The sequence below is a fragment of the Rhodovulum sulfidophilum DSM 1374 genome (genome assembly GCF_001633165.1).
In the GTDB taxonomy this organism is placed as follows: Bacteria; Pseudomonadota; Alphaproteobacteria; order Rhodobacterales; family Rhodobacteraceae; genus Rhodovulum; species Rhodovulum sulfidophilum.
The window spans coordinates 972,501-1,426,022 of record NZ_CP015418.1 but is presented as its reverse complement, the minus strand read 5'-3'; the positions used below and the strand labels follow the sequence as shown (position 1 = coordinate 1,426,022).

At 67.1% G+C, this 453,522-nt stretch carries 402 protein-coding genes, 4 tRNA genes, 2 rRNA genes, 1 other RNA gene, 12 pseudogenes and 1 riboswitch (2 of these 422 running past the window's edge); of the genes and pseudogenes, 182 read left to right on the top strand and 239 right to left on the bottom strand.

The genetic code is table 11. The annotated features are described in order from the left end of the window. The 3 genes in view from metK to A6W98_RS06780 are tightly spaced (at most 12 nt apart) and all read left to right on the top strand, a layout consistent with a single transcriptional unit that may run on beyond the window. Positions 1–602, top strand: the 3' portion of a protein-coding gene (gene metK, locus A6W98_RS06790) for a methionine adenosyltransferase (protein ID WP_042459510.1). 544 nt of this gene lie to the left of the window's left edge; only the last 602 of its 1,146 coding nucleotides appear in the window; its start codon lies beyond the left edge, outside the window; it ends in the stop codon at positions 600–602. After that, positions 554–1,954, top strand: a complete 1,401-nt coding sequence (locus A6W98_RS06785) for a sensor histidine kinase (RefSeq protein WP_247904419.1) — start codon at positions 554–556, stop codon at positions 1,952–1,954. The genes metK and A6W98_RS06785 overlap by 49 nt, the downstream gene beginning before the upstream one ends. Before the next feature lie 12 nt (positions 1,955–1,966). Further along, positions 1,967–3,052 (top strand): response regulator, encoded by a 1,086-nt coding sequence (locus tag A6W98_RS06780; protein ID WP_042459507.1) that lies wholly within the window; start codon positions 1,967–1,969, stop codon positions 3,050–3,052. Positions 3,053–3,710: 658 nt separating this feature from the next. Here A6W98_RS06780 and A6W98_RS06775 read toward each other — a convergent pair. After that, positions 3,711–5,030, bottom strand: coding sequence for an acetamidase/formamidase family protein (locus A6W98_RS06775; protein ID WP_042459504.1), 1,320 nt, complete (start codon positions 5,028–5,030; stop codon positions 3,711–3,713). 202 nt (positions 5,031–5,232) lie between these two features. Beyond that, positions 5,233–6,096, bottom strand: a complete 864-nt coding sequence (locus A6W98_RS06770; protein WP_042459501.1) for a formate/nitrite transporter family protein — start codon at positions 6,094–6,096, stop codon at positions 5,233–5,235. A 187-nt stretch (positions 6,097–6,283) separates the two neighbouring features. Here A6W98_RS06770 and A6W98_RS06765 point away from each other — a divergent pair, with 187 nt between their 5' ends. Continuing rightward, a complete protein-coding gene (locus A6W98_RS06765) occupies positions 6,284–7,777 on the top strand; it encodes a bifunctional aminoglycoside phosphotransferase/ATP-binding protein (protein ID WP_042459498.1) in 1,494 nt (497 codons plus the stop codon). Between the two features lie 45 nt (positions 7,778–7,822). On the opposite strand, the gene A6W98_RS06760 is transcribed toward A6W98_RS06765, so the two are convergent. After that, entirely contained in the window at positions 7,823–8,623 is an 801-nt protein-coding gene (locus A6W98_RS06760) for a pyridoxal kinase (protein WP_052677953.1), read from the bottom strand. 1,021 nt (positions 8,624–9,644) lie between these two features. Here A6W98_RS06760 and A6W98_RS06755 point away from each other — a divergent pair. From A6W98_RS06755 to A6W98_RS06720, 7 genes are all read left to right on the top strand, one after another. Next, on the top strand, positions 9,645–9,890 hold the full coding sequence (locus A6W98_RS06755) for a hypothetical protein (protein WP_042459495.1): 246 nt from the start codon (positions 9,645–9,647) through the stop codon (positions 9,888–9,890). A gap of 42 nt (positions 9,891–9,932) precedes the next feature. Continuing rightward, positions 9,933–11,180 (top strand): hypothetical protein, encoded by a 1,248-nt coding sequence (locus A6W98_RS06750; RefSeq protein ID WP_155734739.1) that lies wholly within the window; start codon positions 9,933–9,935, stop codon positions 11,178–11,180. Between the two features lie 33 nt (positions 11,181–11,213). Next, positions 11,214–11,732 (top strand): hypothetical protein, encoded by a 519-nt coding sequence (locus tag A6W98_RS06745; protein WP_042459492.1) that lies wholly within the window; start codon positions 11,214–11,216, stop codon positions 11,730–11,732. Positions 11,733–12,217: 485 nt separating this feature from the next. Then, positions 12,218–12,472 carry a hypothetical protein gene (locus A6W98_RS06735; RefSeq protein ID WP_042459486.1) on the top strand — a complete coding sequence of 85 codons (255 nt, stop codon included), beginning with the start codon at positions 12,218–12,220 and terminating at the stop codon, positions 12,470–12,472. After that, positions 12,469–12,671, top strand: a riboswitch (cobalamin riboswitch). It overlaps the preceding gene by 4 nt. Before the next feature lie 131 nt (positions 12,672–12,802). Beyond that, positions 12,803–14,665, top strand: coding sequence for a TonB-dependent receptor plug domain-containing protein (locus tag A6W98_RS06730; protein WP_042459483.1), 1,863 nt, complete (start codon positions 12,803–12,805; stop codon positions 14,663–14,665). Further along, complete coding sequence (locus A6W98_RS06725; RefSeq protein ID WP_042459480.1) at positions 14,640–15,503, top strand: ABC transporter substrate-binding protein; 864 nt, start codon at positions 14,640–14,642, stop codon at positions 15,501–15,503. The genes A6W98_RS06730 and A6W98_RS06725 overlap by 26 nt, the downstream gene beginning before the upstream one ends. Positions 15,504–15,592: 89 nt before the next feature. Beyond that, complete coding sequence (locus A6W98_RS06720) at positions 15,593–17,053, top strand: cobyric acid synthase (protein ID WP_042459478.1); 1,461 nt, start codon at positions 15,593–15,595, stop codon at positions 17,051–17,053. Positions 17,054–17,683: 630 nt separating this feature from the next. Here the strand turns inward: A6W98_RS06720 and A6W98_RS06715 are convergent. Then, entirely contained in the window at positions 17,684–18,457 is a 774-nt protein-coding gene (locus tag A6W98_RS06715) for a phosphoadenylyl-sulfate reductase (protein ID WP_168161818.1), read from the bottom strand. A gap of 217 nt (positions 18,458–18,674) precedes the next feature. Here A6W98_RS06715 and A6W98_RS06710 point away from each other — a divergent pair, with 217 nt between their 5' ends. Both A6W98_RS06710 and A6W98_RS06705 read left to right on the top strand, forming a co-directional pair. Continuing rightward, complete coding sequence (locus tag A6W98_RS06710; protein WP_042459476.1) at positions 18,675–19,454, top strand: HAD-IIB family hydrolase; 780 nt, start codon at positions 18,675–18,677, stop codon at positions 19,452–19,454. Between the two features lie 84 nt (positions 19,455–19,538). Next, the gene (locus A6W98_RS06705; RefSeq protein ID WP_042459473.1) at positions 19,539–20,771 is read left to right on the top strand and encodes a glycosyltransferase family protein; all 1,233 of its coding nucleotides are present in this window, start codon (positions 19,539–19,541) and stop codon (positions 20,769–20,771) included. Between the two features lie 59 nt (positions 20,772–20,830). On the opposite strand, the gene A6W98_RS06700 is transcribed toward A6W98_RS06705, so the two are convergent. The 3 genes from A6W98_RS06700 to A6W98_RS06690 form a co-directional block, all read right to left on the bottom strand. Continuing rightward, positions 20,831–22,597 (bottom strand): sugar phosphorylase, encoded by a 1,767-nt coding sequence (locus A6W98_RS06700; protein WP_042459470.1) that lies wholly within the window; start codon positions 22,595–22,597, stop codon positions 20,831–20,833. 123 nt (positions 22,598–22,720) lie between these two features. Continuing rightward, positions 22,721–24,031, bottom strand: coding sequence for a glycerate kinase type-2 family protein (locus A6W98_RS06695; protein WP_042459467.1), 1,311 nt, complete (start codon positions 24,029–24,031; stop codon positions 22,721–22,723). 76 nt (positions 24,032–24,107) lie between these two features. Next, on the bottom strand, positions 24,108–24,545 hold the full coding sequence (locus A6W98_RS06690; protein ID WP_042459463.1) for an RrF2 family transcriptional regulator: 438 nt from the start codon (positions 24,543–24,545) through the stop codon (positions 24,108–24,110). 143 nt (positions 24,546–24,688) lie between these two features. On the opposite strand from A6W98_RS06690, the gene cydD reads away from it, so the two are divergent. The 6 genes from cydD to A6W98_RS06660 all read left to right on the top strand — a co-directional run bounded on the left by cydD (position 24,689) and on the right by A6W98_RS06660 (position 32,417). Further along, on the top strand, positions 24,689–26,392 hold the full coding sequence (gene cydD / locus A6W98_RS06685) for a thiol reductant ABC exporter subunit CydD (protein ID WP_231098379.1): 1,704 nt from the start codon (positions 24,689–24,691) through the stop codon (positions 26,390–26,392). After that, on the top strand, positions 26,389–28,056 hold the full coding sequence (locus A6W98_RS06680) for an amino acid ABC transporter ATP-binding/permease protein (protein ID WP_042459460.1): 1,668 nt from the start codon (positions 26,389–26,391) through the stop codon (positions 28,054–28,056). The genes cydD and A6W98_RS06680 overlap by 4 nt, the downstream gene beginning before the upstream one ends. A gap of 240 nt (positions 28,057–28,296) precedes the next feature. Beyond that, a complete protein-coding gene (locus A6W98_RS06675) occupies positions 28,297–29,895 on the top strand; it encodes a cytochrome ubiquinol oxidase subunit I (protein WP_042459456.1) in 1,599 nt (532 codons plus the stop codon). 6 nt (positions 29,896–29,901) lie between these two features. Beyond that, positions 29,902–31,053 carry a cytochrome d ubiquinol oxidase subunit II gene (cydB, locus tag A6W98_RS06670; protein WP_042459452.1) on the top strand — a complete coding sequence of 384 codons (1,152 nt, stop codon included), beginning with the start codon at positions 29,902–29,904 and terminating at the stop codon, positions 31,051–31,053. A 15-nt stretch (positions 31,054–31,068) separates the two neighbouring features. Then, positions 31,069–31,194 (top strand): cytochrome bd-I oxidase subunit CydX, encoded by a 126-nt coding sequence (gene cydX, locus A6W98_RS06665; protein WP_060833721.1) that lies wholly within the window; start codon positions 31,069–31,071, stop codon positions 31,192–31,194. Between the two features lie 227 nt (positions 31,195–31,421). Beyond that, the gene (locus A6W98_RS06660; protein WP_042459448.1) at positions 31,422–32,417 is read left to right on the top strand and encodes an SLAC1 anion channel family protein; all 996 of its coding nucleotides are present in this window, start codon (positions 31,422–31,424) and stop codon (positions 32,415–32,417) included. A 28-nt stretch (positions 32,418–32,445) separates the two neighbouring features. Here the strand turns inward: A6W98_RS06660 and A6W98_RS06655 are convergent, their stop codons facing one another. The 3 genes from A6W98_RS06655 to A6W98_RS06645 are packed head-to-tail and all read right to left on the bottom strand — an operon-like array spanning position 32,446 to position 34,506. Continuing rightward, entirely contained in the window at positions 32,446–33,231 is a 786-nt protein-coding gene (locus A6W98_RS06655) for a metal ABC transporter permease (protein ID WP_042459445.1), read from the bottom strand. After that, positions 33,224–34,021, bottom strand: coding sequence for an ATP-binding cassette domain-containing protein (locus tag A6W98_RS06650; protein WP_042459443.1), 798 nt, complete (start codon positions 34,019–34,021; stop codon positions 33,224–33,226). Before A6W98_RS06650 ends, A6W98_RS06655 begins: the two co-directional genes overlap by 8 nt. Further along, complete coding sequence (locus tag A6W98_RS06645; protein WP_042459440.1) at positions 34,018–34,506, bottom strand: Fur family transcriptional regulator; 489 nt, start codon at positions 34,504–34,506, stop codon at positions 34,018–34,020. The genes A6W98_RS06650 and A6W98_RS06645 overlap by 4 nt, the downstream gene beginning before the upstream one ends. An 81-nt stretch (positions 34,507–34,587) precedes the next feature. Here A6W98_RS06645 and A6W98_RS06640 point away from each other — a divergent pair, with 81 nt between their 5' ends. Further along, positions 34,588–35,604, top strand: coding sequence for a zinc ABC transporter substrate-binding protein (locus tag A6W98_RS06640; RefSeq protein WP_042459437.1), 1,017 nt, complete (start codon positions 34,588–34,590; stop codon positions 35,602–35,604). Positions 35,605–35,641: 37 nt separating this feature from the next. Here A6W98_RS06640 and bhcD read toward each other — a convergent pair whose 3' ends face one another. The 4 genes from bhcD to bhcA form a co-directional block, all read right to left on the bottom strand. Next, the gene (bhcD, locus tag A6W98_RS06635; RefSeq protein WP_042459434.1) at positions 35,642–36,607 is read right to left on the bottom strand and encodes an iminosuccinate reductase BhcD; all 966 of its coding nucleotides are present in this window, start codon (positions 36,605–36,607) and stop codon (positions 35,642–35,644) included. 58 nt (positions 36,608–36,665) lie between these two features. Further along, on the bottom strand, positions 36,666–37,829 hold the full coding sequence (bhcC, locus tag A6W98_RS06630; RefSeq protein WP_042459431.1) for a 3-hydroxy-D-aspartate aldolase BhcC: 1,164 nt from the start codon (positions 37,827–37,829) through the stop codon (positions 36,666–36,668). A gap of 142 nt (positions 37,830–37,971) precedes the next feature. After that, entirely contained in the window at positions 37,972–38,943 is a 972-nt protein-coding gene (gene bhcB / locus A6W98_RS06625) for a beta-hydroxyaspartate dehydratase BhcB (protein WP_042459428.1), read from the bottom strand. 7 nt (positions 38,944–38,950) lie between these two features. Further along, positions 38,951–40,129, bottom strand: a complete 1,179-nt coding sequence (gene bhcA, locus A6W98_RS06620) for an L-aspartate--glyoxylate aminotransferase BhcA (protein ID WP_042459424.1) — start codon at positions 40,127–40,129, stop codon at positions 38,951–38,953. 178 nt (positions 40,130–40,307) lie between these two features. On the opposite strand from bhcA, the gene bhcR reads away from it, so the two are divergent. Beyond that, a complete protein-coding gene (bhcR, locus tag A6W98_RS06615) occupies positions 40,308–41,135 on the top strand; it encodes an HTH-type transcriptional regulator BhcR (protein ID WP_042459421.1) in 828 nt (275 codons plus the stop codon). 56 nt (positions 41,136–41,191) lie between these two features. Here bhcR and A6W98_RS06610 read toward each other — a convergent pair whose 3' ends face one another. Continuing rightward, on the bottom strand, positions 41,192–44,788 hold the full coding sequence (locus A6W98_RS06610; protein ID WP_042459419.1) for a hydantoinase B/oxoprolinase family protein: 3,597 nt from the start codon (positions 44,786–44,788) through the stop codon (positions 41,192–41,194). Between the two features lie 160 nt (positions 44,789–44,948). Here A6W98_RS06610 and A6W98_RS06605 point away from each other — a divergent pair, with 160 nt between their 5' ends. Continuing rightward, positions 44,949–45,425: an Lrp/AsnC family transcriptional regulator gene (locus tag A6W98_RS06605; RefSeq protein WP_042459416.1), complete on the top strand. Its 477-nt coding sequence runs from the start codon at positions 44,949–44,951 to the stop codon at positions 45,423–45,425. A gap of 32 nt (positions 45,426–45,457) precedes the next feature. On the opposite strand, the gene A6W98_RS06600 is transcribed toward A6W98_RS06605, so the two are convergent. After that, entirely contained in the window at positions 45,458–46,351 is an 894-nt protein-coding gene (locus tag A6W98_RS06600) for an AraC family transcriptional regulator (RefSeq protein ID WP_042459413.1), read from the bottom strand. A 182-nt stretch (positions 46,352–46,533) separates the two neighbouring features. Between A6W98_RS06600 and A6W98_RS06595 the strand changes: the two genes are divergently transcribed. Next, positions 46,534–47,556, top strand: coding sequence for an aldo/keto reductase (locus A6W98_RS06595; protein WP_042459410.1), 1,023 nt, complete (start codon positions 46,534–46,536; stop codon positions 47,554–47,556). A 108-nt stretch (positions 47,557–47,664) separates the two neighbouring features. Here A6W98_RS06595 and thiC read toward each other — a convergent pair whose 3' ends face one another. Both thiC and A6W98_RS06585 read right to left on the bottom strand, forming a co-directional pair. After that, on the bottom strand, positions 47,665–49,416 hold the full coding sequence (gene thiC / locus A6W98_RS06590) for a phosphomethylpyrimidine synthase ThiC (protein WP_042459406.1): 1,752 nt from the start codon (positions 49,414–49,416) through the stop codon (positions 47,665–47,667). Positions 49,417–49,706: 290 nt separating this feature from the next. Further along, entirely contained in the window at positions 49,707–50,393 is a 687-nt protein-coding gene (locus A6W98_RS06585) for a GntR family transcriptional regulator (protein WP_052677952.1), read from the bottom strand. 133 nt (positions 50,394–50,526) lie between these two features. On the opposite strand from A6W98_RS06585, the gene A6W98_RS06580 reads away from it, so the two are divergent. Further along, on the top strand, positions 50,527–51,225 hold the full coding sequence (locus A6W98_RS06580; RefSeq protein WP_042459402.1) for an aspartate/glutamate racemase family protein: 699 nt from the start codon (positions 50,527–50,529) through the stop codon (positions 51,223–51,225). 29 nt (positions 51,226–51,254) lie between these two features. Further along, positions 51,255–52,634, top strand: a complete 1,380-nt coding sequence (locus tag A6W98_RS06575) for an NCS1 family transporter (protein ID WP_081251818.1) — start codon at positions 51,255–51,257, stop codon at positions 52,632–52,634. Positions 52,635–53,085: 451 nt separating this feature from the next. Here A6W98_RS06575 and A6W98_RS20245 read toward each other — a convergent pair whose 3' ends face one another. The 10 genes and pseudogenes from A6W98_RS20245 to A6W98_RS06535 form a co-directional block, all read right to left on the bottom strand. Then, the gene (locus tag A6W98_RS20245; protein ID WP_155734738.1) at positions 53,086–53,721 is read right to left on the bottom strand and encodes a VPLPA-CTERM sorting domain-containing protein; all 636 of its coding nucleotides are present in this window, start codon (positions 53,719–53,721) and stop codon (positions 53,086–53,088) included. Positions 53,722–53,949: 228 nt separating this feature from the next. Next, positions 53,950–54,108, bottom strand: a pseudogene (locus A6W98_RS20940) (IS5/IS1182 family transposase); the annotation flags it as partial. A 133-nt stretch (positions 54,109–54,241) separates the two neighbouring features. Continuing rightward, entirely contained in the window at positions 54,242–55,420 is a 1,179-nt protein-coding gene (locus A6W98_RS06570; protein ID WP_042459398.1) for a class II aldolase/adducin family protein, read from the bottom strand. Continuing rightward, positions 55,417–56,304, bottom strand: a complete 888-nt coding sequence (gene lsrF / locus A6W98_RS06565) for a 3-hydroxy-5-phosphonooxypentane-2,4-dione thiolase (RefSeq protein ID WP_042459396.1) — start codon at positions 56,302–56,304, stop codon at positions 55,417–55,419. The genes A6W98_RS06570 and lsrF overlap by 4 nt, the downstream gene beginning before the upstream one ends. Continuing rightward, a complete protein-coding gene (locus A6W98_RS06560) occupies positions 56,297–57,835 on the bottom strand; it encodes an FGGY-family carbohydrate kinase (protein ID WP_042459392.1) in 1,539 nt (512 codons plus the stop codon). The genes lsrF and A6W98_RS06560 overlap by 8 nt, the downstream gene beginning before the upstream one ends. Beyond that, a complete protein-coding gene (locus A6W98_RS06555; RefSeq protein WP_231098378.1) occupies positions 57,832–59,550 on the bottom strand; it encodes a glycerol-3-phosphate dehydrogenase/oxidase in 1,719 nt (572 codons plus the stop codon). Before A6W98_RS06555 ends, A6W98_RS06560 begins: the two co-directional genes overlap by 4 nt. Continuing rightward, positions 59,547–60,521, bottom strand: a complete 975-nt coding sequence (locus tag A6W98_RS06550; protein WP_042459389.1) for a sugar-binding transcriptional regulator — start codon at positions 60,519–60,521, stop codon at positions 59,547–59,549. Before A6W98_RS06550 ends, A6W98_RS06555 begins: the two co-directional genes overlap by 4 nt. Next, positions 60,521–61,525 (bottom strand): ABC transporter permease, encoded by a 1,005-nt coding sequence (locus A6W98_RS06545; protein ID WP_042459386.1) that lies wholly within the window; start codon positions 61,523–61,525, stop codon positions 60,521–60,523. Before A6W98_RS06545 ends, A6W98_RS06550 begins: the two co-directional genes overlap by 1 nt. Beyond that, on the bottom strand, positions 61,522–63,018 hold the full coding sequence (locus A6W98_RS06540; RefSeq protein WP_042459383.1) for a sugar ABC transporter ATP-binding protein: 1,497 nt from the start codon (positions 63,016–63,018) through the stop codon (positions 61,522–61,524). Before A6W98_RS06540 ends, A6W98_RS06545 begins: the two co-directional genes overlap by 4 nt. A 123-nt stretch (positions 63,019–63,141) precedes the next feature. Further along, positions 63,142–64,185, bottom strand: a complete 1,044-nt coding sequence (locus A6W98_RS06535) for a substrate-binding domain-containing protein (protein WP_042459379.1) — start codon at positions 64,183–64,185, stop codon at positions 63,142–63,144. Positions 64,186–64,481: 296 nt separating this feature from the next. Here A6W98_RS06535 and A6W98_RS06530 point away from each other — a divergent pair. Further along, positions 64,482–65,130: pseudogene (locus tag A6W98_RS06530) on the top strand (IS5 family transposase); the annotation flags it as partial. After that, positions 65,124–65,860: pseudogene (locus tag A6W98_RS21865) on the top strand (transposase); the annotation flags it as partial. The pseudogenes A6W98_RS06530 and A6W98_RS21865, both read left to right, overlap by 7 nt. On the opposite strand, the pseudogene A6W98_RS20235 reads toward A6W98_RS21865, so the two are convergent. Both A6W98_RS20235 and A6W98_RS06520 read right to left on the bottom strand, forming a co-directional pair. Next, positions 65,748–66,110, bottom strand: a pseudogene (locus A6W98_RS20235) (IS110 family transposase); the annotation flags it as partial. The pseudogenes A6W98_RS21865 and A6W98_RS20235 overlap by 113 nt on opposite strands. 136 nt (positions 66,111–66,246) lie before the next feature. Then, complete coding sequence (locus A6W98_RS06520) at positions 66,247–67,716, bottom strand: amidase family protein (protein ID WP_196760251.1); 1,470 nt, start codon at positions 67,714–67,716, stop codon at positions 66,247–66,249. Positions 67,717–67,855: 139 nt separating this feature from the next. On the opposite strand from A6W98_RS06520, the gene A6W98_RS21860 reads away from it, so the two are divergent. Next, positions 67,856–68,176 carry a tyrosine-type recombinase/integrase gene (locus A6W98_RS21860; RefSeq protein WP_072071656.1) on the top strand — a complete coding sequence of 107 codons (321 nt, stop codon included), beginning with the start codon at positions 67,856–67,858 and terminating at the stop codon, positions 68,174–68,176. Here the strand turns inward: A6W98_RS21860 and A6W98_RS06515 are convergent. The 3 genes from A6W98_RS06515 to tgt all read right to left on the bottom strand — a co-directional run bounded on the left by A6W98_RS06515 (position 68,167) and on the right by tgt (position 72,186). Next, positions 68,167–68,241 (bottom strand) — tRNA-Val (locus A6W98_RS06515). The two genes, A6W98_RS21860 and A6W98_RS06515, sit on opposite strands and share 10 nt — an antisense overlap. 170 nt (positions 68,242–68,411) lie before the next feature. Next, the gene (lon, locus tag A6W98_RS06510; RefSeq protein ID WP_042459364.1) at positions 68,412–70,823 is read right to left on the bottom strand and encodes an endopeptidase La; all 2,412 of its coding nucleotides are present in this window, start codon (positions 70,821–70,823) and stop codon (positions 68,412–68,414) included. Positions 70,824–71,058: 235 nt separating this feature from the next. Further along, positions 71,059–72,186 carry a tRNA guanosine(34) transglycosylase Tgt gene (gene tgt, locus A6W98_RS06505; protein ID WP_042464656.1) on the bottom strand — a complete coding sequence of 376 codons (1,128 nt, stop codon included), beginning with the start codon at positions 72,184–72,186 and terminating at the stop codon, positions 71,059–71,061. A 198-nt stretch (positions 72,187–72,384) separates the two neighbouring features. Here tgt and rimK point away from each other — a divergent pair, with 198 nt between their 5' ends. Next, positions 72,385–73,797 carry a 30S ribosomal protein S6--L-glutamate ligase gene (gene rimK / locus A6W98_RS06500; RefSeq protein WP_042464654.1) on the top strand — a complete coding sequence of 471 codons (1,413 nt, stop codon included), beginning with the start codon at positions 72,385–72,387 and terminating at the stop codon, positions 73,795–73,797. Positions 73,798–73,814: 17 nt separating this feature from the next. Here the strand turns inward: rimK and A6W98_RS06495 are convergent, their stop codons facing one another. The 3 genes from A6W98_RS06495 to A6W98_RS06485 all read right to left on the bottom strand — a co-directional run bounded on the left by A6W98_RS06495 (position 73,815) and on the right by A6W98_RS06485 (position 77,293). After that, positions 73,815–75,479, bottom strand: a complete 1,665-nt coding sequence (locus A6W98_RS06495; protein ID WP_042459363.1) for a peptidoglycan -binding protein — start codon at positions 75,477–75,479, stop codon at positions 73,815–73,817. Between the two features lies 1 nt (position 75,480). Further along, positions 75,481–76,686: a biopolymer transporter ExbB gene (locus tag A6W98_RS06490; protein WP_042459362.1), complete on the bottom strand. Its 1,206-nt coding sequence runs from the start codon at positions 76,684–76,686 to the stop codon at positions 75,481–75,483. A gap of 67 nt (positions 76,687–76,753) precedes the next feature. Continuing rightward, entirely contained in the window at positions 76,754–77,293 is a 540-nt protein-coding gene (locus A6W98_RS06485; RefSeq protein ID WP_042464651.1) for a gamma-glutamylcyclotransferase, read from the bottom strand. A gap of 65 nt (positions 77,294–77,358) precedes the next feature. Here A6W98_RS06485 and A6W98_RS06480 point away from each other — a divergent pair, with 65 nt between their 5' ends. Continuing rightward, on the top strand, positions 77,359–78,360 hold the full coding sequence (locus A6W98_RS06480) for a DUF2125 domain-containing protein (RefSeq protein WP_042459360.1): 1,002 nt from the start codon (positions 77,359–77,361) through the stop codon (positions 78,358–78,360). A gap of 28 nt (positions 78,361–78,388) precedes the next feature. On the opposite strand, the gene A6W98_RS06475 is transcribed toward A6W98_RS06480, so the two are convergent. The 6 genes from A6W98_RS06475 to A6W98_RS06450 form a co-directional block, all read right to left on the bottom strand. Beyond that, complete coding sequence (locus A6W98_RS06475; protein ID WP_042459355.1) at positions 78,389–79,240, bottom strand: extensin-like domain-containing protein; 852 nt, start codon at positions 79,238–79,240, stop codon at positions 78,389–78,391. After that, a complete protein-coding gene (locus A6W98_RS06470; protein ID WP_072071655.1) occupies positions 79,240–80,166 on the bottom strand; it encodes a prephenate/arogenate dehydrogenase family protein in 927 nt (308 codons plus the stop codon). Before A6W98_RS06470 ends, A6W98_RS06475 begins: the two co-directional genes overlap by 1 nt. Next, positions 80,163–81,248: a histidinol-phosphate transaminase gene (gene hisC, locus A6W98_RS06465; protein ID WP_042459352.1), complete on the bottom strand. Its 1,086-nt coding sequence runs from the start codon at positions 81,246–81,248 to the stop codon at positions 80,163–80,165. The genes A6W98_RS06470 and hisC overlap by 4 nt, the downstream gene beginning before the upstream one ends. Before the next feature lie 103 nt (positions 81,249–81,351). After that, positions 81,352–81,888: a TIGR00645 family protein gene (locus tag A6W98_RS06460; protein ID WP_042459350.1), complete on the bottom strand. Its 537-nt coding sequence runs from the start codon at positions 81,886–81,888 to the stop codon at positions 81,352–81,354. A gap of 183 nt (positions 81,889–82,071) precedes the next feature. Next, positions 82,072–82,692, bottom strand: a complete 621-nt coding sequence (gene rpsD / locus A6W98_RS06455; protein ID WP_042459348.1) for a 30S ribosomal protein S4 — start codon at positions 82,690–82,692, stop codon at positions 82,072–82,074. Positions 82,693–82,871: 179 nt separating this feature from the next. Then, positions 82,872–83,768, bottom strand: coding sequence for an NAD(P)-dependent oxidoreductase (locus tag A6W98_RS06450; protein WP_042459346.1), 897 nt, complete (start codon positions 83,766–83,768; stop codon positions 82,872–82,874). 69 nt (positions 83,769–83,837) lie between these two features. Between A6W98_RS06450 and A6W98_RS06445 the strand changes: the two genes are divergently transcribed. From A6W98_RS06445 to A6W98_RS06435, 3 genes are read left to right on the top strand one after another with little or no spacing between them, the layout of a single operon-like run. Next, entirely contained in the window at positions 83,838–84,851 is a 1,014-nt protein-coding gene (locus A6W98_RS06445; RefSeq protein ID WP_042464648.1) for a ligase-associated DNA damage response exonuclease, read from the top strand. After that, complete coding sequence (locus A6W98_RS06440; RefSeq protein WP_042459344.1) at positions 84,848–86,461, top strand: ATP-dependent DNA ligase; 1,614 nt, start codon at positions 84,848–84,850, stop codon at positions 86,459–86,461. The genes A6W98_RS06445 and A6W98_RS06440 overlap by 4 nt, the downstream gene beginning before the upstream one ends. Before the next feature lie 55 nt (positions 86,462–86,516). Next, on the top strand, positions 86,517–88,346 hold the full coding sequence (locus A6W98_RS06435; RefSeq protein ID WP_042459341.1) for a M3 family oligoendopeptidase: 1,830 nt from the start codon (positions 86,517–86,519) through the stop codon (positions 88,344–88,346). A 58-nt stretch (positions 88,347–88,404) separates the two neighbouring features. Here A6W98_RS06435 and A6W98_RS06430 read toward each other — a convergent pair whose 3' ends face one another. The 8 genes and pseudogenes from A6W98_RS06430 to A6W98_RS06395 all read right to left on the bottom strand — a co-directional run bounded on the left by A6W98_RS06430 (position 88,405) and on the right by A6W98_RS06395 (position 96,132). Then, positions 88,405–88,707: a DUF4389 domain-containing protein gene (locus tag A6W98_RS06430; protein ID WP_052677950.1), complete on the bottom strand. Its 303-nt coding sequence runs from the start codon at positions 88,705–88,707 to the stop codon at positions 88,405–88,407. A 52-nt stretch (positions 88,708–88,759) separates the two neighbouring features. Continuing rightward, positions 88,760–89,194: a baeRF12 domain-containing protein gene (locus A6W98_RS06425; protein WP_042459338.1), complete on the bottom strand. Its 435-nt coding sequence runs from the start codon at positions 89,192–89,194 to the stop codon at positions 88,760–88,762. Between the two features lie 85 nt (positions 89,195–89,279). Further along, positions 89,280–90,131: pseudogene (locus tag A6W98_RS06420) on the bottom strand (ABC transporter permease); the annotation flags it as partial. A 14-nt stretch (positions 90,132–90,145) separates the two neighbouring features. After that, positions 90,146–91,828 (bottom strand): ABC transporter permease, encoded by a 1,683-nt coding sequence (locus A6W98_RS06415; protein WP_042459334.1) that lies wholly within the window; start codon positions 91,826–91,828, stop codon positions 90,146–90,148. Further along, positions 91,825–92,115 (bottom strand): DUF1330 domain-containing protein, encoded by a 291-nt coding sequence (locus A6W98_RS06410; protein ID WP_042459331.1) that lies wholly within the window; start codon positions 92,113–92,115, stop codon positions 91,825–91,827. The genes A6W98_RS06415 and A6W98_RS06410 overlap by 4 nt, the downstream gene beginning before the upstream one ends. Positions 92,116–92,245: 130 nt before the next feature. Further along, positions 92,246–93,373, bottom strand: a complete 1,128-nt coding sequence (locus tag A6W98_RS06405) for an extracellular solute-binding protein (protein ID WP_042459329.1) — start codon at positions 93,371–93,373, stop codon at positions 92,246–92,248. 77 nt (positions 93,374–93,450) lie between these two features. Continuing rightward, the gene (locus A6W98_RS06400; RefSeq protein WP_042459326.1) at positions 93,451–94,545 is read right to left on the bottom strand and encodes an ABC transporter ATP-binding protein; all 1,095 of its coding nucleotides are present in this window, start codon (positions 94,543–94,545) and stop codon (positions 93,451–93,453) included. Positions 94,546–94,944: 399 nt separating this feature from the next. Then, positions 94,945–96,132, bottom strand: coding sequence for a benzoate/H(+) symporter BenE family transporter (locus tag A6W98_RS06395; RefSeq protein ID WP_042459322.1), 1,188 nt, complete (start codon positions 96,130–96,132; stop codon positions 94,945–94,947). Between the two features lie 107 nt (positions 96,133–96,239). On the opposite strand from A6W98_RS06395, the gene A6W98_RS06390 reads away from it, so the two are divergent. Both A6W98_RS06390 and A6W98_RS06385 read left to right on the top strand, forming a co-directional pair. After that, a complete protein-coding gene (locus A6W98_RS06390) occupies positions 96,240–96,818 on the top strand; it encodes a helix-turn-helix domain-containing protein (protein ID WP_042464642.1) in 579 nt (192 codons plus the stop codon). A 569-nt stretch (positions 96,819–97,387) separates the two neighbouring features. Then, entirely contained in the window at positions 97,388–98,161 is a 774-nt protein-coding gene (locus A6W98_RS06385; protein ID WP_168161817.1) for a FadR/GntR family transcriptional regulator, read from the top strand. Positions 98,162–98,254: 93 nt separating this feature from the next. On the opposite strand, the gene A6W98_RS06380 is transcribed toward A6W98_RS06385, so the two are convergent. Next, on the bottom strand, positions 98,255–101,008 hold the full coding sequence (locus A6W98_RS06380) for a DUF2339 domain-containing protein (protein ID WP_231098434.1): 2,754 nt from the start codon (positions 101,006–101,008) through the stop codon (positions 98,255–98,257). Positions 101,009–101,161: 153 nt separating this feature from the next. On the opposite strand from A6W98_RS06380, the gene A6W98_RS06375 reads away from it, so the two are divergent. Beyond that, the gene (locus tag A6W98_RS06375; protein WP_042459317.1) at positions 101,162–103,588 is read left to right on the top strand and encodes a Tex family protein; all 2,427 of its coding nucleotides are present in this window, start codon (positions 101,162–101,164) and stop codon (positions 103,586–103,588) included. Between the two features lie 113 nt (positions 103,589–103,701). Then, the gene (locus A6W98_RS06370; RefSeq protein WP_042459314.1) at positions 103,702–104,838 is read left to right on the top strand and encodes a hypothetical protein; all 1,137 of its coding nucleotides are present in this window, start codon (positions 103,702–103,704) and stop codon (positions 104,836–104,838) included. A gap of 95 nt (positions 104,839–104,933) precedes the next feature. On the opposite strand, the gene A6W98_RS06365 is transcribed toward A6W98_RS06370, so the two are convergent. Together A6W98_RS06365 and A6W98_RS06360 are read right to left on the bottom strand one after the other, a co-directional pair. Beyond that, a complete protein-coding gene (locus tag A6W98_RS06365) occupies positions 104,934–105,311 on the bottom strand; it encodes a hypothetical protein (RefSeq protein ID WP_143540240.1) in 378 nt (125 codons plus the stop codon). Between the two features lie 260 nt (positions 105,312–105,571). Beyond that, complete coding sequence (locus tag A6W98_RS06360) at positions 105,572–105,772, bottom strand: CsbD family protein (protein ID WP_042459309.1); 201 nt, start codon at positions 105,770–105,772, stop codon at positions 105,572–105,574. Positions 105,773–105,911: 139 nt separating this feature from the next. Here A6W98_RS06360 and A6W98_RS06355 point away from each other — a divergent pair, with 139 nt between their 5' ends. Next, positions 105,912–107,000, top strand: coding sequence for an AI-2E family transporter (locus tag A6W98_RS06355; protein WP_042459306.1), 1,089 nt, complete (start codon positions 105,912–105,914; stop codon positions 106,998–107,000). A gap of 60 nt (positions 107,001–107,060) precedes the next feature. On the opposite strand, the gene A6W98_RS06350 is transcribed toward A6W98_RS06355, so the two are convergent. Next, complete coding sequence (locus A6W98_RS06350) at positions 107,061–108,653, bottom strand: phospholipase D-like domain-containing protein (protein WP_042459303.1); 1,593 nt, start codon at positions 108,651–108,653, stop codon at positions 107,061–107,063. A gap of 31 nt (positions 108,654–108,684) precedes the next feature. After that, a complete protein-coding gene (locus A6W98_RS06345; RefSeq protein ID WP_042459300.1) occupies positions 108,685–108,870 on the bottom strand; it encodes a PLDc N-terminal domain-containing protein in 186 nt (61 codons plus the stop codon). Between the two features lie 404 nt (positions 108,871–109,274). On the opposite strand from A6W98_RS06345, the gene A6W98_RS06340 reads away from it, so the two are divergent. The 3 genes from A6W98_RS06340 (at position 109,275) to A6W98_RS06330 (ending at position 111,359) form a co-directional block, all read left to right on the top strand. Continuing rightward, positions 109,275–110,132: a PRC-barrel domain-containing protein gene (locus A6W98_RS06340; RefSeq protein WP_052677947.1), complete on the top strand. Its 858-nt coding sequence runs from the start codon at positions 109,275–109,277 to the stop codon at positions 110,130–110,132. A gap of 156 nt (positions 110,133–110,288) precedes the next feature. After that, positions 110,289–110,822 (top strand): hypothetical protein, encoded by a 534-nt coding sequence (locus A6W98_RS06335; RefSeq protein WP_042459291.1) that lies wholly within the window; start codon positions 110,289–110,291, stop codon positions 110,820–110,822. Between the two features lie 93 nt (positions 110,823–110,915). After that, on the top strand, positions 110,916–111,359 hold the full coding sequence (locus A6W98_RS06330) for an EamA family transporter (RefSeq protein WP_462362566.1): 444 nt from the start codon (positions 110,916–110,918) through the stop codon (positions 111,357–111,359). A gap of 178 nt (positions 111,360–111,537) precedes the next feature. Here the strand turns inward: A6W98_RS06330 and A6W98_RS06325 are convergent, their stop codons facing one another. Beyond that, a complete protein-coding gene (locus tag A6W98_RS06325; RefSeq protein ID WP_042459288.1) occupies positions 111,538–112,221 on the bottom strand; it encodes a thiamine diphosphokinase in 684 nt (227 codons plus the stop codon). A gap of 140 nt (positions 112,222–112,361) precedes the next feature. Here A6W98_RS06325 and A6W98_RS06320 point away from each other — a divergent pair, with 140 nt between their 5' ends. Continuing rightward, positions 112,362–113,879: a hypothetical protein gene (locus A6W98_RS06320; RefSeq protein ID WP_063491313.1), complete on the top strand. Its 1,518-nt coding sequence runs from the start codon at positions 112,362–112,364 to the stop codon at positions 113,877–113,879. 19 nt (positions 113,880–113,898) lie between these two features. Here A6W98_RS06320 and A6W98_RS06315 read toward each other — a convergent pair whose 3' ends face one another. Together A6W98_RS06315 and A6W98_RS06310 are read right to left on the bottom strand one after the other, a co-directional pair. Continuing rightward, complete coding sequence (locus A6W98_RS06315; protein WP_042459279.1) at positions 113,899–114,141, bottom strand: DUF2842 domain-containing protein; 243 nt, start codon at positions 114,139–114,141, stop codon at positions 113,899–113,901. Further along, a complete protein-coding gene (locus tag A6W98_RS06310) occupies positions 114,141–115,433 on the bottom strand; it encodes an adenylosuccinate synthase (protein WP_042459276.1) in 1,293 nt (430 codons plus the stop codon). Before A6W98_RS06310 ends, A6W98_RS06315 begins: the two co-directional genes overlap by 1 nt. 161 nt (positions 115,434–115,594) lie before the next feature. Between A6W98_RS06310 and A6W98_RS06305 the strand changes: the two genes are divergently transcribed. The 15 genes from A6W98_RS06305 to A6W98_RS06235 all read left to right on the top strand — a co-directional run bounded on the left by A6W98_RS06305 (position 115,595) and on the right by A6W98_RS06235 (position 129,861). Beyond that, the gene (locus tag A6W98_RS06305) at positions 115,595–115,993 is read left to right on the top strand and encodes a DUF6524 family protein (protein ID WP_042459273.1); all 399 of its coding nucleotides are present in this window, start codon (positions 115,595–115,597) and stop codon (positions 115,991–115,993) included. Positions 115,994–116,145: 152 nt separating this feature from the next. After that, complete coding sequence (locus tag A6W98_RS06300; RefSeq protein ID WP_042459269.1) at positions 116,146–116,565, top strand: DUF6524 family protein; 420 nt, start codon at positions 116,146–116,148, stop codon at positions 116,563–116,565. Between the two features lie 63 nt (positions 116,566–116,628). Further along, positions 116,629–117,003 (top strand): preprotein translocase subunit SecG, encoded by a 375-nt coding sequence (gene secG / locus A6W98_RS06295; RefSeq protein ID WP_042459266.1) that lies wholly within the window; start codon positions 116,629–116,631, stop codon positions 117,001–117,003. 222 nt (positions 117,004–117,225) lie between these two features. Then, the gene (gene pyrG / locus A6W98_RS06290; protein WP_042459263.1) at positions 117,226–118,869 is read left to right on the top strand and encodes a CTP synthase; all 1,644 of its coding nucleotides are present in this window, start codon (positions 117,226–117,228) and stop codon (positions 118,867–118,869) included. Between the two features lie 25 nt (positions 118,870–118,894). Then, the gene (locus A6W98_RS06285) at positions 118,895–119,686 is read left to right on the top strand and encodes a 23S rRNA (adenine(2030)-N(6))-methyltransferase RlmJ (RefSeq protein ID WP_042459260.1); all 792 of its coding nucleotides are present in this window, start codon (positions 118,895–118,897) and stop codon (positions 119,684–119,686) included. 55 nt (positions 119,687–119,741) lie between these two features. After that, complete coding sequence (locus tag A6W98_RS06280; protein WP_042459257.1) at positions 119,742–120,188, top strand: tellurite resistance TerB family protein; 447 nt, start codon at positions 119,742–119,744, stop codon at positions 120,186–120,188. A gap of 262 nt (positions 120,189–120,450) precedes the next feature. Continuing rightward, a complete protein-coding gene (locus A6W98_RS06275; protein ID WP_042459252.1) occupies positions 120,451–121,227 on the top strand; it encodes an ABC transporter ATP-binding protein in 777 nt (258 codons plus the stop codon). Positions 121,228–121,259: 32 nt separating this feature from the next. After that, the gene (locus A6W98_RS06270; RefSeq protein ID WP_042459249.1) at positions 121,260–121,979 is read left to right on the top strand and encodes a transporter substrate-binding domain-containing protein; all 720 of its coding nucleotides are present in this window, start codon (positions 121,260–121,262) and stop codon (positions 121,977–121,979) included. A 71-nt stretch (positions 121,980–122,050) separates the two neighbouring features. Then, positions 122,051–122,932, top strand: coding sequence for an ABC transporter permease (locus tag A6W98_RS06265; protein ID WP_042459245.1), 882 nt, complete (start codon positions 122,051–122,053; stop codon positions 122,930–122,932). Further along, complete coding sequence (locus A6W98_RS06260) at positions 122,929–123,768, top strand: ABC transporter permease (RefSeq protein ID WP_042459242.1); 840 nt, start codon at positions 122,929–122,931, stop codon at positions 123,766–123,768. Before A6W98_RS06265 ends, A6W98_RS06260 begins: the two co-directional genes overlap by 4 nt. Beyond that, positions 123,765–125,096: a glutamine synthetase family protein gene (locus A6W98_RS06255; RefSeq protein WP_042459240.1), complete on the top strand. Its 1,332-nt coding sequence runs from the start codon at positions 123,765–123,767 to the stop codon at positions 125,094–125,096. The genes A6W98_RS06260 and A6W98_RS06255 overlap by 4 nt, the downstream gene beginning before the upstream one ends. 131 nt (positions 125,097–125,227) lie before the next feature. Then, positions 125,228–125,905 carry a type 1 glutamine amidotransferase gene (locus tag A6W98_RS06250; protein WP_042459238.1) on the top strand — a complete coding sequence of 226 codons (678 nt, stop codon included), beginning with the start codon at positions 125,228–125,230 and terminating at the stop codon, positions 125,903–125,905. Between the two features lie 3 nt (positions 125,906–125,908). Then, a complete protein-coding gene (locus A6W98_RS06245; RefSeq protein ID WP_042459236.1) occupies positions 125,909–127,264 on the top strand; it encodes a glutamine synthetase family protein in 1,356 nt (451 codons plus the stop codon). Further along, positions 127,261–128,559 (top strand): NAD(P)/FAD-dependent oxidoreductase, encoded by a 1,299-nt coding sequence (locus A6W98_RS06240; protein ID WP_042459233.1) that lies wholly within the window; start codon positions 127,261–127,263, stop codon positions 128,557–128,559. The genes A6W98_RS06245 and A6W98_RS06240 overlap by 4 nt, the downstream gene beginning before the upstream one ends. An 87-nt stretch (positions 128,560–128,646) precedes the next feature. After that, positions 128,647–129,861 (top strand): DegT/DnrJ/EryC1/StrS family aminotransferase, encoded by a 1,215-nt coding sequence (locus A6W98_RS06235; RefSeq protein WP_042459230.1) that lies wholly within the window; start codon positions 128,647–128,649, stop codon positions 129,859–129,861. Positions 129,862–130,096: 235 nt separating this feature from the next. Here the strand turns inward: A6W98_RS06235 and rlmB are convergent, their stop codons facing one another. Beyond that, complete coding sequence (rlmB, locus tag A6W98_RS06230; protein ID WP_042459227.1) at positions 130,097–130,891, bottom strand: 23S rRNA (guanosine(2251)-2'-O)-methyltransferase RlmB; 795 nt, start codon at positions 130,889–130,891, stop codon at positions 130,097–130,099. 109 nt (positions 130,892–131,000) lie between these two features. Here rlmB and A6W98_RS20930 point away from each other — a divergent pair. Beyond that, a tRNA-Tyr gene (locus A6W98_RS20930) sits at positions 131,001–131,084 on the top strand. A 120-nt stretch (positions 131,085–131,204) separates the two neighbouring features. Here A6W98_RS20930 and A6W98_RS22125 read toward each other — a convergent pair. Beyond that, positions 131,205–131,330 carry a hypothetical protein gene (locus A6W98_RS22125; RefSeq protein ID WP_264580083.1) on the bottom strand — a complete coding sequence of 42 codons (126 nt, stop codon included), beginning with the start codon at positions 131,328–131,330 and terminating at the stop codon, positions 131,205–131,207. A 154-nt stretch (positions 131,331–131,484) separates the two neighbouring features. Here A6W98_RS22125 and A6W98_RS06225 point away from each other — a divergent pair. Then, positions 131,485–131,706: pseudogene (locus tag A6W98_RS06225) on the top strand (transposase); the annotation flags it as partial. Positions 131,707–131,736: 30 nt separating this feature from the next. Here A6W98_RS06225 and A6W98_RS22305 read toward each other — a convergent pair. The 12 genes from A6W98_RS22305 to A6W98_RS06165 form a co-directional block, all read right to left on the bottom strand. After that, a complete protein-coding gene (locus A6W98_RS22305) occupies positions 131,737–132,105 on the bottom strand; it encodes a hypothetical protein (protein WP_196760249.1) in 369 nt (122 codons plus the stop codon). A 686-nt stretch (positions 132,106–132,791) separates the two neighbouring features. Then, entirely contained in the window at positions 132,792–134,120 is a 1,329-nt protein-coding gene (locus A6W98_RS06215) for a TRAP transporter large permease (RefSeq protein WP_042459221.1), read from the bottom strand. Then, complete coding sequence (locus A6W98_RS06210) at positions 134,113–134,607, bottom strand: TRAP transporter small permease (RefSeq protein WP_042459219.1); 495 nt, start codon at positions 134,605–134,607, stop codon at positions 134,113–134,115. The genes A6W98_RS06215 and A6W98_RS06210 overlap by 8 nt, the downstream gene beginning before the upstream one ends. An 84-nt stretch (positions 134,608–134,691) precedes the next feature. Then, on the bottom strand, positions 134,692–135,696 hold the full coding sequence (locus A6W98_RS06205) for a DctP family TRAP transporter solute-binding subunit (RefSeq protein WP_042459217.1): 1,005 nt from the start codon (positions 135,694–135,696) through the stop codon (positions 134,692–134,694). Positions 135,697–136,094: 398 nt separating this feature from the next. Further along, positions 136,095–136,985, bottom strand: coding sequence for a ribokinase (locus A6W98_RS06200; RefSeq protein ID WP_042459215.1), 891 nt, complete (start codon positions 136,983–136,985; stop codon positions 136,095–136,097). Further along, complete coding sequence (locus A6W98_RS06195) at positions 136,982–138,805, bottom strand: ABC transporter ATP-binding protein (RefSeq protein WP_042459213.1); 1,824 nt, start codon at positions 138,803–138,805, stop codon at positions 136,982–136,984. The genes A6W98_RS06200 and A6W98_RS06195 overlap by 4 nt, the downstream gene beginning before the upstream one ends. Positions 138,806–138,808: 3 nt before the next feature. Further along, on the bottom strand, positions 138,809–139,756 hold the full coding sequence (locus A6W98_RS06190; RefSeq protein ID WP_042459210.1) for an ABC transporter permease: 948 nt from the start codon (positions 139,754–139,756) through the stop codon (positions 138,809–138,811). A 1-nt stretch (position 139,757) separates the two neighbouring features. Next, positions 139,758–140,729, bottom strand: coding sequence for an ABC transporter permease (locus A6W98_RS06185; RefSeq protein ID WP_042459207.1), 972 nt, complete (start codon positions 140,727–140,729; stop codon positions 139,758–139,760). Continuing rightward, positions 140,726–141,697, bottom strand: coding sequence for a nucleoside hydrolase (locus A6W98_RS06180; RefSeq protein ID WP_042459204.1), 972 nt, complete (start codon positions 141,695–141,697; stop codon positions 140,726–140,728). The genes A6W98_RS06185 and A6W98_RS06180 overlap by 4 nt, the downstream gene beginning before the upstream one ends. After that, positions 141,694–142,659 (bottom strand): nucleoside hydrolase, encoded by a 966-nt coding sequence (locus tag A6W98_RS06175; RefSeq protein WP_042459201.1) that lies wholly within the window; start codon positions 142,657–142,659, stop codon positions 141,694–141,696. Before A6W98_RS06175 ends, A6W98_RS06180 begins: the two co-directional genes overlap by 4 nt. Positions 142,660–142,693: 34 nt before the next feature. Then, on the bottom strand, positions 142,694–143,593 hold the full coding sequence (locus A6W98_RS06170) for a dihydrodipicolinate synthase family protein (protein WP_042459198.1): 900 nt from the start codon (positions 143,591–143,593) through the stop codon (positions 142,694–142,696). Further along, positions 143,590–145,140 carry an ABC transporter substrate-binding protein gene (locus A6W98_RS06165; RefSeq protein ID WP_042459195.1) on the bottom strand — a complete coding sequence of 517 codons (1,551 nt, stop codon included), beginning with the start codon at positions 145,138–145,140 and terminating at the stop codon, positions 143,590–143,592. The genes A6W98_RS06170 and A6W98_RS06165 overlap by 4 nt, the downstream gene beginning before the upstream one ends. A 141-nt stretch (positions 145,141–145,281) precedes the next feature. Here A6W98_RS06165 and A6W98_RS06160 point away from each other — a divergent pair, with 141 nt between their 5' ends. The 3 genes from A6W98_RS06160 to A6W98_RS06150 all read left to right on the top strand — a co-directional run bounded on the left by A6W98_RS06160 (position 145,282) and on the right by A6W98_RS06150 (position 147,084). After that, positions 145,282–146,178 (top strand): LysR family transcriptional regulator, encoded by an 897-nt coding sequence (locus A6W98_RS06160; RefSeq protein WP_247904418.1) that lies wholly within the window; start codon positions 145,282–145,284, stop codon positions 146,176–146,178. 144 nt (positions 146,179–146,322) lie between these two features. Beyond that, the gene (locus tag A6W98_RS06155) at positions 146,323–146,730 is read left to right on the top strand and encodes a universal stress protein (RefSeq protein ID WP_042459189.1); all 408 of its coding nucleotides are present in this window, start codon (positions 146,323–146,325) and stop codon (positions 146,728–146,730) included. A 33-nt stretch (positions 146,731–146,763) separates the two neighbouring features. Beyond that, the gene (locus A6W98_RS06150) at positions 146,764–147,084 is read left to right on the top strand and encodes an antibiotic biosynthesis monooxygenase family protein (protein ID WP_042459186.1); all 321 of its coding nucleotides are present in this window, start codon (positions 146,764–146,766) and stop codon (positions 147,082–147,084) included. 221 nt (positions 147,085–147,305) lie between these two features. On the opposite strand, the gene A6W98_RS06145 is transcribed toward A6W98_RS06150, so the two are convergent. Next, positions 147,306–147,635 carry a DnaJ family domain-containing protein gene (locus A6W98_RS06145; RefSeq protein ID WP_234153909.1) on the bottom strand — a complete coding sequence of 110 codons (330 nt, stop codon included), beginning with the start codon at positions 147,633–147,635 and terminating at the stop codon, positions 147,306–147,308. A gap of 151 nt (positions 147,636–147,786) precedes the next feature. Here A6W98_RS06145 and A6W98_RS06140 point away from each other — a divergent pair, with 151 nt between their 5' ends. Beyond that, positions 147,787–148,188: a MarR family winged helix-turn-helix transcriptional regulator gene (locus A6W98_RS06140; RefSeq protein WP_168161816.1), complete on the top strand. Its 402-nt coding sequence runs from the start codon at positions 147,787–147,789 to the stop codon at positions 148,186–148,188. Positions 148,189–148,588: 400 nt separating this feature from the next. On the opposite strand, the gene A6W98_RS06135 is transcribed toward A6W98_RS06140, so the two are convergent. Beyond that, positions 148,589–149,059, bottom strand: coding sequence for a YdcF family protein (locus A6W98_RS06135; RefSeq protein WP_052677944.1), 471 nt, complete (start codon positions 149,057–149,059; stop codon positions 148,589–148,591). A gap of 251 nt (positions 149,060–149,310) precedes the next feature. Between A6W98_RS06135 and A6W98_RS22300 the strand changes: the two are divergent. After that, positions 149,311–149,433: pseudogene (locus A6W98_RS22300) on the top strand (DUF427 domain-containing protein); the annotation flags it as partial. A gap of 28 nt (positions 149,434–149,461) precedes the next feature. Then, positions 149,462–149,635: a hypothetical protein gene (locus A6W98_RS21855; protein WP_231098376.1), complete on the top strand. Its 174-nt coding sequence runs from the start codon at positions 149,462–149,464 to the stop codon at positions 149,633–149,635. 3 nt (positions 149,636–149,638) lie between these two features. Here A6W98_RS21855 and parA read toward each other — a convergent pair whose 3' ends face one another. Further along, entirely contained in the window at positions 149,639–150,274 is a 636-nt protein-coding gene (parA, locus tag A6W98_RS06130; protein ID WP_042459177.1) for a ParA family partition ATPase, read from the bottom strand. Between the two features lie 185 nt (positions 150,275–150,459). Between parA and A6W98_RS06125 the strand changes: the two genes are divergently transcribed. Then, positions 150,460–151,242: a hypothetical protein gene (locus A6W98_RS06125; RefSeq protein WP_155734734.1), complete on the top strand. Its 783-nt coding sequence runs from the start codon at positions 150,460–150,462 to the stop codon at positions 151,240–151,242. Between the two features lie 175 nt (positions 151,243–151,417). Next, complete coding sequence (locus tag A6W98_RS06120; RefSeq protein ID WP_052677942.1) at positions 151,418–152,182, top strand: Hint domain-containing protein; 765 nt, start codon at positions 151,418–151,420, stop codon at positions 152,180–152,182. 19 nt (positions 152,183–152,201) lie between these two features. Here the strand turns inward: A6W98_RS06120 and A6W98_RS06115 are convergent, their stop codons facing one another. Further along, positions 152,202–152,702, bottom strand: a complete 501-nt coding sequence (locus tag A6W98_RS06115) for an Lrp/AsnC family transcriptional regulator (RefSeq protein WP_042459175.1) — start codon at positions 152,700–152,702, stop codon at positions 152,202–152,204. Positions 152,703–153,036: 334 nt separating this feature from the next. Between A6W98_RS06115 and A6W98_RS06110 the strand changes: the two genes are divergently transcribed. Next, positions 153,037–153,843 (top strand): VWA domain-containing protein, encoded by an 807-nt coding sequence (locus A6W98_RS06110; RefSeq protein ID WP_042459172.1) that lies wholly within the window; start codon positions 153,037–153,039, stop codon positions 153,841–153,843. A gap of 244 nt (positions 153,844–154,087) precedes the next feature. On the opposite strand, the gene A6W98_RS06105 is transcribed toward A6W98_RS06110, so the two are convergent. Next, positions 154,088–154,315 carry a hypothetical protein gene (locus A6W98_RS06105; RefSeq protein WP_042459169.1) on the bottom strand — a complete coding sequence of 76 codons (228 nt, stop codon included), beginning with the start codon at positions 154,313–154,315 and terminating at the stop codon, positions 154,088–154,090. Between the two features lie 59 nt (positions 154,316–154,374). Between A6W98_RS06105 and trxB the strand changes: the two genes are divergently transcribed. The 4 genes from trxB (at position 154,375) to A6W98_RS06085 (ending at position 159,539) form a co-directional block, all read left to right on the top strand. After that, a complete protein-coding gene (gene trxB, locus A6W98_RS06100) occupies positions 154,375–155,424 on the top strand; it encodes a thioredoxin-disulfide reductase (RefSeq protein ID WP_155734733.1) in 1,050 nt (349 codons plus the stop codon). Positions 155,425–155,443: 19 nt separating this feature from the next. Further along, a complete protein-coding gene (locus tag A6W98_RS06095) occupies positions 155,444–155,878 on the top strand; it encodes an RES family NAD+ phosphorylase (protein WP_042464630.1) in 435 nt (144 codons plus the stop codon). 221 nt (positions 155,879–156,099) lie between these two features. Further along, complete coding sequence (locus A6W98_RS06090; RefSeq protein ID WP_042459163.1) at positions 156,100–157,809, top strand: bifunctional sulfate adenylyltransferase/adenylylsulfate kinase; 1,710 nt, start codon at positions 156,100–156,102, stop codon at positions 157,807–157,809. Between the two features lie 443 nt (positions 157,810–158,252). Beyond that, on the top strand, positions 158,253–159,539 hold the full coding sequence (locus A6W98_RS06085; protein WP_042459160.1) for an O-acetylhomoserine aminocarboxypropyltransferase/cysteine synthase family protein: 1,287 nt from the start codon (positions 158,253–158,255) through the stop codon (positions 159,537–159,539). 49 nt (positions 159,540–159,588) lie between these two features. Here A6W98_RS06085 and A6W98_RS06080 read toward each other — a convergent pair whose 3' ends face one another. Further along, positions 159,589–160,296 carry an SIMPL domain-containing protein gene (locus tag A6W98_RS06080; RefSeq protein WP_042464627.1) on the bottom strand — a complete coding sequence of 236 codons (708 nt, stop codon included), beginning with the start codon at positions 160,294–160,296 and terminating at the stop codon, positions 159,589–159,591. A 169-nt stretch (positions 160,297–160,465) separates the two neighbouring features. On the opposite strand from A6W98_RS06080, the gene A6W98_RS06075 reads away from it, so the two are divergent. Both A6W98_RS06075 and A6W98_RS06070 read left to right on the top strand, forming a co-directional pair. Next, positions 160,466–162,976 carry a hypothetical protein gene (locus A6W98_RS06075; RefSeq protein WP_042459157.1) on the top strand — a complete coding sequence of 837 codons (2,511 nt, stop codon included), beginning with the start codon at positions 160,466–160,468 and terminating at the stop codon, positions 162,974–162,976. 94 nt (positions 162,977–163,070) lie between these two features. Beyond that, positions 163,071–165,017, top strand: coding sequence for a cation:proton antiporter domain-containing protein (locus A6W98_RS06070; protein WP_042459153.1), 1,947 nt, complete (start codon positions 163,071–163,073; stop codon positions 165,015–165,017). Between the two features lie 54 nt (positions 165,018–165,071). Here A6W98_RS06070 and A6W98_RS06065 read toward each other — a convergent pair whose 3' ends face one another. Further along, the gene (locus A6W98_RS06065; protein ID WP_042459150.1) at positions 165,072–165,278 is read right to left on the bottom strand and encodes a hypothetical protein; all 207 of its coding nucleotides are present in this window, start codon (positions 165,276–165,278) and stop codon (positions 165,072–165,074) included. Positions 165,279–165,499: 221 nt separating this feature from the next. Then, on the bottom strand, positions 165,500–166,525 hold the full coding sequence (locus A6W98_RS06060; protein WP_042459148.1) for a ribose-phosphate pyrophosphokinase: 1,026 nt from the start codon (positions 166,523–166,525) through the stop codon (positions 165,500–165,502). A gap of 105 nt (positions 166,526–166,630) precedes the next feature. Here A6W98_RS06060 and A6W98_RS06055 point away from each other — a divergent pair, with 105 nt between their 5' ends. Beyond that, on the top strand, positions 166,631–167,230 hold the full coding sequence (locus A6W98_RS06055; RefSeq protein WP_042459145.1) for a 2-hydroxychromene-2-carboxylate isomerase: 600 nt from the start codon (positions 166,631–166,633) through the stop codon (positions 167,228–167,230). Between the two features lie 64 nt (positions 167,231–167,294). Here the strand turns inward: A6W98_RS06055 and A6W98_RS06050 are convergent, their stop codons facing one another. From A6W98_RS06050 to A6W98_RS06025, 6 genes are all read right to left on the bottom strand, one after another. Then, positions 167,295–168,350: a threonine aldolase family protein gene (locus A6W98_RS06050; protein ID WP_042459143.1), complete on the bottom strand. Its 1,056-nt coding sequence runs from the start codon at positions 168,348–168,350 to the stop codon at positions 167,295–167,297. A gap of 5 nt (positions 168,351–168,355) precedes the next feature. Then, positions 168,356–168,835 carry a YcgN family cysteine cluster protein gene (locus A6W98_RS06045; RefSeq protein WP_264580084.1) on the bottom strand — a complete coding sequence of 160 codons (480 nt, stop codon included), beginning with the start codon at positions 168,833–168,835 and terminating at the stop codon, positions 168,356–168,358. A 4-nt stretch (positions 168,836–168,839) separates the two neighbouring features. Beyond that, positions 168,840–169,802 carry a bifunctional riboflavin kinase/FAD synthetase gene (locus A6W98_RS06040; RefSeq protein ID WP_042464624.1) on the bottom strand — a complete coding sequence of 321 codons (963 nt, stop codon included), beginning with the start codon at positions 169,800–169,802 and terminating at the stop codon, positions 168,840–168,842. 31 nt (positions 169,803–169,833) lie between these two features. Beyond that, the gene (locus A6W98_RS06035) at positions 169,834–170,277 is read right to left on the bottom strand and encodes a MaoC family dehydratase (protein ID WP_042459140.1); all 444 of its coding nucleotides are present in this window, start codon (positions 170,275–170,277) and stop codon (positions 169,834–169,836) included. Between the two features lie 281 nt (positions 170,278–170,558). Beyond that, positions 170,559–171,428, bottom strand: coding sequence for a TIGR01459 family HAD-type hydrolase (locus tag A6W98_RS06030; protein ID WP_042459137.1), 870 nt, complete (start codon positions 171,426–171,428; stop codon positions 170,559–170,561). A 64-nt stretch (positions 171,429–171,492) separates the two neighbouring features. Beyond that, the gene (locus A6W98_RS06025) at positions 171,493–172,413 is read right to left on the bottom strand and encodes a manganese-dependent inorganic pyrophosphatase (RefSeq protein ID WP_042459134.1); all 921 of its coding nucleotides are present in this window, start codon (positions 172,411–172,413) and stop codon (positions 171,493–171,495) included. Between the two features lie 361 nt (positions 172,414–172,774). Here A6W98_RS06025 and groES point away from each other — a divergent pair, with 361 nt between their 5' ends. The 4 genes from groES to A6W98_RS22120 all read left to right on the top strand — a co-directional run bounded on the left by groES (position 172,775) and on the right by A6W98_RS22120 (position 178,091). After that, complete coding sequence (gene groES / locus A6W98_RS06020) at positions 172,775–173,062, top strand: co-chaperone GroES (protein ID WP_042459131.1); 288 nt, start codon at positions 172,775–172,777, stop codon at positions 173,060–173,062. A 44-nt stretch (positions 173,063–173,106) separates the two neighbouring features. After that, the gene (gene groL / locus A6W98_RS06015; RefSeq protein WP_042459128.1) at positions 173,107–174,753 is read left to right on the top strand and encodes a chaperonin GroEL; all 1,647 of its coding nucleotides are present in this window, start codon (positions 173,107–173,109) and stop codon (positions 174,751–174,753) included. A gap of 141 nt (positions 174,754–174,894) precedes the next feature. After that, positions 174,895–175,365 carry a GNAT family N-acetyltransferase gene (locus A6W98_RS06010; RefSeq protein WP_042459125.1) on the top strand — a complete coding sequence of 157 codons (471 nt, stop codon included), beginning with the start codon at positions 174,895–174,897 and terminating at the stop codon, positions 175,363–175,365. Positions 175,366–175,739: 374 nt separating this feature from the next. Further along, positions 175,740–178,091 (top strand): calcium-binding protein, encoded by a 2,352-nt coding sequence (locus A6W98_RS22120; protein ID WP_042459122.1) that lies wholly within the window; start codon positions 175,740–175,742, stop codon positions 178,089–178,091. A 190-nt stretch (positions 178,092–178,281) separates the two neighbouring features. On the opposite strand, the gene A6W98_RS20915 is transcribed toward A6W98_RS22120, so the two are convergent. Continuing rightward, positions 178,282–178,635, bottom strand: a complete 354-nt coding sequence (locus tag A6W98_RS20915) for a hypothetical protein (RefSeq protein WP_052677941.1) — start codon at positions 178,633–178,635, stop codon at positions 178,282–178,284. A 1,097-nt stretch (positions 178,636–179,732) separates the two neighbouring features. Between A6W98_RS20915 and A6W98_RS05995 the strand changes: the two genes are divergently transcribed. Further along, a complete protein-coding gene (locus tag A6W98_RS05995; protein ID WP_042459119.1) occupies positions 179,733–180,638 on the top strand; it encodes a UTP--glucose-1-phosphate uridylyltransferase in 906 nt (301 codons plus the stop codon). A 253-nt stretch (positions 180,639–180,891) separates the two neighbouring features. Here A6W98_RS05995 and A6W98_RS05990 read toward each other — a convergent pair whose 3' ends face one another. Next, positions 180,892–181,359: an RrF2 family transcriptional regulator gene (locus A6W98_RS05990; RefSeq protein WP_042459116.1), complete on the bottom strand. Its 468-nt coding sequence runs from the start codon at positions 181,357–181,359 to the stop codon at positions 180,892–180,894. 320 nt (positions 181,360–181,679) lie between these two features. On the opposite strand from A6W98_RS05990, the gene A6W98_RS20910 reads away from it, so the two are divergent. After that, entirely contained in the window at positions 181,680–181,817 is a 138-nt protein-coding gene (locus tag A6W98_RS20910) for a hypothetical protein (protein WP_155734732.1), read from the top strand. A 550-nt stretch (positions 181,818–182,367) separates the two neighbouring features. Then, positions 182,368–184,143, top strand: coding sequence for an SLC13 family permease (locus tag A6W98_RS05985; RefSeq protein ID WP_042459113.1), 1,776 nt, complete (start codon positions 182,368–182,370; stop codon positions 184,141–184,143). Positions 184,144–184,179: 36 nt separating this feature from the next. Here A6W98_RS05985 and dmeF read toward each other — a convergent pair whose 3' ends face one another. Then, a complete protein-coding gene (gene dmeF / locus A6W98_RS05980) occupies positions 184,180–185,223 on the bottom strand; it encodes a CDF family Co(II)/Ni(II) efflux transporter DmeF (RefSeq protein ID WP_081251803.1) in 1,044 nt (347 codons plus the stop codon). An 8-nt stretch (positions 185,224–185,231) separates the two neighbouring features. After that, positions 185,232–185,504 carry a metal/formaldehyde-sensitive transcriptional repressor gene (locus A6W98_RS05975; protein WP_042459110.1) on the bottom strand — a complete coding sequence of 91 codons (273 nt, stop codon included), beginning with the start codon at positions 185,502–185,504 and terminating at the stop codon, positions 185,232–185,234. Between the two features lie 167 nt (positions 185,505–185,671). Here A6W98_RS05975 and A6W98_RS05970 point away from each other — a divergent pair, with 167 nt between their 5' ends. From A6W98_RS05970 to A6W98_RS05950, 5 genes are all read left to right on the top strand, one after another. Continuing rightward, positions 185,672–185,875: a YgaP family membrane protein gene (locus tag A6W98_RS05970; protein ID WP_042459107.1), complete on the top strand. Its 204-nt coding sequence runs from the start codon at positions 185,672–185,674 to the stop codon at positions 185,873–185,875. 114 nt (positions 185,876–185,989) lie between these two features. Further along, entirely contained in the window at positions 185,990–186,649 is a 660-nt protein-coding gene (locus A6W98_RS05965; RefSeq protein WP_042459104.1) for an ABC transporter ATP-binding protein, read from the top strand. Continuing rightward, a complete protein-coding gene (locus A6W98_RS05960) occupies positions 186,646–189,063 on the top strand; it encodes an FtsX-like permease family protein (RefSeq protein WP_155734731.1) in 2,418 nt (805 codons plus the stop codon). The genes A6W98_RS05965 and A6W98_RS05960 overlap by 4 nt, the downstream gene beginning before the upstream one ends. Further along, positions 189,053–190,108 carry a lipocalin-like domain-containing protein gene (locus A6W98_RS05955; RefSeq protein WP_042459101.1) on the top strand — a complete coding sequence of 352 codons (1,056 nt, stop codon included), beginning with the start codon at positions 189,053–189,055 and terminating at the stop codon, positions 190,106–190,108. Before A6W98_RS05960 ends, A6W98_RS05955 begins: the two co-directional genes overlap by 11 nt. A gap of 4 nt (positions 190,109–190,112) precedes the next feature. After that, on the top strand, positions 190,113–191,243 hold the full coding sequence (locus A6W98_RS05950; protein ID WP_042459098.1) for an FAD-dependent oxidoreductase: 1,131 nt from the start codon (positions 190,113–190,115) through the stop codon (positions 191,241–191,243). A gap of 88 nt (positions 191,244–191,331) precedes the next feature. Here the strand turns inward: A6W98_RS05950 and A6W98_RS05945 are convergent, their stop codons facing one another. Beyond that, the gene (locus A6W98_RS05945; protein WP_231098374.1) at positions 191,332–192,141 is read right to left on the bottom strand and encodes a YdcF family protein; all 810 of its coding nucleotides are present in this window, start codon (positions 192,139–192,141) and stop codon (positions 191,332–191,334) included. Positions 192,142–192,145: 4 nt separating this feature from the next. Next, on the bottom strand, positions 192,146–193,471 hold the full coding sequence (locus tag A6W98_RS05940) for a UDP-glucose dehydrogenase family protein (protein WP_042459092.1): 1,326 nt from the start codon (positions 193,469–193,471) through the stop codon (positions 192,146–192,148). Between the two features lie 184 nt (positions 193,472–193,655). Here A6W98_RS05940 and A6W98_RS05935 point away from each other — a divergent pair, with 184 nt between their 5' ends. Then, on the top strand, positions 193,656–194,735 hold the full coding sequence (locus tag A6W98_RS05935; protein ID WP_042459089.1) for an AbrB family transcriptional regulator: 1,080 nt from the start codon (positions 193,656–193,658) through the stop codon (positions 194,733–194,735). A 36-nt stretch (positions 194,736–194,771) separates the two neighbouring features. On the opposite strand, the gene A6W98_RS05930 is transcribed toward A6W98_RS05935, so the two are convergent. Next, positions 194,772–197,294: an ABC transporter permease gene (locus A6W98_RS05930; protein WP_042459086.1), complete on the bottom strand. Its 2,523-nt coding sequence runs from the start codon at positions 197,292–197,294 to the stop codon at positions 194,772–194,774. Beyond that, on the bottom strand, positions 197,291–197,986 hold the full coding sequence (locus A6W98_RS05925; protein ID WP_042459083.1) for an ABC transporter ATP-binding protein: 696 nt from the start codon (positions 197,984–197,986) through the stop codon (positions 197,291–197,293). Before A6W98_RS05925 ends, A6W98_RS05930 begins: the two co-directional genes overlap by 4 nt. Before the next feature lie 79 nt (positions 197,987–198,065). Between A6W98_RS05925 and A6W98_RS05920 the strand changes: the two genes are divergently transcribed. Then, positions 198,066–198,695 (top strand): arylesterase, encoded by a 630-nt coding sequence (locus A6W98_RS05920; protein WP_425600704.1) that lies wholly within the window; start codon positions 198,066–198,068, stop codon positions 198,693–198,695. A 127-nt stretch (positions 198,696–198,822) separates the two neighbouring features. Beyond that, a complete protein-coding gene (locus tag A6W98_RS05915) occupies positions 198,823–200,238 on the top strand; it encodes an FAD-binding oxidoreductase (protein ID WP_042459080.1) in 1,416 nt (471 codons plus the stop codon). Positions 200,239–200,389: 151 nt separating this feature from the next. Here A6W98_RS05915 and hemC read toward each other — a convergent pair whose 3' ends face one another. After that, on the bottom strand, positions 200,390–201,334 hold the full coding sequence (hemC, locus tag A6W98_RS05910; RefSeq protein WP_042459077.1) for a hydroxymethylbilane synthase: 945 nt from the start codon (positions 201,332–201,334) through the stop codon (positions 200,390–200,392). Positions 201,335–201,438: 104 nt separating this feature from the next. Here hemC and hemE point away from each other — a divergent pair, with 104 nt between their 5' ends. Both hemE and A6W98_RS05900 read left to right on the top strand, forming a co-directional pair. Beyond that, on the top strand, positions 201,439–202,470 hold the full coding sequence (hemE, locus tag A6W98_RS05905) for a uroporphyrinogen decarboxylase (RefSeq protein WP_042459075.1): 1,032 nt from the start codon (positions 201,439–201,441) through the stop codon (positions 202,468–202,470). A 185-nt stretch (positions 202,471–202,655) separates the two neighbouring features. Beyond that, complete coding sequence (locus A6W98_RS05900) at positions 202,656–203,273, top strand: TetR-like C-terminal domain-containing protein (protein ID WP_042459073.1); 618 nt, start codon at positions 202,656–202,658, stop codon at positions 203,271–203,273. A 38-nt stretch (positions 203,274–203,311) separates the two neighbouring features. On the opposite strand, the gene hemF is transcribed toward A6W98_RS05900, so the two are convergent. Continuing rightward, positions 203,312–204,205, bottom strand: coding sequence for an oxygen-dependent coproporphyrinogen oxidase (gene hemF, locus A6W98_RS05895; RefSeq protein WP_042459071.1), 894 nt, complete (start codon positions 204,203–204,205; stop codon positions 203,312–203,314). A 122-nt stretch (positions 204,206–204,327) separates the two neighbouring features. Between hemF and A6W98_RS05890 the strand changes: the two genes are divergently transcribed. Beyond that, entirely contained in the window at positions 204,328–204,747 is a 420-nt protein-coding gene (locus A6W98_RS05890; protein ID WP_042459069.1) for a hypothetical protein, read from the top strand. A 30-nt stretch (positions 204,748–204,777) separates the two neighbouring features. Here A6W98_RS05890 and A6W98_RS05885 read toward each other — a convergent pair whose 3' ends face one another. Genes A6W98_RS05885 through clpS form a run of 3 tightly spaced genes read right to left on the bottom strand, consistent with a single transcriptional unit; the run spans position 204,778 to position 206,965 of the window. Next, entirely contained in the window at positions 204,778–205,587 is an 810-nt protein-coding gene (locus tag A6W98_RS05885) for an SDR family NAD(P)-dependent oxidoreductase (RefSeq protein ID WP_042459067.1), read from the bottom strand. Between the two features lie 40 nt (positions 205,588–205,627). Further along, entirely contained in the window at positions 205,628–206,629 is a 1,002-nt protein-coding gene (locus A6W98_RS05880) for a class I SAM-dependent methyltransferase (protein ID WP_042459065.1), read from the bottom strand. Positions 206,630–206,644: 15 nt separating this feature from the next. Beyond that, the gene (clpS, locus tag A6W98_RS05875) at positions 206,645–206,965 is read right to left on the bottom strand and encodes an ATP-dependent Clp protease adapter ClpS (protein WP_042464612.1); all 321 of its coding nucleotides are present in this window, start codon (positions 206,963–206,965) and stop codon (positions 206,645–206,647) included. 125 nt (positions 206,966–207,090) lie between these two features. Here clpS and A6W98_RS05870 point away from each other — a divergent pair, with 125 nt between their 5' ends. The 3 genes from A6W98_RS05870 to A6W98_RS05860 all read left to right on the top strand — a co-directional run bounded on the left by A6W98_RS05870 (position 207,091) and on the right by A6W98_RS05860 (position 210,151). Continuing rightward, positions 207,091–207,792, top strand: a complete 702-nt coding sequence (locus A6W98_RS05870; RefSeq protein ID WP_042459062.1) for an HAD family hydrolase — start codon at positions 207,091–207,093, stop codon at positions 207,790–207,792. Positions 207,793–208,028: 236 nt separating this feature from the next. After that, positions 208,029–209,456: a D-alanyl-D-alanine carboxypeptidase family protein gene (locus A6W98_RS05865; RefSeq protein WP_081251800.1), complete on the top strand. Its 1,428-nt coding sequence runs from the start codon at positions 208,029–208,031 to the stop codon at positions 209,454–209,456. Between the two features lie 8 nt (positions 209,457–209,464). Then, positions 209,465–210,151, top strand: coding sequence for a fumarylacetoacetate hydrolase family protein (locus A6W98_RS05860; RefSeq protein ID WP_042459055.1), 687 nt, complete (start codon positions 209,465–209,467; stop codon positions 210,149–210,151). Positions 210,152–210,228: 77 nt separating this feature from the next. Here A6W98_RS05860 and ccoS read toward each other — a convergent pair whose 3' ends face one another. From ccoS to ccoN, 8 genes are all read right to left on the bottom strand, one after another. Next, positions 210,229–210,387, bottom strand: coding sequence for a cbb3-type cytochrome oxidase assembly protein CcoS (gene ccoS / locus A6W98_RS05855; RefSeq protein ID WP_042459053.1), 159 nt, complete (start codon positions 210,385–210,387; stop codon positions 210,229–210,231). Between the two features lie 6 nt (positions 210,388–210,393). After that, on the bottom strand, positions 210,394–212,595 hold the full coding sequence (locus A6W98_RS05850; protein WP_042459050.1) for a heavy metal translocating P-type ATPase: 2,202 nt from the start codon (positions 212,593–212,595) through the stop codon (positions 210,394–210,396). Positions 212,596–212,598: 3 nt separating this feature from the next. Next, on the bottom strand, positions 212,599–213,063 hold the full coding sequence (locus A6W98_RS05845; protein ID WP_370501665.1) for a FixH family protein: 465 nt from the start codon (positions 213,061–213,063) through the stop codon (positions 212,599–212,601). Then, a complete protein-coding gene (ccoG, locus tag A6W98_RS05840; RefSeq protein WP_042459044.1) occupies positions 213,060–214,493 on the bottom strand; it encodes a cytochrome c oxidase accessory protein CcoG in 1,434 nt (477 codons plus the stop codon). Before ccoG ends, A6W98_RS05845 begins: the two co-directional genes overlap by 4 nt. A gap of 358 nt (positions 214,494–214,851) precedes the next feature. Then, complete coding sequence (gene ccoP, locus A6W98_RS05835; protein ID WP_042459041.1) at positions 214,852–215,739, bottom strand: cytochrome-c oxidase, cbb3-type subunit III; 888 nt, start codon at positions 215,737–215,739, stop codon at positions 214,852–214,854. Then, positions 215,736–215,942, bottom strand: coding sequence for a CcoQ/FixQ family Cbb3-type cytochrome c oxidase assembly chaperone (locus A6W98_RS05830; RefSeq protein WP_042459038.1), 207 nt, complete (start codon positions 215,940–215,942; stop codon positions 215,736–215,738). Before A6W98_RS05830 ends, ccoP begins: the two co-directional genes overlap by 4 nt. Positions 215,943–215,953: 11 nt before the next feature. Beyond that, on the bottom strand, positions 215,954–216,682 hold the full coding sequence (ccoO, locus tag A6W98_RS05825; RefSeq protein WP_042459035.1) for a cytochrome-c oxidase, cbb3-type subunit II: 729 nt from the start codon (positions 216,680–216,682) through the stop codon (positions 215,954–215,956). A 10-nt stretch (positions 216,683–216,692) separates the two neighbouring features. After that, on the bottom strand, positions 216,693–218,294 hold the full coding sequence (gene ccoN, locus A6W98_RS05820) for a cytochrome-c oxidase, cbb3-type subunit I (protein WP_042459032.1): 1,602 nt from the start codon (positions 218,292–218,294) through the stop codon (positions 216,693–216,695). A gap of 212 nt (positions 218,295–218,506) precedes the next feature. Between ccoN and A6W98_RS05815 the strand changes: the two genes are divergently transcribed. After that, entirely contained in the window at positions 218,507–219,346 is an 840-nt protein-coding gene (locus tag A6W98_RS05815; protein WP_042459029.1) for a universal stress protein, read from the top strand. A gap of 32 nt (positions 219,347–219,378) precedes the next feature. Here the strand turns inward: A6W98_RS05815 and fnrL are convergent, their stop codons facing one another. Further along, positions 219,379–220,125, bottom strand: a complete 747-nt coding sequence (gene fnrL / locus A6W98_RS05810; protein WP_042459026.1) for a transcriptional regulator FnrL — start codon at positions 220,123–220,125, stop codon at positions 219,379–219,381. A gap of 62 nt (positions 220,126–220,187) precedes the next feature. On the opposite strand from fnrL, the gene hemN reads away from it, so the two are divergent. Next, positions 220,188–221,543 carry an oxygen-independent coproporphyrinogen III oxidase gene (gene hemN, locus A6W98_RS05805; protein ID WP_042459023.1) on the top strand — a complete coding sequence of 452 codons (1,356 nt, stop codon included), beginning with the start codon at positions 220,188–220,190 and terminating at the stop codon, positions 221,541–221,543. Positions 221,544–221,548: 5 nt separating this feature from the next. Here hemN and A6W98_RS05800 read toward each other — a convergent pair whose 3' ends face one another. From A6W98_RS05800 to A6W98_RS05760, 9 genes are all read right to left on the bottom strand, one after another. Next, the gene (locus A6W98_RS05800) at positions 221,549–223,159 is read right to left on the bottom strand and encodes an ABC transporter ATP-binding protein (protein WP_042459020.1); all 1,611 of its coding nucleotides are present in this window, start codon (positions 223,157–223,159) and stop codon (positions 221,549–221,551) included. Continuing rightward, positions 223,156–224,265 carry an ABC transporter permease gene (locus A6W98_RS05795; RefSeq protein ID WP_042459018.1) on the bottom strand — a complete coding sequence of 370 codons (1,110 nt, stop codon included), beginning with the start codon at positions 224,263–224,265 and terminating at the stop codon, positions 223,156–223,158. The genes A6W98_RS05800 and A6W98_RS05795 overlap by 4 nt, the downstream gene beginning before the upstream one ends. Before the next feature lies 1 nt (position 224,266). Beyond that, positions 224,267–225,370 carry a microcin C ABC transporter permease YejB gene (locus A6W98_RS05790; RefSeq protein WP_042459015.1) on the bottom strand — a complete coding sequence of 368 codons (1,104 nt, stop codon included), beginning with the start codon at positions 225,368–225,370 and terminating at the stop codon, positions 224,267–224,269. Between the two features lie 6 nt (positions 225,371–225,376). After that, a complete protein-coding gene (locus A6W98_RS05785; RefSeq protein WP_231098372.1) occupies positions 225,377–227,320 on the bottom strand; it encodes an extracellular solute-binding protein in 1,944 nt (647 codons plus the stop codon). Positions 227,321–227,445: 125 nt separating this feature from the next. Further along, positions 227,446–228,045: a recombination mediator RecR gene (gene recR, locus A6W98_RS05780; RefSeq protein WP_042459009.1), complete on the bottom strand. Its 600-nt coding sequence runs from the start codon at positions 228,043–228,045 to the stop codon at positions 227,446–227,448. A gap of 16 nt (positions 228,046–228,061) precedes the next feature. Next, positions 228,062–228,406, bottom strand: a complete 345-nt coding sequence (locus A6W98_RS05775) for a YbaB/EbfC family nucleoid-associated protein (protein ID WP_042459006.1) — start codon at positions 228,404–228,406, stop codon at positions 228,062–228,064. Positions 228,407–228,432: 26 nt separating this feature from the next. After that, positions 228,433–230,205: a DNA polymerase III subunit gamma/tau gene (locus A6W98_RS05770; RefSeq protein ID WP_042459002.1), complete on the bottom strand. Its 1,773-nt coding sequence runs from the start codon at positions 230,203–230,205 to the stop codon at positions 228,433–228,435. 373 nt (positions 230,206–230,578) lie between these two features. Beyond that, positions 230,579–230,675, bottom strand: an RNA gene (gene ffs, locus A6W98_RS05765) — signal recognition particle sRNA small type. Positions 230,676–230,749: 74 nt separating this feature from the next. Continuing rightward, on the bottom strand, positions 230,750–231,583 hold the full coding sequence (locus A6W98_RS05760; protein ID WP_042458999.1) for a prephenate dehydratase: 834 nt from the start codon (positions 231,581–231,583) through the stop codon (positions 230,750–230,752). 122 nt (positions 231,584–231,705) lie between these two features. On the opposite strand from A6W98_RS05760, the gene A6W98_RS22115 reads away from it, so the two are divergent. Next, complete coding sequence (locus A6W98_RS22115; RefSeq protein ID WP_042458995.1) at positions 231,706–232,212, top strand: c-type cytochrome; 507 nt, start codon at positions 231,706–231,708, stop codon at positions 232,210–232,212. 81 nt (positions 232,213–232,293) lie between these two features. Here the strand turns inward: A6W98_RS22115 and A6W98_RS05750 are convergent, their stop codons facing one another. Beyond that, entirely contained in the window at positions 232,294–233,055 is a 762-nt protein-coding gene (locus A6W98_RS05750) for a DUF1013 domain-containing protein (RefSeq protein WP_042458992.1), read from the bottom strand. A gap of 130 nt (positions 233,056–233,185) precedes the next feature. Here A6W98_RS05750 and A6W98_RS05745 point away from each other — a divergent pair, with 130 nt between their 5' ends. Then, a complete protein-coding gene (locus A6W98_RS05745) occupies positions 233,186–233,827 on the top strand; it encodes a ribonuclease T2 family protein (RefSeq protein WP_042458989.1) in 642 nt (213 codons plus the stop codon). A 141-nt stretch (positions 233,828–233,968) separates the two neighbouring features. On the opposite strand, the gene A6W98_RS05740 is transcribed toward A6W98_RS05745, so the two are convergent. Further along, positions 233,969–234,958 carry an NAD(P)H-quinone oxidoreductase gene (locus tag A6W98_RS05740; protein WP_406678831.1) on the bottom strand — a complete coding sequence of 330 codons (990 nt, stop codon included), beginning with the start codon at positions 234,956–234,958 and terminating at the stop codon, positions 233,969–233,971. After that, positions 234,955–235,674: a COQ9 family protein gene (locus tag A6W98_RS05735; RefSeq protein WP_042458986.1), complete on the bottom strand. Its 720-nt coding sequence runs from the start codon at positions 235,672–235,674 to the stop codon at positions 234,955–234,957. Before A6W98_RS05735 ends, A6W98_RS05740 begins: the two co-directional genes overlap by 4 nt. Positions 235,675–235,784: 110 nt before the next feature. Here A6W98_RS05735 and rpsU point away from each other — a divergent pair, with 110 nt between their 5' ends. Beyond that, positions 235,785–235,991 (top strand): 30S ribosomal protein S21, encoded by a 207-nt coding sequence (gene rpsU / locus A6W98_RS05730; RefSeq protein WP_042458983.1) that lies wholly within the window; start codon positions 235,785–235,787, stop codon positions 235,989–235,991. Positions 235,992–236,080: 89 nt separating this feature from the next. Here rpsU and A6W98_RS05725 read toward each other — a convergent pair whose 3' ends face one another. After that, positions 236,081–236,545, bottom strand: coding sequence for an SRPBCC family protein (locus A6W98_RS05725; protein WP_042458980.1), 465 nt, complete (start codon positions 236,543–236,545; stop codon positions 236,081–236,083). Between the two features lie 31 nt (positions 236,546–236,576). Further along, complete coding sequence (nudC, locus tag A6W98_RS05720; protein WP_042458978.1) at positions 236,577–237,527, bottom strand: NAD(+) diphosphatase; 951 nt, start codon at positions 237,525–237,527, stop codon at positions 236,577–236,579. A gap of 251 nt (positions 237,528–237,778) precedes the next feature. Between nudC and A6W98_RS05715 the strand changes: the two genes are divergently transcribed. Further along, the gene (locus A6W98_RS05715) at positions 237,779–239,683 is read left to right on the top strand and encodes a bifunctional 2',3'-cyclic-nucleotide 2'-phosphodiesterase/3'-nucleotidase (RefSeq protein ID WP_042458975.1); all 1,905 of its coding nucleotides are present in this window, start codon (positions 237,779–237,781) and stop codon (positions 239,681–239,683) included. Between the two features lie 250 nt (positions 239,684–239,933). Here A6W98_RS05715 and A6W98_RS05710 read toward each other — a convergent pair whose 3' ends face one another. Beyond that, a complete protein-coding gene (locus A6W98_RS05710) occupies positions 239,934–240,590 on the bottom strand; it encodes a class II aldolase/adducin family protein (protein WP_042458972.1) in 657 nt (218 codons plus the stop codon). 27 nt (positions 240,591–240,617) lie between these two features. After that, a complete protein-coding gene (locus A6W98_RS05705) occupies positions 240,618–241,076 on the bottom strand; it encodes an Lrp/AsnC family transcriptional regulator (protein WP_042458969.1) in 459 nt (152 codons plus the stop codon). 131 nt (positions 241,077–241,207) lie between these two features. Between A6W98_RS05705 and ald the strand changes: the two genes are divergently transcribed. Together ald and A6W98_RS05695 are read left to right on the top strand one after the other, a co-directional pair. Continuing rightward, a complete protein-coding gene (gene ald, locus A6W98_RS05700) occupies positions 241,208–242,326 on the top strand; it encodes an alanine dehydrogenase (RefSeq protein WP_042458966.1) in 1,119 nt (372 codons plus the stop codon). Positions 242,327–243,098: 772 nt separating this feature from the next. Beyond that, positions 243,099–244,679: a gamma-glutamyltransferase family protein gene (locus tag A6W98_RS05695; RefSeq protein WP_042458962.1), complete on the top strand. Its 1,581-nt coding sequence runs from the start codon at positions 243,099–243,101 to the stop codon at positions 244,677–244,679. 31 nt (positions 244,680–244,710) lie between these two features. Here A6W98_RS05695 and hspQ read toward each other — a convergent pair whose 3' ends face one another. Beyond that, a complete protein-coding gene (gene hspQ, locus A6W98_RS05690; RefSeq protein WP_042458960.1) occupies positions 244,711–245,037 on the bottom strand; it encodes a heat shock protein HspQ in 327 nt (108 codons plus the stop codon). 84 nt (positions 245,038–245,121) lie between these two features. On the opposite strand from hspQ, the gene A6W98_RS05685 reads away from it, so the two are divergent. Both A6W98_RS05685 and A6W98_RS05680 read left to right on the top strand, forming a co-directional pair. Next, entirely contained in the window at positions 245,122–246,003 is an 882-nt protein-coding gene (locus A6W98_RS05685) for an AEC family transporter (RefSeq protein WP_042458957.1), read from the top strand. A gap of 104 nt (positions 246,004–246,107) precedes the next feature. Beyond that, on the top strand, positions 246,108–246,680 hold the full coding sequence (locus A6W98_RS05680; RefSeq protein ID WP_042458954.1) for a transglycosylase SLT domain-containing protein: 573 nt from the start codon (positions 246,108–246,110) through the stop codon (positions 246,678–246,680). 42 nt (positions 246,681–246,722) lie between these two features. Here A6W98_RS05680 and A6W98_RS05675 read toward each other — a convergent pair whose 3' ends face one another. The 4 genes from A6W98_RS05675 to A6W98_RS05660 form a co-directional block, all read right to left on the bottom strand. Beyond that, positions 246,723–247,328, bottom strand: a complete 606-nt coding sequence (locus A6W98_RS05675; RefSeq protein WP_042458951.1) for a LolA family protein — start codon at positions 247,326–247,328, stop codon at positions 246,723–246,725. Between the two features lie 69 nt (positions 247,329–247,397). After that, positions 247,398–250,196 (bottom strand): DNA translocase FtsK, encoded by a 2,799-nt coding sequence (locus A6W98_RS05670; RefSeq protein WP_042458948.1) that lies wholly within the window; start codon positions 250,194–250,196, stop codon positions 247,398–247,400. A gap of 13 nt (positions 250,197–250,209) precedes the next feature. After that, positions 250,210–251,406, bottom strand: coding sequence for an aminotransferase class I/II-fold pyridoxal phosphate-dependent enzyme (locus A6W98_RS05665; protein WP_042458945.1), 1,197 nt, complete (start codon positions 251,404–251,406; stop codon positions 250,210–250,212). 138 nt (positions 251,407–251,544) lie between these two features. Beyond that, the gene (locus tag A6W98_RS05660; protein WP_042458942.1) at positions 251,545–252,876 is read right to left on the bottom strand and encodes an amidase; all 1,332 of its coding nucleotides are present in this window, start codon (positions 252,874–252,876) and stop codon (positions 251,545–251,547) included. A gap of 88 nt (positions 252,877–252,964) precedes the next feature. On the opposite strand from A6W98_RS05660, the gene A6W98_RS05655 reads away from it, so the two are divergent. After that, positions 252,965–254,191: an FAD-dependent monooxygenase gene (locus tag A6W98_RS05655; protein WP_042458938.1), complete on the top strand. Its 1,227-nt coding sequence runs from the start codon at positions 252,965–252,967 to the stop codon at positions 254,189–254,191. 101 nt (positions 254,192–254,292) lie between these two features. On the opposite strand, the gene tspO is transcribed toward A6W98_RS05655, so the two are convergent. Genes tspO through A6W98_RS05640 form a run of 3 tightly spaced genes read right to left on the bottom strand, consistent with a single transcriptional unit; the run spans position 254,293 to position 257,397 of the window. Further along, positions 254,293–254,775 (bottom strand): tryptophan-rich sensory protein TspO, encoded by a 483-nt coding sequence (gene tspO, locus A6W98_RS05650; protein WP_305954933.1) that lies wholly within the window; start codon positions 254,773–254,775, stop codon positions 254,293–254,295. 8 nt (positions 254,776–254,783) lie between these two features. After that, a complete protein-coding gene (crtB, locus tag A6W98_RS05645; protein ID WP_042458935.1) occupies positions 254,784–255,839 on the bottom strand; it encodes a 15-cis-phytoene synthase in 1,056 nt (351 codons plus the stop codon). 1 nt (position 255,840) lies between these two features. Next, positions 255,841–257,397 (bottom strand): phytoene desaturase, encoded by a 1,557-nt coding sequence (locus A6W98_RS05640; RefSeq protein ID WP_042458932.1) that lies wholly within the window; start codon positions 257,395–257,397, stop codon positions 255,841–255,843. A 132-nt stretch (positions 257,398–257,529) separates the two neighbouring features. On the opposite strand from A6W98_RS05640, the gene A6W98_RS05635 reads away from it, so the two are divergent. The 4 genes from A6W98_RS05635 to bchO are packed head-to-tail and all read left to right on the top strand — an operon-like array spanning position 257,530 to position 261,938. After that, positions 257,530–258,360, top strand: a complete 831-nt coding sequence (locus A6W98_RS05635; protein ID WP_052677940.1) for a hypothetical protein — start codon at positions 257,530–257,532, stop codon at positions 258,358–258,360. Beyond that, a complete protein-coding gene (gene bchI / locus A6W98_RS05630) occupies positions 258,357–259,370 on the top strand; it encodes a magnesium chelatase ATPase subunit I (RefSeq protein ID WP_042458929.1) in 1,014 nt (337 codons plus the stop codon). Before A6W98_RS05635 ends, bchI begins: the two co-directional genes overlap by 4 nt. Beyond that, positions 259,363–261,066: a magnesium chelatase subunit D gene (locus A6W98_RS05625; RefSeq protein WP_042464606.1), complete on the top strand. Its 1,704-nt coding sequence runs from the start codon at positions 259,363–259,365 to the stop codon at positions 261,064–261,066. The genes bchI and A6W98_RS05625 overlap by 8 nt, the downstream gene beginning before the upstream one ends. 8 nt (positions 261,067–261,074) lie before the next feature. Continuing rightward, complete coding sequence (bchO, locus tag A6W98_RS05620) at positions 261,075–261,938, top strand: alpha/beta fold hydrolase BchO (protein WP_042458926.1); 864 nt, start codon at positions 261,075–261,077, stop codon at positions 261,936–261,938. A gap of 80 nt (positions 261,939–262,018) precedes the next feature. Here bchO and A6W98_RS05615 read toward each other — a convergent pair whose 3' ends face one another. The 14 genes from A6W98_RS05615 to bchF all read right to left on the bottom strand — a co-directional run bounded on the left by A6W98_RS05615 (position 262,019) and on the right by bchF (position 276,802). After that, complete coding sequence (locus A6W98_RS05615) at positions 262,019–262,462, bottom strand: c-type cytochrome (RefSeq protein ID WP_042458924.1); 444 nt, start codon at positions 262,460–262,462, stop codon at positions 262,019–262,021. A 216-nt stretch (positions 262,463–262,678) separates the two neighbouring features. Then, positions 262,679–263,500 (bottom strand): putative photosynthetic complex assembly protein PuhE, encoded by an 822-nt coding sequence (gene puhE / locus A6W98_RS05610; RefSeq protein ID WP_042458920.1) that lies wholly within the window; start codon positions 263,498–263,500, stop codon positions 262,679–262,681. Then, the gene (gene acsF, locus A6W98_RS05605) at positions 263,497–264,612 is read right to left on the bottom strand and encodes a magnesium-protoporphyrin IX monomethyl ester (oxidative) cyclase (protein WP_042458917.1); all 1,116 of its coding nucleotides are present in this window, start codon (positions 264,610–264,612) and stop codon (positions 263,497–263,499) included. The genes puhE and acsF overlap by 4 nt, the downstream gene beginning before the upstream one ends. After that, complete coding sequence (locus A6W98_RS05600) at positions 264,609–264,905, bottom strand: hypothetical protein (RefSeq protein WP_042458914.1); 297 nt, start codon at positions 264,903–264,905, stop codon at positions 264,609–264,611. Before A6W98_RS05600 ends, acsF begins: the two co-directional genes overlap by 4 nt. A gap of 51 nt (positions 264,906–264,956) precedes the next feature. Further along, a complete protein-coding gene (gene puhC, locus A6W98_RS05595) occupies positions 264,957–265,421 on the bottom strand; it encodes a photosynthetic complex assembly protein PuhC (RefSeq protein ID WP_042458912.1) in 465 nt (154 codons plus the stop codon). Positions 265,422–265,427: 6 nt separating this feature from the next. After that, a complete protein-coding gene (gene puhB / locus A6W98_RS05590) occupies positions 265,428–266,060 on the bottom strand; it encodes a photosynthetic complex putative assembly protein PuhB (RefSeq protein ID WP_042458909.1) in 633 nt (210 codons plus the stop codon). A 12-nt stretch (positions 266,061–266,072) separates the two neighbouring features. Continuing rightward, positions 266,073–266,855 (bottom strand): photosynthetic reaction center subunit H, encoded by a 783-nt coding sequence (puhA, locus tag A6W98_RS05585; protein WP_042458906.1) that lies wholly within the window; start codon positions 266,853–266,855, stop codon positions 266,073–266,075. 18 nt (positions 266,856–266,873) lie between these two features. Then, complete coding sequence (locus A6W98_RS05580; protein ID WP_042458904.1) at positions 266,874–268,313, bottom strand: PucC family protein; 1,440 nt, start codon at positions 268,311–268,313, stop codon at positions 266,874–266,876. Then, positions 268,310–268,993: a magnesium protoporphyrin IX methyltransferase gene (gene bchM / locus A6W98_RS05575; protein WP_042458900.1), complete on the bottom strand. Its 684-nt coding sequence runs from the start codon at positions 268,991–268,993 to the stop codon at positions 268,310–268,312. Before bchM ends, A6W98_RS05580 begins: the two co-directional genes overlap by 4 nt. After that, entirely contained in the window at positions 268,993–269,889 is an 897-nt protein-coding gene (bchL, locus tag A6W98_RS05570; RefSeq protein ID WP_042458897.1) for a ferredoxin:protochlorophyllide reductase (ATP-dependent) iron-sulfur ATP-binding protein, read from the bottom strand. Before bchL ends, bchM begins: the two co-directional genes overlap by 1 nt. Positions 269,890–269,909: 20 nt before the next feature. Further along, positions 269,910–273,488 carry a magnesium chelatase subunit H gene (locus A6W98_RS05565; protein WP_042458895.1) on the bottom strand — a complete coding sequence of 1,193 codons (3,579 nt, stop codon included), beginning with the start codon at positions 273,486–273,488 and terminating at the stop codon, positions 269,910–269,912. Continuing rightward, positions 273,478–275,022 carry a ferredoxin:protochlorophyllide reductase (ATP-dependent) subunit B gene (gene bchB, locus A6W98_RS05560; protein ID WP_042458892.1) on the bottom strand — a complete coding sequence of 515 codons (1,545 nt, stop codon included), beginning with the start codon at positions 275,020–275,022 and terminating at the stop codon, positions 273,478–273,480. Before bchB ends, A6W98_RS05565 begins: the two co-directional genes overlap by 11 nt. After that, positions 275,019–276,308 (bottom strand): ferredoxin:protochlorophyllide reductase (ATP-dependent) subunit N, encoded by a 1,290-nt coding sequence (locus tag A6W98_RS05555; RefSeq protein ID WP_042458889.1) that lies wholly within the window; start codon positions 276,306–276,308, stop codon positions 275,019–275,021. The genes bchB and A6W98_RS05555 overlap by 4 nt, the downstream gene beginning before the upstream one ends. Then, positions 276,305–276,802, bottom strand: coding sequence for a 2-vinyl bacteriochlorophyllide hydratase (bchF, locus tag A6W98_RS05550; protein WP_042458886.1), 498 nt, complete (start codon positions 276,800–276,802; stop codon positions 276,305–276,307). Before bchF ends, A6W98_RS05555 begins: the two co-directional genes overlap by 4 nt. Positions 276,803–277,101: 299 nt before the next feature. Here bchF and A6W98_RS05545 point away from each other — a divergent pair, with 299 nt between their 5' ends. The 6 genes from A6W98_RS05545 (at position 277,102) to idi (ending at position 283,349) form a co-directional block, all read left to right on the top strand. After that, on the top strand, positions 277,102–277,917 hold the full coding sequence (locus A6W98_RS05545) for a cobalamin B12-binding domain-containing protein (protein ID WP_052677939.1): 816 nt from the start codon (positions 277,102–277,104) through the stop codon (positions 277,915–277,917). A 34-nt stretch (positions 277,918–277,951) separates the two neighbouring features. After that, on the top strand, positions 277,952–279,376 hold the full coding sequence (gene ppsR / locus A6W98_RS05540) for a transcriptional regulator PpsR (RefSeq protein ID WP_042458883.1): 1,425 nt from the start codon (positions 277,952–277,954) through the stop codon (positions 279,374–279,376). 63 nt (positions 279,377–279,439) lie between these two features. After that, a complete protein-coding gene (gene chlG / locus A6W98_RS05535) occupies positions 279,440–280,345 on the top strand; it encodes a chlorophyll synthase ChlG (RefSeq protein ID WP_042458879.1) in 906 nt (301 codons plus the stop codon). Continuing rightward, positions 280,345–281,634 carry a BCD family MFS transporter gene (locus tag A6W98_RS05530; RefSeq protein ID WP_042458876.1) on the top strand — a complete coding sequence of 430 codons (1,290 nt, stop codon included), beginning with the start codon at positions 280,345–280,347 and terminating at the stop codon, positions 281,632–281,634. The genes chlG and A6W98_RS05530 overlap by 1 nt, the downstream gene beginning before the upstream one ends. Before the next feature lie 6 nt (positions 281,635–281,640). Then, positions 281,641–282,822 carry a geranylgeranyl diphosphate reductase gene (locus A6W98_RS05525; protein ID WP_042458873.1) on the top strand — a complete coding sequence of 394 codons (1,182 nt, stop codon included), beginning with the start codon at positions 281,641–281,643 and terminating at the stop codon, positions 282,820–282,822. Further along, the gene (gene idi, locus A6W98_RS05520) at positions 282,819–283,349 is read left to right on the top strand and encodes an isopentenyl-diphosphate Delta-isomerase (RefSeq protein ID WP_042458870.1); all 531 of its coding nucleotides are present in this window, start codon (positions 282,819–282,821) and stop codon (positions 283,347–283,349) included. The genes A6W98_RS05525 and idi overlap by 4 nt, the downstream gene beginning before the upstream one ends. Positions 283,350–283,397: 48 nt before the next feature. Here idi and A6W98_RS05515 read toward each other — a convergent pair whose 3' ends face one another. Then, positions 283,398–284,354, bottom strand: coding sequence for a DUF808 domain-containing protein (locus A6W98_RS05515; protein ID WP_042458867.1), 957 nt, complete (start codon positions 284,352–284,354; stop codon positions 283,398–283,400). A 263-nt stretch (positions 284,355–284,617) separates the two neighbouring features. On the opposite strand from A6W98_RS05515, the gene A6W98_RS05510 reads away from it, so the two are divergent. The 4 genes from A6W98_RS05510 (at position 284,618) to A6W98_RS05495 (ending at position 288,079) form a co-directional block, all read left to right on the top strand. Further along, a complete protein-coding gene (locus tag A6W98_RS05510) occupies positions 284,618–285,424 on the top strand; it encodes a cobalamin B12-binding domain-containing protein (protein WP_042458864.1) in 807 nt (268 codons plus the stop codon). A 440-nt stretch (positions 285,425–285,864) separates the two neighbouring features. After that, on the top strand, positions 285,865–286,299 hold the full coding sequence (locus tag A6W98_RS21455; protein ID WP_042458861.1) for a MarR family winged helix-turn-helix transcriptional regulator: 435 nt from the start codon (positions 285,865–285,867) through the stop codon (positions 286,297–286,299). Positions 286,300–286,483: 184 nt separating this feature from the next. Continuing rightward, on the top strand, positions 286,484–286,819 hold the full coding sequence (locus A6W98_RS05500) for a hypothetical protein (protein WP_042458857.1): 336 nt from the start codon (positions 286,484–286,486) through the stop codon (positions 286,817–286,819). Between the two features lie 15 nt (positions 286,820–286,834). Then, complete coding sequence (locus A6W98_RS05495) at positions 286,835–288,079, top strand: glycosyltransferase (RefSeq protein WP_042458855.1); 1,245 nt, start codon at positions 286,835–286,837, stop codon at positions 288,077–288,079. On the opposite strand, the gene A6W98_RS05490 is transcribed toward A6W98_RS05495, so the two are convergent. From A6W98_RS05490 to acs, 7 genes are all read right to left on the bottom strand, one after another. Next, entirely contained in the window at positions 288,073–290,130 is a 2,058-nt protein-coding gene (locus A6W98_RS05490; protein ID WP_042458852.1) for an exonuclease domain-containing protein, read from the bottom strand. The two genes, A6W98_RS05495 and A6W98_RS05490, sit on opposite strands and share 7 nt — an antisense overlap. Then, on the bottom strand, positions 290,123–290,506 hold the full coding sequence (locus tag A6W98_RS05485; RefSeq protein WP_042458849.1) for a response regulator transcription factor: 384 nt from the start codon (positions 290,504–290,506) through the stop codon (positions 290,123–290,125). The genes A6W98_RS05490 and A6W98_RS05485 overlap by 8 nt, the downstream gene beginning before the upstream one ends. Before the next feature lie 11 nt (positions 290,507–290,517). Continuing rightward, positions 290,518–291,030 carry a hypothetical protein gene (locus A6W98_RS05480; RefSeq protein ID WP_042458846.1) on the bottom strand — a complete coding sequence of 171 codons (513 nt, stop codon included), beginning with the start codon at positions 291,028–291,030 and terminating at the stop codon, positions 290,518–290,520. A gap of 3 nt (positions 291,031–291,033) precedes the next feature. After that, complete coding sequence (locus A6W98_RS05475) at positions 291,034–292,872, bottom strand: DUF294 nucleotidyltransferase-like domain-containing protein (protein WP_042458843.1); 1,839 nt, start codon at positions 292,870–292,872, stop codon at positions 291,034–291,036. A 121-nt stretch (positions 292,873–292,993) separates the two neighbouring features. Next, positions 292,994–294,811, bottom strand: coding sequence for a sodium:solute symporter family protein (locus A6W98_RS05470; protein WP_042458840.1), 1,818 nt, complete (start codon positions 294,809–294,811; stop codon positions 292,994–292,996). A gap of 15 nt (positions 294,812–294,826) precedes the next feature. Further along, positions 294,827–295,078, bottom strand: coding sequence for a DUF4212 domain-containing protein (locus A6W98_RS05465; protein WP_042458837.1), 252 nt, complete (start codon positions 295,076–295,078; stop codon positions 294,827–294,829). Positions 295,079–295,174: 96 nt separating this feature from the next. Next, entirely contained in the window at positions 295,175–297,112 is a 1,938-nt protein-coding gene (gene acs / locus A6W98_RS05460; RefSeq protein ID WP_231098431.1) for an acetate--CoA ligase, read from the bottom strand. Between the two features lie 300 nt (positions 297,113–297,412). Here acs and htpX point away from each other — a divergent pair, with 300 nt between their 5' ends. Then, positions 297,413–298,318 carry a zinc metalloprotease HtpX gene (htpX, locus tag A6W98_RS05455; RefSeq protein WP_042464602.1) on the top strand — a complete coding sequence of 302 codons (906 nt, stop codon included), beginning with the start codon at positions 297,413–297,415 and terminating at the stop codon, positions 298,316–298,318. A gap of 13 nt (positions 298,319–298,331) precedes the next feature. Here htpX and A6W98_RS05450 read toward each other — a convergent pair whose 3' ends face one another. The 8 genes from A6W98_RS05450 to A6W98_RS05415 are packed head-to-tail and all read right to left on the bottom strand — an operon-like array spanning position 298,332 to position 304,445. Further along, the gene (locus A6W98_RS05450; RefSeq protein WP_042458834.1) at positions 298,332–299,201 is read right to left on the bottom strand and encodes an energy transducer TonB; all 870 of its coding nucleotides are present in this window, start codon (positions 299,199–299,201) and stop codon (positions 298,332–298,334) included. A 1-nt stretch (position 299,202) separates the two neighbouring features. Further along, positions 299,203–299,583 (bottom strand): ExbD/TolR family protein, encoded by a 381-nt coding sequence (locus A6W98_RS05445; protein WP_042458831.1) that lies wholly within the window; start codon positions 299,581–299,583, stop codon positions 299,203–299,205. 4 nt (positions 299,584–299,587) lie between these two features. Then, positions 299,588–299,971: an ExbD/TolR family protein gene (locus tag A6W98_RS05440; RefSeq protein WP_042458829.1), complete on the bottom strand. Its 384-nt coding sequence runs from the start codon at positions 299,969–299,971 to the stop codon at positions 299,588–299,590. Continuing rightward, positions 299,968–300,636: a MotA/TolQ/ExbB proton channel family protein gene (locus A6W98_RS05435; protein ID WP_045291839.1), complete on the bottom strand. Its 669-nt coding sequence runs from the start codon at positions 300,634–300,636 to the stop codon at positions 299,968–299,970. The genes A6W98_RS05440 and A6W98_RS05435 overlap by 4 nt, the downstream gene beginning before the upstream one ends. A gap of 35 nt (positions 300,637–300,671) precedes the next feature. Beyond that, positions 300,672–301,460, bottom strand: coding sequence for a heme ABC transporter ATP-binding protein (locus A6W98_RS05430; protein WP_042458826.1), 789 nt, complete (start codon positions 301,458–301,460; stop codon positions 300,672–300,674). 3 nt (positions 301,461–301,463) lie between these two features. Further along, on the bottom strand, positions 301,464–302,558 hold the full coding sequence (locus A6W98_RS05425; protein ID WP_042458823.1) for a FecCD family ABC transporter permease: 1,095 nt from the start codon (positions 302,556–302,558) through the stop codon (positions 301,464–301,466). A 4-nt stretch (positions 302,559–302,562) separates the two neighbouring features. After that, positions 302,563–303,399 (bottom strand): heme/hemin ABC transporter substrate-binding protein, encoded by an 837-nt coding sequence (locus A6W98_RS05420; RefSeq protein WP_042458821.1) that lies wholly within the window; start codon positions 303,397–303,399, stop codon positions 302,563–302,565. Continuing rightward, positions 303,396–304,445, bottom strand: a complete 1,050-nt coding sequence (locus A6W98_RS05415; RefSeq protein ID WP_042458819.1) for a hemin-degrading factor — start codon at positions 304,443–304,445, stop codon at positions 303,396–303,398. The genes A6W98_RS05420 and A6W98_RS05415 overlap by 4 nt, the downstream gene beginning before the upstream one ends. 257 nt (positions 304,446–304,702) lie before the next feature. Here A6W98_RS05415 and A6W98_RS05410 point away from each other — a divergent pair, with 257 nt between their 5' ends. Continuing rightward, positions 304,703–306,691: a TonB-dependent receptor plug domain-containing protein gene (locus A6W98_RS05410; RefSeq protein WP_042458817.1), complete on the top strand. Its 1,989-nt coding sequence runs from the start codon at positions 304,703–304,705 to the stop codon at positions 306,689–306,691. A gap of 132 nt (positions 306,692–306,823) precedes the next feature. On the opposite strand, the gene A6W98_RS05405 is transcribed toward A6W98_RS05410, so the two are convergent. Genes A6W98_RS05405 through A6W98_RS05395 form a run of 3 tightly spaced genes read right to left on the bottom strand, consistent with a single transcriptional unit; the run spans position 306,824 to position 309,685 of the window. Next, positions 306,824–307,384 carry a TadE/TadG family type IV pilus assembly protein gene (locus A6W98_RS05405; RefSeq protein WP_042458816.1) on the bottom strand — a complete coding sequence of 187 codons (561 nt, stop codon included), beginning with the start codon at positions 307,382–307,384 and terminating at the stop codon, positions 306,824–306,826. Continuing rightward, positions 307,381–307,908, bottom strand: coding sequence for a TadE/TadG family type IV pilus assembly protein (locus tag A6W98_RS05400; RefSeq protein WP_042458814.1), 528 nt, complete (start codon positions 307,906–307,908; stop codon positions 307,381–307,383). The genes A6W98_RS05405 and A6W98_RS05400 overlap by 4 nt, the downstream gene beginning before the upstream one ends. Positions 307,909–307,918: 10 nt before the next feature. After that, positions 307,919–309,685: a TadE/TadG family type IV pilus assembly protein gene (locus A6W98_RS05395; RefSeq protein WP_052677937.1), complete on the bottom strand. Its 1,767-nt coding sequence runs from the start codon at positions 309,683–309,685 to the stop codon at positions 307,919–307,921. A 452-nt stretch (positions 309,686–310,137) separates the two neighbouring features. On the opposite strand from A6W98_RS05395, the gene A6W98_RS05390 reads away from it, so the two are divergent. Next, on the top strand, positions 310,138–310,629 hold the full coding sequence (locus tag A6W98_RS05390; RefSeq protein WP_042458812.1) for a hypothetical protein: 492 nt from the start codon (positions 310,138–310,140) through the stop codon (positions 310,627–310,629). A 120-nt stretch (positions 310,630–310,749) separates the two neighbouring features. Here A6W98_RS05390 and A6W98_RS05385 read toward each other — a convergent pair whose 3' ends face one another. Beyond that, entirely contained in the window at positions 310,750–312,498 is a 1,749-nt protein-coding gene (locus A6W98_RS05385) for a hypothetical protein (protein ID WP_155734730.1), read from the bottom strand. Then, complete coding sequence (locus A6W98_RS05380; RefSeq protein ID WP_231098371.1) at positions 312,470–312,946, bottom strand: response regulator; 477 nt, start codon at positions 312,944–312,946, stop codon at positions 312,470–312,472. The genes A6W98_RS05385 and A6W98_RS05380 overlap by 29 nt, the downstream gene beginning before the upstream one ends. A gap of 51 nt (positions 312,947–312,997) precedes the next feature. Between A6W98_RS05380 and A6W98_RS21830 the strand changes: the two are divergent. From A6W98_RS21830 to A6W98_RS05360, 4 genes and pseudogenes are all read left to right on the top strand, one after another. Then, a pseudogene (locus A6W98_RS21830) lies at positions 312,998–313,839 on the top strand (transposase). Between the two features lie 705 nt (positions 313,840–314,544). Continuing rightward, complete coding sequence (locus A6W98_RS05370) at positions 314,545–315,537, top strand: TRAP transporter substrate-binding protein (protein ID WP_042458806.1); 993 nt, start codon at positions 314,545–314,547, stop codon at positions 315,535–315,537. Between the two features lies 1 nt (position 315,538). Continuing rightward, complete coding sequence (locus A6W98_RS05365; protein WP_042458803.1) at positions 315,539–316,042, top strand: TRAP transporter small permease; 504 nt, start codon at positions 315,539–315,541, stop codon at positions 316,040–316,042. Beyond that, on the top strand, positions 316,039–317,289 hold the full coding sequence (locus A6W98_RS05360) for a TRAP transporter large permease (protein ID WP_042458800.1): 1,251 nt from the start codon (positions 316,039–316,041) through the stop codon (positions 317,287–317,289). Before A6W98_RS05365 ends, A6W98_RS05360 begins: the two co-directional genes overlap by 4 nt. Before the next feature lie 406 nt (positions 317,290–317,695). Here the strand turns inward: A6W98_RS05360 and A6W98_RS05355 are convergent. Beyond that, positions 317,696–319,119 (bottom strand): annotated as a pseudogene (locus A6W98_RS05355) (IS1182 family transposase). Positions 319,120–319,681: 562 nt separating this feature from the next. On the opposite strand from A6W98_RS05355, the gene A6W98_RS05350 reads away from it, so the two are divergent. From A6W98_RS05350 to A6W98_RS05340, 3 genes are all read left to right on the top strand, one after another. Then, complete coding sequence (locus tag A6W98_RS05350) at positions 319,682–320,653, top strand: ABC transporter substrate-binding protein (RefSeq protein ID WP_042458798.1); 972 nt, start codon at positions 319,682–319,684, stop codon at positions 320,651–320,653. 99 nt (positions 320,654–320,752) lie between these two features. After that, the gene (locus tag A6W98_RS05345) at positions 320,753–321,787 is read left to right on the top strand and encodes an ABC transporter permease (RefSeq protein ID WP_042458795.1); all 1,035 of its coding nucleotides are present in this window, start codon (positions 320,753–320,755) and stop codon (positions 321,785–321,787) included. Positions 321,788–321,797: 10 nt separating this feature from the next. Continuing rightward, on the top strand, positions 321,798–322,859 hold the full coding sequence (locus A6W98_RS05340; protein ID WP_042458792.1) for a quaternary amine ABC transporter ATP-binding protein: 1,062 nt from the start codon (positions 321,798–321,800) through the stop codon (positions 322,857–322,859). Between the two features lie 45 nt (positions 322,860–322,904). Here the strand turns inward: A6W98_RS05340 and A6W98_RS05335 are convergent, their stop codons facing one another. From A6W98_RS05335 to A6W98_RS05310, 6 genes are all read right to left on the bottom strand, one after another. Next, on the bottom strand, positions 322,905–324,014 hold the full coding sequence (locus tag A6W98_RS05335) for a cytochrome-c peroxidase (RefSeq protein WP_052677935.1): 1,110 nt from the start codon (positions 324,012–324,014) through the stop codon (positions 322,905–322,907). Then, entirely contained in the window at positions 323,989–326,601 is a 2,613-nt protein-coding gene (locus tag A6W98_RS05330; protein WP_042458789.1) for a TonB-dependent receptor, read from the bottom strand. Before A6W98_RS05330 ends, A6W98_RS05335 begins: the two co-directional genes overlap by 26 nt. A 211-nt stretch (positions 326,602–326,812) precedes the next feature. Further along, positions 326,813–327,082 (bottom strand): FeoC-like transcriptional regulator, encoded by a 270-nt coding sequence (locus A6W98_RS05325; protein ID WP_042458786.1) that lies wholly within the window; start codon positions 327,080–327,082, stop codon positions 326,813–326,815. Between the two features lie 11 nt (positions 327,083–327,093). Further along, positions 327,094–329,409: a Fe(2+) transporter permease subunit FeoB gene (gene feoB, locus A6W98_RS05320; protein WP_042458783.1), complete on the bottom strand. Its 2,316-nt coding sequence runs from the start codon at positions 329,407–329,409 to the stop codon at positions 327,094–327,096. Beyond that, entirely contained in the window at positions 329,406–329,639 is a 234-nt protein-coding gene (locus A6W98_RS05315; RefSeq protein ID WP_042458780.1) for a FeoA family protein, read from the bottom strand. The genes feoB and A6W98_RS05315 overlap by 4 nt, the downstream gene beginning before the upstream one ends. Position 329,640: 1 nt before the next feature. Then, positions 329,641–330,156 (bottom strand): FeoA family protein, encoded by a 516-nt coding sequence (locus tag A6W98_RS05310; protein WP_196760247.1) that lies wholly within the window; start codon positions 330,154–330,156, stop codon positions 329,641–329,643. Between the two features lie 428 nt (positions 330,157–330,584). On the opposite strand from A6W98_RS05310, the gene A6W98_RS05300 reads away from it, so the two are divergent. Genes A6W98_RS05300 through A6W98_RS05280 form a run of 5 tightly spaced genes read left to right on the top strand, consistent with a single transcriptional unit; the run spans position 330,585 to position 337,864 of the window. Next, complete coding sequence (locus tag A6W98_RS05300) at positions 330,585–332,096, top strand: B12-binding domain-containing radical SAM protein (protein ID WP_052677934.1); 1,512 nt, start codon at positions 330,585–330,587, stop codon at positions 332,094–332,096. After that, positions 332,093–333,745: an AMP-binding protein gene (locus A6W98_RS05295; protein WP_052677933.1), complete on the top strand. Its 1,653-nt coding sequence runs from the start codon at positions 332,093–332,095 to the stop codon at positions 333,743–333,745. Before A6W98_RS05300 ends, A6W98_RS05295 begins: the two co-directional genes overlap by 4 nt. After that, the gene (locus A6W98_RS21450) at positions 333,733–335,922 is read left to right on the top strand and encodes a cytochrome P450 family protein (RefSeq protein ID WP_042458772.1); all 2,190 of its coding nucleotides are present in this window, start codon (positions 333,733–333,735) and stop codon (positions 335,920–335,922) included. Before A6W98_RS05295 ends, A6W98_RS21450 begins: the two co-directional genes overlap by 13 nt. After that, positions 335,919–336,182, top strand: coding sequence for an acyl carrier protein (locus A6W98_RS21445; protein ID WP_042458769.1), 264 nt, complete (start codon positions 335,919–335,921; stop codon positions 336,180–336,182). Before A6W98_RS21450 ends, A6W98_RS21445 begins: the two co-directional genes overlap by 4 nt. After that, a complete protein-coding gene (locus tag A6W98_RS05280; protein WP_042458766.1) occupies positions 336,179–337,864 on the top strand; it encodes a carbamoyltransferase family protein in 1,686 nt (561 codons plus the stop codon). Before A6W98_RS21445 ends, A6W98_RS05280 begins: the two co-directional genes overlap by 4 nt. A gap of 15 nt (positions 337,865–337,879) precedes the next feature. Here A6W98_RS05280 and A6W98_RS05275 read toward each other — a convergent pair whose 3' ends face one another. The 14 genes from A6W98_RS05275 to A6W98_RS05210 form a co-directional block, all read right to left on the bottom strand. After that, positions 337,880–338,572, bottom strand: a complete 693-nt coding sequence (locus tag A6W98_RS05275) for an FkbM family methyltransferase (protein WP_042458763.1) — start codon at positions 338,570–338,572, stop codon at positions 337,880–337,882. Positions 338,573–338,607: 35 nt separating this feature from the next. Next, positions 338,608–339,237: a class I SAM-dependent methyltransferase gene (locus A6W98_RS05270; protein ID WP_042458759.1), complete on the bottom strand. Its 630-nt coding sequence runs from the start codon at positions 339,235–339,237 to the stop codon at positions 338,608–338,610. A gap of 78 nt (positions 339,238–339,315) precedes the next feature. Further along, a complete protein-coding gene (locus tag A6W98_RS05265) occupies positions 339,316–340,563 on the bottom strand; it encodes an AGE family epimerase/isomerase (RefSeq protein ID WP_052677932.1) in 1,248 nt (415 codons plus the stop codon). Further along, positions 340,560–341,813 (bottom strand): HAD-IIIA family hydrolase, encoded by a 1,254-nt coding sequence (locus A6W98_RS05260; RefSeq protein ID WP_042458756.1) that lies wholly within the window; start codon positions 341,811–341,813, stop codon positions 340,560–340,562. The genes A6W98_RS05265 and A6W98_RS05260 overlap by 4 nt, the downstream gene beginning before the upstream one ends. Continuing rightward, positions 341,801–342,850: a GHMP family kinase ATP-binding protein gene (locus A6W98_RS05255; RefSeq protein ID WP_042458753.1), complete on the bottom strand. Its 1,050-nt coding sequence runs from the start codon at positions 342,848–342,850 to the stop codon at positions 341,801–341,803. Before A6W98_RS05255 ends, A6W98_RS05260 begins: the two co-directional genes overlap by 13 nt. Beyond that, positions 342,832–343,836, bottom strand: a complete 1,005-nt coding sequence (locus A6W98_RS05250) for a hypothetical protein (protein ID WP_042458750.1) — start codon at positions 343,834–343,836, stop codon at positions 342,832–342,834. The genes A6W98_RS05255 and A6W98_RS05250 overlap by 19 nt, the downstream gene beginning before the upstream one ends. Then, positions 343,833–344,609 (bottom strand): class I SAM-dependent methyltransferase, encoded by a 777-nt coding sequence (locus A6W98_RS05245; protein ID WP_042458747.1) that lies wholly within the window; start codon positions 344,607–344,609, stop codon positions 343,833–343,835. The genes A6W98_RS05250 and A6W98_RS05245 overlap by 4 nt, the downstream gene beginning before the upstream one ends. Before the next feature lie 45 nt (positions 344,610–344,654). Then, on the bottom strand, positions 344,655–345,476 hold the full coding sequence (locus A6W98_RS05240; protein ID WP_042458745.1) for a sulfotransferase family 2 domain-containing protein: 822 nt from the start codon (positions 345,474–345,476) through the stop codon (positions 344,655–344,657). Further along, entirely contained in the window at positions 345,473–346,264 is a 792-nt protein-coding gene (locus A6W98_RS05235) for a hypothetical protein (RefSeq protein ID WP_155734727.1), read from the bottom strand. Before A6W98_RS05235 ends, A6W98_RS05240 begins: the two co-directional genes overlap by 4 nt. 214 nt (positions 346,265–346,478) lie before the next feature. Then, complete coding sequence (locus A6W98_RS05230) at positions 346,479–347,522, bottom strand: hypothetical protein (protein ID WP_155734726.1); 1,044 nt, start codon at positions 347,520–347,522, stop codon at positions 346,479–346,481. Between the two features lie 22 nt (positions 347,523–347,544). Continuing rightward, a complete protein-coding gene (locus A6W98_RS05225) occupies positions 347,545–348,558 on the bottom strand; it encodes a GDP-mannose 4,6-dehydratase (protein WP_042458735.1) in 1,014 nt (337 codons plus the stop codon). After that, on the bottom strand, positions 348,559–349,470 hold the full coding sequence (locus A6W98_RS05220) for an NAD-dependent epimerase/dehydratase family protein (RefSeq protein ID WP_042458732.1): 912 nt from the start codon (positions 349,468–349,470) through the stop codon (positions 348,559–348,561). It lies immediately after the preceding gene. Continuing rightward, positions 349,467–351,389 (bottom strand): class I SAM-dependent methyltransferase, encoded by a 1,923-nt coding sequence (locus A6W98_RS05215; protein ID WP_052677931.1) that lies wholly within the window; start codon positions 351,387–351,389, stop codon positions 349,467–349,469. The genes A6W98_RS05220 and A6W98_RS05215 overlap by 4 nt, the downstream gene beginning before the upstream one ends. Continuing rightward, the gene (locus A6W98_RS05210) at positions 351,386–353,665 is read right to left on the bottom strand and encodes a glycosyltransferase (RefSeq protein ID WP_081251785.1); all 2,280 of its coding nucleotides are present in this window, start codon (positions 353,663–353,665) and stop codon (positions 351,386–351,388) included. The genes A6W98_RS05215 and A6W98_RS05210 overlap by 4 nt, the downstream gene beginning before the upstream one ends. Positions 353,666–354,052: 387 nt before the next feature. Here A6W98_RS05210 and A6W98_RS05205 point away from each other — a divergent pair, with 387 nt between their 5' ends. The 4 genes from A6W98_RS05205 to A6W98_RS05190 all read left to right on the top strand — a co-directional run bounded on the left by A6W98_RS05205 (position 354,053) and on the right by A6W98_RS05190 (position 360,446). After that, a complete protein-coding gene (locus A6W98_RS05205) occupies positions 354,053–356,416 on the top strand; it encodes a glycosyltransferase (protein ID WP_168161815.1) in 2,364 nt (787 codons plus the stop codon). 136 nt (positions 356,417–356,552) lie between these two features. After that, positions 356,553–357,200: a CatB-related O-acetyltransferase gene (locus tag A6W98_RS22110; protein WP_269202143.1), complete on the top strand. Its 648-nt coding sequence runs from the start codon at positions 356,553–356,555 to the stop codon at positions 357,198–357,200. Further along, a complete protein-coding gene (locus A6W98_RS05195) occupies positions 357,197–357,958 on the top strand; it encodes a sulfotransferase family 2 domain-containing protein (RefSeq protein WP_042458725.1) in 762 nt (253 codons plus the stop codon). Before A6W98_RS22110 ends, A6W98_RS05195 begins: the two co-directional genes overlap by 4 nt. An 85-nt stretch (positions 357,959–358,043) precedes the next feature. Beyond that, the gene (locus tag A6W98_RS05190) at positions 358,044–360,446 is read left to right on the top strand and encodes a hypothetical protein (protein WP_042458724.1); all 2,403 of its coding nucleotides are present in this window, start codon (positions 358,044–358,046) and stop codon (positions 360,444–360,446) included. A gap of 830 nt (positions 360,447–361,276) precedes the next feature. On the opposite strand, the gene A6W98_RS05185 is transcribed toward A6W98_RS05190, so the two are convergent. Genes A6W98_RS05185 through A6W98_RS05175 form a run of 3 tightly spaced genes read right to left on the bottom strand, consistent with a single transcriptional unit; the run spans position 361,277 to position 364,032 of the window. Then, entirely contained in the window at positions 361,277–362,299 is a 1,023-nt protein-coding gene (locus A6W98_RS05185; protein ID WP_042458721.1) for a glycosyltransferase family protein, read from the bottom strand. After that, complete coding sequence (locus A6W98_RS05180; RefSeq protein ID WP_042458718.1) at positions 362,296–362,955, bottom strand: ABC transporter ATP-binding protein; 660 nt, start codon at positions 362,953–362,955, stop codon at positions 362,296–362,298. Before A6W98_RS05180 ends, A6W98_RS05185 begins: the two co-directional genes overlap by 4 nt. 3 nt (positions 362,956–362,958) lie before the next feature. Next, positions 362,959–364,032, bottom strand: coding sequence for a KpsE/RkpR family capsule polysaccharide export protein (locus A6W98_RS05175; RefSeq protein ID WP_042458716.1), 1,074 nt, complete (start codon positions 364,030–364,032; stop codon positions 362,959–362,961). Between the two features lie 185 nt (positions 364,033–364,217). Here A6W98_RS05175 and A6W98_RS05170 point away from each other — a divergent pair, with 185 nt between their 5' ends. Then, on the top strand, positions 364,218–365,015 hold the full coding sequence (locus A6W98_RS05170; protein WP_042458713.1) for an ABC transporter permease: 798 nt from the start codon (positions 364,218–364,220) through the stop codon (positions 365,013–365,015). Between the two features lie 72 nt (positions 365,016–365,087). Here A6W98_RS05170 and A6W98_RS05165 read toward each other — a convergent pair whose 3' ends face one another. From A6W98_RS05165 to A6W98_RS05130, 8 genes are all read right to left on the bottom strand, one after another. Next, complete coding sequence (locus A6W98_RS05165) at positions 365,088–366,254, bottom strand: M20 aminoacylase family protein (protein ID WP_042458711.1); 1,167 nt, start codon at positions 366,252–366,254, stop codon at positions 365,088–365,090. Between the two features lie 3 nt (positions 366,255–366,257). Then, entirely contained in the window at positions 366,258–366,725 is a 468-nt protein-coding gene (locus tag A6W98_RS05160; protein ID WP_042458708.1) for an L-2-amino-thiazoline-4-carboxylic acid hydrolase, read from the bottom strand. A gap of 16 nt (positions 366,726–366,741) precedes the next feature. Beyond that, complete coding sequence (locus A6W98_RS05155) at positions 366,742–368,046, bottom strand: NAD(P)/FAD-dependent oxidoreductase (protein ID WP_042458706.1); 1,305 nt, start codon at positions 368,044–368,046, stop codon at positions 366,742–366,744. Beyond that, the gene (locus tag A6W98_RS05150) at positions 368,043–369,689 is read right to left on the bottom strand and encodes an aminotransferase class V-fold PLP-dependent enzyme (RefSeq protein WP_042458703.1); all 1,647 of its coding nucleotides are present in this window, start codon (positions 369,687–369,689) and stop codon (positions 368,043–368,045) included. Before A6W98_RS05150 ends, A6W98_RS05155 begins: the two co-directional genes overlap by 4 nt. An 11-nt stretch (positions 369,690–369,700) precedes the next feature. Next, positions 369,701–371,338, bottom strand: coding sequence for an ABC transporter ATP-binding protein (locus A6W98_RS05145; RefSeq protein WP_042458700.1), 1,638 nt, complete (start codon positions 371,336–371,338; stop codon positions 369,701–369,703). Then, entirely contained in the window at positions 371,335–372,213 is an 879-nt protein-coding gene (locus tag A6W98_RS05140) for an ABC transporter permease (protein ID WP_042458697.1), read from the bottom strand. Before A6W98_RS05140 ends, A6W98_RS05145 begins: the two co-directional genes overlap by 4 nt. Beyond that, the gene (locus tag A6W98_RS05135) at positions 372,210–373,193 is read right to left on the bottom strand and encodes an ABC transporter permease (protein WP_042458694.1); all 984 of its coding nucleotides are present in this window, start codon (positions 373,191–373,193) and stop codon (positions 372,210–372,212) included. Before A6W98_RS05135 ends, A6W98_RS05140 begins: the two co-directional genes overlap by 4 nt. Before the next feature lie 96 nt (positions 373,194–373,289). Next, positions 373,290–374,897, bottom strand: a complete 1,608-nt coding sequence (locus tag A6W98_RS05130) for an ABC transporter substrate-binding protein (protein ID WP_042464582.1) — start codon at positions 374,895–374,897, stop codon at positions 373,290–373,292. A gap of 196 nt (positions 374,898–375,093) precedes the next feature. Here A6W98_RS05130 and A6W98_RS05125 point away from each other — a divergent pair, with 196 nt between their 5' ends. The 4 genes from A6W98_RS05125 to amaB all read left to right on the top strand — a co-directional run bounded on the left by A6W98_RS05125 (position 375,094) and on the right by amaB (position 378,984). Beyond that, positions 375,094–375,807, top strand: a complete 714-nt coding sequence (locus A6W98_RS05125; RefSeq protein WP_042458692.1) for an SDR family oxidoreductase — start codon at positions 375,094–375,096, stop codon at positions 375,805–375,807. A gap of 27 nt (positions 375,808–375,834) precedes the next feature. After that, positions 375,835–376,695: a VOC family protein gene (locus A6W98_RS05120; RefSeq protein ID WP_042458688.1), complete on the top strand. Its 861-nt coding sequence runs from the start codon at positions 375,835–375,837 to the stop codon at positions 376,693–376,695. Continuing rightward, positions 376,692–377,207: an Lrp/AsnC family transcriptional regulator gene (locus A6W98_RS05115; RefSeq protein ID WP_231098369.1), complete on the top strand. Its 516-nt coding sequence runs from the start codon at positions 376,692–376,694 to the stop codon at positions 377,205–377,207. The genes A6W98_RS05120 and A6W98_RS05115 overlap by 4 nt, the downstream gene beginning before the upstream one ends. 268 nt (positions 377,208–377,475) lie before the next feature. Then, positions 377,476–378,984 (top strand): L-piperidine-6-carboxylate dehydrogenase, encoded by a 1,509-nt coding sequence (gene amaB / locus A6W98_RS05110; protein WP_042458685.1) that lies wholly within the window; start codon positions 377,476–377,478, stop codon positions 378,982–378,984. Positions 378,985–379,007: 23 nt separating this feature from the next. Here amaB and A6W98_RS05105 read toward each other — a convergent pair whose 3' ends face one another. From A6W98_RS05105 to A6W98_RS05070, 8 genes are all read right to left on the bottom strand, one after another. Next, positions 379,008–380,048: an HlyD family secretion protein gene (locus tag A6W98_RS05105; RefSeq protein ID WP_042458682.1), complete on the bottom strand. Its 1,041-nt coding sequence runs from the start codon at positions 380,046–380,048 to the stop codon at positions 379,008–379,010. A gap of 10 nt (positions 380,049–380,058) precedes the next feature. Next, complete coding sequence (locus A6W98_RS05100) at positions 380,059–381,690, bottom strand: MFS transporter (RefSeq protein WP_042458679.1); 1,632 nt, start codon at positions 381,688–381,690, stop codon at positions 380,059–380,061. Beyond that, positions 381,690–382,115, bottom strand: a complete 426-nt coding sequence (locus A6W98_RS05095; protein ID WP_168161814.1) for a MarR family winged helix-turn-helix transcriptional regulator — start codon at positions 382,113–382,115, stop codon at positions 381,690–381,692. The genes A6W98_RS05100 and A6W98_RS05095 overlap by 1 nt, the downstream gene beginning before the upstream one ends. Before the next feature lie 112 nt (positions 382,116–382,227). Further along, positions 382,228–382,503 carry a DUF6525 family protein gene (locus A6W98_RS05090; protein ID WP_072071653.1) on the bottom strand — a complete coding sequence of 92 codons (276 nt, stop codon included), beginning with the start codon at positions 382,501–382,503 and terminating at the stop codon, positions 382,228–382,230. Beyond that, a complete protein-coding gene (locus A6W98_RS05085; RefSeq protein ID WP_042458669.1) occupies positions 382,485–383,681 on the bottom strand; it encodes a GTP-binding protein in 1,197 nt (398 codons plus the stop codon). The genes A6W98_RS05090 and A6W98_RS05085 overlap by 19 nt, the downstream gene beginning before the upstream one ends. 131 nt (positions 383,682–383,812) lie before the next feature. Next, a complete protein-coding gene (locus tag A6W98_RS05080; protein WP_042458665.1) occupies positions 383,813–384,466 on the bottom strand; it encodes a YggS family pyridoxal phosphate-dependent enzyme in 654 nt (217 codons plus the stop codon). Beyond that, on the bottom strand, positions 384,456–386,648 hold the full coding sequence (locus tag A6W98_RS05075; protein ID WP_042458662.1) for a tetratricopeptide repeat-containing sulfotransferase family protein: 2,193 nt from the start codon (positions 386,646–386,648) through the stop codon (positions 384,456–384,458). Before A6W98_RS05075 ends, A6W98_RS05080 begins: the two co-directional genes overlap by 11 nt. A 170-nt stretch (positions 386,649–386,818) precedes the next feature. After that, entirely contained in the window at positions 386,819–387,904 is a 1,086-nt protein-coding gene (locus A6W98_RS05070; protein ID WP_042458660.1) for a porin, read from the bottom strand. Positions 387,905–388,174: 270 nt separating this feature from the next. Between A6W98_RS05070 and A6W98_RS05065 the strand changes: the two genes are divergently transcribed. From A6W98_RS05065 to A6W98_RS05045, 5 genes are all read left to right on the top strand, one after another. Further along, positions 388,175–388,690 (top strand): DUF3576 domain-containing protein, encoded by a 516-nt coding sequence (locus A6W98_RS05065; protein WP_042464578.1) that lies wholly within the window; start codon positions 388,175–388,177, stop codon positions 388,688–388,690. 116 nt (positions 388,691–388,806) lie between these two features. Further along, positions 388,807–391,428, top strand: a complete 2,622-nt coding sequence (leuS, locus tag A6W98_RS05060) for a leucine--tRNA ligase (protein WP_042458658.1) — start codon at positions 388,807–388,809, stop codon at positions 391,426–391,428. After that, positions 391,415–391,918 (top strand): LPS assembly lipoprotein LptE, encoded by a 504-nt coding sequence (lptE, locus tag A6W98_RS05055; RefSeq protein ID WP_042458656.1) that lies wholly within the window; start codon positions 391,415–391,417, stop codon positions 391,916–391,918. Before leuS ends, lptE begins: the two co-directional genes overlap by 14 nt. Then, on the top strand, positions 391,915–392,943 hold the full coding sequence (gene holA / locus A6W98_RS05050) for a DNA polymerase III subunit delta (protein ID WP_042458653.1): 1,029 nt from the start codon (positions 391,915–391,917) through the stop codon (positions 392,941–392,943). Before lptE ends, holA begins: the two co-directional genes overlap by 4 nt. 66 nt (positions 392,944–393,009) lie before the next feature. Continuing rightward, positions 393,010–393,597 (top strand): glutathione S-transferase family protein, encoded by a 588-nt coding sequence (locus A6W98_RS05045; RefSeq protein ID WP_042458650.1) that lies wholly within the window; start codon positions 393,010–393,012, stop codon positions 393,595–393,597. Positions 393,598–393,605: 8 nt separating this feature from the next. Here the strand turns inward: A6W98_RS05045 and A6W98_RS05040 are convergent, their stop codons facing one another. After that, positions 393,606–394,838 carry a TIGR03862 family flavoprotein gene (locus A6W98_RS05040; RefSeq protein WP_042458646.1) on the bottom strand — a complete coding sequence of 411 codons (1,233 nt, stop codon included), beginning with the start codon at positions 394,836–394,838 and terminating at the stop codon, positions 393,606–393,608. Here A6W98_RS05040 and A6W98_RS05035 point away from each other — a divergent pair. Beyond that, positions 394,837–395,133: an HNH endonuclease family protein gene (locus tag A6W98_RS05035; protein WP_042458643.1), complete on the top strand. Its 297-nt coding sequence runs from the start codon at positions 394,837–394,839 to the stop codon at positions 395,131–395,133. The two genes, A6W98_RS05040 and A6W98_RS05035, sit on opposite strands and share 2 nt — an antisense overlap. Here the strand turns inward: A6W98_RS05035 and A6W98_RS05030 are convergent. Continuing rightward, positions 395,130–395,762 carry an enoyl-CoA hydratase/isomerase family protein gene (locus A6W98_RS05030; RefSeq protein WP_042458641.1) on the bottom strand — a complete coding sequence of 211 codons (633 nt, stop codon included), beginning with the start codon at positions 395,760–395,762 and terminating at the stop codon, positions 395,130–395,132. The two genes, A6W98_RS05035 and A6W98_RS05030, sit on opposite strands and share 4 nt — an antisense overlap. Next, positions 395,759–396,523 (bottom strand): SDR family oxidoreductase, encoded by a 765-nt coding sequence (locus A6W98_RS05025; protein ID WP_042464575.1) that lies wholly within the window; start codon positions 396,521–396,523, stop codon positions 395,759–395,761. Before A6W98_RS05025 ends, A6W98_RS05030 begins: the two co-directional genes overlap by 4 nt. Positions 396,524–396,657: 134 nt before the next feature. On the opposite strand from A6W98_RS05025, the gene A6W98_RS05020 reads away from it, so the two are divergent. The 6 genes from A6W98_RS05020 (at position 396,658) to lpxK (ending at position 402,994) form a co-directional block, all read left to right on the top strand. After that, entirely contained in the window at positions 396,658–398,160 is a 1,503-nt protein-coding gene (locus A6W98_RS05020) for a DUF2125 domain-containing protein (protein WP_042458638.1), read from the top strand. Positions 398,161–398,296: 136 nt separating this feature from the next. After that, on the top strand, positions 398,297–399,646 hold the full coding sequence (locus tag A6W98_RS05015) for a TldD/PmbA family protein (RefSeq protein WP_042458636.1): 1,350 nt from the start codon (positions 398,297–398,299) through the stop codon (positions 399,644–399,646). Beyond that, the gene (locus A6W98_RS05010; RefSeq protein ID WP_042458634.1) at positions 399,633–400,406 is read left to right on the top strand and encodes a 3'(2'),5'-bisphosphate nucleotidase CysQ; all 774 of its coding nucleotides are present in this window, start codon (positions 399,633–399,635) and stop codon (positions 400,404–400,406) included. The genes A6W98_RS05015 and A6W98_RS05010 overlap by 14 nt, the downstream gene beginning before the upstream one ends. 93 nt (positions 400,407–400,499) lie before the next feature. Continuing rightward, entirely contained in the window at positions 400,500–400,745 is a 246-nt protein-coding gene (locus A6W98_RS05005; RefSeq protein WP_042458631.1) for a DUF4170 domain-containing protein, read from the top strand. Between the two features lie 57 nt (positions 400,746–400,802). Further along, entirely contained in the window at positions 400,803–401,990 is a 1,188-nt protein-coding gene (locus A6W98_RS05000) for a 3-deoxy-D-manno-octulosonic acid transferase (protein WP_042458629.1), read from the top strand. Next, positions 401,990–402,994 carry a tetraacyldisaccharide 4'-kinase gene (lpxK, locus tag A6W98_RS04995; RefSeq protein WP_042458626.1) on the top strand — a complete coding sequence of 335 codons (1,005 nt, stop codon included), beginning with the start codon at positions 401,990–401,992 and terminating at the stop codon, positions 402,992–402,994. Before A6W98_RS05000 ends, lpxK begins: the two co-directional genes overlap by 1 nt. Here lpxK and A6W98_RS04990 read toward each other — a convergent pair. The 3 genes from A6W98_RS04990 to A6W98_RS04980 are packed head-to-tail and all read right to left on the bottom strand — an operon-like array spanning position 402,948 to position 405,268. Then, positions 402,948–404,126, bottom strand: coding sequence for a CaiB/BaiF CoA transferase family protein (locus A6W98_RS04990; RefSeq protein ID WP_042458623.1), 1,179 nt, complete (start codon positions 404,124–404,126; stop codon positions 402,948–402,950). The genes lpxK and A6W98_RS04990 overlap by 47 nt on opposite strands. A 4-nt stretch (positions 404,127–404,130) precedes the next feature. Then, the gene (locus A6W98_RS04985; RefSeq protein ID WP_042458620.1) at positions 404,131–404,766 is read right to left on the bottom strand and encodes a DsbA family protein; all 636 of its coding nucleotides are present in this window, start codon (positions 404,764–404,766) and stop codon (positions 404,131–404,133) included. Between the two features lie 13 nt (positions 404,767–404,779). Beyond that, positions 404,780–405,268, bottom strand: a complete 489-nt coding sequence (locus A6W98_RS04980; RefSeq protein ID WP_081252027.1) for a DUF721 domain-containing protein — start codon at positions 405,266–405,268, stop codon at positions 404,780–404,782. A 117-nt stretch (positions 405,269–405,385) separates the two neighbouring features. Between A6W98_RS04980 and mutY the strand changes: the two genes are divergently transcribed. Next, complete coding sequence (mutY, locus tag A6W98_RS04975; RefSeq protein ID WP_042458614.1) at positions 405,386–406,447, top strand: A/G-specific adenine glycosylase; 1,062 nt, start codon at positions 405,386–405,388, stop codon at positions 406,445–406,447. Positions 406,448–406,484: 37 nt separating this feature from the next. On the opposite strand, the gene A6W98_RS04970 is transcribed toward mutY, so the two are convergent. The 4 genes from A6W98_RS04970 to A6W98_RS04955 form a co-directional block, all read right to left on the bottom strand. Continuing rightward, a complete protein-coding gene (locus A6W98_RS04970) occupies positions 406,485–407,123 on the bottom strand; it encodes an NAD(P)-dependent oxidoreductase (RefSeq protein WP_042458611.1) in 639 nt (212 codons plus the stop codon). A gap of 168 nt (positions 407,124–407,291) precedes the next feature. Next, a complete protein-coding gene (locus tag A6W98_RS04965) occupies positions 407,292–408,386 on the bottom strand; it encodes a site-specific DNA-methyltransferase (protein ID WP_042458608.1) in 1,095 nt (364 codons plus the stop codon). A 96-nt stretch (positions 408,387–408,482) separates the two neighbouring features. Beyond that, positions 408,483–409,121: a ribonuclease HII gene (locus tag A6W98_RS04960; protein WP_042458605.1), complete on the bottom strand. Its 639-nt coding sequence runs from the start codon at positions 409,119–409,121 to the stop codon at positions 408,483–408,485. Between the two features lie 7 nt (positions 409,122–409,128). After that, positions 409,129–409,704 (bottom strand): hypothetical protein, encoded by a 576-nt coding sequence (locus A6W98_RS04955; RefSeq protein ID WP_042458602.1) that lies wholly within the window; start codon positions 409,702–409,704, stop codon positions 409,129–409,131. Positions 409,705–409,822: 118 nt separating this feature from the next. Here A6W98_RS04955 and A6W98_RS04950 point away from each other — a divergent pair, with 118 nt between their 5' ends. Together A6W98_RS04950 and A6W98_RS04945 are read left to right on the top strand one after the other, a co-directional pair. Next, positions 409,823–410,113: a hypothetical protein gene (locus A6W98_RS04950; RefSeq protein ID WP_081252026.1), complete on the top strand. Its 291-nt coding sequence runs from the start codon at positions 409,823–409,825 to the stop codon at positions 410,111–410,113. Between the two features lie 81 nt (positions 410,114–410,194). Next, positions 410,195–411,787, top strand: coding sequence for a hypothetical protein (locus tag A6W98_RS04945; RefSeq protein WP_052677929.1), 1,593 nt, complete (start codon positions 410,195–410,197; stop codon positions 411,785–411,787). Between the two features lie 10 nt (positions 411,788–411,797). Here A6W98_RS04945 and A6W98_RS04940 read toward each other — a convergent pair whose 3' ends face one another. From A6W98_RS04940 to A6W98_RS04925, 4 genes are read right to left on the bottom strand one after another with little or no spacing between them, the layout of a single operon-like run. Further along, entirely contained in the window at positions 411,798–413,255 is a 1,458-nt protein-coding gene (locus tag A6W98_RS04940) for an ArnT family glycosyltransferase (protein ID WP_052677928.1), read from the bottom strand. Beyond that, complete coding sequence (locus tag A6W98_RS04935) at positions 413,230–413,541, bottom strand: lipid-A-disaccharide synthase N-terminal domain-containing protein (RefSeq protein WP_042458596.1); 312 nt, start codon at positions 413,539–413,541, stop codon at positions 413,230–413,232. Before A6W98_RS04935 ends, A6W98_RS04940 begins: the two co-directional genes overlap by 26 nt. Next, positions 413,531–414,265 carry a glycosyltransferase family 2 protein gene (locus A6W98_RS04930; RefSeq protein WP_081251781.1) on the bottom strand — a complete coding sequence of 245 codons (735 nt, stop codon included), beginning with the start codon at positions 414,263–414,265 and terminating at the stop codon, positions 413,531–413,533. The genes A6W98_RS04935 and A6W98_RS04930 overlap by 11 nt, the downstream gene beginning before the upstream one ends. 37 nt (positions 414,266–414,302) lie before the next feature. Next, a complete protein-coding gene (locus A6W98_RS04925) occupies positions 414,303–415,376 on the bottom strand; it encodes a LacI family DNA-binding transcriptional regulator (RefSeq protein ID WP_042458590.1) in 1,074 nt (357 codons plus the stop codon). 247 nt (positions 415,377–415,623) lie between these two features. On the opposite strand from A6W98_RS04925, the gene A6W98_RS04920 reads away from it, so the two are divergent. Beyond that, positions 415,624–415,700: transfer RNA gene (locus A6W98_RS04920), tRNA-Arg, on the top strand. Between the two features lie 27 nt (positions 415,701–415,727). Here A6W98_RS04920 and A6W98_RS20200 read toward each other — a convergent pair. Together A6W98_RS20200 and A6W98_RS20195 are read right to left on the bottom strand one after the other, a co-directional pair. After that, positions 415,728–416,543, bottom strand: coding sequence for a tyrosine-type recombinase/integrase (locus A6W98_RS20200; RefSeq protein WP_168161813.1), 816 nt, complete (start codon positions 416,541–416,543; stop codon positions 415,728–415,730). 260 nt (positions 416,544–416,803) lie between these two features. Beyond that, positions 416,804–417,037, bottom strand: a complete 234-nt coding sequence (locus A6W98_RS20195; RefSeq protein ID WP_060833355.1) for a hypothetical protein — start codon at positions 417,035–417,037, stop codon at positions 416,804–416,806. Positions 417,038–417,148: 111 nt separating this feature from the next. On the opposite strand from A6W98_RS20195, the gene A6W98_RS04915 reads away from it, so the two are divergent. The 9 genes from A6W98_RS04915 to A6W98_RS20895 all read left to right on the top strand — a co-directional run bounded on the left by A6W98_RS04915 (position 417,149) and on the right by A6W98_RS20895 (position 425,497). Further along, positions 417,149–417,673 carry a hypothetical protein gene (locus A6W98_RS04915; protein WP_052677927.1) on the top strand — a complete coding sequence of 175 codons (525 nt, stop codon included), beginning with the start codon at positions 417,149–417,151 and terminating at the stop codon, positions 417,671–417,673. Then, positions 417,670–418,329 (top strand): hypothetical protein, encoded by a 660-nt coding sequence (locus A6W98_RS04910; protein ID WP_042458587.1) that lies wholly within the window; start codon positions 417,670–417,672, stop codon positions 418,327–418,329. The genes A6W98_RS04915 and A6W98_RS04910 overlap by 4 nt, the downstream gene beginning before the upstream one ends. A 187-nt stretch (positions 418,330–418,516) precedes the next feature. Next, entirely contained in the window at positions 418,517–419,104 is a 588-nt protein-coding gene (locus A6W98_RS04905; protein ID WP_042458584.1) for a Panacea domain-containing protein, read from the top strand. A gap of 538 nt (positions 419,105–419,642) precedes the next feature. After that, positions 419,643–420,026, top strand: a complete 384-nt coding sequence (locus A6W98_RS04900; protein WP_042458581.1) for an HNH endonuclease — start codon at positions 419,643–419,645, stop codon at positions 420,024–420,026. 119 nt (positions 420,027–420,145) lie between these two features. Further along, complete coding sequence (locus A6W98_RS20190; RefSeq protein ID WP_045291834.1) at positions 420,146–420,658, top strand: glycoside hydrolase family protein; 513 nt, start codon at positions 420,146–420,148, stop codon at positions 420,656–420,658. Then, positions 420,655–420,996 carry a bacteriophage spanin2 family protein gene (locus A6W98_RS04890; RefSeq protein ID WP_042456270.1) on the top strand — a complete coding sequence of 114 codons (342 nt, stop codon included), beginning with the start codon at positions 420,655–420,657 and terminating at the stop codon, positions 420,994–420,996. The genes A6W98_RS20190 and A6W98_RS04890 overlap by 4 nt, the downstream gene beginning before the upstream one ends. A gap of 159 nt (positions 420,997–421,155) precedes the next feature. Next, positions 421,156–421,962 carry a DNA adenine methylase gene (locus A6W98_RS04885; protein WP_042464563.1) on the top strand — a complete coding sequence of 269 codons (807 nt, stop codon included), beginning with the start codon at positions 421,156–421,158 and terminating at the stop codon, positions 421,960–421,962. A gap of 349 nt (positions 421,963–422,311) precedes the next feature. Beyond that, positions 422,312–423,331, top strand: coding sequence for an IS110 family RNA-guided transposase (locus tag A6W98_RS04880; protein ID WP_042456306.1), 1,020 nt, complete (start codon positions 422,312–422,314; stop codon positions 423,329–423,331). A 534-nt stretch (positions 423,332–423,865) separates the two neighbouring features. After that, a complete protein-coding gene (locus A6W98_RS20895) occupies positions 423,866–425,497 on the top strand; it encodes a hypothetical protein (protein WP_155734725.1) in 1,632 nt (543 codons plus the stop codon). Between the two features lie 501 nt (positions 425,498–425,998). On the opposite strand, the gene A6W98_RS20890 is transcribed toward A6W98_RS20895, so the two are convergent. After that, a complete protein-coding gene (locus A6W98_RS20890; protein WP_155734724.1) occupies positions 425,999–426,343 on the bottom strand; it encodes a hypothetical protein in 345 nt (114 codons plus the stop codon). Positions 426,344–426,968: 625 nt separating this feature from the next. On the opposite strand from A6W98_RS20890, the gene A6W98_RS20885 reads away from it, so the two are divergent. After that, entirely contained in the window at positions 426,969–427,448 is a 480-nt protein-coding gene (locus A6W98_RS20885; RefSeq protein WP_155734723.1) for a hypothetical protein, read from the top strand. A 1,090-nt stretch (positions 427,449–428,538) separates the two neighbouring features. Here A6W98_RS20885 and A6W98_RS04870 read toward each other — a convergent pair. The 8 genes from A6W98_RS04870 to A6W98_RS04855 form a co-directional block, all read right to left on the bottom strand. Beyond that, positions 428,539–429,330, bottom strand: a complete 792-nt coding sequence (locus A6W98_RS04870) for a site-specific integrase (RefSeq protein ID WP_406679226.1) — start codon at positions 429,328–429,330, stop codon at positions 428,539–428,541. Then, positions 429,237–429,503: an excisionase family DNA-binding protein gene (locus A6W98_RS22295; protein WP_406679224.1), complete on the bottom strand. Its 267-nt coding sequence runs from the start codon at positions 429,501–429,503 to the stop codon at positions 429,237–429,239. The genes A6W98_RS04870 and A6W98_RS22295 overlap by 94 nt, the downstream gene beginning before the upstream one ends. A gap of 25 nt (positions 429,504–429,528) precedes the next feature. After that, positions 429,529–429,807, bottom strand: a complete 279-nt coding sequence (locus tag A6W98_RS20875; protein WP_042458574.1) for a hypothetical protein — start codon at positions 429,805–429,807, stop codon at positions 429,529–429,531. Further along, the gene (locus tag A6W98_RS04860) at positions 429,807–429,995 is read right to left on the bottom strand and encodes a hypothetical protein (RefSeq protein ID WP_063490880.1); all 189 of its coding nucleotides are present in this window, start codon (positions 429,993–429,995) and stop codon (positions 429,807–429,809) included. The genes A6W98_RS20875 and A6W98_RS04860 overlap by 1 nt, the downstream gene beginning before the upstream one ends. A 200-nt stretch (positions 429,996–430,195) precedes the next feature. Continuing rightward, positions 430,196–431,122 carry a hypothetical protein gene (locus tag A6W98_RS20870; RefSeq protein ID WP_155734722.1) on the bottom strand — a complete coding sequence of 309 codons (927 nt, stop codon included), beginning with the start codon at positions 431,120–431,122 and terminating at the stop codon, positions 430,196–430,198. Next, positions 431,106–432,758: a hypothetical protein gene (locus A6W98_RS20865; RefSeq protein WP_155734721.1), complete on the bottom strand. Its 1,653-nt coding sequence runs from the start codon at positions 432,756–432,758 to the stop codon at positions 431,106–431,108. The genes A6W98_RS20870 and A6W98_RS20865 overlap by 17 nt, the downstream gene beginning before the upstream one ends. Before the next feature lie 14 nt (positions 432,759–432,772). Then, a complete protein-coding gene (locus A6W98_RS20180) occupies positions 432,773–433,705 on the bottom strand; it encodes a DUF4123 domain-containing protein (protein WP_072071649.1) in 933 nt (310 codons plus the stop codon). A gap of 2 nt (positions 433,706–433,707) precedes the next feature. Continuing rightward, positions 433,708–434,271, bottom strand: a complete 564-nt coding sequence (locus A6W98_RS04855) for a contractile injection system protein, VgrG/Pvc8 family (protein WP_081251773.1) — start codon at positions 434,269–434,271, stop codon at positions 433,708–433,710. A gap of 912 nt (positions 434,272–435,183) precedes the next feature. Here A6W98_RS04855 and A6W98_RS04845 point away from each other — a divergent pair. The 5 genes and pseudogenes from A6W98_RS04845 to A6W98_RS04825 all read left to right on the top strand — a co-directional run. Further along, positions 435,184–435,693 carry a MarR family winged helix-turn-helix transcriptional regulator gene (locus A6W98_RS04845; protein WP_168161812.1) on the top strand — a complete coding sequence of 170 codons (510 nt, stop codon included), beginning with the start codon at positions 435,184–435,186 and terminating at the stop codon, positions 435,691–435,693. Continuing rightward, positions 435,690–437,750 (top strand): FUSC family protein, encoded by a 2,061-nt coding sequence (locus tag A6W98_RS04840; RefSeq protein WP_042458565.1) that lies wholly within the window; start codon positions 435,690–435,692, stop codon positions 437,748–437,750. The genes A6W98_RS04845 and A6W98_RS04840 overlap by 4 nt, the downstream gene beginning before the upstream one ends. Next, complete coding sequence (locus A6W98_RS04835; protein WP_042458562.1) at positions 437,747–437,956, top strand: DUF1656 domain-containing protein; 210 nt, start codon at positions 437,747–437,749, stop codon at positions 437,954–437,956. The genes A6W98_RS04840 and A6W98_RS04835 overlap by 4 nt, the downstream gene beginning before the upstream one ends. Further along, the gene (locus A6W98_RS04830; protein ID WP_196760244.1) at positions 437,953–438,828 is read left to right on the top strand and encodes an efflux RND transporter periplasmic adaptor subunit; all 876 of its coding nucleotides are present in this window, start codon (positions 437,953–437,955) and stop codon (positions 438,826–438,828) included. The genes A6W98_RS04835 and A6W98_RS04830 overlap by 4 nt, the downstream gene beginning before the upstream one ends. Positions 438,829–439,226: 398 nt before the next feature. Beyond that, positions 439,227–439,702 (top strand): annotated as a pseudogene (locus tag A6W98_RS04825) (IS5 family transposase); the annotation flags it as partial. Positions 439,703–439,913: 211 nt separating this feature from the next. Here A6W98_RS04825 and A6W98_RS04820 read toward each other — a convergent pair. Beyond that, complete coding sequence (locus A6W98_RS04820) at positions 439,914–440,819, bottom strand: helix-turn-helix domain-containing protein (RefSeq protein ID WP_042458556.1); 906 nt, start codon at positions 440,817–440,819, stop codon at positions 439,914–439,916. A 306-nt stretch (positions 440,820–441,125) separates the two neighbouring features. Between A6W98_RS04820 and A6W98_RS22290 the strand changes: the two are divergent. The 4 genes and pseudogenes from A6W98_RS22290 to A6W98_RS04805 all read left to right on the top strand — a co-directional run. Continuing rightward, positions 441,126–441,551, top strand: a pseudogene (locus A6W98_RS22290) (M23 family metallopeptidase); the annotation flags it as partial. An 84-nt stretch (positions 441,552–441,635) separates the two neighbouring features. After that, positions 441,636–443,744 carry a nidogen-like domain-containing protein gene (locus tag A6W98_RS04815; protein WP_052677925.1) on the top strand — a complete coding sequence of 703 codons (2,109 nt, stop codon included), beginning with the start codon at positions 441,636–441,638 and terminating at the stop codon, positions 443,742–443,744. 61 nt (positions 443,745–443,805) lie between these two features. Next, positions 443,806–444,369, top strand: a complete 564-nt coding sequence (locus A6W98_RS04810) for a VPLPA-CTERM sorting domain-containing protein (protein ID WP_042458553.1) — start codon at positions 443,806–443,808, stop codon at positions 444,367–444,369. Between the two features lie 81 nt (positions 444,370–444,450). Beyond that, positions 444,451–444,645: pseudogene (locus A6W98_RS04805) on the top strand (transposase); the annotation flags it as partial. A gap of 550 nt (positions 444,646–445,195) precedes the next feature. On the opposite strand, the gene A6W98_RS04800 reads toward A6W98_RS04805, so the two are convergent. Both A6W98_RS04800 and A6W98_RS22285 read right to left on the bottom strand, forming a co-directional pair. Beyond that, the gene (locus A6W98_RS04800; protein ID WP_042458547.1) at positions 445,196–445,819 is read right to left on the bottom strand and encodes a DUF6441 family protein; all 624 of its coding nucleotides are present in this window, start codon (positions 445,817–445,819) and stop codon (positions 445,196–445,198) included. Continuing rightward, on the bottom strand, positions 445,816–445,935 hold the full coding sequence (locus tag A6W98_RS22285; protein WP_425600703.1) for a head-tail joining protein: 120 nt from the start codon (positions 445,933–445,935) through the stop codon (positions 445,816–445,818). Before A6W98_RS22285 ends, A6W98_RS04800 begins: the two co-directional genes overlap by 4 nt. Positions 445,936–446,177: 242 nt before the next feature. On the opposite strand from A6W98_RS22285, the gene A6W98_RS04790 reads away from it, so the two are divergent. Then, positions 446,178–447,197, top strand: coding sequence for an IS110 family RNA-guided transposase (locus tag A6W98_RS04790; RefSeq protein WP_042456325.1), 1,020 nt, complete (start codon positions 446,178–446,180; stop codon positions 447,195–447,197). Between the two features lie 82 nt (positions 447,198–447,279). Then, entirely contained in the window at positions 447,280–448,536 is a 1,257-nt protein-coding gene (locus tag A6W98_RS22190) for a contractile injection system protein, VgrG/Pvc8 family (protein ID WP_081251767.1), read from the top strand. A gap of 187 nt (positions 448,537–448,723) precedes the next feature. Here A6W98_RS22190 and A6W98_RS04780 read toward each other — a convergent pair whose 3' ends face one another. The 4 genes from A6W98_RS04780 to A6W98_RS04765 all read right to left on the bottom strand — a co-directional run. Continuing rightward, complete coding sequence (locus tag A6W98_RS04780) at positions 448,724–449,929, bottom strand: coiled-coil domain-containing protein (RefSeq protein ID WP_063490878.1); 1,206 nt, start codon at positions 449,927–449,929, stop codon at positions 448,724–448,726. Positions 449,930–450,537: 608 nt separating this feature from the next. Next, positions 450,538–450,614: transfer RNA gene (locus A6W98_RS04775), tRNA-Met, on the bottom strand. 96 nt (positions 450,615–450,710) lie between these two features. Continuing rightward, positions 450,711–450,825: ribosomal RNA gene (gene rrf, locus A6W98_RS04770) — 5S ribosomal RNA — on the bottom strand. Positions 450,826–450,904: 79 nt separating this feature from the next. Beyond that, positions 450,905–453,522, bottom strand: a 23S ribosomal RNA gene (locus tag A6W98_RS04765); it runs 208 nt beyond the window's last position.

The window sequence follows — 453,522 nt, the reverse complement described above, 5'->3', positions numbered from 1 at the left end:
TGGTGCTTTCGGCCCAGCACGACCCCGAGATCGACCGCGAGGACATGCTGCGCGGCCTGATCGGAGAGGTGATCGCGCCGGTGATGGGCCATTGGCTGCGCGCCGAGACCCGGGTGCTGATCAACCCGACCGGGCGCTTCGTGCTGGGCGGCCCCGCCGCCGATACCGGGCTTACCGGGCGCAAGCTGATGGTCGATACCTATGGCGGCATCGGCCGTCATGGCGGCGGCGCCTTCTCGGGCAAGGATTCGACCAAGGTCGACCGCACGGCGGCCTATATGTGCCGCTATATCGCGAAAAATATCGTTGCGGCACGGATCGCACAAAGTTGTGAAGTGTCGCTCGCATTTGCGATAGGTCAGTTACTTCCCGAGATGGTAGGGATTACCTTACCTTCTGGCTGCGAGGCAGATCCGGACAAGCTTGAAAAAGCGGTCCGGTCGGTCTTCCCGCTTTCGGTAGCGGGAATGATCGAAACCTTGGAGCTTCGTCGGCCGGTCTTTGAAAGAACGGCGGCCTACGGGCATTTTGGGCGGGACACAGAGGGGTTCCCATGGGAGCGGACGGATCGGGCGGTCGCCTTGCAGAAGGCTTTCAACTGAACCCCGAAGCCCACCCGAATTCATACATCAAGAATACACCTTCTCCGCGTGGCGGCGGCGGCGAGACCCTCGAGGCCAAAACCGCCCGCCGCCAGCGCCTTGCCGACCTGATGAGCATCGACATGCTGCAGAAGGTCCAGGACAATTTCAGCGCGGCGGTGGGCGTCGCCATGGTGATCGTCGACCCCGAGGGCGAGCCGGTCACCCGGCCAAGCGGCTTCAGCTCGTTCTGCGACACCATCCGGCACCATCCGAAATGGCGCGAGCGCTGCTATCACTGCGACGCGGTGGGCGGTCGCACGGCGCTTTCGACCGGCGATCCCTCGATCTACAAATGCCATGCGGGCCTCGTCGACTTCGCCGCGCCGATCATCATGCGGGGCGAATATCTGGGGGCGGTGATCTGCGGCCAGGTCAAGATGCGGCCCGGCGAGATGGCCCCCGATCTCATCGATTTCTCGGGGCTCTTCCCGGTCGAGGCGTCCTGGCGCGAAGATCCGCGCCTGATGGCGCTGTACCATGACATCGGCGAGATTTCCTACGGGCGGCTGCGCTCGGCCGCCTATTCGCTGTTCTACATCGCCTCGCATATCGTCGAGGAGAGCTATTCCAGCAGCGTCACCCAGGAGCTTTACGCCAAGAACCTGCGGCTGATGGAGGAATCCAAGCACCGCGCCGAGCTGGAACGCTCGCTCCGCGAGGCCGAATTGCAGGCCCTGTCCTATCAGGTGAACCCGCATTTCCTGTTCAACGTGCTGAACACCATCGGCCGGCTCGCGCTGATCGAGGATGCCGAACAGACCGAAAGCACGGTGCATGCCTTCGCCGACATGATGCGCTACATTCTCAAGAAAAGCGGCACCCAGTTCGTGCCGCTCGCCACCGAGGTCGAGCATGTCCGGAACTACCTGTTCCTGCTGCAGCTGCGGCTGGGCGACCGCTTCAGCTTCTCGATCGACCTGCCCGAGCAGCTGAGCGAGGTGTCCTGCCCGTTCATGGTGCTGCAACCCATCGTCGAGAACTGCATCAACTATGCCGTCGAGCCGCGCGAAAGAGACGGTCTGGTCGAGATCCGCGCCTATCGCGACGGTCAGGACGTGATCGTCGACATCACCGACAATGGCGACGGCATCTCGACCGAACGCCGGATCGAAGTGCTGGCCGGAACCGCCGACCGGCGCGGCCGCAAAAGCATCGGCATTCATAATGTTGACAGCCGCCTCCGGCACTATTTCGGCGACGGCCACGGTCTAGAAATCGTCAGCCCGTTTCGCGACGGACGCGGCACCCTGGTGCGGCTGCGGCTGCCGACCGGCTTCGACGAAGCCACGGCCCAGGCGCGACAGGACTAAGGAACGGACCCCATGTTCGATATCGCTATCATCGAAGACGAGGAGCTGGAGCGCCGCGCCCTGCGCAGCATCCTGGAGAAGAACCTCGACGGCTGCCGGATCGTGGGCGAGGCCCGCAACGGCACCGAGGCAATGGCCCTGATCGACAGCCAGCATATCGACCTGATGCTGGTCGACATCAAGATCCCGCGCCCGACCGGGCTCGAGGTCATCCAGTCGGTGCGCGATCGCGGCCTCGCAACCAAGGTCATGATCCTGACGGCCTATGACTATTTCGAACTCATGCAGAGCGCGATCCACCTCAAGGCCGACAATTTCCTGCTCAAGCCGATCCGCACCGCCGATCTTCTGAAGGCGGTGCGCGAGTGTCTGCCGGAGCATGAGCCGGTGGCGGCGCGCGCCGCCGATGCCTGGACCGTGACCGCCCCCGCGCCCGCGCCGGACTCGATCCGCGCGCCGGAGCCGCCGGTCGCCGACCGTATCGCCGAGCTGGTCGACCAAAGCGCCTATCGCGAATGCCTGGCGCTGGTGCGCCGTCATCTCGAAACGATATACGCCCAGCGCGAGGCCGCGCCCCGCCGCGCCGTGATGGAATTCATGCGCATCATGCTGCAGATGGTCGAACGGCGCGGCTTGGCGCTGCCCGCCACCCTCGCCCGTCATGTCGAAGCGCTCGAAACGCAGCGGCTGGACCTGCACAGCCATTTCCAGGTGCAGGAGATCCTCTGTCAGATCACCGACGTGCTGTTCGAGGCCAACGAATCCGGCGGCGCCCATGCCTCGGACCGGATCCAGGATGTGCTGAACTATATCGAACGCAACCTGCACAAGGGCGTGACGCTGGAGGATGCGGCCGATTTCGCGCAGATCAGCCCCTGCTATCTCAGCCGCCTGTTCCGCAAGGAGATGGACGTGACCTTCATCTCCTACCTCAAGGCCCAGCGCATCGAGCGTGCCAAGCAGCTGTTGCAGGACAGCGACCTGCCCATCACGAACGTCTCTCTCGACCTGTCCTTCCAGGATGCCAACTATTTCGGCAAGGCGTTCAAGAAAGAGGTCGGCCTGTCGCCGTCCGAATATCGCCGCCGTTTCCGCTAGGCCCCGAACTCCGGCCGGCCGAAGCCCCATATGCAGGCGGCGCCCGGCCACAAGCCAGTGCACCGGCCACAGCTCTGATCCACGCCAGTCAGCCGGCACCCTGCAGGCGCAGCTGTATCCCAGTCGAAACGGATATCCACCTAGGCGCTGACCGCCGCGTTTCACCCAAGGCAACCCACGCTCGCCAAAGCCGCCACGCTTGACGCGCAGCTTCCTTCAGCTCAGTCCCCGAGGCTGACCGGCTCTCGCGATGCGCCCGGAGATCTGCCCGGGACCGGCCGGATAAAGTGCTGGCAATCAGGACCTTTGCCGGAAAGGCCATGGACATGCCCAGGCCGGGACAGCAATCGCGGCCTCCCACCGTCATGGCCGCACCCACGGGCGAGCCTTTGTGTCAGACCGCACCCTTCCATCGGAAACCGGGCGCCGGGACGAGGCAACCGCCGGTCCAAGCTTCGGGCGGAGAGCCCCCGATCCGCCGGGGGCCACCAGACATGACACGATCCCGGCAATGCCCGGGCCATCAGCACCGCCTTGATGCCGCTTCCGGGCCCGGCACTGCTGCCGGATGCGGCCCGAACACGGCCTGGACGGGACCGGAACGATCCCGGACCCCGGAGCGCGCGAGGAAAGACCGCGCGCTCCGGGAAACTACGGTTCAAAGGCCGTATTGTTCGCGCGCATAGCCACCGAGCCCGACCGCATCGAGCCTGTCGAGCGGGGCGAGGAAGGTGACCTGGATCACCCCCGGCGCCCGTCCGATCTCGATGGCGCCGTTGATCGTGGCACGGTTGCGGATCTCGGCCACGGAGAGGTCGAGAAGCTTCGCCGCGCGCTCCAGCCCGTTCTCGATGGCGATGTTCAGGTTGGCACCGGTGCCGATCACCGAAACCGGCGCGACCTCTTCAAGCGCATTGACATGCCAGCGCCGCGCCAGCCGCTCGCCCCGCGCCCTCTCGACATCGCTGAAGGGCCGCGCCATCGGCGGCAGGTCCTCGGCCAGCGGGAACAGGACCGGGCCATCGATGGGATAGTCCTTGACCACCTCGACCTGCAGCGTGACGCTGCCCGCCACATCCATGGTGTGGCCCGCGATCTCGCCATCGCCCTGACCGGCATGCATGTCGCCCATGTAAAGCCCGCCGCCCTGGACCTTGACCGGACAGACCAGGATCGCGCCGGGACGAACCGCGTCGATATCCATATGGCCGTCTGTCTTGTGCTCTGCGAGCTCCTCGGGGGTCAGCGCATAGGGATGCGGCGCACCGACCAGGAAGGCGCCGAAATCGCCGGCATTGTGGCTGTCGGGCATCGCCTTCGAGGGGCAGGTGCCGAGCTGGCCGAGGAAGGGCCGCATCCGGACCAGCGCGCCCGGCATGTCCGAGGGCGCATAGACCAGAATCGAATGCTGGTGGCTGGCATCGGGCAGGGCCGCGTAATGGGGCGCGTCACGGGCAATGGCCTCGGCCGCATCGCTCGGCAGGGTGACGCCGACGCTGCGGGTATCGTCGAAGGTAACGGTATAGCCATGCACGATCGAGAAGGGGGTCACCGGATTGCCGCAGACATTGCAGCGCACGGCCTCCTGGCCGATGCCCTCGAGATGGGTCTCGGGCCAGAGCGCATCGCAGGTCGGGCAGCGCGCGGCGACATAGGGATCGCCGAGGCAGAACCCTTCGGGCGAGCTGTCATGGCCCGAGGCAGTCGCCAGCGAGGTCACGGTGACGTCGCGGATGCGGATCGCGATGCCATCGCCGGGCTCTGCGCCCTCGACCGCGACCGGGCGGGTAACCTCATGGCCGCCGCGCAGGCTGGGCGTGATCATCGGTCCCCAGCACCCGGGCGCGGTGTTGGCGATGACCGTCCCGCCATTCTCGACCGGTCCCAGCATCGGCGCATCGGGGTCGAGAACGCTGTTCGTGAACCCGTTGATGATGACACTGCGGCACGCGCCGCCGGTTCTGCTTCCATCGGCCATTTCGGCGTCTCCTTGTTGTTCGCCCGCCGATAGCTAGCAGCCGGAACGAGGCAGTTCCAGCCCTCGCGGGCGCGTCGCGCGCGAGGGCCGGGGTCCTGACCGGCCCCGGCCATCCGGGATCCTCCCCGCCAGACCATCCACCGAGCGGATCCGCCCGGAGACAAGGGCCGGTGCAGAGAACGGGCCGCTGCAGGCAAGGCGGTCAGTATCGCGTCCGGCCGGATTCCGGGTCGCCCACCAATTCGCTGCGGATCTGGGCATAGGTCAGCAGCGTGAAGAACACCGTCCCGCCCAGAATATTCCCCACAAGCGCGGGCAGTACGAAGCCGCCCAGGGCCTCGAACACGCTCATCCCGCCGGAATAGACCATCACCGCCGCCTCGGTCGTCCCCGCGATCACATGCGAGAAATCGGCCAGCGCAATCAGGTAGGTCACCACCACGATCAGGAGCAGTTCGGAATTGCGCGCATTCGGCTTGACCCAGACCAGCGCCGCGATCAGCCAGCCCGCGCCGATGCCCCGGACCGCGGTCTCCCACCAGCCATAGCCCGTGGCGTGATCGGACAGCGCAACCACCGCGGCCCGCAATTCGGGCTCGTAGACCGTCCCGGCATGCAGCACCCAGCCGAAGGCCGCGGCCCCGATCAGGTTGGTGGCCAGCACCAGCGACCAGAGCCGGGCGAGACTGGCGAAAACCCGGGGCCGCGGATCGTCCAGAACCGGGCAGACCGCGGTGATGGTATTCTCGGTGAACAGCTGAAGCTGACCGAGGATGACCAGCACGAAACCCACCGAATACCCGATATTCTCGATCAGCGGCCGCCAGGGCGCGTCGGGCAGATGGGTCCGCAGCAGCGCCTCGGACAAGACCGAGAACCCGATCGCAAGCCCCGCCGTCAGCCCCGACAGCGCCAGGGCCGAGGCCGGGCGGTTGAGCTCATGCGCGCCCTCCCGGCGGATCGACTCGAACAGCGCCAGCGCCCGGATCGGCGCCTTGGCATCGATCGCCTCGAGCTCGTGCTCGGCGATGCGGTCCTCGTATTTCTTCTGCGTGCTGGCGGCCATCGGCCCTCCCCTCGCGGTCCACGGCGCCCGAAGCGGCCCCCTGCCGTCAGCAATTAGCAGGAAGCGCGCTCCGGCCAAGGGGCCGCGTGACCCCGAGCAGAACAACCGCAGCTGCCGGGCCGGGCGGATCTGTCCCCTGTTCGCCGCCCGGGGCCGGGTCTAGGCTCGGCGCCGAGGAGACTGCCCCATGATCCTGGACGACCAGACCGAGGTCACGGCCTTCCTGCGCGCGCAGAAACGCGGGCCGGACCCGCTGCGCGAGATCGAAACCCATATCTCGCGCATCTTCCTGACCGGGGACCGCGCCTGGAAGCTGAAGCGCGCGGTGCGCCTCCCCTATGCCGATTTCTCGACGCCCGAAATCCGGCTCCGGACCTGCGAGAAGGAATTCGCGCTGAACCGGCCGACCGCGCCCGGCATCTATCTGGGCGTGCGGCGGATCACCCGGCAGGCGGACGGGCTTGGCTTCGACGGCGACGGGCCGCTGGTCGATGCCGTGGTCGAGATGGTGCGCTTTTCGCAGGACGACATTCTCGACCGGGTGGCCGAGGCCGGAGACCTGACAGAGGCCGATGCCGAATGCCTGGCCCGGACGGTGGCCGCGATGCATGCCCGGGCCCCGATCCGCCGCCATCCCGGCGGCGCCGCGCGGATGGACGCCGTCCTCGACATCAACCGGGCGGGCTTTGCCACAAGCCGGGTCTTCGCCCCCGCCGAGGTCGCGGCGCTCGACGAGAGCTTTCGCCGTACCTTCCGCCGCGATCGCGGGCAGCTTGACCGGCGCGGCGCGCGCGGGCTGGTCCGGCTGTGCCACGGCGATCTGCATCTGGCCAATATCGTCCGCCATGACGGTCGCCCCGAGCTGTTCGACGCGATCGATTTCAACGACGCGCTGGCCACCGTCGATGTCGCCTATGACCTCGCCTTCCTGCTGATGGATCTGTGGCATCGCGGCCTGCCCGAGATCGCCAACCGCGTGGCCAACCGCTATTTCGACGCCGCGGGGGCCGAGGATGCCCATGGTCTGCTGCCCTTCCTGATGGCGGTCCGGGCCGAGGTCCGGGCCCATGTCACCGCCACCGCCGCCAGCGACGATCCGGCCCGGGCGACACAGGCGCGGGTCTATTTCGATCTCGCCCGAGATTTCCTGACGCCCGCGCCGGGCCGGGTGGTGGTGCTGGGCGGGCTGTCGGGCAGCGGCAAGACAACGCTCGCCGAACGGCTCGCCCCGCATCTGGGCCGCGCCCCGGGCGCGCGCATCGTGGAAAGCGACCGCGCCCGCAAGGCGCTGTTCGGCGTCGAGGCGACCGAGCATCTGCCGCGGGAGGCCTATGCCCCGGGCGTCTCGGACGAGGTCTATGCCCGGATCGCGGCACGAAGCCGGGCGCTGGCAGAGGGCGGCGCCACGGTCATCCTCGGCGCTGTCTTCGACACCGCCGCGCACCGGGCCCAGATCGAAGGCAGGCTTGCCGGGCTTCGGGTCGACACGATCTGGCTCGAGGCCGCGCCCGAGCGGTTGCGCGAGCGGATCGCGACCCGTGGCGAAAGCGCCTCGGATGCCACGCTGGACGTGCTTGAAACACAGCTTGTCCATGGCACCGAAGGGATTTCCTGGCCGCGGATCGATACCAATGGCGGGCTCGAAACGACGCTGGTCCGGCTTCGTGCAGCGCTGAGCTGACACAAGGCAGGCCTGCCCCCCGGTATTCGAGAGCGCCCCGCCCGGTCAGGGATGTGGCTCGGGTCCGATCGCGGGGGCAGAGATCCAGCGCGGCGCGGCGCTTGCGATCGCCAGGCAAGGCGCGCCGATGCTGCACAGGACCAGGGCGTCCAGCCGACCCAGCGCCTCGCCCGGCGCGAGCCCGGCGGCGATCATCGCCGCGAAGGCGTCGCCCACCCCATGCGGCACAGAGCCCCGCCGAAGGGTTCGGAACAGCTCCCGCCGCCCGCCCCGCACCGCCAGAACGCCGGTGGTCTCGGGACCGAGCGGCGGCGAGGTGACCAGCACCTCCGGCGCCAGCGCCGCCGCCGCCCCGGCCGTGGCCTCGAGGTCGGACAATGCGCGCCCGGCAAGCCAGCTCAGTTCGAAATGGTTGGGCGTCATCGTGTCGGCCAGCGGCACCAGCCGCGCGCGGACCGCCTCGGCCACCGCCACAGGCACGTAAAGCCCGCCCGGCGCGTCACCGAGGATCGGGTCGATGACGATCCGGGGCGCAGGCCCGGCCGCACGCAGTTCGGCCACCAGATCGGCAGCGAAAGCGACATGCTCGGGGCTGGGCAGATAGCCGATCAGCACCGCGTCATGACCCGCCAGCAACCCGTTCTCCCGCAGCGCCGCCGTCATCTCGCAGAGTTCACCCGCGGGCAGCGGTCCGCCCGCCGCATGCGGCCAGCCGAGATGGTTCGAGAGCACCACGCTGGGCAGAGCGGTCACCTCATGGCCAAGCGCCTGCAGCACCGCGGTCGCGGCCGAAAGCCCGACATGGCCCGAGGCCACATAGCTGGAAACGATCAGAACCCGCGCCATCGCCAACCTTTCACCTTGCCCGCCGCCCCTGGCGGGTGCCCCTCTATAGACCGGCGGGCGGAGCATGTCGAAACCCCTGTCGTCCGGCGCCAAAGGGCTCCGCAACCGTCAAAACAGTCCCTTACCCCGGCCCGCATTGCCGACAAGGCAGCTTTCATCCCGCAGCTGCGCCCGGACCGCCGAAAGGTTTGGAAAAACTGGCCCATTGCCGCGGAAACGCCGATCGGTCCGGGGGACAGTCATGTTCCGGCTCAGGTTTTACGCAACAGCCCGGCGAGTTCCGTTCCACCGGCCCCTGCCCGACACCGAACGCCGTTCCCCAAAACGGGCAGCCCCTCCGCCAGCATGACCGCCACAGGCGGGATCGGCATCCCGTGCTTCGCCCGAGGAACCGACGAATGGCCTTCGCCCGGACACCAGGCGCCCACCGGGCATGGACCGGATCGACAGGACCCTCGGTCCAGAGCCGCATCCGCGCCGATGCCACGACGGGACCAGTGCCGTGGCGGCACGGCTTCGAGCCTCGGCACGCCGCCTGAGGTACTCCTCACCTGCGCCTCGCAAGGGCCGTCATCTTCGACCCAAATGTCGTCATATGTCACATCAAAACACCTGCTTTCGCCCAGCTGGCCTCTGCGCGGCCGGACGGCACCGCCGCCAAAAGGGGTAACGAACAGGTCATGCAGGACGCCGCCGCCACCACGCGGATCGAGGCAGTCCGGCCCGCCACCCCGAGGCTCTGGCCGAGCATCTGGCCACACTTCTGCACCCGGTTCTGGGCGACGGGCTAGACGGGGCCGCGGCGATGATCGAAGGGCGAAGCCTGCCGCTGGGCGATCCCGGCCGGATCGGTTGTGCCAGCGCGGCGCGGCATTCCCGATTATGCAACCGGGCCACGTATCCCCCATCTCGGCCGCAAAGACGAGGACAGCATCCGGACCGACGAACGGACCAACTCGCGGATGCTGCCGTGCCCGGGCTGCAAGGCCTTTACCCTCCGCCTGCGGGCCCGGTCGGCCGCATGCCGGACGAGACCGGCTCCATCCGCGAGGCGCTGCGTCACGACCCTGCCAAGCGGAATCGCGTCGATCCGATGCCGATGCTTGCCGTAGGCACTGGGGACAGACGCAAGACTGTCGGGGCGCTGTCGCGCAAGGCCGGGGTCACGCCGGGCGATCTCGATAGCGCCCCGGGGCTTCGGACGGGGCAGGAACGCATGCAGGCCGGCGAAAACGCCATGCCGATAATGTTGCACGAGCCCGCCTGAGAGGATGCGCAAGGGGAAAGACAGAAAGAGAAAGGCAGTCAGATGAAGGCCCCCTACGATCTCGATATCCGCGCGATGCCGAAACGCGTCCGGAGGCAGGATAGGGCTCCCGCAGAACGGCCCGCCCCCGACACAACCTCCGGCACAGCCCATGACACGCCCCCCGAGGCGCCGTCGCCCGAAGAGGCGGTGCGCGCCCGGTTCGGCCGCCCCGTACCAGCTCCGGCTCCTGACATCGTCGACGGCACCGCGACCGAGATCCTGCCACAGCCCTCTGAAGACCCGGCGACCATCTCCGCAGCCGCTCGGCCGGGCGGCTCTGCACAGGACGGGCCGCCCGCAGCCATAGCCCCGGCCGATCAGACCCGGCCTGTCGCCGCGTTCCCTCGCAGCAACGCCAGAGGGGCCCCGAACCCGGCCTCCGGTGTTCCGCCCTGCATCGCCCTGATGGGCGAAATCGGTGCGGGCAAGACCACGCTCGCCCATCTGCTGGTCGGCCGACCGCTCATGCCAAGGACGAGCACCGCGACCCGCTTGCCCCCGGGCAGGATCACACACGGCACCGCGCCGCCCTGTCGCGAGGACGATCGCGGCCGAACCGCCCCGGTCGATCTGGCCGATCTGGCCCGCCTCTCGCCCGCCGATACCCGGCTGATCCGGCTCCAGGCCGAGGCCGAAATCCTCCGGCATTGCGATCTCATCGACACCCCCGGCATTTCGGACCCGGAGATAGGTCCGGACGTCTGGGAATACGCGACCGGCCTCGCGGACGGCGTGCTCTGGTGCAGCCATGCACCCGAGGCCTGGCGCCCGTCCGAAGCCGCGATCTGGGACATGTTCGGCCCACGTTTGGGCGGATCGAGCCTGTTGCTGCTGACCCGGTTCGACAGGCTCGCATCCGAACGCGACCGCGAGCGGGTGCTGCGCCGGGTCCGTCGTGAAACCGCCGGGCTGTTCGCGGGCGTCCTGCCGATCGCGCTGACCGAGGCGCTGGAGGCGCCGTCGGGCCGGACCGCTAACGGCGCAGAGGCGCTCGGCCATGCCCTGATGCGGATCCTGCGCGGGCTGGGCGGCAGAACGGGTCAGGACGCGGGGCCGATGCGGCTCGATCCGGCCTGGCGTATCGCCGATCCACCCGATTGCGGCCCACCCGATTGCGGCACTCACGGCACGGTGCGCCCGCGCCGGGTGCGGGTCGATGCAAGCCGCAGCCGCAGCCCGCGTCCGACCGGCACCGAGCCCCCGGTCACGAGCCACACCCGTTCTGAGCGGTCCGGCCCATTGCCGTAGCAGACAGCACGATTTCGGACACACTCCGCGCAGATGCCGTTTACCTTCACCATTCAGGCCCTGCTGCGGGCAATTCCCGGTTGCCGCGCCATCGCATTCGTCGACCTCTCGGCGCGGCTGGTGCTGAAAAGCGAGGCCCAAGAGCCCCTGCCGCAGGACTATTACGATGCGCTCTGTCTCTGCGGCGCCCGGCTTCTGGGCGGCCAGGCCGCGGCCGCCTTGACCGAGGTGTTCGGCATCGACCAGCCGCCCCGTGAGGCCGTGCTCATGCGCAATGGCGGAATCGAGCTTTTCCTGCGGGCGCCCCGCGATCCCTACGAGGCGCTTTGCGCCCTGGTCGGACCGGATACCGGTGTCGAAGCCGCGCTGTCGCAGATGCGCCGGGCCATCGCCGAAATCGTCGAGATCGCGGCGGGCACCGCCCGACACGACACGACACGCGGCGCGGCAGAGGCGGTTGACATGACCGAAATCGCCCCCCTGGCGACCATGCGCGCAAAGCTGAAGCCCCGGCAAGAGGCCCGCGACAGACCCGGGACCGGCGACATCTAAGACCAGCTCGATGCCCTGATGGCCGAAATCTCCGAGACGATCCCGCCGCGCGATATGGCCCTCGGCGACGGCAAGGGGCAGGAGGAGACCCGGCTGCTGGTCGCGCGCCGTCATCTGCTGCGGGTCGGACGGCCACGCCCTGCCGCCCATGCCACGGTGCCGCTGCCGCCCGACATGCAAGGCGACAGGGCCGCGCCGCTCATCGCCGCCTTTCAGGACCGGGTCCGCCGCTTTGTCTCCGCCGCCGCCGATCTGTCGATCACCGCGGCGCGACCGGCCTGCCGGGTCGAGCCGACCGAGCCTGGCTGCCCATCGATGCGCTGCGCGCGATCGCCTGCCATGAAAAGGCCACTTCTGAAAGCCCCGCCCTGTCCGACGCCGACAGGACGGCCGGGGCAGCCCCCGAGGGCGACGACCCGGTCGGCGCCTGCCCGGCCCGGGCCGCCGCCGGGCTCCGGCTTTGCGACGGACGCATCGTCCAGGCGGTGGGCGATCCGGACCTCACCCACAGGCTGACCGGCTGCACCACGCTGGGGCTCGATGCCCAAGCCAGCACCGCCGCCAGACCCAAGACCGCCTGCGCGATCCTACGCGCGCCTCCGCCCGTCGATCTGCTGCTGGTCCGGGTCACCCGCGGCACCGAGACCGCGCTGCTGCTGGCGCCCGGCACCGAGCTGGCCGCAATCGTCGCAGCCTGCCGCCCCGGCGTCCCGCTTGACAGGTCCGGGGCCCCGGATTAACCCCGAATCGTCTTGGTTCGCCCGGCGACGGGCGATGAAAAGGGAACGCGGTGCCGCCTCGGATGGGGCTCATGCCGCGGCTGCCCCCGCAACTGTAAGCGGCGAGCGCGGCTGATCGTGCCACTGGGGATGTTCCCCGGGAAGGCCAGCCAAGCGACGACCCGCAAGCCAGGAGACCTGCCAGGACGATCACCCAGCCGGTCCGCGGGGCGCGCGACGGGCGGCGGCAAATCCGCAGTGGTGACGCTTTCACCGTCTGCGGAAAGCGTTTCTTTCCAAGGGCTTCTCTACAATACGGGCCGCATCGCGGTTCGACAGACCGGAACGGACATGACCAGATCCAGCTTCTGCCTCGGGCTCGGCCTTGCCACCCTCGCGCCCCTCCATGCCCTCGCCGAGGATCTCGACGACAGCCTCCTTCTCGACGAGATCACCGCCAGCGCCAGCCTCACCCCCGTCGCCACCAACCGAACCGGCGCGACGGTCGAGACCCTCGACCGGGACCAGATCGCGGCGGGCGGGCAGAATCTGGGCGAGACCCTCGCCACCCTGCCGGGCGTGTCGTTCTCTCAGAATGGCGGGCTCGGGCAGACCGGCACATTGCGCATCCGAGGGCTCGACAGCGGCTATATCGCGACCCGTATAAACGGCATGGATTTCACCGACCCGACCAACCTTCCGCCCTCGCTGAATTTCGGCACGCTCTCTTCCGGCCTTGCGGACCGCATCGAGGTGCTGAAGGGCGCGCAATCGGCGCTTTACGGTTCGAACGCCATTGCGGGCGTCGTCGACATCACGACATGGCGACCGACGACCCTCGGCACCTCGGGTCAGGCTTCGGTCGAAGCCGGCACCTATGGCACCTATTCGGGCAAGCTCAGCTTCGGTCATATGAGCGAACACGGCGAAATCTCGGCCACCCTCTCCCGCGTGCAGACGGACGGCTTCTCGACCTTGTCGGGCAATGACGAACCCGACGGCTATGACGAGGACGTCATCACGCTGAACGCGGCCTATGACCTGACCGACAGCCTGCGCCTGGGCATCTCGGGGCTTTATTCCGACGGGACGGCCGATTACGACCCGACCCCGACCGGGACCGACCCTGCGATCAGGAGCGACACTACGCGCAGGGGCCTGCGGGCCTATGCCCATTTCGTCCTCGGCTCGGTCGAGAACGAGCTGTCTCTGGCCAGGACCCAGACCGAACGCACCGATCATGGATCGTTCGGGACGAGTCATTGGGACGGCAGCAGCAGGACAATCGGCTATCTCGGATCGACCACTCTGGGCGACCGGACCGACCTGTCCTTCGGCGCCGACTGGAAGCAGGACAAGGCCATTCAGAGCGGAAGCACCGATACCGAGATATCCCGCGCCGCCTTTGCCGAACTCCGACAGGCGGCAACCGACGCGATCGACCTATCGCTGTCGCTGCGCTACGATGATTTTTCCAGCTTCGACGAACAGATGACCGGCCGCGCCGCGCTGGCCTGGCGGATCGGGCCCGACCTGATCTTCCGTACCTCGCTTGGCACCGGCTACCGTGTTCCTTCGCTTTACGAGCTTTACGGCACTTCCGAGGGCGACACGGTCGGGAACCGGGGCCTGAGCCCCGAAACCGGCACGAGCTTCGATATCGGGCTTGAAAAAAGGCTCTCGGGCGAAGGTTTCCTGAAGGCCACCGCCTTCTTCACCGAGATCGAGGACAAGATCGACTGGAACCCCACCCCCCCCACGGGGATCTGCACCTCGGCCTACGGCTGTTACGACAATCTCGACGGCACCACGCGCAGCCAAGGGTTCGAACTGTCAGGCCGCTTCGAGCTGACACCTGCCACCGCGATCTATGGCGCATACACCTATACAGACGCGCGCTGGAAGGGCGACCGCCTCCTGCGCGTGCCGCGTCACGACCTGGGTCTCGGGCTCAGTTCCGAGCTGTCGCCGCGGATCACGACCGATCTTTCCTATCAATACCTCGCCGACCGCCTCGACCCAGGTGGCGCCCTGCCCGACGCAGGCCTGGGCACCGCCCGGATCTCCTACACCCTCGACAGCGGCGCCGAGCTCTATGCCCGGATCGAGAACCTCTTCAACGAAGATTTCTACACCGCGCTCGATTACACCGGCGCCTATCACTACAACACCTCCGGCCGCGCGCTTTATGTGGGCCTGCGTGCCTCCTTCTAGCGCGATCCGCCTCGCCGCGGCCCTGGCCCTTGCCGGGACCGCGGCGCTGGCCGACCCGCCCGGGCGGGTGGTGTCGATGAATCTCTGCACCGACCAGCTTGCCATGCTGGTCGCGCGCCCGGGCCAGCTGGTCTCGGTCAGCGACCTGGCCGCCAACCCGATGAACTCTGCCATGGCCGAGGCCGCCCGCGCCTATCCCGCCAATACCGGCGGCGCCGAGGAAATCTTCCTGATGCGCCCCGATCTGGTGCTGGCCGGCACCTATTCGAACCCGGCAACCCTCGCCATGCTCGAGCGCCTCGGCATCCGGGTGGCGCGGATCGGCCTGACGACACGGCTCGACGAGGTGACCGACCGGCTGCGCCAGACCGGCAGGCTTTTGGGCCGCGAGGCCCGGGCCGAAGCCCTGGCCCGCGCCTTCGAACAGGACCTCGCCCGGCTGTCGCAGAGCGGCCCGCCCCGGCCGCTGGCCGCCTTCTTCTATGCCAACGGCTACACCCAGGGCGAGGGCACGCTTGCGGACGACATCCTCACCCGTGCGGGCTTTGCCAATCTCGCCCGCACCGACCAGGCCGCCCAAGGGCGCCATGGCGGCTTCGATCTCGCGCTCGAGGAACTGGTGATGGCCGATCCCGAGCTGCTGATCCTCTCCCGCCCCTATCCGAAAACCTCGCGCGCCGAGGAGATCCTGGCCCATCCCGCGCTCCGCGCCCTGCCCGCGGCGGCGGCCCCCGCCTTTTCCGGCCCCGACTGGGTCTGCGGCACCCCCTATGCGCTCCGGGCCCTGGCCGAGATGACCCGCCGCCGGGACGCGGGCGCCGCCACCGCGCCCGACTGAGCCCCGATACGCTTGCAGCTTCTTCTTGGGCCAAATACCCATGACGCGACGCCTGCAACCGGCGTCCGGTCGCGACAGGAGCCCCACCGATGACACGCGCACTCATGCTGCAGGGCACAGGCTCGAATGTCGGCAAGTCGCTTCTGGTAGCCGGGCTCTGCCGCGCGGCGCTTCGGCGCGGGCTGTCGGTCGCGCCCTTCAAGCCGCAAAACATGTCGAACAATGCCGCAGTCACCGCCGATGGCGGTGAGATCGGCCGGGCCCAGGCGCTGCAGGCAAGGGCCGCGGGGCTCGAGCCGCTGACCGACATGAACCCGATCCTCCTGAAACCCGAAACCGATACCGGCGCGCAGGTGGTGGTGCAGGGCCGCGCCCGGGGCGCGCTCCGCGCCCGCGCCTTCGCCGCCGAAAAGCCGAAGCTGATGGCCCCGGTACTGGAAAGCTTCCACCGGCTGGCCACCGGACGCGATCTGATCATCGTCGAGGGCGCGGGCAGCCCGGCCGAGGTCAACCTGCGTGCGGGCGACATCGCCAATATGGGCTTTGCCCGCGCGGCAGAGGTGCCGGTGGTGCTGATCGGCGATATCGACCGGGGCGGCGTGATCGCCCAGATCGTCGGCACGCAGGCAGTGCTCGATCCCGGCGATCTGGCCATGGTCCGGGGCTTTGCCATCAACAAGTTCCGCGGCGATCCCCGGCTTTTCGACGACGGCTACCGGCTGATCGAGGCCCGCACCGGCTGGCCCGGCTTCGGCGTCATCCCGTGGTTTCCCGAGGCCTGCCGCCTGCCGGCCGAGGATGCGGTCGATCTGGGCGGCACCGGCCGGGGCAGCTATCACGTCGTCTGCCCGATGCTCTCGCGGATCGCCAATTTCGACGATCTCGACCCGCTCAAGCTGGAACCCGGCATCCGGCTGACCATGGTGCCGCCGGGCCGCGCACTGCCCGGCGATGCCGATCTGGTGATCCTGCCCGGCACCAAGTCGACCCGGGGCGATCTGGCCTTCCTGCGCGATCAGGGCTGGGACATCGACCTTGCCGCGCATCTGCGCCGCGGCGGGCGGGTGCTGGGGCTCTGCGGCGGCTACCAGATGCTCGGCCGCCGCATCGCCGATCCGGAGGGGCTCGAAGGCCCGCCGGGCGTGACCGAGGGTCTTGGCCTGCTCGATGTCGAGACGGTGATGCATGCCGACAAGACCCTGACCCGGATCGAGGCCAGCCATGCCGCGACCGGCGCCGCGTTTTCGGGCTACGAGATCCATATCGGCGCGACCGACGGGCCCGACCGCGCGCGGCCCTTCGCCCATATCGGCGACCGCCCCGAGGGCGCGATCTCGGCCGACGGGCGGGTCGCGGGCAGCTATCTGCACGGGCTGTTTTCCGAGGATGGCTTCCGCCGCGCCTGGCTCGGGCGGCTGGGCGCCGAGACCGGCCCCGAGGGCTATGACGCCAAGGTCGAGGCCACGCTCGACGCGCTGGCCCTCCATCTTGAAACCCATCTCGATATCGACGCGCTTTTCGCCCTCGCCGGAGAGCTCCCCGCATCCTGATCCCAAGGGCAACCGCGCCAGCCCGCGCCCCACTTTCAGTGTCAAGGCGGAGATCCCGGCTTGTCGCGGCACGACCGCCGGCAATAAAGCGCCCCCCCGGCTCTGGTCCCGTGGGAGACTAATCACCTGTGCCGGGCTTGACGGGCGATGCCGGCTGTCCACCGGCGATCTGGCGCAGGCCGCGCAGCCGCTCGATCTGGCACCAACTCAATCGCACTGCGCCTTCGTGCTGGACGCGCCGGTGGTCGCGATGGGACCGGAGGACGCCCGAGAGATGACCCCACGCCTCGGGCATCCGAAGCACGCGGCGTGCGAGCCTTATGGTCAAGCATGACATGGAGGCCATCTACCGGATTGCCGACCGGATCAGCGTGCAGGCTTAGGGAGGGCTTATAGCCAGCGGTCAGGTCAGAGCTATGCGCACCGATCCGGCGGTTCAGCATATCCATCCGGATACCTCGCCGCAGGCGTGCTACCGGCGCCAATGCAAGCGACGACAGCCGCCCCGGCCATTTGGCGGCCATGTCGGGGCACGTCTGGACCACGATCCGGCCGCTGAATCGCTCAGGCCTCCGACTGGCCGACAGATCGCGCGGCGCACCGGGCAGCGCAGCCGCACGCGCCCGTGCCTCAGCCCGAACGGCGCCGCACGAACCGCCCGTCCGGGCCGAGATGGATGCCGCATTCGGTCTTGTCGGGATTGTCGGCCCAGCGCCCGGCCCGCGCATCCTCGCCCGGCCGGACCGGACGGGTGCAGGGCGCGCAGCCGACCGACCGGAACCCCCGGCCCTCCAGCGGATGGCGCGGCAGATCATGGGCGGCGAAATAGGCCTCGAGATCGGCGCGGCTCCAGAAAGCCAGCGGATTGACCTTGAGATGCGTCCCGTCGCGCTCGATCGCGGGCAGGGCCGCGCGGGTCGCGCCCTGGTAGCGCTTGCGCCCCGAGATCCAGGTGTCGACCCCCGCCAGCGCATCCGCCAGCGGAAAGGTCTTGCGCAGCAGGCAGCACATGTTCGGATCGCGCTCCGCCAGCCGGTGATCGGGATCCTCGGCCGCGATGGCGGCAGGATCGGGCCGGACCTCGACCAGATTGAGGTCGAGCAGACGGACCAGCCGGTCGCGATAGGCCAGCGTCTCGTCGAAATGCCGTCCGGTATCGATGAAGAGCACCTCGATCCGCGGCAGGATCCGGGTGACATGATGCAGCAAGACCGCGCTTTCGGTGCCGAAGGACGAGACCAGCGCGCGCGTTCCGAGCCGCGGATCGTGCAGGAGCCCCACCATGTCGACATGGCCGAGATCGGGCATGTGATCGGCCTGCAGCGCCTCGAGGACGCGGTCCGTGCCGCCCGGCGGCCATGAGCTGCCGGGGTCGGAAGACGCGTCAGAAACGGGATCGGACATCGGAACATTCCCTCCTGCGGCGATCTTTCCGCCCTAGCATTCGCGTTCGGCCGGGAAAACCCGGACCGGGGCGACCGGCGATCCGTTGCCGCCACGGCGGGACTTTCCGCAACGCCCTGACATGCGCCTGTCACATTTGCGGGCAGAAGATCGCCGCACTGGCCAAGCGCCGCCGGGCGGCGTATCCCGAGCCCGACCCGCCGACCAGAGGATGCCGATGCCCCGCCCAGCCCTGCTGATCTTCACCGACCTCGACGGCACGCTTCTGGACCACGAGACCTATTCCCATGCAGAGGCCGCCCCGGCCCTGACGGCGCTGCGCGCAGCCGGGGTGCCAGTGATCCTCGCCTCATCGAAGACCGCCGCCGAAATCGCGCCGCTCCGGGCCGAGCTGGGGCTTTCGGCGCATCCGGCGATTGTCGAGAACGGCGCGGGCCGTCTCGAACCGGGCGCCGAAGCGCCCCGGACCGGCGGTCGCTACCGCGCGCTTCGCACCGCGCTCAGCCAGGTGCCCGCCCCGCTCCGAAGCCGCTTCAGGGGCTTCGGCGATGGCGGCGCGGACTGGATCGCCGAAGTCACCGGGCTTGCCCCCGAGGCCGCCGCGCTGGCCGCGCAGAGGCTCTATTCCGAACCCGGCATCTGGTCGGGCAGCGAGGCCGAAAAGGCCGGGTTCCTGGCCGCGTTGCAGGCGCAGGGGATCAGCGGCCGCGAGGGCGGACGGTTTCTGACGCTGTCCTTCGGGGCCAGCAAGGCCGGGCAGATGGCCGAGATCGCGGCGCGCTACAGCACGCCTTTCGTCGTGGCGCTGGGCGATGCGCCGAATGACCGCGAGATGCTGGAACAGGCCGATCAGGGCTTCATCATCGCCAATCCGCACCGCAGGCCGATGCCGCCGCTGGACGGCGAAGAGACGGGACGGATCCAGCGGATCGCCGCAGCCGGTCCGAAAGGTTGGAACCTTGCTCTGAGGCAGGTTATCTCTGATTTCGGGATCTGAGCGTCCCGCATTTTTTCCCGGCCCGGGCCTCCCGGGCCTACTGTCCGTTTTCAGGGCAAGATGCCCCGGCAAGGAGCCGCGCAAATGGCCGATTTTCACCAGAACGGCAATGTCGCCACCCTGCACAATCTGCGCTCTGCCCCGGCCGAGCTTCTGGTGCGTGAACTCGCCACCTTCGCCCAGACCCGCAAGATCAGCCTGATCCTGCCCTCGCTGTTTTCCGAACTGGAAGGCGACGCGCTGCCAAGGATCCTCGACGAGCTGGCCGAGGTGCCGTTCCTGCACCGGATCGTGATCGGGCTCGACCAGGCCGACGAGGCGCAATTCGCCCATGCGCTGCAATTCTTCGACCGGCTGCCGCAGAACCATGTGGTGATCTGGCAGGACAGCCCGCGGATGCAGGCGATCCATGCCCGTCTGGAGACGCATAACCTGCAGCCGGGCGACCCCGGCAAGGGCCGCAATGTCTGGTTCTGCATGGGCTATCTCATGGCCTGCAAGGACAGCTCGGTGATGGCGCTGCACGATTGCGACATCGTCACCTATTCGCGCGAGATGCTGGCGCGGCTGGTCTATCCGGTGGCGAACCCCAATTTCCCCTATCAGCTGGCCAAGGGCTTTTATCCGCGGATCGGCGCGAACAAGCTGAACGGCCGGGTCAGCCGCCTGCTGGTCAGCCCGATCCTGCTGGCCCTGAAGAAGACCATCGGCGACCGCGATTATCTCGACTATCTCAGGTCCTTCCGCTACCCGCTGTCGGGCGAATTCGCGCTCAGGACCGCGACCCTGCCCGACCTGCGCATTCCCTCGGACTGGGGGCTGGAAATCGGCGTGCTGTCCGAGGCCTGGCGCAACCTCGCGCCGCGCTCGGTCTGTCAGGTCGAGATCTCGGACGCCTATGACCACAAGCACCAGCCGGTGTCGCAGGAAGATGCCAGCAAGGGCCTGTCGCGGATGTCGGTCGATATCTGCAAGTCGATCTTCCGCAAGCTGGCGGCCGACGGCACGGTGTTTTCCGAAGAGATCTTCCGCACGCTGAAGGCCACCTATTACCGCGAGGCGCTGGACCTTCTGGACTGCTATTACAACGACGCGCGGATGAACGGGCTGAGCCTCGACCGGCATGCCGAGGAAAACATCATCGAGCTTTTCGCCCAGAACATCACCGAGGCCGGGCAGGTCTTCCTGGACAACCCGGCCGAGACCCCCTTCATCCCCACCTGGAACCGCGTGAATTCGGCCGACCCGACGCTGATGGACGACATGAGGGCGGCAGTGGCGGCGGATGGCACCGATTACCGGTCTGCGACGAAGTAAGCTGCCCGCGCCCGGGGCGATCGCCACGGGCAGTGACCCGCCAAAGGCAATCGGTCGGCCTAGCCCGGTTCCCGACCGGCGCCATCGCGGTTCGAGATCCAGCGGCACTGATAAGGCGCGAAGGGAATGTCGGTGCCCTGGGGCGAGATCCGCTCGCCCGAGAGCAGGTCGACCCAGTCCTCGCCGCCGATCAGGTTGATCGACAGCGGCGAGACCGACAGCTCCTCGGCGCTGACATTGTGCAGCGCGAAGATCGACTGGTCGCGGTCGAGGCTCTGGCGCCAGAGCCCGAACAGGCGGCGCTCGAGATGCAGGGTGAACTGGGTCGCGTTCGGGTGGAAGGCGGGCTGGCGACGGCGGATGCCGATCCGGCGCTTCATCTGGCGCAGAACCAGCGCCTGCATGCTTTCGGGGTTTTCCAGAAGCGCCAGCAGCGCCGGATAGTCCCAGCGGTGGCGGTTGATCGCCCGCTTGATGCCGGTCTTCTCGACCCCGGCATGATCGTTGGGCGTCGCCAGCAGCGAATGCACGTAGAAGGCCGGGAAGCCCTCCAGCGCCATGACGATGCTCTGCGAGCAGAGGAACCGCTCGACCTGCCAGCCATCCTCGCCCGCCAAGGTGCCCTTCATCGCGTCGAACCAGGTGATGTTCAGCTCATAGGCCGTTTCGCCGCCGCCGACGGTCGAGCGCATCGAGACCTCGCCTCCGAAGGACCGGACCGCGCCGATGATGTCGCCGATCTGTTCTTCGGGCAGCAGCCCCTCGACCGGGCGCATGCCGATCCCGTCATGGGAGGCGGTGAAGTTCAGATAGGCACAGCCCAGCTGCGCGGGCGGCATCGTCGCCTGCCAGCGATGCAGGTATTCGGCCGTGCCCGACAGCAGCGCATGCAGAACCAGCGGCGGCAGCGAGAAGTTGTAGACCGCATGTGCCTCGTTCCGGTTGCCGAAATAGCTGAGATTCTCGTGGTTCGGCACGTTGGTCTCGGTCAGCAGCACGATCGGCTCGACCGCGAAATCGCACAGGACCCGCATCAGCTGGACGATGGCATGAGTCTCGGGCATGTGGATCGAGGGCGTGCCGGGCTCTTTCCACAGGAAAGCGACGGCGTCGAGCCGGACGATCCGCACCCCGTTCTCGACATGCAGCCGCATGATCCGCAGGAATTCCAGCAGCACCTCGGGATTGCGGAAATCGAGATCGACCTGATCGTGACTGAAGGTGCACCAGACATGGCGCGGCCCGTTCGCGGTCTCGACCTCGCGCAAAAGCGGACTGGTCCGCGGACGGACCACCGGGGCCAGATCGTCCTCGGGCGAGGCCTCGAAGAAGAAGCGGTCATAGGGCGGATGGCCCTGCCGGTATTCGCTGAACCAGTGCGACTGGCTGGACACATGGTTCAGCACGAGGTCCGACATCACCCGGAAGCTGCCCGCGATGCGCCGGATATCCTCCCAATCGCCGAGATTGGAATTGACCATGCGGTAATCGGTGACCGCGAAGCCGTCATCCGAGGTGAAGGGAAAGAAGGGCAGGATATGCACGCCCCCGACCGTGCCCGCGAGATGGCGGTGCAGGAAGTCGTTCAGCAGGTCGAGCGGCTTGTGCTGGCCATCGGTGAAGCTGTTGCCATAGGTGATGACCATCGAGTCCTCGCAGGACCACAGCCGGTTCGACGGCATCCGGGCGCGACGGCGGGGCCGCGTTCCGTCGGGCCAGAATGCCTCGACGATCCGGTCGATCAGAAGCTCGCGGTCCTGATCCGGGTAGATCTGGCCGACCAGTCCGGCCAGCTTGATGCGCAGGGTCTGCGTCGTGTCTGTCATTGTGCCCAAGCGTTTTCCGACCTCATTTCTTGCCCGCCGGGGCCGGGCTGGCAAGGCGCCGCGCCCGAAATCCGGGGGCACGCCGCCCGGGCGCCCGGCCGATGCCCGGAATTTGGGCGCGGCTCATGGCTGCGGCCGGATCAGGATGGCGCGGAAGTCGTTCACATTGGTCAGGGTCGGGCCGGGCACCACCTGCGCGCCCAGCGCCGCGAAGAAACCGTGGCTGTCATTGGTGGAAAGCGCCCGGGCCGGGTCGCTGCCCAACCGTCCGGCCTCGGCCAGCGTGGCCGGCCCGATCACCGCGCCCGCGACCTCGGCCGCGCCATCGACCCCGTCGGTGTCGCAGGCGATGGCGTCGATCCCCTCCGCGCCGTCAAGCGCGACCGCCAGGGCCAGCGCATATTCGGCATTGGGCCCGCCGACCCCGTCGCCCCGTCGCGTCACCGTGCATTCGCCGCCCGACAGCAGAAGCAGCGGCGGATCGCCCGGTGCCATCGCCGCCTGCCGCGCGCGCGCCAGATCGGCATGGGAGGCGGCCAGATCGCGCGCCTCGCCCTCCAGCGCATCGCCCAGGATCTCGACCGCGCAGCCCGCGCCGCGCGCGGCCTCGGCCGCTGCCTCGAGCGAGCGGGCGGGCGCCGCGATCACCACATTCTCGACCCGGGCAAGGCGCGGATCGTCGGGGCGGACCGGATCGCCGCCGGCCTCGAGAAAGCTCTGCACCGAAGGCGGCGGCACCACGCCCCAGCGCGCCAGCGCCGCCAGCGCCCGGGCCGCATCGCCGCGATGGCCGACGGTCGGGCCGCTGGCGATATCGGAAGGCGCGTCGCCCGGCACGTCCGAGATCAGCAGCGCCAGCACCCGCGCCGGAAAGGCCGCGGCGGCCAGCCGTCCACCCTTGACCGCCGACAGCTCCTTGCGAATGCCGTTCATCTCGCCGATGGGCGCGCCCGACGCCAAGAGACCCGAGGTCACCAGCCGCTTTTCCTCCAGCGTGATCTGCCCGGCGGGCTGCACCAGCAGGGAGGACCCGCCGCCCGAGATCAGCGCCAGCACCAGATCCTCGGCACTCAGCCCCTCGAGCAGGCGCATCACGCGGCGCGTGGCGACCTCGCCCGCGGCATCGGGCACCGGATGCGCGGCCTCGACGATCTCGACGCCGGCGCAGGGCCGGGCATGGCCGTACCGGGTGATCACCAGCCCCTCGCAGGGGCCCCAGGCCGCCTCGACCGCCTCGGCCATCCGCGCCGAAGCCTTGCCGGCGCCGATCACGACCACGCGACCGGCGGGCCGTGGCGGCAATGCGGGTGCGACCGTCCGCATCGGGTCGGCGGCCGCGACCGCGGTCTCGAAAAGAGCGCGGAGGAAAGCCGGGGGGTCAGCCGGAGAGGCGGCAAGGGGGGCGGAAGGCGGGGCAGGTGCTTGCAGGGTCATGCCGGAAATGATGGGGCAAGCACCGCCCTTGGCAAGAGCAGGCTGGCGGCGGCGCCCAACGGCATGCGGCACCCGCTCAGGAGGCGAGCGCCAGCGCCTCTTCGAGATCGCGGTTGCCAACGACCAGGTCGGCCAGGGTGATGCCGTCGAGCGTGGCGTAGAATTCGGCCAGCGCCCGCTGCAACGCACCCTTCAGCAGGCAACAGCACGAGATCGGGCAGGTATTGGTCGCCGGATCGAAACATTCTGCGAAGGGCACACCTGATTCGAGATGCCGGAAAACCTCGCCCACGGTGATGTCCTCGGGCGTGCGCTTGAGGGTCAGGCCGCCGTTCCGGCCCCGTGTCGTCTTCACCAGACCGTGATGCGCCAATGTGTTGATGACCTGGGCCATGTGGTTTTCCGAGGTATTGCAGGCGCCCGCGATATCCGACTTGCGGACCGTCCGGCCCCCATTGACAGCGCAATACATGAGCGCCCGCATCGCGATGTTCGTCCGGGTGGTCAGCCGCATCGGGGTTCTCTTTTCCAGTTGTGACGGATAATGATCTATCTCACATACGGGTTCTAACAAAAATAGAGCCTGTTAAAGATCACGCAAGCCCTTCGCCGATCCCGGACGCGGGGCGGGTTCAGAAACGGGTGACGGGGCAGGACTTGAGCCGTAAACGCGCGAAGAAGGACGATCCGGCCGCGAAGCGGCTTTCCCAGATGACGGCGCCAGTCATGAGCCTGCTGGAGCGGGCCGGTGCGATGGCGACGGCCGCCTCTCTGCTGTGGCTGATCCAGGCGGCGGCGGTGGCGCTGGCACTTGGCCAGATGCTTCAGCCCGACACCGCCTGGGGACCGACCTGGGCCTTTGCCCTGGTCTTCGTGGCGGTGGGCCTGGGCCGCGCGCTGCTCGACCACCGCGCGGGCGCGCTGTCGTTCCGGGCCGCCGATATCGTCCTGGCGCTGGAACGCGCCCGGCTGGTCACCCGGGAATCGCGGCGTGCGACCGACGACCCGGCCCGCCCGCCGGCGGCGGTGACCGCGACGCTGGCGGCCGAGAAGCTGGCCGCGCTCAGCCCCTTCCTCACCCGCTATGCCCCGGCCAAGCGCCGCTCGACCTTCGTGCCCCTGGTGATCCTCGGCGTCGCCTTCTACTTCTCCTGGGCGATCGGGCTTGTGCTTCTGTTCGCGGGCCCGCTGATCCCGATCTTCATGGCGCTGGTCGGCATCGCCGCCAAGAAGGCCAGCGAGCGGCAGATGGAAGAGCTGTCGAACATGAACGTGCTGCTGCTCGAACGGCTGACGGCGCTGGTCGACATCCGCCTGCTCGATGCGACCGAGCGCACGGTCGAGAGCTTCCGCTCGGCCGCGGACCGGCTGCGCGGGCGCACCATGGAGGTGCTGCGGGTGGCCTTCCTGTCCTCGACGGTACTTGAGCTGTTCTCGGCCATCGGCATCGCCATGGTCGCGGTCTATGTCGGCTTCTCGCTGCTGGGCGAGCTGAACTTCGGAACCTGGGGCACGCCCCTGACCGCCACCGAGGGGATCTTCCTGCTGCTGCTCGCGCCCGACTATTTCCAGCCGCTCCGCGACCTCGCGGCCGCCTGGCACGACAAGGCGGACGCCAATGCCGTGGCGCGCGAGCTGGCCGAACTCGAGGCCCGGGACGAGACCACCTTCCTCGGGCTCGGCGCGGCGGCCGCACCGCTCGAGACCACCGAGGCGCTGTCGGTACGGGGGCTTGCCTACCGCCCGCCGGGCGGACGGCTGATCCGGTTCCCCGATTTCGACCTTCACCCCGGCGAGACGCTGGCGATCACCGGCCCGTCGGGCATCGGCAAGTCCTCGCTGCTGCGGCTGCTTGCAGGCATGGCGGTTCCGGCCGAGGGCGAGATCCGGATCGGCGGGACCGTGCTGTCGCCCGAGACCGCCGATGCCTGGCGCGCCCGGCTGGGCTGGCTGCCGCAGCAGCCGCGCTTCGTTTCGGGCTCGCTGAGGAAGAACCTGACGCTGGCATTGCGGCCCGGGCGCGAGCTGCCGCTCGACCGGGCATTGAAGCTTGCCGCCGCCGATGGCGTGGTGGCGCAGCTGCCGCGCGGACTGAACACCCGGCTCGGCGAGACCGGGGTCGGCGTCTCGGGCGGCGAGGCGCGGCGGCTGATCGTGGCCCGCGCGGCGCATGCCCATCCCGACCTGCTGCTGGCCGACGAGCCGACCGCCGATCTTGACGAGGAAACCGCGACGCTGGTCACCGAGGGGCTGCTAGGGCTGGCGCAAGGCGGCGTCGCGCTGATCGTGGCGACCCATGACCCGGCGCTCGCGGCCCGGATGGACCGCCAGATCGCCATCAAACCGGAGCATGCGGCATGAAGGACATCCTGCAGATCCTGCGCCTGACCTGGCAGGCCCAGCGCGGCCCGCTGATCCGGGGCACCGCGCTGGCAGTGATCGTGGTGGCGATGGGGGTGGCGCTTCTGGGGCTGGCGGGCTGGTTCATCACCGCCGCCGCCGCGGCCGGCCTTGCAGGCATCGGCATCGCCTTCAACGTGTTCCAGCCTTCGGCTGCCGTGCGCTTTCTGGCGCTTGGCCGGACCGCCGCGCGCTATGGCGAGCGGCTGCTGACCCATGACGCGACCCTGAAGGCCCTGACCGACATCCGCGTGGCGCTGCTGCGGGGCGTTCTGGCGCTGCCGTTCCAGACCCTGTCGCGGCTGAGGGGCGCCGAGACCATGAACCGGCTGGTGGCCGATGTCGACGCGCTTGACGGGGTGGTGCTGCGGCTGTTCATTCCGGCGGTAACCGGGGTCATCCTCTATGTCGCCGTCTTCCCGCTGCTGTGGTGGATGACCGATTTTACGCTGGCGATCTGGATCTTCGCGAGCTTCACGCTGGGCTGCGGGCTGGTGCTGATCGGGGCGGGGCGCCATGCGCTTGCGCCCTCGCGCCGGGCCGAGAAGGCGCTGCAGGCCTTCCGCATCCGGCTGATCGACCTGTTGCGCGCCCGCGACGATCTGGTGGTCTATGGCCGCCTGCCCGAACAGACCGAGGCGGTGCAGCTGGCCGAGGCCCGGATGCGCGACAATCTGGGCGCCATCGACCGGCTGGAACGGCGCGCGGGCCTTGCGCTGTCGCTGACCACGACCCTGGCCACGGGCACCGCGCTGGCGCTGGGCGGGGTGCTGGTGGCGCGGGGCGCAATCACGCCCGCGCAGGCGGCGCTGGGCTTCTTCGTGGCGCTGGCGCTGTCGGAGACGGTGCAGCCGCTGCGCCGCGCGCTGGCCGAGCTTGGCCGCATGCTCGACGCCGCCCGGCGCGTGACCCGGCTTCTGCCCGAGGAGGACGGCACGCCCGCGCAGGCCGCCGAACATGCCTCCCCGGCCGTCGCCGCAGAGGGCGCCCCGGCTCTCGAGATGACCGGCATCGCCTATCGCCATCCCGGCGCCGAGGCTCCGGTTCTGAAAGACTTCTCGCTCCGGCTCGATCCCGGGGCCTGCATTGCGCTGACCGGCGCCTCGGGCAGCGGCAAGAGCACCGTTCTGGCGCTGGCCGCCGGCCTCATTCAGCCCGAGGCAGGCAGCATCCGGCTGGCGGGCTGCCCTATCGAGACGCTGTCCGAAACCCGGCTGCGGGCCGGCATGGCCTATCTGCCTCAGCGCAGCATGCTTCTGGGCCAGAGCTTCTTCGACATGCTGGCGCTGGCCGATCCCGGTCTCACCGAACGCGAGGCGCTCGAGCTGATCGAGGCGGTGGCGCTGTCTTCGACGGTCGCGGCGCGCGGCGGGCTTCATGCCTCCCTCAAGGAGAACGGGGCCGGGCTTTCGGGCGGCGAGCAGCGCCGACTGGCGCTGGCCCGGGCGCTGCTGCGGCGTCCGCGCCTGCTGTTGCTCGATGAGCCGACCGAGGGGCTCGACCGGCCGACCGCGACCCGGGTGCTGGGCGCGATCCGCGAGATCCTGCCCGAGGCCGCGATCCTGACCGCCTCGCACAGGAAGGCCGAACGCGACTGGGCCGACCGGCTGATCGCCATGACCTGACCCCGGTGCGGCGCGCGCAGGCGCGTCGCGGCGACTCAGGTCCCGTTAGGGTCAAGCTCGGGCCCGCCATCCAAGCCCTTTCGATGCGCATTGCCGATATGCCGCATTGGCATGCCACACGATTGCATACAAAGGTATATCTGGAACACGTCTAATACTACGGACTCGCGTTTTGGCCACAATGCCATGGAATCCGGATATATTGCGTAATTGAGAGTGAAGGGCCAAAGGAGGCCAGTAATGGAACTCGACATCGTCGAGCTGTCTAGGCTGCAGTTTGCCATGACAGCCATGTATCACTTCCTCTTCGTACCGCTCACGCTTGGCCTGTCGGTCATCGTGGCGATCATGGAGACGGTCTATGTGATGACCAACCGCCCCGTCTGGCGCCAGATGACCAAATTCTGGGCCACGCTGTTCGGCATCAACTTCGTGCTGGGCGTCGCGACGGGCATCACCATGGAGTTCCAGTTCGGGATGAACTGGAGCTATTACAGCCATTATGTCGGCGATATCTTCGGCGCTCCGCTGGCAATCGAAGGGCTGATGGCCTTCTTCCTCGAGGCGACCTTCGTCGGGCTCATGTTCTTCGGCTGGGGCAAGCTGTCCAAGGTGGGCCATTGCGTGGTGACCTGGCTGGTGGCGATCGGGTCCAACTTCTCGGCGCTCTGGATCCTGATCGCCAATGGCTGGATGCAGAACCCCGTCGGGGCCGAGTTCAACCCGATGACCATGCGCATGGAGATGACCTCGTTCTTCGATGTGATGTTCAACGAGGTGGCCCAAGCCAAGTTCGTGCATACCGTCTCGGCGGGCTATGTCACGGCGGCGATCTTCGTTCTGGGCGTGTCGGCCTGGTACCTGCTGAAGGGCCGCCATATCGAGCTGGCACGCCGCTCGATCGCGGTCGCGGCCAGTTTCGGGCTTGCGGGCGCGCTCTCGGCGGTCGTGCTGGGCGACGAGTCGGGCTATAACGCCACCCATACCCAGAAGATGAAACTCGCCGCCATCGAAGGCATGTGGGAGACCCATGCGGCCCCTGCCCCCTTCAACCTCTTCGGCATTCCCGACCAGGCCGACCGCGATACCCAATTCGCGCTTAAGGTGCCGGTGGTGATGGGCCTGATCGGCTCGCGCTCCCTGACCGAGGAACTGCCCGGCATCAACCAGCTGGTGGACGAAGCCGACGCGCGTATCCGCAACGGTCTGATCGCCTATGACGCGCTGATGCAGATCCGGGCCGAGCGGGGCACCGCCACGCCCGAGCTGGCCGCGCAGTTCGAAGAGCATAGCGGCGATCTGGGCTTTGCCTTCCTGCTCAAGCGCTATCTGGAAGATCCGCGCCAGGCGACCGACGCGCAGATCGCGCAGGCCGCGCAGGACACGGTGCCCGAGGTGCTGCCGCTGTTCTGGGCATTCCGGGTGATGGTCATCCTCGGCTTCGGCTTCATCGCGATGATGCTCTACTTCTTCATCCGCGCCAATTTCTACGGCATGCGCTTCCCGCGCTGGGCGCTGCGCGCCGCCGTGGTGGCGATTCCGACGCCCTGGATCGCGGCCGAGATGGGCTGGTTCGTGGCCGAGTTCGGTCGCCAGCCCTGGACGGTGGACGGGGTGCTGCCGACCGCGCTGTCGGTCAGCCATCTGAGCGTGACCCAGGTCGCGCTGACGCTGGCGGGCTTTGTCACCTTCTATTCGGTCCTGTTCGTGATCGAGATCGGGCTGATGCGGAAATACATCCTCAAGGGTCCCTATATGGACGTCGCCGAAACCGACGACTGGACCCGGCGCCATACCGACCGCCTGACCGGCGGCCGTGGCTACGAACCGGCGGAGTAAAGACCGATGATCCTGCATGAATTCGTGGATTTCGACATCCTTCGCGTGATCTGGTGGGGGCTTCTGGGCGTCCTTCTGATCGGCTTCGCCCTGACCGACGGCTTCGATCTGGGCGTCGGCACGCTGCTGCCCTTCGTCGCCAGAACCGATATCGAACGCCGGGTGGCGATCAACACCGTCGGCCCGGTCTGGGAAGGCAACCAGGTCTGGTTCATCTTGGGCGGCGGCGCCATCTTCGCCGCCTGGCCTCCGCTTTACGCGGTCAGCTTCTCGGGCTTCTACCTGGCGATGTTCCTGATCCTCGCGGCGCTGATCCTGCGCCCCGTGGGCTTCAAGTACCGCTCGAAGCGCGAGGACGAACGCTGGCGCTCGGCCTGGGACTGGGCGCTGTTCGTCGGCGGCTTCGTACCCGCGCTGGTCTTCGGCGTCGCCGTGGGCAACGTCCTGCAAGGGGTGCCGTTCCGGCTGACCGACGATCTGCTGTCGATCTATGAGGGCTCGTTCTTCGGGCTGCTGAACCCCTATGCGCTGCTGGCGGGGCTGGTATCGTTGTCGATGCTGGTGATGCATGGCGCGGCCTGGCTGCAGCTCAAGACCGAGGGCATGGTCGCCGACCGCGCGCGCAGCTACGGCGCCTGGGCGGCCCTTGCCACCATCGTCACCTATGCGCTGGCGGGCCTCTGGCTGGCCGGCGGCATCGAGGCCTACAGCTTCGTGGGAACGGTCGCGCCCGACGGGCCGTCGAACCCGCTGATGAACGAGGTCGCCCGTGGCGGATCGTGGATGGCGGCCTATGAGGCGCGGCCCTGGATCGCCATCGCCCCGGCGCTGGGCTTCCTTGGCGCGGCGCTGGCCTTCCTCGGCTTCAAGACCGACAAGGAGGGCTGGACCATGCTGGCCTCGAAACTCTCGATCCTGGGCATCATCGCCTCGGTCGGGCTGACCATGTTCCCGTTCATCCTGCCCTCGAGCCTCGATCCCAGCTCGTCGCTGACGGTCTGGGACAGCTCGTCCTCGCATCTGACGCTGTTCGTGATGCTGGTCTCGGCGGTGATCTTCGTGCCGCTGATCCTGGCCTACACCGCCTGGGTCTACAAGGTGCTCTGGGGCAAGGTCACGGCCTCGGACGTGGTCGATAACAGCGACTCGGTCTACTGAGAAAGGAGCCCGAAGATGTGGTATTTCGCCTGGATCCTCGGCCTGCCGCTGGCCGCGCTTTTCGCGGTCGTCAATGCGATGTGGCTGGAACTGCATGCCGACCGAACCATGATGGACGGCAAGCCGCGCGACGACCGCTGAGCCGGTCGCCGTCGTAAAACGGGGCCGCCATAAGGCCCCCCCTAAGGCCCGTGCCTCCGGCGCGGGCCTTTTCACTGTCGCAGGTCGCCGCGCCCCGGGGCGACGGGTGCTCTCGCGTCAAAAAGATGACTCTTTGACATCTGTTTGGAATCTGCCCTATACGGCGCGGAAACACATGCACGTTCCCGCATGTTTTCAGCCCGAGCCGCACAGGAGCAGCGACCGACATGAGCACGACCGCAGAGACGGACCCCGGCCCCCGAGACAGCCGGCTTGCGCATTTTCCCGTCACCTTCTTCGCCACGGTCATGGGGATGATGGGGCTGACACTGGCCTGGCATGCCGGCGAACAGGTGCTGGGAACCAGGCTGGGGCTGAGCCTCGCCGTTTCGCCTGTCCTGCTCTATGCCTCCTGCGCGCTGCTGGTCGCGGTCGCGGCGCTCTATGCGCTGAAACTGGCGACGCATTTCCCGATGGCCGCGGCCGAGTGGCAGCATCCGGTGCGGCTGGCCTTCTTTCCCACCGCCTCGATCTCGCTGATCCTGTTGTCGGTCGCGCTTATGGGCGACTATCCGGGGCTCGCCCGGCCGGTGTGGATCGCCGGGACCGCCTTGCAGGGGCTGCTGTCGCTGATGGTGATCTCCGACTGGATCGGACAGCGGCATTTCCAGCCGATCCACCTGAACGCGGCCTGGTTCATTCCGCCGGTCGGCAACATCCTGGTGCCGGTGGCGGGCGTGCCGCTGGGACATCCCGAGATTTCCTGGCTGTTCTTCTCGGGCGGCGCGCTGTTCTGGGTGGTGCTGCTGACGCTGGTGATGAACCGGCTGACCTTCCACGACCCGCTGCCGGGGCGGTTGCAGCCGACGCTGGTGATCCTGATCGCGCCGCCCGCGGTCGGCTTCATCTCGTGGATGCGGCTTCACGGCGGGTTCGACCCGCTGGCGATGTTCTTTCTCAATGCCGCCTATGTCTTCGCGCTGATCGTGGCGACGCAACTCCCGCGGATCCTGCGCCTGCCCTTCGCGCTGTCCTTCTGGGCGCTTTCCTTCCCGCTGGCCGCGCTGACCATCGCGACCTTCCTTTACGCCGACGCCAGTGGTTCGGTCTTCCATCTCTGGCTGGGCGGCGCCTTGCTGGCCTTTCTGAGCGCGGTGATCGCGGGGCTGGTCGGGCGCACGCTGCTGGCCATCGCCAGAAACGAGATCTGCCACCCCGAATGACCGGCGGACCGGACCGCGCGACGGGCCGTCAGGCCCGCCGCGGCACCGCGAGGCTCAGCGCAAAGGCGCAGCTGGCCGCGACCACGATGCTGGGTCCGGCGGGCGTGTCGAAATGGTACGACCCCCAAAGCCCGGCCAGCGCCGAGAGCGCGCCGATCCCCGAAGCGATCAGCGCCATCGCCTCGGGCGTGCGCGACCAGGGCCGGGCAGCGGCGGCCGGAACGATCAGCATCGCCACGATCAGAAGCGCCCCCACCACCTGGATCGCCACCGCGACGACCAGCGCCAGCGCCACCGTCAGGACCAGCCGCTCGCGCCCCGGATCGAGCCCCGAGGCCGTCGCCAGTTCCTCGCTGACCGTCACCGTCAAAAGCGCCGTCCAGCGCCAGACGATCAGCGCCAGCACCGCCAGCGCTCCGGCCCAGATCACCGCCAGATCGCTGCGGCCGACCGCGAGGATGTCGCCGAAAAGATAGGCCGACAGATCGACCCGGACCCCGCTGAGAAACGAGACCGAGACCAGGCCGACCGCCAGCGCCGCATGGGCCGCGACGCCCAGCGCGGTATCCATCGCCAGCCCGCGGCCCGACAGCGAGGTGACTGCCAGCGCCATGGCAAGCGCGGCCCCCAGCGTGCCCGCGAAGATCGAGATCGAGAACCCCAGCGCGATGGCGACGCCCAGGATCGCCGCATGGGCCGTGGCCTCGCCGAAATAGGCCATCCGCCGCCAGACCACGAAGGCGCCGAGCGGCCCGGCCGCCAGCGCCACCGCGACGCCCGCCAATGCCGCCCGCACCAGAAAATCGTCAAGCATCGGCCGCCTCCGGTTCGGTCCTGTGTCCCGCCCCGCCCCGGCCCGGCTCCGGCCCGTGCGCGTGGCCTTGCCCGTGACAACCGTCATGGGCATGGTCATGCTGGTGCTGATAGAGCGCCATCGTGCCCTGGGTGCCATGGCCGAACAGCGCCCGGTATTCGGGCGCTGCGGTCACGACATGGGGCTGGCCCTGACAGCAGACATGGCCGTTGAGGCAAAGCACCCGGTCGGTCGCGCTCATCACCACATGCAGATCGTGGCTGACCATCAGCACCGCCGTGCCGGTCTCGCGCCTAAGATCGGCGATCAGCTGGTAGAAGGCCGCGGTGCCGGGCTGATCGAGCCCCTGCGTCGCCTCGTCGAGGATCAGAAGCTCGGGCCCGCCCAGAAGCGCGCGGGCCAGCAGCACGCGCTGGAACTGCCCGCCCGACAGCGCGGTCATCTGCCGGGTCTCGAGCCCGGCCGCACCGACCCTTTCAAGCATCGCCGCGATCTCGGCCGCGCCGCGCCTCTCGGGCAAGGACAGGAAGCGGCGCACCGTCAGCGGCATCCGGTCGTCGACGGCGAGTTTCTGCGGCACATAGCCGATCCGGAGCCCCGGGCGTCTTGTGACAGTGCCCGCGCTCGGCCGGACCGCGCCCAGCACCGCCCGCACCAGTGTCGACTTGCCCGACCCGTTCGGTCCGACCAGGGTGACGATCTCGCCGCCATCGATCGCGAAATCGACCCCGGTCAGAGCGGCGACCCCGCCATAGCGCACCGTCAGCCCGCGCGCGGCAACCAGCGTCATGCCCGCGACTCGCGGCAGGCGGGACAGCGGCCGACCGCCTCGAGGCTCATCCGCTCGATCTCGAACCCCACCGTCCCGGCCGCGGCCAGCATCGCGTCGGCAACGGCCGTACCAGGGGCCTCGGCCACCGCATGGCAGGTGTCGCAGATCAGGAAGGCCGGGCGGTGCGGCTCGCCGGGCCGCATGCAGGCGGCAAAGGCGTTGAGCCGCCGGATCCGGTGCGCGAGTCCGTGATCGACAAGGAAATCCAGCGCCCGGTAGGCAACCGGCGGCTGGCGGGCAAAGCCCGACGCGACCAGCCGGTCGAGCACCTCATAAGCCCCCAGCGCCTGATGCGATTCAAGCAGGATCTCGAGCGTGCGGCGCCGCACCGGCGTCAGCCGCAGCCCCTCGGCCGCGACGATTTCCTCGGCCCGCTCCAGCGTCGCCCGGCGGCAGGCAGCATGGTCATGGGCTGAAAACACCCGCTCGGCATCGATTCTCATCCGGACCCTCTTGACTTGTTATTTTATAACATATTCATTCCACCATACCTTCCGCAAGCGCCATTTCCAAGGAGCCGGTCCATGCGCCCCCTGTTTTTCCCTGTTCTTCTTGCCCTCGCCGCCCCCGCGGCCGCCCAGCCGCCGCGCGTTGTGACCGACATCCCGCCGGTGCAGTCGCTGGTGGCCGAGGTGATGGGCGATCTGGGCAGCCCCGAGATCCTGCTGGATCAGGGCGGCGACCCGCATCACTTCCAGCTGAAGCCCTCGCAGGCCCGCGCGATCAGCGAGGCCGGGCTGGTGTTCTGGGTCGGTCCCGAGCTGACGCCCTGGCTCGACCGGGCGCTGAACGGGCTCGGTCCCGACGCCCAGGCCGTCGCATTGATCGAGGCGCCGGGCACCTATCGACGCAGCTACGACGACGAGGCCCACGATCACGACCATGACCATGACCATGACCATGACCATGACCATGATGGTGAGCCCGAGGATCACCACCACGAGGCCGCCATGCCGGACGAGGATCATGACCATGACGACCACGCGGGCGAGGAGGGGCATCACCATCACGACGGCATCGATCCCCATGCCTGGCTCGATCCCGAGAATGCCCGGGTCTGGGTTCTGCGGATCAGCGGCGCCCTGGCCGAGGCCGATCCGGACAACACCGCCGCCTACGAGGCCAATGCCCATGCGGCACTCGACCGGATCGCGGCGGCCGAGACCGAAGCCAGGCAGCTGCTGGCGCCCGTGGGCGACCGGCCGATCATGGTCTTTCACGATGCCTATGGCTATTTCGCCGAGCATTTCGACCTGACCGTGGCCGGATCCATCGCCATGGGCGATGCCGCCGAACCCGGCGCGGCACGGCTGGCCGGGCTGCGGGACGAGTTGCGGCATGAAGGCGTCGCCTGCCTCTTCCCCGAGGCCCAGCATGACCCGGCCTATGCCGAAGCGATCGCCGAGGGCACCGATGTGCGGGTCGGCGCGCCGCTCGATCCGTCGGGCAGCACGCTCGCCTACGGCCCCGATCTCTACCCGGCGCTGCTGACCGGGCTTGCCCGGACCATCGCCGCCTGTGTCACCGGCACGGAAGGCTGACAGAGGGGCTGAGCCGCGGCCGGACGGGGGGCGCGGCTCAGAGGTCCACCTCGACAGCCACACCCCTGGCCCGGGCCGCCGCGACCGCCCGGGCCGCCACCGCCAGATCCTGCAATCCGACGCCTGTGCCGTCGAAGACCGTGATCTCGTCATCGGACTGACGCCCCGGCGCGGTGCCATTGATGACAGCGCCGATCTCGACGATGTCTTCGGCCGCGATGAGCCCCGCAGCAACGGCATGCTGGGCCTCGCCGATCTCGACCGATTGCGCGATCTCGTCGGCGAAGACCCTGGCGCGGACAAAGATCGCCGGGTCGATCTCCTGCTTGCCCGTCGTGTCGGTGCCCATGCAGGCCAGATGCGTGCCGGGCCGGACATGGGCATCCATGAGCTGGGCCGAGAAGGAGGACGAGATCGTGACGATGACATCGGCCTGCGCGCCGAAATCTTCCAGCGAGACCGCCTCGAAAGGCAGGCCGAGCTCGGCTGCGGTCTCGGCCAGACGGGGCAGCATCTCGGGATGGTAGTTCCAGCCCACGATCTTCTCGAAGCGGCGCTGGGCGACGGCGGCACGGAGCTGGAAGGCCGACTGATGGCCCGCCCCAAGCACGCCCAGCACGCGCGCGTCGCTGCGCGCCAGATAGCGGATCGAGACCGCCGAGGCCGCCGCGGTGCGGAGCGCCGTCAGCAGGTTGCCCCCGACCAGAGCCGCGGGCCGTCCGCTGTCGGGATCGAACAGCACCACGGTCGACTGGTGATTGGTCAGCCCCTTGGCGGCATTGCCCGGCCAGTACCCGCCCGACTTGAGCCCGAGCACGGCCCCCGCCCGGTCGAAGCCCGACTTGAAGCCGTAAAGCGCCTCGGCATGGCCGATCGCCTCGCGGATGACCGGGAAATTATACGCATCGCCGCGTGCCATCGCGGCAAAGACGGCCTCGACCGCCTCGAAACACTGATCGGCCGAGACCAGCCCGGCGATTTCCTTTTCCGGAACGATGAACATCCGCCCCCCATACGATTTTTCGTCGAAAAATCGGGGCCCGAAGGCCCCGACCGCTGGATCAGTAGGCCTTGCCGCGCGCCGAGACCGGCCAGAGGCATTCCACCTTGCCGTTGCGCACGCCCACATACCAGTCATGGACATTGCAGGTCGGGTCGCAATGGCCCGGCACGAGTTTCAGCTTCTCGCCCACCTTCAGCACGCCCTCGGGATCGGCGATCACCCCATGCTCGTCCGAGCATTTCGCATAGGTGACGTCCTCACGCCCGAAGACGACCGGCAAGCCGCTGTCGACCGATTGCGCCTTGAGCCCGGCATCGCAGATCGCCTTATCGGCCTTGGCATGGCTCATCACCGAGGTCAGCAGGAACAGCGCATTCTCCCATTCGCCCCGGTCGATCCGCTTGCCGTCGGCATCGAGGATGCGGCCGTAATCGGCATCCATGAAGGCATAGGAGCCGCATTGCAGCTCGTTATAGACGCCCGAGCTGCCCTCGAAATAATAGGATCCGGTGCCGCCGCCGCCGACGATGTCGCAGGCCAGCCCCTCGGCCTTCAGCGCCTCGACCGCCTCGCGCACCATGGCCACGGCAATCTCGATCTTGGCCTTCCGGTCTTCATAGGAATCAAGATGCTGCATCGCGCCCTGATAGGCCTGCAGCCCGGCAAAGCGCAGCCCCGGCGCCGCATCGATGGCCCTGGCGATGGCGACCACCTCGGGCGTCGTCGTCACGCCGCAGCGCCCGGCGCCGCAATCGATCTCGACCAGGCATTCGATCTCGGTGCCGTGCCGCACAGCCGCCTCCGACAGCTCGGCCACGTTCTCCGGATCGTCGACGCAGACCAGCGTCCGAGCGCCCAGTTTCGGCAGCCGCGCCAGCCGGTCGATCTTGGCCGGATCGCGCACCTGGTTCGAGACCAGAACGTCCTTGATCCCGCCCCGCGCGAAGACCTCAGCCTCCGACACCTTCTGGCAACAGACCCCGCAGGCCCCGCCCAGCCGCTCCTGCAGCCTGGCCACATCGACCGACTTGTGCATCTTGCCATGCACCCGGTGGCGCATCCCATGGGCCCTGGCCCAGTCGCCCATCTTCTTGATGTTGCGCTCGAGCGCGTCGAGATCCAGCACCAGACAGGGGGTCTGGATCTCGCTTTCAGCCATCCCCGGCAGGGCCGGGATGTCATAGCCCACCTCGAGCCCGTCGAAATCGGTCACGTCCTTCATCGTCTCTCTCCCAGCGTCCCGGGCGCCTCAAGGGCGCGCAAAATTCCCATCCGTCGCCTGCGGTCCTGCGCGCAAGGGCGGCAGAGCCCTCGCATGCCGCCGGAGGCGTGCCTCACCCGTTGCCGCAGCTGCGCGGCGGGTTTCATGCCGTCATCCAGGGCAGGCGGTCGAGATCGACATTGCCGCCGGTCACGATCACGCCCACGCGCTTGCCTGCAAAAAGCTCGCGGTTCTTCAGCACCGCCGCCAGCGGCACCGCCGAGCTCGGCTCCATCACGATCTTCATCCGCTTCCAGATCAGCTTCATCGCCTCGACGATCTCGGCCTCCGACACGGTCAGGATGTCGGTCACGTTCGACGAAACGAAATGCCAGGTCAGATCCTTCAGCGGCACCTTGAGCCCGTCGGCCACCGTCTCGGGCGCATCGTCGGCGATGATATGCCCGGCCTTGAAGCTGCGATACGCATCGTCGGCCTGTTCGGGTTCGGCGGCGTAGATCTCGATATGCGGCGCGAGGCTCGACAGGGTCAGGCAGGTGCCCGACACCATTCCGCCGCCGCCGATGGGCGCGATCACCGCATCGAGGTCGCGGATCTGGTCGTTCAGCTCGCGCGCACAGGTGCCCTGCCCGGCGATCACCCGCCAGTCATTGTAGGGATGGACGAATTCGGCCCCGGTCCGGGCCTCGACCTCGGCAAAGACCGCCTCGCGCGAACTGGTCGAGGGGTCGCATTCGGTGATCTCGCCGCCATAGCCGCGGACGGCATCCTTCTTGGCCTGCGGCGCCGTGCGCGGCATCACCACATGGCAGGGAATGCCCCGGCGACCCGCCGCATAGGACAGCGACAGCGCATGGTTGCCCGAGGAATGGGTGGCCACGCCGGCCGCGGCCCTTTCCTCGTCGAGCCCGAAGACCGCGTTGCAGGCGCCGCGCACCTTGAAGGCGCCGGCCTTCTGGAAATTCTCGCATTTGAAGAAGAGCGAGGCGCCCGCCATGCCGTCGATGCAGGACGAGGTCAGAACCGGCGTGCGGTGGATATGGGGGGCGATCCGCTCATGGGCGCGGATCACGTCGTCATAGGTCGGAATGTAGAGGGGTCCGTGGTCCTTCATGGCTTCCTCACGCCGCCGCCTGCACGGGCGCGGTCCTGCTGTTGCGATAATGCTCCTGCGCGGCGGCAACGCCGCTGCCAAGCCGGACGGGCAGGCCCAGATCGACCATCGCCATCTCGGCGGTGGCGATCCCCGACAGCGCCATCACGTCGCTCATCAGCCCCAGATGGCCGATCCGGAACACCTTGCCCGCGACCTCGCCCAGGCCCCCGCCGAAGGCCACGCCATAGGCCTCGGCCGCATGGCGCACGATCCGGCCCGCATCGAACCCTTCGGGCGTGACGATGGCCGTCACCGTGTCCGAACAAAGCTCGGGCGCCGCCGCGCAGGTCGTCATGTCCCAGGCGGCGACGGCGCGCCGTACGCCCTCGGCGATGCGGTGATGGCGCGCGCGCACATTCTCCATGCCTTCCTCGAGCAGCAGGCCGGTCGAGACCGCCAGCCCGTTGATGAGCCCGACCGGCGGCGTATAGGGATAGTTCCCGTCCGCCATGTCGCGGATATCGAAGAAACAGCGCGGCAGCCCGGCCGTCTCCATCGCCTGCCGCGCCTTCGCGCTGATGCCGATGATGGCCAGGCCCGCGGGCAGCATGAAACCCTTCTGCGAACCGGCAACCGCCAGATCGACGCCCCAGTCATCCATCCGGAACTCGATGGAGCCGATCGAACTGACCCCGTCGACCATCAGAAGCGCCGGATGCCCGGTCGCATCCATCGCCGCGCGCACCGCGGCGACATCCGAGGTCACACCGGTCGCGGTCTCGTTATGGGTGACCAGCACGGCCCGGATCTGGTGACCGCCATCGGCGGCCAGCGCAGCGGCGAACTCCTCGACCGGAACGCCCTCGCCCCAGGGGCGCTCGACGATCTCGACCTCGAGCCCGTGGCGCTGGCAGAGATCGATCCACTTGCGCGAGAACATGCCGTGGCGGGCGGCCAGAACCTTGTCGCCGGGCCGAAGCGCATTGGTCACCGCCGCCTCCCAGCCGCCGGTTCCGGTCGCCGGGAAAAGGGCCACCTCGCCCCCGGACAGGCCGAGAATGCGCGCGACGCCGTCCTTGGCGGCGGCGAGGATCGGGCCGAAAGCGGCCGAGCGGTGATCCATGGTGGGAATGTCGCAGGCGCGGCGCAAGGGCTCGGGCAGGTTGGTCGGGCCGGGCAGGAAGATCGGGTTCGAGGCGTGCATCGGGCGGTCCTTCATCTGGCTTGCCCATGGATACCGCCCGGTGGCGCTGCGGCGCAATTTTTTCTGAAAGCCTTTTCCGTCAAACGAAAAAAGTGGTAAAGTCATTTATTATCAGTGGCCTCCGGCATCGTGAAATTATGAAAAAACATTTCACTTCAGGCATGAAGGACCGACTCGGATGACACAACCCCGCCCGCGCGGCCGCCCGCGCGCCTTTCACGACAAGACCGACCAGAACACGGTGCGTGCCCTCGACCGGGCGATGGGGCTCTTGACGGCACTGAGCGAGACCAAGGGGCTGACGCTCTCGGAACTGGCGGCCCTGAGCAATCAGAGCCCGGCCACCGTCTACCGGGTCCTGATCACGCTGCAGGGTCACGACATCGTTGAACTGGAGGAGGAGGCGCAGCGCTGGCATGTGGGGCCGGGCGCGTTCCGGATCGGATCGGGTTTTCTGCGGCGCACCAATGTCGCCGAGCGGTCGCGGGGCGCGATGCAGGCGCTGATGCGGGCCACCGGCGAGACCGCCAATCTGGGGGTCGAGGATCGCGACGAGGTGCTGTTCCTGACCCAGGTCGAAACCCATGAGACGATCCGGGCCTTCTTTTCGCCGGGCACCCGGGGGCCGATGCACTGCTCGGGGATCGGCAAGGCGCTGCTGGCCTTTCTTCCCGCAGCACGGGTCGCGGCTATCTTGAAAACGCAAGGCCTGCCGGGCTTCACGCCGCGCTCGATCACCTCCGAAACGGGCCTGCATGCCGATCTCGACCGGACCCGCGCCCGCGGTTACGCGATCGACGATCAGGAACGGGCCGAAGGCATGCGCTGCATCGCGGCGCCGATCTTCAACGCCCATGGCGAGCCGATCGCAGGCCTGTCGGTCTCGGGCCCCGCGTTCCGGATTCCGCTGGACGCAGCCGACGGGATCGGCGCCGAGGTCCGGGCTGCGGCCGATCGGGTCACCGCCGCCACCGGTGGCATTTCGCCGACCGAAAAATCGGCGTAGCGGATTTTTCCGGGGCGGAGGCTTTGATTTTTAGTCGAAAAATCAAAGCCCCGCACTCACGGCCTGCCCCAGCCACCGCCGCCGGGGGTGCGGATCTCGAAAAGCACTCCGGCCTCCAGCGCGATCTCGTCATTGCCGCGCCGACGTTCGCGCCGGCCGTCCGCCTGTTCCACCCAGTTCTCGCCCACCAAACCCGGCGCCCCGCCCGATGCCCCGAAGGGCGGGATCTCGCGATGCGCACAGAGCGTCGTCACCGTCACCGGCTCGAGGAAGCGCAGTCGCCGGATCGCCCCATCGCCACCGCGCCAGCGCCCGGCACCGCCCGAGCCCTTGCGGATCGCGAAGGCTTCGAGCCGGACCGGGAACCGCCGCTCCAGCACCTCCGGATCGGTCATCCGGGTATTCGTCATATGGCTCTGTACCGCGTCGCAACCGGCAAAGCCCGGCCCCGCCCCGGTGCCCCCCGCGATGGTTTCGTAATTCTGGAAACAATCATTGCCCCAGACGAAGTTGTTCATCGTCGCCTGGCTGCCCGCGACGACGCCCAGCGCGCCGTAAAGCGCGTTGCAGGCGGCCTGGCTGACCTCGGTATTGCCCGCGATCACCGCCGCCGGATAGGTCGGGTTCAGCAGGCAGCCTTCGGGCGCGACGATGCGCAGCGGCTTGAGGCAGCCCTCGTTCAGCGGGATGTCGGCCCCCACCATCGTCCGGAAGACGTAAAGCACCACCGCGCGGCAGACCGCGAAGGGGGCGTTGTAATTGCCCTCGTGCTGCGGGCTCGTGCCGGTGAAGTCGATCACCGCCTCGCGCGCCGCGCGGTCGACCCGCAGCGCCACCTCGATCACGGCGCCATGATCCATCGGATAGCGGAACCGCCCGTCCTTCAGCGTGCCGATCACCCGGCGCACGCTTTCCTCGGCATTGTCCTGGACATGGCCCATATAGGCCGCCACCACGTCCCGGCCGTAGCGCTCGACCACCTCCAGAAGCGCCCGCCGCCCGGTTTCGTTGGCGGCGATCTGGGCCTTCAGATCGGCCATGTTCTGCGAGACATTGCGGCAGGGCCAGGGCCCCGAGCGCAGCACCGCCTCGGCCTCGGCCTCCAGCAGCCGCCCGCGATCGACAAGGCGCAGGTTGTCGATCAGCACGCCTTCCTCTTCGATCCGCCGCGAGTCGGGCGGCGAAGACCCCGGCGTGCGCCCGCCGATATCGGCATGATGCCCGCGCGAACCCAGCCAGAACAGGATCTCGTCCCCCAGGAAGACCGGCGTCACCACGGTCACGTCGGGCAGGTGGGTGCCACCGTTATAGGGCGAGTTCAGCATGAAGGCGTCGCCCGGCCGGATCGCACCCGCATGGCCGCGCATCACCGTGCGGATCGACTCGGACATCGAGCCCAGATGCACCGGCACATGCGGCGCATTGGCGACCAGATCGCCCTGCGCATCGAAGATCGCGCAGGAAAAATCCAGCCTTTCCTTGATGTTGACCGACCATGAGGTATTGGCGAGCGTCGCCCCCATCTGATCGGCCACCGACATGAAGAGGTTCGACATCACCTCCAGCAGCACCGGATCGGCCTCGGTCCCCATGGCGGGGGCATGCCGGGCGGCGGCATTGCGGGTCAGGATCAGGTTGCCCATCGCGTCGGCCTCGGCGACCCAGCCCGGCTCGACCATGTCGGTGCCGGTGGGTTCCGAGATGATCGCGGGGCCCTTGATCCGGGTGCCCGGCCCCAGCGTGGCGCGGGCATAAAGCGGCACCTCGACGGTTTCGCCGCCCAGATGCACCGCCACCCGGTCATTGATTTCAGCGCGGGCTTCGGGGGCCATGGCGGCGGGCGCGGTCCCGGTCTCGGCAATGGCCTCGACATCCAGCATGTCGACGATCAGCGCACGGTCGGGCGAGGCAAAGCCGAAGCGCGCCCGGTGCAGCTCTTCGAAACCGGCCTGCATCGCGGCGGCGGGGCCGAAGGGCACCTCCAGCGTCTGGTGCGAGCCCTCGTAGCGCAGATGGGCGCGGGCAAGCGTGCGGATCGCAGTCGGCTCCACGCCCTGACGCCGGAGCGCCGCCTCGGCCCGCGCGGTCAGATCGGCCAGCGCCGCCTCGGCCCCGGCCTCGTCGGCAAGCGGCAGGTCAAGCTGGCCCTCCTCCATCGCCCGGATCTCGGCCAGCCCCATGCCATAGGCCGACAGGACCCCGGCGAAGGGATGCAGGAAGACCCGGCGCATGCCCAGCGCATCGGCCACCAGACAGGCATGCTGGCCGCCCGCCCCGCCGAAGCATTGCAGCGTGTAGCCGGTCACGTCATGGCCGCGCTGGACGCTGATCTTGCGGATCGCATTGGCCATGTTGTCGACGGCGATGCGCAGGAAGCCCTCGGCCATGTCCTCGGGGCTGCGCTCGGGCGTGCCGGTCTCGGCGGCGACCTCGCGGGCAAGCACCGCGAATTTCGTTCGTACCGCCTCGACATCCAGCGGCTGATCGCCCCCGGGGCCGAAGACGGCCGGAAAATGCGCGGGCGTCAGCTTGCCCAGCATGACGTTGCAGTCGGTCACGGTCAGCGGCCCGCCGCGACGGTAGCAGGCCGGGCCCGGATCGGCGCCCGCGCTTTCGGGGCCGACCTGAAACCGGCCGTCCTCGAACTTGCAGATCGACCCGCCCCCCGCCGCGACGGTGTGGATATCCATCATCGGCGCCCGCATCCGGACGCCCGCGACCTCGGTCTCGAAGCTGCGCTCATAGCTGCCGGCATAATGGCTGACATCGGTCGAGGTGCCGCCCATGTCGAAGCCGATCAGCCGGTCGAACCCCGCGGCCTCGGCGGTCCTGACCATGCCGACGATCCCGCCCGCGGGCCCCGACAGGATCGCATCCTTGCCCTGGAACAGCGCGGCATCGGTCAGCCCGCCATTCGACTGCATGAAAAGAAGCCGCTCGCAGCCCCCCTGCCCCAGATCGAGCGCCTCCGCCACCCGGTCGACATAGCGGCGCAGGATCGGCGAGAGATAGGCATCGACCACGGTCGTGTCGCCGCGTCCGACCAGCTTGATCAGCCGCGAGGCGCGGTGGCTGACCGAGACCTGGGTAAAGCCCGTCTCGCGGGCAAGCTCGGCCAGCCGGTCCTCGTGAACCGGGTTCAGATAGCCATGCATCAGCGCGATGGCGACGGCGTGGATGCCCCTGGCATGGGCAGCCGTCAACGCCGCCCGGGCGGCATCCTCGTCAAGCGGGACAAGAACCCCGCCCTCGGCATCGAGCCGCTCGCGGATCTCGGCCACCTCCTCGTAAAGCAGCTCGGGACGGCGGATCTCGAGATCGAAAAGCCGCGGCCGCGCCTGATAGCCGATCCGCAGGAGATCGCCGAAGCCTTCGGTGATCAGCAACAGCACCCGTTCGCCCTTGCGTTCCAGAAGCGCGTTGGTGGCGACCGTGGTGCCCATCCGGACCGATCCGATGGCCCCCCGCGGCAGCGGCTCGTCCGGGCCGAGGCCCAGCAGCTCGCGGATCCCCTGCACCGCCGCGTCGTCATAGCGTTCGGGGTTCTCCGACAGGAGCTTGTGGGTCAGAAGCCGCCCGTCGGGCCTGCGCGCCACCAGATCGGTGAAGGTGCCGCCCCGGTCGATCCAGAAATCCCACCTGTCCGCCGCCATGCCATCCCCCGTCCTGTCGATCGCGGCACCTTGTCCGCGCGCCCTGCCAGAGGTCAAGCCCGCCGCGCAAGCGAAACATATTTCCTCGAAAAGGGCGTTTCCACCTTGTGCCTCCGGAACATTATTCCGATCCTTGACCTCTGAAATCCCGGAGGCCCCGATGGCACATGACGACCCCCAGCCCAAGCTCGACGCGCTCGACCGTCGCATCCTGGGCGAACTCCAGACCGATTCCGGCCAGTCGCTCGACGAGATCGCCCGCAAGGTCGGCTCGTCGAAGACACCGGTCTGGAACCGCATCCGCAAGATGCGCGAGGCGGGGGTGATCCGCCAGCAGACGGTGATCGTCGACCCGAAGGCGCTTGACCGGGGCACCTGCTTCTTCGTGCTGATCCGCACCTCGGAACATGAGGCCGACTGGCAGCGACGGTTTCTAAATGCGCTGATGAAGCGCCCCGAAGTGCTGGAAGCGCACCGGCTGGCCGGCGAGATCGACTATATCCTCAAGGTCAGGGTGGCCGATGCGGCGGCCTATGACGTCTTCTATCAGGCGCTGATCTCGGATGTGCGGATCTTCAATGTCACGGCCCTGCTGTCGATGGAGGAAATCAAGGCGACGACGGTGCTGCCGGTCTGAGCCCCCGGTCCGGACGACGATCCGGGCGGCGGTCAGGGACCGGCTTCGGCCAGGCCCCGGCGCAGCTCGGCCCCGTCGCGCCCCGGCGGCGCGCCGAACAGGCGGCGATATTCGCGGCTGAACTGGGACGGGCTGTCATAGCCGATCCGGAAGCCGATGCCCGCCACATCCCCGGGCCGGGTCAGCAACAGCCGCCGCGCCTCCTGAAGCCGCAGGCTCTTCTGGAACTGAACCGGCGTCATCGCCGTCGCCGCCTTGAAATGACGGTGAAAGGTGGCCGGGCTCATCCCGGCCAGGGCCGCCAGATGCGCCACCCGCAACGGCTCGGCATAATGGGTGCGGATCCAGCCGATGGCGCGACCGATCCGCGCCAGCCGGCTGTCGGCCAGCCCGATCTGCCGCAGCCGCCCGCCCTGCGGACCTGTCAGCAGATGCCAGACGATCTCGCGCCGGATCATCGGCGCGAGCACCGGAATGTCCTGCGGCCGTTCGGCCAGCGCCAGCAACCGCTCGAGCGGGTCGATCAGCGCCTCGCCCAGATCGTGCACCTCGATCGCCGCTCCGGGCGGCGGGTCGGCGACGTTCCCCTGCCCCAGCATCAGCTCGGCCACGACCGCGGTGTCGATTTCCAGCGCCAGGGCAAGATAGGGCGCATCGGGCCTGGCCTCGACGATCTCGGCCCGGATCGGCACGTCCAGCGAGGCGATCAGGCATTTCCCGGCATCGTAGCGGAAGGCCTGCCCGCCCAGCCGGCTGACCTTGGCCCCCTGCAGGACCGCACAGAGCGACGGCCGGTAGACGCCATGAAACGGACCGGTCGGCACCTCGGCAGAGGCCAGCACAAGCCCGGCAATCGGGGTCTGGCGCCCATGCGCCCGCCATAATGAAAGCACGCTGGCCCGCAGGCCCGTCAGTCTGTCATCCATGGCCCCGAGCTAGCACAGCTTCCGCGCCTTTCCAGCATGCCGCCCGCCCCGATGAGAGGATCGTGCAAGAAGTCGAGAGGATCGGCGTCGCGTCCCCGCCCTTGCGAGCCCAGATCTGCCACAGGCCGGAAGGCGGCCGCCGCCGCCCGCACCCCCGGCCGGTTCAGGAAAGGAATTGGATCATGCGTTATCGTCGTCTCGGCCCGAGCGGGCTTTTCGTATCGGAGCTTTGCCTCGGCACCATGACGTTCGGCGGCTCCGAGGGCATGTGGGGGCAGATCGGCCAGCTGGGCCAGGCCGAGGTCGACGGCCTTGTCGGCACCGCGCTCGAGGCCGGGATCAATTTCATCGACACCGCCAATGTCTATGCCGGCGGCGAAAGCGAACGGCTGCTGGGCCGCGCGCTGAAGAACCTCGCCGTGCCGCGCGAGGAGGTGATCGTCGCGACCAAGGTCATGGGGCCGATGGGCGAGGGCGTGAATGCGCGCGGCGCCTCGCGTCACCATATCATGGACCAGTGCAAGGCCAGCCTCACCCGGCTCGGGCTCGATCATATCGACCTCTACCAGATCCACGGTTTCGACCCGGCAACGCCCATCGTCGAGACGCTCGAGGCGCTTGATGCGCTCGTGCGGCAGGGCCATGTCCGCTATCTGGGCCTGTCGAACTGGGCCGCCTGGCAGATCGTCCGGGCGGTCGGCATCGCCGAGGCGCGGCGGCTGGCCCCGATCCTGTCGCTGCAGGCCTATTACACGCTGGCCGGGCGCGATCTGGAACGCGAGATCGTGCCGATGCTGAAGGAAACCGGCATCGGGCTGATGGTCTGGAGCCCGCTGGCGGGCGGGCTGCTGTCGGGCAAGTACGACCGCGAGGGCAAGGCGGCGGACGGGCGGCGGGCCAGTTTCGACTTCCCGCCCGTCGACAGGGACCGCGCCCATGACGCCATCGAGGCGATGCGCGGCATGGCCGAGGCGCGGGGCGCCAGCGTCGCGCAGATCGCGCTGGCCTGGCTGTTGCATCAGGAGGTGGTGACCTCGGTCATCATCGGCGCCAAACGCGCGGACCAGCTGACCGACAATATCGGCGCCACGCAGGTCGAACTGAGCGAGGACGAGCTGGCCCGGCTCGATGCGGTGACCCGCCTGCCCGCCGAATATCCGGGCTGGATGCTGGAACGGCAGGGCGAATACCGCAGCCAGAGCTGAGCCCCGGCAGGGCGGAACGCGGGGGCCGGTGCTGCCCGGCCCCCATCCCGGATCCTCTGCTCCCGATCCTCTGGCCCCGCTTCTCCGGCAGGGATCGGCCGTCGGGTATCAGTCCTCGGGGCTCAACCCGTTCGGACAGGTTCCGGCTTCGGCCGCGGCCGCGTCACGGATATCCTGACTGATCTTCATCGAGCAGAATTTCGGCCCGCACATCGAGCAGAACTGCGCCTCCTTGTGCGCGGCCTTGGGCATGGTCTCGTCATGGAAGGCCCGTGCCGTATCCGGGTCGAGCCCCAGATTGAACTGATCCTCCCAGCGGAAGCCGAACCGCGCCCGGCTGAGCGCATCGTCGCGGGCCTGCGCGCCCGGATGCCCCTTGGCCAGATCGGCGGCATGGGCTGCGAGCTTGTAGGTCACGACCCCGGTCTTGACGTCGTCGCGGTCGGGCAGGCCCAGATGCTCCTTGGGCGTGACGTAGCACAGCATCGCGGTGCCGAACCAACCGATCATCGCGGCGCCGATGGCCGAGGTGATGTGGTCGTAGCCCGGCGCGATGTCGGTCGTCAGCGGCCCGAGCGTGTAGAACGGCGCCTCGTGGCAATGCTTCAGCTGCTCGTCCATGTTGGCCTTGATCTTGTGCATCGGCACATGGCCCGGCCCCTCGATCATCACCTGGCAATCCTTGGCCCAGGCCACCTGCGCCAGCTCGCCCAGCGTGCGCAGCTCGGCGAATTGCGCCTCGTCATTGGCATCGGCGATGGACCCGGGCCGGAGCCCGTCGCCCAGGCTGAACGAGACGTCATAGGCACGGCAGATGTCGCAGATTTCCTCGAACCGCTCGTAAAGGAAGGACTCGCGGCCGTGATGCAGGCACCACTTGGCCATGATCGAGCCGCCCCGGCTGACGATGCCGGTCACCCGCCGGGCCGTGAGCCCGATCATCCCGCGCCTCAGCCCGGCATGGATGGTGAAATAATCCACCCCCTGCTCGGCCTGCTCGATCAGCGTGTCGCGATAGACCTCCCAGCTGAGATCCTCGGCCACGCCACCGACCTTCTCCAGCGCCTGATACAGCGGCACGGTGCCGATGGGCACCGGTGCGTTGCGCAGGATCCAGTCGCGGATGTTGTGGATGTTGCGCCCCGTCGACAGGTCCATCACCGTATCGGCGCCCCAGCGGATCGCCCAGACCATCTTCTCGACCTCCTCCTCCATCGAGGAGGTGATGGCCGAATTGCCGATATTGGCATTGACCTTCACCTTGAAGGCGCGGCCGATCACCATGGGTTCAAGCTCGGGATGGTTGATATTGGCCGGGATGATCGCCCGGCCCGCCGCGATCTCGTCGCGGACGAATTCGGGCGTCACCAGATCGGGGATCTCGGCGCCGAAGGGCTCGCCGTCGCGGCTATGGGCGGCGGTGCGGCCCTCGTTCTCGCGGATCGCGGCGAATTCCATCTCGGGGGTGACGATCCCGGCCCGGGCATAGGCCAGCTGGGTGACGGCCCGCCCGGCCGTCGCCCGCAGCGGCTCGGGCCTCAGCGGGAAGGCCGGAACGAGGCGCGCGCCCTCGGCGAAACCGTTATCGGCGGCGGTGACGGCGCGGGCCGGATAGGTCTCGGCCTCGCCCCGGTCGCGCGCGAAGGGCAGCCGCACCGGCGCGAGCCCCGCGGCGATATCGATCCGCGCGTCGGGCTCGGTATAGGGGCCCGAGCTGTCATAGACCGTCACCGCCCCCTCGCCGGTGGCGATCCGGCGCAGCGGCACCCGGATCGGGTGCAGCCGCCCCGGCATGTAGGTCTTTTCCGAGGCGGGCAGCGGCCCCAGCGTGATCTGCGGAACGGTGTCGGGTCTGTTCATCTTCGTCTCCTCAGTTGACCTGACGAGACCCAGACGGATGATGAGGCAGAAAGCGGGACCGCGGAACCGGACGACCCTGGCGGTCGGGGGCCCTTGCGGCCCGGGGGGCGGTCGATCGCGGCATGCCCCTCGGTCTTCCTACGCCAGTCTCAACTGGGTCAGGTTCGAAGGGTCGCGTCACCGGGGTTTCCCCCTGTCAGCCTCTCAGTCCCCTCGGCGGGACTCCCCTGACGTGCGACGAGGTATCGCAAAGCCGGCGCGGGCTGTCAAACCCGCCGCGGCGCCCGGCCTCAGGGGCGCGGGGACCCGCCGCCCAGCATCGAGGACAGCGTGCCCGCGGGCGCCCGGCTTTCGCTGAAGGAAATGCCCGCCTCGATATGGCGCAGATGCGCATCCATCAGGCCCAGCGCCCCGGCCTCGTCGCGCGCGGCGATGGCCTCGACCAGGCTCAGATGTTCGTCCTTGGCACAGAGCGTCCGCGCCTGGGTACCGTAAAGCCCGATGATGAGCGACGACCGCATGGTCAGTTCCTGCACATAGCGCGCGAGCACGGCATTGCCTGCGATCCGCGCCAGCAGATTGTGAAAGCCCCGCGACAGGCGAATCGCCTCGGACCGGTCGCCGTCATCCTTGGCGCGGTCCTCCTCGGCCAGATGGGCGCGCAGGGCGGCCAGATCCTCCGCCGTCGCCCGGCGCAGGGCGTTGCGGCAGATCGCGGTCTCGACCGCGCGCCGGGCCTGGAACACGTCGCGGGCATCCTCGGCCGTCGGCGTCGCGACCGAGGCCCCGCGATGGGGCAGATGCTCGACCACCTGATAGGCGGTCAGTGCCGCCAGGGCCCGGCGTACCTGTGTGCGATTGCAGGAAAAATGGTCGCTCAGCGCCTGTTCGCCCAGGCGCGTGCCGGCCGGCAGCCGCTGATCGGCAATGGCGTCGAGGATCTGCTCGACGATCCGGGTTTCCTTCGGGGTCTCCATCGGGTCCTCTCTAAGCTGCGGCACCATGCCCCGGCAACAAAATTTCGCTACAGGGCTTGTTGCGCAATATTGATACTATGGATTGTGAACAATTTTTGATAGCATCATGCCGAACAGCCAGGGGATTGCCATCATGAAACTCGTCGTCATCAACCCCAACTCCACCGTCTCGATGACGGAAAAGATCGTTGCCGCCGCGCGTGCCGTCGCCGCCCCCGGCGTCGAGATCGAGGGGCGGACGGCCACCGGCGCCCCGGCCAGCATCCAGGGCCATCATGACGAGGTGATGTGCGCGCCGCATCTGCTGCGCGAGGTGCGCGAGGCCGAAGAGGCCGGGGCCGATGCCATCGTTCTGGCCTGTTTCGACGACCCCGCGCTGGGGGCCTGCCGCGAGGTCGCGACCGGGCCGGTGATCGGGATCTGCGAGGCCGGGGTCAAGGCCGCCAGCATGATCGCCACCTCCTTCTCGGTGGTCACGACCCTGCCGCGCTCGGTGCCGGTGATCGAGGATCTGGTCCGGGGCTACGGGCTGGCGCATCGCTGCCGCCGGGTGCGCTCGGCCGCGATCCCGGTTCTGGCGCTGGAAGAGCCGGGTTCGGACGCCCGGGCCCGGGTGCGCGACGAGATCCTCCGCGCCATCGAGGAAGACGGCTGCGAGGCGGTCGTTCTGGGATGTGCCGGGATGGCGGATCTGGTGGCCTGGCTGAGCGAGGAAACCGGCATTCCGGTCATCGACGGGGTTGCCGTCGCCACGAAATTCGCCGAGGCGCTCGTCGGGGCCGGATTGAGGACCAGCAAATCCGGCGCCTATGCGCAGCCGGAAACCCATTAGAAACGAAAAACACACGGGGAGAGACACCGATGACGATGCCCGAGACCGCGGCCGCGGCGCCTGGACAGATACCAGGCCAGGTACCGCATGTGATCGAGGAAAAGGGGCTGGGCGAGGAATCCCTCGCGCCCCAGGAGACGCGGATCATGGACCCCTGGTCCTATCTCTTCGCCTGGCTGGGCGGCTGCGTCTCGATCGGCACCTTCACCATCGGTTCGGGGCTGGTGGGCACGCTCAACCTGCTCCAGACCTTCCTGGCCATTGCCATCGGCTGCACGGTGATCGGCGTCGCCCTGATGATCAACGGCCGCGCCGGCCACAAATACGGCATCCCCTTCATGGTGCAGGCGCGGTCGGCCTTCGGCTTTTCCGGCACGCGCCTGCCCGCGCTGGTGCGCTCGGTGCCCGCGATCGTCTGGTTCGGCTTCCAGAGCTGGATCGGGGCGGGCGCGCTCAACCTCGTCTCGGAGACCCTGTTCGACTATTCCAATCTCTGGGCCTTCTTCATCGGCTTCCAGTTTTTGCAGATCCTGTTGTCGGTGCTGGGCTTCCACGGCATCAAATGGCTCGAGAATATCGGCTCGGTCTTCATCATCGGCTCGCTGATCTACATGTTCTTCAGCGTGATCGGAAAATACGGCGATGCGATCATGACCAATCTGGTCAATGTCGAGGGCACCTGGGGCGCACCGTTCTGGGGCGCGACGATGCTGTTTCTCGGGATCTACTCGACGATGATGCTGAACGTCTCGGACTATTCGCGCGAGCTGCGCCATGGGGTCGGACCGATGCGCCAGGTCACGATCTATGCCAATTCGATCCTGCCCGCGACGCTTTTCATGGGGATGATCGGGCTGATGGTGTCGGGGGCGACCGGACAGGTCGATCCGATCAAGGTGTTCTCGAGCGCGGTCGACAACAAGCTGCTGCTGGTCACCACCCTGCTTTTCATCGCCTTCGCCCAGGTCACCACCAACATTCTCAACAACGTGGTTCCGCCCGCCTATGCGCTGATGGATGTCTTCAAGCTGAAGTTCAAGACATCGGCGGTGCTGGTCGGGCTGCTTGCCTTCGCGACCTTCCCCTGGAAGCTGGTGCAGGACGAGTCGGCCGCCGGGCTCAATATCTTCATCCAGACCTACAGCGCCTTCCTCGGCCCGATCTTCGCGATCCTGGTCGTCGATTACTACATCCTGCGTCGTCAGCAGCTGGATCTCGGCAAGCTCTATGACGCGGCAGGCCCCTATCGCGGCATCAATCCGGCGGCGCTGATCGCCACGGCCATCGGCGTGGTCGCCGCCTTCGCATTCTCGAATGTGTCCTGGTATGCGAGCCTCATTCCGGCGGGCCTGTCCTACTATCTGCTGATGCTCTGGCTGCCCTCTGCCCGCCGCTTCCGCGACGACTGATCGCCACCGGCCATTTCCGTAACGGGCCCCTTTCGGGGGCCCGTTCATCCATCCCGGCCATGCCCCCTCCCGGCCGTTCGTTTTGCAAGGCACCGGTCATGTGAAACATGGAAACCGGATGCCGCCAGCAAGGCGGATCAGCAGCGCTTGGCCGGTCGCTATATTCAGCAAACGCAACCTGCAACCGTCAGGCAAGCAATGGATCTCGAGCCACTCGCACGAGCCATCTATGCCGGTGATCGGCGGATGCGGTCATCTGCCCATGCTCTCTTCCCTCTGATCCGCGGTCCCGATCGGGCGCATTCACTGTTCAAGACGATGAAGAGAGACGCCGCCAGCTTGCGAACAAACGTGGTCATGCCACAAGGCTCAGACGCCATACACCACCCCGTCACCCCGTCACCGGCCGGGCAGAGCACGGGGCCAGATTGGCAAAGCTGAGATACAGAGGTCAGGCAGCTTTCTTGCGCCTCGCCTGGAGGCCGATTCCGAGCAAACCCGACAGTAGGAGCGGCAGACCTGCTGGGAGCGGCACGGCGGCAACTGCTTCTTCGGAGGTTAAATTGATGCGGACAAACGTTGATGTATCGAACGGAAGCGATTGAACGTTGACGAAAAGCTCATTACCGGAAAATGTCACACGGCCATCCGTGAGGCCGAGCGTGGTGACGTTTGTGTCGATAATTGCGTCGGTGATATTAAGCGCGACAGACGACGCGAAAGTGAACACATAAGTATTCTTGAACCCAGTAGCGAACAGCGAGAACGGCGCGCTGTTCGTGAAATCAATCGTTAGAAAATCTGCTCCGACATCGATGGCCACATCGACCAGAGACGACGCGAACCCCGGAGGCACACCGACTGTCGGATCAAAGAGACTGGCAACATCGGGGAACTCAACAGAGGTTTCCGATACCGTTACAGAAGCAGGAAATGAAGTTACAAACAACTGACTGGTGGGCGTCGCTTGAGCCTCGGTCTTAAGACTGAGTTCCGTACCGACTAGCGATAGAGTTGCGGCAAGAACGGATGAGGGTGCGAGTAAAATTCCTGCAAATGCCATTCCGCTCAAGAATTCATTTCTCACAATTAATTCCTCCGAAGATTGGTATGATGGTTCCGAACCCGAACCCAAGAACTCAGACCAAAATCCGCAATGAACTCACAATCCACCATATCTTACGTTGGATCAATATTAACTGTTTTTACTTCGGGTGGAGCCCAACGAGGGCTACCTGGGCGAAAGTCTGTTCAGTAGACATCACAGGTCTCGAGAGAAGGCACTCATCGACGTCTGTCCGGCCAGGTTCTGGGCTCACAACCAGCAGATAAATTGTGCGGCGAGAGCGATGACCGAGAGGAAGACCTTGGGGCAGCGGTCGCACCGGGTCGCTGCGCGGCGCCAATCCTTAAGTCTGCCGCGCATGAGCTCGAGCCGGTTTCGCCGCTTGTAGCTTCGCTTGTCGTACTTGACGGATGCCCGGCACTCCCCGCCGCTCGGGCGCCTTGTCATGGCCCGAGCAGGTCTTCTTGCGATGGCCAAGGAGAGCGGGCCTCGGGTTTTCCGAAGTGCCCCCGCTCTCCCCTTTGGGCAACGAGGCCCCCCGCTACTTGCGCAGCTTGGCCTGCTCCAGTTCCCAGTATTCGATCAGGAACTGTTCGGGACGCGGCAGCGGCTGGTAGCCGCCCAGCGCCTCGGCGGACGCCGCGACGCGGAGGTTCTGCTCGGCCAGATCGGCGTTGATGCTGGCCTCGGAGGCAGAGCGTCCCAGACCGATCAAGCCTGCGCCCGGCACGAAGGCCACCCGTGGCAATGTGTCGAGCATGATCTGCGTACCGTCCGAATGGTCCTGGAAATACCGCTCGTAGGCCGCGCCGAAACCGGCGAGCGCCGCGCGGATACCGGCGGCATCCGTCCCGGGCGCAAGGATCAGCGGCCAGGGCTTGATGCGGATCACGTGATCCGGCGTCACCGTTCCCCGGCTGACGGCCTCGGCCATGCCCGCCTGCCCCGACAGCGCGGCCAGCGGGTCGGCGCCGCGTGCGTCGGTGAAGGCAAGCCCGGGCAGCGCGGCGTGCAGATGCGGGACAAGCGCCTCCAGCGCCTCGTTGCCCTGGCGCGGGCTCGGCGGCATCAGGGCTGCGCCGCGCGCGGCAAGATGGGCCTCGCAGGCGGCCACCGCGTCGCGGAAGCGGGTGAGGCTTTCGTCGGCCGTTTCGCCCCAGGTGAAGAGCCCGTGTTGCGCCAGCCACATCCCCCAGGCCTGCGGCTCTGCCTCGGCGGCCCTGGCGCCCTCGATGGACAGATCGAACCCGGGGAAGACGTAAGGCAGGAAGACCAGCCCGTCCCCGAAGAGCACGCGCAGCGTCTCTCGCTGCTCGGCCTCGGGGCGGCTGGCCAGCGCCAGCACCGCCGAGGCATGGCCGTGATCGACGAAACGCGCCGGCAGGTAGGCATGCAGCAATGTCTCGACCGAGGGATTGGGCGCCGACGCATCCAGCAGGTGCGCGCGCAGGAAGCGCACCATCTCGCTGTCGCTCAGCCGCGCCCCGTCCTTCACCTCGAACAGCGGATCGAGCCAGAGCCCCGGCATCCCCTGCGGCTCCATCACCGCCAGATCCCAGCCCGAGCCCTTGACATGCAGCACCCGCCTGCCCTCGCGCATCACCTTGACCGAGGTGTTGCCGCCGCCATGCATCGCCAGCTCGGGGTTTCCCCCGAGCTGCCTGGAGCTTTCGACCCGCTGCGCCAGCAGCGTATCGGCCTCGTCAGTCATCGACGTCATGCCGCCTTGCGGGCAGCGAGATCGTTGTACATCTCGAAGGCCTGCGCCGCGGGAAGCAGGTCATGCACCACCGCGCTCACCGCCTGGATCATCGCCACCGGGTCCCCGGCGCGGAAGATGTTGCGACCCATGTCGACGCCCGCCGCACCCTGGTCGATGGCCTTGTAGGCCACCTCGAGCGCCTCGGCCTCGGGGATCTTCTTGCCGCCGGCGATGACGATCGGCACCGGGCAGCCGGCGCAGACCTTCTCGAAGCCCTCGTCGACATAGTAGCTTTTGACGTATTGCGCGCCGATCTCGGCGGCGATGCGGGTGGCAAGGCCGAAATAGCGCGCGTCGCGGGCCATATCCTTGCCGACGCCGGTCACGGCGAGGGTCGGCATGCCGACGCGGTTGCCCCGGTCGATCAGGTTGATGATGTTGGTGATCGATTTATGCTCGAATTCCGAGCCGATATAGACCTGCGCCGCCATCGCCGCGACGTTCATCCGCAGCGCGTCCTCCATGTCGACGGCGATGGTCTCGTTCGACAGCTCGGACATGATCGAATTGCCGCCCGAGGCGCGCATCACGATGGGCTTGCGGGTCGAGGCGGGCACCGTGGTGCGCAGCATCCCCCGCGTGCACATAAGCACATCGGCATGGTCGAACAGCGGCGCGATGTTCAGATCGACCCGTTCCAGCCCGGTGGTCGGCCCCTGGAAATAGCCGTGATCGAAGGCCAGCATGACCGTGCGCCCGGTATCGGGACGGAAGATCCGCGCCAGCCGGTTCTGCATGCCCCAGTCATAGGCGCCCGCGCCCTTGAGGAAGAACGGCTCGTTCCTCGGGGGCGTGGTCAGCCCGAAATCCTTGCCGTCGATGATGTCGTCGAGATCAGCCATGTGATGTCCTTTCCTGTGTCTCTCTGGAATCGAAGCCGGGCAGCTTGGGCGGCGCCCAGGCCGCCCCGAGCGCATCCCGGTAGGCGCACCAGCGCCGGTATCTTGCATCCAGCAGCGCCTGCGCCGCCGGACAGGGGGTGATTTCCTCGACATGCCGGGCCATGGCCTGCGTGGCGTCATCGAAATCGGCAAACAGCCCGGCGCCGATGGCGGCGGCGATGGCAGCCCCCCGGGCGCCGGTCTCGGCGCAGTCGGACAGGCGAAGCGTCATCCCCAGCGCATCGGCGAAGATCTGCGCCCAGAGCTCGGATTTCGCCGCGCCGCCGGACAGGGTGGCAAAGCGGAAGCGGCGATCGGGGTCGAGGATCTCGAAATGCGCGCGGTGGCCGAAGGCGACCCCTTCATAAAGCGCGCGCACCATGTCGCCGCGGCTGTGCCAGGCGCCCATGGCGCTGAAGCCGCCGCGCGCACCGGGCACCGGCCCGGCGTAAAGGAACGGGTGAAAAACCGGCAGGTCCTTTTCGGGATCGGCCCCGACCGCAAGCCGGTTGCAAAGCGCGAACGGATCCTCTCCGGTGGCCCTGGCCTCATCCGCGAGGAAGGTCTGCACGAACCATTCGAGGTTCGCCGCCGAGGTCGGCGAGCATTCGCAGCTGACCCAGGTGTCGCGCCCCAGCACGCTGGCAAGCAGCGCCCGCGGCTCTGCCGGCAGATGCTCGGCAAAAACCTGGTTGATCGACCAGCTGCCCGCGACGATCGAGGCCTCGCCGGCATGCGATGTGCCCGCCCCCAGCGTCGAGGCCAGCACGTCGAAAAGCCCGCCCACCACCGGGGTGCCTTCGGCAAGGCCGGTTACCGCGGCGGCGGCGGCGGTGACATGACCGACCACCGCATCGCTTTGTGCGGGCTCGGGCAGGACGTGTTTCAGCCCCTCGATGCCGTAAAGCCGCAGCAACGCGTCGTCATAATCCAGCGCGGGCAGCGCCAGCAGCCCGGCGCCGGCAAGATCCGACACCTCCGAGCCCATGCGCCCGGTCAGCCCGTGCACGATCACGTCCTTGCACAGCAGCGCCTTGTGGGCGCGGGCCATGATCTCGGGGCGGTTCTCGGCGATCCAGCGCAAGAGCACCGGGGTCATCGCAGGCCAGGGCCGCGACTGGGCGCGCGACAGGATCTCGTCGCCATGTTCGGCCGCGATCTGCGAAGCCAGCGTCTCGGCGCGGTTGTCCATCGACTGGATGCCGATCAGCCCGCGGCCTTCGGCATCGAGCAGATAGAGCCCGTTGCCATGCCCCGCGGCGCCCACCGCCAGCACCTCGGCGCCGTCGATCCCGGCCTTGGCGAGGCAGTCGCGGATCGCGCCGCTGGCGGCCTGCCAGAGCCCGTCGGGGTCGCGCTCCACGAAGCCCGGCGCCGGTTGCAGCGTCTCGGACCCGCGCGAGGCGACGGCAAGCGTGGTGCCCTCGGCATCGAACAGCGCCGCCTTCACCATCGTGTTCCCGGCATCCACGCCGATGAGATATCCCGTCATTGCGCCGCAACCTCCCCTTTGCGATGCAGGCCGATCCGCTCCGGGTCGGCCCCGTGATCCGTTGCCAGCTTGACCCGGAAGCGGTGCAACTCCTCCGCGCGGCGGGCCGCGCTCCAGCCCCGGGCCGCTCCCAGCCGCTCCGCCAGCGCCTCGAGCGCCGCCGCATCCAGCCCGCCCGCCAGCGCCACCACCGTGCGGCGCAGCGCGAGATCGGCAAGCGTCTCGACCTGCTCATGGGCGATCAGGTAATCGATCTCGGCATCCGAATAGCCCGGCAGCCCGGGCAGCATCCGTTCCCCGGCGAAGCTCGGCGCCAGCGCGCCCGCCAGCGTGCCGTAGCGCGCCAGCAGCGTCGCGACCCGCGCCTGCGACAGCCCCGAGGCCGCCGCCTGTTCGGCGCACCAGGCATCCGGATCGGACGGATAACCCGCGCCGCCGCCGATCGGCAGGTCCCCCGTGCCGGTGCGGCGCGTCAGCCCCAGACGGGCCATCACGTCATCCGCGGCCAGCTCGCCGAAGGCGCGGAAGGTGGTCCATTTGCCGCCGATCATGCTGAGCATCGGGATCCCGCCCTCGGTCCAGCGGTTGAAATGGCCGCGCGGGATCTGCCCGGTGGTGCCCGCACCGCTGACCGGCAGCGGCCGTACCCCGGCGAAGACATGCCGCACCTGGTCGGGCCGCACCGTGATGCCCGGAAAGACCCAGGACAGACCTTCGAGGATATAGGCCTGCTCATCCGCCTCGCAGCGGACCTTGTCGGGATCGGGCACCTTGATATCGGTCGAACCGATCAGCACCATCCCGTGCAGGCAGAACATGATGCAGATGCGCCCGTCGACATTCTCGTAATAGACCATGTCATCGCCGAGCATGTCGCGGAGCTCGGGATGGTCGAGCACGAGATGCGCGCCCTTGGTGCCCTGAACCATGTCCTCCGTCGCCCCGGCGCGGGCATTGGTGCGGTCGATCCAGGCACCGGTGGCGTTGACCACGATCTCGGGGCGCAGGGTGATCTCGCGCCCGCCGATACGGTCGGTCAGCGCGACCTCGGGCCCGATCTTCGTCACCTCGAGATGGTTCAGCGCGACCGCGTCGCAACCGGCGCGCGCCACATCCTCGAAGATCTCGGTGACCACGCGCTCGGGATGGCTGACCTGCCCGTCGTAATAGGTGGCGGCGCAGCGCAGCCCGGGGCGGAAGGGAAAGCGCGCCTGCGCCGTCTTGGCGGACCAGAAGGCATGCGGCGGCAGCCCACCCTTGCCGCGGGTATAGATGTCGTAGAAGGACAGCCCCAGCTTGACCGGCAGCGCGCCGCGCCGCGATGGCGCCTTGCTGAGGCCGAGGAACCTGAGCGGTGCGTTCAGCGCGCCCGAGACCCAGCTGTCGATCGGAACGATGGTGCGCAGCGGACCGACCAGATGCGGCGCGTTCCGGAGCAGGCGGTTGCGCTCGTCGAGCGCCTCGCGCACCAGATCGAACTCGCCATTCTCGAGATAGCGCAGCCCGCCATGCACCATGCGGCTCAGCGCCGAGGAGGCCCCCGCGCAGAAATCCGATTTCTCGGCCAGCATCACCGGCACCCCGTTCAGGGCCAGTTCGCGAAAGACCGACGCGCCGTTGATGCCGCCGCCGATCACCAGCACCTTCGGTGCGGCGCCGTCCATGGCATCGAGCCGCGCGGCCCGCGACATGGGGGGAACGATGGAAAGGGTCATGCGGCCTCCTTCAGGCGCGCCAGCACGCAGCGGGCGGTGGCGTCGTCGGTGACAAGCGTGTTGATGTAGCCGCCGCGCACCACGGCGCAGATGGCCTCGGCCTTCTCCTGCCCCGCCGCGACGCCGATGCTGAGCGGCACCCTGGCCAGATCCGAGGGCGAGATCGCCACGACCAGCCGGTTGCGCACGTAATCGGTGACGGCGCCGCGCGCATCGAGCACATGCGCCAGCAGCTCGGCCACCGCGCCCGAGGCATAAAGCGCCTCTTCCTCGGCGGGCACGTCGCGGTGCAGATCGAAATAGGAGGTCGCCTTCTCGCGCAGACCGCCGATGCCGACCACGGCCACGTCGGCGGCCCGGGCGGCCTCCATGACGCGCGAAACCGTCTTCATCTCGCAGATCATCGCGTGCTGCTCTTCGGTCTCGGCAAACATCGGCGAGAGCATCTGCACCGCCTCGCCGCCGAAGGCGCGGGCCAGCGTGGCGGCGGCGTGGTTCACGTCGGTATAGTGCTTGCCCTGCACGAGGCCGGTCGCGGGCACCGCCCTCATGCCGCGCAGCGGCACCACCTGGCGCAGCCCGGCGACGCAGGCGCTGACGCCCTTGCCGCCCGTCAGGCAGACGGTCATCCCCGGCTTCAGCTTCGAGACCAGCAGTTCGGCGGCGGTGATGCCGACCCGGGCCAGAACCGCCTCGGGATTGCCCGCGGCGGTGGTCTCGATCACCACCTCGCGCAGGCCCGAGACCTCGGCCAGCTCGCGTTCCAGCGCGAGATGGTCCTGGAAAGGCGAGCGGATCGAGATTTCCACCATACCCATGTCATGCCCCGCCTTGATCATCCGGTTGACGGTGGAATGGCTCTGCCCCATCCGCTCGGCCACCTGGGCCTGGGTCAGCCCGTCGACGTAATGCAGCGTCAGCGCGGTATAGATCCGGCGTATCTGCGCGATGTCCTGAAGCTGATCCATCATCAGCCCCGCTTGCCGCGCTTGTTCATCAGATGGTCGAAGCTGACCGCCGCCAGCAGGATGCAGCCCTTGATCATGTCCTGCATGTAGACGCTGACATCGAGCAGGATCAGCGACGAGGTCACCAGCGACAACAGCGCCACCCCCAGCACCGCACCGAAGATCGAGCCCTGCCCGCCCTTCAGCGAAGCGCCCCCGATCACCGCGGCCGCGATGACGTTCAGCTCCATGCCGACGCCGAATTGCGGCGTGGCCGAGCCGAAGCGCGCCATGAAGATCACGCCCGCGAGGCCGGTTAGGGTCGAGCACAGCACCGTCACCCAGAAGATCACGCGCTTGGTGCGGATGCCGGAATATTCGGCGGCCTGTTCGTTGGAGCCGGTGTAGATGATGGTCCGGAACCGTGCCGAGCGCCGCAGCAGGAAGTCGAAGACGACCGCCAGCACCACGAAGATCACCACTACGACCGGCAGCCCGCCAAGGCTGCCCTGCCCGACGAACTTGAATTCGGGCGGCAGCGAGAACAGCGACATCGGCGTGCCCTTGGTGATCAGCAGGCACAGGCCGCGCACGATCACCATGGCCGCCAGCGACGCGATGAAATGCGACAACCCAACGCGCACCACGAACAGCCCCATCGCCGCGCCGACAGCCGCCGCCGCCGCGACCCCCGCGGCCGAGGCGAGCCAGGGGTCGAGCCCCATCAGGAACAGCTTGCCCGCGACGACCATCGCCAGGCAGACCACCGAGCCGACCGACAGGTCGAGCCCGCCGACGATCAGCAGCAGGGTCATGCCGATGACCACGATCCCCTCGATCGAGAAGCTCAGGAAGATGGTCCGGAAATTCGACCAGGTCAGGAAATACGGGCTGGCAAAGCTCATCACCACGCAGAGCGCGAGGATGATGCACAAGAGCCCCATCTCGCGCATCCCCGCCAGCCTGCGCAGGGGGCCCGGGTCGCGGCGGGTCTGGGTCATGCCGCCGGAAAGGCTGGTCTCGCTCATGCTGCGTCTCCTTGAATATGCAGGCCCGAGGCAAGATGGATGATCGCCTCTTCGGTCATCTCGTCAGAGCCCAGCTCTCCGGTCATCTCGCCCTCATGCAGGACGACGATGCGGTCGCTGAGCCCGATCAGCTCGGGCAGTTCGGACGAGATCACCACGATGCCGACCCCCTGGTCGCACAGCTCGCGCAGGATGGCATGGATCTCGGATTTGGCGCCGACATCGACGCCGCGCGTCGGCTCGTCGAGGAAGACCACCTTCGGGTTCACCGACAGCATCCGCGCCAGCGCCACCTTCTGCTGGTTGCCGCCCGACAGCGTGCTCGGCGGGTCCTCGGGCCGGCCGGCCTTGAGCCGGAGCCTCCGGCCCAGCGTCTCGGCCTGAGCCAGTTCCGCCGCGCGGTCGACAAGGCCCGCCTTGGTCACCTGCGAGAGGCGCAGCGACGACACGTTCTGCGAGATCGGCAGGTCGAGGAACAGCCCCTCGCCCTTGCGGTCCTCGGAAACATAGACCATGCCCCGCTCCAGCGCGGCGGAAAAATCGGGGATCTCGACCGGCTCGCCATTCAGGCGCACGGTCTTGGCGCTGCGGCGCAACCCGCAGATCGCCTTGGCCAGCTCGGACCGGCCCGAACCGATCAGCCCGCCGATGCCGAGGATCTCGCCCTCGCGCAGGGTCAGCGACACATCGCGAAGCACGTCGCAGGTAACGCCCTCGACCTCGAGCAGCGGGCGGCCCGGCGGCGTGGTGGCCTTGTCGGGATAAAGATGGGAAATCTCGCGCCCGACCATGTTGTTGACCACCTCCTGGGGCGTGGTCTGCGGAATATCGAGGCAGGTGACATAGGCGCCGTCCCGGAACACCGTGACGCGGTCGCAATGCTCGAATATCTCGGCCATGCGGTGCGAGATGTGGATGATGCCGAGCCCCCGCTCGCGCAGCCGGTGGACGATGCGGAACAGCTTTTCCGTCTCGGTCTCGGTCAGCGCCGAGGTCGGCTCGTCGAGAATGAGGATGCGCGCGTCCAGCGTCAGCGCCTTGGCGATCTCGACCAGCTGCTGGTCCGAGATGCTCAGATCGCCCACCTTGGCGGCCGGGTCGACATCGCAAAGCTCTGCCAGCACCGTCCTTGCCTTGCGCTCCAGTGCGGCGAAATCCATCAGGCCCCGCCGCGTCGCCGTGGCGCTCATGAAGATGTTCTCGGCTACGCTCACGTCGGGGCAGAGCGCGATCTCCTGATGGACGAAGCCGATACCGAGCGCCTGCGCCTCCAGCGGCGAGCGGATGCGGCGCGGCTCGCCGTCGATGCGGATCTCGCCGGCGTCGGGTTGCAGGATGCCATCGACGATCTTCATCGTGGTGGACTTGCCGGCGCCGTTCTCGCCGGCCAGCGCGTGGATCTCGCCGGCGCGCAATTCGAAGAAGACGTTGCGCAGCGCCCTTACCGGGCCGAAGCTTTTCGCGATGTTGGACAGGTGCAGAAGGGGCGGCATGGCGACCTCCGGATCATGCGGGGGAGGTGCGGCGGATCGGGAAAAACCGATCCGCCGACGAGGAACCGCGCCGCCAAAGGGGGGAGGTGCGGGCGCGGCCTTGGCGCGGTCCTGGCGCGGGCGTCAGCCCTCGATGCCGCGGGTACCGCGCTTCTTGAGGTACTTGTCCCAGTAGAAGCTGTCGGCATTCTCCTGCGTCACGACCGAATAGCCGTTGTCGAGCATCGGGATCCCCATCGGGTTGAACCCGGCCTCGGCATGGTCGTTCATCGGGTCGATCAGCTCGGGATGCTTGGCCAGCCACAGCAGCAGGAAGCCGTAATAGCCCTGGGCGCCCTGATTGGGGTTGATCGCGCCGAACATGTCGCCCGCCTTGATCATGTCGAGCACGCTTGCATTCACGTCCACCGACATGACGCGGATGGTGCCGCCCGCCTCCTTGGCCGCCTGCGCCGCCCCCATGGCCGAGGACGCCTCGGGCATGAACACCGCGCCCAGATCCGGATGGGCCTGCGCCAGGCTCAGCACCGCCTGATAGGCCTTGTTCGGGTCCTGCCCGGTCGAGGCACGGCCGACCAGTTCCATGTCGGGATAGTTGGTTTCCATCTCTTCGACGAAGGCGGCGACGCGGCGGTCGTGGTTGTCCTGCCCGGGATTTTCCAGCACGGCGTACTGGCCCTTGCCGCCCATGGCCTCGGCGATCTGCTGCGCGGCAACGCGGCCCTCGCGGAAATTGTCCGAGGTCACATAGGAGACGCGCTTGGAATTGGGGCTGTCGGCGGCAAAGGTCACGATGGCGGTGCCCTGCTCGATGGCGCGGTTGATCGGCTCGACGAAGGGGTCGGGGCTCATCGGATGCAGCAGGATGCCCGCGGGCTGCCTGGCCAGCGCCTGCTCGAAGGTGGCGATCTGCTTGTTGACGTCATATTCCGGCGTGCCGGTGTAATCCGTCTCGCAGCCGAACTGGTGCGCCGCCTGCTTGAACATCTCGTAGACCGGGAACCAGTATTCCACGCCCGAGACCATCACGTTCATCACATAGGTCTCGCCCGGCTCGCAGTGGAACGGGCTCTGCTCCCACGGTGCATCGGCGTCCTGGGCCAGGGCCCCGGCTGCGCTGGCCACGACAAAAGAGGCGGCTGCCGCCGCAAGATAACGGGTCTTCATCGGATGTCCTCCCTGAACCGGACCCGCTTTCTCCTCAGGCGGGGCCGACATTTCACAGTGTCAGGATGCGGGGCAGCTCACTGGCTGTCAATAAATCCTAAGGTCTGAAATATATTGCATGTCGCTGCTACGCGGCACCCGGGAACATGATGCAACCTGCATGTGAGCCGTGGACTCGGCTTACTTGTCTGAGGGTTAAGTTCCCGTATCCGACGGGTCAACGAGCAGCTGTTCGGGCGTTGTTGCAGATCTCGGTATGGATTCCCTTAGCGAATCCATCAATGCAGGTGAGGCACATGCCGAAGCCCACCTTTCCCCGCTATCGCACGCCGAACTGGTCAGCCTGCAAAGCCTCGCTGCGTAAGCGAGGCTCGCTGTCGGTGTGGTTTGATCCCGACATGGTCTGGCACGCGGAGAAGTCCGGGACGACCCGAGACCTTCTCGGATGCCGCGATCCAGACCTTCTTGACGCTGAAAGTTCTCTTCGGTCTTCCGCTTCGCCAGACGGCCGGGCTGGTCGAAAGCCTGATCCGGATGGCCGGGCTCGATTGGTCGGTGCCGGATTGTTCGACGCTCTGCCGACGCCAGGCGCGGATCGCGGTTCAGATCCCTTATCGTGCATCCGGGCAGCCGCTGAACCTCCTGATCGATAGCACCGGCATCAAATTCCGAGGCGACGGCGAGTGGCAGGTTCGCCAGCATGGTGCGTCGCGCCGCAGGCAATGGCGCAAGGTCCATATCGCCGGGGACGCGGGCACGGGCGATGTCCGCGCGCTCGAGTTCACTTCGAGCCGCCAGGGAGACAACCCCTTGCTGCCGGAACTGCTGAAGCAGATCCCGCCAGACGAACCGAGTGATACCGTCACCGCGGATGGTGCCTATGACACGCGCCGGTGCCATAGCGCGATTATCGACCGAGGCGCCAACGGGATCATACCCAGACGTGCCTTTCGATGAAGGTGCTATTCGGCATGGCGCTCAGGCAGACGACCGGCTTCGTCGAGAGCCTGCTGCAGCTGGTTGGCCTCGACTGGACGGCGCCTGACTTCAGCACCCTGTCCCGCCGCCAGAAGACCCTGACTGTGAACATACCGTATCGCGGGTTCAATTCGGGCCGTGGAGATCACAGGGAGCCACATCGTTACCCGACCTGCTCAAACAGATCCCGGCGCACGAGCAGATCGGCAGCGTCACCGCCGACGGTGCCTGCGACACCCGCAAATGCCACGATGCCATTACTGACCGCGGCGCCCACGCTGTCATTCCGCCCAGCAAGAACGCCAAACCGTGGAAGACAGTCACCGCCGGCGCGGTCGCACGAAACGAAGCACTGCGGGCATCGAAATACCTCGGTCGTGCCCTCTGGCGACGATGGAGCGGATACCACCGCCGAAGCCGTGTCGAGACGAAGATGCACTGTGTGAAACTGCTGGGACAGCGCCTCATGGCACGGGACTTCGACCGACAGGTCGCCGAGCTTCAGGTCCGTATCGCCGACCACCCCAACCGTAGCTCAAAGACCCGTCATGCACTAACACTGAAATCGGCCCACCCGATGGGGGCAGGCCAACCCCCTGCGTTTCCTCGCTCTTCACGGGCACGAAACGCAGGTTCGGTCTATGAACTGCCTCGCAGATCGCCTCCGCGTCAGCCGCATCATTTTTCTGGCGCTTGATGAAGGGCTTCACATGGGCGGGCGGGATGAGGCAGATGTCGTGACCCAGCGTTGCCAGCTTCCGCCACCGGAAATGCACACCACACCAGGCCTCCATCGCCACCAGACAAGGCGACAAACTGGCGAAGAACTCGAGCACCTGAGCCCTCCCGAGCTTCTTGCGCAAGACAGCATTGCCTTCGCCGTCAGCACCATGGACCTGGAACAGGTCTTGCGAGAGGTCCAGCCCGACCGTGACAATCTCCGACATGACCGCCTCACAAATCGGATTGTTGCGACCCCACCTCGGATCGCGGTGTTTTGACAGAGCAGACCAACCAGCGCCGCCATCCACGTCTCGCGGCGCGGGCTCTCCGGTCGGTGTAATGATCTATTCCAGTCGGCTTTCAACTGCCTTGCGGGCCGAGAAGCTCCGACAGAGTCACCAAAAGAGATTCGTCCTGGTAATGCCCGGCGGCGAAGGACATGCCGACCGGGCAACCTTCGACCGTCAGCAGCGGTGCCGAGATCTCGGGAAGACGGGCAACTCCGGAGAACGCCGTGAGGGTCATCGTCGGATCGTAGAACGCCGTCACCGCCTCGAGCGTGTCAAGCGACCCTTTCAGTGGCGCCGCGGTCGGCGTGGTCGGGAAGCAGATGATCGTGCCAGGGGGAAGCGCTGCGTTGATCTGCTGGAAGAGCCGCTCGCTTCGCGTCAGGCTTTCCAGCGCGGCGATCCGGTCGAAGTGCTGCACATTGCCATAGGCCAGGGTGAAGGTCGCGCCCAGCTCGGGCCGGGTCGCCTCGATCCAGTTGCCGACCGTGCTCTGGAATTCCGCCGTCTGCAGATCGCGCAGCGCCTTCAGATTGCAATCGCTCAGGGCCACGTCTTCGCCGACGAGCTCGGCAAAGCGGATCGGCTCCGCGACAAGGCCGGTGCGCCGGGCGATCTCGTCCAGGGCGGCGCGCAGCTGTTGCTGCACGGGCGGCAGGGCAAGCTCGACCGCGTCGCTCAGCACCAACAGACGGCGCGGCGCAGTCACCGGCGTTGTCTGGCTGTGCAGCAGGACACGCGCCACGGCTTCGAGACGCGGAAGGCTCTCGGCAAGGATGCCCACGGTGCTGACGCTCGGCATGAAGGGCAGCACCCCGGCCTCGGAGATGCGATGCAGCGAGGGGCGCATTCCCCAGATCCCGCAGAGGCTCGCCGGAACGCGCACAGACCCGCCCGAATCGGTGCCGATCGAGAAGTCGGCCAGCCCGTTGGCAACGGAGGCGGCCGAACCGCTCGACGATCCACCGGGAACCCGCCCGGGCGCCTTGGCATTCTGCGGCGTGCCGAAGAACTGGCTTTCTCCATCCAGGCTATAGGTGAGTTCATCCGCGACGGCCTTGCCCACGCAGTGCGCCCCGGCGGCAAGAAGCTGATCGACGCAGAGGGCGTTGTGGACCGGCGCGGGATGGGTGTCCCGCCAGGCGGGGCTGCCGAACGAGGTGCGATGCCCGGCGATGTCGATATTGTCCTTCACCGTGAAGCGCGCGCCGCTCAGGGGCCCGTCCTTCACCGGAGGCAGATCGAGCGCTTCGACGAGCGCGTTGAATGGATCGGGGGAAGAGGTTGTAGACATGCTCGGGGGTAACGCGGCACGCCCGGAGGGGCAAGCGGCTGTGTTCCATTCGATCTTTAGGCGCCGAGAGGCGACGGCGCGTCCTGGACCCAGCTGGGCCACCTGCGCACAGCCCTCAATTGGACCGTGAAAATGCGCATGATCGAGTACGCTCCGCATATCGAGAAACCGCCGAAACCTGCCCCGCGAGATCGCCACCTCACCCAGGCGGAAATCGACAAGCTTCTGGCGGCGGAATGCGACCCGCATATCAGGCTCGTGGTCAGACTGATCTGTGCAGAGAAGCCACGGGCCCGAGAAAGGGGCGCGCCGTGGTCCCGATGAATTTCGGGGCGCGCGCGGCGCTGATGCCTGCGAAAGAGGCCGCGCTGAGCGACCATGTGATCGAATGAGCCGGAGCACCGGTAACGTGGATCCGAAAGGGGGGCAGCGCGCCGTTAATTCGGCCTGCCTCAAGGACGTATCACCCCATTTTCTCCGGCAGACTTCCGCCGTCCACATGGCCGAGGCGGGCGTGCCGATAAGCGAGATCAGCCAGTATCTGGAACATTCAAAACGTCTTGGTGACAGCGCGCGTTCATGCTTGGGACTCGCCAAGCCAGTTGCGCCGCGCAGCGGATGTTCCGGACTTCACGACGCTCCGCAAGGTTCATGGGACCTGGGCGCGCTTTGCAAAATCAACACAAACCATTGGAAAGATGGTGGGTGATAAGAGATTCGAACTCCTGACATCTTCGATGTGAACGAAGCGCTCTACCACTGAGCTAATCACCCGTGGCGCGCTTGTTATCCGCACCCGCCGAGCTTTGCAAGAGGGTCGAGGAGAATTGCCCGCAGCTTTTTCAGGCATGTTCCGGGGCGCCGCCCCCATCGCCCGGAACGAAAAAGACGCGCCCGCGGGGGGCGCGTCCTTGGTCATCTGGCCGTGCCCCGGCGCGGCCGCGTCAATGCGCGACCTGCCCCGCCGTTTCGCCCCCCGAGGCCTTGGCGGCGGCGGCGGCAGCAGCCTCCTCGGCAGCCTCGTCCCATTCGATGGGCTCGGGCGCGCGCACCAGCGCCTGTTTCAGAACCTCGCGGACATGAGAAACCGGAATGATCGTCAGCCCCTCCTTCACGTTGTCGGGGATCTCGCGCAGGTCCTTCTCGTTCTCTTCCGGGATCAGCACCGTCTTGATCCCGCCGCGGAGCGCTGCCAGCAGCTTCTCCTTGAGCCCGCCGATGGCCAGCACATTGCCGCGCAAGGTCACCTCGCCGGTCATGGCGATATCCTTGCGGACCGGGATCTGGGTCAGCACCGAGACGATCGAGGTCACCATCGCCACACCGGCCGACGGCCCGTCCTTGGGCGTCGCGCCTTCGGGGACGTGAACGTGGATGTCGATCTTGTCGAAACGCGGCGGCTTGAAGCCGATCTCGGGCGCGATCGAGCGGACATAGCTCGACGCGGCGTCGATCGATTCCTTCATCACGTCGCCAAGCTTGCCGGTGGTCTTCATCCGACCCTTGCCGGGCAGCTTGAGCGCCTCGATGGACAGCAGATCGCCCCCGACCGAGGTCCAGGCAAGCCCCGTCACCACGCCGATCTGGTCTTCCTTCTCGGCCAGCCCGTAGCGGAACTTCTTGACGCCCAGATAATCCTCCAGCGCGTCCGGCGTGATGGTGACCTTGTCGGTCTCCTTCTTGATCAGCTTGGTCACCGCCTTCCGGCCCAGCTTGGCGATCTCGCGTTCGAGGTTCCGCACCCCCGCCTCGCGGGTATAGCGGCGGACGATCTCGGTCAGCGCCTCGGGCGTCAGCTCGAATTCCTTCGACTTCAGGCCGTGGTTCTTCACCTGCTTGGGCACGAGGTGACGCATCGCGATCTCGTGCTTCTCGTCCTCGGTGTAGCCCGCGAGGCTGATGATCTCCATCCGATCCAGCAGCGGGCCCGGCATGTTGTAGCTGTTGGCGGTGGTCAGGAACATCACGTTCGAGAGGTCGTATTCAACCTCAAGATAGTGATCGACGAAGCTGGCATTCTGTTCCGGATCCAGCACCTCGAGCATGGCCGAGGCCGGATCGCCGCGGAAATCCTGTCCCATCTTGTCGATCTCGTCGAGCAGGATCAGCGGGTTGGTGGTCTTGGCCTTCTTCATCGCCTGGATGATCTTGCCGGGCATCGAGCCGATATAGGTCCGCCGGTGACCGCGGATCTCGGATTCGTCGCGCACGCCGCCAAGGCTGATGCGGATGAATTCGCGCCCCGTGGCCCGCGCCACCGATTTGCCCAGCGAGGTCTTGCCGACGCCGGGCGGGCCGACGAGGCAGAGGATCGGCCCCTTGAGCTTCTGGCTGCGCTGCTGCACCGCCAGATATTCGACGATCCGTTCCTTCACCTTCTCGAGGCCGTAATGGTCGTTGTCGAGCACCTTCTCGGCCGCGCCCAGGTTCTTCTTGACCCGCGATTTCACGCCCCACGGGATCGAGAGCATCCAGTCGAGATAGTTGCGCACCACCGTCGCCTCGGCCGACATCGGCGACATCGACTTCAGCTTCTTGACCTCGGCGGCGACCTTCTCGGAGGCCTCCTTCGACAGCTTGGTGCCGGCGATCCGCTCTTCGAGCTCGGCAATCTCGTTCTGGCCCTCGTCGCCATCGCCGAGTTCCCGCTGGATCGCCTTCATCTGCTCGTTGAGGTAATATTCGCGCTGCGTCCGCTCCATCTGCGACTTGACGCGGGTCTTGATCTTCTTCTCGACCTGCAGGACCGACATCTCGCCCTGCATCAGGCCATAGACCTTCTCCAGCCGCTGGGCCACGACCAGCGTTTCCAGAAGATCCTGCTTCTGTTCGACCTCGACGCCCAGATGGCCCGCGACCAGATCGGCAAGCTTGGCCGGTTCGCGGGTATCGGCAACCGCCGAGAGCGCCTCTTCGGGGATGTTCTTCTTGACCTTGGCGTAGCGCTCGAACTCGGTGCCGACAGAGCGCAGCAGGGCCTCGACCACCTCCTCGTCGCCGATCTCCTCGTCGAGCGGCTCGCAGCTGGCCTCGAAGAAGGACGGGTTGTCGATATAGCCGGTGATCCGGACCCGGGTCCGCCCCTCGACCAGCACCTTGACGGTCCCGTCGGGCAGTTTCAGCAATTGCAGCACATTGGCCAGCACACCGGTCCGGTAGATACCCTCGGCCGAGGGCTCGTCCATCGCGGGGTCGACCTGCGCCGAAAGCAGGATCTGCTTGTCGTCCTGCATCACCTCCTCGAGGGCGCGGACGGATTTCTCGCGGCCGACGAAAAGCGGCACGATCATGTGCGGGAAGACCACGATGTCGCGCAGCGGCAGGACTGGATAGGATGGGCTCAGATGCTCGGGCATGGGGTATCCTTGTTTCGCTGGACGGCTACCGGCCCCGATCATCGGCAGCGCTCGGCCGTCCCCGGTCTGGTCACTTTATCTGGGGCAATTCTTGACCGATTCAACCTGCCCGCCTTCAACCGGCGCCCAGAATGCCTGCACGGCGCGCTGCGCGCAAGCGCACAGCCGGGCAGCGGCAACGCAAAACCGGGGCAAGGTAAACACCGCGCCCGCCCGTGCCCGGCGGCATCCCCGGTCAGAGCGGCTCGATATCGCCCTCGGCGCGTGCCGCATGGAAACCGGCCTGCCAGTCCGTGAACCGGCCTCCGGCGATGGCCGCGCGCATCTCTGCCATCAGTTCCTGAAAATAATGCAGGTTATGCCAGGTCAAGAGCATCGACGAGATGATCTCCTGCGCCCGGAACACATGATGCAGATAGGCGCGCGAATAATTGCGGCAGGCCGGGCACTGGCAGGCCTCGTCCAGCGGGCGCGGATCGTCGGCATGGCGGGCGTTCTTGATGTTGACCACGCCGCGCCGGGTGAAGACCTGCCCGGTCCGCCCCGAGCGCGACGGCAGCACGCAATCCATCATGTCGACGCCGCGCGCGACCGCACCGACGATGTCGTCGGGCTTGCCCACGCCCATCAGATAGCGCGGCCGGTCCTCGGGCAGGAAGCCGGTGGCATAATCGAGCACGCCGAACATCGCCTCCTGCCCCTCGCCCACCGCAAGCCCGCCAAGCGCATAGCCGTCGAAGCCGATATCCGTCAGCGCAAGGGCCGATTCCTCGCGCAGCTCGCGGGTGACGCCGCCCTGCATGATCCCGAACAGCGCATGGCCGGGGCGATCTCCGAAGGCCTGTTTCGAGCGTTCCGCCCAGCGCATCGACAGCCGCATGGCGCGCGCGACCTCGGCCTCCGAGGCGGGCAGCGCCGGGCATTCGTCGAAGCACATCACGATGTCGGACCCCAGCAGGCGCTGGATCTCCATGCTGCGCTCTGGGCTCAGGACATGGGTCGAGCCGTCGATATGCGACTTGAAGCGGACCCCCTCCTCCGACATCTTCCTAAGCCCGGCAAGGCTCATCACCTGGAAGCCGCCGGAATCGGTGAGGATGGGCTTGTCCCAATGCATGAAGCCGTGCAACCCTCCGAGACGGGCCACCCGCTCGGCCCCGGGCCGCAGCATCAGGTGATAGGTATTGCCCAGCAGGATGTCGGCGCCGGTCGCGGCAACGCTTTCGGGCAGCATGGCCTTGACCGTGCCGGCGGTGCCCACCGGCATGAAGGCGGGGGTGCGGATCTGCCCGCGCGGGGTCGAGATGGCGCCGCTGCGCGCCTCCCCGTCCGAGGCATGAAGAGTGAAACCGAATGTCGTCATGGGCGTTGCCATATCAGCCCGGCGCGACCAAGGACAGAGGCTCCGGCGCGCCGCCGGCGATGGAAATCACGACGGAAATCACCGGCCCCGGGGTTCGGCCGCTTGCAACCCGGGGCGGGCCTTGACAACAGGGCGCGAGGCATCCGCCCCCCGCGAACGGGTTGGCCGACCGCCCCGCCACCGCACAGGACGATCTGCATGACCGAGCACACAGACCCCGCGCCGACGGGCTTTCGCCTTGGCTGGGAGGAATGGGTTTCGCTGCCCGATCTCGGGCTGCCCGCGATGAAGGCCAAGGTCGATACCGGCGCCAAGACCTCGGCGCTGCATGCCTTCGACATCGAGCCCTTCGGCCCCGCCTCGCGGCCCAAGGTCCGCTTTGCCGTGCATCCGATCCCCGGACGCGAGGACCTGTCGATCCCCTGCTCGGCCGCCATCGTCGACCGCCGCGAGGTGACCTCGTCGAACGGCGATTCCGAATGGCGCTATGTCATCGCCGCCGAGATCGTGGTGGGCGGGCGGCGCTGGCCGATCGATCTGACCCTGACCCATCGCGGCGGCATGGCCTACCGCATGCTGCTGGGCCGGCAGGCGCTGGGCGAGGACGTGATCGTCAGCCCGGGCGACAGCTGCTGCCAGCCGATCCTGTCCTATGACGTCTATCACAGCCAGCGGGTGCGCGAGGTGGCGCCCGCGCGGGTGCTCCGGATCGCCGTGCTCAGCCGCGAGCCGCACAACTACTCGACCGCGCGGCTGGTGGCCGAGGGCGAGGCGCGTGGCCATGTGGTCGAGGTGATCGACACCGCGCGCTGCTACATGTTGCTCGACGCGCTGGCGCCCGATGTGCATTACGACGGCGCCCGCCTGCCCCGTTTCGATGCCGTGATCCCCCGGATCGGCGCCTCGGTCACCGCCTATGGCACCGCCGTGATCCGCCAGTTCGAGACCATCGGCACCTATTGCGTCAACGGCTCGGAAGGCATCACGGCAAGCCGCGACAAGCTGCATGCGCATCAGATCCTCGCCCGCCACCGGATCGGCATGCCGACCACGGCCTTCGCCGCCTCGCCCAAGGATACCGGCAACCTGATCTCGCTGGTGGGCGGCGCGCCGCTGATCGTCAAGCTGCTGGAATCGACGCAAGGCAAGGGCGTGGTGCTGGCCGAGACCACCAATGCCGCCTCATCGGTGATCTCGGCCTTTCGCGGGCTCAAGGCCTCGTTCCTGGTGCAGCGCTTCATCAAGGAGGCGGCGGGCGAGGATATCCGCTGCCTCGTCGTCGGATCGAAGGTCGTGGCGGCGATGAAGCGGACCGGGGCCGAGGGCGATTTCCGTTCGAACCTGCATCAGGGCGGCCATGCGATCACGGTAAAAATCACCCCGCAGGAACGCGAGATCGCGGTGCGCGCGGCCCGCGCCTTCAAGCTCAACCTCGCCGGGGTCGACCTGTTGCGCGCCCATGACGGGCCCAGGGTGCTCGAGGTCAATTCCTCGCCCGGCCTCGAGGGCATCGAGAAATCCTCGGGCAAGAACATCGTCGGGCTGCTTTACGACGAGATCGAGAAGCGGGTGCGCCCGCTGCCGGTACCGAAGGGCCGCCGCCGGCGCTAGGCCCGATCCGGGCCCCGTCAGCGTTCGGTCAGTTTCAGCTCGATCCGGCGGTTCTGGGCCCGGGCCTCGGGGCTCTTGCCCGCCGCCACCGGCTGGTACTGCCCGAAGCCCGCCGCCGCCAGCCGGTCGGGCGGAAAGCCCAGATCGTCGATCATGTAGCGCACCACCGACAGCGCGCGGGCCTGGCTCAGCTCCCAGTTATCGGCAAAATCGGCGCCCCGGGCCAGTGGCACGTCGTCGGTATGGCCGTCGATACGCAGGATCCAGTCGATATCGGGCGGGATCTCGTCCGCGACCCCGCGCAGGATCGCCACCACATTGGCGATCTGCGCCTCGCCATCGCCCGACAGATCGGCCTTGCCGGTCTCGAACAGAACCTCGGAGGAAAAGACGAAGCGGTCGCCGACGATCCGGACGCCCTCGCGCCCGGCCAGCAAGGCCCGCATCCGTCCGAAGAATTCGGAACGGTAGCCTTCCAGCGTCTTCTTCTCGGCCTCGAGCCTTGCGGCCTCTTCCTCGGCCTTGCGCCGCGCCGCCTCTTCCAGCTTCGCGCGTTCGCGCTGTTCCGAGGCCACCCGCGCCAGTGCCGCATTCAGCTTGCTGCCCAGCGTCTCGATCTGCACCCGCGCCGCCGCGTCGCGCTCCTGTGCATCGTCCAGCAGGCCCTGCAACTCGCCCAGCTGGCCACGCAGCGCCGCCATCTGTCGGTTCAGCAGTGCCACCTTGCGCTGGCTCTCGGCCGATTTCGCCTCTTCCGTCTCAAGCCGCTCGTTCGCCACCGCCAGCAGCGCCGCGCGCCGGTCGGCCTCGGACAAGGCTCCCTCGGCCTCGGTCGCGGCCTGCTCGCGCGCCTTCTCGGCCGCGGCCAGCAGGGTCAGCGTCTCCTCGGCCCGCTGCCGCGCCTGTTCCAGCGCCAGGCTCATCGCGCTCAGCTCGTCCTCCGAGCCTGCCAGCTTGTCGCGCAGCGCGGCCGCCGCCGCCGCCTCGGCCAGACGGTCCTTCTCGGCCTGCGACAAGGCGGCTTCCGCGCTCTCGACCTGGCCCTCCAGCGTCGCGCGCGCTGCCTCGGCCTCGGTGTTCCGGGCCCGCAGATCGGCCACCAGCGCCTCCAGCGCCTCGCGCCGGGCCGCCGCCAGCCGCGCCGCCTCGGCCTGGGCATCGACCTCCTGCCGGGTCGAGGCCAGCGCCGCCTCCAGCCGGTCGCGGGAGCCTTCAAGCTCGGCCAGCTCGCCTTCCAGCGTCTCGCCGCGCGCCCGCGCCGCGTCGCGTTCGCTCACAAGCCGGGCGACGCGATCCTCGATATCGCCGATCCGGGTCTCGGCCGCCGCCAGATCCGCCTCGCGCGTCGAAAGCCGGTCGGTCAGAGACGCGATCAGCGCCGCCTGCGCCTCGGCATCCGAACGTGCCGTCGTCAGCGCCGCCCCCAGTTCGCCCACCTGCTCTTCCAGCCCCGAGGCGCGGCGCCGCTCCATGCCCAGCGCATCGGCCAGGGCCGCAAGCTCGGTATTCAGCTCGGTCAGCTCGCTTTCCTGCCCGGTGATGGTCTCGCGCAGCATCTCCTGCACCAGCATGAAGATCGACAGCACGAACATCAGGACCAGCAGCAGAGCCGTCATCGCATCGACGAAACCCGGCCAGATCATGGCCTGGAACCGTCCGCCGCTGCGCCGCGTCAGGGCCATCTCAGCCCCACCGCTCGCCCTCGGGCGCAAGCCGCGACAATGTCCGGCCCAGCGCCGCCAGATCGCCCCGAAGATCGGTCACCGTCTCCTGACGCCCGGCGGAAATCTCTTCGAGAATGCGCAGAAGCTGCACATCTATCGAGCGCAGCCGCATCCGCGCCTCGGCATCGGCCAGCGCCCCCTCCTCGCCCATCCGCGCCTCGATCGCGGCGGTGGCGCGGGCCTGCCCCTCGGCCACCCGCGACAGCGCATCGGTCACCGCGCGGGTATCGTCAAGCTGGCGCTCCATCGCGGACCCGAGCGTGTTGACCGCCTCGACCAGCGTACCGACCCGGCTTTCAAGCGCGACCCGCTCGCCTTCGGATTCGGCAAAGAGCGTGTGCAGCCCCTCCATCTGATCGGCCAGCCGGTCGAGCGTGGCGGCCAGCAGCCCGACCTCGGCGCCGCCGCCCTCGCCCTCGCCCTCGCCGGTCGAGAAGCCGAGCCGGGTGATCGAGGACAGCCAGTCCTCGAGCTCCTGATAGAAGCGGTTCTGGCCATGACCGGCGAACAGCTCGAGCAGCCCCACCACCAGCGAGCCCGCCAGCCCCAGCAGCGACGAGGCGAAGGCCGTGCCCATGCCGCCAAGCTGGCTTTCGAGCCCGACCATCAGCCGCCCGAACACCTCGACCCCGCCCTCGCCATCGCGCGGCGCGAGCGAACGGATGGTATCCACCACCGCGGGCACCACCGTCGCCAACCCGTAAAACGTGCCCAGAAGCCCCAGAAAGATCAGCAGGCTGGACAGATAGCGGGTGATGTCGCGCTGTTCCTCGATCCGGGTCGCGACGGAATCGAGGATGGTACGGGCCGAGGCGGTGTTGATCTGCATCCGCTTGTCGCTGCGCTTGCGCAGCAATGCCGCAAGCGGCGCCAGAAGCTTCGGTGCCCGGGTCAGGCCATGGCCCGGAATGCCGCCGGCGAAATCCTCGATCCAGCGCACCGAGGCACCAAGCTGGATCACCTGCAGGAAACAGGTCGCGACACCGAACAGGAAGACGAAGACGATGGCCCCGTTCAGATAGGGGCTGGCCAGAAACACCGGCGCCACCTGCGGATAGGCCACATAGGCCCCGGTCGCGAAGAACAGGCAGGCGCTCGTCATCAAGACGACCTGCCGCCTCGGTCGGGAAAATTGCGGCTCGGCCTCGCGTGGGGTCTTGTCCATGGGATTGGGTTCTGGCCCGGTCATTTCTTGGGCAGAGACTAGGCCAAGCAGGGCCATCCCACAACAATCAATCCGATTTCAGCGCTCTGACCCTGTCGGCAAGCCAGTCGAGATCGGGGTCGGACAGGCCCAGCTCGGCCAGATGCGCGACCGTGTTGAACAGATATTCGTCATTCGGCCCCATGCCGCCCTGCGACCGGGCGATGATCTGCGCCTGTTCCTCAAGCGGCAGCCCGCCGCAATATTGCACATGATCGGGGTCGATCACATAGCAGACCGCCCGGATCGTGCCGCCCCCGGCCGGAACCAGGTCGAGCTCGACCTCGAAATAGGCGGCCGAGATCAGTTCGCGTTCGCGCAGCGCCGCCAGCGTCTCGGCCTCGGTCCCCGGCGCGGCGCGCAGCGCCACCCCCTGGCAACTTGCCCCGGGCGCGGCGTCGAGCGCCAGTACCAGCCCCGGCTCGGCCTCGCTGCCGCGATGGTGGATCGAGCGCATGCAGAAGCTGCGATGCCAGCCCTCGAGCCGCGCGAGCCGCCGCTCGGCCACCTCGAAGCCCGGCTTCCAAAGAAGCGATCCATAGCCGAAAACCCACAAGCCGTCCTGCATCATCTGGTCCTTTCCCGTCGCCCCCTGTTACCCTCATCCGGGCATGGGACGAAAGGGGGCCCGCGATGCGGTTTTTGCTGTCTCTGGCGCTGCTGGCCGCGCTGGCCTGGTCGGGCTACTGGGCGCTGGCCGCGCGCGGGATCGAGCGCGGGCTGGCGGGCTGGCTCGACACCCGCCGCGCCGAGGGCTGGGCCGCCGATGCCGGGCGGATCGACGTGACCGGCTTTCCCACCCGGTTCGACAGCCGGATCGAGGACCTGAGCCTGGCCGATCCGGGCACCGGGCTGGCCTGGTCGATGCCGGAATTCAGCTTTTCCGCACAAAGCCACCGCCCGCAGCGCATATTGGCGCGCTGGCCCGAGACCCAGCAGATCGCCACCCCTCTCGAGCGGATCGCGGTCACGGCCGAGACGATGACCGGCACCCTGGCCTTCCGGCCCGGACTGGCCTTCGAGCTGGCCTCGGCGAGGCTTTCGGTGGGCGCCTTCGGGCTTGTCTCGGATCGCGGCCGGCGGGCCTCGATGGATGGCGCCGAGATCGCGATCAAGGCCGTCGCGGACCGGCCCGGGGCCCAGCATCTGCGGCTGTCGGCCAGCGGGATGCGCCCGCCCGCGGGGCTTGTCGCCACGCTCGACCCGGCGGGCCTGTTGCCGCCCCTGTTCCAGCGGGTCTCGTTCGAGGCGGTGGCCGTCTTCGACGCGCCCTGGGACCGGCGCGCGATCGAAGAGCGGCGGCCCCAGGTCCGCCGAGTCGAGATCGCGCGGCTCGACGCGCAATGGGGCGATCTGGCGCTGCAGGCGGCCGGCAGCTTCGATGTCGATGCCGAGGGCCAGCCCTCGGGCAGACTCACGCTCCGCGCCACCAACTGGCGCGAAATGATCGCCATCGCCCGCAGCTCGGGCCAGCTGCCCGCGCCGCTTGCCGACCGGCTCGAGGACGCGCTGGGCCTGCTGGCCGGGCTTTCGGGGCGTCCCGAAATGCTGGACGTGCCGCTGCGCTTTGCGCTGGGGCAGACCTGGCTCGGCCCGGTGCCGCTGGGCCCCGCCCCGAATTTCAGGCTGCGCTAGAGACCTTGTCCGGGGCCGAACAACAGGCTCAGCGGCAATAGGCGCCGCCGCGATAGCGCGCCGTGTCGACATGGATATGGTCCTGATGGAACCGGTCCGCGCCCGGCCCCAGCACGGTGCCGAAGGGCCCGCAAGCGGCGCGGTGGATCTGCTTCAGCACCCGGCCCTGAGCCGGGTCCTTCCAGCCCCCGAGCACGGTCAGCGATGTGCCGTTGCGCAGCGTCACCGCGCCGATATCGACCGCATGACCGCGGCCATGCTCGGAGATCTTCGCGCCCTTCCGGTTGTTGCGCGTACGGCAGACGTAATGGGCGAAGACCCTCAACGACGCGACCCCGCCTCCGCGTCGGCCCACCGCGGGCTTGATGCCGTTGCTGACCCAGGATCTCAGCGCCCGTGCCGTTGCGCAATCGACGGTGACGGGCTGGCTCAGCGCGACGCCGTCGACCGCGCTCACCCGTACCGGCCGCGCAACCCCGCAGCCCGCGACCCGGGCCACGATCGGCGCGATCATCTCGCCCGTGATCGCCGGATCGCCGCAGACCACGCCCCGGCGCGGGGTCGATACCGCAGAGGGCTGGCTGCGCGGGCCCGCCGCCGCAAGCTTGGCCAGCAGATCTGAGGGCCGCGGCACGGGCCGGAGCGAGCGGTCGAGCCCCCGACCGGCCGCCGCCTCGGAGCGGGCGCGACGGGGACCATTCATCACCCGGGCGAGGACGGTCGCGGGCCGTGCCTCGGGCCGGACCGCCACCGCCTCTGCCGGGAGCGCGCCCCAGGCAAGTGCCGGGCGCGGCTTCGGGCGCGGGATGCTGTCGAAACTGGCGGCACTCCCCGTTCCCGCGACCAGAACCAGCGCGAGAACGAGGCCCGCTCGCCGCATCAGGTCCGGGCCTTGCCACCGCGGCCGAAATCGGGCGCCTCGGTATCCTGGCCGGCCTCGATGATGCCGCGGCGAATGGCGCGGGTCCGGGTGAAATAATCGAAAAGCTCCTCGCCCTGCCCGGTCCGGATCGCCCGCTGAAGCGCGAACAGCTCTTCGGTGAAGCGGCCGAGAATTTCCAGCGTGGCTTCCTTGTTGGTCAGGAACACGTCGCGCCACATGGTCGGGTCCGAGGCCGCGATCCGGGTGAAATCGCGAAAGCCCGCGGCCGAATACTTGATGACCTCGCCATCGGTCACCCGGCGCAGGTCGTCGGCGACGCCGACCATGGTATAGGCGATGAGGTGCGGCACATGCGAGGTCACCGCCAGCACCAGGTCGTGGTGGTCGGGATCCATCTCCTCGACATTGGCGCCCATCCCCTCCCAGAACCGTTTCAGCCGAGCGGTCGCGGCCGGATCGGTGCCCGGCACCGGCACGATCAGGCTCCAGCGGTTGTCGAACAGCTCGGCAAAGCCCGAGCGGGGGCCCGAATGCTCGGTCCCCGCCAGCGGGTGGGCGGGAATGAAATGGACGCCCTCTGGCACATGCGGCGCGACCGTCTCGATCACCGCGCGCTTGACCGAGCCGACATCGGTCAGGGTCGCGCCCGGGGCCAGATGCGGCGCGATCTCGGCCGCGACCGCGCCCATCGCCCCGACCGGCACCGCCAGCACCACCAGATCGGCGCCCTCAGCGGCCTCGGCCGCGGTCTCGACCACCCGGTCGACAAGGCCGATCTCGGCGGCAACGGCCCGGGTCTCGGCCGAACGGGCGGTGCCGACGATCTCGCCCGCCAGCCCCGCCCGGCGCATTGCCAGCGCCATCGAGCCCGCGATCAGGCCCAGCCCGATCAGCGCGACCCGGTCGTAGAGCGGGCTTTTCACCGCGCCCCCTCCTTGAAGGCCCGCACGGCATGGGCCACCCGGCGGCAGGCGGCCTCGTCGCCCACGGTGATGCGCAGCGCATGGGGCAGCTTGTAGCCGCCGACCCGGCGCACGATCAGCCCCTGAGACTTGAGATAGGCATCGCAGGCCTCGGCCTCGGCGGCATCGGCAAAGCGCGGCAGCACGAAGTTGGAAAAGGTCGGATCGGTCGGCACGCCGGCCTCGTTCAGCGCCTCGACCAGCCAGGCCGCGAGCCGGATGTTCTCGGCCCGGCAGCGGGTAACGAAGGCCTGATCGCGCACCGCCGCCTCGGCGGTCTCGAGCTGGGCCTGACCCAGGTTGAAGGGGCTGCGGACCCGGTTCAGAACGCCGATCACCTCGGGCGCGGCATAGGCCCAGCCGACCCGCAACCCGCCCAGACCGTAGATCTTCGAGAAGGTCCGGGTCATCACCACGTTATGGTGACGATCGACCAGCGCGCGGCCGCCATCGAAACCCTCGACATATTCGGCATAGGCCGCGTCAAGCACCAGGACCACGCTCTCGGGCAGGCTTTCGGCCAGCCGCCGGGTCTCGGCCTCGGGGATCATGGTGCCGGTCGGGTTGCCGGGATTGGCCAGGAACACGATCCGGGTCCGGTCGGTGACCCCGGCAAGGATCGCGTCGACATCGACGGTACGCTCGACCTCATCGACCTCGACAGGGGTCGCGCCCGCCGCCAGCGCCGAGATCCGGTACATGGCGAAGCCGTGCCGGGTATGGATCACCTCGTCGCCGGGACCGGCATAGGCCTGGCAGAGAAAGGCGATGATCTCGTCCGAACCGACGCCGCAGATCACCCGTTCGGGGTCGAGCCCGTGCTGTTCGCCGATGGCGGCACGCAGCTCGGCATGGTCGGTCGAGGGATAGCGATGCAGGCTGTGCACGCAGCGCGAGAAGGCCGCTTTCGCCTTCTCGGAGGTGCCGAACGGGTTCTCGTTCGACGACAGCTTGACGACATCTGTCATCCCTTCGATCTTCGACTGCCCGCCCTGATAGAGGGCGATCTCGAGAATTCCGGGTTGGGGGGGGATCCTGGTCATGGCGGTGTCTCCTTGGCGCGCATCCCTAGCCGACGGAAAAGCCCAAAGCCAGTCCCAAATACCTCCGCCCGGCCGCCCTAAGCGGCGGCGCAACAGTATGCGCTCAGGTCCTCTTGGCGCGGGCCGACAGCCAGTCCATCGCCGCAAGCAGCACGCCCGACAGCACGAAGACCATATGGATCAGCACCAGCCAGAACAGCTCGTTATTGCCATAGACCGCATCGGCCTTGGCCTGACCGATCTCCATGAAGCGTTTCAGCAGGTGAATTCCCGAAATCGCCACGATCGAGGCGATCAGCTTCATCTTGAGACCCGAGAAGTCGACCGTGCCCATCCAGTCGGGGCGGTCGCTGTGATCGCCGATATCAAGCTTCGAGACGAAGTTCTCGTAGCCCGAGAACAGCACGATCAACAGCAGGTTGGCCGCCAGCGTGAGGTCGATCAGGGTCAGCACCGCCAAGATAGCGGTCTCGCTCGACATCGTCAGCACCTGCGGCGCGTAATAGGCGATCTCGCGCAGGAACACGACGACCAGCATCGCCAGTGACACCACGAGCCCCAGATACATCGGCGCCATCAGCCAGCGCGAGGCGAAGAGCCCGCGCTCGAAGACCAGTTCGGCAGTGGGTTTGTCGGCCATGATCGCGCCTCCCGCAAAGCAGCCCCGCGCGGCCCATAGCGCGCGGTCCGGATTCGGGCAAGCCGCCCCCGCGCCCGGCGCCCGGCCGCGGTGCCGCAGGCGACAGAGAGACCGGCCTGAACGGAAAGGACCCGCCCTGCACGCGGCAGGACGGGTCCGATACGGTTGTCGCGGCGCGGAACCTTAGTTCTGCGCGTAGAATTCGATGACGAGGTTGGGTTCCATGACGACCGGGTAGGGCACGTCTCCGAGACCCGGGATGCGCACGAAGGTGGCGGTCATCTTGGAATGGTCGGCCTCGATGTAATCGGGAACGTCACGCTCGGCGAGCTGCACCGCTTCGAGCAGCGCGGTCATCTGCTTGGACTTCTCGCGGACCTCGATGACGTCGCCTTCCTTGACCCGGTAGGACGGGATGTTGACGCGCTGACCGTTCACGGTGACATGGCCGTGGTTCACGAACTGGCGGGCGGCGAAGATGGTCGGCACGAACTTGGCGCGGTAGACCACGGTGTCGAGGCGGCGTTCCAGCAGGCCGACAAGCAGCTCGCCGGTATCGCCGCGCTGACGCTCGGCCTCGGCGAAGATGCGGCGGAACTGTTTCTCGGTCATGTCGCCATAGTAGCCTTTCAGCTTCTGCTTGGCGCGCAGCTGGATCCCGAAGTCGGACAGCTTGCCCTTGCGGCGCTGACCGTGCTGGCCGGGGCCGTATTCGCGGCGGTTCACCGGGGACTTGGCGCGGCCCCAGATGTTTTCGCCCATGCGGCGGTCGATCTTGTACTTGGCAGACGTGCGTTTGGTCACGGCTGATCTCCTTCAAAAGGGCGCCGCCCGCAGGCAGCAATGAAGGGCGTTGTCCTCTGGACCCGTTCCGGACCGGCCCGGACCCTGACAGGCATCCCCTTGCGGGGGCCACCAACACCAATGAAAATCCCGGCCGCGAGGGCCGGAATGGCGCGCTTATACAGGGGCACCGCCCACTGTCAAGCGCCGAGCGCCCGGATCGCGGCCTCGGCGGCCATCATCCCCATCCGCCGGACGCTGCGCTCGCCCAGCGCCGCGGCATGGGGCGACAGAAGCGCATTCGGCAGCGCGAGAAGCGGGTCCGAGGGCGGCGGCGGTTCGGTTTCGAACACGTCGAGCCCGATGCCGCCCAGCCGGGGCGCCGCCGCGACCAGCGCCGCCTCGTCGACGACGCCGCCCCGTCCGGTATTGAGAAGGATCGCGCCCTCGGGCAAGGCCGCCAGCTCGGCCGCGCCGATCAGCCCGTGCGTGCCCGCGTTCAGCGGCAGATGCAGGGTGAGGATCTGCGCCGCGGGCAGTGCCGCCGCAAGATCGCGCACCACCGGCACGCCCGCCTCCTCGGCGCTCAGCCGCCGGTGCCAGAGCGTGACCTCGATGTCGAAGGCCCGCGCCAGTTGCGCGACACGCTGGCCGATCGGTCCGAAACCCAGGATCAGCATCCGCATACCCGAAAGCTCGAGCGGCGCCAGCTGTTCGAAGCCGACAAACCCCGCCCGCGCGACCCGGTCCATCGCCACCGCCTGCCGGGTCAGCGCCAAAAGCATCATCATCGTATGCTCGGCCACCGCATTGGCATTGGCGCCGGGCGTGTTGAAGACCGGAATGCCCCGGCGCTCGGCCTCGGCGAGGGGAATGTTGTCGGTACCGACCCCGTGCTTGCAGATCGCCTCGAGCCCGGGTGCGCCCGCGATCATCTCGGGGCTCACCACGAAGGTGCGCAGGATCCAGGCCCGCGCCGTGGCCAGCCCCGCCGCAGGGTCGTCATCCTTCCAGCCGCAGGAGACACTCAGCCCCGCCGACGCCAGAAGCGCCAGCGCGTCGGGATGGATCGGTTCTGTCACATGCACATCAGCCATGATCGCCCTATGCGACGCCCGCGCACCGAATGCAATCGCCCCGCCCCCGGGCCGCGCTATAGTCGGGTCATGAGCGTTCTGACCGTCACCGGGCAAGGGCTTTACTGCCCTGCGGGCGATTTCCACATCGACCCCTGGGCGCCGGTCGACCGGGCGCTGATCACCCATGGCCATGCCGACCATGCCCGTCCCGGCCACCGGCATTATCTGGCGACCGACATCGCCGCCCCGGTGATCCGCCACCGGCTGGGCGCCATCGCGCTTGACACCATCCGCTATGGCGAGCCCCGCCGGATCGGCGCAGCCACGGTCTCGTTCCACCCGGCGGGCCATGTGCCGGGTTCGGCCCAGATCCGGGTCGAGCACAAGGGCGAGGTCTGGGTCGTCTCGGGCGATTACAAGCCCGAGCCCGACGGGCTGTCGGACCCGTTCGAGCCGGTCCGCTGCCATACCTTCATCAGCGAATGCACCTTCGGGCTGCCGATCTTCCGCTGGCGCCCGCAGGCCGAGGTGATGGCCGAGATCCGCGACTGGTGGGCCGAGAACGCGGCCCTCGGCCGGGCAAGCCTTCTGGGCGCCTATGCGCTTGGCAAGGCACAGCGGCTTCTGGCGGGGCTTGGCAACGGCGCCGAACCGGGGCCGGGCCCGATCCTGACCCATGGCGCCATCGAGGCCACCTGCCGGGTGATGCGCGACCAGGGGCTGGACCTGCCCGACACGGAGCCGGTCACGCCCGAGACCGATCCGCGCGCCCATCCCGGCGCGCTTGTGCTGGCCCCGCCCTCGGCCCTTGGCAGCGCCTGGGCGCGGCGCTTCGGGCGGGCCTCGACCGGGCTTGCCTCGGGCTGGATGGCGCTGCGCGGTGTGCGCAGGCGGCGTGGCGCCGAGCGTGGCTTCGTGCTGTCCGATCATGCCGACTGGGACGGGCTCAATACCGCGATCCGCGAAACCGGCGCCGAGCGGGTTCTGGTGACCCATGGCTATACCGCCCCGTTCCGGCGCTGGCTGGCCGAGCAGGGCTATGACGCGGGCATCGTCGCCACCGCCTGGGAGGGCGAAACGACTGAAGGCGACGCGGAATGAAACGCTTCGCCGCCCTTTTCACCGCGCTCGACCGCACCACCCGCACCACCGCCAAGGTCGAGGCGCTGGCCGCCTATCTGGCCGAGGCGCCCGAGCCCGACCGGCTCTGGACCGTGGCGCTTCTGTCGGGGCGGCGGCCGCGCCGGGCGGTGACGGCGACGCGGCTGCGGGAATGGGCGGCCGAGCGGGCGGGCCTGCCGCTCTGGCTGTTCGAGGAATGCTATCCGGTGGTGGGCGATCTGGCCGAGACCATCGCGCTGGTCCTGCCGCCGCCCGTCCAGGACAGCGACCGGAGCCTGTCGGCGCGCATGACCGACATCCTCGCCATGGCGCGGATGGACGAGCCCGCCCGAAAGGCCGGGATCCTCAAGGCCTGGGACAGCCTCGGCGGACCCGAGCGGTTCCTGTTCACCAAGCTTCTGACCGGCGGGTTCCGTGTCGGCGTGAGCCAGACCCTGATGACCCGCGCGCTGGCCCGCGCCACCGGGCAGGACGAGGCCGAGCTGGCGCACCGGCTGATGGGCGACTGGACGCCCGCGACGACAAGCTGGCAGGCCCTGATCGAGGCGCCCGACCCGGCGGCGGCGCTGTCGCGCCCCTATCCGTTCTATCTGGCCTATCAGATCGAGGGCCCGCCCGAGACGTTGGGCGCACCCGGCGACTGGATCGCCGAATACAAATGGGACGGCATCCGCGGCCAGCTGATCGCGCGCGGCGGGGTGCATTTCCTCTGGTCGCGCGGCGAGGACCTGATCACCGGGCGGTTCCCCGAACTGGCCGTCGCCCGCGATTTCCTGCCCGCAGGCACCGTACTGGATGGCGAGATCCTGGCCTGGAAGGACGGCCGCCCCCTGCCCTTTGCCGCGCTGCAGACCCGGATCGGTCGCAAGACGCTGTCGAAACGGCTGCTGGCCGAAACCCCGGCCGCGTTTCTCGCCTATGATCTGCTGGAGGACGGCGGCACCGACATCCGCCCCCGCCCGCTGGCCGAGCGCCGCGCGCGGCTGGAACAGATCATCGCCGGTATGCCGCCCGGCGGGCCGCTGCGCCTTTCGCAGGCCCTGCCCTTCGACGACTGGGAGGATCTGGCCCGGACCCGGGGCGCGGCACGCGCGGCCGAGGCCGAAGGCGTGATGCTGAAACGCGCCGACGCGCCCTATCTGGCCGGTCGCAGGAAAGGCGACTGGTGGAAATGGAAACTCGACCCGCTGACCGTCGACGCGGTGATGATCTATGCCCAGGCGGGCCACGGGCGGCGCGCGACGCTTTACACCGATTTCACCTTCGCGGTCTGGGACAGCGACAGGCTGGTGCCGGTGACCAAGGCCTATTCCGGCCTCACCGATGCCGAATTCCGCGAGATCACCGCCTGGGTCCGGAAGAACACGCTTCAGCGCTTCGGCCCGGTGCGGCAGGTCGCGCCCGAGCTGGTCTTCGAGATCGCCTTCGAGGGCATCCGGGCCAGTCCGCGCCACAAATCCGGCCTTGCCCTGCGCTTTCCCCGGATGCTGCGCTGGCGCCGCGACAAGCCCGCGGCCGAGGCCGACAGGCTCGACACCCTGAAGGCGCTGCTGGGCGCTGCCGGCGGCGAGACGACGCCCGGCGCTTGAACCGGCGCCCCCCGGCACTCTATCTCTGGATCAACACAACAAATGAGGATCGCCCATGCGCATCGCATCGCCCCGCCCCGTCTTTGACGCCAATGCCAGCGCCGGCGGCGCGCTGGGAGACCTGCCGGAATGGGATCTGTCCGATCTCTATGCCGCGCCCGACGCGCCCGAAATCGCCCGCGACATGGGCTGGCTGGAACAGGAATGCGCGGCCTTCGCGGCCGATTACGAGGGCAGGCTGGCCGGGCTCGACGCCGCCGGGATGCTGAGCTGCATCACCCGCTACGAGGCCATCGACCGCGTGGCCGGGCGGATCATGTCCTATGCCGGGCTGCGCTATTACCAGAACACCATGGATGCCGGCCGCGCCAAGTTCCTGTCGGACTGTCAGGACCGGATCACCAACTATACCACGCCGCTCGTGTTCTTCTCGCTGGAATTCAACCGGATCGCGGATGACGCCTATGAGGCGCTCTTTGCCGCCGATGCCGCGCTGACGCGCTACAAGCCGGTCTTCGACCGGATGCGGGCGACGCGGCCCTATCAGCTGTCGGACGAGCTGGAGAAATTCCTGCATGACCAGTCGGTGGTGGGCGCGAGCGCCTGGAACAAGCTGTTCGACGAGACCATCGCCGGGCTGGAATTCGAGGTCGAGGGCGAGGACGCGCCGCTGGGCATCGAGGCCACGCTGAACCTGCTGACCGATCCCGCGCGCGACAGGCGCGAGGCCGGGGCGCGCGCGCTGGCCGAGGTCTTCGGCGCCAATATCAAGACCTTCGCCCGGGTCCACAACACGCTGGCCAAGGAGAAGGAGATCGAGGACCGCTGGCGCAAGATGCCGACGCCGCAGACCGGGCGGCACCTGTCGAACCATGTCGAACCCGAAGTGGTCGAGGCGCTTCGCAATGCCGTGGTCGCGGCCTATCCCAAGCTCTCGCATCGCTATTACGCGCTGAAGGCGAAATGGCTGGGGCTCGACAAGCTGCAGGTCTGGGACCGCAACGCGCCGCTGCCGATCGAAGAGCAGAAAACCGTCGGCTGGGAGGCCGCGAAGGCCACCGTTATGGAGGCCTATTCCGAATTCTCGCCGAAGATGGCCGAGATCGCCGAGCCCTTCTTCGACAGGGGCTGGATCGATGCGGGCGTCAAGCCCGGCAAGGCGCCCGGCGCCTTCGCCCATCCGACCGTGACCGACGTGCACCCCTATGTGATGCTGAACTACCTGGGCAAGCCGCGCGACGTGATGACGCTCGCCCATGAGCTGGGCCATGGCGTCCATCAGGTGCTGGCCGCCGGTCAGGGCGAGCTGCTGGCCTCGACGCCGCTGACCCTGGCCGAGACCGCCAGCGTGTTCGGCGAGATGCTGACCTTCCGCAAGCTGCTGGCAGGCGCCACGACGCAGGCCCAGAAGAAGACGCTGCTGGCCGGCAAGGTCGAGGACATGATCAACACGGTCGTGCGCCAGATCGCCTTCTACGATTTCGAGTGCAAGCTGCACGAGGCCCGGCGCGGCGGCGAGCTGACGCCCGAGGACATCAACGATATCTGGATGAGCGTGCAGGGCGAGAGCCTGGGGCCGGTCTTCGAATTCATGCCGGGCTACGAGACCTTCTGGTCCTACGTGCCGCATTTCGTGCATTCGCCCTTCTACGTCTATGCCTATGCCTTCGGCGACGGGCTGGTGAACGCGCTTTACGCGGTCTATGAGGAAAGCGGCGCGGGCTTCCAGGACAAGTATTTCGAGATGCTGAAGGCGGGCGGGTCCAAGCACCACAAGGATCTGCTGGCGCCGTTCGGGCTCGATGCCTCGGACCCCGCCTTCTGGGACAAGGGGCTGTCGATGATCTCGGGCATGATCGACGAACTGGAAGCGATGGAAGACTGACCGACGCAGCCGGGCGGCGCGTCCTGCGCCACCCGGCCCGATTGCGCCTTGGACCGGCTTATTTCCAGTCGGTCCAGGGGAAAGGTTTCGCGTCGCCCGCCACCGTCAGGTAGCGCGCGGCAATCGCCATCCAGTTGGCGAGCTTGTCGCCGAACTCGGCAATCCGCTCGTTCTCCTCCTTGGCGAAGAGAAGCCAGCCGAATTGCAGTATCGCCGCGATGATCATGATCATCTGCGCGGCGTAGAAGAGGGCCAGCATCAAGAGCATCCAGGCCCCCCGGATCAGCGCGGGACGGTAGCCCTTGTCCTGGGCGTCCGATGCCTGCGCGCCCTCGTTCAGCGTCGAGTTGGTATCGGTCATAGGTCCAGCCTCCGCTGCGACCGCATTCCCGGGACACCCCACGCATCCCGTCTCAGAACACGATCACATCCTCGAAATGGCGAGGCAGGTCCGCCGCTGCAACCCCCACGATGTCCTTGTCGATATCGACCGCCAGCGCCCGTTCCAGCGAGCCCTCGATCCGGTTGCGCAATTCGCCGAGCATCTTCGGCGGCGCCGCCATCACGAAACGGTCGTAATCGCCCTTGGCCCAGACCTCGGCGGTGAGGCCCAGCACATCCGCCGCGAAGCTCTCGCGGTTCTGGACCCGCAGGCTCGTCGGCGGCTCCATCGCGTGGCGACCGGCGGTCGCGCCGCCCTGGTCGCGGCCGCGCCCGTCGGCATATTCGATCTCATGCGCCTTCGAAAACCGGGTCACCTCGGCAAGCCCCTTGCCGGTCCCGCGATTGACCAGCAGACGCGCCTCGCGCTCATTGGCGACGAGAACCAGTGTCTTGAACGGTTTCATGGCCTCCCCTCCTGTCCGTTGACAGTCTCTCAACACGGCCCGCCCGGCAGATGTTCCTCCGGGCGGGCCATGCCTTGGCGGCGGGTCAGCCGGGGCTCAGCCCGCGCATCTTCTCCGAGCGCCGCCGCAGGATTTCGACCGTGGTCAGAAGCCCGATCGAGATCACCACGAGGATCGTCGCGACCGCGAGGATGGTCGGGCTGATCTGTTCGCGCAGCCCCGTGAACATCTGCCAGGGCAGCGTCTGCTGGTTGGCCGAGCCCACGAACAGCACCACCACCACCTCGTCGAAGGAGGTGATGAAGGCGAACAGCCCGCCCGAGACGACGCCGGGCAAAATCAGCGGCATCTGCACCTTGAAGAAGGTCGTGACCGGGTTCGCGCCGAGGCTGGCCGAGGCCCGGGTCAGCGAGGTGTCGAAGCCCACCAGCGTCGCCGTCACCGTGATGATGACGAAGGGAATGCCCAGCGCCGCATGGGCCAGCACGACGCCGACATAGGTGCCCTGCAACCCGATCCGGGAATAGAAGAAATACATCCCCGCCGCCGAGATGATCAGCGGTACGATCATCGGCGAGATCAGGATCGCCATGATCGTGCGCCGGAAGGGCACATGTTCCTGGCTGAGCCCGACCGCGGCCAGCGTCCCGAGCGAGACCGCAAGGAAGGTGGCGGCAGGCGCGATCTTGACCGAATTCCAGAGCGCATGCTGCCAGGCATTGCTGGTGAAGAAGTCCTGATAATGCTTGAGCGAATAGCCCTCGGGGTCGAGCGCCAGCATCTTCGGCGTGAAGGTGAAGAAATTCTCGGCGTTGAAGCTGAGCGGGATGATCACCAGGATCGGCGCGATCAGGAAGAAGAAGATCAGCCCGCAGATCACGTAATAGGCATAATGCCAGATCCGCTGACCGAGCGTGGCATAGGGCGGAAGGTCCATCTGTGACATATGCGTTACCCCAGGCTCACGTTGTCGATGCCCACGAGCTTGTCATAGGCCCAGTAAAGGATCAGCACGACACCCAGCAGGATCGCGCCCAGCGCGGCCGCGAGGCCCCAGTTGAGCGAGCTGGAAATGTGATAGGCGATCCGGTTCGAGATGAAGGTGCCCGAGGTGCCGCCGACCAGTTCGGGCGTGATGTAATAGCCGATGGCCAGGATGAAGACGAGGATGCAGCCCGCGCCGATGCCGGGCACCGATTGCGGGAAATAGACCCGCCAGAACGCCGTCCAGTTGGTGGCGCCGAGGCTTTTCGCGGCCCGCACATAGGAGGGCGGAATGGTCTTCATCACCGAATAGAGCGGCAGGATCATGAAGGGCAGCAGGATATGGGTCATCGCGATGATGGTGCCGGTCTGGTTGTTGATCAGGATCAGCCGCCCGCTGTTCGACACGATCCCCAGCCAGACGAGGATGTCGTTGATCACCCCCTGCTGCTGCAGAAGCACCTTCCAGGCCGAGGTCCTCACCAGAAGCGAGGTCCAGAACGGCAGGAGCACCAGGATCATCAGGAGGTTCGAGGTCCGGAGCGGCAGGTTCGACAGCAGATAGGCGATCGGATAGCCCAGCAGCACGCAGGAGCCCATGATCGCGAGGCTCATGAACAGCGTCCGCTCGAACAGCATGATGTAGATCTGCCGGTCCTCGGGCTGGGCGGCAATCCCGTCGGCGGTCAGTCGCAGATCGACCGCGTTCAGGAAATAGCCGGGCGTATAGGCGGGCGAGAAGGCCCTGATCGTGCCCCAGACCCCGGGATCGGCCCAGTCCCTGTCGGCTTTCAGATACAGCCCGGACAGATCGACCGGTGCGAAATCCTCGACCGCGTCATGGGCGGCATCGAGCATTGCCTCGGCCTCGGGGCCAAGCCGGGCGACGGCGCCCGGCCCGATATGCAGAAGGTCGCGGTACAGCGCCAGATAGACCGGCGCCCAGGGCTCTTCGGCGGCCGGATCGTCATCGTCCTCGACCTGAACGATGCGGGCGAATTCGGCATAGGCGCTGGCGGTTTCGGGCAGCACTTCCGCCACCCCGTCGCGAAGCGCGAACAGCGGCTGGGCCAGGGCGAAGGGCTCGCCCGCGGCCTTCGCGGCATCGCGCGCCGCGCTCCAGGCGCGGTAGCTCGCGGTCCAGTCCGGATCGGCCATCAGCGCGACCCAGGTCGCGGGCTCTTCCCAGGCGGGATCGACCGCGACGAACTGGTCGAGATAGCTCTCGCCGAAATCGTCGACCCGGCGGCCGGTCTTGCGGAACAGCGAGGAAATGCCGGAATATTCGTAATTCAGCCGCGAGCCGAGCCGGGTATGCTGCTTGCGCTCGGCGGCGGCGACCAGATCGTAGGTGAAGGCCGCCAGCACCCTGTCGGAGGGCATCTGCCCGCTGTCGGGGTCGTAATCGCGGATCTCGCGGGCGGTGCGCGGCAGCGTGTCCGAGACGATCTGGTTCTCGACCGAGCGGAACAGCATGTCGGCAATCGGCGCGATGAAGGTGACCAGCACGAAGACCAGAAGCGGCGCGATCAGCATCAGCGCCCGCAGCTTCTGAGCCCTAAGCGCGCGGCGCAGGCTGCGTTTCAGCGGCGCGCCATCGGCGGCAAGGACGGGGCCGGATGCGGCGGTATCCGTGGCGGGCCCGGTCATGCCACGCCCTCGACCAGAACGATGTCGCTTGTCGCGGTGGCGTGACGGATCGCGGCCACCTCCTGATATTCCGGCGAATGGAAGGCGCGTTTCGCGGCCTCGAAATCGGGGAACTCGATCACCACATGGCGATCCTTCATCGGCCCTTCGGGCGCCTCCGAGGCGCCGCCCCGCACCAGAAATCTGCCGCCGAAGCTTTCAAGGATCGGCGTGTCGCGGTCGACATAGTCCCGGTAGGCCTCCGGGTCGGTCACGGTGATATGGGCGATGATATACCCTTTCGGCATCTCGCACGTCCCCCTGCTTTTTTGCTGGGACCGGGGCGCACGCGCGCGGCGCCGCCCGGGCCGTTCGGTCGGATGATCGGGACGGCGCACCCCGCCGGGGGCCGCCGACCCGGGCCGCTTTCCCGGCCGTCTACCTGGCGAGCCAGGCCTGGAACTTGGCCTCGACATCGTCCTGGTTGTCGGCCCACCATTCGATGTTGTTCACCAGATAGTTCTTCTGGTTCGCGGGATTGGTGGGCATGAACGGCGCCATCTCGATACCGAGCTCGGCATGGGTCGAGACCAGCGGCTGCGACGAGGCGCGCGACGGGCCGTAGGAGATGTACCTGGCCTGATCGGCCAGGCGCTGGGTGTCGGTCGCGAAATGCAGGAAATGCTCGACCCGCTTCAGCCGGTCCTCGGGCAGATCGGCGGGAATGATCCAGCCGTCATAGTCGAAGACCTGCCAGTCCCAGAGCATCTTCACAGGCTGCTTCTGCTCGACGATCAGGCTGAACAGCCGGCCGTTATAGGTCGAGCCGATCACCACCTCGCCATCGGCCAGACGCTGCGGCGTCTCGGCGCCCGCCGACCACCAGATCACGTCATCCTTGATGGTATCGAGCTTGGCCAGCGCGCGGTCGACGCCCTCGGGCGTATCGAGCACGTCGTAGAGATCGTCCTTCTCGACGCCGTCGCACAGCAGCGCCCATTCGAGGTTCTTCTTCGGGCGTTTCTCGAGGCTGCGCTTGCCCGGGAAGGTCTCGGTGTCGAACAGCGCGCAGAGCCCCTCGGGCTCCTTGCCGTTCCAGGCCGCCACATCGCTGCGGTAGCCGAAGGTGGTCGAGAACACGATCTGCGGCACGAAACAGTCATTGATGACGCTGTCGCCGAAATCCTTGGTCGCCGGGGTGCCGTCGGGCGCGGGCGCCAGCATCTCGTCGAGATCGACCTCCATCGCCAGCCCCTCGTCGCAGAGCCGCTGGCTGTCGGGGCCTTCGACATCGACCAGATCCCAGGTGATGTTGCCCGCCTCGTTCATGGCGCGCAGCTTGGCCACCGCCTCGTTCGAGCTTTCATCCCAGGTGAAATCGGTGCCGGTCATCTCGGCATAGGGTTCGGAATAGGCCTTCTGCTGACTGGCCTGGTAGGCCCCTCCCCAGGACACGACAGTCAAGCTGTCGGCGCAGCCCTCGCAGGGCGGCAGGTCCTCGGCAAAGGCAAATCCGGCGGGCAGCGCCGCCAGCGCGGTTGCGGAAAGAAGATGTCTGATCGTCATTGCGATCTCCCTGCTGACTTGGCCCGGATCAGTGTTGCTCCGGCCACCGCCCCCGGGCGAGGCGGGCCCGGAAACCGTCAGGGCGCATCAAGCGCGCGGCAGTCCTCCGGCAACCAGCCGATCTCGATATGTTCGCCGGGCTTCAGGCGGCGCTGGTCGGGGGCGTTGCGGGTCTTGATGACGAAATCGTCATTGCCCGCCACCCGCAGTCGGGTGCGGTAGATGTCGCCCATGTAGATGAATTCCAGCACCTCGGCATGGATCAGATGCGCCCCGGGCGTAAGCCGCTTCGGATCGATCTCGACCCGCTCGGGCCGGATCGAGACCAGCGTCCGTTCGCCGGGCTGCGAGACGTTGACCGGGACCGCGTCGATCACCTCGCCATCGTCGAGTTCGATCAACGCATTGCCATCGATCTGCTTGACCCGTCCGAGCAGCGTGTTGTTCTCGCCGATGAACTGGGCGACGAAGCTGTTGACGGGCTTCTCGTAAAGCTCGTCAGGCCGGGCCAGTTGCTGGATCCGGCCGTCGTCGAACACCGCGACCCGGTCGGACATGGTCAGCGCCTCGGTCTGGTCATGGGTGACATAGACCGTGGTGATCCCCAGATTATGGGCCAGCCGGGTGATCTCGAACTGCATGTGCTCGCGCAGCTGCTTGTCGAGCGCGCCCAGCGGTTCATCCATCAGGACCAGCTCGGGCTCGAAGACCAGCGCACGGGCCAGCGCGATCCGCTGCTGCTGGCCGCCCGAAAGCTGGGCCGGGCGGCGGCCGCCGAAAGCGCCCATCTGCACCATGTCGAGCGCGCGCTGCACCTTCTCCTCGCGCTCGGCGCGACCGATCTTTCGCACCTCGAGCGGGAAGGCGAGGTTTTCCGCCACGGTCATATGGGGGAATAGCGCATAGTTCTGAAAAACCATGCCGATTCCCCGCTTGTGCGGCGGAATGTTGTTGATCGGATTGCCGTCGAGAAGAATGTCGCCATGGGTGGCGGTCTCGAAGCCGGCCAGCATCATCAGGCAGGTCGTCTTGCCCGATCCCGAAGGCCCGAGCATCGTCAGGAATTCGCCCTTGCCGATGGAAAGATTGAGATCTTTGACGACGAGGATTTCCCCGTCATAGCTTTTTTGCACGCGGTCGAAGACCACGAAACCGTCGTTTGTTCCGGTCAACCGGTATCCCCTGTTGTCTGGCGTTCCCTTTTTGGGACCGCTCGTTTTATCGGCTCTGCGGCCGCTGCAGAAAAAGGTATCACCAGAACCCGCAAGAGCAACGCATAACTTGAATACAACGCGACAAGCCCCTGCCATTCCCCGTTCCAAAGAGATCGCGCGGGCCCCCGATCGAGGACGATCAGCACAACCGTCCTAGCCGAGCCCCGCAGGCACGCCATGCCCGCTCCGGCCGGAAATGCAACCAAGGCGGGCATCTGCTGAATTATTGGGCAAATACATCCGGACCTGCCCGGCCTCGGGCAGCTTCCGCCCAGAGCGGGCTCGACGGGAGGGCGCTCCGCCAGCCCCGCGCAACCGGCAGGAACAGACGGGGCGCGAATGCTCAGGAACAGGTGTTCAGGGGCGGGCGGCGGCGGGCCTGCGCACGCGGGCGGACAGCGACAGCGCGGCGCCGGTCCCCATGCCCAGCAGCACCGCCCAGAGCGGCGCGCCGATGCCCAGAAAGCCGATGCCCGAAACCGTGGTCATGAAGGTGACGAGGGCCGCCTCGCGGCGCTCGGGCGCGGCCAGCGCGGCCTGCAGGCTGGTGCCGATGGTGCCCAGCAGCGCCAGCCCCGCCACGGTCATGACCAGGGCCTTCGGCGCGATGGTGAACAGCCCGACCACGGCGGCACCGAGAATGCCCACCAGCATGTAAAGCAGGCCCGCGACCACCACCGCCCTGTAGCGCGTATCGGGATTGTCGTCGGCCTCGGGCCCGGCGCAGATCGCGGCGGTGATGGCAGCAAGGTTGAAGGCGTAGCCGCCGAACGGGGCCAGCACCAGCGTCGTCAGCCCGGTCACGGTCAGGCAGGCCGAGACCGGCGGCGCGTAGCCCGCGGCCCTCAGCGTCACCACGCCGGGCGTGTTCTGCGAGGCCATGGTGACGATGAACAGCGGCAGGCCGACCCCGATCAGCACCGGCAGCGAGAACTCCGGCAGCACCGCCACCGGCCGGGCCAGGGACAGATCGAGCGCGCCCTGCTCGAAGGCGCCGGTCGCGGCGCAGAAGACACAGCCTGCCAGCAGCACCGCCGGAATGGCGAAGCGCGCGAACCAGATCCGCCCGGCCAGATAGACCGCGCACATGACCGCGACCAGCGGCAGGTTTTCTTCGGTCGAGACGAAGATGCCGAGGCCGAACTTGAACAGGATGCCCGCCAGCAGCGCATTGCCGATGGCATCGGGAATGAGATGCGAGAGCTTCTCGAACCATCCGCTCAGCCCGGTCAGGGTCAGCAGCAGGCCGCAGAACAGGAAGGCACCGATGGCTTCGGGCATGGTGACGCCGTCCAGCCCGACGACCAGCAGCGCCGCGCCGGGCGTCGACCAGGCGGTCAGGATCGGCATCCGGTAGCGCAGCGACAGGATCAGCCCGCTCGCCCCCATGCCGACGCCCAGCGCCAGCATCCAGCTATTGGCCTCGGCCTGGCTTGCGCCCAGCACCTCGAGCGCCTGGAAGATGATCGCGACGCTGCTGGTATAGCCCAGCAGAACCGCGATGAAGCCCGCCACGAGATGCGAGAGTTTCAGCCCCGAGCCCATTTCGATCCGTGCCTTTCCTGCCAGTCCGGGCTAGGACGCAGGAACCGCCCGCCCGATGACGGACGCTATAACGTCCGGACGCTATAACGCACAAGCCCCATATGCCGATGACAGACAGCAAGATCCGGATCAATCTCAGGGCCGCGCGCACCCGCGCCGGGCTGAGCCTCGCCCAGGCCGCCGAACTCACCGGGGTCAGCAAGGCCATGCTGGGCCAGATCGAACGCGGCGAATCGAGCCCGACGCTGGCGACGATGTGGAAGCTTGCCCAGGGGTTCCGGCTGCCGCTGACCGCCCTGATCGAGGATCTGGTCCAGACCACCGGCAGCTTCGCGCCCGCCGAACGCGATCCGGTACGGTTCCAGGGCGGCATCGGCGTGCGCACGGTGTTTCCCTTCGATCCGGTCTTCGGCTCGGAGACCTTCCTGCTCACGCTCGCCCCGGGACAGGTCCATCTGTCGAACCCGCACGATACCGGCGTGGTCGAGGATGTCTTCGTGACCGAGGGCGCGCTCGGCGTCCTGCTCGACGGCGAGTGGCAGACCTGCCGCGCGGGCGACGGGCTGCGGTTTCCGGCCGACCGGCCGCATGGCTACCGCAACCCGACCGACGCCCCGGCGCGCTTCCACAACACGCTGCACTATCCCCGCACCGCGCTGCTCGATGACGGGCCCGGGGCGGACTGAGCCGCCGCCATCCTTCACAGGGGCCCCGGGTCACAGGAAAACCGTCGCGCTTTCGGACGCCTCCACAACGCCAGATGGCAAGGGTCCCGAAATCTTCGATCTGCCGGTCCCGAAAACCGGCAAGGTGTCATCCGATTTTCATGAGAAAAACCTCTGCAATCCCGCATGTCAGCGGCGACAGAAAGTGGGCTCGGCCTATCGTCCGCCCCGCCAAAACCTCATTCATTTCAAATGGCTTTTCTACCCCCAATTATAATAGATCGACAGGAACATTCCTTCTGGCCACCTTTTCCTCGCCACGCATTTGACGCGGCGATACCAACGCGTTCCGCCCCCCCCGACAGAAGCGCAAGGCCGGCCGCATCCCGCAGCGCAATAGTTCATTCACGTCAAAAAACAGGAACAGGCATCTGCCCCATCTCCGGAACGAATGTCATTCGCACCGGGCGCGCCCGACAATCCCAATCTACAAAACACCCCATAGCCTTTAATTTTAAATGATTATTTGACATACGTTAATTCCGGCCTCTAGGTTTACCCGACAAATAAACTCTGGGGGGAGGCGTATGATGCGGGAGGAGGACGGAACGCCACCGGGTATCGGCAGCGAGGCCGACATGGCCCCCCAATGCGGCACAGCCCACTCCGGAGCGGTCCCGCCCCGCGCGGGCGGGCCACGGCTCTCGGCGGTCGACGAGCTGGTCTCCAAGCTCCGGGCGCTGATTTCCTCCGAAGGGCTTCGGGTCGGCGACAGCCTGCCGACCGAGCGCGAGCTTTGCGACAGGTTCCAGGCCAGCCGCAACACGGTGCGCGAGGCGATGGGCATCCTCAAGGCCTATGGCGTCGTCACCGTCCGCCCCAAGGTCGGCGCCACCATCGTCGACGACCGCATGGAGCGAGCGCTCGAGCTCTTTTCATTCAATACGCTCGAAGTCTCGCGCAAGACCTTCTCGGACATCCAAGGGTTTCGCGGGCTTCTGGAAGTGACCGGGATCGACCTGATCCTCGCCCGCATCGCCCGGGCCGACATTGCCGAGATGCGCGAGATCAATGACGGGCTGCGTCGGGCCAAGTGCAGCGACGAGATCGCCGAGATCGATTTCGGCTTCCATACCCGCCTGATCGCGGTGATGGGCAACAAGGCGATCCTCGATATCTACAAGATCATGAAGCCGGTGATCCTGCGGATCATGTCGAAGGGCAAGGACAGCCCTGTCCATGCGACCGCGACCCATGCCGACCATCTGGGCATTCTCGACGCGCTCGGGGCCCGCGACCGGCTGGCCTATCAGTACCGGATGCGCAGCCATCTGCAGGCGGGGCTTGGCAATTTCGACCCGTGACAGGGGCTGTACGCTCCCAGTGTAGTCCCTCCGCCCGGCGGGACCGGCGGGCGCGCATGCGCGCCGCCGGCTGCTCCGGCCCTAGGATCTGGCTCAGCCGCGCTCCCAGATCCGGCTGACCGCACGATCGAGCCAGGCAAGCCCGGCCAGTGCGAGGCCAAGCCCGACGAAGGAGGCGACCCGCACCAGCCCGGACAGCCCGGACATGTCGATCAGGAAGACCTTGGCCACGGTGAGCGCGACCCCGGCCATCGCCAGCCGCCGAAGCGCATGCGAGCGGGTCAGTACCGCCAGCAAGAGCCCCAGCCCCGAGGCCAGCAGAAGCGCCAGCGTATAGCTGTAAAGCTCGCCATCGCTCGGCCCCGGCAGCGACAGGTCGGGACCGCGCCAGATCCGCCGGATCTCGAGCCAGCCCCAGACGCCCAGCGCCAGCACCGAAAGCCCGCCAAGCCCGGGCCGCAGCCACCGCGCGCCGGGCCGTCCCGGGCGCCCGAGCAGCGCCGCCCCCGCCCCGAACACGGCCGCCAGCGGCAGGATGGCAAGCGCGAGGCTGTCGAGAACCGGCGGCCCCGCGACCCGGCCCTGCCCGGTCGCCAGCAACCAGGACAGATCGTCGATCATCACCGCCACGGCGCCGCAGGCCGCCAGCGCCATCACCACGGCAAAGCCGATCCGAAGCGGGCGCAGCAGCGAGGGATCATGCGGCAGCCGCCAGATCTGGGCAAAGGCGGCCAGAATCCAGACCGTCGCCGTCAGGCCCTGCGCCCAATGGGTCTCGAAGCCCTCGGCCCCGAGCCAGCGCCGAAGCGCCACCGTCACCGCCAGCGCCATCACCGTCACCAGCGAGGACGAGGCCAGCGCCCGCAGCGCCGCGCGCTCGGGCCGGGCCAGGACCAGGATCGCCGCGAAAGCCGCAAGCGGGCCGAGATGGGCCAGCAGCACGTCGAGCGTCCCGGCCCCGTGGATGGCCCAGTCGAGCCCCGGATCGACCAGAAGCCGGTAGCCGATCACCGCCGCGCCAAGCTGGGCCAGCCAGCCGAGCGGACGCATCGGCCGCTGCCGGTCCAGCGCCACCGCCGCCACCATCATCGCCGACAGCGCCAGCGTGAGCGCGGTCTTGGTCAGCACGAGGAACAGTGCCAGCCCGATCAGGATCAGCGCCGAGGCGGCGAAGAGCCCGGTCTCGAAGCCGCGGGCCTCGCCGCCCATCGCCGACCGCCGTTCGGCGAGGACCACCATCAGCCCCGCCCCCGCCATCACCGCCAGCGCCCAGGGGTAGGCGCCCGTCACCTCGCCCGGCACCCAGAGGAATTCGAGCACCAGGATCGCGGCCGGAAGCAGCACCGCCGCACCCAGCGCCCAGAGCCCGCGATGATCCGTCCCGATCTGCCGGGCCAGCCGGAGGAAGGCGATGACCGACAGCGCGGCCCCGCCCGCGACCAGCCACCAGACCGTTGTCGGCGCCGGGCTTTCGGGCATCCGGTCGAGCCCGGCACGGAAGGCACTGTAAAGCGGACCGTCAAGGGCCGCATGCAGCCCCAGCCCGACCAGAGCGGCGACACCCGGAAGCAGGGCCAGATCCTCGAAGGCGGGCGCCCGGGCCAGCCCCAGCGCCACCCCGGCGAAGACCAGAAGCAAGAGCGCATAGCCAAGCGCCGCGGCCGCCGGGCTCGACCCGTCCAGCATCAGCACGAGCCCCACGCCGCTTGCAAGCGCAACCCCCGCCGCGGCGATCCAGGTCGGGAAGGCCGGAGCCGCCCAGCCCGCGAGCCCCTGCCCCGTCATCGGCCCGCCCTGAACCGGCCGGAGGCTCCGCGCCGGGATCAGCACAGCGCCCAGGCCAAGCGCCAGCGCCGCCAGGGCCAGCCCGCGCGCATCGGGCTCATGAAGCCACAGAAGGCCAAGCGCCCCGGCCGGCAGGCCCAGCGCCAGCCCCGACACCCAGGCCCAGCGCCGGAAGGTGTCGATGCCCAGCCCGGCCAGCCCGACCATGGCGAAATAGGGGTAAAGCAGCACCGCCTTGTCCGACGACCCGCCGACGAAGAAGGGCGCGGCCGTGGCCCCCAGCAGGCCGATGGCCGACAGCACCGGCCCGTAAAGCCAGCCCAGCAGCACCGCCACCAGCGAGACCGCCGCCATGCCCGCCAGCGCCGGGACCGAACCGATCAGCCCGTAAAGCGCGTGGGCCGACAGGATCGCGATGAACAGAACGACCGTGCCCGCGCCCGAGAAGGTCGAGGGCAGATGGCGCAGATTGGGCGTGGCGCTGTCGCCATGCCGCCGCCGGATCGCCTCGCCGCCCGCGATCAGCGCAGCCCCCAGTACCAGCGCGCCCAGCACCCGGAGCGGCGGCGTCAGAAGCCCCTGCTCGACCCCGTATTGCACCATGAAAAGCCCGCCGAGGATCAGCGAGAGCGCCGCCAGGGCCAGCGTCCAGTTCTCGCGGAGCCAGGCCGCCAGGCGGTCGGTCAATGCGGGCCCCTTCGGTTCGGGCGGCGGCGCCTTCGGCGCGGCCTCGACCGGCGGGGCATCCTCTGCGCCATCCTCCCCGCGCCGGGCCACGGGCGCCGTCGAAGGCTCGGGGGCGGGCGACGCGACCGGCGGGACAAGCTCGGACGAAAGGGCCTCCGCGGCCTGCTCCGGCGCCGGTTCCGACGGCGTCTGAGGCGGGGCGCCCCGCCTCAGCGCCGCGACCTCCCGGGTCAGGGCCTCGAAATCCTTGAGCAGGTCCTCCACCCGGATCCGCAGCAGGGCATTTTCCGAGCGCAACCCGAAATGGGCAAATATCAACGCCGGCAGCCCGACCAGCACGAGCAGGCCGTAGATGCTCCCGAACACGATCAACATGGTTTCCACGATACTCTTTCCTTCGTCGCCCGGGCCGCAGTCTCGCGATCGGCATCCTCCTGCGCAAGGCCCCGGACCGGCGGGATTCCGCCGCTTGGCTGCGGCCGCCCGTCAGGCTAGGCTGTCGCCCCCTGACCCTGACTTCGGACCGCCATGACCGCCGATCTTGCCCCCCGCATCGCCCGTACCATCGCCACCGAGATCGGCGCCCAGCCGCAGCAGGTCACCGCCGCGGTCGAGTTGCTCGACGGGGGCGCGACCGTGCCCTTCGTCGCCCGCTACCGCAAGGAGGCGACCGGCGGGCTCGACGATACCCAGCTGCGCGATCTGGCCGAGCGCCTGGCCTATCTCCGCGAGCTGGAAGCCCGGCGGGCGACGATCCTCGACACGGTGCGCGAGCAGGGCAAGCTGACCGAGACGCTCGAGGCCGACATCCGGAAGGCCGCAACCAAGGCCGCGCTGGAAGACCTCTACCTGCCCTACAAGCCCAAGCGCCGGACCCGGGCGATGATCGCCCGCGAGAACGGGCTCGGGCCGCTGGCCGAGGCGATCATGGCCAACCGCACCGCCGCCCCCGAAACGCTGGCCGAAGGCTACCTGTCAGAGGCGGTGCCGGACGTGAAATCGGCCCTGACCGGGGCGCGCGACATCGTCGCCGAGGGGCTTTCGGAAAATGCCGACCTAATCGGGCGGCTGCGCAGCTTCCTGCAGGACAATGCGCTGGTGACGGCGAAGGTGGTCGAGGGGCAGGAACAGGCGGGGGCCAAGTTTTCCGACTATTTCGACCATCGCGAACCCTGGGCCAGGGTGCCGAGCCACCGGGCGCTGGCGATGATGCGCGGCTCGAAGGAGGGCGTGCTGACCGTCGATATCGGCCCCGATCCCGAGGAGGGCGTGGCCCGGGTACAGACCATGGTGGCGGGCGCGCTCGATGTGCGCGGCGACGGTCCCGGCGACAGATGGTTGCGCGAGGCCGCGGGCTGGACCTGGCGGACCAAGCTGAGCCTGTCGATGATGCTGGACCTGATGGGCGATCTGAGAACCCGCGCCCAGGAAGAGGCGATCCGGGTCTTTGCCCGCAACCTCAAGGACCTGCTGCTGGCCGCCCCGGCGGGCGCCAAGGTGACGATGGGGATCGATCCGGGCATCCGCACCGGCTGCAAGGTGGCGGTGGTCGATGCCACCGGCAAGCTTCTCGACACCGCCACGATCTATCCGTTCCAGCCCAGAAACGACCTGAGGGGGGCGCAGGCCACGCTCGCCGCGCTGATCCGCAAGCATGCCGTGGGGCTCATTGCCATCGGCAACGGCACTGCCAGCCGCGAAAGCGAGCGCATGGTGGCCGAGCTTCTGGGCGACCTGCCCGCGCCGAAGCCCACAAAGGTGGTGGTCAGCGAGGCGGGCGCCTCGGTCTATTCGGCCTCCGAACTCGCCGCGAAGGAATTCCCCGGGCTCGACGTGTCGCTGCGCGGCGCGGTCTCGATCGCGCGGCGGCTGCAGGACCCGCTTGCGGAGCTCGTCAAGATCGAGCCCAAGGCCATCGGCGTCGGCCAGTACCAGCACGATGTCGACCAGCACCGGCTGGCGCGGGCGCTCGATGGCGTGGTCGAGGATGCGGTGAACGCGGTCGGCGTCGATCTGAACATGGCCTCGGCCTCGCTCCTGGCGCGGGTCTCGGGGCTGGGAGGCTCTCTGGCCGAGGCCATCGTCGCCCATCGCGACGCCAATGGCGCCTTCGCCAAGCGCAAGGATCTTCTGAAGGTCTCGCGCCTTGGGCCCCGCGCCTTCGAGCAATGCGCGGGCTTCCTGAGGATCACCGCGGGCGACGAGCCGCTCGACGCCTCGGCCGTCCACCCCGAGGCCTATGATGTGGCCCGCCGGATCGTGGCCGCCTGCGGGCGCGACCTGCGCACGGTGATGGGCGACGAGGCCCGGCTGGGCGCGCTCGACCCGATGGACTTCGTCGATGACCGCTTCGGGCTGCCGACCGTGAAAGATATCCTGTCGGAACTTGCCAAGCCGGGCCGCGACCCGCGTCCGGAATTCGTCACCGCCAGCTTTGCCGACGGTATCGAAGAGATCACCGACCTGCGCCCCGGAATGCTGCTGGAAGGCACGGTGACCAATGTCGCGGCCTTCGGCGCCTTCGTCGATATCGGCGTGCATCAGGACGGGCTGGTCCATGTCTCGCAACTGGCCGACCGCTTCGTGCAGGACCCGCATGAGGTCGTGAAGGCGGGCGATGTGGTCAAGGTTCGCGTGGTCGAGGTGGATGTGCCCCGCAAGCGGATCGGGCTGTCGATGCGCAAAGATGGCGGAACCGATGCGGCCTCGCGCGACGGTGCGGCCGGCAAGGGGCCGGGGCGCGGCGCGGGCGGCAAGGGCGCCCAAGGCAAAGCTCCGGGTAAAGGGTCAGGCAAAGGCACGGGTAAAGGGTCGGGCCAGAAATCCGGCCGGAAGCCCGGACAGGGGACGGAACGGCAGGGCCCGGGCGGCGACAAGGGCGGCAAGGGCGGCGGCTCGGGGGCAGAGACCGGCGCACTGGGCGCGGCCCTGCTCGAGGCAATGAAGCGGCGCTGAGCGGCGCGGCCCGGCGGCACGCAGCCGGCGGGTCGCCGCCCGCCGCGACGCCGGTTCGATTGACGCGGCAAGGCCGATCTGCCATGCCGCCAACGCTTGGCTGAGAGGGCAACATGCAAGAAAAACCGCTCGAATCCGTCGAACTGGACCTGTTGGCGGTGATCCGCCAGATCCATGCCGAAGAGGGCCCGTTCGGGCGCGACCTGCTGCTGGTGCGGGCCCGCGGTCGCGGGCTGGAAGTCTCGCGCCCGCTGGGCCGACTGAAAGACCTCGGACTGGTCGAAGAGATCGAGCGCAAGCCTTCCGTGCTGCGCCGGTTGTTCGGCGCCAAGCCCGAGGCGCTCTTGCGCCCGACCGCCGCCGGCCTTGCGCTTGGCTCCGAGGCGACCGCTTCCGAAACGACAGCGACGGCCGAGGCTGTTACCGAGGCTGGAACCGGACCTGAGGCTGGGACAGCGCCCCAGACCGGCACCGAAACCGAGGCCCCGGCACTCACCCCGGAAATGCCTCGCGAAACGGTCGAAGAAACGACCCGCGAAACGGCCGCGCGCGCGCCTGCCACCGCCGTGCCTTCCCCAGCGCCCGCCCCTGCACCGTCACCGGCCCCCGCGCCGGTCGCGCCTGCACCGCGGGCAGAACCGCCTGTCTCCGCGCCGCCGACGCCCCGGCGCGAACCGACCGCTCCCGTCGCGCCAGTCGCGGACGCCGACGCGGCGCCGCTGCCGATGCCGCGCCGGGCCAAACCGCGCAATGTGCGGGGCTATACCGAGGAACTCGGCGGAAGCCCCGTCGCGGCCAAGACGGTGCCGCTGCGCCACGATGTCGATCCGGCGATGATGGAGAACCTGCGCGAGGCGCTGGCCGTGATCGGGATCGAGATGACCTTTGCCGGAGAGGCGCTGATCGCCGACCGCATGGGCCGGGGCTCCTCGATCGGCGAGGCGCTGTCGCAGGTCGTGCTGTTCGCCTTCGCCCATGCGGTGGCCGAGGATGCCCGCGCGGGCGAGCAACTGCAGGCGCTGGGCCTGACCGATTACGCGGTTGACGTGATCGCGGAATTCGAGCGGCTGCGCGATGCGGGCGAGATCGACGGCGACCGGCTGGAGGAGGACATGCGCCGCCTCTGGACACTGGTCGGCGACAGCCCCGACCGGCTGCGGCTGGCCGAAGAACTGCTCCAGGATCCGGTCGGCGGACTGACGCCTCCGGCACTGCTGCCCGAGGATCTGCGGCCGGTCGAAGAGAACTGAAACGAGAAGAGCTTTTACGGAACAACCCCGGCTGCGCATCGCATCCGGGGTCTTCTCATTTTTCGGGCCAGGTTCCGAACCCGGTATCGGGCCGTTCAGGCCGGGGCGGTCTCTGTCAGGGCATCAAGGACCATGCGTTCGGTGAACGGGCGCAGCAGCAGGCGGCAGCCCGCGCTCATCACCCGTTCGACATCCTCTCCGAGCGTCAGCACCAGACGTGCCCCGAGCTTGCCCAGATTGGTAGCGAGACCGCTTGCCAGGGCTTCGTCAAGGCGGAGCTCGAGGAAGGCCGCATTGACGGATCCGACACCTTCGAGGCCGGAGGCCATTTCATCGACCGAAGAGAAGTGCATCACCCGGCAAGGCCCCAGAGACTCGATCGCCTGGATCAGGTCGGCCGAGATGAGAGCATCCCGTTCGAGCACCACATAGGTCGGGTGCGCTTTCGCGACAGGCATAGCCGCGTGCGACATGTCGGGGGGGTCTCCTTTCCGCAAGAACATCGCTGGAGCTTCATCATAACAGGAACAGAGCGGCAAGTGCATTAAAGATAGCATCATCAACGCCCGTGCCCGCAGCCCGTCGCCCCTTGGTCTTGCGGAAAATATCAGCAACCTTCTGAAATCAGGAAAAATATCCCGTGAGAGCCCCGGGAGGGAAGAAATTCAGCCGAAAAAATGCGCCCCGCCCGGAACCGGGCGGGGCGCCTGATCTGCTCAGTCCGCGCGCCGCATCAGCGGAACTTCGCCAGAAACTCGTCGACTTCGCGCTCGGCGTCTTCGCGGGCCTTGCCGTACCGCTCCTGAATCAGGCCCACCAGCTGTTCGCGGTCCCCTTCGGCCTTGTCCAGGTCATCGTCGGTGAGCGCGCCCCAGGCTTCGCGGGCCCGGCCCTTGATCTGTTTCCATTTACCTTGAAAGATATCGGTATTCATTGAAATCTCCTTTCCTCTCTGCACGGCCCACCAACGTCCGGACCGTGGTTTATGTTCCCTCGCGGCAGCCTTCGGTCCCGCAGACCGGGACCCGGGGCAAACCGGCGGAACCCGGCGCCTCCGGACGCGTTGAGAGCAAATGACCGACCCCACAATCCGCCTCGACCCGATGTCGCGCGTCGCCTTGCTGGTTCTGGCCGGGGTCGCCGGTTTCACCGCCCTCAAGCTTGCCGAAGACATTTTCGCGCCGCTCTGCCTCGCGCTGGTCGCGGGGATCATCCTGTCGCCGCTGGCAGACACGCTCGAGCGGCGGTTGCGTCTGCCGCCGATGTCGGTCGCGGCGGCGCTGCCGATGCTTGGCATCATCGCGGTCGGCGCGCTGGCCTTCGCGGTCGAACCGCTGGTCGGGCGGATGGTCGACCAATGGCCCACGATCCGCTGGGAACTGCGCGGCGTGGTCAACGACTTCCGGGGATTCGTGCAGAATGTCGGACAGGTCGGCGACGAGGTTCAGCGCGCGCTGGGCGGCACCGGCAATGGCAATGACGCCGAGGCCGCCGCCCCCTCGGTCCCGAGCCTGACCGATGCGCTCTTCGTGGCGCCCCGGGTCGCCGCGCAGATCCTGATCTTCATCGCGGCCCTGTTCTTCTTTCTTCTGACCCGGGCCGACATCTATGCCTGGATGGCCAGACATGCCGGTCAGCGGCTGGGAGGAGAGGCGCTCCTGACCCGTATCCGGACCGCCGAACGACTGGTCGCGCATTACTTCATGACCATTTCGCTGATCAATGCCGGGCTCGGCATCGCGCTTGCGATCGCCCTTGGGGTGCTCGGCATGCCCGGCGCCATCGCCTGGGGGGCGGGGGCTGCATTGCTGAATTTCGTGCTCTATGTCGGGCCGGCCACGATGGTGGCAGGGCTGCTTCTCGGCGGGCTGATCGCCTTCGACGGCTGGACCTCGATCTTTCCCGCCGTGATCTATCTGGTGCTGAACGGGATCGAATCCCAGGTCGTCACCCCCACCTTCGTGGGCCGCAGGATCGCCGTGAACCCGCTTGCGATCTTCGTCTCGCTGGTGTTCTGGCTGTGGTTCTGGGGACCGCTCGGCGGGGTGATTGCGATCCCGGTCCTGGTGATCGTGCTGGCGATGCTCGACGTTTTCGACGACCCCGCCCCCCAGGCCGAGGAGCCACCCCTCCCGGCCCCGAAACCGGCCGAGACCGCCTGAGGTCGTAAGATCCGCGAGCGGCGGCACGGCGGGATGGGACTTTCTATCGCCCCCCCCCCCTCAGACGATCTCGGGCGGGACGCCCGGCACCGGCAGGCCCAGCTTGCGGGCGGGGTCCGAATCGTAATGCACCAGAAAGCCCTCGCGCCGCTCCGGGCTGCGGCGGCTGTTGAGATCGGCCAGCACCCGCCACGCCTCGAAGGCGGTCCGGGGATCGAGCGCCGCCGGATCGACCCCGCCGTCGCCCTCGCGCGGCAGCCAATGCCCCATCACCCGACGGCGGATCAGATCGACATGGGCGGGCGCGGTCAGTTCCAGCCCCGCCTCGGTATCCCAGCGCATCGACCGCCCGTTGAGGTTGGCCGAAGACAGGATCGCCGCGTCTCCGTCGAAAATCGACACCTTGGAATGGACATAGATGATCGGCGCGTCTTCAAGCTCGGCGCGGCCCTCGACCGCCAGCTGCCGCGGCTGCACCGGCGAAAGGACCAGAACCCGGTCGGGACCGAAGGCGTCGTAAAGCAGGCTCAGGCACCGGCTTTGCAGATGCTCGCCGTAGCGCACGTCAAGCCCGCTGCTGTTCTCGAAGGCCACGTCCTCGGGCGCGGCGGGCAGCACCAGAATGGCGCGCAGATCGGGCCTTGCCTCGGCGCGGCGGGCCATGGCCCGGGCCAGCGGCAGATGCCGGAAGAACTGGGTTTCAAGATAGATCAGCCGTTCGGCCGCGCCGATCCGCGACAGATGGGCCCGCTCGATCTCGGTCACCAGAGGCCGCGGCGAGAACCGGAACGGCGCGCGCCGGGCCGGGCGCGACAGGGTGCGCAGAAAGCCCGGTGCGGCCGGTCCCGGCGGGCGCCGTCCGGCCACGATGTCGAGAAACCCGTCGAGATGCTGCGCGGCGGCGGTCACCACCGGCCCCCGCACCATCGCATGCACGTCATGCCAGGTGCGTTCCGGCGCGCGGCAGTGCCGGGGGCTGTCATAGCGGCGTTCGTTCAGATCGAGCCCGCCGACGTAAAGCTGGCGCCCGTCGAACACGGCCATCTTCTGGTGATGGGTCGCGGGTGTCAGGTCGGGCAGGCCCGGCACGGCCACGATCCGGCCATCGGGTCTCTCGCGGGTGATCCGCGCGATGCCCGGCGCCTCTTCGAGGAACCGTCGGCGGTCGGACTCGGATCGGGCATTGAGATCGTCGAGCACGCTGCGCAGCTTGGCATGCGCCCCGGGCCAGAGCGCGAGCCTTGCGCCGATACCGGCCTGGGCGCTGTGAAGCGCGCTGAGCACCTCCAGCCGACCGCCCCGCGCCACCTCGCGGGCCGCGATCAGCCTGCGGCGTGCGTTCCAGCTCAGCCGGTGCAGGTCGGCCGCGCCGATCGGATCGAAATCGGTCAGCACGAGGCGGACAGAAACCCCCCGCTCCAGCGTATGGACCAGCAGATCGAACCAGTCCTCCCCTATCTCGCACGCCTCGGGCGAGCGCAGCCGGGTCGCGAGGTCGAAGATGCGGAAGCTTGCGGAAATGCTGTGACGCGCGCCGAGAAACGCCCGTTCGAGGGCCGGATAGGCCTCGGCCGCGGTCAGCAGAAGCTCGAGCTCCTCGACCGGGCCGGTCGCGGCGTCGAGCGCCGCGCTGTTTTCGGTGAACCCATGCATGCTGTCGGCTTTGCGCGGCCTCGTCCCGGGCTCAGCGCACGGAGGCAGAGCGCGGCCCCGCGATCAGCCAGATGATGAACCCGACCAGCGGCAGGAGCAGGACCAGCAGGATCCAGAGCACCTTGTTGCCGGTCCCCGTGCCCGAATTCAGGACCGACACGATGGCCCAGATATCGAGGACGAGGACGATGAGACCGCCGATCCCTGTGACTTCCATGACGGTTGTTCCTTTCTGCGTTGGCCCGAAGCCCAGTTGGCACGAAACTCTGTTGGTCCGAAGCCGTATTGGTCCGAGGCGATGTCTTCGGTAAATGCCCAGTCTCCGGTAAACGCCCCGCGGGTCGCCGCGGTTCCGCGATCTCCCTTTGCCGCCGATGCAGGCCGGGCCCGGCAGCTGCATGGCTGCGGCCGATCCCCCAAGCCGATACAGGGCGGCGGCAGGAAGGCCGCATGAAATTGCGCTAAATCGGAACGGGCGCGCAGGAACGCACAGAGAACAGGCAGGTTCCCGCCGAACTGTGACGTTTTTTAGGTCAAATAACGAAACTTCCTGCCCCCATCCACGTTGGGGGAGCATGGAAGCGGAGCCGGCCGGCACCGCCACATCAAGGAGGTTCAGAGATGAAACGTATTCTTGCGACCACCGCCCTTGCCACTCTCGTGGCCATGCCCGTTCTCGCCCAGAGCCAGGGGGCCGCGTCCGCCCCGGATGTCGAGGTAGCGGGCCAGTCGATGAGCGCCGACACCCTGATCGGCAAGCGCATCTATGTCGCGACCGGCGAAGCTGACGGCCTGTCGATGACCGATCTGACCGACGCCCCCGACAGCTGGGAAGACGTGGGCGAGATCGGCGACGTCTATATCGACGACAGCGGGACGGTAAACGCCGTGATCGCCGATATCGGCGGCTTCCTCGGCATGGGCGAACGCGAAGTCGCGCTGCAGATGGACAGCCTCGAATTCGCGCCGGATTCCGATGACCAGGGCGAGTACTTCGTCCTGTTCCAGGGCGATCCGTCGACCCTCGAGGGCAAGGAAGCCTATGACCGCACCGCGATGGATACCGAGGGCGACTTCCTCGGATCGGGCAACCAGCATGCTTCGTCCGAGAGCCGGATCGAACCGGGCGCGGAAGGCTCCGACATGGCCGCAGCCGGGGACACGGATGACAGCATGAACCTTGGCACCCCGCTGACCGAATCCGAACGCGCCGAACTGACCGCCGAGGATCTGCAGGGTCATACCCTGATCGGCGCCAATGGCGAGCGGATCGGCAAGATCGGCGAACTGGTGCTGACCGATGACGGGCGCATCGACAAGGTGATCGTCGATGTGGGCGGCTTCCTCGGCATCGGTTCGAAGCAGGTCCAGCTGGCCTATGGCGAGCTCGAGCTTTCGCATGACGAGGATGGCGCGCTGAAGGTCTCGACCGTCCAGACCAAGGACACGCTGAAGAGCCTGCCCGAGTGGACGGGCTGATAGCGACAAGGAAAGACTGAACCACCGGGGGCCGCAAATTTGCGGCCCCTTTTCCATGGGCCGACTTACCAGCCCGGGCCCCGCCTGAGAGCGTTAGCTTTCTCTTCACCCGGCGCTGTCATGATTGGGCCCATAATATCCGAGGAGACAGGCGCGATGAACATTCATGGCAACACTGCCTTCGCCCAACGGAACGCCACCTATTCCCGCGAGGCGGACATGGCCGGTATCCGCTCGCCCGACTTCGAGAAGGAGGTCGCCGAAACCGGGGAGATGGGCCCCAGGGCTCGCCCGCATGGCGCTGCGGCCATTGCCGATATCTTCGCCCGCCACGACACGACCAGCATCTCGCCGCGTGAGATCGACACCATGGCAGAGCAGCTTCGCGATGCCGGCTTCGACGATTTCGACTTTCTGCTGGGGCTCGAAACCTATGGCGAGAAATTCCAGTCGCATCTGGTCGAGGCCATCCAATCCGCAGGGATCGAGGCCCGCCACCCGGACTATACCCAGCCGATGGACCTGATCTCGGTCAACCGCGACCAGCTTGCCCATGCGCGGCGCGCAGGCACCCCGACCGAATGGCGCGAGGCCTTTCTTGCCAGGCTCGAGGCCTTCCAGGCCGCTGCGCATCCCGCCCCGACCGGGCTCTCGACCGCCGAAAGCCTCGTTCTCGCCCGGGCCACCTGAACTGCCGCCACCCCGAAGCGCTGCGGCACGGCCCCCCCAGGAAACAGGCAACCTTCCCAAAACCGCCGGACGCCGGGCCGTCGCTGCGCCCGGATCGGCCGGATCGGCCAAAACGTCGACCGTATCCGGCCCGGCATCCTTCTGACGACCGGCTTCACCGTCACCGCCCCGGGGATGGACAGCTTCGCCAAGCGCGCCCCGGCCAAGCTCCCGGTCAACCAGATCGCCGCCGCCCGCTTCGGCCAGCAGGTCCTGATCCTGCTGGCGGTAGGCCAGTTCGTCAGGCAGATCCGCAGACAGGCCACCCGGCCCGCCCCGCGCGAGACCGCGCCGCATCTGGCCCGGACCGGTCTGATCCTCTGCGCAACCGGCACCCTCTTCGCCGCCCTCCGCGAGATACCGCTGGCCGAGGCCACCGCGACCTTCTTCATCGGGCCCTTGATCCTGATCATGCCCGGCGCGTTTTCCCTCGAAGAAGCCGTCGGCTGGCGCCGAATACTTGCTTCGGCCATCGGATTTACGGTGCCATGCAGGTGATCTGCTCCGGCTTCGACGCCTTCGGCTCGGTAGCGCTGCCATCGCTTGCGACCGCCTTGTGCCTTACCCCCTACATGGCCATGACGCGACAGATCGCGCAGCGGACGCCGCCGGTGGTGCTGCAAGCCAGGATCGCCATCATCAATGGGGCTCGACCTTTTCCTGCGCGCGCCCCGGCTCAGCCCGACGCGGCCACTACCATCGGCGGCATGAGCGCGGCGACCGCCGTGTCGAGCGCCTCGACCGGCAGGATCACCGCCATGCCAGGCGCCTCCATCCTCAGACGCACCGGCCCCGATACGCGGTTCGAAGTGCCGATCCGGCCGCCCGGTGCGAAATCGAGCCCGTCGATGGGCCAGTGCAGCCCCTCGCTGACGCCCCGCACCGGCCTCATCGGAAACAGCGAGAAGCGCATCCCCTCGGGCAGCTCGAGCGCCAGGTCCGGCGGACAGTGAAAACAGATGTCGTCATCGCCGATCAGCAGACAGCGCCGCTCATGGTTGCGGACCAGTGCATTCAGCGCCGCCAGGCCGTGATCGAACCGGTCGCCGAGAAAACCGAGCCCGAGGACCAGCCGCGCCGCGACATGGCGCAGGCATTTCTCGAAATCGGTGCTGTCCTGTTCGGTCACCCGATACTGGCGGTCGTCCGGGATTGCCGCCCTCGCCGCGTCCGAGATCGAGTCGAAATCGCCGATCACCGCCTCGGGCAAGCAGCCCGCCGCCAGCGCCGCATCCGCCCCGCCATCGGCGGCCACCAGCGCCGGGGCGATCTCCAGCGCCCGTCTCAAATGCGCCGGATCGACCGTGGCCCCGCCGAGCAGGGTGATCTTGTCAGAATGATGGACGATATGTGTTGTCATTGCGGCAACCTTGCAGCGGAAATTTAGCGGCCGTCCCGTGAATAGCGGAAAAATCTTGAAAATTCCGCTTTCTGTTCATCATCTGGAACCGCACTATGTCAACATAAGCACCTGCTGTTCGAGGAGAAAGCGAGTTTCGGATGGTTGGCCCGCCAAAGGTCCTGACGGTGTCCTATGGAGCTTTCTCCTGCAAGCTGGAGGGGTTCGAGGATTCCTTCGGCATGATGAAGAAGATCACCGAATATTTCCGCGACCTCGCCGCGGAGGACAGGTATTTCGGCGCCGAGCCGCCCCCGCCCGATGCCGAAACGCTGCAGCGGATCGCCGAGCGCGAGGTCCGTCACCGGGTCGAAACCCGCGTCGAGCTTGACGGGATGGTGCTGCGCTCGGGCGCGCTGGAGGGGAGGGCCTCCTCTCCCGCTCCGGGAGCTCCGCCCCCGAGCGTACAGCCCCCCCGCATCGACGAGCCGGACTCTGTCGCCGCCAAGCTGGCCCGCATCCGCGCCGCCGTCGAAACCGCCCGCGCCGCCAATGCCGAGCTTGCCGATGCCGGGTTCGAGGACGAGACAGACGAAAGCGATACTCACGGCGCGACACGCGAGCCATCCCCTCCGGACGGTCCACCGGAGGCCCGGAAGACGGAGATGACTGCCTCTGAGGAGGCCGCAGCTCCTTCTTTGGACGACCGGGAAAACCGGGATCGCGCCGCCGACAGCGAGATGCCCCCGCATCCCGGCGCCGGGACGGCCCCGCCATCGCCGCCCCGCGCCCGGGTGCTGAAGCTGCGGCGCGACGATCTGAGCGCGACCCGCCCCCCCGACGAGGATGCGGAACAGTCCGCCCCCGGTCTGCAACCGGCCGAGACTGACGAAGCCGGGGCGGCCGCTGCCGCGACGGTCCGGCTGACCGATCCGGCCCCGGCGCGCAGCCGCTCGGCCGATCTTGCCGATCACGAGCTCGCATTGCAGCGGCTTCTCGACGAGGCCAACACCAAGCTCGCCGGCGCCGAACAACGGCGCCGCCAGGCCTCGATCGCGCATCTGAAGGCGGCCGTCGCCGCCACCGTCGCCGAACGCCGGGTCGACAAGCGGCTCCGGCGCGACGATGACAGCCATATGCGCCCCTATCGCCAGGCTCTGGCCGAGGTCGTGCGCGGCGATCGCAAGACGCCGCCGACGGGCGACGGCAACCGACTGGCGCCGCTCATTCTGGTCACCGAACAGCGCATCGACCGGCCCGCCCCGGAGACCGGAGCCAAGACCGGGCTGGCGACCGCCCCCAGCGGCAAGGACAAGGCAAGCCCGGAGGCGCTGCGGCTCGACGCGCCGATCCTGCCGATGACCGAGGCCCGGCTGAAGGGCTTTGCCGCCGCGACCGCCGGTCACGACCCCGCCGACCTGACGGGCCTGCTGGCCGCAGCCGCAGCCTATCTGACAAGACAGGCAGATGGGCAGGAAGGGGCGTCCCGGTTCACGCGACCGCAGCTTATCGAACTGGCACGGAGCGTTGCCGGTGACGGGTTCGAGCGCGAGGAGATGCTGCGCGCCTTCGGGCGGCATCTTCGCGACGGGCGGTTCCGGAGGGTCGGGCGCGGCCAGTTCGCGCTGGACGAGGCCGCGGCCCCGCCACAGGCGGCGGGTGCCAACCGCACCGCCTGAGCGGTCGCCACCCGAAAGCTCAGTCGCGACCGTCCCGGTCGTCCTGTTTCGCCTCGGGATCGGGCTGGCCTATGCCGCGGAAGACAAAGCGGAAAGGCAGCGCCCAGACGATGCCGAGCGCCACATAGACCAGAAGCTCGACCAGGAAGGACGGGCGGCCGAGCGCGTTCATCACGCTCACGGCCACCACGATATAGGCCGGCAATCCGATCAGCAGGATCACCAGCGACCAGCGGCGGCGGGCTTTCCAGGACAGCGCCATCAGTCGGCGAAGGGGTCGGTGACGAGGATCGTGTCGTCCCGCTCGGGCGAGGTCGACAGCAAGGCCACCGGGCAGTCGATCAGCTCTTCGACCCGGCGCACATACTTGATCGCGTTGGCGGGAAGATCGGCCCAGCTGCGCGCGCCCTCGGTCGATTCCTGCCAGCCCGGCAGTTCCTCGTAGACCGGCGTGCAGCGTGCCTGCTGATCGGCGGCGGTGGGCAGGTGGTCGAGCCGTTCGCCGTCAAGCTCGTAGCCGACGCAGACCTTGAGGGTCTCGAACCCGTCCAGAACGTCAAGCTTGGTCAGCGCGATGCCGTTCATGCCCGAGGTGGCGCAGGTCTGGCGCACCAGCACCGCGTCGAACCAGCCGCAGCGGCGCTTGCGCCCGGTGACGGTGCCGAATTCGCGGCCCCGGGTGCCGAGACGCTCGCCATCGGCATCGTCCAGCTCGGTCGGGAACGGGCCCTCGCCGACGCGGGTGGTATAGGCCTTGACGATGCCCAGCACGAAATCGATCGAGCCCGGGCCGATACCGGTGCCGGTCGCAGCCTGACCGGCGATGGTGTTCGACGAGGTGACGAAGGGATAGGTGCCGAAATCGATGTCCAGAAGCGCGCCCTGGGCGCCTTCGAACAGGATCCGGTTGCCGGCCCGGCGCTTCTCGTTCAGCACCTTCCAGACCGGCGCCGCGTATTTCAGGATCTCGGGCGCGATCTCGCGCAGGCTGGCCAGCAGCGCGTCGCGGTCGATCTCGGGCAGGCCGAGCCCCGCGCGCAGCGCGTTGTGATGCACCAGCGCCCGGTCGACCCGAAGCTCGAGCGTGGCGTCGTCGGCCAGATCGGCGACCCGGATCACCCGGCGCCCGACCTTGTCCTCGTAGCAGGGGCCGATGCCGCGGCCGGTAGTGCCGATCTTGGCCATCGCGTTCTGACCCTCGCGGGCCCGGTCGAGCTCGCCATGGAAGGGCAGGATCAGCGGGGTGTTCTCGGCAACCATCAGCGTCTCGGGCGTGACCTCGACACCCTGGCCGCGGATCGTCTCGATCTCCTTCACCAGATGCCACGGGTCAAGCACGACGCCATTGCCGATCACGCTGAGCTTGCCGCCCCGGACCACACCCGAGGGCAGCGCGTTCAGCTTGTAGATGGTGCCGTCAATGACCAGGGTATGGCCCGCATTGTGCCCGCCCTGGAAGCGCGCGACCACATCGGCGCGTTCCGAGAGCCAGTCGACGATCTTGCCTTTTCCCTCGTCGCCCCACTGGGCGCCAACGACAACGACATTGGCCACGGCCAATTCCTTTCAAGAAGCTGCAATGCAAACCCGCGCAGGTATAAACCCCTCAGGCGACGAGGCAAGGCGAAATCTGGGCAAAATCTAGACGACAGCGCCGCCCAAGCCGCTAGAATCAACCCGGGACGCCTGAAACAAGATTGAACGGAGAGCCCGAAATGGCCGCATTGTTTCTTCGCTGGCTGGTCGCCTTCCTGCTGCTGGCCCTGACCTACAACCCCACCTCCTGGAATTACCTCCGCTGGGCGATGTCGGGCTGGGACAGCCAGACGCCGATGGTGGTCCTGGCGGGACTGGTGCTGTTCACCGGCTACGTGATCTACCTGCGCGCCACGCTGCGCTCGATCGGGCCATTCGGCATGGCGCTGGTGACGGCGCTGGTCGGGGCGCTGCTCTGGGTGCTGGTCGACTGGAAGGTGCTGAGGCTCGACAATCCCGGGCTGAACACCTGGATCGGACTGCTGGCGCTGTCCTTCATATTGGGCGTCGGACTGGCCTGGAGCATCCTGCGGCGACGGTTGTCGGGGCAGGCCGATATCGACGATGTCGACGAATAGACGGCGTCGCGACCCTGCGCCGCACGGGCCCGACGGGCGCCGGAACGCCCTTGACCTGCGACGATGAGGCCGCCCGAAAGTCGTCCCAAGCGCCGGTGGCCGCGTTACACTCCCGTCGAGTCGGCACATCAAATAATCACGGAGGAACATGAATGTCCGGATTCCTGCTTCGCTGGCTGGTCGCCTTCCTGCTGCTCGCCGCCACCTACAATCCGACCGAATATAATTATATCGCCTGGGCCCAGGACAATTTCGCCACCAGCAAGCCGCTGGTCATCGGTCTTGGCGTGATGCTGGCCCTCGCGCTGCTGATCTATGTCGTCGCCGCGGTGCGCACCCTGGGCCTGCTCGGGCTCTTCCTTCTGGTCGTCATCATGGCGCTCCTGGGCTACATCCTGGTCGGCAACGGAACGCTGCAACTGGAGCTGAACAGCTTCAACATCTGGGGCTGCGCGATCCTGCTGTCGCTGATCCTCGGCGCGACCATGAGCTGGCGCTCGCCCAGCAAGATCAGGGCGCAGGCCAAAAAGGCACAGAAGGCCCGTTCGACCGCCAAGCCCGCCAACGCCTGAGGGGTTGCGGGAGCGGCCCGTTCGGCATAGGTACGCGCCAAGTTCAAGCCGGGGCCGCTCCATATGGAAAACGTCATCCTCATCGTTCACCTGATCCTCGCCGTCTGCCTCATCGGGATCGTCCTGCTGCAGCGCAACGAAGGCGGCGGGCTCGGCATGGGTGGGGGCGGCACCATCACCGGACGCGCTCCGACCACGCCGCTGGGCAAGCTGACGTGGTTTTTCGCGATCTGCTTCATCGCCAGTTCCATCGCGCTGACGATCATCGCCGCCGAGAATGCCGCCGGTTCCTCGGTCGTCGACCGGCTGGGAGGTCCGGCGCCCGCTGCCGAACAGGAGGGCGCCGCGCAGGAAGCGCCCGCGACCGAACCCGGCCTCCTGCCGCCCGCACCGGTCGTTCCCAGCGACACGCCGGCCGCCCCGCCGCGCGCCGACTGATCCGCCGCCCCCTTTCCGCCGCAGGGCCCGCTTGGTCGGGCTGCTGCGGCTTTTGACAAGACCACCACAACACATTGATTCGGGTGCCAAACACCCCCCAGCATCTTGCGGTCCGGTTGCGGTTCCGTCGCGAATCCGCTATAGTCCAAGTCCCGTGATGCTGCGGACAAGCCGCACCGAATCCAGCAGGCATCGAGCACTAGTCACGGGAGACTCCAGCACATGGCACGCTTCATTTTCATCACGGGCGGGGTTGTGTCGTCGCTGGGCAAGGGCCTGGCTTCGGCCGCGCTCGGCGCGCTTCTGCAGGCCCGGGGCTTCACCGTCCGCCTGCGCAAGCTCGACCCCTACCTGAACGTCGATCCGGGCACGATGAGCCCGTTCGAGCATGGCGAGGTCTTCGTCACCGATGACGGCGCCGAGACCGATCTGGACCTCGGCCATTACGAGCGCTTCACCGGCGTGGCGGCGCGGGCGACGGATTCGATTTCCTCGGGCCGGATCTATTCCAACGTGCTCGAACGCGAGCGCCGCGGCGACTATCTGGGCAAGACCATCCAGGTCATTCCGCACGTCACCAACGAGATCAAGGATTTCATCGCCACCGGCGAGGACGAGGTCGATTTCATGCTCTGCGAGATCGGCGGCACGGTCGGCGATATCGAGGGCCTGCCCTTCTTCGAGGCGATCCGCCAGTTCAGCCAGGACAAGCCGCGCGGCCAGTGCATCTTCATGCATCTGACGCTTCTGCCCTATATCAAGGCCTCGGGCGAGCTGAAGACCAAGCCCACCCAGCACTCGGTCAAGGAGCTGCGCTCGATCGGCATCGCGCCCGACGTGCTGGTCTGCCGCTCGGAAGGCCCGATCCCGGCCAAGGAGCGCGAGAAGCTGGCCCTGTTCTGCAATGTCCGCCCCGACAGCGTGATCGCGGCGCAGGATCTCAAATCGATCTACGAGGCGCCGCTGGCCTATCACCGCGAGGGGCTCGACCAGGCGGTGCTGGACGCGTTCCAGATCAACCCGGCGCCGAAACCGGACCTGTCGAAATGGGAAGACGTGTCCGACCGGGTCTTCAATGCCGAGGGCGAGGTCCGCGTGGCCATCGTCGGCAAGTACACCCAGCTGGAAGACGCCTATAAATCCATCGCCGAGGCGCTGACCCATGGCGGCATGGCGAACCGGGTCAAGGTCAAGGCCGAATGGATCGATGCCGAGATCTTCGAACGCGAGGACCCCGGCCCGTGGCTTGAAGGCTTCAACGCGATCCTGGTACCCGGCGGCTTCGGCGAGCGCGGGACCGAGGGCAAGATGAAGGCGGCCCAGTTCGCCCGCACCCGCGGCGTGCCCTATCTGGGGATCTGCCTCGGGATGCAGATGGCGGTGATCGAGGCGGCGCGCAACGTCGCCGAGCTGCCCGATGCGGGATCGGAGGAATTCGACCACGAGGCCGGCAAGAAGCGCTTCACCCCCGTCGTCTACCACCTCAAGGAATGGGTGCAGGGCAATGCGATGGTCAAGCGCAAGATCGGCGACGACAAGGGCGGCACCATGCGTCTGGGCAGCTACACCGCGCATCTGCTGAAGGATTCGAAGGTGGCCGGGATCTACGGCTCGACCGTGATCGAGGAACGTCACCGCCACCGCTACGAGGTCGACATCAAGTACCGCAAGCAGCTCGAAGCCTGCGGCATGGTGTTTTCGGGCATGTCCCCCGACGGCCGTCTGCCCGAGATCGTCGAGTGGAAGGACCATCCCTGGTTCATCGGCGTGCAGTTCCACCCCGAGCTGAAATCCAAGCCCTTCGCGCCGCATCCGCTGTTTGCCGATTTCGTGCGGGCCGCGGTCGAGGTCTCGCGGCTGGTCTGAGGACCGCGCGCGGGGCCATCACGCCATGCTGTCCTATCAGCACATCTACCATGCGGGAAATCTCGCCGACGTGCACAAGCATGCGCTGCTTTGCGCGATGCTCGACTATCTCACCCGCAAGGACAAGCCGCTGAGCTATATCGAGACCCATGCGGGCCGGGGGCTTTACGACCTCGCCGCGCCCGAGGCCGTCAGGACCGGCGAGGCGGCGGCGGGCATAGGCACGATGGAAGGGCGGCTGGCCGGGGACCATCCCTATCGGCGGCGGCTGGCCGAGGTTCGCGCGCGCTTCGGCGACAGCGCCTATCCCGGCTCGCCGCTGCTGGCCGCGCTGTCGCTGAGGCCCGGCGACGCGATCCATCTGGCCGAGCTGCACCCGCAGGAACGCGCCGCGCTGGAAACCGCGATGGCGCCCTTCCGCGCCCATGTGATGGCCCAGGACGGGTTTGAGGCGGCGCAGGCGCTGACCCCGCCCCTGCCCCGTCGCGGGTTGATGCTGATCGATCCCAGCTACGAGGTGAAGGCCGATTACGCCGCCATCCCCCGGCATATGGCGGCGCTGCACCGCAAATGGAACGTGGGCACGCTGGTCCTTTGGTATCCGCTTCTGCCCGCCGCACCGCACCGGCCGATGATCGCGGCACTGCGTGCGGCCTTTCCCGAGGCGCTTTGCCACGAGGTCCGGTTCCCGCCCGCGCGCGAGGGCCACGGGCTGATCGGCTCGGGGCTGTTCGTCGTCAACCCGCCCTGGGGGATCGAAGCCGAGGCGGCCGCCCTCGGGAGGCTTTTCGGCACCGTCCCCGGTCACGCTGGGTAAGGACGCTGCGCGAACGGTCTTTTCCGGCAGCCGGGGCCGGGCTATATCAGCGCCCATGTTCGCAGATTTCCTCAATCGCCTGATCGGCCCCGACCCCGCCCAGCTCGACGATCCAGATGCGCGGCTGGCGCTTGCGGCGCTGCTGGTGCGAATCGCCCGGACCGATGGCGACTATGCCAGCGAGGAGGCCGAGCGGATCTCGCGCATCCTCGCCACCCGCTACGGGCTGAGCCCGGAACAGGCGCTCGAGCTGCGCGACCGGGCCGAGACGCTGGAGGCGCAGGCGCCCGATACCGTGCGCTTTACCCGCGCGATCAAGGATGCCGTGCCCTATGAGGATCGCGAGGGTGTGGTCGAGGCCTTGTGGGAGGTGGTGCTGGCCGACGGCATCCGCGACGAGGAAGAGGACGGGCTGCTGCGCCTTGTCGCAAACCTGCTTGGCGTGAACGACCGCGACAGCGCGCTGGCGCGGCAGCGGGCCGAGGCACGGCTGGCCGGCTGAGGCCACGCCGCCGAGACTGCACCCCAGACCGCCTTGGCCCCCGGATCTTTCATAAGAACAAGTCGCTGTTCTCGCCGCATGCGCGGATCGGCGCCCGCCGACTCTGCTCGTGGCGGGTCGGGCGGCCGCGCTTGGGGGCACGCGACCTCGGGCCGCGCCCAAATCCTGTGCGTCCGGCTTTCAGGACAGCGGTTCCCCGTTGCATTCAGGTCCGAATTGCGTCCTACTCCGAGCCCGAACATCAACTTGCCCCGGCTTTCGCGTGACTGACACAACACCGCCCGTTCTCGACATTCGCGATCTGCACAAGAGCTATGGCGATCTTGAGGTGTTGAAGGGCGTCTCGATTTCCGCGCCGAAAGGCCATGTCGTGTCGCTGATCGGTTCGTCCGGCTCGGGCAAATCCACCCTCCTGCGCTGCGCCAACCTGCTGGAGGACAGCCAGCAGGGCGAGATCCTGTTCGAGGGCGAACCGGTCAAGTGGCGCGGCCGGGGTCCCGGGCGCCATCCCTCCGACCGCCATCAGGTGATCCGCATCCGGACCAACCTGTCGATGGTGTTCCAGCAGTTCAACCTCTGGGCCCATATGACGATCCTGCAGAACGTGATGGAGGCCCCCGTCACCGTGCTGGGCGAGCCGCGCCAGGAGGTCGAGGCCCGCGCGCGGGCGCTGCTCGACAAGGTCGGCATCGGCGATAAATGCGGCGCCTATCCGGCCCAGCTTTCGGGCGGTCAGCAGCAGCGCGCCGCCATTGCGCGGGCGCTGGCGATGGAACCGCGCGCGCTGCTGTTCGACGAGCCGACCTCGGCGCTCGACCCCGAATTGCAGCAGGAGGTGGTCAAGGTCATCAAGGTCCTGGCCGAGGAAGGCCGGACGATGATGCTGGTGACCCATGACATGCGGCTGGCGGCCGATGTCTCGGACCATGTCGTGTTCCTGCATCAGGGGCTGATCGAGGAACAGGGCCCGCCCGGACAGGTCTTCGGCGCGCCCGCCTCCGAGCGCCTCAAGCAGTTTCTCAGCGCAACGGCCGCGTGACTGGCCATAAAAGACAACATGGGAGAATTCCGATGAAAAAGCTGATCCTTGGCACTGCCGCCCTCGCGCTTTCGGCGGGCATGGCGCTGGCACAGGACGTCGTGCGCCTGGCCACCGAGGGCGCCTACCCGCCCTACAACTTCATCAACGATGCCGGCGATGTCGACGGTTTCGAACGCGACCTCGGCGACGAGCTCTGCAAGCGCGCCGAACTGAACTGCACCTGGGTCACCAATGACTGGGATTCGATCATCCCGAACCTCGTCTCGGGCAATTACGACGCCATCCTCGCCGGGATGAGCATCAGCCCCGAGCGCCAGGAAGTCGTCGCCTTCACCCAGCCCTACACGCCCCCCTCGCTGTCCGCCTATGCCGCGCTGAGCGACGATGTCGACCTGGAAAACAGCGTGATCTCGGCCCAGACCGGCACGATCCAGGCCAATCATGTGGTCGATACCGGCGCGACGCTGCTGGAATACCCGACCTCCGACGAATGCGTCGACGCCGTGCGCAATGGCGAGGCCGAGGCGGTGCTGGCCGACAAGGACGTCCTGGTGCCGATCGTGAACGAGGGCGACCTGGTCTTCGTCGGCGAGGACACCGCGCTGAGCAACGGCATCGGCATGGCCTTCCGCAAGTCCGACCCCGAGCTGAAGGACAAGTTCGACGCCGCGGTCCAGTCGATGAAGGATGACGGCACCCTGAATGAGCTCATCATCAAATGGATGGGCGAAGACTCCCCCCGCTGGTAAGAAAGACTGATGCGGGCGGGGCGGCCGGTTCGCCCCGCCCCGCCTGAGCCCCCCCCCCCGCCTGAGCCCCCATGTTCGCATCCTGCGCCGATCCCTCCACCCTCGAAGGTCTGAACTGGCTTGCCTGCTATCTCACCAGCGGCAAGCACATGGCGTTCTACCAGTCCTTCCTGGTCGTGCTTGCCCTGCTGGCGGTCACCGCTCCGGCAGCGCTTCTGTTCGGCTTCGGCGGCGCCATGGCCGCGCGCTCGCGGATCTGGCCGGTGCGGATCCTGGGCCGCATCTATACGGCGATGGTCCGCGGCGTCCCCGACATCGTCTTCTTCCTGTTCGTGCCCATCGCCATGGATCAGGGCTTCGAATGGCTCCGGCACAAGACCAAATGCCCCGACTGGACCGAGCCGGTCCGGCAGGGCAGCGATTTCGTGGTCTGCCCGGCGGCCAAGCTGCCGCTGTCGACCAGCCCGCAATGGGTGCATGAAACCTACGGCTTCGCGCTGGCGGTGCTGGCCTTCGCGGTGGTCTTCGGCGCCTTCGCGGCCAATGTGCTTTACGGCGCGATGCGTGCCGTGCCCCGCGCCCAGATCGAGACCGCCGAGGCCTATGGCATGACCCGCCGCCAGGCGTTCTGGCGGGTGCTGGTGCCGCAGATGTGGATCTACGCGCTGCCGGGCCTGTCGAACCTGTGGATGATCCTGATCAAGGCCACGCCGCTTCTGTTCCTGCTGGGGGTGCAGGACATCGTCTACTGGGCGCGCGAGCTGGGCGGCTCGAAGACCTCGATCTTCGCCTATCCGCATCCCGACTGGCGGATCTACTACTTCCTCGGCCTGCTGATCTTCTACCTGCTGCTGACGCGGGTCTCCGAGGCGGTGCTGAGCAGGCTGACGGCGCGGCTTTCCCATGGCCAGGCGACGCTTGCGGGCGAAGCCCAGCGAAAGGCCGCGCAATGAGCTGCGCCCAGACCTTCCACGACTATGCCTTCCGCTCGCTCGGCTATGGCGAGCGGCTGCTGCCGCGTTCGGATTTCACGCTTTGCGAGCAGTTCACCCTGATCGGCTCGGGGCTGGTCTGGAACATCTATTTCGGGGCGCTCGCGCTGTTCTTCGGCTTCTTCCTCGCGACCGCCGTCGCGGTGGCGCGCGACAGCCGCTTGCTGGCGGTCCGCAAACCGGCCGAATGGTTCATCTTCGTCTTCCGCGGCTCGCCGCTCTTCATCCAGTTCTTCCTGGCCTACCAAGCCTTCGTGCTGCTACCCAGGAACGGGATCGAGCTGAACCTGGTCTTCACCCAGATCACTGCCGACACCCATTTTCTGACCCGCGCCTGGGCCGGGGCGCTGATCGTGCTGTTCCTGAACACCGCCGCCTATTCCGGCGAGATCTTCTACGGCGCGCTCCGATCGGTGCCGAAGGGCGATCTCGAGGCCGCCGACGCCTATGGCATGGCAGGCTGGACCCGGTTCCGCCGCATCGTCTGGCCGACCATGCTGAGGCTGGCCTGGCCCGCCTATACCAACGAGGCGATCTTCCTGTTCCACGCCACGACGCTGGTCTTCTTTTCCGGCTTTCCGGCCTGGCAACAGAAGGGCGACGCGCTCTATTATGCGAACTACTTCGCAGACAAGACCTTCAACCCCTTCATCCCCTATCCCATCGTGGCCTTCTATTTCATCCTCGTGACACTGGCGATCGTCGGCCTGTTCGGGCTGATCAACCGCCGTTTGAACCGCCACCTGCCAGCCGAGAACCGGCCGCGCCTGAGGGTCCGCCCGCAGGTCATAAGATGAGCACCTGGCTTCGCGACAATCCCGAAATCCGCACCATCCGGATGGCCGCCTGCGACCTGAACGGCCAGGCGCGCGGCAAGCGCGTGCCCTCGCGATTTGCCGGCAAGATCGAGGAGGAAGGCACCCGGTTTCCGCTTTCGGTGCTCAATCTCGACATCTGGGGCGAGGATATCGAGGGCAGCCCGCTGGTCTTCGAGACCGGCGATGCCGACGGGGTGCTGCGCCCGACCGGGCGCGGCTTCGTGCCGATGCCCTGGCTCGATGCGCCGACCGCGCTTCTGCCCTTGTGGATGTTCGACGAACGCGGCCGCCCCTTCGAGGGCTGCCCGCGCCATGCGCTGGCGGTGGTGCTGGAGCAATATGAAAAGCGCGGATGGGCGCCGCAGGTCGCGACCGAGCTCGAATTCTACCTGATCGACGACAGCGCCGCGGTGCTGCACCCGCCGCGCTCGCCCCGCTCGGGCAAGCGCCGCGAGGCGGGCGAGATCCTCAGCCTGCGCACGCTCGACGCCTTCGACAACTTCTTCACCGATCTCTACGACGCCTGCGAGGCGATGGACATTCCCGCCGATGCGGCGATCTCGGAGGCCGGGACCGGCCAGTTCGAGATCAACATGATGCACGGCCCGGCGATGAAGGCCGCCGACGATGCCTGGCTGTTCAAGCTTCTGGTGCGCGGCATGGCGCGGCGGCACGGCTTCGCCGCCAGCTTCATGGCCAAGCCCTATGCCGACGATGTCGGCAACGGAATGCACACCCATTTCTCGGTGCTGGACGCGCATGGCCACAACATCTTCGACGATGCCAGCCCGGAAGGGTCGGGCTTTCTGCGTCAGGCGGTGGCGGGCTGTCTGGCAGCGCTGCCCGACATGACGCTGATCCTTGCCCCCCATGCCAACAGCTATACCCGGCTGGTGCCCGGCAACCATGCCCCCACCGGCATCTGCTGGGCGCATGAGAACCGCACCGCCGCGATCCGCATTCCCGGCGGCAGCCCCCGCGCCCGCCGGATCGAGCACCGCGTCGCGGGCGGCGACATCAACCCCTATCTGATGATCGCGGCGATCCTCGGCGCGGCGTTGCAGGGCGTCGAGGAACAGCTCGAACCGCCGCCGCCCATCACCGGCAATGCCTATGAACTCGACCTGCCGCAGATCCCGACCTGCTGGCAGAGCGCCATCGACTCCTTCGAGCAGAGCCCGCGCATGGCCCGGATCTTCCGGCGCGGCCTGATCCGCAACCTCGCCATGACCAAGCGACAGGAAGCGCGCCGCATCGCGGAGCTCGACGAGGAGGCGCAGATGGCGCTGTATCTCGACACGGTCTGAGACCCGTCCGGATTTTGCTCGTCCGGATGTGGCCCGTCCGGGAGAGGCCCGTCCGGGAGAGGCTGGTGCGCGGGGGCTTGCCCGCCTGTCGCCCCACGACTAGGTTGGGCGCACATAATCAAGAGACTCCCATGCAGATCGGTATCCTGCAGACAGGTCACGCGCCCGACGCGCTTCGCGCGGCGCATGGCGACTATCCCGACATGTTCGTGCGGCTGCTCGAGGGCCACGGCCTCGAGTTCCGGACCTGGCCCGTGCTCGACATGGCGTTTCCGCCCTCGGTCCATGCGGCCGAGGGCTGGCTGATCACCGGATCGCGCTTCGGCGCCTATGAGGATCACGCCTTCATCCACCCGCTGGAAGAGTTCATCCGCCAGGCCCATGCCGAAGGCGTGCCGCTGGTCGGCATCTGCTTCGGGCATCAGATCATCGCCCAAGCCCTGGGCGGGCGGGTCGAGAAATTCGCGGGCGGCTGGTCGGTCGGACCGCGCGACTACCGCATCGAGGATCGCGACTACCGGCTGAATGCCTGGCATCAGGATCAGGTCGTCGTCCCGCCCGCCGGCGCCGAGACCGTCGGCAGCACGCCCGGCTGCGCCCATGCCGCGCTGATCTATGGCGACCGCGCCTTCACGGTGCAGCCGCATCCGGAATTCGCCCCCGCCTTCGAACGGGGCCTGATCGAGGAGCGCGGCCCCGGCGTGGTGCCCGAGGATGCCCTGGCCGAGGCCCGTGCCCGGCTCGATCTGCCCACCGACTCGGCCGCGATGGCCGGGCGGATCGCACGTTTCTTCACCGAAAGGCGCTGAGCCATGCAAGACTGGCGCGACCAGCTTCCCGAGGCCGCCCTCACCTATATCGAAGGCCGCCGCCTCGACGAGGTCGAGTGCATCGTGGCCGATCTCGCGGGTGTCGCCCGCGGCAAGGCGATGCCGGCGGGTAAATTCGCCACCCAGACCCGGTTCTACCTGCCGAACTCGATCTTCCAGCAGACCATCACCGGCGACTGGGCCGATATCGAGGGCCGGCCCTTCACCGAACCCGACATGATCCTGACCCCCGATTTCAGCACCGCCTCGGCCGCACCCTGGACCGCCGACTATACCCTGCAGGTGATCCATGACGTCTTCGACCAGCAGGGAGAAATGGTGCCGACCGCGCCGCGCAATGTGCTCAAGCGCATCGTCGCGCTGTACAATGACCGGGGCTGGATCCCGATCGTGGCGCCCGAGATGGAATTCTTCCTCGTCGCCCGCAATACCAACCCCTCGGAACCGGTGCAGCCGCCGATGGGCCGGTCGGGCCGCCGCGCCGCCGCCCGTCAGGCCTATTCGCTGAGCGCGGTCGACGAATACGGCCCGGTGATCGACGACATCTACGATTTCGCCGAGGCGCAGGGGCTGGAGATCGACGGCATCCTGCAGGAAGGCGGCGCGGGCCAGGTGGAACTGAACCTGCGCCATGGCGACCCGGTCAAGCTGGCCGACGAGATCTTCTACTTCAAGCGGCTGATCCGCGAGGCGGCGATGCGGCATGAATGCTACGCCACCTTCATGGCCAAGCCCATCGAGCACGAGCCGGGCTCGGCGATGCATATCCACCATTCGGTGGTGGACGCGACGACCGGGCTGAACATCTTCTCGAATGCCGATGGCAGCGAAAGCCCGGCCTTCCTGCATTTCATCGCCGGGCTCCAGACCCACATGCCCTCGGTGGTCGCGCTGCTGGCGCCTTACGTGAACAGCTACCGCCGCTACGTCCCCGATTTCGCGGCGCCCATCAACCTGCTCTGGGGGCGCGACAACCGCACCACCGGGCTCAGGGTTCCGGTCTCGGAACCCGAGGCGCGCCGGGTCGAGAACCGGCTGGCGGGGATGGACTGCAACCCCTATCTCGGCATCGCCGCCTCGCTTGCCTGCGGCTATCTCGGGCTGATCGAAGGCCAGGATCCGCGCCCCGAATTCACCGGCGACGCCTATTCCGGCGATGAGGACATCCCCCGCAACGTGGCCGAGGCGCTCGATCTCTTCGAGGCGGCCTCGCCGATGCGCGACATCCTCGGCGAAGAGTTCTGCACCGTCTATTCGGCGGTCAAGGAACTGGAATACAAGCAGTTCCTGCAGGTCATCAGCCCCTGGGAACGCGAACATCTGCTGCTGAACGTATGAACCTTCTCTTCGCCAACGACCGCCGCGGAACCTATCCGCCCAGCTGGTATGCCGAGACCACGCCGCCGCTGCCGCCCTTCGCGCCGCTGGACGGCGACCGGCGCGCCGATATCTGCATCGTCGGCGGCGGCTATACCGGGCTGTCGGCGGCGCTGCATCTGGCCGAGGCCGGGCGCGACGTGGTGCTGGTCGAGGCGCATCGGGTGGGCTTCGGTGCCTCGGGCCGCAATGGCGGGCAGGTCGGATCGGGGCAGCGGCTGCACCAGGACGCGCTGGAGCGGATGCTGGGCGACGGGCCCGCGACGCGGCTCTGGCATCTGGCCGAGGACGCCCGGACGCTGGTTTCCGACCTGATCGCCCGCCACGACATCGCCTGCGACCTGCGCCCCGGCATCGTCTATGCCGAAAGCACCGCGCGCGGCACCCGCGAGGCCCATGCCTATGCCGAAAAGCTGCGGAGCGACTACGATTACGACCTGCTCGAGCCGCTGACCCGCGACGAGCTGCAGGCCATCGTCGGCGCGCCTTGCTATCGCGGCGGGGTACTCGACTGGGGCGGCAGCCATCTGAACCCGCTGGCCTATGCGCTGGGGCTGGCCCGGGCGGCCGAGCGGGCGGGCGCCACGATCCACGAGGCCACGCTGGTCGAGCGGGTCGATGCCGGCGCCGTCGTGGTGACGGATCGCGCCCGGATCATCGCCGACCGGGTGATCCTGGCGGCCAACGGCTATCTCGGCGGGCTCGAACGGCATGTCGCGGCCCGGGTGATGCCGATCAACAACTACATGGTCGCGACCGAGCCGCTCGGCGAGCGCGCCGCCTCGGTGCTGGCGCGCGACGTGGCCGTGGCCGACAGCCGCTTCGTCGTCAACTACTTCCGGCTTTCGCCCGACGGGCGGCTTCTGTTCGGCGGCGGCGAGAGCTATGGCTACCGCTTCCCGGAAGACATCCGCGCGCTGGTGCGCAAGCCGCTGCTGAAGGTCTTCCCGCAGCTTTCGGATGTCGCGCTGACCCATGCCTGGGGCGGCACGCTTGCGATCACCCGCTCGCGGCTGCCCTGCCTGGCCACCCCGGCGCCGGGCATCTTCTCGGCCTCTGGCTTTTCGGGCCATGGCGTGGCGATGGCGACGCTGGCGGGCCGGGTGCTGGCCGAAGCGGCGCAAGGCGAAAGCACGGATTTCGAGACCTTCGCCCGCATCCCCAGCCGCCCCTTCCCCGGCGGCAGCGCCTTCCGCGCACCGCTTCTGGCGCTTGCGATGGCATGGTATGCTTTGAGGGACACAGCGGGCATCTGATCGCCCCCGTCGCCATCCTGTCACATCTGTCGGGCAGGTCCGGTCGCATATCGTCGTGCAGGAAACGACATGAGGAGATGGCGCTGAATGACCTGTTCCCGCAATGTCTACGACGCCGAGCCGATCCCCGAAGGCGCCGGTGCCGAGATCGAACGCCTGCTGCAAAGCGGTGACCTGTTCCGCTATACCGCCGCGTCCGACGCCCCGGTGACGCTGCTCGAACGCGACTTCGCCGCCATGATGGGCCTGCCCTATGCGCTGGCGGTCTCGTCCTGCTCGGCTGCGCTTTTCCTCGCGCTCAAGGCGCTGGACCTGCCGCGCGGCGCGCGCGTCCTGGTCCCGGCCTTCACCTTCGCCGCCGTGCCCTCGGCGGTCGTCCATGCCGATTGCGTGCCGGTCCTGGTCGAGGTCGGGTCGGATTTCCGGATCGACCTCGAGGATTTCGCGGCCCGGATCGACGAGGACATCGCCGCCGTCCTGATCAGCCACATGCGCGGCCATACCTCGGACATGGACGTCATCGCCGCCGCCTGCGCGGCGCGCGGCCTGCCGCTGATCGAGGATGCGGCGCATTCGTTGGGCACGCTCTGGCATGGCCGCAAGGTCGGCACGCTGGGCCGGATCGGCTGCTTTTCCTTCCAGTCCTACAAGCTGGTCAATGGCGGTGAGGGCGGGATGCTGCTCACCGACGATCCCGATCTCGTCGCCCGCGCCGTCATCATGTCGGGCGCCTACGAGCATAACTGGAAAAAGCATGACGGGCTGTCGGCCAGCTTCGCCCGGTGGCAGAACCGGCTGCCGCTTTACAACATGCGCATGCAGAACCTCTCGGCCGCGGTGATCCGCCCGCAACTGCCCGAGGTGCCGCGCCGGGTCCGCGACGGGCGGGCGGGGCACGATCACGTGGCCGAGCGGCTGAACCGCTCGCCCTGGCTCTCGGTGCCGCCGCCGTTGCCGCCCGAAACGCGCGCCCCGGATTCGATCCAGTTCAACCTGGTCGGCTTCGGCAGCGATGACGAGGCCCGCGCCTTCCAGACCGCCGCAGCCGAGCGGGGGGCGCAGGTGCAGGTCTTCGGGCTTGCCGCCGACAATGCGCGGGCGTTCTGGAACTGGGGGTTTCTCGACGAGCTGCCGGGCGGGCCGCGACGCGACCTTCCGAAGACGCGGGCGATGCTGATGCGTGCCTGCGACGCGCGCCTGCCCGCACATCTGCCGCGCGCCGAGCTCGACCGCATCGCCGATATTCTGGTGGCCGCTGCCGAGGCGGTGAAGGGCGCGGAGGCACGCGCCTACGGCACTTGACCCGGTTGACACCGAACCGCCCTGCGGCGACAAGGCGATAGTCAAAAAAAGCGCCCGGAAGAACCGGGCGCAAGTCGCGGAACGAGGGACAGTGAAGCAGGACGAAGCCGTTCCGGGGCCCCGTCCTTCTTCGGTGAGATGGGGGCTCTGCCCCGGCTTGTCCAGTTCGATCATGCAAGTGTGATCGGACGGCGCCCGCCAGTCCCCGGGCGGCCCGACCCGGACCTTCGGCCCTCTATCGGCTCTGTGCCTGCTCCTGTGCCGCCGCATAAAGCGCCACCGCCGCAGCATTCGAGACATTGAGCGAGCCGAACCCGCCCGCCGCCGGTATCCGCACCAGCCCGTCGCAGGTCTTCCGCGTCAGCTCGCGCAAGCCCGGGCCCTCGGCCCCCAGCACCAGCCCGACCGGCGCGGCGCCCAGCCCGGCAAGCCCCTCGCCCAGCGTCTGCCCGGCCTCGCCGTCCAGCCCGAGCAATGTGTAGCCCATGCCCTTCAGCTCTTCCATCGTCCGGGCCAGGTTCGGCACCCGCAGATAGGGCTGGCGTTCCAGCGCCCCCGAGGCCGTCTTGGCCAGCGCCCCGGTCTCGGGCGCGGAATGACGGTGCGGCGCGATCACCGCCCGGGCTCCGAACACCTCGGCCGAGCGCAGGATCGCGCCGACATTATGCGGGTCGGTCACCCGGTCCAGCAGCACCGTCAGGGCCGGTCCCTGCCCCGGGTCGCAGACCTCGCCGAGCTTGCCCCAGTCCAGCGGCTTGACCTCGAGCGCCGCGCCCTGATGCACCGAGTCCGGGTCGAGCGGCGCGGCAAAGCGGCGCGGATCGCTGATCTCGGGCTCGATCCCGGCAGCGGCGATGGCCGAGGCAAGACGGTCGGCCGCATTCCGCGTCGCCACCAGCCGCAGCTTCTCGCGCAGCGGATTCTCCAGCGCATCGCGCACGGCATGCAACCCGAACAACCAGACGGTTTCGGCCGCAGCAGCCCGCCGCGCGCGTTCCTTCTCGATCACCCAGGTAGGTTTCTTGGCCACGTCATCGCCCCTTTCCGACAGGCGGCGACCATGGCGCCTCGAGGACGCCGCCGCAAGGGATTTTCCTGTTGACGCGCCCGCGCGCCTTGCGTATCCAGCGCCTCACTCAGGGCGACGCGCTGCAAGGTGCGGCAGCGGACTGTAAATCCGCCGGGGAGACCCACGCCTGGTTCGATTCCAGGGTCGCCCACCATTTACCCCATTTCCAAAGGGTAAATTGGTGACATACCAAAACCTCCCAAGCCTTGCCTGACCTGATCGAGCACGCAGCAGTGCGGTCTGAACCGGCACGTAATCGCGAGGCCCAGGCCCATCAGGCCGTTCGCACCAGCATGAGCTCCACCACCGCCGCGAATGTCGCATCCGGCCTGTCAATCTGGTAGGTGCGCGGCAGACCGCTGCGCTTGGAGATGGTGAATCCGTCAAGAAACACCTCCAAATTCGCAACCTGCGCCCAGGTGAGACGTTCGTTCTTCTCAACGCCTTCAAAGACAATCGCCTTGTCCGTGACCAGAAGCCTTCCGCATGTGACGTGCTCCCCTGAGCAGTCCGCGGTTTGAGGTTAGCCTGTTCTCCAAACGAGGAGACAGACGATGCGGAAAAGCCGTTTCAGCGAAGAGCAGATCATTGGCATCTTGAAGGAGCATCAGGCCGGGATAGGTGCCAAGGAACTGTGCCGCAAGCACGGCATCAGCGATGGCACCTTCTACAAATGGCGCTCGAAGTATGGCGGCATGGAAGTGTCCGAGGTCAAGAGGCTGAAGGCCCTGGAGACTGAGAACGCCAAGCTGAAGAAGATGCTGGCGGAACACATGCGTGTATCGACCCAGCTGAATCTGCTCAGGTTAAGCCGCTAATGTGAATGCCTCGGCAGGCGTGCGCATGGCAAGGGCCTGATGAGGGCGGCGGTTGTGGCAGTCGATCACCAACGCCAAGGAATCCCAGCCGTCCTTGCCCGTCCAGATACGGGCGAGATCCGTCGACCAGCGCTCGTTCGGCGCAGCCGCAACCGACGGCACGGCCTGGATGCGAGGTCGCATGCCCACGGCACGCTTGCGCACCTGCCAGCCCTTGATCTGGAAGATCCGCTGCACGGTGTTCTTGTTGAACCCCAGGAGCCAAGCCACGGTCCGATAGCCAAAGGACGGCTCTTCCTCGATCAGCTTCTTGATCGGCTCGGAAAAGCGGGCCTCGACCTTAGGCGCAGCCTTCACCGGCTTGTAGTAGACCGTCCGCCTCGGGATGGCTACGTTCTCCCTTGTAGCATGAGCAGGTTTTCAGTGGGTCGATACAATCCGCGCCTGCAACGAGATAATGCGCTCCATGACAACGCCGCCCCGAAGGCAAGACCATCGGGGCTTGTCGCACAGAGCTTTGAGGCGAAGCCACTGCGCGGAAAAAGTGTGTAATACTGGCCCAGCCGAAGCCGTTTCCACCCGCGATCGCAGGACGAACTGGTCGGACGATAACAGGCCACTGCGCCAGCGGAGGTTGTTCTCGGCCCGGCCTGCTCCTGAAAAGGTCTGGCACGCCGAAAAGACCCGCGAACGAGGAGCGCCTGAAACATTCTCCGCTGCCGAGGTCACCGGCGGCCCAAGCAGAAGGGTGAAGGCCGCCCCACACCCGCTCAAGATCGCTTTGGGCAGAAGCGCTTCCCGCACCATTCCAGCGAGACTGCGCCAGCCGCCGCCAAGCCGAAGGCGTGGAGGAACATCGAGAGCGCCGACCATGTCGCCCTTTATGACAAGATAGAAATAATCCTCCAGGAAGGCTCGAAACGGTCTTTCGCCAGAACTTGGCCCAAGGCACCGGAAGGGTGTCTGTCTGCAAGGCGCGCCCGGCATATCGCCCGCAGCTAGGGGTTTTCAGGGCCGAGGCCCAGGCGTCATGCCGAAACGCTTCAGCGCAGCAGCTCGACCAGCTTCAGCGACAGCTCCGGGAAGGCCGCGACCGCCGCGAGCCCCAGCAGGCTTGTCAGCAGGAAGGGCGCCGCGCCGCGGGCGATCTGCTCGATCGACAGCTTGGTCACATTGGCCGCGACATAGAGGTTGATGCCGACCGGCGGGGTGAACAGCCCGATGGCGAGGTTGACCATCACCACCACGCCGAACCAGACCGGATCCCAGCCCATCTCGCGCATCACCGGCAGGAAGATCGGCAGCGAGATGAACATCACCGTGATCGCATCCATGAACATGCCCGCGACCAGCAGGATCACCATGATCGCAAGCAGGATCACCCATTGATTGTCGCTCAGCCCCAGCAGCGCGCCGGAATAGGTCCCGACCAGATCCTCGACCGTCACCACCCAGCCGAAGATCCCGGCATAGGCCACGACCAGCATCACCACCGCCGAGGAGGCGGCGGCATCGGCCAGCGCCTCGTAAAGCCCCCTTATCGTGAGGGTCCGGTAGACGATCGCCCCCACCCCCAGCGCATAGACCGTGGCGACAAGCGCGGCCTCGGTCGGGGTGAAGATCCCCGAATAGATGCCGCCCAGAATGACCAGAGGCGTCAGCAGCCCCCAGAACGCCTCGCGGAACGACGCCGCCAGCCGCCGCCCATAGGGCAGATCCGCATGCGGTGCAGGGCTCAGCGCGTCAAGCGCCTCCCGCCCGGCGCCGCGTCGCGCGGCAAAGGGCAGCGTCGCCAGCATCACCAGCCCCATGAAGAGCCCCGGCACCACGGCCGCCAGAAACAGCTGCGAGATCGAGGTCTCGGCGATCACGCCATAGATCACCAGCCCGATCGAGGGCGGAATCACGATGGACAGCGCGGCCCCGGTACAGACCAGCCCCGCCGCAGAGGCGCGGGAATAGCCGTCTTCCTCCATGCCCTTGACGATCATCGGCCCGATGGCCGCGACCGAGGCCGGGCCCGAGCCGCTGACCGCGCCCCAGAACAGGCAGACCACGGTGCCCACCACGCCCATGCCGCCCGGCATCGAGCCGATCATCACCCTGAAGAAGCGGATCATCCGCTCGGCGATGCCGAGGGTGCCCATCAGCGTGCCCGCCAGGATGAAGAACGGGATCGCCAGCAGCGAGAACTTGGTCACCCCCGCCGCGATCAGATCGCCCGCGAGATCGAAGCCGAAGCCGATCTGTCCCATCGCATAGAAGGCCGAAAGCCCCAGCGAGAAGGCCACCGGCACCCGAAGCGCCATCAGCACGAAGAACAGGATCACCATCTCGCTGCCCGCGCCGAGGCCGGGGATCAGATCAGACATGGGGCGTCTCCGGCGGCAGCTCGGCCGGGCCGCCGCCCAGCACCTCGCGGACATGTTGCAGATAGCGGATCAGGATCAGCGCAAAGCCGAAGGGCACCGCCGCCTGATAGTACCAGGCCGGGATGCCCAGCGCATAGGACCGCATCCCGTTGGCGTGCAGATTGGCCAGCACATCCCAGGACACCCAGGCCGAAAGCCCCAGCAGCAGCGCCGAAAGCCCTGCTGCCAGCACGAAAAGCGGCTTGCGCAGCGGCCGCGGCAGCAGATCATGCACCAGCGTCACCGCCAGATGCTCGCCCCGCCGCGCAGCGATGGCGGCCCCGAACACGGTCAGCAGCAGAAAGCCGTTGGTCAGTAGCTCTTCGCTCGCGGCCAGCGAGTAATTGGTGCCATAGCGCACCACGACATTGGCAAAGCCTATCGCCGTCATGCCGAGGAACAGCACGGCACAGACGATCTTCTCGGCCTCTCGAAGAAGGAAGCGCATGGGCAGGCCTACCGGGTCTTTCGCAAGGGGCAGGCGCCGGGCCGGAGCCTGCCCTCGGGCGGCACCGGCCCGGCGCGCCAGGGGTCAGTTGGAGTCGGCGATGGCCGACTGGAACGCCTCGACGATCTCGGGGCCGACCTTTTCGGACCATTTGTCGAAGGCGGGCTTGGTCGCGGCGCGGAAGGCTTCAAGCTCTTCGGGGGTCGGCTCGTAGACCTCCATGCCCTTCTCGCGCAGGAAGTCGACGCCCGAGGCGGTCGCCTCGCGCGAGATCTGGCGTTGCCAGGCCATCGCCTCGACTGCGGCCTTGCGCATCTTCTCCTGGGTCTCGGCGTCGAGACTGTCCCATTTCGACTGCGAGACGCCGAGGAAGACCGGATCGTAGGAATAATGCCAGGCGGTCAGGTATTTCTGCATCTCGTAGACCTGCTGCGGGATGATCACCGCGCCGATCGGGTTTTCCTGACCGTCGACCACGCCCTGCTGCAGCGCGGTCAGCGTCTCGGACCATTGCATCTGGGTCGGGTTGGCGCCGAGCGCATTCATCACGTCGATATACATCGGCCCCGACACCCGCATGTTGAGGCCCTGCATGTCCTCGGGGGTCTTCACCGGGCGCACGCTGTTGGTCAGCTCGCGGAAGCCGTTCTCGCCCCAGGCCAGCACGACGATCCCCTTGTCCAGAAGGATCTCGGCCATCATCTCGCCGGGCGCGCCCTGGGTGGTGGCGTCGACCTCGTCATAGGAACCGTAAAGATAGGGCAGCGAGAACACCGCCATCTCGGGCACCAGGGGCGTGACGTTGATCGCCGAGGTGACGACAAGATCCAGCGCGCCGCGGCCCACCATCTCGGTCATCTTCATCTGGTCGCCGCCCGCAAGCTGCGCATTGGGGAAGACCCGGACCTTCAGGTCGCCATCGGTCGCCTCGGCCAGCAGCTCGCCGAATTTCTCGGCGCCCTTGTGCCAGGTCGTGGTGTCGCCGACATTATGCGACAGTCGCAGGGTCTCGGCCGAGGCCGTCCCCAGCATCATCGCCCCCGCGATCAGCGCGGCCAGCGCGCCGCCTCCCAGTCGAACAGCCTTCATCCGTTTCCTCCGTCTTGCGCCCGCCCGTCCGGGGCGATGTCCCTTGGCGGGCCGGTCGGGCCCGCGGGCCATATCAAGACCAGAACCGGGCGCCCGGCACAAGCCGAGAAGCCCGTTGTCGGTAACAGGATCGCCTGAAAACACAGCTCAGGCGAAACAATCCTGCGCAAATACAACCCAACGACGCAAGGATCGCTTCATCGGGGGCTTGCTGCACTCGCGACCCGAAGCGGCCCTGCCCCTTCCGCCATCCGATCCCGGCCAGAGCCCCGATCCGTCGCCCGGCCCGTCATCGGGACCGCCAAGGCGCGGGGCATCGGCCGGGCACATTCCTCCGCCGCCCAAAGGCCATCAGGGCGAGGCTGGCGGGCTGAAACGGGGGGTGTCTTCGCCGCGGGTCAGACTGCGGCGCCGGCCAGCACGGCGTCGGTGTCGCGGGCTTCGGGCAGGCTCGACTGGCTGCCGATCCGGGTGCAGGCGATGGCCGCCGCCGCCGCCGCCCGGCGCAGCGCCGCCTCGGGCGTCTCGCCGCGATCCAGAGCCGCCGCGAAGACCCCGACGAAGCAGTCTCCGGCCGCGGTCGTGTCCTTCACCGTGCAGGATAGCGCGGGGATAGAAACCTCCTGCCCCTGCCAGCAGAGTTCGGCCCCCTCGCCGCCCAGCGTGCGCAGGATGCCCGCGCCCGAGGCCAGAGCCAGCGCGCGGGGTTCGGGCGCGCAGCCCAGCCAACCCGCCATCGCCGCCGCCTCGTCCTCGTTGACCACGATCAGATCGCAAAGCCCCAGCACCTCGGGATCGAGCCGATAGGCCGGAGCGAGGTTCAGGATCGACATCGCCTTGGCAGGCCGACAGCGGCGGATGAGCCGCTCGATCTCGGCGGGGTCGTTCTCCATCTGCAACAGAAGAACCGAAGCGCGGTCCAGCAGCGCATCCTCGACGCCGCCCGACGCGGCCGCCAGATTGGCGCCGCCCGCCACCACGATCTCGTTCCGGCCCTCGGCATCGCGGTGGATCGCGGCACAGCCGGTGGAGGCCTCCAGCCGGGCCACGCGCGAAAGATCGACCCGGCCCTTCAGCCCGGCCAGCGCGACCTCGGCCAGCGCGTCCTGCCCGACCGCGCCCGCCATCGCCACCTCGGCGCCGTCAAGCGCCGCAGCCAGCGCCTGATTGGCGCCCTTGCCGCCCGCCTCGGTGGCCAGCCCCTTCGCCATCAGGGTCTGGCCCGGACGGGGCAGCGTCTCGACCGAGAAGATCAGGTCGGCATTCAGCGAACCGAAGGTGACGATCATGCGGCAGCCTCGCTTTCCGGGATCTGGATGAAATGGCCCTCGCCGATCTCGCGGTAAAGCCGTTTCGGAGCGACATAATCGGCCGGCCGATAGGGGCTGCGGATCTCGTCGCCCGAAACCACCCGGCGGCGGCGGCGCGACGGGTCGGCCACCGGCACCGCGGCGATCAGCTTGCGGGTATAGGGGTGCCGGGGGTTCTCGAACACGGCCGCGCGCGGGCCGATCTCGACGATCTCGCCCAGATACATCACCGCGACCCGGTGGCTGATGCGCTCGACCACGGCCATGTCATGGCTGATGAACAGGTATCCCAGCCCGTAGCGTTCCTGCAGATCGAGCATCAGGTTGATGACCTGCGCCTTCACCGAGACATCCAGCGCCGAGACGGATTCATCGGCGACGATCAGTTTCGGCTCCAGCGCCAGCGCCCGGGCGATGCAGATCCGCTGACGCTGGCCGCCCGAGAATTCATGCGGGAAGCGCTGCATCATCTCGCTCGACAGCCCCACCCGTTCCAGCAGGTCGGCAACCCGCGCCGGCGCCTCGCGGCGCGAGACCAGCCCGTGCACGACCATCGGTTCGGCGATGGCCTCGCCGATGCGGATGCGCGGGTTGAGGCTTTCGAACGGGTCCTGAAAGATCATCTGCACGTCGCGGCGGATCTTCGTCAGTTCCGAATGCCCGGCGCCGCGCACATCATGCCCGTCCATCGCGACGCTGCCGCCCGAGGGGTCTTCCAGCCGGATCAGCGACCGGCCCGTGGTCGACTTGCCGCAGCCGCTTTCGCCCACCAGCGACAGGGTCTCGCCCTGGCGCAGCTCGAACGAGATGTCCTCGACGGCATGGATGCGGCCGACGACCCGGCGCAGCAGGCCCTTGCGGACCGGAAAGCGGGTCACGAGATTGTCGACCTTCAGGACCGGCGGTTCGTCGGCGCGCACGGTATCGGCGGTGGGCGGCGGCGGCGCGATCTCGCCCGTCGCCATGTCGACCCGCGGAAAGCGCAGCGGCCGGTCCTGCCCCGCCATGGCGCCCAGCTGCGGCACCGCCGACAGGAGCGCCCGCGAATAGGGATGGCGCGCCGCGCGGAAGATCCCGGCGGTCGTGGCCTTCTCGACCACCTCGCCGCGATACATGACGACGGTCCGGTCCGAGATCTCGGCCACCACCCCCATGTCATGGGTGATGAAGAGGACCGACATGCCCTCTTCCTCCTGCAACGTCTTGATCAGCTCGAGGATCTGGGCCTGGATCGTGACGTCAAGCGCGGTGGTCGGCTCATCGGCGATCAGCAGCCGGGGCGCGCAGGCCAGCGCGATGGCGATCACCACGCGCTGACGCATGCCGCCCGAGAAGTTCATCGGATATTCACCCAGCCGCGCCGCCGCCGAAGGGATGCGCACCCGGTCCAGAAGCCGCACCGCCTCGGCCTCGGCCGCCGCGCCGTCCATCCCGCGATGGCGCCGCAGCACCTCGGTGATCTGGTCGCCGATCTTCAGGACCGGGTTCAGCGAGGTCATCGGCTCCTGGAAGATCATGCCGATCCGGTTGCCCCGGATCGCCTGCATGTCATCAAGAGGCATCGCCAGCAGATCCTGCCCCTCGAAGACGATCCGGCCTTCGGTGCGGGAATTGGCGGGCGACAGCAGCCGCATGATCGACATCGCGGTCACGCTCTTGCCCGAGCCCGACTCGCCCACCACCGCCACCGTCTCCTGCGGGCCGATATCGAAGCTCACGCCCTCGACGACGGTGCGCCACTGGCCCTCGACACGGAAGGCCGCGCTCAGCTCCTCGACGGAAAGAACCGGGGTATCCATCGCTCAGCCCTCCCTTCGGGGGTTCAGGATATCGCGCAGCGCATCGCCGATCAGGTTGATCGAGACGATCAGCACCAGCAATGCGAGGCCGGGGAAGAAGCTGATCCAGTAATCGCCCGACAGCAGGTATTCGAACCCGTTCGAGACCAGCAGCCCCAGCGAGGGTTCCGTCACCGGCAGCCCGATGCCGAGAAAGCTCAGCGTGGCTTCCAGCATGATCGCATAGGCGACGCGCATGGTGGCCACGACGATCAGCGGCGCAAGGCAGTTCGGCAGGATGTGGCGGAACAGGATCCGCCGGTCCGGCAGCGCCATCGAGCGCGCGGCATCGACATAGGCGCGCTTGCGTTCGACCAGCGCCGAGCCGCGGATCGTCCGCGCGTAATAGGCCCATTGGGTGACGACGAGGGCGAGGATGATCTTGTCGACGCCCTGTCCGAGGATCGCGAGGAAGATCAGCGCGATCAGGATCGCCGGAAAGCTGAGCTGGATATCGACGATCCGCATCAGGAAGGCGTCGGTCCGCCCGCCCGCATAGGCGCTGAACAGCCCGACCGAGGCGCCGATCACCAGCGCGATGGCGGCACTGGCCAGACCGACGAGAATGCTGGTCCTGAGCCCGAACAGGATCGCGCTGAACAGATCGCGGCCCTGATCGTCGGTGCCAAGCAGATAGACCATGCCGGTCATGCTTTGCGAGCCCGGGCCGAGGCGCCCGTCCATGATGTCGAGCTGGGCGAGATCATAGGGGTCCTGCGGCGCGATCAGCGGCGCGAAGACCGCGCCGATCATCAGCAGCGTGACGATGACAAGCCCGGTCAGCGCCAGCGGGTCGCGCAAGAGCTTGCCCATGGTCTGGCGGAACGGCGAGACCGAAGCGGGCGCCGCGGCGGCACCCGCATGGACGGAACGGGCGGTTTCGGACCGGGCGGTTTCGGACGGGGCGGCCATCTCAGTTGCCCTCCAGCCGGACGCGCGGATCGACAAGCGAATAGAGGATGTCGACGGTAAGGTTGATGAGGCTGAACATGACCACCGTGATCATCAGATAGGCAAGGATCACCGGCCGGTCGAGCACGGCGATGGAATCGATGATGAGCTTGCCCATGCCGGGCCAGGCGAAGATCGTCTCGGTCACCACCGCGAAGGCGATCAGCGAGCCGAGCTCCAGCCCGATCACGGTGATCAGCGGGATCAGCGTGTTCTTCAGCACATGGACGCGGACGATGCGGCGCTCGGGCAGGCCCTTGGCGCGGGCGAAGCGCACGAAGTCGAGCTGCATCGTCTCGAGCACGCCCGCCCGGGTGATCCTGATCACCAGCGAGATCTTGAACAGCGCGAGGTTGAAGGCCGGCAGCGCCAGATGGGCCAGCCCGTCGAGAGTGAACAGGCTCAGCGGCACGCCGAACACATCGACCGTGTCGCCCCGCCCCGAGGAGGGCAGCCAGCCCAGCTGGACCGCGAAGACCATGATCATCACCAGCCCGATCCAGAAGGTCGGAAGCGAAAAGCCCAGGATCGAGAAGGCCATGATCGACTTCGCCAAAACGCCGTTCGGCCTCAGCCCGGCATAGACCCCCAGCGGCAGCCCGATCGCCAGCGCCATGATCAGCGCCGCCGCGGCCAGTTCCAGCGTCGCGGGCATGCGCTGCAGGATCAGATGCAGCGCGGGCTGGTTGTAGACGAAGGAATTGCCCAGATCGCCCGAAAGCGCGTTCTTGAGGAAGATCCAGTATTGCACCCAGACCGGCTGATCGAGCCCGAAGGACCGGATCACCTCCAGCCGCTCGGCCGGCGTCGCGGTCGGGCTCAGCAGCACGTCGACCGGGTTGCCGACCATGTGCAGCCCGCCAAAGACCAGCACCGACATGACGAACAGCGTCACCAGCGTCTGCAGCAACCGGCTGAAGAGATACCCGCTCATTCCGTCTCCATCTTCTGCGAAGCCGCCGCCCTGCCCGCACCATGGGCCGCGATGCGATCGAGGACCAGCGCGACATAGGCGGCCTCGTCGACCCCGGTAATGACCGCGCTGCGCGGCGATGGCGCCTTGAAATCGGCAAATGTGCTGCCGCTGGTGGCGCCGCCGACCTGAACCCCGATCCGCGCCGCGCGCCCTGTGAACAGCTCCGGCCGCAGGAGCCAGGCAATGGTCATCGGATCGTGCAGCGGCCCGCCCGGGCGGCCATAGCGCTCGGGGTCGCTGCGGTCGTATTCGGTCAGCAGATTGGCCAGCGCCCGCCCGGCTGCCCCGCCGCGGGCGCGGAACTCCGCGACATGCGCCTCGGTGAACAGCGCCTGCGTCGTCACGTCGAGCGGGAACAGCACCAGCGGCACGCCCGAGCCGAAGACGATCTCGGCGGCATGGGGGTCGGCATAGATGTTGAACTCGGCCCAGGGGGTGCGGTGGCCCTGGGTGGCGATGGCGCCGCCCATGCAGACGATCCGCCGGATGCCGCGCCCGACATCGGGATGCATGCCGAGGGCCAGCGCGATATTGGTCAGGGGCCCGATGGCGCAGATCGTCAGGGGCGTGCCCGCCTCGGCGGCGGCGCGCGCGGTGCGGGCGATGAAGCGCACCGCGTTCTCGCTGCTGGGCACGACCGCGGGGCCGCCCAGAAGCGGCACCGGAAAGGCGCCGATCGCGGCATATTTGCCGAAGACCTGATCGCGCATCAGCGGTCCGCGCGCGCCCGCCATCACCGGCAGATCGGTTCGTCCGGTCAGCCCCACGATCCGGCAGGCATTGGTCAGCGTGGCCGACAGCCCCACATTGCCGGCAACCGTGGTGATGCCCAGCACGTCGAGTTCGGGCGAACCCAGCGCCATCAGGATCGCGGCGGCGTCATCGACGCCGGGGTCGGTATCGATGATGACCGGGATCCGCCTCATGCCGCGGCGCCGGTGCCATAACGTGCCAGCAGCTCGAGATACAGCTCGATCACGCCCCCGGCATCGACCCCGATGGCGATATCGGCATTGGCGGGCGCACCGGTCTTGCCGAACCAGTCGGCCACGGTCTGGCCAAGGCAGAGCGGGCTCTCGGTCTCGACAAAGACCCGGGCCGGACGGGTCTCGAACAGCTCGGGCGCCAGCAGGAAGGCGGTCACCAGCGGGTCGTGCAGCGGCCCCCCGCGCGAGCCGTAGCGCTGCGGGTCGTTGCGGTCCCAGAACGCCATCAGCCCGGCCACGCTGCGCGAGATCCGGCCGCTGACCGCGGCGAAGCTTGCCACATGTTCGGGCCGCAGCATCACCTGATGGGTGGCGTCGAGCCCGAGCACGGTCATCGGCAGCCCGGCCGCGAACACGATGGCGGCGGCATGGGGATCGGCCAGCATGTTGAATTCGGAGGTGAGCGAGCGGTTGCCGGGCTCGCGGAAGGCGCCGCCCATCATCACCACCCGCTCGATGCCCGCGGCGATGTCGGGCGCAAGCCTGAGGGCCAGCGCAAGATCGGTCAGCGGCCCGAGACAGCACAGCGTGATCTTCGGCCCCGCGCTCCGCGCCGCCTGCCCCAGATGGTCGATCAGCGCCTCGACCGCGCCGACCGGCTCGGGCCGCTTCAGCGGGTCGGGCAGAAGCGTGTCGCCCAGCCCGTTCTCGCCATGGAACTTGCCGTGGATCGGGTCGCGGCAAAGCGGACGATGCGCGCCGGCATGGACGGGAATATCCTCGCGCCCGCCCAGCTCGCAGATCTGCAGCGCATTGCGCAGCGTGCGCTCGAGCGGCTGGTTGCCGCAGACCGCAAGGATCGCGCGGATATCGAGTTCGGGCGCCGCGAAGGCCCCAAGCAGCGCGATGGCGTCGTCAATGCCGGGATCGCAGTCGAAAATCACGGGAATGGGTGTCGTCATGGAACCGTTCTTCACAAGAGGCGCGCCCGGCCGGTCAAAGCGCACCGATGGCGCCCAGCACCTGGGCCAGTTCGCCGCGCGCCACCGCATCGAGCGGGGTTTGCGGCGCCACGGGATCGCCCACCTCGAAGCCCTGCACCTCGAGTGCGGCCTTGATGCAGGCCGCCAGCGAATAGCGCGCGAAAAGCTCGTTGATGCGCCAGAGCGGGCGCTGCAGGTCCATCGCCCGTTCCCAGTCGCCCGCCCGGGCGGCCTCGTAAAGCGCGATGCTCTGCTCGGGCACGATGCAGGCCGGGCCCGCCATCCAGCCGACGCCGCCGATCATCATCACGCAGGCCGGGATATGGGCCGAGGCGGCAAAGACCTCGATCCGGTCCCCGCAGCGGTTCAGGATCGACAGGAGCCGCCCGGTATTCGAGGAGGCGTCCTTGATGTAGCGGATGTTCGGCACCCGGCTGAGCCGGTCGATCACCGGCAGCGTCAGGTCCGAACGCTGGAAGTTCGGGTTGGTGTAAAGCACCACCGGCAGGCCCTCGGCGGCCTCGGCGATGGCGGTGAAATAGGCCGCGACCCCGGCCTCACCGACCGGGAAATAGGCGTCGAGGATGGCGAGAATGCCATCGGCCCCGGCCGCGACCATGGCCCGCGTCTGCGCCACCGCATCGGCGGTCGAGGTGGAGGCGACGCCCGGCACCACCGGCACCCGTCCCTTCGCCGCGCGGATCACCGCCCGGGCAACCGCCAGGCGCTGATCGTTCGAGAGATAGGCGAATTCGCCGGTGCTGCCCAGCGGCGCGAGCCCATGGACCCCCGCCGCGATCAGCCGCTCGACAAGCGCGACCATCACGCCTTCCCGGACCCCGCCCGAGGCATCGAGCGGAGAGACCAGATAAGGAAAGACGCCGTGAAAGCCCGGCTCCCGCGACGCGCTCATTCGGCCGTGACCTCATAGGCGAGGGTGTAGCCGTCGGACCGGCCCGGATAGCTCAGCCCGTCCTCCAGCGCCCAGGTATTGGCGAGGTAGAAGACCGGGATCACGCCGAGATCGGTCATCGCGATGCGGGTCGCCTTCTGCAGCAGACCGCGGCGCGTCGGCGCGTCGAGGGTCTGGCGCGCCTGTTGCAGCGCCGCGTCGAAGTCGGGGTTCGAATAGCGGCCCCGGTTGCCGCGCCCGGCGCTGTCGCCATAGGTTTCCAGAAGCGGCCCCAGCACGCCCGATGCCTCGCCGGTCTCGACCGCGGCGCCGCCCATGATGAAGCTGAATTCGAGGTTCGAGGCGCGCGAGAAATAGACGCTCGCGGGCAGGGTCTCGACCGAGGTGTCGATGCCGATCCGACTGAAGAACTGGCCGATGGCCTGGGCCACGCGGCTGTCATTGGGGTAGCGGTCGTTCGAGGCGTGGAAGGTCAGCTTGAAGCCGTCCGGATAGCCGGCCTCGGCCAGCAGTTCCTTCGCCTTCGCCGGATCGTAGGGATCGACCTTTATCGACGGGTCGTAGCCGAAATAGCCCTCGGGCACGAGTTGCCCCGCGGGCACGCCCTGGCCGTCCATGATCCGGTCGACAATGGCCTCGCGGTTCAGCGACAGCGACAGCGCCCGGCGCACGCGCGCATCGCGCAGCGGGTTCCTGCCGTCGGGACCGGTCGCGAAGGGCGAGACCTCGCGGCCCTGATCCATGTGCAGATACATCACCCGGTTGCCCGCGACCGAGACCACCTTGAGATCGTCGGCCGATTTCAGGCGGCGGGTATCGGCCGTCGGGATGCTCTCGATCATGTCGACATCGCCCGACAGCATCGCCGCGACCCGGGCGCTGTTGTTCTTGAAGACCTTGAAGGTCACCTCTTCCCAGGCGGCGGGACCGGCCCAGTAGGCGTCGTTGCGGGTGACCTTGACCTCGCTGTCGGGCACCCAGGAGACGAATTCGAACGGTCCGGTGCCGATCACGCCCTTGCCCGCGTTCATCTCTTCGGTCGTGACCTCGGCATCCTCGGCGGGCAGGATCGCGATCCGGCTGAGATCGTTCGGCAAAAGCGGCGTCGGCGCGGCGGTGGTGATGCGCACCGTCATCGGGTCGACCGCCTCGACCGAGGTGATCGCCTTGACATAGGGCATGAACGAGCTGGGGCTGTTCTTCGAGGCCATCGGCACCCGGTTGAGGCTGGCCACCACATCCTCGGCGGTGAAATCGCTGCCGTCATGGAAGGTCACGCCCTCGCGCAGCCTGAATTCCCAGGTGGTGTCGTCGATCACGCTCCAGGACACGGCCAGCGCGGGCTGGATCTGCTGCTTGTCGTCCTGGTTGACCAGCCCGTCGAAGATGTTGCGCGCCATCGCGCTGTTCGGGCCGACGACATAGAATTGCGGGTCCATCGAGGTGGTCGAGGCCGCAAGGCCGACGGTCAGCGACTGTGCCGAGACGACCCAAGGCAAGAAAGCGGCACTGGCCGCGAGTATCGCCACCGAGGCAAAGCGTTTCATCCGGAAACTCCTTCGTGTCACAAGGGCGACCCGCATCCGCCCTTCGGGCCGACCAAAAGTTAGCCATTTTGTGAATGGTCATGAAATTGTATTTGGTATGTCCATCATGCGCGAATGTTATAGAAATGGAAGATCATGCGATTGCGCCACAGACAGGTCGAAGCGTTCCGAAGCGTCATGATGACCGGCGGGATCACCTCGGCCGCCGCCGCCATGCATGTGACACAACCGGCCGTCAGCCGCCTGATCCGCGACCTGGAGGAAACGATCGGGCTGTCGCTTTTCCAGCGCCGCGGCGCGCGGCTCGACCCGACGCCGGAAGCCTCGCTGCTTTATCGCGAGGTCGAGCGGCTCTATCTCGGGCTCGACCAGATCGCCCAGGCCGCCGAAGATATACGCGATCACAAGAACATCGTGATCCGGATCGGCACCGTCACCTCGCTGGTGCGGCCCTATCTGCAGCGCGCCATCCGCGATGTGATCGGCGATCGTCGCGACGTGCCGCTGGTGATCGATGTCGAGAACAGCCGCCATGTCTGGGAGATGGTCGAGAACGCGCAATACGATATCGGCTTCGTCTATCGTCGCCAGCGCATGGATGACCGCGCCCGGCCGCTGCGTCAGATGACCGCAGTCGCGGCCGTGCCGCCCGGGCATCCGCTGGCCGGGCGCGCGGTCTGCACCCCCGACGACCTGGCCGGCGAGCGGCTGCTGATCCCGGGGCGGAACTCACCGGCGCGGCTGGCGCTCGACAGCGCGCTGGCCCAGGCCGCCGGTGCCCCGGCCAGCCTGATGGAAAGCTCGATGCTGAACTGCTGCCATTTCGCGGCCGACGGCATGGGGGTCGCCATCGTCGACGAAATCTCGATCCGCGCGGCGCGCGCGAATGCCGGGGCGGCGCTGGTCGCGATCCCGTTCCGGCCCGAAATCGGCGTCGGCTATTATGCGATCCGGCCGCCCGGCGCGCATCGGATCGCCATTCTCGATGCCATCGTGGCACATCTCGAGGCCCAGCTGAACGCGCCTGCGCAAGACTGAGCCCGCCCATCCCCGGGACGCCCGCACGGAAAACCGGTTTTCAGCCCCGTGCGACATCTCTAGGGTCCAAGGGCATGATTTACGTCAAGGATCGCGCAGCGCGGCGATGCGATCCTCGGCGACAGAACGGGAGGTTCCGAAACCATGTATGCGAATATTCTCGTGCCGGTGGCGATCGATCACGCGCCCGATCTGGGCGATGTGCTCGAGATCGCGCGCAGGCTGCGCGCCGAGGCCGGCACGATCACGGTGCTGACTGTTGCCGAGGCAATTCCCCCCTATGTGTCGCAATACCTGCCCGAGGGACAGGAGGAGGAAACCCGCGCGGCAATCCGGCAGGAGCTGGCCGGGGCGCTGGCGGGCGTGTCCGATATCGGGATCCGCGTGGTCACCGGCCATGCCGGGATCACCATCGTCGATTATGCCGAACGCCATGGCGTCGATCTCATCGTGATGCATTCGCATCGCCCCGATCTGACGGACTATTTCCTCGGCTCGACCGCCGCCCGCGTGGTGCGCCACGCCCCCTGCGCCGTTCACGTCGTGCGCTGAGCGTCACCCAACCCAGGAAGATCGGAGACCGATATGCCCCAGATCACTCCCCAGGCAGACCTGCAGACCGTGATCACCACCTTCGAGGTCACGCCCGGCACCTGCCAGGACCTGCTCGACGAGCTGCAGGACACCTTCGCCGCCTTCATCTCGAAACAGCCCGGTTTCATCGGCGCGGCCCTGCATGTGAACGACGCCCAGACCCGGATCGCGAACTATTCGCAATGGCGGCGGCGCGAGGATTTCCAGGCGATGCTGCGCAGCGACGAGATGCGCGGCCATACCCGCCGCTTCGCCGAGCTCTGCAAGAGCTTCGAGCCGGTGATGTACGAGGTCGCCGCCAGCTACGACTGACGCGCCGGGCGCCCCGGATCCTGCCCTGAGCCGTGTCGGGCAATCCCGGCCCGGTTCTCAGGCATGTCCCCGAACCGGCCTCTCGAAGCAGGGCGCGGGTCCGGAGGTCGGCAGGAATGCGGACACCGGGCGCCCGTGACACGACCTCCGCCCCCGTTTTCCGGCAGCAAGACGGCGGCGGCGCGGCTCCGGGCGCATGACCTCGTCTTGCAAGGCGCCCATCATTTGAAAAAGCTGCGCCGCGCCTCTCGTTCGATTTCCAGCCGCAACGTGAGATCGGCCAGCTTCTTCATTTCGGCCTTTCGTTCCAAGGCGCCGGTGGTCGCCTGCAAGACCAGGAACTGCTTGTCCACGGCCTTCTTCAATTCGAATTCGCGCGGAAGCGTACCGGCTTCGGCCATGATCCGCATGCCGATGCCGACCGCGTCTTCGTGCGGACGAACCGATAACGGCTTTCCTTCTCCTTCGAGATGATCCAGCGCGCCTTCGGCCTGCGCCTTGAGGATCTGCCTTTCCGCAAGTTTATCGAATGACATTGCTTGCTGCCCCATTTGAGCCGTCTCTATAACCTGCACCCTACAGGAGACCCGACAAAACGTCAACTCAGTTGACAAAAATGAGGATACGCGCTTGCCCCCCGGAGACACTCTTTACGGCGGTGTCCGCCTCATACGACCGCTTCTGCGTCGTATAACCGCGCGCGTGGAACGCGATTTGCAAGGAACCGGCATTACCGTCGGCCAGAGGGCAATCCTCGAGGCGCTGAGCGAAGCGAAGAGCGCGACAGCGCCGATGCTGACGGACTGGCTCGACATGAAGCGGCAGTTCGTGGCCCGCGAGCTCAAGGCCCTGCTGGAAGCGGGAATGATCGACAAGACGCCGAACCCGGATCGCGCAAGGTCGTTCCTCTATCGGCTGACCCCTGAAAGCGCAGAACTGATCGGCGCAATCCGCGAGCGGGAAGTCCGAACCTTTGCCGCGTTTTCGGATCAGTTCACCGAAGACGAGCTATTGGCCTTCCGCAAGATCATGGAAGCCCTCTACGCCAACATGTTGGCCGGGAAAAACCGCGACACGCAACAGGAAGACAGCTCGCCGAGCTAGGCACAAGGCGCGGCCGCCCGCAGGAAAGGCCGCTTCCGCTTCGGGATATGCGATCCGGGTCAGCAATCCGCAACGACGTCGGTTTTGGCTGACACCAGGCAGGGTCGCAGGCACCCTTCCATTGACGCGCCCGGAAAGCCTCACGCCGGATATAGGCACGTGGATGAGGCCATGCCCCCTCTGCCCTTTCTAGCGCGACCCCGACGCTGGCCCTTGTCCTTCGGAACGGCCAGGGCACGGAGCCTCTGGAGGAATATGCCGCCCATATCGGCATCAAAGCCCCCGAAATTCCAACGGCGCAAGACTGACCGCGCCCTTACGGGCTGCGCCGGGATCGCGACATGAGCACGGGCAGCCCGACGCCACAAGGCGGATCCGGGGCCGGAATGACCCTACAGTTTCACGGTCGGCCTGTCGCGCTGAGCGCCAGCGCCTTCGCGATCGCTGCCCCCTCCCGCAGCAGCACAAGAACGCGACGCCCCGGCGGCCCGGGCGGACGGGGCGGGCAGCTTGCATCGGCCGAAAGCCCCGCCCGCCGCGCCAGAAAAAGCGCCCGGGGCGCGTGATAGCCATCGGTGACAAGCGTCACCCTGCAGATCCCGCTTAGGGCAAGGATCGGACAGCAGAAGGCGATGTTCTCGGCAGTGCTGCGCGCGGCGCTTTCGCAGATCAGCCGCTCGGGCGGGACCCCGGCCGCCCGGCAGATCGCGGCCGCCGCCTCGGCCTCGCCGCCCGCCCCCGAGGTCACGACCAGCGTTTCGGGCGCGGCCCGCCACAGTGCCGCCGCATGCTCGGCCCGGCGGATCAGCGCGGGTCCGGGCCGGCCTGCCCCCCGCATCGCCGCACCGAGAACGAGAAAGGCTCTGCTCATCGCCCGAGCCTGCCGCGCCCGATCCGCCCCGTCAATTCGACCGCCGTCAATTCCTACAACCTCAATTCCCGCCCCCATGGATGCTTCCGGGCGGCCCGGACTGGACTATCTGGCGCGAATGGCCCTGCCGCCCGAGGATGTCCGCACCCGCCCCAGTTCGCGCCCGCGGACGTGGCCTTTGAAGTCGTCTTCGCCGGACAGATCCTGGACCGGCGCGACCTGCGGGTGCTCGCGCCCCTCACGCCACGAGCTGTTGCTTTCCGCCCGAGGACTTGGCACCCGGACTGTTGCGGCCGGGCGCAGGGCGAGGCTTCTGCGAATGGAAGGGCTGGGGCGCCTGTTTCGACCTTAGAACAGGCGAACGCACGGCGCCCAGATGCGCCCTGGAGCTATCCGGACCCCGTGCCCGCCATCGCGGCCCTTGCTGGTCCTGTCGCCTTCCATGTCGGGCGGGCCGATGCCTGCCGGCTCGGCGGGATCACCGCGAGGCATCTGCTGGGCGGTTTTCATGACGACCGGGTGACGCCGAATCTCACCCGAATCGTCAAGGGCAGTCCCGGCCCCGAAGGCTGGTAGCCGTCAATCGGCCAGCGCGACCAGAACCTCCTCGGCCAGCGCCTCGATCTCGTCCGCGCCCGGCCCCCGGCGCCCGGCTTCCTGCACGCCAAGGCCGCGCCCCAGGGTCTCGGCATAGCTGACGCGGTTGGCGAGCCGGACCGTCGCCAGATCGGCGTCCATCCCGCCCGCGATCTCGGCGATCTCGGCGGCAAGCCGGGTCTTGGCCTTCAGCCGGTTCAGCACCACGATCGCGGGCTTGTCCTCGCGTCGGGCCAGGTCCAGCACGCCCTCGGTCGCCCACAGATCGACATGCGAGGCCGCGACCGGCACCAGCACCAGATCGGCGGCGCGCAGCGCGGGGCGGAGGTCGCTGTCGGCCTTGGGCGGGGTGTCGATCAGCACCACGTCATGGTCGCGCGCCAGCTTGCCGGTCTCGTAGCCAACCCCCCAGGCCGAGGCGGTCGAGAATTCCATGTCGGGCGCCTCGCGACCCTCGATCCGGGTCATGAACCAGCGGCCGAGACTGCCCTGCGGATCGGTGTCGATGAGCGCGACGGCCAGCCCCCGGCGCCGGAAGGCCACGGCCAGATTGGCCGCAAGCGTGGTCTTGCCCGAGCCGCCCTTCTGCTGCGCGATGGTGATGATCGTGCCCGCCATGTGATCCCCTCTGCCATGCCGCAGCGCAGAATACCGCAGCGGAGGTCGTTGCACAGCCCCAATCCGCCGCAGCCCGCCGGTAGCTCCCCGTAGGCCATGCCATTACGCACCGATCCGGCGCCCGAGCCCTGAGTTAACGTATGGTTAACCACGTCAGACGGAAACTCGCGGGGAAAGGAGCGCCCATGCGCCTTGGTGCCCCCCCTGCGCCGGCCGCATCCGGCATGCCGGACGCTTTCGTCGCCGCCATCGCTGCTGTCGTCGCAGCTGTCGGCGCGGGCGCCCGCCGCCTGGTACTGGCCCTGACGGCATCGGGCGCAGCGCTTGGCACGGCCTCTCCGGCAATGGCCGGCGCCTGGCTGCAGGAGAAGGGATCCGGGCTTCTGGCCTTCTCGCATGAGGCCAATCGCGACCGGACCTGGGACAGCCGCTGGGGCTACAATTCGCTCTATGTCGAATACGGCATGACGCCGAAACTGACGCTCGGGCTCGATGCGGGCCAGGGCGATGACGCCGATGACTGGAAGGCCATCGCCTTCCTGCGCTTCGCCACCGAGCTCGGCTGGATGCCCGGGCGGCTGGCCACCGAATTCGGCGCCGGGGCAGCGGGCGCGCCGGGCGGGCTGACCGAGCCGGTGATCCGGACGGGCGTGAGCTGGGGCACCGGTTTCACGACCCCCGACGGCACCGGCTGGATCAATCTGGACGCCCGCACCGATACCCGCCCGCAAAGCGCCCTCGTGGACTACAAGCTCGACATCACGCTGGGCGTCATGCCCAACCCGCGCACCCAGCTGACGCTGGAACTCTGGGGCGAGGATAGCGCCACCGAAGCGCGGAGGGTGAAGCTGTCGCCCGCCGTCTCGCGCCGGATCGGAAAGGGCACCTGGCTGCGGTTTGGGGGAATCTTCGGGATCCATAACGACCGGTCGATCGGCCTGGTCATCGGCAGCCGGATCGAATTCTGACTCGAACGGGCAACAAAGCCGCTTCGGCAGAGTCATTGTCCCGCAATTCGATGCAGTTCCGGCAACCGGGCCCAAGCGTTTTGACGAACGCCCGGTGCTCTGGCAGACTGACATCGTCTCTCTGCGTCCTGGTGGGGGCCATGGCAGATGTGACCGGACCGGAAGGAACGATCGCATGGGAACCCACTTTGGTGGCGCCTTCGGCTTTGTGCCGCAACAGGCTCTGACCGCATCTCCGGTCGCCCGGCCGCAACCGCCGATGCGCCGCTACGAGGTCTGGGGCATCACCCCCGACGGCAACCCGCAATCCTTCATCCGCGCCATGCCCGCCGATCCGCATGTCGACGAGGCGTTCTGCGCCTTCGCCCATGGCACCCTGATCGCGACCCCGCAGGGGCCGGTGGCGGTCGAGGATCTGGTGCCCGGCATGGAGGTCGACACCGCCGGAGCCGGAGCGCGACCGCTGCTCTGGGTCGGCTCGACCGTGCTGGCGCCGCCTGCCGGGCAACGCGGCGAGATCGCCATGCTGACCCGGCTTACCGCCGACAGCCTCGGCCTCGGCCGACCGATGCCCGACCTGGTCCTGGGGCCGCGCGCGCGGCTGCTGATGCGCCATCCCCGCTGCCATGCCCTGACCGGTGCCGAGGCGGCCTTCGCCCCTGCCACCGGGTTCGTCGACGGCACCGCGCTGATCGCGCTGCGCGTGGTGCGCCCGACCCGGGTCTATCATCTGGCCCTGAACGGCCAGCAGGTGCTTCTGGCCAACGGGGTCGAGGTGGAAAGCTATCACCCAGGCGAGAATGCCGGACTTCTCATCGACAATGGCAACCGCCCGCGGTTCCTGTCGATGTTCCCGCATGTCAGCGGCTTCGACGGCTTCGGTCCGATGCAGGTGCCCCGGCTGACCGTCTTCGAGATGGAGAAGCTGAACGCAGCCTGACGGGCGCGGGCGGGCTTGGTCAGGCGCTCTTGCTCAGCCGGGCCTCAAGCACCTCGAAGGGCACGCCGGGCTCGTCCTTGGCGCAGCGGATCACCAGAGACGTCTTGACGCTGGCCACGTTCTCGGCAGCGGTCAGCTCTTCGGTCAGGAAGCTCTGGAAGCTCGACAGGTCGGGCGCCACGCATTTCAGGATGAAATCGACCTCGCCGTTCAGCATGTGGCATTCGCGGACCAGCGGCCAGGCCCGGCAGCGGGCCTCGAAGCGGGACAGGTCGGCCTCGGCCTGGCTCTGCAGCCCGACCATCGCAAAGACCTGAACCTCGAAGCCCAGCTCGCGGGTGTTGATATCGGCGTGATAGCCGCGAATGAAGCCCGCCTCTTCGAGGGTGCGGACGCGGCGCAGGCAGGGCGGAGCCGAAATCCCGACCCGGCGCGCCAGTTCGACATTGGTCATGCGTCCGTCGGCCTGCAGCTCGGCAAGGATCTTGCGGTCGATGGCGTCAAGTCGGCTGCCGGGCATGGCTGCTCCTTCGGTTCTTTTTTCGCGGATCATATGTCTGCGCGCCACTGTGCGCAATAATCTTTCCCGACCGCGCAAGATCTTTAAACTTCCACCGCCCGGCCGGCAACGAGGGTTCCGATCTGCGGGCCAGCGGGAACGCACCGGCACCCGTAGCGCCAGCCGGTCCGGGCGGCAATACCGAAAACCCCGGGGATCGATGCGAATCGCTTGCCGCAGAAAGGCCGGTTGGCGGCACTTCGCACGGGTAGGCATGGAGGGTTCCAATCCCGTTTACGTAAAAGTGTCTTTTTCCTGCCCCTTCCATTTTTCAGGAAGGAGCATCCTTGTGGCAATGAATACCACCCTTCGGGGCGCAGCGGCGGTGATTTGCATCCTTTTCGGTGCGGGAACGGCCAGCGCAGCGGTCATCGACCTCGGCTTCGTGCTCGACGGGTCGGACAGCATGAGCCCGTACGACTTCGACAGCGCGACGGCGGCCCTCTCGGCGGCGCTGTCGAAGATCCCGACCAGCGGCGACAACGAATACCGGGTGGCGGTGACCTCTTACGGCAGCTCCAGCTATACGGTCGTCCCGCCAACCGTCGTGACCGCCGCCAATATCGCCTCGATCCAGTCGACCGTGCTGACCGCCTACAAGGATGGCGGCGGCACCGACACCGCCGGGGCCATCACCTACATCACCGACCTTTTCCTCGATGACGGGCTGGGGGATACCACCCTCATCAACATCACCACCGACGGAACGCCGAATTCGCAATATCTGACCGAGAACGCCGCGCTGGCCGCGAACACGGCCGGGGTCGACGGGATCAGCCTCGAGGCGGTCGGCAGCGGGGTCAGCAGCCCCTATGCCCTGTCGAACATGGCCCGGATCGCGGGGCTCGGCACCAGCGGCGATGCGGATGCGGGCGTCATCGCGGCCGATCTCGACAGCGTGCCGAACGCGACCGAGACGGGCTTCGTCATTCCGGTCGCCGATTTCGACGCCTATGGCGCGGCGATCGAGGCGAAAATCGACCAGGTGATCGACGATACCGGCGGCGACACCGGCGTGGTTCCGCTGCCGACGGCGATGCCGATGCGGCTGGCAGGTCTGGGCGTCTTCGGTTTCGTCCGGCGCCGTCAGACGGCGGGCTGAGACCGCGGCACGCCGGGATCTGCCGCAAACGATAGCGGCTGCAAAAGACAGGAGGGCCCGCGCCGATGTGCGGGCCCCTACCTTTTGCCCCGAGGGCGCCGGGCCGTCACTCGGCCCGTTCGATCCGCACGAAAAGCCCGCGCTCGGCGACCCAGACCCCGTAGGACGACACCACCTGCGCCTGGGTCAGCCCGTCATGGTTGGCGGGCGCCGTTTCCGGAGCCGCCTCGCGCGACGGCCAGAATCAGGCGCCGCAGGGCCTGCGCGCGCCGCAGGCCGCGCGCCCCGCCTCGGCGAAGGCGGCCTCGTCCCGCGGACCGTCGCAGACCACCACCGACACGATCCGGGAGCTGTCCACGACGGCGCATTGCGGTGTCATCTCGTCGGAAACGGTCTGTTGCGCGACCTCCTGGGCCTGCAGCCCGGGGGCCGTCATCAGCCCCGCCACGGCCGCCAAAACATATCGAAACATCGGATTTCCTCTCCCCCACTTGCGGCAAGCCGTGCCCGAGGCCACGTTTGCCATCCCCCATGGCGACAACTATAACCGTCCCGACATCAGAAAGGTATCTTCCAGTGACCAAGCAAAGACATGTCCGCGTGCTGATCATCGGGTCGGGTCCGGCGGGCTATACCGCGGCCGTCTATGCCTCGCGCGCGATGCTGGAACCGGTGCTGATCCAGGGCATCCAGCCCGGCGGCCAGCTCACCATCACCACCGAGGTCGAGAACTGGCCCGGCGAGACCGAGATCCAAGGTCCCGAGCTGATGCAGAAGATGGAGGCCCATGCCCGTGCCATGGGGGCCGAGATCGTCTCGGACTACATCTCGCGGCTCGACCTGTCCAAACGGCCCTTCACCGCGATTGCCGACAGCGGCACCACCTATACCTGCGACGCGCTGATCCTCGCGACCGGCGCCCAGGCGAAATGGCTGGGCCTGCCCTCGGAAGAGAAGTTCAAGGGCTTCGGCGTCTCGGCCTGCGCCACCTGCGACGGCTTCTTCTATCGCGGCCAGGAGGTCGCGGTGATCGGCGGCGGCAATGCGGCCGTCGAAGAAGCGCTGTTCCTGACCCGCTTCGCCTCGAAGGTGACGCTGATCCACCGCCGGGGCGAGCTGCGCGCCGAGAAGGTGCTGCAGAAGCGGCTGTTTGCCAATCCCAAGGTCGAGATCCTCTGGGACCACAATCTCGACGAGGTGACGGGCAGCGAGGACCCGCTGGGCGTCGAGGGCATCCGGGTGAAGCATGTGCAGACCGGCGAGACCCGCGAGATCGCCTGCAAGGGGGTCTTCATCGCCATCGGCCATGCGCCCGCCTCGGAACTGGTCAGCGACCAGCTCGAGACCCATATGGGCGGCTATGTCGTGACCGCACCCGATTCCACCGCCACCTCGATCCCCGGCGTCTTCGCCGCGGGCGACCTGACCGACCACAAGTACCGTCAGGCGGTGACCTCGGCCGGCATGGGCTGCATGGCCGCGCTGGAAGTCGAGCGTTTCCTGGCCGAGGCCGGGCTCGACGAGGGCAAGGACATCTCGCTGCCGCTGGGATATGGCGCCGAGGTTCCGCAGGACGCATGATCGCCTTTCGGGGCCTCGTCTGGCGGCTGCTGCCCGCCGAGCGGGCGGGGGGGCGCCCTGTGCCCCCGTTGCCAGCCCCGAGGGACGGTTCCACCGGCCCGGCGAGGCGGTGCTTTACGCATCGCTGACCGCCGACGGCGCGGGTGTCGCCATCGCCCGCTACCTGACACCGGACGCCCCGGCCCGGGCGCTGGTCCCGCTGGCGGTCACGGCCGACAGGATCGTCGATCTGCGCGCCCTGCCCGCCCCCAACCCCGCCTCGATCGTCTGGCAGGACCTGCGCGCCTCGGGCGGGCCGGCGCCGACCTGGGCCTTTTCCGACGCCGCCCGGGCCGAGGGCGCGGAGGGTCTGCTCTACCCGTCGCGGAGCCGCCCCGAGCTGAGCCATCTGGTGCTGTTCGACCCCGCGCCGCCGCTGGTGCAATCGGCCGGTCCGGCACGCCCCTGGCCCTGATCGTTCCGCCTGTGGCGGCCCGCATCGGGGCAGCGTTTCCCCTTCCCCGCCAATCGCGGGAAAACCGCCCCGGTAGCTGCAGAATTGCAGGGGCTACGACCTTTTTGGGCCATTCGCGGGGCTATGGGTTGCCAGCTGCCGCGGTTGCGCGATAAGCCGCATCCGAATTGGGTTCTCCCGACCATCCCGCCGCATATTCCATACGAAGCACCGGGCCAGTTATGTCGATTTCAAACCTCGCTCCCATCCCCGAACTTTATGTCTCCTACGAAAGCGCCCAGAAACTCAAAGTCGAGGCCGGCGACCTGTCGAGCTGGGACCTGACGCCACGCCAGATCTGCGACCTCGAGCTCTTGATGAATGGCGGGTTCAACCCGCTGAAGGGCTTTCTCGACGAGGCCGATTACGACAGCGTGGTCGAGCGGATGCGGCTTGAGGACGGCACGCTCTGGCCGATGCCGGTCACGCTCGACGTCTCGGCCGAATTCGCCGACAAGATCGAGATCGGGCAGGACATTGCGCTCCGCGACCAGGAAGGCGTGATCCTCGCCACCATGACGGTGACCTCGCGCTGGGAACCCGACAAGCATCGCGAGGCCGAAAAGGTGTTCGGCGCCGACGATCTGGCGCATCCGGCGGTCTATTACCTGCATCACAGCGCGGGGCGGATCTATCTGGGCGGCCCGATCACCGGCATCCAGCAGCCGGTGCATTACGATTTCCGCGCCCGCCGCGACACCCCGAACGAGCTGCGCGCCTATTTCCGCAAGCTGGGCTGGCGCCGGATCGTGGCCTTCCAGACCCGCAACCCGCTGCACCGCGCCCATCAGGAACTGACCTTCCGCGCCGCCCGCGAGGCCCAGGCGAACCTGCTGATCCATCCGGTCGTCGGCATGACCAAACCGGGCGATGTCGACCACTTCACCCGGGTCCGCTGCTACGAGGCGGTTCTGGACAAGTATCCGCAGGCCACCACCACGATGAGCCTTCTGAACCTCGCGATGCGGATGGCCGGTCCGCGCGAGGCGGTCTGGCACGGGCTGATCCGCAAGAATCACGGCTGCACCCATTTCATCGTCGGGCGCGACCATGCCGGCCCGGGCAAGAACTCGGCCGGCGAGGATTTCTACGGCCCCTATGATGCGCAGGAACTGTTCCGCAAGCACCAGGACGAGATCGGCATCGAGATGGTCGATTTCCGCCACATGGTCTATGTGCAGGAGCGCGCCCAATACGAGCCCGCCGACGAGATCGAGGACGGCGTGACCGTTCTGAACATCTCGGGCACGGAACTGCGGCGCCGTCTGGCCGAGGGGCTGGAGATCCCGGAATGGTTCTCCTTCCCCGAAGTGGTGTCCGAGCTGCGCAAGACCCGTCCCGCGCGGTCGAAACAGGGCTTTACCGTGTTCTTCACCGGGCTTTCGGGCTCGGGCAAGTCGACCATAGCCAACGCGGTGATGGTCAAGCTGATGGAGATGGGCGGCCGTCCGGTGACGCTTCTGGATGGCGACGTGGTGCGCAAGCACCTGTCCTCGGAACTGGGCTTCTCGAAGGAACATCGCGACATTAACATCCGCCGGATCGGCTATGTCGCCTCCGAGATCACCAAGAATGGCGGCATCGCGATCTGTGCGCCGATCGCGCCCTATTCGGCGACCCGGCGCGGGGTGCGCGAGATGATCGAGGCCTATGGCGCCTTCTGCGAGGTGCATGTGGCCACCCCGCTGGAGGAATGCGAGAAACGCGACCGCAAGGGGCTCTACAAGCTCGCCCGCGAAGGCAAGATCAAGGAATTCACCGGGATCTCGGACCCTTACGAGGCGCCCGAGACGCCCGAACTGGCCGTCGACACGACCGGGCTCGACGTCGACAACTGCGCCCAGCAGGTGATCCTCAAGCTCGAGCAGATGGGCCTGATCGCCGGCCGCTGAGGCGGGCCGCGCAGGAATGACAGGACGCGCCGCCCGGGCTTCGGGCGGCGCGTCTTTCCTTTCGGGGGCGGCGCGGTCCGGGCGCTCCCGCCACCGCGGGGACTTCGGACCGGATGGGGGCCGACAGGTGCCGAGCGGCGGAACCGGCGGGGCCGCTTGCACGCGGGGCCGGGGGTATTTTTGCCAAGAAGAAGCAGGCAGACGGCGCGCTTCGCAGCAGGGGAACCGGATGTGCGGAGGGGGCCGCCGGGGCTGCGAGGGCGGGGCCAGGGGAGGCGCGCCGCCCGAAGAACGGGGTCGCGCGGCGGAACCGGCGGGCGGAGCGGCGTTCCGGGCGCCGGGGAAAAGGCGGGACGCACGTTCTTTTCAGGTCGCTTGTGTTGTCCGAAGAGGGACGTTGGCCTAATGCTGGAGCGAAACGGGAACAAGGGAGTTCCGATCCGATGAGCGAAGACCGTCCGTACGGGTTCGATACGTTGCAGATCCATGCCGGGGCCAAGCCCGACCCGGCAACCGGCGCCCGCCAGGTGCCGATCTACCAGACCACCTCCTATGTCTTCCGCGACGCCGAGCATGCGGCGGCGCTGTTCGGGCTGAAGGAAGTGGGCTTCATCTATTCGCGGCTGACCAACCCGACCGTGCAGGCGCTGGCCGAGCGGGTGGCGGCGCTGGAAGGCGGCGCGGGCGCGGTCTGCTGTTCCTCGGGCCATGCCGCGCAGATCATGGCGCTCTTCCCGCTGATGGCGCCGGGCCGGAACGTGGTCGCCTCGACCCGGCTTTACGGCGGCACGGTCACCCAGTTCAGCCAGACCATCAAGCGCTTTGGCTGGTCGGCAAGGTTCGTCGATTTCGACGATCTCGACGCGGTCAAGGCCGCCATCGACGACGATACCCGCGCGGTCTTCTGCGAGTCGGTTGCCAATCCGGGCGGCTATGTCACCGATCTCGACGCGATTTCGAAGATTTCGGACACGGCCGGGCTGCCGCTGATCGTCGACAATACCTCGGCCACGCCCTATCTCTGCCGCCCGATCGAGCATGGTGCGACGCTGGTCGTGCATTCCGCCACCAAGTATCTGACCGGCAACGGCACGGTGACCGGGGGCGTGGTGGTCGATTCCGGCAAGTTCGACTGGTCGGCGAGCGACAAGTTCCCCTCGCTCTCCGAGCCCGAGCCCGCCTATCACGGTCTGAATTTCCATCAGACCTTCGGCCCCGCCGCCTTCACCTTCCATTCGATCGCCGTGGGGCTGCGCGATCTCGGGATGACGATGAACCCGCAGGGCGCGCATTACACGCTGATGGGGATCGAGACCCTGAGCCTGCGGATGGAGAGGCATTGCGCCAACGCGATCAAGGTCGCGGGCTGGCTCGAAGGCCATCCCAAGGTGGCCCGCGTCACCTATGCCGGCCTGCCCTCCTCGCCCTATGCCGACCGCGCCCGGCGGATCTGCCCCAAGGGCACCGGCGGGCTGTTCACCTTCGCGCTGAAGGACGGCTATGATGCCTGCGTCAAGTTCGTCGATTCGGTGCGGCTGTTAAGCCATGTGGCGAACCTGGGCGATACCCGGTCGCTGGTGATCCATTCGGCCTCGACCACCCATGCCCAGTTGACCGAGGCCCAGCAGATCGCGGCGGGGGCCAATCCCGAGGTGGTGCGGGTCTCGATCGGGATCGAGGATGCCGACGATCTTATCGCCGATCTCGAACAGGCGCTGGCGCAGATCTGACATGCCAACCGACCGCGCCCGAACCCGGGTGCGGTCGGCTTTCCGGATCTTACTCGGCGTCCCCGAGTTCGAAGACCATCGTCACCGTGGCATCGAGTTCAAGTTCGCCCTCGGCCATCGGCATCGAGTCGGCCATGGATTCGAACGACATCTTCATCTGCATCGGCCTCGGCTGGTTCGCCCCCTGCTCGACGAGCGAGACCAGCGAGCCGAGGCTCTGCCCCGAGGCGGAGGCGAACAGCTCTGCCTTGCGCCGCGCCTCGGCCACCGCGGCCCGGCGCGCCTCGTCCATCACCGGTCCGGGCTCCTGCAAGCCGAAGCTCAGACCGTCAAGCGTATTGGCGCCGGTCCCGATCACCGTGTCGAGCAACGGCCCGAGCCCGTCCAGTTCCCGCACCCGGACGGTGACCCCGTTGGCGGCGCTGTAGCCCGTGATCCGGGGCCGCTTGTCCTCCGAGCGGTCGCCCCAGACCGGCGACAGGTTCAGCCCCGATGTCTGGATGTCGCGTGCCTCGATACCCGCGGCCTGCAATTCCGCCATCACCCGCCCGAGATCGTCCGAAACCAGAGCCATCGCCTCGGCCGCGGTGTCGGCCTCATGGCCGACGCCGAGCCTCAGCGTCGCCATGTCGGGCGCTGCGGTCGCGCTGCCGGTGCCGGTGACGCGAAGCTCGGGCGCGGCATCGGCCGCGACCGGCGCAACCAGCGCCGAGACGGCAAGGGCAAGGGCAAGAGGGGCAAGTGGGACAAGACGCATGAAAACCATCCTCGTTCTTTCGCTCATCCTTAATTGGTCCGCGGACAGACCGGGACAAGTCGCCCCTGGGGTCGCCGCGCCGTGCCCCCTTCTTCCGGTCGGCGGTTTCCTGCTATAGTCCGCAGGATCGAGCTATGGGACCGGGGCATAACCGGTGTAGAGAGCCGCAATGAAACCAGATTTCGCGCTGACGCTCGCCGAGGACGGGATCGGCCTTCAGCACCGCGCCAAGGCGGGCTGGAGGTCGCTGGGCGAGGTGTCCCTGCACGACCCGGGCCTTGCCGAAACGCTGCGCCTTCTGCGCGCGACCGCAGGCAACCTCGCCGAGGGGCGCCCCCTGGTCGCGCTGGTGATCCCCGACAGCCAGATCCTCTACACCGAGCTTCCGGTCGAGGGCGAGAGCCGGGCCGAGAAGCGTGCGAGCCTTTTGCGCGGGCTTGACGGGCTGACACCCTATCCGGTCGGAGAGCTGGTCTTCGACTGGCAGGAGACCGGCGGCAGGGCCCGGCTGGCCGTGGTCGCGCGCGAGACGCTGGCCGAGGCCGAGGCCTTCGCACAGGCACATCAGTTCGATCCGGTCAGTTTCGTGGCCCGTCCGCCTGCCGCGCAATTCGAGGGCGAGGCGTCCTTCGGCCCGACCGCCGCTGCCGCCACGCTGCTGGCCGAGAACAAGCCGGCGGCCCCCGCGCAGGGCGCGCGCAAATCTCCGCGCCCCACCACCGAGGCCAAACCTGCCCCGGAGACCAAACCCGAGCCCGAGGCCAAAACCGTCCCGGAGGCCAGGCCCGCGCCCAAGGCAGAGCCTGCAGCCAAGGCCGAGCCCGCACCCAAGGCAGACCCCGCGCCACCCCCCATGCCGGAGCGCAAACCAGCCGACGCGGTCGCACCGCCCTCGCCCCCTCCTGCCGCCGATCCGGCCCCGACCGCCACCGCAGCACCTGCGGCGCCTGCCTCCCCGGCCGCAAGGCCCGTCTCATCGGTGGGGCCCGCCTCACCCGTCGCGGCCGCGCCTTCCGCCTCCCGCCCGCCTCGTCCGGAGGCGCCCGCCGGGACGGGACAGTCCGCCGCCGCCCCGCCCCGTGCGGGGACGGAGCGCCGCGCCTCCGGGTCTCTGCGACCGGAGCCGCAACCGATGCGCGGGCTCGACCTGAGCGCCGCGGCACGGCCCTCGGCCGGACCGGAGCCGATCCAGATCCTCAAGCTCGGCGGAGCGGTGATTGCGGTCGTTGCGGCCATCGCCGCCGGCGCGATCCTGCTGCCCCGGGACGAGACGCCCGCCCCGGCCCCTGACGCCACCGCCGGTCTCGTCGCTCCCTCCGGGGCGGACTTGTCGCAAGCCGAGGCACCCGACCGGCAACCGCCCTTCGACGCCGCCGCCAATAACGACCCGCGCGCGGAGGGAAGCAGCAGCGCACCGCTTGCCGGAACCGCAACGGGCACCGGCACGCCGGCCTCCCCCGTGCCCGCGCCGCTGTCAGAAGCCGAGGCGCTTGAGGCCTATGCCAGTACCGGGATGTGGCAGCGCGCGCCCGACCCGATGAGCGCACCACCGCAGGACCGGATCGAGGATCTTTACGTCGCCGGCATCGATCAGGCGGTCCGGCCGCCCGAGGCCGGTCTCCTGCCCGACCCGCAGATTGCCCGCAGCGACGACCGGCCGCTGCCGATGCAGGCCGACCCGCCCGGACCCGACCAAACCTTCGAGCTCGACGAGCGCGGTCTGGTCGAGGCCACGCCCGAAGGCGCGCTGACACCGGATGGCGTGACCGTGTTCCGGGGCGCGCCCGCGGTGGTGCCCAGCGCCCGTCCCGCCGATCTGGTCCCCGAGCCCGAGCCGATGACGGTGCCTGCTCCGGGCGATACGGCCGACGGCGCCGAGATCACCGCCGAGGGCGTGCCGGTCTACGGCGTACGCCCCGAAACGACGCCCCCGGGCCGCCCCGTGGATCTGGCCCCGCCAGCCGGAACGGCCGCCGATGCGCCCGACGACCGTGCCGAAGCCCCGGCCGGTGAAGACGCGACCGCCGCCCCCGGAGAGACAGACCCGCGGCCATCGGCCCGCCCCGCGCCTCGGACGGCCGAGGCATCGCCGCCCGCGGTGGTACCGGCCGACCCCGAGGTGGCCGCGCGGATCGCAAGCCATACGCCCCGCGCCCGGCCCGCAACCGTGCTGGCCCGGGCCGGAGCCCCCGCCACCGCAGTGCCCGGCACGCATCCGCAGGCACGGCCCGAGAACCTCGCCCCTCCGCCGACGCTCGACACCGATGCCGCGGTGACGGCCGCGCTGGACGACCTCGCCGATGGCGAAGGCGAGGCGGCATCCGATCTGCCCGAGAACGCGCTCAGCGCCTCGCTGCGCCCGGCCTCGCGCCCTTCGGATTTCGAGGATCGGGTCCAGTCGGCCATGGCAGTTGCGGTGCAACCGGCCATTCCCACCGCCGCCTCGGTGGCCAGGCAAGCCACCCTGCCCGACGCCATAAATCTTCGCGATCTCAACCTGATCGGCGTCTACGGGACGTCGGCCGACCGCCGCGCGCTGCTGCGGCTGCCCTCCGGCCGCTTCGTCAAGGTCAAGGTCGGCGACAAGATCGATGGCGGCCAGGTGGCGGCCATCGGCGACACCCAGCTGCGCTATGTCAAGCGCGGCCGCAACATCGTGCTGGACCTGCCGGGCGGCTGACCCCCCGCGGGCTGCCCCATTCCCGTGCCTGCGACGCCGCGCCCTTCCCTCATGCTTGACCGAGGCACTCTCGGACCCGAGGATTCCAGACGACATGGACAGCTTCCTGCTTCCCGCCCTGATCTGCCTTGCCGCGGCGGTGATCGCCGTTCCCCTTGCCGCGCGGCTGGGACTCGGATCGGTGCTGGGCTATCTCGCCGCGGGCATCGCCATCGGCCCGGCGCTGGCGCTTCTCGATGCCGAGGTCGAGGACATCCGCCATGTCGCCGAATTCGGCGTGGTGCTGATGCTGTTCCTGATCGGTCTCGAACTCGAGCCGAAAACGCTCTGGCGGATGCGCACCCGGCTGGTCGGGCTTGGCGGGCTTCAGGTGACGCTGACCACGCTGGCGATCATGGCGGCCGCGATCCCGGCGCTGGGGCTCGACTGGCGTCCGGCGCTGGCGGTGGGGCTGGTCTTCGCGCTGTCCTCGACCGCGATCGTCCTGCAGACCCTGTCCGAGAAGGGGCTGATGCCCACCAATGGCGGCCGGGCAAGCTTTTCGGTGCTGCTGGCGCAGGATATCGCGGTGATCCCGATGCTGGTGGCGCTGCCCTTGCTGGTCGCCGCCCCGAAGGCGAAGATCGCGCCCGACGGCTCGGTGATACGCCCCGCGCTCGAGGCCGCGCCGCATGGCGGCAGCTTTTCGCTGGTCGCGGGCCTGCCCGGCTGGGGCGTCGCGCTGGTGACGCTGGGCGCGGTCGCGGCGGTGATCCTCGCCGGGCATTACCTGATCCGCCCGGTCTTCCGCTTCGTCAACATGGCGCATCTGCGCGAGATGTATACCGCGCTGGCGCTGCTTCTGGTGATCGGCATCGCGGTCCTGATGGGGATGGTCGGGCTCTCGCCCGCGCTGGGAACCTTCCTCGCGGGCGTGGTGCTGGCCGATTCCGAATTTCGCCACGATCTGGAAAGCAATATCGAGCCGTTCAAGGGCCTGCTGCTGGGGCTGTTCTTCATCACCGTGGGTGCGGGCATCGACTTTCAGGTGCTGCTGGCCGACCCGGCCGGGATCTTCGCGCTGGCGCTTGGGGTGATGGTGGTCAAGGGGCTGGTGCTTGCGGCCCTGGGCCGGTTGTTCGGGCTGAAGGGGCGCGACCGCTGGCTGTTCACCCTGGGCCTCGCCCAGGCCGGCGAATTCGGCTTCGTGATCCTGGGGCTTGCCGTCCAGCAGGACGTGCTGTCCCAGCGGCTGACCCAGACGCTGTTGCTGGTGATCGCGCTGACCATGCTGATGACGCCGCTTTTCTTCTTCGTCTACGAGATGCTGTCCAAGCGCTTCGCGGTGGCCGGGATCGGGACCGACCGCGCCCCCGACCGGATCGACGAGCGCAATCCGATCCTGATCGCCGGGATCGGCCGGTTCGGGCAGGTGGTGCAGCGGATGCTGCAGATGTCGGGCTATCCCGCGACCATGCTCGACGACGACCTTCCCACCATCAACCTGATGCGCAAATTCGGCATCAAGGGCTTCTTCGGCAACCCGACCCGGCCCGAGACGCTGATGGCCGCGGGGCTGGGCACGGCGCGGGTCTTCGTGGTGGCGCTGGACGATCCGGCGGCGACGACGCGGGTGGTGCGCTATGCCAGAGGGGTGCGGCCCGATCTGACCATCATCGCCCGCGCCCGCGACCGCGCCCATGTCTACGCGCTTTACCGCGCCGGAGCCGACAAGATCGTGCGCGAACTGTTTGACAGCTCGCTCAGGGTCGCGCGCTATTCGCTCGAGGCGATGGGTCTGAGCGCGACCGAGGCCCGGGACCGCGAAAGCGCCTATTACGATTTCGACCGGCGGATGGTGCGCGAGCTGGCCGATCTGTGGAAACCGGGCGTGCCGACCGCGCGCAACGAGCCCTATATGCGCCGCGCCCGCGAGTTGAATGGCGAGCTCGATACCGCGCTGCTGTCGCGGCGGGCAAGGCGGCGCGCGGCTGAGGAGGCGGCGGCGGAGGAAGCCGCGGCAGAGGCGGCCGCAGAAGCTTCGGCCGAGATCCGGGACTGAGTCGGTTGCGGCTCAGCCGATGCGCCGGTCCATCGTGATCGCGGTCGGTTGGCCCTATCCCGGATGGGCGGGGCTGCTTCTCCGGCGAAACACGAGCCAGGCAAAGACCGCGTGGTTTTCGGTCAGTTCGACCCAAGCCTGAAGCGCGAGGCGCGGCAGAACCAGCGCCCCGGCCGGATCGACCAGCCGCCGGGCATGGGCCCCCGCCGCGCGCCGGATCGACCGCGGGCTTGCCCGGATACAGCGGCTCGGCCGGGACATGCGGATAATGCAGCCAAAGGGTGGCGCGCCTATGACCCGACCTCGCCCGAAAGGCAGTGACGGGTGATGTCAGCCAGTTTCGGAAGGTGCCGAGCTTGGCGGGTCGATGCGCCCGCCCATATAGGCAAGGCCCTGGCGGATGGGGTCCGGCCCCCGGCCAGCGCCGGATCTCCGCCGCCAGCCGTCGGGGCTCGTGCCCCGGCCCTCAATGGCGCGGCGGCTCAGCCGCGGCGCGGGGCGTAGAGGCCCTCGTAGATCGGCACCAGGGTCTCGTGCTCGAAGAGCGAGGACACCGACGTGCCCTGCCAGATGTTCATGATCGCCTGCGCAAACAGCGGCGCGGTCGGCACGATGCGGATATTCGGGGTTCCGAGGATCGCCTCGGTCGGCTGGATCGAGTCGGTCACCACCACCGATTTCAGCTTCGAATTGCGGATCCGCTCGACCGCCGGGCCCGAAAAGACGCCATGGGTGATATAGGCATGGACCTCCTCGGCGCCGGCCTCGATCAGCTTGTCGGCCGCCTTGCAAAGCGTCCCGGCAGTGTCGCAAAGGTCGTCGACGATGAAGCAGATCTGGCCCTCGACATCGCCGATCACGGTCATCTCGGCGACCTCGCCCGGGCGCACCCGGCGCTTGTCGACGATGGCCAGCCCCGACCCGATCCGCTGCGCCAGTTCGCGGGCCCGGGTCACGCCGCCCACATCGGGCGAGACCACCGTGGTCTTGGAGGCCAGCCCGTTGAACTCATGCGCGATGTCCAGCGCGAAGATCGGCGAGGCATAGAGGTTGTCGACCGGGATGTCGAAAAAGCCCTGAATCTGGGCCGCGTGCAGATCCATGGTCAGCACCCGCTCGATGCCGGATTCGGTCAGCAGGTTGGCCACCAGCTTGGCACTGATCGGGGTGCGGGCCTTGGTACGGCGGTCCTGACGGGCATAGCCGAAATAGGGGATCACGGCGGTGATCCGCGCGGCCGAGGAGCGGCGCAGCGCATCGGCCATGATCATCAGCTCCATCAGGTTGTCATTCGCCGGGTTCGAGGTCGGCTGGATCACGAACATGTCCTCGCCGCGGACATTCTCGTAGACCTCGACGAAGATCTCCTGATCGTTGAAGCGTTCGACGCGGGCATCGACCAGGTCGACACTGATGCCCCGATGCATCGACATCCGCCGGGCGATGGCAGAGGCAAGCGGACGGTTGGCATTGCCCGAAATCAGTTTCGGTTCGTGAATATTGTGCATGGGGAGTGTCTCCGGCGGCGGCCGATTCGCGCGTGTAACGATATGTTGACAGCGCTTAGCACCGAGCTACGGTCTTGAAAACCTTATGAGGAAAGAGGCGTCACGATGGCCCATATCGACTACTTCTTCACCGTGATCTCGCCATACGCGTATCTGGCGGGCAACCGGCTGGAGGAGATAGCGGCCCGCCATGGGGCGACCGTCACCTACAAGCCCGTTGATATGATGGCGCTTTTCGGCCGGACCGGCGGCACGCCCCTGCCCCAGAGAGCCGAGGCGCGCAAGGCCTACAGGTTGCAGGAGCTGCGCCGCCAGTCGGTAAAAACCGGGCTGAAACTGTCCCTCGCGCCCGCACATTTTCCGACCAATCCGGCGCCTGCCGCCTATGCGATCATCGCCGCTCAGGCAACCGGCGAGGGCGATCCCGGCCAATTGGTTCATGCGCTGACCCGCGCCTGCTGGGCCGAGGACCGCAACGTTGCCGAGGACGAGGTCATCCGCGACTGCCTGAAGGCGGCGGGGTTCGACCCGGGGCTCGCCGACCGGGGCCTGCTGGCAGGGGCGGAGACCTATGCCGCCAATCTGGAAGAGGCGACCGCCCGGGGCGTCTTCGGGGCCCCCTTCTACATCACCGACGGCGACGAGAGGTTCTGGGGGCAGGACCGGCTGGACGATCTCGACCAGCATCTCGCGGGCAAGCTGTAGCCGCGGACCTGACCTCCGGGCTCGGACCTGGCCCTTGGGCCGGTCCTCGGGCCGGGGGCGCGCTTCAGTCGCCCCGGACGATGGCCAGAAGCGCGTCGACCTCTTCGTCGGTCGTGCACCAGGAACAGACCAGCCGCGCCGACAAGACCTCATCGCCCGGGCCATCCAGCGAGCAGTCCATCGGCCAGAGGTAATATTGCGCCCCGGCCGCATGGGCGCGGCGATGCGCCTCGCGCGGGAAGGCGGCGAAGACGGCATTGGCCTCGGTCGGGTGCAGGAGCCTGGCACTGTCATGCGCGGCCAGCCCTTCTGACAGCCGCGTCGCCGCATCATTGGCCCGCGCCGCCAACTTGAGCCAGAGCCCGTCCTTGAGATAGGCCGCCATCTGCGCCGACAGATAGCGATGCTTCGAGAACAGATGCCCGCCCCGCTTGCGCCGAAGCTCGAATTCCCAGGCATGGGCCGGATCGAACAGCACCACCGCCTCGACCCCCATGCAGCCATTCTTGGTGCCACCGAAGGACAAGATATCGATGCCCGCCTTCCAGGTCATCTCGGCCGGGGTCGCGCCGCTGCGCATCAGGGCATTGGCAAACCGCGCCCCGTCCATATGGACCGGCAGGCCGTAATCGGCGGCGACATCCGCAAGCGCCGACACCTCGGCGGCGGAATAGACCGTGCCCTGTTCGGTCGCGTTGGTGATCGAGACCGCGCCGCGCTGGACGTTGTGCACGCCGGCCCGGGCCGCATGGGCGATGGCCTCGCGCAGCGCCTCGGGGGTCATTTTGGCATCGGCGCCCTCGACCAGCGTCAGCTTGGCGCCGCCGGTAAAGAATTCCGGCGCGCCGCATTCGTCTTCCTCGATATGGGCATTGCGATGGCAGAAGACCGTCGCCCAGGGCGGGCACAGCACCGACAGCGCCAGCGCATTGGCGGCAGAGCCGGTCGCAACCAGATAGACCTCGGCCTCGGGCGCCTCGAAGATCTCGCGGATCATTGTGCGGACCTCGGCCATGATCGCGTCGCTGCCATAGGGCATGGCATAGCCATGATTGGCCGCGATCAGCGCATCCAGGATCTGCGGCGGCACCGGCGAGGTGTTGTCCGAGGCGAAATGCATGGCTGTTACAGCTCCTCTTCTATGAGGTGATCTTCCCAGTCCTCGAGCGGAACATCGAATTCGGGAATGGTCCAGCCCTGAACCGACATCCCGGCCTCGTGCACGCTTTCGGGATCGCCCGAAACCAGCGGATGCCAGTCGGCCAGCCCGCGCCCCTCCCAGAGCCGCCGATAGGCGCAGCTTGCAGGCATCCAGTAGACGACCTCGCCCAGCCCCTTCGGCGACAGCACCACGCATTCGGGCACGATGCTTTTGCGGATCGCGTAATTGGCACAGCGGCAGGTGCTGTCATCCAGCAGGCGGCAGGCGATCCGGGTGAAGACGACCTCGCCGGTATCGGCATCCTCGAGCTTGTTCAGACAGCATTTGCCACAGCCGTCGCACAGCGCCTCCCATTCGGCGGGCGTCATGTCCTTCAGCGCCACGCGCTCCCAGAACCGCGAACGCAGCGGTTTCGGAACGGTCTTGCGGGAGGGGCGCGCCACCGGATCAGTCCCGCGCAAAGGGCAAGGGCAGATCGCCGGCCAGAACCGCCCGGGCCCGGGTGCAATCGGCGTCGATCTGCGCGACCAGCGCGTTCAGACTGTCGAACCTGGCCTCGTCGCGCAGGAACTCGACCAGCGCGACCGACAGGTGGGTGCCGTAAAGATCGCCCTCGAAATCGAAGAGATAGCTTTCGCAATTCGGGACATTCTCGCCGAACATCGGCCGGATCCCGATCGAGGCGGCGCCGTCATAAGTGCCGCGATGCGGCCCGGACAGCACGTCGACCCTGACCGCATAGACCCCGAAGCGCGGCCGGTGCAGCCCCCGGATCGACATGTTCGCGGTGGGAAAGCCCAAGGCCCGCCCGCGGGCATCGCCATGCAGCACCTCGCCCTCGATCCGATGCCAGTGGCCCAGCATCCCGGCGGCATCGCCCGGGCGTCCCTCGCTCAGCGCGTGCCGGATAGAGGTCGAGGAGACCTCGCCCACATGGTTCGACAGAAGCGGCACCGCGGTGACGCCAAAGCCCATCTCGGCACCGAAGCGCACCAGATCCTCGACGGTGCCGGCGCGGCCCTTGCCGAAGCAGAAATCCGCGCCCACGACGACATGCGACAGCCCCAGACCGTCGACGATGACCTCGCGCGCGAAGACTTCGGGCGAAAGCCCGGCCAGCCGCGCATCGAAGGGCAGTTCGTAAAGGTGATCGACCCCCAGCTTGGCCAGCCGGTTGGCGCGGGCCTCGGCATTCATCAGCCGGAACGGAGGCGCGTCGGGGGCGAAGAATTCGCGCGGATGCGGCTCGAAGGTCAGGATGCCAAGCGGCGCCCCCCGCTTCGCGGCCTCGGCACGGGCGGCCTCGATCACCACCCGGTGGCCGAGATGGACACCGTCGAAATTGCCGATAGCGGCCGCGGCGCCGCGGTCGCCCGTCGCGTTTCCGGTCCAGGAGGCAAAGGTCTGCATGGCCCCCGATTGCACCGGAGGCCGGGCCGCGTCAATCGAATTTCTTGCTGGGTGCCAGTACCACGGCCTCGCCCTTGAGAACCGGCTTGCCGTCGACCAGGCAGCGACAATCCAGCGTCACACGGCGGCGGGAATGGTCGATGCTCTTGACCTCGACCTCGGCCAGCACGGTGTCGCCGGGCCGCACGGGGGCGATGAATTTCAGGGTCTGGCCCAGATAGATCGTGCCATGGCCCGGAAGCTGTTCGCCGATCACCGCCGAGATCAGGCCGGCGGTCAGCATGCCATGGGCGATCCGGCCCTCAAAGACCGTCTCCATGGCGTAATCGTCGTCGAGATGCACCGGGTTGCAGTCGGTCGAGACCTCGGCGAACATCTCGATATCGCGGTCGGTCACCTGCTTGCGCAGATGGCGGCGCATACCGATTTCGAGTTCCTCGATACAAATCGTTCCGCGTGGCATGTTGTCGAGCATTCCCGGCCCCCGGTGGATCATGTTGCACCGCAGCATAGCGAAGCCGCGCCCATGCCGCAATGGTGAGGGCAACTTTTATGCTGAAAACCGCGTGATGGCAGCAATTTTATTGCGCCGCCGATTTCGCCGGTCGCCACCCGACCATGGCCCGAACTGCGACGGCATGCTGGTCCGGAATGCGCGGCAAGGCAAGGGCGATGTCGGGCAGAGGGCCGGATCCCGCACGCGCTTGCGCCCCGGACAGGGCCCGGAGCGCAAGGAAAGGATCGAGATCCCCGGGATCAGCGCAGGAAGCCGATGGCGTAGGTCGGGCTGGCCATGTGCTGTTTCAGGAAGGCTTCCAGCTGCTCGGGATCGGGCTGGTTCCGGGTCCCGGTCTCGGCGGCGGCAAGCCCGCCCGAGATGAAGAGCGAATCGAGATCCTCGCCGATGGCGCCCGCGATATCGGTGCGGATGCCGTCGCCGATGCACAGGATCTCGGCGTCGGACACATCGGCGAATTCGGCCAGACGCTGCCGGGCCAGATCGTAGATCGGCGGCTGGGGCTTGCCGAAATAGAGGCTCTCGCCGCCCATTTTGGTGTAAAGCTCGGCAATGGCGCCTGCGCACCATTCGCGGGTCTCGCCCCGGTCGACCACCACATCCGGGTTGGCGCAAAGCAACTTGAGCCCCTTCTGCTTGGCGTAAAGCAGTTGCGGACGCAGCACGTCGGGATCGGCATGCGAATCGAACGGGCCGGTGCAGACGATGCCCTCGGCCTCTTCCAGCGGGACGCGCTCGATCTCGACCGGGTCGCGGACGATACCGATCGGGTCGAAGAAGGTCAGGTCGAAATCGATGCCCATGAAATAGACCCGCTTGCCGACGATGCCGCGGAACATCGCGGCCCGGGCGCTGTCGCCCGACGTGGCGATGGTGTCCCAGCTGTCGCGGGCGACGCCGATCTCCTCAAGCTGCCCCTCGACCGCCTTGCGGTGGCGCGGCGCATTGGTGATCAGCACCACCTTGCCGCCCCGGGCACGATAGCGCTGCAGCGCGGCAACGGCCTCGGCGAAGGGCTCGCGCCCGTTATGCACGCAGCCCCAGAGGTCGACGAACAGAGCCTTGTAGCGGGACGAAACCTCGTCGAGGCTCTCGATGATCGGTGTCATATGGGGGCGTTCCTTGAAAGACAGGAGGCGCCGGATGCGGCGCCTCCGAAACCGGTGTCGGGGTTCAGAGTTGCAGATTCGGGATGATCTGCTTCTTGCGGCTGACGATGCCCGGCAGCATCACGGTGTCGCCCGCGACAGTGACGGCAAAGCTCTTCTCGGCCACCGCCTTGACCAGATCGTTCGGCACCAGAAGCGTGGCCTCCTGCTTGAGAATGTCGACGACGAACAGCAGGACCTGATCGGCGCCATCCTCTTCGGCCACGCCGGTCATCGCCTGCATCAGGCTGTCCTTGCGGTCGAGCACGGTCCCGGGCGAGGTGGTCTCGAGCACCGAGACGCGGAATTTCTTGCCCGCGACCTCGTATTGCTTGGAATCCATCCGCAGCAATTCGGCATCCGAGAAGGCCGAGACGTCGGATTTGGCCGCGAACATCTCGGCGGCATAGTCCGGGATCGAGACGTCGAGCTCGGCGGCGAGCCGTCCGGCAACGGCGGTATCGGCGGGCGTCGTCGTCGGCGAGCGGAATTCCAGCGTGTCGGACAGGATGCAGGACAGCATCGCGCCCTTGATGTTGTCGGGCATCTTGGCCGCGTCCTCGCCCATCAGGTCGAACATGATGGTGGCGGTGCAGGCGACGGGCCGCACGGTGATCTCGATCGGCGAGCGGGTCTTCAGCCCGCCCTGCAGCAGGTGGTGGTCGATGATCGCGATCACGTTGGCTTCGTTGATCCTCGAGGGCAGCTCGGCCAGGTTGTTGGTATCGACGATCACCACATCCTCGCCCGGGGCGACATCGGCGATGATCTCGGGCTGCTCGAAGCCCCAGCGGTTCAGCACGAACTTGGCCTCGGTATTGGGCTCGCCCAGCAGCTTCGCCTCGGCCGGCTGGCCCTTGATCTCGGAAAGGTACCAGGCCCAGATCAGCGGCGAGCCGGTGGAATCGGTGTCGGGGGCCTTGTGGCCAAGAACCTTGATCGTCATGTTGAGCGCCCAATTTGCAGATGTCTGAGGTTGGCGCCCTTATAGAAGCGGCGCGCGCGCTTGTCACCCGGGCCCGCACGCTCTTTCTGCACTGCGGCATGAGCGGTTGGCGCCACCGCCCGACAAGCTGCCGCCCAGCGCGCCCCACCGCAGGGGCCGGGCTGTTCGAGCTGCGTTCGCGACCGGTTCACAGCCCGTTCGCAACATCGCCGCGCGGGGGCCGAAAATGCCTCCGGCACAGGTTTTTTTTCGGGGGACCGACGCTTGACAGCCTGTCGCGGCTTTCCTATCTCGACCTCATTAGCACTCACCGGGTGCGAGTGACAAAACCTCGACACCCAGAACCAAGGAGCGTTCGAACATGGCATTCAAACCTTTGCACGACCGGGTTCTCGTTCGCCGCGTCGAAAGCGATGAGAAGACCAAGGGCGGCCTGATCATCCCCGACAGCGCCAAGGAAAAACCGGCGGAAGGCGAAGTGATCGCCTGTGGCGAAGGCGCCCGCAAGGATTCGGGCGAGCTGATCGAAATGGCGGTCAAGGCCGGCGACCGCGTCCTCTTCGGCAAATGGTCGGGCACGGAAGTGACGATCGAAGGCGAAGAGCTGCTGATCATGAAGGAAAGCGACATCCTCGGCATCATCGCCTGAGCGGTTCGCCCTTAGAAACAACCAGATAACCAGGAGCAAGCGATATGGCTGCCAAGGACGTCAAGTTCGATACCGATGCGCGCAACCGCATGCTGAAAGGCGTGAACATCCTCGCCGATGCGGTCAAGGTCACCCTGGGCCCGAAAGGCCGCAACGTGGTGATCGAGAAATCCTTCGGGGCGCCCCGGATCACCAAGGACGGCGTGACCGTCGCCAAGGAAATCGAACTGGAAGACAAGTTCGAGAACATGGGCGCGCAGATGGTGAAGGAAGTCGCTTCCCGCACCAATGACGAGGCCGGCGACGGCACCACCACCGCGACCGTGCTGGCTCAGGCCATCGTCAAGGAAGGCACCAAGGCCGTGGCCGCGGGCATGAACCCGATGGATCTGAAGCGCGGCATCGACATGGCCACCGCCAAGGTCGTCGAGGCCATCAAGGCCGCCGCCCGTCCGGTCAACGATTCCGACGAAGTCGCCCAGGTCGGCACCATCTCGGCCAACGGCGAAGCGAATATCGGCCGCTTCATCGCCGACGCGATGCAGAAGGTCGGCAATGACGGCGTGATCACCGTCGAAGAAAACAAGGGCATGGAAACCGAGGTCGAAGTCGTCGAAGGGATGCAGTTCGACCGCGGCTACCTGTCGCCCTACTTCGTGACCAACCCCGACAAGATGGTCGCCGATCTGGAAGACTGCCTGATCCTGCTGCACGAGAAGAAACTCTCGTCGCTGCAGCCGATGGTTCCGCTGCTGGAATCGGTCATCCAGTCGCAAAAACCGCTGCTGATCATCGCCGAGGATGTCGAAGGCGAAGCGCTGGCGACCCTCGTGGTCAACAAGCTGCGCGGCGGCCTGAAGATCGCTGCGGTGAAAGCGCCGGGCTTCGGCGACCGCCGCAAGGCCATGCTGCAGGACATCGCGATCCTCACCGGCGGCCAGGTGATCTCGGAAGATCTCGGCATGAAGCTCGAGAACGTGACGATGGACATGCTTGGCCAGGCCAAGAAGGTCACCATCACCAAGGACGAGACCACCATCATCGACGGCCATGGCGACAAGGCCGAGATCGAAGCCCGCGTTTCGCAAATCCGTCAGAACATCGAGGAAACCTCCTCGGACTATGACCGCGAGAAGCTGCAGGAACGTGTTGCCAAGCTGGCCGGCGGCGTTGCCGTCATCCGCGTCGGCGGCCTGACCGAAGTGGAGGTGAAAGAGCGCAAGGACCGCGTCGACGACGCCCTGAACGCCACCCGCGCCGCGGTGCAGGAAGGCGTGATCGTCGGCGGCGGCGTGGCCCTGGTGCAAGGCGCCAAGGTGCTTGAAGGCCTGACCGGCGACAACAGCGACCAGAATGCCGGTATCGCCATCGTGCGCCGCGCTCTGGAATCCCCGCTGCGTCAGATCGCCGAGAATGCCGGTGTCGACGGTGCCGTCGTTGCGGGCAAGATCCGCGAAAGCGACGACACCCATTTCGGCTTCAACGCCCAGACCGAAGAATATGGCGACATGTTCAAGTTCGGCGTGATCGACCCGGCCAAGGTGACCCGGACCGCTCTGGAAGACGCGGCCTCGGTCGCGGGCCTGCTGATCACCACCGAGGCGATGGTGGCCGACAAGCCCGAGCCGAAAGGCGCCCCCGCCGCCGGCGGCGGCATGCCCGACATGGGCGGCATGGGCGGCATGATGTAATCTGCCCTTGTGAACATCGGAAAGGGGTCGCTGCGGCGACCCCTTTCTCTTTCGCGCTCCGGACGCTCGCGATGTCCACTGCGTCAAGATGCGAGTCAGCCGGGCCCTTCCCGCACCGCCCGAATTTGCTAGGCTCGCCCCATGACCATCCGTCCCGCCACCGCCTCCGATTACGGTCCCATCGCCCGGCTGCTCGATGCCGCATTCGGCCGCCCCGACGAAGCCCGGCTGGTCGCGGCGCTGCGATCCGGAAAGGCCATGGCCCGCGAATGGGTACTGGCCAATGACAAGGAAGAGATCCGGGCCTATCTGGCGCTGGTCCATATGGTCGAGCCCCGGGGCTGGTATGCGCTGGCGCCGGTCGCGGTGGCGCCGGGATCGCAGGGGCTGGGCCTTGGCGGACGCCTGATCCACGCCGCCCTCGAAGTGGTCGAAGGGCCGGTGGTGGTGCTGGGCGAGCCCGGATATTACACGCGCTTCGGCTTTTCCGTCGGCCGCGCCGCCAATCTGGTTTCGCCCTACCCTCTTGACGTGACCGCGATTTACGAACCCGATCCGAGCGGCCCGCCGCCGCTGCTCCGGCTGGTCTATGCACCGGCCTTCGGGGCCTGAAACGCACCGCTTGCCTCACGCCCCCCAGGCGATCCCGCAGAACGGCTTTCCCGACAGATTTCCGGACAGACTTCCGGACAGTCGGGCGACGCGTCGCGCGCGCCTGTCCCGGCCGTTTTCGAGAAATGGAAGAACAATTGATTTGTTCATGATTATTAACAAATGACGCAAAGAATACCCCCGGAAAGTTAAACAAAGATTGCAGATTGACTTGCGATACGAAAAGTCGCTTAATTAAATTTAATTAAAAATTTATATACCAGCGAGTCGTCTTTCCGGTTGATGCCGTCGTTTCGCGCAAACCCGGAAATTTGTCGTGCAGGGACCGCGACATGTTTTGATGGTGCGTAATTTCAGGCTATGGGGGCCATCCGATGTTCACGAATGGGAACGACCATGAAACAATCGTCCCGTCCGGCAGTGCGCAGACTTTCGATGCGCTGGGCGGCTTCGATACCGTCACGATAGATGCCACCTCCCTCCTCGCCGGGCTAAGCGGCACGCTGCTGGGCACGACCTGGTCCTCGACCTACAATTCGGTCAGCCTGAGCATCGCGAATGTCGAGCAACTGGTGGTGATCGGCGGCGCGGGCAATGACGAGATCACCGGCGATGACGGCAACGACACGCTGCTGGGCGGTACCGGCAACGACTATCTCAATGGCGAGGGCGGCACCGACCTGATCAACGGCGGCGCGGGCAATGACGAGATCTGGGCGCATGGCGGCGACACGGTCATCGGCGGCGCGGGAACCGACATGCTCCATCTCGTTCTGGGACCGGGCGCCGGCCAGAGCATCGACCTCACCACCGGCGCCGGAACCGGCGTTACATGGAGCGGTTTCGAGCGGATCGGCGCCTCCCTGTCGGGCGGCGAGCGCGATGTCTATGCAGGCTTTCTGCTGGCCGATATCGACGGTGCCGGGTGCCTCCATCTCGACTATTCCGGAACCGATCTCGGCGGCCGGACGGCGGTTTCGGTCAATCTTGACGTCTCTGGCGGGACCATTCACCTCAGCGATTCCAGCACTCAAAGCTTCGGCATCTACGGCTTTGACGATTTCGACATCGTGGGCTCTGCGGGCAATGACCTGATCGACATCTCGGAAGCCGGCGGAGGGACGGTCGACGGCGGTGCAGGGAACGACACGATCTGGGGCAGCTTCGAGTCGTCCATCCTCGATGGCGGCGACGGGCATGACCAGATCCACGGTTGTTCCGATTACGACATCCTGCATGGCGGCAACGGGAATGATACCATTTACGGATATCTCTACTCCGTCTCGGAACTCTGGGGCGATGATGGCGACGACTATCTCGACTCGGGCGACAGCGATGGCGAGCTCCATGGCGGGGCCGGCAGCGACACGCTGATCGCCGGCGAGGGCGCCCCCTTGCTCGATGGCGGCTCGGGCGATGACTATATCTACACACAGCTTGGACAGGACCGCATCTACGGCGGCACAGGGAATGACACTCTGGTCATAATGGCGCCGTATTACCACATCGACTACGATCTCGACATCAGCCAGGGCGGGGATATCCGCGGCATCGAATACGCCGATATCACGCTTGCCGAGGGCAACGATACCATCCGGATCGGCATTGCCTCGGCCTATATCGACGGGACCGGCGGCACCGATCATCTGATCCTCGACTATTCCGAGACGGATGAAAACGGCCGCACCGCAACCGCGGTCGTATTCGACCTCGCGGCGAATGCAAGCATTGCGACCCTGACCGACAGCAGCACGATCTCCTGCAATCTCGACCTCGACCTCTTCACCGTGATCGGCTCCGGCGGCCATGACTGGATCGACGGCAGCATCGCGACGCAGGCCTGCACCTTCGAGGGCGGCAAGGGCGCCGACACCCTTCTGGGCGGCAGCGGCAACGACACCATCACCGGCGGCGGCGGGAACGACACGATCGAAGGCGGGGCGGGCAATGACCGGCTCGAGGGCGGCTACGGCAATGACAGGATCGACGCGGGCACGGGCAACGATATTCTCATCGGCGGGGCCTGGGACGACATCCTGAATGGCGGGTCCGGCAACGACACCTTCCTCTATGGGACCGGGGCGAACGGCTATGACATGGTCGATGGCGGCGCAGGCGCCGCAGACCGCATCCTGGCCACGGCCGACAATGTCACCATCGGCCTCGGCGGGCTTGTCGGCGTCGAGATCGTCGATGCCGACAGGCATGTCGGCGTCGTACTGCAGGGCTCGGGCGGGCATAACCTGCTGGACTTCTCCGGCACCGCCCTGAGCGGGATCGAACACATCGATGGCGGATCGGGCAGCGACACCATCATAGGCAGCGCCGGGGACGATGTGATCATCGGCGGCAGGGGCAATGACAACCTGTCCGGCGGCGCGGGCGGCGACATCCTGACCGGCATGGCCGGAGCCGACATCTTCGACTTCAATGTCGCGAGCCACAGCAACGGCGCCAATATCGACCGCATCACCGATTTCGTCCGGGGCGAGGATCTGCTCGACCTCTCGGGGATCGACGCGAATTCCGGGCTGGCCGGAGACCAGGACTTCGATTTCATCGGCACGGCGGCGTTCAGCGGCACGGCGGGCGAGTTGCGGGCGGACCTGACGGCCGTGCCCGGCATGACGGTGATCCTGGCCGATATCAGCGGCAACGGGGCGGTCGATCTCGAGATCCGTCTCGACGGGCTCTACAGCCTCGCGGTCACCGATTTCCTGCTGTGAGTTCTGAACGCAGGGAATGCGCCGCAACCGGACCGGCACCTGCGGATAATCCGCAGGTGTCCCGCGGACATTGCGCCAAGGGGCAGCGACCTCCCGGACAGCCCGCTCTGTGGCGCGATACCGGGCGGAACATGAAGGGTCTGCAGCGGGGTTCTGAAGATTGTCGCAATTGCACAGCAAATGTCCCCCATCAGCTGTCGGGGCCCGGCATCTGACGGATCGGGACGAGGAGGGATCTGACCGGCTCTGAAATCCGGATCTTGCAGATATCTTCGCGCGACATGTCCCCGCCGAGGGTCTTGAGCCTGCGATCGAAGTTCTCAGACGCCATGACGGCGGCAAGCTGTCTTCGCAACTGGTCGTTGGGGTCATGGTGGAAGCATTTACCGCCTACCTCCCTGACGCTGCGGTTCATGCGCTCAGCCTGACCGCTGCTCGGGAAAACAGCCTCCAATCGGTTTTTCTCGCCGCTCGACGGATGGTCGGGCTTGGTCAGGCAATATTCGAGAACCTCCCTCGCGGTCTTGCGATCCACCTTTTCCATGAATTGGGGAACTGCGTGTAAAGAGCATAGAGACACTCATCCGCCGGCAGCAGCCTGAGCCGCCGGATTGCGCCGGGCATCGCCGACCTGGCTTCGGTGAGAACAGTCGAGCGCGGTTCTTTCGGCCCGGACTTGCGATCCTCGACCATCGCCCGCTTGCCCAGCCACGCGCTCGAAACATGCGATCAGCGGCCGTTGCGACCCGGATGGTCTGCATGATCATGGCGCGGTCGTGACGCCCCTGCCCCGCAACGCGTCCTTCCATTCCTTCAAGAGGACCGCCCCATCAAACTCCGGGATCAAACAGTCAGCAATGTGCGTGGCTATCTCCCTTACCGCCGCACTGCCCCGATGCTCGACGTCTGACCCCGACATCTGGACCGGGGGACGGCGCCTTTATCACGTCCGGCTTCACCGTCGGCGCCGGATCGGCCATCGGGGCCCAGGCGACGGCGCTGAAGGACGGGCCGTCCTGTAGCGTCATGGTAGGCCGACCGGGCAGGCCGTTATGGCTGCACCTTGCCGATCCGCGCGTCGGGCGGCCGCAGGCACTGGAATGGGGACGGTTTCGCTCTACGATCTTTTCGCCGAAACCGTGCGCGATCGAGGGGATGGCCGCCTCGGGCGCGGTGACACCCTATCGGAGGCCGATGCTCATGACTGCGGATCCGGCCGATCCGGACCAGACCCTGAACCCCCTGGACGGGAGCCCGCTTGCGCTGGCCAATTGACATGCCCCCGGATCAGCACCCTTTCCGGCTTCCCCCGGCGACCGGCATCGCGCCGCATCCGGCTGGGGATCGGGCACAGATGAGCGACCAGCCGGTCGGCCATAGGCGCCGGAGCGGTCTTCAGGGCACCGCCTCGCGCGAGCTCCGCTACCATGACCGCCGCCGCTATGACAGCGCGCGGGCGGATCGAAATGGGTCGCGGCCCGGTTCGAGCCAGCCGCGGTCGCGGCCGGTCTGCGGCGGATGGCGGCGCCGTCTCCGGTCATCGGCATCGCGGCCTTCGCGCCGGGCCTGTCGTCGCTCTTCGGCGGATGCGCCTCCGACCCCGCCTGTTGTCTTTCATCTTGTCGAAAAGGAATATTTTGAATGCAGAACCGGGAAGTTACGAAGGCGATTTTTCCTGTAGCGGGTCTTGGGACTCGTTTCCTTCCTGCGACGAAATCGATCCCGAAGGAGATCATGACGCTGGTCGACCGCCCGCTGATCCAATACGCGATCGACGAGGCGCGGGCGGCCGGCATCACGGATTTCATCTTCGTGACGTCGCGGGGCAAAAGCGCGCTCGAGGATTACTTCGACCACGCGCCGCATCTGGAGGATTCGCTGCGCTCGAAGGGCAAGGACGACCTGCTGGAGATCCTGCGCAGCACCGACATGGAAAGCGGGGCGATCGCCTATATCCGCCAGAAGAGGGCGATGGGGCTTGGCCATGCAGTGTGGTGCGCGCGGCGGCTGATCGGCAACGAACCCTTCGCGGTGATCCTGCCCGATGACGTGATCGCGGCCGAGACGCCCTGCCTGCAGCAGATGACCGAGGCCTATCGCGAGACCGGGGCGAACATGGTCGCGGCGATGGAGGTGCCGCCCGAGAAGGCCTCGGCCTACGGCATTCTCGACATCGCCCGGGACATGGGCGACCGGGTGCTGGTGAAGGGGATGGTCGAGAAGCCCGCGCTGGAGGAGGCGCCCTCGAACCTGGCGGTGATCGGGCGCTATATCCTGACGCCGAAGGTGCTGCACAATCTCGACCAGAACCTGCGCCACGAGCGGTTCGGAGCCGGGGGCGAGCTGCAGCTGACCGATGCCATCGCCCAGGAGATCGACGGCCAGGGGGTTTACGGCTACCGCTTCGGCGGCCAGCGCTTCGATTGCGGCTCGAAGGCGGGTTTCCTGCAGGCGACGGTGTCCTTCGCGCTGGCGCGGCCCGAGCTGAAGGGCGAGTTCGAGGACTATCTGCGCGACATGTTCGCGCGGCCGGAGGCGGCGGAATAGGGCGATGGCGCATGTCCTGGTGACGGGCGGCGCGGGCTATATCGGTTCGCATGCCGCTACGCGATCTGTGGCGACCGGGACGGGGTAAGCTGGACGAGGACAGCGCCCTGGCCAGCCCCAAGCTCGTCAGGACCTGTCCTCGACCGTAACCGGGATCGACCGCCCCCCCTCGAACCTCGCGACCGTGATCGTCGACACCCGGGAATGGGCTCAGTCGCAAGCACAGGGAAGGATCAGCGGAAAGGCCGGGCCCTCAGACGGGCGGCAGGGCGGCATCCGCCACCAGCCGTTCGATCCGCTCGGGGCTTTCCAGAAGATCGGCCAGGGTCAGCGATTCGATCAGCAGCAGATAGGCGTAGAAGACCTGGCCGAAAAGCCTGCGGATCCGGCAGCTTTCCTCGTCCTCGCAATCCTCGCAGGGCTGATAGGCCCGGCGCGACAGGCAGGGCAGCGGCGCGATCGGCCCGTCCACCTCGCGCAGCAATTCGCCGATCGAGACCTGACGCGGCTCCTTGATCAGCAGATAGCCGCCCGACCGGCCCCGGCGCGATCCGAGATAGCCCGTGCGCTTTAGATCGAGCAGGATATGTTCCAGAAACCGCTTGGGCGCGCCCGAGCGCTGCGAGATCTGCTCGATTGTCAGCGCCTCACCCGCCCCGGCGGCCTCTTCCGCAAGCGCGATCATGGCCTTCAGGGCATACTTTGTCTTCTGGGTGATCATATGTCACGAATAGGGACGAAACCGGCGCCGATCAAGCGGAGGAATCCGCTGTCCACCGCAATGCCCTCTCTCTGAAAAGATAAATAAACCACATAAATTCAATATCCTAAACGGAAACCGCCGGTCAGGCCCCGGCGCTGACCACGAGGCTTTTGCGACCTCCGGAGGGCAGCCCTCTCCCCGGCCGGGGAATTCTCTTCTCCGAAACCGCGAAGGATGGGAGGATTTATCACGACGAGCCCTGTAGACTTAACGGGCCACAATGGGGGATTCGCACCATGCAGCCAGCTCAGAGAGCGGGTTTCGGCGGGTTTGTGACGATGAGGCGGCGCAATGCGGGCGCCCTGATCATCTTTCTGACCGCCTATCTGGGGCTCTTCGCCTTCATCCTGACACCCGAAAGCCTGTGGACCGTGACGTCCTCGGCCGCCGGGCAAAGCCAGAGCGCGCGACACTAACGCGATAGCCACGCGCCGAAAAGCCGGAGCCGCCTCTGGGCCGCTGGCAGCGATAAGCCACCGGAACCCGCCCGGACGGCGCTGGAAAGGCGTCCCGTCACCCTGTCGGGCTGGCCCTGCCCCCGCGGGTTTTCGGATGTCCGCGCGACATCGTTCTGAGCGCGAGGCGGCTGGCCGACGCCCTCATGCTGGTCTTCCGGCTGCCGCCCCATTTCCCCACATGCTGGCCGAAGGGGCCGTCCTGCCGGGCCATGCAGCACCCCACACCTCGGACGGGACGGGCGCCCCGCTGCGGCTCTCGCCCTGCTGCGGAACGCCTTCCGCCGCCTCGTCTCGACGCTGCCCGTCGCACGGCCATCCGGCCTGCCCGGCTTTCGAGCCTGACCGAACGTCATATCACGCCAGCGCCGGTAACGGTCACCGGGAAAAGGCCATGCCGGAAAACGCCCCCTGCGGTCAGACGCATCGCCAACGAACCGCTTCCACAAAAACCCGATCTAACCTATCGTATTTTGATTGAATAAATGCGCCCATCGGAAGGTCCGTCCGGATGTCGCTCGACCAGATCGTCGTTCTTGCCCTGCTTGCCATCGTCTTTCTCAGTTTCATCAAGGAAACATACCCGCCCGAAGTGACCGCGCTTGCGGCCTCGGCCGCATTGCTTGCCACCGGGATCATCGGGACCGGCGATTTCCTGACCGTGTTCGGCTCCAGCGCGCCGATCACCATCGCGATGATGTTCATCATCTCGGCCGCGCTGGAACGCACAGGCGTGCTGGCCACGCTTGGCGAATTCATGACCGCGCGGGCCGGAGGGTCATATCTGCGCGCGCTCTTCCTTATGATGATCGTGACGGTGCTGGCCTCGGCCTTCATGAACAACACCCCGGTCGTGATCCTGCTGACGCCAGTGATGATCTCGGTCGCCGCCAGCGTGGGCGTCGCGCCCTCGCGCATGTTGATCCCGCTGTCCTTCTCGGCGATCTTCGGCGGAACGCTGACCCTTGTCGGCACCTCGACCAACATCCTGATGAGCGGGGTCGCGCGCGAGACCGGCCAGCCGCCGATCTCGATGTTCGAGATGACCCTGCCGGGGATGATCTTCGTGCTGGTGGGCATGGCCTACCTGGCCATCGCCGGACGCTTCCTGCTGCCCGACCGGCAATCGCTGGCGCATCTGGTCGGCCGCGAGACCCGGCGCCGGTTTCTCGCCCGGCTGCTCATTCCGGCCGGGTCGCGCTATATCGGCAAGCGGCTCGACGACCTGCCCTTCAACACCGCCGAAACCCGCATCCTCGACGTGATCCGGGGCGAGGTCTCGATGCGGCGACGCCTCGACGACCTGGAGCTGGAGCGCGGCGACCGGCTGGTCCTGAAAACCGGAACCGGCGAGATCCTCGGGCTGAAGGAAAACGGCCAGGTGGCGTTCCGCGACCTCTCGGACCGGGGCGTCGAACCGGTCACCGCGGACCAGACCGTGACGCTCGAGGCCAGCATCGGTCCGAATTCGATCCTGCGCGGCCGGCCGCTGGGCGAGCTGCGGCTGCGGCGCAATTATGGCGTCTATGTCATGGCCGTGCATCGCGCCGACCGCAACCTGTCGGAGCGGACCGACGACATCCGCCTGCAATTCGCCGACACACTGCTGCTGGAAGGCCCCGCAGAAGGGCTGCGCCGGCTGGTCGAGGATGGCGGGGTGGTGAACCTGTCGGCGCCCTCCGAACGGCCGATGCGGCGGGCAAAGGCGCCCGTCGCCATCGCCACGATGATGGCGGTCGTGGGGCTCGCCGCCTTCGATGTCATGCCCATTGCCGGGCTTGCGGTGATCGGGGCGGTTGCGGTGATGCTGACCCGCTGCGTCGATCCCGAAGAGGCCTTCAACGCCATCGACTGGCGGATCCTGTTCCTGATCTTCGGGATGCTGGGCCTCAGCAAGGGCATGGAAGAGACCGGCACCGCGCAGCTGATCGTCGACTGGGTGGTGGGGCTTCTGGGCGGGTTCGGCCCGCTGGCGATCCTGGCCGCGGTCTATGTGCTGACCAGCGCGCTGACCGAGATGATCAGCAACAACGCGGTGGCGGTTCTGGTCGGGCCCATCGTGATCGGGCTGGCGGTGCAGCTTGGCGTCGATCCGCGGCCCTTCATCATGGCGGTGATGTTCGCGGCCTCGGCCAGTTTCGCCACCCCCATCGGCTATCAGACCAACACCTTCGTCTATGGCGCGGGCGGCTACCGGTTCCGCGACTTCCTGAAGGTGGGGTTGCCGCTGAACATCATCTTCGCGGTGGTGGCGGTGGGGGTGATCCCGCTTTTCTTCCCGTTCTGAACGGCGCCCTGGCCGGACGGCGCAGGCCGGGGCGGTTCAGACCGCCTCGACCTCGATCGTGACATGCGAGAGGCGGCCCAGATGCGCCAGCCGTCCGCGATATTCGGCGGCCGGGCGCGGATCGGCATCCGAGATCGCGACGATGGCGCCGCGATGGCCGGGACCGAGCTGCCAGACATGCAGGTCGACCACCCGGGCGCCGTCGGTCTCGATGGCCTCACGGATCTTCTGCGGCAGGGTTTCGGACCGCGGCAAGAAATCGACCAGCACCCCGCCAGAATCGCGCATCAGCCCGAAGGACCAACGCGCGATCAGCAGCGCGCCCAGCAGCCCGATGACCGGGTCGAGCCACACCCAGCCGAAGGCGCGCCCCGCGACCAGCGCCGCGATGGCCAGAACCGAGGTCAGCGCATCGGCCAGCACATGCAGATAGGCGGCGCGCAGGTTGTTATCGACCTCGTGGTGGTGGGCATGTCCGTGAGAGTGATGGTCGGCATCGGCATGCGCGCCGTGCCCGTGGCCGTGGTCGTGGTCGTGCCCGTGAGGACCATGCGCGTGCGGCCCCTGATGCAGCAGCACCGCGCTGCCGATATTGACCGCGAGACCGACAATGGCCACGAGGATCGCCTCGCCGAAATGGATGCCGACCGGATGCACCAGCCGGACGAGGCTCTCCCAGCCGATCAGAAGCGCGACCAGGCCCAGCACCACCGCACTGCCGAAGGCCGCCAGGTCGCCCAGCTTGCCGGTGCCGAAGGTGAAGCGCGGATCATGGGCGTGACGGCGGGCGAACATGTAGGACAGCGCGGCAATGGACAGCGCCGCGGCATGGGTGGCCATGTGCCAGCCATCGGCCAGCAGCGCCATCGAGCCGAAGACCGTGCCCGCCGCGATCTCGATCACCATCATCGTCGCGGTGATGCCGATCACCAGCCAGGTCCGCCGCGCATTGCGGTCGTGATCGGCCCCGAGGAACACATGGTCGGGCCCGCCGGGACCGCGCGGATGGCAAAGCGCTGCTGCCTCGCCGGTGTCGTTGCGGGGAGGGTGAGAGCTGTCGGAGGGGGCGTGGTCATGCATGATCCGGCCTATTTCAGATAGGTGCGAAGAACCGAGGCGAGTTCCGCGCCGCCCTGTTCACGACCGGTCTCGTCCTCGACCAGAATGACGTGATGGCGCAGGTGATCCTCGATCAGTTCCTGGGTCAGCCCGGCGGTGGCACCACGCACGGAGGCCACGAGTTGCAGGATCGCACCGCAATCCTTCTCGGCCTCGATGGCCCGCTCGATCGCCTCGATCTGCCCCTTCAGACGGCGCACACGCGCCAGGAGCTTCGGCTTGTCCTTGGTAAGATGCGACATTCATATGCCTCGATAGGTATAGGGGGTACCCCTATCAGGGACCGGCCCGAAAATCAATCCGCCTCGCGGGCAAGGTTCAAATTCCATTTCTTGAATTCATGTTCGGCAGCGCCTAGCTTGGATCCGTCCGGGCCGGACACAGGCCCGCCCCGAAAAGGAGACCCGCCATGACCCTCGACCGCGCCGTGATGATGTTCGCGGGCTGCATGATCCTTCTGTCGCTTGGCCTCGGCACCTGGGTCTCGCCCCTCTGGTACCTGCTGACCGCCTTTGTCGGCCTGAACATGATGCAGGCCTCGGTGACGGGCTTCTGCCCCGCCGCGATCCTGTTCAGGCGGCTCGGGATCCGACCCGGCACCGTCTTCGACTGAGCGCCCTGCCGACCCCTGTCTGCGGCACCCGGTCCGCCCGGACGGGGCTGTGCCCGCCCGCCCGACGCGCTAGATAGGCGCGACAGGACGGCAAGGCAGACGGGAAGGCGGCCCATGCTCTTATCACTTTCCGACATCGGCAAGGGCTACGAGACCGGGGGCGCCCGGGTCGAGGTTCTGGGCGGTGTCGATCTCGCGCTCGCCCCCGGCGAGACGGTTGCGCTGACCGGCGAATCCGGTTCCGGCAAAAGCACGCTTCTGCACCTCTGCGCCGGGCTCGACCGCGCCGATCGCGGCCGGATCGAGGTTGCCGGGCAGGATCTGACCCACGCTTCCGAGCTCCGCCTCGCCGCGCTCCGGCGCGAGACGGTGGGGCTGGTCTTCCAGCAGTTCAACCTGATCCCCTCGCTCGACGTGGCGGCGAACCTCGCCTTCCAGGCCCGGCTGGCGGGCCGTCACGATCCGGACCGGGCCGCGAAACTGGCCGACAGGCTCGGTCTGTCGGGGCTGCTGTCGCGCTATCCCGAACAGCTTTCGGGCGGCCAGCAGCAACGCGTGGCCATCGGCCGGGCGCTGGCGATCCGGCCCGCTCTGCTACTGGCCGACGAGCCCACCGGCAATCTCGACGAAGCCACCGGCGACGCGGTGATGGAGCTGATGCTCGAACTGGTGGCCGAGGCGGGCGCGGGGCTTCTGATGGTCACGCATTCGCCCCGGCTCGCCGCGCGGCTGGGGCGGCGCGTGCATCTTGCGGGCGGGCGGCTCGCGGCATGATCCGGACCGCCATTACCGCGCTTCTGTCGCATTGGCGACGCCACCCGCTGCAACTGGCCGGGCTCTTCCTCGGGCTGGCGCTGGCGACCGCGCTCTGGTCGGGGGTGCAGGCGATCAATGCCGAGGCGCGGCAAAGCTATGACCGCGCCGCGGCGGTGCTGGCGCAGGACCGGCTGGACAGCCTCGTCGCCCGCGACGGGCAGCATATCGGCCAGCAGGTCTTTCTCGACCTGCGCCGGGCGGGCTGGCTGGTTTCGCCGGTGCTCGAAGGGCGGTGGTCGCATCGGGGCGTGCCGCTGCGCATTCTCGGGGTCGATCCCTTCACCCTGCCCGCGGGCAGCCTGCCCGAAGCCGTCGCCGATGAAAGCCGCTCGGGGGCGTTCCTTTCGGCCGAGGGCCTTGCCTTCGCCGCCCCCCAGACCGTCGAGGAGCTGACCCGGATCGGCGCGCCCGGCCTGCCACCGCTGGCCGCGGCCCCGGGGATGGCGCCGGGCCTGCTTCTGGTCGATATCGGCACCGCCCAGCGGCTTTTGCGGGCCGGGGGCGAGATCAGCCGCCTGCTGCTTGCGCCCGAACAGCCGTTGCGCCAGCGGCCGCTTGACGAGATCGCGCCCGGGCTTATCCGCCAGAGCCCGGCCGAGCAGGCCGATATGGGCGCACTGACCGGCAGCTTTCATCTCAACCTGACCGCCTTCGGCTTCCTGTCCTTCGCGGTCGGGCTGTTCATCGTCCATTCCGCCATCGGCCTCGCCTTCGAACAGCGCCGCCCGGTCTTCCGCACGCTTCGCGCGCTCGGCCTGCCGCTGCGCCTGCTGGTGGGGCTGCTCGCGGCCGAGATCATGGGCTTTGCCCTGATCGCCGGACTGGCGGGCATCGCGCTTGGCTATGTCATCGCCGCGGCGCTCCTGCCCGATGTGGCGGCGACGCTGCGCGGGCTTTACGGCGCAAGCGTCTCCGGCAGCCTGTCGCTGCGCCCCGAATGGGCCGTCGCGGGGCTTGGCATGGCGCTGGCCGGGGCCGGGATCGCGGCGGCGCAAAGCCTCTGGAGACTGTCGCGGATGCCGGTTCTGGCCCCTGCCCAGCCCCGCGCCTGGAGCCGCGCCTCGGCCCGCAGCCTCGCCTGGCAGACCGCGCTTGCCGGGCTGCTTGCGCTGATCGCGCTGGGGGCAGCCGTCAGGGGCGAGGGGCTGGTGGGCGGTTTCGTCCTGCTGGGGGCGCTTTTGCTGGCCGCGGCGCTGGCGCTTCCGGGCGCGCTGGCCGTGGCCCTGGCCCTGGGCGAGCGGCTGTCGAAAGGCGTGATCGCCCAGTGGTTCTGGGCCGATACCCGACAGCAGCTTCCGGGCCTGTCGCTGGCGCTGATGGCCTTGCTGCTGGCGCTTTCGGCCAATATCGGCGTCGGCACCATGGTCTCGAGCTTCCGGCTGGCCTTCACCGCCTGGCTCGACCAGCGGCTGCCCTCCGAGCTTTACGTCACCGGCCGGACCGAGGAGGAGGCCCGGCGCCTGGCCGAGTGGCTGGCCCCCCGTACCGAGGCGCTGCTGCCGATCTGGAAGATCGACGGCCCCCTGCTCGGCCGTCCGGGCGAGGTTTACGGCGTTGCCGATCACCGCACCTATCCCGACAACTGGCCGATGATCCGGGGCGATGCCTCGGTCTGGAAAAGCCTTGCCCGGGGCAAGGGCGTCATCGTCAACGAACAGCTCTGGCGCCGCGCCGGTCTGCAGCTCGGCGATCCGGTGACGCTTCCGGGCGGCGCGACCCGGCCGCTGATCGGGGTCTATGCCGATTACGGCAACACCAAGGGTCAGGCGATCCTCGGCATCGCCGATCTGCTGGCGCTTTATCCCGGGATCGACCGCCGCCGCTATGCCATCCGCACCGATCCGGCCAATGTGGCCGCCCTTCGCAGCGCCATCGAGGACGATTTCGGCCTGCCCGCCGACAACATGATCTCGCAACAGGAGGTCAAGCAGGTCTCGCTGATGGTGTTCGAGCGCACCTTCGCCGTCACCGCCGCGCTGAACGTGCTGACCATGGGGGTCGCGGGCTTTGCGATGTTCATGAGCCTGCTCACGCTCTCGACCATGCGCCTGCCGCAGCTGGCCCCGGTCTGGGCGCTGGGACTGACCCGCGGCCGCCTCGCCCGGCTGGAGCTGCTGCGCGCGGTGCTGCTGGCGCTGCTGACCATGGCGCTGGCGGTGCCGGTCGGGCTGCTTCTGGCCTGGGTGCTGCTGTCGGTGATCAATGTCGAGGCCTTCGGCTGGCGCCTGCCGATGCAGCTTTTCCCCAAGGACTGGCTCTGGCTCGGCGCGCTGGCACTGATCGCGGCGGGGCTGGCCGCCGCCTGGCCCGCCTGGAGGCTGGCACGCCTCGCTCCGGTCCATCTGCTGAAGGTTTTCGCCGATGAACGTTAAGGCCCTGATCTGCGCGCTGCTGCTGCCCTTGCCCGCATTGGGCCAGGGCTTTGCCGGGCTCGGCGGCACCGCCGAAGGCTATGCCCTGCCCGACCCGGCCGCCCGGCTCGAATTTCCGCGCGATCATGGCGCCCATCCCGGGTTCCGGATCGAATGGTGGTATGTGACGGCCAATCTCGAAGGCGAGGACGGCAAGGAATACGGCATCCAGTGGACGCTGTTCCGCAGCGCGCTGGCGCCCGGCGATCCCGGCACCGGCTGGCAGAACCGCACCGCCTGGATGGGCCATGCCGCCGTCACTTCGGCCGACACCCATAAAAGCGCCGAGCGGCTGGCCCGTGGCGGCATCGGGCAGGCGGGCGTGACCCTCGCCCCCTTCCGCGCCGAGATCGACGACTGGCATCTGGTCAGCACCGCCGATCCCGGCGCCGACCCGCTATCGGCCGCCCGGCTCGGCGCCAGCGGCACGGGGTTCGCCTATGATCTCGACCTCGTCGCGACCGGGCCGCTGGTCCTGCAGGGCGCGCGCGGCTATTCCGTCAAGTCGCGCGACGGGCAGGCCAGCCATTACTATTCGCAGCCCTTCTACCGCGCCGAGGGCCGCCTGATCTTCCCCGACCGGACCGTCCGCGTCACCGGCCGAGCCTGGCTCGACCGCGAATGGTCGAGCCAGCCGCTCGCGGCCGACCAGACCGGCTGGGACTGGCTGTCGCTGCATCTCGACGGCGGCGCCAAGCTGATGGTGTTCCGGCTCCGGGGCGCGGGCGACGACTTTCTCACCGGCACCTGGATCGCGCCCGACGGCACCCCTGCGCCCTTGCCGCCCGGCGCGGTCGAGATGATCCCGAAGGCCGAAACCCAGCTGGACGGGCGCAGTATCCCGACCCTCTGGCAGATCCGCCTGCCCGCGCGCGGGCTCGACATCACCGTCACGGCGCTGCAACCCGGGGCCTGGAACGCAACCCGGGTGCCCTATTGGGAAGGCCCGGTCACCGCGCGCGGCAGCCATCCGGGCGAGGGCTATCTGGAAATGACCGGGTACTGAGCCGATGAGCCCCCGGCCACATCTCGTGCTGATCGGCGGCGGCCATGCCCATGCCCTGGTGCTGCGGGGGGCGCCCCTGCCTCCCGACATATCCGTGACTCTGATCGACCCGTCCCCGAAGGCCGCCTATTCGGGCATGCTGCCGGGCTTCGTCGCGGGCCATTACCCGCGCGCGGCGCTCGAAATCGACCTCGCGCGGCTGGCCACCGCCGCCGGGGCGCGCTTCATCACCGGCCGCGCAGAAGGGATCGACCGCGCGCGCCGCCATGTCCTCGTCGCCGGGCAGGCGCCGGTGCCCTATGACATCCTCTCGCTCGACATCGGCATCACCTCCGATCTGCCTGACCTGGTCGGCTTTGCCGATCATGCGGTCCCGGCCAAGCCGCTCGGGCGCTTCGCCGATCGCTGGGCCGGTTTTCTGGCCGGGGTCGCGGCCGGCCGCAGCGCCCCCCGCGTCGCGGTGATCGGCGCGGGCGTTGCCGGGGTCGAACTGGCGCTGGCCGCCTGGTACCGGCTGGCAAGGGACGGCGCCGCGCCCGAGGTGACGCTGATCGACGCCGCGGACGAGATCCTGCGCGAACTGCGCCCCGGCGCCCGCGCCGCCCTTCTTGCCGCCATCGGCCGCGCCGGGATCGCGCTCCGGACCGGCGGCCGCATCGCCCGGGTCGGCCCCGAGGGCGTCACCCTTGCGACAGGCGAGACCATCCCGGCCGCCTTCGTCATCGGCGCGGCGGGGGCGCGGCCCCAAGGCTGGCTGGCCGAAGCCGGGCTCCGGCTGACGGATGGCTTCGTCACGGTCGACAGGACCCTGCGCTCGGTCAGCGACCCGAGGGTCTTTGCCGCGGGCGATTGCGCCCATCTCTCGCATGCGCCGCAGCCCAAGGCGGGGGTCTTCGCGGTACGCGAGGCGCCGATCCTCCGCCGGAACCTGATCGCGGCGCTGACCGGCGGCCGGATGCGCGCCTACCGACCGCAGCGGCACTATCTGAAACTCGTCTCGATGGGCGAAAAGCGCGCCGCCGCCGACCGGCTGGCGCTGCGGATCGAGGGCCGCTGGGTCTGGCGCTGGAAGGACCGGATCGACCGCGGCTTCATGCGCCGGTTCCACGACCTGCCGCCCGCCGGGCGCCGCTGAGCCCGGCCCGGGCCGCCGCCCTTACGGCCGGGGTACTCCATCGGCCTGAGCCGCGCGATATGCCGCGCGGGTCCAGCGAGCGGAAAAGTCACCCGGCAAGGCAGCCCTCGGGGAGCGGATCGGCGGCAAGGCCGCTGGCGCGGTAGACCGCAAATCCCAGTACCTCATGCAGGGTGAGGGTCAAGAGGCCGAGGTTTTCCGGCAGGCCCGGACTGGCGCGAAATCCGGGCGCGGTGCGGAAATCGACCGGATAGGGCAGGATGTCGCGCCAGCCCGCGGCACAGAAGGTGGCAACGGCGCGGCGCATGTGAAAGGCCGAGGTGACCAGCACCCAGTCGCCCGGCCGGTCGGGCGCCAGCTCTGCCGCCAGCCGCGCATTCTCGGCGGTGTTGCGCGAGGCATCCTCGAGGATCAGCCGCGACGGGTCGAGCCCGGCCCGCAGCAGCAAAGCCGCCGCAACATTCGCCTCGGGGATCGCGGCCGGGCGGATCCGGCCGCTGCGGCCGGTGAACAGCACCGGCGCCTCGGGAAAGCGCCGGGACAGCGCAAGCGCGGCAAGAAAGCGGTCGCCCGCCTCGTTGACGGTTGGTTCCCCGTGCGCCACCGAAATCGCCGGCTCCTCGCCGCCGCCAAGAACGACGATGCCCGCGACCGGACGGCCCTCGATGGCGGGCACCGGATAGGCCGCCTCGAGCCGCGCCATGGCGCGGGGCGCCAGCGGCGTCAGGCTCAGCACCAGAAGCGCGATCAGGACGAGCCCGAGAACCGCGCGCCCGGCCCCGAACCGTCCGCGCCAAAGCAGGAGCAGCCCGAAACCGAGGCTGAGAAGGATCAGCGTGTCGGGGCGCAGCAGCGCCCAGCCGAGCTTGGAGAGGACGAAGAAGGCGTCGCCGCCCAAGGCCTCAGCTCCCGAGCCCGAAACCCCGGCGGCCGACCGCCACATAGGCCTCGAACCCGGCCTGCCGCACATCTTCGGGCGGGTAGATGTTGCGCAGATCGGCCAGCCGCGGCGTCGCCATCGCCTGGGCGAGCTGGGCCAGATCGAGCGCGCGGAACTCGTTCCACTCGGTCAGGATGACCAGCGCATCGGCCCCTGTCGCGGCGGCATAGGGATCCTCGACCCAGTCGACGCCGGGCAGCAGATGTTCGCCCTCGCGCCGCCCCTGCGGATCGATCACCCGGACCTTCGCCCCGCCGCCCACCAGCGCGGGCACGATGGTCAAGGCGGGCGCCTCGCGCATGTCGTCGGTATTGGGTTTGAAGGTCACCCCCAGCACCGCCACGGTCTTGCCGTTGACGCTGCCGCCGCAGAGATCGACCACCTTATCGACCATCCGCCGCTTGACCCGGTCATTGACCTCGATCACCGTCTCGGTGATGGCGCAGGGCGAGGCATGATCCTGTCCGATCCGCGCCAGTGCGTTGGTATCCTTGGGGAAACACGAGCCGCCATAGCCCGGCCCCGCATGCAGGAACTTGTTGCCGATCCGGCCGTCGAGCCCCATGCCCTTGGACACGGCCTTGATGTCGGCGCCGACCTTCTCGCAGAGCATCGCCATCTCGTTGATGAAGGTGATCTTGGCCGCGAGGAAGGCATTGGCGGCATATTTGATCATCTCGGCGGATTCGAGATCGGTATAGACGATCGGGAATTCGCGCAGGAAGAGCGGCCGGTAGATATCGGCCATCACCGCGCGGGCGCGTTCCGACTCGACGCCCACCACCACCCGGTCGGGCCGCATGAAATCGTCGATGGCCGCGCCTTCGCGCAGGAATTCGGGGTTCGAGGCGACATCGAATTCGGCCGCCGGATTGGCCTTCGACACCACCTCGGCCACCTGCCGGTTGGTGCCGACCGGAACGGTCGACTTGGTGACGATGACGCAATAGCCCGTCATGGCATTGGCGATTTCTTCGGCCGCGGCCATCACATAGCTCAGATCGGCATGGCCGTCGCCGCGCCGGGTCGGCGTGCCGACCGCGATGAAGACGGCATCGGCCCCGGCCACCGCCGCGGCCAGATCGCCGCTGAAGGACAGCCGCCCCGCCGCGACGTTGCGCGCCATCACCGCCTCGAGCCCGGGCTCGTAGATCGGCACCTCGCCCCGCATCAGCATCTCGATCTTGCGCGGATCCTTGTCGATGCAGACGACCTCGTGACCGAAATCGGAAAAGCAGACCCCCGACACCAGCCCGACATAGCCCGTGCCCACCATCGCGATCTTCATGCGCAACCTCCTCGAAAACCGTTGCACAGGCGCATGCGACGCCACGGGGCGCAAGTCAACATCGCTTTGCCGCGCGGATCTCCGCCTGTGGGCAGGACGGCACGGCCCCCCTTCATGGAATTGACAATCGGGGACGGGGACGGTTTCTGGGCCCGGCAGGCGGAGGACGCCTGCGGAAACGCGCATGACATCGACAGACCCTCCGCTGGGCCCTGCCCTCCTGACCCTTGCCACCGGCGCTGCGGGCGCGGCGCTTGCCGCGTTTCTTCACATGCCTGCGCCATTCATCATCGGCCCCGCCCTCAGCGTGACCATCGCCGCGCTGGCGGGGCTGCGCGCGGAGCTGCCCCGCGGCTTTCGCGATACCTGCTTCATGGTCATGGGCGTCAATCTCGGCGCCAGCGTCACCCCCGAGGCGATCGACACCGCGATCCGCTGGCCGCTGAGCCTCGTCGTGCTGACGATCTCGGTGCTGACGATCATCGGGCTGGGCGCGCGGCTCTTGCGCCGCCTGTTCGGCTTCGATCCGATGAGCGCGCTGTTGACCGCGACGCCCGGGCATCTGAGCTTCGTTCTCAGCCTGTCGACCGACCTGCGCGCCGATCTGCCGCGGGTGACGATGATCCAGACCGTCCGGGTGCTGGCGCTGATCCTGCTGGTACCGTTCCTCGCGCCGCTTCTGGGCCATGGCGATCTGCCGGCGCTGCCGCCGCAGACGGCGCCGGCGATGTCGCTCCTGGTGCTGGTGCCGCTGCTGGCGCTGGCGGGCACGCTCGGGCTGGCGCTCGACCGGCTGCGGGTTCCGGCCGGGCTTCTGCTGGGCGGAATGGGGCTTTCGGCGCTCGGCCATGCCACCGGCACGGTTTCGGGCGCGGTCCCGGCCTGGCTGTCGGTGCCCGCCTTCATCGCCATGGGCACGCTGATCGGCACGCGGTTTTCGGGCGTGACCCCGCGCATGCTGCTGCAATCCCTGGGCGCGGCCAGCCTTCTGACCGGTTTCGCCGCGCTCGTCTCGCTGGTCGCGGCGGCGCTGGTGGCCAAGCTGCTGGGCCTGCCGATGCTGAGCGCGCTGATCGCCTTCGCCCCGGGAGGGCTCGAGACGATGATGGCGATGTCGCTGCTTTTGAACGCCGACCCGGCCTATGTGACCACGCATCACGTGTTCCGGCTGCTGATGCTGACGGTCGCACTGCCGCTGCTGGTGGCCCGGACCCGGGCCCGCCTTGCCCGCGAGGCCGCCCCCGCGCCGCCGCCGCCGGGCTGAGGCCCCACTATTCGCGTGCCCGCAGCACGCGGGGGTTTATTCGCGCGCCCGCAGCACGCGGGCCGGGCGCGCGGCCAGCGGCCGCCAGGCGAAGGCCAGCCCGGCCAGCAGCGTCGCCAGCGCCCCGCCCAGCACGATGGCCAGCGCCGAGACCGGCTCGAAGCGGTACTCGCCCTCCATCACGAAGCGCATCACCGCCCAGCCCGCAACCCCGCCCGCGAGGATCGCGACCGTCCCGGCCGCCGCCCCCAGCATCGCCGAACGCAGCGCGAAATAGGCCAGGATCTGGCCCCGCACCGCGCCCACCGTCTTCAGCACCGCCGCCTCGAAGACCCGCGCCCGCTGACCGGCCGCGGCAGCGCCGATCAGCACGATCACCCCGGTCACCAGCGTCGCCGAGGCGCCATAGGCGATGGCGGCGGCAAGGCCCGACAGCACCTCGGCCACCCGGTCGAGCGCATCCTTGATCCGGATCGCGGTGATGTTGGGATAGGCCGAGGCCAGATCGCGCAGGATCGCCGCCTCGGCCGAGGGCTCGGCATAGATCGTGGCGATATGGGTATGCGGCGCCCCCTGCACGGCGGCCGGGTCCATCGTCATCACGAAACCGATGCCCGCGGTCGAGAAATCGACCTCGCGAAAGCTCGTCACCGTGGCGGTGATGTCGCGACCGAGGATGTTGACGGTGATCTCGTCGCCAAGCTTCAGCCCGATTTCGCCGGCCTCCTCGCGGGCAAAGCTGACCTGCGGCGGCCCGTCATAGCCGGACGGCCACCAAAGCCCGTCGGTGACGACGGTGTTTTCCGGCGGCCGGTCGGCATAGGTCACGCCCCGGTCGCCGCGCACCACCCAGTGATCGCCAGCCACCTCGCGCGCCGGACGGCCGTTGATCCGGGTCAGCACGCCGCGCAGCATCGGCGCGGTCTCGACCCGGCTCACGCCCGGATCGCGCCCGAGCCGGGCCAGGAAGCCCTCGAGCTGGCCGGGCTGGATATCGACCACGAAATAGGAGGGCGCACGTTCGGGAAGCTCCTGCTGGATCGCGCCCCGGAGGTTCGAATCGATCTGGCCGATGGCGGCAAGGATCGACAGCCCGAGCCCCAGCGACAGCACTACCGAGGCGGTCTCGCCCCCCGGCCCGCCGACCGCGCCCAGCGCCAGCCGAAGCGCGGTGCGCCCGCGCAGGACCCGCGCCCGGGCGGCTGCGCGCGCGATCCGGCGCAGCGCCGCCGCCGCCAGCACCAGAAGTCCCAGCGCGCCGAGAATGCCCGCCGCCGCCCAGAAGGCCAGCTTGGGCACGCCCGAGAACCAGGCCGCGGTCCCGATAAGCGCGGCGGCCAGCCCCAGGGTTGCCGCGACATAGCGCAGCCGCGGCCAGGCCCGGACCCGGCCAGAGGCATCGCGGAACAGGGCGGCCGCGCGCATCTCCTCGGTCCGGGCCAGCGGCCAGAGCGTGAACAGAAGCGCGGTCAGCACGCCGTAAAGCGCGGCCTCGGCCAGCGGCCCGGCATGGACCGTGAACTCGGCCGGAACCGGCAGCTGCGCCGCAAGGAAGGGTCCGGCCGCCAGCGGCAGCAAAGCCCCCAGTCCAAGCCCGATGGCGATGCCAAGGCCGGCCAGCGCCCCGATCTGCATGAGATAGACCGCGAGGATCGTGCTGCCCTCGGCACCCAGCGTCTTCAGGATCGCCACCACCTCGGTCTTGCCGTCGATATAGGCACGCACCGCCGCCGAGACGCCGACACCACCCACCGCCAGACCGGCCAGCCCGACCAGGACGAGGAACGAGGCCATGCGGTCGACGAAGCGGGTCATGCCGGGCGCACCGTTCCGGGCATCGCGCCAGCGCACGCCGCGGTCGGCAAAGCGGCTTTCGGCCGCGCGCTCGAGCGCGGCGATGTCATGGCCGGGCGGCAGCTTCAGCCGGTACTTGACCTCGTAAAGCGTGCCCGGCGCCAGCAGCCCCGAGGGTTCGAGCGCGGCCTTCCGCAGGATCAGCCGCGGCCCCAGCCCGAAGCCCGCCCCTGCCCCGTCGGGCTCGCGCAGCAGGACAGCGGACAGCGTGTAATCGGCGGTGCCCAGCCGGAAGCTGTCGCCCGGTTCAAGCCCCAGCCGGTCGGCCAGAACCCGCTCCATCACCGCGCCATTGCCGGCGATGGCCCGATCCAGCGGCATCGGCGGGTCGAGCACGACCTGCCCGTAAAGCGGATAGGCATCGTCAACCGCCTTGACCTGGGTCAGCCCGCGCTCGGTCTCGCCATCATGCCTCACCGCCACCATCGAGCGGAAATCGACCACCTCCGACAGCGCGTCCGACACGCCCTCCATCCAGGCGCGCTCGTCGTCCGAGGCAAAGCGGTAGGTCAGCGTCATCTCGGCATCGCCGCCCAGAAGCGCCGCGCCCTCGCGGGTCAGCCCGGCCTCGATGCTTTCGCGGACCGAGCCCACCGCGGCGATGGCCGCGACGCCCAGCGCGAGACAGGCGAGAAAGACGTAGAAACCGCGCAGCCCGCCGCGCAGCTCGCGCCGGGCGATCCGGGCCGCGACCGCAAGCTTCATTCCGCCGCCCTCCGCGCGGCATCGCCCGAGATCCGGCCGTCGGCCAGCTCGATCACCCGGTCGCAGCGCGCGGCCAGATCGGCGGCATGGGTCACCAGCACCAGCGTCGCGCCATGGCGGTCGCGCAGCCCGAACAGAAGCTCCATGATCGCCGCGCCATTGCTGCCGTCGAGATTGCCGGTCGGCTCGTCGGCCAGAAGCAGATGAGGCCGCGGGGCGGCGGCGCGGGCCAGGGCCACGCGCTGCTGTTCGCCGCCCGACATCTGGCTGGGATAATGGTCGATCCGGGCGCCGAGCCCGACCGCGCACAATTCGTCACGGGCGCGCTCGAAGGCGTCGCGATGACCGGCAAGCTCCAGCGGCGTCGCCACGTTTTCCAGCGCGGTCATGGTCGGGATCAGGTGGAAAGACTGGAACACCACGCCCATATGTTCCCTGCGGAACCGGGCGAGCTGGTCCTCGTTCATCGCCGTAAGATCGCGGCCCAGCGCCGTCACCCGGCCCGCGCTTGCCCGTTCGAGCCCGCCCATGAGCATGAGGAGAGACGACTTGCCCGATCCAGACGGACCGACCAGCCCCAGGGTCTCGCCCGGCCTCACGTCAAGCGAGATGCCATGCAGGATCTCGACCGGACCGGCATTGCCGGCAAGCGTCAGCGTCACCTCGCTGAGCGAAAGGATCGGGTCTGCCATCGCGCATTGCCTCCGTTGCCTGCCCTTCCCACGATATGGGGCGGCAGGGCGCGCGCTCAACCTGGGCGCATCGCTGGTTCTGGCGCTTGTGCTCTGCGCCGCCGCCGGAACCGCCCGGGCCGGGGTCACCCTTGCCGCCCTCGGCGACAGCCTGACCCAGGGCTATGGCCTGCCGCAGGAAGAGGGCTTCGTGCCTCAGCTGGAGGCCTGGCTGAAAGCGCAGGGCGCCGAGGTCACGGTTCTGAATGCCGGGGTGTCGGGCGATACCACGGCGGGCGGGCTGTCGCGGATCGGCTGGACGCTGACGCCCGAGGTCGACGGGCTGATCGTGGCGCTTGGCGGCAATGATCTGTTGCGCGGCATCGACCCGGCCGCCTCGCGGGCCAATCTCGACGCGATCCTGACACAGGCCGATGCCTCGGATGTGCCGGTCCTGCTGGTCGGGCTCGACGCGCCGGGCAATTACGGGCCCGAGTTCAAGGCCGCCTTCGACGCCATGTATCCCGAGCTCGCCAAGGCGCATGACGCGCTTTATTTCCCGAATTTCCTCAAGGGCCTGACCGATCTGCCCGACCGTGGCGCGGCGATGGCGCGCTACATGCAGGATGACGGCATCCACCCCTCGGCCGCAGGCGTGACCCTGATCGTCGAGGCGATGGGGCCGAGCATGCTCGAGTTGGTCGACCGCGCCGGGGCCAAAGGGCACTGACCCGCCCGAGGGTCCGGCCCCGAGACGGGGGACGCCGAGACGAAAGGACAACGCGCCGTCCGGCTTCAGCCCTCTGGTCAAGCCCGCCTGCTTGGCGTTAGGTGAAGGCCGATTGACGGAGGCGCATTTGGACCCGATCCCCTATCTCACCGACCTTCTCGGCCCCGCCCATGTGCTGACCGGAGAAGACACCAGACGTCATGCCCATGACTGGACCGGCAAATACAAGGGCACGCCGCGCGCGCTGCTGCGGCCGGCCGACCGCGACCAGCTTGCCGCCATCGTGACCTATGCCGCCCGCCACCGGCTGCCGGTGGTGCCGGTCGCGGGCAATACCGGGCTTGCGGGCGGCGCCTATTGCGACGGCGCGCTGATGGTCTCGGTCGAACGGCTGAACCGCATCCGCGAGATCAACCCGCGTGCCCGCAGCGCGACCGTCGAGGCGGGTGTGATCCTGTCGCAGCTCCATGACGCGGCCGAGGCGCAGGATCTGGTCTTTCCGCTGAGTTTCGGCGCCCGTGGCTCGGCGATGATCGGCGGCGTGCTCTCGACCAATGCCGGCGGCTCGAACGTGGTCCGCTATGGCAGCACGCGCGGGCTCTGCCTCGGGCTCGAGGCGGTGCTGCCCGACGGCCGGGTGATGGATGTCATGAGCCCGCTGCACAAGGACAATACCGGGCTCGACCTCAAGGACCTGATGATCGGCGCCGAGGGCACGCTGGGGATCGTCACCGCCGCGGTGCTGAGGCTGTTCCCGCGCCCCCGGGCCTATGCCACCGCCATGGTCGCCGTCAGCGATCTCGATGCCGCGCTCGATCTGCTGAACCGGCTGCAGGAGGCCACGGGCGGCGCCGTCGAGGCGTTCGAATACATGCCCGACGACTACATGCGCCAGCTGTTCCGGCTGCGTCCCGAGATGCGGCCGCCCTTCGACCGCGCCTATCCGATCAGCATCATGGTCGAGATCGGCGCGACCGCGCCGCGCGACGCGACGCCCGGGCCGGATGGCAGGCTGCCGGTGGTGCAGTTGCTGGAAGACACGCTGGGCGAAGGCTTCGAGCGGGGCGAGGTGCTGGATGCCGTCATCGCCCAGAACGAGACCCAGCGCGAGGAAATCTGGGCCCGGCGCGAGATCTCGGCCGAGATCTGCTTTTCCGCCGCCCATGTGGTCGACAATGACATCGCACTGCCGCTCGACCGGGTCGGCACCTTCCTCGAACGGATGACCGCGCGGCTGCCGCAGATCGATCCGGCCGCCGAAAGCATCACCGTCGGCCATCTGGGCGATGGCAACCTGCATTACACGGTCTGGGCCAGTTCCGGCAGCGCCGATCTGAAGGAAACGATCCGCGAGGCGGTCGAGGACGAGGTCGCGGCCCTCGATGGCAGCTTCTCGGCCGAACACGGGATCGGGCTGTCCAAGCTCTCGACCATGGCCCGGCGCAAGAACCCGGTCGCGCTGGACGCGATGCGCCGGATCAAGGCCGCGCTCGACCCCGAGGGCATCATGAACCCCGGCAAGCTGGTCCCGCCCGCCGACTGATACCCGCAGATCGAGACTGGCCGACCGAGACCGGCCAAGCAAGACTGGCCGAGCAAGACTGGCCGGGCGACACCCGCCGCGGCCGGTCCCGAAACGAAAAACGCCCGGCCGACCGGCCGGGCGCTGCTATCATACCTTCGGGTGCAGGGGCTCAGTCCCAGTCGAAGAAGCCCTCGCCCGCCTCTTCGCGCAGCTTCTTGCCGAGCGCGAAGCCCATCTCGGCCCCGTCCCCGATCGGCGCGCGATCCTCGCCCGCGATCCTTTCGGAGCCGTCGGGGCGCAGGATCTCGCCCCTCAGCCACAGATTGCCGCCCTCATGCAGCGCCAGCCCGCCGATCGGCGTCTCGCACGACCCGTCCAGCGCGTCGAGGAAGGCGCGTTCGCAGGCCATCATCTCGCCCGTCGCCTTGTCATGCAGCGCCTCCAGCAAATGACCGGCCATCGCGTCGTCGCTGCGCCGTTCGATCCCGATGGCGCCCTGCGCGACGGCGGGCAGCATCTCTTCGGGTTCGATGGTCGATTTCGCCACATCTTCCATGCCCAGACGGTTCAGCCCGGCCATCGCAAGGAAGGTCGCCTCGGCCACGCCGTCTTCCAGCTTCTTCAGCCGGGTCTGCACGTTGCCGCGGAATTCCACCACCTTCAGGTCGGGCCGATAGTTCAGCAGCTGCGAGCGGCGCCGCAGCGACGAGGTCCCGACGACCGCGCCCTCGGCCAGGTCCTTCAGCGAGGTCACCGATTTCGAGATGAACGCATCGCGGTAATTCTCGCGCGGCAGGAAAGTGTCCAGCACCAGCCCCTCGGGCTGCTCGACCGCCATGTCCTTGGTCGAGTGGACCGCGATGTCGATCTTGCCCGCCAGCATGGCGTCCTCGATCTCCTTGGTGAAGAGACCCTTGCCGCCGATCTCCTTCAGCGCCCGGTCCAGCACCCGGTCGGCAATGGTGTTGATCACCACGATCTCGAAGGCATCCTCCGGCAGATCGAAGGCCTTCATCAGCCGTTCGCGGGTTTCATAAGCCTGAGCCAGCGCAAGCGGCGAGCCGCGCGTGCCGATCTTGAGGGGTGAAGCGGGGGAAGGAAGTGTGATAGCCATGCGCCGAACCTCTAATCGCGTCACGTCGTCCTGACAACTCGGCCTGTCTTGACATGCTGACGCAAGCAGGGGACGACAGGCCGCACACATAAACGGGGACGACGATGGCGGAAACTAAAAAACTGCTGCGGGCACTTTCCGGAGAGACGATGGACGTGCCCCCGGTCTGGCTCATGCGCCAAGCGGGGCGCTATCTTCCTGAATACAAGGCCACCCGCGCCGAAGCGGGCGACTTTCTGTCGCTCTGCTACAACTCGGACCTCGCGGCCGAGGTGACGCTGCAGCCGATCCGCCGCTACGGCTTCGATGCCGCCATCCTGTTCGCCGACATCCTGCTGCTGCCGCAGGCGCTGGGCGCCGAGCTGTGGTTCGAGACCGGCGAAGGTCCGCGCATGTCGACGATCACCGGCGCCGAGGGACTGAAGGCGCTGAAGGGCAAGGACGACATCCACGACCACATGGCCCCGGTCTACGAGACCTGCCGGATCCTGTCGCGCGAGCTGCCGAAAGAGACCACGCTGATCGGTTTCGCGGGCGCGCCCTGGACCGTCGCGACCTACATGATCGCCGGTCGCGGCACCAAGGACCAGGCCCCGGCGCATGCGCTGCGCCAGGAGGACGAGGCGACCTTCGCCGCGCTGATCGAACTGCTGACCGAGGCCACCATCGAATACCTGTCGAAACAGGTCGAGGCGGGCTGCGAAGTGGTCAAGATCTTCGACAGCTGGGCCGGATCGCTGAAGGGCGAGGCCTTCGACAAATACGCGCTGGAACCCGCCAAGCGGATCATCTCCGAGATGAAGGCGCGGCATCCGGGCCTGCCCTGCATCGCCTTCCCGCGCGAGGCGGGTGACAAGTATATCGGCTTTGCCAAGGCCACCGGCGCCGATTGCGTCGCGCTGGACAATTCGGTCTCGACCGAATGGGCGGTCGAGAACGTGCAGAAGGACGGCTGCGTCCAGGGCAACATGGCCCCGAAGCTGATGGTCACCGGCGGTCAGGAGCTGATCGACGAGACCAAACGCATCAAGGAAGCCTTCTCGAAAGGCCCGCATATCTTCAATCTCGGCCATGGCATCACCCCCGATGCCGATCCCGAGAATGTGACGATCATGCTGGAGGCGCTGCGCGGCTGACGCGCAGAGCTTTGAGTTTCCGGGAAAACCTGGAAAACGCCCGCGCGGAAATCACCTGCGCGGGCGTTTTCACGCAAATGCTTCGCCTCCGTCCGGATTGAAGCGCAGGGGCCGGACCGCTAGCTATGCAGCAGCGTGACCGCTAGCTATAGTGCCATTGCGCGCCCAGCTTGCCCCGGGGTTTCATGGCTCTGCCCTCGAGAGATCACTCCGTTTCCGATCTACGCCTGCGCGCGGTCGACGCGGCCATCGCGGTGATGCAGGCGCGCGGAGATGCCGATTTCGCCATGGCCGAGCTGGCCGCCGCGGCAGCGCTGACCGAGGCCCGGCTCGCGACAGCCTTTCCTGATCGCGACGCGCTGCTAGCCGAGCTGCGCCGGGTCTCCTACGACCGGCTCGCCGACCGGCGATCCGCAATTTACGAAGCCCCCGGCGGCGATCCGGCGACGCGGCTGATGCGGGGCGGGCAGGAGTATCTCGACTTCGCCCGCGCCAACCCGGCGCTTTACCGGCTGATGTTCTGCGACCCTGCCGACGGCGGCATCGCCCGGATCATCGCCGAGGCCATGCCCGCCGAGGCGCTGGACGCGCTGACCGAGGGGGTGCGGCGCTGCCAGCTGCAGCGCGGTAGGCGCACCGACAGGGCGCGCGACCTGGCATTCCTGCTCTGGACCACGCTGCATGGCGTGGTGGTGCTGGCCCTCGACACCGACGATGCGGCCAATGCCGACGCGAAATGGGAGAAGGTCGCGGCCACCGTTGCCAGGCTGACCGAGCTGATCTGCGCCGCAAGCGACGCCTGATCCGCGCCCCGCCCGCCCGGTGCAAGCTCAGTGCAAGCTCAGGGCCAGCTGGCAAGCGGCGGCATGCTCATCAGCACCGCCTCCGGATCATGCCCGGTCTCGAGCCCGAATCGTGTGCCGCGGTCGTAAAGCAGGTTGTATTCGGCATAGAGCCCGCGATGGGCAAGCTGGGCGGCGCGGTCCGCCTCGGTCCAGGGCGTCGTGGCACGGCGCTCGACCAGCGGCAGGAAGGCGGGCAGGAAGGCGCGGCCGACATCCTGGGTGAAGGCGAAATCCGCGGCCCAGTCGCCCGAATTCAGATCGTCGAAGAAGATCCCGCCGACGCCGCGGGCGCGGCCGCGATGCGGGACGTGGAAATACTCGTCGGCCCAGGCCTTGAAGCGCGGGTAATGGGCAACATCGTGGCGGTCGCAATGCGCCTTCAGCACGCCGTGAAAAGCGGCCGTGTCCTCGTCCCGCGGCAGGCAGGGGTTCAGATCGGTCCCGCCGCCGAACCACCAGCCATGCGGGGTCCAGAACATCCGGGTATTGAGATGCACCGCCGGGCTATGGGGGTTCTGCATATGCGCGACGAGGCTGATGCCCGAGGCCCAGAAGCGCGGATCCTCCCGCATGCCCTCCAGCCCCTTGCGCGCCGCCATCGCCACCTGCGCCTTCGGGTTCAGCGTGCCATGGACGGTCGAGACATTGACCCCCACCTTCTCGAAGATCCGGCCGCTCCGCATCACGCTCATCAGCCCGCCGCCGACATCGCCGCCATCCTCGGACTTCCGGCGGGTCTCGGTCACCTCGAAACGGCCCGGAGCGCGCCCGGCCTCCGGTTCGGCCGCGGGGCCGTCCTCCAGCGCCTCGAAGGCGGCAACGATCTCGTCTCGCAGATTGCGGAACCAGGTGGCAGCCTGCGCCTTGCGGTCATCGAACATTTCGGTCATCGCGCGTTTCTCCCTGTAGTGGTAACCAGCTATCAGCTTATCTCTGCCCGTGCCACCATGCCGCACGGTTCCGTTGTCGCGCCGGGCGGGGTAAGATGCGCCATCCGTCCGGGAGACCTTCCATGCGTGCGATTGCCCTCTTGCTTCTTCTCTCTCTTGCCGCCTGCGCGACCCCGCGCCAGTCCTGCGAGCGCGCCGCGCTTTACGATCTGCGCGTGCTCGACAAGCTGATCCGGCAATCCGAGCAGACCATCGCCCGCGGCTTCGCCTATCGCCGCGAGCCCTATGAGCGCAGCCGGCTGGATTTCTGCTATGGATCGTGGCTGGGGCGGAACCCGGCAGCGGGCTTCACCTTCTGCGACTGGCCCGAGATCCGCGTGCGCGAGGTCCCGGTGGCGGTCGATCTGGCCGCGGAACGGCGCAACCTGGCCGAACTGAAGGCCAAGAGAGCCGAGACCGAACGCCGCGCGGCGCGGGCGCTTGCCGATTGCGCCGCCCGCTATCCGGCCCAGGCGGAGGCTCCGGCCGGCGCCAAGAAGTGATCCGAACCGCGGGGCGACCGCCACCGCCGCTCAGTGCGCGGGGGTGGCCACCGGATCGATCAGCGTGCGCCCGCCATCGACGGCAAGGATCTGGCCGGTCATGAACTGGGCCGCGTCGGAGGACAGGAACTGCACCGTCTCGCTCAGCTCGGAGGCCTTGGCGATTCGCCCCAGAGGCGTGTGGTTGCGGATCTCGCTGCGGTAATCCGGCTGATCCTTGAGGATGTTCTGCAGGCTGGCCGACATCACCGAGCCGAACGCCACGCCATTGACCCGGATCCGGTGCGGCGCCAGCGCCACCGCCATCGAGCGGGTCAGCTGTTCCAGCGCCGCGCAGCTGACCGAATAGGCCAGAAGCTCGCCATGAGTCCGGGTCGCGGCGATCGAGGACATGTTGACGATGGCGCCCGCCTGGCCCTCGGTCTGGCCGGCCTCTCCCGCCTGACGGATCATCCGCCGCGACACGATCTGGCTGAGCCTGAGCGAGGTCATCACGTTCTGCTCCATCATCACGTCGAACCCGTCATTGTCGGGATCGAGCGGATCCGACAGCACCATCTGCCGGCTGGCATTGACCAGGATGTCGATCCGGTCGAAGGCGTCGATGGTGGCCGAGAGCAGGTTGGCGATGGTCAGCCGCTCGCGCAGATCGCCAGCGAAATAGCGCACCGCGCTGTCGCCCTCGGCATTCCTGCCGCATTCATCGACGAGCCGGGGCTCGTCTCGGTCGGCGAACATCACATTCGCACCGCGATCGGCGAAATGCCGGGCGATGGCCAGACCCAGCCCGTTGGCCGCGCCGGTGACGATCGCAGTCTTTCCCTGGATGGAGAAGGACATGAGGAGGGCCTCCTGATTCGGGCCGCAAGATTATGCGATTTCAGCGGGGCCGACGAGACGGCCGCCGCGCAAGCAGCAATTTGAACCCGGCCTCGGCCCCGATTTCACGGGTTTCTCCGAAAAGCCCGGCCAGGTCGCGCTCATAGGGCAGATGCCGGTTGGCGACGATCAGCGCCTGGCCATGCGGCGCCAGCAGCCGCGCCGCCGCCGCCAGGAACGCCCGGCCAAGCCCCGGATCTGCGGTGCGCGACACATGGAAGGGCGGGTTCGTCAGCACCGTGTCGAAGCCACGATCGGCCTTGAAGACCGTCGCATCGGCCCAGTGGAACCGGGCACGCGGATCGGTGACATTCTCGCGCGCGCAGCTCAGCGCGGCGTGATCGGCCTCGATCAGATGCATCTCGGCAATGCCGGGATGGGCGGCCAGCGCCTCGGCCGCGACATAGCCCCAGCCCGCGCCCAGATCGGCGACCCGGCCCTTGAGCGGGGCCTGCAGCGCGCCCACCAGAAGCGCCGAGCCGCGGTCGATGCCATCGGCCGAGAAGACGCCGGGGAGGGTCCGGTAGCGCCTGTCGATCAGCCCGCCTTCGCCCGGCAGCCAATGGGCAAGGGCCGCGGGCTCGGCGCCAAAGGAAAAGGTCTTGCCATGCGCCTTGGCGAAGGGGGCCGAGACCTCGGCCCCGCCCTTGCGCAGCGCCTTCAGCAGGCTGTCGACCCCGTCGGTCTTGGCGCCATCGACCAGCACCGGCCCGCCCCCGGTCAGCGCCAGCGCCTCGGCCAGCCGGGCCTGCGCCGCGGCCTTGGCGCGCGGCAACACCACCAGCGCGGCCGCGAAGGCGCCCTCGGGCGCCACTGCCACATCCCAGCCGCGCGCGGCCCAGGCGTCATGATCGGGAGCAAAGCCCTGCACGATCTGCACACGATCCTTCGGCAGGGCCGAAAGATTCACACCGGCCGGGGCGTCGAAAACGGCGATCCGCCCGTCGGGCGGCACGGAAACGGCGCCGCTCTGCAGCGCCAGGGTCAGTCTCGAGACGGTCATGGGCGGGCTCCGGCCCTACTCCTTTTCCATCGTGCATTGCAGGGGATGCTGGTGGCGACGGGCGAAATCCATCACCTGCGCGACCTTGGTCTCGGCCACCTCGAAGCTGAACACGCCCACCACGGCCACCCCTTTCTTGTGCACGACCAGCATGATTTCGAAAGCCTGGGCGTGGCTCATTCCGAAGAACCGCTCGAGCACATGCACGACGAATTCCATCGGCGTGTAGTCGTCGTTCAAAAGCAGCACCTTGTAAAGTGGGGGCCGCTTGGTCTTGGGTTTGGCCTTGGTGATGACCCCGGTCTCGCCTTCGGGGTCGCCACTGTTGTCGGCCATCATGCGAAGGTCGCTCGTCACGGGGTCCGGGCTCCGGCGAAGGTGATGGTATTCAGCTCAGTTGACTTTATATATGCGGGCAGCCCGGTCTGAAAAGGGGCGCAGGGTCGCGCGGGACAACGCGAATGAGCGGACGGATCACAACCATCGGCTTCGATGCCGACGATACGCTCTGGCAGAACGAGCGGTTCTTCCGGCTGACCCAGTCGCGATTCGCCGAGCTGCTTGCCGATTACGCGCCCTCCGAGGCGCTGATGGCACGGCTGCTCGAGGCCGAGCGGCGCAATGTCGGACATTACGGATTCGGCATCAAGGGCTTCGTCCTGTCGATGATCGAGACCGCCATCGAGGTCACCGAAGAACGGGTTCCCGCCGCCGTGATCCGCAAACTTCTCGCGGCCGGGCAAGAGATGCTGCGCCATCCGATCGAGCTGTTGCCCGATGCCCGCGAGGCCATTCTGGCGCTGTCCGGAAGCCACCGCATCCTGCTGATCACGAAGGGAGATCTGCTCGATCAGGAACGCAAGCTGGCGCAGTCGGGGCTGGGCGATCTGTTCGACGGCGTCGAGATCGTCAGCGACAAGACCGCGCCCCGATACGGCGCCATCTTCGCCCGCCACGGCGACGGCGCCACGCGGGCGATGATGGTCGGCAATTCGCTGAAATCCGATGTGATTCCCGCCATCGAGGCCGGCGCCTGGGGCGTTTTCGTGCCGCATGACCTGACCTGGGAGCTGGAACATGCCGATCCGCCCCGGACCCATGCGCGCTTTGCCGAATTGCAGCATCTGGGCGAATTGCCGGACCTGATCACCCGGCTGGGCTGACATGTTGTGGCCAGTCGGGCCCGGACCGCGACATGTTGCAATGCCACAAGAACGGCACCAATACCTTTGAAACACAGGTGTTTTCCCCCTTTCCGCAACGTGGTAGGGTCATGCTGGAACGGGATTGCCCAAAACAAAAATCAGGGCGGCCAGAGGCAGTGAAAAGGCAGACACACGTGAGACGAGCGAGCCTGTGCGTTCGGCGCGCGCTTCTATTTGCGATCCTTGCAATCGGCATGACGGTGACCGCGTCCGGGCTTCGGGCAGCACCCTCGGCCGCATTCGTGGTCGATGCGCGCACCGGCGAGGTCCTGCATGCGAAGAATGCCGATACCCGGCTGCATCCGGCCTCGCTGACCAAGATGATGACGCTCTATCTCGCCTTCGAAGCGATCGAGCATGGCGAGATCTCGCCCGAGACCATGGTCAAGATCTCGTCCCATGCCGCCTCCGAACCGCCCTCCAAGCTCGGACTGCGGGCGGGCCAGAGGATCAAGTTCAAGTACCTGATCCGCGCCGCCGCTATCAAATCGGCCAATGACGCCGCCACCGCCATCGGCGAGGCGCTGGAAGGCTCCGAGGCCGCCTTCGCCCGGCGCATGAACCGCACCGCGCGGGCGATGGGCATGAACCGCACCACCTTCCGCAATGCCAATGGCCTGACCGAAAAGGGGCATCTGTCGACCGCCCGCGACATGACCATTCTGGCCCGGCATATCGTGTATGACTACCCCGGCTACTACAACATCTTCTCGCGTACCAATGACGACGCGGGCATCCGGCGGGTCTACAGCACCAATCGCCGCTTCCTTGGCAGCTATTCGGGCGCCGATGGCATCAAGACCGGCTATACCAATGCGGCGGGCTACAACCTCGTGGGCTCGGCCCGGCGCGGACAGGAACGCATCATCGCCACCGTGATGGGCGGGCGCAGCACCGCCGCCCGCAATGCCGAAGTGGCCAAGCTTCTCGATCTCGGCTTCCGCAAGGCGCCCACACGCGTCGCGATGCGGAGGCCGCAAAAGCCTCCCTATCTCACCGGCCCGGCCCGGCTCGCGCCGGTTCCCCCGGTCGGCAAGGCTCCGTCCGTGGCGCTGCTGGCACGCTCCTTGCGCCCCCAGGCGCGCCCCGGCCTTCCGGCGCCCAGCGAAGAGATGATCGCGGCCCTCGCCGCCGATGTCAGCACCGCGGTCTCGACGGCGAAGGCCGAACTGACCGCGACCCCGGCCGCCTCCGCCGAGGCGCTGGCCGCCTCGATCCTGCCCCGCGCCCGGCCCGGCCGTCCGTCCTCCCCCGCGACGCCGGAAGACCCCCCGTCCGGACCCGCGGCACAGATCGCGGCCGACACGCCCCCGACGCTCGAACTGGCCTCCGCCGATGCCGCCGTCCAGACCGAGATCGTTTCGCGGCTGTCCTCGTCAGGCGGGCGGTACTGGGGCATCAATGTCGGCAATTACGGCTCGCGCTATCAGGCCGAACGGGTGCTACTGCGCACCGCCCTGCAGGAAATGGGCATTCTCGACAACGCGCTGCGCAAGGTGGTGCAGGGCCGTCGCGGCTTCGAGGCCAATTTCGTCGGCATGACAGAGGCCGAAGCCGATCAGGCCTGCCGGCGGCTGCAGTCGCATGGCGCCGCCTGCAACACCTTCGGCCCGCCCTCCTGAGCCGCCGCATGACCGCCTACGCGCTGCCGCCGCCCCCCGTTCCCTCGCTGGCCATCGCCGGCGACACTGCCCGCTTCCCGGTGCGACGGATCTTCTGCGTCGGCCGCAACTATGCCGAACACGCCCGCGAGATGGGCGCGGACGGGCGCGAGCCGCCCTTCTTCTTCACCAAACCCGCCGATGCGCTGGTCGGGGATGGCGCCGACTGCCCCTACCCGCCCGCCACCGCTGCGCTGCATCACGAAGCCGAACTGGTGATCGCCTTGGGACAGGGCGGCGCCGACATCCCGGCCGCCAGCGCCCTGTCCCATGTCTGGGGCTATGCCCCCGGCAACGACCTGACCCGGCGCGATCTTCAGGCCGAGGCCAAGGCCGCCCGCCGCCCCTGGGACATGGCAAAGGGGTTCGATGCCTCGGCGGTCTGCGGCGCGCTCGTCCCCGCCCTCCGGATCGGCCATCCCACCCGCGGCCGGATCCTCTGCCATGTCGAGGGCCAGCTCCGTCAGGATGGCGACCTCTCCGACATGATCTGGTCCGTCCCCGAAATCGTCTCGCATCTGTCGCGGCTGGTCGCGCTCGCCCCCGGTGATCTGATCTATACCGGCACGCCCGCAGGCGTCGGCCCGGTCGGGCGCAACCAGACCTGTTCGGTCGAGATCGAGGGCCTCGGCCGGGTCACGACCCGCTTCTCCTGATCCGGCTTCTTCTTGGAGAAATACCCCCGGGGGTCCGGGGGCAGGCAGCCCCCGGCACCAACCTCTGCCGCCAAATCTCAGGGCTTCGGATGCTCATCCCAGTCGTCGTTCAGGATCCGCCGGGAATCGCCCTCGGGATCCTCGAACTGATGCGATCTGAGCGCCCAGAAGAAGGCGCCAAGCCCGAGCCCTCCGAGAAACAGCGATACCGGAATGAGATAGGCGATGATCTGCACGGGTCTCTACCTCAGCCTCAGGGCATTCAGCGACACGGTGATCGACGAGGCCGACATTGCCAGCGCCGCCGCCAGCGGAGTCGCCAGCCCGACCAGCGCCACCGGCACCGCGATCATGTTGTAAAGCGCCGAGATCGCGAAATTCTCGCGAATCCGCCGCGTCGCCCGGCGCGCCGTCGCAACCGCGCCCCCAAGCGGCGCCAGATCCCGGCCCAGCAGCACGATGTCCGAGGCCACCCGCGCCGCATCGAGCGCGCTCGCGGGCGAGATCGAGACATGGGCCGCGGCCAGCGCCGCGGTGTCGTTGAGCCCGTCCCCCACCATCAGCACGCGCCGTCCCTCGTCCCCCAGCGCCTGCACCGCGGCGGCCTTGTCCTCGGGCAGCGCCTCGGCCTGCCAGTCGGAAATCCCGAGCCGCGCCGCCAGATCCGCGACCGGCCCCGGCGCATCGCCCGACACAAGCCGGACCTTCATCCCCAGAGCCACCAACTCGGCCACCGCCGTCTCGGCACCGGGGCGCAGTCGGTCGGCGAAGGTGAAGGTCACCGGCGCGCGCGCCCCGACCCGCAACCACGAGGCGGTCTCGGAGCCCGGCGCCGCTCCGGCGCCGACCCAGGCAGCGCGGCCGAAGCGCACCGTCTCGCCCCCAAGCGCGCCCTCGACCCCGTAGCCCGGCACCTCGCGAATGTCGCTCACCCGGGCCGGATGCAGCCCCGCCTGGCGCGCCGCCTCGGCCAGCGCGCGCGCCAGCGGATGGGCCGAGCCCTCGGCCAGAGCCAGCGCGATTTCCAGGTCGCGGCGCGGATGATCGCCCAGATTGGTCGGTTCAGGCGCGCCCAGCGTCAGCGTGCCGGTCTTGTCGAAGACCACGGCATCGATCTCGGCCAGACGTTCCAGCGCGGTGCCGTCCTTGATCAGCAACCCGCGGCGGAAAAGCCGCCCCGAAGCGGCGGTCGTGACCGCGGGCACCGCAAGCCCCAATGCGCAGGGGCAGGTGATGATCAGGACCGCGACCGCGATGTTCAGGGCCAGACGGAGATCGCCGCCCGAGATCCACAGCCAGACCAGGAAGGCCAGCAGCGACAACAGATGCACGCCCGGCGCATAGATCCGGGCCGCGCGGTCGGCCAGCGAGGTATAGCGGTTTCGCGAGCTTTCGGCGACGGCGACCAGATCGGCCATGCGATGCAGCGAACTGTCCTGCCCGGCCGCGGTCACGGTCACGGCCAGCGGCCCGGTCAGGTTCACCTCGCCCGCGCTCAGCGCCATGCCCGGCCCGGCGAAGGCGGGCAGCGTCTCGCCGGTCAGAAGCGAGCGGTCGATCTCGGACTGGCCCTCGGCCACGACCCCGTCGACCGGCACCCGCCCGCCGGGGCGCACCAGCACCACGTCGCCGACCGCGATCTCGGCGATCGGCACCGTCTCTTCGCCGGCACCGGTCCGGCGCTGGGCCCGCGGCACCTCGAGCGCGGCCAGCTCCTCGGCAGCCGAGCGTGCCACGGCGCGGGTGCGGTGGTCCAGATAGCGTCCCGCCAAAAGGAAGAAGGTCAACGACAGCGCCGCGTCGAAATAGGCATGCGGCCCGTGCTGTGCCGTCTCGTAAAGCGACATCCCGGCCGCCAGCACGATGGCCAGCGAGATCGGCACGTCCATGTTGAGCCGCCCGTGCCGCAGCACGGCGAAGGCGTTCCGGAAAAAGGGCTGCGCGGCGAAAACGATGGTCGGCAACGCGATCATCGCCGAGACCCAGTGGAACAGATCGCGGGTGGCATCCGCCGCCCCCGACCAGACCGCCACCGACAGGAGCATCACGTTCATCATCGCAAAGCCCGAGACGGCAAGACGCATCAGGATGTCGCGCCCCGCCCTGTCGGTCGCGGTGGCGGCGATCACGCCGGGGTCGAGTTCATGCGCCTCGTAGCCGATGGCCGCCAGGACCTCGATCAGCCGATCGGCCGTGACCTCGGGCCCGGCCTCGACGGCGACGCGCTTGAGGGTCAGGTTCACCCGGGCGTCCAGCACGCCCGCAGTGCCGTTCAGCGCCCGTTCGACCGCCGAGATGCAGGCCGCGCAATGGATCGTCGGCAGCGACAGGAAAAGCCGGGCCTCCTTCGGAGCCGCGGCCCCGGCGGCGGCCAGCGTCTCGGCCGAGGGGGCGACCGCGCAGGCCGGGCAGGCCGCCGGACGCATCTGCATCTCGGCGCTCATGGCCTAACCGTCCACGTGCAGTTGCAGCCGCTGCCGGAAGGGCGTGCCATCTTCCGCCGCGGCGGTGACGCGGATCGTCCAGAAGCCCCCGCCCAGATCGAGCGGCGACGAGAAGGCGCCGTTGTAATAGACCATCCGGGGCGTCCGGTCGTCACGCACGCTGGTCGCGCGACCGACCAGAACGTCGAGATCGCGGACCTCGACCGGTTTGCCGGCCTCGTCCTCGAAGCGCAGCGCCAGCACCTTCTCGGCCTCGTCGTAATCGATGCTGGTGGTCCAGCCCAGGGCCTGCTGCTCGTGCAGATGGGTGTTGAACTCCTGGCTCGCGACATAGGAATTGGCGACTTCCAGACCGGGGAAGGTATGCACCGCCTGATAGGCCAGCGTCAGGTTGACGCCCACCACCACCGCGAAGGCGGAAACGGTGAAGATGAGGACCTTCCGTCCGGTCAGCTCCTTGCCCATCATTTCATCCCTCTCCCGTTGAACACCGTGTCGTCATAGGTCCGCTCCTCGGCCGCGAGCCCCTCGAGCCAGATCCGGACCTCGGAGGTCGAGGCACTGGCAGGCGCGCTGCCCGCCGGGGCGACGATATAGACCCGCTTCAGAAGCGTCTCGTCGGCCGGGACCGTGAAGGTGGCGTCTTCGGCGCCCTCGACCGAGATCGTGAAGGCCTCGGCCGGGGTCACGCTCAGCTGGAAGTCGCGCGCCTCGCCATGCATGTTGCGCACCCGCACGTCATAGGTATTGCGGATCGAGCCGTCCGACATGGTGACGAAGATCGGGTTGCGGACCGGGGCGACGGTCATGCCGATATCGGGCCGGATGAACAGCGCCACCATGAGGCCCACGCCCACCGCCGACCAGAGCAGCGTGTAGAAGATGGTGCGGACCCGGAAGACATGCCGCCAGACGGCTTTCGCGGGGGTGCCCGCGCGCTCGCGCGCCTCGTCCGACAGCGCCATGTAATCGATCAGCCCGCGCGGCTTGCCGACCTTGTCCATGACATCGTCGCAGGCGTCGATGCACAGCCCGCAGGTGATGCAGGCAAGCTGCTGGCCGTCGCGGATGTCGATCCCCATCGGGCAGACATTGACGCAGGCATTGCAATCGATGCAGTCGCCGAGCTGCGCCGCGCCCTCGGCCTTGCGATGCTTGCCTCGCGGCTCGCCCCGCCATTCGCGGTACCCGATGGTCAGCGTGTCCTCATCCATCATCGCCGCCTGGATCCGCGGCCAGGGGCACATGTAGACGCAGACCTGTTCGCGCATGAAGCCGCCCAGGATGAGGGTCGTGAGCGTCAGCACCAGGATCGTCGAATAGGCCACCGCATGGGCCTGGAAGGTGACGAGGTTCCACAGCAGCGTCGGCGCATCGGCGAAATAGAAGACCCAGGCACCGCCGGTGGCCACGGCGATCGCCAGCCACAGCGCCCATTTGGTCAGCCTCAGCCGCCATTTCCTGGTGTCCCAGCGCGCATTCCAGAGCTTTACGCGCTTGTTCCGGTCGCCCTCGACCCAACGCTCGACAAGAATGAACAGGTCGGTCCAGACCGTCTGCGGGCAGAAATAGCCGCACCAGACCCGGCCCAGCGCCGAGGTGAACAGAAACAGCCCGAGCCCCGCCATGATCAGCAGGCCGGCGACAAAATAGAATTCGTGCGGCCAGATCTCGATCGTGAAGAAGAAGAAGCGCCGGTTGGCAAGGTCGATCAGCACCGCCTGATCGGGCAGGTTCGGGCCGCGGTCCCAGCGCATCCAGGGCAGCAGGTAATAGATGCCGAGGCAGATGGCGAGAAGCCACCATTTAAGGCTGCGGAACTTGCCCGACACGCGCCGCGGGAAGATCGGTTCGCGGGCAGAATAAAGGCGGTCGGGGTTCTGGTCTGTCGAGCTCACGCGCTCTCTCCGTTCGGGCTGCGGGCCGGGGCCGGCGGCGTGCCTCTCGCGGGGTCGCGTCGCGCTCCGAGCCCTCGTTCTGCGATAGCTAGATCCTGTGGGGTCCCAAGGAAAGCGCCGGGGCGTTCACTTCTGGGGCAGAGTGCGACGTCAGAGACGGCGAATCGCACAGGATGGATTTTGAGAACTGGAAAAACTCTAATTCTGTGCGCTGACGCACAGGGCTCTCTCAGGGGTGGGCGCTGGACGCTTGGGGGGCGGTTCGGCGAGGATAGACACCGGCCCCCGTGGAAACGCGCGAACAGGATGGGGGCCGGTGCCATCGACCGGGGGCCTAGGGCCCCCGGAAGTCGTTTAGTCACTCGCCGCCGCCCAACTGGTGGACATAGACCGCAACGGCCTTGCGCTCCGTCTCGCTGAGACGTTCCTTCCAGGTCGGCATGACCCCGAAGCGCGCTTTCGTCACCGTCTCGGTCAGCGTCGCGACGTCCCCACCGTAAAGCCAGATCGCGTCCGTCAGATTGGGCGCGCCTACGTTGCGGTCGCCGCGGCCATCCTCGCCATGGCATGCAGCACAGTTATCAAGGAACACCGTTTCACCCTGGCTTGCCAATGCGGCATCATGTTCCTGTCCGGAAATTTGCCGGACATATTGCACCACCTGGTCGATTTCCCCGCTGGTCAGCAGGCCGTCGGTGCCGAAAGAGGGCATCTGCGACCAGCGCGCATCCATGTTGTCCTCGTTCCGCACGCCATTGGTGACGGTGTAGTAGATATCCTCCAGCGTACCGCCCCAGAGCCAGTCATCGTCCAGCAGGCTGGGATAGCCCTGCCCCTGCACGCCGGCCGCGCCCGAACCGTGGCACTGGGCGCAGTTGGTGCGGAAGACCGAAGCACCGCCCTGCACCGCGTAGTTGTAAAGTGCAGGTTCGGCCTCGATCGCCGCCGGATCTTCCATCGAGGCCGCGGCCAGCTGGCTCGAAAGTTCGGCATTGCGGTCTTCGTATTCCTTGATCTCGACCTCGACGGCCGCCCGGGTCGAATAGCCCAGAAGCCCGGGCGTCGCCCCCTTCACCAGCGGCCAGGCCGGATAGAGGACCGAGTAGATCAGGGCGAAGGCGATGCAGGCATAGAAGGTCCACAGCCACCAGCGCGGCAGCGGATTGTTCAGCTCTTCGATGCCATCCCAGCTATGGCCGGTGGTGCCGACCTCGCCGGGCTTGGTGTGGTGATCGCTTGAACTCATGTCCGCGCCTCCTTATGGCACGTCGCACCGTCTTCGGTGCCTGCAGGTTGGTCCTCATGCCGGAACGGGATGTTGGCAGTATCGCTGTGCTCCTTGGCGCTGCCCGGGCGAAACGCCCAGACAACCACGCCGACGAAGAACAGGGTGAGCACCAGAAGCATCCAGCTGTCGGCGAATTCGCGCATGAAGGAATAGGTTTCCATCGGCCTCCCCCTCAGCGGCTCGCGTCCGGCTCGAAGGTCGAGAAGTCGACCAGCGTGCCCAGCATCTGCAGATAGGCGATCAGCGCATCCATCTCGGAGATGCCCTCATTGCCGTCGAAATTGCGCAGCTGCGCGCCCGGATAACGCTCGAGCAGAGCGTCTGCGCCATCGTCATAGGGATCGATCTGGGCGTTGAAATCCGCCACCGCGTTCTCGATCATCTCGTCGGTATAGGGCACGCCCACCGCGCGATGGGTGCGCAGCTTGTCGGCGATGTGCTCGGGGTCGATCATGCGCCGTTCGAGGAAGGCGTATTTCGGCATCACCGATTCCGGCACCACCGATTGCGGGTTGCGCAGGTGGTTGACATGCCAGGCATCGGAATAGCGCCCGCCGACCCGGGCCAGGTCGGGCCCGGTCCGCTTGGACCCCCATTGGAACGGATGATCGTACATCGACTCGGCCGCGAGGCTGTAATGGCCGTAGCGTTCCACCTCGTCGCGCATCGGCCGGATCATCTGGCTGTGGCAGACATAGCAGCCTTCGCGCACGTAGATGTCGCGCCCCTCCAGCTCCATCGGCGAGTAGGGGCGCATGCCCTCCACCTTCTCGATGGTGTTCTGCAGGTAGAAGAGCGGGGCGATCTCGACCAGACCGCCCACGGTCACGACAAGGAAGCTGAACACCAGAAGCAGCGATGCGTTCTTCTCAAGGATCTTGTGTTTTTCGAGAATTGCCATGACTGCGTCCTTATTCAGCAGGCGCCGCAACGGCCGCCGGTTGCTTGGCGGGCGCGGAGGTCGCGGTCTTCCAGATGTTGTAGCACATGATGACACCGCCAGCGACATAGAGGGCCCCACCGAGCGCGCGGACGATATACATCGGGTGCTTGGCGGCGACGGTGTCGGCGAAGGAGTTCACCAGGAACCCTTGCGCGTCGACTTCGCGCCACATCAGGCCTTCCATGATGCCGGTGACCCACATCGAGGCCGCGTAGAGCACGATGCCGATGGTCGCGAGCCAGAAGTGCCAGGACACCAGCGTGGTCGAATACAGCCGCTCCTTGTTCCACAGCCGCGGCGCCAGGAAGTAGAGCGCGCCGAAGGTGATCATGCCGTTCCAGCCCAGCGCGCCGGAATGCACGTGGCCAATGGTCCAGTCGGTGTAGTGCGACAGCGAGTTGACCGCGCGGATCGACATCATCGGGCCTTCGAAGGTCGACATGCCGTAAAAGCCGACGGCGACGACCATCATCCGGATGATCGGGTCGGTGCGGATCTTGTCCCAGGCGCCCGACAGCGTCATCAGGCCGTTGATCATCCCGCCCCAGGAGGGCATCCACAGCATGATCGAGAACACCATCCCCAGCGTCCCGGCCCAGTCCGGCAGCGCGGTATAGTGCAGGTGGTGCGGCCCGGCCCAGATATACAGGAAGATCAGCGCCCAGAAGTGGATGATCGACAGCTTGTAGCTGTAGACGGGACGCTCGGCCTGTTTCGGCACGAAATAGTACATCATGCCCAGGAAGCCCGCGGTCAGGAAGAAGCCCACCGCGTTATGGCCGTACCACCACTGCGTCATGGCATCCTGCACGCCCGAGAAGACCTGGACCGATTTCGAGCCCCAGATCGAGACCGGAAGGCTGAGGTTGTTGATCAGGTGCAGCATCGCCACGGTGACGATGAAGCTGAGATAGAACCAGTTGGCGACGTAGATATGCGGCTCTTTCCGCTTGAAGACGGTGCCGAGGAAGATCGCCAGGTAGACCAGCCAGATGATCGTCAGCCAGATGTCGACATACCATTCGGGTTCCGCATATTCCTTGGACTGGGTCACCCCGAGCAGATAGCCGGTCGCGGCCAGCACGATGAACAGCTGATATCCCCAGAACACGAACCAGGCGAGGTTGCCGCCCCAGAGCCGCGCCGCGCTGGTGCGCTGCACGACATAGAAAGAGGTGGCAATCAGCGCGTTGCCGCCAAAGGCGAAGATCACCGCCGAGGTGTGCAACGGACGCAGCCGGCCGAAATTCATGTACCCGCTGGCCCATTCGAAATTCAGGCCCGGAAAGGCCAACTGGCTGGCAATGAACGTGCCGGCGGCAAAGCCGACCACGCCCCAGAAACAGGTCGCGATGACACCCGCCCGGATGACATCATCCATGTAGCCGGTCTTGTCGACAACCGGCTTCGGCGCACCGAGGCCCCGCACTGTCAGCGCGACGAGGCCGCCGGCAACGAGCAGGATGATCACCGCGTGCACCATGTATGCCATGTCGCGTGCCATGAAGGCGGCGACCGCGGCGAGCACCGCGATCACGCCCAAGGCGGCGATCTTAACGTAGTCCCACATTGAGAGTCCCTTCGTCTTTCACCGACCGAACCGCCTTCGGTCGACTCCCTCACGATACCGTGACGTATTCTATGGTATGCACAGATATGCTTTGATCCAAGTCAATCTCTCTTTAGCTTGTCCAATTCAAGCTTGATCTTGGTCAAAGCCTTGGAAGATCGCGGTGATTTAATGTCACCGCGACGTCACTACCGACGCGAAGGAGTATTGCGGTGGGCTACAAGACCATCCTAACCATCATCACAGAAACGGATATTGCCGACTCAGGCCTCGAACCGGCGATCACCCTGGCCGCCCGCGAGGAAGCGCATCTCGACATTCTCTGCCTCGGCGTCGACCGGACCCAGACAGGCTATTACTACGCAGGCACCAACGCGTTCATCCAGCAGGAGACCCTGCACAAGGCGCAGGAAGACGCCTCGGCGATCGAAGCCGCGGTCAAGGTCCGGATGGGCCGCGAGACCGTCACCTGGAGCAGCGAGGCCGCGGTGGCCCAGATTGCCGGGCTCAGCCATCTGGTCGCGCAGCGGGCGCGGTTCTCCGATCTCGTGATCATGCCCCGCCCCTATGGCGAAGGCCGCGGCATCGAGGACGAAGCGGCGACCGAAGCGGTCCTGTTCGACGGCCATGCACCGCTGCTGGTGGTCCCGGCCGGGGCCGACACCGCCCATATCGGCCGCAAGATCGTGATCGCCTGGAACCAGAGCCAGGAAGCGATGGCCGCCATCAAGGAAGCCCTGCCGCTGATGCAGGCCGCCGACGTGGTCAATATCGCGGTGGTCGATCCGCCGAAACACGGCCCCGACCGGTCGGATCCCGGCGGTGCGCTGTCGCAGATGCTGTCGCGCCACGGCGTCAAGACCGAGATCTCGGTGCTGGCCAAGACCATGCCGCGGGTCTCGGACGTGCTGCAGCGTCACGCGACGGATATCGAGGCCGACATGATGATCATGGGCGCCTATGGCCACTCGCGCTTCCGCGAGGCGATCCTGGGCGGCGCAACCCGCGGCATGCTTGAAAAGACCGCGATCCCGGTGCTGATGGCGCACTGAACCGCCGCGGACGGCCCGGCCTGGGACGGATCTCAGGCCGGCATGCCCCCGTCATTGTCGTCGCCGGTCTCGCCCAGCAACCTGTCGAAATCGGGAACCGTCACATGACGCTTGCCTTCCAGCACGATCACGCCGTCGCGCTTCAGCGCCGAGATCTGCCGACTGACGGTCTCGAGCGTCAGGCCCAGATAGTCGGCCATCGATTCGCGCGTGAGCGGCAGATCGAACACGATCCGGCCGCGGGTCGGCCCCAGCCGCAGCACGGCGTCGCGCCGGGCGATGATCGCCAACAGGCTGGCGATCTTCTCGCGCGCGGTCTTGCGCCCCAGAAGCAGCATCCATTCCCGCGCGGCGTCGAGCTCGTCGAGCGTCATTTCGAGAAGCCGCTGGCCGATATGGGGCGTGCGCACCATCAGCTCTTCGAACGGCTTGCGCCGGAAACAGCACATCGTGAGCTGCGTCGTCGCGGTCACGTCATAGGCCGCAAGGTCGCGCCCCGGGCGGCCGACGAAATCGGACGGCAGCAAAAGGCCCACCATCTGGGTGCGGCCGTCCTCCATGGTCTGGGTCAGGGTCGCGATGCCTTCCACGACCGAGCCCACGAAATCCATGCGATCGCCGGACCAGATCACGCTCTGACCGGCATCGTAGGTCCGGTAGTACTTGACGGCCTCGAGCGCCTCCAGTTCGTCGGCTTCGCAGCGTGCACAGACGGCACGATGGCGAATCGGGCACTCGAAACACTCGGTATGCACAACGGAGGTGTCGGTAACGGCCATTCCGTTTCCCATTTTGACTTCGATCAAGGAGAGGTTCCTTGGGTGGACTTAACGCTAGTCGAATGAGCACAGAATCGCAACTCACCCGTCTCGGTCTATTTGACGCCAAGGTGCCCCGGTACACCAGTTACCCCACGGCACCCCATTTCAACGCGTCGGTAGACGATGGAGACTTCGCCGGCTGGATCGGCCAGATCGAGCCCGGTTCGCAGATTTCCCTGTATCTCCACGTGCCGTTCTGCCGCCGGCTGTGCTGGTTCTGCGCTTGCCGGACCCAGGGCACCCGGTCCGACTCGCCGGTCGAAGCGTATCTCGAGACGCTGAAGACCGAGATCGCGATGCTGGGCAAGCGGCTGCCGGAGGGCGTCACGCTGTCGCGCCTGCACTGGGGCGGGGGAACGCCGACGCTGTTGTCGCCGGACATGATGAAACAGCTGACCGAGGCGATCTTCGCGGTCGCGCCGATGCACGAAGAGGGCGAGTTCTCGGTCGAGATCGACCCGAACGAGATCGACGAGGCCCGGCTCGACGTGCTGGCCGGGGCGGGCATGAACCGCGCCTCGATCGGCATCCAGGACTTCGACCCGCAGATCCAGTCGGTGATCGGCCGGATCCAGAGCTATGACATCACCCGCGACGCGGTCGACCTGATCCGCTCGAAGGGCATCACCTCGCTGAATGCCGACATCCTTTACGGCCTGCCGCATCAGTCGAACGAGCGGATCGCCGAATCGGTGCAGAAGCTGATGTCGCTGTCGCCCGACCGGGTCGCGCTTTACGGCTATGCCCACGTGCCCTGGATGGCCCGGCGCCAGTCGATGATCCCGACCGAGGCGCTGCCGACGCCGGAGAACCGGCTGAAGCTTTACGAGACCGCCAAGGAACTGTTCCTGTGGGACGGCTATCGCGAGATCGGCATCGACCACTTCGCGCGGCCCGAGGACGGGCTGGCCCGGGCACTGGAGGCCGGCGAGCTGCGCCGGAACTTCCAGGGCTATACCGACGACACCGCCGCGGCGCTGATCGGTCTGGGCGCCTCCTCGATCTCGCGCTTCCCGCAGGGCTATGCGCAGAACCTCTCGGGCACCTCGGATTACACGGCGCGCATCCGCGACGGCCGCTTCGCCACCGGCCGGGGCCATGTGTTCACCGACGAGGACAGGATGCGCTCGCGGATGATCGAGGCGCTGATGTGCGACTTCCACATCTCGACCGCCGAGATCACCGAGAGTTTCGGCATCCCGAAAGCCGAGCTGAACGCGATGTTCCAGGAGGTGGCCGACCGCTTCGCCGGGTTCATCGACCTCACCAATGACGGGCTGACGGTGCCGGAACACGGCAAGCCGCTGGCCCGGATGATCGCCCGCGGCTTCGACGCCTACGACCTGTCTAAAGCCGGCCACAGCTCGGCGATCTGACGCTCTCAGGCGGCGCCCGGGCTTTCCCCGGGCGCCCCGAAGGCCGCCCGTATCAGGGTGCGCGTATACTCCGTCTTCGGCGCGTCGAAGACCTCGTGAACCTCCCCCGCCTCGACGATCTCGCCCAGCCGCATCACCGCCACCTTGTGCGACATCGCCCGCACCACCCTGAGGTCGTGGCTGATGAAGAGATAGGCCAGGTCGTATCGACGCTGCAGGTCGCGCAGAAGATCGACGATCTGCACCTGCACCGTCATGTCCAGCGCCGAGGTCGGCTCGTCCAGCACCACCATCCGCGGCCGCAGGATCATCGCCCGGGCGATGGCGATGCGCTGACGCTGCCCGCCCGAGAATTCATGCGGATAGCGGTGCATCATGGCCGGGTCGAGCCCGACCTCGGTCAGGATCTGCGCCACGTCCTCGCGGGCGCTGCGCCCGGATTGCGAGCCATGCACGCCCAGCCCCTCGGCCACGATCTGTTCGACCGTCATCCGCGGGCTGAGGCTGCCGAACGGGTCCTGGAACACGATCTGCATGTCGCGCCTGAGCGGCCGGATCTGGCGCGATTTCAACCCGTCGATGGCGCTGCCCTGAAAGACGATCCGCCCCTCGGACGAGATCAGCCGCATGATCGCCAGCGCCAGCGTGGTCTTGCCCGAACCGGATTCGCCGACGACGCCCAGCGTCTCGCCCGCCCGGACCGAGATATCGGCGCCGTTCACCGCCTTCACATGGTCCACGGTCCTGCGCATGAAGCCGCGCTGGATCGGGAACCAGACCTTGAGCCCTTCGGTCCGGACGATCTCGGGGGCCTCGGCCTTCAGCGGATCGGGGCCGCCCACCGTCGCCGCGGCCAGCAGTTTCCGGGTATAGGGGTGCTGCGGGGCGCGGAAGATCTCGGCCGTGGGGCCGATCTCCACGATCTCGCCATCCTTCATCACGCAGACCCGGTCGGCGATCCGGCGCACCACGCCCAGATCGTGGGTGATGAACAGAAGGCTCATGGTCTCTTCGCGCTTGAGCTCGGCCAGAAGCTCGAGGATCTGCGCCTCGATGGTGACGTCGAGCGCCGTGGTGGGTTCATCCGCGATCAGCAGGTCGGGCCCGTTGGCCAGCGCCATGGCGATCATCACCCGCTGCCGCTGCCCGCCCGACAACTGGTGCGGATAGGCGCCCAGACGGCTTTCGGGATCGCGGATGCCGACCCGCTCCAGAAGCTCCAGCACCCGCGCGCGGGCGGCGGCACCGGTCAGGCCCTGATGCAGCGCCAGGCTTTCGGTGATCTGCTTTTCCAGCGTGTGCAGCGGATTGAGCGAGGTCATCGGCTCCTGGAAAATGAAGCTGATATCGTTGCCCCGGACCTGCCTCAGCCGCTTCTCGGGCGCCTTGGCAAGTTCCTCGCCCTCATAGATCACCGAGCCCGAGACCGTCGCCGCGCCGGGCAGCAATCCCACGGTCGAAAGCGCCGTCACCGACTTGCCCGAGCCGGATTCGCCGACCAGCGCCACCGTCTCGCCGCGTCCGACCTCGAAGCTGACCCCCCTGACCGCGACCTGTTGCCGGCCGTCCTGCTGAAAGGAGACCTGCAGATTGTCGACCTTGAGAACCGGGCTCATTGGAACGTCTTTCGCGGATCGAAGGCATCGCGCACGCCCTCGAAGATGAAGACCAGCAGCGACAGCATGATCGCGAAGGTGAAGAAGGCGGTGAAGCCCAGCCAGGGCGCCTGCAGGTTTTCCTTGGCCTGCAGCGTCATCTCGCCCAGCGAGGGCGCCGAGGCGGGCAGGCCGAACCCGAGAAAGTCGAGGCTGGCCAGCGTGCCGATGGTGCCGGTGATGATGAAGGGCAGCATGGTCAGCGTCGCGACCATGGCATTGGGCAGCATGTGGCGGAACATGATCTTCCAGTTGGAGACGCCCAGCGCGCGGGCGGCGCGGACATATTCGAAATTGCGCGCGCGCAGGAACTCGGCCCGCACCACGCCCACCAGGGCGGGCCAGCCGAACAGCGCGGTGAGAAAGACCAGAAGCCAGAAACTTCGGCCCAGCACGGCAAAGAGGATGATGATGATGTAAAGCTGCGGCGTCGAGGTCCAGATCTCGATGAAGCGCTGGAAGATCAGGTCGGTCAGGCCGCCGAAGAAGCCCTGCACCGCCCCTGTCACGACGCCGATGACCGAGGCGATGCCGGTGACCATCAGCGTGAACAGGATCGACAGCCGGAAGCCATAGATCACCCGGGCCAGCACGTCGCGCGTGGTGTCGTCGGTGCCCAGCCAGTGCTGCGCGTCGGGGGCCGAGGGTGCGGTGCCGTCGATATTGTTGACGGTGTCGTAGCTGTAGGGGATCGGCGGCCAGAGCATCCAGCCCTTCTCGATCGTTTCGCCGTCGACGACGCCGTCCTCTGCATCGGCGATCACGCCTTCCGGGTCGTCCCAGCAGGCCTCGAGCCCGCCCGAGACTATCAGGCACTGGATCTCGATATCGCGATAGACCGCCTCGGTCCGGAGATCGCCGCCGAAATCGGTCTCGGGATAAAAGCTGTAGACCGGAAAGAAGCTCTCGCCGCGATAGTTGACATAGATCGGCTTGTCATTGGCCAGAAGCTCGGCAAAGAGCGACAGCCCGAAGATCACCGCGAAGATCATCAGCGACCAGTGGGCGCGGCGGTTGCGCTTGAAGTTGCGCCAGCGCCGCTGGTTCAGGGGCGAAAGCCAGGCCATGTCAGGTCTCCCGGCTTTCGAAATCGATCCGGGGATCGACCAGCACATAGGTCAGGTCGGACAGGATGCCGACCAAGAGCCCGATCAGCCCGAAGACGTAAAGCGTGGCGAAGATCACCGGATAGTCGCGCGCCACCGCCGCCTCGAAGCCCAGACGCCCCAGCCCGTCCAGCGAGAAGATCGTCTCGATGATGATCGAGGCGCCGAAGAAGACGCCGATGAACATGCCCGGAAAGCCCGCGATCACGATCAGCATCGCGTTGCGGAAGACATGGCCGTAAAGCACCCGCCCCTCGGACAGGCCCTTGGCCTTGGCGGTGACGACATATTGCTTCTTGATCTCGTCGAGGAAGGAATTCTTGGTCAGAAGCGTCAGCGTGGCGAAGCTGGAAATCGTGGTGGCGATGACCGGCAGCGTGATGTGCCAGAAATAGTCGAGTATCTTCGCGGGCCAGCTGAGCTCGGCCCAGTTTTCCGAGACCAGCCCCCTCAGCGGAAACCATTGCAGATAGGACCCGCCCGCGAACAGCACCAGCAGCAGCACCGCGAACAGGAAACCCGGGATCGCGTAGCCGATGATGATCACCGCCGAGGTCCAGGTATCGAAGGATGTCCCGTCCCGCACCGCCTTGCGGATACCCAGCGGGATCGAGACCATATAGGCGATCAGCGTCGACCACAGCCCCAGGCTGATCGAGACCGGCATCTTCTCCAGAACCAGATCGATTACCGAGACCGACCGGAAATAGCTTTGCCCGAAATCGAACCGGGCATAGTTCCAGATCATCGTCAGGAAGCGTTCCAGCGGCGGCTTGTCGAAGCCGAACTCCTTTTCCAGCTCGGCGATGAAATCGGGCGGCAGGCCGCGCGCGCCGATATACTTGTCGGTCGGGCTGCCACCGCCCCCGCCCGCGCCAAGGGCTGCACCGGCATCGCCGCCGCCGCCGGCAAAGCCCGAAAACACATCGCCCTGGCCCTCGATCTTGGCGATCACCTGTTCCACGGGCCCGCCCGGCACGAACTGGGTCAGGGTGAAGTTGATGATCATGATGCCCAGAAGCGTCGGCACGATCAGCGCGAGACGACGCAGGATATAGGCGCCCATGCCGGTCTACCTCAGCGCGCCCGAGGCGTGGAGCCGATCCGCCGCCTCCTGATCGAACCACCAGAAATCGAGTTCGCCCACATCCAGCGGCGGCAGCGTCTCGGGGTGGCGATACATGTCGTAATAGGCGACCCAGGTCTTGTCGTTGAACCAGAGCGGAATGTCGAAATGCAGCGACCGCAGCACCCGGTCGAGCGCATGGACGCGGGTCTTCATGCCGTCGAGCGTATCGGCCGCGATCACGTCCTCGATCAGCCGGTCGACGGCCGGGCTGCGCAGCCGCATCAGGTTGCGCGAGCTGTTATCGGCGGTCTTCGAGCCGAACCATTGCGACAGCCCGCTCGAGGGCTCGAACCCCATCACGAAGCCCTGATTGGCCAGATCGAACATCCCGGCACGGCGGCGTTCGACATATTGCGCGGTATCGACGCGCTCCAGACGGCCGCTCACACCCAGCATCCTGAGATTCTCGAGGAAGGGGTTGATGGCGCGGTCGAATTGCGGATCGCGCTGGATGATGACCAGTTCCAGCGGCTGACCGTCCTTGCGCCGGATGCCATCGTCGCCCGCGACCCAGCCCGCCTCGTCCAGCAGTTTCGAGGCCGCGCGGATGATCCGGCGCGAGGGGCGGTAGGTATCGGCATCATGATCGGGCGGGCTCGCCACCTCCTCGGTCAGGATCTCCGGCTCCAGCAGCCCCTCGTCGACCAGCGGCTGCAGGATCGCGGCCTCGTCGGGCCCGGGGGTGCCGCTTGCTGCCAGATCGGTACCCGACCAGAACGATACCGGCTGGGTGAAATAGCCGTAGAACAGCGTCTTGTTCGACCACTCGAAGTTGAACATCATCTCGACGGCGCGGCGCACCCGGATGTCCTGCCACTTGGCGCGGTCGAGGTTGAAGACCCAGCTCAGCCGGGTGCCGACACTGCCATCGGGAATGGCCTCGCGGACCACGTCTCCGCGCTCGATGCCCGGAAAGTCATAGCCCGTGGCCCAGGTCTTGGACGAATTCTCGGTCCGGAAGGTATAGGCGCCCGACTTGAAGGCCTCGAAGGCGGCATTGCTGTCGGCGAAATACTCGACCCGGATCCGGTCGAAATTGTGGCGCCCGATATTGAAGGGCTGGTCGGCGCCCCAGAAATCGGGATTGCGGCGATAGACGACGCGGCGGTTGTAATCGAAGCTGTCAAGCACATAGGCGCCGGTGGCCATGAAGGGCGTCTTGGTGCTCTGGTCCAGCCGGGCGCCGGTTTCCTCGAACCAGGCCTTGGAAAAGGCCGGGGTGCCGCCCGCCAGCCCGATCCGGTCGCGCATCGGGGTCACGTCGTTGAAGGTGAACTTGATCCGGTGCGGACCCAGCACCTCGATCGGGCCGAAATAGGCCTCGACCAGACGGCGGTATTCGATGATCCCCTGTTCCAGGAACAGCTTCTGGGTGAAGGCGATGTCCTCGGCGGTCATCGGCGTGCCGTCCTGGAAGGTCACGTCGTCGCGCAGGTTGAAGATCACCCAGGACAGATCCTCGGGATATTCGATCGAGGTGCAGAGATAGCAATACATCGCATAGGGGTCGTCGGCGGTCGAGGTCATCAGGCTTTCGGTGCCGATGGTGTTCAGAGCCGCGGGTACGCCCATGCGCGAATACTGGTTGAAACTGTCGAAGGTGCCCGGCGCCCAGATCGATATCTCGCCGCCCTTGGGCGCGTCGGGATTGACGTAATCGAGATGGGCCATGTCGGGGCCGTATTTCGGCGCGCCCAGCGCCGAATAGGCAAAGCTCTCGATGACCTTGCCGTCCGACATCCCGGTCGCGGCCTCCTCGGCCGGGGCCGGACCGGCACCAAGGGCGAGAAACAGCGCCAGCACGGGCGCCATGAGAGGCGTCGTCGGGAACGGCCGGGCGGCGGCCGCACAAGCGGCGCTGTCCGGATGGCTGCGGGGCGTGGGCATTGGCGAACTCCCTGTCATCGACGGTCAGACGGACGCAAGACCTTGCCCTAGCTAATGGTCCCGGTGCCGCAGGTTCAAGTTGAGAATACGTGAGAGCGCTGCAATCAAACGCGGCAATCAGCGGCTCAGAGCCCTCGCCGGGCCTTCAGCGCCGCGCTGATCGTGCCGTCATCGAGATAGTCGAGCTCGCCCCCGATCGGCACGCCCTGCGCCAGCGAGCTGAGCCGGATCCCGGTCTCGGCCAGCTCGTCGACGATGTAATGCGCCGTGGTCTGCCCGTCGACGGTGGCGTTGAGCGCCAGGATCACCTCCGAGATGCCCTCGCGCCCGACCCGTTCGACCAGTTCGGGGATCCTCAGGTCCTCGGGCCCGACCGAGTCGAGCGCCGAAAGCGTGCCGCCCAGCACGTGATAGCGGCCCCGGAACGCGCCGCCCCGCTCCATCGCCCAGAGATCGGCGACGTCCTCGACGACGCAGATCTCGCCATTGGCGCGGACCGGATCGGTGCAGATCTCGCAGGTATCGGCGGTGGTGACATTGCCGCAGACGGCGCATTCATGCACCGCCTCGCCGACCTTGCGCATGGCCTCGGCCAAGGGCAGCAGCAGCACCGCGCGCTTCTTGACCAGATGCAGGACAGCACGACGGGCCGACCGGGGCCCGAGCCCCGGCAGCCGCGCCATGAGGTCGATCAGCCTGTCGATCTCGTCCGGACGGTCGGCCATCGGCCGGGCTCCGGGATCAGACCGGCAGGCCGAGCCCCGGGGGCAGACCCATGTCCTCGGTCAGCTTGCGGGTCTCTTCCTTGGTCTTTTCCATCGCCTTTTCCTGGGCGTCCTTGATCGCCGCCAGGATCAGGTCCTCGACCACTTCCTTCTCGTCGGCATTGAAGATCGACGGGTCGATCGACAGCGCGGTCAGCGTGCCCTTGGCTGTCGCCGTGGCCTTGACCAGACCAGCGCCGCTTTCGCCCTCGACCAGCGTCGCCGCCAGCGTTTCCTGAAGCTGGGCCATCTTGCCCTGCATCTCGCCCGCGGCCTTCATCATCTTGGCCATGTCGCCAAGACCGCCCATTCCCTTCAACATGCGTGTCTCCTTCGCCTGTTATGCGTTCAGTCGTCGTCCTCGAACGGGTCCCATTCCTCCTCGACCTCGGGCAGGGCCTCGGCCGCCGCCTCGGCCGCAAGGACCTCGGGCGGCTTTATGTCGATGATTTCGGCCTTGGGAAAGGCGGCAAAAACGGCGCGGACCAGAGGATGCTCGGCGGCCTCGGCCCGGCGCGCGGCCTCGGCGGCGTTGCGGGTCTCGTCGATGCTGGGCGCGCCGCCCTTGGCCACGACCGACACCGCCCAGCGCGCGCCGGTCCAGGTCTGCAGCCGGTGCCCGAGCCGCTGCGCCAGATCGGCGGGGGCGTCGGGCGCGGGCTCGAACTCGATCCGGCCGGGCGAATAGCTGACCAGCCGGACCCCCGCCTCGACCTCGACCAGCAGCACCATGTCGCGATTGGCGCGGATCAGATCGACCACCGCCTCGAAGCTGGGGTAATGGGCCAGCGTCTGCTCGGGCGCATGGGCCAGCGCGGTGACGGCGCCACCGCCCGAGGGCCCGGCATGGACCGGAGCGCCGCGGGCCTGGCCCTGCACCCCGGCCCCGTTGCCCCCCCCACCCGAGGGCGCGGGGCCGCCCGGCGCGGGACCCGAGGGAGCCGGACCGGTGGGCGGGTTTTCCTGCAGCTTCCGGACCAGGTCCTCGGGGCTTGGCAGGGTCGAGACATGGGTCAGCCGGATCACCGCCATCTCGGCCGCCATCATCGCATTGGGCGCCATCGAGACCTCTTCCAGCGCCTTCAGCAGCATCTGCCACATCCGCGTCAGGACCCGCATCGACAGCCGCTCGGCCATGGTCCGGCCACGGGCACGCTCGTCGGGGCCGACGGTCGGATCGTCGGCCGCCTCGGGGGTGATCTTGATGACGCTGAGCCAGTGGCTGATCTCGGCCAAATCGCGCAGCACCGCCAGCGGATCGGCACCATCGGCATATTGCCCGGCCAGCTCGCCCAGCGCGGCGGCCGCATCGCCCGCCATGATCATGTCGAACAGGTCGAGCACCCGGCCCCGGTCCGCAAGCCCCAGCATTGCGCGGACCTGGTCTACCCCGGTTTCGCCCGCCCCGTGGGAGATCGCCTGATCGAGCAGGCTCATCGCGTCGCGGACCGAGCCCTCCGCGGCGCGGGTGATCAGCCCCAGCGCCTCGTCGGTGATCGGCGCATTTTCCAGTCCGGCGATCCGGCGCAGATGCGCGATCATCACCTCGGGCTCGATCCGGCGCAGATCGAACCGCTGGCAGCGCGACAGAACCGTCACCGGCACCTTGCGGATCTCGGTGGTGGCGAAGATGAACTTCACATGGGCGGGGGGCTCCTCCAGCGTCTTCAGCAGCGCGTTGAAGGCGCTGGTCGACAGCATGTGGACCTCGTCGATGATGTAGATCTTGTAGCGCGCCGAGGCCGCCCGGTAGGCCACGCTGTCGATGATCTCGCGGATATCGCCGACCCCGGTGCGCGAGGCGGCGTCCATCTCCATCACGTCGACATGGCGCCCCTCGGCGATGGCGCGGCAATGCTCACATTCGCCGCAGGGCTCGGTGGTCGGGCCGCCCTGCCCGTCGGGACCTATGCAGTTCATGCCCTTGGCGATGATCCGGGCCGTCGTCGTCTTGCCGGTGCCCCGGATGCCGGTCATGATGAAGGCCTGCGCGATCCGGTCGGCGGCAAAGGCGTTCTTGAGGGTGCGCACCATCGCATCCTGGCCGATCAGATCGGCGAATGTGGCGGGGCGGTATTTTCGCGCCAGCACCTGGTAGGCAGTGCCCTCTGTCTCGGCCATGGGTCCTCTCGGAGTAGCGTATCCGGGCGACAGGGTAGGCGCTGGCTCGGGCCGCGTCCAGCGGATCGCGGGCAGGGGATCGGTCAGCGATCCGTCCGGGTCATTCCCGACGATCACACGAGAGGAAAAGAAGATGCGCCGCAGCGAGAACGGGAAGGCGGCTTATCTCGAAAATGTCTCGGTATGGTTCAATGAAGATCAGGACCACATCCATATCGCAGTGTCTGATCTTGAGTATTTTCACACAACAGTGAACTCGGATGCGGCAAGCAAACGAGGCCATCCGAATCTGTTTCCGACGCTGTTCAAAGCGCTGCGCGATGCGGGGGTCTCGCATCCGCCAATTCCGAAGAACCAAAATGCTAGGAAGATAGGTGAGAGGCTGGACAGCGGCCCGAACGGGGCTCGTTACGGCTGCTTCCTTCCGGACCTGACCGGGTTGGCGAGGCGCTCGCCCGCGCCAACCTCTCGAGGGCTTACATAGAGGTCGCGCTTTGGATTCGCAAGACCCGGGCCGGGACGGGCCGCCGCAGGAAAGACGGGATCAGCTGCGTTTGCGGTCGGCCGGATAGACGCCCAGAATGTCGATATGCGAGGTGAAGTAGTCGAGCTCCTCCAGCGCGCGGGCGACATGGGGGTCGTCGGGATGGCCCTCGATATCGGCATAGAACTGGGTCGCGGTGAAGGAGCCGTCGACCATGTAGCTTTCCAGCTTGGTCATGTTGACCCCGTTGGTCGCGAAGCCGCCCATGGCCTTGTAAAGCGCGGCGGGAATGTTGCGTACCCGGAAGACGAAGGTGGTCATCATGCCCAGATCGCCCCGGCGGCTGCGGTCGGGCGCGCGCGACATCAGCAGGAAGCGCGTGGTGTTCTTGTCGTGATCCTCGATATGGCGGGCCAGAACGTCGAGCCCGTAGATCTCGGCCGCCAGATCGCCCGCCAGCGCCGCGACCTCGGGGTCGCCCGTCTCGGCCACCTGCCGGGCCGAGCCCGCGGTATCGGCCGCGGTCACCCGGTGGATGTCATGCGTCTGCAGGAAGTCGCGGCACTGCCCCAGCAGCACGGTATGGCTCATCGCGCGGCGGATGCCCGCCAGCGCCGCGCCCGGCACCGCCAGGAGGTTGATATGAACCCGCACGAAGGCCTCGCCGACGATATGCAGGCCCGAATCCGGCAGCAGCTGGTGGATATCGGCGACCCGTCCATAGGTCGAATTCTCGACCGGCAGCATCGCCATCTCGGCCGCGCCGCGGCGCACCGCCTCGATCACATCCTCGAAGGTGCGGCAGGGCAGCGCCTCCATGTCGGGACGGGCATCGTGGCAGGCCTGATGCGAATAGGCACCGGGCTCTCCCTGAAAGGCGATACGGCTGGTCATTGAACGACTGTTTCCCTGGACCGGATGACTTAATCCTCATGCAATACCTTCGGGGAATACTGCTTGCCAAGACTGAGGGGAAGCACATAGGAACGTCCCCGGGAAAACATGGGAATATTCTAATGCTGAAGAAGGTGAGCTTCACGAAGCTTCTGGGCTCGGCCTCTGGGGCTCTCTTGGTGTTCGTGCTCGTCGACCGCGCCGGCGGGCTGTATTTCTCCAACCCCGGGCTGGACCAACCGGCCTATGTGGTGATCGAGGAAGAGCCCGCGACCCCGGCCGAACCGGAACCGGAGCTGACCTTCGAAGAGCGGATGGCCCAGGCCGATGCGGCCGCGGGCAAGCGCGTCTTCAACCAGTGCAAGTCCTGCCACCGCGTCGAAGAGGGCGCGAATGCCGTCGGACCGTCGCTTTACGGCGTGGTCGGGCGCCCGGTCCATAGCGCCGAAGGCTTCTCTTATTCCGATGCCTTCGCCGGGCTCGAGGGCAGCTGGACGGCCGAACGCATCAACGCCTTCATCACCTCGCCGCGCGATGTGGTCCCGGGCACCGCGATGACCTTCGCCGGGCTCAAGGACCCGCAGGACCGTGCCAATGTGATCGCCTATCTCGAGTCGGTCGTCGAGTAGGCCGGCCCCGGCCGGACGCCTTCAAACGCGAACGGGCGGCCCGCGATGCGGCGCCGCCCGTTTTCATGCCAGCGCTCCGGCTCAGCGGCGCGGATCGTCGTCCTCTTCCTCGTCCTCGTCGTGATCGGGCAGGTTGAAGAAGCTGTCGGCATCCGGCACCGAGCGGTCCTCTTCCTCCTCGGGCTCCGGACGCGTGAGCGAGAAGGTCTCGAGCCCGGAAATCGCGGTCGGCAGCCGCGCCTCGGTGCCCATTTCCAGCGACTGCTCGGTCGAGACCAGCTTGCGGCGCTCGTCATCGGTCATCAGATCGCCCTCGGCGGCCCGTTTGCGGGCGGCCTTCTGCACCGCCGCGTCAAGCTCGGACTGCTTGCAGAGGCCCAACGCAACCGGATCGATCGGCTGGATGTTCGAGATGTTCCAGTGGGTGCGCTCGCGGATCGACTGGATCGTCGGCTTGGTGGTGCCGACCAGCTTGGCGATCTGGCCGTCGCTGAGCTCGGGGTGGAACTTCACCAGCCACAGGATCGAGGCCGGACGGTCCTGCCGCTTGGACAGCGGCGTGTAGCGCGGGCCGCGGCGCTTTTCCTCGCCGACCGCGGCCGGGTTGAACTTGAGCCGCAGCTTGTAAAGCGGGTCCTTCTCGGCCTTGTCGATTTCCGACTGGTCGAGCTGGCTGTTCGCGACCGGGTCGAAGCCGCGCACGCCGGCCGCCACGTCGCCATCGGCGATACCCTGCACCTCGAGCTCGTGCAGGCCGCAGAAATCGGCGATCTGCCGGAAGCTCAGCGTCGTATTGTCGACCAGCCAGACGGCGGTGGCCTTGGCCATGATCGGTTTGTTCATCGGCCTTCTCCTCTCGTGCGACGATAGCGCTCCCCGGGCCGGGAAACGGCTGCGCCGGATTGGCGCGGTTCCTCGTTTTCGGGGAAGTTTGAGCGTATATAGTGGCCGACGCGCCCGGAGAAAAGAGAAAATGCGCTGTCTGGCGATACTGCTCCTGTCTGCGACCCTGGCCTGCGCCGAGGAGGACGTGGCCGGGCGTTTCGATTATTACCTGCTGTCGCTGAGCTGGGCGCCAAGCTGGTGCGCGGCCGGGGAGGCACCCCGGGGCGCAGCGCGGCAAAGCCCGCATTGCGCCCCGGGCGGCGGCGCGGGCTGGGTTCTGCACGGGCTCTGGCCGCAATATGAACGCGGCTGGCCAAGCTATTGCCACAGCACGGAGGCCGATCCCTCGCGCAGCCAGATCGCGCGCCTGGCCGAACTGACCGGCAGCCCCCGCGCGGCCTGGCATCAATGGAAGAAGCACGGTCGCTGCTCGGGGCTTTCGGCGGGCGACTATGCCGCGGCGGCACGCCGGGCCTATGAGGCGGTGGCGCGCCCTGCGGCCTTCGGCAAGCTGACCGCCCCGGTCAGGCTTCCGGCCGGGGTGGTGGAAGAGGCGTTCCTGCAGGCCAATCCCGGCCTTCTGCCCGACATGCTGACCGTGACCTGCAAGGCCGGACGCATCCGGGAGGTCCGGATCTGCCTGACAAAGGCGCTCAGACCCCGGCCTTGCGCGCCCGACACGGTCGAGGATTGCGAGCTGCGCGATGCGCTGATGCCGCCGCCGCGCTGACACGCCGGGTCCAGGCCACGCCGCAGAGGAAGCGGCCTGGCCGCGCGCCGACGGCACAGGACGACGCCGGTCCGGTTTCTCGACAGGGCTTCACGTCGGCGGCGCGCGCCGCGGTCGGTGTCGCGATCTGTGCCGGCGACCTCAGGCGACCTTCAGGACGATCTTGCCGATATGGGCGCCCTGCTCCATCCGGGCATGGGCCCGCGCGGCCTCGGTAAGGTCGAATTCGCTGTCCATCACCGGGGCGACGCGGCCCGACGCCAGCAGCGGCCAGACCTTTTCGCGCAGTTCGGCGGCGATCCGCGCCTTGGCAAGGTCCGATTGCGGGCGCAGGGTCGAACCGGTGATGGTCAGCCGACGCATCATCACATGGGCGAAGTTCAGCGTCACCTTGGGCCCCTGCAGGAAGGCGATCTGCACCAGACGGCCCTCGTCGGCCAGCGCCCGCACGTTGCGCGGCAGATAGTCGCCCCCCACCATGTCGAGAATCAGGTCGGCCCCGCCCTCGGCCTTCAGCACATCGACGAAATCCTCGGACCGGTAGTCGATCGCCCGGTCCGCGCCAAGCGCCCGGCAGGCCGCGCATTTCGCCGGAGTACCGGCGGTGGCGAAGACCCGGGCCCCGAAGGCCGAGGCAAGCTGGATCGCGGTGGTGCCTATCCCGGACGAGCCGCCATGGACGAGGAACCGCTCGCCCGCCGTCAGCCCGCCGCGCATGAAGACATTCGACCAGACGGTGAAGAAGGTCTCGGGCAGGCAGGCGGCCTGTTTCAGCCCCATCCCCTCGGGCACGGGCAGCGCATGGGCGGCGGGCGCGGTGACGTAATCGGCATAGCCGCCGCCCGGCAGCAGCGCGCAGACCTGATCGCCCGGTTTGAGCCCCGTCACCCCCTCGCCCAGCGCCACGACCTCGCCCGCGCCTTCGAGCCCGGGCAGGTCCGAGGCCTGCGGCGGCGGCGCGTAGGAGCCCGCGCGCTGCAGCGCATCGGGCCGGTTGACCCCGGCATAGGCCAGCCGGATCAGCACCTCGCCCGGCTGCGGCACCGGCACCGGGCGCTCGGTCGGGCGCAGCATCTCGGGGCCGCCGGGCTCGGCGATCTCGATCGCCCGCATGACCTGAGGCAGCGTCATGTGCGCACCGTCATGCGCGCATTCAGCGCACCGGGCAGCCCGCCCTTGCGCTTCGGTCCCTGCGGCGGGCGGATCTGGCGGGCAAGCCAGTTCGGCCCCAGCATGAAGGGCTTGAGCAGCGGCGACTTGTTGACCTGCGCCTTGACCTTCTCGACCTGCATCACATCGCCGATCCGGCGATCGAGGAAGGCGCTTGTCTCGGCATGGTCGGGGCTTTCGTCGCCCAGCCAGTACAGCACGGTCGCGCCATAGACCGCCGCCAGCGAGGCCCGCTTGGTGTACCAGTTCACATCCTCCGAACTGTCGCCCAGCGCGGTCCAGATCCGGTCGGCGGTGCCCCAGACGAGACGCGAGCCCTCGGCGGCATAGAGCGGCAGCGCAAAGAGCGTGGCGCCCCGGCGCACCGCCTCCTTGTCATCGACGGCGTCCAGCCGGTAGCGCACCGCCAGCGCCACCCGGTCGCGAAAGCGCATCTCGGAAAGATCGGTCTCGGCCAGCCGGCGCACCATCTCGTCATCGCCGCGCAGGTGGAAGGCCACCGCCAGATCGGCCGCGCCGCGCGGACAGGCGGCCCTCGCCAGCGCCGGATCGACGCCGGAATCGGCGACCGCGGCGCGAAAGGCGGCCTCGCTCCAGCCGTCGAACGGAACGTGAATCAAAGCGGCATCCAGAAGCTCCTGGGTGATGCTATCCATGCCTCGGGGCGTGTCGGTCATGCTGGGGCCTCCTTTCGACGGCCCCTCTATAGACAAGTTCGCCCGGTTTTGCTATACGGCCGCTTCCTGCAGAATTCGGAAACTCTAGCAAGAAAGGTGGTGACAACCACATGCAGGTCAGCGTTCGCGACAACAATGTCGACCAGGCGCTTCGGGCTCTGAAGAAGAAACTTCAGCGCGAAGGCGTGTTCCGCGAGATGAAGCTCAAGCAGCATTTCGAGAAACCGTCCGAGAAGAAAGCGCGCGAGAAGGCGGAAGCCGTCCGCCGTGCGCGCAAACTGGCGCGGAAGAAGGCCCAGCGCGAAGGTCTCCTTTAAGACCGTCGGCAATGGCGAACCGGGGTTTCGGCCCCAGTGCGACGACCCCCGAGGCCCTGCCCGGGGGTTTGTTGTTTCCGGCAGTACGCTCAGCCCGCCGCCTCGGCCTCGATCCGCCGGGCGAACCGGGCCAGCCCGGCCTCCATCTCCTCGGCCAGCTTGCCGCGGGCAAGTTTCAGCGTCTGCATCAGCACCCGCCCGCCCAGCGTCTTCGGACCAAGATCGATGGCGACGCTCAGCCGGGTCAGCTCCTCGGCCAGAGCCGCAAGCTCGATGCGCCCCTCGGCGCCAAGCCCGCTCGACGCCGCGCCCAGACACATCGCCGAGGGCGGCGCGTAATCTGTCAGCTCGGCCTCGATCTCGCGATGCGCCCCATGAAAATGCAGCCGGATCGTCCAGGCCATGCCGGGCGCGGGCGTATCGGGCGGCCCCGCATGGCGGGTGACATCGCCGCCGCGGGTCTCGATGGCCCGCTCGAATCGGGTGAAATCCGTCAGGCGGGAAAACACCCGCTCGATCGGCGCCGAAATATCTTCCTGGCAGGTCAGTATCATCTGCTGGCGCCCCCTTCGCGCGCTCCTTGGCTCAGTCCAGCCGGTCGGCCAGCCACATCCGGATCAGGAAACCGGCAATCGCCCCCGGCCGCGGCGGCTGCATGTCGGTCCGTTCGCCCGCCAGCACCGCCAGCATGTCCTCGCGGCCGACCCAGCGGGCCTCCTCGATCTCGGCCGGGTCGGGCGTGATCCGGTCAGTCTCGGCCTCGGCCCAGCAACCCAGCATCAGCGAAGCGGGAAACGGCCAGGGCTGGCTGGCAAGATAGCCCACCTGCCCGACCCTGACACCGGTTTCCTCCGCCACTTCGCGTCGCACCGCCGCCTCGACCGTCTCGCCCGGTTCGACAAAGCCCGCCAGCAGCGAGAACATGCCCTCGGCCCAGCCCGGAGCGCGCCCCAGCAACACCGCATTGCCGCGCCGTACCAGCATGATGACCACCGGATCGGTGCGCGGGAAATGCGGCGCGCCGCAGCCCGGACAGCGCCGCTGCCAGCCCGCCTCGGCAGGCCGGCTCGGCTGGCCGCAGCGCGCGCAGAAGCCATGGCCGCGATGCCAGTCGAACAGGCCCTTGGCGGTGGCGGCCAGTTCGGCCTCGACCGGCACAAGCCGGGTCATCTCGCGCCGCAGCTCGCGGAAACTCAGATCCCCGGGCAGGTCGGGATGGCGCTGTTCGGACGGATCGCGGAATTGGCCCAGCGTCTCGGGCATCTCGGCGGGCACCCAGTCAGACAGCTCGATCGCGAATTTCGGGCGGCCGCCGGACAGCCCCAGAAAGACCGCCTCCGCGCTCCGCCCGGCCAGAAGCGGATGCGCCGAGGCCACCCAGCCCAGCCCCTCCGCGCCGAAAAGCGGCTTGCCCCGCCAGAGCGGCAGAACCTGCGCCCCGGCCCAGGCCTCGGCAAGCCAGGCGGCATCGCCCCGCCGATGGGCGGCGCGGTCGAGCCCGCCACCTCCGAATGTCACCCGTTCGGCAAGACGCATGCACGCTCCTTCATTGCGGTCGGACACAAGCCGGGCCGGACCGCCGCGCGAACCTTGGGCACGTCACGACCGCATCGCGTGAATTCTGTCTCGCCACGCATCCGCGAACCCTATAATGTCTCAGGCCGGTGATGGTTGCATTCCGTCCCCGTGTCAAAGCCATATGCCCGGCCGGCCGCGGACACGGCCATTCCGGCGTCGCCTCGCATCTCCGCGCCCGGCGACCGGTCGGCCTACATGCAGGGGCCTCCTTGATCGCGCCGCACCCCTTTTCCGTCCCTCCCGCCGCCGATCGCGTGCATCTGCGGCTGCTGGAGACATCCGACCTGCATGTGCACATCTTTCCCTATGATTACTATACGGACAGGCCCATCGACACGGCCGGTCTGGCGCGCACCGCCACCCTGATCGCAGCGCTGCGCCGCGACGTCGCCAATGCGCTTCTGTTCGACAATGGCGATTTCCTGCAAGGCAACCCGATGGGCGATTACATCGCCCATGAGCGCGGTCTGCGGCCGGGCGAGCTGCACCCCGCGATCGCGGCCATGAACGCGATCGGCTACGATGCCGCGACGCTCGGCAATCACGATTTCAACTACGGGCTCGACTTTCTGCTGAACGCGATCGCCGGGGCGCGGTTTCCGGTGGTCTCCGCCAATCTGCTGCCCGGCCCGCTGGCCCCGCCCGGGCTGACCCGCCTGCCGCGTCATGCCCTGCTCGACCGCAGCGTGACCGATGGCGCGGGCCGCAGGCACCGGCTTCGGATCGGGGTGATCGGCTTTCTGCCGCCGCAGATCGCGATCTGGGACCGCAGGCATCTGGAGGGCCGGGCCGAGGGCGGCGACATCGTCTCTGCCGCTCGCGAGCTGGTGCCGCGGATGCGGCGCGACGGCGCCGATCTGGTGGTCGCGCTGGCCCATTCGGGCATCGGCGAGCCCACGCATGTCGCCCGCCAGGAGAATGCCTGCCTGCCGCTGGCCCGGATCGAGGGGATCGACGCGATCCTGAGCGGGCATCAGCATCAGGCCCTTCCCGGCCCGGATTTCGCGGGCATCGCCGGTGTCGATACCGAGACCGGATCGATTCACGGCAAGCCCACGGTGATGCCCGGCTTCTGGGGCTCGCATCTCGGCGTGATCGACCTGCTTCTCGAACGCGCGGCAACAGGCTGGCGCGTGGCCGAGCATCGCAGCTCGATCCACGCCATCGCCACCCGCCGGAGCGACCGCAGCGCCGAGCCCCTGGTGGGCAGCGATCCCGCCGTTCTGAGCGCCGCCGCCCGCGCCCATGCCGAGACACTGGCCTATACCCGCCGCCCGGTCGGCCGGACCGAGATCCCCCTGCACAGCTATTTCGCGCTGGTGGCCGAGAACGCCTCGGTCAAGATCGTCGCCGATGCCCAGCGCTGGTATGTCGCCCGAAAGCTGAAGAGCACCCGCCATGAGGGCCTGCCACTGCTGTCGGCGGCGGCGCCGTTCAAGGCCGGCGGCCATGGCGGCCCCGACTATTACACCGACGTCCCCGCGGGCGATATCGCGATCCGCAATGTCGCCGATCTCTATCTCTATCCCAACATGGTCCGGGCGGTGCGGGTCAGCGGGGCGGAGTTGCGCGGCTGGCTCGAGCGATCCGCCGGGATCTTCAACCGCATCCGGCCCGGCGCGACCGACCAGCTTCTGCTCGACCCCGACTTCCCCTGCTACAATTTCGACGTGATCGACGGGCTGGAATACCGGATCGATCCCAGCCAGCCGCCGCGCTACGGCCCCCATGGCCGCTTGCTGAACCCGCATGCCTCGCGCATCGCCGATCTTTCCTGGAACGGCCGTGCGGTCACGGACGGCATGGAATTCGTGATTGCCACCAACAGCTTTCGCGCCGCCGGCGGCGGCGGGTTTCCGGGCACCGGCCCCGATGCCGTGATCCTCGAAGCACCCGTCACCAATCGCGACGTGATCCTGCGCTATATCGCCAGGCGGGGCAGCGTGGCGCCGCGGACCGTCCCCACCTGGCGGTTCGCCGATCTGCCGGGCACCACCGTGCTGTTCGATACCGGCCCCGCCGCGCGCCGCCATCTGGGCGCGGTCGAACGGCTGGCACCGGACCCGGCGGGCACAAGCCCCGACGGTTTCGCGCGGTTCCGGATCAGCCTGTGACACAGGCCCCGCGACTCGCCGCAAAGGCAACGCGACAAAGACGCTCCCGGCACCGGCCTCCCGCCCTCGTCCCGAAGGATCGGTTGCGGTCCTTGCCGGAACCCGCACCGGAACGAGGAGAGCTTGTCGCATCATCGGCCTCGATCTGCGCGCCCCTCACACCCGCCAATGCCTTGTGCGAAAACCGGCGGGCATGGCGGCGTCAGACGGGCCGGGGGACAGGGATGCGCCCCCGACAGCTGCCGCGAGATCACGTCGCCGTCGGGTTGCCCTGACCATAGCCGCCGGTGAATTGCGCAATCGCCTCGGCCAGCTCGGTCTCGCTCAGCAGCGGCGGGGTCCCGATCGCGAGCGCGCCGTGATACTGCCGGGCCAGGGCCTCGACCTCCACGGCCAGCCACATCGCCTTGTCGAGACCGGCCTCGGCCGCGATCATGCCGTGATGCGCCATCAGGCAGGCCTTGCGCTCCTCAAGCGCCTCCAGCACCAGATCGGACAGCGCCTGGGTCCCGAAGGTCGCATAGGGCGCGCAGCGGATATCGCCGCCGCCCGCCGCCGCCACCATGTAATGCACCGCCGGGATCGGCTTGTGCAAAATGGCCAGCATCGTGCAATAGGGGGCATGGGCATGCACCACCGCATTGAGATCGGTGCGGCTGCGCAGGATATCGAGATGGAAGCGCCATTCCGAGGACGGCCTGCGCGCGCCATGGGCGGTGCCGTCCATCTCCATGAAGACGATGTCCTCCGGCGCCAGCACGTCATAGGGGATCGAGCTCGGCGTGATCAGCAGCCCCGCCCCGTGGCGGACGCTGATATTGCCGGACGTCCCCTGGTTCAGCCCGAGCGCATTCATGCTGCGGCACGCCGCGACGATCGCCGCGCGCTTGTCCTTCTCGTCGGTCATCCCGCCCTCCTGCTTGCTGTCCCTGCCCTATAGCGGCAGCGCGGTGGTCTTGAACACCGTCCGCAGCGCAAAGAAGGATTGCATCCGCGCAACGCCGGGCAAGCGGGTCAGGTATCGCCGGTGGATGCGGGCGAAATCCTCGCTGTCCTCGGCCACCACCTTCAGCAGGTAATCCGCATTCCCCGCCATCAGGTGGCATTCCAGCACATCGGGCACCCGCGCCACCGCCTTCTCGAAGGCGGCCAGCGTCTCGTCGGCCTGCCCCGACAGCGTGATCTCGACAAAGACGGTGGTCTGGCGGCCCATCTTGCGGGCATCGAGCAGCGCGACATAGTCGCGGATGAAGCCGCCCTCCTCCAGCCGCTGCACCCGGCGGTGACAGGCCGAGGCCGAAAGGTTCACCCGTTCGCTCAGCTCGGCATTCGAAATCCGGCCCTGCTTCTGCAGGACCCGCAACAATCGAAGATCGGTCTCGTCCAGCGCCATCTCTTGCATGATCCTTCGACGATCTGGCAGAATAACGCGCGGATCTTGCATCAAGAGCGGGGGCACTGCACGCAAAACCGATGCGATCCGGCCCGATCTGCGGCATTCTGCCCCGAGGAGAAGGAGACCCCATGCATATCGGATGCCCCAGAGAGATCAAACCCCAGGAATTCCGCGTCGGCCTGACGCCCGATGCCGCCCGCGAAGCCGCCGCCCATGGCCATGCCGTGCTGGTCGAGACCGGTGCCGGGCTTGGCGCGGGCTTCGAGGATGCCGATTACATCGCGGCCGGCGCCGAGATCGCGGCCACCGCCGAGGACGTCTTTGCCCGCGCCGAACTGGTGGTGAAGGTCAAGGAGCCGCTCGCCGAGGAACGGCGGCGCCTGCGCGAGGGACAGGTCCTGTTCACCTATCTGCATCTCGCGCCCGACCCCGCCCAGACCCGCGACCTGCTGGACAGCGGCGTCACCGCCATCGCCTATGAGACCGTGACCGACGACCGCGGCGGGCTGCCCCTGCTGGCGCCGATGTCCGAGGTGGCGGGACGGCTCGCGCCGCAGATGGGGGCCTGGGCGCTGCAGAAGGCCAATGGCGGGCGCGGCGTGCTGATGGGCGGCGTGCCCGGCGTCGGCCCGGCCGAGGTGCTGGTCATCGGCGGCGGCGTGGTCGGCACCCATGCGGCGCGGATCGCGGCCGGGATGGGCGCCCATGTCACCGTGCTCGACAAGTCGCTGCCGCGGCTGCGCCAGCTTGACGAGATCTTCGACGGCCGGGTGACGACCCGGCATTCCTCGGAAGCGACGCTGGCCGCGCTGCTGGACCGGGCCGACATGATCGTGGGCGCGGTGCTGATCCCCGGGGCGACCGCGCCAAGGCTGCTCAGCCGGGCCGATCTGGCGCGGATGAAACCGGGCGCGGTCCTCGTCGATGTGGCGATCGACCAGGGCGGCTGCTTCGAGACCTCGCGTCCGACCACCCATGAGGCCCCGGTCTTCTCGGTCGACGGCATCCAGCATTACTGCGTGGCCAACATGCCCGGCGCGGTGCCGCGCAGCGCGACGCTGGCGCTGGGGAATGCGACCATGCCGTTCCTGCTGGCCCTGGCCGACAAGGGATGGCGTCAGGCCTGCACCGACGACCCGCATCTGCTGGCCGGGCTCAACGTCCATGCCGGGCAACTGACCTGCTATGCGGTCGGAAAGGCGCAGGATATCGACGTGCTGTCCCCGCAACTGGCGCTGACGGCCTGACCCTCGGCGCCGCGTCGGGCCGCCGCCTGGCGCAGGCAAGACCTGCGACAAGCGGCATCCGGTCACGGATGACCGGCTGACACCGATGCGCCGGACCGGCCTGCGGCACGTCCCCGAGAGCTGGCTGCCGAAGCGCAGCCCCTCATGTCGCCCCGCTCGTGAGCCGCAGACAGATCGGGGCCTTCCATTGAAGGCCGGGGGCGGAACAAGGTCTGTCCGGTCCGGCCATGTCCGGCCGATAGACGTACCGATATTCCGATGACATGGGGCGTTCGGCATTGCCCCGGCCCGGCGGAAGGCCGACATCCGACAGGACGACAGTCTTGGCCCGGGCGCCATCCCGCAACAGCGGAACCTTCTGAAGCCTCCGTATCCCCCTCAGGGTCGCCCCGGACAGGAAATGTGTCCCGGAACCGGCGCCGGGCTCAGGAACAGCACGCCCGAGCGCGCGCTCACCGCCGATCATGCAGGTGGCGTCGTATCCGGCGACGACAGGTCCGGGCGGGCCCGAGGCCTCGCGCGAGATCCGCGGATCATGATGCTGGAGCCCGTTCGGAAACGCTGGATTTGCCGTATCCGAGGTTCCGTCATGGCGCGCAGGAGACCGTCACCGGGCGTGCAGCCGATCCTTCCGGAAACCATCGGGCGGGTCGCGCCCGGCCGGGGCACCGATCCCGGAGCAGGCACTTTCATCATCGGAACTTTCATTATTGGAATCGAGGGCGGCAGCTTCTAACCTTCGCCCCCGGCGGTATCGGTTCGGGAGAGTTTCATGCGCGATTTCCAGTTGCCGGGGCGCTCGGCAGTGTTTGCGACAAACGGGATGTGCGCGACCTCCCATCCGCTCGCGGCCAAGGTCGCGGTGCAGATGCTCGAGGCAGGCGGCAATGCCGTCGATGCCGCGCTCGCGGGCGCGGTGCTGCTGGGGATCTGCGAGCCGCAGATGACCGGCCTCGGCGGCGACTGTTTCGTGCTGATCAAACCCGCGGGCGAGGACCGCATCGTCGCGCTGAACGGCTCGGGCCGGGCCCCGAAAGGGCTGGAGGCCGCCCGCCTCCGCGAGCGGGGCCTTGACGCCATGCCGACCGACAGCGCCGATGCGGTGACGGTGCCGGGCGCCGTCGATGCCTTCTGCCGGTTGTCGAAGGACTGGGGCCGGATCGGGCTGAAGGCCAGCCTCGCCCCCGCCATCCACTATGCCGAAACGGGCGTGCCGGTCGCGCCCCGCACCGCCTTCGACTGGGCCCGCGCCGCCGATCACCTGCAGGGCGCCGCGCGCGATTTCTACCTGCTGGGCGGCCAGGCGCCCCGGCCGGGACAGGTCTTCCGGGCACCGAAACAGGCCGAGGTGCTGCGCCGGATCGCGATGGACGGCCGGGCGGGCTTTTACGAGGGCGAGGTGGCCGAGGACATGGTCTCCTCGCTGAGCGCGCTGGGCGGCTGCCATACGCTGGAGGATTTCGCCGCCACCGCCTGCGATTACGGCAGCCCAGTCAGCGGCAGCTACAAGGGCGTCGAGCTGGTCGAGCATCCGCCGAACGGCCAGGGCGCGACCGCGATCCTGATGGCGAATATCCTGGCGCAATTCGACCTGCCCTCGATGGACCCGCTGGGGGCCGAGCGCGCCCATGTCGAGGCCGAGGCGGCAAGACTTGCCTATGACGCGCGCAACCGCTTCGTCGCCGATCCCGCCCACATGACCCGGCTCGACCACATGCTGGCCCCCGGGACGGCGGCGAAGCTGGCCGCGCTGATCGACCCCGACCGGGCGATGGCAAGCCCCGCGCCGCTGTCGGAAGCCGTCCACAAGGAGACGATCTACATCACCGTGGTCGACCGGGACCGGATGGCCGTGTCGCTGATCTATTCGATCTTTCACAGCTTCGGCGCGGGCCTCGCCTCGACGAAATTCGGCATCAACTTCCAGAACCGGGGCGCGGGCTTCAGCCTGACCGAAGGCCATCCGAACGAGGCCGCGGGCGGCAAGCGCCCGATGCACACGATCATCCCGGCGATGCTGAAGAAGGACGGCAAGCTGATCATGCCCTTCGGTGTGATGGGCGGGGCCTATCAGCCCAACGGCCATGCAAGGGTGCTGACCAATATCGTCGATTACGGTATGCATCCGCAGCAGGCGCTGGACGCGCCCCGCAGCTTTGCCGATCAGGGCGAGCTGCTGGTCGAGCGCGGCTATGCCGAAGATGTGCGCGCGGCACTGGCCGCGAAGGGCCATACCGTGGCCACGCCGCCTTCCGCCATCGGCGGGGCGCAGGCGATCCTGATCGACGACGAGACCGGCGTGCTGCAGGGCGCGTCCGACCCGCGCAAGGACGGCTGCGCGCTGGGATACTGACGAATGCGGGAAGGGCGCGACGCGGCGCGGCTCAGTTCAGCTGGAATTGCAGCGGATACTGCCCGTCCTCGAATTCGCCGAACAGGTCCGAAAGATCGGGATGATCGACCGGCTCGCCGGTATCGTCGGCCACGAGGTTCTGCTCCGAGACATAGGCCACGTAATAGCTGTGATCGTTCTCGGCCAGCAGGTGATAGAAGGGCTGGTCCTTCGGCGGGCGGGTTTCCTCGGGAATCGCCGCATACCAGTCCTCGGTATTCGAGAACATCGCATCCACGTCAAAGACCACGCCACGAAACGGATGCTTCCGGTGACGGACCACTTGACCCAGATGATATTTCGCGTGCGCTTTGAGCATTCCGTTGCAACCCCCGACTGTGCACCTTAATCCCGCCGATACGCCCTTGTCCATGCGGCACCGCGCTACTTGGGGAAACACTCTGTGAACCTTCTACTTACAGTCACCGAGATTGTCGCCCCCGTTTTCCTGCTGGCCGCGGTGGGCTTTCTCTGGGTCCGGTTCGGAAACGAATACCGTGTCCAGTTCGTGACTCAACTTACAATGACCCTGTCGGTTCCCTGCCTGATCTTCACCGCGCTGATGAAGACCGAGATCGAGCCGCAGGCCCTGACTGCGCTGTCGCTGGCCGCCGCCGCTGCCTATGGCGCGGTGACGATCCTCTGTCTCACCGTCGTGCGGCTCGCCCGGCTCGACCGCCGCACCTATCTGTCGCCGATCATCTTCGGCAATACCGGCAATATCGGGCTGCCGCTCGCGCTGTTCGCCTTCGGCGAGCGCGGCTTCGACTATGCGGTCGTGGTCTTCGCGGTGATGGCGATCTATTCCTTCACCTTCGGGGTCTGGCTGGTTGCCGGCGGCGGCTCGCCGCTGAAGGCCCTGAAGGAGCCGCTGGTCTGGGCCACCGCGCTGGGCGGGCTTTTCCTGTGGCAGGGCTGGCAGACCCCGGCCTTCCTGACCAATGCGCTGACCCTGATCGGACAGATCGCGGTGCCGCTGATGCTGATCACGATGGGCGTGGCGATTGCCCGGCTGCATCCGGGCCACCTGCCGCGCGCGGTCTGGCTGAGCCTCGTCAAGCTTGCGATCTGCCTTGGCGTCGCGGCCGGGATCGGGCTCTGGTTCGGGCTCGACCGGGTGGCTCTGGCCGTCCTGGTGCTGCAGATCTCGACCCCGGTCGCGGTCACCTCCTATCTTCTGGCCGAGAAATACGGCGCCGATGCCGATGCGGTGGCCGGGCTGGTCGTGGTCTCGACGCTGCTGTCAATGCTTGCGCTGCCGCTGACGCTGGCGGTTCTGCTCTGAGCCCGGACGACGAGACGCTTAGGCGTTTCACGTATCGTGGAATTCCTCTATGATCGGCCAAAAAAAGAACACAACGGCAGACACTACAGGCTAACGAGAGGCAGATGGGCAGGTTCCTCCTCATCGCGGCATGTCTTTTTCTCACGGCATGCGGCGACAAATCTCCGCCACGCAATCTGGAAGACGCCTGCGCCATCGCGCGCGAGCGGCCGAAATACATGCGCGCGATGGAGCGCAGCGAGCGTCGCTGGGGCGTTCCGGTGCCGGTGCAGATGGCGGTCATCCACCAGGAAAGCAAGTTCGTGGGCAATGCCCGCACGCCGCATCGCTTCGTGCTGGGAGTCATCCCGATGGGGCGGCAGAGCTCGGCCTATGGCTATGCCCAGGCCATCGACGGCACCTGGGACATGTACCGGAACGGCACCGCCAATCGCGGCGCGCGGCGCGACGACATCTTTGACGCGACCGATTTCATGGGCTGGTACATGGCCGAATCGCGCAAGAAGCTTGGCATTCCGCTGAGCGATGCGCGCAGCCAGTACCTTGCCTATCACGAAGGCCATGCCGGCTATGCCCGGCGCAGCTACCGCAGCAAGGCCTGGCTGATGGCGGTCGCCAACCGGGTCGAGGACCGGGCGCAGCTTTACTACGCCCAGCTCATCACCTGCCGCCGCTGAACCGCGGCGGCGCCCCCCGTCAGCAGACCGGCGGGGGCCGCCTCAGCGGCGTTTCATACGGTCGGCGGTTTCCTGGATGATGTTGAACATCCGCGCGCCCAGCGGCATGCCGGTCTTCAGCTGGCCCAGAACCACGGTGGTCTGGCTTCCGGCCTCGTCGGTGATGATCCATTGCCTCAGCTCGACCGGATCATTGGTGAAGACCAGCGTGATGGTGCCGTAATCGGGATGCTCGGGGTCCTGCGCCACGACGCGGGTCGAGGTCCCGTCCTCCGCATGGCCCACCACCATCCGGGCGCGGCCGAGATCGACATTGCGCTCGAGGATCAGGTTCAGCGGCGTCCGTTTCAGCGGATATTGTTCGGGCGGCTGGTTCGACTTGTCGTCATAGACCGCGACCTGGCCGCCGCCCGCCAGCACCAGCGCCTTCTCGGGCGGCGCGTATTCGAACCGCGCCCGACCGGGGCGTTTGATCGAGAGCGTCCCGGTCGAAATCGAGCCATCGGCATTGATCTGGGTGAAATCGGCCTGCGCGGTCTGGAAGCTGTTGAGATAGGCCGAGAGCGACGACAGCGGGATCGGGTCTGCCAGAACGGGCGTCGCCGCCAGCAGGGCCGCAAGGGCCAGGGAAAGACGGAGAGGTTTCATGGCAGCCAATCTAGAGCCGGGGGCCGGGCATTTCACCTGCCCGGCCGTCACGATTGGGCGATCCGCCGCTCACGCCTGTTCGGGCACGAGGATCTCGCGCTTGCCGACATGGTTGGCGGCGCTGACCACCCCCTGATCCTCCATCTGCTCGACGAGGCGCGCGGCCTTGTTGTAGCCGATGGCCAGCTTGCGCTGGATATAGGAGGTCGAGCATTTGCGGTCCTTGATGACGATCGCCACCGCCTGATCGTAAAGCGCGTCCTCGCTGTCGGTATTGCCGCCGAGCCCCAGCACCAGGTCGATATCGCTTTCCTTGTCCTCGTCCGGCCCCTCGACCACGCCGCCGACATAGTCCGGCGGACCGAAGGTCTTGAGATAGCTGACGATCTCCTCGACTTCCTCGTCGCTGACAAAGGGCCCGTGCACGCGCGACAGCCGCCCGCCGCCGGCCATGTACAGCATGTCGCCCATGCCCAGAAGCTGTTCGGCGCCCTGTTCGCCCAGAATGGTGCGGCTGTCGATCTTGCCGGTCACCTGGAACGAGATCCGGGTCGGGAAGTTGGCCTTGATCGTGCCGGTGATGACATCGACCGAGGGCCGCTGGGTGGCCATGATCAGGTGGATGCCCGAGGCCCGCGCCATCTGCGCAAGCCGCTGGATGCAGGCCTCGATCTCCTTGCCCGCGACCATCATCAGGTCGGCCATCTCGTCGACGATGACGACGATATAGGGCAGCGTCTTGGGCAGGAATTCCTCGGTCTCGAAGACCGGCTCGCCGGTCTCGTCGTCAAAGCCGGTCTGCACCGTGCGCTTGAACATCTCGCCCTTGGCCATCGCATCGCGCACCCGGCCGTTATAGCCCTCGATGTTGCGCACGCCCATCTTGGACATCTTGCGATAGCGTTCCTCCATCTCGCCCACGACCCATTTCAGCGCGACGACGGCCTTCTTGGGATCGGTGACGACCGGGGACAGCAGATGCGGGATGCCGTCATAGACCGACAGTTCCAGCATCTTGGGGTCGATCATGATCAGCCGGCATTCATCCGGCGTCAGCTTGTAGAGAAGCGACAGGATCATGGTATTGATGGCAACGGACTTGCCCGACCCGGTGGTCCCCGCGATCAGGAGGTGAGGCATCTTGGCCAGGTTCGCCACCACCGGATCGCCGCCGATATCCTTGCCCAGCGCCAGCGGCAGGCGCTGCGCGCTGTCGCCGAAATCGCGCGCCGACAGGATCTCGCGCAGCACCACCATCTCGCGGCGGGCATTGGGCAGTTCGATCCCGATCACGCTGCGCCCGGGCACTGTCGAGACCCGGGCCGACAGCGCCGACATGCTGCGCGCGATGTCGTCGGCCAGGCCGATCACCCGGCTGGCCTTGAGGCCCGGCGCCGGTTCCAGCTCGTACATTGTGACCACGGGGCCGGGCCGGACCGAGACGATCTCGCCCTTCACGCCGTAATCGTCGAGCACGTTTTCCAGCATGCGCGCATTCTCTTCCAGCGCCTCTTCGCTGAGATAATGCCGCTCGATGATGTCGGGATTGGTCAGCAGCGACAGTGGCGGATGCTGGTAGCCCTCCTCGCTCTCGTCGAATTTCAGGCCGGGCTGGGCCTCGTCGCGGGCGCGGCGCGAGGGCGCGACCGGCTTGCGCACGCTCTGCTCGACCACCCGGCGCGGCTCGGCCACCGGTATCGCGGGGGCGGGGGCTGGATGGGCTGCTTCGGCGACGGAGGGCGCGGTCTCGAACGGGGTCTCCGCGTCGAAATCTTCGTAATCGTCGATCTCGGGCACATCGATCCGCATGTCCGGATCGGGCGCCTGCGGCACGGTCAGGGCGGACGGGCTGCGCACAACCGGCGGCTCGGGGCGGAACCCGGTCGGCACCGACGCGCCGCGGCTCGAGCGCGCGCGGACGACATCGGCGATCCGCGCCCGGATACGCTCTTCGGAGGCCGGGGTCATGGCCACCTCGTCATCATCCTCGTCGATCAGCTCGGGATCGGCGCGACGGCGGAACACCGGCAGCCGCGCGAACAGACCGGTACGGGCGGGCGCCTCGTCCTCATGAAGGTCGCAATCCCTGTCATAGGCCTCGTCGTCATCCTCTTCGTAGGCCTCGGGTGCGAACGCGGTCTGGCGGCGCTCGGCCCGCGCGTTGCGGCGCGCCTGCAGATCCTCGCCATAGCGCACCGCGCCTTGCAGCGCACCGCGCACCCCGCGCCCGGTCGCGGCCCGCAGCGCGGCATAGCTGAGAATGAGGCCCAGCAGCACGCCCCGGCCGAAACGCCGGATCTCGTCGCGGTCGACCCCGCAGACGAACAGCGCCAGCGCCAGCGTACCCAGCCAGACCAGCGCCGAGACCAGCTTGAGCCCGACGATGGTGCCGATCGGCACCAGCCCCAGCACCGCACCCAGCACGGTATCGCCGAACAGCCCGCCCATGCCGAAGCTGTGGGTCCAGTCCGGCGTCGGCACATTGGTCGCGGCATAGACCGAGGCCAGACAGACGAGGAAGGGCGCGAAGATCACCCGCGACAGCGCCCGTTCCTCGCCCCAATGGGTCAGGAGACGCAGGCCCCAGGCCGCGGGCACCGCGACCAGCGCCCAGCCGCCATAACCCACGACGATATAGACCGGCGAGGCGATCGAGGCGCCAAACCGGCCCAGAAGGTTCCGGGCCGGGGCGTCGGTGGCCGAGAACCAGCTCGGGTCGTCGGTGACATAAGACCCCAGCGTCAGCGCCAGCAGCAGCGCGACCAGCATCAGCCCGATGCCCAGCAATTCCTTGCCCCGGCGCTCGATGGCGGCCTGGGTGGTCTGGTCGAGAAGGGGTTCGCGCCGTTTCATCTGATAGGAAGCCATGCCCTCGCCCTTTTCAATCGTACAGACAGCCGCGCAGCCGGACCAGCGCGGCACGCATTTCATCTTCGGCCGCGACCATCGCCACGCGGATATAGCCCGCGCCCGGATTCGTGCCCTCGACATCCCGCGCCAGATAGGCGCCGGGCAGGACCCGCACCCCGGTCTCGCGCCAGAGTTTCAATGCCGCCGCCTCGCCATCGGCGACCGGCAGCCACAGGAAGAACCCCGCTTCGGGGGCCCGATACCCCGCCACGCCGCCAAGGATCTCGTCGGCGATGGCGTATTTGCCCTGATACCGCGCCCGGCTTGCCGCGACATGGCTTTCCTCGGACCAGGCCCGTTCGGCAACCCGCTGAAGCGGCAGGGGCAAGGGCGCCCCGGCATAGGACCGAAGCTGCTTGATCCGGCCGATGCTGCCCGGCCCGCCGGCGGCAAAGCCCGACCGGAGCCCCGGCAGGTTCGAGCGTTTCGACAGCGAATGGAAAACCACCACCCGTTCGGGATCGGCGCCAAGCTCGGCCGCGACGCTCAGCGCGCCCGGCGGCGAGCTGTCGCGGTAGATCTCGGAATAGCACTCGTCGGCGAAGATCCGGAAATCGTGTTTCTCGGCCAGCCGGATCAGATCGGCCCAATAGCCCCGGTCGGCCACCGCGCCCTGCGGATTCGAGGGCGAACAGATATAGGCGATGGCGACGCGGTCCAGCAGCTCGGGCGACAGCGCGCCATAATCGGGCAGAAAGCCGGTTTCGGCGGTCGCGGGCACATAGACGGGCTCGGCCGCCACCGCCAGCGCGGCCACGGCATAGACCTGATAAAACGGGTTCGGCGTCAGGATCGCGGGCCGGCCACCTGCCTTCGTCACGCCTGCCTTCGTCTCGGGACAAAGCGCGAGCGCCGCGTTGAACAGCCCCTCGCGGGTGCCGTTCAGGGTGGTGACCTGGGTCTCGGGGTCGAGCGTCACGCCATAGCGGCGTCCGACCCAGCCCGCGATCGCCGCGCGCAGCTCGGGCGTGCCCTCGTTCGGAGGGTATTTGCCGAATTCATGGGCATGCTCGGCGACGATACCGGCGACCCAGTCGGGAAAGGCGTGCCTGGGCTCGCCGATGGTCATGTGCACCGGCACGCCGCCGGGCTCATGGACGTCGAGAAGACGCCTGAGCCGCGGAAACGCGTAATCCGGTAGGTTCGAGAACCGCTCGGGAAAGGTCATGGACCCCTGTCTCGTCTGTCTTACTGCCTCGGTTCGGAGTCGTCCGGGCGCTCCGATTGCGGATCACGATAGCCCCTTGCCGCGCCCGGGTCCAGAAAGCCCGGCGCGCCCGACCCGTTGCCGGGAAAGCTGTGGCTTTTAGGTCAGGGCCCGTTCCGCCGCCGCGCCGATCCGCAACAGCCGCTCTTCCGACATCGGCAGCCCCATGAAGGAAATGCCCGTCGCGGGCACACCGGTCGGCAGCGTCAGAACCGCGCTTCCCATCAGGTTCCCGATCCGGGTGTTGCGCAGCGCCAGAAGGTTTTCGGCCATGAAGAAATCGGGATCGGCCAGCAGCCGGTCGACATCGGGCGGCAGGATCGGGCAGGTCGGCAGCAGCACCGCGTCGAAACCGGATACCCGCCGGGCCCATGTCCCGCGCAGCAGCCCGAGCGTCTGCCAGGCGGCAACGTAATCGGCGCCCGAGAAGGCACGCCCGCCACGGAACCGGTCCAGGATCGGCGGATACATCTTGTCGGGTTCGGCCTCGATCCTGTCGCGCCAGGTGCCATAGGCCTCGGTCGCGAACAGCACCCCTGCCAGCGCCAGCGCCTCGGCCACCTCGGGCGCCTGTTCCCGGACGATGGTCGCGCCCTCTTCGGCGAGCCGTTCCAGCGCATGGTTGAACCCGGCTCGGGGCGCGTCGCGCAAACCGTCGAAGGCCGCCGTTTCCAGCACCATGAACCGCATGCCCTCAAGCCGCGCCCCGCTCAGATCGGCAGGCCGGCCGCCCTCGAGCGCCGCCAGCAGCAGGCCCGCATCCTCGACATTGCGGGTCAGCGGCCCCACCGTATCGAATTTCGGGCATAGCGGCACCACGCCCTTCAGCGAGATCCGCCCGGCGGTGGTCTTGAGCCCGACAAGGTCGTTCCAGACCGCCGGGATCCGCACCGAGCCGCCGGTATCGGACCCGATCGCACCCGGCGCCAGCCCGAAGGCCACCGAGGCCGCCGCCCCCGAGGAGGATCCGCCCGGCGCCCCATTGGGCGCGTTGATGCAGGGCGACGTCGCCGTGACCGGGTTGACGCCGAGCCCCGAGAAGGCCAGCTCGGACATATGGGTCTTGCCAAGGCAGACCAGCCCGCCCGCGGTCGCGGTGGCCAGCACCTCGGCATCCTGCCGGGGCACCCGCCCTTCCAGCAGCGCCGCGCCCGCCTCGGTCGCGATCCGCGCGCTGTCGAAGAGGTCCTTCCACGAGATCGGCACCCCGTCGAGCGGTCCGAGCCGCAGCCCCGACCGCGCCCGGCTGCGCGCCGCCTCGGCCTCGGCCAGCGCCCGCGCCCGGGTCGGGCGGGCATAGATCCTGTCGCAAAGCGGATGGCCCGCGATCGCGTCGAGAAAACCTGTCGCCAGATCGACCGGGTCGATCTTGCCCGTCTCGATTCCACGCCCAAGATCGCCCGCACTCATCCCAAGCCAGTCACTCGCCATCCGCAGTCCCCATACTCCATGACTTCTTCGCGACGCTAACGGCACCGGGACTTATGGACAATCCCGGGCGGACCGCCATATTCACGCCATGACCTACGATTCCGAGATCCTGATCGTCGGCGGCGGGCTGAACGGCCCGGCGCTTGCGCTGGCCCTGGCCCAGGCCGGGCTCTCCGTCACCGTGATCGACGCCCTGCCCCGCACCGACCGCGACAGCGACCTTTTCGACGGCCGGTCCTATGCGCTGGCGCTGGGCTCGACCCGGCTGCTCTCCGCCATCGGGATCTGGCCCGGTCTCGTCCATCGCGGCCAGCCGATCCTCGAGATCGTCGCCTCGGACGGGCGCGCGGGCGAAGGGGCGGCGCCGTTCTTCCTCGACTTCCACCATGGCGAGATCGAGGAAGGCCCGATGGGCCACATGATCGAGGACCGCTATCTGCGCCGCGCGATGCTGGAGGCGCTGGAGGCCGAGCCCCGGATCACGACCCTGTCGGGCGAGACCGTGGTGGCGCAGGAAACCGGCCCGACCGGCGTGACGGTGACGCTGGCCTCGGGGCGGCAGCTTTGCGCGCGGCTTCTGGTCGGCTGCGACGGGCGCCGCTCGGGCACCGCGCAGCGCGCGGGCATCGGCCGGACCGGGCATGATTACGGCCAGACCGCACTGGTCTGCGCCATCGCCCATGAGCACCCACATGGCGGCACCGCGCATCAGTTCTTCATGCCGCCGGGGCCGCTGGCGATCCTGCCGCTGCCCGGCAACCGCAGCTCGATCGTCTGGAGCGAGCGCCACGCCCAGGCCGCCGCGATCCAAGCGCTGGACGACGCGGCCTATCTTGAGATGCTGCGCCCGCGCTTCGGCGACTTCCTGGGCGAGATCGCGCTGGAAGGCGCGCGGTTTACCTATCCGCTGAGCCTGTCGCTGGCCAATGCCTTCTGCGCCCCCCGGGTGGCGCTGTTGGGCGACGCGGCCCATGGGGTGCATCCCATCGCAGGCCAGGGGTTCAACCTGGGGCTTCGCGACGTGGGCGCGCTGGCCCAGGTGCTGGTCGAGGCGAAACGGCGGGGCGAGGATATCGGCGCCATCGACGTGCTGGAACGCTACCAGACCTGGCGGCGCTTCGACACCACCCTGATGGCGGCCGGGACCGATACGGTCAACGCGCTGTTCTCGAACGACAATCCGTTCTTGCGGCTGGGCCGCGATCTGGGCCTCGGGGCGGTCGCGGCGCTGCCCGCCCTGCGCCGCCGCTTCATCCGCGAGGCGGCCGGACTGACCGGCGGGCTGCCGCGCCTGATGACCGGGCGGCCGCTCTAGGGCCCGAGTCCAGGATCCGGGCTGTCCCGAAAAGACCTGCCCCGAAAAGACATCGCCCGGCCGAAAGGCCGGGCGACGGGTATTGATCGGGCTGTCTTGCCTCAGGCGCCCGCGGCTTGCACCGCGCCACGATTGCGGCGCCAGATCGAGAAGTTCAGCGCCCAGGCATAGCTGGTCCAGACCACATAGGGCAGGATCAGCAGCCCCGCGATCATGTCGGCCTGGTAGAACGAAACCGCCATGGCCAGGACCGAGATCCACATCCCGCAAAGCACGACCAGGGCAGCCCCCAGCCGGTGCAGGCCGAAGAAGACCGGCGACCAGAGCGTATTGAAGGCGACCTGCAAGCCCCAGATCGCCAGCGCGTAGACAAGCAGCGGGCTTCCCGAGATCGCGACGCGCGTCGCGGCATAGGCCATGCAGATGTAAAGCACGAACCACGCCACCGGAAAGAGCCAGTTCGGCGGGGTCCATTTGGGTTTGTCGATGCGGTCATACCACCCGTCAGGTGAGAAGAAGGCACCGGTCGCGCCAGCCGCATAGGTGGTGGCGAGGAATATTCCGAAGAGGGGCCAATCGATCATCATGTCTCTTAAATAGCCTTGCGGCGATATTGTTCCAATGTGGCACCGCGTCTCTTGCGCTCGCGCGCCTCGAGCTGGGCCAGGATCGCGATGATCTCGCCGGCGCGGCCCTCTCCCCAGGGGTTGTCGGACGGCCGCCGGGTCGCCGTCGCCTCGACCAGATAGGCGCATTCGGCCAGCGGCTTGCCGTAAAGCACGGCCGAGCGCGGCATCGCGCTGACCGTCAGGGCCTGGATCGAGGACCAGATCAGCCAGCCGAGCTTCTGTCTCTTGTTGGTATAGGCGCGGCGGGTGATGTTGTCGTAATCGGCGCGGCGCACCTCGCGGCCGATGGCCGCATAGATGTTGCGCGCGGCGAAGATGCCCGGACGGCAGGCGAAGGGCAGCTCGGCCACCCCCGGCTCGGAGCGGAAGTAAAGCCGGTTGGCATCGGCCAGCAGTTTCTGGGTCAGGCGCCGGATGCTGGGCGAGGGCTGGGGCCGGGCCAGGAATTCCTCGACGTCGAGCCCCGCCTCGTTCATCCATTCCAGAGGCAGGAAGAACCGGCCCTCGGCCGCGTCCTCGCCGACATCGCGGGCGATGTTGGTCAGCTGCATCGCGACGCCCAGATCGCAGGCCCGCGCCAGCGCATGCGGATCGCGGACCCGCATCAGCACCGCCATCATCACCCCGACCGCAGCCGCGACCCGCGCCGAATAGGCATAGACCCCCGACAGCGTCTCGTAGCGCCGCCCCATCGCATCCCAGGCCATGCCCTCCAGCAGCGCCTCGGGCAGGGTGCGCGGCATCTCGAACTCGTCGACCACCGCGGCGAAGGCCCGGTCGCAGGGCGCGTTCCGGGGCTGGCCGCGATAGATCAGGTCCAGCCGCTCGCCCAGCATCAGGACGGCGGCCGACTTGTCATGGGTCAGGTCGACCGCGTCATCGGTCAGCCGGCAGAAGGCGTAAAGCGCCAGCGACGGGTCGCGGACCCGCGCCGGCAGCAGTTTCGAGGCCGCATGGAAGGAATAGGACCCGGTCCGGATCGAGTCCTCGCAATGCTTCAGGTCCGCCGGATCGATCATCTCAGCCTGCCGCGACGCTGTCCGCATCGGGCACCAGCTTGGCCATCACCTCGGCCGAGGTGACGACGCTGGGCAGGCCCGCGCCGGGATGGGTGCCCGCGCCCACCAGATAGAGGCCCTCGACCTCCTCGCTGACATTGTGCGGACGGAAATTGGCGCTCTGGAAGATCCGGGGCTCCAGCGAGAAACCCGCGCCATAGGGCGAGAGATAGCGCGACTGGAAGCTTTCAGGGGTGAAGACGAGGCTGGTCGAGACATGCTCGCCAAGCCCCGGCAGCAGTTTCTCTTCCATCACCGCCTGCACCGATTGGCGGTAGCTTTCGGCATGAGCCTTCCAGTCGACGGGGTTGTCGCAATGCAGGTTCGGCACCGGCGACAGCGCATAGAAGGTGTCGTCGCCCTCGGGCGCGGCCGAGGGGTCGGTGACCGTCGGCCGGTGGATGTAAAGGCTCATATCCTCGGCCAGTTCCTCGGGCCGGAAGAAGATGTCCTTCACCAGCCCCTTGTAGCGCGGCCCGTTCAGCACGGTGTGATGGCCCACATCGGCCCATTTGCCGCGGGTGCCCTTGGTGCCGAAATACCAGACGAACAGGCCCATCGACCAGCGCTTCTTCGCCAGGCTCTCGTCGGTCCACCGCCAGCGGCGGGTGTTGCGCAGAAGGTGGCTGTAGGTGAAGCCCGCATCGGCATTCGAGACCACGACATCGGCGTTCAGCACCTCGCCCGAGGCCAGCCGGACCCCGGTCGCGCGATGCTTCTTCACCAGGATCTCGTCGACCTCGGTCTTCATCCGGAGCGTACCGCCCTGGCCCTCGATCACCCCGGCCATGGCCTCCGCGAGCGCGGCGACGCCGCCCATCGCGTAATGCACGCCGAATTCCTTCTCGAGATAGCTCACGAGGATGTACATCGAGGTGACGTTGAACGGGTCGCCGCCGATGAACAGCGGATGGAAGGACAGCGCCATGCGCAGGCGTTCGTCCTTCACCCGGCTCGCGGCATGGGCATAGACCGAACGGTCGGCGCGCAGCATCCCGAAGATGTGCAGGACCTTCACCAGATCCTTCCATTCGTTCATCGGACGGCGGCCGAGCCCCTCGAAGCCGAACCAGTAACGCTTCTCGGCATCCTTCAGGAACTGGTCATAGCCCGCCAGGTCGTCGGGCGAGATCCGCGCCACCTCGGCCCGCATCTTCTCGGTATCCTGCTGCGCCCGGAAACGCTCGCCATCGGCGAAGACGATCTCGTAGAACGGATCCATCGGCGCCAGCGTGACATCCTGGTCGAAATCGCGCCCGCAGGCGGCCCAGAGTTCGCGGAAGACCTGCGGCACGGTGACGATGGTCGGCCCCAGATCGAAGCGGTGCCCGTCCTGCCAGATCGCCGAACCGCGCCCGCCGGGCATGTCGAGCTTGTCGACCACCGTCACCCGGTAGCCCTTGGCGCCAAGCCGCATCGCGGCGGCAAGCCCGCCCAACCCGGCTCCGATTACAACGGCGTGCGGGCGGCCCGCCCGAACAGCTTCATCCGCCAGGGCGGGATCGACTCGTGTCATCATGTCGCTAGGTTAAACCTGTCTAGTTTAGTTTACAATGCTTCTACCGGATACGCGCCGGGGGCGGCAGGTTCCTTGCGGTCGCACCCCGAAGAGCCCAGAAGATGATCGACAGCCGGTTTAGGAGAGTCGCAAATGCAAGTCGTCACCATCAGTTTTTTCCGTTATGACAACTGGGCTTCGCGCCTCGAAGCGCTGAGCCAGATGGCCCGCGGGCGCTTCGCGCTGAAGTCGGTTCCGGGGCTGGAATTCTTCAAGCTTCTGGGCACCGGCTCGGATGAGGGGTTCAACCCCCGCCCCAATGTCGACGTCAACGCGATTCTCTGCGTCTGGCCCGACATGGCCACCGCCAAGGCGGGCCTGAAGGGCTCGATCACCCACCGGACGCTGCGCGATCATTCCTGCGAGACCTATACGATCTACCTCACCCCCACCTCGGCCCGCGGCATGTGGTCCGGGGTCGAGCCGCTGCAGGTGACCGAGAAGGCCGAGGAAGGCCCGCTGGCCGTCCTGACCCGCGCCACCGTCAAGCTGCCGGTCGCGCTGCAGTTCTGGAAGCATGTGCCGCAGATCCAGAAAGAGGTCGCGGCCGATCCGACCTGCGTCTTCCACATGGGCCTGGCCGAGGTGCCCTGGGTGCAGCAGGTGACCTTCTCGCTCTGGCAGGGCACCGGCACCATGGCGGGCTTCGCCCATGGCCAGACCCCGCATGGCCGCGCGATCCGGGCCGCCTATGGCGATCACTGGTTCAAGGAAGACCTTTATGCCCGCTTCAAAATCCTCGAGGAAGAGGGTACGTGGGAAGGCGGCAGCCCGATGGCCAAGCTGAAATCGGACTCCAGACCGGCCGCTCCGGCCCCTGCCGAGCCCGCCGCGACCGAGAAACCCGCGGCCCAAGCGCCCGCGAAGCCCAAGAAAGCTCCCAGGAAGTCCCGGGGGTCCAAGAAATCGAAAGTGTCCGCATGACTCAACCCTTTCCCTTCTCCGCCATCGTCGGCCAGGAGGAGATGAAGCAGGCGATGATCCTCACGGCGATCGATCCGGGGATCGGTGGCGTTCTGGTGTTCGGCGACCGCGGAACCGGCAAATCGACGGCCGTCCGCGCGCTGGCCGCGCTGCTGCCGCCGATCCAGGCGGTGGCAAGCTGCCCGGTCAACTCGCCCTCGCTCGACCGGTGCCCGGACTGGGCGCATCTGACCTCGACCGAGATCGTCACCCGGCCGACCCCCGTCGTCGATCTGCCGCTCGGCGTGACCGAGGACCGGGTGGTCGGCGCCCTCGACATCGAGAAGGCGCTGACCAACGGCGAGAAGGCGTTCGAGCCGGGCCTGCTGGCCCGGGCCAATCGCGGCTATCTCTATATCGACGAGGTCAACCTTCTCGAGGATCACATCGTCGACCTGCTGCTTGACGTCGCCCAGTCGGGCGAGAACGTGGTCGAGCGCGAGGGCCTGTCGATCCGGCACCCGGCCCGCTTCGTGCTGGTCGGCTCGGGCAACCCCGAAGAGGGCGAGCTGCGGCCGCAGCTTCTCGACCGGTTCGGGCTGTCGGTCGAGGTCTCCTCGCCCAAGGATATCGACACCCGGATCGAGGTGATCCGCCGTCGCGACAGCTACGAGATGGACTATGAGGGCTTCATGGAGACATGGCGCCCTGCCGATGCCGATCTGCGCGAGAAGATCATCGCCGCCCGCAACCATCTGAAAACGATGAAAAGCGACGAGGCGGTGCTGCGCGACTGCGCCGAGCTGTGCCTTGCGCTGGGCTCGGACGGGCTGAGGGGCGAGCTGACGCTGCTGAAGGCCTCGCGCGCGCTGGCGGCCTTCGAGGGGGCCGATGCGGTCAGCCGGGCGCATGTGCGCCAGGTCGCGCCCTCGGCGCTGCGCCACCGCCTGCGCCGCGATCCTCTGGACGAGGCCGGGTCCACCACCCGCGTGGGCCGTGTGGTCGAGGAGGTGCTGGGTGAGCCTGCCTGACGGCATCTGGACCCGGGTCGAGATCGGCCTGAACGCACTGGCCGTCGATCCGGCCGGGCTGGGGGGCCTGTGGCTCCGCGCCCGGTCGGGGCCGGTGCGCGACCGGGTGATCGAGGCCCTGCCCGCCCTGCCCCTGCCGCTCAAGCGCCTGCATCCCTCGATCGGCGACGAGCAGCTTTTCGGCGGCATCGACCTGACCGCGACACTGTCCTCGGGCAAGCTGGTCGAGCGGGCGGGCCTTCTGGCCGAGCCCGCGATCCTGGTTCTGCCGATGGCCGAACGCACCCAGCCGGGCTTGGCCGCGCGGCTGGCCGGGGCGCTCGATCAGGGCACCGGGCATTGCCTGGTCGCGATGGACGAGGGCGCCGAGCCGCAGGAGACCCTGCCCGAGGCGCTGACCGACCGGCTGGCGCTGCATCTCGATCTCGACGCCCTGCCCTGGGGCCAGACCGAGCGCATCGCGATGGACGGGGACGCGCTGGCCGCGGCCCGGGCCCGGCTGCCGGGCGTTCGGGCGGGCGACAAGGTGCTGGAGGATCTGACGATTCTTGCGGTGCGGCTGGGCATCGACTCGCTGCGTGCGCCGATGCTGGCGCTGAAGGCCGCCAAGGCGCTGGCCGCGCTGGCGGGCAATGACGAGGTCGATCAGGACGATCTGAGCGCCGCCGTCCAGCTGGTGCTGGCGCCCCGTGCCACGCAGTTCCCCGAGGAGGAACCGGACGAGGACGAGCAGCCGCCGCAGGACCCGCCCCCGCCCGATCCCGACCCCGAGCAGAACCAGAACGATCAGGACGAGGGCGAAAGCCAGTCGCTGGACGATTTGCCGCTGCAGGACATCCTGCTCGAGGCCGCCAAGGCCACGCTTCCGGCCGATCTGCTGGCCAATCTCGCCGCGCAGAAGGCGCAGCGCGCGGGCGGCGGCATTTCCGGCGCCGGCGCCAAGCGCAAGGGCAACCGACGCGGACGGCCGATCCCGCCGCGGCGCGGACGGCTCGATACCGGTGCCCGGCTCGACGTGATCTCGACGCTGCGCGCGGCCGCGCCCTGGCAGACCATCCGCAAACGCGAATCGAGCTTCGAGCGGTCCCTGCACATCCGCACGGACGACTTCCGGATCAAGCGCTTCGAGGAGAAATCCGACCGGCTCCTGATCTTCGTGGTCGATGCCTCGGGCTCGGCGGCGATGACCCGTCTGGCCGAGGCCAAAGGCGCGGTCGAGCTGCTGCTGGCCGAGGCCTATGCTAGGCGCGACCATGTCGCGCTGGTCGCGTTCCGGGGCGAGGCGGCCGAGCTGCTGCTGCCGCCGACGCGGTCGCTGGTGCAGACCAAGCGGCGGCTCGCGGCGCTTCCGGGCGGCGGCGGCACGCCGCTGGCGGCGGGGCTGAAGACCGCGCTGGAACTGGCGATCCAGTCCAAGGGGCGGGGCATGACGCCGACCGTCGCGCTGCTGACCGACGGGCGGGCGAATATCGCGCTTGACGGCACCGCCAACAGGACGATGGCGACCGAGGATGCGACGCGGATGGCGACCGCGATCCGGGCCAACGGCTATCCGGCCATGGTGATCGACATGGGCCAGCGGCCCGAGCGGTCGCTGAAGGCCCTGGCCGAGACGCTGGGCGCGCCCTATATCCCGCTGCCGAGGGCCGATGCCGACCGGCTCTCGACCGCCGTATCGGCCGCGCTCGACGCCTGAGGGGACGCATGGACTGGGACCGGGACGGATATGACTGGCCGAACCGGGAATTCTCCCGGTTCGTGCGCCACCGCCCGCATTACTGGCACCTTCAGGAGGCCGGCGACGGGCCGGTCCTGCTGTTGCTGCACGGCACCGGCGGCGCCACCCATAGCTGGCGCGATGTCTTCCCGATCCTCGCCGAGCGCTATCACGTGGTCGCGCTCGACCTGCCCGGTCAGGGCTTCACCAAGCTCGGCGCCCGCCAGCGCTGCAGCCTCAATGCGATGAGCCGGGACATCTCGGCGCTGCTTGACGGCGAGGGGCTGCAACCCGACGCCATCATAGGCCATTCCGCCGGCGCCGCGCTGGCGCTTCGGATGGTGCGCGACCTGAAACAGCCGCCGCGGGCCCTGGTCGGGATCAACGCCGCGCTGGAGGCGTTCAAGGGGGCCGCAGGCTTCCTGTTTCCGATGATGGCGCGGATGATGGCGCTGAACCCGTTCTCGGCCTCGGAAATCTCGCGCTGGCTCGGCAATGCCGCCGGGGTCGAATACATGATCGCCGGGATCGGCAGCCGGATCTCGCCCGAGGGGCTCGCGCTCTACCGTCGGCTCGTGGCCGACCGCCACCATACCGACGCGACGCTGGCCATGGTGGCGCAATGGTCTCTGGACGGGCTCTGGCACGACCTGCCCGGGATCGACCTGCCGACGCTTCTGATCGTGGGAGAGGACGATCGCGCGGTGCCGGTCGCGGGCTCGGTGCGTGCAGCGGCGAGGTTGCCGCAGGCCGAGCTCGCGCGGTTCCCAGGGCTCGGCCATCTGGCCCATGAAGAGGCCCCCGAAGCGGTCACGGCCCGGATCGAGACCTTCCTCGCACAGCATCTGTAGGCCGCCGCGCCCGGTCGGGCCTCCGGCCAGCAAAAAGGCCGCCGGGGCTACCAGCGGCCGTTTCGCAGGACGGGACGCGCTTATTCGTGGATGCCGAAGCTCGCGATATAGGCGAAGACGTCGCGGATTTCCTGTTCCTTCACGCGCTGATTGGTCATCAGCCCGCGACCCTTCGGATCTTCGGTGTAATTGCGCAGGAACTCGGTCGGGTTCGGCACGTATTTGACCAGCTCTTCCTCGGTCCAGACCAGACCCTTCTCGCCGGCTTCCTTCATCAGCTTGGAATAGCGGAAGCCATCGATGGCGGCGGCATGGCGACCGGGCATCTGGAACAGGTTCGGGCCGACCTTGGCATTGCGACCGGCAACCACCTCGCCCGCGTCGTTCTTGACCACATGGCAGGTCTGGCAGACCTTGTTGAAGACCTTCTCGCCCGCAGCCGCATCGCCCGTCACATCGAGGGCAAGCGCCGGACCGGCAATCATGGCCGCGGCGGTGGCGGCGATGGCGAATTTAGAAATCATGGGTCTCTCCCTGACTCAGCTGAACCGGTGCATAACATGGAACGCGGGTCTCCGAAGGTCAATCTATATGGGTTGCTAAAAAAAGGATTTACGATCAAAGTATTAACCCCAGACGACCCCGAAGCCGTACACGCCTGACGCGAAACTCTGGTTTTCGTCCATTTCCAGACCGGATGCGCCCGGGGCCGCCCCGAACCGATTCGCAAGCGGTGCCGGTCAGGTCCTGCTCAGGTCGTTGGACGGGATCTTGTCCTTCTCGGCGCTTGCCTTCCGCTCGGGCAGCATCCAGCGCCAGAGCCGTTCATCGGGCAGCGGCAGCACCATCAGCCAGTGCTCCAGCAGCGCCAGCGCGGTGATCGTGGTCAGAAGCCCGAAGCCCACCTTGTCATGCGGCGCGCCGACCGCGAAAAGCCGCTCCATGAAACAGGCCACCGCAAAGGTCAGCGCCGAGATCGAAATCGGGAACAGCCAGTTCAGCCGCGAGATCTTGAAATGGCTGGGCAGATGCGAAAGCGGCGTCGGCAGGAACTCGATATTGATCTTGGGCACGCCGAGAAACAGGTTCAGCTTGGCCGAGATCCGGGCGAAGAACAGGACGATGAAGGTCCAGACCCCGACCCCGTTGGCCGAACCGTGGCTGGTGACCAGCATCGCGAACAGGATCACCACCAGCAGCGTCTCGTGATAGGCGATGGTGCCATAGGCCCGCATGAACCTCTCCCAGCCGCGCGCATGCGGGTGACAGCGGGTCGTGTTCGGCCCGGTGATGACACCGGTCAGGAAGGCCAGTTCGACCCAGCCCCAGATCGCGATGGCCGAGAGAAAGGCCAGATAGGCGGTCGCCACGGTCTCGACATGGCGGGTCACCTCGAACAGCCACACCCCGCCGCCCAGAAGCGGCAGGGCCATGACCGTGGCCCGAAGATGCGCAAGGCGGCCGCGATGTTCGGCGCGGCGCACGACGATCAGGATTGCCCCGGTCGAGAACCACCAGATGAAGAAGGCGGCCAGTGCCGCGAACCACGCCGTTGCGATCAATAGACTGGCTCCAGACGGGGCGAGGCCGGCACCTCATGCCGCCGCGCGGGGATCGTCAGAAGCGACAGGAAGGCCCCGGCCGCCCGGGCCGATCCCGCCCATTGGGCGAGCTTGCCGGCCACGCCGCCGCGCTTGCGCGCCGCGTCGATGGCGACGCTGGCCTCCTGCAGGGCGGCCAGGCCCCTGGCCCAGCGCGGATGGTCGATATCGAGCGTGATCGGGAAGATCTGCCGCGACAGCTCCGAGGTCTTGCGGAAGACCTCCTGGCCGTACCAGTCGGTATCGACGCCCAGTGCCTTGTGAAATTCGGGCCGCTGGTGGTCGCGCACATGCATGGTGGCGAAGACCGCGGTCAGGAAGAACTTGATCCACAGCACATTGACGCCCGAGGTCAGTTTCGGGTCGGTCTTCATCAGAAGCGCGAAGGCCTCGCCATGGCGGAACTCGTCATTGCACCATTCGCGGAACCACTTGAAGATCGGGTGGAACCGCTTTTCCGGATGCGCCTCGAGATGGCGGAAGATCGTGATGTAGCGGGCATAGCCGATCTTCTCGCTCAGATAGGTGGCGTAGTAGATGAATTTCGGCCGGAAGTAGGTGTATTTCTTCTTCTGGGTCAGAAAGCCAAGATTGACCGCGATCCCGGCCTCGCGCAGCGCGTCGTTGATGAAGCCTGCATGGCGCGCCTCGTCGCGGGCCATCAGCTGGAACAGCTCGGTCACGTCATGGTTCGAGCCGCGACGCTTCATCTCCTTGTAGAGCACGCAGCCCGAAAACTCGGCGGTGCAGGAGCTGATCAGGAAGTCGATGAACTCCTTCTTCAACTCGGGCTCCATCCCGTCCCAGTCGACATGGTCCCAGGTCTCGTCCTTGCGGAAATGGCCCTTGTTCGGATCGGCCTGCATCTCGGCGATCAGCGCGTCCCAGTCGGCCCGGACCGGGGTCACGTCGATGGCGTCGAGCGCCTCGAAATCGGTGGTGTAGAAGCGCGGCGTCAGCAGGGTGTCCTGCATCGCGACGGCGGTCGCGGTCTCGCTGTCCAGAACGGCCTGCTGTTCCTGAATCGCGAGGCTTTCCTCGACGGTGGTGGCATCGGCGGTATGGGCGTTCACAGCTTCACCTCCTCGGAAAAGGAGAATTCGCAAAGCTCCATGAATTCCAGATCGCCGGTCAGTCGCGTCCACAGACGTTCGAGCGGCGTGGCCCGGGTGATGATGGCGGTGCGGTCCTCCCTGACCACTTCGCCATAGGGGGCCATGATCTCGGGGCCCTGCACCAGCACCTCGTCGCCCGGATGCACGACGGCCCCGTTGTTGAACCGGACATGCGCATGCAGGCTTTCGAACCTGTGCGAGACCTCAACCGTACAAGGTGCGGTCTCCTTCCGTCGGGTGAAAATTCCCATCTTTCGGTTCCCTGTTTTTAGATGTGGAGGGCATGTTCCCGATCCCTCCGGTCAGTCCAGCAGCCGCGCGAAGGCTGCCGTGTTGTCGGCACCGAAGCCGACCAGTTCCGCACGCCAGCCTGTCTGGTCGTCGTACAGAGAAATCCGCCCATCCTCGAACCGGACCAGACGGACCGGGGCGTCGAGCGGCACGCCGGCCTGCTTGCGCTTGAGCTCGAGCGCCCGCCAGACCCCGGCCACGAAGCCGCCCTCGTTGGGGGCGAACTCGAAGACCTGGTTGCCCTCGGTATCGTAGACCTTCGCCGAGCCGTCGATCTTGGCGCTGATCACGATCTGGCGCTCCACCGCCACCGGGGCTCCCGCATCAGGAAGCGCGTCGAGCGGCCGGTCGGTCAGCCGCGCGTAACTCACCAGGATCAGCGCGAAAAGCGCGACCCCGAACATGCCCTTGATCAGGATCGGAGGGATCTTCTCTCCGTGGTTGTAAGGGCCGGTATGCCGGTTGTTTCGAGCCATCTTCTGCTACTCCGCTGCGACGGTGTCGTCGGCATCGACGCGCGTGAGCCGGGGCTCGGAGACCCGCGTTTCCGCCGCGTCGGCAATCAGTCGGGCGATCTTCGCCGCGTCGGGGATACAGCGGAACGCGGGTTCCGTGCGGGCCATCCGCCAGGGACGGATATGGGGCCAGCACAGAAGATACGAGAACTTGGTCGTTCCCATCAATTCGAAGGCGATCGTGCCGCTCCCGGATTTCCGAAGGTCGAGATTGGCATTGCCGATCTGGGTATAGGGCAGGTTCAGCGTCATATCGAGCGCCGCTCCGATCCGGAGCGCCACACGCCGGTTGGTGACGGTATAGACGGTGGCCCGCGCCTGGACGAAGGCCGTGATCAGCAGCAGCAGGCAGACCACGGCCCCCAGGACCAGGAAGAACGACGACGCGACCGCCGCCTGCGACCAGGGCATGGTCTCGGCAGCGACGATCATGCGCCACAGGAAGAGAACGACGAAATAACCGCCCACCCAGAACAGGGCGAGGCTCTCACGGGCGAGCGCCCACCAGTCGGGCCGGCCCTGCCAGAGGATATGTTCCCCCTCGGGCAGGCGCTCCGGCAGTCCCTTGATCGGTTCGGCGGCGAAATCGTCGTCGGACATTGCGTCCCTTCCTCAGAATTGCGGTTCGAGCCGCTCGGCGGGGTCGGCGTAAAGCTTGCCGCCCGCGTAATAGGCACAGACCTTGTCTTCTTCGAGCTTGGTGATCTGCTTGGCCGACTTGATGGTCGGAACGGCGGCGAAATGCTTGCCGTAGATCGAGTGCACCGAGACCTCGGGCTTGAACCAGCCGATCTTGGCCAGCTGCATCGGCAGCAGGCGGCGGCCGCCGCCATGGGCCTCGTCAAGTTCCAGTTCGAGATAGCGCACCAGCTGTTCGGGCTCGTCGACCCACATGTCGACAATGGTGCCGACCGCCTCGCCGTCGCCCGCGATCACCGGCATGCCGCGCGGGTCGCGACCGGCCGAGACCTTGAAGGTCTTCAGCACCGAGAGCGGCTGGATCTTCGGATGGCCGCGGCCGTCGAGCTCGGGCTCGTCCTTGCGGGCGCACCAGGCAGCCGGGCCCACGCCGTCGACCATCGGATCGCCGGTCGGCTCCAGCGGGTAGCCGTTGCTCTTGGTGACCTTCTGCAGTGCCAGATCCGCGTTGCGGGGGTCGGTCTGCATGTCGGGCACGGTCTTTTCGCCCTGGCCATGCGGCAGCTTGAAGGTCTTGGCCGCGGGCAGCGGGAACATGCCCTGGTTCGGCGCGGCATTCCCCACCTCGTCTTCCAGCGGGTAGCCCTCATGCATGTTCATCCGCTGGAGATAGAAGATCAGCCCAGCGAAGAACAGCCAGAACGACCAGATGGCCAGACTGGCAATGTCGAAGTTTCCGAAAAAAGCGTTGACCATGGGTATCGGTCCTCCGGGTCAGGTTGGGAAGTCGGCCAGCCCGATCTTGGCCGAGGAATCCCTGTTGGGATGGTTGCGGTCCTGTGGGCGCACAAGCGGCCCCAGAACCATGAGTGTCACGAAGAGAAGGACGATCTCAATGTGGTAGACCGCCGCGTATCCGGTGGCCGGCGTGTTGAGCCCTTCGCCCAGAACGCCCGCCGTCGCGAGATGCCCGATTCCGTCGCGCAAGGCCCCGCCCAGCGCCACGGCCAGCCCCGAGGCGGTGGCCTGCGCCGCGCCCCAGGCCCCGAGCGCAAGCCCGCGACCGGCGAAATCCCGCACCGGCAGCGCCATCGCCGCGGTCAGGGTCGAGACCGAGAACAGCCCGCCGCCAAAGCCGATCAGCATCGCGCCGAAGAAGAACAGAAGGCCCGAATGCAGCGGCCCGGCAAAGATCACCAGGGTGAAGGCGACGATGCCGCCGAGAATGCCCAGCGCCCCCATCCGGTGCGAATTCATGCCCTGCCCCAGCCAGCGCGCCGCCAGCCCGAAGCCGATCAGCGCCCCGAAGGCCCAAAGCGCGGTCAGAAGCGTGGTCGATGAGACCGACAGCCCGAGGATCTGCCCGCCATAGGGTTCCAGCAGCACATCCTGCATCGAGAAGGCCAGCGTGCCGACGAACACAACCGCCAGAAGCCGTCCGGCGCTGCCGCCCTTCAGGAAGTCGCGCCAGGCATCGCCGAAGCCCGGCTGCGGCGCCTCGCGCTCTTCCTTCGACATCGGGCACATGCGCTCCTGTTTCCAGAGCGCGACGAGGTTCAGCAGGATCGTCACCACGGCGGCGCCCTGCACCACCCGGATCAGCCGGATAGACGAGAAATCGCGCAGGAGCCAGCCGATGACGATGGACGAAATCCCCATCCCCAGGAGGAACATGACGTAAAGCAGCGCCACCACCCGCGGCCGGGTCTCGTCGGTGGCGCGATCCGAGGCCAGCGCCAGGCCCGCGGTCTGGGTCATGTGCAGCCCGAGGCCGGTCATCAGGAAGGCGATGGCGGCAAAGACCTCGCCCGCCCAGGTCGGGCCCAGCGTCTGGTCGCCCGACAACAGCAAAAGCGAAAACGGCATGATCGCCAGCCCGCCCATCTGCCAGAGCGTGCCGAACCACATGTAGGGGACGCGCTTCCAGCCGATGGCCGATCTGTGATTGTCGGACCGAAAGCCCATCAGCGCGCGGAAGGGCGCGACCAGGACCGGCACGGCGATCATCATCGCCACGACGATCGCCGGCACCGAAAGCTCGACGATCATCACCCGGTTCAGCGTGCCCAGCAGCATCACCGTCGCCATCCCCACCGACACCTGGAACAGCGACAGCCGCAACAGCTCGTTCATCGGCAGACCGTCCGAGGCGGCATCGGCGAAGGGAAGGAACTTCGCCGACATCCTGGTCAGGGGATGAGGCTTCTTGCTCATCTTTCAAGCTCCATGGCCTGGCTGATATAAAACCCCTTGGCGACCCGCGCGACGGCGCGCAGCCGCCCCTTGACCAGGGCCTTGCGCAGCGCGCTGGCAATCCTGGCCTCGGAATGCGGAATGATCCGGGGCGAGCGGTCCGACCGCGGGAAGAGCTTGCCGGTCACATGCATGACGCTCAGCAGCGGCGTCTTCGGCGCGACGGTGAAGACGATCTTGCCGCGGGTGCGGGGCGCAAGCTTGCCCAGGGCCTCGGCGATGTCGCGGGCCTGATAGTGGATCAGGCTGTCCATCGCCATGACATAGTCGAAACGCCCCAGCCGTTCGCTCAGCATGTCGCCCGCCACGAAGGTGATCTGGCGATGATACTTGTCGGGGATCCGGCTTTTCGCGACATCAAGCAGGCTTTGCGAAATGTCGCAGGCCACCACCTCGGCGCCGCGCTGGACGAGCTCCAGCGTCATCGGCCCGGCGCCGCAACCGGCATCGAGCACGCGGCAGCCGGTCAGGTCCTCGGGCAGCCGCGCCAGCATCGCGGCACGCATCTGGTCGCGCCCCTCGCGCACCGTCTGGCGGATGCGCGATACCGGCGCGTCGGAGGTCAGGTTCTCCCACGTCTTGGCGGCCGTGCGGCCGAAATAGGTCTCGAGTCGTTCCCGGGTGCGGGCGTAGCTGTCCATCAATCGAACCCAAGCAATTCAAAGATTTCCCGGTCCGGCAGCGGATGCGGCGCCAGGGGCTCTGTCCCGGCCAGAAGCAATTCCGCCAGCCGCACATATTCGGCACGGCACTGCACGATATCCTCGTCATCGGGCATCTCGAACAGCGTTTTCTTCATCAGCCGCGAACGCCGGATCGCATCGACCAGCGGCATATGCGCAATCCGGTCGAAGCCCACCCGGTTGCAATACTTGTCGACCTGATCGGTATCCTCGGAGCGGTTCGCGATGCAACCCGCAAGCCGCACGTTGTAGTTCTTGGACTTGGCCTGAACCGCGGCGATGATCCGGTTCATGGCGTAGATCGAGTCGAAATCGTTCGCGGTCACGATCACCGCCCGGTCGGCATGTTGCAAGGGCGCCGCGAAGCCGCCGCAGACCACGTCGCCCAGGACGTCGAAGATCACCACATCGGTATCTTCCAGCATGTGGTGCTGCTTGAGCAGCTTGACGGTCTGGCCCACGACATAGCCGCCGCAGCCGGTGCCCGCCGGCGGTCCGCCCGCCTCGACGCACATCACGCCGTTGAAGCCCTCGACCATGAAATCCTCGGGGCGCAGTTCTTCGGGGTGGAAATCCACCTCCTTGAGCACGTCGATCACCGTGGATTGCAGATGGCCGGTGAGGGTGAAGGTCGAATCGTGCTTGGGATCGCAGCCGATCTGCAGCACGCGCTTGCCCAGCATCGAGAAGGCCGCCGACAGGTTCGACGAGGTCGTCGACTTGCCGATCCCGCCCTTGCCGTAGATCGAAAAGACCTTCGCCCCCTCGATCTTCATCGTTTCGTCCTGATGGACCTGGACGGAGCCTTCGCCGTCTTCGCCCTTCAGCACAGGAATGTCGTCTCTGGGGCTCATTGGTTCCCTCCGTTCGCGGCTTATTCCGCCGCCACTATGCCTTCGAGCCGGTCTTCCAGTTCGTCGGCCGCCGCCTGAAGCGCGGCAAGAGTTTCGGCGTCGGGTTGCCAGTAATTGCGGTCATTGGCTTCCAGAAGGCGGTTCGCCATCCGGGCCGATGCCGCAGGGTTGAGGCTGGCCAGCCGTTTTCTCATGTCTTCGTCGAGGACGAAGGTTTCCGACAGCCGTTGATACACCCAAGGCTCCACCTGGCCGGTTGTCGCCGACCATCCCAGGGTGTTGGTGACCTGCGCCTCGATCTGGCGCACGCCTTCATGCCCGTGCTTGAGCATGCCTTCGAACCATTTCGGGTTGAGGCTGCGCGACCGGGTCTCGAGCGCGACCTGATCCTGAAGCGTGCGCACCTTGCCCTCGCCCCGGGTCTGATCGCCGATATAGACCGCGGCATCGCTGCCGCCGCGCGCCCGCTTCACGGCCCGCGAGATGCCCCCCAGCGTGTCGAAATAGTGATCGACCGTGGTCACCCCCAGCTCGACGCTTTCGAGGTTCTGATAGGTAACGTCGACATCCTTCAGCGTCTGCTGCAGCAGGGCCGCATTGGCCTTGGACTTGCCGTCGCGGCCATAGGCAAAGCTCTTGCGCGCCTCGTAGGCATCGGCCAGTTCGTCCTCGTCGCCCCAGGCGCCGCTGTCGACCAGCCCGTTGACGTTGGACCCGTAGGCGCCCTCGGCATTCGAGAAGACCCGAAGTGCCGCGGTTTCCATGTCGACGCCCATCTTCTCGGCATGGGCCAGCGAATGGGCCCGGATGAAGTTCTGCTCGACCGGCTCATCGGCGGTGGCGGCCTTCCAGGCGGCCTCGGCCAGCATCCGGGTCTGCAACGGCAGCAGGTCGCGGAAGATGCCCGACAGGGTCATCACCACGTCGATCCGCGGCCGGCCGAGTTCCTCCAGCGGCACCAGGTCGGCGCCCGCCAGACGGCCGTAATTGTCAAAGCGCGGCTTCGTCCCCATCAGCGCCATGGCCTGGGCGATGGGGCCGCCATCCGACTTGATGTTGTCCGACCCCCACAGCACCATCGCCACGGACCGCGGCAGGCTTGCATGGGTATCGAGCAGCTTCTGCGCCTGTTTCGCCCCTTCCTGCATGGCGAACTGGGTCGGCATCCGGAACGGGTCGAAGGCGTGGATGTTGCGCCCCGTCGGCAGCACGTCGGCCGAGCGGATCAGATCGCCCCCCGGAACCGGCTTGATATAGCGCCCGCCCAGCGCGCGCATGATCGCGGGCAGCTCGCTGTCCTGCTGCAGCCAGAAATCGACCTTCTCGCGGGTCTCGTCATCGGTATCGGTCATCACCCGCAGATGCTCGGTCCGCTCCTCGGGCGTCACCGTGCGGCCGACCACATGCAGCCCGTCGGGGATCAGCGCGTCCTCGGTTTCCAGAAGCTTCAGCCACAGCTTCTCGGGCGGCGTGCCGGTCATGTCGACGGCATCGGCCTGGGCCGCGATCAGCTCTTCCAGATCGGCCTGCTCGGGCGAGCCGGGCTCGGTCTGGCGCCAGCGGGTCAGGCTGTCCTTCAGTTCCTGCAACCCCTTGTAAAGCCCCGAGGCCGCAAGCGGCGGCGTCAGGTGGGTGACCGTCACCGCGTTCGAGCGGCGCTTGGCCAGCGTCGCCTCGGAAGGGTTGTTCGAGGCATAGAGATAGACGTTCGGCATGTCGCCGATCAGCCGGTCGGGCCAGTCGCGGAAGCCCATGCCCGCCTGCTTGCCCGGCATGAATTCAAGCGCGCCATGCATGCCGAAATGCAACAGCACATCGGCGCGGAAGGTGTTCTTCAGCCACAGATAGAAGGCGCTGAAGGCATGGGTCGGGGCGAAGCCCCTCTCGAACAGAAGCCGCATCGGGTCGCCCTCGTAGCCGAAGGTCGGCTGGACGCCCACGAAGACATTGCCGAATTCGCGGCCCAGCACGAAGACGCCCCGCCCGTCCGAGCGGATCTTGCCCGGGGCCGGGCCCCAGACGGATTCGATTTCGGCCAGCCAGGGCGTGCCGCGGACCAGATCGTCAGCCGGCACATGGGTGGCCACATTGCCTTCCTGGCCATAGGTCTTGGCATTGCCCTCGAGAATGGCGGCGCGCAACTCGTCGACATTGGCGGGCAGCTCGCCGGTGTCGTAGCCCTCGGCCTTCATCCGGTGCAGCGTGTTGAAGAGGCTCTCGAAGACCGACAGATAGGCCGCCGTGCCGATCGCGCCGGCATTCGGCGGGAAGCCGAAGAGGATGATGCCGACCTTGCGGCTTTCGGTTTCCGAGCGGCGCAGCCGGGCCAGCCGCTCGACCCGCGCGGCCAGCATCGCGACCCGTTCCGAACAGGCCGACATCTGCTTGGATTCGCCCTTGTAGGAGCAATCCTTCGGGCAGCCCTTGCAGCCCTGGGCGCCGTGGCGGCCGCCGAAGACGGTGGGCGAGATCGCCCCGTCCAGTTCCGGCAGCGCGATCAGCATGGTGGTCTCGACCGGACCGAGCCCGCCCGAGGAGTCGCTCCACTGTCCCAGCGTCTGGAATTCCAGCGGATGGGCAGCCATGTAGGGCACGTCGAGCCCGCTCAGCACCTCGACCGCCGCGGCGCTGTCATTATAGGCCGGACCGCCGATCAGGCTGAACCCGGTCAGCGAGACCAGCGTGTCGATATGCACGCTTTCCTCGCCGGTGAAATAGGCGGCGATGGCGGGCCGGGCATCGAGCCCGCCGGCAAAGGCCGCGATCACCCGGATGCCGCGGTCCTCGAGCGCGTGGATCACCGCGTCGTAATGGGCGGTATCCGAGGCGAGGATGTAGGAGCGCATCAGAAGGATGCCGACTGTCGCCACCGGCGCCTCGGGGCGCGGCAGATCGTCGATGTCGGTGGTGATGCGATTCGGGATGTCGGGATGGTAGAGCCCGGTCTCGGGATATTCGATCGGCGCCTCGGACGCGCCGCCGCGCCAGGAGGCGTCCTTGGCATAGCGCGAGATCAGGAACCGCACCATCTGCTCGACATTGTCGTCGGAGCCGCCCAGCCAATATTGCATGACCAGGAACCAGGCGCGCAGATCCTGCGCCTTGCCCGGCAGATACTTCAACATCTTGGGCAGGCGGCGCAGCATGGCCATCTGCTTCTCGCCGCCGGTCTTGACCTGGCCATTGTCGTCCCGGACATTGCCGCGCAGCTTCTTCAGAAGCTTCATCGGCCCCGAGGCGGGCTTGGACATGTCGAGATCGCCCATCCGGGTCAGCTGCACGATCTGCTTGTCGGCGATGATGCCGATCATCGCGTCGCAATCGTCGCGCCGGGCCCGCAGCTCGGGCAGGATCGCGTGGACATGCTCCTCGATGAACAAGAGGTTCACCAGGATGATGTCGGCATTCATGACATCGTCCTTGGCCCGGACCAGCGCGCCGGGGTTTTCCGACCAGGTCGCGGCGGCATGAACCGTCACCCGGAGCCCGGGAAAATCTTCGGCAAGACGCTCGGTCACCCGCTCGCAGGGACCGGCCGAATGCGAATCCAGAGTGACGATGACTACTCGATACCCTGGGTAATGACGTTCATCGCGCATAATGGGCCTTCGCCTCGTACAAGGTTTCGACACTGATCTCGTGCACGCCCTTCTCGAGCGCGAATTTCTCGGTATTGCGTTTGGCCTTGCCGCGAACAAAGAACGGGATCTTCTTCAGTTCCTTCTCGGCCGCGCTCAGCCACACGATCTCGCCCTCGGCCGGGGCCGCCGCGGCGGCCGCTTCCTGATCGGTATCCGGCTCGGCCTCGACGGCCCGGGCCTTGGCCGCGCCGCCATGATGCGAGGCACCGGCATCGTCGTGGAACTCGAAATCCTCGCGGAACATGTGCAACAGGTGCTCTTCCAGCCCCATCACCAGCGGATGCACCAGCGTGTCGAAGATGACATTGGCGCCCTCCCAGCCCATCTGCGGGCTGTAGCGGGCGGGGAAGTCCTGGACATGGACCGGCGCCGAGATCACCGCGCAGGGAATGCCCAGCCGCTTGCCGATATGGCGTTCCATCTGGGTGCCCAGGATCATCTCGGGGGCCAGCGCCTCGATGGTCTGTTCCACCTCGAGGTAATCGTCGCTGATCAGCGCCTCGACCCCGAACTCCCTGGCGAGCTTGCGGATGTCGCGCGCGAATTCGCGGTTGTAGCAGCCGAGCCCGACCACATCGAAGCCCATCTCGTCGCGCGCGACGCGGGCCATGGCCTTCACATGGGTGGCATCCCCGAACAGGAAGACGCGCTTGCCGGTCAGGTAGGTCGAATCGACCGATTGCGAATACCAAGGCATCCTGAGCCGGCCGTCATCCGCCCTGGGCGCGACGCCCGCGATCTGCGCCACCTCGGCGATGAAATCGCGGGTCGCGCCGACGCCGATCGGCACCGTCTTCGTGAAGGGCTGGCCGAGGGTCTTTTCCATCCAGCGCGCCGCGGTCTCGGCATGCTCGGGATACATCAGCACGTTGAAATGCGCGGCCCCCATCCGGGCGATATCGGCGGGCGTGGCATCCATGGGCGCGACCACATTGACCGAAATGCCCATTTCCTCCAGCAGCGCCGTCACCTCGGCGATATCGTCGCGATGGCGGAAGCCCAGCCCCACCGGCCCGATCAGGTTGGCCGAGACATGCGCCGTGCGCTCCATCGGCCGGGCGATGGTCTTGACGATCTGGTAGAAGGTCTCGTCCGAGCCGAAATTCTCCTTGCGCTGATAGCTCGGCAGCTCCAGCGGGATCACCGGAATGCCCAGATCCAGCGTCGCGGCCATGCCCTCGGGGTCGTCCTGGATCAGTTCGGCGGTGCAGGACGAGCCCACGATCATCGCCTGCGGATGGAACCGGTCGAAGGCGTCATGCAGCGCGGTCTTGAACAGGTTCGCGGTATCCGCCCCCAGATCGCGCGCCTGGAAGGTGGTGTAGCTGACCGGCGGGCGGTGGTTGCGCCGCTCGATCATGGTGAACAGCAGGTCGGCATAGGTGTCGCCCTGCGGCGCGTGCAGCACGTAATGCAGCCCCTTCATCGCGGTCGCGACCCGCATCGCGCCGACATGGGGCGGGCCTTCATAGGTCCAGACGGTCAGCTTCATGCCGCACCCTCCAGCCCGGCCAGAATGGCGCGACGGCGCACCGGGCGGGCAAAGAGACCGGCCAGATCGCCGGCCTGTTCATAGAAATGAACCGGGGTGAAGACGAGCTCGATGGCCCATTTCGTCGACAGGCCCTCGGCCTCGAGCGGGTTTGCCAGACCGAGGCCGCAGACCGTCAGGTCGGGCCGGGCGGCCCGGCAGCGGTCGAGCTGCAGATCGACATCCTGCCCTTCCGCGATCACCGGGCCCTCGGCCAGAAGATCGAGATCGGGACCGACGATCTGCTTGTTGATGAAGGGCGCGCCCACCTCGACCGCGGTCATGCCGCATTCGCGGGTCAGAAACCGCGCCAGCGGAATTTCCAGCTGGCTGTCGGGGAAGAAGAAGATCGACTTGCCGCGCAAGGTCTCGGCGGCGGCGGCAACGGCCTTTCGCGCCCGGGCGCGGGGCGCCTCGGTGACTCTCTCGAAAACCTCCGGCGACACGCCGAATTCCTGCGCCACGGCCCAGAGCCAGGCGGTGGTGCCCTCTTCGCCGAAGGGGAAGGGGGCCGACAGGATGCGCGCGCCGCGCCGTTCCAGATGGGCGGCGGTTTCGTTCAGGAAGGGCTGGGTCAGGGCCACGACCGTGTTCGGCCCCACACCGGGGGTTTCGGAGGCGCGATGGGCCGGCAGGCAGCGGACGGGTTTGACGCCCATCGCCTCGAGCAGGCCCAGCGCCTGATCCTCGACCACATCGGGCAGCGCGCCGACCATCAGCAGTTGGCGCTCCTCGGTTGCGGGCAGGGTCGGCACCATGGTCGCGAGACAGGCATCCTCACCCTCGGTGAAGGTCGTCTCGATGCCCGAGCCGGAATAGTTCATCACCCGCACATGCGGCGCATGGCGTTCGGTCAGCCGCTCGGCCGCGCGGTGCAGGTCGAGCTTGATCACCTCGGAGGGGCAGGAGCCCACCAGGAAAAGCTGCTTGATATCGGGACGCCGCGCCAGCAGCCGGTCGACCTCGCGGTCGAGTTCGGCATTGGCGTCGGCCAGCCCCGCCAGATCCTTTTCCTCGAGGATGGCAGTGCCGAAGCGCGGCTCGGCGAAGATCATCACCCCTGCCGCCGATTGCAGCAGATGCGCACAGGTGCGCGAGCCGACGACAAGGAAGAAGGCGTCCTGCATCTTGCGGTGCAGCCAGATGATGCCGGTGAGACCGCAGAACACCTCGCGCTGGCCGCGTTCCTTAAGGACCGGCGCATTGCGGCATCCGGCGGCCGGCGGGGCGGGAACGAAACCGGTCATGCCGCGCCCTCCGCGGCGTCGCCCTGCAACCGGGCCATGCGCAGCTTCCAGAGGAACTGACCGGCATTGACCACATAGGCGGCATAGGCTGTCAGCGCGATCAGCATCTGCCCGATCGGCCCGACCGTCCCGCTCAGCGTCGCCCAGAGATAGAGCGTGTGCAGCGAGATCACCGCCATCGAGAACACGTCCTCCCAGAAGAAGGCGGGCGCGAACAGGTACTTGCCGAAAACGACCTTTTCCCAGATCGCCCCGGTGACCATGATGGTGTAAAGCACGAAAGTCTTGACCACGATCGAGATCGTGGCGGCCTCGTATCCGGCGCCGGTCACAAGGTATCTCAGCACGAGCACCAGTGAGACCAGGAAGACCAGGAACTGCAAAGGCGCAAGAACGCCCTGCACGAGGGTCCATTTCGTTTCGTCGCGACGGCGACGTTCTTCCGGCGTATAGAGCTGGACCGCCCTGGCGGCGGTTCCCACGTGTTCCGGCATCCTCCGACTCCCTGACAGACGGTGGCTTGGGCCTCAAGTTAGACCTGCGACGCCGAAAGTGTCAATTGTAATTTACACTCTCTCCGTTTACACTGTTCTTGATCCGAGGAACGCAAAAGGCTTGGTGCGGACCCAAAAAGTCTATATATTTCAGGGGCCTTATTTGCGCCGCCTTGATTCCTCCCGCCATGAGGGCAAACAAGTGTCAATCGGCTTTGACAACGCTGGACAGTCCCCGAGACCCGCCGCGCCGCGGTCTGCTCGAATCCGCCGGGACCGCGCTGGCCGGAGGCCGTATCATGGCTGAGCCTCAGAAGTCGATAGCATCGCGCGCGCAGGCGGGCCCGCAGACAGCCCAGCAGGGCGATGTCGAGACCCTTGCGGCCCAGGTGCTCTCGGCGCTGGCGCATCGCTCGGGCAGCGGGAGCGCGTCGCTCGACCCCGTGCTGCTGACCGAGTTCTGCGCCGACGTGCTGGGCGGCGACCGCTCGATCGGAACCCGGGCGCTGGCCACGCTCCGGCGCCGCGGCATCCCCCCCACCGCCATCATCGACGGCTATATCCCCGCCGCCGCCCGCGAACTGGGCGAGCGCTGGGTCCGCGACGATCTCAGCTTTGCCGATGTCACCATCGGCGCGGCCCGGCTGCAGGCGATGCTGCGCGAGCTGGGCGCGGCCAATGCCGCCGACATGCTGGCCGCCTCCGATGCGCCCAATGTGATGATGATCGTGCCGCATGACGAATATCACACGCTCGGCGGCATGACCGCCGCCAACCAGATGCGCCGGATGGGCGCCTCGGTCTGCCTCGCGCTCGGCCAGACCGAAGAGGAAATTCTGCAAAAGGCCATGCCACGGCAGTTCGATCTGGTTGCGATTTCGGTATCCTGTCGTCAAAAGCTGGATTCTGCGCGTCGGCTTGTCGCGGCCCTGCGCCGGGTTCTGGGCGACGGGGTCCCTGTCGTGATCGGCGGCCGGGTCGCCGACGGGGCCGAGGATATCTGCGCCCTGACCGGCGCGGATGCGGTGACGACGGATGCACATGAGGCGTTGCGCCTCTGCCGAATCGGGGCTCTGCAGGCGCCGGGCGCCGCGCGGACAGGAAAAGACCAGTGACTGGGAGGCGGCCGGACCGGCCGTATATGGGCGCGTGACGTCAAGGGGCACCAAATACTGGAACAGCGGCGCGATTCCCCTGATCGCGCCGGAAATGCTGGGCGAGATCATCGCCACGGCCTGCGACCTCGCGATCGTGATCTCGCCCGAGGGGCGGATCCTGTCGGTGGTGGTCAACAAGGACCATCACGCCCATGGCCGGATCGATCACTGGGAAGGCCGCGACATCCGCGACGTGCTGACCCCGGACAGCCGCCCCAAGCTCGAGGCGCGGCTGGAGCTGTTCGCGCAGGATCGCGACATCTCGGGGGCGGTCGAACTGAACCATGCCGATGGCGCGGGCTGGTCCTTTCCGGTGCGCTATTCCTTCCATGCCATCGGGCCCGACGGCGGCACGCTTCTGATGCTGGGCCGCGACCTGCGCCCCATCGCCGAGATGCAGATGCAGCTTATCGAGGCGCAGATGGCGCTCGAGCGCGACTACGAGACCCAGCGCGAATATGACACCCGCTACCGCGTTCTCACCGAAGCGACCCGCGACGCCTTCGTCTTCATCGGCACCAAGTCGGGCCGGGTGGTCGATGCCAATCCCGTGGCCTGCGATCTGCTGGATGTCGAGCGGGCCGAGCTGATCGGCAATGCCTTCGCCCAGGAATTCGAAGGCCGGCGCCGCGCCGAGTTCCTCGAGGCGCTGACCCGGGCGACGATGTCGCCCGAGGCGCATCCGATCGCGCTGGAGACCCGCCGCAGCCGGGTCCGGATCAAGCTGCATCCGGTCGCCTTCCGCGCCGCGGGCGAACCGCTGATCCTGTGCCGGCTCGATCCCGCCGAGGCGCGCGAGCCGAATGGCGGCGAGATGGGCGGGACGCTGCTGGCCTTCTACCGCCAGGGCGTCGACGCGCTGGTCTTCACCGATCCGCAGGGCGTGATCCTCGCGGCCAATGACAGCTTCCTCGGGCTGGCCGACGCGCCCCATGCGGGGGCGGTCAAGGGCCGGTCGCTGGGCGATTATCTGGTGCGCGGCAGCGTCGATCTGAGGGTGCTGGTGGAAAACGCCACCCGCAGCGGTCAGATGCGCATGTTCGCCACCAAGCTGTCAGGCGAATACGGCACCCAGGTCTCGGTCGAGATCTCGGCCACCTATCTCAAGGACCAGGCCAGCCCCTGCATCGTCTTCGTGATCCGCGATGCCAGCCGCATGGAAAGCGTGCGCAAGCCCGGCGTCGCCGTCTCGGATGACGCGATGCGCTCGGTGATGGAGCTTGTCGGCTCGGCCAACCTCAAGGACATCGTCGCCGAGACCACCGACGTGGTCGAGAAGATGTGCATCGAGACCGCCGTCGAGTTGACGCGGAACAACCGTGTCGCGGCGGCCGAGATGCTGGGGCTCTCGCGGCAGAGCCTTTACGTGAAGCTCCGGAAATACGGGCTGTTGAACAGAGACGGGGGCGATCACTGACGCCGCCCCCGGGGGAAGGAAGACGTGCCCGCTGCGCCGGGCCAGGAGAGCCTGCAAGACGACATGACCGACATTTCCAACATGCCGAACCGGCGCCTGCCGGAACCCGCCGCCATGGTGACGCTGATCAAGCCGATCACCTGGTTTCCCCCGATGTGGGCCTATCTCTGCGGAACCGTGTCCTCGGGGGTGTCGCCGCTGTCGAAGCCGGGCCTCGTGCTGCTGGGCATCGTGCTGGCGGGCCCCGTCGTCTGCGGCATGAGCCAGGCGGCGAATGACTGGTGCGACCGGCATGTCGACGCGATCAACGAGCCCTATCGCCCGATCCCCTCGGGGCGCATCCCGGGGCGCTGGGGCTTCTACATCGCCTGCGCGATGTCGCTTCTGGCGCTGGTGATCGGCTGGCAGCTCGGCCCCTGGGGCTTTGGCGCCACCATCCTCGGCGTCGCCTCGGCCTGGGCCTATTCGGCCGAGCCCGTGCGGCTGAAGAAATCGGGCTGGTGGGGGCCGGGGCTGGTCGGCATCTCCTATGAATCGCTTCCGTGGTTCACCGGTGCGGCGGTGCTGTCGGCGGGCGCGCCCTCGGTCTATGTCGTCGTGATCGCGCTGCTTTACGGGATCGGCGCGCACGGGATCATGACCCTGAACGATTTCAAGGCGCTGGAAGGCGACCGCCAGATGGGCGTGAACTCGCTGCCCGTCACCATGGGGCCGGAAAAGGCCGCCTGGGTCGCCTCGGTGGTGATGGCGGTGCCGCAGGCGGTGGTGATCGGCCTCTTGGCGCTCTGGGACCGGCCGTTCCACGCCGCGGGCGTGACCGCCGTGCTGCTGGTGCAGTTCTGGGCGATGTCGGTGATGATGAAGGACCCCAAGGGCAAGGCGCCCTGGTATAACGGCGTCGGCGTCGTCCTCTATGTGTCCGGCATGATGATCTCGGCCTTCGCGATCCGTTCGCTCGGGGGCGCGTGATGACGCTGAGCTGGCTTCAGATCGTCCGGCTGGGCCTCGTGCAGATGTGCCTGGGCGCGGTGGTGGTGCTGACCTCCTCCACCCTGAACCGGCTGATGGTGGTCGAGCTGGCGCTTCCGGCGGTGCTGCCGGGGCTGCTGGTGGCGCTGCATTACGCGATCCAGATCACCCGGCCCAGCTGGGGCTTCCTGTCGGACACCCGCGGCCAGCGCACCCGCTTCATCATTCTGGGCATGATCATCCTGGCGCTGGGCGGCTATCTGGCCGCCACCGGCGTCGTGGTGATGGAAGACCATTACGGCGCGGGGCTGATGCTGTCGATCCTGGCCTATGCGCTGATCGGCATCGGCGTCGCGGCCTGCGGCACCTCACTGCTGGCGCTTTTGGCCACCGCCACCGCGCCCGAGCGCCGCGCGGCCGCCGCCACCATCACTTGGCTGATGATGATCGCGGGCATCGGCATCACCGCCGGCACGGTCGGCGCCTTCCTCGACCCCTATACGCCTGCGCTCCTGCTGGAAATCGTGACCGTGGTCACGCTGGGCGCTGTCGTTCTGACCACGCTGGCGGTCTGGGGCATCGAAAAGCGCGTGGTCGCCCATCGCGAGCCCGACGAGATGCCGTTCTGGAAGGGTATCGGCGAGGTCTGGGCCGAGCCGCGCGCCCGCATCTTCACGCTGTTCGTATTCCTGTCCATGGTCGCCTATTTCATGCAGGAACTGATCCTCGAGCCGTTCTCGGGCCTCGTCTTCGACTTCACGCCCGGCCAGTCGACCTCGCTTTCGGGGGCGCAGCATGGCGGCGTCTTCCTCGGCATGGTCGTGGTCGGCATCGGAAGCTCGGTCCTGCGGATCTGGGCCTTGCGCAGCTGGGTGATCCTCGGCTGTCTCGGCTCGGCCGCGGCGCTGGCCAGCATCGCCGCGCTCGGGCATTTCGGCCCGCATCTGCCGCTGACGCCGGCGGTCGTGACGATGGGCTTCTTCAACGGCATCTTCACCGTCGCCGCCATCGGCGCGATGATGGCGCTGGCGGGCGAAGGCCGCGACGCGCGCGAAGGCACGCGGATGGGGCTCTGGGGCGCGGCGCAGGCCATCGCCGCGGGCTTCGGCGGCCTTGTCGGTGCCGGAGCCGCCGACGGTTTGCGCCAGATCATGGACGACGCACCCGCTTTTGGCGTGGTGTTCCTGACCGAAGCGATCCTCTTCCTGCTGGCTGCTGCAATGGCCCTGAGGATCATGGATGGACATCGACCCACAACGGAAAATTCAGGTCTTGTGCCAGGGGAGTAAGACAAGATGATCTATGACGTTGTTGTCGTCGGAGGCGGCCCCGCCGGGGCCACGGCCGCCGAGGACCTGGCCCGTTCGGGCAAGAAAGTCGCGCTTCTGGACCGCGAGGGCCGCATCAAGCCCTGCGGCGGCGCGATCCCGCCGCGGCTGATGCGCGATTTCAACATTGCCGACGAACAGCTGGTGGCCAAGATCGACACCGCGCGGATGATCTCGCCCTCGGGCCGCTTCGTCGACATCCCGATCGAGAACGGCTTCGTCGGCATGGTCGACCGCAAGGATTTCGACCCGTTCCTGCGCGCCCGCGCCGAACGCGCCGGCGCCACCCGCTTTACCGGCACCTTCGTCCGGGTCGAGCGCGAGGAGGAAAAGACCTTCCTCGTCTTCCGCGACAAGCAGTCGAAGGAAGAGGTCCGGCTGCAGACGAAATTCATCATCGGCGCCGACGGGGCGCGGTCTGACGTCGCCCGCGCCGAGGTGCCCGGCGGCGACAAGATCCCCTATGTGATCGCCTATCACGAGATCATCGACGCCCCGATGGCGGTCGGCAACTACAAGCCCAACCGCTGCGACGTGATCTATGACGGCCGGATCAGCCCCGATTTCTACGGCTGGGTGTTCCCGCACGGGCATACCTGCTCGGTCGGCATGGGCACCGGCGTCGACGGCTTCGACCTCAAGCAGGCGACCGCCGATCTGCGCGCGATGGCGGGCCTCGACCAGGCCGAGACGATCCGCAAGGAAGGCGCGCCGATCCCGCTACGTCCGATGGACAAATGGGACAATGGCCGCGACGTGGTCGTCGTCGGCGATGCCGCGGGCACCGTGGCGCCCAGCTCGGGCGAGGGCATCTACTACGCGATGTATGGCGGGCGCGTGGGCGCGGCGGCGGTCTCGGCGGCTCTGGCCTCGGGCCGGGCCTCGGATCTGAAGCTTGCCCGGCAGATGTTCATGAAGGACCACAAGAACACCTACAAGGCGCTGCAGGCGATGCAGGACGCCTATTACCACAGCGACGAGCGGCGCGAACGCTTCGTGTCGCTCTGCCACGATGTCGATGTGCAGACGCTGACCTTCGAATCCTACATGAACAAGAAGCTGACCAGGAAACGCCCGCTTGCCCATATCAAGATCGGGATCAAGAATGTCGCCCACCTGACCGGGCTCGTATCGCCGCAATACACATGAGTGAAATGATCCCGGCCTGGGTAAACGGTGAACTGACGCCGGTGGAGAAACTGGAGGCCCATCAAAAGGGCCTCCGCCACAAGGCGATCTCGGTCTTCGTGATGGATGGCGACCGGGTGCTGATCCAGCGCCGGGCGCTTGGCAAGTATCACACGCCCGGCTTCTGGGCGAATACCTGCTGCACCCATCCGCGCTGGGACGAGGATTCGAAGACCTGCGCAAACCGGCGGCTGGCCGAAGAGCTGGGGATCACCGGGCTGACGCTCGAATTCCGCGAGCAGGTCGAATACCGCGCCGAGGTCGGCAACGGGCTGATCGAGCATGAGGTGGTCGACATCTTCATCGCCGCGGCGGGGCCGGACCTGAAATGGGACCTGAACCCCGAAGAGGTGATGGACGCCCGCTGGATCGCGCTGGACGATCTGGCGCGCGAGACCCGCGAGACCGAGGGCGTCTATACGCCTTGGCTGCGGATCTACCTGGAAAAGCACAGCGCCGCGATCTTCGGCGCACTGGCCTCGGCCTGACCTGCCGCGCGGACCGGGACAACCCGGCCCGCGCCTGTCCCTTATGGCCTATTCCTTGCGGAGGAACCCCGCCGCCGGCAGGATCGCATGCTGGATGACGGGGACCAGCACCAGCCCGACGACAATCCCGACCGCGCCGTCCAGCGCCGCCGTCACCGTCCATTCGACGGCCCCGCCAAGGGACAGGACGGACGCCGCGGCAACGGCGACATGGTGGATCATCTCCTGCGGCAGGTGCCAGCCCAGCTGATGCGCGCCATGGACCAGGATCGAGCCGCCGACCCAGATCATCGCCGCCGTGCCCACCACCAGCAACAGCGTCATCACCTTCGGCATCGCCCGCACGATGCCCACGCCCAGGCTGCGGGTCGCGGCCAGACGTCCCTTCTCGGCCATCGCCAGCCCGATATCGTCGGCCTTCACGATCAGCCCGACCGCGCCATAGACAGCAAGGGTGATCAGCGCCCCCGCCAGCGCCATAGCCCCGGCCTCCATCCACAGCGTCAGGTGATCGGGCATCGCCGCCAGGATGATGGTCATGATCTCGGCCGACAGGATGAAGTCGGTCTTGATCGCGCCCTTGACCTTGGCCTCTTCGAGACGCGTCGCCGAGAGCGGCTTGTCGGCCCCGGCCTTTGCATGGGGCTCTTGTGGGGCCAGCGCATGAAGCACCTTCTCGACCCCCTCGAAGCACAGGTAGCAGCCGCCCAGCATCAACAGGGGCGCAATCGCCCAGGGCGCGAATTGCGACAGCAGCAGGGCCAGCGGAAGCAGGATCACCAGCTTGTTGAACAGCGACCCGCGGGCGATGCTCCAGACGATGGGCAATTCCCGCGCCGGACTGAACCCGCGAAGGTATTTCGGCGTCACCGCCGCATCGTCGATCACCGCCCCCGCGGCCTTGGACGAGGCCTTCACCGCCTGCCCCACGACGTCATCGACCGATGCGGAGGCCACCTTGGCAATCGCCGCCACATCGTCGAGCAGTGCCAGTAACCCGCTCATTGCCTCTGCCTGCCCCGTCTCTTGTCCTTGCACGTGCGACGCAAGACTAGCGCGCCGCCGCGTCGCGGCAAAGGCCGGGCGACAATCTGCGCCCCGCATCCTCCCGGGACCGGGCGCGCGCGGCCCGGAACCGCCAACTACCCGTAGTGGCAAAGTTTCGCGTTGACGCAACCGCCTCCATTGCCGTTGACTTGAACAAAGTCTAACAAAAACCGCGACGCGATCTGCTCAGATCACGAACCGGGACGATCAGGGAGAAGACAATGGACTCCGACCAGCGCCAGCCGGCCGAAGCCTTTCCCGTGCCGATCGGCGACGTGATCTCCCGCCCCCTGCCCGAAGCCAACCTGCGCCGCGTCGCGCAAGAGGCGCTGATGCGCGTCGCCCGCCTGCCCGGCCGACGCGCGCCCCTGCCCGAGCCGCCCGCCCCCGCCGAGATCGAGGCGCTGTGCACCGCCCTCGCGACCGGCAGCCTCGAGCAGGCGCGCCGGATCGTCGACGACCATCTGGCCCGGGGGCGCGACAAGACCTGGATCGCCGAGGGCCTGCTGCCCGAGGCCGCGCGGCTGATGGGACGGCGCTGGGAAAGCGACGAGGTCAGCTTCATCGAGGTCGGTCAGGCGGTCGGCCGCCTGCAGCGGCTGTTGCGACTGCTCAGGGCCGAGGCCGGTCCCCGCCGGCCCGACCCGGTACGGCGCGCGATCTTCGCCACGCCCGAGACCGAGACCCACACATTCGGCGTGATCGTGGCTGCCGATGCCTTCCGTGAACGGGGCTGGGAAATCGATCTGTCGCTGTCCGAGCCGCCCGACCGCCTGCTCGCCGATCTCACCCGGTCCCAGGTGCCGCTGCTGGGCCTGTCCGTCTCCAGCCGCCGCTCGGCGCCGCCGCTGATGCAGTTGCTGGCAGACCTCCGGACCGCGCTGCCCCGGCTCCGGGTGCTGCTCTGCGGCACGATCCTGTCGACCAGTCCCGAAGTGGCCCGCCAGATCCCGGTCGATGACCGCGCCGCCGATCTGCCCAGCGCGTTCGAGGCCGCCGACCGGCTGCTGCTCGACAGCCTCGCCTGAATAACCGCCGCCAGCGTCCCCGCGGCCGCCCTATCATCCGGGCACCAAGGGCAGGCGCAACGCCCTGAAGCCGGCCACTTCCGGTCCGGTCTCCGACGGTCGGGCAAGGGGTCCAAGGGCGCAGGCCCCACAGCAGGGACATGCCGGAGCCGCCCCCGGACAAGCGCAGACGTCGGACCACGAACATCTCCGAAGCGATCCGCGACGAGACCGGCCGCCGCCTCGCCTGCCCTGAAAGCAAGGCGCCGCGAACAACCGCATGCGGCCCTCGATGCCCGCCGCGCGGCCAAAACAGCGCTGCGTCACTGGCCGCTGTCCGACCTGGCATATTGACGAACCCCTCCCTGCCGGGCAGCGTTCCGGATCAGCAACAGGAATATCGTCAGTTTGAAAGCGGGATGGAAACGTCGCGGGATTCGTCGCCATCAGCCGGAACCGACATGACCGGAGGACAGCTGGAAGCCTTCGCCAGAAGCGACCTCGCTGCGGCCGTTCTGATGGAGCGGATCGTGCGCGGGGCCTATGACACGAGGAACTCCAGCGAGATCCAGCCGCTGCAATGGTCGATCCTGCGCTATCTCGACGGCTTTGCCGAAGACCGCTGCACGCTGACCCTGATCACGAGCTTTCTCGGGCTGACGCATGCGCCGGTCAGCCGGGCGGTCAGAACCATGCGCGACCGCGGTCTGGTGCGCCAGCGCTGCCATCCGCGAGACGCCCGCAGCGCGATCATCTCGCTGACCGACGCGGGCCGGAGCGCGCTGGAACTCGACCCGATCCGCAAGATCGCCCTTCTGCTCAGCACGCTTCCCGATGCGGATCGCAACGCGATCAAGCGCGCATTGCGCTCGATCGCGATCGAGCTCGCATCCTGAGAACCGCCGAAGGTCGCAACGCTCGGCGAGGATGCCGGCGTCCCGAGGCTCTGGCCGCATCTGCCGTCGGCCAGGGGCAGGAGCAGCGCCCCCGGGCTCCGAACTGCGAAAGCTCGGCCACAGCCCCGCCCGGGCGGCAGGGCCCTTCGGGCAGGACCCGCATCGGCCCGGACGCAGACGAGAAATGACGCCGGAAGCCGCCCTCCCGCTCGGCATGGACACAGCGGCGATCCGCATCGCCCTGCGCGGCCGGAACCGGAGGCCGCCAAAGAAGGGACACAAGCGGCGTCAGGGCCAGCCGGCCCGCCATCCGGGTCAGGGACCGAAGGCCCACGAGGGCCTGCCCGGGCCGCGGTTTCCGGAAAACCGGATCGGCAGGGCAATCCAGCGCATGGACCCCGTCGATTTCGCTGCGGCGCTCCATCCTTTCCCGGGCAGGCCAGTCGCCGCGCGAAGCCTGCCAAGGCCGACCCCGATGATCGGCAACGCCCGGACGCGCTGGACTTTGCCGCAGCGCTGACCGAAGCTTGATCCGATGCCATCCGTCCTTTTCGCGCATGAGAATTTCCCGGCCCAGTTCGGCGGCATCGCCGGCTATATGGCCGCGCGCGGCTGGGAGGTGGTCTTCGCCACCGCCGCCGAAGCCTTTCCCCGCGACCGGCTGGTGCGCCTTCCCGAAACCGGGCTTCGGGTGATGGGCTATGCCCGCCACCGCGATGTCGCCCCGGCCACGCATCGCTACCTGCACGGAACAGAACGCGCGGTTCTGAACGGGCAGGGCCTGGCCCGGGCGGCGATCCGGCTGCGCCGACAGGGCTTTGCCCCCGATCTGGTGGTCGCGCATTCGGGCTGGGGCTCGGGCAGCTTCGCACGGGCGGTCTGGCCCGAAGCCCGCTTCGTGCCCTATATTGAATGGTGGTACAATTACCCGCCGGTCGACATGGCCTCGGAAACCGGCGAGTCGGCCGAGGACCGCCATGCCGCCGCGCTTTGCCGCAACCTGCCCTTCCTGCTGGACCTGCAGGGGGCGGATGCGATCCTGGTCCCGACGGCGTTCCAGCGCGACCAGCTGCCCGACTGGCTCGCGGCGCGCGCGACCGTGATCCATGACGGGGTCGACATCGACGCGCTGGTCCATCCGCCCCCCGACATGCCGCCCTTCACGCTGGACGGCCTGCCCGAGACCGCGCCTCTGGTCACCTATGCCACGCGGGGGATGGAGCCGATGCGCGGCTTTCCCCAGTTCATGGCCGATCTGGCCAAGCTGCAGGCCGAGGATGCCCGGATCCATGCGGTCGTGGCGGGCGAGGATTCGGTGCATTATGGCGGGCGCCTGCCCGAGGGCGAAAGCTGGAAGGCCCGCGCCCTGGCCGCGCATGATTTCGACATGGCGCGGCTGCATTTCACCGGACGGCTTCCACCCCAACGCTACCGGGCGCTCCTGCGGCGCTCGGACGCGCATGTCTACCTGACCCGGCCCTTCGTGCTGTCCTGGTCGCTGCTCGACGCGATGGCCGCCGCCTGCCCCCTGGTGGTGTCGGATACCGCACCGGTGCGCGAGGCGGTGCCGCCCGACGCCGCCCGCTTCGTCGATTTCGAGACCCCGGGCGAGATCGCCCGCGGCATCGCCGCCGTTCTGGCCGAGCCCGCCGCATCGCGCGCCATGGGCGGGCGCGCCCGCGATCATGCCGCCGCGCATTACGCCCAGAGCGTGCTCCATCCCAGGCGCGAGGCCTTCTTCCGGGCGGTGATCGAAGGACGGGGCCTGCCCGGTCAGTAACTCTGGGCGCGGCGGATGCCATGCATCTCGTTGGACCGCGCCACCGCTTCGCCCAGCGTCCGCACCCCCGACACCTGCAGCATCCCCAGCATCTGCCGGAACACCTCGGCCGTCGCCATCGCATCGCCCAGCGCGGTATGGCGATGCTCGGCCTCGAGCCGCACCCCGAAGCGGCAGGCCAGCGCGTCGAGGGTGTGATCCTCGGCATGCGGGTAAAGCGCGGCCGAAAGCAGCACGGTGCACAGCACGGGATGGTCGAAGCGAAGCCCCAGCCGGTCTTCCTTCATCTTCAGGAAGGTCATGTCGAAGGCGGCGTTATGGGCGACCAGCACCGCGCCCTCGCAGAAGGCATGAAACCGTCGCCCCGCCGCGATCACGTCCGGACTGCCGCGCACAGTCGCGTCATCGATGCCATGGACCGCGGTCGAGGCCGCCGGAATATGCCGCCCCGGATTGACCAGGGTGTCGAAGACCTCGCCGCGCAGGATGCGGCCATTGACGATGCGCACCCCGGCGATCTGCACGATCTCGTCGCCCTGGCGCGGCGCGAGCCCGGTGGTCTCGGTGTCGAAGACGACGAAGCTCAGGTCGCCGAGAGGCCGGTCGGCCAGCGCGCCCGCAGCGGGCGGCGGCAAAGAGAAGTCATAGAACTCCGGACGCGGATCGGCCGGCGTCAGCAGCGGCGCGGCGGCGGCGGCCAGCGGCAGCAGCAGACGGTGGCCGGTCTCGGTCGGCTCGGCCCAAAGCTCGGTGCCATGGCCTTCCAGCGCGTCGCGGCCGAGATATTCGCCATAGCCCGCCGAGAGCGGCGCCGAAAGCCAGCGGTCGATCTGCCCGTCGCTGACAGGCGGGCCGCGCCAATGCAGTTCAAGACAGACCTCGGGACCCTCGGGCACCGCCCGCAGGACGAAACCGTCGCGCCGGTCATCGCCGCGCAGCCCCTCGATCACCCGGGCCAACAGCTCGGAAATCGCGAAACCGTCGCAGCGGACGAACTGGCGCGCGCCCTCGAAACGCAGATCGCCGGGCAGCCGCGCGGTCAGCGCATCGAAGATGTCGTCGGAGGCGACGGCAGGCATCGGCCAGCGCCGGGTGGTGGCGGTGCCGTAGCGGTCGGCGACCTGGTTCATCCGGTCGACCAGCATCGCCTGTTCGCCGCGAAGCCGGGCGAAGAAGGCCGACCGCATCTCGTCGCCCATGTCGGGATCGGCTTCGATGGCATCGAACAGCGCCCCGATGGCGGCGGTCGGCCGCCTTATCCCCTCGAGCATGGTGTTGAACAGGTGGTCGAGCTCGGCATGCGCCTCGAGATCCTCGGTCGCGTCATGGAAGATCAGCACATAGCCCGCGCGCCGGCCCGCGACCGCGACCGGGCTGACCCGCGCCATCAGGAAACGCTCGCCGCTGGCGGTGGCGGCCAGGAAGCGTTCCGCCTCGGCCTCGCCACGGGCGGCCCGCGCGCCCATCCGGTCGAGCGCATGGGTCAGCGGCTCGGGCCGGAGAACGGCGGTCAGCGGCCGGTCGAGCCCCAGATCGCCCAGCAGCCCGAGCGCGGCGCGGTTATACAGCATGATCCGGTGATCGGGCGTGGCCACCACCACGCCCTCGGCAAGATCGCGCAACAACGCCTCGAAGATCGCCTTCTCGCGGTTCAGCGCGGCAGTGCGCTCGGCCACGGCGCGGGCCTGGGCGTCACGGGTGGCGGCCAGTGCGTCGTGGATCGCATTGGCGGCGGGCGCGAGCGCGCCCAGATAGCGCGCGGGCGCCTCGTCGATATCGGCCGCGACATCGACCCCGGCCCGGGTCTGCAGATCGGCGGCCAGCGCCTGGATCGGCCGGGCGACATTCGCGTCGAACAACAGCCCGATCCAGGCCGCAAGCCCCAGCAGCCCGCAGCCTGCCACCATGCCCGCGATCACATAGCCGTCGAGCGGACCGCCCGCGCGGGCATGGCCGAACCACAGGCCCAGCACCAGCACCGCCATGCCGCCCAGAGCCAGCGCCGCGAAGAACAGCGCAAACCGAAGTCTCAGCCCCAATCGCTCATGCATCCATGTCTCCCCCCAGCAACGCGCGGATCTGGGCCGTCAGATCCGCGGTCGCGAAGGGTTTCGTCAGGAACGCATCGGCCCCCAGTGCCAGCCCCTTGCGCCGCTCGACCTCTCCACCGCGCGCTGTCATCATCAGGACCTTAACATGTTTCAGGCCCTCATCCTGCCGCATGATCTGGCAGACCTCGTAGCCCGACCGCTCGGGCAGCATCACGTCGAGCACCACCAGATCGGGGCGGTCCTCCTCCATCGCCCTCAGCGCGGCATCGCCATCGGTGACGCGGCGGGTGTCGTAGCCCTGCCGCGAGATCAGGAATTCCAGCGCCAGCGCGATGCCATCCTCGTCCTCGACCAGCAGAACCGACTTTTCGCCCATGCCCCCGCTCCTTACTCCGGCGGCACGCAGACCGCACGCAGCAGCGGATCGGCGGGTCCGAGCGGCTGCCAATCGGCCACGGACGGATCGGTCAGCGCCGCGTCGGTCGCATCGGCCCGGGCGGGCGCGGCGCAGTCGATCAGCACCATGACCGTGCGCGCGGAATGCCAGCGCGCCAGCAGGTACAGCTCGACCAGCCGGACCTCGGGCGCGTCGGGCCGCGACTGCACCCCGATCCGATTGGCGGCCATCACCCGCGTGGTGACCGGCGCCAGCAGCGTCCAGGGCTTCCAGGGGATGGCCTGATCGACATGGGTGACCTCGACCACGCCCTCGGGCAGGCTGGCCACGGTGCGCGCGCCCCAGGTGTATTCGGACCAGAGCGCATAGGCGAACATCGCCACCGCCGCCGCCAGCGGCACCGCAAAGCGCGGCAGGCGGCGGCCGGTCAGCCGGTTCACCACCAGCACCAGCCCGCCCGCGCCGATCCCGGCAACGATGATCGCGATCAGTTCGATATACATGGCCTACCCCATCACGCCCCGGCCCTGCCCGGCCGAGGACTGCATTGTCTTGATCACCATGAACGCGTCGCGCAGGTGGTTGCGTTCCAGTTCGGACAGCTGCGCGGGCGGCATGAAATTGTCGGGCCTCTCGCCCGCCCGGATCTGCGCCGCCTGATGGCGAAGCCGGGTCTCGGCAATGAAGTCATAGGCGTCGATCAGGTCATGCGCGCCCGCCTTCGAGATCACGCCGACCTCGCGCGCCGCCTCGAGCCGCTCGCGGGTATTGACCGCCATCAGCTCGCCCCGCAGCGCATAGACCCGGCCCAGATCGACCACCGGCACCACGCCGGACAGCTTCAGATCGACCATGTCCTTGTGCTCGCCCGAGCGGATCAGGGCAAAGCCGCGCAGAAGCCCCAGCGGCGGCGTGTGTTTCAGCGAGTTCGACACCATATGCGCGACGAAAATCGAATTCCTGCGGGCCATCGCCAGGGTCTCGGCCTGCAGGTCGCGAAACAGCGCGGTCTCGCCATGGATCGGCCTGAGATCGAACATCACCGAGGCCAGCATCTGGGCCTGATTGTCGGGCTGGGCGATCCAGCCCGCGAAATACGCGCGCCAGACCCGGCGCGGCTGACGCCAGCGCGGATTGGTCGCCATCATGTCGCCCGGGCAATAGACGAAGCCGCAGGCATGCAGCCCGTCCGAGACGAAGGCCGCCAGCGCCTGGAAATAGGCGTCATGTCCCGGTTCGACCGCATCGTCGAGGATCAGGCAATTGTCCTGATCGCTTTGCCCGGTCTGCTCGCGCCGGCCCTGGCTGCCGCAGGCCAGCCACAGATAGGGCACCGGCGGCGGGCCCAGCTCGGCCTCGGCCAGGACCAACAGGCGCCGCGTGATGGCATCGGTGATGTCGGTGATCCGCCGGGTGATGGCGCTGGCCCCGGCCCCGGCGCTGACAAGCTGGGTCAGAAGGCTCGGCACCTGCGCCACGACGCGGACCATCTCGGCGGCGCTGCCCGCATCGACGATATCGGCGATCATGTGGCTGGCGGTCGCCGCCTGCTGGCGGAAAAGATCGGTGCGCCCGATCAGCCCGACGATGCGCCCGCCCTCGGCCACCGGCAGATGGCTGATATTGTGATCGGCAAGCCGCATCAGTGCATCCAGCCCCAGCGCATCGGGCGCGATGGTGATGAGATCCGAGGTCATCACCCGGGCCACCGGCGTGGTGCCGTCCAGCCCCTCGGCCAGCACCTTGTTGGCCAGATCGCGCACGGTGACGATGCCAGCGGGCATCTCGCCCTCCATCAGGATCACCGACGAGATCCCGTTATCGCGCATCAGCCGCGCCACGTCGCGGACCCCGGCCCCGACCGGGCAGGTGACCGGCCCCTTGGTCATCAGGTCCGAGACCTTCAGCGCGGTCAGCCCCGCCGCATCGGCACCGCTATCGGCAGGCCGCGCCGGAGAGGCGCGCTGGAACCAGGCGGCAAAGGCCGGAACCTCGTCGATGAGATCGTAGAACCGCTCTTTCGGCAGGCGGATCAGCACCGCATCCTCGGCCACCCGCGCGGTCAGCGTCGCCCGCCCCAGCCGCAACAGCCCGCGTTCGCCGATCACGTCGCCGGGGCCGCGCAGGGCGAGCGGGCCCGAACCGTCGGTCTCGATCTCGACGCTGCCGCTCTCGATCACCAGCAGCGCCTCGAGCCGCTCGCCCTCGTAGGACAGCGTCCGCCCGGCCTCGGCCGCGATCCGGGTCAGGCTGGCGCCCAGCACCTCCAGCGCCGCCGCGGGCACCATGTCGAAGGGCGCATAGCGGGTCAGGCTGGCCAGGATATCGGCCTCGGGATCGGACATGGATCTGCTCCTGCGCGGGCAGCGGGGTCGTTCGAACTACCTAAAAGGAATCCCTCGCCGTCAATACACGGGTCGTCGGGAGAGGCGAACGGGGGCGGAAACCCGCCCCCGTCCTCTGCCGTCAGTGTCCGGTCGCGGCACCGGCCCCGCGCGGCACGCGGATGCTCTCGACCAGCTCCACCACCTCGCGAGGCGGCGTCCGGGTCACGGAGGAGACCCCGAAGGCGACCGCGAAGTTGAGGATCGCGCCGACCGCGCCGATCGACAGCGGCGAGATGCCGAACAGGTAGTTCTCGGGGACATCCGCGAAGGTGGCGGTGCCGGGGATGAAGAACCAGCCCTTGTAGAGGAAGATGTAGATGGCGGTGAAGACCAGCCCCACAAGCATCCCCGCGATGGCGCCTTCCTTGTTCACGCGCTTGGAGAAGATCCCCATCATCAGCACCGGGAAGATCGTCGCCGCGGCCAGACCGAAGGCCAGCGCCACCACCTGCGCGGCGAAGCCGGGCGGGTTGAGACCAAGCCAGGTGGCGATCAGGATCGCGCCGGTCATCGAGATCCGGGCCGCCAGCAATTCGCCCTTCTCCGAGATCTTCGGATTGATCGCCCCCTTGATCAGGTCATGCGAGATCGCCGAGGAAATCGCCAGGAGCAGCCCCGCCGCGGTCGACAGCGCCGCCGCCACCGCCCCCGCGGCCACCAGCGCGATCACCCAGGAGGGCAGCGCGGCGATCTCGGGATTGGCCAGCACCATGATATCGTTGTCGATCTTGGTGACCTCGTTGCCCTGCCAGCCACGCTCGGCCGCCAGTGCCTGCATCTCGGGGTTCTTGTCGTTGTAATACTGGATCCGACCGTCGCCGTTCAGGTCTTCCATATGCAGCAGGCCGGTCTGTTCCCAGGTCTTCACCCAGTTCAGCCGGGGATCGGTCTGGATCGCCTCGAGGCTGACCGCATCGCCGTCCAGCGCATTGCCCGCGACCGCATTGGGCCACATCGTGGTGGTCAGGTTCAGCCGCGCCATCGAGCCGACGGCCGGGGCCACGGTGTAGAGCAGCGCGATGAAGACCAGCGCCCAGCCCGCCGAGGTGCGCGCATCGGCCACTTTCGGCACCGTGAAGAAGCGGATGATGACATGCGGCAGGCCCGCGGTGCCGATCATCAGCGACATGGTGAAGAGGAACATGTTCAGCATGTTCGGGGTGTCGGCGGTATAGGCGGTGAAGCCGAGTTCGGTGACCACCTCGTCGAGCTTGGCAAGGAAGGCCTGGTCGCCGCCGCCCGGCGCGTAAGAGCCGATCAGCCCGAGCTGGGGCAGGAAGGAGTCGGTCAGCGCCAGCGAGATGAAGATCGCCGGGATGGTATAGGCGATGATCAGCACCACATATTGTGCCACCTGGGTATAGGTGATGCCCTTCATGCCGCCGAACACGGCATAGGCGAAGACGATGGCCGCGCCGATGTAAAGCCCGGTATCGGTCGAGACCTCGAGGAAGCGCCCGAAGGTCACGCCGACGCCGCGCATCTGCCCGATGACATAGGTGATCGAGATCACGATCAGGCAGATCACCGCCAGCAGCCGCGCGCCGCCCGAATAGAACCGGTCGCCGATGAATTCCGGCACGGTGAACTTGCCGAACTTGCGCAGATAGGGCGCCAGCAGCAGCGCCAGCAGCACATAGCCGCCGGTCCAGCCCATCAGGAAGGCCGACTGGGTATAGCCGCCGGCAGGCGCCAGCGCGATGATCCCGGCCATCGAGATGAACGAGGCCGCCGACATCCAGTCGGCGCCGGTCGCCATCCCGTTCAGAACCGGGTGAACGCCGCGCCCCGCGGCATAGAATTCCGCGGTCGAGCCCGCCCGGGCCCAGATCGCGATGCCGATATAGATGGCAAAGGTGAGGCCGACGAAAATGAGGTTGAGGGTAAATTGATCCATCTGGTCCGGGCTCCCTTACTCATCCACGCCATGCTTGCGATCCAGCCCGTTCATCAGCCAGGCATAGACGAAGATCAGCACGAGAAAGATGTAGATCGAGCCCTGCTGGGCGAACCAGAAGCCCAGATCGGCGCCGCCGATCATGATGCCTTCCAGCGCCGGCCTGAGCACGATGCCCAGACCGAAGGATGAGACCGCCCAGATCACCAGGCAGACGAGGATGATGCGCACATTCGCGCGCCAATAGGCAGAGTCCTGTCCGGACATTTGGTTCCTCCCGTATGTCGGTTGCAAAGGCCCGGCCGCCCACCTCCCGATGCGGGCGGCCGGAAAACTGTCGCGCGGAATAAGCGCGGCGCGCGCCTAGCCCCGGTTTCTCCTGTTGTCGACGAGCTCCTCGACGACGGAGGGGTCGGCGAGGGTCGAGATGTCGCCGAGCGAGTCGAAATCGTTCTCGGCGATCTTGCGCAGGATGCGGCGCATGATCTTGCCCGAGCGGGTCTTGGGAAGGCCCGGCGCCCATTGGATGATGTCGGGCTTGGCGATCGGGCCGATCTCGGTCCGGACCCATTTCTCCAGCTCCTTGCGGAGCGCGTCGGTCGCCTCGACCCCGTTCATCAGCGTCACATAGGCATAGATGCCCTGCCCCTTCAGCTCATGCGGGTAGCCGACCACCGCGGCCTCGGCGACCGCCTGATGCGCCACCAGCGCCGATTCCACCTCGGCCGTGCCCATCCGGTGACCCGAGACGTTGATCACGTCATCGACGCGCCCCGTGACCCAGTAATAGCCGTCGGCATCGCGGCGGCAGCCGTCGCCCGAGAAGTAATAGCCCTTGTAATGGCTGAAATAGGTCTCCTGGAAGCGGTCGTGATCGCCCCAGATCGTGCGCATCTGCCCGGGCCAGCTGTCCTTGAGGCAGAGGACGCCCTCGGCCTCGGTGCTGTCGATCTCCTTGCCCGATTCCGGTTCCAGCACCACCGGCTGCACCCCGAAGAAGGGCCTGGTGGCCGAGCCGGGCTTGGTCGCGGTGGCGCCCGGAAGCGGGGTCAGAAGATGGCCGCCGGTCTCGGTCTGCCACCAGGTGTCGACGATCGGGCAGCGGCCCTTGCCGATATGGGTGTTGTACCATTCCCAGGCCTCGGGGTTGATCGGCTCGCCGACCGAGCCCAGCACCTTGAGCGAGGACAGGTCGTATTTCTCGACCCAGTCGGTGCCCTGGCCCATCAGCGCCCGGATCACGGTGGGGGCGGTGTAGAACTGGTTGACCTTGAGATCCTGGCAGATCTGCCACATCCGGCCCGCATCCGGGTAGGTCGGCACGCCCTCGAACATCACGGTCGTGGCGCCATTGGCGAGCGGACCGTAGACGATGTAGCTGTGGCCGGTGACCCAGCCGACATCGGCGGTGCACCAGAACACGTCGCCCTCGTGATAGTCGAAGGTGTATTCATGGGTCATCGCGGCATAGGCGAGATAGCCGCCCGAGGAATGCACCACGCCCTTGGGCTTGCCGGTCGAACCCGAGGTATAGAGGATGAAGAGCGGATGCTCCGAGGCCAGCTCGCGCGGCGGGCAGTCGGGCGAGGCATGCTCCATCAGGTCGAGGACGTCCACGTCTCGCCCGGGGATCCAGGTGGTCTGATCGCCGGTATGCTTGACGACCATGCAGCGCACCTTGTCCGAGCAGTGCAGGAGCGCTGCATCGGCATTCGATTTCAGTGCGGTCTTGCGCCCGCCCCTGGGCGCGGTATCGGCGGTGATGACGACCTTGGCGCCGCAATCGTTGATGCGGTTGGCCAGCCCGTCGGCCGAGAAGCCCGCGAAGACCACCGAATGGATCGCCCCGATCCGGGCGCAGGCCAGCATCGCATAGGCGGCCTCGGGGATCATCGGCATGTAGATGACCACGCGGTCGCCCCGCATCACGCCCTGGCTCAGCAGGACATTGGCCATCCGGTTCACCTTCTCGTGCAGCTCGCGATAGGTGATGTGCTTGACCGGCGCGTCGGGCTCGTCGGGCACGAAGACGATCGCATCCTGGTCGCCCCGGGTCTTCAGGTGGCGGTCAATGCAGTTCGAGGCGACGTTCAGCGTGCCGTCGCGAAACCAGTGGATCTCGACCTCGCCCATCCGGAAGTTCGTGTTCTTCACCTCCGTATAGGGCTTGATCCAGTCCAGACGCTTGCCATGCGTGCCCCAGAACCCTTCCGGATCCTCGACGGACTCGCGATACATCGCCTCGTATTTCGCCGAATCAATATGTGCCCCGGAGACAAAATCCGGATCCGGCGCATGCATCGCCGCCGCAGCCTCGCCGGGTTTCGTCATCTCGGTCATACTGTATCCTCCTCTCGGACAAGCCCCTGGCGGGGAATGGCCACCCGCCTCCTCATTCCGAGCTTTTTACCAAATCCTGTAAAAAATGAACGCCTCATCGCTGAAGCCCGAAAAGAATTGTGAAATGAGTGACGAGGGAAAAGGAAATCTTGTCAAATTTTTGACAAACCGCGTGCCGCGCCTTCCCGGCCCCGGTGCTTGCAGCAGGGCAGGCGCTTCCTATATCGGCCACAGATCACCACGACATATGGCATGACCAAGATGGGATATTTCCGGACGGCACTTCTGATGGCGGCGCTGACCGCCGTCTTCATGGGCGTCGGCGCCATGATCGGCGGCAGCGCGGGCGCCATGATCGCACTGGTCGTCGCGGCCGCGATGAACCTCATCACCTGGTGGAACTCGGACGCCATGGTCCTGAGGATGAACAATGCCCGCCCCGCGACCGGGCCGGACGGGGCCGAACTGCAGCGGATCGTGACCGGGCTTGCGCGCGGGGCGGGCATGCCGGTGCCCAAGGTCTATCTGATCGACAGCGACCAGCCGAACGCCTTCGCCACCGGGCGCAGCCCCGAGAATGCGGCGGTGGCCGCCACCACGGGTCTGCTGGCCCGGTTGTCCGCCGAAGAGATCGCGGGGGTGATGGCGCATGAGCTGGCCCATATCCAGAACCGCGACACGCTGATCATGACCGTCACCGCCACCTTCGCGGGCGCGATCTCGATGCTGGCGAATTTCGCCTTCTTCTTCGGCGGCCGCCGCGAGGGTGGCGCCGGGATCGTCGGCACCCTGGCGATGGCTCTGCTGGCGCCGATGGCAGCCGCGCTGATCCAGATGGCGATCAGCCGAAGCCGCGAATACGAGGCCGACCGGATCGGCGCCGGGATCTGCGGCCACCCGCTCTGGCTTGCCTCGGCGCTGACCAGGATCGAGGCGCTGGCCGAGCGGATCGACAATCCGGCGGCCGAGCGCAACCCGGCCACGGCGCATATGTTCATCATCAACCCGCTGCATGGCGGGGCCCGCGACAAGCTGTTCTCGACCCACCCGAATACCGCGAACCGGGTCGCGGCCCTGCAACGGATGGCCCCCGGGGCCACCCCCGCCATGACGCGGCCTGCGACACAGCGCCCGATCCGCCGCGCCCCGCGCGGTCCCTGGGGCTGAGCATTGCGGCCGTTCAGCGCGAGCGGACCTCGAGGCTGAAGCTGCGGGCGCCATCGCCCAGCCCGGCCGGCGCGGCCGGAAAGCGGCCCGCCTGACGCACCGCCGCCAGCGCCAGCCCGTCAAGCCGGGCATTGCCCGAAGAGCGCACCACCCGCACCGAGACCAGCGTTCCCCGGGCCGAGACCGTCAGCTCGACCAGCGCTGCCCCGCGCCCCGCGCCCTCGGGCACCCGGCGCTGGATGCGCGCCCGGATCGCCGCGCCCCATTGCGCCATCAGCGTGGCGACCCGACCCGGATCGCGGGTCGCAGCGCTGGCCTCGCCCGCCCGGCCGCGCGCCGCGCCCCCGGCCCCGGCCGCCTTTTCAGCCTGCTGCATATCCGAGCTTTGCGACGCCGCGGCCCGGACCGGCTGCTGCGACGCGGGCTGGGGCTTCGGGGCGGGTGTCGGCTCGGGCTTCGGATCGGGGCGCTCGACCGGGCGGGGGGTGTCGGCCCGGGCCTGCCGCACCTCGGGCCTCGGATCGGGGTGGCGCTCGGGTTCGGGCGGCGGCTCGGATGCCGCCATGGCGGCAAGGCGCGGCAGATCGGGACGGCGCGGCGCCGGGTCCGTGAGTTCGGGCAGCAGCTCGGGGGGCGCCAGCTCGGGCGGAGCTTCGGGCGGCGGCGGTGCCTCGGGCGCGGGCAGGGCCTGGGGCGGTGCGGGCGGGCTGTCCCATTCCGAGACCTGGCGGGCAATGGCCGCCGTCGCCGCGGCCAGCGTGGCGAGATCCTCGCCGCCGCCGCCCGCGGCACTGATCCCGGGCGTCTCATCCCCGGGCCAGAGCGCCAGATGCAGCACGAGCGCCAGACCGCCAAAGGCCAGAACTTCAAGACCGCCCCGCATGTCAGCGCGCGGCCGCGACCAGCTCGACCGGGGCCACCCCTTCGGCCGCGAGCCGGGCCAGCACCCGCGCCACGACCGCAGCCTCGGCGGCACGATCCGCCCGGACCGACAAGGGCCCCTCGCGCGGCACCTCGGCCAGCGCGGCATAGACCGCCTCGTCGCGGGCATCGCCATAGGCCAGCATGCCATCGGCGGCGACCAAAAGTGCTGCCTCCGCCTCGGGCGGGCGGTCGGACGCGGCCTCGGGCGGGTCTATCTCGATCGGGTCGGGCGGCGCGAGCCGGGCGCCGATCAGGAAGAAGATCAGCAGAAGAAACACCACGTTGATCATCGGAACGACGCTTTCCCGCGCCGGACGCGGGGCGGGCATGGGCAGGCGCATGAGCTTACTCCACCAGAACGGGCTGGCTGTAACCGGCCGCCGACAGCGCCTCGATCACGTCGATCACCCTCTGCAGCTCGGCGCCCTCGCGCGGACGCAGCACGACCGGATCGGACGGCTCGGAGACCAGCGGCGCCAGCGCCTCGGCCAGGCCCTCGAGCGGGGTCTCGATCCCGTTCAGCGCCAGCGTCCCGGGGCGGATGTCGATCAGCCGGGGCGGGCCGGACCACTCGGCAGTACCGCCCGCACCGCCCGAGACCGGCAGCGCCACCTCGGCGCCCATCCGCGCGGCCAGCATGAAGAAGACCAGAAGCAGGAACACCACATCGACCATCGGCGTCAGGCTCGGCCTGCGCCGGGCCGCGGCGGGTTGCAGCCCGAGGCTCATTCCGCGGCCGCCCGAAGCGCCGTCCGGCCCGGACCGCCCCGGGTCAGAACGCGGGTCGCGGCATCCTCGATATCGACCCGCGCGGCTTCGGTGACGCTTTCGAACCAGGACAGGGCGACCGAGGCCGGGATCGCCACCGCCATGCCAGCCGCGGTGGTCAGAAGCGCTTCCCAGATACCGCCCGCCAGCGCCGAGGGGTCGGCCCGCGCTCCGGTTTCCTGCAGGGTCTTGAAGGCCGCGATCATGCCCAGAACCGTGCCGAGAAGGCCGATCAGCGGCGCGATGGTCGCGATGAGATCGAGCGCGCGCAGACCGGACCGCGCCCGGGTCAGCTCGCGCGTGGCGACGCGGGCGACCTCTTCGCGGGCGGTGGTGGCGTCAAGCTCGGGGTCGAGCCGGGCCTCGATCGCGGCCCGCACCGCAACGGCGCGCAGTCCGCGCCGCCCGTCGAGCGCGGCCCGGGCACGCCAGACATCGCCCTCGAGCCAGCCCGCGACCGCGCCTTGCACCGCCGTCCGCGACCAGGCCCCGGCCAGGGCGAGACGCCAGATCTTCCACAGTATCAGCGCCACCGTCATGACCGACAGAACGGCAATGGCCCAGATCGCCGGGCCGCCCCGGTCGAGAAACTCGGCGATGGCGGCGGTCTTGTGGGTCAGGTCCATGGCAGGCTCTCCGTCATTCGGTCGTCATTCAGGCGTCATTCGGCAGCGATCGGACCACTGGCCTGAGGCAGAAGGTAAGGTCCGTCGGAAGGAAGCGCGTTCACGCGCAGCGGGCACATATAGGCCCGGCTCAGCAATTCGTCGCACAGCACCTCGGCCGGCGCGCCCTGCGCCATAAGCCCGCCCCCCGCCATCAGCGCCACGCTGTCGGCGAACATCGCGGTGAGGTTCAGGTCGTGCATGACGGTGACGATGCCGCCGCCCCGGTCGGCAAAATCGCGGACGATCGCCATCACCTGCAACTGGTGGCCGATATCGAGCGCCGAGACCGGCTCGTCGAGAAACAGCCAGCGCGGCTGGCCATGGGCGGTCGGATGCCAGACCTGGGCCAGCACCCGGGCCAGCTGCACGCGCTGCTGCTCGCCGCCCGAAAGCTCCTGATAGGGGCGCGGCTCGAAGCCCGCCAGTCCGACCCGCGCCAGCGCCTTCGGCACCAGATCGGGCTCGGCCGCCTCGATGCCGCCCATCAGGCCCAGCCGGACCACCTCGGCGGCGGTGAAGGGAAAGGCCATGGGCGTGGCCTGCGGCAACACCCCCCGAAGGCCTGCGAGCACCCAGGGTCGAAGGGAGGCGGGATCGTGGTGGTTCAGCCGGATCCGCCCATCATGGGAGAGTTCACCGGTGAGTGCTCGCAGGAGGGTCGTCTTGCCCGAACCGTTCGGGCCGACAATGGCGGTGATCTGTCCGGGCTGCGCGCGGAAATCGACCCCTGTCAGGATCTCGCGGCGCCCCAGACGGACGGTAATTCCGGTGGCGTCGAGCATCGGTCAGATCCCCAGCAGGCCGCGGCGGCGCAGCAGGATCCACAGGAAGACCGGCCCGCCGAGAATGGCGGTGACGATGCCGATGGGCAGCTCGGCCGGCGCGATCAGGCTGCGGGCGATCATGTCCGCGCCGATCAGCAGGGCCGCGCCCAGCAGGGCCGCGTTGACCAGCAGCGGCCGGTGATCGGGCCCGGTCGCGAGCCGCAGGAGATGCGGCACGACGATGCCGACGAAGCCGATGCCGCCGCTGACGGCGACCGCGGCCCCGGTCGCGCCCGCCACGGTCAGGATCGCGACGGTCTTGAGCCGCTGCACCGGGATGCCGACATGCGCGGCGGCGGCCTCGCCCAGCGCCAAACCGTTCAGCCCCCGCCCCAGCATCGGTGCGGCCACCAGCGCCAGGATCATCAAAGGCGCGGCCGCGGCAAGCTTGGCCCAGGTGGCCCCGGCAAGCGAGCCGAGCCCCCAGAAGGTCAGATCGCGCAGCTGCGCATCATCAGCCATGTAGACCAGAATGCCCGACAGCGCGCCCGCAAGCGCGCCAAGCGCGATGCCGCCCAGAAGCATGGTCGCGACCGAGGTCTGCCCGCGCCGCGTGGCGATGCCGTACAGAACCAGCGTGGTGGCCCAGCCGCCCGCGAAGGCCGCGAAGGGCACAAGGTGATAGCCCAGCGCGTCCGCGATCCCGGCGGGCAGCAGACCGCCCAGGACGATGGCCGCGATCGCGCCCAGCCCGGCGCCCGAACTGACACCGACCAGCCCCGGATCGGCCAGCGGGTTGCGAAAGAGCCCCTGCATCACCGCGCCCGAAACCGCCAGCGCCGCGCCCACAAGCGCGCCCATGACAAGCCGCGGCAGGCGGATCTCGAACAGCACGACCCGGTCGGCCAAAGCGATCTCGCGCCCCGCCGCCATGTCCGACAGCACGGTCCAGGGCATGGTGCCCGCGGCACCGACGGCAAGGCTTGCCGCCGAGATCGCCAGCAGCGCCAGCGCCAGCAGAACCGTCAGCCGCCAGGCGCGGGGCGTGCGATCCCAGTGCGGGGCGGGGCCGGGAACGTCGTGCGAACCGGGGACGTCATGCGAAATCGCGACCATCGGTTCAGCTCCCGGCGCGGTCGAGCGCGTCGGACAGATCGCGCACCGCCTCGGCCGTGCGCGGCCCGAAGCCCAGCAGGTAAAGCCCGTCCATCGAAACCAGCGCGCCATGGGCGGCGGCAGGGGTAGTGCGGACCGCGGGCAGGGCCAGAACCTCGGGCGCCAGATCCTCGGCGCCGGCGCGCGACATCATCAGGATCACGTCGGGGGCGGCCCGGGTGACGGCCTCGTCGGTGAGCGGCTTGTAGCCCTCGAAATCGTCGATCGCGTTCACGCCGCCCGCCAGCCGGATGATGCCGTCGGCGGCGGTGTCGCGCCCGCCCGCCAGCAGCCGCCCGCCCTGAACGGACAGGACGAACAGCACCCGCCGCGCGGGGCCCTCGGCGGCCTGCGCGGCAGCGGCATCGAGCGCGCGGCCCAGATCGGCGGCAAGCGTCGCGCCCTTTTCGGGCACGCCCAGGGCCTCGGCCACGACCTCGATCTTGGCGATCACCGCATCCCGGTCATAGCCGTCGGGCACGACGACGAAGGGGATCGCGGCGGATTTCAGCAGATCGACCGCCTCGGGCGGACCCGCGCCCTCTTCGGCCAGGATCAGGTCGGGCGCGACCGACATCACGCCCTCGGGCGAAAGCCTGCGGACATAGCCCACATCGGGCAGGGCGGTGATGGCCTCGGGCCAGCTCGAGCTGGTGTCGCGCGCGACCAGCCGGTCGGCCTCGCCCAGCGCCGCGACGATCTCGGTCACGGCCCCGCCCAGCGACACCACCCGGTCGGCCGCCTGCGCGGGCAGCGCGGCCAGCGCCGCAAGGGTCAGTGCGACAACAAGCGGGCGGATCATGCCGCCACCTCGAGCCCCGGCAGGGTCGCGACGATCTCGCCCCAGGGCCCCGTGTGATCGACCTCGCCCACGCGCATGCCGAAGGCTTGAAGGATCAGCATGCCATCGGCATCGAAGGCCTCGACCGAAATCGCGGGGCCGCGCCGGGTCGGCTTGGTGACGGCCCAGACCTCGGCCACATGATCGGCGCGCAGATGCAGGTTGAACCCCGGATCCAGGATGTTCAGCCAGGGACCGGTCGGCTTGACCGTCTCGATCGGCCCGGAATGGATCTCGATGCAGCCCCGGTTGCCGACGAACATCATGAAGGGCACGGCCTCGTCGGCCAGCGCGTTCAACAGCCCGCGCAGGCAGAAGGGCGCCAGCGGCCGGACATAGGGCGCGCCCGCGATCCGGTAGGCCCCGAGCCGGTTCATCTTGAGCTTGCGCACCATCTGCAGGAATTGATGGGTGTCGGTCAGCCGGTCCCATTGCGCACGCAGCGTCGCTTCGGCTTCGGGCCGGATCAGGGCCGGCTCGACCGGGCTGCGGGGATCGAGCGCCAGGCTGTCGGACTGGTCCTCGAGCCGGAGCGCCGCCACCAGATCCTGCCAGGCCCCGGCATCCGAGGCGTCGCGCAGGTGGATCTTGTGCACCGCATCCCCGGCCGCATCGAAGATCTGGATCGAACGGCGCGCCTTGCCGCCCTTCTGTTCCTCGACGGCAAAGCCATGGACCCAGTGGCGCGGAAAGATCCTGAGATCGATGGCCGGGCTCAGCACCATCGCGGCATGATCGCCGGGCGTGTAATCGCCATAGGTGCCGACCTTCTCGATCACGGCGCTGTCATTGCGGGTCAGCGCCATCACCTCGCCGAGCCCCGGCATCGCCTGCATCAGCGCATCGGGATGGGCGGCGATCCGGGTCACGCCACGGCCCGCCTCGGCGGCCAGGATTGCGGCCTCGGCCAGTCCCAGACGATCTGCCAGATCACGCGACCGCGCAGTCGATTTCTCCTGCCGCATCGACCGGATCTGCTCTGGCGACATCGCCTTGCCGTCTCCCATGGGAGCCCCTTTCGGACTGTTCCTGAATATGCACGGTCTGGCCTGGGCGGCGCCCTCGCAGGGCACGCCAGCTTGCTGGATCGCATGGGCCGTTCCCGCGGCCCTCATTGTTGACAGAAACTATCAGATTTCATAACCGATGCAAGACCGTCCTGCGAGGGATCGCCGGCGGATCTGCCACCGAACATGCGCCAGCCTTTTGCAAGCCATGAAAACTTTCGTGACCTGACAAAGGGATGAACATGACGGTACGACATATGACCGTAGGCCTGCTGGCCTGCGGCACCGCGATTGGTTTGGCCTGGCCCGCAACCGCACAGGAAAGCTTCAGCCTCGACCCGGTGATGCTCGGCCAGAGCAAGCGCGAGGTGCGCACCGATACCGCGATCTCGGAGACAGTGGTCGATGAGGATGAAATCGAGGACCGGCAGGCCACGACCATCGCCGAACTGGTCGATTCGGTGCCGGGCGTGTCGCTGATCAACGGCAACACGCCGCAAGGCTCGGGCATCAACATCCGCGGCTTCGGCGCCAACTCCACCAACGGCTCGGACCAGAAGGTCGCGATTCAGGTCGACGGGGCCAGCGTGGGGTCGGAAGAGCTGTACCGGATCGGCACCCAGCTTTTCACCGACCCCGCGCTCTACAAGCAGGTGACGGTGATCCGCGGCACGGCGGGCACCTTCGAATACGGGTCGGGCATCATCGGCGGGCTGATCCGGCTGGACACCAAGGACGCCTCGGACTTCACCAGCGGCGAACCCGGCTTCAAGCTGCGCCAGACCCTGCAATATGGCACCAATGGCGATGCCTGGGCCTCCTCGACGATCTTCGCCTGGCAGCCCGACGAGAATCTCGAATTCCTCGGCAACTACACCTATCGCAGCCAGGGCGTGCAGAAGGACGGCGGCGGCAATGGCATCGGCAGTGACGGGTTCGACCTGCCTTCATGGATGCTGAAGGGCAAGTACACCTTCGGCGAGGCGCGCGAGCATTACGTCAAGCTCAGCTATTCCGACACCAGTTCCGACCAGAAGGACGTGCCCTATGACACCTTCGGAGCGGTCGGCGACAGTTTCGGCAATGTCGACCGCAAGATGCGCTCGAAGACCGCCGTCATGGAATACGGCTTCAATCCGGCGGGCAATGACCTGATCAACCTGACCGCCACCCTCAGCTATGCCGAGCAGAAGATCGATCAGGATTACGTGCCGGGCAGTTCGAGCTGCGAAACCACATTCTGCGGTATCCCCTTCCCGCCCGGCGGCTTCGCTGCCACCAATGCCGATCACCGCTACGAAACGACCAAGCTGACCGTCAAGAACCAGGCCCTGTTTGCGACCGGCCAGCTCGGCCATGACCTGCGGCTGGGGGTCGAATACATCCGCAAGGAACGGCTCGACGCCGCTTCGGCACCGGGCGGCACCGACAAGCGCTGGGCGCTGTTCGCGGTCGACGACATGTCCTTCGGCGGGCTGACGCTGACCCCGGCGCTGCGCTACGAGACCCAGGACATCGGCGGCGACAGCTATGCCGATTACGACAATGACGCGCTGATGGGGGGCCTCTCCGCACGCTATGCCTTCGGCAACGGATGGGCGGTCTTCGGCAGCGCCGCCTATACCGAGAACCTGCCCATCATCGACGATCTGGGCACGCCCGCCTACATGACCCGCAGCGAGAAGGCCCGGACCTACGAGCTGGGCTTCTCCTATGACCGCGGCACGGTCTTTGCCGATGGCGACGATCTGGCACTGAAGCTCACCGCCTATCACACCACGGTCTGGGACATCACCTCCTATACCACCGACATGATGGTGCCGATCACCGATGCGCGGATGAAGGGGCTGGAACTGGAGGCGGCCTACAGCCTGCCTTCGGGCCATTATGTCGACCTCAATGCCGATATCGCGCGCGGCGAGATCACCACTCCGGGGGTCCCGGACGACTGGGAAGGCACCCCGGCCGACCAGATCCGGGTGACGCTGGGCCGGAAATGGGGCGAAACCCTGGACCTGAGCTGGGAAGTGGCGCATGCGGCCGAGATGAACCGGTCTGCCAAGCCGTCGGGGTCGAACACCGTCCACAACCTGCGCGCCACCTGGCGGCCGCAAGACGGGGTGTTCAAGGGCACCGAGATCCGCGCCGGTATCGAGAACGCCTTCGACCTCGACTACACGCCGCATCTGGCGACCCGGCCCGCGCCGGGGCGGACCTTGAAACTGACCCTGGCCAGGACCTTCTGAGCCGAGGTCTTTCCGCCCCCACGCCCCCTGCCCCCGGCCCGCTGCCGGGGGCGCCTCGCGGATCGCGGCGCTCGACCGGAGCCCCCGCGCGCCGCACCGCGAGGCCCGGGGGCCCTCTCCGGCGCTGCCGGATCAGCCGCAGCTTTGCCAGCAGAGCTGCGGTGCGAAGCGCGGCGGCGTCGCCATCAGCGTATCGAAGGTCATCCCGGGCAGGCCGTATCCGGCGATCGGCGCATAATCGACCTCGGTCTCGACCACGATCATCCGGTCGCCAAGCTCCATGGCCGGGATACGGCCGCGAAAGCCCGACCGGGCGATATCGGAGGCCGTCAGCGCCTGCATGCCCTCACTCGCCCCCGACCAGTCCAGCGCCAGCTCGCGGGTGCTGTCCGCCTCGCAGGCCGCGGAACAGCGGATCACGGTGACCCGCAGCCGCGCCGTCGGCCCGGCCAGAAAGCGCAGCACCGCATCGGCCGAGTCGAGGAATGGCTGATCGACCGGCCGGGTCTGGCGCGACAGCATGTCGGCCAGCGTATAGGTGGCCTTGGTCGCGGTATTGCGCAGCTCGAAGGCGCCGACGAAGACATGCAGCGCCACCAGCGCCCAAAGCAGCAATGGCAGCACCAGCACGAATTCCACCGTCAGGCTGCCCTCCTCGCGCCGAAGGAACCTAGCGGGACGCAAGGCGGTCATGTCGCGGGCTCGTTGACGAAGGCGCCGGTCACGATCAGCGCATAGTCGCCCTCGGCCGTCTTGGGCAATCTGCGGCCCAGACCGGTGCCGGGGAAGATCGGCTGAAACAGCGCACAGACCCGGATGAACATCAGCTCGTTCCCGACCCCGTTGCGAAAGTCGAGCGAGGCGTCGATGGTCTCGGCACGATCAACGCATTTCGGCGCCGCCGTCATCGTGGTCCAGGCCGCGGCGGGCAAGGACCGCATCTCGACGCGCAGTACCTCCCGGCAATTGCGGATGATCGCGGCGGTTTCGCAGATCCGGTCGCGGAAGCCGTCGAAATCGGCCACCCCGGGCGCCCCGAGCCGGACGTCGCGCACCGCGATATCGGTTGCCCGCGCCAGTGCCATCTGCCGGACATTGAGAATGCCAAGCTCGAAGGCCATCAGGAAGACCGCAAACAGGATCGGGAACAGGATCACCATCTCGACGGTGACGCTGCCCCTCCGGTCGCGGGCAAAACGGCCTGTCGCCCCGATCATCGCCCCCTCCTCAATGGATCAGCCGCAGCGTGTTGATCTTGCCGGAGATGGCCGAGAACACCTCTTCGATATTGGCGGGGGTGGCATCGAAGAAATAGAGCGGCGTCGAAGCGCAGCTCTGCATCTGCTGCCGGGCCTCGTCGGGCGCCAGATAGGCAATGGTGAAGATCATCACGCCATTGGCCCTGGCCAGGCGGCAGGTCTCCTGGAAACTGGCGAGATTGGTGCTGTCGGAGGTGATCATGCGCCGCTTCGAAAGCGCCTGCCGTTCCAGCTCGACCGTGGCATTGACCGCGGCATCGGGCTCGGTCGGGCGGTACTGTTCGGTGATCTGGCCATCGGTCAGCAGCACGATGTATTTCGCGGTCTCGCGATCGTCCCAGGCGGCAGGCCGATCCACGAATTCGGCCGGAACCAGCCCTTCGGCCGCAAGATGCCGGAAGGCGGCATTCGAGGACGGATCGAGCAGGCCCAGCGCGTATTTCATCGCGTAATGGGTCCCGGTGCCGTCATGCAGCCTGAGATCGTCCAGGAAGGCATCGAGCGCGGCCGCGTCATTCTGGGCATACTGGATCGCGGTATCATCCTCCGGGCACCAGCCCCAATCCATCACCGCGCGGTCGATGGCCCGGTACATGAAAAGCGGGGTCTGCTGGTAGGGGCCGTCGGCGGGCAGCCCGCTCTGGCCGAAGTCATCGCTGCCGAGTTCGAGACAGGCCCCCGGACGCGGGATCGGGACGGCCTGGAAATCGAAATCCTTCCACATCAGCTCGTGATCGGCTTTCGCCTCGGAATTCTTCTTGCCGCCGTTCTCACCGTCCCCGGAAACCAGCGGGTCGGGATCGGGCGCGTCGCCATTGCCGTTTGCGGCGACGGCGTAATACTGCGTCGTCTGGATGCCGCCCTTGACGCGCGCGCCGATGACCGTGGCCGGGGCCAGCACCGGAACCGCGCTGCGGATGAAATCCACCATCCCGGCGAAGAAATCGTCCGGATCGTTGCTGATATGGCCGGGCGTGCCGGCATCGGGAAATTCGTCGACCTTGACCACCGTGTCGGGCATGCCGTCGCCATCGCTGTCGAGATAGACGGTCATGTGCGAGATATCCTGCGGCCATTCCTCGAAATGGTTGCCCGCATCGGCGCGCCACTGCCCGCCCAGATAGTCGAACATGACCGGTCCCGGATTGGTCTGCCCGGCATAGGGAACGAGATTGATCGAGACCCGGGTCGGGTCGTTGCCAAGCACCGAACGGATGAACCCACTGGCCGCCGGGCGCATCATCGCCATCCGCCGATCCCGGCCCATCGAGCCCGAGATGTCGAGCACCAGCGAGATCTCGCTGTCGGGAACATATTCGCGCGCCACGCCCGAAGCGCCGCTGGTCAGCGACTCGATGCCGGTGAATTGCAGAAAGATCGTGTCGATGTCGAAACGCGCGGTCGCCCCGACCACCCGGCCGTCGAGATCCGACTGCACCACGACATTGCTGATCCTGTCCTCAAGCCCCTCGCGGCGGAAATAGTCATGTACCAGGCCCTCGGGGTCCTGGCGGCTGTCGAGACTGGCCGCGGCCAGCACGGCACGGTCAAGCGTGGCCTGCAGCCGCGTGCGTTCCTCATCGGCGCGGAGGAAATCGACGGCCATGCCGCCGGCGATCAGCATGCCCACGAAAGCGAAGAGGAAAAAGACGACAAGCGCCCCGCGCTCGTCGCCGCCGAAGCTGCGAAACCGGTTCCCGACGGATCGAAGGATACCGTCGTCACGCTGATGCATCCGTTTTCGACCCTTTCCCGGCCCTGCTCAGTGCCCTGTTCAGTGCCCTGCCCCGTGACCCGCCGCCCGCTTTCGGCAGCGACCCTGCTTTTTCAGCGGCGCCTCAGCTTTCGGTGCTTCCCTTGTTTTCGCCGTGCCCCCGTTTCCGGTGGCGTCCCACGGCGTTCGGCGGGACAAGGTGCGGCACGCCCGCGCGGGACAGAATTTCGCCGGAATGTGGCACCAATGGGCCAAAGGCGGGAAAGACCGATGGCATTCAGGTGGCATTCGGGAACAGTTCTACCGGCCTGCCCCGCCAGACGAGGCATCAGCGCGCCGATGAGCGGAAATCCGACCATCTCCCGACCGCTCTGCCACCGGGCGGGAACCCGGAGCGCGACCGGACGTTCTTTCCGCAATGGACACGGCCGCCCGAGACCGGCGCCGGTCCGCCCAAAAGAACGGAGAAAAAGATGATCCGCACTTCGCTTCTGGCCGCGCTGCTTGGCGCGACGATCGCCGCCCCCGCGCTGGCCGACGACATTCCGATGATCAAGTCGATCGATGTCGAAACCTCGCTGACCGATCTCAACAACCCGCAGGCCGCGGCCTACTGGAAGACGCTTGACGAGGATCTCGAGGCCGCCATCGCCTCGCAGCTGGTCGGTCAGCTCGGCGAGACCGGCATGGACATCAAGATCGACATGAACGAGGTCGAACTGGCCAATTTCTTCCAGGAGCAGATCGGCGCCGCCGACAACCAGCTTTCGGGCACGGTCAACGTGATTGACATGGAAGACAATTCCAATTTCGAGACCTTCGATCTGACCGTCAAGATGAACCAGATCATGCCGATGCTGCCCGAAGGAACCGACGTGACCGTGATTACGCCCACCAGCGAAGAGGTTTACGTAGCGCTGGTCGCCACCTTCGCCCGCGCGGTTGTCGACCATATCGACGTCTGACAAAGGCCCGATCGGGGGGCGCTTCGGCCCCTGCCACGGCCGGCCCTCCGGGGTCGGCCGTTTCGCGTGAACGCGGGCGGCGCCGGCAAGCGCCCTGCCCCGCCAGCCGACCGTGGCGGATCAGAACAGGAACGCGTCGATCTCGCCCTCATCCGCCGCCCCGGCGGGCGCCTCGTCCCCTTCGTCCACGGGTCTGGGCAGGCCCAGAACGGCATCATGGAGATCGCGCTCCTTCTGCATGGTGTAGAGCCGCCGCAGATCGGCCAGCAGATCGCCGAAGGCCGCAACCTCTTCGGGAGCGGGCGCCCCCCGGGACAGGCCCAGCCGCGCGAAGAGCCCGGGCCAGCCCTCGCCGCTGGCGCTGATACTCTGCGCCTGCCCGGCGGTCTGGTCCAGAAGGGCGATCGTACGCGGGCAGGCTTCGGCCAGGGTCGCGCCATGCGCCTGGAGCCGGTCGAGCACGGTTTCAAGCTGACCGGCCGCGACCGCCGGATCGCCCTCGACCCCGCGCCCCTCGGCGGCACGGCGCCGGGTATCGGCCACGGTATTCTGCGCCCCGACAAAAAGCGCGCGGATGCGCAGCGCCGCGGCGCTGGTCTCTGCCGCGATCCCGCTGAGTTCCCTAGCGATGACCCGCAACCCGCTGGCCCGGTCGCCAAGCCCGCTGCACCGGATCGCCATGTTCAGCCACAGCAGCCGCACATCATGCTCGGTGCGTTCCAGGACGTCGATCCGCGACATCATCTGCTGCATCGCATCGGCCGCGCGCTCGCCCAGACGGCGGGCGGCTTCCCGGTTGCGGGCATCGTCCTCCAGCAGCGGACCGATCGACTGCAGATAGCGCACCAGCGCCGCCAGCGCCGCGCCGCTTGCCGCCAGCATCCGCCCGGCACGCTCGGTCCCGGCGCGCAGCACCGCGTCGGCATCGACCCGCATCGCCTCGAGCGCGGCGACGAACTGCGCCAGCTCGGCGGTGAAATCCTCATGCGTCGCGCGCAGCTGTTCGGCCGCCAGCGTCCCCAGCAGCGCCGCCAGCCGCGGCGCCCCGTCCCTTTCCGCGGCCGCGCCGAGCCGGGCGAGGATCGCCTCGACATGTTCGAGCCGCTGCCGTGTCATGTCGCCCGCCTGCACCGCCGCGACCGCCGTGCCGACCTCGGCGCCGATGCCCGCCGCCAGCGCGGCCGACTTGCCCGCATGTTCGGCTGCCTGCGCCCGCTGTGCCTCGAGGCTCTGCAGATCCGCGTCCAGCCTGTCGCAGATCTCGGTCATGATCCGCCAATGATCGCGACTGAACGCGGCCTGGCTGCGACGGGTCTCGGCGACGCCATGACAGACCCGGTCATGCACCTCGGCAATCGAGCGCACAGCCCCCAGCGCCTCGGCTGCGATACCCGCCATCTCGCTGGTGAAGGCGTTCAGATCTTTCTGGTCCGGGCCGATCCCGGCCGCCACGATCCGGGCATTGACGGCGACAAGGCCCAGAAGCCGGATCGACGCCTCCATCTGTTCGAGCGGCACCCGCACCTGCCGGGTGGTCTCGTCCAGCCGGGCGATCTCGGCGTCGCCGCTGGCAATGCCCGCCAGCACTCGGCCGACCTCGTCACGCAAGAGGCCGATCTGCGCGACCCCGCTCAGGAACGCCTCGCCCTCGAATTCCAGGGCCATGTCGCGATGCGCGTCCGAAATGTCGGAGAGCAGCCGCGCGCCCGCCATCAGCCCGCTTCCCATCGCCAGGAAGGCCTGCTCGATCGTCTCGCGCGGCCCGGCGATACCCGCCCCGAACCGACCCGAGGCGATCTCGGCCAGGGTTTCGGCGGCGATGGTCTCGGCGACCGGAGGTTCAGCGGCAGGGGGAGTGCTCGGCTGCACAAGCCGCAAATGCGTCGGCACCGCGCCCGGCCCGGGCCGGCAGCACCGCATCGGCGCTGAGCTTCTTCTCGACCTGCATCCGCCGCGCCCGCTGCGGCCGGAGCCGGGCCTGGGCCGCGGCCCGCGCGGTGTCGCAGATCATCATCCGCGAATGCTGCAGGAACTCGACCGAGCCCATCCGCGGCTTGGTCACGACATCGACCGCACCGGCCTCCATCGCCGCCATCAGCGCGGCCGAGCCCTCTTCGGTCAGGCTCGAACAGATCACCACCGGCAGCGGCCGCTGGGCCATGATCTTGCGCAGGAAGGTCAGCCGGTCCATGCGCGGCATCTCGATATCGAGAAAGATCACGTCGGGCAGCTCGCAAGCGATCCGCTCGGCGGCGACATAGGGATCAGCGGCGGTGCCCATGACCTCGAGACAGGGGTCGCCGGTGTCTTGTTGCACAAAGCTGTGAGGATGATTAACTTAGCGAATACAATATGTTAAATTCTATGCATGCTGAAGCCCCCTCCCACTCGCTATCACATGACGAACTGGCCCGACGACAATGTCGCGCTTCGCCAGCGAGGCGCACTCTCTGTCTGGGTTGATCCGGGCACAGTCTGGCACGCCGGAAAGACCGGCAAGCCTGAGCGGTCCGAGAGGGTCTCTGATGCAGCGGTCCAGGTCCGCCTCACACTGAAAGGGCTCTTCGGCCTTCCGCTTCGGCAAACGGCCGGGCCAGTCGAAAGCCTGATCCGGATGGCTGAGCTCGACGGACCGGTGCCGGATTGTTCGACGCCGTGCCGACGCCAAGCGCGGCTCGAGGTGCAGATCCCGTATCGCCGCACAGGCAAGCCCTTGAACCTGCTTGTCGACAGCACCGGGGTGACGTTCCCTGGGTAAGGCGGGACCGTGGCGTCAGTGGCGCCGCGTAAGCCTGCCGAACCCGCGTGGGGTCTCCGACCGTTCGGCGCTGAAATGATCCCCCGGATCCTTTCCGGGACGCCCCCCTCCGGAAGCACGGGCCATCACGCCGCCAGCAATGGAGGAAGGTCGACATCGAGATGGACACAAACCCGGGGACAAGCCTCGCCGCGAAACGAGATCCGGCGCGCACCCCGGCACCTCGGCGTGGCACTCTGGGCGGGCGACCATGTCAGAAGTCGGGTCGAGGCGCAGATGAACCGCCCGAAGATCCTCGCTGAGCGGATCATGTCCCGAGCCCCCGACCGCCAGACTGCCGAAATCCGGATCCGCATCATTCGCCATTGTCGCTCGGACCAATGGCGCGACATGGCCCATCCATGGACCGCTTCTCGGCCCTCGGCAGGGTCGAGATCGAGGCGATCGCCTGAAGGGCGACGCGAAAGGGGGCCAGCGACCGCACGCTGATTTGCTCAACAACGCCATCGAGAGGTCACAATCTGCGCAATAAAACTGCCCTGCATTTTGCGAATATCTGCCCCCTGAGCCGATTTATTGCCAGAATGACAACCGGCATCGGCATTTCCCGGCACGAGAAACCGAATCGCTTGCACGCGGCCGGGATCATTCCGAGGCGATTTCTGCCGTGGAACGGTCCCGGAAGGACGCGTTTCGGGCTCCTCGGGACCGGGTCGGCGGGCGGTCTGCCCAGGACGACGGCGGAAAGCGCGGTTCGGAACCGCGATGGGCAATCGGCACCTGGCCGATGCCGCCCCGGCGCAGCAGGATCGGCGCCCGCCTAGCACGGGGCGCGCGATCCGGCCCGTGATGCGATTGCCCCCTCCGGCCCTGCCTCGCATCACCGCACCCGGGCATTGTCCCCGGTCAGGGCATGGGGCGGCAGTCCTCCCTCGGCAGGCATCACTCGGCGGCTTGCCCGGCTGTGGTTTCAAAAACCGGAACAATCCCCGCCCCAGCGACAGAGATCCGTTCCGAACCGGCCGGGATCCGGACGCCCTGACGGCCGGGTTTCTGTCTCATCGGCCCTGTTTGCCGCAATTTACGGCATGTTCGGTTGACGCATCGCGTAACATCGTCGAAGGTCCGGCCGCTGATCCAGAAGGAGACACTCCCCGATGCTGAGACGTTCGTTCCTGTCCGCCGCGGCTGCCGCGCTGGCACTCGGCGGCCCCGCCCTGGCCGCCGATCTCGATGGCATGAAGCCCGTGACCCTGCGGCTGGCCCATGTGGTGAACGAGCAGGACGCCTATCAGGTGGCCGCCGTCGCCTTCCGCGATCTCGTGGCCGAACGCAGCGACGGCAAGATCACCGTCGAGATCGTGCCCAATGCCACGCTTGGCGACGAGCGCACCCTGCTGGAAGGCATGCAGATCGGCAGCGTCGACATGGGGCTGATCACCAACGGTCCGGTCGCGAACTTCGTCGAGGAGATGGCGGTGTTCGAACTGCCCTTCCTGTTCCCCTCGGACGAGGCCGCCTACAAGGTGCTCGACGGCGAGATCGGGCAGGAGCTGCTGGACCGGCTGGCCGATGTCAATCTCAAGGGCCTCGCCTATGCCGAGCGCGGCTTCCGCAACCTCACGAATTCCAGGCGGCCGGTGTCGACGCCTGCCGATCTGGACGGGCTGCGCATCCGGGTGATGGAAAACCCGGTCTATACCGACAGTTTCCGCGCGCTGGGCGCCAATGCCATTCCGATGGCCTGGACCGAGGCGCTGACCGCGATGCAGCAGGGCACCATCGACGGGCAGGAAAATCCGGTCGGCGTGGTCCATGCGTTCAAACTGAACGAGACCCAGACCTACATGACCATGACCCGGCACACCTATGCGCCCGCGATTTTCGTGATGGGCATGCCGGCCTGGTCGAAGCTGCCCGAGGCGGCGCAGGAGATCGTGCTGCAATCGGCGCGCGACGCGGCCGCCGCCGAACGCGCCTTCAACGCCGAGACCGAGGCCGAGCAGCTCGCCGAGCTGAAGGCCGCCGGGATGGAGGTGAACGAAAACCCCGACCTCGCCGCCTTCAAGCAGGCCGTGGCGCCGGTCTATGAGAAATACGGCGATAAATTCGGCGACATCCTGACCCGGATCCAGGCGGAACTGAACTGACGTGCTGAGCTTCCTCGGCCGGATCGACCGTGCGATCGGCGCTGTCCTCGCCCCCGTCATCGCGGCAGGCATGGCCGCGCTGATCGCTGTCATCACGCTGCAGATCGTGTCGCGGGTGGCCTTCACCGCGGTCGGCTGGACCGAGGAGGTCGCGCGCTTCCTCTTGATCGGCCTGACCTTTCTGGGCGCCGCGCTGGCCTGGCAGCGGCACCGCCACATTGCCGTCGGCGTGCTGGTCGACAGGCTGCCCGACCGGGCGCAACGGATCGCGACCGCGCTGGCGCTGGTCATCGCGGTGGCCTTCCTGATCAGCCTGGCCTGGGTCGGCCAGACCTACATGACGATGCAGAGCTACCAGAAATCGGCCGCTCTGCGCCTGCCGATGAGCTATGTCTATGCCATCGTCCCGGTCAGCGCGGGGCTGATGGCCTGGCTGGCCGCGACCGACCTGATGCGGCTTTTGCTGACAGGCGCCCGTCCCGCCGCCGGGGAGCCGGTGGAATGAGCCTGCTTCTCTTCGGCCTGTTCTTCCTCTTCCTCATCCTGGGCCTGCCGGTGGCGCTGGCCATCGGCGGCGCGACCATGGTCGCGATGCAGGCCGGCGGCGTGCCGCTGCTGGTGCTGCCGCAGCAGATGTTCTCCGGCATCAACTCCTTCGCGCTGGTCGCGGTGCCGATGTTCATCCTCGCGGGCGACATCATGGCCCAGGGCAAGGTCAGCGCCCGGCTGGTGGCGCTGGCCGATGCGCTGATCGGCTTTCTGAAGGGCGGGCTGTCCATCGTCTCGGTGCTGGCGGCGATGTTCTTCGCCGCGATCTCGGGCTCGGGCGCGGCGACGACGGCGGCGGTCAGCTCGACGCTGGTGCCCGAGCTTACCCGCAAGGGCTATGACCCGGCCTCGGCCGCCAGCCTGATCGCGGCGGGCGGCACCATCGGCGTGGTGATCCCGCCCTCGGTGCCGATGATCATCTATGCGGTGATCGCGCAGGAATCGGTCTCGGCGCTGTTTCTGAACGGCTTCCTGCCCGGCATCGCCATGGGCGCGGGCCTGATGATCGTCGCCCTGGTGCAGGGCCACAAACGCGCCTATCCGAAGGGCGCACCATTCTCGCTGAAGACCATCTGGCGCAGCTTCGTCTCGGCCTTCTGGGGGCTGATGACACCGGTCATCATCCTCGGCGGCATCTTCTCGGGGGTCTTCACCCCGTCCGAGGCGGCGGTGATCGCGGTCAATTACGCGATCCTCGTCTCGCTCTTCGTCTATCGCGACATGGGGCTGAAGGACATCTACCGGCTCATGGTCCGTTCGGGCGTGACGACCGCCGTGATCATGTTCGTGATCTCGGCCTCGGCCGCGCTCAGCTGGGCCTTGTCGAACTGGCAGGTGCCCGCGCAGATCGGCGCGCTGGTGCTGTCGGTCTCGGACAACCCGATGGTGGTCCTGGCGATGATGCTGGTGCTGATCCTCGTCACCGGCATCTTCATCGAGACCGCCTCGGCGCTGATCATCCTGACGCCCCTGCTGTTGCCGCTGGCGCTGCAGATGGGCGTGGACGCGGTCCATTTCGGGGTGATCCTCGTCGTCGGCCTCGCCATCGGCATGATCACGCCCCCGGTCGCGATCAACCTCTATGTCGCCTCCTCGGTGACCGGGCAGGGGCTCGAGCGCATCGCCAAGGCCGTGCTGCCCTATCTGGCGGTGCTGGTCGCGGTCCTGATCCTCGTGACCTATCTGCCGGTACTTGCGGGCTGAGACCGGCACGCGGCGGGCTCCGGCCCGCCGCCACGCCGCCTCAAAGGCGGGACCCCGGCAGCACCGACCGACTGCGAGATGGGGACCGATGGCATCGCGCTTCCCCTCTCGCGAGATCGGCTCCAGCCATTCGGAGGTCCGCTGGGTCCCGGTGTCGCGCAGCTTCCGCGGCCAAGCCCATATCAGGGCCATGCCTCCGGCCCGAGCAGGTATTGAAACCGATCTTCGGGCAGGTGACGCCCGGCCGCCCACCTGCAGCCTCTCGGCCCGACATCCACCGGCGCGCCGCCCGCTGCGCGACGGGCCGCAGCGCCACAGCCGCTTCCGGCCTATTCCGTTGAAAAACTCGGCTCGGCGATCGCATTTCTCCTCGCTCAGGATTTGCGGCGCCTGCGCCTATCCTTCCTCAACAGGCGACCGGTGGGATCGGAAGGAGCTTTGCGAGCTTCCGAAGGTTCTGGGCGGTGGCTGCGAGGTGGAATTCATCGCGTGCGCCGTTCGGTCCTCGTAATCGGAGACGGCTGAGGCCCAAGATGCGCTTCAGGTGCGCGAACAGCATCTCGACCTTCTTTCGCAGTTTGCAGGAGATCGCGTATTCGGGGGGGGGCTGGGCAATCGCACGCGCCCGATGCCGGGATGGTTCGAAGGTCGACCGGAGGACCTTGCGCGAGGGCTCCTTGGGACAGCAGCGGACTTTCAACTCGCAGGCATCGCAATCGGCCTTGCTGGCCCGGTAGCGGAGCATGCTGTCCTCATCGGGCTTCTTCTCACGAGGGGTGTGAAGGGCCGTCGGCTTTGCTTCAGCTCCTTGCCGCCCGGGCAGGTGTAGAGGCCGCTCTCCGCATCATAGGTGAAGTCGGCGCGCTCGAACGTTCCGTCCTTGCGCCCCGACTTGTCGAATACCGGGATATGTGGCGCGATCCCTCGCTGCCGGTCCAGCCAGTCCAGCATGACGCCGGTGCCGTATGCCGTGTCGGCGATCAGCCGCTCCGGTACGATGCCAAAGGTATCCTCCCCCGGTTGATCATGGTCTGAACCGATCCAACCTCGGCTTGGCGGATCGCCCGGGTGGCCTCCACGTCGAGGATCACGCCGTTGTCGGTGTCGATCAGGTAGTTGGTGGAATAGGCAAAATAGGCCGGCCCTCCACGGGCCCCGGTCCATTGTGAGGCTGGATCGGAATGCGAGGTGAACTTCGGCTCGACCGGGCTTGCTGCGCCGAAGGCAGCATCGTCGAGCGTTTCTAGGTACTCCCTGACAGCCCGTGGCGCGTCTTCAGGATCGATCCTGTCGGGATGCCAGTCCGATTTCGGCGTCGAGTTCTGCCGGTTCGCGTCAGCCTGGATGACGCTGGCATCCGCAGCAAGGCGTTGGCCACTGGCCAAGCCTTCCGCGATGCATCGCGCCACAACTGTCTCGAACAGGTGCCGCGGCAAGTCACTGTCGCGGAAACGGCCGTGACGGTTCTTGGAGAAGGTCGAATGATCCGGTACCGGGACGGTCAGATCCAGGCGGCAGAACCAGCGGTAGGCGAGGTTGAGATGCACCTCTTCGCAGAGGCGGCGTTCGGACCGGAGGCCGTCCGGCATGGGCCTCGGACCAATGGCGGCACCATGCTGAACTGTAACCGACCAGGAGCATGCGGATCATCAGTTCCGGATCAACCGACGGCCGCCCCGTGGAGCTGTAGAACGGGGCCAGGTGCTGGCGGATGCCAGTCAGATCGACGAACCGATCCACAGATCGGAGCAGATGGTCTGGCGGCACATGCGCTTCGATCGAGAACTCGTAGAACAGAGCGCCTTGCGCTTCCTGCCGGGACCCCATCATCGCCGCTCACCTCTGACGGTTACAGCGATATTGAATCAACGGTCAGACCTTCGGACAAGTCGCGTTTTTCAACGGAATACGGGAGAAGCGGTCCCCTCCGCGACGCGGAACCGGCCCGGACCTGCGAAGCCCCCCGACAAAACCGGAAGGACCCGCGCGACCGCTCCGGAGCATATGCGCGATCAGGCCGGATCGGGCCCGGAAAGCCGGAGAGGCGGGGACACCCGGTTCGGGCACCCCGCGGCGTCCCGGCCTGCCGCGCATGCCGAAACGGGACAAGAACTGCTGAAAAATTGCCCAAAAGCGACAGCATTTGTCGCAAATGGCATTCTTCTGTTGGCAGAACGCCGATTTTCCCATAAACCCGGAAGTCGTTGCGATACTTGATTTACAGAAGAATGCCGGCCCTTCCGGGATCGGCCTTGCCTGCCGGTGGCGGTTCGTCGCCGTGCGGCGCACTCTGCGGCCGGTCCGGCCCCCATCGCACGCATACACCCGCCCTGCCCGACCGCTCGGGCGCGGCGGCCATAGATTATTTTCACTTTCCAAGACGGAGCACCCGATGACACGAGTAACCGCCTTCGGCGCCATCCTCGCCGCCCTTGCCGTTCCCGCCATGGCCGAGGCCGACTGCGGCGAGGTCTCGATCGCAGAGATGAACTGGTCCTCGTCCGCCGTCGTGACCAATGTCGAGAAATTCCTGATGGAACAGGGCTATGGATGCAGCGTGACGGTGGTCCCGTCGGACACCGTGCCCGCGGTGACCTCGATCGCCGAGAATGGCGAACCGGACACGATTTCCGAACTGTGGCTGAACTCGGCCGGCGAGGCCTATACCAAGCTCGAGGCCCAGGGCAAGGTTGAGCGTCTGGGCAAGGCCCTGAACCCCGGCGGCGTCGAGGGCTGGTGGATCCCGGACTACCTGGCCGAGGAACATCCCGAGCTGAAGACCATCGAGGGCGTGCTGGCGCATCCCGAATGGGTCGGCGGCACCTTCAACAACTGCCCCGACGGCTGGGGCTGCCGCATCGTGAACGACAACCTGATCCCGGCGCTCGACCTGGAAGGCCACGGCTTCAAGATCTTCAACCACGGCTCGGGCGAGACGCTGGCGACCTCGATGGCCTCGGCCTACGAGAAGAAGGAACCCTGGTTCGGCTATTACTGGGCGCCGACCGCCGTTCTGGGCAAGTACAACATGGTGAAGGTCGACCTCGGCGGCATCGACGAGGCCGCGCATGAGGCGAACCAGAACCCGAACAACCCCGATCCCAAGGTCTCGGACTTCCCGGCCGCGCCGGTGCTGACCGCCGTCACCGCCGATTTCGCCGATCGCGAACCCGAGATCGCCGAGATGCTGAGCAAGGTCAGCTTCGATGTCGACGACATGAGCGCCGTCATCGCCTGGATGGACGAGAACAACGCCTCGGCCGAGGAAGGGGCGGTGCATTACCTGACCGAGCATCCCGATGCCTGGTCGACCTGGATCAACGACGCCGCGCGCGAGAAGCTGTCGGCGCTGCTGAACCGCTGACCCCGACAGGCAACCTTTCGGACGGGCCTGTCCCTAGCGGGCCCGTCCTGCCGTTTCGCGACGGGCCGCGCCCCGGTCCGGCCAAGGAGACCTCACCATATGGCAAGCTACGATTTCATCTTTGACGGGCTCGGCCTGCGCGACTGGTGCGACGGCGGCGCATCCTCGGCGCCGATGTCGATGGCAGACCTGCTGGGCAAGGCCCGCGGATCGGCCGAGCCAGCCGCCTCGATCTGGGACCTGCCCTTCCCCTCGATGGACGCCCTCAACCACGCCTGTCCGGCCTTTCCGCAGGCCCGCGAGCTGACCAAGGGGCTCGAGACCGGGTTCCTGTCGATCAAGGACGGGCTCAGCGTCGTGCTCGACCCGCTGACCCAGCCGCTGAGCTGGGCGCTCGAAGGCGCGCTGTGGCTGTTCCAGACCTCGCCCTGGTGGATCATGATCCCGCTGATCCTCTTGGTCGTGCGCCTGGTCGCGCGGTCCTGGGGGCTGGTGGCCTTCGTGGGCGCCTGCATCGGCTTCCTGGCCTTCATCAACCATTACGACTACGCGATGCAGACGCTGGCGATCATCTTCGTCTGTGCCTTCATCTGCGTGCTGGTGGGGGTGCCCATCGGCATCGCCATGTCCCGAAGCGACACGTTCCAGCGGATCGCCATCCCGATCCTCGACATGCTGCAGACGCTGCCGCCCTTCGTCTACCTGATCCCGCTGATCTTCCTGTTCTCGGTGACCGAGCCCAAGCTTTACGGCATCGCGGTGATCGTCTACGCCATCGTGCCCGTGGTCCGGCTGACCAATCTGGGCATCCGGCTCGTCGACAAGGAGGTGATCGAGGCCGCCGATGCCTTCGGCATGACCAAACGCCAGAAGCTCTGGGGGGTACAGATCCCGCTGGCGCTGCCCAACATCATGGCCGGCGTCAACCAGACCATCATGATGAGCCTGGCCATGGTCGTGATCGCCTCGATGGTCTCGGCACCGGGTCTGGGCGTGCTGGTGCTGCGCGGCATCCGCAACCTCGAACTGGGCGTGGGTCTCGTCTCGGGGCTCGGGATCGTGCTGCTCGCGGTGATGCTCGACCGCGTCACCAAGGCCGCGCTTGCCCGCGTCAACGCGGCACAGAAACAATGAGGGCCGTTCAATGAGTGACGATGTCAAGATTGCGATCCGCCGTCTCTACAAGATCTTCGGCGCCGACCCGCAATCGGTTCTGCCGATGGCACGGTCCGGGATGGACAAGGCCGAGTTGCTGGAGACCCATCACCATGTGCTGGGCCTGAGGGACATCAATGTCGACATGCGGGCCGGCGAGGTGACGGTGATCATGGGGCTGTCGGGCTCGGGCAAATCGACCCTGATCCGCCACCTGAACCGTCTGATCGAGCCCACGGCGGGCGAGGTCATCGTCGATGGCGAGGACGTGCTGGCCTATGACGAGGCCAGCCTGCGCGAGCTGCGCCGCGTGCGGATGTCGATGGTGTTCCAGAAATTCGCTCTGCTGCCGCACCATACCGTGCTGGAAAACGCGGGCACGCCGCTCGAGGTCCGGGGCCAGCCCCGCTCGGCCTGGGAGGGCGAGGCGCGGCAATGGCTGAACCGGGTCGGGCTCGAGGGTCAGGACAACCAGTACCCGCACCAGCTGTCGGGCGGCATGCAGCAGCGGGTGGGCATCGCCCGCGCGCTGACCTCGAATGCCGATATCATGCTGATGGACGAGGCCTTCTCGGCGCTCGATCCGCTGATCCGGACCGACATGCAGGACCTGTTGCTGGAGCTGCAGGCCGAGCTGCACAAGACCGTGGTCTTCATCACCCACGATCTCGACGAGGCGCTGAAGCTGGCCGATCATCTGGTGATCCTGAAGGATGGCGAGATCGTGCAGCAGGGCGAGCCGCAAGAGATCCTGATGCATCCGAACGACCCCTACATCATCGACTTCATCTCCGACATCAACCGCGCCCGGGTGCTGCGGGTGCGCTCGGTGATGCAGCGCAGCGAGGCGCCGCAATCGGGGCCCGTGGGCGAGGTCGATGCCGATGACAATCTGGAATCGGTGATCGCGCTGTCGGGCGGCGACACGTCGCTGTCCTACCGCGTGATGCGCGGCGGGAAGCAGGTGGGCATCCTGTCGGTCAAGGATCTGGTCCGGGCGCTGGTCCCGACCGAGGCCTCCGATGCGGGCGTCCGCGCCCGCGCCGGCTGAGCCGCGCCTTCTCCCCGGGCGCGCGCGCCCGGGGTCGAACCCAGATCAGACCGCGCCGAGGAAGGCCGCCAGCGCCTCGACATCGCTTTCGTCGAGATCCAGCCGCCTGAGCAGCGGCGAGGCCGTCGCGGCCCCGGTCTCGACCGCGTCCGGATCGGCGGGCAGCCGCGCCGAGCGGCCGCCGCCAATGGCGTAAAGCCGGATCAGCCCGGGCAGATGCGGGAACAGCCCGTTATGCATGTAGGGCGCGGTGTCCGAGACATGGCGCAGGCTCGGGGTCCGGAACCGGCCCGCATCCCCGGGCAGCCCGGTGACGGCGTAGCGGCCCAGATCCTCGAACCGGCGGCCGAGATAGGACAGCCCCAGATCGTGGAATTGCCCGTCGCTCAGCAGCGGCCCGAAATGGCAATTGGCACAGCGCGCCCGGGTGCGGAACAGATGCAGCCCCCGCAGCTCGAGATCGCTGAGCGCGCGGCGGTCGCCCGACAGGAAGCGGTCGAGCCGGGTCGGCCGGTCGAGATATTTCTGGAACTCGGCCAGCGCCGCCACGATCCGCTCCAGCGTCACCTCCTGCGACCCGAAGGCGGCGCGGAACATCGGGGCGTACTCGGCCCGGCCCGCCAGCCGCGGCGCGATGGCGCCGAGATCGGCATTGGCCATCTCGAGCGGATTGCCCAGCGGGCCCAGTGCCTGCGCCTCGAGGGTTTCGGCGCGGCCGTCCCAGAACAGCGGCAGCCCCGCGCCCGCCACATGCAGCGCGGGCGCGTTGCGCGGCCCCTCCTGCCGGTCATGGCCCTTCGAACGCGGCAGCCCGTCGCCCCAGCCGAGGCGAGGGTTATGGCAGCTTTCGCAGGCGATCTGACCCGAGGCCGACAGTGCCGGATCGACGAACAGCGCCTGGCCCAGCGCCCGCCGCGCCGCGGCCGGGCTGCCCGGCAGGGGCCGGGACGGCAGGGCCCGCGGGGCAAGCTCGACATAGTCGACGCCCGGGTCGATCTCGGGCAGTGGCCAGGTCTCGGGCGGGCCGGCATAGGCGGCGCGCAGATCCTCGGGCCCGAGCCGCAGCGGCGCCGTCATGACCGCCAGCGCCAGCCCCGTCGCCGCGAGGCAAAGCCCCAGCCGCAGCGCCCTACCAGCTATAGGTCGTGCCGACATAGAAGCTCCTCCCGGCCATCCAGGGGTTCTTGTCGGTGGCGCGCCGGTTGCCGATATCGTCGAAGAGGTTCGCCACCTTGATGTTGAGATCGAGATCGCCCGAGCTCAGCCGCGCCATCCGGACCCGCGCGGTGAGGAAGGTCGAGACGGCGGCGTCGAATTCATAATCCTCGTATATGTCATGCGAATGCGAGCCGTATTCGGGGTTCTCATAGGTACCGTCCTTGTCGGTATCGAGCGCGGCGGTATAGCCGAACGCCACATCCGCCCCGATCCCCAGCGCATAGCGTCCGTTCTTCCAGCTTGAATTCAGCTCGACCGTGGTCCGGATCGGAATGTCGAGATTGCCGGTCACCGCGCCGAATTCGGCACCGGTATAGGACTTGCCTTTATACCAGATGAAATCGTCGACCTCGCCGAGATCGCCGAAATAGGTGTTGTTCGAGCTCTCGCGCCGGGCCCAGACCCCCGAGGCATAGAAGGACAGCCCGTCAAGCGCGCCCCGCGGCGTCTTCCAGTCGCGCTGAAATTCCAGCGAGACCGACTGATATTCATTGGTGCCGTCATTGGTCAGGCTGTTCTTGAATTTCGTGCTGTCCGAGGACCGGGCAAACTGGTCCTTGCCCTGTCGGTCGATCAGCTTCAGCCGCCAGGCACCGCCGGTCCAGGCATCGCGGTAAAAGAAGCTCAGCGAGGCCTCGTCGACATAGGGCGTCTTCAGCCCGCTCTGGTTGTAGGAATAGCTGCCGTAAGCCCTCCTGAACTCCCAGTCGCCGACCTCGCCCGTGGTGTCGTCATGGTCGCGCCGATAGCGCACGCCCCGGGGCAGCGCGTCATGGATGGCATAGGCCATGTAATCGTCGCTGTAATAGCGGTTCGCGCCCAGCACGACCGAGAAATCGGACGACGGCTGCCAGCCAAGCGACAGCCGCGGCGCCAGAACGGCATTTTCCAGCACGTCGTCATAGCTGAAACGGGCCCCGGCACGCAGGTCGAAATCGCCAAAGCGCTGATCGAGTTCGAAGAAGGCCTCGGCGACATTCGCGTCGACCTCGATGTCATAGGGATTCTGGGTATGGAGATTCTTCAGATACTGGTCCGGCAGACAGGCCGGGTCGCCTGCGGGGCAGATGTAGTCGGGGCCGCCGAGGTTCATAACCGACCCGGTATAAGACACGAATCCATCGCCGCTCCGATCCGCCTCGATGCGTTCGACATGGGCGCCAAGCTTGAAGCTGCCGCGCCAGACATCGCCGGTGACAAGCATGCCCAGACGGTTGCGCAGATCCGAGTAATAGCGGCTGCCATAGCCGCCCTTTCTGCAGCCATAGGGATCCTCGGGCGATCGCGCCGCTTTCGGGGTGTCGCACCAGTCGTCGAAGGCATCGGTTACGAAGGATTTTCCTCTCTTTTCACTGAAATAGGACCCGTACCAGCTGTAGAACTCGTTCTGCTCGGTGACGTTGCTGGCCTCGTTATCCTGATGCAGCGCGGTCAGCTTCAGCGTTACGTTCGACAGTGCCGCGGGGCCCAGATCGAAGGCGCCCAGATGACGGGTATAGGCCAGGTCGGTCGACAGGCTGCGGGTCTTGACGTCGATATGCAGATCGTCGGAATAGGGCGAATCCCAGTCCTGGTTGTAATCGGTCAGGTAGCCGTTCAGCTCGATCCGGTCGCCATTGTCGAAGTCATGCGCAAGGCCGAGGCGCCAGAAATCGCTGCGGCTGTCATTATCGGCCCGCCCCGACAGGTATTGCGGGTGCTTGTCCTTGGTGGTCTGGGCATCGCGGCGGCCGAAGCCGAAGATCAGCGCGGTATTCTCGCCAAGCGGCTGGTTCAGAATCAGCGAGATCTCGCGTTTGGTGAAATCGGGTTTGGCGGTTCCGTTCGGATTGCCGCCGCTGTCGGTACCCAGATGATAACGGACCAGATCGTCGCTCTGGAACCGGAAGCTCAGCTTGCCCGAGGCGCGGCGGGTCGAGGCTTCGGCCAGCTTGTAATCGACGACGCCGCCCTGAAAGCCGCCATATTCGGCCGAAACGTTCGAATCGTAGACCTCGACGCTTTCGACCATCGCGGAGGGCACGAACTGGGTCTGCGAATGCAGCCCGTAGAAGGCATACATATTTGGCGCGGAATCCTCTCGGCTCAGTTCGGTCGAGCTGTAAGGGCTTTCGTTGCCGGTGACCGAATTGATGCCGATGCCGTTCAGCATGATATTGTTCTCGGTCACGCGCCCGCCCGAGATCGAGAACTCCAGCGGCTTGAGATCGAGGATGTCGTCGCCGTTCTCGCCCGCATCGGTATCGGCATCGTTGCGGTACTGCACGTTGGGCAGGCTGGTCAGCGCGGTATTGGCATCGCCCGATCCGTCGCCGCGAACCTCGACCGAGCCCTTGCCCAGCGCGGTGCGGCCGCTGTCATTCGGGTCGCCGGTGGCGATCTCGGTGCCGGTCTCTTCGGTTTCGGCCAGCGTGACCGGATCGAGGGTGAAGGCCTCCTGGGCCGAAGCCACCGCCGGCAGCGCGGCCAGCGAGAGCAGTGCGGCACCGGCCCGCAGCGCGGGCCGGTTGGTCTTTGCAGTCATCCGTTTCTTTCCCCAAACGGGCCCGCTCCGGGCGGTCCCTCCTTCTGGTCTTCAGGCTGGCGAAACGCTGGCTGCCGCGATGCCCCGCGCCACTGCGCGGGCGACTCGCGCCCTCCGCTTACATTTCCTTATTAAAAGTATCAACTAAACGTGCGGCCCCTCGGAAAGGGACCGCACGTAAATTTTCGTCTGCGCGATGGAAGGCGGGCTGTCAGTGCAGCGGGCGCCGCGACCGGCCGACCCACTGATAGACCGCGTCGCTCATCCCCGCGAGCGGCGCGCAGCTGTTGGTACAGCCGCAGCAGCCCTTGCCGCATCCGCCTTCGGGGGTCTCGGTCAGGCAGCGCAGCATGCCCTTCTGCACCAGCACGTCGACCATGCCCCGGATCGCCTCCGGATCGGTATCGAAACGGTTCGCCAGTTCCTGCAGCGAGACCTGTCCGGTCTCGGCGCAGTAGCTGCGGATATCGGAAAGTACCATTTTCAGCCTCCTCAGGCGGTCCGTGCCGCGGCATCGTCCGGCCCGCGGGGGGTCGAGGCGATCCGCATCCCCACCAGCACCGCCACGAAGATCGCGAGGATGCCGATGATCCAGGCCGAGGCCTCGGCCGGATGGCTGGCCAGACGGCTCGACTGGTAGGTGACGACGCCGGTGCCATAGGCAAGACCCGTGGTCCAGGACAGCGCGAACAGCGTCCATTTGGTGCCGGTCTCGCGCCAGATCGCGCTCGTCGCCGCGACGCAGGGCGCATAGAGCAGGATCACCAGCAGATAGGCCATCGCCCCGGCGGTGCCGTCGAAGCGCGCCGCCATTTCGCCGAAGATGCCCGTCGACACGCCCTGTTCCTCGGCCACCAGCGACTGATCCTCGACATCGCCGATATTCAGCCCGAGCGGGTCGGCGAGGCTTCCGGCGGCATCGGCGATATTGGCGGGAACCGAGGCCAGCGCCTCGCCGATCCCGGCCATCACGCTGAAGGGCTCGTCCGCCTCGCCCTCATCGGCCATCTGGCCGTAAAGCGCGTTCAGCGTCCCGACGACGGCCTCCTTGGCGAAGATCCCGGTGAAGAGCCCCACCGTGGCGGGCCAGTTTTCCTCACGCAGGCCCATGGGCTCGACCACGGGGGTGATGCCCTTGCCGATCGAGGACAGGACCGAGGCATCGGTATCCTCGTTGCCGAAGCTGCCATCGGTGCCCAGCGAATTGAGGAAGCCCAGCACCACGACCACCGCGACGATCATCTTGCCGGCCTTGAACAGGAATGCCTTGAGCCGGTCCCAGCTGGTGCGCAGCACCGATTTCAGGGTCGGGATGTGATAGGGCGGCAGCTCCATGATCAGCGGCGAGGTGGTGCCGCGCAGCAGGGTGTTCTTCAGCACCAGCCCGGTCAGGATCGCGGCGAGGATGCCGATCACGTAAAGCAGGAAGACGATGTTCTGCCCGCCCATGGGGAAGAAGGCCGCAGCGAAGAGCGCATAGACCGGAAGCCGTGCGCCGCAGGACATGAAGGGGGACATCATCACCGTCATGATCCGGTCGCGCCGGTTGTCGAGCGTGCGGGTCGCCATCACCGCCGGAACGGTGCAGCCGAAGCCCAGGATCATCGGGATGAAGGACTTGCCCGGAAGGCCGATGGCGCGCATCGAGCGGTCCATCACGAAGGCCGCCCGCGCCATGTAGCCCGAATCCTCGAGGAAGGTCAGGAACAGGAACAAAAAGCCGATCACCGGGATGAAGGTCGCCACGGTCTGGATACCGGCGCCGACCCCGCCCGGCAGCACCGCGATGGCCCAGGCCGGCGCGCCGATATCCGCCATCACCTCGGACGGCCAGTCGACCAGCAGCGTGCCCGCCAGAATGTCGAAGAAGTCGATGAACGCGCTCGCGAAATTGATCGCGAAGAGGAACATCACATACATGATCAAGAGGAAGATCGGGATGCCCAGCACCCGGTTCAGCACCACCGTGTCGATCCGGTCCGAGAGGCTGCGCGAGATCCGGCCGGTGCGGCGCACCGCGCTGCGTGCCAGCCCGTTGGCGAAGCCGTAGCGGGAATCGGCCAGCAGGATGTCGATATCCTCGTCGAGCAGGTCCTCGACCTTCAGCCGCGCCGCCTCGGCCTCGGCCGCCAGCGCGGGCGGCACCATGGCCTGCGCCGCCGCATCGCCGTCAAGCAGCTTGACCGCCAGCCAGCGCGGATCGACGCCCTTGTCGGCCGCGACCGGCGCAGTCGCGGGGGCAAGCCCGGTCAGCGCCTCCTCGACCGCAGAGGGATGGGTGACGGTGGCCGTGGGCGGCTTTGGCGCGGCGGCGGCCGCGACGATGGCGTCCTTCAGCGCCTCGACGCCCTTCTTGCGGGAGGCGACCAGCGGCACCACCGGACAGCCCAGCCGCTTGGCCAGCGCCGCCGGATCGATCCTCAGGCCGTTCTCCTCGGCCATGTCCATCATGTTCAGCGCGAGGATCGTCGGCACCCGCATCTCGACCAGCTGCGCGGTCAGGTAGAGGTTGCGCTCGAGGTTCGAGGCATCGACGATATTGATCACCAGATCGGGCTCGCCCGACAGGATGTAGTCGCGGGCGATCGACTCATCGAGCCCGGTTTCCGAGATGCTGCCCAGCGAATAGGTCCCGGGCAGGTCGACCACGGCGACCTCGGCGCCCTTGTGGGTGAAGACGCCCTCCTTGCGGTCGACGGTGACGCCAGCCCAGTTCCCGACCCGCTGCCGCGAGCCGGTCAGGGCATTGAAAAGGGTGGTCTTGCCGCAGTTCGGGTTGCCTGCGGTGGCAATTGTGAACGAGCTCATTGGTCGGCAGCCTCCAGCGTGAGCAGCGCGAATTCGTCCTTGCGCAGCGACAGCGCAAAGCCGCGGACGTGGATCTCGATCGGGTCGCCCATCGGGGCAACCCTGGTCACGGTGAGTTCGGTGCCCGGGGTCAGCCCCATGGTCAGAAGGCGTTCGCGCCCGGCCCGATCGCCGCGCGCATATCCCTTGACCCGGGCCGTCGTCCCGGTCGTCGGCAGAATGCTGTCCATCTCAAAAGTCTCTTTCGTCTTGCGGATCTTCATTGGCTGGCGTGACCATGATCTTGCCCGCCAGCCCCTGTCCCAGTGCCAGCCTCGCATCGCCCAGCCCGATCAGCATCGGGCAACCGCCGCCCCGCTGCAGGATGCGCACCCGGGCCCCCACGGTCAGGCCAAGATCGATCAGCCGGTGATGCACGCCCCGTCCGGGACGCAGCGCCACCACCCGCAGCCAGACCCCCTCGTCGGCCAGCGCCAGCGGACAGGCATCGGGCCCGGCCACGCAATCGTCCGGACGACCATTGGGATTGCTGCAGGGCTGACCGGCGGCATGACGGCATTCGCCATGCGGATGGTCATGCCCCCGGGTCTGGCCATGTCGGTGCCGTCCCCCATGGCCGTGGCCGTGATCGTGCATCTGCTCGGCCCCGTCGCCGGAACAGGTTCCGAAGCGGGGCGCGTCCGGGGATTGCAGACCATCCGATTGCAGGTCGTCATGGGCTTCCCGGTCGTATCTGGCTGGCTTCATGTCTTGCGACCTTTCTGAGGCGGGCGGCATAGCCGAGTGTTATCGTCGGGAATTCCGCGCTTCCAGTTTCGTTTCGTTGATCTGCATCAAGACAACCGCGTTCTTGATGGAATTTCTCAAGAAAACAGGCCAAATCGGCGAAACACCGTGGCGGAATGCCGCAAAAACCGGCAGTCGAAAAGCCTGAAAAGGCAGCATCCGGACATAGCCGCTCTGCAGCTGCCGAAGGGTCAAATCCGCGCCCGCGCCGCTTTCACGACAGCTTCATCGGGGGGAATCGCCCCGCGTGCCCAACCCTATGCCGCCCGCCGGACAGCGTCGCCTTGCCGAATCCGGTCCGACCCCAGATTGCGCTTGGTGATATTTGTCAACTCCAGATAGAATGTCGATGCCGTCGTCGAGAAAGACGCCCGCTGGAGGGGGCCAGCTTGCGGATTTACCTGATCGCGCCCGCGCCGGACGACAAGACGGACACCGCCGCCGAAACCAGCATGGCCGGTGTCAAAACCCCCTTCACGTTATCCGCCGCTGCCGGGATCGTCTCGGTCGCGGCCTGGCTGCCGCGGGGAACCGATATCCGGATCTGCGACGAGGTGGGGCAGCAGGTCGATCTCGGGGCCGAGGTCGACCCGGTCGGGCTGTCGATCAACGTCTCGCAGCTGACGCGCGGGCTGGACCTGACCCGCGCCTTCCGCCGCCGGGGCGTGCCGGTGGTGCTGGGCGGCGCCCATGTCTCGCTTGCCCCCGAGATCTTTCGCGGCCAGGCCGATTGTCTGGTGATCGGCGAGGGCGAGACCGCCGCGCCGGACGTCGCCGCCGACCTGCTGGCGGGCGCGCTGAAACCCGAATACCGCTGCGGCAAGGCGGATATGGCCGCCATGCCGCTGCCCCGCCGGGATCTTTACCCCAATGACCGGACGATTGCGGGCGTGGTCCAGACCAGCCGCGGCTGCCCGTTCGACGACACCTTCTGCGACGTGATCCAGTATGTCGGCCGCAAGCAGCGCCACAGGCCGCCCGAGAAGGTGCCGGCCGAGCCTGGTCAGCTTTACCGGCTGGGCGATCGCGAGGTTTCGCTCAGCGATGACAATTTCACCGTCTCCCGCAAGCGAACCCGCGCCTTGCTGGAGGCCTTGACCGGCTGGAACGGCAGCGCGGGCCGCGACCCGGTGCAGTTCTCGACCCGGATCTCGATCGATGCCGACCTGCTGGCGCGGTGCAACCGGGCCGGGCTGCGGCAGGTCTTCGTCGGGCTCGAAACCTCCGACCCCGCAACACTGGCCGAGGCAAACAAGCGCCAGAACCTGCCTGTCGGCCTGATCGGGGAATGCCGCAAGCTGGTGGCGGCGGGGCTGACCATCCGGGGCGGGCCGATCGCAGGCTTCGACCATGACGATCTGGGCTGTTTCAAGCGCCAATTCGCCTTCGCCCAGGCGCTGCCGGTGGTCGGCTTCAATGTCAGCGCCCCGGTCGCGCCCTATGCCACGCCGCTTTGTGCCGAGATGAAGCGCGCCGGGCGGAGCGTCGACGCCGATACCCACCGGGGCAGCGCCGCAGGCGCCCGGATGACCAACATGCTGCCCGTGCAGATCACCCGCGAAGAGCTGGCCGAGGGCCGCGCCCGGCTGAAGGCTGCACTCCTTGCCCCCGATGCCGCGCTGGTCCGATTCGAAGCCTATGCAAGGACATCGGGCCCCCCAAGCCAGGACATGGGCCGCACCGCCTGGGTCAAGTCCGGCGCGCGCCGCCATCCCCTGCACGAGCTGCTGCCGCTGATGATGAAGGAGAAGGGCACGCGCCGGGTCATCCTCGCGGTCCGCGAGATGATCGCCGAGCGGCCCGAGATCGGCTATGACCTGACCTCGACCCTGACGCTTGACCTGTCGGACTGCGCCCGGGCGGCAAACCGGGCCGAGGCACCGCTGGAGGCGGCCCAGTGATCCCGCCCCCGCCAAACCCGCTGGCCGCGGCCCTCCTTCGCGCCTTCGAGGCGCGCGCCTCTGCCGAACAGATCGCGATCCGGACCCGCCATGGCGGCCGCGAGGTCTTCACCGGCACCCGGCTCGGAACCGAGGCGGGCGCGCTGGCCGAGACCTTCCGGGGCTGGCTCGGCCCCCCGCCGCGCACTCTCGTGCTGGCCCTGCCCACCGGGACCGATTTCATCCTTGCGCTGCTGGGCGGAATGCTGGCCGGGCTGACGCTGGTGCCGGTGCCGCTGCCGCGCCCGGGCAGCCATTCCGACCGCTTCCGCCATATCGCCGCCGATAGCGGGGCGGCCGGCCTGCTGTGCCTGCCCGCCCATGCGGATGCGGTGCGGGCCGCGCTTTGCCTCGACGGCCCGGCGCCCTGCCCGGTCGCGACCCTGCCGCTCGACCCGGCCAGGCTACCCGCCCCGGCCCCGGGCCGCGCGCCCGAGGGCGCCGCGCCCGCCGTGGTGCAATACACCTCGGGCTCGACCCGGCTGCCGAAGGGCGTGCGGGTGATGCCCGAGAACATCCTCGCCAACGCGGCGCTGGTGGCGCGCGCCTGGGGCATGGACGAGACCGCGCGCTTCGTGAACTGGCTGCCGCATTACCATGACATGGGGCTGATGGGCGGCATCCTCTACCCGCTTCTCTGCGGCGGGGTCTCGGCGCAGATGAGCCCGCTCGACTTCATCCGCAACCCCGCGACCTGGATCGCGGCGATCGCGGCCGAACGTGCGGGCTTCAGCGGTGGCCCGGCCTTCGCATTTTCCGACTGCCTCTCCCGTATCGGCCCCGAGCAGGCGGCGGCCTACGATCTGTCCTGCTGGCGCCGCGCCTTCATCGGTGCGGAACCCGTGCCCGCCGGGCTGCCCGCCGCCTTCCGGGCCCGTTTCGCCCCGGCCGGGCTCCGCCGCGAGGCGGTCTTTGCCTGCTATGGGATGGCCGAGATGACGCTTTTCGCCGCCGGGCTGCCGGGGACCGGGGACGGTTCCGGCGGGGTCGCGCCCTGCGGATTGACCCCCGACCTTGTCGCGGGCCTTGCCATCGTCGACCCCGAGACCGGCGCGCGCCGTCCCGACGGCGCCGAAGGCGAGATCTGGCTATGCGGCGCCTCGGTCGGGGCGGGCTATATCGGGCCGCCCCAACACAGCGCCGGGAGTTTCGGTGCCCGGCTGGACGGCCACCCGGGCTGGCTTCGCAGCGGCGATCTGGGGCGGATCGAGGGCGGGGCGCTTTATGTCACCGGCCGGATCAAGGATGTGGTCTTCTGCAACGGCCGGACCCTGTCCGCGCCCGAGATCGAATGGCTGGCCTGCGGCCTCTCGCCCGCGCTGAACCCGATGGCGGCCGCCCTTTTCATGCCCGACCCCGAGGCAAGCGACCGCGCGGTCCTGATCGCCGAGACCCGAACCGCCCGGCTCCCGCCCGACGCCGAGGCACTGGCCCGTGCCATCCGCCAAGCGGTCGCGGGCGAATGGGGGCTCACGCTTGACCGGATCCTGTTCCTGCCGCGCGGCCGCCTGCCCCGCACCAGCAGCGGCAAGATCCGCCGCCGCGCCGCGGCCGAGCTGTGGCGCGCGGGCAAATGGCAGGCCGGGGAGATGGCGTCATGCCTGCCGTGAACAGCTCTGCCTGGACCGATCCGGACCGGTTCCTGACCGATCCCGACGATGTCGCCGCCGTGCTCCGCGACCCGCATTTCACCGTCAGCCAGCTGACCGCGCATCTCGACGAGATCGTGGCGCGGGGCGGCCCGCGCTTTCCGCATCTGGAGGCGATGGCGCGCCATGCCTTCGCCTTCCAGAGCGGCGAGCCCCATCTGGCCGCGCGCCGCGCCACCGCGCCCTTCTTCGCCGCGCCCGCCCTCGCCGCCTGGACGCCGGTCGCCGAACGCGCCATCGCCGCCGCACTGGCGAGCCTTGAAACCAGCCGCTCCCCCGACCTCATGCGCGACTATTGCGAGGCCGCCTTTCTAGATTTCATCCGCGCCTTTTGCGGTTGCCCGGGCGGCGCCGATGACCGGGTGCTGGACCTGATCCGGCTGGCCAACGAGACGACCCGGCCGATGCTGTCGCTGAAGGCGCTGGGCCGGATCGACTCCGCGCTGGGCGAGCTTCTGGACCATCTCTCGACCGCGCCGGTCCCGGGGCTCGAGCCCGGGCTGGTCTCCTTCCCTGCCTTTCTAGGGCACCGTGCAGACCGGCTGGCAGATCCGGAGGCCGCCCCCTATGTCGCGCTCTCGGCGCTGGTCGGCAGCCATACCGTGGCCCAGTCTCTGGCACTGGCGCTTCACGGCATGCTGCTGGGCGATCTCGGGGCGTGGCAGGCCGCGGCCCGGCCCGGCTGGACCGATGCCGGGCTCGACCGGGCGATATCGCTTTATCCCTCGACGCTCACCCTGGTCAGGATCGCCGGGGACGGGGCCCGGATCGGCGGCTGTCCGTGTCACAAGGGCGAGACGGCGGTGATGGATGTGGTCGGCGCCAATGCCGCGCTGCGCCGCCGGGGGCCTGACGGGTCTGCGCATCTGTCCTTCGGCGCGGGTCCGCATAAATGCCCCGGGGCGCCACTGTCGCGGATGTTTCTCGCCCGGGCGATCCCGGCGCTGGCGCGGCGCTTTCCGCGGCTGGCGCTGCATCGCGACGGCGTGCGGTTCCACGTCACGCCGCTGGTGCAATATCCCGTGGCGCTGCCGGTCACCCGCGACGCGCGCTCGCGCCGATTGACCGGGCGGATGGTCGAGATCCGCGACCTGGACGAGGCCCGTGCCATCGTCAATGACGACGACACCTGGTCGCCGCCCCGGATGGAGCCCTATCTGGACGCGCTGGCCGAACGCAGCGGCCGCGATCTGGGGCTGGCCCGGCTGGTGGCGCGCAACGCGATGTTCTTCATGTCGGGGCCGCGCCATGCCGCGATCCGCCGGGCGGTGGCCGACAGCCTGGGCGGCAACCGGCTGGCCTGCTGGCAGCCGCTGATCGAGGCCGAGACCCGGGCCGCGCTGACCCGGCTGGCCAGTGCGCCCGCCCCAGACCTGATCGCCGATTATGCCGAGCCGTTGTTTCGCGGCATCGCCGGGCCGGTGCTGGGTCTTGCCCCGGCCGATCCCGAGCGGTTCGACGCACTCGCCCCGATCCTGCAGGACGTGCTGGAACCCTGGCTGCCGATCCGAGAACTCGACCGCCTGCAGGAGGTGATCGGCGAGATCCTCGCAGGCCTCGGCCCACCCGCGACCGAAGGACTGCCCGGCACGCCGCTCCTGACCCGGCTGATGGAGGAGGACCTGCCCGAAACCGACCCCGAGGATCTCAAGGCACTGGTGCTGGTCATGTATGGCGCAAGCTTCAACATGGCGCATACGCTGGGCAACATCCTGCACCACCTGCTGAGCCTGCCGCCCGAGGACCGAAGGGACGCCGCCGATCCGGCCTGGATCGATGCTGAGCTGGAAGGTCTGATCTCGCTATGCGCCTCGCCGAAATACATCTATCGCATGGCGCGCGGCCCGGCCCGGATCGGCGAGATCGAGATCAGGCCTGACGAGACGCTGCGACTGCAACTGCTGTCCATCGACCGCGGCGTCGGCACCGGCAACCTGGCCTTCGGCCACGGGCTGCACCGCTGCGTCGGCGCGGCCCTGTCCAAACGGATGCTGCGGACCGCCCTGCCCGCGCTGTTCGCGCGCTTTCCGGGGCTGGCGCTCCGGCCCCAGCGCCATCGCTATTTCGACATGACCCAGACCGTCGCACTGGCGACGCTGCCCTGCCGGCTGGGCCCTTCAGGAAAGGACCGACCGTGACCACGACCCTGACCTCCCCCGCCCCCGAAGTCGTCGACTTCCTGACCGCCGGCATCGCCCGCTTCACCAGGCAGGACCCGGCCGCGATCCGCCCCGACTCGGCGCTGGTCGATCTGGGGCTGCAATCCATCGACGCGGTGCTTCTGTCGGGCGAGGTCGAGGACCATTTCGGGATCGAGCTCGACCCGGCCACGATCTTCGAACATGACACGCTGGCCAGCTTTGCCTCGGACATCACCGCCCGCCTCAAGGCACGATGAGCAGCTGGTATCTGGGCCTCTCGACCTCGGGCCATGACCCGGCGCTGGCGCTGGTCGACGCGGCAGGTCGCGTGGTCTTCGCCGAAGCGACCGAGCGCTTCCTGCAGGACAAGCGCGCCTGGGGCGTGGTGCCCGACCATGTGCCGCATCTCGCCTCGGCGCTGGCGGCGGTGGGAGCCCGGCCCGGCGACCGGATCGTTCCCGCCACCAGCTGGGCCTCGGTCAAGGCTGATCTGGGGCTGAAGGTGCATGACGCGCTGTTGCCCGCGACCGACACGCTCTGGATGCAGGGCCTGCAGGCGCGCATGCAGCACAGCGCGGGCGCCGCGCTGTTGCGGCTGGGATATGCCCGCGAGAGCCCCGAGCCTATGCGCTTCGATCATCACCTCTGTCACGCCGTCGCCGCCTGCCATTTCACGCCGCTGGAGGAGGCCGCCTGTCTGGTGATCGACGGCGAGGGCGATGTCGGCGCGGTCTCGCATTTCCGGCTGGCCGGGCGGCGGCTGGCGCGCGGCTGGCGGTCCTGGGGGCCGGGCAGCCTTGGCACCTTCTATGGCTGGCTCACCGGGCTTTGCGGCTTCGACTGGCGCGAGGGCGAGGAATGGAAGGTGATGGGGCTTGCGGCCTGCGGCCGGGCCGATCCGGCGCTGGTCGAGACCCTGACCGGGCTGCTGGCGGTCGATCACGGGCGGCTGCGCTTTGCCGATGAGGCCGCCATCGCTGCGATCCGCGCCGCGGTCGCGCCGCTGGCCCGCACCCCCGGGGCGCCGGTGACCGACGCCGCCGATCTGGCCGCGGCCGGGCAGGCCGCCTATGCGTTTTGGGCCGATCAGGTGCTGGCGGCCATCGCAGAGGACGGCCCGGCTTTGATCCTGTCGGGCGGCTGCGCGCTGAATTCGTCCTATAACGGCACCATCGCGGGCCGCACGGGGTTCGAAAGCGTCTTCGTGCCGCCCTGCCCGGCCGATGACGGCAATGCCATCGGCGCCGCCCTTCTGGCCTGGATGACCGATACCGGGGCCACGCGCATTCCTTTCGGCGGCGGCTCGGCCTTCCTCGGATCGGCGCCGCGCGCAAAGACCCTGGAAACCGCCCGCCATACCGCCGCAGCGGGCCATGCGGTGACCGATCTCGCCGGGCGCTCGGCCGAGGCGGCGGCCGGGCTGCTGGCACGGGGCCGCATCCTCGGCGTGATGCGCGGCCGGGCCGAATTCGGGCCGCGTGCGCTTGGCAACCGCTCGATCCTGGCCGATCCGAGGCCCGGGGACATGAAGGACGCGATCAATGCCCGGGTGAAGGGGCGCGAGCCCTACCGACCCTTCGCCCCGGTTCTGGCCGAGGCCGATCTGGCCGAGTGGTTCGAGCGGCCGCAGCCCTCGCCCTACATGTCGATGACGCTGCCCTGGCGGCACGGCGTCCGCGACCGGGTGCCCGCCGTCGTGCATGACGACGGCACCGGGCGGGTGCAGACGGTGGGCCCCGACAGCGCGCCCTGGATGGCCGATCTGGTCGCGGCCTTCGGGCACAAGACCGGCGTGCCGGTGGTTCTGAACACCAGCTTCAACATCATGGGCAAGCCGATCCTGCATTCGGTCGAGGACGCGCTGGGGATGCTGGCGACCACCGGGCTCGACGCGGTCCTGATCGAGGACATCCTGATCGAGAAGCCCGTGCCCTCCTGAGCCTTGGCCCCAGGCTCAGTCCCGCACCGCCACGATCAGCCCGTCGGGCTGATGCGCGGGGGCCGGGTCGCTATGGACCACGCGCCAGTGCCGGTCCAGAAGCGCGCGGCACTCGGCGAAGAGATCGTCGCCATGGGTGCCGACGATCCAGCGCCGCACCCGCTCGGCCAGCCCGGCCTCGACGATCCGCCGCAAGAGTGCCAGTTCGGCCCCCTGCACGTCGAGCTTGGCCAGATCGACCGGCCGGGCCTCGGCCGCAAGCATTGCCGCGATGTCATGGGCCGCGACCCGCAGGGCCCCCTCCGCCGCGACATGGGACGAGAAATCGGCCGCCTCGAAGCAGACCTCGCCCTCGTCGACATGGGCGGCGGCCTCGATCAGCCGCAGCCGGTCGGGTGCGATCCCGTTCAGTGCCAGGTTCTCGCGGATCGCGGCGGCATGTTCGGGCAGCGGCTCGAAGACCACGGCCTCGGCCCCGGGCCGGTCGCGCAAGAGCAGAAGCGTGTAATAGCCGATGCCGCCGCCGATATCGTAGACCAGCGGGTCGGGGGCCGCGATCCCGCCCAAGAGCGTCCGGAACCAGTGTTCCTCGACCGGCTCGTGCAGATTGCCCGCCTGCGCCTTCACATAGCGGTTGACCTGATGGTCGAGCACATGGCGCCGGAAGACCCGGACGCCGTTGCCGAAACGGTAGATGTCGTCCTGCATGCGGGTCTTCCTTGCGGTTCGGGTCCGGTCCGGGGTCAGAGCGGCGGCAGGGAAAATGTCACGATCTCGGAATGCGGCCAGTGAAAGCCATTGTAGATCGTGATGTTCTCTGCCCCCACCGCGTCGAGGAAGGTCTCGTCGAAGCTGTGCAGATGCGCCGGGATCCGGGTCTCGGGATTCTCCCGGAACGGGGTCGAGATCACCACATGCTCGCGCGCCAGACGGCGCAGCTGCGTCAGGAAGGGTTCGGGTTCGGGCACATGTTCGATGCAATGCGAACAGATGACGATGTCCCATTGCCGGTCGTCGATCTCGAAGATGTCGGCGACGAGGTATTCCATCTCGGGGCGCAGGGCATGCGAGATCCTGGCCATCCTCGCGTCGATATCCAGCGCGGTCACCGTACATTTCAGCCGCGCATAGCTCGCGGGGTCCAGCATCGTCGCCAGCAAGGCGCTGCCCGACCCGGTCCGCGCGCCGACATCGAGCACCGTCTTTCTGTGGTAGCGGGCGGGGTAAAGCCGTTCCAGAAGCGGCAGCAGCTCGGCCATGAAGGCGATGCTCTGCGGGTTCTGCTTATTTCTGTAGAAGTCGTAATCGATGCCGGCTTCGGCGAACAGGCGCTCGAGCTCGGTTCTTTCGAGGGTCTCTTCCATGTCGGTCATTTCCTTTCCAATGTCGGCCGGGCGCCACATCCGGGGCGGGACATGCGGCCGGGCCCGTGATCCGGGATCTCGGCAGGGTCAGGCGGTCGATGATGCGCGGGTCTCCTCCTTGGCGATGGGCAGCGAGCGGCGGGCCTCCAGCGCCGCCAGTTCGTGATAGGCTCCGACGATGTGATAAAGGCTGCTGGTGCGCGCCGGCTCCCGGCGCGGCGCGCCGCCCTCCGCGAGGTTCTCCCACCAGCTGCCGCGCAGCGGATGCTGGAAAAAGCGCATCAGCCCCTGGCAGGCCTCGACCGCCTTCGCCTCGGTGAGGGTCGCATCGGCGCGCCGGGTCGCCAGCCGGGCCCGCAGCGCCCAGGCCTTGATCCGCTCGGTCTGCGGCCAGAGCCGGGCGGTCGGGTCCGCCATCGCCAGCGCCGGGTCGAGCAGGCTCGCGGCAAGCCCGTCGGCATTCAGCCCCCGCGCCTCGGCCAGATCGATCAGCCCAAGCCCCGCCCTCCGGGCCTCGGCCCGGTCGCGCAGCACGCCCCAGCGCAGCAGGAGCCAGCCCCATTCATATTGATGCCCCGGCTCGACCGCATTCTCGGCACCGGGCGCGATCTGCCAGTCGCCGTCGAAAAGCTCGCGCAGCGCGCCGGTCGCGGGGTCGAGGAAGCGCGCCAGGCAAAGTCCGGCGATCTCGTCTGCCAGCGCCTCGAAACGGGGGTCGCAGGGCCCGGTCGCCAGCCATTCGAGACTGGCCTCGAAGAGATGCATATGCGGGTTTGACCGAAGCGGCAGGCGGCGCGGCATGGCCTCCTCGAAGCCCATCTCGGGATGCCGCCAGCCGGCTTCGAGCCGGGTCAGGATCTGCGCCGCCAGCGCGCAGGCCCCGGCGCGGGGCAGCACCGCCTCGGGCGCGGCCGCCAGCGCGAAAAGACAGAAGGCGATGTCATAGAGATCATACCCCTCCGGCCCGCCCGCCAGCGGCACGATCCGCCCGTCGGGCCGGATATGGGCGCCAAGCAGCATGTCGCGGGCATGCCCGGCCAGCCCCGGGCCGACAGTGTCACCGAGCCCGAGCCCCGCAAGCCGCGAGAAGGCGTAAAGCTGGCGCGCGGCGACGCGGGCCCGGCGCGGCATCGCGACCGGGTGCCCGTCGGGCGCGATGCGTTCGTGAAAGCCCCCGGCCGGGTCGCGCACCGCCTGCGCCTGAAACGGCAGCGCCCGTGTCTCGATCCAGTCGCGGAAGGCGGCCAGCGGCGCCGCCACGGGGGCCGAGCCTACCTCGAACGGCACCGCGGAGCGCGCCGACCCGGAGGCAGGGGTCTCGGTCGGCGGGGTCATGGGGCGCCTCCTCGGCTCTGCAGCACCTGCTCGACCAGCAGGTCGAGATTGCCGCCGGTGAACAGGATGCCGTCGAGCCCGGCCGCCGCCGCCGCCCGCATGTCGCTGTCCTTGTCGCCGATCATCGCGCTGCGGGACCAGTCGACCGGCCAGCGCGCCTTCAGTTCCAGGAGCATGCCGGGGCCGGGCTTGCGCCGGTCCGAACGCACGGCGAGCGCGGGCACGGTGCCGTCGGGATGGGTCGGACAGTGGCGCTCGTCATCGATATGGGCGCCCGCCGCGGCGAGGTCGCGATACATCTGCGCGCGCAGCGCCAGATAGTCAGCCTCGCTGTAATAGCCCTTGGCGATGCCCGCCTGGTTGGTGGCGACGAAGGCGTACCAGCCGGCCTCGTTGACCCGGCGCACGGCGGCGATGGCGCCTTCGGTCCAGTCGAGCCGGTCGGGATGCCCGACATGGCCGTGGTCGAGATTGAGCACCCCGTCGCGGTCGAAGACGATGGCCGGACGCCGCCTTTGGGCCGGAACGAGGCTCTGCGCCGCCTCGAAATCCCCGGGCACGCCGATATCGAGGAAGAACCCCGCCCGCTCGATCCCGGCCAGCCGCCCGTCGGCGGCAAGCCGCGGCAGTACCTCGGCCTCGAGCGAACCGTCCTCGACCAGGTGATCGACGATCCCGCGCGAGAAGCAATAGACGCCGCCATTGATCAGCACAGGACCGGTCTTGGCGCCCCTCCCGGCACCGCGCGGCTCGAAGGCGCGCAGCAGCCCGTCCTCGAGCCTGACGGTGCCGTAGCGGTCCGCCTCCGGCACCCGGCGCAGCGCCAGCGCGCCCAAAAGCCCCGGACGGGCGGCCTGCGCGGCGGCCAGATCGGCCAGCAGGATGTCGAACCAGCTGTCGCCGTTCAGCATCAGGAACCGGTCCTCCAGCCGGTCGCGGGCCTGCCAGAGCGCCCCCGAGGTCCCCGCCGGCCGAGCCTCGCGCGCGACCTCTATCCCGACCGGGCGGGGCAGGCGGCGGGGCAGGTCGCGGGCGAAGTCCTCGATCCGGTCGGCCTCGAAGGCCGCCAGCAGCAGCACCCGTTCGATCCCCTGCCGCGCCAGCTCGGCGATCAGCACCGACAGGAAGGGCGTATCGCCGACCGGCAGAAGGGGCTTGGGGCACTGCGCGGTCAGCGGCCCGAGCCGGGTGCCGAGCCCGCCACAGAGGATCGCCGCCTGACGCGGCAAGGGGGCGGTCAGCGTCGGCATGGCATCTGCCAGCTCTGGCAGCCGGCCCTGGTGAAGACGACCGGATCGGCATCGCCGCCGATCTCGCGCAAGGCCGCGATCAGGCCATGGCGGCGCGGCGGATCGACGAGGAAGAACATGAACCCGCCGCCGCCCGCGCCCGAAACCTTGCCCGCCTCGGCGCCATGGGCCAGCGCATGGGCGAACATCTCTTCGATATGAGGCGAGGAGACGGTCTTGGCGGTCGCCTTCTTGGCAATCCAGGAATGGTTCAGGATCTCCGCCAGCCCGTCGAAATCGCCGGTCATCAGCGACCGCTTCATCTCGATGCTGTCGGATTTCAGGCTGTGCATCGCCTCGACCGCGGCCCGGTCCGATTTCTGCACGCTGGCGGTCTGACGCTCGATGATGTCGGCGGAATGGCGCGACACCCCCGAAAAGCAGGTCACCAGACGGCTTTCCAGCTCGTTGAGGATATCGCGCGGAATGCGCAGCGGGTTCACGATCACCCGGTCGCCCGCCAGGAACTCGATGAAGTTCACCCCGCCGAAGGCCGCGGCATACTGGTCCTGCTTGCCGCCCGCGAGACCCAGATCGATGCGTTCTATCTCATAGGCCAGATGCGCCACGTCATACTGGCCGAGCGGGGCTGAAAGATGGGCGCGGAAGGCATCGACCAGCACCACCACCAGCGCCGAGGAGGACCCGAGCCCCGACCCCGCGGGCGCCTCGACATTGGTCTGGATCGTGGCGCCGAAGCGGCGGCCGTCGTTGAACTCGGCCACCATCCGTTCATAGACCGCGCGATGGAGCGCAAGCCGCGCCCCGGACAGATCGTCGTCGCGGTCGAAGCTTTCCGAAAGCCCAAGATCGTTGGCGATGAAGGCGATGCGGCCATCGGCGCGGGCCTCGATCGAGGCGAAGGCGAAGCGGTTGATCGTGGCGTTCAGGACCGCCCCGCCATAGAGGTCGCAATAGGGCGACAGGTCGGTGCCACCGCCGGCGAGACCGAGGCGCAGCGGGGCACGGGCACGGGTGGTCAGGGGGGGATCGGACAAGGGCCGGCCTCCTGGCAAACGGCGAAAAGCGGATGGGCGCGCAGGGCCGGGAAGCCCTCGAGCGCGGCGAGGATCCCGGTCAGGTCGGCGGCGAATCCGGGGCTTTCGAAGGGCAGCGTTCCGGTCGCGACATCGGCCAGCCGGACCTCGCCCACCAGCCCTTCGAGCGCCGCGTTATAGTTGCGCCCGGCGCGCAGCTGCGCCTGCCGCCCGGGCTCGATCCGCCAGGGCGCGCGGAAGTCGGACCGGGCGGCGGCCAGCGGTTCGAGCGCACGGGCAAGCCGCAGCGAATGCAGCCCCGCGCCATTTGCCATCAGCTTGAAGCCGAGCAGGCTTCCGCCCAGCCGGGGATTCTCGCTCTGGAACCGGTCGCCGCCGAAATCGGGCAGACCGGCGGTGGCCAGGAAATCCTGCACCACGTCGCCCTCGGCCAGCAGGGTGCGGTCGTAAAGCCGCCAGTTGCAGCGATTGGCGAATTCCTCCCACCGCGCGACGAAGCGCCCGAGCTGCGGGTCGAAGCCCCGCTCGAACTCGAAGAAGCCCGCGTAAAGCCCGACCTTCTTGACCTCCTGGGCATAGGCGCTGAGCGCATAGTCGAGATATTCGCGCAGGTAGCAGACCGCCTCGACGTAATGATCGCGGCAGAGCGCGCGGAGCGCCGCGAAATCGCCGCAGTTCTGGAACGCCTCGCTGCTCAGCACCAGGGTATGTCCGCCCTCGGCCGCCGCGGCCAGCCGCGCCCGCCAGCCATCGGCGGCCTCGGCGCGGCGCCGGGCCTCCGCCACGGGGCCGGTCCCGCAATCCAGCGCGATCCGGTGGTGGGCGGCACGGTCGGCGGGCTCGGCATCGGGCCGCTCGTCACCGCCGAGATCGGGCACGACGATGCCCTCGGCGGCATAGGCCGCGCGGTGGTCGGCCAGATAGCGCTGCACCGCCGAGGTGCCGGTCTTGTGCCGCCCGATATGGAGGATCAGGCGCCGGATCATGCCGGTTTCCGGAACCACATCATGGTGCGCTTCATGCCGGTTCCGGCAAGCGCGCCGACCTCGAAACTGTCGACCTCCCGGCCCTCGGTACAGCCGAACTCGGCGAACAGGTAACGGATCGTCTCGGGGCTCAGCGCCCAGTAATTGTGGTTGCCCTTGGCGTGCCAGTTCATGAACTTGCAGTCGAACTTGTCGGCGCCCTCGTAGGACGTCGTCTCCAGCAGCACCTCGCCGCCGGGCTTCAGCGACCGGCAGGTGTTCTTCACCGCGCTCCAGACATCGTGCAGGTGGTAGAGAAGGCCGCAATGCAGGATGACGTCATAGGTTTCGGGGGCGACGAAGCTGTTGGCATCCGCGACCCAGAAATTGCAGGGCGCGCCGCAGAATTCGGCGATGGCCGAGGTCCGGTCGACCGCAACCTGGTAGGCCTCGATCCCGTCGACCTGGCAGCCCAGGTATTTCGCCATGAAGATGGATTGGTAGCCCTCGTTGAACCCCAGATCGAGCACCCGCTTGCCGGCGAAACGGGACAGGTCGATCCGGGCGTGGAACCGGCGCAGCTTGGCCAGGCAGCGCGGATTGGGCACGTGCTCGGAGCGCGGGAAGCTTTCGGTCGTGACCCCGTTCGAAAACCGGTAGACCGACCGCCAGGGCGCGTGGCGGGTGCAGAAGGCCTCGGTCTCCTCGACCGAACGGTCCGTCTCGATGAAGAGCACGTCGTCCTTCAGCCGCGCCGTCATCTCGTCCGCAAGGGTGTCTGCCAGATCTGTCATCTCATCCAATGCTCCAAAAGGCGCCGTTGCGGCGGTGGGGAAAGATCAGCGGTAGCGGTCGTAAAGCGCGTAATCCGAGGCGTTGGCCATCACCGTGCGGGCCAGCAGATCGGCCGGAAGCGAGCGTTCGAGCGCGGCCAGTTCCTCTCGCCAGTTCCCGATCTTCTTGGTCTGGTTGGCCGCCGCGCCGGACAGCCGGAAGCCGGGCATGTGGCGCACCACCTTCGCCTCGATCCGGGCGGCCGAGGCCTCGAAATCCTCGACGATGCCGACGCCGGTCAACGCGTTCACCTCGTCGAGCCGCTCGGCGGCGACGCGGATATCGCCGATATGGCGGGGATGATCGTTGGTGAAGGGGCTGTGCCCGCCATCTTCCGTCCTCGACAGAACGCAGGTCTGGTAGTTCTTGCCGTTGGGCATATGGAGGAACGCCTCCAGCCATTCCGGAAAGTCCACCTTTTGCGCCAGTCTGCCGGCGGGCGTATGCTTGTGGGCCTCCGAAATCGCCTCGAAGCGGTAGACCGAGGCCAGCCGCAACAGCGGATGGCGCAGGAACACGATCGGCAGGGCGGTGAAATCGGGACATCTGTGCACGGTCGGAACGAAGTTGTGACAGGAAAAGCAGCGCATGCCGGGATGGGCGCGCAGGACCTGGCGGACCAGCGCCGCGTTGAAGGCGGGCGCCTTGCGAAACCCGCGATGCTTGTCCAGTTCGATGAAATTGGCGGCGCCGACCGCCGCGCGGTTCGCCAGATCGACGCTGCTGCCCGCATTCTTGTAGACATGGTAATGGACCAGGATCACGGGCTTGGTCACCGCGCGCTCGCCCCGCCCCGACAAGATATGCTGGCTGTCATTCGGGCTCACCTCGGCATCTCCCCGGCAACCATCTGCCCGCGTTCCAAGGCCGCGATCAGCGGGTGGTTGGCGACAGCTTCGAATTGCGCGAATTCCCGCAGGATCGTTTTCATGTCCTGCTCCAGGCAGGTCGGGTCGAACACCCTGTTCCCGGCCTCGAAATCGAATTCCGAAATGTCGCCGAACATGTCCCTCAAGGTCCGATTGCAGGAATTATTGACCCGCAACCGTTTCTGCGTTGCAAGGTCCATATGAAACGGCCCACGGAACCGGGGATATTCCATCGCCAGCGCATTCATCGGCGCCCCGAGAGCGTTCGCGTGCAGCCCCAGCATGTTCAAAATAAACTTGAAACCCAGAAGATTTCCCGAGATCGACATATTTGAATCGAGCTCGACCCGGGATGGCTCCAGCGGAAGTCCCGCAATGGTGACGAAATCCGCGATCACATTGCCGTCGACCAACCTCGCGCGATCGTAAAGCCGCCATTCGGAACGTCGCGCGATATGTTTCCAGGGCGCGATGAATTGCGGCAGGTAAAACCCGAAATTCTGCTCGAAGAAAATGAAATCGGTGGCCATGCCCGACCCCTTGATTTCCTGGGCATAGGCGCTGGCCACATAGGAAAGATACTCTCGCAGATAGCAGATCGTCTCGATTTCAAAACCGTCCAGAAACTCGGCAAGAAGGTCCAGATGCTCGACATTCTGGAACCCTTCGCTGCTGAGGATCACGGTGTGGGCGTCCCTGACTTCATCGAGAAAAGCCGGGCGCAAGGCCTGCAACCTCTGGCGCACGACATCGCGCGGTCCGATGAGACTGCGGGCAAGACCATGATGCGCGGACTGGTCTTCGCGGGATTGCCCCGGCGACTGGTTGCGTCCCGACAGCGGATAGCAGAAACCGGCCTTCGTCAGATCGGCGCGCCGGCTTTCAAGGAAAAGCTGAAGCCCGGTCGTCCCGGTCTTGTGCCGGCCAATATGCAGGATAACGCGTCGGGTCATTCTCATCTCACACGTCCGAAAGCGAAGCCTTTTTCAGCTCAGGCGAAGCATCGTTCAGCAGATCGAAATCCGGCTCGGCATAGGGAAAGACCTTGTCCCTGTAGCTCCAGTTGAAATAATCCGGGACCGCTCCGGCATAGCTGCCCGGCACCCAATAATCCGACAGCTTTTGAAAATCCTCCCGGAACAATTCATCGAAGATATCGGACTGGTAAGCGGCACTGAATTCGCGGGTCCAGAGCTTCTGTGCGTCCATGCAGGAAGCCGCGACTTCGGGATCCATGTCGCTTATGATCTCATGTCCGCGCTCATTGCAGATATAGAACTGACCCGCCGACAGATATGCCTCGCGACCTTTCCTGTTGCGAATGCAGATGTCATGATCCTGCGAATAATAATATCTTGGATGCCCCTTGGATTTGGAAAACTTCGGGATTTCCGAACCGCGGCGCGTGTTCGGCACATGAAAGCCGGTCCGGTCGAGAACGAAATCGTAAAAACGATCGAACGATGCCGCGTCCTCCTCGAGGAAAAAGAACATGACATTGTCCTTGCCGAAGCTATCGACATAAAGACCCACGATGTCCGACAAGAGGCAACCGACCAACTGGTCGGAGCGGACGGCCTGATCGAAAGTCCTCCGATAGGGATCCGACAGGCAGCGCTGTTCCGCCGAATACCTTTCTTTCCCGAATCTTGCATAGGGATGAAGAAAATGGCGGTAGGCAGAGATACTGCGTGCCACGGGCTCCCTGATGGGGAAAATCACGAACGGATTGTCGACGCTATTCCGGATTCTCTCGACAACACTTCTTTGCCAGGAAGGCGCGGTGACTGTCGTGTAGCGTGGGCTGAATTCGAACCTCAGGGCATCGGCATCATCCCCGTCGACGTCAAAATTTCTTTCATAGGGGAAATCACGATCTTTCGCGAAGAAGGAATACTCCTTTCCTTCGCGCGGCCCGTAGCACCCCTTTATGTTCGCAAACATGAAATGCAATAATGACGTTCCCGATCTCCCCGGCCCGGGGCATATCAATGCAGACTTCATCTCGTTGCGCTCCTGTTGCTTCCTACCGCACCAGCCGGACCGCGCCCTCGGCAACGCGGCCGCGCCAGTAGTCGAGCAGGTCCAGCATCGTGGTCTCGAACGGAATTTCCGGCGCCCAGCCGGTATGGGCGCGGAACTTGGCGGTGTCGGGCACCTGCAGGTCGGCATCGATCGGACGCAGGCGCTCGGGATCGGTCTCGACCCGGATGCTGTCGCGCGCCGAAGAGAGCCCGATCAGGTGATCCAGCATCTCGCGGATGGTGCAGCTATGCGCGCCGCCGATATTGTAATAGGCGGCGGGCTGGGGTTTCACCGTCACCAGCAGGTAATAGGCCCGCACCGCGTCGCGGACATCGGCGAAGGTGCGCAGACTGTCGAGATTGCCGACCCTGATCACCGGCGGGATGGCATTGGCCTCGATCAGCGCGATCTGCTTGGCAAAGGAGGATTCCGCGAAGACATCGCCCCGGCGCGGGCCGGTATGGGTGAACATCCGCGTGGTCATCACGGTCATGCCATAGGCTTCGCCATAAAAGCGGCCGATGAGATCGGTGCCCACCTTCGAGATCGCGTAGGGCGAGGCCGGGTGGAAGGTGCATTCCTCGTCGATGGGCAGCTTCTCGCGCGGGACCCGGCCGAAGACCTCGGAAGAGGCGCAGACATGGATGACGGCCCCGGGCACCGTCCGCTTGATCGCCTCGAGCAGGCGCGAGGTGCCCTCGACATTGGTGTCATAGGTCTCGAGCGGCGCCTCGAAGGAGGTCCTGGGATAGGATTGCGCGGCCAGGTGGAAGACGTAATCGGGCCGCGCCTCCTCGACCGCGTGCAGCAACGACAGGGAATCGCGCAGGTCGCCATGGACCAGCCGCAGCCGGTCGCGCTGATTGATGCGGTCGGTCAGGTGGGCGATATTGTCCATCGGGCTGCGCCAGCGGGCCATGCCGATGATGTCCCAGTCGGTCTCGGCCAGCAGGAAATCGGTCAGGTGAGAGCCGACCATCCCGGTGATCCCGGTTATCAGCGCGCGCTTGGGCATTCAGGGCAACCTCATCTCGACTGGTTCCGGAACGGCAGGGGCGGCGGCGAGCATCCAGCTCAGGGTGTCTTCCAGATCATGGCGCGGCACATGGCCGAGGCTTCGGGCCCGCGCGCTGTCGCAGGCCTGGAAGCGCATGTCGCCCTTGCGGATGAAGCGGTCGTCGCGACGGATCTCGGGGGCGTGGCCGGTGATCCGGGTCAGGGTCTCGAGGATCTCGGCAATGGCCGTGGCGCGGCCGCTGGAGACATTGATCGCATCGAGGCTGCGCGCCGGGGCGTCGAGCGCGCGGGCGAGAATGTCGGCGGCATCGCGGATATCGACGAAATCGCGGGTGATGGCGGTATCGCCCATCGCGATCTCGGGAGCGCGTTCGGCGAAGGCCCGGACCAGTTTCGGCACCAGATAGCGCGGGTTCTGCCCCGCCCCCATGCAGTTCGAGGGCCGCGCGATCGTGACGTCGAGCCGGTCGCGATACCAGCCCGCGAAGACCTCGGCCAAAAGCTTGGAGGCACCGTAATGATTTGGCGGCTGCTTCGGGTCGTCCTCGCGCTGGGGCGCGGGCCCGCTATCGCCATAGACGCTGGTGGCGCTGACCAGCAGGAACCGGCCCGGCAGCCCGGCCGTCGCGGCCGCCTGCAACAGCCGCTCGGTCAGGAAGGCATTGGTCTCGTAGAAGGCGCGGGCATCGCCGCCCGCGGGGTTCGATTCCGCGGCCAGATGCACGATGTCGGTGACGCCATGGCGGGCGAGACAGGCGGCCAGCGCCTCGGGATCCGAGAAATCGGCGGCGGCACGTCCCATCGGCAGGATCTGCCAGCCCCGCGCCGACAGGACCGGCATGAGATGGCCGCCGACGAAGCCGCCGGGACCGGTCACGCCGCAGAGCCGTTTGCCGCCGCCCGCGCTCATCTGGGCTTCTCGGCCACGAAAAGGGCCTGACCGGGGCCGAAATAGCCGAATTCGCGCGACCAGTAATGGTAGAGGAAGGGCCGCCGGAACCCGGCCTCGCGCAGCATGTCCATCACGTCCCAGCCGAAATACCGGAAGCACAGCGCGCCGCCCTTCTCATCGACCGGATTGCCGTGGATCTCGGCCGGCAGGTGATGGACGATCTGGCCGTCGGGCGCGAGCTCGGCGCGGATCGTGCTGGGATAGCGGTCAAGATGGGCAGGCACGCTGAAGATCAGGCTGCCGCCCGGTTCGAGCACCCGGAACGCCTCGGCAAAGGCGCGCTCGGGATGCGGCACATGTTCGAGCACGTCGAAGCTGAGCAGGTAGTCGAAGCTTTCGGACTGGAAGCTCAGCGCCTCGAAATTCTCGTTCCTGACGCCGTCGAACATGGCGCCCTTCGGCACGCGGTTGCCGAAATACTCGCTGCCGGTCAGCCGCGAGAACCGGCCGGACAGCAGAGTGTAAAGCGCGGTCTTCTGTTCGGTGATGTAGATCCGGCTGTCCGGCGCCGGGTCGAATTCCTGCAGGAACAGGTGAACCGAGGCGCGCACCCGGTTCGGCAGGCCGCAGGACCGGCAGGCGATATGCTCGCGCCAGTTCGGGATCGGGTTGCCCTCGCCATCGGTCGCACAGCTGTACATGAAGCTGGTCACCATCGGATGGCGACCGCCGCAGACGGCGCAATAGCAGGTGAACTCGAACGCCTCGCGGCGGCCCTTCGGCGTCAGAGCCGCCTCGGTCGCGCGTTGGCTCTCGATCTCGCGGGCCTCGGCGCTCAGGTAGCCGAGATACTGCTCCAGGCTGAAGGCCTGCCGCGCGAACAGGAAGGAGTCGGGCCGTCTCCAGGCGGGCGCCCCGCCACCGCCGGGCGTATGCGCGTTGCTGTCCCCCGCGCCGTTCCAGAAGAAGGCATAGGGCAACTGCCTGAGCCGCCGGTTCTCGGGCGCGGTCAGCCTTGCGCGGTAGCGCCGGACCAGCGGCCCGTAGCCGAACGAGTTCGAGACGTAGAACATGCCGCTATGGCGCGACAACTGCTCGACATCCTCGAGGATGATGCCGCTGTAATGCACGAAGCGGAGCGGCTGGCCGTTGCATTGCAGGGCGGTGTCGGGGCCGTGGATGCGGCGTTCGTGCAGGTTCCAGTAGGCGACATTGTAGCCCGGATGGCGCAGCACATGGACACCGTCGAGAAAGGCCGGCAGCAGATCCATCCATTTCTGGTCGACGAAGATGCCCTGCGGCAGATCGATGATGCACTGGTCGACCATCCGCCGCGCCCACCAGCGGACCACATCGGCCACCGCCTCGGTCGCACGAAGCGCGATGAAGCCGAGATTGTAGATCCCGTAGCGCAGGAAATGATCATCCGCGAACTCGGCGCGTTCGGCCGGTTTCAGGACATGCGGCGTCAGCACCGCGGACGCGCCCGCATCGAGCGCCTCGGCAACCTCGACCAGCGGGCTGAAAAGCTCGATATCGGGGTCGAGATAGACCACATGGGGGGACTGCTCCGCCGCCCCCGCCTCCGTCCCCGCCCCCGTCTCCGGGCCCCGGGCGAATTCCCTGAGGAAGCAGTAGGGTTTGATCGCGGTACAGAGCTCGGTGATGTTGTAGGTCCGGATCATCCGCTCGAGCGCGGGAATGCCCAGCGCCTCCAGCGGCTCGATATCCATCCCCAGCGCCTCGGCATCGTAGCCCATGTCACGATCGCAGAGATAGACGGTGAAATCCGCGCCGGGATGGGCGCGACGCACGCTGTCGCAGAGGATTTGCGCCCCCGGCAGGAAGTTGCGGGCGCAGATCGTGAAGAAGCGCAGCGCGGACCGGTTTTCCGGGACGACGCGAAGATACGGAGCGATCATGGTCCCGTCATTCATGCCGGGACCCCGTCGAGCAGCGCGTTCAGTTTCGCCGCGACCGCGCGGCGCGAATAGCGGGCCTCGCAGAAATCGTATCCGGCGCGGCTCATTCGGGTCCAGCGCATCTCATCTCCGTGAAGGCGGATCACGGCCTCGGCAAAGGCCTCGGGGGTGTCGGCGACGAGGATGTCGCGACCGGCCTGCAATCCCATGCCCTCGGCCGCCAGCGAGGTGGCGACGCAGGGCACGCCATGGGCGAGGCTGGTGCCGATCTTGCCCTTGATGCCCGCCCCGTAGCGCAGCGGCGCCAGGGTCAGCCGCACCTTTTCGAGGGCCGCGCCCAGATCGGGCACGAAGCCCAGCGCCTCGACCCCTTCGGGCAAGCGGTCACGCAACCGATCGGGGAAATGCGGTCCGACGATCTGCAGCACCATGTCGGGATCGCGAGCCCGGATCGGCGCCCAGAGCTCATCGAGAATGTACTCGACCGCGTCGACATTGGGATAATGCGCGAAACCGCCGATGAACATCAGCCCCCGGCGCTGGCTGTATCTGGCCTTGGGCGGGCTGAACTCGTTGACCATCGGGATCAGGTGCAGATTGGCATGGCCGAGCGTCGGCGAAAGCTCGGTCATCTCGGCCTCGGACAACAGGATCGTCGCATCGCAACGCTGAATGATGTCGCGTTCGCGGGCGAAGGTGGCCTGGGCCGAGAACTCGCGCGCGGGGCTTCCGGCGATCCGGGCCTCGCGCAGCTCGCGCAGGCCATGCAGATCGACGGTGTTGAAGATCAGCCGCGCCTGCGGAAACCGGGCGCGGGTCTGCTCGACCAGTTCGCCGCCGGCATAGATCCGGGTCAGCAGGAAGGAGAGCCGGTCATATCCCGCGGCGGCGATATGTTCGCAGGCCTGGGTATAGTTGCGCACCACCGGATCGGTCAGGCAGACCACGCCGCGCGCCGCCAGCGCCAGCGCGTAGGGGTTGTTCCAGTTCCGCTGGGCGGTGCTGTAGAACACCACCTCGGCGCCGCGTTCGAGGAAGATGTCGATAAAATTCGACGCGGTCACCGAACCGGCATCCTGATCGGGCATCGGCGGCACGCTGTCGACGAACACCACGGCTTCGACCGGCCCGGGATCGTTCGGCAACACGCCGTCATCGGCTTTCGCCGACTTCAGCGGCTGGTAGGGTTCGTCTTCGGACAGGGCCAGGGCGCAGCCCTGCGCAGCGAAGACCGGCTGACCGAGCCGTGCCAGCGGGGCCGCGAGCCGAAGGATGGCCTCGGTCATGCGCGGCCCGTCGCGACGCCCGACATGGGCCGCGGCATCGCGCAGCGCCGCGACCCGGGCCAGGCCGAAGCACGGATCGAGCATGGCCGAGGGCCTCAGCCGGAACTGGTAGGGATCGAGGAAATGGGCGTCGCGCCCCAGCGCCGCAAGACCGGCCTCACCCGCCCGCTCCCGGAACCCGGAACGCCAGAGCCGACCGTCGCGCCGCACCAGCGAGGCCCCGACATGGGCAAGCACGGGATCCTGCTGCAAGGCCGCCTCGAGAAAATGCCAGGCCGAAATCGCGGGCGAGAATGCGGCGTCCCAAAGCCCCACGAATTCGGAATCGAGCCCCTTCAGCACGGCTTTCAAATCGGCCAGCGCAGCGTCGCCGGTGAGGCTCCAGTGGCGCAGCCGGTCGCGCCCCTTGCCGCGCCGCCGCCCGGCATTCCGGCTCAGCACATGGACCGCGCCGGTGGTCAGGGCCAGCGCCTGCTGGATGCGATCGGCCGGCACCTCGCCCGGACCGTCGCGAAACAGCACGAGCGGAAAGCTCACCGGGCCGGGCGCCATCCCGTAGGGAAAGCCGCGCCCCATCAGCTTGTCCGGCAGGGCCGAGAGATTGAGCCGCCGCAGCTGCGACGATGCGAGACAGTCGAGCGGCGTAAGCAGACCCGAGAATTCCAGCACCGGCATCTCGCCGGAAGAACCGCCCGCGATCCCCTGGTCATGCGAGATGACACGGCCCTCGGCGCGTCCGTAAAGAACCCAGTGGTAAAAGGGGTTCATCCCGGCATCGCGCACATCGGGATTGATTATCAGATAGCTTGTCCCGTCGAAATCTGGCCGCGGATTGCGCCCCTCGCGGGCACCGTAGCGCACATAATGCGCAAGCGGGTCGACACCGGCATCCGCCACATCCGAATAATGGGAAAGATACCAGTCGGCATCGAATTCGGACGCGATCGCGCGCATGATCTTGGAATTGTGAGGAGATGCAGCGAAACGGCCGAATAATGAAACCATGGTCGATCCCTTGCGGGCTATCGCCGTATAATTCGCCCCTCGGTCAAAGGCTTACTCGAAAAACATGGAACTGAAATCGCGCGCGAGGGCGACACATACAGGAAAACCCGGAACAAATGCCCGTAACTTAACTTTCCCATTCTTTAATATTCCTACACGTTTTCTCGCCCCGTTTCAACCAAAACGCGAAAACCACTTACCCTGTGCGGATAATTGCCAGCGGCGCATCGGAAAAATCCCGGGAGGTGCGCCTGCAAAATCCCGGGAGTTGCACCCGGGCCTGTCATCGGCTACCGCAGGACGACTGCTGAACGAAGACGGGCTGCCATGGCGACCTCACGGCTCGCGGCGATGCGGCGGGTACTCAGGACATTTTTCTGGATGCGGATGTGCGGACGCCGGACGGGCTTCGCGCTGCGGTTTGACCATGTTCGCCCGGGACAGCTCGACATACGGGCAGCGGACGGCGTCATCCGGATCGCGGCAACGGCTGCGCGCGCCGCACGGATCGGCTCCGAGGCCGCAACGGTGCTGCTGGCCCCCGACGAGGAAGGCAGGATCAGGCACGATCTTCCGGGCATGCGTTTCCTGCTCTGGCACGATATCCCAACTGGCCGGGAAATCCGTGTGCCACTTTACCGGGCACATGACTACGTTCTCGGCAGCCTGCGCACCGGCTTCAGCCTCACCCTGTTCCCGTTTCGGCACGGTGCCGATCTCATCGGCTATTTCCTCAAGGGCGACAGTGCCGCCGGCGACCGGCTGGAACGCGCGCTGCTGCCGCAGCTCGCCGCAGCCGACCACCCGCCCGACGCCGCGACCGGCCTGTTCGGCGCCGGCCCCATGCCGCCGCTGACCGAGCCCGTCGACATCATTCTGCCGGTCTATGACGCGGCCGATGTGCTGGCGCTCTGCCTTGAACGGATCGCCGCCAACACGCCCGAGCCGCATCGGCTGATCCTGATCGACGACGCCTCTCCCGACCCGCAGGTGCGGCCGCTGCTGGAAGACGTCCTCCGCCGCCATCCGCAGGCCCGGCTGCTGGTCAATCCGCAGAATCTGGGCTTCATCGGCACCGTCAATCGCGGCCTCGCCGAAGCGCGCGGCCATGTCGTCCTGCTCAACAGCGACGCGCTGGTGCCGCCGGGCTGGCTGACCCGCCTGATGGCGCCGATCCTCGACGACCCAGCGATCGCCTCGGTGACGCCCTTGTCGAACGATGCCGAGATCTTCGATGTTCCGGTCGAGTGCCGGGCGCGGCCGCTTGGCCCGGGCGAAGCCGAGGCCGCAGACCGTGCCGCGGCCCGGCTGAACTGGCGATCCGCGCTCTGCGACGCGCCGGTCGGCGTCGGGTTCTGCATGGCGATGGCCCGGCCCTGGCTCGAGCTTCTCCCCGATCTCGATACCGCCTTCGGCCGCGGCTATGGCGAAGAGGTCGACTGGTGCCGCAAGGCCGCGGCACTGGGCGCGCGCCATGTCTGCGCCGCGTATCTCTTCGTCGAGCACCGCTCGGGCAGCTCGTTCGGCGCCGAGAAGGCCGAACGGGTGCGTACCAACAACCGGCTGATCTCGAACCGCTATCCGGGCTACGACCTGATGGTGCAGCAATTCCGCGACAAGGACCCGCTGGTCGGACCGCGCCTCGCGGTCGGGATCGGGATGCTCGGCCAGGGCGCGCCGCTCCGGATCTATCTGGCGCACCGGCTGGGCGGCGGGTCCGAGTTCTGGCTGCAAACCCGCCTTGAAGAGGTCGTGACGCAAAACGGCGCGGCACTGGTGGTGCGCGACGCCCCCGACCCCGACCGGCTTCAGGTCGAGCTTTATTGCCGCGAGGGGGTCACGAGATGCCTGGTCGCGCCAGCCGATCTGGCCGCGATGCTGGCAGGCGCCGAGGCCCGCCATCTGGTCTATTCCAACCTCGTCGGCGCCGAGGATCCGCTGGGGCTGATCGACAGCGCGCTGTCCTGGCTCGCGCCCGACGACCGGCTGTCGGTGCTGTTCCACGACTTCCTGCCGCTTTGCCCCTCCTACACGCTGATCGGCAGCAAGGGGCGGTTCTGCGGTCTGCCCGGCCGCGAGGCCTGTCAGGCCTGCTATGCCCGGCTCGCCGTCACATCCGGCAAGCGCCCGGCCGCCATCGACACCTGGCGGGCCGGATGGCGCAAGGTGATGGACCGCGCCGACGAGCTGATCGCCTTCTCCGAGGACAGCCGCGCCCAGCTTGCCCGGGTCTGGCCCGATCTCGCCGGGCGGATCGAGCTGCAGCCGCACCGCCCGGAGCATCTGCCGCGCCGGATCGTCCCGCCGCCGGAGGGTCCGTTGACCGTCGGCGTGCTGGGCTCGATCGGCCACAACAAGGGCGCGGGCATTCTGCACGATCTGGCCCGGCATGCCGCACCCGATCTCGGGATCGTGGTCATCGGCAGGATCGACCCGGCCTTCGCCCATCACCGCATCCGCGTGCATGGCGCCTATCGCCGCGAAGAGATCGCCGATCTGGCCGAGCATTACCGCATCCGCTGCTGGCTGATCCCGTCGATCTGGCCCGAGACCTTCTGCTTTGCCGTGCATGAAACGCTGGCGACGGGGCTGCCGGTCTTCGTCTACGACATCGGAGCGCAGGCCGGTGCGGCGGCGGCGGCGATCAACGGCCATCTTCTGCCGCTGGGCTGCGAGGGCGCGGCGCTCGACCGCCACCTGCGGCGGCATCTGGGCGCCGGCGTCACGCTGCCGCCCGCGCTTCCGGCCTGAGCGCGCCAGTCGGCCCGTACGAGTTCAGCCTGTATCTTTAACGAGGAGAAAAATGAGCAGCATCACTGTTTCCATAGGCAACTTGACGCGGAAAGGCGTCGAAGTCCTCCCGCGGGGCGACTCCGCGAAACTCCGGATGCCACGCCGCACCCGGCTCGAGGCGCCCTGCAGCCTGAAATGGACGCAATACGAGTTCTCGCTCGAACTCGGCGCCTTCTCCTATCAGGTCTCGGGCTATTGCTTCGGCGCGCGGATCGGGCGCTATTGCTCCTTCGGCGAGGAGGTGCAGATCGGCCGTCAGGACCACCCGCTGACCTGGGCCTCGACCAGCCCGATGTTCTATCTGCATGACCGGGTGTTCGATCTCGGCAACGGTTTCGCCGGCGCGAAGGAGTATCACGACTACCGCTTCGCCAATGGCAAGCCCCCGACCAGGGCCAAGATCACCACCATCGGCAACGATGTCTGGATCGGCCATGGCGCGATGATCCGGGCCGGGGTGACCATCGGCGACGGCGCCATGGTGGCCGCGCGTTCGGTCGTGGTGCGCGACGTGCCGCCCTATGCGGTGGTGGCGGGAAACCCTGCCGAGATCAAGAAGTTCCGCCTGCCGCCGGACCAGATCGAGATGATGCAGCGCGCACGGTGGTGGCGCTTTGCCCCCTGGCAGCTGACCCATCTCGACGCGACCGATCCCGCGGCCTTTGCCGAGGGCGCGCTGCAGATGACCGACACGCCCGAGTTCCGGCCCGACGTGATCGACCTCGGGACCGGCGCGCCATGAGCCCGATCGTCTTCCTGCATATTCCGAAGACGGCGGGTCAGGGCATCCATGCCGCGCTCGAGACGCTGGTCGGCGATCCCGGGCGCGTCTCGCCGGTCCGGGTGCATACCCAATGCCGGGCCGGATCGCAGATGCCGCCGGGTTACGATCTCTATTCCGGCCATATCGACTGGACCGAGCTCGACACCCTGCCGCCCGACCGCTTCGCCTTCACGGTGCTGCGCGACCCGCGCGAACGGATCGCCTCGTTCTACTTCTTCCTGCTGAAGGAGGCGCGGGCGCTGTCGCCCGAGGCTCTGGCGCGTCCCGAGAATACCGGCAAGCGCGCGGTGCTCGAGCTTTCGGCCGATGACTATTTCTTCGGGGGCACGCCCGGCTGGCAGACCTTCGTGCGCGATCATTACGACAATTTCTACACCACCTATCTGGCGACGCGGCGGATGCGGGGACGGCAGCGGCTGCGCGGGCTGAGCGAGGCCGAGCGACTGGACCGGGCCCGGCAGGGCGCGGCGACGCTGCAGGGGATCTACGAGGTCGACCGCCTGCAACGGCTGGAACAGGATCTGTCGGCGCGGTTCGGCAGGCCGGTGGCGCTGGCCGGACGGGTCGTGAATGCCGGCGAGCATGTCCGGGGCGAGCGGCGCTGGCCCAAGCTTCTCGCCCGGTTCGAAAGCGATGCCTCGGCCGCCCGGCTCGCCGAATTCACGTCCCTCGACGACGCGCTGATGGCAGACCTGCTCTCCTCCGACGGGTCTTGATCGGTCGGCCCCGGCCGAAGACACTGCCTTCCGTCCGGGGCCGGAACGGTCGCCCCGGGCCTGCAAAGCGCGGAAGGCCGAACCGATGCAGGACGAGCTTGCGGAAATCATCCAGAGGGTCAGAGTGCTCGAGGCCTCGGGGGCGTCCGGACCCGCGCTCGAACTGCTGGCCCATGCGCTGACGCGGCGCCCGGACGACCTGTCATTGCGGCTTCGGCAGGGCGTGTTGCTGCGCGAGGCCGGGCGGGTCGAAGACAGCCTGACGCATCTGCGCGGGCTGGCCGCCGAGGCGCCGCGGGCGCTCTGGGTCGGGATCGAGCTGGCCGCCAGCCTGCGCCGGGCCGGACGCCACGCAGAGGCCGGCGAAACCCTTCAGGAACTGCTGAAGGCCGATCCGCACCAGCGGCAGGCCCTCGTCGCCCGGATCGAGGCCGCGGCGCAGGAACTGCGCTACGATCTCGCCCTCGAGGCGACCGAGGCGGCGCTGGCAGCCTTGCCCGGCGATCTGCCGCTGCGGCTGCGCCAGGCCCGGCTGATGCTGCAGCGGGGCCATGTCCTGGCCGCCCGCGACCGGCTAGAGGCGCTCGCCGCCCAGCGCCCCGGAGACCCCGAAACAGACCTCGCACGGGCGCAGAGCCTGCTTGACGAAGCCCCCGAAGAAGCGCTGCAGCTGAGCGAGGTGGTGATCGCGCGCGCGCCCGACCGCGCCGGCGCCTGGCCATTGCGGATCGCGGCGGCCCGCATGCTCTGGCGCTTCGACGCCGCCGAAAGCTGGGGGGCGGAGGCCGCCGACCGCTTTCCCGGCCGGATCGGGATCACACAGGCCCGCTTCGCCACGAGGCTGGCGCTGGACGGCCCCGAAGCCGCGCTCGCCCTCCTGCCCGACGCCCCGCTGGCGCCGGCGCTTCTGATCGCGCGGGGCAATGGGTTGCTGCGCCTGGGCCGTCCCGAAGAGGCCGATGCCGCCTTCGCCGCCGCGCTCGAAACCGGAGGGCTCCTGCCCGCGGCGGCCGGCGGCCGGATCGCCGCGGCGCAGGAACTGGACCGGGTCGAACCGGTCCGCCGCGACCTTTACGGCCTCGTCGCCCGGCTTTGCGCGGCGGGCCATCGCAACGCGGACCGCATCCGTGCCGAAATCGAGGCCCAGATCGGCGACTGGCCGCGCACCGAACGGATCTGCGCCCGCCTGCTCGACCGCCAGGGCGCGGATACATCGCTGCTTCACCTGCGGGCGCGTGCCAGTCTCGCGCTTGGCCGGACCGCTCAGGCCGAAACCTCGCTGAGGCAGCTGCTGACGCTCGATCCGGCGCATTGCCGGGGGAACGAGCTGATGGACACGCTCTGTCTGGCCTCGGGCAGACCCGAAGACTATCTTGCGCGGCGCCTGAAGCAGCAGGCGCATCCCGACAGCGCCCGCGCGCGAAGCGATGTCGAGCTTATCCGCGACCTCGACCTGACCGGCCGACATGACGCGGCCCGAAAGCTGCTGGACGCCACGTTGCGCATCGCGCGCGGCACGCCGAACCTCTTTCTGGCGAATGAACTGACGGCGCGGGGTCGCCCCGAAGACGCGACCGCGATCCTTCCCCGCGTCGTGCGCAGTCGCCGGAACATGATCGGCGCCCCCGACCGGGCGACCACCGGGGCCGCCCAGCTGGCGCGGCTGTTCGATTTCGAAACCGGCCCGCCGCTCGCCCCCTCCGTTATCCCGCCCTCCGGCCCGCTGGCCTGGCACCTGGCCCGCGACAGATCGCACGGACAGCTCGAATGGACCCGGCGGGCCGAGCGGGCAGGCGCGGTCTGGCGCTGGCTGGCCGCCGCCCCGGCCGATGCCGCCGCGCTGGAGCCCTGGCTGCGGGACGGCGAGATCGACAGGCTGCGCGCCCTGCCCCGGCCCTGCATCCTCGCGGCCACCCATTTCGGGCCGCTGGTCTTCTCGATTCTGCACGAGCTGTACGACGACTTTCACTATTTGGGCGCGCGCTCGGCGGCGAACCCGGCCACCGACAACCTGGGTCGGCTGATCCCGGCGGCGTCCCACCCGAAACAGGCCGCGGCCGACGCCATGCGGGCGCTGCGCAAGGGCAGTATCGTGCTGATGACGCATGACATGCCCGGCCCCGCCATGCGCCGCGGGCCCGGGGGCGGCCTCGCGCGGGGGCGGCTTTTCGGCCAGCCCATCGGGCTTCTCGACACCATGCCCAAGCTGGCTGCCGGGCTGAAGCTGCCCAGCATCATGCTGCAGCCGCTCTGGCGCGACGGGCGCATCTCTTTCGACATCGCGCCGCTGCCCCGACCCGAGACCGGCGAGGACGGGCAGGCCTGGCTCGACCGCTGGGCCGCGGCCTATCTCGAGCGGATCGAGTGGATGATGCGCGGCGCGCCCGAGAACCAGAACCTTCAGGCGATGCTCTGGCGCTGGCTGCTGTTCACACCGCTGTCAGGCAAGCTCCGGGACACGCCCGCCGCAAAGGCCTCAACCGCGTAAAGGCCGGGCGTTCCGCCTCCGCCGCCCTGCCGAGCCCAGCCCGGGGTCATCGGCCTTCGAAGGGATCGGGACAGCGTTCCTCAGGGATCGCGGATGGGGAGCCTCGCGAGGGAGAACCGACGGTCCCTTGCAGAGCCGCAGCCGGGCTGATCCCCGTGTCTTCACTGCCGGGAGGCAAGCGGATCTGGCCCTGTCTTCACCGCCCTTTTGAGGACATCCCGGCCGCTCTCGACCGGCAACGAAGATCCACGCAGCGTAAGGGCTTGTTTTCCAGGCGGCCGACGGTCGGTCGCGATCTCAGGAACCGCGCAACCACGGCGTTTCGCTCACGGCAAGCAGCAGGCCCTCGGGGCTGAGAAAGCGCGTCACTCTCTGGCCCCAGGGCTCTTGCCTGTCGGCCACCAGAAGCTGACAGCCCCGCGCCAGCAGTCCTTCGGTGGCGACGGCGATATTCTCGACATCGAATTCCAGCCATGCCTGAGGCCTCGGCAGAGCGGCAGGCCGAGTGTCTCGACATAAAGCTCCCGGCTGCTCTCGGCATCCGTGGTGATCGGGCCGAACCCGGCGACGAAAAGCACCCCCAAGCCCTGCTTCCTGGTTCATGTCTGCCCCCCTTGTCCGGGCCCTGCCGGACCCTCCGCGGATATTCCGTTCGCTGCCCGAATATAGCACCCGGTTCCGGGAGGCCAAAGCCGGACACTCAGGGGCTTGAGGCGGGCCTCGGGCTTGCAGGACAGGGCAGAGCCGCGCGGTGGCCAGCTATTGGCCCATTCATGCCGGGCGGGACGCTCGGCGACCCGGCGGGCAATGGCCGTGACGGCCGGAACGGATCAGCCCGGTTCCGCCGGAACGCCTCGAAGATCCATGCCCAGAAGGTCGGACCAGAGCCGCTGCTGGCGACCGCAGGCATCCTCGGCGATCAGCGCAGAGCGGTTGCGGGCCGCGAGGGCGCGGGCCTCATCCGGCGCCTCGGCCAGCCGCTCGATCGCGGCGACCCAGGCGGCCGGGTCGGGCGGCACTGCCAGACAGCGGCCCGCCGCCGCAGCGGCGCGCCCCTCGGCCCAGGCCTCGGCGCCCAGCACCGCCGCACCGGTCATCGCATATTCGCCAAGCTTGCTGCCCGAGCGCGCCGCGTTGAAGTCCCGCGAGGCGAAATGCGGCACCAGCCCGATATCGGCCCGGGCGGTCCGCAGCCAGCCCAGATAGTCCTCCCAGCCCCGGGCGGGCAGGATATCCACCCGGGGATGGCTCCGGACCGGGGCGGGCAGGTCGAGATTGCCCGACACCGTCAGGCCCAGCGCGGTCCGCCGGTCGAGCAGCGCCAGAAGCGGCGCCCAGAGCGGGGCCGCGTCGCGGGCATGGCTGCGCCCCATGATCAGCGCGATCCGCCGCAGCGGCGCCGCTGGCCGCGGCACAGGCATCTCGGCCACGGGCCAGGCCGGCGCGGTCCCGATCACGGTCTTTCCGGGATGCCGGGCGCGCCACTGCGCGACCAGCGCCGGACTGGTCGCGACCACCGCCTCGGCCGCAGCGCCGCAGCGCAGGAGGGCGGGCAGCTCGAGCGCCGCGAGCTTGGCCCGATAGGCGCGCGGCAGGGCCCGGTCGCGAAGCCCCGCCGGGATGTCGTCATCGATCAGATAGATCAGACGGCGGTAGCGCGGCAGCAGGCCGAGCCCGGCGAGGTGGCGCATGACGATCAGGGCATCGCCCGCAAGAAACACCGTCGGCGCCAGCCGCCGGATCCGACCGGCCGCAATGGCCCCGGCAAGGGAAAAGCCCAGATAGAGATCGGCCGTCGGCGATTGCGGACCGGCAAGAAAGCGCGGCTGGCCGAAGACCGGCCCCCGGCTCACGACGCGATGGACTTGCGATAGGCGGCAAGCCCCTCGTCGAGATCCTCGAAGAACCAGCCCTCGCCATCCTGCAGGAACAGCGCCGAATTGCAGTATTCGCGCAACGTCGCCTCGGAATGCGACACCATGATCACCTGCACCCTGTCGAGCCGCTCGGCAAAGGTGCGCTGCGCCTTCTTGCGAAAGGCCGCGTCCCCGACCGCGGTGATCTCGTCGACCAGATAGCAGTCGAAATTGGTGGCGAGGCTGACCCCCAGCGCCAGCCGCGCCTTCATGCCCGAGGAATAGGTCTGCAGGCGGGCGTCGAAATAGGGCCCGAGATCGCAGAAGGCCTGCACCTCCTCGACCAGGTCATCGGTATCGGCGCCATAGATCCGCGCCACGAAGCGCGCATTCTGCCGCCCGGTCAGCGCCGGATGGAAGCCGCCGGAAAAGCCCATCGGCCAGCTTATTCGACCCAGCCGCCGGATCTCGCCGTGATCGGGCTGAAGCGTGCCCGCCACCATCCGCAGGAAGGTCGACTTGCCCGCGCCGTTGCGTCCGATGATCGCCACCCGGTATTTTTGCGGCAGATCGAGCGTCAGCCCGCTGAGAATACGGCGCCGCCCCCCGCCCGGCAGCCGGAAGGCCTTTTCCACGGCACGGAATTCGAGCATGGCTCAGCCCCGGTCGCGGATGTTGTAATAGACCAGCAGCACCGTGGCATAGGCAGCCAGCGAACAGATCAGCACCAGCAGGATCAGCAGCCAGCGCTGCGGATAGATGCTGTCCTCGGCCAGGGTCGGCGGGATATGCACGGCAAGATAGCGGCTGGTGCGGCGGGCCTCGGCCCGGGCCTGTTCTTCCGAGGCGAGCGCGGCGGTATAGGCCTGCTGCGCGAATTCGAGATCGACCAGCAGTTCCTCATAGGCGCCGATCACGTCGACCAGCGAGGTCGGGCCCGAGGTCGACTTGCCGATCCGGCGCCGTTCCTGGTCGATCTGGCTGCGCACCGCCTCGATCCGGCGGTCGATCCGCTTGACGCGCTGATCCTCCTGACCGGCGAAACCGGCGATGGTCTCGCGTTCGACCAGGGCGCTGGCAAGCTGCGATTCCAATGCCGCGATCACGCCCATCTGCGACTCGGCCACCTCGGTCGGGTCGATGATGTCGTTTTCCAGCCGGAACACCCGCACATTGCGGCGGATATCGCGCAGCATCGCCTCGGCTTCCTCGACATCCTCGAGCGCGAAGCGGATCGCATCCTGCCGGGCGATGCGGCTGAGATCGTCGACCATGAAGCCGCTTTCGGTCAGGATCTCCTGGGCGACGGCCTGGGCATCCTCGGGCGTGAAGGCCCGCACCTGCAGCGACAGCACGCCGGTCGAGGGATCGACCGCGACCTTCACCATGCGCCGCCAGTAATCGAGCTTGTCCTCGCGCGAGGCATCGTCCTCCAGCGAGAAGACCGGATCGTGCGAGGGCTTGCCGTAGATGCGGCGCAGGTCGAGCGAGGCATCGACCTTCTGGATCAGGGGCTGCGAACGGATGAAATCATAGAGGATCTGCGAATCCGACGAGGACGAGGACCCGACCTGGGTGAAGGCGCTGAGCGCCTCGAGCGGGTTCGAGAAATCCTCGGACCGGACCGAGAAGGCGGCCTCGGAATGGTACTGGTCAGCGGCGAAAAGCCACAGATAGGCGGCGGTCAGCAGGGTCGGCAGAACGACCGTGCCGAGAAATCCGAAGCGCATCACCCGATGACGGGTCTGCGCCCGGGTTTCCGCCTTGTCGGAAACCGCTCCGGTGACGCGAAGGCCACCATCGATGTTGGAAGATACTTGCACGGTACTGCCCAGCTACCGGAATCGTGCAGGCAATGGTAGATGAAAGCCATGACGACGCAACGCCAGAGTGAAAATCCTCTCGAGGAGGTCGCATGTCCCTGTTCCGCCCGCAGCCCCGCCCCGGCTGGCGCCTGCCCTCGCTGCGTGTCTTCGGAGCCTTGGTGATCCGCGAGATGATCACCCGCTATGGCCGGTCTCCGGGCGGCTATATCTGGGCGGTGCTGGAGCCCGCGGGCATGATCGCGATCCTGGCCCTGGCCTTCTCGCAATTCATCCACACGCCGCCCCTGGGCGAGAGCTTCATCCTGTTCTACGCGACCGGATATCTCCCGTTCCACGCCTATTCCGAGATCGCGGGCGGGGTCAGCAATTCGGTCACGGTGAACCGGCCGCTGATGCATTTCCCGATCGTGACGCCGCTCGACGCGGTACTGGCGCGGTTCTTCCTCTCGTTCCTGACCATCGTCATCGTCTGCGTGCTGGTCTTCTCGACCCTGCTCGTCATCACCGACGACCCGGTGCGGCTGCAACTGGGCCCGCTCTTCGCCGCCATCGGCTCGGCAGCGCTGCTGGGGCTGGGGGTCGGCACGCTGAATGCGGTGATCTTCGCCTTCGTGCCGCTCTGGCAACGGGTCTGGAGCATCATCAACCGGCCGCTCTTCATCCTGTCGGCGGTGTTCTTCACCTATGAGAGCCTGCCCAGGAACGCCCGCGAGATCCTGTTCTGGAACCCCATCGTGCATTGCGTCGGCGAGGCCCGGAAGGCGTTCTACCCGGTCTATGAGGGCAATTACGTCGTGCTCGGCTTTCCCCTCGGCGTCGCGGCCTTCTGCTTCCTGCTGGGCGGGTTCCTGCTGATGCGCAACCGCAGCGCGGTGATCGACGCCTGAGCGCGGCATCTCGGCCCAAACGGACCCCGAGCGGGGCGGAGGCTTTCTCCGCCCCGGCGCGCGAGGTCTGGCTCAGAGCGGCAGGCGCTGACGCACCAGCGTCGTCCAGTAGGAACAGCCCCAGCCGATGGCCTCGTCGTCGAAATCGTAACGCGGGTGATGCAGCCCCTGGCTCGGCCCGTTGCCGATATTGATCAGCGCGCCCGGCACCTCGTTCAGCATGAACGAGAAATCCTCGCCGCCAAGCGTCGGCGGCATGTCGGTGGTGACCGCCTCGTCGCCCGCCACCACACGCGCAGCGGCAGCGGCCAGATCGGTCTGGGCCTCGTGGTTCACCGTCACCGGGTAATGGCGGATGTAGTCGAGCGTGCCGGTCGCACCGAAGCCCGACGCGACGCCCGCCACGGTCTCGGCCAGGCGGGCCTCGATATGGTCGCGGACCTCCTCGCGCAGCGCCCGCACCGTGCCGGTAAGCGTCACCTCGGTCGGGATCACGTTGAAGGCATTGCCGCCCTGGATGGTGCAAAGCGAGATGGTGGCGCTGTCGATCGGATCGACGCTGCGCGCGGTGATCGCCTGCACCGCCTGGATCACCGCCGCCGCGGCAGGCATCGGATCGACCGACAGATGCGGCCGCCCGGCATGGCCGCCGCGCCCGGAAACGGTGATCCGGATCTCGTCGACCGAGGCCATGATCGGGCCCGGCGCGATGGTGAACTGCCCGACCGGCAGGCCGGGACGGTTATGCATCCCGTAGACCTCGTCGCAGGGCCAGCGCGCGAACAGCCCGTCATCGATCATCGCCTTCGCACCCGCGCCGCCCTCTTCGGCGGGCTGGAAGATCACGATCACGGTGCCGTCGAAGGCCCGGCTGTCGGCCAGATGCCGCGCCGCGCCCAGCAGCATGGTCATGTGTCCGTCATGGCCGCAGGCATGCATCTTGCCCGGCACCGTCGAGGCCCAGTCGGCGCCGGTCTCCTCATGGATCGGCAGCGCGTCCATGTCAGAGCGCAGCCCGATGGTCCGCCCCGAGACGTTGCTCTGGCCCCGGATCACGCCGACGACGCCGGTCCGGCCGATGCCCTCATGCACCTCGTCCACCCCCGCCGCGCGCAGCGCCTCGGCGACCCGGGCCGAGGTCCGGGGCAGGTCGTAAAGCAGTTCGGGGTTGCGGTGCATGTCATGGCGAAACGCCACCAGTTCCGGAATGTGTTTCGCGACCCAGTTCTCGACGGCCATGCCTCAGTCCTTCTTCATTCGGTAACGGAAATCGCAATGGCTCGCACCCTTCATGATGGTCTGGGTCCGGGTCATCTCGATCTCGGGGTTGTAGCCGATGCAGAAATCGCCATCGCGGTTGCACGAGAGCAGATGCCCGATCTCGCCCAGCCCCATCTCGCGATACATCTCGGCATAACGGCAGCGGGTAACGTTGAAATCCATCTTCTCGGCCGAGGTCTCGATCGGCTCGATGGACAGCGCGTCCTCCTTCGTCCAGTTGGGCAGGATCGCCGCGAAATCCTCGAGCGTCGGCGGATGGTCCAGATCGGCGGCCAGCGCCTTTCCCTGCTCGATCGCCGAGCGCGAGCAGGTCTCGCCGATCACCGCCTCGGCCTCGGCCCGGCCGGAGCGTTCCGAGAGCACGTCGAAGACATGTTTCAGGATCATTGCCTCGATGCGGCGGCGTTCGAGGATCGGAAGGTCTTTCATGCTCTTGGCTCCTGGCTCAGAGATCGGGTTCATGCAGGTCCTTGCGGCGCAGCCAGGCCAGATAGGCCGGCGCCAGGCGGGTCAGCAGGGCGTGATAGGGGAAGGCCTGCGGCTCGGTCACCGGCAGCGCCAGCCCGCGCGGGTCCTCGCCCGCGACGGCGCGCGCCATCTCGCGGCCAAGCGCCGTGCCCAGCGCCACGCCGCGCCCGTTGCAGCCGGCCCAGGCCCAGCCGTCGGGGCCCAGGTTATGAACACGGGGGAAGCGGTCCCAGTTCATCGACAGATAGCCCGACCAGACATGGGTCATCTTCGGCATGCCGAGTTCGGGGAAGGCCTCCCCGAGATTCTGCGCGGCCTTGGCCTCGGCCCGCCCGGCATCGTTCCAGCCGGGAATGATCGCGGCGCCGGTGATCAGCCGGTTGCGCGCGTCATAGCGGAAGAAGCGCAGATCGCCCCGGGTATCCGACACCGCCTGCCGGCCCGGCAGGATCCTGCGGCGCAGATCCTCGCCCAGAGGCTCGGTCGCCATCTGCCAGGAATGGACCGGAATGAAGCTCCGCGCGATCTTCGGCGCCAGCCCGCCCGCCAGCTTGCCGGTATAGGCGTTGCTGGCCAGGATCAGGGCGCGCGCCCTGACCTTGCCCGCCGCGGTCGCCGCAACCCATTCGGCACCCTGCCGCTCGAACCATTTCACCGGGCTCTGTTCGTGGATCACCGCGCCATGGCCTTCGGCGGCGCGGGCCAGCTCGCGCGCCAGTGCCAGCGGGTTGATATGCCCGCCCGAGGGCGCATACATCCCGCCATTCCAGAATTCGCTGCCCAGCAGCTCGGCGGTTTCCCTTGCATCCTTCAGCGACACGTCGAAGCCGAAGCGGCGCCAGGCCTCGACCCGCTTTTCGCTCAGCTTTACGCGGCCCGGCGAATGGGCGGGCTGGAACCAGCCGCTCTGCTCGGCCTCGGCCTTCAGCCCCTCGCGGCGGACGATGTCGAAGAGAAGCCCGGCCGAACCGCCGATCAGCTCGGCAAAGCGCCGCCCGGTCTCGCCGAAACGCGCGACCCAGGCATCGGGCTCGGCCGCGGTCAGGGTCGGGATCACCTGGCCATTGTTGCGCCCCGAGGCGCCCCAGCCGACCGCCTGGCCTTCCAGCAACACCACCTTGCGGCCCTCGCGCGCCAGATGCAGCGCCGCCGACAGACCGGTGAAGCCGCCGCCGATGATGACCGTATCGGCCTCGATCGTGCCTTGCAGCGGCGGCGCCGGGACCCGGTCGGGGGCGGTATCGGCCCAGAGCGAGGGCGGGAAGGTCACGGGATCGGTCATGCAGGGGTCTCCTCGTCGGTCAGCGCGGCGGCGGCCTCTTCGGGCAGCCAGAACCAGCGCAGGGCCTCGTCCTCGGGATGAAGCGGGGTGCCCGCCACCGCATCGGCCCGCGCCCGTCCGGTTTCGGCCAGACGCGCGGCCTCGGCAAGGCAGGTGTCGAAATCGGGGGGCTCCGGGGTGTCCGGCGTCTCGGCCCAGAGCGCGGCAAGGCTTTCGGGCGCGGGGCTGCGCGCGCCATCAAGGGCACGCCAGACGCCGTGTTCGACATCGAGCCGGTACAGCGGCAGCAGCGCCAGCCCGTTCCGCGCGATGAAGACCAGCGCGCGGGCCAGCCGGTCGACATCCTCGTCCGAGAAGAAGTAGTTCACCCCCAGCCGCACCCAGCCGGGCCGGAACGCGGTATGGCCGCGCGCCACCGCCTCGGAGAAACGCTGGCTGCGATCGTCGTCGATCTGCAGCAGATGGTGGCCATAGGGACCGGCGCAGGAACAGCCGCCACGGGCCTGGATGCCGAACAGATCGTTCAGAACCGCCACGACGAAGCCGTGATGCAGATGCCGCGCGCCGATGCGGATGTTGAACGAGAAGATCCCCAGCCGGGGCGCGTTGCGCGGCCCCAGAAGCTCGATCCCCGGCTCGGCCGACAGCGCGGCATCGAGGCGCGCGCGCAGCTCGCCCTCGCGGGTCTCGATGGCCTCGGCGCCAAGCTCGGTCTTCAGCGCCATCACCATGCCGGCGCGGATATTGCCGACGATCGAGGGCGTGCCCGCCTCTTCGCGCGCCTCGACGCCGTCGATATAGCATTGCCCGGCCGCGCTGACGAAGCTGACGGTGCCGCCGCCCACCACGGTCGGCCGCGCCGCGGCCAGAAGCGCGCAATCGGCGATCAGCAGGCCCGAGGCGCCGGGACCGCCCGGAAACTTGTGCGGGGAAATCAGCGCCGCGTCGATCCGGTCGCCCGCGCCGGGCGCGCTTTCGGCCAGCCGGATCGCGACATAGGGGGCGGCGGCGGCGAAATCGATGACGCACCAGCCGCCCGCCTCGTGCAGAAGCCGCGCCACCGCGCCGATATCGGTGCGGATGCCGGTCACGTTCGAGGCCGCCGAGAAGGCCCCCAGGATCAGCCCGGCACCGGCATGGGCCGCGATCTCGCGCTTTAGCGTCTCAAGGCAGAGCGTCCCCGCCGCATCCAGCGGGATCCGCACCAGCTTCGCCCCGCTTTCGCGCCAGGGCAGGTCGTTCGAGTGATGTTCGTAGGGGCCGACGAAGACCACCGCATCGGGGCCGAGCCGGCCGGCCGGCACCCCCATCTGCAACGCCCGGACCAGCTTGTCGGTGGCCGCGGTGCTGCCCGCGCCGCAGAACACGACGGCATGGCCGTCATCGGCGCCCATGCCCTCGCGCACCGAGGCCCGCGCCAGTTCGCGCAGCTCGGTGGTGCGCCGCCCGGTGAAGGAGGTCTCGGTATGGGTATTGCCGTAATAGGGCAGCACATGCTGCCGGATCGCGTCCTCGACAAAGCCGAGCGCCCGGCCCGAGGCCACGTAATCGGCATAGATCAGGGCGCGCGGACCGAAGGGACCGGGAATGGCGGTGCCCTCCCCGATCAGGGCGCGGCGGATGTCATCGAATTGCAGAGACATGGGAAGGTCCTTCAGGCGGCGTCCGTTTCCAGGCTGGGCGGGGTCCACCCGCGGCCCGGGATCGAGGCCAGAAGCTGTTGCGTATAGGGGTGGCGGGGATCGGCAAAAAGCTCGGCGGTGATGCCGGTCTCGACGATCCGGCCCTTCTGCATCACGATCACCCGGTCGCAGAGCTGGGCTGCGACCCGCAGGTCATGGGTGACGAAGAGAAGCGACAGATGCAGCCGGTCGCGCAGATCGGCCAGAAGCCTCAGCACCTGCGCCTGCACCGAAACGTCGAGCGCCGAGACCGGCTCGTCGGCGACGATCACCTTCGGCTCCATTGCCAGTGCCCTCGCGATGCCGATCCGCTGGCGCTGCCCGCCCGAGAATTCATGCGGATAGCGGGTGGCGGCGGCGGGCGACAGCTCGACCAGCTCCAGCAATTCGCGGGCGCGGGCGCGGGCGGCGCGGGGCTCGGCGCCATGGACGATGGGCCCCTGGGCGATCAGGTCCTCGACGCGCTTTCGCGGGTTCAGCGAGGCCATCGGGTCCTGGAACACCATCTGGATATGGCGCCGCATCTCGCGCAGCTCGCGCGGCGAACAGGCCAGCAGGTCGGTGCCGTCGACCTCGACCGCGCCGCAATCGGATTCCAGCAGCCGGGTCACGATCCGCGACACCGTGGTCTTGCCCGAGCCGCTTTCGCCGACGACACCCAGCGTCTCGCCCCGGCGCAGCGTGAAGGACAGGTTGTCGACCGCCTTCACGGGCGCGCGCTTGCCCGAGATCAGGCTGCCGCGCGCGGCGAAGGTCTTGACCAGCCCCTCGGCCTTCAGGACCACCGGCGCGGCGTCGAAATCGCGCGGCGCGGGGGGCACCAGCGCCGGGATCGCCCCGATCAGCGCGCGGGTATAGGGGTGCCGCGGCCGGTTCAGGATCTCGGCGGCGGGGCCCTGTTCGACCATCTCGCCCTTGCTCAGCACCACCACCCGGTCGGCGATCTCGGCCACCACGCCGAAATCATGGGTGATGAAAAGGATCCCCGCGCCTTCCTTTTCCTGCAGCTCGCGGATCAGCTTGAGGATCTGCAGCTGGGTGGTGACGTCAAGCGCGGTGGTCGGCTCGTCGGCGATGATCAGCTTCGGCTCGCAGGCCAGCGCCATCGCGATCATCACCCGCTGCCGCTGCCCGCCCGAGACCTGATGCGGATAGGCGTTGAAGACCGAAGGCGGGTCGGGGATATGCACCAGATCGAGCAGTTCCAGCACCCGCGCGCGGCGCGCCTTGCGGCCCAGCCGGGTATGCAGCCGCAGCACCTCGTCGATCTGCCAGCCCACGGTCTTCTGCGGGTTGAGCGCGGTCATCGGCTCCTGGAAGATCTGGGCGATGCGGTCGCCGCGGATCTGCTTCATCTCGCGTTCGGACAAGGCCAAGAGGTCCTGGCCCTCGAAGCGGATCGTGCCTTCGGCGACGCGGACATGGGGTTCGGGCAGAAGCCGCATGATCGCGCCCGCGGTCAACGACTTGCCGGACCCGCTTTCGCCGACGAGGCAGACGATCTCGCCGGGGCGCACGCTCAGGTCCAGCCCGGCCAGCGCGAAGGGCCGGTCCGCGCCCTTGGGCAGGGCGATCTTGAGGCCGCGTATGTCGAGAACGGGATCGGTCATTGTTTCTTCTGCCTCGGATTGAGCGCATCGTTCAGCCCCTCGCCCAGAAGCGAGAAGGACAGAACCGTCAGCACGATGGCGATGCCGGGAATGACGGCGCAGTACCAGTCGGTGCGCAAGACCGCGCGCCCCTGCCCGATCATGTTGCCCCAGCTGGCATAGTTGGGATCGCCCAGCCCCAGGAAGGCCAGCGCGCTTTCCAGAAGGATCGACAGCGCCATGATGACCGAGGCGTAGACGATCACCGGCGGCAGCGCGTTGGGCAGGATCTCGCGAAAGATCAGCGCCCCGTTCGAGACGCCCAGATTGCGCGCCGCATCGACGAATTCGCGGCTGCGCAGCGACAGGAACTCGGCCCGGACCATGCGCGCGGGCGCGGTCCAGGACACGATGGCGATGGCCAGCGTGATATATTCGATGGACGAGCCCAGAATCGCCACCAGCGCCAAGAGCAGCACGAAATTGGGAATGGTCTGGAACGCCTCGGTCACCCGCATCAGCACATCGTCGACCCAGCCGCCGAAGAAGCCCGAAACGGCGCCAACGACGACGCCGATGCCGATCGACAGGAGCGTCGCCAGCACGCCGACCAGAAGCGAGATCCGGGCGCCGTGAAACAGCTCGGCCAGGATGTCGCGGCCAAGCTGGTCGGTGCCGAGCGGCACGGCCCAGTCGATGAAGGGTTTCGTCAGCGGATCGCCCGCGCGGCGCAACGGGTCGACGGGCTCGATCAGCCCGGCGGTCGCGGCCATCACGAGGACGGCCCCGAACAGCACCAGCCCCAGCAGGGCGGCGCGGTTGCGGGCAAAGCGGCGCCAGAGCGCGACGGCGGGGCGGACCTCGGGGCGCGGCAGATCTGTGGTCGCGGCGGTCATTTCAGGGCGATCCTTGAATCGAGGCGGGCATAAAGCAGGTCGGTGAGGAAGTTCACGATGACGACGATGATCGCGCAGAGGAAGATGATCCCCATCAGCATGTTCATGTCGCGCTGGATCACCGACTGATAGGCCAGCTGGCCAAGCCCCGGCAGCGCGAAGATGGTCTCGACCACCACCGAGCCCCCCAGCACGGTCGAGAATTGCAGCCCCAGAAGCGTGACCACCGGCAACAGCGCGTTGCGCATGATGTGATGGACCATCAGCCGTGTCTCGCCCGCGCCCTTGGCCCGCGCGGTCCGCACGAAATCGAGATCGGCAACCTCGAGCACGCTGGCCCGCATCAGCCGCAGATAAAAGGACAGGTAGATCAGCGACAGCGCCGCGGTCGGCATGATCAGGTGCAACACCACGTCGAGCACGTGGTCCCAGCCGGTATAGAAGGCGGCGACATCGGTCAGCCCGCCGACCGGCAGCCAGCCCAGCTTGACCGAGAACAGGAGGATCATCATCAGCGACAGGAAGAAGCTGGGCGTGGCGTAGAAGACCAGTCCCAGCGTCGAGATCGCGTTGTCGGTCAGCGAATAGGCGCGCCGCGCGGCGATGGCGCCGAGGCCGACGCCGATCGAGAAGGCAAGGCTCAGCGAGGTGCCCATCAGCATCAGGGTGGTGCCGAGCCGTTCCCACAGGATCGCCGAAACCGGCTGTTCGTAGACGAAGGACCAGCCGAAATCGAACTGGATCAGCTTGGCCATGTAGCGCCCGAGCTGGACCCAGACCGGCTGGTCGAGCCCGTATTCGGCGCGGAGCCGGGCGATATAGGCGGCATCGGCGCCGCCCATGTCGCCGACCAGCGCATCGACGGTATCGCCGGGCGCCAGTTTCAGCAGCAGGAACGTGCCCACCATGATCAGGATCACCACCGGCACGGCCTGCAGAAGCCGCCGCATCGCGTAGGTGAGGACTTGGGTCAGTTGCATTTTGCGGGTTCCGGGGGGCTTTTCGGGGGGCTTTCGGTTTCGGCCGCCGTGAGGCGCGAGGCCGGGCGCGGATGCCCGGCCTCGCGGGTCAGCGGATCAGTGCTCGATCCAGAGATCGTACCAGCTCGACGAGATCCAGCGCGGGTTGTTGTGGTGGTTGTGGAGCTTCTGCGAGGTGACCGAGATGAAGGGATGCTCGATGGCGAAGATCAGCGGCAGCTCTTCCATCGCCTTCGCCTGGATCGCGTGATAGTCGGCCGCCCGTTCCGCGGGGTCGAGCTCGGCCTGCGCCTCGTCGATCATCCGGTCCATCTCGTCGGATTTCCAGCCGAACTGGTTCGACCAGGGGGTCCCCTTGGGCGAGCCCGAGCGCAGCCAGACCATGGTCGAGACCGCCGGGTCCGACCGGAACTGGTGCCAGCCATTGGCGGTGTCGAAATCGTGGTCGCGATAGACCCCGTTCAGGAAGCCCGGCGCGTCATTGGTCAGGATCTCGACATCGATGCCGATCTCCCCCATCGCCTGGGCGAAATACTCGGCCCAGAGCTGGGTATATTCACCCCAGGGCGCGGGCCGGTGCCGCAGCTTGAATCGGATGCCGTCCTCGCCGGCCGGATAGCCCGCCTCGTCGAGCATCTGCTTCGCCAGCTCGGGATCGTAGTCATAGGTGGTCACGTCATCGGTATAGTTGGCCCCGCCCGTCGAGGGGATCGGACCGCGCCCCGGCTTGGCGTAGCCGCGCATGATGGTCTTGATCGCGTAGTCGATATCGAGCCCGTGATAGATCGCCTGCCGCACCTTCAGATCGGCAAGGATCGGGTTGCGGTGATTGAACTCGACGGTCGAGTGGGCGACGTTGTTCTCGTAGCCCTTGGTGCCGACATCGAAGCCGTCCATCTTCGAGAACCGCTCGATATCGGCCATCGACAGGCTGTTGGTCCCGGATTCGTGGATTTCCCCGGCCTCCATCGCCGCCGCGGCCGCCGACTTGTCGGGGATGAAGCGCCAGACGATGCGGTCGAGATAGGGATATTCCTCGCCACGCCAGTAATCGTCGTTGCGCTCGGCGATGACATATTGGCCGCGCTTGTATTCGACGAACTTGAACGGCCCCGTCCCCACCGGCGCGGTGTTGTGGGGGTTTCGCATGATGTCGGTGCCCTCATAGAGGTGCTTCGGCACCGGGTGGCCGAGATCGGGCATCGCCGCGACGAAGAGGCCCAGCGGCATCGGCTGGGAATAGTTGAAGACGGCGGTATGGGCATCGGTGCAGTCGACCGACTCGAGATATTGCTGCAGCGTCGAGGAATAGTTGAGCAGCGGCTTCCACAGCTCCATCGCCGAGAAGGCGACGTCGTCGCAGGTGAAGGGCTCGCCATCATGCCAGTTGACGCCCTCGCGCAGATTGACGGTGATGTGCAGCCCGTCATCGGTCGAGGACCAGTCCGTCGCCAGCACCCCCACGGGGCCGTCATAGGACTTGTCGATCAGCGGCTCCATGATCTTGCCGGTGATGTTGTAGACCCCGGTCGAGGCCCGGAGCGCGGGGTTCAGCACGCGCTGTTCCGACACCATGTGAACGATGGCGGTGCCGCCGCGCTGAGGTTCCTCGGCCGCTGCCGGACCCGCCATAGTCGCAAGCGCGGCCCCGGCCAGAAGCCAGCCCCATCCCGGTCTGCCGGCCGATCTGCAGGTCGTGATCATGTCGAAATCCCTGTTTTTGTGGTCTTGCCGTCCGGGCATCCGTCCCGGACGTGTCCGCCCGAACAAAAAGCGGCAACCCGCCACCGAGGTCAATGCACTTTTTGCGCGGGCACTATCATTTTCGGAAGAAAATCCTACCTTTTTGGCTATACTGCGCGAAAACATTCCCCCATATTCGCAGAAAGGGTGAACAAATATGCAGAACTGTGTCTGGATAACGGGCGCCGGTTCCGGTATCGGCGCGGCCATGGCGCGGACCTTTGCCGGTGCGGGATACCGCGTCGCGCTGACCGCGCGCTCGGAGGACCGCCTGACCGCGCTGGCCGACGAACTCGGCGGGGCTGTACGGGTCTTTGCAGGCGATGTCACCGACCGGGCGCGCATTTTGGCAATTGCCGAAGAGATCGTCCAGTGGGCGGGACGGATCGATGTGCTGTGCAACAATGCTGGGCTGAACGTGCCGCTCCGGCGCTGGGACGAGCTTGACTGGGACAGCTGGGACCGGGTGATCGCCACCAATCTGACCGGCGCGCTGAATGTCATCGCCGCGGCCCTGGGGCCGATGCGGCGGCAGCAATCGGGCGTGATGATCCATACCTCGTCCTGGGCCGGGCGGTTTCACGCGCCAGTGGCGGGGGTGCCCTATGGCGCCTCGAAACATGCGCTGACCGATCTCAGCGCCAGCCTCAACGCGCAGGAGGGCGAAAACGGCATCCGGTCGACCGCGCTCTGCCCCGGCGAGGTGGCGACGCCGCTGCTGAACGGACGGCCCGGCTTCGACCCGGCCCGCGCGGCCGAGATGATCCAGCCCGAGGACATGGCGGCACTGGCGCTTCATGTCGCGGGCATGAACCCGAATGTCGCGATACATGAAATAACCCTTGCGCCCGTGCAGCGCGCCGCCCGCTGAATGACCCGCCGAACCGAAGGAGCTTCCATGACCCATCCCGTCAAAGGCGTCGATCACGTCTTCCTCATGGTCGAGGATCTCGACCGCGCCGCCGAGGCCTACCGACGGCTCGGCTTCACGCTGTCGCCGAAAGGACTGCACAGCGCGGCCAAGGGCACGGCGAATTACACCCTCATGTTCCCCGGCGACTACATGGAGCTTCTGGGCATCGTGACGCCGACCGAGGGCAACGCCCCCCGGCGCGCGGCACTGGCGCGCGAGGGCGAGGGGCTGCGGGCCGTGGCCTGCCGGATCGACGATGCCGAGGCCGCGAAGACGGCGCTGGAAGCGCTTGGCATCGCGACCGGGGAGGTCGGCCATTTCGAGCGTCCGGTGCCGCTTCCGGACGGCGGGACCGGGCGCGCAGCCTTCTCGACCATGCCCTTCGCAGACAGCGAGCTGCCCTTCGGCATCGTCTTCATGTGCCAGCACCGGACCCGCGACACGGTCTGGCTGCCCGAGCTTCTGACCCATCCGAACCGCGCCTGCGGTCTGGCCGAGATCGTCGCGCAAAGCGCCGATCCCGAGGCCGCCGCGCAGCGTCTGGCCCGGCTTTACGCCAGTGGGCGGGTCGCGCCCGCCGCAGGCGGCTACCGGGTCGAGACCGGCCCGGCCTCGGCCCCCATCCTCTGCCTGACCGGGGCCGCGCTGGCCGATTACTTCCCCGGGCTCGACCTGTCCGCCGCCCCCGCCGAGGGCTTTGCCGGGCTTGCGCTTCATTCCGAAGACATGGCGGCCACCGCGGCCTGTCTTGCCGCATCCGGGGTCTCGCCGGTCGAGACCGCGCGCGGGATCGCGCTGGCGCCCTCCGATTGCGCCGGGGCGGTGCTGGAGTTCCGGCAGAGATGAGCACCGGCCGCAAGACCCGCGGCGCGGATCGGAAATCGGCCGAGATGCCCGATTTCGACGAGATCGACCGCAAGATCCTCGAGATCCTGCAGCGCGATTCCGATCTGGCGGTGAACGCGCTGGCCGATATCGTGGGGCTCAGCCCCACGCCCTGCTGGCGGCGGATCAAGCGGCTGGAAGAGGCGGGCGTGATCAAGGGGCGGGTGGCGATCGTGGATCACGCCCGCGCCAATGTCGGCATGACCGTCTTCATCGGGATCACCGCGCCCCGGCACGAAACGGCCTGGCTGAACCAGTTCCGGGCGCTGATCGACGACCTGCCCGAGATCGTCGAGGCCTACCGGCTGACCGGGGCGACGGATTACATCCTGAAGGTGGTGGTTCCCGACATCTCGACCTATGACCGGGTCTACAAGGCGATGATCGAGCGGCTCGATTTCTCGCAGATCAATTCCTCGATCTCGATGGAAGAGCTGAAATTCACCACCGCGGTGCCAAGCACCTATCTCTGAGGTCCGGCCCACGCATAAGCTGCGGTCCGGTTGAAATCGCGGGCGCCGCGCGGCAACCCCGAAGCCTGGATCCGGGCCTCGCGCGACGGGAGCCCATCATATCGCCGGGACCTGCGCCCGCGATCGGCAGGGCGGGCGCTGTCGACGGACGGCGCCCGCAACCCGGAACCGGTTGAAACGCCCGCGCCTTCATGGGAGCTTCGGGCGGGGCGCGCGCACGGCGTCCCGCAGACAGCGCCGTCCGACAGGATGACAGGAAGGACCGCAAATGACCCTCCGTTCCGAGACCGAATGCCTGATGTCGCGCCTCGGCGTCGCCGCCGACGCGCTGAGCGGCGGCAGCATGGCCTGCGTCTCGCCGCTCACCGGCGAGCGGATCGCCGACATCTCTCCGGCCAGCGTTGCGGATGCGGCCGCGGCCATCGCCGCCGCGAAGGCCGCTTTCCGCGACTGGCGGATGGTCCCGGCGCCCAGGCGGGGCGAGCTGGTGCGGCTCTTGGGCGAGGAGTTGCGCGCGGCCAAGGACGATCTCGGCCGGCTGGTCTCGGTCGAGGCCGGCAAGAGCCCGTCCGAGGGCGCGGGCGAGGTGCAGGAGATGATCGACATCTGCGATTTCGCGGTCGGCCTCTCGCGCCAGCTTTACGGGCTGACCATCGCGACCGAGCGCCCCGGCCACCGGATGATGGAGACCTGGCACCCGCTGGGCCCGGTCGGCGTGATCACCGCCTTCAACTTTCCAGTCGCGGTCTGGGCCTGGAACGCCGCGCTGGCGCTGGTCTGCGGCGATCCGGTGATCTGGAAACCCTCGGAAAAGACCCCGCTGACGGCGCTGGCCTGCGACGCGGTGCTTGGCCGGGCCCTGGCCCGGTTCGGCGCGCCCCCCGAGGCGTTGGTGCAGGTGCTGCCCGGCGGCCCCGAGCTGGGCAACGCGCTGGTCGAAAGCCCCGATGTGGCGCTGGTCTCGGCCACCGGCTCGACCCGGATGGGGCGGATCGTCGGCCCCAAGGTCGCCGCACGCTTCGGCCGCTCGATCCTGGAGCTGGGCGGAAACAATGCCGGCATCGTCTGCCCCTCGGCCGATACCGCGATGACGCTGCGCGCGGTCGCCTTCGGCGCGATGGGCACCGCCGGACAGCGCTGCACCACGATGCGCAGGCTGTTCGTGCATGACGACATCTACGACGCGCTGGTGCCGGGGCTGATCCGGGCCTATGCCTCGGTCAGCGTCGGCAACCCGCTGGAAACCGACGCGCTGGTCGGGCCGCTGATCGACGGCGCCGCCTATCGGGCGATGCAGGAGGCGCTGGAGGCGGCGCGCGCGGCGAGCGGCACCGTCCATGGCGGCACGCGCGAAGACATCGGCCCCGACAGCGCCTATTACGCCCGCCCCGCGCTGGTCGAAATGCCCGCCCAGACCGGTCCGGTGCTGGAAGAGACCTTCGCCCCCATCCTCTACGTGATGAGATACAGCGATTTCGACGCCGTGCTCGAGGCCCATAACGCGGTCGGCGCGGGGCTGTCCTCGTCGATCTTCACCACCGACCTGCGCGAGATGGAGCTGTTCCTGTCGGCACGCGGCTCGGATTGCGGCATCGCCAATGTCAATATCGGCACCTCGGGCGCCGAGATCGGCGGGGCCTTCGGTGGCGAGAAGGAGACCGGCGGCGGCCGCGAAAGCGGCTCGGACGCCTGGAAAAGCTACATGCGGCGCGCCACCAACACCATCAACTATTCGCGCGAGCTGCCACTGGCGCAGGGCGTCGTCTTCGACATCTGACCCGAAGCCGCAGCCCTGCGGGCTCAGCCGCGGTCGCGCGGGATGTGAACCACGACCGACATGCCCGGCGCCAGACGGTCCTGCCCCTCCTGGCCCGGATCGACCTCGATCCGCACCGGAAGCCGCTGGGCGATCTTGGTGAAATTGCCCGTCGCGGTCGAATTGCCGAGGATGCTGAATTCGGAGGCGGTGGCCGGAGACAGCAGCGCCACCTTGCCCGTGAACGGCTGGCCGCCCAGCGCATCGACCGCGAAGCGCACCTTCTGGCCGGAATGGAGCCCGGCGAGATCGGTCTCCTTGATATTGGCGATCACCCAGACCCGCGACGAGACCAGCGACACCAGCGCGGTGCCCGCGGTCACATACTGGCCGACCCGGACATTGACCTGGCCCAGACGTCCGTTCTGCGGCGCGCGGATGACGGTGTGTTCAAGCTCGATCTTGGCCAGCTCGACCGCCGCCAGCGCCGAGGTCACGCTGGCGCTCAGCGTATCGGTGCGGACCTTCGCGGTGGCCAGATCCTCGCGCGCGACGGCGACGTCGCTCAGCGCCTCGGTCAGCGCCGCCTCGGCCTGGCGCAGGCGCAGCTCGGCATCCTCGGCATCGGAGGCCGAAATCACCCCCTTCCGGCGCAGCCGGTCATGCCGGTCCCATTCCGCGCGGGCGGTATCGACCGCCGCCCGCGCGGCCTCGGCCGCGGCACGGCGCGACCCAAGCGTCGCGTCGGCGGAATTGATGTCCTGGTCATTGGCCTTCAACGCGGCGCGGGCGCTGTCGAGCTCGGCCTCGGCCCGGGCCACCGTCTGGCGCGCGATCCGGTCGTCGAGCCGGACCAGGATGTCGCCCGTGGAGACGGTCTGGAAATCCGTGACCCGGACCTCGGTCACATAGCCCGCGATCTGCGGCGACAGCGTCGCCACATTTCCCCTGACATAGGCGTTCTCGGTCCGGATCTCGGAGCCGCCGAACGGCGGCAGATGCCAGGCAAAAAGCACGACGACGACACCGAGCACCCCGATCAGAACGATCAGAACCGTGGGAACATGGTGTTTCAGAAGATGCATGTAGGGGTCCTTATCCGTCGGCCGGGACCCGGCGGGCCATCCGTGCCCGCAGCCAGTCCCGCGCAATATGCCCCAGAAGCGCGGCCAGGGCACACAGGGCCAGGGCCGAGATCAGGGCGAAAACATCATTATAGGCCGAAACGGTGGCCTGGCGTGCAGTGTCGGCCGCCAGCTGCGCAACCGCCTCGGCCTTGAGCCGGACCGGATCGGTCACCGTCGTCGAAAGCTGCGCTGCGATCCCGGCCAGCCGCTCCGCGACCAGCGGGTCGCCGGTCTGCAGCCCGGCGGCCAGCGCCTGCGAATGCGCCGTGGTCCGCACCGCCACGAAGGTCCTGAACAGCCCCGCGCCGACCGTGCCGCCGAGGATCTGGCTCGACAGGAACACGATGACGAAGCTCAGAAGGTATTGCGGTCCCTTGCTCAGCGCCTTGACCAGCCCCGCCGCCATCGCCGAGGGCAGGAACATCGCCGCGGCGAAGCCGACCATGGCCTGGCTTGCGATCATCAGGGTCGGGCTCACATCGGTATTGGCATGGGCATCCATCGCCGAGCCCAGCGCGATCAGAAGCAGCGCGGCGACATGGATCGCGGGCACCCTGTCCAGCTTCATCACCAGCGCGCAGGCGGCGCCACCGGCAAGCGTGGCCAGCGAGATCCCCCAGAACAGGGGCGCGATCTGCTCGGGCGCGAAGCCCAGGGTCCGAAACAGGCCGGGCGCCCCGGCGGTCTGTTCCGACAGGATGACGCGAAAGATCAGGAGCGCCGCGGTCAGGTGCAGCATCTCGGGCGTCGCCAGCCAGCGCACATCGAGTAGCGGCGCCGTCCGGTGCAACTCGATCACCAGCGCCAGGACCAGGCCTGCGATGGACAGCGCCAGCACCGGCCCCATCCAGGCCGCCGCGGTCCACCAGTAGATGTAGCCGGTGGTGAAGCAGGCCACGAGCCCGCCGAAGGAGGCGGCAATCAGCGAGAAGGAGATCAGGTCGAGCCCGCGGATCGAGCGGGTCCGCTCGCCATGCGGCAGCGGCAGCAGGAACACCAGGAACAGGCAGACCATCGCCATGCCGAGCTTGAGCAGGAGGATGTCGGTCCAGCCGCCATCGGTCAGGACGGTGGGGCTGATGGCGCGGGCCAGCGGCATGCCCAGCGCGATGAAGCTGAGCGCGAAGGGCAGGCCCACCGTCAGCTTCAGCCGCTGCGGCAGCGGTTCGAGCGCATAAAGGAAGGCCAGCGTCGCAAGCGGCGCGGCCGAGATCCCCGAGAGCAGCTCGACCAGAAGCGCCGAGCGCAGGTCGCGGGTCAGCAGGCTCAGCAGCGCCACCGCCGCGTAAAGCGCGATCGAGACCTCGGCGAAACGGCGCAGCCCGTACTGGCTGCGGATCTTGATCAGCATCAGCGGCAGCGAAGCACGCGGCGCCATGAAGGCGACCATCAGCCAGACGGTCTGGCTCTGGGTCGCCCCGAGCTCGCCCGCCAGCGTGGGGATATTGGCCGCGAGAAATCCCTGCCCCAGCGATTGCGACAGCGCGATGAACATCGAGGCCAGCATATAGGCGGCGGCCAGCGGCAGGGGCCGGGTCAGACCCGTCGGTTCGGCTTTGGGCGCCGGGGCGGGCGCGTCGGACGGCACTGCGGCTGCCATCACCGTTCCATCGCGGCGAGGTTGGCCTGGATCTTGCGGATCGTTGCCAGCGCCCGGTCCAGCTCGGCCGGGTCGATGCCGCGATAGACCTCGCGCCGAAGCTCATCGGTGAAGTCGACGACGGCCTCGGCCCGGGCCCGCGCCGCCGGGGTCAGATAAAGCCGGCGCACGCGCTTGTCCTCGGCCGAGGCGCGGCGCTCGATCAGGCCCGCCGCCTCGAGATTATCGAGGGTCCGGTTCATCGAGGGGGTCCGGATATCGAGCCGCTCGGCCAGGTCGACCTGGGTCAGCCCTTCGCAACTGGCGATGCTCATCAGCGCCTGGGCGCGGGCATAGGTCATGTCGATCGAGGTGGCACGGGCATCGAACCGCTTGCGGATCGCCCGCACCAGCCCGAACACTTCGGGCAGAAACGTCTTTTGCACGACATGCATCGCGGGACCGCTATTCCATTATCAGGGTAATGATTAGCCTGATAACATGTTCGGCGGCCACCGCAAGCGGGCGATGTTCACAAAAGCTCGATACCCGAGCGCCTCAGCCCGTCCCGCCCCGGCAGGCCAGGGCCGCCTCGCGCGCAAGCGTCGCGCGTTCGGCCGCGGCGAGCCGGTCCAGCGCCGCGGCCTCCGAGCCGGTCTCGGCCATCGCCCGGGTCCAGATCCGGGCGACCGAGGTCGCGCTCCAGGGCAACACCGCCCGCGCCACCCAGGCCCGGGCCGGGGCGGGCAGCCGGTCATGCGCGGCCATCGGACAGCTCCGGCGCCGTCGCCGCAGCCTGCTCGATGCGTTGCCGGTCACGCCGCTTCGCCCCATTGCGGAAACGGATCGGGCAGGCCCGACCAGAGCTCGGGGCAGAACCGGGTCTCGGGCACCAGGCAACGGTCGAGCATGGCCGAGATCCGGTCACGGTTCATGCTGCCCAGCGTGCCGATGAAGACCATCTCCTGGCGGCGGTCGCCGAATTCCCCGGCCACGCGCTCGGCCATCCGCTCGCGCGCCTCGGGCGGCCAATGTGCCTCGGGCACGGCGGCCCACCAGAGCCCCAGCCCGCGCACCTCGACCATGGAGCCCGCCATCGAGAACTCGCCCGCCCAATGCGGCCGGGTCGCGATCCAGAAATGCCCCTTGGCGCGGATCACGCCGGGCAGCGGGGTCTCGAAGAAACTGGCCAGCCGGGTCGGATCGAACGGCCGGTCGGCACGGTAGACGAAGCTGGTGATGCCGTATTCGGCATCTTCCGGCACATGGTCGGCAAAGCCGTAAAGCTCCTTCACCCAGGTCGGGTGGCGATGCGCGGCCTCGAAGCTGAAAAGCCCGGTATCGAGAATCCCGGAGGCGTCGACGCGACCGTAATCGGTCTCGACGATACGGGCATCGGCATTCAGCGCGCGCAAGATCTTGCGGGCGGCGGCAAGATCGGCCGGGGTGGCCTCGGACACCTTGTTCAGGACGATCACATCGGCGAATTCGATCTGGTCGGTCAGCAGATCGACCAGGCTGCGCTCATCTTCGGGGCCGAGTTCCTCGCCGCGATCGGCCAGGAAATCCCGGGATGAGAAGTCGCGCAGCAGGTTGGCGGCATCGACCACGGTGACCATGGTATCGAGGCGGGCGATATCCGACAGCGACCGGCCCTCTTCGTCGCGAAACTCGAAGGTCGCCGCGACCGGCAACGGCTCGGACACGCCGGTACTTTCGATCAGCAGGCTGTCGAACCGGCCCTCTTCCGCGAGCCGCCGCACCTCGACCAGAAGATCGTCGCGCAGCGTGCAGCAGATGCAGCCATTGGTCATTTCGACCAGACGCTCTTCGCCACGCTCAAGCGTGCTGCCGGCCCGAACCAGATCGGCGTCGATATTCACCTCGGACATGTCATTCACGATCACCGCCACCCGACGGCCCTCGCGGTTGCCCAGGACATGGTTGAGAACGGTCGTCTTTCCGGCCCCGAGAAAGCCGGAAAGAACGGTGACGGGAAGTCGGTCGGACATGGCGCACCTGTTATGTTATCTTATAACGTCATTTTTAAGATAACATCCACAGCAAGGCAAGAGCCCGACCGGCCCCTGCGTCACGAACCGTGCTGCGAGGCGATTTTTCGCGGAAAAATCGAAGCCGGGCTTCAGCCGTTGCTACGCGTGCCGAAAATCGCGCTGCCGACCCGAACATGGGTCGCGCCCAGCGCAACCGCCTGCTCGAAATCGTCGCTCATCCCCATCGAAAGCCCGGCCAGGCCGTTCCGCGCCGCGATCTTGGCCAACAGCGCAAAATGCAGGGAGGGCGTCTCTCCGACCGGCGGAATGCACATCAGCCCCCGGATAGGCAAATCCATCCCGCGGCATTCGGCGACGAAGGCATCCGTCTCCGCAGGCAGCACGCCGGCCTTCTGCGGCTCCTCGCCGGTATTCACCTGAATGAAGAGGTCCGGGCAGGCCCCGCCTTCCTGGGCATGATCGGCGAGCCGTCGCGCCAGCTTCGGCCGGTCGAGCGAATGAATCGCATCGAAGAGCTCCACCGCCTGGCGCGACTTGTTGCTTTGCAGCGGCCCGATCAGATGCAACTCGACCCCGTCGAAGCGGTCGCGGAAGCCGGGCCACTTGCCCGCCGCCTCCTGCACCTTGTTCTCGCCGAAAATGCGCTGCCCCTGTTCCAGCACCGCCTCGACCCGCGCCAGCGGCTGCACTTTCGACACCGCGACCAAGGTCACCGAGCCGGGCGCGCGCCCGGCCTCCTGCTCTGCCTTCGCCAGCCGCGCGCGAATATCCTCAAGCCCCATTCTCGCCTCCGATCGCATCACCCAACGCCTCGGTCAACTCTGCCAGCTCATCGGCATGCCGCTGCCAGGCCCGCATCGAGCTGGCATAGATCGGCTGGCGCACCTGCGCCAGGCTGAGCGTCGCCACCCGGCGCTCGGTCTTGTGAAAATTCAGACAGTTGTCCTGCCAGTCGAGACCGCAGGCCGCAACCAGCGCCCGGGCCTCGGCCTCCGGATCGGCAATCAGATCCTCATAGCGGATCTCGTGGAAGCCCCCGGGCAGCTTATCGCGCCAGAACGCGATCATCTCGAGGAACATCCGGTAGTAAAGCCCCAGATCGCGCAGATCGGTCGAATAGCGATGGGTGCCTTCGGCGAACATGTTCTTGTAGATCGAAAGACAGATGTCGCGCGGATCCCGATGCACCACCACGATCTTCGCCTGCGGCAGCGCCAGCCGCACCAGCCCGGCCATCATGTAGGTCTGGATCGACTTGTCGCTGACCAGGTCCGAGCCCGGAAACCGTTCGCGGAACATGGCCTCGATACGGCCGCCCAGCGCCGCGATCTCGGCATCGCCGACCCGCTCGAGCGACCGCAGCCCGCCCCCGGTCTCATGCAACAGCGCCAGCCCCTCGCCCGCGACATAGCCGATCTCGCCGCCGCCGGTGACGCGGGAATGGCTGGCCACGATCTGTTCGACCAGCGTGGTGCCCGAGCGCGGCATGCCGGTGACGAAGATCGGCGCGTAATCCGGGGCGCCCTCGATTTTTCGTACGGAAAAATCGGTGCCCTCGAAGGCCGCCATCACCGCGTCGATCTCGGCCCGGCGCTCGGAGATGTCATAGGGATGACGCGCGCGCATCAGGTCATTGGCCGGACGCAGATAGGTGAAGACCCGATCATGCGCCTTGATCTGCTCCATCGCACGCGACAGCGCAAAGCCCAGATGCATCCGGCTTTCGTCGCCCAGGGTCGGGTCGTCGAACAGCGCCTCCATCTCGGCCAGCAGCGGATCGTCCGGGGTCACCTTGTAGGTTGCCAGCATGGTCCGGTAATGCTCGCCATTCCGGGGCTCCAGCGCGATGGCCTGACGGAAATCGGCCTCGGCCGCGGCAAACTCGCCCAGGGTCTGAAGCAGCATGCCGCGCAGGCTGTAGGCCAGGGCGAAGCCCGGATCGGCGGCGATGGCCGCGTCAAAGCCTGCCCGCGCGGTCTCTGTCCTGCCCTGCTTCGCCTGCGCCTCGGCCAGACGGACGCGGATGATGGCGCGGTCATGCCCGGCCGCCAGCGCGCTCTCCAGGACCTCCTCCGCCGCCGCCGGATTTCCGGTCTCCATCAGGTGATGCGCCAGCGCCAGATACGCCTCGAGATAGCGCCCGTCCGCCGCCACCGCCCGGCGCAGCGCCGCCTCGGCCTCATCCTTCCGGCCAAGCTGCGCCAGCCCCTTGCCCAGCGCCAGCTGCCCGGGCGGATGCGCGGGCAGGCGCGCCAGCGCCGCCTCCAGATGCCGCACCCCCGCCGCGGTCTCGCCGGTCTCGCCGGTCTCGACCAGAAGCCGCCCGAGCCCGACGCGCAACTCGGCATAATCCGGGGCGAGCGCCAGCCCTGCCTCGAAGCTCGCACGCGCCTCGGCGGTCCGGCCGCGCTCGGTCCGGGCCGTGGCCAGAAGGTTGAAGGCCAGCGCCGAATCAGGATGCGCCCGGGTCAGGGCCAGCGCCTTCGCCTCGGCCGCCTCGGCGCGCCCGGCCCGAAGCTCGGCCACCACCGCCTCTGCCGCCTTCGGCGGTGCAGAGCCGAGCGGCGCGCGGCGCGCGCCCTTTGCCGGGGCCTTTTCGGGAGCAAGCCGCGCCTCGATCGCCGAGAGCAGGGCCGGGGGCAGCCCCGCCTTGCGCGCTGCCTTCAGAAAGCGGGTATTTCGAGGCCCATCGCCCAGCCGGGCCAGCGCCTCGGCCTCCATCTGCCAGATCGGGGCCTCTTGAGGCCGGGCCTTGCGCGCCGCTTCGAACCGGGCGGCGGCCTCCTCGACGGAGCCCCGACCCAGCGCGATCCGGCCCAGCTGGAACGCCGCCGCGGCAAGGCCGGGCTGGCCGTCGAGCAGGCTGCGATAGGCGGCCTCGGCGGCCTCGATCCGGCCCGCGCGCTGCAGGCGCTGCGCCGCGTCGAGCCGACGCCTCGTCTCGGTCTGGCTGAGCGGCAGCATGGTCTTGCTCCTTCCGGGTCGGTGTCGGGTCGGTATCGGATCGGGCGTAGCATGCCGCCACGGCCTTGTCGATTTCGCGCCGGGGGCGGGAGGGCGGGAAGCGCGACGCCCCCAAAATGAAAAGAGCGGACCCAAAGGCCCGCCCTTCCCAATTCCAAGTCCGGAAGGACTTAGAAGTTCATCACGACACCCAGCGAGTAGGTTTCGTAGTCGTTGTTGTCGACACCCGCGCCATTGATGTCCGAGTCGCTGTAACCGGCGACGACCGAGGCACCACCGCCCAGATCATAGGCCGCGGTCAGAGCCCAACCGTCGGCATCGGCACCGTCGGTGTCGAACTTGCCGTAGCTGGCGCCCAGCGACAGGGCGTTGACGCTGTAGCCCAGGCCGAGCGCGTAGTGATCGATGTCGTTGTCGTACCGACCCGACGGGACATCGGGATCGTAGTTCGAGTATTCGAAGCCAGCGGTGAAGCCGTTGTTGAAGTCGGCCGACACGGTCGCGGCGATGATGTCGACTTCGGTGCCCTGTTCCCAGGCGACGCCGTATGTTTTGATGTTGCCCGGAGCCCAACCACCAACGCCGGCTTCCAGGTATTGGTAGCCGAGGCCGAAGCCGAGGTTGGCACCGCCCATTTCGGTTTTGTAGCTGATGGCCAGGGCGTAACCGTTGTCGGCGTTGTTCTCGATGCGAGCACCGGTTGTTGGGTTAACCGCCTTGTCGTCGTTCAGCTCCATCGACGCCGAGAAGCCGAAATCGCCGAAGGCATAGTCATAGCGCAGGATCTGGTTGTCATAGGCGCCGTCACCATAAGAGCCCTGGAAACCGGCATGGACGGTTTCGTCATCGCCGATCGAGTACTGGCCGATGGCGTTGTTGACTTCGGTCAGCTGCTTGTCGACGGCGCCGTCGATTTCACCCAGGGTCAGGGTGCCGAAATCGCCCGAGATGAAGACCGCTTCGTTGTCGAGCGAGACGTTGCCGTTGGCATCCGGCTCGGCGTCGGTCGAGAAGTCGACCGAGATGCCGAAGGACAGGCCGCTGTCGGTCTGGCCCGAACCGACGACGGTCAGGGTGAAGTCGTTGTTGAACTCGGTGGTCGAGTCGTCGCCGTTGCCTTTGTAGGAGCTGACGCCGGGGACGTCTTTGCCGCCGCCGACGATACCCATTTCAGCGTTGCCCGAGAAGGTGATGTCAGCCGCAGCGAAGCCGGCCGAGGCAACCAGCGCAGTGGTCGCGAAGAGAACCTTTTTCATGGTTTTCCCTCATTCGTTTCTAGATGCACCTCAGACCGGAGCCCCGAACTGAGTATGATGGTGGTGTCGCTCCTCGCCCCCCGAATTGCAAGAAACACGACCCGGCCCCGCGAAGGCTCCGCCCGATTGATGCAGCGATGCCACACAGCGCGGCTGCCGGGGCCGGAGGCTCGCGCGCGAGTCTCAAAGGAGCGCGGGCAAAGGGAAAAACCTTGTCGGCTTTCCATGCCTCCGGTAAAGACCCGGAAAGGACCGAAGGGGATAATGCGCATGACCATTTCGAGCTTTTCGCGCGTGGCGCTGATCGCCGTGACAACGGCCGGTCTTTCGGGCTGCGGCGGCGGCTGGTTCGGCGGCGGCTCGGACCCGGACGCGCGGCAGGCCAATCTGGACGCGCAGTACCAGAACACGCCGATGGCCGAGATGCAGCGGGAACGCCGGTCGACCTCGACCGTCTGGGACCTGTTCAACGGCGACGACCCCAATGTGAAGGTCGAGGTCAACAAGTATCTCTGGCAGGCCTCGCTGGAAGTGCTGAACTTCCTGCCGGTCCGCTCGGTCGATCCGTTCACCGGCGTCATCGTCACCGATTACGGCACACCTCCGGGCGGCGGCCGCGCCTATCGCGCCACCGTCTATGTACAGGACCCCGCGCTTGACGCGCGCTCGCTCAAGGTGTCGCTGCAATCGAAGGGCGGCCCGGTCAGCCAGGAGACGGTGCGCGCCGTCGAGGATGCGATCCTGACCCGCGCCCGCCAGATCCGGGTCCGCGACAGCAGGCTCTGACCCTATCATCCCCGGCGTGACGGCGCGGCGCAGGCGACACTGGACGCCCTGCGCCCGGGCGACTATTGACATCGCCGTGCCCCGAAACGACCGCCCCGAACGAAGGACCGCAAGACATGGCGCGCTACACCCCGGCAGAGATCGAGCCGAAATGGCAATCCGCATGGGAGGAGGGCGGCACCTTCACCGCCACCCGCGACGCGGCCCGGCCGAAATATTACGTGCTCGAGATGTTCCCCTACCCGTCGGGGCGCATCCATATGGGCCATGTGCGCAACTACACCATGGGCGACGTGGTGGCGCGCTACAAGATGTCCTGCGGCTTCAGCGTGCTGCATCCGATGGGCTGGGACGCCTTCGGGATGCCCGCCGAGAACGCGGCGATGGAACGCGGCGGCCATCCGAAGGACTGGACCTACGGCAACATCGCCGACATGCGCGCGCAGATGAAGCCGCTGGGCCTGTCGATCGACTGGTCGCGCGAATTCGCCACCTGCGACCCCGAATATTATGGCCAGCAGCAGGCGATGTTCATCGACATGCTGGGCGCGGGACTAGTCTATCGCAAGAATGCCACCGTGAACTGGGACCCGGTCGACATGACCGTGCTGGCCAATGAGCAGGTGATCGAGGGCAAGGGCTGGCGCTCGGGCGCAGCGGTCGAGCGGCGCGAGCTGACCCAGTGGTTCTTCAAGATCTCGGATTTCGCCGAGGAGCTGCTCGAGGCGCTGGACGGGCTCGACAACTGGCCCGAGAAGGTCAAGCTGATGCAGCGCAACTGGATCGGCAAGAGCCGCGGGCTGCAGATGGCCTTCGATCTGGTGGACGCGCCCGAGGGATTCGACCGGCTCGAGGTCTACACCACCCGGCCCGACACGCTGTTGGGGGCAAGCTTTCTGGGCATCTCGCCCGACCATCCGCTGGCGAAGGCGCTTGAGGCGGACAACCCCGAGATGGCCGCCTTCTGCGCTGAGTGCCGCCGCACCGGCACCAGCGAGGAAGACCTTGAAAAGGCCGAGAAGAAGGGCTTTGCCACTGGGCTGACGGTGCGCCATCCCTTTGACGAAACATGGGAACTGCCGGTCTACATCGCCAATTTCATCCTGATGGATTACGGCACCGGCGCGATCTTCGGCTGCCCGGCCCATGACCAGCGCGACCTCGATTTCGCGCGGAAATACGGGCTTCCGGTGATCGACACCTTCGAGGCTCTGGATGGCGGCGCCCCGGTCGGGACCGAGGCCTTCACCCCGCCGAAATCCGAGAAGGTGCGCTGGCTGAAGGCCTATGGCTGGGACGAGACCGCCACCGGCGACGAGGCCGTTGACGCCGCCATCGCGCATTGCGAGGCGAAGGGCGTGGGCCAGGGCGTGACCAAGTTCCGCCTGCGCGACTGGGGGCTGTCGCGGCAACGCTACTGGGGCTGCCCGATCCCGGTGGTGCATTGTCCCGATTGCGGCGTGGTGCCCGAGAAGAAGGAAAACCTGCCGGTCCGCCTGCCCGATGACGTGACCTTCGACCAGCCCGGCAACCCGCTGGACCGCCACCCGACCTGGCGCGACTGTGCCTGCCCCAGCTGCGGCAAGCCGGCCAAGCGCGAAACCGACACGATGGACACCTTCGTCGATTCGTCCTGGTATTACGCGCGCTTCACCGCGCCGCATGCGGCGACGCCGACCCAGATGGCCGATGCCGAATACTGGATGAATGTCGACCAGTATATCGGCGGGATCGAGCATGCGATCCTGCACCTGCTCTATTCGCGCTTCTTCGCCCGGGCGATGCAGATCACCGGCCATCTGCCCGAAAAGGCGATCGAGCCCTTCGACGCGCTGTTCACCCAGGGCATGGTCACGCATGAGATCTACATGACCCGCGATGCCAGGGGCCGGCCGGTCTATCACCTGCCCGAAGAGGTCGAGAACGGCACGCTGAAGGCCACCGGCGAGGCGGTCGAGATCGTGCCTTCGGCCAAGATGTCGAAATCGAAAAAGAACGTGGTCGACCCGGTCAACATCATCCAGGCCTTCGGTGCCGATACCGCGCGCTGGTTCGTGCTGTCCGACAGCCCGCCCGAACGCGATGTCGAATGGACGGCGGCGGGCGCCGAGGCGGCGTTCCGGCATCTGGGCCGGGTCTGGCGCATTGCCGAAGCCATTGCCGAAGAGATGAATGGCGGCGGGATCGCGGCTTACGAGGAAGAGGCTCCGGCCGAAGCGGCGCGGTCAGCGAACGGTCCGGGCGCGGCCGAAAGGGGGGGAGACGACCTGGCCCTCCGCCGCGCCCTGCATAAAACCATCCACGATGTGACAATGGGTATCGAGAGCTTCGGCTTCAATAGCTCGGTGGCAAAACTTTACGCATTCACCAATACCCTCGCGAAATCCAGTGCCAGCCTTGCCGCGCGGCGAGACGCCGCGATGGCGATGGCGCAGCTGATGGCGCCGATGACGCCCCACCTCGCCGAGGAGATCTGGGAGATGCTGGGCGGCGACGGGCTGGTGGCCGACATCCCCTGGCCCGAGGCCGATCCGGCGATGCTGGTCGAGGACAGCGTGACGCTGCCGATCCAGATCAACGGCAAGCGCCGGTCCGAGCTCCGGGTCGCCAAGGACCTGCCCAAGGAAGAGGTTGAAAAGCTGGTTCTGGCCGACGATGCTGTGGTCAAGGCGCTGGAGGGCGGCGCCCCGAAGAAGCTGATCGTCGTACCGGGCCGCATCGTCAATGTCGTCATCTGACCGCCGTACCTTCCTCGTTTCGGGGCTGAGCGCAGCCGGGCTGTCGCTGGCGGGCTGCGGCTTCCGCCCGGCCTACGGACCCGGCGGCACGGCCGAGGGGCTGCGCGGCCGGATCGCGGTCGACGCCCCCGACAGCATCGACGACTTCACCCTGGTCGAGCAGCTCGAAACCCGGCTCGGCCGCGCCTCGGCGCCGCGCTGGCGGCTGTCCTACCGGGTCGCGACCGAGAGCGAAGGGCTCGGCGTCACCGCCGAGCAGGACACCACGCGCTACAACATCACCGGGCGCGCCGCCTTCCAGCTGCGCGACATCGACAGCGGCAGCGTGGTGCAGTCGGGCGAGGTCGACTCCTTCACCGCCTATTCCGCCACCGGCAGCACGGTCGCGACCCGTACCGCCGAGCGGGACGCCTATCGCCGGCTGATGGTGATTCTGGCCGACGAGATGGTGACGCGGCTTCTTGCCGGCTCCGGCGCCTGGGCGAAATGAAGCTCTCTCCGCGCGATGCCGCGGGATATTTCGCCCGCCCCGATCCCGACCGCCCCGGGCTTCTGATCTACGGCAATGACGCGATGCGGGTGGCGCTCAAGCGCCAGCAGGTCATCGCCGCGCTCTTGGGGCCGAATGCCGAGGAAGAGATGCGGCTGACCCGGCTGTCGGCCGCCGACCTGCGCGCCGACCCGACGGCCCTGACCGACGCGGTCAAGGCGCGCGGCTTCTTTCCCGGCCCCCGCGTGGTCTTTCTCGAAGACGCGACCGACGCGCTTTCCGACAAGATCCTCGGGGCGCTGGCCGACTGGCAGAAGGGCGACGCGCAGATCGTGCTGACCGCGCGCCAGCTGCCGCCGAAATCGGCGCTGAGAAAGGCGTTCGAGGCCCATCCCGAGGCCTATGCCGTCGGCATCTACGACGACCCGCCCGGCCGGCCCGAGATCGAATCGATGCTGACGCAGGCCGGGCTCGGCCAGGCCGACCGTGCCGCGATGGGCACACTGCTCGACCTGTCGACCGCGCTCGACCCCGGCGATTTCCGCCAGACCGTCGAGAAGATCGCGCTTTACAAGCTGGACGATCCCGCGCCGCTGAGCCCCGAGGACATCCTGGCCTGCGCCCCCCGCTCGACCGAAGCCGAGGCCGATGCGCTGATCCATGCGGTGGCCGAGGCGAAAACCGTCGAGATCGGCCCGCTGATGCAGCGGCTGCAGGCGCAGGGAATGACGCCGGTGACGCTCTGCATCGCCGCGACCCGGCATTTCCGCCAGTTGCACGCCGCCGCCGCCGATCCCGACGGTGCCGCCTCGGGCATCAACCGGCTGCGCCCGCCGGTGCATTTCAAGGCCCGCGACCGGATGGCGCGGCAGGCCCAGGTCTGGGGCATGCACCGGCTGGAACAGGCGCTGGGGCTGCTGCTCGACACCGACCTGAAGCTGCGCTCGGCGCAGCGCGCGCCGCAGATGGCCCTGGTCGAACGCAGCTTCATCCGGCTCGCGGTGATGGCATCGCGCCGCACCTGATCCCCCGCACTTGACCGCGCAGCCATTTGCTGGAACCCCTGAGGCACGTATCTGGGGGGATATGCGATGTACCGGGTCATCGGCAGCGGCAACAGCCGTGCACGGCGGGTTCTGTGGATGCTGGAAGAGCTTGGGCTCGGCTACGACCACGTCCCGGCGCTGCCGCAGACCGGGGATGTGGTGGCGATCAATCCCGGCGGCAAGGTGCCGGTGCTGATCGCCGATGGTGTGCCCATTCCCGATTCGACCGCCATCCTGACCTTTCTGGCCGACCGCCATGACCGGTTCAGCCATCCCGCCGGCACCATCGAACGCGCGTTGCAGGACAGCATGACCCAGTTTCTGCTGGACGAATTCGACTCGGCCCTGTGGATGGCCGCGCGCCACAGTTTCGTGCTGCCCGAAGAGCTGCGCCAGTCGGCGATCAAGGACAGCCTGAAATGGGAGTTCATCCGCAGCCAGGAGGCGCTGGTCGGGCGGATGGGAACCGGCCCCTTCCTGATGGGCGCCGAGATGACGGTGCCCGACATCATCCTGACCCATTGCGGCGACTGGGCGGAAACCGCGCATTTCCCGGTCTCGCAGCCACGGCTGGCCGCGTATCTGGAGCGGATGCGCGCCCGCCCCGCCTACCGGCGCGCCCAGGCGGCCTGAACGCCGGATCAGACTGGGCGCCCCAGCCGCGCCGCCGCCCGCCGGCCGGCCCAGAGCCCGGTCGCAAGGCAGGCGGTCAGCAGATAGCCCCCGGTCGGCGCCTCCCAGTCGAGCATCTCGCCCGCGACATAGGTGCCGGGCCGCGCCTCCAGCATCAGATCCGCGTCGAGCGCCTTCCAGCCCAGCCCGCCCGCGGTCGAGATCGCCTCGTCCAGCGGACGCGGCCCGGCATGGGCGACGGGCAGCGCCTTGATCAGCGCCGCCAGCGCCGGGCCCCCGGGCAGCGGGCGACCGAATTCCATCAGAAGCGCCAGCCGTGCGGGATCGAGCCCCAGCGCCTTGCGCAGATGGTTCGAGAGGCTGGCCTTGCCGCGCGGCCGCGCCAGACGTTCGGCGACCCAGGCCGCGTCGCGGTCGGGCAGCAGGTCTGCCAGAAGCGGCACCCCCTCGCGCAGCGGCCGCGACAGCGCATAGATGCCGCCGCCCTCGAGCCCCCGCGCCGAGATCACGAATTCGCCGCGATGCCAGCCCCCCGAGCCCGCCCGCAGCGCAACGCCCTTGACCGGGGCGCCGTAATGGCGCGCCATCGGCGCCGACCAGTCGACCTTCAGCCCGACATTGGCGGGACGGAACGGCGCCAGCGGCAGACCGGCCTCGGCCAGCGGCCCCGCCCAGGCCCCGTTCGAGCCCAACCTTGCCCAGCTCGCGCCGCCGAAGGCCAGGATCGTGACCTCGGCCTCGATGCGGCGCGGGCCGTCGGGCGTGTCGAAGACCGAGGCCGCGCCGTCCCATCCGGCCCAGCGCCAGCGTCGGCGCAGGGACGCCCCCTGCCCCGCCAGCCGCCCCAGCCAGGCGCGCAACAGCGGCGAGGCCTTCATCGCGGTCGGAAAGACCCGGCCGGTGCTGCCGGTGAAGACCGGCTGGCCAAGCCCCTCGGCCCAGCGGCAGACCTGATCGGGGCCGAAATCCGCAAGCATCGGGCGCAAGTGCGGCGCGGCCTCGGCATAGGCGGCAAGGAAACGGTCGAACGGCTCGGCCCGGGTCAGGTTCAGCCCCGACTTGCCCGCCATCAGGAACTTGCGCGCGGGCGCGGCCATCGCCTCAGCGATCGCGACCGGCACCCCCGCCGCGCCCAGCGCCTCGGCCGCCATCAGCCCGGACGGTCCCGCCCCCACGACCAGCGCGGGCAGCCGCTCGGCCTCTTGCCGTGCAAAGGCACCCGCTTCATTCTCATTGCCCATGACCCGGCCTCCGATCTGTCCGCTCTGCGACCGCCCGATCCCGCCCGGGTCACGGCAGAGCCTGCACCACCTGACGCCGAAACTGCGCGGCGGCAAGGGCGGGCCGACGGTGCTTCTGCACCAGATCTGCCATGACGCGATCCATGTCCGGCTGACCGAGACAGACCTGGCCCGCGATTTCGCCAGCATCGAGACGCTGAGGGCCCATCCGGGGCTTGCGAAATTCCTGGCCTGGGTGGCGAAACGCCCGCCCGGGTTCCATTCGCGGACGCCCGGGCCGCGCCGCCGCCGCTAGAACGCCACCCGGCGGCCGAGGCAGAGCGCCTTGATCGCCACGCGATGCTCCGGCGCGGCCGCCAGCGCATCGGCGGCCAGCCCGGCCGCCGTCGCCATCAGCTCGTCGCGCGGGACCAGCCGGTCGACCAGCCCGAAGGCCAGCGCCTCGTCGGCATCGAGCTTGGCACCGCCCATCAGCACCAGCTTGGCCCGCGACGGGCCCACCAGCGCGGCCAGCCGCCCCGGATCCGAGGGCTGCGGCAGGAAGCCCAGCTTCATCACCGGGTAGAAGAACCTGGCCTCGGGCACCGCGATCCGGAAATCGCAGGCCAGCGCCATGCCGAAGGCACCGCCCGCCAGCGTGCCGTTCAGCGCCGCCACCGTCAGCGCATCCAGCCCGGCAATGGCCGCCGAGACCCTCTCCCAGACGCCGTCGGTCGCCAGCCCGGCCCGCGCCTCGTCGAGATCGGCCCCGGCCGAGAACACCTTGCCCTCGCCGGTCAGAACCAACGCGGCGACGCCCTCGGCCTGGGCCTCGAGCGCGATTTCCTCGATCCGGACCAGCATGTCGCGGGTCAGCGAATTGGCCTTCTCGGGCCGGTTCAGGGTCACGGTCCAAAGCCCGCCCTCGCGGCGGAGCCCGATCATGTCGGCAATCCCGCCCGGCGCCGGATCGCGCGTTCGCGCAGCGACACCTGCTGACCGAGAAACTCGTCGGCATCGGCGCTGCACATCCAGAGCAGGGCCTGCGCCGGCCAGGCCGGCGGGACATGCTCGGACCAGTCGAGTCGGCTGACCGGGTTCACGCCGCTGTCGCGGATGGTCTTCTGCATGTCGGTCGCCACCGTGCCGGGCGACAGCGCCAGCGCCCGCACGCCCTGGCCGCGGCCCTCGTGATCGGCGCATTTGGTCAGCATCGCCACCGCCGCCTTCGAGGCGCAATAGGCGCTCCAGCCCTCCTGCGGGCTGGTCGCCGCGCCCGAACCGATGTTGAGGATGGTGCCGCCGCCCATCGCCGCCATCACCGGCAGCGCCGCGCGGATGCCGTGGAAGACGCCCTTGACGTTGATGTCGATGGCCGTCGACCAGTCCTCGGGATCGACCGCGTCGAGCCGTGCGATCGGGTCGACCACGGCGGCGTTGTTTACCAGCACGTCTATCCGCCCGAAGGCCTGCACGGTCGCGCGCACCGCGTCGGCGACCTGGGCGAATTCGGCCACGTCGCAGGGCAGCGCGATGGCGCGGGGGCCGCTATCGGCAATTTCCTGCGCAATGGTGCCGATGGCCGCCTGGCTGCGCGCGGCCAGCGCCACATGCGCTCCGGCCTCGGCGAAGGCCCATGCCGCGGCCGCACCAATACCGCGGCTGGCGCCTGTTATAAGGACGCTCTTGCCTGTCATTCCGGTCATCATGCTCTCCCTCGAACGGCTCTGCGGCCCCAAGTTCTAGCCCGCGAGGTCGATACAAGCCAGTGGAACGTGCCGTTGACTTGCCCCGACTCAGCACCGATGTATGCCCCGGATACGTAGACGAAAGGTTTGCCATGACGCTTCTGAAATCGGCCTCCGCCCTGGCCATCGCCACCTCGTTCGGCCTTGCGCTGCCCGCCGCGGCCGACGTGACCGCCGACGAGGTCTGGTCCTCCTGGCAGGCCCTCGCGCAAGGGTCGGGTCAGAGCATGTCCGGCACCGAAAGCCGCAGCGGCGACCGGCTGACCGTCAAGGACCTCCTGATCACCAGCACCGACGAGCAGGGCGGCTCGGTTCAGGTCGGGTTCGACAGCATCGTCTTTGCCGAACGGGGCGATGGCAGCGTCGCCATCGAGGTTCCCGAGACCTATCCGATGAGCGTCGAGATCCGCAATGCGAAGGGCGAGGTCACCGAGCTCGACTTCACCGTGAACCAGCCCGATTTCGAGATGATCGCAAGCGGGACGCCCGAGGCGCTGGTCCAGGACTTCAACAGCCCCGAGGTCACGCTGACCCTCGACCGCGTGTCGGGAGACGGGCCAGCCGATGTCGAGGCCAGCATGAAGATCGACGGGATGTCCGGCCATTACGCCCAGACCGAGGCCGAGCCCCGGGTTTTCGAAAGCGACCTGGCGATCGACCGGGTGCATCTGGAACTGACCGCGGAAGGCCGGAACGAAGACACCGACGTGAAACTGGTCGGCACCGTGCATGACGTGAGCTCGACGTCGGACAGCCGGATGCCGGTCGGCATCGACCCGACCGAACTGGCCGAGATGATGCGTGCCGGGCTGATGTCGCAGGGCGAGCTCGAGCATGGCGCGATGGCCTACGCCTTCGACCTCATCGAGGATGGCAACAAGACCCATGCCGAGGTTTCCGTCAATTCGGGGCGGATCGCCTTCGATCTCGGCGGCACCGGCGTAAGTTACGATGCGTCGGGCAACGAGACCCGGATGGCGCTGTACGATCCGCAGCTGCCGGTGCCCGAGATCGAGGCCAAGATGGCCGAAAGCGGGATCCACTTCGAGATGCCGCTGATCAAGGCCGATGAGCCCTCCGATTTCGGGCTGGGGATCCGCCTCAAGGATCTGACCGTCAATGACGAGGTCTGGGCCACGTTCGACCCGACCGAACAACTCCCCCGCGACCCGGCGACGCTGCTGGTCGATCTGGCGGGCAAGACGCGCTTGCTGACCGACTTTACCGATGCCGACGTCACCGAAAGCGACGGCATTCCGGCCGAGCTGGACGCGCTGAACGTCAAGGACATGCAGCTGAAGCTGGCGGGCGCCGATCTGACCGGCTCGGGCGCCTTCACCTTCGACAATTCCGACAAGGTGACCTTCGACGGCATGCCGCTGCCCGAAGGCAGCCTGTCGCTGCGGCTGGAAGGCGCCAATGCGCTGCTGGACAAGCTGGTCGCGATGGGGCTGGTGCCGGAGGATCAGGTCATGGGGCTGCGGATGATGATGGGCATGTTCGCGCGGCCCGGCGACGGTCCCGACACGATGGTCTCGGAAATCACCGTGTCCGACGGTGGCCAGGTCCGGGCCAACGGCCAGCGCCTGCGCTGACCCCGCGAAACGGCCCCCGGTGCAATCGATGCAGCCGGGGCGCCGTCCCGCACCAGCATGGCACCGCCCCCCTCGCGGTCTTGCGCAGGGGGGCGGTCCGTATTAGCTCAACCGACAGGCAAGCTCCGGAGGCCGCATGTCCGATGATCCGATCCCGTCGCTGACCCAAGCCCTGCTGGATGCGGCGCGACAGGCCGGAGCCGACGCGGCCGACGCGCTGGTCACGGCGGGCACCTCGCTGTCGATCGATGTCCGCGACGGACGGCTGGAACAGGCCGAACGCTCGGAAGGGATCGAGCTGGGACTGAGGGTGCTGATCGGCCGGCGCCAGGCCTGCGTCTCGGCCTCGGACAGCCGCCCCGAAACCCTGGCCGAAATGGCAGCCCGGGCCGTGGCCATGGCGCGCGAGGCGCCCGAGGATGCGACCGTCGGCCTGGCCGACCCGTCCGAACTGGCGCGGAACCGCGATGCCGGTTTTCTCGAACTGGCCGATCCTTCGCCCGAACCCGATCCGGCCGCGCTGGAGGACGACGCCCGCCGCGCCGAGGCCGCCGCCCTGGCCGTTCCGGGCGTGGCCCAGGTGCAATCGGCCAGCGCGGGCTATGGCCACCGGCGGATGATGCTGGCCGCCTCGAACGGCTTTTCCGGCAGCTATGCCCGCACCAGCCGCTCGACCTCCTGCGTCGCGATCAGCGGCGAGGGCAGCGGCATGGAGCGCGACTGGTGCGCCGAGAGCCGGACCTTCCAGGCCGAACTGCCCTCCGCCGACGAGATCGGCCGGATCGCGGGCGCGCGCGCCGCGGCCCTCGCCGGTGCGCGCCGTCCGAAAAGCGGCGCCTTTCCGGTCCTGTTCGACGAGCGCGTCGCCGCCTCGCTGATCGGGCACCTGCTGTCGGCGATCAACGGCACCGCCATCGTGCGCGGCGCCTCCTGGGCCCGCGATCTGATCGGCCGCGACGTGCTGCCCGCCGAGCTGTCGCTGATCGAGGAACCGCACCGCCCGCGGATCGCCGGGTCGCGCCCGTTCGATTCCGAAGGGCTGGCCACGACCCGCCGCGCCCTGGTCGAGAATGGGGTGCTGACCGGCTGGGTGCTCGACCTCGCCTCGGCCCGCAAGCTCGGGCTGAGCAGCACCGGCAATGCGGTGCGCCCGGTCTCGGGGCCGCCTTCTCCGGCGGCGGGCAACGTGACGCTGAGCCCCGGCGCACTCGACCGCGACGCGCTGATCGCCGAGATGGGCACCGGGCTTCTGGTGACCTCGCTGATCGGCAGCACGATCAACCCGACGACCGGCGATTATTCGCGCGGCGCCTCGGGCTTCTGGGTCGAGAACGGCCGGATCGCCTATCCGGTCAATGAATGCACCATCGCCGGTCACCTGCCGGAGATGCTGCGCCGCCTGCAGCCCGCGAACGATGCCCGGGATCACCTGTCGCGCCGGGTGCCCAGCCTTCTGGTCGAGGGGATGACGCTTGCCGGCGCGTGACCTCGCGCTGCTGACCACGGCAGCTCTCGAGGCCGGCAAGCTCGCCGGGCGCTACTGGTGCCGCGATCCGCAGACCTGGGAAAAGCCCGACCATCAGGGGCCGGTCTCGGAAGCCGACCTCGCCATCGACCGGATGCTGCGGCAGATGCTGACCGCCGCGCGCCCGGGCTATGGCTGGCTTTCGGAAGAGACCGAGGACGACCCGGCCCGGCTCGGCGCCGAGCGGGTGTTCATCGTCGACCCGATCGACGGCACCCGGACCTTTCTGGAGGGCGATCGCAGCTTTGCCCATGCGCTTGCGGTGGCCGAGGCCGGGCGGGTGGTTGCCGCCGTGGTGTTCCTGCCGCTTCGCGACAAGCTTTATTCGGCGATCCGGGGCGGCGGCGCCTATCTGAATGGCGCCGCGCTGAGGACCAGCAGCCGCAGCGCGCTGGACGGCGCCTCGGTGCTGGCCCCGCGCCCGGCGCTCGATCCCGGACACTGGACCGGGCCGGTGCCGCATCTGCACCGCGCGCTGCGGGCCTCGCTGGCCTACCGGCTGTGTCTGGTCGCCGAGGGCCGCTATGACGCCGCGCTGGCACTGCGCGACAGCTGGGACTGGGACACCGCCGCGGGCAGCCTGATCCTCGAGGAAGCGGGCGCGCGCATCAGCGACCGGCTGGGCGATCCGCTGGCCTTCAACACCCCGGTGCCGCTGTCGCGCGGGGTCGTGGCCGGCGCGCCCCTGCTGCATGCCGAGATCCTGTCGCGGCTGGCCTGAACGGGGCCCGGCCTGCAACCGATGCGCCCTTCCGCCGCGCCCGGGCTTGGTCTAGGCTGCGCGCGGAGCGAAGCGCATCATCCGGAGGCTCATATGACCCAGCGCCTGCATCTCGTCTTCGGCGGGGAACTGGTCGATCCGACCCATACGGTTTTCAAGGACGTCGACGACATCCACATCGTCGGCATGTTTCCCGATTACGAAACCGCCTATAACGCCTGGAAGGCCGAGGCCCACCGCACCGTCGACAACGCCCATATGCGCTATTTCATCGCCCATATCCATCGCCTGCGCGACGAGGAGGTCGAGGCCGGCCCGACCGAAGAGCTGGGCGCCTGACCCGACCCCGACTTGATGGCCCCGACGTGATGACACCGACCAGATGACGCTGACAAGATGACAGCGAACCGGGCAGAGCGCGATGCGGAGCCGGGCGGCAGATCCGATCCCGGGCCGCTGCTTTGGCTGCACAACCCACCGCCGGAGGACCGGTCCACCGCCGCCGAACTGATCCGCGAACTGGCGCAGGAACAGCCGGATCTGCGGGTGCTGGTGACCGGCCGCGATGCGACGCCGGACTGGCCTGCCCGTGCCCGCGGCCTGCCCGAGGTGATCGTCGATATCGTCCCCTCCGACGGGCATCGCGCAAGCGCGGCCTTTCTCGACTGCTGGCGCCCCGATCTGGGCGTGTTCTATCCCGACCATCTGCCCTCGACCCTGATCTCGCTGGCCAATACGCGGGGCACCGCCCTGTTCCTGATCTGCCGCGACCTGCCGCGATCCTGGCGCAGCCGCTGGCGCGTCGGCCTCGCGGGCACAAGGCGGCTTCTGCGCCGGTTCGACCGGATCTTCGCCCAGACCCCCGGCACCGCCGGAGAGCTGCGCGCGCTGGGGCTGCCGCGCTGGCAGATCAGCCCCTGCGGCCCGCTGTCGGAAGGCAGCGCCGCGCTGAGCTGCAGCGAGGCCGAACGCGACGCGCTGGCCGCGGTGATCGGCGGGCGCCCGGCCTGGCTGGCGGCCGCGACCCGGCCCGAGGAAGACGCGGCGGTGGTTGCCGCCCATGCCTGGACCACGCGCCATGCCCATCGCCTGCTGCTGATCCTCTGCCCCGACCAGCCCGGGCGCGGCCCGGCCCTGGCCGCGCGGCTGCGCGCCGATGGCTGGGACGTGGCCCTGCGCTCGGATGACGAGGAACCCTCGTCCGAGACCCAGATCTATGTCGCCGATACCGAAGACGAGGCCGGGCTCTGGCTCAGGCTTGCACCGGTCTGCTTCATCGGCGGCACCCTCAGCGCCAATGCGGGGCCCGACCCCTACCGGGCGGCGGCCCTCGGCTCGGCGATCCTGCACGGCCCCGCGACCGGCGCCCATCCCGACCATTACCGGCGGCTCTCGAACGCGCTGGCGACCCGCACCGTGCAGGACGGCGCCTCGATGGCCGAGGTGCTGGCCGATGTGCTGGCCCCCGACCGTGCCGCCGCCATGGCCCGCGCCGCCTGGGAGGTCTCGACCCAGGGCACGATGGCGACCGAGCGCGTGGTGCGCCGGATGATCGAGGCGCTCGACATGACGGAGACGGTCTGATGCAGGCTCCTGCCTTCTGGTATGCGCCGCCCGCGCGGCCCGGGCTGATGGCCCGTGCGCTGACCCCGCTGGGGCAGCTCTATGCCCGGGCCACCGCGAAACGGCTGGCGCAGGGCGAGGGGGCGCGGGTCGGCGTGCCGGTGATCTGCATCGGCAACATCAATGCCGGCGGCACCGGCAAGACCCCCACGGCGATCGCGCTGACGATGCGCCTGATCGCGCGCGGCGTCGCGGTGCATGTCGTCAGCCGCGGCCATGGCGGGCGCCTGACCGGCCCGGTCCGGGTCGAGGAGCGCCGCCACAGCGCCGCCGATGTCGGCGACGAGCCGCTGCTGATCGCGGCCTTCGCCCCGGTCTGGGTGGCCCGCGACCGCGCCGAAGGCGCGCGCGCCGCGGTTGCGGCCGGGGCGCAGGCGATCCTGCTCGATGACGGGTTCCAGAACCCGGCGCTGGTCCGCGACCTGTCGCTGGTGGTGGTCGATGCCGCCAAGGGCTTCGGCAATGGCCGCACGATCCCGGCCGGCCCCTTGCGCGAACCGGTCGCGGCGGGGATGCGCCGGGCCGATCTGCTGCTGTCGGTCGGCCCCGAGCCCGCCCAGCGCCAGTTCACCGAAAGCTGGGGCGGTCAGGTGTCCGTGCCGCGCATCACGGGCGCGCTGCACCCCTTGCCCACGGGGATGGACTGGCAGGGGCTCCGGGCGCTGGCCTTTGCCGGGATCGGCCATCCCGAGAAGTTCTTCGCCACCCTGCGCGGGCTCGGCGCCGAGCTGTTGCGGGCCGAGGCGCTGGACGATCACCAGCCGCTGACCTCGGCGCTGATGACCCGGCTCGAGACCGAGGCCAAGCTTCTGGGGGCGCAGCTTGTCACCACCGAGAAGGACGCGGTCAGGCTGCCCGCGAGTTTCCGCCGGAAGGTGCTGACCCTGCCGGTGCGGCTGGAGCTGGACGACTGGAGCGCTATCGACGCGGCGTTCGACCGGCTGGGGCTGGGCTCGGGTCGCTGAGCCCGGCCCTTATCTCGGCGCCGTCCTGATCGAGCCGGGGCGCGGCGCGATCGAGCACCAGCCCGGCCTCCGAGAACCGGATCGGCGTGCGTACCCCCGGCAGACCGTCATTCTCGACCACCAGACCGCGATGGCGGATCTGCGGATCGGCAAAGACCTCGTCCATGCGGTTGATCGGCCCGGCGGGCACGCCCTGGGCCTCGCAGGCGGCCAGCAGATCGGCCTTGTTGCGGGTCCGCGTCGCCTCGGTCAGGGCCTCGGTCAGCGCCTCGCGATGCGCCACCCGGTCGGCATTGCTGGCGAAACGCGGATCGGCGGCCAGTTCTGGCAGGCCCAGAAGGCCGCAGAGCCGGCCGAATTGCGCGTCATTTCCGACCGCGACGATGGCATGGCCGTCGGCGCAGTCGAAGACCTGATAGGGCGCAAGATTGGGATGGGTATTGCCGAGGCGGCCGGGAGCCGTGCCGGTGGTGAGGTAGTTCATCGCCTGATTGGCGGTGATCGCGGTCGCCACGTCGAAAAGCGCCATGTCGACCTGCTGGCCCCGGCCGGTCTCGGCACGCTGATGAACGGCGGCAAGGATCGCGGTCGCGGCATAGATGCCGGTGAAGACATCGGCGACCGCGACGCCGACCCTTTGCGGCTGGCCATCGGTCTCGCCGGTGATCGACATCAGCCCCGACATGCCCTGGATGATGTAGTCATAGCCCGCGCGATGGGCATAGGGGCCGTCCTGCCCGAAGCCGGTGATCGAGCAATAGATCAGCCGCGGATTGACCGCCGACAGGCCGGCATAGTCGAGCCCGTATTTCGCGAGCCCCCCGACCTTGAAATTCTCGATGACGATATCGGCCCCGGCCACCAGCCCGCGGACCAGCGCCTGGCCCTCGGGGGTGCGGAAATCGGCCGTGACGGACCGCTTGCCGCGATTGCAGGCGTGGAAATAGGCCGCCTCGCGGGTGCCGTCGTCGCGGGTGACGAAGGGCGGCCCCCAGCGGCGGGTATCGTCGCCCTCCGGGGCCTCGACCTTGATCACCTCGGCGCCGAGATCGGCAAGGATCTGGCCCGCCCAGGGGCCGGCCAGGATCCGCGCCAGTTCGACGACCTTCAGACCCGAGAGGGGCGCGGGCATTGGCTCAGCCGGCCAGCTTCTCGTCGAGGATTTCCTTGAGGTCGCGATAGCTCATGTTCTTGTAGAGCTGCCCGTCGATCACCATCGAGGGCGTGCCGGTCACCCCGGCCGCATCGACCGTCTTGTCCGAATTCTCGCTGAGCGCCTTGGCCAGCGCGGCATCGGTGAGGCACTGGTTCATCGCGTCCTCGCTGAGCCCCGCGGTCTGGCCGATCCGGCGCAGGTTCTCGGAGGTCTTCTGCGGGTCCTTCGGGTCGATCCAGTCCTTCTGCTTTTCGTACAGCATCGAAACGATGCCGAAGAACCGCATCTCGCCGCCGCAGCGCGCCAGAAGACCGGCCCAGACCGCGTAAGGGTCCCAATAGACCTCGCGATAGGTGAAATGGACCTTGCCGGTATCGATGTAATCGGCCTTCAGCCGCTTGAACACGTCCTCGTGGAAATGCGCGCAGTGGCCGCAGGTGAAGGAGGCGAATTCCTCCAGCTCGATCGGCGCGTTCGGATCACCCAGGGTGAAGGGCGCCACATCCGGCGTTTCCTCGGCCCAGGCGGCAGAGGAAAGCAGCGGCGCCGGGGCAAGGCCCAGACCCAGCGTCGAAAGCGCGGCCAGGCCGAGCGACAGCGTCAGTTTGCGGATCATGGAAGCGGTCTCCTTAGCGTTTCGGACGGGACAGAACCCGTGTCCCGAGATCTTGCAGGGCGGCCCTCAGCCCCTCGTCATGGACCTCGACCGTCAGGTCCGAGGCCACGGCGACGGTACCGGGATCGGGCGGGGGCGCGACCGGGCGCGGGGCCGGGGCGAAGGCGGCCTGGCCCTCGGCAAAGCCGGTCGGCGCGGTCTGGGTCAGACGGATGCGGGAAATGGCGGCATAGCCATAGCAGGCATTCACCTTCTCGCGGATGTCTTCCTTCTGCATCTCGAGCAGGGGCGCATGGGCCCCGGTCGTCAGCAGGGTAAGCGTGGCACCGAAACCCTCCTTGCGGCCATAGCGCACCTCGACCGGGCGGCAGACCCGCGCGATCTCGTCGCCGACCACCTCGGGCCAGTGGGTCAGCAGACGCGCGACCGCGAAGCCGCGCTTTTCGCCGGCCCGCCGGATCCGTCCCGAAAGCAGCATCGAGGCCCTTTCGAACCCGCGCATGCGCCGGCTGTCCTTCTCGGCTTTTCGCTGCATCCCTGTCATTTCCCTGGCCCGCGCCTACCTTATGCGGCAGCAGGGCGGCCAGCCAGCCAAATGACCGGGGCAGGAGCATAAAGATTGCGTGACGAGACGTTGAGTGCCGAGCTTCTGGCCTGGTACGACCGCCATGCCCGCGACCTGCCCTGGCGGGTCGGACCGGCGGCGCGGGCCGGGGGCGCACAGCCCGATCCCTACCGGGTCTGGCTGTCCGAGGTGATGCTGCAGCAGACCACCGTCGCCGCGGTGAAGGACTATTTCCACCGCTTCACGACCCGTTGGCCCGATGTCGGCGCGCTGGCCGCGGCCGAGGATGCCGATGTGATGGGCGAATGGGCGGGGCTTGGCTATTACGCACGGGCGCGGAACCTTCTGAAATGCGCCCGTGCGGTGGCCTCCGAGCATGGCGGGCGGTTTCCCGACAGTCACGCGGCGCTGCTGAGCCTGCCCGGGATCGGCCCCTATACCGCCGCGGCCATCGCCGCCATCGCCTTCGACCGGCCCGAAACCGTGGTCGACGGCAATGTCGAGCGGGTGATGTCCCGGCTCTACGCGGTCGAGACCCCGCTGCCCACCGCCAAGCCCGAACTGACCGCCCATGCCGCCCGGCTGACGCCTGTCGAGCGGCCCGGCGATCATGCCCAGGCGGTGATGGATCTCGGTGCCACGATCTGCACGCCCCGCAACCCCGCCTGCGGGATCTGCCCCTGGCAGGCGCCCTGCAGGGCGCGGACCGCCGGTATCGCGGCCGAGCTGCCGCGGAAGCTGCCGAAAAAGCCCAAGCCCATCCGCTTCGGCATCGCCTATCTCGGCCGCCGCAGCGATGGCGCCTGGCTGCTGGAACGCCGCCCTGCCTCGGGGCTGCTGGGCGGCATGCTGGGCTGGCCCGGCACCGACTGGGCCGAGACCGTGCCCGCGCCCGCCCCGCCCGTCGAGGCCGACTGGCATCCGCTGGGGGCCGAAGTACGCCATACCTTCACCCATTTCCACCTGCGGCTTGCGCTTTGCGTGGCCGAGCTTGGCCCCGATTGCACGCCCGGGCGCGGGCAGTTCCTTCCGCCCGACGCCTTCCGCCCCTCGGACCTGCCGACGGTGATGCGCAAGGCTTTCGACCTGGCCCGGACCGCCTTCGCCACCGCCTGACCCCGCCCCGGCAGCTCAGCGGGCCCGCCCCGGCGCCTCAGCGGGTCAGCACCGGCGCATCGCGCAGATAGCTGCCATCCTCGGCGGCATGGACGAGGAAATGCGCGACATCGCCGCGCGAGATCAGCCCGTTATGCCAGGTCTCGGGCTCGACATGCACCTCATAGTCATGGCTGGGCGCGGTCGAGGTCAGGATGCCCGGCCGGACGATGGTCCAGTCCAGCCCTGATTCGCGGATCAGCCGTTCCTGCGCGGTCTTGTCGGCATAGGCCCGCGCCAGCACCGCCTTGAAGCCCAGCTTCTCGACGGTGCTCATCTTCGCCTTGCTGTCGCCCGCACCGAATCCCGTCACCGCCAGCAGGCGCCGGACCCCGGCCGCCGACATCGCGGAAAGCAGCACCCGGGTCGTGTCCGAGAACAGCGTCGTCTTCCGCATCATCGCGGGCAGCGTCTTAGGCAGGCCCAGCGCGACGATCACCGCATCGACCCCCTCGACCGCAGCCTTGACCTCGGCCGCGTTGCGCGCGTCGCCGGTAAGCTTTTCCAGCTTCGGATCGTCGATCTCGATGGATTGCGCGCTTGGCGCGAAGGCGCGGATGTCATGGCCGCGGCCCAGCGCATAGCGCACGGTCTCGAGGCCGATCCCCTTGCTTGCTCCGATCACCAACAGTTTCATGCGTCACCTCCTGACCTAGGAGATAGGCCCGGCGGGTCTGCTTCGACAGGAGGGGTGGGAGAGCGGCAGCGGCAATCCGCCGGCCAAGGGCAGCGGGCGGGATCGCGCAAGGCTGTCGCGGCGGCGCCCGACCCGGTGAGGGGGGCCGGGCGCCGGAACGGCTTTGGGTCAGTCGTGCATCTGGGCGCGGACCTGCTGGCGCAGCACGTCGATCGGCACCATCTGGCCCTCGCGGTGGTAATGCCAGTAGGTCCAGCCATTGCAGCTGGGCGCGCCCTCGAAGGCGGCGCCGACCTGATGGATCGAGCCGGTCACCGCCTCGCCCACCAGCGTGCCGTCGGCCCGCACCTTGGCGGTCTTGCCGCGCGGCGACATCAGCACCTCGCCCGGACGCAGCAGCCCGCGCTCGACCAGCTGGCCGAAGGGCACCCGGGGCTCGGCGCGTTTCGAGGCCGAGACGACCAGCGCCTCGCGGTCGAACTTGCGCACCTTGGCCAGACGCCGTTCCGCGACCTTGCGATAGGCCTCTTCGCGCTCGATGCCGATGAAGTCGCGGCCCAGCATCTTGGCGACGGCGCCGGTGGTGCCGGTGCCGAAGAACGGATCGAGCACCACATCGCCGGGATTGGTCGTCGCCAGCAGCACCCGGTGCAAAAGCGATTCGGGCTTCTGGGTCGGATGCGCCTTGTCGCCCTTGTCGTCCTTCAGCCGCTCATGCCCGGTGCAGATCGGCAGCACCCAGTCCGAGCGCATCTGCACGCCCTCGTTGAGCGCCTTGAGCGCCTCGTAATTGAAGGTGTATTTCGCGCCTTCCGATTTCGAGGCCCAGATCAGCGTCTCATGGGCGTTGGTCAGCCGCTTGCCGCGGAAATTCGGCATCGGGTTCGACTTGCGCCAGACCACGTCGTTGAGAATCCAGAAGCCCAGATTCTGCAGCTCGGCGCCCATCCGGAACACGTTGTGATAGCTGCCGATCACCCAGATCGCGCCATTGGGTTTCAGCACCCGGCGCGCGGCGGCCAGCCAGTCATGGGTAAAGCGGTCATAGGCGGCAAAGCTGTCGAAGCGGTCCCAATCGTTATCGACCGCATCGACCTTGGAATTGTCGGGGCGGTGCAATGCGCCCTTCAGCTGCAGGTTGTAGGGCGGATCGGCAAAGATCAGATCGACGGAGCCTTCGGGAAGGCTGTTCATCTCCGCGATGCAATCGCCGGACAAAATCGTGTTGAGCGGGAGCTCGGGCGCTCCCTTGGTCCTGGTCATCGGTGTCACACTGCCTCTGTTCGCGCCGTTCTTCGGCGTCGTTTATGGAGATCCAATGTGAGTCAAAGGCGATTCGTCGTCAATTTCTTTTTTGAATCAGGGGTTTACGCTTTTTTCTTGCCACAAGATATTGTGCACCGGCCTGAACGAACGTCTATGGTGTGGGCTGACCCCCAGATCTCGGAGCGCCTGCAGATGCTGCCTGGTCGGATAGCCCGCGTTCCGCTCCCAGCCATAGCCCGGCCAGTGTTGCGCAAGCTCCGTCATCACCGCGTCGCGGGCGACCTTGGCCACGATCGAGGCGGCCGCGATCGACAGGCAGCGCGCATCGCCCTTGACGAGGCAGAGGCCGTCGCAGGGCAGCGCCCTGGGCATTCTGTTGCCGTCGATCAGGGCGAGATCGGGCATGGCGGGCAACGCGGCCAGCGCCCGGCACATCGCCAGATGGCTGGCCTGGAGGATGTTCATCTCCTCGATCTCGCCGGTGCTGGCCTCGCCCAGCCCGACCAGCGCACGCGCGTGGATTTCGGCGGCAAGCCCCTCGCGGCGACGCGCGCTCAGCGTCTTCGAATCGCGCAGCCCGTCGGGGATGTCCTCGGCGACAAGACAGACGGCGGCGGCCATGACCGGCCCGGCCAGCGGGCCGCGGCCGACCTCGTCGACCCCGGCGACAAGGCGCACACCGCGGGCGAAGGCTTCGGTTTCCAGCGAGAAATCGGGACGAACGGCAGTCATGGTCGCATCACAAGCGCCAATTGCCTGCGCGGGCAAGGGCGAATCCGGACAGCAGGAACGGATGGAGGGGTTTGGCCCCCGCGCGAATCTGCCCCGCCCCGTGCCCGCCTCGGCTGCGCCGGACACCGGTCCGGTCATCGGCATGGGCAAGGCGAAGCATGGACATTGCGTTTGCCCCGGCCGGGCAGCGCGCAGAGGAGGAGCAGAGGCGCAGGCCCGCCCGACGAAGGCCGCGTCCGGAAAAGGCCCGATCCGCCCGCTGCCAGGTCTCGACCCCGGCCATGCGGGCGCGCGGAATACCGGGCGTCGCGGCTCCCCGGCCGGGACCGGACCGGTGCGGGAGCCCGGGCGACGGATGACGCCCGCCGTTCCGGGCCGCCTTGACGACATGGCGTTCGATGCCCTTCACGATGATGAGACGCGCGGACGAACGTCGCCATTCGCTCGGCAGGCTGCTGGCGAAGCCGGCCCCTTCCGCGAGGCGGGCGAGCGCCGCCCGGACCGGCCCGAGCGCGACGACGAAAAGCGGACGATGATCCGCCGTCTCACGATGTGGCCCTTGCACCCGGCCGGGGTAGGACATCCGCCCTCGGTCGGTGCAGCGAGGCCCGGCCCGGCGATACGCGACAACACCCGGATAACGGCGGCCGGACGGACGGTTGCCATTGAATAGCGGCGCCCGCTGGACCATGCTCCGGGCCATGATGCTGCGTCCGATCCTTGCCTGTCTCGTCCTGGCCGCGCTGAGCGGCCCCGCCGCGGCCAGCTGCTATGCCGATTACAAGGCCAAGCAGGACAATCCGCTCCGGCTTCATTACGGCGTGATCGAACTGCCCGACGCCGCCTGCGACAGCCGCGACGCCGCCACCCGCGAAATCGACCGCCGTATCCGCCGGGGCGGCTGGCAGCTTCTGAACGTGATGTCGATCTTCGGCGCCAGCGGGCTTGGCGAGCGCAAGGCCAGCGCCGGCGGCTATTTCCTGAAATACTGATAACAGGCGGCCGATCTGGCCCGTGACCGTGCCAGGGCCTCCGGTCCGGACCCCGGAAAGGCACGGAGATCTGCCGGGCTCATGCGCTCGGCACTGGACCCGCGCGCCCGGCTTGGGCAGGATCGCTTCATGCATATCCGGACCGGTCTTCTCTGCCTTCTGCTCTGTCTCGTCCCGCTGCGGGCTGCCGCCGAGGACGTGCTGCTGCGAAGTTCGTCCCTGCTGCCTGCCGCATATGACAGCTATCTGGCGCTGAACCTCAAGCTGCCGCCCCAGAACCGGACGCTGCCGCTTGTCGGCGACCGGGGGCTGCGCTCGGGCGGACAGGTTCTGCGCCATCTGGCCGGGCAGCAGGCGGTGAACGGTTTCGATGGCGTGCTATACGACAATCGCGACCACGGCCATTCCTCCCTGCCCGAAGACCTCTTTCCCCGGCTCGACCGGCTCGTCTATGACAAGACGCTGCGCAAGGCCCGGGCCGATTACGGGCTCGCGGGCAAGATCCTTCTGCCGGCGGTGGTGTTCGGCAATTCCTCGACCTCGGTGACCACGGGCCCGGCCAAGCGCAGCCTGCCGCGACTGGCGATGACCTCGCCGGGCGGCCCCGAGCGCAGCGCACAGCTTTACGAGAACAACCACCTTTACGTCTATCCCGAGCATCGCGACCATGACGAGACCGACCGGTTTCCCGCGAACTGGCCCTACATGCTGATCAGCCAGGGCTCGTCGGGCTCGGACCAGCCGTTTCTTGCCGCACTGGCGATGACGCTGGCGGCGTTCCCGCCCGACACCTTCGCAGCCCTGCGCGACAATCGCCTGATCGCGCCGACGCTGCAGATGATCCTGCGCCGCAGCTATGCCCCGGTGCGCAGCCGCGCGGCCTATTTCACCGCCGCCGCGCATCCGGTCGTGTTCGAGGGCGACGCTCTGCGCCCGGGGCGGATGATGGGCGAGGCGGCGGCCATGCGGCCGGATGCCATTCCGCCGATGGTGCGGCTGCGGGTCGAACAAGACGGGTTCGGCAAGGCCGAGGGGCTGGCGCGACTGTCCGAGCGGCTGTTCGACACCGACGGCGCGATTGCCCGGATCTGGCGCAATTTCGACTGGTCGCGCGAGATCACGGTCAGCGCCGCTGCGACCCGCGACCCGAACGGGCGCGCGCTGACCTTCACCTGGGCGCTCTTGCAGGGCGATCCGGCCCGGGTCCGGATCGAGCCCCTGGATCCGGAGGGCAGCCGGGCCCGCATCAGGGTGGCCTGGCACGATCCCAAGACGGTGCTGACCCGCGACCGGACCGGCTATCACAACCGCAGCCTGTCGCGGGTCGAGATCGGCGTCTTCGCCTCGAACGGGGTTCATGACAGCGCGCCCGCCTTCGTGACGGTGTTCTTCCCCGATCACCAGAAGCGGGTCTATGCAACCTCGGGGGCAGGCGGCATGCGGCTGGTCTCGGTCGATTACGACGCCATCGGGCGCGACGCCTATTATGACCCGGTCCTGTTCTGGTCGGCGCCCTGGACCGACCGCGCCGAATATGACGGCGCAGGCGCCCGGACCGGCTGGACCCGGATCGGCCATGACGGCAATACAAGGACGCTTCCGCCCGAAATCGGCGAGGGCGTCTACCAGATCGAACGGCTGCAGCCCGAGCGACCCTACCTGATCATGCCCTGACCGGGGCGGCTCAGCCGTTCCAGCAACTGGCCGGAAGCCGGAAGATCCGGATCCGCTTGCCGCGATAGGCGCCGGTCTCGGGGGCGAGATCGGCCAGCGGCGTCACCCCCTCGGCACAGGCAGGAGGAGTGCCCCCCGCGACATAGAGGACATCGCCCTCGAGGTCGTCCGGCAGCGCATGGCGCAGCGCGTAATGGTTGGGTGCGCGCCCGGCCGGCGGCGGCGCATATATCGAGACGCCGCGGTCGCGCCCGGTATAGAAGAGATCGGCCAGCAGGTCGCGATTGTCGGCCATGATCGCGCTGTCCCCGTCCGCCTCGGCGATGTCGAGGATCGTGGTGCTCATATCGGCGCGGCCGAGATAGCGTTCGAGCAGCGGGTGACCGCCAAGGCTCGCCACCGGGGCGAAGACCCCCAGGACAGGCAGCGCCAGCGCCACGGTTCCGTTGATCGCGAAAGAGCTGATCCGCCAGCCCCGGCCAAGGCGCGGCAGCACCGCCAGCGTCCCCGCCAGATAAGCGGCCGCGGCCCAGTTGGCATAGGCCCCCGACAGCAGTGCCTCGACCGAGACGATGGCCACGACAGGCAGCGCGAAGACCAGCATCAGCCGGGTCGGCGCATCCTGCCGCGCCCAGCGCAGGACGCCCCAGAGCAGCGCCGCGAACAGCACCGGTCCGAAGACCGCGAACTGGCTGCCCAGAAACTCGGTCAAGCCCGAAATGTCGAAGCCCGCCCGCTCCGACGGCGCGCGCACCCAGTCGGCATTGTCGAGCGTGTGCTCGAGCGTGGTCATGCCGTTCTGCAGGTTCCAGATGACATTGGGCGAGATCGTCGCCGCGAAGGCCAGAAGCGCCAGCCCGGCATCGCGCAGCCTTGGCCGCGCGGAGGGGATCAGCAAGGCCGCCAGCGCGGCACAAAGCGGATAATAGATCGCCGCGTATTTCGAGAGGAAGGCCAGCCCCAGCGCCACGCCCGCGGCCAGCGCCCAGCCCGGTGCGGAACCCGGCCGCGACAGCATCTTGATCCAGAAGCCCAGCGCCAGCGCCAGGAACGGGAACATGATTGTATCGGTCGAGATCAGGATCGAGCCCACCGCCACCATCGGCAGCGTGACATAGCCCAGCGCCACCCATATCGCCGCGCGCGCGCCCCAGAGCCCGGCCGCGATCCGGCCGAGGATCAGTGCCGTCGCGGCATGAAACAGCGGCGCCGGCAACCGCACCCAGAACGGCGCATCGCTGCCGGCAAGCTCAGTCGCGGCCCGGATCACCCAGCCGATCATCGGCGGTTTCGAATAATAGCCGAAGGCCAGCTCGCGCCCCCAAAGCCAGTACTGGGCCTCGTCGACGAAAAGGTCCATCCGGTTCAGCCAGAGCAGCCAGACCCGGAGCGCGGTCACGGCCAGAACGACGGCCGCGGCCGGTCCCAGCCAGCCGTGACGATCAGGCGTTGCGGCGCCGGTGCGCATGTATCAGCCAGAGATTGCGGGTGTAGATGAAGACCCCGGTCACCTGACCGAGGATGAAGACCGGGTCCTTGCGGTAGATCGCATAGGCCAGAAGGATCAGCCCGCCCGCCATCGAGAAATACCAGAAGGCCACCGGCACGACCGAGTTGCGGGCGCGTTCCGAGGCGATCCATTGCACGAGGAAGCGCGCGGTGAACATGAGCTGGCCGCCCAGCCCGACAACGACCCACCAGAATTCGACCCAGCTGTGGACATGCAGCCAGCCGAAGACGGTCTCAATTGCCATGAGGCAGCTCCTCGGCGGCCCGCGCCTTCTTGCGGCGGCGGATCAGCCAGGACACCCCGATCAGGTCATGGGCACCGACCAGCGCGCGCTGCAGGTTGCTGTAATTCGACGTCCCGGCATGGCGCTCGCGATGGCTGACATCGACCAGCGCGATCTCCCAGCCGTCGCGCCGGAACAGCGCGGGCAGATAGCGGTGCATGTGATCGAAATAGGGCAGCGTCAGGAACAGGTCGCGCCGGAAGCCCTTGAGACCGCAACCGGTATCGCGGGTGCCGTCCTTCAGCAGCCGGCTCCGGATCGCATTGGCCGCGCGCGAGGCCCATTTCTTCGAGGCGGTATCCTGCCGCCCGACGCGCTGGCCCGCCACCAGGCCCAGCCGGCCGGTATCGTCAGCCAGGAGCGGCGCCCAGAGCTTCGGCAGCTCGGCGGGCGGGTTCTGGCCGTCGCCATCGAGCGTGCAGACCACCGGCGCGCGCGCCGCCAGCACGCCGCTATGGACGGCCGCGCTCTGCCCGCCGGAATTCGGGTGGCGCAGCAGGCGCAGCGACGGGTCGGTCTTCATCATGTCGGCGACGATGGCCGCGGTGGCATCGGTCGAGCCGTCGTCGACGACGATCACCTCATGGCTGTCGAGCGCCGCGCAGGCCTCGGCGATTTCTCCCAGAAGGAAGGCCACGTTCTCGGCCTCGTTCTTCATGGGGATGACGATGGAAACGGCTGGCATGCAGGCCTCTTTGCGGCACCGGAGCGATTGGCCGCGCTTAAACCTGATCGCGGACGGCTTGTCCACATCTGGCAAGGTCGGCGCGCAGGGTGTCGCCCGGATCGATCCGCGGGCTCAGCGCCACCCGTTCGCCCTTGCCGGGCAGGCCCTTCTCGACGCAATCCGCGATGATCTTTGCCGCGCGACGGCCGATCTCGCGGCGCTGGATGTCCATCGTGGCCGGGCGCAGCGGCAGACCGCTCAGCAGCTCGATGCCGTTGAAGCCCGCCAGCCCCAGCTTGCCCGGCACGTCGAAGCCGCGCTCCAGACAGTAAAGCAGCCCGCCCGCCGCGATCATGTCATTGGAGAAGTAAAGAAAATCGAGATCCGGGTGCCGGTCCAGAAGCGCCCGCGTCATCTCGCGCCCCTTCTCGAGCCCCGATCCGCCCGAATAGAATTCCTGGTCGACAATCTCGAGCCCCGCCCGGGCCAGCGCCCCGGTGAAGCCCTCGAACCGTTTGCGCGCCCGGTGGTCCATCGGCATCTTGGTGCCGAGAAAGCCGATCCGGCGATAGCCCGCCGCGGCGATGGCCCGCGCCATCTCGGCCCCGGCGCGGCGATGCGAAATGCCGACAACCGAGTCGATGGGCTCGCCGTCGAGATCGAGGATCTCGACCACCGGGATCCCCGCCGCGCGCAGCATCGCCCGGGTCGCCTCGGAATGTTCGAGCCCGGTCACGATCAGCCCCGAAGGCCGCCAGGACAGCATCTCGAACAGCACCTTCTCCTCATGCGGCGGGTCATAGCGCGACAGGCCGAAGACCGGCTGCAACGGCGTATCCTCGAGCACCTCGTTGATGCCTGCCAGCACCTCGGGAAAGACCATGTTCGACAGCGACGGGATGATCACCCCGACCAGGTTCACCCGCTGGCTGGCCAGCCCGCCCGCGATGCGGTTGGGCACATAGCCCAGCCGCTTGGCCGCCTCGAGCACCCGGGCACGGGTCTTTGCCGAGACATCGCCGCTCTGCCGCAGCACGCGGCTCACCGTCATTTCGCTGACGCCCGAGGCTTCGGACACGTCGCGCAGCGTCAACGGTCGGCGCGGTCTGTCGGGCGGGTCTGCGGTCACGGGTCGACGGGTCCTTCGGGGGCTGGTCGCATCAGTTAAGCGGGAATGTCCCGGAAGTCCAAGCCGAAGCGGTCTTGCAACCGCGGCGTTTTCCGGGGAAAAGACGGGCATGGACCCGTTGCCCGACCCGATGGGCAATCCCCTTCCGCGCGGAGGGTGCGGGGCCGCAAGAAGATGAAGAAACCGACGGCCAGGAAAAAGGCAGCCTCGCGCGCCCCATGTTCCGAACCGTTCGAAGGTTAACACAGGCCCCGTGGCTCAACTGGATAGAGCAATCCCCTCCTAAGGGATAGGTTGCAGGTTCGAGTCCTGCCGGGGTCACCACCTCTAAAAATTACCCCTAAAAGACAGCTACTTGCGCATCCAAGTTGGAACTCGATCCGACGAGTTGGAACTTTGGGGTTCGGGGTCTGTTCCCGCCAGCATTCGTCGGCGATCCGCGCCGCGGCTATAGTGCTGAACCTCTGACAGCGACTCGTGCCCCAGCCATGCGGCGCGCTGGTCGGGTGTGGCACCGCGTTCGGCCATGATCTGGGCGCGGGTCTTTCGCAGTCCGTGGGCCGACCGCCCTCCCGTTATGCCAGCGGCGCGCGCCGCTGCGGAAAACCATTGGCTGGCCGCCTTGATTGACCTGGGGCGGCCTTGGGCGGTGACCATCCAGACCGCATGGCGGTCGGCCTGTTCCCTGAGGGCAGAAAAAAGATGGACGCGATCAGATGGCTCGGCCCATTCTGGAGCTGCCGCGGTAAAGGGAACGTCAACCTTCCCGCCTGTCTTCGACTGCCGATAGCTCAGCCAGCCATCGGCGTCGACCATGCCCGGCCCCAGCCGCACCGCATCCGACATGCGCGCGCCCGTCCAGAACAGCAACTCGAACGCCAGGCGTTGTGATGTTGCGTGCGGCCATCTGGCGCGGAATTTTGCGATGTCGTCGCGCGACCATGGCAGGTGGCCTTCAGTCGGTAATACGCGACGCGTGCGGACCGGGCTTGCCGCATCTTCTTCGGCCAGCCCGGCCTCTTGCCACCAGCGACACAGGCCGCGCCAGCATTTCAGGCGGTTGTTGGCAGGGTGCGGTGGTCGGCCTTCAAGATCCGCGCGGATATGGTGGGGGCGCAGATCGCGTACCAACCCCGAGCCATAGCGACCTCGAATATCATCCAGCATGATACGCCTCCGCGTGCGCGTACCGGCGGACAAGGACAAGAATGCATCGGACTTGAGGTAATCTGCGATCCCGGCGGAGATCGAGCCCGCGCGAGGGGAGGGCAGAGGCGCCACGGAAAGACCGGCGGCACGGGCATAGGCGGAAAGAAAATCCGGATTAGACGGCGGCAGATCCGGCAGCGGAACGCCTTTCTGACCCTTGGGACGGTAATAATAGCGGACATTCCCGCTGGGCCATCGCCCCGAGGCGTTAAGGTGCTTCAGGATGCCTTTTCCATGAACAGCGCGTCGCATGTGTTGCCTTGGTCCGTTTCTCCGTGTGTCGGCAGGTCGTCAGCATAAGCGTCGAGATCGCGCCGATCCCACACCCGTTTCCCATCAAGCCGCTTCGATGCAATTGGAAGCATGCGCAGTTTCGAAGCTGAAATGCCAAGATAATGCGCCGCCTGCCCGGCAGGCATCAGTCTGGGCGAAAAATCAAGCGTCATGGGCATAGCTCGCCCTCCTCCCCCCTGTCTTTCTCCGCAGCGACCACCTCAAGTCGGCATAGGTCCCAGCATCCGCGCTGCGCTGGCATGTGCAGATCGAGGGGCGGAAGCTGGTGGATGTCAGGCATCGGGCTTTCCTTCCTTCATGGCGCAATCGACCAGTTCGGCGACGGCTTCGCGGAAAGCCTTGTCGGCGGGCTCTTCGACCGGCTTCGGAAAGGCGTCCGAGGCCCGGCAGATACCGCCGCCGCATCCCTGCCCCTCGGTCACCAGCTCGCCGCAGGCGGGACAGATCCGGGGTTCGGCGGGCGGTTGAAGGCGGCGGCGCAGATCCAGCCGCCCGCCGACGACGCCTCGCCGCTGATCCGGGCGGTCTTTGCCCATGCGGTGGGGCGGCAGGCGCTGGCCGAGGGCTGGGCGCCCGAGCTCCTGGACGATCTGCGCCACAACCGCCGCTGGCCGCGCAGCTATGCGCTGGGGCAGATCCGCCAGGCGGCGGGCGAGGCGCTGCGCCGCCATGCGCATCTGGCGGGCGCCGGTCCCGGGCAGCTCTCCCCGGCCGAGGCCGCCTGGCTGCGGGACCGCGAGGCCCGCCTCGCCCACTGCCGCAGCATCGCCGATCTCGCGGGGGCATCGGCATGACGGCCGCGCTCCGCTCCCCGCTGCGGCCTACACCGCGCAGCCGCCGGGCGATGCCGGTTCGGGAGGCGCTGGAATGGGCTTTCGGCACCGAATGCGCGCGGCTCGACCATGACGAGATCGAAGCGGTCGCCGGCACCGGCTGGCGCCCCTTCGGCATGGAATATGTGGCCCTCGAACGCGCCCAGCTGGGCACGCGCGTCGACACGAGCCGCGGCCGGTCCCGCCCGCATGACGATGCCGAGCTGATCGCGACCGTGGTTCGGAACACGCTGCCCTGGTACGCGGCCACGCTGGTCGCGGATCTCGCCCGCGCGGGCCGCACCCCCGACTGGATGCCCGATGCCCGCCCGCGGCTCCGCCCGGTCGAGTGGCAGCAGAACCAGCACCGCGCCTATGGCCGGGCCTGCGACAGCGCAGAGCTTCCGGACGGCTGGCAACCGATCCCCCGCCGTAACCGCAAGGGCGTGATCGTCCAGGACGCGGTGCGCTTCACGCCCTGCCATTGGGGTCCGACGCCCGCCCGGATCGCGGCGGCGCGGCGGGCATATCTCGACTGGTGGGGCTATCTGCTGGCGGTGCAGGCGGCGCTGATGGGAGCCGGGTTCGCGCGGGTCGTGGTCTTGCGGGACATGCCCCCGATGCAGCCTTGGGCGTAACAAAGCGGAAGTTGAGCGGCCTCCGCCTGGGGAGCTGCTACAAAAGCGCCCATGTTGCAGTGAACGGTGCGCCACACGAGGAGAGGCGCATTGAATCAACATGATCGCGGTCGATCAACTCTTCTGACACCGGCTTGGAATAATGCTACAGTCCGCTATATGGGAACCCGTTGAAGGGTCGGATGAGATGAGCACGGAATCCACAGAGTTTGCATCGATGACGCCGAGTGTGCCTCGTATCTTGGCGTCGCTTTATCATGTGATGAAGGAAGCTTGCGGGAGAAAAGCTTCTGTTTCACAGTACCACCTTGTGAAAACGCTCTTCCTAGCGGACCGGGCTCACCTCAACGAGTGGGGCAGGCCTATTACCTATGACAACTACACTGCGATGTACCACGGCCCGGTGCCTTCTCTGGCGTACGATTTCCTTAAGGGCAACCTGAAGGCTCTACGCGACTCCGGTGTTGCGAAGCTCCCTTGGAGGACGGTGGAGCGTAACGAAAAGGTCAAGAATTACTATCCAATAGACGGAGAGTTGGATCCGGAGGAGTTCCTCTCGGAGAGCGATATTCAGGCTCTCAACGACGCGCTCACGATAGTGCTCCGTCTTGGCTTCGGACAAATTCGAAAGCTGACCCATGAGGACAGCGCCTATGTGGATGCGTGGCGTGACGATGGGGGGAAGGCCGCCTACAAGATGAAACTCGGCCTGCTCTTCGATGAGCCGAATTTTGACCAAGCAGCCATGCTCGCGGAATATTCGCCGTATGTTTGAAGCTGGCGACGTTGTCCGCTTTCACAGTCCTACGGCGGGAAAAGAGAAGTTCCATCTGTGCCTTGGCACGATAGGCGGCGATCCGGTCTTCGCTTTTCTTCACTTGAATTCAGGGTCTGGCTATCGTGGCGATTGCGCTCTCGACGACGGCCAAGTCCCAGGGCTGCCGAGATCGCCGACCGGCCAAACAGTCGTGTCCTTTTCTGTTGTCGTTAGGATGGGAGAGGATCGGCTCAAGAAGTTTGGCGCGACGAAGACGGGCGCTATAGACGCGCACCTTGCGGGTGAGCTGGCTGCGTTTGCAAAAACTACCAGTGTGCTATCCAGACCAGATAAGGCGCTAGTTGTTTCAGCTCTCGAAGCCCTATTTTCATAGTCTCGAACTGCGTTTCCCAGTCACGTCCTGTAGCGGCCAGCCTCACCCCGGAAACTTTTTTCTTGACGTTTCTCTAGCCCCGTTGACATATTGCCGTCACCCAACCTGCGCCCGGAGCGGAACCCCCGCTGCGGGCGCTTTGCGTTCCGGGAGGCCTCATCCATGACGATCCGCAAGCTCTGCGCGGCCGCTGGCTGCGACGACCTCGCTGTGCCTGGCGCCGCGCTCTGCGAGCTGCACGAGGCGGAACGGATCGACCGGGGCCGCGCGCGGCGGGCGAAGGTGAAGACGGCCGAGGAGATCCGGCGCCGCTCGAAGCTCTATGCCAGCCCCGCCTGGAAGACCGCGCGCGCCGCCTTCCTCGAGGCCAACCCGCTCTGCGTCGATTGCGCGGGGCTCGGGCTGGTGACCCCGGCCACCGAGGTCGATCACATCGCGCGCCACGAGGGCGACCGGGCAAAGTTCTGGGATCGCTCGAACTGGCAGGCGCTCTGCAAGAGCTGCCACAGCCGCAAGACCGCCCGCGAGGTTCTCGGGCGCAACTGACACCGGGGGGTGTCCAAAAATCGACGGCCCCCCTCGGGAACCGCGCATGGGAGCTTTCCTGTTGCGCGGGCCGAATTGGCAAAAAAAGCCCACGAACATAAGCCCCTTAGGGAGGTCCGATGCGCGGTCAGAAGCCGAAGCTCGACAATGTCGTGCCGATGAAGGCCGACCAGACGGTCCCGGTGCCCGAGGCACCCGACTGGATGAGCGCCGAGGGGCGGGACGCCTGGGAGCGGCTCGCGCCGGAGCTGGCGGCCAAGCGGCGGCTCGACCCGACCTATCACGACCCGTTCGCGATCTATTGCGAGGCGGTGGCCGATGTCATCCGCTTCACCGGCGATATCGCCGCCTTCGGCAGCTGGTACGAGGTCGAGATCCCCGACCGCACCTATGTCGCGATCCTCGACTGGGCCTATAATGTCGGCCTCGGCGCGGCCGCGCGCTCGACCCTGATCCGCAAGCTCAATGCGGGCGATCTGCGCGGCGCCTGCGACGAGCTTCCGCGCTGGCGTTTCGCGGGCGGCAAGGGCATTCGCGGCCTCCTGATCCGCCGCAACAAGGCCCGCCAGCTCTGCCATGAGGGGCTCGACGGCGTTCCGGCCGATGTCCCGTTTCGCTGGGGCAGCGCATGAGGGCGCTCCTCGCGGCGCTGCTGCTGGCCGGATGCGGTGGGCTGCCGGTGCCGCTCGGCCCCAACGTCGCCGCGAATGTCCAGGCCGGGGCCGAAAACGTGCAGGGCCAGAAGGTCGAGAACGCGCCCAGCATCGTCCGGCCCCGCGCCCGCGAGATCCGCCAGGAGCAATCCGAGAACCGCCTCCGCGCCGACCGCGTCGACACCGTCATCGTCAATGTCATTCCGCCCTGGATCGTGCTGGTCGCGCTGATCGGATGGATCGCCCCCTCGCCGGGCGAGATCGGGCGGCGGATCGGGCGGCGGATCGGCGAAGCGGTCACGCGCCGCCGGGCCTGAGAGTTCCCCCCGCTTTCGGGCGGGGGCAAGGCGGTGTTGCAGCACCGCCTCACCACGCAGCCTGCGTCAACAGAAACTGCGCCGACACCCGAGAGGGAATCTGTCGCCCGGCTCTCGCGAGAGCGGGCGGACCTAGAACAGGTTCCTGACATGAACGAAATGCGAAAAACCGTCCCCGCAACCCCCGTCGCCCCCTGGATGGGCGGCAAGAAGGCCCTGCACCGGCGGATCATCGAGCGGATCGAGGCGATCCCGCACCGCACCTATGTCGAGCCCTTCCTCGGCATGGGCGGGGTCTTCCTGCGCCGAAGCTGGCGCCCGCGTCTGGAGGTGGCGAACGATCTGAACGGCGAGATCACCAATCTCTTCCGCGTGTTGCAGCGCCATTATCCGCAGCTGATGGAGGTGATGCGGTTCCAGATCACCTCGCGCCGCGAGTTCGAGCGGCTCCGGGCCTGCGATCCCGCCACGCTGACCGATCTGGAACGTGCCGCGCGGTTTCTCTACCTGCAGCGGCTGGCCTTCGGCGGCCAGCTCGGCGGGGTTTTCGCCGTGCAGCCTGGCTGCGGGCCGCGCTTCAGCCTGGCCCGGATCGGCCCGCTGCTGGACGCCGCCCATGCCCGGCTCGATGGCGTGGTCTTCGAGAACCTGCCCTGGCAGGAGGTGCTGGCGCGCTATGACGGCCCGCAGGCGCTGTTCTATCTCGATCCGCCCTATTGGGGTGGCGAGGACGATTACGGCAAGGGGCTCTTCGACCGCGACCAGTTCGCCGAGCTGGCCGAGCGCCTGGGCCGGATCAAGGGCGCCTTCCTGCTGTCGATCAACGACCGGCCCGAAATCCGCGATCTGTTCGGCGCCTTCCTGATCGAGGAGGTGCGGCTGACTTACTCGGTCTCGAAGGGCGGCGCGACCCCCGCGCGGGAGTTGATCATCGCCAATCGCGAGGTCAGGGTGGGGCTCGTATGAGTTCCCCCGGCCCGGTCGGCGTTTAACCGGATCTTGGGGGCGCCCGCGATCCGGTCAACCTGCTGCTCGTCAGCGCGTCGGCGGACCGCTCGAAAGACGCGCGCGGGCCGCTCGACTGGTTGCCGCCGGATCCGGGGCTCCGCTGCCAGTATGTCCCGCGGTTCCGGCGGATCGCCGCGAGCTACGGCTTGGTGCAGTCCGCAGCCGAGGAGCGGGAACTGGTGGCGCTGACCGGGCGGCTGTGTGGGACATAAGAGCGGGTAGCAGATGGGGTGGATGGCTCCCGCTCCCGGCGTCGCGATGCGCCATACTGCAGGTGTCAGAATCTGCAATTGAGAGGAGCCACCCCATGCAAGTTACCACTGTCGGCCTCGACCTGGCCAAGAACATCTTTCATGTCCACGGAGTTACCGAGACCGGAGAGGTCGCCTTCAATCGGCCTTTACGCCGGGCGCAGGTGCTGGCGTTCTTCGAGCGACTGCCGCCCTGCCTCATCGGCATCGAAGCCTGCGCATCGAGCCACCACTGGGGCCGTGAGCTTACGAAGCTCGGTCATACTGTCCGGCTGATGCCGCCGATGTACGTCAAACCCTACGTGAAACGGGGCAAGTCCGATGCGGTCGATGCAGAAGCCATTTGCGAGGCCGTGACGCGGCCGACGATGCGGTTTGTCGAGATCAAGTCCGAGGACCAGCAGGCGCTTCTCTCCTTGCATCGCGCACGGGACTTCGTGGTTCGACAGCGCACTCAGTTGATCAACATGCTCCGAAGCCTGGCCGCGGAGTTCGGGATCGCCATCGCTCGGGGCGTCGCGCGGGCCATCGATTTTGCGAAAGGGATCATCGAGGGCAAGCAGTCCGGGTTCCCCGAGCTCGCCCAGGACGTTCTGCGGGTCCTCAGCCGTCAGCTGGTCGAGCTCCACAACCGCTTTCGCTGGTACGAGATCACGATGCGTATCCAGGCTCGTCTCAGCCGCCAGGCGCAACTCCTGCAGAGCATTCCCGGAGTTGGGCCGGTCACCGCCTCGGCCGTGGCCGCCACGATCGGATCGGGTCACCAGTTCAAGAGTGGGCGGGAATTTGCGGCGTGGCTTGGTCTGACACCGCGCAACCACTCCAGCGGTGGCAAGGAGCGCTTAGGGAAGATCACCAAGATGGGCGATCGGTATCTGCGTCAGCTTATCGTCGTCGGCATGACATCGCGTGTGCGGCAGGTCTCCAACCATCCGGAGCGTGCCGATCCCTGGCTGACGAAGCTGCTGCAGAGGAAGCCTGCCCGGCTCGCGACCGTCGCCATGGCGAACAAGACGGCGCGGATCATGTGGGCGGTGCTGACCAGGAACGAATCCTACCGACCTCACACAGCCTGAGACATACCGAAACAGCGAGATAGCAAGACCGACGATGTGATGGTGTACCCTTCAGCCGCAACGATCAGGAAGCTCCGCCGAATGTCCCGGGCGAAATTGCCCGCAAAGCAGATAGGAACCTGATCTGCGGATCCCATCAGGGCCAGCGGTGTGAACCGCGCAAACAGGCCGGACACAAGACTGCTTCTGAAAAGGTGCGCGAGATCATTTACGACTTGCTATGCGGGAGCCATCCACACAGGACTTTCGCGACCGTTCCCAGGCCTCGGTCGGGCTTCCCTAAACCGGACCTTCGCCGCCCCTTGACGTCGAGTCGGCAGGATCTCTGAAGTCTCGACGGATACCCTCTCGCCCCAACGTTGATCATATGCGCCAAGTCGTTAGATCCATTTGGCCAGGGCTCACCGCACCTCCACCATCGCCAACGCGATGCCGTGAGCACAGAGTTGCGAAAATTAAAAAAAACAGGGATAAAAACTGGACACGTTATCCCAAATGGCGCCCCTCGGCGGAATGCGTGTGGAGGTGATGCGAATGTTTCTCAAAGACAAGCGAGAGTCGATCTTAACGAATGCGGCATTGTCAATCGCATACGTACTTGTCGTTATGCAGGGCCGGAATATAGAGTCGGCAATTCGATCAATAAATTCACCTGAGGAAGAATATGGCCTCCTGACAAATGTTTTTCTAGCCGCCACTCAGCTATCATCAGATTATACGCTGTGGTTTGTATCTGGCATAATCTTCGTCGGGATGGCCTCCATATTAACTCTATCAATCAGAGGACTTGGGCTCTGGCCTTTGGGCCTATCAATCGCATGCTCTTTTATCGGCCTATGTGCAATTGACGCGATAATGGCAAGATCTGTTTGGATCGGCTTTGGGCGCAGCGGTATTTATAATCTTCTTGGATCGGCGTTCACCATATTCACGATCTCTGCGTCTTTCGCCTTCTTTCGAGCTCAATCGAGAAGATTGAGCTCAGGGGTTAAAGTTCTTATTGTTTGTGGCGCTATCGCGTCTTTCGAGCTTTCTGCTCTTCAGATATTCTTCGTACATCGGCCTGAACTCATAAAGGCCCACATAAGTAGAAGTTCGAATCTCGAAATTTTGGCACACCCAGAAAGGGAGCAAATTTACATCGATAACCTAGAGGACCTTCAGTTTCGCGCCGGAGAAAATTTCACTGCAAGCGCGTCTTCTCAGCCGCCATACCGTCTTAACATCGAGGCATTTTTCGTGCCAGACTGCCTGGATCTCGAATCAGCTCTCCGATCAACCCTGCAAAATCCAATTATTTCAGCTCAAGGAGTTGATAGATTTTCCATTAGATCAGATAATTATTCTACTTGGGCTTCCCTTGACGCCAGTGAGGTGAGTTACACTACTAGCGGAAACGGTGTTTCTCAATACTACGTGGGATTAGATGCGGATGAAGGGCCATTCAATATAAGCAGTTTCTTTATGAGTGGCCAGAAGTTCACCGCAAAGGGGAGAGATTTTAATCTACTTATTAGCGCAACGAATTTCGCACCAAGTGGACAAAAGTACGCGAACGTCGGATATAGGGTCGCGCCAGTTCAATTTTCAATAGATATCGATGGTGATGAAAGCTTGCTCAAATTCACCCCGAAACCTATAGACTATGACAGGGAGTTGTCGTGCCGAAGCATTGATATTAACGATGAGGCGGCAGGCGCGCCAAGCCTTTTACTAAAGATACGACCGCAAAGCACGGATCCATTGTTTTTTTCGACCCATCCGCTCTCGATATCTATTGAGCCAGGTATGGGGTATATGATCGCCACCCCCGACCCTCAAAAGGCAAATAAATTCCAAAAAAAGGCGACGTGGTTCAACTCGATGGGATCAAGTGGCGGGATAATTCTCGAAGGAGAAAGAGAGGCAAATATTGGCAATGGTAACTTTAGTGCATATGGGGATTTTTTGCTTTCATTGAATGGTCGTTCGGTTTATGTGGACGGAATATACACGTCGATGACCTACAATGGTTTCGTTCGCCGCGCAACGATCTGGACAAGGATGTCGGAGGCGCTTCAAGCCACGCTCTTAACGTTGACGGTCTCATTCTTCGCCTTCATCGCGCGTTGCATCTATGTGCGCCGGTCACAGTTCGTTGTGGGCATTCGCACTATTTTCTATTGACTAGGAAATTGCCGCGCCGCGTTCAGCATCGGACAGCACGTTGGCCATTCCGCGTGATATTCATATAGATGGCTTCATCGGCGAGCTGACGTAACATTTGTCAGAGGATGTTAAATTGCAGGGCATGCCACGATACCGGGCCTACTCGAATCCTGCGTCATCAGCTTCACTGCTGAAGGTAAACGGATCTTCAACGGCTGGCTCCTCTGATTGCGAGGTTTGTACATTCTCTGAACCTTGGCGGCCACAAGGCACGCCGCAACCGGGACGAAAGGCCGCTTTGCGACCTTTAGGGCTACGGGCGCCGGAACGCTGAATGTTGGCGGACGGCAGCAAGCGGCAGAGAGCGCCCGAGCGGGCGGCCAGAGGGGCTCCAGCTCCAAGCTGCGCCGCCGCAGGTCCGCTCCGAGCCCAGAATGACGGATACTGCGTGATGCATGGGGTATGAAAGAGGATGTCTTGGTGTTGATAAGCTCGATATTTGATCGGTAATGTTTCAGACTACCACCAGCTCGGGGTATGGAATGGATCGCGAGCAGTCTTGTTTGCTTCTGAAATTAGCAGATCGGCCAATGCGTCCGGTTCTAGCGACGTCCACAGCTTTCCATCGCCACTGTTTGGATCGCGGACGGCCTTGGCAAAACTGAAGAACAGCATGTCCTCGGATTGATCCCGATTTAGCGAAAGATGCTTCTTCGTCCTTCGAACCTGCATCCAGACCAACCCAATCTGACATTTCATAGCAGCATTCGGGATTGTTATCGCACCAGTGGTCTTATCCTTGATCTTCCACCCGGTTAACCACCCTTGAGAAACCGAAAAATATGTGCTGTCAAAAATTACCATCGCTCAAGAACTCCATTTTTCTAGGCATCAAATCTCTTTGAAGGGACCGATGCCTACTTTAGACTTAACTTCCAAAACCTACCGTTTCTATCATGAACCCACTATAGCTAAGGTCTGGAAAGTCCGCTCTCCGGACCTTGGCGGCCTGAGTGCATGCTGCAGCCGGGATGAACGGCCGCTTCCGTGATCGGCAGGCGGTTCGGGCTCGGGGCGTCGAACGGCGGCTATCGGCAGGGAGCACCCAGGCGGTGTCACTCCGGTGCACAAGAACCACGCCGCAGGTCCGCTCCGCCTGCGTTGCTGGATGAGAGTTGTTCCGTGGGTCGAGCGGATGTCCGCTTCGGCGTTTCGTCAAGCATCGACGGCATGGAGCGTCGAACGGCGGCTATCGGCGGCTTGTGATGATACGTCGCACTTGGCACGAGCGGCCGCCAGCGGCGAACTTCCTCTCGGCGCTCGGCAGCTATGCTGCACTGCCTCAGGTCGCCCTCGAACCCCAGATTGTAAGGTTGATGCGTAGTTCTGGACACATCCATTCAGCACCAGACGGCACGGCAAAGGCACGAAGCGCTTTACAAAACTTATAACGAACGCTTATTTGCTTGAAAAACTAGAGAGATATGCCATGCGCTTATTTGCCCTCGCTTCATTCGCCCTTGCGCTTTCCGCTTGCGTGGAGGGCACCCGCTACGAAAATGCTATTACTGCTGCGCGTGCGTCTGGACAGCCGTTAGTTATTACTCGCGTGGCAACCAGCCAGCCCAACTCAGCGGGCGGAGTGGATGTGAGTATCGACGGCATCAATACCTCAAATAAGACGGTGAAGTATCTGGACTATACGCTCCGCGCATACAATGCCGTTGGCGACCCGGTTCGAGGCGAAATACGTCGAAGGAACGATGCTTCGGTCCGCGAGACCGGCCCCATCGCGCCCGGCGGAAAGACAGCGCCGGGGGTATGGTCAAACATGTGGTATAATTATTCGATAACGTGCGCTCGCATATCCAGCGTGACCGTAATTTTCATGGACAACAGCTCTAGGAAGTTTACCGGTCAATCTATTAATGATTTACTCGCCCCAGGGGCGTATCAACGCTGCAATTGATACGACTTGATGTGGCCGATGAAACCAGCTCTGCGAACTTCACACGTACAGCTGTTTTGAACGGCAGCTTTCGTAACCTGCGGTCAGCTTGGGCTTGAGCCATCGAACGTCTTCTCTCGGCAGGGAGCGCCGGAGTGGGCGGCCCTAGGCGCTCGATCTAAGCCCAAGGACTGTGGGCGTTGGTGCGCGTGTATGCGAACATCGGGGAGGCTCCTGAGGAAGTTATCCCCGCCATTCTCGGATCATCCCGCGAAAATCCAAAATCGAACGTCTCTATAATTCGGGGTTGGGCTCACCCCCTCACCACGGGGGGTTGACCTCTCCAGCCCCGCTGCGGGCATCTTCCGAGCCGCTCCGCTTCAACCCCCTGCTTCGCGGTCCCTCCGGGGGTCTGTCAGCGCCTACGCCTGAAGGTCGTAAACTTCCACGATGATGCCGAATATCAGCATGAAGAGTATCGCACCGACAATGATCGCAACCGCTGCAGCACCGTCTCCAGCGCTATCGAGCCCATCGAACGAGAGACCACCGCCACACTTCGGACAGGGCTTCTTGTTGGCGTTCTCGAGGCGGCGAGTGGTCCGCCACCCACACCTAGTGCAGCGAAGCGGTATTCCGGCGCGCGGCGGTATAAGTCCCCTCCATTTCGGTCTTGCTTCAAACGAACGCACCTCCTCTCCGAAAGGAGGTGCCCATGAAAAACGCACTGCTTTGGCTTGCCCGCCAGATCATCCGCGCTCTGATCGAATGGTAACCGAAGGCGCCCCCCCCATCCACTCATCAAGCCGCACTTTGGCCCGAGCTGCCTCTGCCTCATGATCCCGGACATCCAGAACGCCCAGCCTCTCGCAGATCGGCTCGACCGCCTCGGCAATGAATGCATGTATCACCAAGGTTGCGCGTTCGACCACCTCAGCCTGATCGACCTTCGCCAAACCCCGATGTTCCGGTGGTGGTTTCAGGTCCGAAGAACCACTTGGAAACTCGCGATCTAAGTTATTGAAATGTCGTGGTACCGCGATTTGGAACTTCTCCCGGCATCGTATTGATTTTACGTCATTCGCGGCGTCCTGCCGGGGTCACCACAAAATCAAAGACTTACGCGGCCTTTTGGTGTTTGCACTCTGGTTCGTTGAACCAGTTTCGGGGCTCCGAACTCCAAAGACCCGGCCGCGCGGCGCAAATGTTCCGGGCTGAACCTGGCATAGGTCGAGCGCGTGATGTTCGGATTCGTGTGCCCGAGATACTCCGCAATCTCCTCGATCGGCACCCCGGCCTCCGCCATGAAGCGGCCAGCGGTCCGGCGCAGATCGTGCGGCGTGCAGTGATCAATTCCGGCGCGGGCAACGGCAGCATTGAAGCCGGTCTTGATCGATCGCACAGGCCGACCGCCCCACTCCACCACGAAATCCGACACCGCTGCCCGCTGTGCGTCTTGCAATGCCGCCATCAGCGTGTCGTTGATCGGAACAGTTGCACGCCCCTTGCGCGGCCCCAGATCGTTGGCCGCCAACCGGATCGTGCGGCTTGCGAAATCGACCCGGTCCCAGGTCAATTCCAGGATCGCCCCGCTACGCCCTGCGGTCGTCAACATCAGAAGCATCGCAAGCTTGATATGCGGATCCAGAGCTGCGGCAAGCAGCCGGTCCACGGACAGATGCCCGAAGGCAGGCAGGATCACCTTGGCCGCGAAATCCATCTTCTCACCCTGGCGGCGGTCGCCCATTTCCGCCCGATATGCGCCCCATACCTGCGCAACAGTCATGCCCGCAGGCGGCGCGTCCAGCCTCAGGATGAGGTCGCGCGCTTCCCGCTCGGCCTCCCGGGCCGTGTTCGCCTCAAGACGATAGCGTCGACGTTTGCCCTCGTCGTCGGTCCAGATGACGACATGTCGGCCCTTGAGGCGGCCGATTCGATAGTCCCGCATTCGAAATCCTTCACTGTCTGTGCTGCGATCCTGAGAAGGCGCCCCCCGACTCGGAAAGCTGGCAACCTCCCCTCGCGGATCATTGCCCGCACGGTCTCTCCGGAACAGCCCCACCGCTCGGCCAGCATGTCGGGCGTGTAGGGGCGCTGGCGCTCAGCCATCGTCCCGGCCCTCCTGCTTGAGGGCGGCGCGGATACGGTCCGGCTCGGCCTCTGCAGCTTCGGTGCGGGCTCTTGCGGCCGACAGCATCTCCCGGAAGTACCGCTCCTGGCTTTCTGCAATGTCGCCGTCCACATAGCGGTGGAACTCGCAGTCGCGATCTCCTTCCCATCGCGGAACGGTGGCATGTTCGGAAAAGACATGCCGACCATCGGCGTCATGCTCCCCGCATTCGGCCGCCCAGATCTCTCTGGGCCATTCAATATCAGCCATCACGCAGCCTCCTTCATTTCCTGCCCGCCCCACTGATCGGCGCAGGCCTGGGCCGCGCCCTCGAAGGTACGGGATCTGATCTTCCAGCGGTCCTCTGCGGGCAGCAGGTCGCAGGACCAGACGTCATGACCCCGCGCGGCGAACCGCCTCCGCGCCGACCGCGTCGAGACCGTCATCGTCAATGTCATCCCGCCCTGGATCGTGCTGGTCGCGCTGATCGGCTGGATCGCACCCTCGCCCGGCGAGATCGGGCGGCGGATCGGCGAGGCGGTCAGAGGAAAACGCTGAGCCTCATGACCTCAGTCTGTGCAACGCCAAATGGCGGAACAGGAAAGTTGCGTGAGCGATCGATCACATTGCATCACTGATCAAAATGAACACAAGGCCCTCAATGAATGATTTGCCACTGCCCCGCCTGGTCCTTCCAGAAGTAAATAAGCAACACACCCTCCTCACCGTACGTTCCATTTCGATAGGTCAATGGCATTGGAACAAGTGCGGCAAGACGACCATCACCATAGATGCGCAGTTCAGATTTCGATGTATCTAACGGGAGAAATTCTGTGCCGCTTTCAGGCCCGAACATTGGGAGAACATTCAGTTCAATGAACTGTTCCAAGCTGACCCCGAACGCCCCAGCTTGCCGTGAAAAATAAGGAGCGAGGGCGGCAGTCAAACCGTCAAATCCTCCGGAAACCTGTGAATGCAGCTTTGCATATTGCTCTAGAATTTCATGTTTCATGTTTACGTCCGGATTCAGGTATTGCCCCTGCATCCATGCAAGTGGAGGCAAGTCCAGTCCGACTTCCAGAGACATGCCGAACATGTTCTGTTCGTCGGTGGACGTGATCGTACCGACCTCAGATGCCTCAAGCCATTCTTGACCTGCATATGTGACGGAGAAGTCTCCTTCCGGCGCATCCGCTCCAAAGCGATATTGGACATCTATCGCAAAAGCGCGATCATCAAAAGGCATCGGGAAATCGGTTGCTGGCCAATATCCAAACCGCGCATGGACATGTCGGTCCCAGCCAGGCGATGCTTCGGCTTCCGGGAAAACTGACAGAGTGACCGAATTCTTGCCCGAAGCGAATGCACTGTTCAGCGTCATGACCGTTGAAAACGGCCCGTCTGATCCGAGTGGGAACGACGGATCCGAGATAGGGACATCATTCACCCGCAAGTCAAGCTTCACACCGGCAAGAGAAATGTCCATTCCAAGTGCGGTTTGGATCGGGTCACGTTCGTTTGCCATTACTGAACCTCCGATGGCACTGATTATAAATATGAAAATCACCTTAAAAATATGTTTCATACAACACCTCCGGCCTGCGAATGACGACCTCACCATTTACCGCACGGGAGCTATAAAACATTGCTTTTGCTTGTGAGGTGTAGGTGATTTTAATCCCATCCCACTCCGACTTTACATTCAGCTTGTTGTCTTTCATATTTTCTTTCTGTTGTGCTGTCAGTGTTTTGAGAGTGACCTTGATTGAAGAGGCAGCTTTTCCAGAAGCGCTTAAGGAACCGCTTATTCTGTAAATCCGCCCTTCTGCCTCTACGATAGCCACGACGGCCAATCCCAGAGATCCGCCGACTTCTCCCGCGCCATCCCATTTAGGTGAATTGACGGTCCGCTTCAGATCTACTGTTCCGATCCCTATTTGACCTGTGATTTCCAAAGTGACGCCAGCCTTCGCAACAAAGTGTGCCGGGCCATCTTTACTTCCAACCCCTTTGGCCGCAGTATCACGGGCTTTCTGCAAAGCTGCGGCAAGGCCGGATGCTGCGCTTGCCCGCGCCGCAGTCAAAAGTGCATCAATAATATCGAGCTTGGCTTCAATACCGATCAGAGGAGCAAAGCCCATTGTGACATTCGCTTCGATTCCAACCGAAGCCGGGTCGGAGGGATGCTCGACCAGTTTGAATTTGCTGGTTCCAAGATCGACCTTGTGGAACACGGAGATCGAAGAATGTGTGGAATTTTCGCTGGTTCTCGCCCCCTCACCAGTCAAGCCTTGAAGTTTGGAGAGCGTTTTGTCGAGAAACGGAACGAGGGATCGGGAATGGTTTTCCGGATCGGTTTTACTCTCTCCCTCACCCTCGATGGAAAAGGTCGTTGCGCCGAAGGTCCCGTCGAGTTTGCCTGTCAAGGCAACGCTGGGGACAAAGGTAAAGTCCGTGTAGTAGGTGCCTTTGATCTCGTATCCAAAACTTGCAGCCGTCCACTCGAGTCTGGGATAAACTTGAAGCACGCTGTTGAACGTTGTCTCGCCACTGCAGGTGTCGAGCTTCAGTGAATAGTTTGTTCCAATCTTCTCCAGATCCCCCAGTAGCGTGTACTTCGTGGCGTTGACAAATCTTTCAATGTCCGTCTGGCCCAGATCTGTATCTCCGGGGTAGGTAAGCTTGATTTCATAGTCTTCTGCGGTCTTCTCTTCGGTCTCACCACCTTCCATTTTGATCAGGGATTTCGGCATCTGCTTTGGCATGATGCAGTCGCCATGGGGCGTCCTGTCGAGTGTCACCTTCAATAGATCGTATCCAGAGGAGCCGCCTTGGTCTGCAACAAGCACGAGCTTGCAATTCGTTTGCCCATTCGCCTTTTCCTCCTGAGGTAGGGTGAGGCGCGCGTCGCTATGCGAGCAGCCAAGCGTTATCGAGTTCACGCAGCAAGGCATAGCCGCCGCACAATCGCATCCCGCTTTGCCTTGGGGCTGATCGTGCACCGCTTCAGCTGGCGGAATGGCGCCATCCGAACTCATCGGCTCGCCGCCGTTGGACAGGTAATCCTGATACTGATTCTGCGCCGTAATTTGGCTGACCGTTTCGCCCTGGGCACGGGCATTGGCAATCGACCGCATGGTTTGCAGGGGGGAAGAGAATTTACCAGGATGCGCGCCGACCAACGCTTCAATATCATCTATTGTCGGAACATAATATTTCATGAAACGCGCACTCCTTACAATCGATTCCAAATGTCCAAGTCCTGGGAGGCGTCTGCGGGAAATGGTTTGTCGCCTGCAGTCGTGTACCAGTTTTGCAAAGCGATAAATGTTTCACGAACCGAGACTCGCCTTCGTGTCAAAACCTCTCGCGCTCCCGGATGAGTTTCGTCGAAGGTGGGGCCGAATTTCAGCATGCATTTCGCGAACAGCCTAATTTGACGCACGGACGTCAGGCCATATCTTTCGGCGCGCGAAGCAGCCTCCGCTGCGATGTCAAGAATTTCGGCGTCTGACCTGTGTCTGGCAGTGAAATGCAACTCACGCGCCAGTTTTCGTTCGGCTCTTCTTGCTTGCAGATTCTCAAAGCGCCGATACTCAACCATTCCGATCTGAAAGCTCTGCGAACCCTTTCCGGGCGGCTCTTCTGGCGGGATAGGGAGCGTCAGAAATTTTGACCGGAAAGCATCATGATGGGCTAACGGCGAAAGTCCGCATCTTTCACCGAGAAGAGGTGACAACGGAATTGCAAGCCTGCCGAACGGGCGCATAAACATCCGGAGTTTATCTACCTCAAGCGCATAACCAAGGTCGAACAACACGCGAGGATCATAGAAACGGAAATAAACCGGAGCCTCATTCTGCGGAGTCTTCAGCATCGTGTAGCGTCGAAAATGTGCGCGCAAATCTCGCATTGGCCAGTGAGATGTGAAAATGAATCCCCAATGCGTATCGTTTGGCAGGAAAGACGCCATCTCGGAGATTCTGTCATCCATGTGGATCATCCACGGAGCATGGAGGGGCTGCTTCTGACCCGTTTCGCGATAAAAGCAACAGTGCTCGGTCCCCTCAAGAAACTGCGGGAGATCGGGGCAATTCACCCCATCCAGCACAAGCCATGCGGGAGAGTCTTTGGATGATAAAATCTGACTTATCGTTACACCGGCCATGATTATACTTCGTCTTTAAGCGGGAATTGGTGGCCGGGTCGGAATGCCGCGCGCTGAGGCACGGGTCCTCGCCGCCGGATCTCCCTCCAGCACCGCCCGGCTGCCCGCCCCGAGCGTCGCGATATCTCCCTCGGCCTCGAAGCTGTGGTCCTGGCCGCGTTCGTCCGCGGCGCGCCCGCATAGGCAGAGGCCGACAGCAGCTCGGTCAGGATCTCGACCGCGGCCTTGTTGCTGAAGATCAGCTGGTTACGGCGGAGGCTCGCAAGGAAAGCCCTAGGACGCAGCCAGTAGCGATGGTCATTATCGCCCGAGCCCAGCCAGCGGGCCTCGGTGACGATGCCATCGAAGGGCCGCTCTCCCTCGCGGGTGGTGGGGGTAATGGTGGCGTGGGGGCCAATCAGCCGGTCGAAATCGACAGCGGTCGAGGCGGCCAGACAATCGGCGGAACAGTCGAACAGCGCGTTCAGATGGTCGGTGCCTTCAAACCGGCGCAGCACCAGAACGTCCTGCTCCAGCGCCGTGGGCCGCCGGCCCATGCGGGCGTCCTGACGAAAGAAGCCACTCATGAAATACCCTCTCGAATTCCCGCCAAGGTAGTGAGGTCGGTCCTCTGCTGGCAACCCCACGCAGCTGCTTGCGCTGAAGGGCGCAGAGCCACCGGCAGCATCATGCCGACTGGCAGAGTGGCGAGGCTGACGAGGGGACGAGACTGAGCCTTGGCAAGATCAGGTGTCGAGATCTTCCGGAGAGGCCACAGGGGGGGGCGAGGCACGGTGCCCCGAGCCGCACCTGATGCCGCTCAGCCTCCTAGGTCTGGCCCCGCTTGGATTCGGCTTTCTGGCGCTCCGCGGGTACAGGCGCCCGGATCGCCTATTGTGGATACGCAGCACATTGGGATCAGGACATCGAGGCCGTCATCAGTGCGGACCCAGTGGCAGTAGCTGTGGAGAAAGCATCAGCCATCATGCGTCACCCTGCAGTGCGAGCCGCAAAGATTGCGCAAAGAAACTCCGGCAACGGGGTCGCGCGAAACAGGGGAAAATGTGGAACAAATAGGGGTAATTGCGCGAATATCTTGCTTGGCACTGTCTTCGGGAGGCAGGGGCCGGAGGTTCGAATCCTCTCACTCCTACCAATAAAATCAACAAGTTAAGGCCAATCCCAGATCCACAGAAACGAGTGGAAACTCGTGAGGCCATCAGTCGATTTGTGCAACAGAGCCTCGCAAATCCAAGATTCTCTCCAAAGACATCAAGCCCGCGCATAAGCGGATGGCGCGGGTGCTCGGCTGGGTCTGGCGCACCATGTCGCCAAGGGGCCGCAGCTGGGGAAACCGACGCCTGGTTCTCGCGAGAGCGGGCAGAAGGCGCGACCCTTGCACAACGCCGTGAGACCCCATTTGCATGATTCATCACCTATTGATTAATCACCTAAAAAGTGGAAGGTGCTCTGCTTTCCATAGTTGCAGAGCAGGCCGGATGTCGAAGGCACCAGAAACGAACACCGATAGTGAGCCGGGCCATGAGCTCGGAGGTGTGGACATGTTCGAGGACCTGGGTCGCCTTCTGCCAGCGGTGGGCCAGTCTTGGCGCCGGCTTCTTGCCCAGAGGCTCAGCAAGGAGGGCTTGTCCGATGCCGCCGCTCTGCCGATCCTGGTGCTGTTGCGTGCGCGGAAAGGGGCGAGCCGGCAAAACTTTCTGGCCCATCAGCTTGGGCTCGAGACATCGGGTGTCGTGCGCCTGCTCGATGCTCTTTCCAAACGCGGGCTTCTGCGCCGCACCGAAGACCCGACGGATCGCCGCGCGAAGCTTGTAGAGCTTACCGATGAGGGCATCGCCATGGGCGAACGGGCCGACCGGATCGCGCGGGCGCTGAGATCCGAAGTGCTTGCAGAATTGGACAGGCAGGACCTGATCGCCACGATCCGCATCCTTCGCAGCCTGTCCGCGGTCCTTGACGCCTCCGAGGAAAGGCAAAAGGGCCGATGATGATCCCTGGTGGCATCAAGTTGGAGCATGTGCTGTTTTCGCTGAAGACCTTCGGCGCCGGCATGCTCGCCTACTGGATCGCGATCAGATGCGGCCTGTCGGATCCGTATTGGGCGGCCGGGACCGTCTATGTCATTGCCAACCCGCTGGCCGGTGCCATTGCCTCGCGGGCGCTCTACCGTCTGGCCGGGACCGTGCTGGGCGCTGTGCTGATCGTGCTTCTGGTGCCGAACCTGGTTTTCTCGCCACTGCTGCTGAGCGCCGCCATCGGGCTGACCTGCGGGGCCTGTCTGTTCGTCAGCATGCTGGACAGGTCGCCGCGCAGCTATGCTTTCATGCTTGCCGGTTACACGGTTTCGCTGACCGGGTTCCCGCTGGTGAACGCACCGGGCACAAGCTTCGATGTCTCGGTCGAGCGGGTCGAGGAAATCGCGATCGGCATTCTTTGCGCGGCGATCACGGTCCAGGTCGTCTTCCCCTGGCATATCGGACCGATGCTGGCGAAACGTGTGGAAGGCTGGCTGGACAACGCAGCGGCGATGACACGCAGTGTCCTGACCCGCAACACCAACCGCGCAAAGCTGCAGGACGAACGCCACAAGCTGGCGGCCGACGTGATCAGCTTGCGCAGCTTCACCGATCAGGTCGCTCATGAAGGCGTGCGGGGATGGAACCGGGCGGAACGCATGGGAGCGTTGCAACAGCGCATGATCGCGGTGCTGCCGCTTCTGTCCGAGATCGAGGACCTGCTGAACACGCTCGAACGCAACGGCCCGGATGTCTCCGGGTCAGCGGCGCTGACCGGCAAGGTCTTGCAATGGCTCGACAAAGAGACGTCCGCCACCCGGGGCGAAACCGACGCACTTCTGTTTGATATCGACGCAGAGCAGCGGCGCCTCGATGACCAGCCGCACAGTTGGGAAGGACTGCTTCGGCAGCGTCTGACCGGAAAGCTGCGGGACCTCGTCGAGGTTTGGGCCGACTGCCAGTCACTCCGGACGGATATCTCTTCGGGGGAAACCCACGAGCTGCGGCAGCATCTCGCGGCCCGGCACAGGAGTGCCCGAGATCTTCATACCGATTACGGAGCGGCACTCCGATCGGCGGTATCGGTGTTCATCCTGATCATGGTGGCCTGCACCATCTGGATCTGGACCGGCTGGACCTACGGCGCCGGGCTTGCCCAGTTCGGCAGCGTCTTTTGCTGCGTCTTGGCGACAATGGACAACGCGACGCCGGTGCTGCGCAAGGTGGCGCCGCTGATGCTGGTCGCGTTCGTGATCGCACTTCTTTACCAGTTCGCATTCATGCCCGCCCTGGGCGATTTCTATGCCCTGGTGGCGCTGCTGGGTCTCGTGCTGATCCCGGCCGGCGTGCTCATGGCCGTGCCTGCGACATGGATGACGGGCTTCCAGGTCAGCGTGAACCTGATCTACATGATGACCCTCGGCAATCAGGTGAGCACCGACTTCACGGCCTTTGCAAATGCCAGCCTGTCGACCTTCGGAGCCCTCGCCCTGGCCACGATCATCATGTCGACGGTAAGGGCCGTCAGCGCCGAGCACAGCGCGATGCGCCTGCTGCGCTCTGGTTGGCGCGTCGTATCCCAGATCGCAGCCGGACGGCGCCAGGTCGCGCCCGAGCTGATCGCCGGGCGGATGACCGACCGGCTCGGCCTGATCGTTCCGCGGCTCACGCTGTTGCCGCCAGACGCCGCTCTTCTCGAGAACGACCTGCTTCGCGACCTGCGTGCCGGGCTCTGCGTCCTGGAACTGCGCAACCTCCGCCCCGAGATGCCGGACGCTTTCAGGCTCGGTCTGGACCGTCTTCTCGACCAGGTGTCAGAGCATTACCGGAACGACAAGTCCGGCCCGGCCCGGGCCGAGAGGGAAAGCGCCATGGCCGGCATGGTGGACGAGTGTCTGAACCAGGCTCTGGCCGCCTCCGGCACGACAGCCCGCCGTTTCGGCAACGCGCTTGCCGGGCTGCGCAGCGCAATCTGCCCCGGGCAACCCGCACCGGTTCTGAACTTTTCCGATCGGGGGACCCTCGCGTGAAACCGGATATCGATCTTTTCGGCGTCTTCGTCCCGACGCTGCTCGTGCTCGCGTTGGGCTCGTACATTGCCCTGCGTCTCCTGTCGGCCGTACTGGCCAGACTGGGGGTCTACCGGCATGTCTGGCACCCGGCGCTGTTCAACCTCTGTCTCTACTTCACGGTGCTCGGAGCCACCGTTCTCTTCATGGAGCAACTGAAATCATGATCTACTGGATGAGACGCCACGCCGGTGGCGTTGCGCTGACAACGGTTCTGGCTGTCTGCGCCCTGCTCCTCGGCCACAACCTCTGGAAGTACTACGTCGACGCACCCTGGACGCGGGACGGGCGCGTCACCGCAGATGTCGTGCGGATCGCTCCCGAGATCTCGGGAACGATCAGTGCGGTACATGTGATCGAGAACCAGTTCGTCCATGAGGGCGATATCCTGTTCCAGATCTCGCCCGAGCGGTTCCAGCTGGCCGTCGAAGCCGCGCAGGCCGACCTTGACAGTGCCCTCGAGGCCATGAAGCTCGACATCTCCACGGCGGAACGCAACACCAAGCTGGAGGAAAAGGGCTCGCTCAGCGCCGAAGCCGCCGAGCGGTCCCAGCGCGAGGCCGCCGCCGCCCGGGCCGAGGCGCGCAGCGCGGAGGTGGCGCTGGATGTCGCGAAGCTGAACCTCAAGCGCACCGCGGTTCGCGCGCCGGTGGATGGCTACGTCACCAATCTTCACCTGCGCAAGGGCGACTATGCCGTTACCGGCGACGCCACCGTTACTTTGGTGGATGCCGGGAGCTTCCGGGTGACGGGCTATTTCCGCGAGACCCAGCTTGCACGCATCAAACCGGGCGATCCGGTGCGCATCGGGCTCATGGGCGTGAGCGGGGAGTTGCAGGGGCATGTAGAGAGCTTCGGCCGCGGGATTGCCAATAGCAACGCCGCCTCGGACGATCTGGGGCTGCCTTTGGTGGAGCCGGTCTTCAGTTGGGTCCGCCTGGCCCAGCGGATCCCGGTCCGGATCGCAATCGACGGCGTGCCGTCCGGTGTTGAACTGGCTGCGGGTATGACGGCCAGCGTGAGTGTGGTGACGAGGTAAGCCGTGTTCCGCGTAATAAAGCAGGCCTTGTAGGAGGTGCGTCCCCACGAGCCGCTGGCAGGTCATCAAGGCGCAGCAGGTCAAGCCGAGCGAGGTCACAGAATACCTGCTGCAGCAATTCATCTACCAGGCGACACGTTACCTGGTCTGGATGGATGACGATGCCCCCGACTTTGGCAGCGCGACCGATGATGAGCGCAATAACGGCTTTTGGTGGGGAGACGAAGATGGGCTCATGCCCGATGGATCGGAAGGATATCTCTGGCAATGACGGATTGGACAACCATCCCGAACAGCGTCATCGAAGCGGGTAAACCGGGCGTGCGGTCGATGGGCGCGCACTCCGCGACAAACCCATTGCCGAAGGCGCGCCCGGGGCGCCCATCGTATCGAGTGGCTGGTATCTGAAGGCCCATCGTACGGCGTCCAGCCTGGGCGTCAAAAAAGGGGGCGTGGGCGTCTGATTGGCCGACCCAAAGGCGGCATGAATACGAAACTGCACGCCATCTGCGACAGCCAGGGCCGGCCCATCGACCTGTTCCTGACTGCCGGACCCGTCAGCGATTACATCGGGGCGCGTGCCCTGGTCAGCGGGTTGCCCAAGGTGAAATGGCTGCTCGGAGATCGTGGCTATGATGCCGATTGGTTCAGAGAAGCCTTGCAGGACAAGCAGATACGTCCTTGCATCCCGGGCCGGAAGAAACGCAAGACGCCCGTCCGGTACGACAAGCGCAGATACAAACGTCGCAACCGGATCGAGATCATGTTCGGCAGGCTCAAGGACTGGAGGAGGGTTGCAACCCGTTATGACCGCTGCCCACAAACCTTCTTCTCAGCAATCGCACTCGCTGCGACCGTAATCTTCTGGCTTTGAGAGAGAACGAGTCCTGTACCTAGGGCATTTATGAAATCTGTTGTGAATTTTTTCTCTATGGGCATGGGCCGCCGTTGAAATAGTCAATTCCGTGACGATCACAGAAATCACCGTCGAAAAAATGCCGCCACGCTCGCGCCCTCAGCGACCACGCCATTCCCGTTGGCGGTGTTTCCCTTGTCTCGCTGGAAATGATCCTCTTCCTCCCAAATTATCGGTTTCGATCCAACCAGTTCCGATAATACTCCACGATCTTTTCGTCGCATAGGGAAACGGAACCACCAGCGAGAGCATCAGCCGTGATTTGCATGCAATGAACGGGTTCGACGCGGCGCCCAAAGGGTATTGCGCAAACAGGCTTCATTCCCAGCCGTTGAGCGATACTACTGCCTTCGGGTGTCACTGCGACCGTCCCGACCGCAGCGAAGAAGATCCCATGTTCAGCCACACGGCACAGGGATTTGATCAACGATTGGAACAACATCTTCAAGGTGGCGGGGTTCCGGTGGGCCGGCTCGATCCCTGCCATCACGATATATGCGAAATACGCGCCATGCCCGGTGATTGCAATCGGCGTATCCAGATGCTCGACTGCAAGCATGGAATCCCGAAGAGAACCCCGCATGACGGCAGCAAAGCTGTCCTTCGTCAGGATCAGGTAATGCCAGTAGCCGACGATCCGTCCATGATGAACGAGCACCTGCCATGTCCAAGGCGAATCGTGAAAGATCGGCGCCCACTGGTCGGTCGTGCCCTCGTCAAGCTCGACGATGTCGGGGATAAGTGCTGTGTCGATCTCGATCAAGCGCTCGACGAGATCGTGTTCTTCCATGCCTGCCAACTCGAGAAAGGCATAACCCTGCATCGCATACTCACTGTGCCCAATCCCGTCGAGAATCGTCCAGTCGAGAAAAAGCGCGTCGAGCTCCGCCTGGCTGAAACCCAGAACATCGCGGAGGCCACCTATGACCTCTGGTCGCCGCGGTTTGGCTTGCCCCTTCTCGTAGCGGTGAATTGTTACGGCATCTACGCCAAGACGCTCCGCCAAAGCGGATTGCGACAAACCTCTTGCCTCACGGCGTGCAGAGATCTCGAGGGATAGTCGTGGTAGGCGCATGACTTAAAGGACAAGAAGTTCACGCCCTTGCCTGTCTAGGTGCTGGCGCTCCAAAAGTCCTGTCTCCCTTTTCGCTGTCAAACCGCAAAGTGATGCAAGATTCGTGCAGGACGCAATCCTGTGCGCTTGCCTCGTCGCGCAGTCCGTAATCTCCTATCAGATGTGTTAAGCGGGTCGAATAATCTAGATTCCCATGCGCGAGGAAGTCACGCACGGCTTACAAAACCGAGAAGCTCTATACTTTCAAGTGACTGTTCAGGAAGCGACATTCCGGGTTTTCGTAATAGATAGAATTTTGGAGGCGCAATGTTCACACTTAGGCTCCCCTTTCCCGATGGCACTTCGATTGACTTTACGCAAGCAGCATTCTCAGGCGCCCCGTCTCATGGGGCATCCGACTCCGGAGCGGTTGACTTTGGTTCCTCTGTGGATCTCGCAGTGCCAATTCTCACGCCGATAATCGCTCCATATGACGGTGAAGTGGTTAGCGTATACTATGGATCAACCGCAACGGAAACCTCATCGGACAATAGCCCGGACTATGGGCCGGTCGGATTGGGGAACATTGTCACAATAAGGCACTCTGGCCCAAGTGGCGAGTTCTACGCAACATATGCCCATCTTGCCCCCGGATCAGCACTTTTGACCCCTGGACAGGAGGTCCGAGTTGGAGAGACGGAAATCGGTCTCGTGGGTCAAACCGGATACAGTCTTGGCGCACACTTGCATATTACGATCAACCAAATTTCGGTCGACCTTAGAAGTGACGACAGGCCGAGCGGAGAACCCATATTCTATGTATTTGGCGGAGACGAAATGGTTTCGGTTGATCTTGATGGCACAACGGCAACTTTCGGAAACTCGAACGAATCTTGGATATATCAGAACATTCTTTGGCAAACCGACGAGGGTCCCATTCTTACTCCTGTCGGAGTTGATGCAGACCTTCCACAGGACCTGACCCCCGCAGACATTCAAGATCCAAACGAGAGCACCGGGGTCTCGCTCATCTCCGGCCTTGGCGGGGATGCCGGTTTCGGGGAAAATCTCCTCGCGCGCAACGATGACGGCTCCACAGCCGCCGTCGATATCACGAGCATCTTCGAAGACGGGCTGAACTTCTTCGGCAGGGAGTTCACCCAGCTCTGGGTCAACAACAATGGAAGCGTCACATTCAACGGCGCACGCTCGACTTTCACGCCAGAGTTCATCACGGAGTTCAGCAACAACCCTGAAATCTCCCCCTTTTTTGCCGACGTCGACACGCGGGGCGGAGACACCTCCGAGACGCCTGGCGGCAATTCGACTGGATCTAACCTCGTTTACTACGACTTCGACACAGTCAACGACCGGTTCATCGTGACCTGGGATGACGTGGGCTATTACGCCTCAGCCACAGACAAGCTGAATGCGTTCCAGTTGATATTGACCGATCGCGGGGACGGAGATTTCGACGTCGAGTTTCGCTACGAGGACATCAACTGGACGACCGGCGATGCGAGCGACGGCACGGGAGGCCTTGGCGGTGTGGTGGCTCGCGCAGGCTATACCGCCGGAACGGGCGATCCGGACGCCTATTTTGAACTTCCGGCCTCAGGCGACCAAGGCGACATTTTGGCCCTCGACGAGACAGAGGGCAACACCGGCGATGTTGGGCGCTGGCTGTTTCGCGTACGTTCTGGCGATATAAAAACGAGCGATATTCCGCCGCTCCCGCCGATCGGGCTGACCGGATGGGCTGCGGGCGATCCGCATCTCGCAACGTTGGATGGCGTCGGCTACGACTTCCAGGCCGTGGGCGAATACGTTCTGCTGCGCGGCGTGTCGGCCCCGAGTTTCGAAGTGCAGGCGCGGTTTCTGCCGGTCGGTAACGAGGTCAGCGTGACTTCGGCCATCGCGACCAATCTGGGCGGCACGGCCGTAATGGTGGACGCAACCGACGCCACCCCCGTAACCATCGACGGAGTCGTCACCGTGATCGACGATTTCTCGTTCGTAGATGTCGGCAACGACCGGATCTACCGCGAGGACAACACCTATACGATCATCTATGCGGGCACAGACGGTGTGGTGAATGCGGGCGACAGTCGGCTGATCGTCGATGTCGTAGGAGACCGCGTCGACCTTGAAGTGCGCTTCAACAGTGACCTTGCCGGTGACCTCGAAGGCCTTCTGGGCAACGGTGATGGCGACGGGTCGAATGACATCGCCCTGGCCGATGGCTCGGTCTTGGATCGGCCCCTTGCCTTTGAAGATCTCTATGGCGAGTATCGCGACGATTGGCGCGTCAGTGACGAGGTGGACAGCCTGTTCACCTATGATGACGGCGAAAGCCTCGCGGGTTTCTACGATCCGGACTACCCGGGAAGTCTTGTCACTCTCGACGAGCTCGATCCGAGTGTCCGAGCCGCTGCGGAACAGGCTGTCACCGATGCAGGCCTGACGCCTGGAACCGCCAATTTCAACAACGCTGTCTTGGATTTCGCGCTCACCGGCGACCAAAGCTTCATTCAATCCTCGCTGAATGTCCCCGGGATCAGCGAGGCGGACGTCGTGCCAATCGATGAGCCCGGTTTCAACGTGATTAACGGAACCACGGGCCGCGATATTCTTACAGGAACCGAGGATGCGGATGAGTTCAGGTTCAATGGCGGCTATGGTGACGTGGCCACGGGCAATGGCGGCGAAGACATCTTTGATTTGACAGTCAACGCAGCAAACGGAGCAGTCGACAGTGCCCGGATCATGGATTGGACAGATGGCGATATTATCATCGGCTTCTGCTACGAGGATATCCATCTGGAAACACTCCGCACGAGCAGCACCACCTTGCGGTTCGCCTATGGCCCCGACAACGATGTGCTGACCATTTCCGGAGACATCACAGAAGGCCTCGAAGGGCTATTAGAATTGAATTTTGCATAAAAGCGAAGATTTTCTGCGTGCCGCTGCGGCCGCCCCATGTATTGGGTGAAAGGGATGCGATATGAAGCACAAGACACTTGGAATTCTCGTTGTCGCGAATGTTTGGCTCGCGTCGGTAGCCGCCAATGCGGCCACCTTCGCGGGCTACACTGAGACCAGCGACGTCTATTTTGACGATGACGCATCGTTCGACTACGATCCGTCATTTCTCGGCGGATCAATCACCAGCCCAGATTTCTTGATCGATGTCGCCTTGGCTGCTGATCTGTCATCGGGTTTCCTGACTTTGTTGGATGATTTCTCTGTCGTTGCCCTCGACGGCACGCTGGTGGGAACTGCCCTGAGCGTCGACAATGGCGTTGCCGATGACTCATTCTCAATGTTGTTCTCGCTATCGACTGGGATTCAGTCGTACGCGATTGCGACATTTACCGGCGACTTAGATGGCTTTGGGATTTCCGATTTCTTCACCGATGGCGTTCTTTTTGCGGACGGCAACTTGACCATCACCGGCGCCACGCAAGACGGTACCGCCGTTGTTCCTCTCCCGGCAGGCGCAGTTTTGCTCCTATCCAGTCTAGCGACTATCGCGGGTTTTGGCCTCCCAAGGCGACGCGGCCTTTAGATTTCTCTACCAACAGTGACGTGCTCCCCTGAACAGTCCGCGGTTTGAGGTTAGCCTGTTCTCCAAACGAGGAGACAGACGATGCGGAAAAGCCGTTTCAGCGAAGAGCAGATCATTGGCATCTTGAAGGAGCATCAGGCCGGGATAGGTGCCAAGGAACTGTGCCGCAAGCACGGCATCAGCGATGGCACCTTCTACAAATGGCGCTCGAAGTATGGCGGCATGGAAGTGTCCGAGGCCAAGAGGCTGAAGGCCCTGGAGACTGAGAACGCAAAGTGGCCAGGCGAAGGCCGACGAGGAACGCAATAGGGGAGAGGATCGCTACCGGCGGCGCGAAGCGGCGACAGAAAAGTTCTACAAAATTCTGAAGCCAAAGTTTGTCCCTCATGGCTATTACTTCGAAAAGGGTTTTGGTCCCTCATTGAGAATTGCTCCATTTTCACCTGGGAGCGGAAGCGGGCCATTCGAAATCACCGGAAGTTACAACGGAAAAGGCTATTACGTTAGGGACCAATGGGGCCCACCGGGTGATGCCGTATTTGAACACGATTGCGACGAAGCCAGGGTCCTCGAATTGGCGGGGAGCTTTTTCGGGCGGACAATCGACTACAAGAGAACCGAAGATAGGAGGCGCAAAGAAAGTAATGACCGGATCGCGCGAAACACCAAAAATTCACAAACCACGCAAAGTGAAAGCTCAAACGCGGTGCCGTGGATTATCGGCATTGCTTTCATCTTCTTCCTGATATTCTTGGTGTCGTAAAGATTCGCTGACAGCGCGTATTCGATTGGGATATTGGGATTTCCGGGACCTTCGTTTCAGGCGTCAGTTTGCTCTCCAATTCGCCACGATCAGACCCGGCACATTGTCCAACGCCCGGTCAGCATCCCGCGCCAGATCCAGCCGTTTCGGCAGCTTGACCTGCGGGACCAGCAGGAAGATCGGCGCGGTGACCTTGCCCCGCCCGGTCTTCGAGCGCGACACGACCGCCTGACCCTTCGTGTTCAGCCGTCCCTCCGCTACCAGCAGGCTGGGGCCCATCCGGCGATAGACGAAGCGCAGGCGCAGACCGCGTCGCTGTTCCCATTCACCGGGCGTGATCCTGCCACCGCGGAGGGACTTGCCTGCGGCGGGCAGCGGGATCGCCAGCCAGAACCCGTTCTTCGAGCGGATCAGCGGCCCAGTGTCATGCGCGCCCACGATGACCGGGGCCTTGAACCAGACGAGCGCCGCGGCGTTCAGGCTCTCGCCGGCCTTGGGGTAGGTCTGGCTCCGGATCGAGTTCGCCAGCCGCCGCCCGAGCCCCGCGCCAGTGATCTGTCCGCGCCAGGCGGTCTTGAGCCCGGTCCCGGCCTCGCGCATGGCGGCGGTGACGGCCTTCTCGCCGGCCTTCACTTCCGCGGCCATGGCGGCGACGAGATCGGGCGTGATGTCGAGTTTCAGCTTCACGCGGGCCTCAGATCGACGGTCCAGACGAGCCGCTCGCGGTCACGGACGGGCTCGCCCTGAACGAGGAAGGCCTCGCCGTCGATCTCGATGCGGTCGCCGGGCCGCGGGCTCGCCACTTCGGCGAGGCGCAGATCCAGCCGAGTGGTTTCCGACCAGATGCGCGCCTCGCGAAGCCGGTCACATCATCCGGTCGGCGCAAGATTGCGCGGACCAGCGGCGGCGAAGGCGGTCATCAGAAGCTGCCGTTCGCTCCGCGCGATTCCTGCCGATAGCGGATGATGTGGATGGCCCCTGCTCCCCCGGCGTCGCGATGCGCCATAGTGCAGTTGTCATCGACTGCTGAGAGAGGAGCCACCCAATGACAGTCAATACGGTCGGCCTGGATTTGGCCAAGGATGTCTTTCAGGTTCACGGGATTTCCGCGAATGGGCGCGTCATTTTCAACAAGACGGTGAAGCGCGCCAAGCTTCTGCAATTCTTCGAGGCCCTGCCGCCCTGCGTCGTCGGGATGGAGGCGTGTGGGTCCGCCCATCACTGGGGCCGCGAATTGGGCAAGCTCGGTCACGACGTCCGGCTGATGCCTGCGGGCTATGTGAAACCCTATGTGAAGCGGGGCAAGACCGACGCGGTCGATGCCGAGGCGATTTGCGAGGCGGTGCGCCGACCCACGATGCGCTTCGTCGAACTGAAGACGGAAGATCAGCAGGCGATCCTGGCGATCCACCGCACCCGCGATCTTGTGGTCCGGCAGCAAACCCAGATCGTGAACATGATCCGCAGCATCTTGCGCGAATTCGGCCACATCCTGCCGACCGGAGTGGGCGCCATCCTCACCTTTGCCAAACGCCACCTCGGCGGGGACCATCCCGACATGCCGGAACTGGCCAACGGCATTCTCGGGACGCTGTGCCATCAGCTGGTGGGCCTCAACACCCGGGTCGTCGGCTACACCAGGATGATCGAACAGCACGCCATGATGACGGCAGATGCCCGGCGGCTGATGCGCATACCCGGGATCGGTCCGATTACCGCCTCGGCCATCATCGCCACGATCGGCGATGCGAAACAATTCCGGACCGGGCGCGATCTGGCGGCCTGGCTGGGTCTGCCCCCCCTGAACAAATCCAGCGGCGGCAAGGAGCGGCTCGGGAAGATCACCAAGAAGGGCGACCGCTACATCAGGAAGCTGCTGATCGTCGGCATGACGTCGCGCGCCTTGATGGCCAGGAAGCATCCCGAGCGTGCCGATCTCTGGACGGCGAAGATGCTGGCCCAGAAGCCGTTCCGGCTGGCCACCGTCGCCATGGCCAACAAGGCCGCCCGGATCGTCTGGGCCATGCTGACGAAGCAACAGGACTACCGCCAGCCGGGCACCTGACCGCCCGGCCGGCACGAGTTGCAAGACGCTTGGACCGTGATGATGCGGAACGAAGTCAACCAAAAGCAAGGACACTCCGTGAATGTCAGCGGCCCGCGAGGTCGCTAAGCCGATTGGAACCTCGCTTGCGGAACTCATCAGGGTCAGTGGCATCCCGAAGGTGTCACGCAAACAGGCCGGACAGACGACTGTACTGACAATGGCGCCGCAAAATCACAATAAAGCTCTTGCAAAGCAGGGGCCATCCACAGAAGACATTGAGCGCCTCGGCCCCTGCTGCCTGCAGAATCACGAAAACGGCCATTCGTGGTCGCCGCGGCGAGAGCAGTTTCGGCGCGGTCCTGGCCACCGGGAATTGCGCCCTCGTGGCCCCCTGGGGCGGTCTCGGTACTTGATCTTGGCAGGGCTCGGTCCTGTCCCGTCGGCCAGCCTTACCGCCCCTCAAATCGGCACGATGCCGCCAATGACCGCGCCCCCCAAAGCGAACGGCAGCCGGGGGTTGTCACGGCACGACGTGCGCCACTACCTTAGCGGTATTAAAAGAGGGTATTTCATGAGTGGCTTCTTCCGTCAGGACGCCCGCATGGGCCGGATTTCAACGGTTCTGGGGCAGGATGTCCTGGTGCTCCGCCGGTTCGAAGGCACGGATCACCTGAACGCGCTGTTCGACTATTCCGCGGACTGCCTCGCTGCCACGGCCGATCTCGATTTCGACCGGCTGATCGGGACGCATGCCACCGTCACCCTCACCACGAAGGACGGCGAACGCCCTTTCGACGGCATCGTCACCGAGGCGCGCTGGCTGGGCTCGGGCGACAACGGCCATCGCTACCGGCTGCGGCTCCGGCCCTGGGCCTTTCTTGCCAGCCTTCGCCGTAACCAGCGGATCTTCCACAACAAGACCGTGATCGAGATCCTGACCGAGCTGCTCTCAGCCTATGCGGATGCGGGCGCGCTGACGGTGGAACTCGCGAACGACTACCCCGAGCTCGAATACACCGTGCAGTATCGCGAGAGCGACCTGGCCTTCACGCCTGCGGTGGCTTCATTGATCACCTGGTCCGCGAACAAAGAACCCTCGCGCAAAATCCTCCGGTCGATCTTCGAGCCCTCCCGGGATCGAGCGCGTGCGATCACCCAGACCACCGACTACGCGATCTCCTGCAAGCTCCGGAAAAAGGTGGAGATGCTCTTCGCGCATTTGAAGCGCATCCTGGGTCTCAGCCGTCTCCGATTGCGGGGCCCGAGCGGCGCACGTGATGAATTCCACCTCGCAGCCACCGCACAGAACCTCCGGAAGCTCGCAAAGCTCCTTCCGATCCCACCGGTCGCCTGTTGAGGAAGGATAGGCGCAGGCGCCGCAAATCCTGAGCGAGGAGAAATGCGATCGCCGAGCCGAGTTTTTCAATGGAATACGCCCGTTCCTGTCGGTGCTTGGAGCCATGCTCCATCTTGCACAGATGCCGCGGAAGGCTGAGGATCGGTCATCCAGTACGTTTGGCACGAAAGTCGGTTCCAGGACTGGTTTACAAGTGCCCGCCCTGCCAATCTGCCTCGATCTCTCTGGCTTCGTGCTCGACATCTTCCGGCAGATCAGGACGGCCGAACAACCGCTGCATTCGCCGCATCATTTCTTCGACGAAGGATGCCCGCTTCTCGGTCTCGTCGATTTTTCGCACCAATCTTCGAATGATAGGCAACAGGCGAACCCGAAGGGGCCTCGGTGCCACGCGGATCGGCGCAGGATCCCTGAACTGAAGCTTTCCATCATTCAGAATCTGGATTCCGCCCGTCTCAATCTCCGCGACCACATGGTCGATCGCTGCGAGGCTCGCATCCAGCTCCTCTTTCTGCGCCCTTACCTCCTGCGCTTCCGACACCAACTCGGTGCGCGCTGCCGCCACTTCCCCTTCTCTGAGAGAAATTTCGCCCGCACGGGCATCCAGATCGGCCGTGAGCGCTTGCGCGACTTCTGCCTGTTGCGTCTGGTGCTGCTCGCGATGCGCCAGATCTGCTTCGCGCGCTGCGATGAGGCGAACCTTTTCCGCGATCGCGGCTTGCGCCGCCAAGGCCCTCGCCTCCTTCCGCGCAAGCTCATTTTCCTGCGCCGCGATCGCGGCCTCCTTTTTCTCGAGGCGGAGCTGATAGGTCCGCCGCCGCTTCTCTTTTTTCTCCTCTTCGACTGCTTTGGCGTCGAGTTCTGCCAGGTGCCGACGCGTCTTCTCCGCGGAGGCTCTCAGCGCATCAAGTTCCGACTGATGCGCCTTTTCGTCTGTCTTCAACCGGGCGAGTTCCAACTGCCGCGATTGCAGCTCTTCCCGAGCGAAGTCGAGTTCCGCTTCAAGTTCGTCGATTTCCACAAGGATGGCGTCCAGCTTCGTCTGCTGCACCCCCCTCTCGTTCGTGGCCTGCACAAGGGCTTTTTGCTCTTCAGCGTGCTGTTGCCGCAGCGATTCCAGCTCGCCAGGAAGATCATGGTGCAACTCGCGCACACTGCGATGAAGAGTGTCGGGATAATCCGCGCCCGCCGCGATACGGTCCCACTTGCGGTGCCCGCGTTCGATTTCGGGATGGTATCGCCGCATGATCTCGGCCGCGAGGTCCTGAAGCCTCGATAGTGTGCCGCGTTTGGCTGCTTCGCTCATCGAAAGACCCGCATTCGTATAAGCGCGCAAGGTGAAATGCGCATGCTCGCGGGCCCGCAACAAGGGCAGCGCGATCTGCACCAACATGCGGACGATCAAGCGCGTGGATCTGGAGCGCCGGGTCCTGGATGCGCTGGAACACCACCTGATGGATCCCGGTCTGGTGGAAGCGTTCTGCAAGGAATACACGGCTGAGCGCAACCGGCTGCAGGACGCGGCCCTGGCCGGTCGAGGCAACCTGGAAAAGGAGCTGGCGCGCGTGAGAGGCAGCCACGCAAAGCTTGTGGACGCGATCGTGGCCGGGATCCCGGCGGAGCAGGTAAAGGACCGGATGCTGGCGCTCGATGCGCGGCGCAGAGAGTTGGAGGCGGCGCTTTCCTCGGCCCCGGCCTCCGGCCCCGTCCGGTTTCATCCGTCTATGGCGCTGACTTACCGGGACCGGGTGGGCGCACTGATCCGCGGTCTCGGGGACGCCGCGGGGATGGAAGAGGCGAAGGAGGCGCTTCGGGCGCTTGTGGACCGGATCGTTCTGACACCGGCTGCGGAGGGGGAAGGCCTGACGATCGAGCTTCACGGGGCGCTGGCGGGTCTTCTGCGTCTTGCGACAGGTGCGGAGGCCCTGACGCCGCCGACAACGGCCGGCACCCCGGAAGGGGATCGGCTGGAAGGCATTGATAGTCTTGGAGAATTAGTGTTGGTTGCGGGGGTAGGATTTGAACCTACGACCTTCAGGTTATGAGCCTGACGAGCTACCGGGCTGCTCCACCCCGCGCCAATTCTGCGCTTGGCGAGAGCCATGCGCGTCCGTCCCATGTCTTTTTGATATAGGGACGGAACATCGAACAGAGAGTTATATGGCTCTTTCTAGGTTTGGCGGCGACCTACTCTCCCACGTCTTGAGACGCAGTACCATCGGCGCGACGGCACTTAACGGCCGGGTTCGGAATGGAGCCGGGTGTTTTGCTCGTGCTATGACCACCAAACCGAGGAAGAGCCATTCTCCAAGTCGCGTACACTGGGGTTGTGTTGCTGATGACCAGCATAGCTTGGCTATTACTGGATCAAATCAAGCCTATCGGACAATTAGTACCGGTCAACTGAACGCATTGCTGCGCTTACATCTCCGGCCTATCGACGTGGTGGTCTACCACGGTCCTCAAGGGATACCTTGTTTTGAGGGGGGCTTCCCGCTTAGATGCCTTCAGCGGTTATCCTGTCCGATCATAGCTACCCTGCACTGCCGTTGGCACGACAACAGGTCCACCAGTGGATCGTTCACCCCGGTCCTCTCGTACTAGGGGCAACTCCTCTCAAGTATCCTACACCCACGGAAGATAGGGACCGAACTGTCTCACGACGTTCTAAACCCAGCTCACGTACCTCTTTAAACGGCGAACAGCCGTACCCTTGGGACCTGCTCCAGCCCCAGGATGAGATGAGCCGACATCGAGGTGCCAAACACTGCCGTCGATATGGACTCTTGGGCAGTATCAGCCTGTTATCCCCGGCGTACCTTTTATCCGTTGAGCGATGGCCCTTCCACTCGGGACCACCGGATCACTATGGCCGACTTTCGTCTCTGCTCGACTTGTCAGTCTTGCAGTCAGGCTGGCTTCTGCCATTGCACTCAACGAGCGATTTCCGACCGCTCTGAGCCAACCTTCGCGCGCCTCCGTTACTATTTGGGAGGCGACCGCCCCAGTCAAACTACCCGCCACACAGGGTCCCGGATCCGGATAACGGACCGCGGTTAGACATCAAGCAGGAGAAGGGTGGTATCTCAAGGGAGGCTCCGCCAGAACTGGCGTCCTGGTTTCAAAGCCTACCACCTATCCTGCACATCGCATGCCTGATGCCAGTGTGAAGCTGTAGTGAAGGTGCACGGGGTCTTTCCGTCTAACCGCGGGAAGCCTGCATCTTGACAGGCAATTCAATTTCGCTGAGTCGATGTTGGAGACAGCGGGGAAGTCGTTACGCCATTCGTGCAGGTCGGAACTTACCCGACAAGGAATTTCGCTACCTTAGGACCGTTATAGTTACGGCCGCCGTTTACCGGGGCTTCAATTCGAGGCTTGCACCTCTCCTTTTAACCTTCCGGCACCGGGCAGGCGTCAGACCCTATACGTCGTCTTGCGACTTCGCAGAGCCCTGTGTTTTTAGTAAACAGTCGCCACCCCCTAGTTTGTGCCCCCGGCCCATGGTTGCCCACGAACCGGGCCTCCTTCTCGCGAACTTACGGAGGCATTTTGCCGAGTTCCTTCAACATCGTTCTCTCAAGCGCCTTGGTATGCTCTACCAGTCCACCTGTGTCGGTTTAGGGTACGGTCTGATGGAGGGCTATTTCCAGGAACCGCTCAGCGGCAAGACCAATCCGATAAGGTCTCACCACACCTGCGATCCGTCACATCCTCCTGGCCCACGAATATTAACGTGGTTCCCATCGGCTACGCTTTTCAGCCTCGCCTTAGGGGCCGGCTTACCCTGCTCAGATTAGCTTTAAGCAGGAACCCTTGGACTTTCGGCGTGAGGGTCTCTCACCCTCATTGTCGCTACTCATGTCATCATTCTCGCTAGTGATCGCTCCACCGGTGCCTCACAGCCCGGCTTCACAGCCAAACCCGTTCCTCCAATCCGCCCGAGGGCGGTAAGGAGGAGTGGGTTTTTTCACACTACGCTCCGCTACCACTGCATATGCAGTCCTAAGCTTCGGCTCGTGGCTTGAGCCCCGTTACATCTTCGCCGCAGGACAACTTATTTAGACCAGTGAGCTGTTACGCTATCTTTAAAGGATGGCTGCTTCTAAGCCAACCTCCTGGTTGTTTTGGTCGTCCCACCTGCTTTCCCACTTAGCCACGAATTGGGGGCCTTAGCTGTAGGTCAGGGTTGTTTCCCTCTCCACGACGGACGTTAGCACCCGCCGTGTGTCTGCCATCTAGTACTCCCGGGTATTCGGAGTTTGGTTAGGATCAGTAAGCCTGTGGGGCCCCATTACCCATCCAGTGCTCTACCCCCCGGGGTATTCGGATGACGCGCTACCTAAATAGCTTTCGCGGAGAACCAGCTATCTCCGAGTTTGATTGGCCTTTCACCCCTAGGCACAACTCATCCCGACCTTTTTCAACAGGTGTGGGTTCGGACCTCCAGTTAGTGTTACCTAACCTTCATCCTGGTCATGCCTAGATCACTCGGTTTCGGGTCTGATCCCACGAACTCGACGCCCATTTAAGACTCGCTTTCGCTGCGCCTACACCTATCGGCTTAAGCTTGCACGTGAGACCAAGTCGATGACCCATTATACAAAAGGTACGCCGTCAGGACTCGAGGTCCCTCCGACTGCTTGTAGGCGTTCGGTTTCAGGTACTGTTTCACTCCCCTCGTCGGGGTGCTTTTCACCTTTCCCTCACGGTACTGGTTCGCTATCGGTCAGCAAGGAGTACTTAGCCTTCGAGGGTGGTCCCCCGATCTTCAGACAGGATTTCACGTGTCCCGCCCTACTTAATACGTCCGATCATGCTTCCCATACGGGACTGTCACCCACTATGGTCAGTCTTTCCAGACTGTTCTGGTCACATTCACGGCTCGGCTGGTCCCCGTTCGCTCGCCACTACTAGGGGAGTATCTGTTGATTTCCTTTCCTCCGGGTACTTAGATGTTTCAGTTCCCCGGGTTTGCTCTTGAAA

What these genes read in the sequence shown, in the direction of transcription:
- A6W98_RS06650 (WP_042459443.1), bottom strand. Translation starts at nt 34,021, where the DNA reads ATGACGCTGGTTGCCGCGCGCGGGCTGACGGTGCGCTATGGCGGGGTC.
- A6W98_RS06610 (WP_042459419.1), bottom strand. Translation starts at nt 44,788, where the DNA reads ATGGCGGCGGACAGGTGGGATTTCTGGATCGACCGGGGCGGCACCTTC.
- A6W98_RS05120 (WP_042458688.1), top strand. Translation starts at nt 375,835, where the DNA reads ATGACCCATCCCGTCAAAGGCGTCGATCACGTCTTCCTCATGGTCGAG.
- A6W98_RS06010 (WP_042459125.1), top strand. Translation starts at nt 174,895, where the DNA reads ATGACCATCCGTCCCGCCACCGCCTCCGATTACGGTCCCATCGCCCGG.
- pyrG (WP_042459263.1), top strand. Translation starts at nt 117,226, where the DNA reads ATGGCACGCTTCATTTTCATCACGGGCGGGGTTGTGTCGTCGCTGGGC.
- A6W98_RS06170 (WP_042459198.1), bottom strand. Translation starts at nt 143,593, where the DNA reads ATGAGCGCGTCGCGGGAGCCGGGCTTTCACGGCGTCTTTCCTTATCTG.
- A6W98_RS22295 (WP_406679224.1), bottom strand. Translation starts at nt 429,503, where the DNA reads ATGCTGGCCGAGCGGTGGGGCTGTTCCGGAGAGACCGTGCGGGCAATG.
- A6W98_RS05930 (WP_042459086.1), bottom strand. Translation starts at nt 197,294, where the DNA reads ATGAAGCTTGCGGTCGCGGCCCGGATCGCCCGGCGCGAGCTGCGCGGC.
- A6W98_RS06490 (WP_042459362.1), bottom strand. Translation starts at nt 76,686, where the DNA reads ATGGACAAGACCCCACGCGAGGCCGAGCCGCAATTTTCCCGACCGAGG.
- A6W98_RS06645 (WP_042459440.1), bottom strand. Translation starts at nt 34,506, where the DNA reads ATGAGAATCGATGCCGAGCGGGTGTTTTCAGCCCATGACCATGCTGCC.
- puhB (WP_042458909.1), bottom strand. Translation starts at nt 266,060, where the DNA reads ATGTCCGACGACGATTTCGCCGCCGAACCGATCAAGGGACTGCCGGAG.
- A6W98_RS04815 (WP_052677925.1), top strand. Translation starts at nt 441,636, where the DNA reads ATGGTTTCGGTTGATCTTGATGGCACAACGGCAACTTTCGGAAACTCG.
- A6W98_RS06440 (WP_042459344.1), top strand. Translation starts at nt 84,848, where the DNA reads ATGAAACGCTTCGCCGCCCTTTTCACCGCGCTCGACCGCACCACCCGC.
- A6W98_RS05885 (WP_042459067.1), bottom strand. Translation starts at nt 205,587, where the DNA reads ATGTCCTTCTCCATCCAGGGAAAGACTGCGATCGTCACCGGCGCGGCC.
- A6W98_RS21450 (WP_042458772.1), top strand. Translation starts at nt 333,733, where the DNA reads ATGCCTGCCGTGAACAGCTCTGCCTGGACCGATCCGGACCGGTTCCTG.
- A6W98_RS05330 (WP_042458789.1), bottom strand. Translation starts at nt 326,601, where the DNA reads ATGACTGCAAAGACCAACCGGCCCGCGCTGCGGGCCGGTGCCGCACTG.
- leuS (WP_042458658.1), top strand. Translation starts at nt 388,807, where the DNA reads ATGGCGCGCTACACCCCGGCAGAGATCGAGCCGAAATGGCAATCCGCA.
- A6W98_RS22190 (WP_081251767.1), top strand. Translation starts at nt 447,280, where the DNA reads ATGTCAGCGGCCCGCGAGGTCGCTAAGCCGATTGGAACCTCGCTTGCG.
- A6W98_RS05430 (WP_042458826.1), bottom strand. Translation starts at nt 301,460, where the DNA reads ATGCTCGACGCCACCGGAATTACCGTCCGTCTGGGGCGCCGCGAGATC.
- A6W98_RS05710 (WP_042458972.1), bottom strand. Translation starts at nt 240,590, where the DNA reads ATGACCGACGAGAAGGACAAGCGCGCGGCGATCGTCGCGGCGTGCCGC.
- A6W98_RS05695 (WP_042458962.1), top strand. Translation starts at nt 243,099, where the DNA reads ATGCGCGATTTCCAGTTGCCGGGGCGCTCGGCAGTGTTTGCGACAAAC.
- A6W98_RS06340 (WP_052677947.1), top strand. Translation starts at nt 109,275, where the DNA reads ATGAAACGTATTCTTGCGACCACCGCCCTTGCCACTCTCGTGGCCATG.
- A6W98_RS06335 (WP_042459291.1), top strand. Translation starts at nt 110,289, where the DNA reads ATGAACATTCATGGCAACACTGCCTTCGCCCAACGGAACGCCACCTAT.
- lptE (WP_042458656.1), top strand. Translation starts at nt 391,415, where the DNA reads ATGTCGTCATCTGACCGCCGTACCTTCCTCGTTTCGGGGCTGAGCGCA.
- fnrL (WP_042459026.1), bottom strand. Translation starts at nt 220,125, where the DNA reads ATGGCCGTTACCGACACCTCCGTTGTGCATACCGAGTGTTTCGAGTGC.
- A6W98_RS05155 (WP_042458706.1), bottom strand. Translation starts at nt 368,046, where the DNA reads ATGACCGATCCCGTGACCTTCCCGCCCTCGCTCTGGGCCGATACCGCC.
- A6W98_RS06425 (WP_042459338.1), bottom strand. Translation starts at nt 89,194, where the DNA reads ATGAAACCGTTCAAGACACTGGTTCTCGTCGCCAATGAGCGCGAGGCG.
- A6W98_RS05340 (WP_042458792.1), top strand. Translation starts at nt 321,798, where the DNA reads ATGAGTGACGATGTCAAGATTGCGATCCGCCGTCTCTACAAGATCTTC.
- A6W98_RS06025 (WP_042459134.1), bottom strand. Translation starts at nt 172,413, where the DNA reads ATGACGATCAAGGTTCTTGGCCACAAGGCCCCCGACACCGATTCCACC.
- cydB (WP_042459452.1), top strand. Translation starts at nt 29,902, where the DNA reads ATGATCCTGCATGAATTCGTGGATTTCGACATCCTTCGCGTGATCTGG.
- A6W98_RS06035 (WP_042459140.1), bottom strand. Translation starts at nt 170,277, where the DNA reads ATGCTCGACAACATGCCACGCGGAACGATTTGTATCGAGGAACTCGAA.
- A6W98_RS05545 (WP_052677939.1), top strand. Translation starts at nt 277,102, where the DNA reads ATGGCTGAGCCTCAGAAGTCGATAGCATCGCGCGCGCAGGCGGGCCCG.
- A6W98_RS04780 (WP_063490878.1), bottom strand. Translation starts at nt 449,929, where the DNA reads ATGTTGGTGCAGATCGCGCTGCCCTTGTTGCGGGCCCGCGAGCATGCG.
- A6W98_RS04860 (WP_063490880.1), bottom strand. Translation starts at nt 429,995, where the DNA reads ATGACATTGACGATGACGGTCTCGACGCGGTCGGCGCGGAGGCGGTTC.
- bhcB (WP_042459428.1), bottom strand. Translation starts at nt 38,943, where the DNA reads ATGAAGGACCACGGACCCCTCTACATTCCGACCTATGACGACGTGATC.
- A6W98_RS06475 (WP_042459355.1), bottom strand. Translation starts at nt 79,240, where the DNA reads ATGCGGCGAGCGGGCCTCGTTCTCGCGCTGGTTCTGGTCGCGGGAACG.
- A6W98_RS04790 (WP_042456325.1), top strand. Translation starts at nt 446,178, where the DNA reads ATGACAGTCAATACGGTCGGCCTGGATTTGGCCAAGGATGTCTTTCAG.
- A6W98_RS06125 (WP_155734734.1), top strand. Translation starts at nt 150,460, where the DNA reads ATGCGCCTTGGTGCCCCCCCTGCGCCGGCCGCATCCGGCATGCCGGAC.
- A6W98_RS05150 (WP_042458703.1), bottom strand. Translation starts at nt 369,689, where the DNA reads ATGTCTCTGCAATTCGATGACATCCGCCGCGCCCTGATCGGGGAGGGC.
- A6W98_RS05670 (WP_042458948.1), bottom strand. Translation starts at nt 250,196, where the DNA reads ATGGCTTCCTATCAGATGAAACGGCGCGAACCCCTTCTCGACCAGACC.
- A6W98_RS20200 (WP_168161813.1), bottom strand. Translation starts at nt 416,543, where the DNA reads ATGCTGGATGATATTCGAGGTCGCTATGGCTCGGGGTTGGTACGCGAT.
- A6W98_RS06415 (WP_042459334.1), bottom strand. Translation starts at nt 91,828, where the DNA reads ATGACCGGGCCCGCCACGGATACCGCCGCATCCGGCCCCGTCCTTGCC.
- A6W98_RS06135 (WP_052677944.1), bottom strand. Translation starts at nt 149,059, where the DNA reads ATGAGCAGAGCCTTTCTCGTTCTCGGTGCGGCGATGCGGGGGGCAGGC.
- A6W98_RS05580 (WP_042458904.1), bottom strand. Translation starts at nt 268,313, where the DNA reads ATGAGCAAGAAGCCTCATCCCCTGACCAGGATGTCGGCGAAGTTCCTT.
- A6W98_RS05985 (WP_042459113.1), top strand. Translation starts at nt 182,368, where the DNA reads ATGTCGCTCGACCAGATCGTCGTTCTTGCCCTGCTTGCCATCGTCTTT.
- A6W98_RS20895 (WP_155734725.1), top strand. Translation starts at nt 423,866, where the DNA reads ATGTTTCTCAAAGACAAGCGAGAGTCGATCTTAACGAATGCGGCATTG.
- A6W98_RS05850 (WP_042459050.1), bottom strand. Translation starts at nt 212,595, where the DNA reads ATGAGCGCCGAGATGCAGATGCGTCCGGCGGCCTGCCCGGCCTGCGCG.
- bhcD (WP_042459434.1), bottom strand. Translation starts at nt 36,607, where the DNA reads ATGTTCATCGTTCCGGAAAAGGAAATCGCCGGGCTGGTCTCGGCCGAT.
- A6W98_RS05995 (WP_042459119.1), top strand. Translation starts at nt 179,733, where the DNA reads ATGCAGAACCGGGAAGTTACGAAGGCGATTTTTCCTGTAGCGGGTCTT.
- A6W98_RS05790 (WP_042459015.1), bottom strand. Translation starts at nt 225,370, where the DNA reads ATGGGCGCCTATATCCTGCGTCGTCTCGCGCTGATCGTGCCGACGCTT.
- A6W98_RS05865 (WP_081251800.1), top strand. Translation starts at nt 208,029, where the DNA reads ATGACGGTGACCGCGTCCGGGCTTCGGGCAGCACCCTCGGCCGCATTC.
- A6W98_RS06385 (WP_168161817.1), top strand. Translation starts at nt 97,388, where the DNA reads ATGCGGGAGGAGGACGGAACGCCACCGGGTATCGGCAGCGAGGCCGAC.
- A6W98_RS05890 (WP_042459069.1), top strand. Translation starts at nt 204,328, where the DNA reads ATGCGTGCGATTGCCCTCTTGCTTCTTCTCTCTCTTGCCGCCTGCGCG.
- hemN (WP_042459023.1), top strand. Translation starts at nt 220,188, where the DNA reads ATGAGCACAGAATCGCAACTCACCCGTCTCGGTCTATTTGACGCCAAG.
- A6W98_RS05310 (WP_196760247.1), bottom strand. Translation starts at nt 330,156, where the DNA reads ATGAAGCCAGCCAGATACGACCGGGAAGCCCATGACGACCTGCAATCG.
- A6W98_RS05510 (WP_042458864.1), top strand. Translation starts at nt 284,618, where the DNA reads ATGGACTCCGACCAGCGCCAGCCGGCCGAAGCCTTTCCCGTGCCGATC.
- A6W98_RS05775 (WP_042459006.1), bottom strand. Translation starts at nt 228,406, where the DNA reads ATGTTGAAGGGAATGGGCGGTCTTGGCGACATGGCCAAGATGATGAAG.
- bchM (WP_042458900.1), bottom strand. Translation starts at nt 268,993, where the DNA reads ATGGACAGCTACGCCCGCACCCGGGAACGACTCGAGACCTATTTCGGC.
- A6W98_RS04965 (WP_042458608.1), bottom strand. Translation starts at nt 408,386, where the DNA reads ATGACCAGGACCAAGGGAGCGCCCGAGCTCCCGCTCAACACGATTTTG.
- A6W98_RS05925 (WP_042459083.1), bottom strand. Translation starts at nt 197,986, where the DNA reads ATGGCAGACCCGATCCTTTCGCTCAGCGAGGTGACGCTGACGCTTGCC.
- A6W98_RS05085 (WP_042458669.1), bottom strand. Translation starts at nt 383,681, where the DNA reads ATGTCCGACCGACTTCCCGTCACCGTTCTTTCCGGCTTTCTCGGGGCC.
- A6W98_RS05750 (WP_042458992.1), bottom strand. Translation starts at nt 233,055, where the DNA reads ATGAACAAACCGATCATGGCCAAGGCCACCGCCGTCTGGCTGGTCGAC.
- A6W98_RS06300 (WP_042459269.1), top strand. Translation starts at nt 116,146, where the DNA reads ATGTCCGGATTCCTGCTTCGCTGGCTGGTCGCCTTCCTGCTGCTCGCC.
- A6W98_RS04990 (WP_042458623.1), bottom strand. Translation starts at nt 404,126, where the DNA reads ATGCCCGCGCCCCTCTCGGGTCTGAAGGTCGTCGAACTGGCGCGGATC.
- A6W98_RS06365 (WP_143540240.1), bottom strand. Translation starts at nt 105,311, where the DNA reads ATGTCGCACGCGGCTATGCCTGTCGCGAAAGCGCACCCGACCTATGTG.
- groL (WP_042459128.1), top strand. Translation starts at nt 173,107, where the DNA reads ATGGCTGCCAAGGACGTCAAGTTCGATACCGATGCGCGCAACCGCATG.
- A6W98_RS05145 (WP_042458700.1), bottom strand. Translation starts at nt 371,338, where the DNA reads ATGACCGATCCCGTTCTCGACATACGCGGCCTCAAGATCGCCCTGCCC.
- A6W98_RS05360 (WP_042458800.1), top strand. Translation starts at nt 316,039, where the DNA reads ATGAGCCTGCTTCTCTTCGGCCTGTTCTTCCTCTTCCTCATCCTGGGC.
- A6W98_RS06280 (WP_042459257.1), top strand. Translation starts at nt 119,742, where the DNA reads ATGTTCGCAGATTTCCTCAATCGCCTGATCGGCCCCGACCCCGCCCAG.
- A6W98_RS06745 (WP_042459492.1), top strand. Translation starts at nt 11,214, where the DNA reads ATGCCGTTTACCTTCACCATTCAGGCCCTGCTGCGGGCAATTCCCGGT.
- A6W98_RS05135 (WP_042458694.1), bottom strand. Translation starts at nt 373,193, where the DNA reads ATGCAACTGACCCAAGTCCTCACCTACGCGATGCGGCGGCTTCTGCAG.
- chlG (WP_042458879.1), top strand. Translation starts at nt 279,440, where the DNA reads ATGACCGACATTTCCAACATGCCGAACCGGCGCCTGCCGGAACCCGCC.
- A6W98_RS05160 (WP_042458708.1), bottom strand. Translation starts at nt 366,725, where the DNA reads ATGAAAGACCTTCCGATCCTCGAACGCCGCCGCATCGAGGCAATGATC.
- A6W98_RS05500 (WP_042458857.1), top strand. Translation starts at nt 286,484, where the DNA reads ATGACGCCGGAAGCCGCCCTCCCGCTCGGCATGGACACAGCGGCGATC.
- A6W98_RS05315 (WP_042458780.1), bottom strand. Translation starts at nt 329,639, where the DNA reads ATGGACAGCATTCTGCCGACGACCGGGACGACGGCCCGGGTCAAGGGA.
- puhC (WP_042458912.1), bottom strand. Translation starts at nt 265,421, where the DNA reads ATGGCTCGAAACAACCGGCATACCGGCCCTTACAACCACGGAGAGAAG.
- A6W98_RS05485 (WP_042458849.1), bottom strand. Translation starts at nt 290,506, where the DNA reads ATGGGCGAAAAGTCGGTTCTGCTGGTCGAGGACGAGGATGGCATCGCG.
- A6W98_RS06060 (WP_042459148.1), bottom strand. Translation starts at nt 166,525, where the DNA reads ATGCACAATATTCACGAACCGAAACTGATTTCGGGCAATGCCAACCGT.
- A6W98_RS21455 (WP_042458861.1), top strand. Translation starts at nt 285,865, where the DNA reads ATGACCGGAGGACAGCTGGAAGCCTTCGCCAGAAGCGACCTCGCTGCG.
- A6W98_RS06070 (WP_042459153.1), top strand. Translation starts at nt 163,071, where the DNA reads ATGGACAGCTTCCTGCTTCCCGCCCTGATCTGCCTTGCCGCGGCGGTG.
- A6W98_RS05975 (WP_042459110.1), bottom strand. Translation starts at nt 185,504, where the DNA reads ATGTCGCATCTTACCAAGGACAAGCCGAAGCTCCTGGCGCGTGTGCGC.
- A6W98_RS06395 (WP_042459322.1), bottom strand. Translation starts at nt 96,132, where the DNA reads ATGGGCTCGGGGCTGAAACTCTCGCATCTCGTGGCGGGCTTCATCGCG.
- A6W98_RS06485 (WP_042464651.1), bottom strand. Translation starts at nt 77,293, where the DNA reads ATGCAGGACGGCTTGTGGGTTTTCGGCTATGGATCGCTTCTTTGGAAG.
- A6W98_RS05195 (WP_042458725.1), top strand. Translation starts at nt 357,197, where the DNA reads ATGAGCCCGATCGTCTTCCTGCATATTCCGAAGACGGCGGGTCAGGGC.
- A6W98_RS05030 (WP_042458641.1), bottom strand. Translation starts at nt 395,762, where the DNA reads ATGATCGGGCTCCGCCGCGAGGGCGGGCTTTGGACCGTGACCCTGAAC.
- A6W98_RS05935 (WP_042459089.1), top strand. Translation starts at nt 193,656, where the DNA reads ATGACATCGACAGACCCTCCGCTGGGCCCTGCCCTCCTGACCCTTGCC.
- A6W98_RS06780 (WP_042459507.1), top strand. Translation starts at nt 1,967, where the DNA reads ATGTTCGATATCGCTATCATCGAAGACGAGGAGCTGGAGCGCCGCGCC.
- A6W98_RS06445 (WP_042464648.1), top strand. Translation starts at nt 83,838, where the DNA reads ATGAGCGTTCTGACCGTCACCGGGCAAGGGCTTTACTGCCCTGCGGGC.
- rimK (WP_042464654.1), top strand. Translation starts at nt 72,385, where the DNA reads ATGACCGAGCACACAGACCCCGCGCCGACGGGCTTTCGCCTTGGCTGG.
- A6W98_RS06555 (WP_231098378.1), bottom strand. Translation starts at nt 59,550, where the DNA reads ATGACCCTTTCCATCGTTCCCCCCATGTCGCGGGCCGCGCGGCTCGAT.
- A6W98_RS05250 (WP_042458750.1), bottom strand. Translation starts at nt 343,836, where the DNA reads ATGATCCGGCGCCTGATCCTCCATATCGGGCGGCACAAGACCGGCACC.
- A6W98_RS06065 (WP_042459150.1), bottom strand. Translation starts at nt 165,278, where the DNA reads ATGTCCCGGCCGAGCCGCTGTATCCGGGCAAGCCCGCGGTCGATCCGG.
- A6W98_RS05785 (WP_231098372.1), bottom strand. Translation starts at nt 227,320, where the DNA reads ATGCCCACGCCCCGCAGCCATCCGGACAGCGCCGCTTGTGCGGCCGCC.
- A6W98_RS22115 (WP_042458995.1), top strand. Translation starts at nt 231,706, where the DNA reads ATGCTGAAGAAGGTGAGCTTCACGAAGCTTCTGGGCTCGGCCTCTGGG.
- A6W98_RS06535 (WP_042459379.1), bottom strand. Translation starts at nt 64,185, where the DNA reads ATGAAGACCCGTTATCTTGCGGCGGCAGCCGCCTCTTTTGTCGTGGCC.
- A6W98_RS05845 (WP_370501665.1), bottom strand. Translation starts at nt 213,063, where the DNA reads ATGATGGGCAAGGAGCTGACCGGACGGAAGGTCCTCATCTTCACCGTT.
- A6W98_RS05900 (WP_042459073.1), top strand. Translation starts at nt 202,656, where the DNA reads ATGGCTCTGCCCTCGAGAGATCACTCCGTTTCCGATCTACGCCTGCGC.
- lpxK (WP_042458626.1), top strand. Translation starts at nt 401,990, where the DNA reads ATGCAGGCTCCTGCCTTCTGGTATGCGCCGCCCGCGCGGCCCGGGCTG.
- A6W98_RS06155 (WP_042459189.1), top strand. Translation starts at nt 146,323, where the DNA reads ATGTATGCGAATATTCTCGTGCCGGTGGCGATCGATCACGCGCCCGAT.
- A6W98_RS22110 (WP_269202143.1), top strand. Translation starts at nt 356,553, where the DNA reads ATGCCACGCCGCACCCGGCTCGAGGCGCCCTGCAGCCTGAAATGGACG.
- A6W98_RS06205 (WP_042459217.1), bottom strand. Translation starts at nt 135,696, where the DNA reads ATGAAGGCTGTTCGACTGGGAGGCGGCGCGCTGGCCGCGCTGATCGCG.
- A6W98_RS04840 (WP_042458565.1), top strand. Translation starts at nt 435,690, where the DNA reads ATGATGATCCCTGGTGGCATCAAGTTGGAGCATGTGCTGTTTTCGCTG.
- nudC (WP_042458978.1), bottom strand. Translation starts at nt 237,527, where the DNA reads ATGCGTCTTGCCGAACGGGTGACATTCGGAGGTGGCGGGCTCGACCGC.
- A6W98_RS04855 (WP_081251773.1), bottom strand. Translation starts at nt 434,271, where the DNA reads ATGAGTGGCTTCTTTCGTCAGGACGCCCGCATGGGCCGGCGGCCCACG.
- A6W98_RS06730 (WP_042459483.1), top strand. Translation starts at nt 12,803, where the DNA reads ATGACCAGATCCAGCTTCTGCCTCGGGCTCGGCCTTGCCACCCTCGCG.
- A6W98_RS06210 (WP_042459219.1), bottom strand. Translation starts at nt 134,607, where the DNA reads ATGCGCTTCCTTCTTCGAGAGGCCGAGAAGATCGTCTGTGCCGTGCTG.
- A6W98_RS06265 (WP_042459245.1), top strand. Translation starts at nt 122,051, where the DNA reads ATGTTCGCATCCTGCGCCGATCCCTCCACCCTCGAAGGTCTGAACTGG.
- A6W98_RS05770 (WP_042459002.1), bottom strand. Translation starts at nt 230,205, where the DNA reads ATGGCCGAGACAGAGGGCACTGCCTACCAGGTGCTGGCGCGAAAATAC.
- A6W98_RS05075 (WP_042458662.1), bottom strand. Translation starts at nt 386,648, where the DNA reads ATGCTGCCGCTCAGCCAGACCGAGACGAGGCGTCGGCTCGACGCGGCG.
- A6W98_RS06345 (WP_042459300.1), bottom strand. Translation starts at nt 108,870, where the DNA reads ATGGAAGTCACAGGGATCGGCGGTCTCATCGTCCTCGTCCTCGATATC.
- A6W98_RS06110 (WP_042459172.1), top strand. Translation starts at nt 153,037, where the DNA reads ATGAATACCACCCTTCGGGGCGCAGCGGCGGTGATTTGCATCCTTTTC.
- trxB (WP_155734733.1), top strand. Translation starts at nt 154,375, where the DNA reads ATGGCGACAACTATAACCGTCCCGACATCAGAAAGGTATCTTCCAGTG.
- A6W98_RS04930 (WP_081251781.1), bottom strand. Translation starts at nt 414,265, where the DNA reads ATGCCAGCCGTTTCCATCGTCATCCCCATGAAGAACGAGGCCGAGAAC.
- A6W98_RS05445 (WP_042458831.1), bottom strand. Translation starts at nt 299,583, where the DNA reads ATGCGCCTGCCCATGCCCGCCCCGCGTCCGGCGCGGGAAAGCGTCGTT.
- A6W98_RS05040 (WP_042458646.1), bottom strand. Translation starts at nt 394,838, where the DNA reads ATGGGCAATGAGAATGAAGCGGGTGCCTTTGCACGGCAAGAGGCCGAG.
- A6W98_RS05450 (WP_042458834.1), bottom strand. Translation starts at nt 299,201, where the DNA reads ATGCGGGGCGGTCTTGAAGTTCTGGCCTTTGGCGGTCTGGCGCTCGTG.
- A6W98_RS04980 (WP_081252027.1), bottom strand. Translation starts at nt 405,268, where the DNA reads ATGCGCGGGTTCGAAAGGGCCTCGATGCTGCTTTCGGGACGGATCCGG.
- A6W98_RS05615 (WP_042458924.1), bottom strand. Translation starts at nt 262,462, where the DNA reads ATGATTTCTAAATTCGCCATCGCCGCCACCGCCGCGGCCATGATTGCC.
- A6W98_RS05100 (WP_042458679.1), bottom strand. Translation starts at nt 381,690, where the DNA reads ATGGCAGCCGCAGTGCCGTCCGACGCGCCCGCCCCGGCGCCCAAAGCC.
- A6W98_RS06305 (WP_042459273.1), top strand. Translation starts at nt 115,595, where the DNA reads ATGGCCGCATTGTTTCTTCGCTGGCTGGTCGCCTTCCTGCTGCTGGCC.
- parA (WP_042459177.1), bottom strand. Translation starts at nt 150,274, where the DNA reads ATGGCGGGCACGATCATCACCATCGCGCAGCAGAAGGGCGGCTCGGGC.
- A6W98_RS05640 (WP_042458932.1), bottom strand. Translation starts at nt 257,397, where the DNA reads ATGATGACACGAGTCGATCCCGCCCTGGCGGATGAAGCTGTTCGGGCG.
- rpsU (WP_042458983.1), top strand. Translation starts at nt 235,785, where the DNA reads ATGCAGGTCAGCGTTCGCGACAACAATGTCGACCAGGCGCTTCGGGCT.
- A6W98_RS06320 (WP_063491313.1), top strand. Translation starts at nt 112,362, where the DNA reads ATGGTTGGCCCGCCAAAGGTCCTGACGGTGTCCTATGGAGCTTTCTCC.
- A6W98_RS06375 (WP_042459317.1), top strand. Translation starts at nt 101,162, where the DNA reads ATGACCGCCGATCTTGCCCCCCGCATCGCCCGTACCATCGCCACCGAG.
- A6W98_RS06380 (WP_231098434.1), bottom strand. Translation starts at nt 101,008, where the DNA reads ATGTTGATCGTGTTCGGGAGCATCTACGGCCTGCTCGTGCTGGTCGGG.
- A6W98_RS06350 (WP_042459303.1), bottom strand. Translation starts at nt 108,653, where the DNA reads ATGCATGGGTTCACCGAAAACAGCGCGGCGCTCGACGCCGCGACCGGC.
- A6W98_RS06540 (WP_042459383.1), bottom strand. Translation starts at nt 63,018, where the DNA reads ATGCCGCCCCTTCTGCACCTGTCCAACATCGCGAAAAGCTTCGGCCCG.
- A6W98_RS04970 (WP_042458611.1), bottom strand. Translation starts at nt 407,123, where the DNA reads ATGAAACTGTTGGTGATCGGAGCAAGCAAGGGGATCGGCCTCGAGACC.
- A6W98_RS05125 (WP_042458692.1), top strand. Translation starts at nt 375,094, where the DNA reads ATGCAGAACTGTGTCTGGATAACGGGCGCCGGTTCCGGTATCGGCGCG.
- A6W98_RS05655 (WP_042458938.1), top strand. Translation starts at nt 252,965, where the DNA reads ATGACCTACGATTCCGAGATCCTGATCGTCGGCGGCGGGCTGAACGGC.
- A6W98_RS05480 (WP_042458846.1), bottom strand. Translation starts at nt 291,030, where the DNA reads ATGTATATCGAACTGATCGCGATCATCGTTGCCGGGATCGGCGCGGGC.
- A6W98_RS05740 (WP_406678831.1), bottom strand. Translation starts at nt 234,958, where the DNA reads ATGACGCTGCCTCAGGTCATGCGGGCGATCGAGATCGCCGAGCCCGGC.
- A6W98_RS06550 (WP_042459389.1), bottom strand. Translation starts at nt 60,521, where the DNA reads ATGATGGATCAGCTTCAGGACATCGCGCAGATACGCCGGATCTATACC.
- A6W98_RS04940 (WP_052677928.1), bottom strand. Translation starts at nt 413,255, where the DNA reads ATGCGCACCGGCGCCGCAACGCCTGATCGTCACGGCTGGCTGGGACCG.
- puhA (WP_042458906.1), bottom strand. Translation starts at nt 266,855, where the DNA reads ATGGTCAACGCTTTTTTCGGAAACTTCGACATTGCCAGTCTGGCCATC.
- A6W98_RS06105 (WP_042459169.1), bottom strand. Translation starts at nt 154,315, where the DNA reads ATGTTTCGATATGTTTTGGCGGCCGTGGCGGGGCTGATGACGGCCCCC.
- A6W98_RS05955 (WP_042459101.1), top strand. Translation starts at nt 189,053, where the DNA reads ATGAACGTTAAGGCCCTGATCTGCGCGCTGCTGCTGCCCTTGCCCGCA.
- A6W98_RS05635 (WP_052677940.1), top strand. Translation starts at nt 257,530, where the DNA reads ATGCAAGTCGTCACCATCAGTTTTTTCCGTTATGACAACTGGGCTTCG.
- A6W98_RS04935 (WP_042458596.1), bottom strand. Translation starts at nt 413,541, where the DNA reads ATGGCAATTGAGACCGTCTTCGGCTGGCTGCATGTCCACAGCTGGGTC.
- A6W98_RS06710 (WP_042459476.1), top strand. Translation starts at nt 18,675, where the DNA reads ATGCCCCGCCCAGCCCTGCTGATCTTCACCGACCTCGACGGCACGCTT.
- A6W98_RS05490 (WP_042458852.1), bottom strand. Translation starts at nt 290,130, where the DNA reads ATGCATGAGCGATTGGGGCTGAGACTTCGGTTTGCGCTGTTCTTCGCG.
- A6W98_RS06580 (WP_042459402.1), top strand. Translation starts at nt 50,527, where the DNA reads ATGAAACTCGTCGTCATCAACCCCAACTCCACCGTCTCGATGACGGAA.
- A6W98_RS06585 (WP_052677952.1), bottom strand. Translation starts at nt 50,393, where the DNA reads ATGGAGACCCCGAAGGAAACCCGGATCGTCGAGCAGATCCTCGACGCC.
- A6W98_RS05525 (WP_042458873.1), top strand. Translation starts at nt 281,641, where the DNA reads ATGATCTATGACGTTGTTGTCGTCGGAGGCGGCCCCGCCGGGGCCACG.
- A6W98_RS06770 (WP_042459501.1), bottom strand. Translation starts at nt 6,096, where the DNA reads ATGGCCGCCAGCACGCAGAAGAAATACGAGGACCGCATCGCCGAGCAC.
- A6W98_RS05245 (WP_042458747.1), bottom strand. Translation starts at nt 344,609, where the DNA reads ATGACAGATCTGGCAGACACCCTTGCGGACGAGATGACGGCGCGGCTG.
- ccoP (WP_042459041.1), bottom strand. Translation starts at nt 215,739, where the DNA reads ATGAGTTCAAGCGATCACCACACCAAGCCCGGCGAGGTCGGCACCACC.
- A6W98_RS05090 (WP_072071653.1), bottom strand. Translation starts at nt 382,503, where the DNA reads ATGGGGCGAAGCGGCGTGACCGGCAACGCATCGAGCAGGCTGCGGCGA.
- A6W98_RS20180 (WP_072071649.1), bottom strand. Translation starts at nt 433,705, where the DNA reads ATGGCCGGTGTAACGATAAGTCAGATTTTATCATCCAAAGACTCTCCC.
- A6W98_RS20885 (WP_155734723.1), top strand. Translation starts at nt 426,969, where the DNA reads ATGCGCTTATTTGCCCTCGCTTCATTCGCCCTTGCGCTTTCCGCTTGC.
- hemF (WP_042459071.1), bottom strand. Translation starts at nt 204,205, where the DNA reads ATGACCGAAATGTTCGATGACCGCAAGGCGCAGGCTGCCACCTGGTTC.
- A6W98_RS05390 (WP_042458812.1), top strand. Translation starts at nt 310,138, where the DNA reads ATGATCCGCACTTCGCTTCTGGCCGCGCTGCTTGGCGCGACGATCGCC.
- A6W98_RS05465 (WP_042458837.1), bottom strand. Translation starts at nt 295,078, where the DNA reads ATGTCCGGACAGGACTCTGCCTATTGGCGCGCGAATGTGCGCATCATC.
- htpX (WP_042464602.1), top strand. Translation starts at nt 297,413, where the DNA reads ATGGGATATTTCCGGACGGCACTTCTGATGGCGGCGCTGACCGCCGTC.
- A6W98_RS06640 (WP_042459437.1), top strand. Translation starts at nt 34,588, where the DNA reads ATGCGCCCCCTGTTTTTCCCTGTTCTTCTTGCCCTCGCCGCCCCCGCG.
- A6W98_RS20865 (WP_155734721.1), bottom strand. Translation starts at nt 432,758, where the DNA reads ATGAAATATTATGTTCCGACAATAGATGATATTGAAGCGTTGGTCGGC.
- A6W98_RS06705 (WP_042459473.1), top strand. Translation starts at nt 19,539, where the DNA reads ATGGCCGATTTTCACCAGAACGGCAATGTCGCCACCCTGCACAATCTG.
- A6W98_RS06030 (WP_042459137.1), bottom strand. Translation starts at nt 171,428, where the DNA reads ATGACACCGATCATCGAGAGCCTCGACGAGGTTTCGTCCCGCTACAAG.
- A6W98_RS06260 (WP_042459242.1), top strand. Translation starts at nt 122,929, where the DNA reads ATGAGCTGCGCCCAGACCTTCCACGACTATGCCTTCCGCTCGCTCGGC.
- A6W98_RS06680 (WP_042459460.1), top strand. Translation starts at nt 26,389, where the DNA reads ATGAAGGACATCCTGCAGATCCTGCGCCTGACCTGGCAGGCCCAGCGC.
- bchO (WP_042458926.1), top strand. Translation starts at nt 261,075, where the DNA reads ATGGACTGGGACCGGGACGGATATGACTGGCCGAACCGGGAATTCTCC.
- A6W98_RS06785 (WP_247904419.1), top strand. Translation starts at nt 554, where the DNA reads ATGGGAGCGGACGGATCGGGCGGTCGCCTTGCAGAAGGCTTTCAACTG.
- A6W98_RS04955 (WP_042458602.1), bottom strand. Translation starts at nt 409,704, where the DNA reads ATGTCCTACCCCGGCCGGGTGCAAGGGCCACATCGTGAGACGGCGGAT.
- A6W98_RS04845 (WP_168161812.1), top strand. Translation starts at nt 435,184, where the DNA reads ATGTCGAAGGCACCAGAAACGAACACCGATAGTGAGCCGGGCCATGAG.
- A6W98_RS04830 (WP_196760244.1), top strand. Translation starts at nt 437,953, where the DNA reads ATGATCTACTGGATGAGACGCCACGCCGGTGGCGTTGCGCTGACAACG.
- A6W98_RS06355 (WP_042459306.1), top strand. Translation starts at nt 105,912, where the DNA reads ATGACCGACCCCACAATCCGCCTCGACCCGATGTCGCGCGTCGCCTTG.
- A6W98_RS05960 (WP_155734731.1), top strand. Translation starts at nt 186,646, where the DNA reads ATGATCCGGACCGCCATTACCGCGCTTCTGTCGCATTGGCGACGCCAC.
- A6W98_RS05665 (WP_042458945.1), bottom strand. Translation starts at nt 251,406, where the DNA reads ATGACCTTTCCCGAGCGGTTCTCGAACCTACCGGATTACGCGTTTCCG.
- A6W98_RS05260 (WP_042458756.1), bottom strand. Translation starts at nt 341,813, where the DNA reads ATGCCGACGCTGACCGCCCCCTTGCCGCGTCAGGCGGCGATCCTCTGT.
- A6W98_RS05225 (WP_042458735.1), bottom strand. Translation starts at nt 348,558, where the DNA reads ATGCCCAAGCGCGCGCTGATAACCGGGATCACCGGGATGGTCGGCTCT.
- A6W98_RS04985 (WP_042458620.1), bottom strand. Translation starts at nt 404,766, where the DNA reads ATGATCCGCAAACTGACGCTGTCGCTCGGCCTGGCCGCGCTTTCGACG.
- bchF (WP_042458886.1), bottom strand. Translation starts at nt 276,802, where the DNA reads ATGCCGGAACACGTGGGAACCGCCGCCAGGGCGGTCCAGCTCTATACG.
- A6W98_RS20915 (WP_052677941.1), bottom strand. Translation starts at nt 178,635, where the DNA reads ATGGAAAAGGTGGATCGCAAGACCGCGAGGGAGGTTCTCGAATATTGC.
- bhcC (WP_042459431.1), bottom strand. Translation starts at nt 37,829, where the DNA reads ATGAAGGACGTGACCGATTTCGACGGGCTCGAGGTGGGCTATGACATC.
- A6W98_RS05410 (WP_042458817.1), top strand. Translation starts at nt 304,703, where the DNA reads ATGACCGTAGGCCTGCTGGCCTGCGGCACCGCGATTGGTTTGGCCTGG.
- A6W98_RS06655 (WP_042459445.1), bottom strand. Translation starts at nt 33,231, where the DNA reads ATGCTTGACGATTTTCTGGTGCGGGCGGCATTGGCGGGCGTCGCGGTG.
- A6W98_RS05830 (WP_042459038.1), bottom strand. Translation starts at nt 215,942, where the DNA reads ATGGAAACCTATTCCTTCATGCGCGAATTCGCCGACAGCTGGATGCTT.
- A6W98_RS05065 (WP_042464578.1), top strand. Translation starts at nt 388,175, where the DNA reads ATGACCATTTCGAGCTTTTCGCGCGTGGCGCTGATCGCCGTGACAACG.
- A6W98_RS04900 (WP_042458581.1), top strand. Translation starts at nt 419,643, where the DNA reads ATGACGATCCGCAAGCTCTGCGCGGCCGCTGGCTGCGACGACCTCGCT.
- A6W98_RS06240 (WP_042459233.1), top strand. Translation starts at nt 127,261, where the DNA reads ATGAACCTTCTCTTCGCCAACGACCGCCGCGGAACCTATCCGCCCAGC.
- bhcA (WP_042459424.1), bottom strand. Translation starts at nt 40,129, where the DNA reads ATGCACGCCTCGAACCCGATCTTCCTGCCCGGCCCGACCAACCTGCCC.
- groES (WP_042459131.1), top strand. Translation starts at nt 172,775, where the DNA reads ATGGCATTCAAACCTTTGCACGACCGGGTTCTCGTTCGCCGCGTCGAA.
- A6W98_RS06495 (WP_042459363.1), bottom strand. Translation starts at nt 75,479, where the DNA reads ATGGCCCTGACGCGGCGCAGCGGCGGACGGTTCCAGGCCATGATCTGG.
- lon (WP_042459364.1), bottom strand. Translation starts at nt 70,823, where the DNA reads ATGCCCGAGCATCTGAGCCCATCCTATCCAGTCCTGCCGCTGCGCGAC.
- A6W98_RS06195 (WP_042459213.1), bottom strand. Translation starts at nt 138,805, where the DNA reads ATGGATACCCCGGTTCTTTCCGTCGAGGAGCTGAGCGCGGCCTTCCGT.
- A6W98_RS05020 (WP_042458638.1), top strand. Translation starts at nt 396,658, where the DNA reads ATGACGCTTCTGAAATCGGCCTCCGCCCTGGCCATCGCCACCTCGTTC.
- A6W98_RS21860 (WP_072071656.1), top strand. Translation starts at nt 67,856, where the DNA reads ATGAGCCGGAGCACCGGTAACGTGGATCCGAAAGGGGGGCAGCGCGCC.
- A6W98_RS06215 (WP_042459221.1), bottom strand. Translation starts at nt 134,120, where the DNA reads ATGTCTGATCTGATCCCCGGCCTCGGCGCGGGCAGCGAGATGGTGATC.
- A6W98_RS05860 (WP_042459055.1), top strand. Translation starts at nt 209,465, where the DNA reads ATGACCGCCTACGCGCTGCCGCCGCCCCCCGTTCCCTCGCTGGCCATC.
- A6W98_RS06760 (WP_052677953.1), bottom strand. Translation starts at nt 8,623, where the DNA reads ATGGCGCGGGTTCTGATCGTTTCCAGCTATGTGGCCTCGGGCCATGTC.
- A6W98_RS06180 (WP_042459204.1), bottom strand. Translation starts at nt 141,697, where the DNA reads ATGAGGCGGATCCCGGTCATCATCGATACCGACCCCGGCGTCGATGAC.
- A6W98_RS06405 (WP_042459329.1), bottom strand. Translation starts at nt 93,373, where the DNA reads ATGACGATCAGACATCTTCTTTCCGCAACCGCGCTGGCGGCGCTGCCC.
- A6W98_RS05175 (WP_042458716.1), bottom strand. Translation starts at nt 364,032, where the DNA reads ATGCGCTTCGGATTTCTCGGCACGGTCGTTCTGCCGACCCTGCTGACC.
- A6W98_RS06235 (WP_042459230.1), top strand. Translation starts at nt 128,647, where the DNA reads ATGACCTGTTCCCGCAATGTCTACGACGCCGAGCCGATCCCCGAAGGC.
- A6W98_RS04945 (WP_052677929.1), top strand. Translation starts at nt 410,195, where the DNA reads ATGCGCTCGGCACTGGACCCGCGCGCCCGGCTTGGGCAGGATCGCTTC.
- A6W98_RS06145 (WP_234153909.1), bottom strand. Translation starts at nt 147,635, where the DNA reads ATGGGGCAGCAAGCAATGTCATTCGATAAACTTGCGGAAAGGCAGATC.
- A6W98_RS05140 (WP_042458697.1), bottom strand. Translation starts at nt 372,213, where the DNA reads ATGACCGCCGCGACCACAGATCTGCCGCGCCCCGAGGTCCGCCCCGCC.
- A6W98_RS05070 (WP_042458660.1), bottom strand. Translation starts at nt 387,904, where the DNA reads ATGAAAAAGGTTCTCTTCGCGACCACTGCGCTGGTTGCCTCGGCCGGC.
- A6W98_RS05405 (WP_042458816.1), bottom strand. Translation starts at nt 307,384, where the DNA reads ATGACCGCCTTGCGTCCCGCTAGGTTCCTTCGGCGCGAGGAGGGCAGC.
- bhcR (WP_042459421.1), top strand. Translation starts at nt 40,308, where the DNA reads ATGACACAACCCCGCCCGCGCGGCCGCCCGCGCGCCTTTCACGACAAG.
- hemE (WP_042459075.1), top strand. Translation starts at nt 201,439, where the DNA reads ATGGCGGAAACTAAAAAACTGCTGCGGGCACTTTCCGGAGAGACGATG.
- A6W98_RS05725 (WP_042458980.1), bottom strand. Translation starts at nt 236,545, where the DNA reads ATGATACTGACCTGCCAGGAAGATATTTCGGCGCCGATCGAGCGGGTG.
- A6W98_RS05325 (WP_042458786.1), bottom strand. Translation starts at nt 327,082, where the DNA reads ATGGTACTTTCCGATATCCGCAGCTACTGCGCCGAGACCGGACAGGTC.
- A6W98_RS06055 (WP_042459145.1), top strand. Translation starts at nt 166,631, where the DNA reads ATGGCCCATATCGACTACTTCTTCACCGTGATCTCGCCATACGCGTAT.
- A6W98_RS05800 (WP_042459020.1), bottom strand. Translation starts at nt 223,159, where the DNA reads ATGAGCCCGGTTCTCAAGGTCGACAATCTGCAGGTCTCCTTTCAGCAG.
- A6W98_RS04960 (WP_042458605.1), bottom strand. Translation starts at nt 409,121, where the DNA reads ATGACTGCCGTTCGTCCCGATTTCTCGCTGGAAACCGAAGCCTTCGCC.
- ccoO (WP_042459035.1), bottom strand. Translation starts at nt 216,682, where the DNA reads ATGGCAATTCTCGAAAAACACAAGATCCTTGAGAAGAACGCATCGCTG.
- acs (WP_231098431.1), bottom strand. Translation starts at nt 297,112, where the DNA reads ATGCATGCGCCGGATCCGGATTTTGTCTCCGGGGCACATATTGATTCG.
- A6W98_RS06175 (WP_042459201.1), bottom strand. Translation starts at nt 142,659, where the DNA reads ATGACGACACCCATTCCCGTGATTTTCGACTGCGATCCCGGCATTGAC.
- A6W98_RS04915 (WP_052677927.1), top strand. Translation starts at nt 417,149, where the DNA reads ATGTCAGGCATCGGGCTTTCCTTCCTTCATGGCGCAATCGACCAGTTC.
- A6W98_RS05760 (WP_042458999.1), bottom strand. Translation starts at nt 231,583, where the DNA reads ATGACCAGCCGTATCGCCTTTCAGGGAGAGCCCGGTGCCTATTCGCAT.
- A6W98_RS06090 (WP_042459163.1), top strand. Translation starts at nt 156,100, where the DNA reads ATGTCGATTTCAAACCTCGCTCCCATCCCCGAACTTTATGTCTCCTAC.
- tspO (WP_305954933.1), bottom strand. Translation starts at nt 254,775, where the DNA reads ATGATCGATTGGCCCCTCTTCGGAATATTCCTCGCCACCACCTATGCG.
- A6W98_RS06165 (WP_042459195.1), bottom strand. Translation starts at nt 145,140, where the DNA reads ATGAAACGCTTTGCCTCGGTGGCGATACTCGCGGCCAGTGCCGCTTTC.
- A6W98_RS06185 (WP_042459207.1), bottom strand. Translation starts at nt 140,729, where the DNA reads ATGAGCGGGTATCTCTTCAGCCGGTTGCTGCAGACGCTGGTGACGCTG.
- A6W98_RS06725 (WP_042459480.1), top strand. Translation starts at nt 14,640, where the DNA reads ATGTGGGCCTGCGTGCCTCCTTCTAGCGCGATCCGCCTCGCCGCGGCC.
- A6W98_RS06245 (WP_042459236.1), top strand. Translation starts at nt 125,909, where the DNA reads ATGCAAGACTGGCGCGACCAGCTTCCCGAGGCCGCCCTCACCTATATC.
- A6W98_RS05335 (WP_052677935.1), bottom strand. Translation starts at nt 324,014, where the DNA reads ATGTCGGCACGACCTATAGCTGGTAGGGCGCTGCGGCTGGGGCTTTGC.
- A6W98_RS06390 (WP_042464642.1), top strand. Translation starts at nt 96,240, where the DNA reads ATGACAGACAGCAAGATCCGGATCAATCTCAGGGCCGCGCGCACCCGC.
- lsrF (WP_042459396.1), bottom strand. Translation starts at nt 56,304, where the DNA reads ATGGCTGATCTCGACGACATCATCGACGGCAAGGATTTCGGGCTGACC.
- A6W98_RS05045 (WP_042458650.1), top strand. Translation starts at nt 393,010, where the DNA reads ATGTACCGGGTCATCGGCAGCGGCAACAGCCGTGCACGGCGGGTTCTG.
- A6W98_RS06695 (WP_042459467.1), bottom strand. Translation starts at nt 24,031, where the DNA reads ATGACCCTGCAAGCACCTGCCCCGCCTTCCGCCCCCCTTGCCGCCTCT.
- A6W98_RS05080 (WP_042458665.1), bottom strand. Translation starts at nt 384,466, where the DNA reads ATGGGGCTTGAGGATATTCGCGCGCGGCTGGCGAAGGCAGAGCAGGAG.
- A6W98_RS05675 (WP_042458951.1), bottom strand. Translation starts at nt 247,328, where the DNA reads ATGAAACCTCTCCGTCTTTCCCTGGCCCTTGCGGCCCTGCTGGCGGCG.
- A6W98_RS04885 (WP_042464563.1), top strand. Translation starts at nt 421,156, where the DNA reads ATGCGAAAAACCGTCCCCGCAACCCCCGTCGCCCCCTGGATGGGCGGC.
- A6W98_RS05420 (WP_042458821.1), bottom strand. Translation starts at nt 303,399, where the DNA reads ATGATCCGCCCGCTTGTTGTCGCACTGACCCTTGCGGCGCTGGCCGCG.
- A6W98_RS06720 (WP_042459478.1), top strand. Translation starts at nt 15,593, where the DNA reads ATGACACGCGCACTCATGCTGCAGGGCACAGGCTCGAATGTCGGCAAG.
- A6W98_RS06715 (WP_168161818.1), bottom strand. Translation starts at nt 18,457, where the DNA reads ATGTCCGATCCCGTTTCTGACGCGTCTTCCGACCCCGGCAGCTCATGG.
- A6W98_RS04905 (WP_042458584.1), top strand. Translation starts at nt 418,517, where the DNA reads ATGAGCACGGAATCCACAGAGTTTGCATCGATGACGCCGAGTGTGCCT.
- A6W98_RS05275 (WP_042458763.1), bottom strand. Translation starts at nt 338,572, where the DNA reads ATGCAGGACGACATCTACCGTTTCGGCAACGGCGTCCGGGTCTTCCGG.
- A6W98_RS05105 (WP_042458682.1), bottom strand. Translation starts at nt 380,048, where the DNA reads ATGCATCTTCTGAAACACCATGTTCCCACGGTTCTGATCGTTCTGATC.
- A6W98_RS05515 (WP_042458867.1), bottom strand. Translation starts at nt 284,354, where the DNA reads ATGAGCGGGTTACTGGCACTGCTCGACGATGTGGCGGCGATTGCCAAG.
- A6W98_RS06755 (WP_042459495.1), top strand. Translation starts at nt 9,645, where the DNA reads ATGCCGGACGAGACCGGCTCCATCCGCGAGGCGCTGCGTCACGACCCT.
- A6W98_RS05940 (WP_042459092.1), bottom strand. Translation starts at nt 193,471, where the DNA reads ATGAAGATCGCGATGGTGGGCACGGGCTATGTCGGGCTGGTGTCGGGG.
- A6W98_RS05795 (WP_042459018.1), bottom strand. Translation starts at nt 224,265, where the DNA reads ATGGCCTGGCTTTCGCCCCTGAACCAGCGGCGCTGGCGCAACTTCAAG.
- A6W98_RS05950 (WP_042459098.1), top strand. Translation starts at nt 190,113, where the DNA reads ATGAGCCCCCGGCCACATCTCGTGCTGATCGGCGGCGGCCATGCCCAT.
- A6W98_RS06765 (WP_042459498.1), top strand. Translation starts at nt 6,284, where the DNA reads ATGATCCTGGACGACCAGACCGAGGTCACGGCCTTCCTGCGCGCGCAG.
- A6W98_RS06120 (WP_052677942.1), top strand. Translation starts at nt 151,418, where the DNA reads ATGGGAACCCACTTTGGTGGCGCCTTCGGCTTTGTGCCGCAACAGGCT.
- A6W98_RS05530 (WP_042458876.1), top strand. Translation starts at nt 280,345, where the DNA reads ATGACGCTGAGCTGGCTTCAGATCGTCCGGCTGGGCCTCGTGCAGATG.
- ald (WP_042458966.1), top strand. Translation starts at nt 241,208, where the DNA reads ATGCATATCGGATGCCCCAGAGAGATCAAACCCCAGGAATTCCGCGTC.
- A6W98_RS05425 (WP_042458823.1), bottom strand. Translation starts at nt 302,558, where the DNA reads ATGGTCGCGATTTCGCATGACGTCCCCGGTTCGCACGACGTTCCCGGC.
- dmeF (WP_081251803.1), bottom strand. Translation starts at nt 185,223, where the DNA reads ATGCATGACCACGCCCCCTCCGACAGCTCTCACCCTCCCCGCAACGAC.
- A6W98_RS05015 (WP_042458636.1), top strand. Translation starts at nt 398,297, where the DNA reads ATGTCCGATGATCCGATCCCGTCGCTGACCCAAGCCCTGCTGGATGCG.
- A6W98_RS20890 (WP_155734724.1), bottom strand. Translation starts at nt 426,343, where the DNA reads ATGGTAATTTTTGACAGCACATATTTTTCGGTTTCTCAAGGGTGGTTA.
- A6W98_RS05190 (WP_042458724.1), top strand. Translation starts at nt 358,044, where the DNA reads ATGCAGGACGAGCTTGCGGAAATCATCCAGAGGGTCAGAGTGCTCGAG.
- A6W98_RS20190 (WP_045291834.1), top strand. Translation starts at nt 420,146, where the DNA reads ATGCGCGGTCAGAAGCCGAAGCTCGACAATGTCGTGCCGATGAAGGCC.
- A6W98_RS05660 (WP_042458942.1), bottom strand. Translation starts at nt 252,876, where the DNA reads ATGGCGAGTGACTGGCTTGGGATGAGTGCGGGCGATCTTGGGCGTGGA.
- bchB (WP_042458892.1), bottom strand. Translation starts at nt 275,022, where the DNA reads ATGAAGCTGACCGTCTGGACCTATGAAGGCCCGCCCCATGTCGGCGCG.
- A6W98_RS06360 (WP_042459309.1), bottom strand. Translation starts at nt 105,772, where the DNA reads ATGAATACCGATATCTTTCAAGGTAAATGGAAACAGATCAAGGGCCGG.
- A6W98_RS05265 (WP_052677932.1), bottom strand. Translation starts at nt 340,563, where the DNA reads ATGACCCCGCCGACCGAGACCCCTGCCTCCGGGTCGGCGCGCTCCGCG.
- A6W98_RS05170 (WP_042458713.1), top strand. Translation starts at nt 364,218, where the DNA reads ATGTCCCTGTTCCGCCCGCAGCCCCGCCCCGGCTGGCGCCTGCCCTCG.
- A6W98_RS06370 (WP_042459314.1), top strand. Translation starts at nt 103,702, where the DNA reads ATGCAAGAAAAACCGCTCGAATCCGTCGAACTGGACCTGTTGGCGGTG.
- A6W98_RS05230 (WP_155734726.1), bottom strand. Translation starts at nt 347,522, where the DNA reads ATGAAGTCTGCATTGATATGCCCCGGGCCGGGGAGATCGGGAACGTCA.
- tgt (WP_042464656.1), bottom strand. Translation starts at nt 72,186, where the DNA reads ATGACGACATTCGGTTTCACTCTTCATGCCTCGGACGGGGAGGCGCGC.
- A6W98_RS05370 (WP_042458806.1), top strand. Translation starts at nt 314,545, where the DNA reads ATGCTGAGACGTTCGTTCCTGTCCGCCGCGGCTGCCGCGCTGGCACTC.
- A6W98_RS06285 (WP_042459260.1), top strand. Translation starts at nt 118,895, where the DNA reads ATGCTGTCCTATCAGCACATCTACCATGCGGGAAATCTCGCCGACGTG.
- A6W98_RS20875 (WP_042458574.1), bottom strand. Translation starts at nt 429,807, where the DNA reads ATGGCTGATATTGAATGGCCCAGAGAGATCTGGGCGGCCGAATGCGGG.
- A6W98_RS05270 (WP_042458759.1), bottom strand. Translation starts at nt 339,237, where the DNA reads ATGACCGACATGGAAGAGACCCTCGAAAGAACCGAGCTCGAGCGCCTG.
- A6W98_RS06250 (WP_042459238.1), top strand. Translation starts at nt 125,228, where the DNA reads ATGCAGATCGGTATCCTGCAGACAGGTCACGCGCCCGACGCGCTTCGC.
- A6W98_RS05215 (WP_052677931.1), bottom strand. Translation starts at nt 351,389, where the DNA reads ATGAATGACGGGACCATGATCGCTCCGTATCTTCGCGTCGTCCCGGAA.
- A6W98_RS06570 (WP_042459398.1), bottom strand. Translation starts at nt 55,420, where the DNA reads ATGACGTCGATGACTGACGAGGCCGATACGCTGCTGGCGCAGCGGGTC.
- A6W98_RS05180 (WP_042458718.1), bottom strand. Translation starts at nt 362,955, where the DNA reads ATGCTCGAATTCCGTGCCGTGGAAAAGGCCTTCCGGCTGCCGGGCGGG.
- secG (WP_042459266.1), top strand. Translation starts at nt 116,629, where the DNA reads ATGGAAAACGTCATCCTCATCGTTCACCTGATCCTCGCCGTCTGCCTC.
- A6W98_RS06190 (WP_042459210.1), bottom strand. Translation starts at nt 139,756, where the DNA reads ATGGCCGCCCCGTCCGAAACCGCCCGGTCCGAAACCGCCCGTTCCGTC.
- A6W98_RS05555 (WP_042458889.1), bottom strand. Translation starts at nt 276,308, where the DNA reads ATGACCGGTTTCGTTCCCGCCCCGCCGGCCGCCGGATGCCGCAATGCG.
- hemC (WP_042459077.1), bottom strand. Translation starts at nt 201,334, where the DNA reads ATGGCTATCACACTTCCTTCCCCCGCTTCACCCCTCAAGATCGGCACG.
- A6W98_RS05495 (WP_042458855.1), top strand. Translation starts at nt 286,835, where the DNA reads ATGCCATCCGTCCTTTTCGCGCATGAGAATTTCCCGGCCCAGTTCGGC.
- A6W98_RS06575 (WP_081251818.1), top strand. Translation starts at nt 51,255, where the DNA reads ATGACGATGCCCGAGACCGCGGCCGCGGCGCCTGGACAGATACCAGGC.
- A6W98_RS05870 (WP_042459062.1), top strand. Translation starts at nt 207,091, where the DNA reads ATGAGCGGACGGATCACAACCATCGGCTTCGATGCCGACGATACGCTC.
- idi (WP_042458870.1), top strand. Translation starts at nt 282,819, where the DNA reads ATGAGTGAAATGATCCCGGCCTGGGTAAACGGTGAACTGACGCCGGTG.
- A6W98_RS04880 (WP_042456306.1), top strand. Translation starts at nt 422,312, where the DNA reads ATGCAAGTTACCACTGTCGGCCTCGACCTGGCCAAGAACATCTTTCAT.
- A6W98_RS05735 (WP_042458986.1), bottom strand. Translation starts at nt 235,674, where the DNA reads ATGACCGACACGCCCCGAGGCATGGATAGCATCACCCAGGAGCTTCTG.
- A6W98_RS06050 (WP_042459143.1), bottom strand. Translation starts at nt 168,350, where the DNA reads ATGCATTTCGCCTCGGACAACACCTCGCCGGTGCCGCCGCAGATCCTG.
- A6W98_RS05970 (WP_042459107.1), top strand. Translation starts at nt 185,672, where the DNA reads ATGACCCTCGACCGCGCCGTGATGATGTTCGCGGGCTGCATGATCCTT.
- A6W98_RS06600 (WP_042459413.1), bottom strand. Translation starts at nt 46,351, where the DNA reads ATGGATGACAGACTGACGGGCCTGCGGGCCAGCGTGCTTTCATTATGG.
- A6W98_RS04820 (WP_042458556.1), bottom strand. Translation starts at nt 440,819, where the DNA reads ATGCGCCTACCACGACTATCCCTCGAGATCTCTGCACGCCGTGAGGCA.
- A6W98_RS05035 (WP_042458643.1), top strand. Translation starts at nt 394,837, where the DNA reads ATGACCCGGCCTCCGATCTGTCCGCTCTGCGACCGCCCGATCCCGCCC.
- A6W98_RS06675 (WP_042459456.1), top strand. Translation starts at nt 28,297, where the DNA reads ATGGAACTCGACATCGTCGAGCTGTCTAGGCTGCAGTTTGCCATGACA.
- crtB (WP_042458935.1), bottom strand. Translation starts at nt 255,839, where the DNA reads ATGATCGATCCGGCGGACCTGAAGCATTGCGAGGACTCGATCCGGACC.
- A6W98_RS06700 (WP_042459470.1), bottom strand. Translation starts at nt 22,597, where the DNA reads ATGACAGACACGACGCAGACCCTGCGCATCAAGCTGGCCGGACTGGTC.
- A6W98_RS06255 (WP_042459240.1), top strand. Translation starts at nt 123,765, where the DNA reads ATGAGCACCTGGCTTCGCGACAATCCCGAAATCCGCACCATCCGGATG.
- A6W98_RS06080 (WP_042464627.1), bottom strand. Translation starts at nt 160,296, where the DNA reads ATGCGTCTTGTCCCACTTGCCCCTCTTGCCCTTGCCCTTGCCGTCTCG.
- A6W98_RS06115 (WP_042459175.1), bottom strand. Translation starts at nt 152,702, where the DNA reads ATGCCCGGCAGCCGACTTGACGCCATCGACCGCAAGATCCTTGCCGAG.
- A6W98_RS06775 (WP_042459504.1), bottom strand. Translation starts at nt 5,030, where the DNA reads ATGGCCGATGGAAGCAGAACCGGCGGCGCGTGCCGCAGTGTCATCATC.
- A6W98_RS05345 (WP_042458795.1), top strand. Translation starts at nt 320,753, where the DNA reads ATGGCAAGCTACGATTTCATCTTTGACGGGCTCGGCCTGCGCGACTGG.
- A6W98_RS06560 (WP_042459392.1), bottom strand. Translation starts at nt 57,835, where the DNA reads ATGACGGGATATCTCATCGGCGTGGATGCCGGGAACACGATGGTGAAG.
- A6W98_RS06545 (WP_042459386.1), bottom strand. Translation starts at nt 61,525, where the DNA reads ATGAGCGAGACCAGCCTTTCCGGCGGCATGACCCAGACCCGCCGCGAC.
- A6W98_RS05165 (WP_042458711.1), bottom strand. Translation starts at nt 366,254, where the DNA reads ATGGCCGTCGAGAACTGGGTCGCGAAACACATTCCGGAACTGGTGGCG.
- hspQ (WP_042458960.1), bottom strand. Translation starts at nt 245,037, where the DNA reads ATGCTCAAAGCGCACGCGAAATATCATCTGGGTCAAGTGGTCCGTCAC.
- A6W98_RS04910 (WP_042458587.1), top strand. Translation starts at nt 417,670, where the DNA reads ATGACGGCCGCGCTCCGCTCCCCGCTGCGGCCTACACCGCGCAGCCGC.
- A6W98_RS06480 (WP_042459360.1), top strand. Translation starts at nt 77,359, where the DNA reads ATGCGGTTTTTGCTGTCTCTGGCGCTGCTGGCCGCGCTGGCCTGGTCG.
- A6W98_RS05025 (WP_042464575.1), bottom strand. Translation starts at nt 396,523, where the DNA reads ATGACCGGAATGACAGGCAAGAGCGTCCTTATAACAGGCGCCAGCCGC.
- A6W98_RS05745 (WP_042458989.1), top strand. Translation starts at nt 233,186, where the DNA reads ATGCGCTGTCTGGCGATACTGCTCCTGTCTGCGACCCTGGCCTGCGCC.
- A6W98_RS05130 (WP_042464582.1), bottom strand. Translation starts at nt 374,897, where the DNA reads ATGATCACGACCTGCAGATCGGCCGGCAGACCGGGATGGGGCTGGCTT.
- A6W98_RS06085 (WP_042459160.1), top strand. Translation starts at nt 158,253, where the DNA reads ATGAGCGAAGACCGTCCGTACGGGTTCGATACGTTGCAGATCCATGCC.
- cydX (WP_060833721.1), top strand. Translation starts at nt 31,069, where the DNA reads ATGTGGTATTTCGCCTGGATCCTCGGCCTGCCGCTGGCCGCGCTTTTC.
- A6W98_RS05435 (WP_045291839.1), bottom strand. Translation starts at nt 300,636, where the DNA reads ATGGACCTGACCCACAAGACCGCCGCCATCGCCGAGTTTCTCGACCGG.
- A6W98_RS05705 (WP_042458969.1), bottom strand. Translation starts at nt 241,076, where the DNA reads ATGGCGCTGGACGAGACCGATCTTCGATTGTTGCGGGTCCTGCAGAAG.
- A6W98_RS05880 (WP_042459065.1), bottom strand. Translation starts at nt 206,629, where the DNA reads ATGACCGTCTCGAGACTGACCCTGGCGCTGCAGAGCGGCGCCGTTTCC.
- A6W98_RS06595 (WP_042459410.1), top strand. Translation starts at nt 46,534, where the DNA reads ATGCGTTATCGTCGTCTCGGCCCGAGCGGGCTTTTCGTATCGGAGCTT.
- A6W98_RS05395 (WP_052677937.1), bottom strand. Translation starts at nt 309,685, where the DNA reads ATGCATCAGCGTGACGACGGTATCCTTCGATCCGTCGGGAACCGGTTT.
- A6W98_RS04810 (WP_042458553.1), top strand. Translation starts at nt 443,806, where the DNA reads ATGAAGCACAAGACACTTGGAATTCTCGTTGTCGCGAATGTTTGGCTC.
- A6W98_RS05005 (WP_042458631.1), top strand. Translation starts at nt 400,500, where the DNA reads ATGACCCAGCGCCTGCATCTCGTCTTCGGCGGGGAACTGGTCGATCCG.
- A6W98_RS05600 (WP_042458914.1), bottom strand. Translation starts at nt 264,905, where the DNA reads ATGGGAATTTTCACCCGACGGAAGGAGACCGCACCTTGTACGGTTGAG.
- A6W98_RS20195 (WP_060833355.1), bottom strand. Translation starts at nt 417,037, where the DNA reads ATGCCCATGACGCTTGATTTTTCGCCCAGACTGATGCCTGCCGGGCAG.
- holA (WP_042458653.1), top strand. Translation starts at nt 391,915, where the DNA reads ATGAAGCTCTCTCCGCGCGATGCCGCGGGATATTTCGCCCGCCCCGAT.
- bchL (WP_042458897.1), bottom strand. Translation starts at nt 269,889, where the DNA reads ATGAGCCCCAGAGACGACATTCCTGTGCTGAAGGGCGAAGACGGCGAA.
- bchI (WP_042458929.1), top strand. Translation starts at nt 258,357, where the DNA reads ATGACTCAACCCTTTCCCTTCTCCGCCATCGTCGGCCAGGAGGAGATG.
- A6W98_RS06750 (WP_155734739.1), top strand. Translation starts at nt 9,933, where the DNA reads ATGAAGGCCCCCTACGATCTCGATATCCGCGCGATGCCGAAACGCGTC.
- hisC (WP_042459352.1), bottom strand. Translation starts at nt 81,248, where the DNA reads ATGACCAGGATCCCCCCCCAACCCGGAATTCTCGAGATCGCCCTCTAT.
- A6W98_RS06410 (WP_042459331.1), bottom strand. Translation starts at nt 92,115, where the DNA reads ATGCCGAAAGGGTATATCATCGCCCATATCACCGTGACCGACCCGGAG.
- A6W98_RS05000 (WP_042458629.1), top strand. Translation starts at nt 400,803, where the DNA reads ATGACAGCGAACCGGGCAGAGCGCGATGCGGAGCCGGGCGGCAGATCC.
- ccoN (WP_042459032.1), bottom strand. Translation starts at nt 218,294, where the DNA reads ATGTGGGACTACGTTAAGATCGCCGCCTTGGGCGTGATCGCGGTGCTC.
- A6W98_RS06660 (WP_042459448.1), top strand. Translation starts at nt 31,422, where the DNA reads ATGAGCACGACCGCAGAGACGGACCCCGGCCCCCGAGACAGCCGGCTT.
- feoB (WP_042458783.1), bottom strand. Translation starts at nt 329,409, where the DNA reads ATGAGCTCGTTCACAATTGCCACCGCAGGCAACCCGAACTGCGGCAAG.
- A6W98_RS05115 (WP_231098369.1), top strand. Translation starts at nt 376,692, where the DNA reads ATGAGCACCGGCCGCAAGACCCGCGGCGCGGATCGGAAATCGGCCGAG.
- A6W98_RS06450 (WP_042459346.1), bottom strand. Translation starts at nt 83,768, where the DNA reads ATGGCTGATGTGCATGTGACAGAACCGATCCATCCCGACGCGCTGGCG.
- A6W98_RS05400 (WP_042458814.1), bottom strand. Translation starts at nt 307,908, where the DNA reads ATGATCGGGGCGACAGGCCGTTTTGCCCGCGACCGGAGGGGCAGCGTC.
- A6W98_RS05440 (WP_042458829.1), bottom strand. Translation starts at nt 299,971, where the DNA reads ATGAGCCTCGGGCTGCAACCCGCCGCGGCCCGGCGCAGGCCGAGCCTG.
- A6W98_RS22120 (WP_042459122.1), top strand. Translation starts at nt 175,740, where the DNA reads ATGTTCACGAATGGGAACGACCATGAAACAATCGTCCCGTCCGGCAGT.
- amaB (WP_042458685.1), top strand. Translation starts at nt 377,476, where the DNA reads ATGACCCTCCGTTCCGAGACCGAATGCCTGATGTCGCGCCTCGGCGTC.
- A6W98_RS05350 (WP_042458798.1), top strand. Translation starts at nt 319,682, where the DNA reads ATGACACGAGTAACCGCCTTCGGCGCCATCCTCGCCGCCCTTGCCGTT.
- recR (WP_042459009.1), bottom strand. Translation starts at nt 228,045, where the DNA reads ATGGCCGACCGTCCGGACGAGATCGACAGGCTGATCGACCTCATGGCG.
- thiC (WP_042459406.1), bottom strand. Translation starts at nt 49,416, where the DNA reads ATGAACAGACCCGACACCGTTCCGCAGATCACGCTGGGGCCGCTGCCC.
- A6W98_RS06150 (WP_042459186.1), top strand. Translation starts at nt 146,764, where the DNA reads ATGCCCCAGATCACTCCCCAGGCAGACCTGCAGACCGTGATCACCACC.
- A6W98_RS06040 (WP_042464624.1), bottom strand. Translation starts at nt 169,802, where the DNA reads ATGCAGACCTTTGCCTCCTGGACCGGAAACGCGACGGGCGACCGCGGC.
- A6W98_RS05680 (WP_042458954.1), top strand. Translation starts at nt 246,108, where the DNA reads ATGGGCAGGTTCCTCCTCATCGCGGCATGTCTTTTTCTCACGGCATGC.
- A6W98_RS05965 (WP_042459104.1), top strand. Translation starts at nt 185,990, where the DNA reads ATGCTCTTATCACTTTCCGACATCGGCAAGGGCTACGAGACCGGGGGC.
- A6W98_RS06325 (WP_042459288.1), bottom strand. Translation starts at nt 112,221, where the DNA reads ATGACAACACATATCGTCCATCATTCTGACAAGATCACCCTGCTCGGC.
- clpS (WP_042464612.1), bottom strand. Translation starts at nt 206,965, where the DNA reads ATGGCCGACAACAGTGGCGACCCCGAAGGCGAGACCGGGGTCATCACC.
- A6W98_RS06690 (WP_042459463.1), bottom strand. Translation starts at nt 24,545, where the DNA reads ATGCGGCTGACCACCCGGACGAACATCGCGATGCGGGCGCTCATGTAT.
- A6W98_RS05210 (WP_081251785.1), bottom strand. Translation starts at nt 353,665, where the DNA reads ATGGTTTCATTATTCGGCCGTTTCGCTGCATCTCCTCACAATTCCAAG.
- A6W98_RS06460 (WP_042459350.1), bottom strand. Translation starts at nt 81,888, where the DNA reads ATGGCCGACAAACCCACTGCCGAACTGGTCTTCGAGCGCGGGCTCTTC.
- A6W98_RS05280 (WP_042458766.1), top strand. Translation starts at nt 336,179, where the DNA reads ATGAGCAGCTGGTATCTGGGCCTCTCGACCTCGGGCCATGACCCGGCG.
- A6W98_RS05990 (WP_042459116.1), bottom strand. Translation starts at nt 181,359, where the DNA reads ATGATCACCCAGAAGACAAAGTATGCCCTGAAGGCCATGATCGCGCTT.
- A6W98_RS04950 (WP_081252026.1), top strand. Translation starts at nt 409,823, where the DNA reads ATGATGCTGCGTCCGATCCTTGCCTGTCTCGTCCTGGCCGCGCTGAGC.
- A6W98_RS06075 (WP_042459157.1), top strand. Translation starts at nt 160,466, where the DNA reads ATGAAACCAGATTTCGCGCTGACGCTCGCCGAGGACGGGATCGGCCTT.
- A6W98_RS06315 (WP_042459279.1), bottom strand. Translation starts at nt 114,141, where the DNA reads ATGGCGCTGTCCTGGAAAGCCCGCCGCCGCTGGTCGCTGGTGATCCTG.
- A6W98_RS05205 (WP_168161815.1), top strand. Translation starts at nt 354,053, where the DNA reads ATGTGCGGACGCCGGACGGGCTTCGCGCTGCGGTTTGACCATGTTCGC.
- A6W98_RS20870 (WP_155734722.1), bottom strand. Translation starts at nt 431,122, where the DNA reads ATGAAACATATTTTTAAGGTGATTTTCATATTTATAATCAGTGCCATC.
- A6W98_RS05220 (WP_042458732.1), bottom strand. Translation starts at nt 349,470, where the DNA reads ATGAGCGCGGGCGGCGGCAAACGGCTCTGCGGCGTGACCGGTCCCGGC.
- A6W98_RS06605 (WP_042459416.1), top strand. Translation starts at nt 44,949, where the DNA reads ATGGCACATGACGACCCCCAGCCCAAGCTCGACGCGCTCGACCGTCGC.
- A6W98_RS06200 (WP_042459215.1), bottom strand. Translation starts at nt 136,985, where the DNA reads ATGATCGTCACCTTCGGTTCGCTGAATGCCGACCTGATCTTCTCGGTC.
- A6W98_RS05470 (WP_042458840.1), bottom strand. Translation starts at nt 294,811, where the DNA reads ATGGATCAATTTACCCTCAACCTCATTTTCGTCGGCCTCACCTTTGCC.
- A6W98_RS05415 (WP_042458819.1), bottom strand. Translation starts at nt 304,445, where the DNA reads ATGGGAGACGGCAAGGCGATGTCGCCAGAGCAGATCCGGTCGATGCGG.
- A6W98_RS06520 (WP_196760251.1), bottom strand. Translation starts at nt 67,716, where the DNA reads ATGCGGGTCGCATTCCGCCGCCAGAAGCTTGTCGATTTCCGCCTGGGT.
- A6W98_RS05565 (WP_042458895.1), bottom strand. Translation starts at nt 273,488, where the DNA reads ATGCGCGATGAACGTCATTACCCAGGGTATCGAGTAGTCATCGTCACT.
- A6W98_RS05475 (WP_042458843.1), bottom strand. Translation starts at nt 292,872, where the DNA reads ATGTCCGATCCCGAGGCCGATATCCTGGCCAGCCTGACCCGCTATGCG.
- A6W98_RS06430 (WP_052677950.1), bottom strand. Translation starts at nt 88,707, where the DNA reads ATGACCGATACCAACTCGACGCTGAACGAGGGCGCGCAGGCATCGGAC.
- A6W98_RS04890 (WP_042456270.1), top strand. Translation starts at nt 420,655, where the DNA reads ATGAGGGCGCTCCTCGCGGCGCTGCTGCTGGCCGGATGCGGTGGGCTG.
- A6W98_RS06435 (WP_042459341.1), top strand. Translation starts at nt 86,517, where the DNA reads ATGCGCATCGCATCGCCCCGCCCCGTCTTTGACGCCAATGCCAGCGCC.
- A6W98_RS06270 (WP_042459249.1), top strand. Translation starts at nt 121,260, where the DNA reads ATGAAAAAGCTGATCCTTGGCACTGCCGCCCTCGCGCTTTCGGCGGGC.
- A6W98_RS20910 (WP_155734732.1), top strand. Translation starts at nt 181,680, where the DNA reads ATGAGGCGGCGCAATGCGGGCGCCCTGATCATCTTTCTGACCGCCTAT.